The sequence below is a fragment of the Streptomyces sp. NBC_01275 genome, from assembly GCF_026340655.1.
Classification (GTDB): domain Bacteria; phylum Actinomycetota; class Actinomycetes; order Streptomycetales; family Streptomycetaceae; genus Streptomyces.
Genome location: NZ_JAPEOZ010000001.1, coordinates 8528146 through 8988288, shown reverse-complemented (window position 1 = coordinate 8988288; position 460143 = coordinate 8528146). Strand labels below are relative to the sequence as shown.

The window sequence follows — 460143 nt, the reverse complement described above, 5'->3', positions numbered from 1 at the left end:
GGCTGGCCTGACCACAGGCCCGACATCTTCCCGGCCGAGATCACCAAGCCGTGTTCGGCCAGGCTCCGCTGGAGCTCGGACGCCTTCCAGATCCCCTTGTTCGCGGCGGTCAGCCGCAGGTTCCACTTCATCCCATCAGTCCTCCCAGCCGCTTCGCGGCCCGCTGCTGCCCGGACACCCAGGCGTCCTCGACCCGGGTCTGCTGGACGTGGATGTACCGCATCGTCGTCGCGATCCACGAGTGACCGAGGACCTCTTGGATCCCGAGCAGATCAAGTCCTCCGAGGTAGAGCTCGGACGCGCAGAAGTGCCGCAGGACGTGCGGCGTGAGCGTGTCGGCCCAGGCAGGCAGATGGGCCTTCGCCGCGGCAGCCAGGCCGTTGCGCAAGGCGTCGTCGCCGACGCGGCGCGAGGTACCATCGGCGTCCTTACGCTCGGACGGGAACAGCGGGGCACCCGCTCGGGTGTGGTCGTCGTCGAACTGGCCCCAGACGTCCTCGATGAACCACCGCAGCGTGCGGTCGGCACCGTTGATCAGTGGCACCATCCGCTCACGCGGACCCGAGCCGCGGGCGCCCTTGCCGTGGCGCACGTGAAGCTTGCCGAAGCGGCCCAGATCCCACTTGATGTCAGCCAAGTCGAGCTTGCACGCCTCGGTCACCCTGAGTCCGACCTGCGCATCAATTTCGAAGCTGTGTAGTTCCGAGCGGTCGGGGCGAACTTGCGGCAGGTCGCCAGCTCACCGCCCCAGCCGGTGAACAACGTCTTGATCTCCGGCTCGGTCCCACGGATGGTCCCGTCCGCCAGCCCCGCCGAGGCCCGCGCGAGCACGAAGCCAGCGAGCACGTCGGTCTCGAACTGCTCCAGTTCCTCCGCCGAGACCGGACCCCGGAACTCGCGCAGGTCATGTACGGCTGCCAGCGCCAACCCGAGCCCCCTCACCTTCACCCCGATCACGGATCAATCGGACGAAGTGAGAACGCTTCAAGAATCCTGAAGTTACGTCACCAGCTTGAAGAGCATCCCAAGGAGGCAGAACACCCTGGCCACGGGGACAAGGACTCAGCGGGACTCAGGAGAACTCACGGGATATCGCACACCCGCCCGGCACGCTGCTTCTTGATCCGCCCCATCGTCGTCCTCCCGCGTCGGCGTCTCTCACCACAACGGCACGAGAGCCGGTGCGGGTACTCCGGCGTCCGGGGGGTCAGCGCGGCACCTTCGATCCGAATGCTACTGGCGGGTTTCCTGTCACCTGGATCGCCACTCGTCAACAGCACCCCACGGACCGGGCCGCCTCGTCATGCCCGGGCTCGGTGTTACGGATGCGTTCCGAACTCTTGACGACGGCCTTATGACTGCGTAGACATGACTCCGTAGACATGACAGCGCAGACATGACTGCGTAGCCAGTCACGGGCGGCTCTGACATCATCGGGCTCGCACATCCGGCCATCGGGAGACACCATGACGCGAGGGACAGCACGGAGCGGCAGCACCTCGGCTCCGCGCAGCGTGGACGTGGCCCGCCTGGCCGGGGTCTCCCAGAAGACGGTTTCAAGAGTCTTCAACGACGAGCAGTACGTCTCCGCCGAGGTCCGCCGACGCGTCCTCGAAGCCTCCGAAGAGCTCGGCTACCGGCGTAACAACGCCGCCCGGGCACTGGCCTCCGGTCGCACCCGCTCCATCGGCGTGGTGACACTGGGCACGGCCTTGTACGGCCCCACCTCCCTGCTCATGGGTGTCGAGCGGGTCGTCCGGGACACGGGCTACGCGCTGCGCGTGGTCAACACGATGGAAGGCGACCCGGCGGGCGTGGCCGGTGCCGTGGACTCGCTCCTCGATCAGGGCGTGGACGGCATCGTCATCTCCGAACCGATCGACGAGGACGGTATCGAAGGAGCCGACGGAGACACTTCCCTCCGCATCGACGTTCCGGTCCTCGTCCTCGGCGCGCCACCGCCTGTCTCCGCACCCATCGTGCTGACCGCCGGAGGCGGCGCCGACCTGATGGCCCACACCGCCACCGAGCACCTGCTGGACCTCGGCCATTCGACGGTCCACCACCTGGCCGGTCCACAGCGGTGGTACGCCGCCCGGGACCGCCTCGGGGGATGGCGGGCGACGCTGACCGCCCACGGCAGGGCCGTACCGCCGGCCGTCGAGGGCGACTGGTCAGCCGCGTCCGGATACCGAGCGGGACGCGAACTGGCCGAAGACAGTGACGTCACCGCGGTGTTCGCCGCCAACGACGACATGGCGATCGGCCTGATCCGCGCCCTGACCGAGGCCGGACGACGGGTGCCGGAGGACGTCAGCGTGGTCGGCTTCGACGACATTCCGGTCGCCGCCTATGTGAGTCCTCCCCTCACCACGGTGCGGCAGCCGTTCGACACCGTGGCGCAGGAGGGACTCAAGCGTCTGGTGCATGCCATCGAGAACCCGGGCGCAGATGCTTTACCGCCGAGCGACCCACCGGTCGACCTCGTCATCCGCGCCTCGACCGCGCCACCGCCGAGCCGGACGACCCCGGCTCATGGCCGGCGTACCGCCTCCCGTTCCCTCGGGGGCCCGGCCCGTCCGCCGCTCCCGAACGGAGGCCCGTCCTCCCCTCACTGAACAACACCCGTCAGCCCGGACAGCAAGACCTGAAGGCCGGCGCGTGACCCCAGGGACGAGCCACTTGTCCCGGTCACGTGCCGCCCCTCCGGGCACCCCTGCCATGCGATCGACGCAGGGCCGCCCCTGAGACCCAGCAGGCGCCGGAGTCACGTTTCCACACTGTCTCTGCCTCTGCTCCACCCCCTTCTTCCTCGGCCGCGACAGCCACCTCCGCACACGGAACGCTCGCCGGCCCGGGGCCATGAGGACACGCACCCGACCCGTCGGCGTTCGAGCCCCGGTCGATGCGTCCGCGCCTCTCCTCCACCACGCCTCCGCACGCCCTTGCAGGCGTGCCGTCATCTTCGCCACCGGCGGGAGTTCACCATGCTCAGAAACACGTCCACACCGATGTCCGGCCGCCCCTCCTCCCCCTCCCTCTCCTCGATGAGCCGTCGGCTGTTCCTCACCACGACGGGCGCCGTGTCGCTCGGCGTCACCCTCGCCGCGTGCGGCGGCAGCGACTCCGGCGGGTCGCCCGCATCCTCCAAGCAGGTCAGCCAGGCCGACATCGACAAGGCGATGAAGACGCCGACCGAGCTGACGTTCTGGACCTGGGTCCCGAACATCGACAAGGAGGTCGCGCTCTTCGAGGCGAAGTACCCGGCCGTCAAGGTCAAGGTCGTCAACGCTGGCCAGGGCACCCCCCAGTACACCAAGCTGCGCACGGCGTTGAAGGCCGGCAGCGGCGCCCCGGACATGGTGCAGATCGAGTACCAGGCCATCCCCACCTTCACGATCACCAACAGCCTGCTCGACCTGCGCCCTTACGGCGCCTCCGCGCTCAAGGACAAGTTCGTCGACTGGACGTGGCAACAGGTCGGCGGCAGCAACGGCGAGGTCTGGGCCATCCCCCAGGACACCGGACCGCTCGGCATGCTGTACCGCAAGGACATCTTCGACAAGCACGGCATCCAGGTCCCCACGACCTGGGACGAGTTCGCCGCCGCGGCCCGCAAGCTGCACAAGGCCGACCCCGACGTCTACCTGACCAACCTCGCGTCCAGCCAGGTCGCCGCCTGGCACGGCCTGCTGTGGCAGGCGGGCGCCAAGCCGTACGTGATGTCCGGCAAGAGCGACATCACCATCGGCGTCGACGACGCCGTCTCCAGGAAGCTCGGCGCGTACTGGGGCGGCCTGGCGCAGGAAGGGGTCGTCAGCACCGACCCGGACTTCACCGACGGCTGGTACGCCGGGTTCAACAAGGGCAAGTACGCCACCTGGATCACCGCGGCCTGGGGACCGGCCTTCCTCTCCGGCTCCGCCAAGGCCACCGCGGGCAAGTGGCGAGCCGCCCCCCTCCCGCAGTGGGACGCGTCGAAGCCGAGCTCGGGCAACTGGGGCGGCTCGACCACCGCCGTCATCCGCTCGACCAAGAACCCCATCGCGGCGGCGATGTTCGCGCAGTTCCTCAACAGCGACCCGGCCAGCGCGAAGATGTTCGCGACCGAGCAGTTCTTCTTCCCGGCGACCAAGGCCCTGCTCGCGGACGCCACGTTCACCGGGGACGCGCCCGCCTTCTACGGCGGCCAGAAGGTCAACCAGGTCTTCGCCGACATCAGCTCCACCGTCAACTCCTCTTTCCAGTGGCCCCCGTTCCTCGACCAGGCGGCGACCGACTGGACCGAGACCGTCGGCAAGTCCCTCGCCGACAAGACCGACACCGTCCGCGCGCTCGGCGCCTGGCAGTCGCGGCTCACCTCGTACGCCAAGAACCAGGGCTTCACCGTCAAGACGCCGTGACGGCCCGGGTCCCGTGCGGCGGCGCGGGACCCGCCCCCCACCCACCGGCACAGTCCCCTCTCAGAAAGGCCCGATGATGACTGCCACGACCGCGGCCTCCCCCAAAGGCAGGCGACGAGACGGGCCGACACGTCTCCGGCTCGGTGGCGCGCGTCGTCACCGGGCGGCAGGACCGCTGTTCGTCGCACCGTTCATGGTGCTGTTCCTTCTCCTCTTCCTCGCCCCGCTCGGCTACGCCGCCTACCTCAGCCTCTTCCAGGAACGCCTCATCGGCGGCACCGCGTTCGTCGGGCTCGACAACTACGCCCAGGCCCTCGGCGATCCGCAGTTCCTGCACGGCATCGGACGCGTCGCCCTGTTCTTCGTGATCCAGGTCCCCGTGATGCTGGTACTGGCCCTGGCGTTCGCACTCGCGCTCGACAGCGGCCTCCTGCGGCTCGCCCGGGTGATCCGGCTGGGCATCTTCGTCCCGTACGCCGTGCCCAGCGTGGTCGCCGCGCTCATGTGGGGCTACCTGTACGGCCCCGACTTCGGCCCGTTCGCCCAGCTCAGCAGGAAACTGGACCTACCGGTCCCCCACTTCCTCAGCGACGGCTGGATGCTCGGCAGCCTGGCGAACATCGTGACCTGGGAGTTCGTCGGCTACAACATGATCATCCTGTACGCCGCGCTGCGCACCATCCCCGAGGAGCTGTACGAGGCGGCCTCCATGGACGGGGCCGGCGCCTGGCGCGTCGCCTGGTCCATCAAGCTCCCCGCGCTCCGGCCGGCGCTGATGCTCACCCTGCTGTTCTCGGTGATCGGCAGCTTCCAGCTGTTCAACGAGCCGAAGCTGTTGATGAGCATCGCCCCGGACGTGATCAGCAGCTCCTACACCGCCAACCTCTACTCCTACACGCTCGCCTTCACCGGCCAGCAGCTCAACTACGCGGCCACGGTGTCCTTCCTCCTCGGCCTCGTCATCGTGTTCGTCTCCTATGCCGTCCTGCTCACCGCGAACCGCCGGAGGACACCGTGACGACCACGCTCCCGACAGCGAAGGCCGCCGTGACGGATCCGCCTCCCGCCACAGCGGCTCGGCGACGGTCCGCCGCCCACCGCCGCAGCACCCCGCTGACCATCGCCATGCTGGCCGTCCTGGCGTACTTCCTGCTGCCCCTGTTCTGGCTGCTGGTCGCCTCGACCAAGAGCACCCAGGACCTCTTCAACAGCTTCGGCCTGTGGTTCTCGCACGCCCCGCAGCTGCTGACGAACGTCAAGGAGACCTTCGCCCAGGACGACGGGGTCTTCGTGCACTGGCTGCTCAACACGGTCGTGTACGCCGGAGTCAGCGCGGTCGGTGCCGCTCTGCTCGCGGCCGCCGGCGGGTACGGCTTCGCGAAGTTCCGCTTCCGCGGCGACCGGTTCGGCTTCAACCTGGTGCTCGGCGCCGTCATGGTCCCGGCCACCGCCCTGGCGATCCCGACCTACCTGCTCTTCGCGAAGGCCGGCCTGGTCAACACCCCTTGGGCGGTCATCCTGCCCTCCCTCGTCAACCCCTTCGGCCTCTACCTCATGCGCGTCTACGCCGAGGACGCCGTCCCGGACAGCATTCTTGAGGCCGCCCGCATCGACGGGGCGGGCGAGGCCAGGATCTTCTTCCGGATCGTGCTGCGGCTGCTCGCGCCGGGCCTGGTGACGGTCCTGCTGTTCACCCTGGTGGCGACCTGGAACAACTACTTCCTGCCGCTGATCATGCTCAACGACCCCGATCTGTACCCCGTGACGGTCGGCCTCTCCTCCTGGGCCGCGCAGGCACAGAACGGCGGAGCCGGCGCCAGCAGCGACATGCTCGCGCTCGTCGTCACCGGCTCTCTTGTCTCGATCCTTCCCCTGGTCGTGGCCTTCCTCCTGCTGCAGCGCTACTGGCAGAGCGGCCTCGCCGCCGGCGGCGTCAAGCAGTAGGGCACGCAGCCCTCGTACCACTCCCTGTCTCTTCGGAGGTTCCCCTCATGGCGGCTCTGCCTGCCCGCGTCCTGTTCGGCGCCGCGTATTACCACGAGTACCAGCCTTACGAACGGCCTGACGAACGCCTCAAGACCGACCTCGACCTGATGGCCGACGCCCATGTCACGGTCATCCGGGTCGGCGAGTCGGTGTGGTCGACCTGGGAGCCGGAGAACGGGCGGTTCGACCTCGACTGGCTCCAGCCGGTGCTGGACGGCGCCCACGAGCGCGGCATCTCCGTCGTCCTCGGCACCCCGACCTATGCCGTCCCGCCGTGGCTGGCCCGCCAGTACCCGGAGATCACCGGCGAGCGGCGCACCGGTGAGCGCATCGGCTGGGGCGCCCGGCAGGAGGTCGACTTCACCCACCCCGCGTTCCGGTTCCACGCCGAGCGGGTCATCCGCAAGGTCGTCGCCCGGTACGCCGACCACCCGGCGGTCATCGGCTTCCAGGTCGACAACGAACCGGGCCTGGAGCTCTTCCACAACCACGGCGTCTTCCAGCGCTTCACCGACCACCTGCGCGCCAAGTACGGCGACGTCGAGACCCTCAACCGCGAATGGGGCCTGGTCTACTGGTCCCACCGCCTCTCCACCTGGGCCGACCTGTGGACTCCGGACGGCAACGCACAGCCGCAGTACGACGTCGCCTGGCGGGCGTTCCAGGCCGACCAGTGCACCGAGTTCATCGGCTGGCAGGCCGACATCGTCCGCGAGTACGCCCACCCCGAGCAGTTCGTCACCACCTGCATCTCCTACAAGCGGCCGGCGGTGGAGGACGACGAACTGACCGACCGGCTCGACATCGCCACGGGCAACGCGTACTACGGCATGCAGGACGATCTGCTGCTGCCCGACCCCACGCCCGACGACCACGAGCAGAAGTGGCAGACCACCGGCGTGTGGGCGCTGTACCAGACCGCCGACTGGATGTTCTCCTCCCGCCAGGAGCCGTTCCTCGTCACCGAGACCAACGCCGGCTCCATCGGCATGCCGTGGGACAACCGCCCCGCCTACGACGGACAGTGGCGCCAGGCCGCCTGGGCGCTCGTCGGCCGTGGGGCCCGCATGATCGAGTACTGGCACTGGCACACCCTGCACTTCGGTGCGGAGACCTACTGGGGCGGCATCCTGCCCCACACCGGACAGCCTGGTCGCACCTACGCCGAACTCGCCCGCTTGGGCGCGGAGTTCGAGGCCGCCGGCCCGCTGGTGGCCGGGCTCGAGCCGGACGCCGACATCACGATGGTCTACTCGACGCCGAGCAAGTGGCTCATGAAGAAGTACCCGCCGCTCTCGACCCCTGACGGCGAGCCCGACCCGGAGGCCTACCACCGCATCTTCGACCCCTTCTACCGTGGCGCGTTCGACGCCGGCCGCCAGGTCCGCATCGTCCACGCCCGCCAGCTGCACGACCCCCGCGGCGAACGGGAGGGCCTGACCCCGCAGGAGGCCGCCCGCCGTCACCCCGTCCTCGTCGTCCCGGGGCTGTACATCGCCGCCGACTCGACGCTCGACTGGTTCGCGGCCTACGCCGAGGCCGGCGGCCACCTGGTCCTCGGCCCGCGCACCGGCTACGCCGACCACGAGGCCCGCGCTCGCGCCGAGCGGGCCCCCGGGCGTCTCACCGAGGCCGCGGGCGTCAGCTACGACGAGTTCAGCAACCTCCTCCAGGACGTCCACCTCCGCGCCGCGCCCGACAGCCCGCTGACGCTTCCCGAGAACGCGACGGCGACCCAGTGGGCCGACGGCCTGACCGTCGACGACGCCGACGTGCTCGCCGCCTACGACCACCCCCACTTCGGCCGCTGGCCCGCCGTCACCACCCGCCGCCACGGTGCCGGCCGCGTCACCACCGTCGGCACCGTCCCGGGCCGCGGCCTCGCCCGGGCACTGGCCGCCTGGATGGCGCCGGCCTCCCGCAACGAGTGGCGGGACCTCCCGGAATCCGTCACCGCCACGACCGGCACGTCGCCCGACGGCCGCCGGGTCCACATCGTCCACAACTGGAGCTGGGAGCCGAAGAGCGTCCCCGCCCCGGTGGACCTCTCCGACGCCCTGGACAGCGCGTCCGTCCCCGCGGGCACGGCGCTGGACCTCGGCCGGTGGGACGTGCGCGTTCTCGTCGCCACCGACGCCGACAGCGCGCCGGCCCCCGAAGCAGCCGCCAACCGACCCTGATCCATCCCCTGAGGAGGGGCCATGCACAGAAGAAGGCTTGGACGAGCCCTCACCACCTTCGCGGCGACATCCGCGATCCTCGCGATACCCATGGTCAGTGCGCAGGCATACGACCCGACGGGCGGAACCCTCTACCAGCTCGGCGGCGAGCCGTGCCTGAAGGGGCGGGGCAACTGCGCGATCTACCCGAAGTCGGCGGAGCTGCCCAGCGGACGCCTGGTCGCGTCCTTCGAGAAGTCCACGGTCGTGACGGCGACCGGCAGCGCCGACAAGCAGACCCTCCCCGTCTACAAGAGCGACGACCACGGAACGACCTGGCAGTCCCTGTCGGAGGTCAAGGCTCCGGCGTATCTCTCCAGCGACCCCCAGTACGCGAAGTACACCAGCAACTGGACCAACCCCTACCTCTACGTCCTCCCGCAGGACGTCGGGAACCTGAAGCAGGGCACGCTGCTCCTCGCGAGCGTCGTGTCGGGCGACGACTACTACTACAAGGAGCACAAGGCGGCCGACCCGAACTGGACGCCGTCCAACGACGGCGACCGCAAGGACCTCGCGATCGCCCTGTACTCCAGCACCGACGACGGCGCGACCTGGAAGGTCGAGAACGTCGTCGCGACCGGCGGCTGGCAGGGCGGCAGCGCGGGCGCGGTCGGCCAGAACATCGCGGCCGCGAACACGAACCACCAGGTGGACCCCATCTGGGAGCCGTACCTGATGGTCTACAAGGGCAAGCTCGTCTGCTACTACTCCGACGAGAACGACTACACCGGCTTCAACGCGACCACCGGCGTCCCCACCCTGGACCCCGCCAACGACACCGCCACGGACTCGCAGGGCCAGATCCTCGCCCACAAGACCTGGGACGGCACCAGTGCCGCGTGGAGCGCCCCCGTCGTGGACGTCGCGGGACTGACCCAGACCATGGGCGGCGGCAAGACGGAGATCGGCGGCGGACGGCCGGGCATGGCGAACGTCGTCCGCACGACGGACGGCAAGTGGCTGCTGACCTTCGAGTACTGGGGCGGCGGAGCCAACACCCGATACGTGCTCGCCGACGACCCGCTGAAGTTCTACCTCGGCTCCGCCACGGGCACGGGCGTCACCTCACTGCCGCTCGACACCGGCTCCCACGCCCTCACCACGAACGGCAGCCCGGTCCTCATCAGGCTTCCCGGCGGGCGCCTGGTCTACAACGCGGCCGGCAGCGGCAACGTCTGGGTCAACGACAGCGGACGCAGCGACGGCACGTGGAAGGAGTACCAGACGACCTCGGCCGCCGGATACAGCCGCAACCTGCAGTACGTCGCGGCCACCGGCCGCATCTCGATCCTCAACAACCAGGGCACATCGACGCTCAAGTTCGCCGAGGTCGACCTCGGCCACACCGACGGCGCCTACTACCAGCTGGTCAACCGCAAGACCGACCAGGTGATCGGCACCGGGAACAAGACCAACGACGCCAACATCGGCAACGCGGACGTGCCCGACGTCCGGCTCGAGGCCCCCGGGTCGGCGGCGAACGCGGACACCCAGTACTGGCACGTGACGAGCGAGCCGAACGGCGGCGTGAGCCTGCTCAACAAGTCGGGCGGACGCGCGGCGGCGATCTGGACGGGCAACGCGACGGCCGGCCAGAAGATCGGCCAGTGGGTCGACAACAGCGCCACCGGCAGCTGGAACCTCGTCAAGACCAGCGACGGCTTCTACAAGCTCCAGTCCGTCAAGAACACCAGCCTGTACCTGACCGGCGCGACCGCCGGGGCACAGCTGACCCTGCAGACCGCGCTCACGGACGGCTCACAGGACTGGGAGCTCGTCCAGTAGGACCCCATCCGACCTAAGGGCCAGGGATCTGGGCCTGGGATCTGGGCCTGGTCTCCTTCGACCAGGCCCAGAAGAGCAGCGCGACCCTGCCACTCGTCAACCGAACAGCCGATACAACCGCATCCCCCATCTTGTATTCGTCATCTCGAATGCCAGGCCGATATCCCGGACATTGCCTCCGCGGTAGGCCGGCCTTGGGGGCCAACGAAACAGCCAGTATCGGTGAGAACGATCATGGTCGGTTAGCTCACCGGCTATCCAGCGGCTGCGGGCACGGTCACGCGGTCGCGTCCTGCTCGGCTTCGGCGAAGGCCCGGTACAGCGAGGCGACCGACGGCGTCTTGCCCGCGTTCCTGCCGGTCTTGATGGTGAGCTTGCCCGCGATCTCGGGTACGGAGACGCCCTTGTCCTTCAAGGCGAGGGCGAAGGTGAGCATGTCGTCGTCGATGACCTTGGGCCGTCCTCCGCGGTTGCCCTTCTTCGCGGCCGAGACCTGGCCCTCCAGGGTCTTCTCCCGGATGTAGTTGCGTTCGATCTGCCCGGCGACGGCGAGCACGGCGAAGAACATGGCGCCCATGCCGTTGGGGTCGTAGATGCCGGGCAGCAGGCCGGTGAGGAGTTCGAGCTGGATGTCGTCGGCCTGGAGCTCGGTGGACAGTGTCATGAGCTCGGCGGCGTTGCGGGCCAGGCGCTTGAGCTCGTGGACGGTGAAGATGACCGGGGTGTCCGGGGCAGCCTCCTTGAACTGGCGGGCCAGTTTGAGCGCGTCCTCCAGCTCGGGCCGCACCTTGATCCGGGTGCTGATCTGCTCCTGGAACACCTTGTGGCAGTCGGCCGCGTGGAGGGCTTCGAGCTGGCTCGCCAGCTCCTGGCGGGCCGTCGACGTCCTGGCGTACCCGATGCGGATCGGCTTGCTGCTGCGCTGGGCGGGCAGCGCGGCGGGGGCCGGTCCCTGTTGAACGGCGACCTGCGGAAACAGGGTCGCTCTGGTCGCTGTCGAGACTCGCAGAGATGGTCATTTATGCGAGCGGCACCTTGGAAGGCTTGGAGCCGTCCGGGACCCGGTTGACGATCGACTTCGCGTGGACCTCGTGGAAGGTAATGCCGAGGAACTCCGGGGTGTCGAAGGTCGGGGTACGCACTGTGCCGGGGGGCGAAGAGTGCGGCGGGCCCGGCGGCGTCGGTGAGGTTGTTCCAGCGCACGAAGTCTGCTCAGCGGGCTTGGGGTTCGGGTTCCGGGGCGAGAGGGCCGGGCTGGGGTGCACGGATGGCTGGCGCGGTTTCCGGGAGGCGGCGCAGGACGGGCAGGACGGCCAGGGCAGTGGCGGCGACCAGGGCGCCGGGGATCAGGGCCCAGCCGGTGGAGTCGACCAGGGCCTGGGAGGCGTAAGGGGTGAGTCCGCCGAAGAGGGCGGTAGCAGCGGTGGCGCCGAGCGCGAGGCCGCTGAGGCGCTGGGCGACGGGGAACTGTTCGGCGATCGCGGAGGCCGCGACCGCGCCGATGCCGCCTGCCACGCAGGCCAGGACGACCGCGCCGGTCAGTGCGGCGGCGAAGCTGCCCTGGGTCATCAGGCCGAACATGGCCGGCGGCAGGATCACCGCCAGGGCACCGAAGAGCGTGAGTGCGGGGCGGCGGCCGACCCGGTCGGACAGGGCGCCCGCGAACGGCGTGACGACGATGACGACGAGGGCCGCGATGGTCGACAGCCACAGGGCGTCGGACTCGCTGAAGCCGCTGACCGCGCCGAGGTAGGTGGGGACGTAGCTGATGCCGACGTAGTACGTCACCGAGCCGAGCGCCGAGATCGCGAACGTCCGGTAGAGCGCGGGGCGCTGGGTGCGCACCGTGGTCATCAGTGGGCCCGCGCCCTTGGTGTCGGGCGGGGGCTGCTGCTCGAAGGCGGGAGATTCACGCATGGTGGAGCGGGCGATCAGCACCGTGGTGGCGAGCAGCGTGCCGAACAGGAAGGGGATGCGCCACCCCCACGCGTCCAGGGTGGGACCGGGGACGAGGGTGACGGTGAGGGCAGCGACGCCGGCGGCGAGCAGCGCGCCGATCTCGCTGGCGGCGGAGGCCAGCGAGGCGACCAGGCCGCGCCGGTGGGGTGGGGCACCTTCGACCAGGTAGGCGGTGACGCCGGTGTATTCGCCGCCGACGGCGAAGCCCATGACGCAGCGCAGCAGCAACAGCAGCGCCCCGGCGGCGGAGCCGATCTGGTCGTGGGTCGGGAGCAGGGCGGTGGCCAGCATCGCGGCGGTCATGACTGCCATCGAGCCGAGCAGCACCTTGCGGCGCCCGAGCCGGTCCCCGATGTGGCCGAAGGCCATCGCGCCGAGCGGGCGCATCAGGTAGGCGACGGCGAAGACCGCCAGGGTGATCAGGAGCGAGGTGGAGCCGGTACCGAAGAACACCCGGGACAGCACGGTGGTCATGTACAGGTACAGCGTGAAGTCGTACCACTCCACGATGGTGGACAGGGCCGCCACCAGAATGGAGGACCGGGGCAGGACGGCTATCGCCTGAGCGGGCGGGGAGGGTGCGAGGGATTCCATGATGTGCCTTGCGGGAGGGCGGCAGCGCGGACCTGGACGGTTGCGCGGGAGGAGGAGGCGACTGTCTGCCTCACGGCGCCGGTACGGCGCCGATCTGCTGCATGAGGCCGAGGAGATCGGGCTGACCCCGCTCTTTGACGATGCGTCCATCGGCCAGGTAGTAGAAGTTCATGGCCTGGACCGCGATCTTTTTGCCGGTGGCAGGGATGCCGAAGAACTCGCCTTCGTGAGTGCCGCGCATGGTGAACCGTGCGGCCACCGTGCTGCCTTCGGCGATGCTCTCCTCCAGCGTCCACCGGACGTCGGGGAATGCGCTGCGCATCATCGCGATGATTTCCAGGTAGCCCTCAGGACCCCGCAGCGGTTCAGCGTGACTGGGTGCGTGGAACACCGCGTCGGGGTCGATGACCTCCCGGGCAAGGTCCTCGTCGGCTGTGTTGATGAACTCGACGAAGCGCTTCATCACTGATTCAACGGATTCCGGTGACATTTGCCTCTGGCTCTCTGTCTGCGTGGTGGTGTCCGAAGCGAACGGCAGGACCATGACGACTGTAACATCGAATCGATGTGAACCTCGTTTCGATGTGTCATCCTGGAGGAATGCTGGAACTCTCCATACTCGGCTTCCTGGCCGCAGGCCCCCTTCCCGGACACGAGCTGCGCCGCCGCATCACGCACCTCACCGGATACAGCCGACCGGTCAGCGACGGCACCCTCTACCCGGCGATCAACCGCCTGACCAAGGCCGGACTGATTCAGCGGCGACCCGCTCCTGAAGCAGGAGGCGGCCGGTATGTGCTGAACCTGACCGACACGGGCCGCGAGGACATGCTCCGGCGGCTGCGCGAGCCGGCCGAGCACGAACTCACCGACTTCCCCCGCTGGTTCACGATCCTGGCCTTCCTCTCCCTGCTCCCGGACGTGGCCGACCAGCACGCGGTGCTCAGGCGCCGGCTCGCCTTCCTGGAGGAATCGGCGAGCTTCTTCTACGACGGAGAGACGCCGCTGCGCGCCGATGAGGTCGCAGACCCCTACCGGCGCGGCATGCTGCTCACCGCCCGCGCCACCAGCCAGGCCGAACGAACCTGGATCCGCGAGTCCCTCGGCCAGGACACCCCCGAGCCCGGCCCCACGCGCGACCCACACGACTCCTCCCCGCTCGACGCATCGGCGAGCTGACAGACAACGAAAGGCGCCCCCATGCTTGCTTCCTGGTACGACGCACAAGGCCCGGCCACCGAGGTACTACAGGTCGGTGAACTGCCTGACCCCACCCCCGGCCCTGGCGAGGTCCGGGTCCGCGTCACCGTCTCGGGGGTGAACCCCGGCGACACCAAGAAGCGCACTGGCTGGACCGGCTCCGGCATGCCCTACCCGCGGGTGATCCCGCACAGCGACGCCGCCGGCGTGATCGACGCGGTCGGCGACGGAGTCGACGCGCGCCGCGGCGGGCAGCGCGTGTGGGTGTACGGCGCCTAGTCCTACCGGGCCTTCGGTACCGCCGCCCAGTACGCAGTCGTGCCCGCCGGCCTCACCGTCCCGCTGCCCGACCACCTCTCCGACGATCTCGGCGCGAGCCTGGGCATCCCCGGCATCACCGCGCACCGCAGCGTGTTCGCCGACGGCCCCGTCGATGGCAAGGTCGTCCTGGTCAACGGGGCCCTGGGCGGAGTCGGCTCGCTGGCAGCCCAGCTCGCCGCCTGGGGTGGGGCCACCGTCATCGGCACCGTCCGCCGCACAGCCGACCTGGACCGGGTCGATCCGGCGGTCATCTCCCACGCCGTCGCCCTCGACGCCGCCGACCCGGCCGCCGAGATCCTCGCCCACGCCCCCGCCGGCGTGGACCGGATCATCGAGGTGTCCCTGTCCGACAACGCCGACCTCGACAACGCCGTCGCCGCCAACGGCGCAGCCATCGCCGCCTACGCCACCCGCGCCGACCGCACCGAAATCCCCTTCTGGACCCTGCTGTTCAACAACGTCACCCTGCGCCTGATCGGCAGCGACGACTTCCCCGCCGACGCCAAACTCCAGGCCGCCCGTGATCTGACCTCCGCGGCCGCCGTCGGCGCGCTGACCTCCGAGATCGGCGACCGCTACCCGCTCGCCGACATCGCCAAGGCCCACGACCGCGTCGACGCCGGCGGCCGCGGCCGCGTTCTGATCGACATCCCCCGATAAGGCCCTGGAAAGCCGCCGTAGCAGCGGCCGCTGTCGTCTGTCGGCCCCTGAAGCGTCTCAGTCCTCCGCGCCGTCATCATCGTCATCGAGGTCGACCGTGTCCGGGTCACGCAGGGGCCGCAGCCCGTCGACCGGCTGGGAGGGGTTGAAGTTGTAGCGGCCGAGCACATTCAGATTCTTGTGCTTGAGCGGGGACAGCCGGGCCACATCCTCGTCCCGGATCTCGTGGCCCTCCGCGCGCAGCTGGGCGACAGCGGCGTCGATGTACCGGGTCGTCCAGAGGACTACCGCGTTCAGCACCAGGCCCAGCGAGCCGAGCTGGTCCTCCATCCCATCCCGGTACGCCTGGTGGATGGTGCCCTTCTTGCCGTGGCAGATGTCGCGGGCGAGCTTGTGGCGGGACTCCTGCACGGTCAGCTGCTTGTGCATCCGGCGCCGGTAGGTGTCGTCCATGGGGTCGACGACCGCCAGCAGGTGCAGGGTCTTGGCGATCCGCCCGTACTCGGCGAACGCGGCCCCCAGCGGGGTCGGATTGCCCTCGCGTCCGAACATCCGCAGCAAGTCGTACGCCCTGACCTGGTTGGTGACCAGGGAGCCGGCCACCCTGAGCATGTCCGGCCAATGCGTGATCACCTTCTTCACGTTCACCCTGTTCCGCGCGATCGACTCCAGCGGCCCGTACCCGCCCACCAGGTCGGCGCCGGGCATCTGGGCCTTCCAGAACCGCTGGTCCTCAAGGTCCTTGAAGCGCGGGGAGAAGCGGTAGCCGAGCATCTTGAAGATGCCGAACACCATGTCGGAGTAGGAGGCGTTGTCGGTGGCGACCATCTCCGGCTTCACCCCGCCGTCCAGGTTCAACAAAGCGTCCAGGATGAACAGCGAGTCGCGCGGAGTGCCGGGCACCACCATCTGCCCGATGCCGATGACCTGGTCATTGATCGCATTCAGCCACGTAATCCCCTTCTTCTTCGCGAAGTACTTGGGGCTCGGGGCCGTGCTGATACTGCGGACGGGGACGACGAAGCGCAGGCCGTCAACGGAGGCGAGCAGCCCCTGGCCCCAGAACTTCACGATCGGCACCTGCACCTGGGCCTCGATGAGGGCGGCGTTCGCCGCGGCGATGGTGTCGCTACGCAGGTAGTACTGGTCGACGTGGACCAGCCGGGAGCGGGTGAGCGCCTCGACGTTCGGGTTGATGACCGGGGTCATGCCGATGTTGCAGGCTTCGCTCACCAGCAGGGCGACGACCGAGGTGGTGAGGTCCTTCATGCGGGTCCTGCCATCGCCCAGGTGCACGAAGGCGTCCAGGAACCCGGTCCAGGAGTGCACCTCGAACAACAGGTCCGGCAGGTCGACCTTCGGAAGCATCTTCTCGACCCGCTTGCGCAGCCAGTCCAGCGACTTCGGCTCACTGAGCGCGTGGAGCTTCTCCACGTTCAGCTTCGCCCGGCCGTTCGACTGCACCTCGATGCTGATCTCCGCGTCGTCGCCGGCCTCCTGAAGCCGCTCGGCCATCTGCTTCCACGTCGCATCCAGCACCTCGACCAGCTCCGTCAGGTGCTGGACGCCGTCCTCGGTAAGACTCAGGCCCACCAGGACGTCCTCGCGCACCGCCTCCCAGCCCTTGCCCTGGAGCAGGCGGGCGCGCGGGTCGGACCAGCGGTGCGAGGGGGAGGCGAAGATGTCCCGGCGCTTCAGGGCGCGGAAGAGCTGTTCCAGCACGCACACCACGTACGCATCGCGGTCCACCGCTCCCTCCGGCAGGTCCGCGTTCGCGTACACCGCCTTGCGCCAGTGCGGCGGCACCAGCTTGTCGTCGATCTCCCGGGCAGCAGCGGCTTCTCGCTCACCTTCCGCCGCGACAGCGCCGGAAGGCGCTTCACCCCGGTGAGAATCCGCTTGCCGCGTCCAGCGCCTTCGACTCCCCCAGCAGGGACAGGAACGGCTTGACGGTGTTGTAGCGCAACACCAGCGCGCTACGCAGCGCGGTCTCCGCCGTGTTGTCGTCCTCCGGTACCAGGCTCACCACCACAGTCGCCGCACTCGACAGCTCCGCCCGGGGCGCCACTTCCTCCAACGCCCGCCACAGCGCCTGCACGTCCACGTCGCAGCCGGTCTCCTCGATGAGCTCCAGCTCCTCATGGAACACCTTCGCCGCCCTGGCCACCAGCCGCGAGGACTTCTCCAACTGCGGCAGCGTGGAGAGCCGCTGCTTGTCCGTTCACCGCTTCGCCGTGGAAATCAGCCGGGTGGCCATCAGGATCTCGAACAGGTCCAGCGCGTCGTCGATCGCCATCGCCTCCAGGTGACGCATCACCGCAGTGAGCATCGCCGTGCGCTTCGGCTCCGGGGTCCGCTCCAGCTTCGGCGCCTTGGTGCCCAGCCCGTACCGGGCCAATGCGGAAAGCCGGTTAGGCGGGATCTTGTCCAGCTTCACCCGCCCCAGATGGAAGGAGGCGATGTCCTCGACCCGCTGCAAAGCGCCCTTCATCGCGGTGCCCGTGGTCCGCGTCGGCGCCCGGCGAAGCCGCTCCAGTTCCGAATACCGCTTGCCCTCCGGCGTCTTCAGCGTGGCCACCAGGTCCCTGGGCAGTGCCGCGTCCGCCCGCCGGACCTCCTTGGCGACCGTGGCGTGCAGCCGTTCCTCCGCGATTCTGCGGACCTCGGCGACCTCCCGAGCCAGAACGCTCACCCCAGGCAGCAGCACCCGGTTGCGGCGCAGCCAGCCCACCGAATGATCGAACAGGGCTTTCGGCCCCTCGGCATGCGCCGTCCATGCCCGCCCGTGCAGGAACGATCGGAACTTCCGGCCCTGACCGTGGTCCTCGTACGGGTGGTAGCCGTACGCCTCACGTATCTCCCACGCGTGGTCGTACACCGTCTGACGGCGGTCCGTGTACCGCTTCACACACGACGCGTCCTCGATCCCCAACTGCTCGGCCAGGTGTTCCACCACCGGCCACGGCACATCCAGCGGGTCCTCGCCCAGGAACAGGCCCACATACCGAACCGTGCACATCTGGAGCGCGAACCCGACTTGGTGATGCTGCGTACGCCGCAGCGCGATCAGATCCCGGTCCACGTCATCCAGGAAGAAGAAGCGTTCCAGTTCGGGCTTCGTCGGCTCCTCGGCGAACTTCCCGTACGCCTCGGCCTGCTCGTCAGTCAAGAATTCCACCGGCATGCGGCGGACGTATCCACCCGGCCACGAGCGGCCGTGGATCTTTTCCCGAACGCCTGCACGAAGCTGTCGACATCGAGACGCTCGCTGACTTCGCCGCCATGACCGGCGTCGAACTCCTCACCATCGACGAGAACACCACCTCCGGGCAGTTCGCCAAGGAAATCCGCTGGAACGCCGCCAGCACCAGCCCGTCGGAAACCGAAGAGTCTCACTGCTGGGAAATACCTGACACGTCAGATACTGTTGCATCAGGCGAAAGGCCCGCGGAAGGCGGGTTCCACAACTGGGAGGCACAGCCCTCATGAAGCTCGTCCAAGTCTTCGATGCCTACTGCGGCTGGTCGTACGGTTTCGCGCCGACCCTGGACGAACTCCTCCGCCGTCACCCCGACCTGGGCGTGGAAGTGGTGTCCGGAGGTCTGTTCATCGGCCCGCGCCGGGTGCCGATCCAGGAGTTCGGCAACGTTCGGGCCGCCAACGCCAAGATCAGCGAACTGACCGGGGTCAGCTTCGGGTCCGGTTACGCGCGGCTGATCGCGGACGACTCCTTCGTGATGGACTCCGAGGCCGCCGCGCGGGGTGTGGCCGTGTTGCGGCAGGCCGCGCCCGACCGCATCGTGGAACTGGCCGCCGCGCTACAGCAGGCGTTCTACGTGGACGGCATGAGCCTGTCCGACCCGGCCACCTACCGTGCCGTCGCCGACACCGCCGGCCTGGACTCGGACGCCGTCGTCGGCGCGTTCACCGCGCCGGGTCCGGCCGCCGCCGCAAAGGTCGAGTTCACTCGGGCAGCAGGCCTGGGCGTGGACAGCTTCCCCGCCCTGCTCGCCGTCGAAGGCCACCGCACCACGCCCCTGGCCGTCGGCCATGCCACCGCCGACCAGATCGACCAGCGCCTGCACGCCCTCACGACCGCATCCTGATCACCTTCTCCGCGCCCCGACCCTGTTCCCCGCATCTCCTAAGGAACCACCATGAGCACCCTCGACTTCAAGGTCCTCGACCTGGACTTCCCCGTCGGCTCCAAGAACAAGACCGCCACCCTGATCACCGGCGAGGAGCAGGCGTTCCTGATCGACGCCGGGTTCACCCGTGCCGACGGGCACCGTCTGGTCGCCGAGATCCTCGACTCCGGCAAGACGCTGACCAAGGTCTTCATCAGCCACGCCGACCCCGACTTCTACTGGGGCGCCGAAGTGATCGCCGACGCCTTCCCCCAGGCCGAGATCGTCGCCACCCCGCTGGTCATCGAGCACATCGCAGCCGCGTACGAGGGGAAGCTCAAGGCCTGGGAGGCCGTCGGCGCCAACCGCCCCACCCGGCTGGTCGAACTGGCCGAACTGACTGGCGACGTCACCTTCGAGGGCCACGTGTTCCAGCTCAAGGGCGGCCACCCCGGTCTGCCCGACCGCCACTACCTGTGGCAGGCCGAGCACCGGGCGATCGTCGCCGGCGTCCTGCTGTTCCAGAACGAGCACGTCTGGGTCGCCGACACCGCCACCTCCGAGTCGCGCGCCGTATGGATCGAGCTGCTCGACGAGATGACGGCCCTGGACCCGGCCTTCGCCGTCCCCGGCCACCGCCTGCCCACGACCACCGTCGACGCGAGCCCGATCGCCTACACCCGCGACTACCTCACCGCGTTCGAGGTCGAAGCCGACAAGGCCGACAGCGGCGAGGCGCTGACCAAGGCACTGGTCGCCCTCTACCCGGACTCCGGGATGCTCATCGCGGCCCAGCTCGGCGCCAAGGTCGCCAAGGGCGAAATGACCTGGGGCTGATCACCCCTCCCACGGCCGGTGCCGGCGGTTTCCCCCGACTGCCCGGCACCGGCCGCCCATCGGCCCCGCCGCCGACCATGTCCTGACGCTCGCACCCGTTGTGAGAGCCACATGCCCACCACCGCCGCCGACGCCCGAGCCGCCCGTTCTGCACCGGTCGTCGCACGCCACTACCCGCTGCGCGAGTTCGCGCTGACGGCTGTGCTCCTCGGGCCGCGCAGCGGCGGCGCGACGAACCCGGCCCGCCCCTTCGGCCCCGCGCTCCTCTCCGGGGACCACAGCCACCTGGCCGTCCACCTGATCGCGCCTGTTCTCGGCAGCGTCCTCGGCGCGGGTATCCACAAGCCACTGAAAGGCCACCCCCATGCACGAGACGACCGACTTCCGCACATCCACCGCCCCCGCCGATGTGGTGCGACGCCAGTACCTCGCCTCCGCGGCCGGTGATCTCGAAGCTCTGAGGGCCACGCTGGCCGACGACGTGGAATGGACCGAGATGGCCGGCTTCCCGCTGGCCGGCACCTACCGCACCCCCGACGGCGTCACCGCCAACGTGATGGAACAACTGGGCAAGGCCTGGGACAACTGGACCGCCCACGACGACACCTACGTCGTCGACGGCGAGAACGTCGTGGTGCTGGCCCGCTACACCGCCACCAACAAGTCCACCGGCAAGAGCATCGACGTCCGCGTCGCCCACCACTTCGTCGTCCGCGGCGGCCGTATCGTCCGCTTCGAACAGTTCGTGGACACCGCCAAGGTCCGCGAAGCGATGTCGGCCTGACACACCAGCACCGCATGGCTGGGCCGCGGTATCGCACGTGACCTTGCCGCACGCGGCGACGCCGTGCTGCTCCACGGCCGCGGACTGCGCGCCTGCTGCAGGAGCAGACTCGCGATGATCATGGCGAGCATGGCCGCCCTTTCGGGGCGGTGCCCGGGTCGCCGCCGACCCGGGCACCCGGTCACGCCTCTACTCCATGAACTGGAATTTCCACGCCTGGCGTTGGTTGCTGACGTCGAGCGGCCTCAGGGCGATGCGGGGCGGGAAGATCCTCAGCAGGCCGAGGTCCAGGGCCAGCTCCTCGCCGTCGACGGGGCCTCCCGGGACGACGACGTGGAACGTGTGCGACTGCTCGCTCTGGTAGAGCGCCCACTCGCGCGACTCGGGGTATCCGACGACCGGCTTGTTCACCTCCGGGTCACCGTCGAAGGACAGGTACGTTTCGCTCCTGAGATTGCGGATCGTACAGTTGCCGTTGCTGAGTACCTCCAGCTGCCATTCCTGCTCGCCGGGGCTGCCGGTGGGCGGCAGCAGCACGACGGGGGTCTTGGGCTGGGACGACCCTCCCTCCATCGTGAGCAGTTGCTCGCCGGGACGGGCGATCATGTAGAGGCCGTTCGGTACAGGCGCCAAGGCCGACTCCACTTCTGACGTGCGGTGCCCGTACGGGGCGCCGCCGATCTTCAGGACCGACGAATCCCTTCCCCGCCGACGCGTTACGAGGGTCGGAAAAGCTCCGTGTCACCCTTCAGGAGTACAGCGGATTCACCCTGGCGTTCGATCACTCACCGCGGGTGTCCTCCGGCGCCTTCAGCGGCGCGCCCGGTGGCGCGTCGGATCGGCGCCCGCCAGCGCAGGTGGTCCCGCGCCCGCCAGCGCAGGTGGTCCCCTACGAACACGCCGTGCCAGCCGGCCTCCTCCGCCTCGGCGGCCAGACGTGCGACCGCCGCCGGGCCGGCGAGATCGTCGAAGATCGGCAGCCAGAGCGCCGACCGCAACCAGGTCATGGTCGGCCGCCTCCGGTGTGCTGGAGCAGAGCCGGGAGGAACACGTCCCACAGCGGCTTCGGCAGGTCGTGCCCGGCGCCTTCCAGGACGAGCAGCGTCGCGCCGGGAAGCGCGTCGCGCAGCGCTCGTCCGTGTGGGAGCGGGAGAACCGGGTCGTGGTCGCCGTGCACCACCAGGGTCGGCGCCTTGACGGAGGCGACATCGCGGGACGACCCGTCGAAGGTCATCGCGTAGTGGTTGACGAGGGTGGCCGCGATGTCGTGAGTGCGGGCCACGTCCCGCTCGACCAGCGCGCGCGTGGCGGTCTCGTCGAAGTAGGGCGAGCCGCCCGAGCACGCCTTCGCCGACGCGACGAGAAAGTCCACCACCGCGCCGGAATCGGCGGGGTCCGGGCGGGCGGGGATGCCGCTGGTGAGCTCGTCCGACGGCGGCGGGAGTCCGTCCTCGCCCGTGGAGGTGGAGACGAACGTCAGCGACTCCACCCGGTCGGGGTGGTCCACCCCGATGACGAGCCCGATTCCGCCGGACATGGACCGGCAGACGATGTGCGCGCGCTCGACGTGCAGCGCGTCCAGGATGCCGAGCGCGTCCCCGGCCAGGTCGGTGAACGTGTAGCCCGGCCGCCCTGGCGGGTAGCTGGTGGATCTGCCGGTGTCCCGGTTGTCGTAGCGGATCACGAACCGGTCGCCGCGCGCGATCTGTTCGCACAGCTCGGCTTCCCACCACAGCATCGAGGCGGTCGCACCGTCGATGAGCAGGATCGCCGGGTGCGCGGGGTTTCCGAAGGTCTCGAAGCACAGCTCGACATCGTTGATCTCGACGAGCTTCTCACCGTGCGAAAGGTGATCGGTCATGAACGCCACGCTAGACCCGGCTGTTCATCGCGAAAAGCGATAGTTTCCGATCAATTCAATCGTTATGGGCGATGTTATCGGCTACGGTGGGCTCATGTCCGACGTCGAACTGCGGCATCTCACCGCGATGGCCGCCGTGGCCGACGAGGGCTCGTTCGGGCGGGCGGCCGCGCGGCTCGGGTACACCCAGTCGACGGTGAGTCAGCAGATCGCGGCTTTGGAGAAAGCCGTCGGCGGTGCCGTGTTCGACCGGCCGGGCGGGCCGAAACCGGTGCGGATCACCCCGCTCGGCACGGTGGTGCTGGCACACGGACGCGATCTGCTGGCGAAGGCCCAGGCGATGGCGGCAGCCGTCGACCGGTTCAAGGCCGGCGACGGCCGGGTCGACATCGGCGCCTTCCAGAGCGTGTCCAACGTGATCCTGCCGCTGGTCGTACGCGGACTTCGGGACGAGCATCCCGGCTGCGACATCAGGCTGTTCGAGGAGGAGACCGACCAGCCACAAGTCCATGAGCTCGACCTGATGTTCTTCGACGGCCGCGTCGACGGCGACGTCGAACACCGCAAACTGCTCGACGATCCCTACCTGTTGGTGGCCCTCCGCGGCACCTTCCCCGACGGTCCGGTGCGCCCGGCCCGACTCGACGGCGCACCGATGGTGGCGCACCCGCCGATCTGCGACCAGGCCCGGCTGGAGCAGGCGCTCGCACGCCGCGGCGTTCGGCCGCACATCGTGTGCCGCACCGCGGGCAACGAAACGGTGCTGTCGATGGTGCGCGCCGGAATGGGTTCGGCGGTCCTGCCGCAACTCGCCGTCCACGGCGCCGACGTCGGCTCCGACGCGTCGCTGTGCGTCCACGAGCTCAAGCCAGGACTCCCGCCACGCGAGATCTTCCTGCTGTGGCAGGCACATCGCACTCACTCCCCGCTCGCGGCACGGGCGATCGAGATCGCCGTGGAAGTAGCGGGCGAGATCGCCCAGCGCACTTGACCCCTGTTGTGCAGGTGTGATGTGCGCAAGTCGTCGGCCGTCTCTCGTACCCGACCGGATCGGGCACAGGATGTCGGGTCCGGCAGGGTGGTTCCTTCCTAACGTGAGTGATCGAAAGGGAAGGAGGCCGGGGTGCTGGAGCGGCTGAACCAGGCCATGGAACACATCGAGTGCCACCTTGACCGGCGGATCGAGGGGGCCGACCTGGCGCGGATCGCGGTGACTTCGGAGTACCACTTCCGGCGGCTGTTCTCCGCGCTGGCGGGAATCCCGCTGTCGGAGTACATCCGGCGCAGGCGGCTCACGGTCGCCGGCGCCGAGGTGCTGGCCGGGGACCGGACGCTGTTGGAGATCGCGGTGCGGTACGGCTACACGTCGGGGGAGGCGTTCGCGCGTGCGTTCCGCGTCATGCACGGCGTCGGTCCCGGCGAGGCCAGGCGGTCCGGTGCGAGTCTGCAGTCCCAGCCACGGCTGTCCTTCCGCCTCACCGTCGAAGGGAGTAGCAGTATGCGATACCGGGTCGTGGAGAAGGACGAGTTCCGCGTGGTCGGCAGGAAGGCGCGTGTCCCCCTCGTGTACGAGGGGGTGAACCCTGCCATCGCCGAGTTCATCCGGGGCATCGGGCAGGAGACGCTGCAGCGCATGCAGAGTCTGTCCGATCAGGAGCCGCAGGGGATCGTAGGGGTGAGCGGGAACCTCGACCCGAGTCGGGCGGAGGGAACCGAACTCGACTACTACCACGGGGTGGTGACCCGAGCCGCCGTGCCCGAGGACATGGATGCGCTCACCGTGCAGGCCGGGACGTGGGCCGTCTTCGAGAGTTCCGGGCCGTTTCCGCAGGCGCTGCAGTACCTCTGGCGGGACGTGTTCACGCAGTGGTTCCCGTCCAATCCGTACCGGAGCCGGCCGGGACCCGAGATCCTGCGGACCCGGCTGTCGCAGGACGCCACGCAGGCGGATGCGGAGCTGTGGATCCCCGTGGAGCTGACTGCGGTCTGAACGACAGCGTGCGGCGGCTCAGGCCGCCGCACGCTGGAGACGTCGATCAAAGCCGTGCAACGATCTCGGGACGGCCCACGGACGCGGAACCGTTTCGCCGGGCGCCGTGTCCTCCTTCGCGGAAGGTGGTTCCACGCCGTGGAACCACCCGTGAAGGGGGATGGCCATGGGGCAGGTACGCGAGGGGGCACGGTTAGGCGCTTGGGCCGTCGGAGGGGTCATCGGCCTGGCGGTGTTGTACCTGATCGGGGTGTTCGCCTTCGGCGGCGCGGGGTGGATCACCGCCCCGTTCCGCGGTGAGGCGGACGAGCGCGAGAACACCGTCGGCTCGGGCGAGTTCCGGCAGACCACGTACGAGGAGTTCTTCGATCTGTGCGAGGCCGTGCAGAACGCCGAAGGGACGATCCAGGCGCTCCAGGAGGAGCGGAAGACCGCTTCGGAGACTCGCACGACGCAGATCGACCAGTCGATCACCGCGCTGAAGGCCAGCCGGATCGAGTCGGTCAACGACTACAACTCGAAGGCCGCCCAGGAGCACCGCGCGCCCTTCCGTGACAAGGATCTGCCGTACCGGCTGGATGTCACCGCCAAGCGCACGACGTGCGCCAACTGATCCCCGTCTCGTCCCGGGAAGAGGGCAGCACCGCATGAAGAAGTTCGCACGCATGGCCCTGGCCACCGTCGTCGCGCTCGTTGTGGGCCTTGCCCTGACGTCCTGCACCGGCGACTCCAGCCAGGACAAGGAGAACCAGCGCAAGCAGGACAACTACGACCACCTCGTGGCCCAGCAGCCGGCGGGCCGCATGGAGTACTCGCCGACCCGTGAAGCGATCAACCAGTGGATCAAGACCTGGGGGAAGCGGGGAAAACTCTCGTACGTCTACATCCAGAACGCCAAGGGCGAGTACGGGTACTTCATCATGAAGGGCCTGCCCGTGCCGCGCTGCAAGATGCTCACTCCGACGGAGAAGGTGGAGTCCTCCGACAGCGGCATCGCGGTCCTCGCGCAGCCCGGCATGGACGGCACGTACACGTCGGGTTCCACCTGCAACGCCTACTACGGTTTCGACGCCACGACGGGCGCGTACATGGAGTTCACGGTCGGCACGAACCAGTCGTTCTTCCTGTTCGACAAGCCCATGACGATGCCGGAGTACGCCAGCGCCAAGCAGTTGGGACCGACCTCGGTGAAGGACGTCGCGAAGCAGCCATGAACGGTCGAGGGCCGGTGGGAGGAGTCCGGCCCGTGCGGGGCGAGCCGGTGGCATCGGCCTTCAGCCGTGCCTTCAGCCTGAACTGCGTGCGGTACGGCCGAGCACGGCGCGGAATCGTTCCCGCCCCGCCTCGACGCTCGCCTCCCACAGCCCTGCGACATCGCCGGACACCGACAGGAGCTGAAGCCGCTCCTCCTGGGCACGGTAGGCGGCGCCTCCCAGGTTCTGGTCCAACATCCCCGTCGCGGTGAGCGCGGCATGACCGCAGGACACCGCGTCGTCCGCGATCCCGGAGCGGTTGGCCAGCAGGGCGTGCCGCAGGACGAGAGCGGCGAAGAAGGTGTACGTGCCGGCGATGTCGGAGATCCCCTCCTCGTTCGGCTGAAGCTCGGGGAACCGCTCCAGCGCGCGTACCCGGGCGGAGACGTCGGGCAGCGGGCGGTCGGCGTACCAGAGGCCTCGTACGGACTCCACGAAGAAGTCCAGGTCGGCTTCCCTGCCTGCTCCCCCGGCTTGCAACCCCACGAACAGCGGCGCCATGCGCTCGGCGCAGGCGGCTGCGTACAGCCGGACCGTCTCGCCGCCCTCCGCGCGCAACGTCTCCGCTACGGACTCCTCCACCAACGTCCGCACGGCCGTCCCTCCCTGTAGACCCCTCATGAGAACGACATCCTCGCAGGCCACGAGAGCCTCGAGTCGGCCGCCACCGAAGCCCCATGTACCGAGCCCTCATGTACCGAGTCGCCGTTGCCCCGTCGGCCTGGGGCGGGTCTGCGCACGTCAGCGGCCGCCCGGACGCCTCTCGACGAAGTGCGCCAGGTCTTCGGGGGCCGGCCGCAGGAGTCCGTCCCGGACCGCGAGGGCCGTGGCCTCCGCGCGGGACGAGGTGCCCGTCTTGCGGAGCATGTGCTCGACATGACTGTGCACCGTGCGCGGGGAGAGGAAGAGTCCTTGCGCGATGTCCTGGTTGGTGTGGCCCATGGCCGCCCGGGTGAGCACCTCCAGCTCGCGGGGGCTCAGTCCGTACGGGAGGTCGGTCGGCGTCTCGTGCACGAGCACCGCCTGCCGGATGGCGCCCGCGCCGCGGCCGTAGCGGTGGAGCACGATCCGGCGCCAGTCGCGGCCCACCGGCCACAGCAGGCGCAGCCGCTCGCCGTGTACGGCGTCGAAGGCCCTGAGCAGAGGGTGGAAGACGGCGTCGTCCAGCACGCGCGGCCTGGTGCGACCGGGCAGGTCGACGACGCCGCCGGGCGTGGCCAGCGCGGCCGCGGCCGTCTCGGACAGGTCGTGGAAGTCGTCGGTCGGGGCCGTGGGGTCGGCGAGCGCCGCCAGGGCGGGCATCACCGAGGCGAGCAGATGCTGCGCCTCGGTGCCGTAGGCGCCGGCCCGCTCCGTGGAGAGGTGGATCAGGCCGACGTAACGGCCGTGGTGCCGCAGCGCGCCGGTCATGCCGTCGCGGAAGCCGGCGGGGCGTACGCGTTCCGCATAGAACCTGCCGTCGCAGAAGCGCTCCTCGGCACTGCCGGAGACCGAGTCCTGGGAGATGGAGGGCGGCAGCGGCTGGGTGACGACCTTGCGGAACCACGGGGTGCCGACGAACTCCGCCGCCAGCGCCTCGGAGATCTTCGGCGCGTAGCCGATTCCGGCCACCTGGACGTGGGCCCCGGTGAGCGGGTCGAGCCCGACCATCGTCACGGCGTCCTGGGGCAACGCTCCCCCGAGGGTGTGGAGGGCCTCCGCACAGGCCGCGGCGGTGTCCCGTTGCCGGGTGAGCATGCCGATGCGGGTGGCGGCCGCGATCTGGTGGTGACTGAGCATGCGAGCCTCCGGTGGCCCGTGAACGCAGAATCGTTTGGACCCTAACGATAGGCGTCTCCGAGGGCTTGGACAAGCGGTTCACGGCGTCGTGACCGGATCGGTTCACGGGGCCTCCATCGCTGCTCCCCAGGCGGCGACGGGGACCGCCGTGGAACTCGGCCCGGTATCTCGCCGGGCAGCTCGGCCCGGTATCTCGCCGGGCAGCTCGGCTCGGTATCTCGCCGGGCAGCTCGGCTCGGTATCTCGCCGGGCAGCTCGGCTCGGTATTTCTACGGATGGCGGCGCACGTCCGCGGGGTCTTTGCTGTTCGCCACATCCCACCGGCGACGTCCGCCGAGGGTCCGTCGAGAGGTCCCCGCATGATCCAGCCACCGCACATCGGCCCCGCCTCCCGCAGACAGTTCCTGACCTGGTCCGGCGGCATGGCGGCGGCCGCCGCGCTGGCCGCCGCGGGCTGCTCCGGTCCGCAGGACGACGCCGCCGCCGGAAAGGCCGCCGCCGGTTCGCCGGCGGCGGCCGAGAGCCTGACCAGGATCGGCCTCGACTACCCCTTCACCCAGCTCCCGCTCTACACCACCCTCGTCAAGCTCTCCACGGCCGCCGCCAAGAAGCACGACGTCTCCCTGGTCACGACGAGCGACGTGGGCAGCGCCGACACGCAGATCACCAACCTGAACACCTGGGTCGCCCAGAAGATCCCGGCGATCGTGTCGTTTCCCATGGTCTTCGAGGCCACGGAGAAGATCGCCGAGGCGGCCCTCGACGCCGGGCTGATCTGGGTGACGTACGGCGGGTCGCTGGAGAACCAGAGCGCCGACATCCAGTTCAGCTTCCTGGAGGGCGGCAGGCTGCTCGGCGAGGCGGCCGCGCGATGGGCCGAGGAGGAACTGGGCGGGAAGGGCAAGATCGCCTTCCTGACCGACAGCACGATCCAGCTCGGCCGGGAGCGTACGAAAGGCATGATCGACGCCTTCACGAAGCTCGCGCCGGGCGTGGACGTGGTCGCCCAGGAGCAGGCGATCGACCCGGACACCGGCCTGTCGAAGTCGAACGCGATCCTGGCCAAGCACCCGGATCTGAACATCGTCCTCGGCATCACCGACGCCGCGGCCTACGGCGGCTACAAGGCGCTTCAGCAGGCGGGCCGGAAGAAGGGCGACGCCAAGACCTTCGTCGGCGGTCAGGACGGCTCGGCGCCCTCCCTGCTCGCGATCAGACAGGGCACCTTCTACCGGGCCTCGGCGGCACTCGCGCCCCAGGACATCGCCGCCGCGATCGTGGACGTACCGCTCGCGGTCGCCGCCGGGAAGGCGAAGCCGAGCGCGCAGGTGCCGGTCACGCTGGTCCGGCAGAGCGACGGCGCGAAGATCGACGCGCTGCTCGCCCAGAACGCGTAGGCGGGCGTCATGACGGCGACGAACCTGCGCATCCGCGGGCTCACCAAGTCCTTCGGCGGGGTGAAGGCCCTCGACGACGTGGACCTCACCGTGCCGGCCGGCCAGGTCCACGCCCTGCTGGGCCACAACGGCGCCGGCAAGTCCACCCTGATCAAGTGCCTCGGCGGCGCGTTCCCGCCCGACGCGGGGACGATCGAGGTGGACGGCGCCGAGTACACCCGCCTGAGCCCGCGACAGTCGATCGCGGCCGGAGTGGCGATCATCTTCCAGACCCTGAGCGTCGTCGGCTCCCTCACCGTCGCCGAGAACGTCTTCCTCGGCCAGGAGTGGACGCGTTACGGCACGGTCGACCGCCGCGCCCAGGAGACCCTCGCCGCCGGCCTGCTGGAACGGGTCGCCGCGAGCTGCTCGCCACGCGATCGCGTCGGTGAACTCCCCATGGGCCAAAGGCAGTTGGTGGAGATCGCGAAGGCGCTCAGCCGCAGCGCGTCGGTCCTCGTCCTGGACGAGCCGACCGCGGCGCTGTCCGACGCCGAGAGCCACGCCCTGGCGGAACGCGTCGAGGACCTGCGCGGCCAGGGCCTGGGCATCGTCTACGTCACGCATCTGCTGTCGGAGGTCGAGCGCCTCGCGGACGCGGTGACCGTACTGCGGGACGGGCGGGTCGACTACCACTCCACGGTGTCGGGGCACAGCCGCAGGCAGCTGGTCGACACCATCGTCGGCCAGGGACGCACGGCGGCCCCCGGGCCCGACCGCTCCGACCAGCCCGGCTCCGGTGGCCGGTCCGCGCGCCTGCTGGCCGTGGACGGGCTGACCGGGCCCGGGTTCGGCCCGGTCGGTTTCGAGGTGGCAGGCGGCGAGATCGTCGGGCTGTACGGGCTCATCGGATCGGGGCGTACACGGATCCTGGAGACGCTCTTCGGCCGACGCCGCAGGTCGGGCGGGACCGTGCACGTCGGCGAACGCCCGGTCGCTCCCCGGCGGCCCGCCGAGGCCCTGGCCGCCGGAATCTCCCTGGTGCCCGCGGACCGACGCGGTCAGGGCCTGTTCGGAGGGCTCACCGCGCAGGACAACGTGCTCCTGCCGGTCGTACGTCCGCTCGCTCGTGGCCCGCTGCGGTCGCTCCGGGCCGAGCGACGCGCCTTCGACGCGCTGGCGGCGGCCGTCCATCTGCGGCCCGCCCGGCCCGAACTGCCCGCCGCGGCCTTCTCCGGCGGCAACCAGCAGAAGCTCGTCCTCGGCCGCTGGATCAACGAGGCCCGCGACACCGACGTCCTGCTGCTCGACGAACCGACCCAGGGCGTCGACGTCGGGGCCCGGCAGGAGATCTACCAGGTGGTGGAAGGGCTCGCCGCCGAACGGCGCACAGCGGTGCTGTTCGCGTCCAGCGACCCCGAGGAGATCGTGGCGCTCGCCCACCGCTGTCTGATCGTCGCCCGTGGACGCGTCGTCGGTGAGCTGTCCGGCACGGAACTCACCGAAGAGGCCCTCCTGTCGGCCGTCCACGACACGGACGCCCCCGCCGGCACAGGCGCCGACACAGGCGCCGACACCGGCACCGGCACTCGAACAGGCGAGGGACCACGATGACCACCACCACAGCCGACCGGGCGAAACCGGTCAGCCCCCACGCACTGGCCGCCGGCGGTCTCACCGTCGTCCGGCGTCACCCGCTGACCGTCGTACTCGCCCTGATGGTGCTGGTCTTCCAACTGTCGACGGGCAGCTTCCTCGACACCGCCAATCTGCGCGGGATCGCCACCGACGCGGCGACCATCGCCATCGTCGCCGTCCCGCTGGCCCTGCTGGTCATCAGCGGCTACCTCGATCTGTCGGTCGGCTCGACGCTCGCCCTCGGCGGGCTGGTGGGCGGCTGGCTCGCGGGGCAGCACGGGCAGTCGCCCGTGGTGGCGGTCCTCGGCGCGCTCGCGGCCGGCGCGGCGGTCGGCGCGGTGAACGGCTTCCTGTGCTGCTACCTCGGCCTGTCGGCGTTCATCGTGACGCTGGGCATGCTGACCGCCGTGCGCGGCCTGGCCCAGCAGCTCTTTCCGCTGCCCCTCAGCGACTTCGGCACCGGGTTCGCCTGGCTGGGCGGGGCCCGGATCGCCGGGATCGCGGCCCCCGTCGTCATCGCCGCGCTCGTGCTCGTCGCGGGATCCCTGTTCCTGGCGCTCGCCCCGGCCGGGCGGCACGTGTTCGCCATCGGGGTCAATCGGGAGGCCGCCTACCTCTCCGGCATCAGCATCCGGCGTACGCCCTTCGCGCTGTTCGTGCTCACCGGTGCGGCGGCGGCGCTGGCCGGGGCCATCAGGGCGTCGGTGCTCGACAGCGCCGTGGCCGGGACCTCGGGCGCCGGGTTCGAACTGACCGTGCTGACCGCCGTGCTGCTCGGCGGAGTCGCCCTCAGCGGGGGCTCCGGCTCGGTCTTCGGCGTCCTGCTCGGCGTGTTGTTCCTGGGATGTCTGCAGAACGGTCTCACGCTGCTGAGCGTGCCGACGTTCTGGCAGCTGATGGCCCAGGGCGCGGCGCTGGTGGCGGGCGCGGCGCTCGCCCACTTCGGCCCGAGGACGATCCGCTGAACCCTGTTCCTCCCTTTCCTCCTTGTCCCACCCCGTTTCCCTCCCCATCAGGTCCCCATCAGGTCCCCACCAGGTCCCACCAGGTCCCACCAGGAAGGTTCTCCCGTGAGCCAGAGCACGCCCACCCTCGTCCTGACCGGCGGCCATGTCGTCACCGTCGACCCGGACTTCACCGTCGCCGAGGCCGTGGCCGTGCGCGGCGGGGAGATCATCGCGGTCGGCACGGACGCCGAGGTGCGGGCCCTGGCCGGCCCGTCGACCAGGATCGTCGAGCTGAACGGCCGGACCGTGCTCCCGGGGATCAACGACTCGCATCTGCACGGCGCCGCGTACGGGATGACCAGGCCGCCGTTCGCGATCGACGTCGGGCATCCGGCCGTCGGGTCCATCGCCGACATCGTCGGTGTCGTCGCCGCGGCGGTGCGGTCCGCCGCGCCCGGAGAGTGGATCATCGGCCTGGGCTGGGACCCGGGCTATCTGGCGGAGTGCCTGGCCGACGGGCGGCGCTTCCCGCACCGCCGCGATCTGGATCAGGCTGCGCCGCACCATCCGGTCTGCCTGACCGACTTCTCCTCGCACATGGTGTGGGCCAACAGCGCGGCCCTGCGCGCCTGCGGGATCGACGCGGCCACCGAACCGCCGCCGGGCGGTGTCGTCGACGCCGACGCCGACGGCGAACCCACCGGCATCCTCCGCGAGGCCGCCCAGCGTCTCGTCCAGGCCGCGCTCCCCTCCCCGACCGTCGCCCAGCGGCGCGAGGCGATCCGCGGGGTGGTCGCCGAACTCCACACGCGGGGCATCACCAGCTACACCGAGCCCGGCCTCGGGCCCGGCGGCGCCGGCACCCTCTTCGGCGGTCTGAGCACCGACAACTGGACCGCGTACGCCGAACTCGTCGCCGCCGGTGAACTCGACGCCCGGGTCAGCGTGCTGCTGCTGCCCGCGCCCATGGGCGGCTCGGCCGACGACGTGCGCAAGGGCCTGGCCGAGCTGGAGCGCCCCGCATCCGCGGACCCGCGTCTGCTGCGGGCCGTCGGCGTCAAGATCTTCGGCGACGGGGTGCCCCCGAACCGTACGGCCTGGATGAACGATCCCTACCCCGACGGCAGCCACGGCGCCCTGTGCGTGCACGGCGACACGCCCGCGCTCCAGGCGGACGAACTGCGCGAGATGATCCGCGTCGCGCACGAGGCCGGGTTCCAGCTCGGCGTCCACGTCACCGGCGACCGGGCCATCGAGACCGTGGTGGACGCCTTCGTCGCCGCGAACGAGGCGAGCCCACGTCCCGACGCCCGGCACTACGTCATCCACGGCGACTTCATCGGCGCCAGGAGCCTGGCCGCTCTCGCCGCGCACGGTTACGGCGTCAACATGAACCCGTCCATCAAGTGGACCGTCTCGGATCTGATGGACGAGGTGGTCGGGCCGCAGCGGTCGGCCTACCAGTGGCCCGTGCGGTCCGCGTTCGAGGCCGGTGTCACGGTGTGCTCGAGCTCGGACGCACCGATCACCGAGCCCGACTGGCGTCAGGGGGTGGCCGCGATGCTGCTCCGCGAGTCCAAGGCCAGCGGTCGGCAGAGCGGCGCGGACCAGTGCGTGGGTCTGGCGGAGGCGCTGCGGGCGTACACGGTCAACGCGGCGCGGCAGGACTTCGCGGAGGCGTGGAAGGGGTCGGTCGAGGTGGGGAAGGCCGCGGACCTGTGCGTACTGGACCGCGACCTGTTCGCCACGGACCCGCACGACATCACGAGCGTCGAGGTCGACCTGACCGTGTTCGACGGGCGGGTGGTGTTCGAGCGCGTGGCCGAGTCGGACGAGGCGGTCGCCGACGGGACCTGACAGGGAAGGCGGGTCTCCGTTGCAGAAGTCGGCGTGCGCGGCGGCCGCTCGCTCCGCCGAGGCCCTGGACGAGGTTGGTCTCCGCGTGAGCCGGACGAGGAAACCCCAGGCAGAAGGCCTGGGGTTTCCTCGGCTCGCAGGGGACGGCCTGTCGTGCGTGCACGGTGACGCCGGTCGGGTCAGCCGCCCATGAGGTCCCGTTCGATGGCGGCGAGCTCGTCCGCGCTGCCCTGGACCTTGGGACCGCTGAACCATGTGCGGGCCGACAGCCCCCACCAGGCGCCGGCGAATCCGAGGACGACCGCCACCGCGATCGGCGCGTAGTTGAAGGACTTCGCGGTGACCGGGCTGACCTGCGGGAGCATGAACAGGACGGTCACGAACAGCACCCACCCGACGGCGACGACGGCGATGGGCTTGCTCCACCGGCCCAGGTTCCACGGTCCGGCCACGAAGTCGTCGCCCTGACGCAGGCGCAGATAGATCGGGATGACGTACGCGATGAACAGGCCGATGACGGCGATGGAGGTGACGGCGGCGTACGCGGTGGGGTTGATCAGGTAGGGCAGGCCGAGGAGGAACGCGCCGCCGGAGGCGAGCCACACCGCGTTGGTCGGGGTACGGGTGTGGTCGCTGATCTTGTGCCAGATCTTGGAGCCGGGCAGGGCGCCGTCGCGCGAGAAGGCGTAGATCATGCGCGAGTTGGCGGTCACCGAGGACATGCCGCAGAAGAACTGGGCGCCGATGACGATGAGCAGGAGCAGCTTGCCGCCGGTCGCGCCGAGGGCGTCCAGGAAGATCTGCACGGGCGGCACCCCGGTGCTGCTGCCGAGCGCGCCGTCGTAGGACTGGATCGCGAAGGTGACGCCGATCAGCAGGACCCAGCCGGCGACCAGCGAGACCAGGATCGAGTTGACGATGCCGCGCGGGCCGGAGCGGGCGGCGTCGTGGGTCTCCTCCGTCATATGGGCGGAGGCGTCGAAGCCGGTCAGGGTGTACTGGGCGAGGAGGAGGCCCAGGAGGGAGACGTAGAGGCCCGAGCCCCAGCCGGTGTTGTTGACGAAATGGCCGAAGACGAAGCCCGCGGACTGGTGCTTGCCGGGGAAGACGATCAGGGCGAGGACGACCACCGCGACGCCGATGACCTGCCACCAGACGCTGATGTTGTTGAGCAGGGCGACGACCTTGACTCCGCGCACGTTCAGCAGGGCGTGGATCAGGAGGGTGACGCCGAACAGGAACACGGTGTGACCGGGTGTCGCGGCGAAGCCGAACTGGAGGTCCAGGAAGGCGTTGAGGAACTGGGCGAGGCCGAAGTCGATGCCCGCGGTGACGGCGACCTGGCCGAGGAAGTTGAACCAGCCGGTGAACCAGGCCCAGGCGGGGCCGTTGCTCTTGGCGAGCTTGGCCGCCCAGTAGTAGAGGCCGCCGGCGGTCGGATAGCTGGAGCAGACCTCCGCCATGCCGAGGCCCACGGTGAGGGTGAGCAGGCCGACGATCGGCCAGCCCCACACCATGACGGCGGGGCCGCCGGTGTTCATGCCGAACCCGTACAGGGTCATGCAGCCGGAGAGGATGCAGATGATCGTGAAGGAGACGGCGAAGTTGGAGAACGGCGACATGCTGCGCTCGAGCTCCTGTGCGTAGCCCAGCTCGTGGAGCCGGGCCTCGTCGTCGCTCACCGCGGTCGGTCCGGCGGCGGTCGGTCCGGCCTTCTCGACCTTTTCTGAAGCCATGGGGAACCCCTTTGACGGGCGTGCTGGATGGGGACGGGGGTGGGGGGTGGGGTACGGCTGCGGGTGGGTCGAGGGTTACTGGGAGGTCATGCCGCCGTCGACGGCGACGACGCTGCCGGTCATGAAGCTGGCCTCGTCGGAGGCGAGGAAGAGAGCCACGTTGGCGATCTCGCGTGGTTCGCCGGGCCGGCCGATCGGCTGGAAGGAGTCGATGGTGTCGTACACCTGCTCGAGGCCGCCGAGGAGTTCGGCGTGGGCGTGGTTGATGGGGGTGTCGACCCAGCCCGGGCAGATGACGTTGCAGCGGATGCCCTGCTTGGCGTAGTCGAGCGCGACGCCCTTGGTCAGCATCACGCTCGCGCCTTTGGACGCCGAGTAGACCGTGAGGAAGGGCTCGCTGACAAGCCCGTTCACGCTGGAGATGTTGACGATCGAGCCGCCGCCCTGGGCCAGCATGTGCGGGATCACCGCCCGGCAGCCGTACAGCTGGCCCTTGACGTTGACGTCCAGGGTCCGGTCGATGACGTCGTCGGGCACCTCGTGCAGCAGACCCGGCAGGTTGACTCCGGCGTTGTTGACGAGGACGTCGATGCGGCCCCAGCGCACCACGGCGGCCGCGACCATCCCGTCCACGGCCGCACTGGAGGAGACGTCGACCGCGTGGGCCTCGGCGACCCCGCCGGCCCCGGTGATCTCGGCCGTGGTGCGCGCGGCGGCATCGGCCGACAGGTCCGCGCACAGCACGCGTCCGCCCTCTTCGGCCAGCCGGTGGGCGATCGCCCGCCCGATGCCGGACCCGGCGCCGGTGACGATGCAGACCTTGCCGGCCACGCGGCCCGTGCTCGTGCCCGTGCTCGTGGGAGAGGTCATGGGGTCTCTTTCCGTGGCGCATGTTGGTCGATCCGCCAATCACGCACGTCCGTATATCCCGATGTACGCCCGGGGATGCCACAATGCTGCGGTGAGCCCTGCATCCTGTCATTGGACAATTGCCCAACGCTCCCCTCTCCACGCCGTGGGATCTTCCGAACGGGTCGGCGGTCCGGCGTGATCGACCTGGAGGGGAAGGTCGCGGTCGTGACCGGCGCCGCGAGCGGCATCGGGCGGGCGATCACCCGCGGCTTCGTGGCGGCCGGGGCACGGGTGGTCGCGGCGGACGTCGACGAGGCGGGGGCCGCCCGTACGGCCGAGCTGTGCACGGATCCCGGGGCCGTCGTGCCGCTGCGCGCGGACGTCTCCGACCCGGCCGACGTCGCCGCGGCGGTGGAGACGGCCGAGCGGAACTGGGGACGCCTCACCACCATGGTCAACAACGCGGCCGTCTCCATCCCCGGAAACGTCCTGGAGACCTCGGTCGAGGACTTCGACCGCATGCTGGCGGTCAACCTGCGCGGCGTCTTCCTCGGCTGCAAGTACGCCGTGCCCGCGCTGCTGCGGGCCGGCGGCGGCTCGATCATCAACATGGGCTCGGTCAACAGCCTGGTCGCCGAGCCCGTCCTGGCCGGCTACACCGCGAGCAAGGGGGGCGTCCTGATGCTCACCAAGGCCGTCGCCCGGGACTTCGCCACGATGGGCGTACGGTGCAACTGCGTCTGCCCCGGCTGGGTCGACACCCCTATCAACCTGGCGCACGCGGAGCGCATGGGCGGCATCGACGCCGTACGGGAGTCGCTGCCGGACTGGCAGCCGATCGGGCGGGAGGGCCGGCCCGACGAGATCGCCTCGGTCGCCCTGTTCCTGGCCTCCGACCTCTCCACCTTCATGACCGGGTCCGCCGTGGTCGCGGACGGCGGCATGACCGCGATCTGAAGCCTGTGCGAGGCCTTCCCGACACCGGATCCGACAGGAAGCCACCCATGAGCGGCACCCTCGACTCCCTGGTCACCGCCCTCGGCAGCGACGTCCTGCGGGCCGTGCTGCTCCCCGAACCGTCGCTCGCCGTCGGCGGCGTCCGCATCCACGAGCCCGGAGCCGCACAGGCCTCGGCACGCGGGGAGATCCTGCTGGCCGTCGGCGCGCACGAGACGGCGGCGGTCGCCGCACTGCTGCGCACGCTCCGCGGAACCTCCGCCGCACTGGCCGTCAAGTGCCGCGTCGAGGACGACACCGAGGTGCTCGGCGCCGCCGCCGAACACGGCTGCGCGGTGCTGGTCCTGGACGACGGGATCGACTGGCTCCAGGCCGCGGCCCTGATCCAGGGCACGATCGCCGAACACGCCGAACCCTCCGAGGCCGGGGAGGACCGGACCGGCGACCTCTTCGCGCTCGCGGACCTCGCGGCCACCGCCGTCGGCGGCCCGGTCACCGTCGAGGACCCGCGCGGCTGGCTCCTCGCCTACTCCAGCGACCAGCGGGGCGGTGACGCCGTACGGACCGAGACCCTCATGAACCGCCGTGCCCCTGCCGACTTCGGCCGGGCGCTCGCGGCCCGCGGCATCCCCCAGGAGGTCGCCCGCAGCGATACGCCCGTCCCCGTGCGGGGAGTCGGCGAGGGGGCCGCCGACCGGCTCGCGGTGGGACTGCGGGCCGGGAGCTTCGGGCTGGGCACGATGTGGGCCGTGGCCGACCGGCCCGACGCGCAGCAGACCGCCGCCTTCGCCCAGGTTGCGCAGCGCGTCGCCGTGCAGCTCATGCGCCGCCGTACCGAGGACTACCGCAGTCATCGCGTCGAGATGGAGCAGCTGGCCGTCCTGCTGCACGGCAGTCCCGCGGTGACCGGTTCCTCGGACGCGGTCGAACTGCCGCCCGGGGCCCACTGGGTCGCCTCGCTGGCCCTGGCCCCGCACGACCCGGCCGAACGCGCCGTCGCCCGCTCCCGCCTGGAACAGGCGCTGGCCCTGACCCAGCGGGGGCCTGAACTCACGGTCCACGCAGGCCAGTTGTCCAACCTCTGGTATCTCGTCCTCACGGTCGCCCGGCCCCGCGAGCCCTCCGCCGAACTGGTCCACTCATGGCTACGGGACCTGCTCGGCGGCATGGGACGCGACCGGGTGCCGGTGTACGCCGGCGTCGGCTCGGCCGCCGACGGCCAGGGCGACCTGCCGCGCTCCCGCAAGGAGGCCGAGCGCGCCCTGGCCGTCGCCCGCCTCGCCCCCGAACCCGGCGAGCCGCTCGCCTTCGACGACTGCTGGGCCCGCGCCGCCCTCATCCGCGTCCTGGAACCCGCGGTGGTCGCCGACCTGGAGAGCGTCACCCCGCTGCGACGCCTCCAGGAACAGGACACCGCCCACGGCACGGACTACGTCCCGACCCTGCACGCCTGGCTGAAGCACCAGGGCAACGTCCGCGCCGCCGCGGAGCAGCTGCACGTCCACACCAACACCCTCCGCTACCGCCTCACCAAGATCGAGGAGGCGGCCGGCATCGACCTCGCCGACGCGGACGTACGGCTCGTACTGGCCCTGCAGCTCAAGGCGCTCCGCGAATGAATGGGAAAGGGTCCCCTGGGTCACCGGTTCAGCCGGACCATGGAGCCCATGCCCGGCATCGAGGTCTCCTTCCTGTCCCGCGCGTCCGATGAACCGAGGCGCGGCGGCGCTCCGCAGCGACGGCTGCTGGCGTGCTCTCACCCGGAAGGCCGGTCGCAGGCGAGGTCCGTGGGCGGCAGATGGCCGGTGGCGAGGTAGGTGTTGACGGTGGTGTCGACGCATTCGCTGCCGAAGACGCCGTGCACGGCGTGCTGGTCCGCGCCGCGGAGGGTGACCAGACGGGACGAGGGCCACATGCGGCGCACTGTCCGCGCGCTCTCGTAGGTGGTGCGCGGGTCGCCGGTCGCGTTGACGAGCAGGGCCGGCTGGGCCTTCCCTTGATACGGCCGATACGGCCGATGCGGCCGATGCGGCCGATGCGGCCGATGCGGCCGATGCGGGCCAAAAATACTAGCCATGTAATCTATCGACCATGAGCAAGGGTTCCGAACGGGCGACGCCCGGTTTCCTGGTGTGGCGGCTGTCGACGAAGTGGCGCGTGGCGGTCGACCGGGCGGTGGCCCCCCTCGGGCTCACCCACGCGCAGTACTCGCTGGTGGCCTCGCTGTACGGCATGCAGCGCGACGGCGAGCGTCCCAGTCAGCGCCGCCTCGCCGACCACACCGGCCTCGAGCCGCTCTACGTCTCGAAGCTCGCGCGCGCCCTGGAGTCCGCCGGCCTGATCGAGCGCGCCCGGGACCCGCGCGACCCACGCGCCGTGCAGCTGGCGCTCACCGAGCGGGGCGAGGACGTCACCCGGCGGGCCGTCACGGTCGTCCAGGGGCTGCTGGAGCGCCTGCTGGAGCCCCTCGGCGGCCTGGACGGCCCACGGACCCGGACGTTCACCGCCGAACTGGCGGTCCTCCTCGACGTACCCCTCGACGTACCGCTCGACGTACCCCTCGAGGCGCCGCTCGCCGCCGACGAGTAGTGGAATATTCAACCAGCACGACTGGTTGTGACCGTCGAAGGAGGAGGTCACGAGTGGACACCACGAACGACACGAACAGCGAGAGCGGGTACTACGCCCACGGAAGCGCGGCCGAGCGCTGGGAGAGGGCGCAGCTGTTCTTCGACGCCAAGGACTACGCCGCCGCCGCGCGGGTCCTGGTCGGGCTGGTCGAAGAGGTGCCGGAGCAGACCGGACCGCGGCTGCTGCTGGCCCGCTCCTACTACCACTCGGCCCAACTCCACCGCGCCGAGACCGAGTTGCGCACGATCGTCGAGCGCGACCCGGTGGAGCACTACGCCCGGCTGATGCTGGGCCGCACCCTGGAACGGCAGGGCCGCCGCGAGGAGGCGGGACCGCATCTGCGGCTGGCCTCGGCACTGGCGGGGGACTTCCCGGAGGCCTGAGGCACAGCTCCGAGGCGGTACGACGCACCACGCACGACGAAGGGCCCGGCGGCGATCGTCACCGCCGGGCCCTTCGTCGTGCACGCAGACCGTCCGACCGTCTGACCATCGGACCGTCAGACGGACGCCTTGCGCCGGTGCGCGATCTCGCCCAGCACCACGTCCGCCACCAGGAACCCGGCGAGCGGGATGCCCAGGAGCGGAACGAAGTAGCCGAGGACGGCGATCGCGGCCATCAGCGGGACCAGGACGTACGGCGGGACCTGTGCCCAGGCGCCGCGCGGGATGGGGCGGCCGAAGGCGTTGCCGCGGCCGCGCTGCCACCACATGCGGTAGCCCCACACGATCAGCAGGATCAGGGCCAGCGCGAGCAGCATGAGCGCGAGCTGGTTGACCAGGCCGAACAGGACGCCGGTGTGCAGGTCGATGCCCCAGCGGGTCAGCTTGGCGAGCAGCGGGTAGTCGGCGAACCGCAGTACGTCGGTGACCTCGCCGGTGGTCGGGTCGACCGCGACCGCGTCCTGCTTCTCGGGCCAGCTGCGCTGCACCTGCTTGACGACGTAGGCGGAGGAGGCGTCCGCGGGCGGGACGATCTCGACCGGGTCGCCGAGGCCCTCGGCGCGCGCGGCGGCCAGGATCTTGTCGAGGCCGACGCCGTGTTCGGCGTCCCCTCCGGAGCCGGCGGCCGTGTCGTGTCCGGCGTGCTCGCCGCCGCTCGCCGCCGCCGAGACCGACGGGGTGGCCTGGCCGAGGGAGGTGCGCAGTTCGTCGATGTTGGCGCCCGCGTACGTCGACCAGGTCAGCCCGGTCGCGGACAGGAAGATGAAGCCGACGGCCGTCCACACCCCGACCGTGCCGTGCAGCCCGAGCGTGCGGCGCCGTCCGCTGGCGCCCCGCACCTTGCGCAGGGCGCGCCGGCGGGAGAACCACAGCACCAGACCGCCGCCCGCGATCACCCACAGCCAGCTCGCGGCGAACTCGCTGTAGAGGCGGCCGTTCTCGCCGAGGTGCAGGTCGCGGTGGAACTCGTCGATCCAGGTGCGCAGCCGCAGCGCCCCGGTCGAGCCGTACTGCTCCAGGGCGCCGCGCACCTCGCCGGTGTAGGGGTCGACGAACACGGCGAGGGTGTGGGCGGGGTCGACGCCCTCGACGCCGGACAGCATCACCCGGGTCGTGGCGTCGGCCTCCGGGGCGGGCCGTACGGCGGCGACCGTGCCCTCGGGGTGGGCCTTGCGGGCGGCGTCCACCTGCTCGGAGACGGGCAGCTTCGTGTCGCCCACCGGGACGGTCAGCTCATGGGAGTACACGAGCTTCTCGGCCTGGAACGCGCCGGCGTACAGGAACCCGGTGACGGCTGCGACCAGCAGGAACGGGGCGACGAGCAGACCGGCGTAGAAGTGCAGACGCAGAACCAGGGGGCGCAACGGGGCCCACGGGCCGGGGGACTTCGGCGCGGGGGCCGCTTGCGGGGCCTCGTCCGTGAGGGTCGGGGGAGCGGTGGACATCGGCGGGCTTCTCCGGGGTCAGGGGGACGCTTTTCAGCCGTGACGCTCCAGTAGTCGGGGCGGGACCCGGCCGAGTTCCCGCCACCTCAAGTGACCTGCATCACATGGGCCGCCATGGCATGCTGGCCCGATGGCATCTCCCAGTCCCCGCGCGCCCCTTGCCGAGCGCATCGAGGAACTCCTCGCCCCCGGCGGCCCGTTGCCCATCGTCGCGGCCGGCGACCCAGTCCTGCGCACCGGAACCGAGCGCTACGACGGACAGCTAGCCCCCGCTCTGCTGGCCCGCTTCGTCGAGGCCCTGCGCGTCACGATGCACGCGGCGCCGGGCGTCGGCCTCGCCGCACCGCAGGTCGGCGTGGAGCTGCGGATCGCAGTCATCGAGGACCCGGCGCCGGTGCCGGAGGAGGTGCGGCTGGCCCGCGGCCGGACGCCCCAGCCGTTCCGGGTCCTGGTCAACCCGTCGTACGAGCCGGTCGGCGAGGTGCGCGCCGCGTTCTTCGAGGGCTGTCTGAGCGTGCCCGGCTATCAGGCCGTGGTGTCCCGGCCCGCCGAGGTGCGGCTGACCGGCGAGGACGAGCACGGCCGGGCGCTGGACGAGGTGTTCGCCGGCTGGCCCGCGCGGATCGTCCAGCACGAGACGGACCACCTCGACGGCGCGCTCTACCTCGACCGGGCCGAGCTGCGCTCGCTCGCCGCCAACCAGGCCGTGCTGGAGCGCTGGGCGGCCCCGACGCCGGCGCGGGCCGCGCGGGAGCTGGGCTTCGAGCTGCCCGGCTGACCGCCCGGCTCCGCCGGCTCCCTCAGTTCCCTCGATTCCCCACTTCCCCCAGTTCGCCCACTTCCCCAGTTTCCCCGGTCCCCCGACTCCCCCGGTTTCGGCTGGTTTCGGCCGCTGATGCCAGATCACCCGAATGGGCCTATCGTGGCTGATGAGGGAGTTCGGGCCCCGTGTGTGCCGAAGCAGCGCCACAGCAGGCGCTCCTGATCCTGGTTCCTGATCCCCGTTCCTGATCCCCGTTCCTGATCCTGACCGTCCGGTCAGCCCTGCCGGCTTCGTCGGCCCCGTCGGCCCCTCCCCGTCCCTCCGCGCTTCCCGCAGGGAGCACAGGCCTCCGACCGGAAGGACCCATGGACATGACGCGCGATCAACACACGCCCGTATCGAACCAGCCCGAAGAGCTGTCGGCGCTGGCCGCCGAACAGCCGCTCTTCCGCCCCCCGTCGGAGGGCGTGCAGGGAACCGCCGCCCAACCGGGTTCGAGCGGTCTGGAACAGGTGGAGGGCTATCGACGCCCCGAGTACGACACGCTGCCGCCCGACCTGTGGACGGCGCCCACCGCCGCGCTGCGGGACATCGGCGAGGCGTCGTTCGGCCCGGCGCATCCGGTGGCCGAGACCGTTCACGGGCCGGACGACCGCGCCCAGATCATGGACACCTCGATCTACCCGTGGCGGGCGCACGCCTCGCTGCTGATCACCGCCGCGGACGGCTCCCGCTGGATCGGCACCGGCTGGTTCATCGGGCCGCACACGCTGGCGACGGCCGGACACGTCGTGCACATCAAGAACAGCGGTGTGCCCGGACAGGACGGCTGGGTCAAGAGCATCCAGGTCATGCCCGGCCGCAACGGCACGGCGCTGCCCTTCGGTTCCGTCACCAGCACCAACTTCCGCTCGGTACGCGGCTGGACCGACTCCGGCGACGAGAACTACGACTACGGCACCATCATCATCCCCACGGAACTGGGCTCCACCACCGGCTGGTTCGGGTTCGGTGCGTGGCCGGACGCGGACCTGCTCAAGTCGGTCGGCAACATCTCCGGATACCCGGGCGACAAGCCCCCGGGGACCCAGTGGTACGACGGCCGCTCCATCAGCTCGGTGAACCCGCTGAAGGTGTACTACGACATCGACACCGCGGGCGGCCAGAGCGGCAGCGCCGTGTACCGCATCGTCAACGGCGGCCGGTACGGCATCGCGGTCCACGCCTACGGCGGCGCGACCACCAACTCCGGGACCAGGATCACCGGCCCCGTCTACGACAACCTGCTGTCCTGGACCGCGTGAGGGCCGGTGCCCCACCCCGAGTCGACGCGGCTCGTCACCGGAGTCGTGCAGGACACGACCGGCGCTCCCGTCGCGGACGCCACCGTGTACCTCGCCGGCGGACCCGAGCCGTATCCCGACATCGCGGTGCTGTCCGCCGCCGACGGGAGTTTCGCGCTCTCCGTCCGCAGCGACGGCGTCTACCTCGTGCAGTGCAGGACGTCGGACGGCAGGTTCGCGGAGACGAGCGTCACCGCGCACGGCGCCGACCCGGCCCGTCTGCTGCTGCGCGTCCCCCGAGTGTGAAAGGCGTTCGCCATGCCCGTGAACGAACCGATCGATCTGGCAGAGCTCAGAGCGACTCTGGAACAGGCCGGCAACCCCTGGCGTTCGACCGGCAACGCCATGACGCGACTGACCGAGCAGGAGCGCGTCAACCGACTCGGCGTGCCGGTCGACGAGGCCGAGCACGCCGAGATCATGGCCTCTCGGGACCAGCACCTGATCGCCGCCCAGGAGGCCGCGGCGGCGACGGACCTGCCGTCGGCGTTCGACCTGCGCGACATCGGGGGCCTGGACTACACGACCCCCGTCAAGGACCAGAAGGACTGCGGGTCCTGTGTCGCGTTCGGCACGGTCGCGACGATGGAGCACGTGGCCCGCTACGTCGACCGTGCGCCCCACCTCCCGGCCGACTTCTCCGAGGCCCACGCGTTCTTCGGGTACGGCAGGGAGGCCGGAGCCACCTGCGACACCGGCTGGCTCCCGGAACCGCTGCTGGAGAAGGCCCGCGACTCGGGCATCGCCTTCGACGACTACTTCCCCTACACGCCGAGGAACCAGGACAGCGCCAAGCTCAACCCGGACTGGCCCAACCGCCGCGCCAACGTGGTGAACTGGACGAACGACACCAACGATCCCGCCGCCATCAAACGCGGCATCGCCGCCTACGGCTCGGCCGTCGCCTGCTTCTTCGTCTACCAGGACTTCTTCAGCTACGGGGGCGGCGTCTACCGGCCGCAGTCCGACCAGCTCGCCGGCGGTCACTGCGTCTGTCTGGTCGGCTACGACGACGCGCAGTCCTGCTGGATCGCCAAGAACAGCTGGGGCACCGACTGGGGCGAGCACGGCTTCTTCCGCATGGGCTACGGCGAGTGCGGCATCGAGAGCTGGCACACCTGCGGCGTCCAGGGCGTCAGCCTGCGCGCCTGGCTCGAGGACCAGCGCATCCTCGGGCTGTGGAGCAACGAGGCCGAGGCCAACGTATGGGCCTACGGGGAACTGCGCGGCTGGCTGAGCCTCGGCGGCGACGCGGCCGCGACCGACGCGACGATGCTCGCCGAACTCGCCGCGTCCAAGGCGGCCGGCGCCAAGGTGGGCCTGTTCGAGGACGCCGGCAGCGTCCGACAGATGTACGCCTGGTGAGACCCGACGTACGCCTGGTGAGACCCCGATGAGCGACGAGACGGCACCCGACGGCAGGAGTGATCCACGATGAGTCCGCAGCAGATGCGCACACGGGAGGCGCCCTCCGCGGGGGCGCGCACCGGATACGACACGACGGCCGCCCTGGACGGCGGTGCGGGCAGGCCGGTCATGCCGCCGCCGGGCGTGGAGGTGGGCATGTCGGCGATCCCGGTCACCGGGTTCGGCAGGCCGAGGACCGACGCCATGGCGGCCCGGTTCGAGGAGACGGTCGCCGGCGAGGCCCGGCCGCTGGTGCACCCCGACGCCCGGGCGACCGAGCAGGCCATGCGCACCGTCGAGGCCGGCGGATCCGCCACGGGCGTCTGGACCCAGAACGTCATGGTCGACGCCCTGTGGTGCATGGACCAGCCCCGCAACGCCCACCTGCACGTCAAGGGCGGCGCCTGGAAGAAGATCCACAACGGTTCCGACGCCGCCTTCACGGCGCTGGCCGCGCTGGCGTCCCAGGCCCGGCAGACGGGGCGGCCGATCACCTTCCGCGAGGAGGCGGACGGGATGGTGCACGAGATCTACCTGTGGTGACCCGGAGGCTGAGCCGGTCCCGCACCTCGTCCTCCCAGGGCCGTTTCAGGACGAGGTGCACCAGCCCTTCCCCCACCTCGGTGGGCCGCACGCGCACGACCCGTCTGCCGCCGGCCCCGGGCAGCGGCCGCCCGGGAGGCTCGTACGCGCTGCCGGTCACCTCGAGGCCGCCCTCGACGCGCCGGACCGACCACAGGTAGCCCGTGCCGGCGTTCTCCGGCAGGTCCACGACGACCTCGTCGCCGAGCGACACCTGGACCTCGGAGCCCCCGGGGGCTCCGAGGTCCCTCGGCGACACGCGCACCTCGCTCATCCCGGCACCTCTTCCCGTCGGCCGTGTCCGGCGCCGTCCGGCGCCGTCCCCCGCTATCCGCGGTACGCCTCCAGCAGCCGCAGCCACACCTCGCTGATCGTCGGGTACGACGGCACGGCGTGCCACAGCCTGCCGATCGGGACCTCGCCCGCGACGGCGACGGTCGCGGAGTGGATCAGTTCGCCGACGCCGGGTCCGACGAAGGTGACGCCGAGGAGGGTCTCGCGGTCCAGGTCGACGACCATGCGGGCGCGGCCGCGGTAGCCGTCGGCGTAGAGGCCGGCGCCGGCGACGGAGGACATGTCGACGTCGACGGCGCGGACGCGGCGGCGGGACTGCTGCGCCTCCGCCAGGGAGAGGCCGACCGCGGCCGCCTCGGGGTCGGTGAAGACGACCTGGGGGACGGCGTGGTGGTCGGCTGTGGCGGAGTACGCGCCCCAGGGGCCGGTGTCCGGGCCGTCGTCCGGGCTGGCGCCGCCCGCGGCCCGGGCGGCGATCGCGGCGCCGGCGATGCGGGCCTGGTACTTGCCCTGGTGGGTGAGGAGGGCGCGGTGGTTGGCGTCGCCGACCGCGTAGAGCCAGTCGTGGCCGGTGACGCGCAGGCTGTCGTCGACCGTCAGCCAGGAGCCGGGCTCCAGGCCGATCGTGTCGAGGCCGATGTCATCGGTGCGCGGGGCTCGTCCGGTGGCGAAGAGGATCTCGTCGGCCTCTATCCGCTCGCCTACGGCCGTGACCACGACGACCGTGCCGTTCTCGCGGGTCACCGACGCGACGGAGGCGCCGGTGCGGACGTCGGCCCCGGCCTCCGTGAGGGCTTCGGCGACCAGTTCGCCGGCGAAGGACTCCATGCGGGGCAGCAGGCCCTTGCCCCGCACGAGGAGGGTGACCTGTGCGCCGAGGGCCTGGTAGAGGGTGGCCATCTCGGCCGCGACGACTCCGCCGCCGACCACGACCAGCCGGCCGGGGACCTTCTGGGCGCTGGTGGCCTCGCGGCTGGTCCAGGGCCCGACGGCGGCGAGGCCCGGCAGGTCGGGCAGGACGGCGCGGGTGCCGGTGCAGACGGCGACGGCGTGCCGGGCGGTGAGGGTCTTGTCGCCCACGGTCACCGTGCGCGGGCCCGCCAGCCGGCCGTGGCCGCGGAAGAGGTCGGCGTCGATGGTCTCCAGCCACTGGGCCGCACCCTCGTCGTGCCAGTCGGAGGTGTAGTAGTTGCGGTGGGCGAAGACCGCGGCCGCGTCGAGGGGACCCTGGACCGCCTGGCTCAGGCCGGGCACGCGGCGGGCGTCGGCGCGGGCGATGACCGGGCGCAGCAGGGCCTTGCTGGGCATGCAGGCCCAGTAGGAGCACTCGCCGCCGACCAGTTCGCTCTCCACGACCGCGGTGGTGAGACCGGCCGCGCGGGTGCGGTCGGCGACGTTCTCCCCCACGGGTCCGGCCCCGAGCACCACCACGTCGTACTCAAGGTGTTCAAGGTTGTTCACTGGCGTCGATTCCGTTTCCGTCATGGGGTCAGTCTGGTGGGTGGTGTGCGGGGAGGCCACACGGGTAGGGGCGCGGAATACGTGTCCGGGCAGCCGTGTTGTGCCGGACGGTTTCACCCCCACACAGGGAAGAGGGATTCAGGTCATGAGCAGCACCGTGGAGCTCACCAAGGAGAACTTCGACCAGACGGTCACGGACAACGACTTCGTCCTGATCGACTTCTGGGCGTCCTGGTGCGGCCCGTGCCGTCAGTTCGCACCGGTCTACGACAAGGCCGCCGAGGCCAACCCGGACCTGGTGTTCGGCAAGGTGGACACCGAGGCGCAGCCGGAGCTGGCCGCGGCCTTCGGCATCCAGTCGATCCCGACGCTGATGATCGTCCGTGACCGGGTCGCCGTGTTCGCGCAGCCGGGCGCCCTGCCCGAGGCCGCCCTGACGGACGTCATCGAGCAGGCGCGCAAGCTGGACATGGACGAGGTCCGCAAGTCGGTCGAGGAGCAGCAGTCCCAGGCCGCCCAGGCCGAGTGATCCCGGCCTCCTAGAACGGGTACGACGCCACGTCGCCCCGTACCGTCGTCCAGCGCACGTCGGTGAAGGCCTCCAGGTTGGCCTCGCCGCCGAAGCGGGCGCCGGTGCCGGAGGCGGCGACGCCGCCGAAGGGGGCGACGGCCTCGTCGTTCACCGTCTGGTCGTTGATGTGCACGATGCCGGTGGGGATGCGTTCGGCGAGGTCCAGGCCGCGGGCGGGGTCGCGGGTGACGATGCCCAGGGAGAGGCCGTAGGTGCTGTGCGCGGCCAGGGCGGCCGCCTCGTCGACGGTGGTGAAGGACCGTACGGGGGCGACCGGGCCGAAGACCTCCTCGGCGTAGGCGGGGGTGGTGTCGTCGACGGCGGCGAGGACCGTCGGCCGGTAGAAGAGGTTCTCGTGGGTGCCGCCCGCGGCGAGTTTCGCGCCCGCGGCGGTGCTGGCCTCCACCAGGCCGTGCACCTTGGCGAGTTGGCCGCCGTCGATGAGCGGGCCGAGGTGGACCTGGGCGCGGTGCGGGTCGCCGACGGCCAGCGCGTCGGCCTTGGCGGCGAGGCGCTCGACGTACTCCTCGTAGAGCGAGGCGTGCACCAGGTGGCGGCCGGTGGTCATGCAGATCTGGCCCTGGTGGAAGAAGGAGCCCCAGGCGGCCGTGGAGATCACCGCGTCGAGGTCGGCGTCCTCCAGCACGATCAGGGCGGAGTTGCCGCCGAGTTCCAGATGGGCGCGCTTGAGGTGGCGTCCGGCGGCCTCGCCGACCGCGCGGCCCGCGGCGGTGGAGCCGGTGAAGGAGATCACCGGGATGCGCGGGTCGGCGACCAGGGCCGCGCCCGTCTCGGCGCCGCCCGGCAGCACCTGGAGCAGGCCCTCGGGGAGACCGGCCTCGGCGAAGACGGCGGCCAGGGCCAGTCCGCCGCACACGGCCGTGCGCGGGTCCGGCTTGAGGACGACCGCGTTGCCGAGGGCGAGGGCGGGCGCGACGGAGCGGATGGACAGGATCAGCGGGGCGTTGAACGGGGCGATCACGCCGACCACGCCGACGGGCACCCGCCTGGTGTAGGACAGGCGCGGTGCCTCGCTGGGCAGGACCTGGCCGGCCGGGCGGGAGGCGAGGGCGGCGGCCTCGTAGCACTCCTGGGCGGCGACGTGCAGTTCGAAGTCCGCCTTGCCGGGGATGGATCCGGACTCGCGGACGATCCACTCGCGCAGTTCGTCGGCGTGGGCGGAGAACAGGTCGCCGGCCCTGCGCAGCACTGCGGCGCGGACGAAGTGCGGGGCGCGGGCCCACTCGGTCTGCGCGGCGCGGGCGGCCTCGGCGGCCGGGGCGACGCCCTCGGGCCCGGCCAGGACGACGGTGCCCAGGGGGTCGCCGGTGGCCGGTTCGGTGACGGTGTACGGCGAGGTCCGGCCGTTCTGGACGTTCTGGGAGTTCTGCCAGGTCTGGGGGTCGAGCAGCGGCATGAAGGCTCTCCGATCGGTGACCCGCGGGACGTCCGCGACTCGGTTCGCGGCTCGGCTCACAGAGGGAGCGGAAGTCCCGTGTAGTTCGCCGCCAGTTCGGCGGCGGCGTGGCGGGATGCGGTGATCCGGCGCAGCCGGGCGAGCTGCATCCGATGGTCGAACGCATCCCCGTCTGGTTGAGCGTGCAACATCCTAGTCATGTCATAGGAGAATCGGGTCGCCTGCCACACGCGCTGAAGGGACAGTTCCGAGTACTGGTCCAGTATCCGGGCGGAACCGGTGGCGTGCAGTTCGGCGAAGCCGGCGGCGAGGATCCGGACGTCGGAGACGGCGAGGTTGAGTCCCTTCGCGCCGGTCGGCGGGACGATGTGGGCGGCGTCCCCGGCGAGCAGCAGCCGGCCGTGGCGCATCGGCTCGTGGACCTGACTGCGCATCGGGGTCACGGACTTGGCGGTGATCGGGCCGCGGCGCAGGGTCCAGTCGCCGTCGACGGCGAAGCGGGCGTCGAGCTCGTCCCAGACCCGGTCGTCCGGCCAGTCCTCCGCCTTCGTCCCGTTGGGGACCTGGAGGTAGAGCCGGGATACCTTCGGCGAGCGCATGCTGTGCAGGGCGAAGCCGCGTTCGTGCCGGGCATAGACCAACTCGTCGCAGGAGGGCGGCACATCGGCGAGCACGCCGAGCCAGGAGTACGGGTAGTCGTGCGTGTAGGTCCGCACGGCGGCGGCCGGGAAGGCGTCGCGGGCGATGCCGTGGGAGCCGTCGCAGCCGACCGCCCATTCGCACACGAGGGTCTCCTCGCGGCCCTCGCGCAGAAACCGCACGACCGGCGCCCCGCTGTCGGGCCGCTCGACCGCCAGCGCCCGCGCCTCGAACAACAGGCGTGGCCCGTGGGCTAGTTGGAGCGCGATCAGATCCTTCACGATCTCCGTCTGGGCGTAGACGGTGACGGTGCGGCCGCCGGTGAGGGCCGGGAAGTCGATGTGGTGGCGCGTGCGGTCGAAGCGCAGCTCGATGCCGTGGTGGACCAGGCCCTCGACGTCGAGCCGGTGGGCGGCGCCGGCCGCGCGCAGGGCCTCGACGGTGCCCTGTTCCAGCATCCCGGCCCGCTGCCGCCGCTCGACATGGGCGCGGGTCATGCTCTCCAGGACCACGCAGTCGACGCCGACGCGGTGCAGCAGCCGGGCCAGGAGCAGTCCGGCGGGGCCGCCGCCGACGATGCCGACCGTGGTGTGCATGGACACGCCTCCCCTGAGACCGCTCCCTCGAGACCGCTCCCCTGAGACCGTAGGTCAGCTGGAGTCGCGGTGCACCACCGTGGCTCCGAACAGCTCGTGCGACTCGGGTGCGCCGCCCGGGTTGCGCACCGCCCGGTCGACCAGCCCGGCGAGGTCGCGGCCGGAGGGCAGCGCTATGCGGACGGTGCTGAGCCGGGGCCGCAGCAGCCGGCCGAGCAGCAGGTCGTCGGCGCCGATCACGGCCACGTCCTCCGGGATCCGCACGCCCTCGTCCTGCAGGGCCCGCATCAGCAGCATGGCGTACTCGTCGTTGTAGGCGAAGACGGCGTCCAGGCCGAGGTCCGGCCAGCGGGCGGCGAGGGCGGCCGCGGACTCCTCGGTGTAGGCCAGGGGCAGCTCGGTGACGGCGGCGTCCGTGCCGTGCAGGGCCTCGCGGGCGCCGGCCAGCCGCGGCCCGGCGAACATCTCCATGCCGCGCTCCTCGGGGACGACGACGCCGATCCGGCGCCGGCCGCGGGCGTACAGATGCCCGGCGGCGCTCCTGCCGACGCCGGCGTGGTCCATGAGCAGCCCGTGGGCGCCCTCGACGCTCTCGGAGCTGAGGGTCACCACGGCCCGGGCGCCGGAGCGCTTGAGGACGGCGACGCCCTCCGGGCCGAGGCCGGGCCCGGGCACCAGGACGGCGACCGGCCTCAGCTCGGCCCAGGCGCGGGCCGCGTCGTCGCCGCGCAGCCCGCTGGCGCCGTACTGGACGACGATGTAGTCGAGACGGCTGAGCGCCCCCTGGAAGTCGTGCACGAACTGGCTGTAGAGCGGGCCCGCGGGCACGGGCGGGGCGGGCATCAGGACCATACGGCTGTGTCCGGCGCGCAGGCTGCGGGCGGCCGCGTGCGGCACGTACCCGAGTTCCTTGGCGGCCTCGTGGACGCGGCGGCGGGTGGGCTCGCTGATGCGTACGGCGCTGGTGTTGTTCAGGACGTAGGAGACGGTCGCGCGCGAGACGCCGGCCAGGCGGGCCACGTCGGCGCTCGTGGGCACGGGGCGCGGCGCCGGCGACTTCGTCGGCGCGGGCGGGTTCGGTATCTGCACCATGACGTGACGCATCTTGGCAGAACCTGTGAGCCGGGGTTCAGGCGGGGGACGGTATGACTTGATGAGCCGTCAACGAACATGTTCGTGACGTACTGGGCGTCGCCCTGTTCGCCGAGGACGCCCCACAGGCCGTGCTGGACCTGTTCACGACGCAACCCTGAGCACAGCCCTGAGCTCAGCCCTGAGTCGACGTCACCCGGTCGACCAGGTCGTTCCACCCGTTCTCCAGCCGCTCCAGCGGCATCCCGCACTGCCGGGTGAGGTGGTGGACGAGTACGGCGTTGAGGTACCCCATCAGCGTGTGCGCGAGCAGCTCGCAGTCCGCGCCGGGCAGCGCCAGCTGGAGCAGGAGCATGACGTGGCGGCGCTGGACATGGCCGGCCGGCACCCGGAAACGACGGTCGGCGGCGGGCTCGGCCGCCAGCTGCAGATCGAGTTCGTCGACCGTGCGGCGCAGGGAGGCGTGGCCGAAGGCGCGCAGCCGCTCTGCGGGCGGGGCTCCCGGCCCCAGCGGCGCGGGTCCGGCCAGGAAGGCGGCCTGGAACTTCTTCTCCGAGTGGTCCAGAAGCGCCGTGAGCAGCCCGGTGCGGTCGCCGAAGCGGCGGAACACCGTGCCCTTGCCCACGTTCGCCGCGGCCGCCACCGCCTCCATCGTCACCCCGGCCGCGCCGTGCTCGGCGATCAGCCGGGCGGCGGCGTCGAGCAGTCGGGCCCGGTTGCGGGCCGCGTCGGCCCGCAGACACGGCTCCGAGCCGGCCGACCCGAGCTGCAACAGCTCGGGCCCGTCGGCGCTCTCCTCGGGCTTCCGGAAGGGCGGCAGAACGGCGGACATGAACACAGCGTAAAGCACCCGGGATGAAACTGGACCGCGGTCCGGTTAGAGTGCTAGAACATTAAACGGACCTCGGTCCGGATATTACGGCAGTGTTTCCGCCCCCTGGGAGTACCCATGTCTGTTCGCATCCTCGCGCTCGTCGGCAGCCTTCGCGCCGGTTCGCACAACCGTCAGCTCGCCGAAGCGGCCGTCAAGCTCGCCCCCGAGGGCGCCGAGGTCGACGTCTTCGAGGGCCTGGCCGACATCCCGTTCTACAACGAGGACCTCGACGTCGAGGGCGCGGTCCCGGCCGCCGCCGCGAAGCTGCGCGAGGCCGCGCGGTCCGCCGACGCCTTCCTGCTCTTCTCGCCCGAGTACAACGGCACCATCTCGGGCGTCCTGAAGAACGCCATCGACTGGCTGTCCCGCCCCTACGGCGCCGGCGCCTTCGGCGGCAAGCCCGTCGCCGTGGTCGGCACCGCCTTCGGCCAGTTCGGCGGCGAGTGGGCGCAGGACGAGACCCGCAAGGCCGTGGGCATCGCGGGCGGCACGGTGATCGAGGACATCAAGCTGGCGATCCCCGGCTCGGTGCAGCGCTTCGCCGAGACCCACCCGGTGGACGACGCCGAGGTCGCCGCCCAGCTGACCGAGGTCGTGGCCCGTCTGCACGGCCACGCGGGCGAGCCCGTCGCCGCCTGACCCCGGCGCCGTACGACGTCCCGGAGGGGCCGCAGCCCGCGGACGGGCTGCGGCCCCTTCGGCGTGCCGCGGCTCAGTCCAGCTCGGCGAGCCGTACGACGGCGGGCGCGACGAAGCGCTCGATCCACCCGGCCGTCTCGCCGAGCCGGGGCGCGAGGATCACCGTGTCGATGCCGAGCTTCGTGTAGCCCGTGAGATCGCGCAGGAGCTCGTCGAGGTCGCCGCCGGTGGCCGCGTCGCCGGAGTAGGTGATCGTCTTCAGGACCGTGTCGTAGTCGCGTTCCTCGGTCTCGCAGTGCCCGCGCAGGACGTCGAGCTTGTGCCGGACCTCCTCGGGCGAGGAGGCGAACAGGTTGCAGGCGTCCGCGTACCGGGCGACCAGCCGCAGCGTCTTGCGCTCGCCCCCGCCGCCGATCAGGATCTCCGGGTGCGGGGCGCTCACCGGGGCCGGGACGCACAGGGTCTCGGCCAGCCGGTAGTGCCGGCCCTCGAAGGGGCCGTCGTGGTCCGGATCCCACATCTGCAGACAGATCCGCAGCGTCTCCTCCAGCCGCTCGAACCGCTCGGCCGTCGACGGGAACGCGACGCCCAGCCCCTCGTGCTCACGGTCGTACCAGGCCGCGCCGACGCCCAGCGAGGCCCGCCCGCCGGAGAGCACGTCGAGCGTGGTGGCGATCTTCGCGAGCAGCCCCGGATGCCGATAGGTCACGCCGGTCACCAGCGCGCCGAGCCGGACCGTGGAGGTGTGCGCGGCGAGGTACGCCAGAGTCGTGTAGGCCTCCAGCATGGGCGCCTCGGCCCCGCCGTTGAACTCCATCTGGAAGTAGTGGTCCATCACCGACAGCCGGCTCACCCCGGCCGCCTCCGCGGCGGCGCCGGCCGCGGCGAGCTCGGCCCCGAGCGCGGGCGCGCCCCCGGAGTTCCCGAACTGATTGATGTGCACGCCCACGCGCATGTCCGTCTCCGTCCGTCGAGTCCCCGGAACCTCGCCGGCACTCCTCGCCGGCACCGGTGACGCTAGGCGCTGGAGCGCTCTCGAAGTCAAGGGCGCACCGGTCGCGGCGCCTCTGTGTTTCCTGTGGGTAACCGAGGAGTCCAATGTGGTTCAACCCGCAGACCGCCGCCCACCCGGTCTGATAAGCCTTGAGAGATGCAGACCCTTTATCGACGACTGCTCGACCTCATGCCCCGCATCGGCGTCCAGGTGACCGACCTCGGCCCGGGATCGGCGGTGGTGTCCCGACGCGGCGGGCCGTACAAGGCGACCGGTGTGGACAAGGACACCTGGCTCCTGCGGCGGACGAGGAACGGGGCCCGGGCCGAGATCGCCAAGGGAAGCGTCGTACCGCTCGGCGACACCGGCGCCCGGCTCCTCCTGGAGGACCCGGCCGAGCAGGACGAGCGGAAGCTGCAGCTGGCGGCCGCCGAGTACCTGTGCGTCCAGCATGTGACCGCCATGCTGGAGCTGTACGGCGTGAACTGCGTCTTCGACGTGGGGGCCAACACCGGCCAGTACGCCAAGCGGCTGCGCCGGGCCGGATACACCGGCCGGATCGTCTCCTTCGAGCCCACCTCCGAGACGTTCGCCCGGCTGGAGAAGGCCGCCGCGAAGGACCCCGAGTGGCATGTCCACCAGTGCGGGCTGGGCCGCGAGGACACCACCGCCGAGATCCACACCGGCTGGAAGACGATGAACTCCCTGCTGTCGGCGAGCGACTACGGCAGGGACCGCTACAGCCGGTTCGCCAAGTCCGACACCGAGGAGATCCGCATCCGCCGCCTCGACGAGGCGATGGACGAGGCGCTCAAGGGCCTCGACGACCCGCGCCCCTACCTGAAGATGGACACCCAGGGCTACGACCTCGAGGTGTTCGCCGGGGCCGGGGAGCGGGTCGCGGAGTTCGTCGGGATGCAGTCCGAGGTCGCCGTGCTACGGCTGTACGAGGGCAGCCCGGGCATGGGCGAGGCCGTCGCCGCGTACGAGGCCGCCGGGTTCGGCATCACCGGGATGTACCCCGTGACGCGCGAGGCGACCACCGGGCGGGTCATCGAGTTCGACTGCGTGCTGATGCGCGCGGACGCCGCCCCTACGCCGTAGAACTCGGCCGGTACGCCGTAGCGCGCGGCCAGTACGCCGTAGCGTCTGGCCCGCACGCCGTAGCGTCCGGCCCCCGTACGCCCTGGCCCGCCGCCGCCCCTACACCGCGGAGCCGTCCCGCACGACCCTCTCCTGCTCCTCCTGGCGTTTCGCAGCGCGCAGGCTGGTGAGGGTCGTGATCGTCAGGACGAGCACGATGAAGCCCAGCGAGAAGGGGATGCTGATCTCCGGGACGTGCACCCCGGACTCGTGCAGCGCGTGCAGCAGCAGCTTGACGCCGATGAAGCCCAGGATGATCGACAGGCCGTAGCTGAGGTGGACCAGCTTCTTCAGCAGGCCGCCGATGAGGAAGTACAGCTGCCTGAGGCCCATCAGCGCGAAGGCGTTGGCGGTGAACACGATGTACGGGTCGTCGGTCAGCCCGTAGATGGCGGGGATGGAGTCGAGGGCGAACAGCACGTCGGTGGAGCCGATCGCCAGCATCACGACCAGCATCGGGGTCATGACCCGCTTGCCGTTCTGCTCGATCCACAGCTTCGTGCCGTGGTAGCGGTCGGCCACGCCGAAGCGGCGCTCGACCGACTTCAGCAGCTTGTTCTCCTCGTACTCCTCCTCGTGGCCGCCCTTGCGGGCGTCCTGGACCAGCTTCCACGCGGTCCAGATCAGGAACGCGCCGAAGAGGTAGAACACCCAGGAGAAGGTGGAGATGATCGCCGCGCCGGCGGCGATGAAGACCGCCCGCAGCACCAGGGCCATCAGGACGCCCACCATCAGCACCCGCTGCTGGTACTGCGAGGGCACCGCGAACTTGCCCATGATCAGCACGAAGACGAAGAGGTTGTCCACGCTCAGCGACTTCTCGGTGATGTACCCGGCGAAGAACTCGCCGGTCGGCTTCCCGCCGCCGTGGAAGTACAGGCCGACGCCGAACAGACAGGCCAGCAGGACCCAGACGATCGTCCAGGCGCCGGCCTCCCTGACCGAGACGTCATGGGGTTTGCGGCCGATGACGAAGTCGACGGCGACCAGCGCGCACAGGGCTGCCACGGTCAACAGCCAGACGGACAGGGAAACGTTCACGGGTGGTGCTCCTGGTGCCTGTGGTGCCCATGGGGGGAGCTAGACATCGTTGTCGACCGGCGGGAGACGTTCCACCCCTCATGGATGAACAAAAGGTCATGCACAGGCAAGGTGCGAGGCCGGGACGGGCGTCACCCGCCGAATGGCGGACAGGTTCCGCCGGACGGCGGCGCTCCCCAAGCCGCCGGATGCGCCGATCATGGCCGCACGAGCCGCTGCGCTGCCGCGTTTCCGCCGAGGAGAAGCCATGACGACCGTCCCGCCGCCCCCGCCCTTCGACCCCGAACTCGCCGCCGCCCTCGAACTGATCAAGGACATGATCAGCCCGGCCATGACCCCGGAGGACATCGAGACGGTCCGCCAGGGACCGGGCATCGCGATGTCGGCCGCCCAGGACATGACGCTGGACGGGGCCTTCGAGATCGAGGACCGGACGGTGCCGGGCCCCGAGGGCGCTCCCGACATCTCCCTGCTGATCTGCCGCCCCACCTCTCCGGCGCCGGCCCGTCCGCGCCCCGTCGTCTACCACGTGCACGGCGGCGGCATGGTCCTCGGCAACAACCGGGTCGGCACGATCGGGGCGCTGGCCTGGGCGAAGGAACTGGACCTGGTCGTGGTCTCCGTGGAGTACCGGCTGGCGCCCGAACACCCGTACCCGGCCCCGGTCGAGGACGTGTACGCCGGTCTGCTGTGGACGGCGGAGCACGCCGAGGAGCTGGGCGCGGACCCGGAGCGGATCGTGATCGCCGGGGCCAGTGCGGGCGGCGGACTCAGCGCCGCCCTCGCCCTGCTGCTGCGCGACCGCAAGGGCCCGCAGGCCCTCGGCCAGCTGCTGATGTGCCCGATGCTCGACGACCGCAACGACACCCCCTCCAGCCACCAGATGGCGGGCCTCGGCATCTGGGACCGCACGGCCAACGACACCGGGTGGGGCGCCCTGCTCGGCGCGGACCGCGGCGGCCCGGACGTCTCTCCCTACGCGGCGCCCGCCCGGGCGGAGGACCTGTCCGGGCTGCCGCCTGCCTTCCTGGACGTGGGCTCCGCGGAGACCTTCCGGGACGAGGTCGTCACCTACGCCTCCCGCATCTGGCAGGCGGGCGGAGTGGCCGAACTGCACGTCTGGCCCGGCGGCTTCCACGGCTTCGAGGGCTTCGCCCCGCAGGCCCGGATCTCCCGGTCGGCCGGCGCGGCCCAGCTGGACTGGCTGCGCAGGCTGCTCGCCGAGTAGGCCGCCTTCCCTCGCAGGGGGCTCCCTCGCCAGGGGGCTCCCTCGCCAGGGGCTCAGCGGCGTTTGAACTCCACCGGCCCCTTGTTCATCTCGATGGTCCCGTCCGCGTGCAGGACCGGCCGGCGCTCGGTCATCCGGGCGCTGTAGGCCTCGATGTGGTGGATCGCCGCTCCGTCGGCGGAGGTGAAGTCGACGAGCGCGATCGCCACCCAGTACCGGGTGCTCGTGTCGTCGTAGAGCGGGACGGTCACGGTGGAGCCGCGGCCGTCGTCCACGACCACCTTCGCGCCGAAGCTGTGGAAGGACCCGGCGCCGTTGCTGACCGCCGAGTAGGCGCACAGCAGGACGTAGCCCTGCTCGTCGGGGCGCGCGATCCGCACCACCTCGCGGCCGGGGACGCGGGAGTCGCCGTCGAGGCGGATGTGCGGGCGGTCCGTCAGGGAGCCGAGACGCTTGTAGTAGACGGCGTCCTGTCCGTTGTCCTTCCTCCGCTTCCTCTTCGCCTTCTCCGGGGCGTCGACGGCGGGCGGCTCCGCGCCGGGCCGCAGCGGTTCGCCTTGCGGGACGTGCCCCTTCCTGACGACGGTCCCGGGGACGTCCGGGCCGCGCAGCGCCTTGGCGGCGGGCACGAACAGGGCGTACAGGTCGAGGTCGGCGCCCGCCTTGCGGCGCCGGTCGCTGCCGCCGTCCCACTCCAGGGACACCGTGACCACCAGCGCGCGGTCGGCCTTGTCCAGGCTGAGGGAGACCTGGCTGCCCTTGTCGAGGCTGACCTTGCCGAGCGGCGGCTTGAGCAGACCGGGCGGGGTCGGGGGCGGGGGCGACACGGGAGGCCGGGGCGGCGCGGGAGACACGGGTGCCGGAGGTACGGGCGCGGCTCCCGGTACCGTCGGCGTCCGCTGCTCCGGCGTCTCGCCCGCCCCTGCTTCTCCTTCCGGTTCCGCTTCCGGTTCTGGTTCCGCTTCCGCGACATCGATGCCGAAGTCGGTGGCGAGGCCGGCCAGTCCGTCGGCGTAGCCCTGGCCGATGGCGCGCAGTTTCCAGGTCTCGCCCCGGCGGTACAGCTCGCTCAGCAGGACGGCGCGTTCGCCGTCGGTGAGGGGCGGCAGGCGGAAGACGACCGCCTCGGCGCCGGCCTGTACGGCTCGTACCTGGGCGTTCTTCACCTCGCGGAAGGTGCGCGCGGCGTCGTCGGGGTCGCAGCTGGCCACCAGCACCACCCGGTCCACGTCCGCGGACAGGGCGGCCGGGTCCACCTCGATGCGCTCGGGTCCCTCGGCGTCGGCGGGGCGGTGGCGTACGGCGTCGGACTCGGCGCCGGGCTGGTTGTAGAAGACCAGGTCGTCGTCGGATCCGACCCTGCCCTCGGCGGTGACGAGAAGGGCGCTGAGGTCGACCGCATCGCCTTCGGCGAACAGTTCCACGGTCACCGGCCCGGTCCCCAGCGCCGTGTTCCCGCCCTTGCCGAGCTCCGGCATGTCGCCCACCCCCGCGCGATCTCCCATCGGTTTCCCGCCACTGTGTCACACGGTGTGCGGATCCGACCGGGGATGCTCGGTCTTGAGCGAAGGTGACCGTAGGAGCTCTCCCGGTCGGGGGTCGCGTGGCGCATGATGGGCCGTATGAAAGAGCTGGCGGGGCGCCTGACCGCGCTGGACCCGGACGCCGGCGCCGCCGTCCAGGTCATCGCCTACTTCGACCGGCTGGCCGAGGCGCGCGCCGGGGTGGAGTCGCTGGTGCGCGGGGCCGCCGTGCTCGCCGGGGTGCCCGCGCGGCTCGTCGACGCCGAGCGGCGGGTACGGGTCCGGGTGGAGGCGGACGGCACACGCCGGGACACCGACCTGCCGCCGGACCCCGACTGGCCGTCCGCCGCGCTGGCCCCGGACGGCGTGCCCGCGCTGTGGCTGGAACGGGCCGGGGCGACGCCGAGCGTCGTCGACGCGGTGATCCTGGAGCGGGCCGCCGGCGCCGCACGGCTCGTCCTGGACCGTACGCGCGGCCGGGCCCCGCTGGAGGATCCCGCGCTGGTCGAGACGCTCCTCGACGCCACCGCGCCCGAACCGGCCCGGCTGCACGCGGCCCGCAAGCTCGGACTGGACCCGGCGGCCCCGGCCCGGGCCCTGGCCACACCCGGCGGACGCCCCCGGATCCTGCCCGCGTCCTCCGCGTCCCCCGCGTCCTCGGAGACCCAGGACGCCGTCGCGCCCCCGGGCCGGTACGGCGTCGGCCCCGCCGGGCCGGCCCGCGCCCCGGCCGCCGTCGTGCCGACCGGCCGCGTCGGCGTCGGCCCCGCCGTCCCCGTGCTGGACCTGCCCCGTTCGTGGAGCGCCGCCCGCACCGCGCTTCGGTTCACCGCCGACGGCACCGCGCAGGACCCCGGCCCGCGTGTCGTGCACGCCGATGAGCTCGGCGGCGTCGCGCTGCTGACCGACCTCGTCGTGCCGGGGGCCGAACCGCCGCCGGACGTCCACGCGGTGGAGGCGGCCGCCGCGGACGCGCCCTGGCTGCTGGCCACCCTGTACGCCGTCACGGCCACGGCGAGCCTGCGGGCGGCCGCCGCCGAGGTCAACGTGCACCACTCCACCCTCCAGGACCGGCTGGTCCACGCCGAGCATCTGCTGGGCTGGCCGCTGCGCACGCCCCAGGGCCGGCTGCGGCTGCAACTGGCCCTGACGATGCGGCGGTTGGCGCGGCCGTAGGGGAACGGCCGAAGAGCGGTTCAACCGATCGGTTGAACGGGGATTCCACCGTGCGCGGGGCTCTCGGTCCGGACGGGCGACGCGGGCGCCCGGGCCCGCGCGGCAGAATCGGGTTCGACCGTGGCGCCCGGTCCCCACCCCCCTCAGAGATCAGATCAGAGAGGTCTCCTCAGCATGCCCAGCTTCCCCAGCAGACGGCGTCTGCTCACCACCGGCGCCGGCGCCGCCCTCGGTCTCGGCGCCCTCGGCGTCACCGCGTCCCCCGCGTCGGCCTCGGCCTCGGCGTCCCCCCGGCAGGCCTCCCGCGCCGAGGAGACCAGGTCGCTCGACGAGCTGTACCGGGCGGCGCTCGCGGAAGGGGGCAAGCTCGTCATCTACGCCGGCGGGGACACCCCGACCCAGCAGGACGGCACCAAGGCCGCCTTCCGCGCCCGTTTCCCGGACATCGACCTGACCCTGATCGTCGACTACAGCAAGTACCACGACGTGCGCGTCGACAACCAGGCGGCGACCGGCACCCTCGTCCCCGACGTCGTCCAGCTGCAGACCCTCCAGGACTTCACCCGCTGGAAGGCCCAGGGCCGTCTGCTGTCGTACAAGCCGGCCGGGTTCTCGAAGGTCCACGACGGGTTCAAGGACCCGCAGGGCGCGTGGGTCGCGGTCGCGGCGATCGGCTTCAGTTTCATGTACGACACCGCCGCGGTCGGCTCGGACGCTCCGCGCACCCCGCTGGACCTGCTCGACCCGAAGTGGAAGGGGAAGATCGCGTCGTCGTATCCGCACGACGACGACGCCGTCCTCTACCTCTACTCGCTGTACGTCCAGCGGTACGGCTGGGACTGGGTGGCCCGACTGGCCGCGCAGGACGTGCGGTTCGCGCGCGGCAGCAACTCGCCCGGGGACGCCGTGCGCGCCGGGCAGTACCCGATCGGCGTCGGCGGCTCCGGCTCACCCGTGGCGACCGGCCCGGTGAAGTGGGTCGTATCGGACGACGCCCCGTTCATGGCGTGGGGGCAGCGCGCGGCGATCCTCAAGGCGGCCGCGAACACCACCGCCGCCAAGCTCTACCTCAACTGGCAGCTGTCCACGGCCACCCAGCAGAACTCCTTCAACGGCTGGTCGGTCCGCACCGACATCACTCCCCGGTCCGGTCTGAAGCCCATCTGGGAGTACCCGAACGCGAACATCGACGGGTTCCCCCGCTTCATGGCCGACCGGGCCGAGGTGGAGCGCCTGAAGCAGACCTTCGCCCTGTACTTCGGCGAGGTGAAGGGCGACCCGACGCCGGGTGTGCTCGGGCTGCACCCGGGGGCGTAGCGGGACTCGTCCCCCCGTTCTCACACAGCTCCTACAGCCGACGGATAGACTCGGCTCCCCTGTTCGAACGGATCATCGTCCAAGGGGATCTGCCGTGTCCGACCGCGCTCCCGTCCGTACCTCTGCGAGGACCGCCCACGGGAGCCGGTCGGCGTTGGCCCACGTCGCCCATCTGACGTTCTTCCTGGTCGTCGGCGCCGCTCTCGTGCGGCTCGTGCAGCTGCGGCTGGCGCTGTGCTGGGACATCGTGACGGTCAGCGGGCTGCTGGCGCTGGTGTACGCGGGCGGTCTCGCAGCCGGGGACCGGCTGGGGCGGATCGGCCGGCCCGTGTGGGTCGCGGCGCTGCTGGCCCTGTGGACCGTCCTCGTCGTCCTGGCGCCCGCGCCGCTCACCGCCGCCTATGTGTGGTGCGCGGTGCCGCTGGCCTGTGCGGCGCTACGGGCGCTGGGCCGACGGGCGGCCGGGGCGGCGGTGGCCGTGCTCACCATCGTGCTGGCCGGTCGACTCAGCCTCAGCGCCGGGCAGTTCGACCCGGAGATGGTGCTGATCCCGGTGGCGGCCGTGTGGGGCACCGTCGCCCTGTACCGCGCGCAGCAGCGCGACGCCGCCGAACGGCTGCGGCTCGTCGAGGAGCTGCGGGGCACCCGGGACGTCCTGGCCCGGCAGCAGCGGCAGGCCGGGGTGCTGGCCGAGCGGGCCCGGATCGCCCGGGACCTGCACGACACGCTGGCCCAGGAACTCGCGGGCGGCGTCATGCTGTTGCAGGCGGCCGAGCGCGACTGGGCCGCGCGTCCGGACGTGGCGCGTACCCGGGTGCGGGCCGTCGCCGACGGTCTGGACGCCAACCTCGCCGAGACCCGCCGGATCATCCGGGACCTGACGCCGGCCGCCGTGGACGAGGCCGGTCTGGAGGGCGCGCTGCGGCTGCTGTGCGCCCGCGCCGAGGCCGAGGGCTCGGCGGCCCGCGTGCGGTTCCGCTCGGCGGGCGTACGCCGCCTGGCCCCGGACGGACAGACGGCGGCGACCCTGTTCCGCGTCGCGCAGAGCACGCTGGCCAATGTGCGCGAACACGCCCGCGCGGTGAACGTCCTGGTCACACTGCACGGGCACGCCGACCGGGTGGAACTGGAAGTGCGCGACGACGGGGCGGGGTTCGAGCCCGACCGGGTCGGCGCCGCTCCCCGTGGGACCCGGGGGCTCGGCCTGCCCGCTGCCCGGGCGCGGTTGCGGGAGTGCGGGGGCGATCTCGCCGTCGGCAGCGCTCCGGGGCGCGGCACATGGGTGCGGGCGACGGTCCCCGCGCTGCCGGAGTCCCGCCCGGCTCAGGTGGCCGCCCGGTGACCGGCGTGCCGCTGCGGCTGCTGGTCGCCGACGACCACGCCGTCGTACGGGCCGGGTTGCGGGCGTTGTTGGAGGGCGAGCCCGATCTCGAGGTGGCCGCCGAGGCGGGGACCGGCGAGGAGGCCGTGCGGCTCGCGGCCGGGCTGACGCCGGACGTGGTGCTGATGGATCTGCGGTTCGCCGGGCCGGGCGCCGGCATCGACGGGATCGAGGCGGTGCGCCGGCTGGGCGTGGCGGCGCCGGGGGTGCCCGTGGTGATGCTGACGAGCTACTCGGGGCGGGCCGACGTGGTGCGCGCCCTGGAGGCGGGAGCCCGCGGGTACGTCCTGAAGGCGGGGCCGCCGCAGGAGCTCTTCCGGGCCGTGCGCGGCGCGGCCGCCGGGGCGCTGGGGCTCGCCCCCGAGGTGGTGGGCGAGCTGGTCGGCCAGGTGGTGGACCCCGGGCGGGAGTTGAGCGGGCGCGAGGTCGAGGTGGTGCGGCTGCTGGCCGAGGGGCTGAGCAACCGGGCCATCGCCGAGGCCCTGTTCCTGAGCGAGGCCACCGTCAAGACCCACCTGGTGCGCGTCTACCGCAAGCTCGGCGCGGACAACCGGGCGGCCGCGGTGTCGGAGGCGGTGCGCAGGGGGCTGCTGGACCTCGCGTGAGACGACGGTACGGGGCACCCCCGTGTGCGGGTGCCCCGTACCGTCTCGTACCGCCTGGTACCGCCTCGTACGGCGGATCGGACCTGGCCTGCTCGGTGAGACCTGGTCGTCAGACTGCTCAGTCAGACCTGACCGGTCAGACCTTGGCCTGCTCCGGCGCGACGGCCGGGTCGGTCGCGCCCGCGCCCGCCGCGGCGGCGCGGGCCGCGGGGATGACGGCGGCGATGGCCGCGGAGATCAGGGCGAGCGCGCCGCCGACGAGGAGCGCGGTGCGGAAGCCGTCCTCGGAGGCGAAGGTGTAGCCGCCCATGGTCGTGGTCATCTGGGAGAGGATCACGCCGATGACGGCGGCGCCGATCGAGGTGCCGAGCGAACGCATCAGGGTGTTGAAGGCGTTGGCGGCGGCCGTCTCCGTCAGCGGCACCGAGCTCATGATCAGGGCGGGCATGGCGCCGTAGGCGAGGCCCACGCCGCTGCTGGTGATGATCGTGACCAGCATGACGCCCCAGGCGGAGCCGATGAGGGCGAGCGAGGCGAAGTAGCCGGCGGCCAGCACCAGGGCGCCGCAGACCAGGGTGAACTTCGGGCCGCGGGCGTTGGTGAGCTTTCCGCCGAGCGGGGAGACCAGCATCATCATCAGACCGCCGGGCGCCATCCACAGACCGGCGGCGAGCATCGACTGGCCGAGGCCGTAGCCGGTGGCCTCCGGGAACTGCAGCAGCTGCGGCATCACCAGCATGCTGGCGTACATGCCGAAGCCGATGAAGACCGAGGCGAGGTTGGTGAAGAGCACCCGGGGGCGGGCCGTGGTGCGCAGGTCGATCAGCGGGTCGGTGGTGCGGGTCTCCCACACGCCCCACCCGACGAGCGCCACGACGGCGACGGCGAACAGGCCGAGGGTGGTGCCGCTCGCCCAGCCCCAGTCGGCGCCCTTGGAGACCGCGAGCAGCAGCGCGACCAGGCCGATGCCGAGGCCGATCGCGCCGGGCAGGTCGAAGCGCTGGCCCTTGGCGCCGGCGGGGACGTCCGGGACGAGCAGGAAGATCAGGACGGCGACGACGGCGGCCAGGGCGGCGGAGCCCCAGAACAGCGCGCGCCAGTTGGCGTACTGGGCGACCGCGGAGGCCAGCGGCAGGCCGATCGCGCCGCCGATGCCCATGGAGGCGCTGACCAGCGCGATGGAACCAGAGAGCTTCTCGGCCGGTACGACGTCCCGCAGCAGGGCGATGCCCAGCGGCACCATGCCCATGCCCATGCCCTGCAGTCCGCGCCCGACGATCATCGTCACGACGTCGGAGGCGAAGGCGCACACCACCGAGCCCACGACCAGCGGAACGGAGCAGGCGAGCAGCATCCGGCGCTTGCCCACCAGGTCGCCGAGGCGGCCGACGACGGGCACGCACACGGACGCCACCAGCAGGGTGACCGTGATCACCCAGGCCGCGTTCGAGGACGAGGTGTCCAGGATCTGCGGCAGCTCGGCGATGAGGGGCGTGACCAGCGTCTGCATGATCGCCGCCGTCGTGCCGGCGAAGGCCAGCGTGGCGATCACGGCACCCGAACGGGCCGTGGGCTGGGGGGCGTCCATGAGTGGACTCCTCGGTTGTCTCTGGGGATCAGCGATGAAGGATGTGCATCGTACATGCCGTATGTATCAAGCATGTGATGTGGGAGGTGCACAGGGGTGTGCCACGATGACCCCATGGAGACGCCGACGCACGAGGTCGAGTACGAGCAGATGCTGCTCAGCCGTCACACGTTCCTGAACCAGCGGGGCGGTCGGCGCAAGGACGGCGTGATGGAGCGCAGCGCCTACATCATGCTCAGCCGGATCCGGGTCCAGGGGCCGATGTCGATCGGGGAGCTGAGCGACGCCTTCGGCCTGGACGCCTCCACCCTCAACCGGCAGACCGCGGCGGCGGTGCGCGCCGGGCTGCTCGAACGCATCCCCGATCCGGAGGGCGGGATGGCCCGCAAGTTCCGCATCACGGACGAGGGCACGCTGCTGCTGGACGAGGAGCGGGCAGGCATCGTCACCGTGCTCGGCCAGGTGATGGACGACTGGTCGGACGACGACATCGCCGCCTTCGCCGCCTATCTCAAGCGTTTCAACAACGGCATCGAGCGGATCGGCGGCCGCCCGTGGCCGCGCCCGGTCGGCGCACCGCCCCGTCCGGCGGAGTGAGTCAGCCCGCCGCGCCGGGGACCGAGCGCGCGACGCGGAAGCCGACGTCGTCGACCCGGAACGTGGGATGGCTGCGCCGGCGTACGGAGGCGCGGCAGCTCCAGTGCTCGTCGAACCAGCCGCCGCCGCGCAGCACCCGGTAGGCGCCGTAGACCTCGGGGTCGTAGAGGTCCCAGCACCACTCCCACACGTTGCCCAGCATGTCGTGCAGGCCCCAGGAGTTGGGCCGCCGGCCGCCCACCTCCTGGATCCGCTCCCCCGAGTTGGCCCGGTACCAGGCGATGTCGTCGAGCGGCCCGTAGCGCGGTCCGTCGGTGCCGGCCCGGCAGGCGTGCTCCCACTCCGCCTCGGTGGGCAGCCGGTATCCGTCGGCGGAGGCGTCCCAGTCGATGCCCCCGACGCCGTCCCCGACGTCGGACACGACGCGGTACGCGGGCGTGAACCCCTCGCTCAGGGACAGCGCGTTGCAGAAGTGGACCGCGTCCTGCCAGGAGACGCTCTCGACGGGCAGCCGCGCTCCCCCGTCGGCGTCCGCCGGTCGACCGGTCAGGTCGGTCCGGCCGGTGACGCGCGCGTACAGCTCACGGGTGACCGGGTGGGCCGCGAGCCGGTAGCCCGCCAGCTCGACCGTCCAGGTGCGCAGGCTCCGCCGGTCCGACAGGGTGACCCGTCCCGCTGGAACGGCGATCATCTCGTGCTGCGGCCCCGTGTCGTCCATGGGCAGATGATCTCACCGCCGCCGCGCACGCGGCCGCGAAGGGGACGGGAAGGGGCGCGAAGGGGACGCGAAGGGGGCGCGAAGGGGACGGGACGGGGCCGGGACGGGTTCGGCAAAGCGCCGTTCACGGGCGGACGGCCCGGGGCATGCTCGCACCCGGGGGCGTCCGACGCCTGATGGCGCCGCGCCGCGTCCCGGAAGGTGTCGGAGCGAACTCTGGAACAGGGGGGAATCCGTGGGGTGGATGACCGAGCAGTTCGGGGAGTCCCACGAGGGCGTCGCGGGCGCGGTGCTCGCCGACGGCGGTGAGCCCAAGCCGGTGTACGTGGACTTCGGCAGCGGCGCCGGCAGCGGGCTGGAGACCAGCGAGTGGTGGGCCTACGACGGCCGGTCGAGCCGTCCGCTGGCGGCCGCCTACCGCGGTGCGTGCGCCTGCGGCTGGCGCGGCGAGGCCCACCCGATCGACTGGGAGGAGCTGGCGGACGAGCATCAGTACGACCTCGACACCGGCGCCGCCCACCGCGAGTGGAGCGAGCACATCCGCGCCGTGGAACGCCGGACCGTGCCGCTGCCGGACGAGCTCACCCACCTGATGGACCGGTTGGAGGACCAGCTGACCGCGCTGACCGAGCAGGCGCCGGTGGCCGCCCTCAAGGCCGCGACCACGCTGGAACGCCTCACCGCCGACATCGCCCAGGAGGCCGCCTACGCCATCCAGGAGGACGAGCTGTCGTGGGAGACGATCGGCACGGCGCTGGGCCTGAGCCCGGCCAAGGCCCGCTCCCTGCTCACCCACTATCTCCTGCGCCCGTAGCCGCCGAGCTCCGTAGGAGACCGTTCGATACCGTTCGGGCAGACACCGACTCGATCGACTCAGGAAGGACCGCCCGCGTGATCGTCCTCTTCGGCACCAAGGGTTACCTGTACCAGCTCGCGATACTGACGCTGGTGTGCGGCCAGTGCGGCAATCCGGCCGCGCACACGCTCAGAAAGCGCGTCACGAAGTTCACCCTGTTCTTCGTGCCGTTGTTCCCGATCTCCACGAAGTACGCCACGCAGTGCACCTTCTGCGGCGCGGAGCAGAAGGTGACCAAGGAGCAGGCGGAACAGCTCCAGCTCCAGGCGCAGGCACACGCCACGGGCGGCCAGGCGCACGGCCAGCCGCAGCATCAGCCGTACCAGCCCTGACCGATCGGATCGGGCCGTCCGGTTCGCCCGGACGGCGGGCCGCGATTACCTGAGGGGTAATCGACCGGCCCAGGGGAGGCCCGGCACAGTGATCTCGCGGCCGCACCGACAGCGCGGCTTCGACCCGGATCCTGAGGAGACCTCCCATGACGACGTACGCCACCGCCGCCGAGCGCTACTTCGCCGCCTGGAACGCCGACGGCCCCGAGGCGATCGCCAAGGCCGTGTCCGACGCCTTCGCCGAGGGCGCCACCTACACCGACCCGCTGGCCGACGTCGCCGGCCACGACGGCATCGCCGCCGCGATCGCCGGCGCCCACGCCCAGTTCCCGGGCTTCGAGTTCCGGCTGAAGGGCGCGGTGGACGGCAACCACCACATCGCCCGCTTCTCCTGGGACCTGGTGTCGACGGCCGACGGTTCGTCCCCGGCCGGCGGCTCGGACGTCGTCACCCTGGCCGAGGACGGACGGATCAGCTCCGTCAGCGGCTTCCTGGACCGGGTGCCGGGCGCCTGACCTCGGCCGGGAACGGCGCGTCCGGCCTCCTCCCCCAGTGGATCCGGATGCCCTCCGCAGTGGATCCTGAGGGCATCCGGCACGAGGAGATCGATGTCCCACGGTTCGAGGGAGCGCGCCCCACGACTGCGCCGTCTGCTGCCCGGGCTCTCGGCGCTGACCGGCTACCGCCGTGCGTGGCTGCACGGCGACCTGCTCGCCGGGGTGACGGTGGCCGCGTATCTCGTGCCGCAGGTCATGGCGTACGCGGGCGTGGCCGGGCTGCCGCCGGTGGCCGGGCTGTGGGCGATCCTGCCCGCGCTCGCCCTGTACGCCCTGTTCGGCTCCTCCCGACTGCTCTCGGTGGGCCCGGAGTCCACGACCGCGCTGATGACGGCCGTGGTGGTCGGCCCGCTCGCCGTCGGCGACCCCGGCCGCTACGCCACCCTGGCCGCCGCCCTGGCCGTCACGGTGGGCCTGCTGTGCCTGGTGGCGTGGGCGCTGCGGCTGGGCTTCGTCGCGGACCTGCTCTCCCGGCCCGTCCTCATCGGCTATCTGGCGGGCGTGGCGCTCATCATGATCGTGGACCAGCTGCCCAAGCTGACCGGCGTGCCGACGACCGGTGCGGAGTTCCTCCCCCAACTGTGGTCCTTCGTAGGGAACCTGTCCGACGCCCACCTCGCGACCGTGCTGTTCTCGGCGGTCACGCTCGCCGTCCTGTTCGCGGTGGCGCGGTGGTTCCCCGCGCTGCCCGGCCCGCTGCTGGCCGTGGTGCTCGCCACCGCGACCGTCGTCGTCCTCGACCTCGACGACCGCTACGGCCTGAAGGTGATCGGCGAGATCCCCTCGGGCCTGCCGCACCCGGCCGTACCGGACCTGACGGAGGTTCCGCAGCTGGTGCTGCCCGCGCTGGGCGTGCTGCTGGTCGGCTACACCGACTTCGTCCTGACCGCGCGGGCCTTCGCCGACCGTGACGACGAGGGTCCGGGGCTCGACGCCAACCAGGAGTTCCTGGCCCTGGGCGCGGCCAACCTCGGCGCGGGCACGCTGCACGGCTTCCCGGTCAGCAGCAGCGCCAGCCGCACCGCGCTGGCCTCCTCCGCCGGTGCCCGCAGTCAGGTGTACTCGCTGATCGCCGGCGTCGTCGTCCTCGCCGTGCTGCTCTTCCTCGGCCCGCTCCTGGCCCGCACCCCCTCGGCCGTGCTGGGCGCGCTCGTCTGCTACGCCGCCGTCCGCATGATCGACCTCGCGGGCTTCCGCCGCCTGGCCTCCTTCCGCCGTCGCGAACTGCTGCTCGCCCTCGGCTGCCTGGTCGGCGTGCTGGCCCTGGACATCCTCTACGGCGTGCTGGTCGCCGTGGGCCTGTCGGTGGCCGAACTGCTGAGCCGGGTGGCCCGGCCGCACGACGCGGTCGAGGGCCTGGTACCGGGCGTCGCCGGCATGCACGACGTGGACGACTATGCGCAGGCCCGCACGATCCCGGGCCTGCTGGTGTACCGCTACGACTCCCCGCTGTTCTTCGCCAACGCGGAGAACTTCCGCCGCCGGGCGCTGGCCGCCGTGGAGGAGCAGAAGGACCCGGTGCGGTGGTTCGTCCTCAACGCCGAGGCCAATGTGGAGGTCGACATCACCGCCCTCGACGCGGTCGACGAGCTGCGCCGTGAACTCGCCCACCGCGGCATCGTGTTCGCCCTGGCGCGGGTGAAGCAGGATCTGCGCGACGACCTGGACTCCTACGGCCTCACCGAGTCCGTCGGCCCTGACCTCGTCTTCCCCACGCTGCCGACCGCCGTGACCGCGTACCGGGAGTGGCTGCGGCGGCGGTGAACCGGCCGTCGGCGCCCAAGGTCGCCCGCCGCCGCCCGCCGCCACCCGCCGCCACCCACGGTCGCCCACCGGAAATTGGCGTCAGAACCGGGACGAAAGCCGGCACGCAAGGCTGGCGCGAAAGGCCTGGACCAGCGATCCTTTGCCGACGGAAGCTGTTGAAAGCCTGAGCACAGGCCACGGCTCGACTAGCCTCGATCTGCGATCGAGGGCGAACTGCCTCACCACCAGCATCACTTCAGGAGTTCCGTGTCTGACCAGCGGCCGCCAACACCGAGTTTCGCGGCGAAAGAGGCCGCCGCGCTCCGGCAGACCGGGGCCTCGCCCCTGCGGGTCGGCGACCCGGACCGGGTAGGGCCCTTCGTCCCGGTGGCGATCCTCGGCAGCGGCGGGATGGGGCGCGTCTACCTGGCCCGGTCCGTCGACGACGGTCCCGGGCTGTTCGCGGTGAAGGTGATCCGGCCGGAGTACGCCGAGGACGTCCGCTTCCAGCGCCGGTTCGCCCGCGAGGTGGAGGTGCACGCCCAGGTCGGCCCGCCGTACGCCCCGAGGTTACGCGGCAGCGGCTGGACCGACCATCTGCTGTGGATGGCGACCGAGTACGTGCCCGGACCCGATCTGGCGGCCGCCGTCCGGGACGGCGGCACCCTGGGTGCGGACACCGTCCGGCGGCTGGTGGCGGAACTGGGGCGGGCGCTCGCCGCCCTGGCCGCCGCGGGAGTCGTGCACCGGGATCTGAAGCCGTCCAACGTGCTGCTGTCGGTCGAGGGCGCGCATGTGATCGACTTCGGGATCTCCAAGGCCGCGGACGCCAGCGCGATCACCGGCACGGGCAACCGGGTCGGCACCCCGGCCTACATGTCGCCGGAGTATCTGCGCACGGGCCACTGCGACACCGCGTCCGACGTGTTCTCGCTGGCCTGCACCCTGCTGTACGCGGCCACCGGACGGGCCCCGTTCGGCGACGGCACGGGCGTCGACGTGATGCACCGGGTGGCGTTCGAGGAGCCGAATCCGGAGGTGACCGGCGCGCTCACGGCCGCCGACCCGGAGCTGGGCGCGCTGCTGACCGCCTGTCTGGCCAAGGAGCCCGAGCGCCGCCCCACCCCGCAGGAGCTGATCGACGCGGCCGGGACGCAGTCCGGGACGCCGGCATGGCCGGAACCGCTGCACGGCGAGGTGCTGGCCCGGCAACGGGCGTACGAGACCCTGCACCGCCTCCCCGTGGAACGGGCGGCCGCCCTGCGGCCCACGGACTACCGGGACAAGGCGGCGTCGGCGTCCCCGCCCGCGCAGCCCGGCCCGGCGCCCGCGCCGGAGCCGGAGCCGTCGTCTCCCGAGACGGCCTCGACGACGGCCCGCCCCTGGCGGCGCAGAAAGCAGGTCCTGGCCGCCGTCGCGGGCACCGCCCTGTGCGCGGTCGCCGCGAGCGCCTTCGCCCTGATGCGCGAGGGCGGCCCGGCGAGGGCCGTTGCGCCGGAGACCGTCGCAACGGCGGTGGGCGCCCCGCCCGGCGATCTGCCCCAAGGCCCGGCCTCGCCCAGCGCGACCGGCGTCCCGAGCGGGGCGTCCACGGGGGGCGCGTCCGGCAAGGGCTCCGAGATCGCCGTCGCCGAGGGCGCCCCGCAGCCCGCCGGGTCCGCGCCGCTCGGCGACGAGGACCCGCAGAGCACCCCTGGTTCCGCGAGCACCCCCGCCGGTGGCGCCGGCCCCTCCACCGCCGCGTCCCCGTCCCCCGACCCCACCCCGACCGTCGCCGCGACGCCGCCCTGGATCGCCGACTGCACCTACTACGCCGGCTACGCCCGCACCGTCCCGGGAGCCACCGGCAAACGGGTGCTCCAGGCCCAGTGCATGCTGACCAAGCGGGGGTACGACGTGGGCAGCGGCGGCGTGAACGGCGAGTTCGGCCCCGAGACGGAGACGGCGGTGCGCGCCTTCCAGAGCGCCAGGGGGCTGCGGGTCAACGGCATCGTGACCCGCGCCACCTGGATCGCCCTGCGCAGCGCCGTGTGACGGCGGCTCAGCGGTCCACCTCGGGGAGGTCGGCCAGGCCGGTCTCGCGCAGGATGCGGGCGACGGTCTCCTCGAGGCTGCTGTCGGCGCCGATGACGGTCTCGGCGCCGCCGGGCAGCAGATCGAGCTCCCGGTACCAGTCGCGCAGGTCCGTCTCGTCGACCTCGCTCGCGATCGGCTTGGTCGCGTGCCGGGCGACCGTCTCCCCGAACGGCACGTGCAGGTAGTAGCCGTGGGTCGCGCCGCGGTGCTCGGCCCGCAGCCGCGCGAGCATGTCGCCGTAGCGGTCGGCGTAGAGGATGCCTTCGAGTACGACGTGATAGCCGGCGCCCAGGGCGTAGCGGGCGACGGTGTCGATGAGGCCGATGTTGGCGGCGCCGGGCCGGTCGCGCTCGCGCAGCACGACCCGGCGGAGATTGTCCTGGGCCACCAGGGCCAGACCTCGGCCGAAGCGTTCGCGCAGAGCGGCCGCGACGGACGACTTGCCCGAGGCGCTGTTGCCGCGCAGGACGACCAGCCGGGTCTCTTGGCTCCCCACCATCACGCCGGCCAGGCTACCGGCGTGCGGGAGGCGTGCCGACCGGCACGGCCTCCCGCGGCGCGGGCGCGGCTCAGGCCCAGGCCGTCGCCGGCACGAAGGAGCTGTCCTGGCGGAACAGGTCCGTGCCGTCCGACCGTTCCAGGCGGAGTTGGTAGTTGTAGTGGCGCAGGTAGTAGCCGGGGTAGTTGTACGACTCGAAGCGCACCGCGCCGCTCGCCGTGCCCGTCCGGGCGACGAAGGTCGCGTCCTTGGCGAACGTCGACGTGCCGTCGTTCGCGTCGAAGCGGCCGCGGTAGTTGTAGTGGCGCAGGTAGTTGCCGGCCGCGTCGCGGAACGAGTAGCCGTTGGCGTCGGCGAGCCCGGCCACCACGGTGAAGGTGGCCGCCTGCTTGTCGGCGGTCGCGCTGGAGCTGGTCACCACGGGGAGGTTGAGCAGCGCGGACTGCTCCTCCCAGTAGCGGGTGGTGTAGTTGACGGAGCGCAGGGAGCGGGTGGCGTTCTTGGTGATGCTCACCCCGCCGGTCACCGTCTCCTTGACGACCGTGAAGTGGCGTGCGGTGCCCGAGATGCCGGGCAGGGCGGTGGGCGCGCTCCAGGTGGCGAAGGTGTCGTAGCTGTCGCTGTAGTAGTAGTTGCCGTCGCCGTAGCCGTCGAAGAAGATCCGCCAGCCGCCGTTGTCGAGCTGGACGAGGGCCGGGCCCTCGCGGTAGCTGCCCCAGCCCGCCCAGTCGCCGGTCCTGGTGATCGTGTAGGGGCCGGTGAGGCTGGACGCGGTGGCGTACTCGATGTACTTGGCGGTCTCGTTCTTCGTGAACGCGTGGTAGGTCGAGCCGATCCTCACGATGAACGTGTCGATGTGGTTGGCGCCGATGCCGGACAGGGCGACCGGTGAACTCCAGGCGGTGAGCGCGGAGTTGGCCGCCTTGAGGACATACGGCGTGAAGATCCACTCGTCGTTCGTCGTGGAGCAGGACACGATGACGTTGACGCTGCCGTCGCTGTCGACGAACCACTCCGGCGCCCAGGCCCGGGAGAGGTTGGCGATGGGGACGGTGTAGTCGTAGAGGAACGTCCAGCCGACCCGGTCGGAGCTGCGGGCGAAGCCGATGGTGGTGCTGACGTCCTGCCAGGTGTGGGTGGTGTAGGTCAGGTAGTAGTAGCCGTCGGTGTGTTTGAAGACGCTCGCGTCGCGGATGCGGTTGCTGGGCGGGGTGTAGGCCGAGGACTGCACCAGCCGGAAGTCGGTGGCGTCGTCGGACTGGTAGACGTTCACCGTGCCGTCGTCGCTGTTGAGGAACGGGACGATGGTGTACCGGGTGGCCGATCCGCTGGGCGGGGCGGCGGCGAGGGCCGTGCCGAGCAGGCCGGGCGCCTCGCCGAGCACGAGGGCGGCGACGGGCAGGGCGGCCATCGCGCGCAGCAGGGCCCGACGGGACGGGGTGCGGGACGGGGTGCGGGGACGTGTGGTCATGGTGCGGCTCTCCCTACGGCTCAGGGTTCGAAATTCCGAACAAAGTTCGGAAAGTCGATCAGAAAGTAGGGGTGAGGCAGGAACACGTCAATCCCTTGCGCAGGAACGGAAGATGCCTGTGTGACACCTGTGGCGGACAGTCAGCCGCCTTCTCCCCGCGCGCCGTTCCGTCGCGCCCCCGCCAGACGTTACCGTTCGGTAGTCGACGTCGTCGTCCCGGAGGTGCCCCGCATGATCCCCGACCGTGCCGCCGGCCTCACGGACACCGTCCGTGCCCTGTCCGAGGGCGAGGTGTCCTCCCGCACGCTCGTCGAGCAGACCCTCGCCCGGATCGAGGCCACCCAGGGCAGCCTCAACGCGTTTCGGATCGTGCGGGCCGAGGCCGCGCTCGCCGAGGCCGAGCGGGCCGACCGGGAGCTGGCCGCGGGGGTGCGCAGGCCGCTGCTCGGGGCGCCCGTCGCCGTCAAGGACGACATGGACGTGGCGGGCGAGCCCACCGCCTTCGGCTGCCCGGGCGCGTACCCGGCGGTCGCCGAGGACGGGGAGGCGGTGCGCCGACTGCGCGCCGCCGGGGCCGTGATCGTCGGCAAGACCAACACCTGCGAGCTCGGGCAGTGGCCGTTCACCGAGGGCCCGGCCTTCGGCGCGACCCGCAATCCCTGGAGCACCGAGCACACCCCGGGCGGCTCCTCCGGCGGCTCGGCGGCCGCGGTCGCGGCGGGCCTGGTGTCGGCCGCGCTCGGCTCGGACGGGGCCGGCTCGGTCCGCATCCCGGCCGCCTGGACCCATCTGATCGGCGTCAAGCCGCAGCGCGGCCGGGTCTCCACCTGGCCGCGCGGCGAGGCCTTCCACGGCATCACGGTCAACGGCACGCTGGCCCGCACGGTCGCCGACGCGGCCCTGCTCCTCGACGCGGCGAGCGGCAACCACGCGCACGACCCGCACCGGCCGCCCGCCGTCGACGCCTCGGCCGCGGTGGGCCGCGACCCCGGGCGGCTGCGCATCGCGCTCTCGCTGAAGCCGCCGTTCAGCGCCGCGCCCGCACGGCTGCTGCCGGAGGTGCGGGCCCGGGTGGTCGACCTCGCCGAACGGCTGGCCGCCCTCGGCCACACCGTCGAGGAGGCCGACCCGCCCTACGGGCAGATCGGGCTGACCTTCCTGCCCCGGGCCACCGCCGGCATCGCCCAGTACGTCGCCGAGGCCCCCTTCCCCCACCTCCTCGACCCGCGCACCCACGGCGCGGCCCGGCTGGGCCGGCTGCTCGGCGGGCCCCCGCTGCGGGCGGCCCGGCGCGCGGAGACGGTCCTGCACCGCCGTGTCGGCGGCTTCTTCACGACGTACGACGTCGTCCTCGCGCCGACCACGGCCGCGCCCCCGCCGCGCATCGGGGCCATGGCACGGCTGAGCGGCTTCGCCACCGACCGGGCGATGATCGCCGCCTGTCCCTACGCCTGGCCGTGGAACGTGCTGGGCTGGCCCGGCGTCAACGTCCCCGCGGGCTTCACCCCCGGCGGACTGCCGGTCGGGGCGCAGCTGCTGGGTCCGGCGCACAGCGAGCCGCTGCTGCTGTCGCTGGCCGCCCAGCTGGAGGCGGAGCTGCGCTGGCACGAGATCTGGCCGCCGAAGCCGGCCACCGCGGAAAGCCAGGCGGTGCAAGGGCGTTCCGCCCCTACTCTGTGACCATGGACGATACGTCGATGGTCGGGCTCATGGGGCGGGTCACCGGAACGGTCGGGCCCGGGCTCGTCGGCGAGGTGATCGTCCGGGTGCGGGGCGGGGCCGAGCACTTCCTGGCCTACGCCGCCTCCGGTAGTGAGCGCATCGAGAGGGGGACGATGGTCACGGTGGTGGAGTACCTTCCGCCGCGGACGGTCTACGTCTCGGCGATGTACGGCAGTTGAGGCGGCGCGTGCCCGTGGTGTGCCGTATGTACCAAGCGGGCAACAGCGGTTCGGCCGCGCCTGTACACCGCTCGTGCGCGGGCTCACACTCCCGGTACGTACGGTGCCCCGAGGGCACCCTGCATTGGGGGAGTGCATGCCCATGGAAGTCGGTTTCATCGTCGGGGCGGCAGTCGGCGCCGTCCTCGTCCTGATCGGTGCGTTCAAGTTGATGTGGCGTGTCGCGGAGCCCAACGAGGCGCTCATCATCTCCGGTTCGAAGCACAAGCTGGAAGGCCTCGAGGAGGGAATGGGATTCCGGATCGTCACCGGGCGGGGCACGCTCGTGACGCCCGGCATGCAGGCCGTGCGCAAGCTCTCGCTCGACCTGAACCAGACGGAGCTGCACGTGGACTGCGTGACCCACCAGGGCATTCCGCTGAAGGTGCGGGGCGTGGTCATCTTCAAGGTGGGCGACGACTTCGTGTCGATCGCCAATGCGGCCCGCCGCTTCCTCGACCAGCAGAAGCTCATGGCGGAGCGCGTGCACACCGTGTTCGCCGGTCATCTGCGGGCCATCGTGGGCGGGTTGACGGTCGAGGACATGATCCGCGACCGGGAGAAGCTGACCGGGCAGGCCCGGGCCGCGTGCGGCACGGAGATGGAGAAGCTGGGCCTGATCGTGGACTCCCTGCAGATCCACGAGATCGAGGACCCGACCGGATACATCAAGAACCTGTCCGCCCCGCACCTGGCGGCCGTGCGGCGGGACGCGCGCATCGCGCAGGCCGAGGCCGACCGGCTGGCCACCGAGGCCGAGCAGCTGGCGTTCGGACGGATGGCGGAGGCCACCCGGGACAGCGAGATCCTCAAGGCCGGATACCAGGCCGAACAGGACAAGGCCAACGCCAAGGCCCGGCAGGCCGGGCCGCTCGCCGACGCCGCGGCCCGTCAGGAGGTCGTGGTCCAGGAGACGCGGGTCGCCGAACTCGAGGCACAGCGGCGCGAGCAGCAGCTCCAGGCCGACGTCCGCAAGCCGGCCGACGCCAAGGCGTACGAGAAGCGGACGCTGGCCGAGGCCGAGCGCGACGCCCGGATCTCGGCGGCCGAGGCCAAGGCTACGGAGACCCGCTCCGCCGGTGAGGCGGAGGCCGCCGCCACGCAGGCGAAGGGTCTCGCAAAGGCCGAGGCGAACCGGGCCCAGGGGCTCGCCGAGGCCGACGCCATCAAGGCCCGCGCCGCCGCGCTCGCCGAGAACCAGGAGGCGGTCGTCGCGCAGCAGCTCGCGGAGAAGTGGCCGGAGATCGTCCAGGCGGGCGCGTCCGCGTTCGGCAACGTCGACAACATGGTGGTGCTCAACGGCGCCGACGGTGTGGCCGACATGTTGGCCAAGGCTCTCACCATGGGCGGCACGGGGCTGGGGCTGGCCCGGCAGCTGCTCGCCTCGATGAACCAGAACGGGCAGGGCGCGAACGGGACTTCGGCCCTCAACGGGGTGGCCGCCCCGCCGTCGCAGAAGGTCCCGGTCGAGGAGAAGTGACCCGCTGACGACGCGGTCACGGGGGCAGCCCTTAAGGTGCCCCCGTGACCGCGTTTACCGATGAAGACGTCCCGGGCCGCTCCGGCCCCTCCGCCACGACCGAGGCCGACGCCCGCGAGGTCGGCCCCGTGCGCACCGAGTACTCCCCCGCGCACGACGGCGACCCCGACCCCGGCGAGATCGTCTGGACCTGGGTGCCCTACGAGGAGAACGACGGCCGCGGCAAGGACCGCCCGGTGCTCGTCGTCGCCCGTGAGGCGGGCGGCACCTTCCTCGCCGTACAGCTCTCCAGCAAGCGCCATGACGGCGACCGGGAGTGGGTGGCGATCGGCAGCGGGCCCTGGGACCGGACCGGGCGCGACTCGTGGGTGGACGTCGACCGGGTGCTGCGGCTGCACGAGGACGGCATGCGCCGGGAGGCGTGCGCGCTGGACCGGATGCGGTTCAACCTGGTGCGACACCGGCTCCACGAGCGCTACGGCTGGACCTGAGACCCCGTCAGGGCTGCTCGCAGGGGTGCGGCCCGCGAGTTGAAGGGGTCGGACGCCGGGCCTAGGCTGGAAAAGGAGCAGGAAACCGCCCCCGTAGAGGGGCAGGCGCGCACCCGGGTCCGGCGCATCCCCCCACCACTCGTCTCTGGGAGTAGTCATGCGTACGCTCCGACGACCGTCCCGGCCTGCCGTCCGACGCCTCTGGATCACCGCGGTCACGGCCGCGGTCGCCGCGACGCTCGGCGCCGCGCCCCTCGCGACGGCCGCCCCCGCCGTACCGCTCGCACCGCAGGACACGACGGCCGCCGTCACGAGGGCTCCGCAGCCCTACCTCTTCAATTTCGAGTTCAACAAGCACCTCAGGATCGCCGGAGGCAACTTCACCCTCGGCGGCCGCGTCTATCTCGCGGTCAAGTTCAACACCGGCAGGATCGCCTTCGAGCGGACGGTGTTCGCCGAGAAACGCCTCTTCATTCCGGGCGGAGGCATCTCCGTGGAGACGACCATCGCCTCGCCCTGCGCACCGGGCAACAACGGCTACGCCCAGGCGTACGACTGGAGCACCCGGACCTGGTCGCCCAGACTGCCGGTGCCGATCTGCGTGCGGTTCGACTAGGACAGGCTCTGGAGCGGGGCGAACGCCTCCTCGAAGGCGCCCCGTACCGTGCTCCCCGGCGTCCGGTCCAGCACCCCGAACACCACGTGCTCGAAGGTCCGCCCGAACCGCCCGCCGGGGCCCAGCAGCGCCTTGAACGCTTCTGCCACCTGCGCGGGGTCGTTGCGGAACACCCCGCAGCCCCACGCGCCCAGCACCAGCCGCCGGTAGCCGTGCGCGGCGGCCGTCTCCAGGACCCGCTCGGCACGCACGGCCAGGGCGCGCGGCAGCTCGGCGGCGCGCTCCGGGGCCGTACGCAGCACCACGCCCGCGTTCGGCGCGGCGGCGGTCAGGAATCCGGCGGTGTACGGCTCGTCCAGCAGGCGGCCCCGGTCGTCGCGGAAGACGGGCACGGCCGGTGAGTGGATGACCCGGTCGGTGTAGAACGGGTCGCGGTGGGCGCGGTGGTGGTCGTAGAACTCGCGCGCCCCCAGCAGGCACGTGTACAGCGCGGAGGCCCGGCACAGGGCCTCCTCCTGCGCCTGCGCGCCGTTGAGGTAACCGCCTCCCGGATTGCGCGCGGAGGAGAAGTTCAGAACGGCCACCGGCACGTCCGCGAGCCTGCGGGCGGCCTCCAGACTGCTCTCCCCCGTGACCTCGACGAACGGGTCCACGGGCGGCGACCCGGGCGGCGACGTGGGCGGCGACGTGGGCGGGGTCTCCGGCGTCTGCACCGGCCCCGGTCCCAGCATCCGCGTCCCCGCCCGGGCGGCCTCGACCGCCGCGGCGAGGGACACCTCGCGCCCGTCGGACGCGCGGTAGCCGCCCGCCGCGACGATCTCCTCCGTCCCGCGCGCGATCCCGCGCAGCCGCGCGCTCATGGCGCCACCCCCGTGGACGCCATGGCCGCGCGGCGCGCGGCGCCGCACGCCCCGCCCGTCTCCCCCGTCTCCCCCGTCGTGCTCATGAACGCATCGTGAGCGATGCTGGACAGGCGGTGCAACAGAGTTTCCCGGGTCCCGAAAGACCGGTTTTGCACCCTTGTGCGATTCCATGCGAGCGTCTTGGGTGGGACGAGAGATGCCGGTCCGGCCGCACCGAGGCCGGACCAGTGGCATGGTGGAATCTCAGGAGGATCCCGACATGTCCGATTCGTCGAACACCTCGGTGGGCGACTGTACGGAGCCCCGTACAGCCCTCACCGAAGCCGAGGTGGAGGCCCTCGTCAGGGGCATCTGCTTCAAGACAGGCCCGCCCCGCACGGTCGGGGTGGAGCTCGAATGGCTCGTCCACGAGCTGCGCGGACCGCAGCTCACCGTGACACCGCAACGGCTCGCGGCGGCCTACGCCGCACTGGAGACCGTGCCCCTCGGGTCGGCGCTCACCGTCGAACCCGGCGGCCAGCTGGAGCTCAGCTCGCCGCCCGCCGCCTCCCTGATGGAGTGCATCGGCACCGTCTCCGCCGACCTGGACGCCGTCCGCACGGTCCTGCGGGACCTCGGCCTCGTCCTCACCGGCCTCGGCACGGACCCCTGGCACACCCCCCGCCGGTTCCTGCACGAGCCCCGCTACGACGCCATGGAGGCGTATCTCGACCGCACCGGCCCGGCCGGCCGGGCCATGATGTGCACCTCGGCCTCCGTGCAGGTCTGCCTGGACGCCGGCCACGAGGAGCCCGGCCCGCTGGGGCACGGGCGGCGCTGGTGGCTGGCGCACACCCTGGGCGCGGTCCTGGTGGCCGCGTTCGCCAACTCCCCCGTCCTGCAGAGCGCCCCCACCGGCTGGCTCTCCACCCGGCAGCTGCTGTGGACGGAGATCGGCGCCGACCGCGCGGGCGCGCCCGCACTGGACGCCGAGCCGCGCACGGCCTGGGCCCGGCACGTGCTGGACGCGCCGGTGATGTGCGTACGGCGCGACAACGGTCCGTGGGACGTGCCCGAGCGGCTGACGTTCCGGGAGTGGACCCGGACGGGAGAGCCGACCCGGGAGGACCTCGACTACCACATCAGCACGCTGTTCCCGCCGGTCAGACCGCGCGGCCACCTGGAGCTGCGCATGATCGACGCGCAGCCCGGCGAGGACGGCTGGATCGTGCCGCTGGCGGTGACGACGGCGCTGTTCGACGACCCGGAGGCCGCCGAGGCCGCCTACCGCGCCGTGAAGCCCCTGGCCGAGCGGGCTGTGCCGCTGCCCGCCCCGCACAATCCGCTGTGGACCGACGCGGCCCGATACGGGCTCGCCGACCCCGAGCTGTACGAGGTCGCCGTCGTCTGCTTCACGGCGGCCGTGGAGGCCCTGCCCCGCCTCGGCGCCACGGACGGGGTCGTGGACGCCGTCACGGCGTATCTGGAGCGCTATGTGCGCGCCGGACGCACCCCCGCCGACGACCAGCTCGACCGCCTGCGCGAGACGAACGCCCGCGCGTACGGGAAGGACCGCCGCCCATGACCGAGCCCGCCCTCGACTCCCTGGACTCTCCGGACGCCGAGACGCTCCGCTCCCGGGCGCTGACCACCCTGACGACCGCCCGTGAACGCACCACGCTCCTCACCACCTGCGTCGACGAGCCCGACCTCACCGCCCAGCACTCCCCGCTGATGTCGCCGCTGGTCTGGGACCTCGCGCACATCGGCAACCAGGAGGAGCTGTGGCTGCTGCGCGCGGTGGCCGGCCGCGACCCGATGCGCCCCGAGATCGACGGTCTGTACGACGCCTTCGAGCACCCGCGCGCCGAGCGGCCGAAACTGCCGCTGCTGCCGCCCGCCGAGGCCCGCACGTACGCGGCGGAGGTGCGCGGCCGGGTGACGGACGTGCTGGAGTCGGCCGACTTCCACGGCACTCGGCTGACGGAGGCCGCCTTCGCCTTCGGGATGATCGCCCAGCACGAACAGCAGCACGACGAGACGATGCTGATCACCCATCAGCTCCGCAAGGGGCCACCGGCCCTGACCGCCCCCGACCCGGAGCCGGCCCCGCTGTTCACCGGCCCGGCCGAAGTCCTGGTCCCCGGCGGCCCGTTCACCATGGGCGCCTCCGCCGAGCCCTGGGCGCTGGACAACGAACGCCCCGCGCACCGGCGCGAGGTGGAGCCGTTCTTCATCGACACGACCCCGGTGACCAACGGCGCCTACCAGGCGTTCATCGAGGACGGCGGCTACGAAGAGCAGCGCTGGTGGACGAGGGACGGCTGGGCCCACATCCGCCGCAACTCGATCCACGCGCCGCTGTTCTGGCGCCGCGACGCCGGCTCGTGGCTGCGCCGCCGCTTCGGCGTCACCGAGGTCGTGCCGCGCGACGAGCCGGTGCTGCACGTGTGCTGGTACGAGGCCGACGCCTACGCCCGCTGGGCCGGACGCCGGCTGCCCACCGAGACCGAGTGGGAGAAGGCGGCCCGCTTCGACCCGGCGACCGGCGGCTCGACCCGCTATCCGTGGGGCGACTCCGACCCCGCCCCCGAGCACGCCAACCTGGGCCAGCGCCATCTGCGCCCGGCCCCCGCGGGAAGCTACCCGTCCGGTGAATCCCCGCTAGGGGTACGGCAGTTGATCGGCGACGTCTGGGAGTGGACGGCGAGCGACTTCCTGCCCTACCCCGGGTTCCAGGCGTTCCCGTACAAGGAGTACTCGGAGGTGTTCTTCGGGCCCGAGTACAAGGTGCTGCGCGGCGGTTCGTTCGCGGTGGACCAGGTGGCCTGCCGGGGCACGTTCCGCAACTGGGACCATCCGATCCGGCGGCAGATCTTCTCCGGGTTCCGCACGGCCCGTTCGGGAGCCGCCTGATGTGCCGTCACCTCGCCTTCCTGGGGCCCGAGGAGCCGCTCGGGCGGCTTCTCGTGGAGCCCGAGCACAGCCTGTACCGCCAGTCGTGGGCGCCTCGGCGACAGCGGTACGGGACGGTCAACGCCGATGGTTTCGGCGTGGGTTGGTATGCCGAGGGCGACCCGGCGCCGGCCCGGTACCGGCGCGCCGGGCCCATCTGGGCGGACCTGTCCTTCGCCGATCTGGCGCGGGTCGTGCGCACGGGCGCGCTGCTGGCCGCCGTACGGGACGCGACGCTGGCCGGGGCCGACGGGGAGGCCGCGGCGGCGCCGTTCGCCGCGGGGACCTGGCTGTTCAGCCACAACGGCGCGGTCGCGGACTGGCCGCGCTCCCTGGAACCCCTCGCGCGGTCCCTGCCGGCCGCCGAGCTGCTGTCGATGGAGGCCCGCAACGACTCTGCGTTCGTGTGGGCGCTGGTCCTCGCCCGGCTGCGCGCCGGGGACACGCAGGGCCAGGCGCTGACCGACACGGTGCTGGAGGTCGCCGAGGCGGCCCCCGGCTCCCGCCTCAACCTGCTCCTCGCCGACGGCACGACGATCACCGCCACCGCCTGGGGCGACACCCTCTGGTACCTGACGGAGCCCGGCCGCCGCACGGTCGTGGCGTCCGAACCCTACGACGACGATCCGCGCTGGCGGGAAGTGCCCGACCGCACCCTGCTCACGGCGAGCCGCACCGACGTCCTGCTCACCCCGCTCAAGGACCCGAGCGCGGACGCGGCGCCCGTACCACCCAAGGAGACCGGCACGTGAGTCCGTTCCAGATCACCCGCACCCTCCCCGAGGACGCCACGGAGGCCGCCCTGCGCGCGGACGTCCTGCGGGGCCTGACCGCCACCCCGAAGACCCTCCCGCCGAAGTGGTTCTACGACGCGCACGGCAGCGAACTCTTCGAGCGGATCACCGAGTTGCCCGAGTACTACCCGACGCGCGCCGAGCGCGAGATCCTCGTGGACCGCGCCGGGGAGATCGCCGCCGCGGCCGGCGCCCGCACGCTCGTCGAGCTCGGCTCGGGCTCGTCGGAGAAGACCCGCATCCTGATCGACGCGCTCACCGACCTCGACACCTATGTGCCCGTCGACGTCAGCGAGAGCGCCCTGACCCAGGCCGGACAGGCTCTGATCGCCGAGCGGCCCGGACTGAACGTGCACGCCCTCATCGCCGACTTCACCGCACGGCTCGTGCTCCCCGACACCCCGGGGCCACGGCTGGTCGCCTTCCTCGGCGGCACCATCGGCAATCTGCTGCCCGCCGAGCGCGCGGTGTTCCTGGCCTCGGTGCGCGCGCTGCTCTCACCGGGCGACGCACTGCTGCTCGGCACCGACCTGGTCAAGGACGAGCAGGTGCTGGTACGGGCGTACGACGACGCGGCGGGCGTGACGGCCCAGTTCGACAAGAACGTGCTGGCCGTCGTCAACCGTGAGCTGGGCGCCGACTTCGACCCCGGCTCCTTCGACCACGTCGCCCTCTGGGACCCGGAGAACGAGTGGATCGAGATGCGGCTGCGCTCCCGTGTCGCCCAGACGGTGAAGGTGCCCGCACTGGACCTCGCCGTCGACTTCGCGGCGGGCGAGGAGCTGCGCACGGAGGTGTCGGCGAAGTTCCGCCAGGAGGGAGTACGCGCCGAACTCGCGGGCGCGGGGCTGGAGTCGACGCACTGGTGGACCGACCGCGCGGGCCGCTTCGCGCTGTCGCTGAGCGTGGCCCGCTGAGGCCGCACCGCGTCTGAGAGCGACCGCCGGGCCACTCCACCAGGCTCCACCGGGCCCGCCCGGCGGCCCGCTCGACGACACGGCCCGCGGGGTGCCGTACACGCCGTACACGCCGTCCTCGCCGTACAGCGCGGCCGGGGTCCGCCGCGGGCCGGCCTGTCACCTGCCGGCCGCCGACGCGGCGGTGGGCGGCGGGCTCGTGGCGGGCACGACCGGATCGGCGGGCGGCGGCGTCCGGTCGGGGTTCGGGTTCTCGGGCGCTGCCGGGCCGGTCGGCGCCGCCTCGGCGGCGGGCGGAGCGGGCGCCTCGGCGTCCGCGCCCGCTCCGCCCTTGCTCCCGTCCCCGTCCAGGCAGTCCACGAAGCTCACGAACTCGGGCCGGCCGCCGCTCTCGGCGACGGCGAACTCGTTCTCCGGGTGGCTGCGCAGCAGACACATGTCGTAGCGGGCGACGGTCGGAACGGCGGTCCGGAGATCGGCCGGCCGGTACTCGTGGCGGCCCACCAACTGACAGGAGTCGTACCGGATCAGCGGCCCCCGCGGACCCACCGTGTAGCGGTGCGCACGGACGTCGGTGGAGAAGTCCTTGAAGGCGAGCCCGGTGTCGTCGCAGTCGCTGAAGTGGACCGTGCCGCTCTTCCATGTGCAGTCGATGATCCTGGCGTCCGGGTTGCGCACCTCGAACCGGATGTCCTGGGCGTGGAACCGCTGTACCGAGTCATGGTGCTGGGAGACGGGGAAACGGAAGAACGTGCTGGTGGTGCCGTACTCCTCGGTGCTCTGCGGACGGGTGCCGGTGATGATGTACGAGCCGCCCCGGCAGGTGATCGACCCGCCGTAGGGGAACTCGAGGAAGTTGCCCCACTGGTACTCGACCTTCATGTCGGTGAACCAGTAGTTGAGGAACTGGTCCTGGTCGTTGGGCTCCCTCTGCTCGGACCGGGTGAGTCCGGAGTAGAGGAACGCCCTGCGGTAGCTGCCGCCGACCCGGCACGCCTCCCACCGCATCTCCGAGTTGGTGTCCGAGCCGGCCAGGGAGAGCCCGTACTCCCACTCCCCCATCCACTCGACTTCCGAGAACCGGTAGTCCTGGGCCTGCCCGGTGGAGTAGGAGCTGAAGAAGGACGCGCCCGGGGTCGCCGAGCGGAACTGCATCCGTTCGAAGGAGAGGTTGGACCAGATGTCCTCGTTGCGGCAGAGGTAGGAGCCCGGGCCGACGGGCGGACGGAAGACCAGGGTGGTCATGCGCTTGCCCGCACCCTGGAAGCGCAGTCCGTTGGCCGGCTGCATCGGAGCCACGCCGTTCAGCAGCGCGTGCGGGCGGGTGATGAGGTATTCGCCGGGCGGGATCTCGATCACCGTGCGCCCGACCCCGCCGGAGACCCGGGCGGCGGCGAGCGCGTAGGCGAACTCGAAGGCCGCGCTGTCGTCGGTCCGTCCGTCGCCCACCGCGCCGAGGTCGGCCACGTTGATCACCCGCGACAACAGGCGGTCGCCGACCCGGCCCCGCCCGGGACCGACGGGGCCGACGGGGCCGGCGAGCCCCCCGGGGCCGCGTCCCGGCCCCGCGGCGGCGGAAGCGCCGTGGGCCGTCAGCGCCGTCGCGGCCAGCACCGACACTCCGCCACGCAGAAGTTGCCGACGGCTGACACGAGACATCCGGCCTCCCTGTTCTGCCATAATTGCCTTCTTTCCAGCGATTTTTCCAAAAAAGGAGGAAAGTGACCGAGTTTGCCGAGGCGCTCAGGCATCTGTCGGCGGCCCAGAAGCCCGCGAAGGGGGCGTCGCTCTACACCCTGTTCGTCAACCGCCCGGCCGGCCGTGTCCTGGCCGCGCTGGCCTATCGGGTGGGGGCGACGCCGAATCAGCTGACCGTCCTCGGCGCCCTGTTCACCTTCCCGGCGCTGGCGGCCGTGGCCCTGCTGCCGCCCGGGCCGACGATGTCGGTCTGCATCGGCGCCGCCCTCACCATGGGGTTCGCCCTCGACGCGGCGGACGGTCAGCTGGCGCGGGGGCAGCGTTCGGGCAGCCCGTCAGGCGAGTGGCTCGACCATGTGCTGGACTGCGTCAAGATCGTCGCCCTCCACCTGGTGGTGCTGGTGTCGTTCTACCGTCACTTCTCCCTGCCCGGCCCGGCCTTCCTGCTGGTGCCGATGCTCTTCGAGCTGGTGGCCGTGGTGACCTTCTTCGCCGGGATCCTCACGGAGAAGCTCAGGTGGCGGACCGCCGCCGGGACTCCGGCCGGGTCGCCCCCGGCGCTGCGGTCCGTGCTGTTGCTGCCGGTCGACTACGGACTGACCTGCATCAGCTTCCTATTCCTGGGGAGCCAGGACGTGTTCCTCTCGGTCTACTGCGCGCTGCTGGCAGCCCATACGCTGTTCATGGCCGCCTTCCTGGTGAAGTGGTTCCGCGAGCTGAGCTGAGGGGAGCCCCGACGGCTCGTTCACGGAGAGCAGCTCCAGGGCGCCGCGCAGCAGCGTGCTGGAGGTGTGCATGGTGTACGGGAAGTAGACGACCTTGACGCCGACCTGGGCGAAGCGGCGTTCGAGCGTCTCCCACTTGGGCGTCCCGCGCCAGTCGTCGCCCTTGAAGACGACGTGGAAGCCGACCCGCTGCCAGGTCTTGAGCTTGTCGACCTCGGTCTCCACGACGGCCGCGTCGACGTAGCGCACGCTGCGGACGATGTCGAGGCGCTCGGCGAGCGGGACGACCGGCGACTTGCCCTTCAGCCGCTTGGCCAGGTCGTCGGCGGTCACTCCGGCGACGAGCTTGTCGCAGTGCCGGCGGGCCTCGCGCAGGATGTTGAGATGCCCGATGTGGAACAGGTCGTAGACCCCGGGTGCGAATCCGATGCGTGTCACTGCGGGTTACCCGCCTCTCCCTTGGTGACCTTCGGGCGTCCGGTCACGTCGTCGCCCGCTGCTCGCGCCGTGGCCTTCGGGGGCACGGTCACGGTGAGGGAGCGGGACTTGGGCGAGGTGTTCGTCCCGTCCGTCACCTCGATGCTGTAGGTGTGGCGCGTACCGGCGCCCACGGAGTCGGTGTAGGTCATGTCCGGCAGATCCCAGTAGGTGGATCGTTTCGTCTGCCGCGACACGACCTTCCCGTCCCGATAGACGCGGTACGTCAGTGCTGCGTCGTCCCGGTCCCAGGTGGCCCGCCAGCCGAGGGTGACCTTGCCGGGCTCGGTCGCGGACAGCTTGAGCGCGGGCACCTTCGGCGCCCCGGTGTCGACGCTGCCGAAACGGGTGATGCCCTGCTGCGGCCGCTCGTTGATCTCGGTGAACTCACCGCCCACCCACAGGATGTCCCGGGCCACCGCCAGGGCGCGGGGACCCACCTGCTCCCCCAGCCCGCCGTTGCTGTCGGGGAACCAGTGCAGGATGGTGCGGTCGTCGAGCGACTGGGCCAGCAGGTGCTGGCGGTCTCCCCGGTCGGGGAATCCGCCGGGCGTCTCGTTGCAGTCGTGTGCGTGCGAGGCGCTGTAGAGGACGCCCTTGTAGGGCACGACGGACTGGGTGGCGCCGCGGCAGGTGTCGTTCCACACCATGGTGCCGTTGGCGAGCAGGCCCGCGATGCGCCCGTCGTAGATGCCCGGACCGTGGCCCTCGGCGCCCACGTAGAAGCGGGACTTGTCGCGGGCGATCGTCTTGACCGACGACTGGGGCGGGAACCAGTCGGGGTAGGCGAGCACGGTGGCGCCGGTGGCGGGGTGCAGGGCGACGAGCGAACGGGCCGGCTGACCGTTGACGCTCTCGAAGTCGCCTCCGACGAAGATCCTGCCGCTCTGGGGCGCCGCCGACAGGGCGCGCACCGAGCGGTCGATCCGCGCGGTGAACGGCAGCAGGGCGCCGGTCGGGGCGACGGCGGCGACCCGTTGTCTGACCAGGCCGTTGACCCGGTCGAAGTCGCCTCCGAGGTACACCGCGTTGTCCGTGGTGTCGATGGCCCGGACGGTGGCGGACATGCCCGGCAGGAAGTTCTTGCGCACCGAGCAGTCGGCGGTGTTCAGGGCGAACACGCTGGACACGGTGGTGGATCCGACGTGGTTGAAGGAACCCCCGACGTACAGCACACGGCCGTCGGGCGAGGCTTTCATGGCCCGCACCGTGCGGCCGAAGCCGGTCACCGACGGGGCGCAGGGAAGCAGGTTGCCGGTCACGGCGTCGAACGCGGCGAGGTTGTGGCGCGCCACCTGCCGTTGGCCGGGCGCGGCGCCGGGCGGGCGGACCGAGTCGAAGGTGCCTCCGACGTAGACCACTCCGTTCGCCGAGGCCAGCGACCAGACGATGCCGTCCGTCTGCCAGGTGGCCAGCGGGTCGGCGCTGAGGGTCCCCGGTGTGCCGTCGGCGGCCGCGGCGAGGGAGGCGTCGAGAAGGGCGGTGGTGCTCACGAGGGCGATGACGGCAGCCCGTGTGAGCACCTTCTTACGGAGCTTTCTCAGGTGCAATGGAAACCCCGGGTAGCAGTGGTGTGAGTGGTACGCGGGGGGTGACGCCGACCGGGTCGGCGGTCCGGACGTATGACCGTGTCCGGGTTCATGCGGCGCGGCGGCGCAGCACTCCGACCAGCTCGTTCACTCCCAGCGACTTCCGATATCTCCACAAAGTAGTACCAAATACACACATTCCCAAAGCCATTCCCACGGCGAGTCCTGACGGAGTGTCACCTTCCAGTACGCGGGTGGCCGCCAGCACCACCGAGACGACCAGTCCGACGCCGAAGGCGTTCGTGTAGCCGTCGTCCACGGTCTTGAAGCCCAGGCGCAGCCGGATGAGCAGGGCCGCCGCGAGGTTCTCCACGACGATGGCCGCGCCCCAGGACACGGCGGCGCCGAACACGCCCCAGACCGGCACGGCGAGCACGCCGACGGTCAGCTGCACCGTGAACGCCACGGCGGTGACGGCCAGATGCCAGGAACTCTTGCCGGCCATCAGGAGCACGGTCTGGGCGTTGCCGACCGCCACGTTGACCATCGAGGCGGCGCACAGCACCACCAGGGCGGGCGCCCCGTGCACGAACTCCGGTCCGAAGACGGACAGCACGGTCCGCGGGAAGGCGGCGACGAGGGCGAACAGCGGCCAGGAGAAGAGCACGATCCAGCAGGTCGAAACGCGGTGCAGCTCATGCGCCTCGGGGACCTCGTCCAGGGCGAGCAGCCGGCTGATCTCCGGGGTGACGGCGAGCCGGACGGCGAGCTGGATGAGGGTGCCCGCGGTGACGACCCGGCCGATGGCGGTGTAGACGCCCGCCTCGTCGCCGGTGGCCAGCGCCGACAGCAGGATGACGCCGACCCAGACCGCGCTGATGTCGAAGACGGAGGAGATCGCGCGGGGTGCGGCGAAACCCCAGAACGTCCGCCAGGTCACGGACGCCTCGCCCGCGGGGCGCGCGGCGCGGTGATCCGCGCCGTGGCCCGCGCGGCACCGGCGCAGGGCGATCCAGGCGGCCGCGGGGCCGGCCAGCGCGGGCAGCAGCCAGGCGGAGGCCAGGCCGAGGAGCCCGGGGGCGTAGAAGACCACGGGGATCGCGATCAGCACGCGCAGCACCGGTTTGCCGATCTGCTCCACTCCGACGAACGGCACCACCGTGCCGTATCCCCGGGTGGCTCCGAGCAGGACCAGGCCCACGGTCGCGGCGGGCAGGAAGAGCCCGAAGAGCCGGATGAGGACGACGGCGTCCCCGGGCGGCAGATGGGGCAGGAGCGTGGTGGCCACCGTGGGGCACAGCAGCAGGGGCGCGGCGGCCGCGGTGCCGGCCACGGCCGCCGGCAGGACGGCCATGCGCAGCAGCGCGCCCACCGAGCGGCCGTCGTCCACGGCGAGGTCGCGCGGGACGAAGCGCAGCAGGCCGGTGTCCGCGCCGAGCTTGCAGGTGTTGCTGAGGATGGTGAACAGGGCGACGCCCGTGAAGATCGCTCCCGCCCCGCTCGCCCCGACGGCGCGGGTGACCAGGCCGACGAGGAGGAAGGCGAAGACCGCGTTGGCGGCGGAGCCCGCCATCCCCCACCACCCGCCCCGCGCGGCCGCGGCCACCCCGCGCGAGGCGGTGGCCGCGCCGCGGGGGCGAGCGGTCGTGTCGGGGGCGGTCATCGGCGCGAGGCCGTGAGCGCCCCGTCCTGGACGGGAAGCTCCATGGCCGACGTGTCGACGCGCGACGCGGGACCGTACTTCGGGCTGCGGCGCAGGACGCGCGGACGGCGACGGGGGCGCCCGGTGTCGAGCACGGCCCCGAGCAGACGGCCGCCGGAGCAGGCGATCAGCTCCTGGACCTCCCTGAGGTCGTCCCGCCGGGTGCTGTTGAGGCCGGCGACCACGACGATGCCGTCGACGCGCTGGGCGACCGCCAGGACGTCGGCGTGCGCGAGGAAGGGCCGGGTGACGACGACGGTGGAGGAGTCGGCGTCGAACAGCGCCCGGTCGACCTGCTCGGAGACGGCCGCTCCGCTGTGCGAGCCGAAGGCGCCGCTGGAGGAGAAGGCGAAGCGTCCGTTGACGTCGACGTCGACGAGGACGCTCCCGGCGGGCAGGAACGCCTCCTCCAGGGTGGGGGCCTCGTAGGGCATCAGCGGCAGCCGGGCGGCCAGGCCGGAGGTGTCGGGGGCGGCGTCCACCAGCAGGACGTCGCGTCCCCCCTCGGCCAGGGCGGCGGCCAGGTTGGCGGCGACCTCCTCGGCGGCGCCGGCGCGCCGGGGGGCCACCACGAGGACGCGTCCGGGGCCGGCGGCGCTGCCGACCTGGCGCAGCCGGAAGGCCAGCGCCCGGTAGGCCTCCGTGCGGGCGCCGTCGGTGCGGCCGACCTTCAGCAGACCGTCGCCCGAGCGGTCGTCGGGGGGCAGGACGCCGAGCACCGGGGCGTGCAGGGAGGCCTGCACCTCGCCGACCGAGCGGACCCTGTTGTCCAGGGCGGAGCGCACCCACGCCAGCACGAGGCCGAGGAGGAGCCCGCACAGCAGCCCGAGGACGAGCAGGGTCCGCAGGCCGGGTCCCACCGGAAGGGCGGGGGCCACGGACCGGCGCACGACGTCGCCGCCGTCGGTGTCCCGGGACTTGATGTCCAGGACGCGCTTCTGCAGGTTGTAGAGCTGGCTCTGCGACGCGGTCCGCGCGCCCGTGGAGTCCAGCTGGCCCCGGGCCAGGACCTGGTTGAGCACGGCGATCTGCTGGTCCAGCGCGCGGGTGGCGCGCTGCACCGTGGCGTCGTTGCGCATCTTGCGGTCGGCGAGATAGGCCTCGGCGAACGCGTTGGCGCCGCGGGCCGCCGCCTGGGGCTGACGGGCGCTGTACTCGAAGCGCAGGACCTGGGACTTCATCGGGTTGGTGACCCGCAGCCGGGCTCCGAGCGAACCGGCCTGGGTGTCGGGGCGGCCCAGGATGCGCGCCGCGCGCAGGGCGACGGCCGCGCTGGTGGCGATCTGCTGCTCCGTGGTCATGCTGACCTGGTTGTCGGCGGCGACGCCGACCGTGCCGAACGGGTCGGTGGTGGAGCGGACCAGGACCTCGCTGGTGGAGCTGTAGGTGTGGGCGCGCTGCGCGGACACGGCGAGCCCGCCGAGTGCTCCCAGGAGGATTCCCAGCGCGATCAGGACGCGGTGGCGCAGGATGCGCCGCAGTTGGTCGCGTAGTTGGTCCGGCTCGTCGTACCGGTCGTCGAATGGGATGGGGCCGGTCACGGGTGCCCTCCTGTTCCGGGGATCGATGCGTGACGGGTGGGTGCGGTCGGCATCGCCGTTGCGGGCATGCGGGATGCCCGGGCGGTGGGGGTGCTGATGAGCAGCGGGACGGTCACCAGGAGCGCGAGCGGGCCCACGATGCCGAGCAGGCTGCCGCGCAGGAAGACCATCTGGTAGAAGGCGAAGGCCGGGACCAGCAGCGCCGCGAGGGTGCCCGGCCGGCCGCGCAGCCGGTGGCGTACGTCGTCCACCCGCCGTCCGGCCGCGCCGAACAGACCGAACACGACGACCACGGCGAAGGGGCCGGCCCACAGGTAGCTCTCGATCCACAGGGGCGCCGAGAGGTTGTGGAACTCGTAACCCGCGTACCGGGCCAGAGTGATGCCGGTGTCCTCGGGCTTCTCCGGCCACATCGAGCGCGGGACCATGAACAGCGGGGGGCCGAGCACTCCCTCGGGGGAGAACCCGTTGTCCCGCGCGTAGTCGAGGCCGGTCTGCACCTGCTGGAAGGCGTCGTAGTCGCCGTTGGCGGTGAACTGCTCGGCGAGGGAGACGACGGCGACGCCTTCCCGGTCGCTGTAGCGGAAGTAGTCGCTGTAGGGGAAGACGAGCAGCAGCGTCGCAAGGACGCCGGCCGCGGCGAGGCGGAAGACGCGGGGCCGGCACAGCCGGTCCACGGTGAACAGCAGGGTCAGCAGGACCATGCCGGCCCAGAACCGCGGCTTGCTGATGGGGTTGTTGACGACCACGTTCAGGGCGATGAGCACCGGCAGCAGCAGCCAGCGCGCACCGCGCAGCCACCGGTCGCCGCCCGGCAGCCGCGGCACGCGCAGCAGGCCGAGCAGCGCCCAGAACGCGGGCACCGACAGCGACCAGCTGCGCAGGGACTGCACGAAGGCGTCCTGCCCCTGGTTCAGGGCGCCGGCCTCGCTGATGGCCTGACGGCTGGTGAAGTACGCGCCCAGGCGGCCGGGTTGGCCGGAGATGACCAGCACCGAGAGGCCGACGGAGAGCACGCAGAGCGCCAGCAGGCGCCAGGGCGCGATCCGGCGGGAGAGCAGTCGTTCCAGGAACCCGGGCGGGGCGAGGCCGACGCGGGCGGCGCGGGTCTGCTCCCGGCGGGCGGCGAAGGCCGTTCCGACGCTGTAGGCGAGCAGCCCGAGTTCGATGACGGCCACCGCTTCGAGAGCGGTCCCCTCTCCGGGCCGGTAGGGCCACGGGTAGGCGTCCGCGGCGAGCATGGCGACGGGCGCGAGCCCGAGCCAGATATAGGCGAAGACCCAGAAGCCGAGGGCGACGAAGCGCACCGTGGGCGCGGTGAGCACCCGGGCGAGCGCACCGCCCGTGTGCGCCACGACGACGGTCTGCAGAGCGAGTGCGGCCGACAGCTGCACGCCGTGCGACTGGAGGATCAGCCCCGGCAGCAGGACGGTCAGCACCACGGCCCAGACGAAGACCGCAGCCGCGCTGCGGACGCGAGCGTCCTGCATCCCGACCTCTCTGCCGAGCGAGTATTTAGGCTGAAACATCACTGAAAGATATATAGCGCTCATATCTCTCGAATCGTCCCAGGCGCGCACGAATCATCGGGTGACATGCAAGATCGGGGCGGCGTGCCATTTACCCCAAATCATGACAAATGTGTATTGCTTATGGGCATCGGTCGCACTGACCGCACATCAGATCTCCGGATTCCCAGAGGAGTTGCCATGAGCAAGCAGGTCGACGTCGTCGTCGCCGGAGGCGGGGGATTCATCGGTGGTCATCTCGTGGGCGACCTTCTGGCCCAGGGGCTGACCGTCCGCTCGATCGACGTCAAGCCCCGCCACGAGTGGTACCAGGTCCACCAGGACGCCGAGAACACCGTCGCCGACCTGTCGCTCCTGGAGCACGCCCGCGCCGGCGTCCAGGGCGCCCGGCAGGTGTACATGCTCGCCGCCGACATGGGGGGCATGGGCTTCATCGAGAACAACAAGGCCGCCTGCATGATGTCGGTGCTCACCAGCACCCACATGCTGCAGGCGGCGCACGAGGCCGGTGTGGAGCGCTACTTCTACTCCTCCTCCGCCTGCGTGTACGCCGCCGGCAAGCAGACCGACCCCGACCTCACCGCACTCAAGGAGGAGGACGCCTACCCGGCGCAGCCGGAGGACGGCTACGGCTGGGAGAAGCTCTTCTCCGAGCGCATGTGCCGCCACTACGCCGAGGACCACGGGTTCGTCACCCGCGTCGCCCGCTACCACAACGTGTACGGCCCGGACGGCACCTGGAACGGCGGCCGGGAGAAGGCGCCGGCGGCGGTCTGCCGCAAGGTCGCCCAGGCGGTCCTCTCCGGTGACCACCACATCGAGATCTGGGGCGACGGTCTGCAGAGCCGGTCCTTCATGTACATCGACGACTGTCTGCACGGCAGCCAGATGATCATGCGCGGGGACAGCGGCGTACCGGTCAACCTGGGCTCCTCGGAGCTGGTGACGATCAATCAGCTCGTCGACCTCGTCGAGGAGATCGCCGGCGTCCGCTGCGAGCGCAGACACCGCCTCGACGCCCCGCAGGGGGTGCGCGGCCGCAACTCCGACAACACGCTGATCCGCGAGATCCACGGCTGGGAGCCCTCGGTGACCCTCGCCGACGGTCTGGAGAAGACCTACGCCTGGGTGTACGACCAGGTCAAGCGCTCCCAGCAGTGACGTCCGAGCGAACAGGACAGGGAGAGCCGATGAGGATCCTGGTCCACGACTACAGCGGCCACCCGTTCCAGGCCCAGTTGAGCCGGGAACTGGCCCGCCGCGGTCACGATGTCGTCCACTCGACGTGCACGGCCTACGTCTCCGGCAAGGGCAACCTCGCCGGGGACGCCCCCGGCCTGCGGTTCGTCACCATCGGGGACGGCACGGCACTGAAGAAGGAGGCCTACTTCCACCGGCTTCGCCAGGAGACGCTGCTGGGCCTCGAACTGGCCCGGCAGGTACGGCGCGAGAAGCCCGACGTGGCGATGCTGTCCAACATGCCCATTCCCACCCTGGTCGTGGCGGCGGCCGCGCTGCGGCGGCTGCGCATCCCCTGGGTGCTGTGGCACCAGGACGTGACCGCCGTCGCGCTGAAGAGCTTCGCCGCCGCCGACGTCGCCAAGGCGATGGGCGTCGCCGCCAAGGTCTTCGGGGCGGGCGAGAAGTGGTCGGCGCGCCGGGCCTCGGCCATCGTGGTGATCGCCGAGTCCTTCGTGCGCATCCACCGGCAGTGGGGCACGGCAGGCAAGGTCACCGTCATCCCCAACTGGGCGCCGCTGGACGAGATCGTCCCGGTGGACCGGGCCAACGCCTGGTCGGCCGAGCAGGGCCTCGACGGCGTGCGCACGGTGCTGTACTCCGGCACGCTGGGCCTCAAGCATCACCCGGTGCTGCTGGTGCAGTTGGCGGAGCGACTGCGTGAGCGGGGCGCTCCGGTGCGGCTCGTCGTCGTCAACGACGGACCGGCCGTGCCCGTCCTGAGGGAGGCCGCGGCCGCCCGCGGCGTCGAGCTGACGCTGCTGCCCTTCCAGCCCTACGAGCGGCTGCCCGAGGTGCTGGGCGCGGGCGACCTCCTCGTCGTGCTGCTGGCCGCGGACGCGGGCGAGTTCTCGGTCCCGTCCAAGACGCTGTCGTATCTGTGCGCCGGGCGCCCCGTCCTCGGTCTGATGCCCGCCGACAACCTGGCCGCGCAGCTGCTGCGTCAGGCGGGGTCGGCGGTCTTCCCGCCGCAGGAGTCCTCGCTCGAGAAGGCCTCGGCCTGGGTCGAGGAGGTCCTGGCCGACCCGGCGCGCGCCGAGTCGCTGGGCAAGGAGAGCCGCGCCCTGGCCGAGCGGGAGTTCGCCCTGGAGGACTGCGCCTCCCGCTTCGAGGACATCCTCCGCTCGGTGAGCCGCTCCCCGGCCCACTGAACAGCGCTGCCGGTCGCCTCGGGCCCGCCGTCGAATGCGACGGCGGGCCCGAGGCGACCGGCAGCTGCCGTCTCGCCCGGGTCAGCCTTGTCCCGGGCGAACCCGGTAGACGTCGTCCTCCAGCTGGTCCACGACCGCCCGGATGGAGAAGACCTCGTCGATCGCACGGCGGCCGGCCTCGGCCAGACTGCGGCGCAGCGCCTCGTCGACGAGCAGTCGGCCCACCGCGTCCGCCAGCGCCTCCGGACTGCCGTCGGTGACCAACGCGGCCTGTCTGCGGGCCAGTTCCGCGGAGATGCCGCTGCTGTCCGTGCACACGACCGGCGTTCCCTCGGCCAGGGCCTCCAGGACCGTCATCGGGAACGGCTCGTGCACGCTCGGCAGCACGTACACGGCCGCCCTGCGGTAGGCCTCCAGCGCCGCCGAGTGCTCCAGCGCCCCGCCGTAGGAGACGACGTCGCTCAGCCCGCGGTCCGCGACGAGCCGGTGCACCTCCGACAGGGATCCCTCGTCCGCTCCGTAGAGCGTGAACCGCGCCTCGTCGCACTCCTTGTGCACCAGCGCGGCCATCTCGACGAACGCCTCGGGGCGCTTACGGGGGTGCAGCCGGGCCAGGAAGATCACCTCGTGCCCGCTGCGCGGCCGCGTCCCCGCGCCCTCCTCGGCGGTGCGCAGCCCGTTGGGCAGGGACACCAGCGGCGGCCCGTCCGGGCCCAGCACCTCGCCCAGCGCGCGCCGCTCCCGCTCGGTGAGCACCAGGCAGCGGCGCGCCCGGCGCAGCAACGGCACGAACAGCCGGTCGAAGGCGCGCGCGACGGCCCCGGTGCGGGGCTCGACCATGCCGTGCGTCTGGGTGACGAAGTCCACCCGCCGCAGCCGGGCCACGGCGAGCCCGGCAAGGGAGACGAGGTCGCGTCCCGCGTGCAGATGGACCACGTCGGCGCGCCCCATGGCCCGCCACAGGTCCCACAGCAGCAGGGGATGCATGAGTCCCAGACACCCCCGGCCCGGGACCAGCCGCCACGCCCGGCGGGAGACGAAGGGCACGGCGCCGATGCGTCGCGCCGCCCGTGCCCTGCCCCGCCACAGCGACACCAGCGTCACGTCGTGACCGCGTGCGGCGCACTCCTCGAGCTGGGCCAGAGCCACGCTCGTCGGCCCGCCGAAGGCCCCGTCGTCGCTGACCAGCGTGACCACATGGACGAGCCTCATGCCGTGGCTCCCTTCAAGGACGCGGAGGGTGCGAAGGACGCGGGTGGTGCGGCCGAGGCGCCGCCCGTCGTCAGGACCGAGCCCGGTGCGAGGTCCTGGTGGGCGACGGCGCCGGCGCCCACCACCGCGCCCCGGCCGACGGTGACGCCCCGCAGCACGGTCGCGCGGGCGGCGACCCAACTGCCCGGCGCCAGCCGGATGGGGCCGTTGTCGAACTCGAACGTGACGCTGCGGCGGCGATGGCTGCCGGTGCACAGCAGCGCGTTCTGGGAGACGCAGACGTCGTCGCCGACGGTGACCGGTTCGAGGTTGAGGATCCAGGCGTCCTCGCCGATCCAGACGTCGTCGCCGACGTCCAGCTTCCACGGCCAGTGGATCCGCACCCCGCGCCGGATCAGCACCCGCTGCCCGACGCGGGCGCCGAAGGCGCGCAACAGGGCCGGCCGCCAGCGGGCCGGGAACCACCACTTGACGAAGAGCAGATGGAGGGCGGCGAACCAGGCGGCCTGGACCCACACGGGCCGCCCCTTGTCGTATCCGGCGCCGGTGAAGCCGCGCAGCGACCGCTGTACGACTGCGGTCTGTGTCATGACGGTGTCCTTCCGGAAAGGATGGAGGATGCGGCCCCGGAGAGCGGGGCCGCACCCGTACTCAGTAGGCGCCGCGGCCGTCCAGCACCGCGCGGAGGGTGCGGGCCACGACGTTCATGTCCCCGGACAGCGACCAGTTGTCGACGTAGCGCAGGTCGAGCGCGACCGTCTCGCGCCAGGACAGGTCCGACCGTCCGCTCACCTGCCACAGCCCGGTCAGGCCCGGTTTGACGTGGAGCCGGCGCATCTCGACGTCGTTGTACTTGGCGACCTCCTCGGGCAGCGGGGGGCGCGGGCCGACCAAGGACATGTGGCCGAAGAGGATGTTGAACAACTGGGGCAGCTCGTCCAGCGAGTAGCGCCGCAGGAAGCGCCCCACGGGGGTGACCCGGGGGTCGCGGCGCATCTTGAACATGTGTCCGTCGTTCTCGTTCTCCGTCTCCAGCCTGCTCTTGAGCCGGTCCGCGTCGACCACCATCGTGCGGAACTTCCACATGGGGAACGGCTGCGCGTTCAGGCCGACCCGGGTCTGGCGGTAGAGGACCGGACCGGGCGAGCCGAGCCGGACGGCCAGCGCCGGCAGCAGCAACAACGGCGAGAGCGCGAGGATCAGCGCCAGGGCGCCCGTCCGGTCCACGACCGACTTCACCCGTGCGTGCCTGCCGCGGTGCATCGGAGGCGCGATGTCCAGCAGGGTGAGCCCGGCCGCCGAGGTCAGCCGCACCCGCCGTCGGGCGACGTCGGTGATGCCGGGCAGGACCATGAGCGAGCGGCCCCTGTCGTGCAGCGACCAGGACAGCCGACGCAGTCGCTCGCCGGACAGATGGCGGCCCGCCGCCACGAAGACGAGATCGGCGCCGAGTTCGTCGGCCGCCCGCAGGACGGCCGTGGCGTCCGCGTCGGGCGTCTCGGGCTCCTCGTAGGGCAGCCGCACGGACTCCGGCAGCCCGGAGCCCACCTCGCCCTCGCCCACCGGGCAGGATCCGACGATCACATACTCGTGGTCGGTGCGCTGGGCGAGCTGCGCGACCACGGCGTCGATCACCGGAGCCTCGCCGACGACCAGCACATGGCGCAGGGCGCGGGCGTCGCGGCGGGCGGCCAGGAGGTGACGGTGAATCACCTTCTGGCAGACGCCGGTGAGCACCAGCGCGGGGATCAGCGCCGTGAACGCCTCGGCGGGCACGCTGTTCAGCCCGCAGACCACACGGAGCGTCGCCAGGGCGCCGACCAGGACCAGCCAGTCCCGTATCACCGCCCTGAGACCGCCTCCGTCGCCCCAGGCCATCGGCGTGTACCGCCTGCTCACCACCCCGATCAGCGGCCACAGCAGGGCTGCGGTGGCCGCCAGACGCAGCGGGTGGGGCTCGTGGACCTCCACGATCGCCGCCGCGACCGGCAGGGCCGCGGCGAGGAGGTCCACACAGACCGAGAGGGGGCGATACCAGCGCGCCCCCTTGTCCTGACGGTGGATGGGGTGGCGCGCCATGGAAACAGGCGCCTGTCGGGACATCGCGATTCTGAACCGCCGCATGGTCTCCTTCAAACCCCCAATCGAGGATCACGGGCGCGGCTTCGAGACCACCGATGTGCACAGCCACGCCACTAACGTGATCCTTATATCATCGGACGGGTACAGAAATCGGACTTTTCGCCTCGCCCTGCGTGGCTGGCACACCTCGCGCTCCGGCCCGGCTTGGGGCACGGTGGAAGGACGCGTGCCACACGTGACGACGCCGTCACGGCCGAGAGGAGCACCCCGATGTCGAACCACACCTACCGGGTCACGGAGATCGTCGGCACCTCGCCGGACGGCGTCGACCAGGCCATCCGCAACGGCGTCAGCCGCGCCTCGCAGACCCTGCGCAACCTGGACTGGTTCGAGGTGACCCAGGTGCGGGGCCAGATCGAGAACGGCGACGTCGCGCACTGGCAGGTGGGCCTGAAGCTCGGCTTCCGTCTGGACGAGTCGAGCTGACGTCACCCCTTCGGACCCCCCCGAAGCCCTCCTACGTACGGCCCTCGCGCCCCTGCGCCTCCTTCAGCGCCTCCGAAGTCGCCGTCCAGCGCGCCCTGACGACGGAGAATCCCGCCCGTTCGGCGTCGTCGCACACCAGCGTGTCGTCGTCCACCAGCACCCGCACCTCCCGGTCCCGGGCGAGCCGGCGCAGGATCTCCAGCTTGGTGCGGCGGGCGGGCCTGCGGTCGTCGTTGCGCCGCATGTGCACCCTGCCGTCCGGCAGCCCCTGCGCGGCGAGCCAGGCCAGGGTGTCGCGCCGGCAGCGCTCGGGCCGGCCGGTGAGGTAGACGACGTCGCACTCCTCGGCGTGCTCCAGCGCCAGCGCAACGCCCTGCGGGATCGGCGGGTCGTGCGGCGCGGCGGCGAAGAACGCGTCCCAGTCGCGCGGCCGGCGCTCCAGGAAACGCTGGCGGTGGGCCGTGTCGGCGAGAGTGTTGTCCAGGTCGAACACGGCGATCGGCCGTCCGCTGCTGTCGGTCACGCCACCCACCCTAGCCACGCCCGGCCGGCGCCCGTCGCCACCAATTGCTAATGGGATCCATTTTCATATAGCGTCTCGGTGCCCACTCCCCAGCGCACCGAGGAGGATCCGCCATGGCCGTGCCCAAGCGGAAGACGTCCCGCAGCAACACCCGTCACCGCCGCGCCCAGTGGAAGGCCGCCGCCCCGCAGCTCGTACCGGTGACGGTCGACGGGGTCCGCCGCCTCGTGCCCCGGCACCTGGTCAGGGCGTACGAGCGCGGCCTGCTGCGCCCCGAGGACTGAGGACGACCGGGATGCCGTACGAACGACTGCCCGTCACCGTCCTGTCCGGGTTCCTCGGAGCCGGCAAGACCACGCTGCTCAACCATGTCCTGGCGGGCCGGGACGGTCTGCGGGTCGCGGTCATCGTCAACGACATGAGCGAGGTCAACATCGACGCGGCCCTGGTCCGCGACGGCGAGGCGGCGCTGTCGCGGACCGAGGAGCGGCTCGTCGAGATGACCAACGGGTGCATCTGCTGCACCCTGCGCGACGATCTGCTGGAAGAGGTCGAACAGCTGGCCCGCGAGGGCCGTTTCGACCATCTGCTCATCGAGTCGAGCGGAATCTCGGAGCCGCTGCCGGTGGCGGCCACCTTCGCCTTCGTCCGCGACGACGGGGCCGCCCTGGTGGACGTGGCCCGGCTGGACACCATGGTCACGGTCGTGGACGCGGCGAACTTCCTGCCGGAGCTGGACCGGGGCGACGAGCTCGCCGAACGCGGGCTCGCCCCGTTCGAGGACGACGAGCGGACCGTCAGCGATCTGCTCGTGGACCAGGTGGAGTTCGCGGACGTCATCGTCCTCAACAAGCTGGATCTGGTCGACGCGCAGGACGCGGACGCGCTGCGGGCGACGCTCGCCCGGCTCAACCCGCTCGCCCGGATCGTGCCGAGCGTGCACGGGAAGGTGGACCTCCGCGAGGTGCTGGGCACCGGACGGTTCGACCTGGAACGGGCCCAACAGGCCCCGGGCTGGGTGCGGGAGCTCAACGGCGACCACGTCCCGGAGACCGAGGAGTACGGCATCTCCTCGACGGTGTTCCGCTCCACGCGGCCCTTCCATCCCGGACGGCTGTGGGAGTTCGTCACCGAGCGGCTCGACAGCGGGGCGTACGGACGCGTCCTGCGCTCCAAGGGGTTCTTCACGCTCGCCACCCGCCCCGGGGTGACGGGACTGTGGTCGCAGGCCGGCTCCGTGGCCCGCTTCGAACCGTCCGCCGCCCGCGACGCCGACGCGCCCCACGCGCAGGAGCTGGTGTTCATCGGCACGGATCTGGACGCGGACGCCCTGTGCACCGCCCTCTACGGCTGTCTGTCCGCCGACGGCGAGGCCGCGCCGACGTACGACCCGTTCCCCGCCTGGGAGGCCCACGGCCTCGACGACGCCTGCGAGCTCGAGGGCGCGCACGCGCCGCGACCGTGACCGTGAGGAACGAGGGGTGAGGAATCCTGGGGGCCGTGCGGTGTTGAACCCTGTATGAGCTCCGTGATCGCCTCGGCCCGCTTCTCCGTCCTCGACCGGTCCCGCACCCGGGAGGGCCATACCGGCGCGGAGGCGCTGCGGGACACCGTGCGGCTGGCGCAGGAGGCGGAGCGGCTCGGCTTCCACCGGTTCTGGGTGTCCGAACACCACGGCGTGCCCGGGGTCGCCGGATCCGCGCCGACCGTGCTGGCCGCCGCCGTGGCCGGGGCGACGCACACGATCCGGGTCGGCACCGGCGGGGTGATGCTGCCCAACCACCGGTCCCTCGTCGTCGCCGAGCAGTTCGGGGTGCTGGAGTCCCTCTTCCCCGGCCGGATCGACATGGGGCTGGGCCGCTCGGTGGGGTTCACCGACGGGGTGCGCCGGGCGCTGGGCCGCGGCAAGGACGCCGCCGACGCGGACGACTTCGCGGGGCAGCTTCAGGAACTGCTGGGCTGGTTCCGGGGCGGGTCCCCGACAGGCGTGCGGGCGCGGCCCTCGGAGGGGCTCACCGTGCCGCCGTTCGTGCTGGCCATGGGCGAAGGCGCGGAGATCGCCGCCCGCGCGGGCCTGCCGATGGTCATCGGGGACCTGCGCGACCGCGAGAAGCTGCGGCGCGGCGTCGACCGCTACCGCGCCGCTTTCCGGCCCTCCCTCTGGGCGTCGGAGCCGTACGTCGTGATCTCGGGCACGGTCGCGGTGGCCGGCACTCCCGAGGCGGCGCGCCGGCTGCTGGTTCCCGAGGCCTGGTCGATGGCGTACGCGCGCACCCACGGCGTCTTCCCGCCGCTGCCGCCCGCCGACGAGGTCGAGGACCGTGCGATGACGGCGAAGGAGCGCGGCCTCTACGAGTCCGGTCTGACCGGCCAGCTCGCGGGCACCGAGGAACAGGTCGCCCACGAACTGGAGTCGGTGCTGAAGGAGACGGGGGCGCAGGAGGTCCTGGTCACCACCAGCACGTACGACCGTACGGCGCTGCTGGACTCCTACCGGCGGCTGGCCGGGATCGTGGCCGACTCCCGCCAGGAACGGTAGTGGTCCAGCAGGGTCTCCTCGATGGGGCGGTAGGCGAGGCCCAGTTCCTCGGTGCTGCGGCGGTTGTCCACGGGGAAGCGGATGCCCAGGTGGTTGCGGATGTAGTCCTGGGAGAGGCCGAAGGCGGGGCCCAGGATGCGAACCGGCCAGTGCGGCAGAGCCGTTCGGGGTAGGCGCAGGTTCTTCGGGTGGTGTTTGAGGAGGGCCTTCGCCATCTGGTGGAAGGAGGTCATCTCCCGCGCGGCGACGATGTAACGGCCGTGCGCCTCGGGGCGTTCCGCCGCCGCGATGTGGGCCGCCGCCACGTCCCGTACGTCGGCCGTGGTGAAGCTGAAGTCCGGGGCGCCGTAGAAGAAGTAGCCCTTGAACAGCTCGTCCAGGAGGAACAGGCTGCCGGAGTCCGAGGCCGGGGTGAGGGAAGGGCCCAGGATCAGGCCGGGGTTGACGCAGACCAGCCGCCAGCGAGTCTGGGCCGCCTCGGCCTCCCAGGCCGCCTTCTCCGCAACGGTCTTGGCGTAGTGGTACGGGTTGTTCTCCACCGTGCTCGTGGTGTTGAAGTACTTCTCCGACAGGGTCTGGTCGTCCATGTCCCGTACGTCGACGTAGTCGCCGAAGATCGCGCCCACGGTGGAGGTGAGGACGAGGCGCTCGACGGTCTCCGTGCGGTCGACGGCCGCGATGACGTTGAGCGTGCCCTTCAACGCCGGTTCCACGACGTCCCGGCGCCCGTCCTTGATCTTCTCCGGCATCAGGAACGGCGAGGCCACGTGGAAGACGACCGTGCAGCCCTTCGTCGCCTCGTCGAAGGAGCCGTCCGTGAGCAGGTCCGCCTCGAAGAGGTCGAGGCGGCCGGGGTGGGCGTGCTGCAGTGCGCGCAGGGGCTCTACCTTCGCCGCGTTCGCCGTGCTGCGCACGGTGGTGCGGACCTGGTAGCCGCGTTCCAGGAGCTGCCGTACCAGATGGGCGGCCACGAAGCCGCTGCCGCCCGTCACCAGGACCGTTCTTCCGGCCGGACTTCCGCTCACGCACGCTCTCCTCAGACGTCGGGTCGCGCCATGATCCCATCCCGACGGCCGTCCAACACCCCCTTCTTCAGCTGGAATCCGGGCGCCCGTAGACCGCCGGCGCCACCGCGCGGCGACCGCTGTCCGCGCGGGCCGAGACGGCGGCCGCGCGAGTCGGGGCGGTCGCCCGCCCGATCGGGCACGACGGCGTCCCGCGGGACGCCCGGGGCAGGGTCCCACCACCCGTGCGCCCCGCCCGACACCCGCTCCCCCGCAGCGGCCGCGAGCGCCCTGCGGTCGGCGTACGCGGATGGAGCGAGGGCGGGCAGTATCTCGACCTCCGCGACCAGGCCTCGCGCCGACGCCACCCGCCACAGCGAGGCGAGCAGGGAGTCGTCGCCGACGTAGGCGGGCGTGGTGCTGGGCGCTCCGCCGTCGGCCCGGTAGCGGATGCGTACGGGCTGGACGGGGACCTTCGCGTCCAGCGCGGCCTGGAACACCGCCCGCCGGAAGCGTCCCTGGGCGCGGCCGCACCAGGTGCTGCCCTCGGGGAACACCGCGACGGCCTGCCCGGTGCGCAGCGCCTCGGCGATCCGGGCGACCGTCCCGGGCAGGGCGCGCAGCCGGTCCCGGTCGATGAACAGGACGCCGCCCCGCGCGGCCAGCGCGCCCGCCACCGGCCACCCCCGGATCTCGGACTTGGCGAGCATCCGGGCCGGGCGGACGGCGGCGAGCAGCGGGATGTCCAGCCAGGAGATGTGGTTCGCCACCAGCAGCAGCCCGCCGGCGGCGGGGGCGGTCGCGCCGCTCACCCGGACCCGGACGCCGGCGGACTGGACGACCGCCCGGCTCCACCGTCGGGTCGCGGCGGCCGGGATCCGGCCGCCCCACGGCGCCAGCACCACCCCGACCAGGACCAGCGCGACGACCGCGACGATCCGCAGCACGGCCAGCGGTGCGGCCGTGGCGGTGCGCGTCGTCTCCACGCACGCCCGCGGGGTGCAGGGTGCGCCGGGCAGCCAGACGCTCATCAGGCGGTGGGGACGAGGGAGAGGAAGTGCCGCAGGTAGCGCGAGTTCACCCGGCGCATCGACAGCAGCACGTACAGGTCGGCGACCCCGAAGTCCGGGTCGTGCGCGGGCTCCCCGCAGACCCAGGCGCCGAGGCGGACGTAGCCGCGCAGCAGGGCGGGCAGTTCGGTGCGGTCGGCCGGGGCGGGCGTCTGCGGGATCCAGGGCAGCAGCGGGCGGACCCGGTACTCCTCGGGCGCCAGGTGCTTCTCGCGCACCCGGTCCCAGGCGCCGGCGGCGAGGACGCCTCCGTCGGCGAGCGGGATCGAGCAGCAGCCGGCCAGCCACTCGTGGCCGCGGTCCACCATGTAGCGGGCGATCCCGGCCCAGATGAGGCCGATGACGGCGCCGTCGCGGTGGTCGGGGTGCACGCAGGAGCGGCCGACCTCGACCATGCCGGGCCGGATGGCGTCGAGCGCGGTCAGGTCGAACTCGCCCTCCGAGTAGAGGCGTCCGGCGACCGCGGCGCGCTCCGGCGGCAGCAGCCGGTAGGTGCCCACGACCTGCCCGGTCTGCGTGTCGCGCACCAGCAGGTGGTCGCAGTACGCGTCGAAGGGGTCGACGTCGAGGCCGGGCCGGGGGGTGGCCAGCAGGGCGCCCATCTCCCCGGCGAACACGTCGTGCCGCAGCCGCTGCGCGGCCCGTACGTCGTCCTCGTCGCGGGCCAGGGTGACGGTGTAGCGGACGGGGGCCACGTTCTGCTGGGGACGGTCGAGGGTCGATACGCCACTCATGGCTTCTCCTGGTCACGGGCCGGGGGCGGCGAGCGGTGCCGCCGGGTCTGTTCTTCCGACGGCGGTTGGCGTGTACGTGACCTATGCCAGGAGAGGGGATGTGGGGTTGCTGAACGGCGAGAACCGGCGGACCGAAAAGCAGACGGGACCGGGGATGAGCACCACTCCCGGTCCCGCCCGTCCGCACTCTTCGGCGAACGTTCACTGAAGCGGCCTACCGCCGCTGAAGCGCCCTACCGCTTCGCCGCCCTGCGCGTGGCCCGCAGCCACTCCTTGTTCATGCCGGTGATGGAGACCAGCGGAATGCCCTTGGGGCAGGCGGTCGCGCACTCCCCGGCGAGGGTGCAGCCGCCGAAGCCCTCCGCGTCCATCTGCTCCACCATGTCCAGCACCCGCGTCTCCCGCTCGGGTGCGCCCTGCGGCAGCACGTTGAGGTGGTTGATCTTGGCGGAGGTGAACAGCATCGCCGCGCCGTTGGGGCAGGCGGCCACGCACGCTCCGCAGCCGATGCACTCGGCGTGCTCGAAGGCGAGGTCGGCGTCGGGTTTCGGCACGGGCGTGGCGTGGGCGTCGGGGGCCGCGCCGGTGGGGGCGGTGATGTAGCCGCCGGCCTGGATGATCCGGTCGAAGGCCCCGCGGTCGACCACCAGGTCCTTGACGACGGGGAAGGCGGCGGCCCGCCACGGCTCGACGTCGATGGTGTCGCCGTCCGCGAAGGACCGCATGTGCAGCTGGCAGGTGGTGGTGCGCTCCGGTCCGTGCGCGTCGCCGTTGATGACGAGGGAGCACGCGCCGCAGATGCCCTCGCGGCAGTCGTGGTCGAAGGCGACCGGGTCGTCGCCGCGCAGGATGAGTTCCTCGTTGAGGGTGTCGAGCATCTCCAGGAAGGACATGTCGGGCGAGATGCCGTCCACCTCGTACGTGGACATGGCGCCGTCGGCGTCGGCGTGGCGCTGCCGCCAGACGCGCAGGGTGAGCTTCATGCGTAGCTCCGCTGGGTGGGGTGGACGTACTCGAAGACCAGGTCTTCCTTGTGCAGGACGGGGGCCTCGCCGGTCCCGGTGAACTCCCAGGCGGCCGCGTACGCGAACTCCTCGTCCCGGCGGGCGGCTTCGCCGTCGGGCGTCTGGGACTCCTCGCGGAAGTGGCCGCCGCAGGACTCGGCGCGGTGCAGCGCGTCGAGGCACATCAGCTCGGCCAGTTCGAGGTAGTCGACGACGCGGTTGGCCTTCTCCAGCGACTGGTTGAACTCCTCGCCGGTACCGGGGACCTTGATGCGCCGCCAGAACTCCTCGCGGATCTGCGGGATGCGTTCGAGGGCCTTGCGCAGCCCGGCGTCGGTGCGGGCCATGCCGCAGAACTCCCACATCAGTTCGCCGAGTTCACGGTGGAAGGAGTCGGGGGTGCGGTCGCCGTCGACGGACAGGAGCAGGTTGAGCCGGTCCTGGGTCTCCGCCAACACCTCCTGCACGACGGGGTGTTCGTCGTTCACCGCGGCCTGGTGCGGGTGGCGGGCGAGGTAGTCGTTGATGGTCGCCGGGAGGACGAAGTAGCCGTCGGCGAGCCCTTGCATGAGGGCGGACGCGCCGAGCCGGTTCGCGCCGTGGTCGGAGAAGTTGGCCTCGCCGATCGCGAACAGGCCGGGGACGGTGGTCTGGAGGTCGTAGTCGACCCAGAGCCCGCCCATCGTGTAGTGCACGGCGGGGTAGATCCGCATGGGGACCGTGTACGGGTCCTCGGCGGTGATCCGGGCGTACATGTCGAAGAGGTTGCCGTACTTCTCCTCGACGGCCTTGCGGCCCATGCGGGCGACGGCGTCGGCGAAGTCCAGGTAGACGCCCTGTCCGCCGGGACCGACTCCCCGGCCCTCGTCGCAGACGTTCTTCGCGGCGCGGGAGGCGATGTCGCGCGGGACCAGGTTGCCGAAGGAGGGGTAGATGCGCTCCAGGTAGTAGTCGCGCTCGTCCTCGGGGATCCGGTTCGGCGGCCGGTCGTCGCCCTTGGCCTTCGGCACCCAGATCCGGCCGTCGTTGCGCAGCGACTCGCTCATCAGCGTCAGCTTGGACTGGTGGTCGCCGGTGCGCGGGATGCAGGTGGGGTGGATCTGGGTGAAGCAGGGGTTGGCGAAGTGGGCGCCGCGCCGGTGCGCCCGCCAGACGGCGGTGGCGTTGGAGTTCATGGCGTTGGTCGACAGGTAGAAGACGTTTCCGTAACCGCCGCTGGCGAGTACGACGGCGTCGGCGAAGTAGGTGTCGACGCGGCCGGTGATCAGGTCCCGGGCCACGATGCCCCGGGCCCGCCCGTCGACGACGACCAGGTCGAGCATCTCGGTGCGCGGGTGCATCTCCACGTTCCCGGCGGCGATCTGCCGGGACAGGGCCTGGTAGGCGCCGAGCAGCAGCTGCTGGCCCGTCTGGCCGCGGGCGTAGAAGGTGCGGGAGACCTGGACGCCGCCGAAGGAGCGGGTGTCGAGCAGACCGCCGTACTCGCGGGCGAAGGGCACGCCCTGGGCCACGCACTGGTCGATGATCTCGACGGAGATCTGCGCGAGGCGGTGGACGTTGGACTCGCGCGCCCGGAAGTCGCCGCCCTTGACGGTGTCGTAGAAGAGGCGGTGGACGGAGTCGCCGTCGTTGCGGTAGTTCTTCGCCGCGTTGATGCCGCCCTGCGCGGCGATGGAGTGGGCGCGGCGCGGGGAGTCCTGGTAGCAGAACTGGACGACGTGGTAGCCCTGTTCGGCGAGGGTGGCGCCGGCCGAGCCGCCGGCCAGTCCGGTGCCCACGACGATCACCGTGTGCTTGCGCCGGTTGGCGGGGTTGACCAGCCTGGCCTCGAAGCGGCGCTTGTCCCAGCGCTCGGCGATCGGTCCGGACGGGGCCTTGTCGTCGACGGCCGGCGTGCCGGTCCGGTAGTCCGCGTAGGTACTCATGTCAGCTCACCACTCCGGTCATGACGCCCACGGGTACGGCGATGAAGCCGGCCGTGAGCAGCAGCGCGAGGACGTTCGCGACGGTCTTCAGGGCGCGGTCGCGGGTGCGGCTGCCGACGCCGAGGGTCTGGGCGGCGCTCCAGAAGCCGTGCCGGACGTGCAGGCCGACGGCGAGCATCGCGACGATGTAGATGACGTTGCCGTACCAGGTGGAGAAGGTGTCCACGACGTTCTGGTACGGGTGGCCCTCCTGGAAGCCGCCCGGATGCACGGTGCCGGTCGTCAGGTCGAGGATGTGCCAGACGATGAACAGGGCGAGGACGATCCCGCCCCAGCGCATGGTGCGCGTGGCGTAGCTCGTCCGCGCCTTCCTGTGCACGTACCGGGTGGGCCGGGCCTTGAGGTCGCGGCGGCTGAGCTGGTAGGCGGACGTGGCGTGGGCGACCACGGCCGCCACCAGCACCACGCGGATCAGCCAGAGCGTCCACTCGTAGTGCATGAACGGTTCGCCGACGGTGCGCAGCCAGTGCGCGTAGTGGTTGAACTCCGCCGGGCCGAAGAAGATCTTGAGATTCCCGATGACGTGCGCGACCAGGTACAGCAGCATGATCACGCCGCTGACGGCCATCACCGTCTTCTTGCCGACGGAGGAGTCCCACACCGTGCGCGCCATCGACGGCCGTCGGTCCGTCCGCGTTGCCAGAGCCATGTCTCCAGACGCTAGGGCCGGGACACCTCATCGGTCCAAGACATGGTCCGCCTGGATTCCATAGGCGATGCCTATCGTCGACGTATGCTGACGGAATGCAGTTCCAGCAGCTCCAGTACTTCGTGGCGGTCGCCGAGACGCGGCACTTCACCCGGGCCGCCGAGCTCGTGCATGTGGCGCAGCCGTCGCTGTCGCAGCAGATCAGGGCGCTGGAGCGGGAGCTGGGGGCGGATCTGTTCCTGCGGGCGCGCGGCAACATCACGCTCACCGACGCGGGCGAGGCGCTGCTGCCGCTGGCCCGCCGGATCCTGGCGGACACCGAGACGGCACGGTACGAGGTGCAGGAGCTGGTGCAGCTGCGCAGCGGGCGGGTGCGGCTGGGGGCGACGCCGAGTCTGTGCACCGGTCTGCTGCCGGACGTGCTGCGCGCCTTCCACGACCGCTATCCGGGCATCCGGCTGCTGATCGAGGAGGGCGGCTCGCACGACCTCGTCCGGGGGCTGGCCCGCGGCGCGCTGGACCTCGCCCTGGTCGTGCTGCCGCTGCCCAGCCCGTCGCCCGCGCTGACCACGGTGGAGCTGCTGCGGGAGGACCTCGTCGTGGTGTCCTCCCCGGAGGCCTCCAGGCCGGGGCACGGGCGGCGCAGCGTCCATGTCGCCGACCTGGAGGGCGAACGCCTGGTGATGTTCCGACACGGCTACGACCTGCGGGAACTGACCGTGGCTGCTTGCCGGGCAGAGGGGTTCGAGCCGGACTTCGCGGTGGAGGGCGGGGAGATGGACGCGGTGCTGGGGTTCGTGCGGGCGGGGTTGGGCGTGGCGGTGGTGCCCCGGATGGTGGCGACCCGGTCGGGCCGCGGCCTTCGGGTCACCCCGCTCGCCCGGCCCGGCCTGCACCGCACCATCGCCCTCGCCCACCGCAGTGACGTGGCGCCGCCGCGGGCGGCGCGGGAGTTGCAGCGGATGTTGCTGGAGAGATGAACCCCGGCACGCCTCCCCCGCCGGCCGGGGTCGCCCTCAGCTCGTCGCGTCCGCCAGAACCAGCTCGTGCAACCGCTCCGGTGGGCCCGGGCGGGCGTAGTACCAGCCCTGGGCCGTGTCGCAGCCCAGTATGCGGAGTTGCTCGGCCTGGGCCCCGGTCTCCACGCCCTCGACCGTGACCGCGAGGTCCAGGCTGTGGGCGAGGGAGACGATCCCCTCGACGATCTTGAGGTCGACGGGGTCGGCCGGGAACTGCTGCATGCCCTGGGTGAAGGAGCGGTCCAGCTTCAGCACGCTCACCGGCAGCCGGCGCAGGTTGGCGAGGTTGGAGTAGCCGGTGCCGAAGTCGTCCAGGGCGATGTCGACGCCCATCTCGGCGAGCCTGCGCAGCGGTTTGAGCAGGTCGTCGTCGGCGCCGATCAACGCCGACTCGGTGACCTCCAGGCACAGCGCCTGCGGCTCGACGCCCGCGCGCTCCAGGATGTCGACGGTGTCCTGCACCAGCCCGGGGTGGGTGAGCTGGCACGGCGAGAGGTTGACGTTGATGCGCAGGGGATGTCCGTCGCCGCCCCGCTCCCGCCACTCCCCGGCCTGCCGGACGGACTCCTCCAGGACCCAGCGCCCCAGCGGCACGATCAGGCCGGTGTGCTCGGCGAGCGGGATGAACCGGTCGGGGCCGAGCACGCCGTGCTGCGGATGCAGCCAGCGCACCAGGGCCTCGGCCCCGCGCACCGTGCCGTCGCCGAGGTGCACCAGCGGCTGGTACTCGATGAAGAACTCGCCCCGCTCCAGAGCGGCCGGCAACGCCGTGGTCAGCCCGTGGCGGGTGATCGCGCGGGCGTCGGCCTCCGCGTCGGCGAGCTCGAAGCGGTTGCCGCCCGCCGACTTCGCCCGGTACATGGTGATGTCGGCGCTGCGCAGCACCTCCGCCGCGCTGCGCTCCCCCGTCGGCCCCTCGACGATGCCGATGCTGCCGCGCACGGTCAGCTCCCGCCCGTCGATGCGCACCGGCGCGACCAGCGCGTTCATGATGCGCGCGGCGAGCTCGTCGACCTCACGGCAGGTGTCGGGGCCGGTGGTCAGCGCCACGAACTCGTCGCCGCCCAGGCGCGCGACCATCTCGCCGGGCGCGGTCGCGCAGGACTGCAGCCGGTCGGCGACCTCGACGAGCAGCCGGTCGCCGGCCGCGTGTCCGAGGCTGTCGTTGATGGTCTTGAAGCCGTCCAGGTCGAGATAGCACAGGCCGAAGCGCTGTCCCGGTCCCGCGGCCAGCGCCTTCTCCAGCCGTTCGAAGAACAGGGTCCGGTTGGGCAGGCCGGTGAGCGCGTCGTGGGTGGCCTCGTAGCGCAGCCGCAGGTTGAGCAGCCGGCGCTCGGTGGTGTCCTCCATCAGCGCCAGCTGGTACTGCGGGGCGCCGTCGGCGTCGCGCAGCAGGGAGACCGTCAAGTTGGTCCACAGGACCGTTCCGTCGGGGCGGTAGAACGCCTTCTCCGTGTGGTAGTGCTCGCGTTCGCCGCTGACCAGCTCCTCGTAGAGCCGCCAGACCTGCGGCGGGTCCTCGGCGTGCGTCCACTCGCGGACGGTGCGGCCCCGCAGGATCTGCTCGCCGCCGCCGAACATCCGCAGCAACGCCCCGTTGACCTGAAGGATGTTGCCCTTGAGGTCGGCGATGCTGATTCCTATCGCGGCCCCCTCGAAGACCGCGCGGAAGCGGGCCTCGCTCGCGTGCAGCGCCTGCGCCACCACGCCCTGGGCCCGCAACGCGGCCTGGGCGATGGCCTCCTGCTCGGCGAGCGTGCGCTCGCGCAGCGCCTGCGCGTATCCGGCGGCCATGGCGTGCTGCAGCCGTGAGGCCCGGGTGCGCAGGTCCTCCTGCGGGCCGTCCTCGCCGCAGTAGAGCACCAGATAGGCGTCGACGCAGTCCAGGGCGCGGCTGAGCGCCTCGGGGTCGGTGCAGTGCGCCTCGACGAGGGCCGCGCCCACCGCCTTGCCCGCGTCGGCGTCGAAGGCCCGCTCCAGCAGCGCCTCGCGCAACCGCCGTGCCAGCGGCAGCAGTTGCTCCTCGAACTCGGGCCGGGTCAGCGACGTCGAGGTCACCGGGAACACGGCCCGGCTCCAGATCGTCGCGAACCGCCGCAGTCTGTCCTCCGGCCCGTCCGGCTCCGCGATCACGCCGTACGCCCCACGCCGGCGAACCCGGAGAAGGCGTACAGATCCTCGTCCTCCGCCGCCGACTCCGGCCGCCAGTGCGGCATCGGCACCAGTCCCGGTTCCACCATGTCGTACCCCTCGAAGAACCGCGCGATCTTGTCACGCGAGCGCATGATCAGCGGGTTGCGAATGTCCTTGTACACGTCCACCGCGCCCTCGGCCCGCTCCGGCGGCAGCGGGATTCCCTCGTACGAGGCATGGGTGAGGACGAGCAGACTGCCGGGCGCGAGCGCGTCCCTCAACTCGGCCACCGCCGCGTACGGTTCGTCCGCGTCCTCCACGAAGTGCAGGACGGCGACGAGCAGCAGCGCCACCGGCCGGTCCGGGTCGATGAGGTGCTGCACCTGCGGGCTGCTCAGGATCTCCCGCGGCTTGCGCAGATCGGCGGCCACGACGTCCACGGTGTCGTGGCCGGCCAGCACGGCCTGGCTGTGCGCGACGGCCACCGGGTCGTGGTCGACGTAGACCACGTGCGCGCCGGGGCTGGCCGCCTGGGCCACCTCGTGGACGTTGCCGAAGGTGGGGATGCCCGAGCCGATGTCGAGGAACTGGGTGATGCCCTCGCCGACCGCGTACCGCACCGCGCGGCGCATGAACGCCCGGTTCGCCTGGCTGATCTTGGGAAGTCCCGGCATGAACTCCATGGCCCTGCGCGCCGCTTCCCGGTCGACCTCGAAGTTGTGCGAACCGCCCAGGTAGTAGTCGTAGATCCGCGAGACACTGGGCACCGAGACGTCGATGCTCCGTGGGGCCCAGGCGGGACGCTCCATGTATCTCTCCAAGGCGTAGGCGATCCGGTGTTCGAGCTGAGGCTACTGATCGCCCGCCAAAGGGGCGAGTGGAAACGGAAATTGACCGTCCGTTCCCGGTCACTGCCTGCGGCACGTGCCGAATTGACTCCCCCGAAAGACCTGCGAAAAGCACCCTAAGCGTCCGGAGAGCTCCGAAGCGGCCTGAAGGGCGGCGAAAGTCTACGCATACGACGGAGGGCGCCACAGCACAGAGGTCCGCCCCCTCCGTGCGGCGCGGAGGGGGCGGACCGGGGGCCGAGCGCCTTCTGGGCAGCTGCGGGGATCAGCCCTGGGGAGGTGATCGCTACTGCTTGGGCGCGCCGACCGGCTTTCCGTCGGGGGCCACGGCGTACCAGGTGCCGCCGACGCCCTGACCGTTGATGTCCCCGGCCTTCTTGTCACCGGAGAAGGTGTAGATCGGCCAGCAGTTGACCGTCTGCTGCTTGACGCCGTCGGGCCGGGTGAAGCTCATCAGGCCCTTCTTCACGACGCCCTCGGTGTCGTTCGCCTCGACCGGGCCGACCGCCGGCCACTTCTCCAGGCAGGCGCCGGTGCAGGCGGACACGGGCTTCGGCCAGGCCTCGTCCTTGAGGAAGCGGTAGACCGTCATGCCGTTCTTGTCGACGACGATGTCACCGAGGTTGGGGTCCTTGCGGACGGACAGCCCGGGCAGGTCGCTGGCGCTCGTGGCCTTCTTGCCGTCGGGGGCCAGTGCGAACCAGGTGTTGCCCACGCCCTGGCCGGTGGTGTCACCGGGGTTGGCGTCCTTGGCGTAGTAGTAGGCGGGCCAGCCGGCGACGGTGAGCTGCTTGGTGCCGTCGGTGCGGGTGACCTCGCCGAGCAGCGACTTGTCGATGCCGTCGCTGGCGGAGACGTCGTCGGCGGACACCGGCGGCCAGGCGGTCGCGCAGTCGCCGTCGCAGTTCGACTTCGGCGGCTCGGCGGTGTCCTTGTCGAAGCGGTAGAGAGTCATGCCGTTGGAGTCGGTCAGGATCTTGCCGAGCTCCGCGTTCGCGGAGATGGCCAGCTCACCGGCGACCTTGGCGCCGGCGGCCGCGGCGGCCGAGGGAGAAGCACTCGTCCCGGCGCCCACCGCGCCGGCCACGGTGCCCACGCTTCCGGCCCCGGCCCCGGCCGCAGCCGTCGCGCCCACGTTCTGGCTGGACGCCGACGGGGCGCTTTCCTGACCGCACGCCGTCGTCAGCGCCAGAACGGCCACAGCACTCGCCACGAGTGAGGCGCTCCGCCAGGAGGTCTTCATCGTCAACAACTCCCCGATAGTTCTAAGGATGTTGCAGCGCCCTGCTGCGCCGCCGCACGGCACTGGGTACGCAGGACGAGGGTCGTTGTGTTCAAACGCGGCACAAAAATCTTTCTGCCGGCTGTGTCGGAGGCCGCTTCGGGCCGCCCGAAGCGGCCCGAAGCGGCCCGCGCGACGTCGTACACACGTCCCCGGAGCGCACGCGCACACTCCTGTCCGCCAAACCTCGAAGCGCGGACTTCCCCCGTTCGGGGCAATCCGTGCCCGGTGGGGGCGTACGCCGGGGCGGCAGACCGCATGATCTCGTCGTGCATGGACCCGAACCGATCCGATCCGCCCTTCTCACCCGGGCGTTGGCCCTGGTGACCGTGGCCTGGATCCTCGCGGCCGCTTCGGCCGGGGCGGCCGTGGCCGACGCGTGCGCTTACGCCTCGACGGGCCCGGACGGCACGGAGGCGGTGGCGGTCGCGGGGAGCCGTTCCTGGCCGACGCCCTCGAAGCCGCCCAAACCGCCGAAGCCTCCGGTGTGCCCGACGCCGACGCCCCCGCCGAAGCCCACGCCCGAACCGACGCCCACCCCCACCCCGACGCCGAGACCGACTCCTCCACCGACGCCCAAGCCCACGCCCACTCCGAAGCCGACGCCAAGGCCGACTCCGACGCCGGCGCCCGCACCGCCGCCGCCCGCGCCGGTGCTCCCCCGGCCGACCCCCACGCCCACGCCGACCCCCACCCCGACTCCCGCGCCCCGCCCCAGACCGACGCCCACGCCGACGCCGAGCCCCTCCGCGACGCCGGTGAGCTACCCGGCGTACCACGCCTCGCCGCCCCGGCAGCAGCCGCGCGGCGGTCAGTCGCCGGTCACCTATGTCCTGCTCATCACTGTGCCCGCGGTGATCGCCGTCGCCGCGCTGCGGCCGCGCTAGTGCCGATTCAGGAGGCCTCTCTTGCCGGAATGGCTTGTTCTCACTCTCGCGATGCTCGCCGCCTGCGCGGTGGTGGTCATCGTCACCCTCGTACGGCACCGCAGGGCGCCCGACGACGAGGACCCCTCCGAGACCCCGGACGTCATCGAGTACATGACGATGTGGATCGGCGTGGTGTACGCCATCGTGCTGGGCCTGGCCATCGCCGGCGTGTGGGAGGCGCGCAGTGTGGCGCAGGACCACGTCCAGGCGGAGGCGCAGGCGCTGCACGAGATCTCGGAGCGGGTGAGGGTGTACCCGGCCGACGTCCGTGACCGCATTCGGACGGATGTCAACGCCTATGTCGGACACGTCGTGAACACCGAGTGGAAGACGATGGCCGACGACGGCCGGGTGACCGAGCGGGGCGACCAGCTCCTGCACCGGGTCCGGGTGGACGTCACCGACTACGAGCCGACGTCCGACTTCCAGGCGCAGGCCTACCAGCCGCTCCTGGACCAGATGGCCGCCGCGGACCAGGCGCGCAACGCCCGCGCCGACTCGACCGGGGCGACCATGCCGGGGGTGGTGTGGTTCGGCCTCATCGCCGGAGCCGCCATCACCATCGGCATGGTGTTCGCGCTGCAGATCCGGCGCACGCCCAGGGAACTGGTCCTGGCCGGGCTGTTCTCCGCCCTGATCGCCTTCCTGCTCTTCCTCATCTGGGACTTCGACTCGCCCTACAGCCGGGGCATCACCGCGTCCGCCGAGCCCTTCCTGAACCTGTTCCCGGGCGTCAAGGGCTGACCCCGCGTCACGGGCCGCCACGCGGTCGCCGTCCCCCGGTCGCGGGAACGGCGTCCCCTGAGCGGCCCACACCCTTGCCCCATTCGCGCGACAGCGTTCGCGGGGGCGCACACATGTTCTTAGCGTTTCGGTCATCGAGGTGCATTTCTGGCGCGAGCGGAACAGGTCCGCAGCTGCTCCTCGGGGACCGGAGGATCCACCATGCGCGCGATACGCGTCGCTTCGGCCGCACTGCTCGGCGTCACCGCCCTGGCCTTCTCCGCACCGGCCGCCGTCGCGAGCGACGACGACGGCCACTACGTCATGTCCAACGGCTACACCGTGCTGCCCGCCACCATCGCGGCGGGCGGGCAGATCACCCTCCAGGTGGACCGCAGCGCCAGTGGCTGCCGCAGCTCCGTGCGGGTCACGTCGGGGGTGTTCGACACGGTCACCATCCCCGGCGGGTCGTCGTCGGCGGTGACCACGGTCGACTGGGACGCGAAGGTCTCCGCGGCGTACCGGGTGACGTTCAGCTGCGGCGGTCTCAGCGCGATCAAGGACCTGACCATCGCGAGCGGCCGCGGCGCCGGCCCGACCCCGGCCCCCTATCCGGTCCCCCGGGGCGTGCACGCGGGCGAGGGCGGCAGCAGCCTCGGCGGGTTCGACCTCAAGGAGATCGGGCTCGGCGCGGCGCTCATCGCGGCCTCGGTGGGGGCCGCGTACCACTTCTCGCGACGCCGCAGCGGCGAGGACGGCGCCTGACGGCGTCGGTGGGCGTCGGTGGGCGTCGGCCGACGCCTCTGCGACAAGGGCTTCGCCCCGGACCTCGAAGGTCCGGGGCGAAGCCCTTGTCCACATGCGGCGCCGCGAAGGGACGGTGCTCGGATGCCGCGATCGGATGCCGCGAGGGGACCGTGCTCAGATACGGCGTTCCGCGCGGCGGCGCATCCAGAACACGCCGCCGCCCACCAGGGCCGCGGTGACCAGCCCGCCGCCGATGGCCATGTCGGTCGGCGTGGCGCCCGTGGTGCTGCCGCCGCCGAGTCCGCCGCGGACGCCGCCGAGGACGGTGAAGGCGGCCGGCCGGGTCAGGGTCCGCCCGTTGCAGTTGACCGTGATGTCGTACGAGCCGGGGCGGGCGTTGTCGTCGATGGTCGCGGTGCCCTTCGAGGTCTGGTTGGCGCCGTTGATCGGCGTCAGCGTGGCCTGCCGGAAGGCGCTCGAGGTCATGGTGCCGCCGCCGGGGCAGCCGTCGACGGTGACCGTGATCTGGCCGCCGCGGGCGATGACGCTGGGCAGGACGACGATGTTGCTCGGGCTGACGCCCATGCCGTCCCGTGCCACGGCCGCGGGGGCGGCGAGCGAGAGGGCGGCGACCGCGGCGGCGGATGCCGCAGAGACCGCCAGGAAGCGAGTGGTGTGCATGTGATCCTCCGCGGAAGGCGCCCCGGGGCCCGTCCCCGGTCTGTCGGCGAGAGAACACCTCCCAAAAAGACCCTCAGATGCCGTGCACGCGCCCGCATTTCGGGAATGGTCCGTCCTGGTGAGCGGACACGCCGAGCTGAATGCGTACAAGGGGATATCGCCGCAGGTCACGGACCGTCAGAAAATTACTTTCCGTGTCGACTCGGATGGCGCACCGAAAGCCGACGAACGGCGACCGAACGGCGATCGAGTGGCGACCGATCGGTGGGTTTGCCACCCGTTCGCCGCTGCCCCGTCGCCGGTTTTCCGTGCGGGACTTAGCGTTCTCGTATGCGCGAAAGGACGCGGCGACGGCCGTGTCGAAAGGGGATGGCGAATGTCTGCGTACGAGCTGTCCGAGGTGGCGGATGAGGAGGAGCGGCAGAAGAAGCGCGCTCCTTGGGGCGTGATAGCGCTTGTTCTGCTGACCGGGCTCGCGCTCATCCGGAACGGCTCGGGGGAGTTCGACATCGGGCCGCCGCAGCCCGCGTCGGCGGCGGCCGCGGACAGCCGCACCGGTCAGGGCGTCTTCGGCCGGGCGCCGGATCCGCTGCCGTACTCGGTGGCGTCCCGGGTCCGGATTCCCGCCATCCGGGTCGACGCTCCGGTCATGCCGGTCGGACTGGACGCGGACGGCTGGGTGGGCGCGCCGCCGCCGGAGGACCCGAATCTGGCCGGCTGGTTCACGGGCGCGGTCTCGCCCGGGGAAAAGGGAACGGCGGTCGTCGTCGGCCATGTCGACAACAAACAGGGCCCCGCCGTGTTCTACGGACTCGGGGCCCTGAAAAAGGGAAACCGCGTCGACGTGGCGCGGCTGGACGGAAAGACGGCGGTCTTCGAGGTCTACGGAATCGAGGTCTTCGAGAAGAACAACTTCCCCGGCGACCGCGTCTACGCCTCCAAGGGCTCCCCGGAACTGCGGGTCATCACCTGCGGCGGCGGTTTCTCCAAGGGGAGCGGATACGACGGGAACGTGGTCGCCTTCGCCCGCCTGGTCGAGGTCCGCTGAGCGGTCACCGACCGGGCGGGCGGGGATGCGGGTCAGGTGTTCCGCCGCCGGGGGACGGTGATGTGGTAGCCGGAGTCGAGCAGTTGCGGCAGGTAGCGGCGCAGTGCGCGCACGCTCTGGGAGCGGTCGCCCCCGGCGTCGTGCGAGAGCACCACGACGCCGGGGGCGGCGCCGTTCTCGACCCGGTCGACGATGGCGCCGGCGCCGGGTGTGGTCCAGTCGAGGGTGTCGACCGTCCAGGCCAGCGGCTCCATGTCCATCTCCGCGCCGAGCTGGAAGGCGGCGCGGTTCCAGGCGCCGTAGGGGGCGCGGAACCAGCGGGGCCGTTCGCCGTACCCGTTCTCGATGACGTCGCTGGTGCGGGTCATCTGGGAGCGGATCTGACGGCGGGTGAGCGTCGTGAGCAGGGGGTGGGACCAGGTGTGGTTGCCGACGATGTGCCCCTCGTCGGCCATCCGGCCCAGCAGGTCCTGGTTGTCGACGGCCATCTCCCCGCACACGAAGAACATCGCGCTGACGTCGTACTCGGCGAGGGTGTCGAGGATGCCGGGGGTGTAGCGGGGGTCGGGGCCGTCGTCGAAGGTCAGCACCATGGTGCGGCCGCGGCCGGACATCTGCAGCAGCGGTTCGCGACGCACCGGGAGGCGGCCTGGCGCGGTGCGCGGGGGGCCGTAACCGGTCAGCGGCCGGAGGCGGTAGGCGGAGGGCTTCAGCGGGAGGCTGCGGGCCGGGGCGCCCGCGGCCGGGGCGGCGGCCCTGGCGGCCGGCTTCTCCGCCGCGTCCCACGCGAACAGCCCGGCCGTGCCGGCCGCCCCGACGGCGGCGGCGCCGGCGAGCAACGCGCGGCGCCGCGTGAACAACTGATCCTTCTTCATGAAGTATGAGTCGCCCGCCACGCCCTCGACGCACCCCAGCAACACCGCCCCGGCGGCACGATTCCACCCGCCCGGCCCAGTAACGCTCCGGCACCGGTGTGACGGGCGGGCGGCCCGGGGCCCGTCAGCGGTGGCGTACCAGGGGGAAGGGCAGGGTCTCGCGGATCGTCAGGCCGGTGAGGAACATGACCAGGCGGTCGACGCCGATGCCGAGCCCGCCGGTCGGGGGCATGGCGTACTCCAGGGCGTCGAGGAAGTCCTCGTCGAGCTCCATCGCCTCCGGATCTCCTCCGGCGGCCAGCAGGGACTGCTCGGTCAGTCGGCGGCGCTGCTCCACCGGGTCGTTCAACTCCGAGTAGGCCGTGCCGAGTTCGGTGCCGAAGGCGACGAGGTCCCAGCGTTCGGCGAGCCGCGGGTCGATGCGGTGCCGGCGGGTGAGCGGGGAGACGTCGGTGGGGAAGTCCTTGTAAAAGGTGGGGAGTTCGGTCTTCTCCTCGACGAGACGCTCGTACATCTCCAGGACGACGTCGCCGCGGCCGTCGTCGGCGGTGTAGGGGACGCCGGCGCGGTCGCAGTGCCGGTGCAGGACCGGCAGGCGGGTGTCGGCGTCGACCTCCTCGCCCAGCGCCTCGGAGAGCGCGCCGTAGACCGTCTTCACCGGCCAGCGCCCCGAGATGTCGTGCTCCAGGCCGTCCTTGCGGGCGACGGGCGAGCCGAAGGCGGCGGTGGCGGCGCCCTGGATCAGCTCGCGGGCCAGGTCGAGCATCACGTCGTAGTCGGCGTACGCCTGGTAGGCCTCCAGCATCGTGAACTCGGGGTTGTGCTTGTAGGAGACGCCCTCGTTGCGGAAGGTGCGGCCCATCTCGAAGACCTTCTCCAGGCCGCCCACGCACAGCCGCTTCAGATACAGCTCGGGGGCGATCCGCAGATAGAGGTCGAGGTCGTAGGCGTTGATGTGGGTGGTGAAGGGGCGGGCGTTGGCGCCGCCGTGGATCCGCTGGAGCATCGGGGTCTCGACCTCGAGGTAGCCGCGCGCCAACAGGCCCTGGCGCAGCGCCTGTACGGCGGTGGAGCGGGCGCGCACGACGTCCCGGGCGGCGGGGCTCGCGACGAGGTCGAGGTAGCGCATGCGGACCTTGGCCTCGGGGTCGGTCAGCCCCCGGCGCTTGTCGGGCAGCGGGCGCAGGCACTTGGCGGTGAGCTGCCAGGAGCCGACGAAGACGGTGGGCTCGCCCCGGTCGCTGGCGCCGGCCGTGCCGGTGGCGGTGAGGTGATCGCCGATGTCGGTGTCGGCACGGAAGCGGTCGAGGTTCGCCCGACCCAGGCCGGCTTCACGCCTCACGGCGGGCTCGGGGCCGACGCCACCGCCACCGCCACCGCCGCCGCCACCGCCACCGCCACCGCCACCGCCACCGCCACCGAGGGCGGGTTCGTCGCCGAAGCCGTCGCGGGTCAGGGCGAGTTGGTGGTCGCCGGACCAGTCGCGCAGGGTGACGAAGACGATGCCGCCGAAGTCGCGGACCCGCATGATGCGGCCGGCGACGGCGACCCTCTCGCCGGGGCGGATCTCGGCGAGGGCGTGGGTGCGGGCCGGGACGCCCACCGGGTAGGGGTCGGCGCCGTCGGCGCGCAGTCGGTCGAGCTTGCGGCGTCGGACGCGGACCTGTTCGGGCAGGCCCGCGTCCGGACCGGTGTCCCCGGCCTCGTCCCCTCCGTCGAGGCCGAGCGCCGTCAGGGACGGCAGGCCTTCGGTGGTGGCGGGCCGGGGCCCGCCCTTGGGCCGCCGCTTGCCCCAGAGCTTGCGCAGGGAGGGCACGGAGACGAGGCCCTCGGCGATGCCGGAGGCCAGTCCGACCCGGGCGAGGGATCCGGCGTCGCCGTAGCAGAGGAAGCGGGGGTACCACTCGGGGCGGTACTTGGCGTTGGAGCGGTACAGGGCCTCCAGCTGCCACCACTTGGAGAAGAACAGCAGCAGCCGACGCCACAGGCGCAGGACCGGTCCTGCGCCGATGCGGGCGCCCTCCTCGAAGGCGGAGCGGAAGACGGCGAAGTTCAGGGAGATCCGGTGCACGCCGAGCTTCGGGGCGGCGGCGCACAGGTCGGCGACCATGAACTCCACGACGCCGTTGGGGGCTTCGCGGTCCCGGCGCATCAGGTCCAGGGAGATGCCGTCGCCGCCCCAGGGGACGAAGGACAGCAGGGCGAGGAGCCGGCCGTCCTCGTCCAGGGCCTCGACGAGGAGGCAGTCGCCGTCGGAGGGGTCGCCGAGGCGGTCCAGGGCCATGGAGAAGCCGCGTTCGGTCTCGGTGTCGCGCCAGGCGTCGGCGCGGTCGACGACCTCCTCCATCTCCTGGTCGGCGAGGGTGGAGTGGCGGCGGATACGGCAGTTCGCGCCGGTGCGGCGGACGCGGTTGACGGCCTGCCGGGCGACGCGCATGTCGCGGCCGGCGAGGTCGAAGGAGGCGACGTGCAGGATCGCCTCGTCGCCGAGTTGCAGGGCGCCGAGTCCCGCGCGGGCGAAGGCCTTCGCCCCGTCCTCGGAGGCGCCCATCACGGCGGGCGCCCAGGCGTGGCGGCGGGCGGCGTCGAGCCAGGCGGCGATGGCGTGCGGCCAGGCCTCTCGGTCGCCCACGGGGTCGCCGCTGGCCAGACAGACGCCGGCCTCGACGCGGTAGGTGACGGCGGCCTTGCCGCTGGGCGAGAAGACGACGGCCTTGTCGCGCCGGGTGGCGAAGTAGCCGAGGGAGTCCTGGTCGCCGTAGGCCTTCAGCAGGGCGCGGATGCGGGGTTCCTCGTCGCCGTGCAGGGCCGCTTCCATGCGCTGGGAGCGGAAGAGGGCGGCGGCCGCGTTGAGGAGGGCGAGGGCGCCGAAGAGGCCGAGGAGGAAGAACAGGGCGCGCGGTGGACGGCCGTCGAAGGAGCGAGGGGAGACCAGACCGCCCAGGACCCGGTTGGCGGCCCAGCCCAGGCGCTGGCTCTCCGGCAGGGTGCCGGGGAACAGCTCGACCAGCCCCCAGCCGGCGAGGATCGCCACGCCGAGCCCGAGGAGCAGTACGACGAGGGCGCGCCGGGCCGCTCCGCGCCGGGAGGCGGCGTAGAACTCCCTGCGGGCGACGACCAGCAGGACCAGGGCGAGCGTGCACACCACCAGCGAGGGCAGCGACTGCGCGTAGAGGCCGAGGGCCACGCCGAGGACGTCGGTGAGGACGAGCAGGCCCAGGTAGACGACGACCAGCCACCAGGCGATCTTCTTGCGGGCGGCGGTGGCGGCGGCGAGGAGGAAGAGGAAGACGGCGTAGGCGAGGTTCGCGCTGACCGGGACGATGAGGAGGTCCAGGAAGCGCACGACCGGGCGCAGCACCCGGCGCAGGGGCGGGACCAGCGCCAGCAGGACGCAGAGCAGGCCGAGGGCGCCGAAGAAGGTCGCGAAGCCCTCGGGCACCCGGCTGAGGAAGCGGCCGCCGGGCGGCCGTGACGGGCCCGGGGTGTCCTTGGCCGGGGCGGCCTCCACGGTGGCGCTCATGGCTTCGACTGTAGGAACACCCGGGCCGCGCCGCCCGTCGAGCGCGCCCGCGCCACGGGCGGACCAGGGGCTTCCGATAGCCTCGGGCCGTGACGGAACAGCACGCGCAACAGCCCTCGCGGGAGCCCTCCCACCGCTTCGAGCGGGGCACGGACGGACCCAAGGTCATCCTGGTCGGCGTGGACGGCTCGGCGCCGTCGCTGCGGGCCGCTGCCTACGCCGGCGGGCTGGCCCGGCGCCAGCACGCGCTGCTCGCCGTGGTGTACGTGCAGCCGCCGCTGGCGGCGGGCGCGGCCCTCGGGGCGCCGGTCGCGGAGACGACCGACGCGATCGCCGAGGACCTCGTCGCGCAGATCCGGGCGGCCACCGAGCAGAACCGGGGGATATTCGACGTGCGCTGGGAGTTCCACACCTTCCGCGGCGACCCGTACGGCGGTCTGGCGAAGGCGGCCGACGAACTCAAGGCCGACGCGGTGGTGGTGGGCGCCTCCGAGCAGGCCGGGCACCGGATCGTCGGCTCGGTCGCGGTGCGGCTGGTGAAGGCGGGTCGGTGGCCGGTGACGGTGGTGCCGTAGGCCGGCAGAGGCCCCGTGGGCCGTCACCGGCCCCGCAGGCCGTCAGAGGCCGCGCAGGAAGTCGAGCAGCGCCGTGTTGAAGGCGTCGGGCCGTTCCAGGTTCGGGAAGTGCCCGACGTCCTCGATCGTCACGGAGCGGCCGTCGGGCACGGCCTGGGCGAACCGTTCGGCCATGGCGATGCCGTCGTCCGCGTCGAGCGCGCCGTGGACGGCGAGGACGGGCACGTCGATCTTCGGCACCCGGCTCCAGGGGTCGTCGAGCGGCACGTACCAGTTCGCCTCTCCGACGGTGTGCTTGGCGACGGTGTGCGCCGCCATCTCCCGCATCCGGCGCACGGCGTCCGGGTCGACCTGGGCGACGGAGCGGTGCGGTCCGGCCACGTTCTTGGCGAAGGTCTCGACCCAGCCGGCGACGTCGCCGGCGGCCAGCAGCCGGGCCGACTCCGCCGCGCGCTCCCGCGTCCACGGGTCGGTGTGCTCGAACGCGCTGGTGCCGCCCCCGGCGACGACCACGGCGCGGGCCAGCTCGGGGTGTTCGATGACGGTGTCGGTGACGACGGCCGCGCCCATGCACACCCCGACGAGGACGGCGGGTCCCGCGTCCAGGTGACGCAGCAGCGCGCCGAGGTCGTCGGCCCAGCGGAACGGCCCGCTCGCGTTGGCGGAGAAGCCGTGGCCGCGCACGTCGGGGGCGATCACCCGGTGTCCGGCGGAGACGAGGGCCGGTATCTGGTCGTCGAAGATCCGGTGGTCGACGTATCCGGGGTGTACGAGGACCACGAGGTCCCCGGCACCGGCCTCGCGGTAGGCGAGGTCGCCGTCGGCCGAGGTGAAGTACTTCAGTTCCGAAGCAGCAGTCATGACAACCAAGGTGTCATCTCGAGAGGAATTTGGCAACCAAGGTGTCATCATTCGGGGTGCCATGATGGCCCGGTGAACGACACCGACAGGCCCCTCCCTCCCGACGAACTCGGCCACCGTCTCACCGACGTCTTCGACCTGGTCGGCCCGCTCTACCGGCGCGCCCTGCGCAAGGTGGAGCAGGGGGAACCGGTCGAGGGAGCCTCCGTCGGCGTGCGTTCCGTGCTGGACCTGCTGCGCAAGCAGGGGGACATGACGGTTCCGCAGATGAGCCGCATCCAGGCCCTGAGCCGGCAGTTCGTGCAGCGCATGGTCAACGAGGCGGCGGCGCACGGGTGGGTGGAGATCGTCCCCAATCCCGCGCACCAGCGCTCGTCGCTGATCCGGATCACCGAGGAGGGCCGGAGCCTCATCGCCACCGTCCTGGGCCGCGAGCACACCCTGAACCGCCAGGTCGGCGGCGACCTCACCGACGCGGAGGTACGGGCGTGCGTGCGGGTGCTGACGGAGATGCTGAAGACGTTCGACCACGTCGACGTCGACTGACCCGCACCCCCGAGTCCCCGCATCCCTGAGTCCCGGGTCCGCTAGTCCCCCATCACCAGCCCCTCCTTCGCCGCGCCCCGGCTCAGGACGACGTCCCTGATCCGGTCGCGCACGCCCGCCACGCCGGCGCCCTGCGCGAGCGCCTTGCCGAGGTCGACCACCCGGCCGGCGTCGAGGTCGAACATCTGCGGCACGAACTCGGCCTTGCGCACCTCCCAGCGGCCGCCGGGCCGGGCGGGCGGGGCGAAGGTGAAGCGGGCGACGGTGGACTGACTGCCGCGCGGATCCCGCACGCCCTGCAGGTTGACCGTCTCGCCGGCGATCTGGTCGCCCAGGCCGTAGACGACCCAGACGCCGTTGACCTTCTCGTACGCCTGGGGGACGTGCGCACCGGCGCCGAGGACGAGGTCGACGTCGGGGCGGCCGTCCGTGCGGGAGGCGGTGAGGGTGCGGGCCAGGGCGAGCCGGCGCTCGTCCGGTGCGTCCTGCCACCCGGCGCCCCCGTGCACGGAGACGACGACCACGTCGGCGCCCGCCTTCCGGGCGGCCTTGGCGTCGGCGAGGATCCGGTTCTCGTCGACGAGGTTGACGGTCCAGGGCGCGCCCTGCGGCAGCAGATAGCCGTTGGTGTCGTAGGTGTAGGCGAGGTGGGCGACCTTCGCCGGGCCCGCGCGCAGCAGCGTGACCGAGTTGGCCTCGGCCTCGGTGCGGGCGGTCCCCGCGTGCCGTACGCCCGCGCCGTCGAGGACGTCGAGGGTGCGCTGCACTCCGGCGGCGCCGTCGTCGAGGCTGTGGGGGGAGGCCGTGGAGCAGCCGTCGTAGCCGGTGGCGGCGAGGGCCTCGGCGATCTCGGGCGGCGCCTTGATGACGGGGTAGCCGGTGTAGTCGCCGTTCGCGCCGTACACGGCCGCCAAGTGACACAGGGCCAGGTCCGCGCGGGAGACGAACGGCTTGACGCCCTCGAGCATGGGGCGGAAGTCGTAGCCGACGCCGCCCGCGTCGAAGCGCGCCCGGTCGACGACGGAGGTGTGCGGGAGGACGTCGCCGGAGGCCACGAGCGTGAAGCCGCGGGCTGCCGAGGGCGCCGGACGCCCGGGCTCGGTCCGCTGGTGGTCCTCGGCCTGGCAGGCGGCGGCCGCGGCGAGGAGCGCCGTCAGGGCCAGGGCCACCTGATGTCTGCGCGCGAGCACCGGATCACCCCACTTCACAGGGATTGTCGTATTTACTCACGCCCCACTCCTAACCCATGCGCCGGAGCGCACGCCCACGGCGCTCCCGTCGGGGCGTGCGATGCGCGCGATCGGCCTAGCCCAGGACCGTTCGTCGGACCGTTCGTCGACGCGATCGACCGTCCGCCGCAGACCCGTGTGCGCACCCTGTCCCGAACCGGCGCACTGCGGTGCCATACGCCCATGACCGCCGGAACCGCCCTTGCCGCCAGGACGACGACCGCCGAGCACGAGCTCGCCGCGCTGCAGCGCGAGCACGGGCGGCCGCTCTTCGCGCTGCTGCTGAGGCTGTGCGACGGCGACCGCCAGCGCGCCGAGGACCTCGTCCAGGAGACCCTGGTGCGCGCCTGGCAGCATCCCGAGGCGCTGCGCGCCGACGCCTTCGACTCCGTACGCCCCTGGCTGCTCACCGTCGGCAGGCGGCTCGCGATCGACGCGCGACGGGCCCGGCAGGCGCGTCCCGCGGAGGTCGGGGACGCGGTGCTGGAGAACGCGCCGGTCTGCGCGGACCACGCCGAACGGGCGGCCGCGACCCTCGATGTGCGCGAGGCTGTGAAGACGCTCACGCCGGAGCACCGTGAAGTCCTGGTGCTGGTGTATTTCCAGGGGGCGAGTGTGGCGGAGGCCGCGCAGGCCCTCGGAATCCCGCCCGGTACCGTGAAGTCCCGCGCGTACTACGCGCTGCGCGCCCTGCGCCGGGTGCTTCCCGGATACGCGGCCGACCTGGGCTGAAACACACAGTCGGGTCAAGCCTCCGTAAAGCGCCTTGCCGAGGACCCCCTTTGAGTAATCGGGTGTCCTTATCCGTGTTCCGCACAGGGGCCCGGCGACGGGTGATGCGCACGCACCGGAGGAAGGCAGGAAGGGATGCTGCACAGAGGTCACCAGAGCACGGACGGCACCGGCGGCGGTGAACTGACCGTCCCCATGGCCTGGTTGTACGCCGAGTACATCGCCGACGAACTGCTGCGGACCGGCGATCTGATGCCGCCGACGTCCTTCGAGTTCCGCGCCGGGCGCGATGCGCTGGCGCTGACCATCTTCCTGTCCGACACCGACGGGGAACTGCCCGGGATCCGGGTCGTCACTCAGCTGGAGACGTGGCTTTCGCTCACGGCGTACGACCAGCCGTGGCAGAACTGGGTCGGCGAACGTATGGATCAGTTGACGGCCGAGGCCGCCGAGTCGGAGGGGCCCGCACCCGATCTGGAGCTGGCCGCGGCGGCCTGGCGCTGGCTGGAGGAGACCGAGCTGCTCGCCCCCGATCTCAACGCGGTCCCGGGCGGCGCGCCGGTCGGCGAGGACGAGGGCCCGAAGGTCTGGACGCCCGCCTGGCAGCTGGGTCTGCCCCTCGGCCACCTGGCGATTCATCTTTTTTAGATTCGCACCAATCCGCGGGGCCGCCCGCTCCGAACATCTGGGTCACGATTCGGTACGTGACTTGAGTGATTCGGGTGCCTGGTCCGTACCGGTGGGAGCAAGGAGTAACCCCACTGGCACTCAACGGCACGAGGTTTCGGCATGAGGTCCCTGGAGAGGCATCGCGACGTCGGCGCGTACGCGCTGGGCGTGCTGGACGAGGCGGAGGCCTTCCGCTTCGAGGACCACCTCATGGAGTGTCCTCAATGCGCGGCGCAGGTCACCGAGTTCGGCCCCACCGCACGACAGATGATGCTCTATCGACGCGCCACCCCGCGCACCGTGCACCCCTTCGCGGGGCCGGGGCCCCGGCTGCTGGACCGGCTGCTCGGCGAGGTGGCCGCCCGGCACCGGGCCGCCCGCAGGCGCGTGATGTTCGCCCTGGCCGCCTCCGTGGTGGTCGCCGTGGCCGGTCCCGCGCTGATGATGATGGCGGGCGGCGGCGGCAGCGGTGACGAGGCCGCCGTACGGGTCACCGCGACCGACGAGAAGTCGGGCGTGTGGGCCCAGGTGACGACCGAGGACACGGCCTGGGGCAGCGACCTGGAGCTCAAGGTCAAGGACGGGGCGGGCCCCCGCTCCTGCCGCCTGGTCGTCGTCGGCCGCGACGGCACCGAGCAGACCGTCACCAGCTGGACCGTCCCCGAGCACGACGCCCGCCCCAACACGATGCACGGCGGCGCGGCCATGCACTCCGACGAGATCGCCCGCTACGAGGTGCGCACGGCGGACGGCGAGCACCTGGTGACGCTGCAGCCCAGCTGAGGCCGGCCCGAAGTGAGTTCAGGTCACTTCGACGTCGACGTACAGCGGGCAGTGGTCGGACGCCTTGGGCCGGTCCAGGCCGATCCCCGCATAGCGCTCGCCCTTGTAGCGCGTCGCCCGCAGGGGCGTGCCCTTGCGGAAGATCGCCGGCGGGTTCTGGATCCGAGCGGCGAGCGAGGTCGAGGGCAGCAGGTAGTCCAGCTGCTTGTACTCGTCCTCGCGGGCGAAGTAGTGCGTCCACTGCTCGTCCTCGGGCAGCCGCTCCACCACGTTCTCGACCTGGTCCCAGTGGACCAGGTCCTCGATCGAGGTGGCCTCGTCCAGGTAGTCGTTGAAGTCCCCGAGGACGACGAAGGGCTGGTCGGCGGGCCGGTCGCCGAAGCGCTCGGCGACGATCTCCATGACCCTGGCGGCCTGGCGCGCCCGCTTTCCGTGCGTCTGCTCGCGACCGCCCATCATGGACTTGAAGTGCTGCACGAAGAGCGTGATCGTCGTGGCGTCCGACACCCGCACGTCGACTTCCAGGCAGTCCCGGGAGAAGAGCTGCTTCGTCGGCTCCTCCGGATCCCTGAGGTGCTGGTACGAACGGATGTGCGTGATCGGCAGCTTGGAGAGCACGGCGACGTCGATGAGTCGCGGGTCGTTGCCGTCCACGCCGGCGACGTACGGGAACGTGCCGTTCCCGCCGAGGAACTGGGTGCGGAAGTGCTTGAGCGTGTCGACGTTCTCGACTTCCTGCAGCGCGACGATCTGTGCGTCGAGGTCGCGGACCGCCGCACCGGTGATGGCCTTGCTCTCGACGCCGAGTTCCTCGAACTTGGTCTGGTCGACGACCCACCCTCGGGTGTTGGCCTCGGTCGGGTCGACGTCGGCTCTGAAGCGCCAACGCGCGAAGAGGTTCTCACAGTTGAACGTGGCCAGGCGTACGGTACTGGACATGGCCCCTCCACCGGGGCGAGTGAATCGGTTTCCGATGAAATTCCCCGAGCGGTGATTCCAGCGTCTTTCCACCGCATCGAGTCCGCAAGTCGAAGAAGTTGAATCCGCAAGTCGAAGAAGTTGAACGCGCAATTCGATATCCCGATCGCGCGTGATTTGCGGCCGTGCGGCGAACGTCGGAAACTGGTAGGTGAAGACGTGGAGCCATCGACGGTCCGACTCTGCGCCGCCCCTGAGCGTACGACCGAAAAGGGGCTGACCCGGTGGAGAAGACCTTGCGAATCCTCCTGACCGAGGAGGGCGCGGACGCCGAGGACATCACGGAACTGGCCGGCTATCTGCGCGAGGAACTGCTGCAACTCGACGTGGACGACGTCACGTCCGTTCCGGGTGCGGCGCCCCCGCCCGGCGCCCGGGCCGTGGACGTCACCACCATCGGAGCCCTGCTGGTGAGCCTGGGCGGCTCCGCGACCGCGCTGAACCAGGTCCTGAACGCGATCCGGGACTGGCGCGACCGCTGCCGGGGTGCCCGCCCCTCGCCGCCCTCGCTGCGGCTGACGTTGGACGACGACGTGCTGGAGATATCCGAGGCGAGCACGCAGCAGGTGTCGGAGGCATTCGACCTGTTCGTCAGCCGCCATTCCACGGTCGGGACATGAGCCATGGACCAGACCCGGCACGCGCTGATCATCGCCAATGACCGCTATGACGACCAGGGCCTCAAACAACTGCGGGCGCCGGCCCAGGACGCGGTCTCCCTCGCGGAAGTCCTGGGAGATCCCGAGGTCGGCGATTTCGACGTGGAAGTGTTGAGAAACGAACCGGTCGACGCGATTCGGCGGGGCATCGAGCGTTTCTTCTCGGAGGGCCGGCGCGACGACACATTGATACTGCACTTCTCCTGCCACGGCCTGAAAAGCGAATCCGGATCCCTGTATTTCGCCGGCCGCGACACCGAGCCCCGGCTGCTGGAGGCTACGGCGGTCTCGGCCCAGTTCGTCCGCCACTGCATGTTCCGCACCCGGGCCCGGCGCGCCGTGCTGTTCCTCGACTGCTGCTACGGCGGGGCCTTCTCCCGGGGTTCGTCCTCGGTGCGCGCCACCGGGGACGTGCACGTCCTCGACTCGTTCACCGGGGCGAAGGCCGGCGGCGGCCGGGGGTGGGCCGTGATCACCGCCTCCAACTCCATGGAGTACGCCTTCGAGGGCGCCCAACTCGCCGAGGGGTCGGCGCCGCGGCCGTCGGTGTTCACCCACGCCGTCGTCGAGGGCCTGACCACCGGCGAGGCCGACCTCGACGCGGACGGCGAGGTCTCCCTGGACGAGCTGTACGAGTACGTCTTCGACCACGTACGGCAGGAGAACCCCAACCAGACCCCGGGCCGGACCGTCGACATGCAGGGCGACATGTATCTGGCGCACAGCCGCCGCCCGCGTGTGGTTGCCCGGCCGATCCCGCCGGCCCTGCGCCGGGCCCTGGAGGCGAGCAACTTCTACACCAGGCTGGGGGCCGTGGCGGAGCTGCGCGCCTGCCTGGAGAGCACGGACCTGCCCAAGGCCCTGGGAGCGCACAACGCCCTGAAGGACATCGTGCAGAACGACATCCGGGTGGTCGCCGACGAGGCCCAGCGGGCCCTGGCCGACGCGGGGTTCCGGCCCGACCCGGTCGGGCTGGACTTCGGGCGGGTGCCGCAGGACTCGGACGCGCCGCACCGGCCCGTCCATCTGCTCGGCCCGCCCCTGGCCCGCCGTTGCACCCCGCACCCCACTCCGCCGGCCGGCGACTGGCTGAGGACCGCGGAGTCCGAGGAGGGACTCGACGTCAGCATCGACACCTCCACGCCGGGGCGGCTGAGCGGCGAGATCCTGCTGAAGGGGCTCGTGGGGGAGGCGGTGCTGCGCGTCGACGCGGAGGTGGTGCCGACGCCCGTCCACGAGGCCCCGCCGTCGCCCGTCCACGAGGCCCCGCCGTCGGCCCCGCCGTCGCCCGTCCGCAAGGCCCCGCCGCCGCCCTCGCGGCCGACGCCCACACCCCCGTCCCAGTCCCCTTCCCCGTCCCAGTCCCCTTCCCCGTCCCAGTCCCCTTCCCCGTCCCCCTTGCCTCCGCCCTCGCCCTCGCCCTCGCCCTCGCCGTTGCCCCACACACCGCTGTCTCCTTCGCCCGCCCGCCCGCCCGCGCCCGCGCCCTCGCCTTCACCCGTCGCCTCGCCCCCGCCCCCGCCGCCCCGGCCGCGGCCCGCCGAGAAGCGGCCGGCCGCGCTGTCGTCCGACCCTCGGGGAGGCGGTGGCCGCGGGCAGGTCGTCGGACGTCGGCAGAGCGACGGCAGGGCCCAGGTCCGGACGCGGTTGCCCGCCCCGCCGGTCCGTCGGGCGTCACCGCCTCGGCCGGCGGCGCCGACCAGGCCCGCGCCCGCGTCGCTGCGGTCCTCCTCCCCCAGACCCTCCCCCGAGCCCTCGCACGGGCCTTCCGACGGCCCCCGGAGCCGTCCCCCGCCGCCGGGGTCGCGGCGTGCGCCGGTGCTCGCGGCGGCCGGGCTGGCGCTCGCCGTCACCTCGGTCGGCACCGTCGCCCGGGCCGCCTGGATGGCCAGGGAGGCCGCACAGCGGCTGCGCGACATGAAGGGCGACCTCGGGCAGCACGTCCGCGACACCGGCGCGCTCACCTCCCTCTCCATCGCCCTGATCACGGCGGCGGTGGCCCTTCTGCTGTGCACGCTCGCCCGGCACGACCTCCAGACGCGCCCCCGCCTCTACCCGGGGTCCACGGCGAGCAGCACGAGATCGCTCGTCTGGGCGGCGAGGCTCCTGGCGATTCCCGCACTGGTCCTGGGGGCGCTGATGGCCATCGCGTACCCCATCACCAACAGCATCTGGTGAGCCCCTCACTTCAGCAGGCGGGACATCCTGCGGTCCGCGAGCGGCTTGCCGCCCGTCTGGCAGGTGGGGCAGTACTGCAGCGAGGAGTCGCTGAAGGAGACCTCGCGGACGGTGTCGCCGCAGACCGGGCAGGGTTCGCCGGTGCGGCCGTGGACGCGCAGACCGCTCTTCTTCTCGGCCTTCAGTCGGCCGGCGGCCAGGCCGCGGGAGCGTTCCACCGCCTCGGTGAGCGTCGTGCGCAGGGCCGTGTAGAGGGTGTGGGTCTCGTCCGGGGTCAGGGTGGCGGCGAGTTTGAAGGGGGACATCCGGGCCGCGTGCAGGATCTCGTCGCTGTAGGCGTTGCCGACGCCGGCGAGGAGGCTCTGGTCGCGCAGGGCGCCCTTGAGCTGCCGCCGTTCGCCCGCGAGGAGTGCGGCGAGGCGGGGCTCGTCGAAGTCGGCGGCGAGCGGGTCGGGGCCGAGGCGGGCCACCCCGGGGACGTCGTGCGGGTCGCGGACCACGTACACCGCGAGGCGCTTCTGGGTGCCGGCCTCGGTGAGGTCGAAGCCCTCGCCCGTCTCCAGGGCGACCCGCAGGGCAAGGGGGCCCTTGCCGGGGCGGGGCGGGCCATCGGGGAGACGGTCCTTCCAGTGCAGCCAGCCCGCGCGGGCCAGGTGGGTGACGAGGTGGAGGCCGTCGCCGGTCTCCAGGTCGAGGAACTTGCCGTGCCGGTGCACCGCGCCGACCCGGTGGCCCTCGACCGCGGTGACGGGAGGGTCGTACGTCTTCAGGACGCTGATCGCGACCGGCAGGACGCGGACGATCTCGTGGCCGACGAGACGCTCGGTCAGGAAGTCCTTGAGCGCTTCGACCTCAGGAAGTTCCGGCATACGTCCAGGGTGCCATCCGGGGCGGACAGCGCCTCGCGGTGTCAGGCCTCCTCGGGGACCAGGAACTCGCACCACACGCACTTGCCGCCGCCCCGCGCCTCCACGCCCCACCCGTCCGCGAGCAGGTCGACCAGGAGCAGGCCCCGCCCGGACACGCCCGACTCCCCCGCCTCGCGGCGGCGCGGCAGGGCGCTGGAGGAGTCCTCGACCTCGACGCGCAGCCGGCGGTCGGTTCCGGTGAGGACCCGCAGGGTGACGATCGCGGCGCCCTCGGTGTGCATCAGGGCGTTGGTGATGAGTTCGTCGGCGACCAGCTCGATCTCGTCGGCCCGGTCGCTCGGGCCCCAGGCGCGGACGGCGGCGCCGGTCATGTGCCGGGCCTCGGCGAGGGCCTCCGGGTCACCCGGCGCTACATGCTGCTGGAGCCGGCCCCCGGCCTGCGCGGTGTCCGGGCCGCGCCGGCGCAGCAGCAGGAGCGCCACGTCGTCGTCCCCTCCGCGGTCCTCGGCGACGTCGATCAGCAGGTCGGCGAGTTCGCGGACGTCCTCGGGGCCCGAGGCGATCAGGGCGGTGAGGGCGTCGAGGCCGTCGTCGAGGTCGGCGCCGGGCTGTTCGACCAGGCCGTCGGTGCACAGCAGCAGGGTGTGGCCGGGGTCGAGCTCGATGGTGCCGACGGGGTAGTCGAGGCTGCCGAACTCGGCGGACAGGCCCAGCGGCAGTCCGCCCGGCACGGGGGCGCGCCGGCAGACGCCGTCGGGGGCGCGCAGCAGCGGGTCGATGTGCCCGGCGCGGACGGCCTGGACGACGCCGGTGGACAGGTCGGCCTCCGCGTACAGGCAGGTGGCGAAGCGGTCGGTGTCGAGCTCGTGCAGGAAGACGGAGGCCCGGGCCATCACCGTGGCCGGCGGGTGGCCCTCGGCCGCGTAGGCGCGCAGGACGATGCGGAGCTGGCCCATGACGGCGGCGGCGTGCGTGTCGTGGCCCTGGACGTCCCCGATGACGGCGCCGACACGGCCGCCGGGCAGCGGGATGAGGTCGTACCAGTCGCCGCCGATGTCCCGGCCGTGGGTGCCGCCGATGGTGGCGGCGCGGTAGCGGACGGCGACGTCGGCGCCGGGCACGCTGGGGATGGTGCGGGGCAGCATGGCCTGCTGGAGGCCCTCGGCGATGTCCTTCTCCTGCTCGTAGAACATGGCCCGCTGCAGGCTCTGCGCGATGCTGCTGCCGAGGGCGACGAGGATGTTGCGCTCCTCGGGGGTGAAGCCGCGCCGGTCGCTGTAGAGCAGGCCCATCGCGCCGATCGGACGGGCCTGCACGATCAGCGGCAGATAGGCCGCGGAGGTGATCTTCAGGTCGGTGATGTGCGGCCACAGCATGGGGTAGCCGCCGGCGAACTCCTCCGGCGACTCGATGAAGCGGGGGGTGAGGGTGCGCACGACCTCGCTCATCGGGTACGGCTCGTCGATCCCGGTGACCAGGGTGCCGGGCACGAAGCTGCCCTCGGGCCCCTCGGCGATCAGCCGGATGCGGCCGGCCTCGACCAGGCCCATGACGAGGCTGGTCGCGCCCAGATGGGTGAGGCCGTGGGTGTCCTTCAGGACGTCGATGACGTCCTGCACGGTACGGGCGTGCGCCAGGGCGGCCGTGGTGAGCTGCACGACGCTGGTCTGCTCGCGCCGGGCGTCGTCGAGGGCGGCCTCGGTGCGGCGGGCGGCGAGGTCGTCGAGCTCCTCGGTGGCGTCGCGGACGATGCCGATGATCCGGCGGGGGCGGCCGGTCGCGTCGCGCCGGATGTAGCCCTGGGTGTGGGTCCAGCGCAGGGTGCCCCCGCGCAGCCGCATGCGGAAGTAGGCGCCGTAGTTCTCGCTGCCGTCCTTGATGGCCTGCGCGACCAGGGCGTCCAGCCGGATGGCCTCGGCCTGCGGGACCCGCACGGAGAGGGTCCGGGGGTCGCCGTCGTACTCCTCGGGGCGCAGATCGAAGATCTCGTGCGCTCGGGCGTCCATGTGGAACAGCCCGGTGTCCAGGTCCCAGTCGAAGCCGCCCATGCGGTTGAGCACCAGGATCGGATCCGGGTGGGCGGGCCAGTCGTCCGGGAGGGACAGGGCGCTCGCTCCCCGTTCAGCCATGGGGCCACTTTGACAGCCTTTGTCCGATTCTTCGACCGGAGAAACCGTCGACCGGAGAAACCGGGCACGGAGCGTGACGGGAGTAAGAATAGGGAGAGTGGACTGGTTCACCGCGCCCGGGTACGGGCTGAGCCGGCTGGTCTTCCAGCGGGCGCTGGCCGGGGTGTACCTGGTCGCCTTCCTGACGGCCGCCCTGCAGTTCCGGGCGCTGCTCGGCGAGCGCGGGATGCTGCCGGTGCCGCGCTTCGTCGCACAGGCGCCGTTCCGGCGGGCCCCGAGCCTGTTCCAACTCCGCTACTCCGACCGTCTGTTCGCGCTCTGCGCATGGACGGGCTGCGCGGTGTCGGCGGCGCTGCTGGCGGGGCTGGACGGTCTGCTGCCGCTGGGGGCGGCCATGGCGGCGTGGCTGGCGCCGTGGGCGCTGTATCTGTCGATCGTCAACGTCGGTCAGACCTGGTACGCGTTCGGCTGGGAGTCCCTGCTGCTGGAGACCGGCTTCCTCGCGGTGTTCCTCGGCAACGACGAGGTGGCCCCGCCGGTCGTGGTGCTGTTCCTGGTGCGCTGGATCCTGTTCCGGGTGGAGTTCGGCGCGGGTCTGATCAAGATGCGGGGCGATCCCTGCTGGCGGAAGCTGACCTGTCTGGACCACCACCACGAGACGCAGCCGATGCCCGGCCCGCTGAGCTGGTTCTTCCACCGTCTGCCGAAGCCGCTGCACCGGGTGGAGGTCGCCGCCAACCACCTCACCCAACTCGTCGTGCCGTTCCTGCTGTTCACCCCGCAGCCGATCGCGACGGCGGCCGCCTCGCTGATGATCCTGACCCAGCTGTGGCTGGTGCTGTCGGGCAACTTCTCCTGGCTGAACTGGATCACCGTCGTGCTGGCCCTGTCCGCGCTCGACCTGCCCGCCCTCGGCCTGCCCGCCGGCCACCGGTCCGCCGCGGACGCCCCGCCGTGGTTCGAGGCGGTGGTCCTCGCCGCGGCCGCGCTCCTGCTCTTCCTCAGCCACCGCCCGGTGCGCAACATGCTCTCCCGCCGCCAGGTCATGAACCGCTCCTTCGACCCGCTCCATCTGGTCAACACCTACGGCGCGTTCGGCAGCGTGAGCCGGATCCGCTACGAGGTGGTGGTCGAGGGCACGCTCGACGACGTGCCGCGCGAGGAGTCCGACTGGCGGGAGTACGAGTTCCGGGGCAAGCCCGGCGATCCGCGGCGCTGGCCACGCCAGTTCGCCCCCTACCATCTGCGGCTGGACTGGATGATGTGGTTCGCGGCGCTCTCCCCCGCGTACGCCGAGCCGTGGTTCGGGGCCCTGGTGGAACGGCTGCTGGAGAACGACCGCGACACGCTGAGGCTGCTGCGCCGCTCTCCGTTCCCCGCCGACGCTCCGCCCCGCTACGTCCGCGCCCGTCTCTTCCGCTACCGGTTCACGACCTGGCGGGAGCTGCGGGAGACGGGCGCGTGCTGGGAGCGGACGTACGTGCGGGAGTATCTGCCGCCGACCCGGCTGGCGGGGGCGGCTCAGAGGCCGTAGGCGCCGAGGACGAAAACGGCTCAGAGGTCGTAGACGCGGACGGCGGTGGTCTCGAGGAGCTGGGCGTGGTCGTGCGGGTCGGTCAACCGGCGGGCGAGGTCGAGGACTTCGCCGTAGGACGCGGTCGGCGTGCACACCGGCCAGTCGGAGCCGAACATCAGCCGGGCCGGGCCGAAGGCCTCCAGCGCCGTGTCGACGTAGGGGCGCAGGTCGTCGACGGTCCAGGAGGCGGGGTCGGCCTCGGTGACCAGGCCGGAGAGCTTGGCGACGGTGTGGGGCAGGGCCGCGAGGGCCCGAAGGTCGGACGCCCAGGGCTCCAGCGCGCCGGAGGCGATGGGCGGCTTGCCCAAGTGATCGAGGACGAAGGTGAGTTGGGGCAGGGAGGAGGCCGCCTCGACGCAGGCAGGCAGCTGGTGGGGCTGCACGACCAGGTCGTAGACGAGCCCTGCGTCGGCGACGGCGGCGAGACCGCGCCGTACGTCGGCCCGCAGCAGCCATCGTGGGTCCGGCTCGCCCTGGACCTGGTGCCGGACGCCCTTGAGGTACCGGCCGCCGGGCAGCTCCCGCAGCCGGGCCAGTTCGTCGGCGACGTCCGGGCGGGTGAGGTCGGTCCAGCCGACGACGCCCGCGATCAGCTCGTGCCCGGCGGCCAGGGCGAGGAACTCGGGGGTCTCCTCGGGCACGGTGACCGTCTGGACGAGGACCGTGCGGTCGACTCCGGCGGCGCGGGCCTCGGGTGCGAGGTCCGCGACCGTGAAGTCGCGCCGCAGCGGGCTGCCTTCGTCGATCCAGTCCTGGTCCCGTACGGACAGGTCCCAGACGTGGTGGTGGGCGTCGACGGTCACGGCAGCTCCCAGACGACGGGCAGGCCGGCGTCGGCGCCTGCGCCCGAGTAGTCGTGCACGACGTCGAGGAGATCGGCCATCCGGGCCTGCCAGGCCACGTTGACCGGGAGTCGCTCCAACTCGGCGAGGAGACGGGCGTAGTCCTCGCACTCCAGGACGTGGAACAGGTCGGGGCCGCTGCGCCAGATCGTCCAGGAGGAGGCGCCGGCGGCGCGGATGGCGTCGGTGAGCTCCTGGGGTACCTCGCGGTGGGCGGCCTCGTAGGCGTCGATCCGGTCGGCGCGGACCCTGGTGTGCAGGGCGACTCTCATGACGGCTCTTCCCCGGGCAGAAGTCCGGCGTCCCTCAGCTCTTCCCAGAGCGCGGCGGGGACGGGGGCGGCGAACTGCTCGGCGCAGTCGACGACTTCCGCCGCCGAGCGGGCGCCGACCAGGACGCTCGCGACCGCCGGATGGGCGGCGCAGAAGGCCAGCGCGGCGGCGCGCAGGGTGACGCCGTGCCGGTCGGCGACCGCCTTCATGCGCAGGGCCGTCTCCAGCAGCTCGGGTGACGCCTGGGCGTAGTCGTACGTCGCTCCGGGCCTGGGGTCCGCCAGCAGACCCGAGTTGAAGGCGCCGCCGACGACCACCGAGACGCCCCGTTCGAGGGCCGCGGGCAGCAGCTCGGCGCGGGCGCGCTGGTCGAGCAGGGTGTAGCGGCCGGCGCAGAGCACCACGTCCACGTCGGTCTCGCGAACGAACCGGGTGAGCATCTCGGCCTGGTTCATGCCGGCGCCGATCGCGCCCACCACCCCCTCCGAGCGCAGCCGCTCCAGGGCGGGATAGCCCTCGCGGAAGGCCTGTTCGGCATGGTCGTCGGGGTCGTGGAGGTAGACGACGTCGACCCGGTCGAGGCCCAGGCGCTCCAGGCTCGCCTCCAGGGAGCGCCGTACGCCGTCGGCGCTGAAGTCCCACACCCGCCGGTGTGTGGCGGGCACCGCGAAGCCGTTGGCCAGGTCGTCGCCGGCCTGCGGGTCCACGGGTTCCAGAAGGCGGCCTGCCTTCGTGGACACCGTGTACTGCGCTCGCGGGTGTTCGCGCAGGGCCGCGCCGAGACGGCGTTCGGACAGCCCGAGGCCGTAGTGCGGGGCGGTGTCGAAGTAGCGCACGCCCGCTCGCCAGGCCGCGTCCACGGTGTCGTACGCCTGCTCGTCGGTGACCTCGGTGAACAGGTTGGCGAGGGGGGCCGCGCCGAGGCCGAGGCCGGTGACCTGGACGGCGCTGCGGCCGAGGGCGTTCACGATCCCGCCGGGCGCAGCCGCAGGCCCTGCATGCCGCCGTCGACGGCCAGGGAGGTGCCGGTGGTGGCCCCGGACAGGGGGCTCGCCAGGTAGGCGATGGCGCCCGCGACTTCGGCCGCGCTGACCAGTCGGCCGGTGGGCTGGCGGGCCTCCAGGGCGGCGCGTTCGGCGGCCGGGTCGGCGGCGGCGTCGAGCAGCCGGCCGACCCACGGGGTGTCCGCGGTGCCGGGGTTGACGCAGTTGACGCGGACGCCCTCGCGGAGGTGGTCGGCGGCCATGGCGAGGGTGAGGGAGTACACCGCGCCCTTGGTCGCGCTGTAGAGCGCGCGCTGCGGCAGGCCGGCGGTGGCCGCGATGGAGCAGGTGTTGACGATCGCCGCGTGGGAGGAGTTCCTGAGGTGCGGGAGGGCGGCGCGGGCCGTGCGGACCATGCCGACGACGTTGACGTCGAGGACCCGGTGCCATTCGGCGTCGTCGTTGTCCTCCACGGTGCCCTGGGCGCCGATGCCCGCGTTGTTGACCAGCACGTCCAGGCCGCCGAGGTCGGCTGCGGCGGCCGCGACCGCCGTCCGCACGGAGGCGTCGTCGCCGACGTCGGCGCGGTAGCCGAGGAGCGGCGTGTCCACGCCCGAGGGGTCCAGGTCCAGGACGGCGACCCGGGCGCCGCGCTCGGCCAGGAGCTGCGCCGTGGCCCGGCCGATGCCGGAGGCGCCGCCCGTCACCAGGGCCGTCAGCCCTTCGAAGTCGTTCACGCCGCCTTCTCCTTCCGGCCCGCGAGGTCGGCGGCCCAGAAGGCGCCGTCGGGGTAGGTGTAGCGCGCGATCGACTCGGGCCGCATGGCCGCCGAGAAGCCGGGCGCGGTGGGCGCCGTGTAGTGACCCTCGCGGATCACCACCGGGTCGAGGAAGTGGTCGTGCAGATGGTCGACGTACTCGATGACGCGGTCCTCGGTGGTGCCGGTGAGAGCGACGTAGTCGAACATCGACAGGTGCTGGACCAGTTCGCACAGGCCGACCCCGCCCGCGTGCGGGCAGACCGGGACGCCGAACTTGGCGGCGAGCAGCAGGATCGCGAGGTTCTCGTTGACGCCGCCGACCCGGGCCGCGTCCAGTTGGAGGACGTCGAGGGAGCCGGCCTGGAGGAGCTGCTTGAAGACGACCCGGTTCTGCACGTGCTCGCCGGTGGCCACCTTGACGGGGACGACGGCCCGGCGCACGGCCGCGTGGCCCAGGACGTCGTCGGGGCTGGTGGGCTCCTCGATCCAGTACGGGTCGAACTCGGCGAGGGCGCGGGTCCAGCGGATCGCCTCGTCGACGTCCCAGCGCTGGTTGGCGTCGACCGCGATCCGGATGTCGGGGCCGACCACGGCCCGGGCGACGCGGCAGCGCCGTACGTCGTCGGCGAGGTCCGCGCCGACCTTGAGCTTGATCTGCCGGAAGCCGTCGGCGACCGCCTCCACGGCGAGCCGGGTCAGCTTCTCGTCGTCGTAGCCGAGCCAGCCGGCGGACGTGGTGTAGGCGGGGTAGCCGCGCTCCAGCAGCCGGGCCGTGCGCTCCTGCGCGCCCTCCTTGCCGCGGCGCAGCAGGACGAGGGCCTCGTCGGGGGTGAGGGCGTCGGTGAGGTAGCGGAAGTCGATCTGGCGCACCAGCCACTCGGGGTCGGCGTCCGCGAGCAGCTGCCACAGCGGCTTCCCGGCGCGTTTGGCGGCGAGGTCCCAGGCGGCGTTGACGACCGCGCCGATCGCCATGTGCATCACGCCCTTCTCGGGGCCGAGCCAGCGCAGCTGGCTGTCGCCGATCAGGTCGCGGCTGAGCGTGCCCGGGTCCGCGCAGAGTTCCTCGACGGACCGGCCCACGACATGGCCGCGCAACGCCTCGATCGCGGCGACCTGCACCTCGTTGCCCCGGCCGATGGTGAAGGTGAACCCATGGCCCTCGAAGCCGTCGGCCGCGTCGGTGCGCAGCACGACATAGGCGGCCGAGTAGTCGGGGTCCGGGTTCATCGCGTCGGAGCCGTCCAGCTCGCGCGAGGTGGGGAAGCGGATGTCGTGGGTGTCGACCGCGGTGACGCGGGCGGGGGGCGGGGGCGCCATCGGCCGGCTCTCCTCATCTGGCGTGCTGCATCTGGCGTGCTGCTCGGCGGATCATCTGGACTTGCTACGGCTGCCTGCATATTTATCAGACCACTTCGCCCCCACAACAGCCCCCGGACCCGGATCAAGCCCATAATCGGCCCAAGTGGTCGGACCACCCGGGGTCGTCTCGGTGGCTAGACTGCGGCGCACCGGCGACAGGAGAGGGCCACGTGGAAGACACCCGGCGCAGCGGGACCGTCCCCAGGGGCACGCCCCCCAAGGGCGCGGTTCCCAAGGGCGCGGCCCCCAAGGGCACGGTGACGCAGCGCGCCATCGAGCGGATCAAGGCGATGATCGCCGAGGGGCTGCTGGAGCCGGGCCAGCGGCTGCCGACCGAGCGCGACCTCGCGGCGCAGATCGGCATCTCCCGCAGCTCGATGCGCGAGGCCATCCGCGCGCTCACGGTCCTCGGCGTGCTGGAGGCCCGGCACGGCTCGGGCATCTATGTGACCGCGCTGGAGGCGGGCGATCTGCTGGAGACGTTCGGCGTGGTGGCCGACCTCTCGCGCGGCCCGCGGCTGGTCGAGCTGCTCGAGGTGCGCCGGATCCTGGAGTCGACGGCGACGGCGCTGGCCGCCGCCCGCATCACCCCGGAACAACTGGCCGTAGTGGAGGGTCACCTGGCGGCGATGAACGCCACGGACGATCCGGAGGAGATCCTCGCCCACGACCTCGCCTTCCATCGCGCGATCGCGGCGGCGGCCGGCAACGACACGATGGCGGCGATCCTGGAGGGACTGTCCTCGCGCACCTTCCGCGCCCGCGTCTGGCGCGGCTACCGCGAGGAGGGCGCCTTCGCCCGCACCCGCCGCGAACACGCCGCGATCCACCGCGCCCTGGCCGCCCGCGACCCGGAGGCGGGACGGGCGGCGGCGGCCGCGCACGTGGGCGAGGTGGAGGAGTGGCTCCGGTCCCAGGTGAGCCCCTGAGCCGGCGTCCGTCGGCCGGACGGGGGCCCGGCTCTCGACGCGGGGTCCTCGGCGGGGCACAGTTCTCCCTATGTACTCGCCAGTAGCGCACGCACATCGAGGGAGCTGCCTGTGACCAGCTGGGTCGGCCGGACCGCCGTCGAGATCGCCGCCGCCGTGCGGGAGAAGCAGGTCACGCCGCGTGAGGTGGTGGCGGAGCATCTCGCGCGGATCGAGCGGCTGGACGGGCGGATCGGGGCGTTCCGCACGGTGCGGGCCGCGGCCGCGCTCGCCGAGGCGGACGAGGTGGCCGCCCGCGCGGATCTGGCCGAACTGCCGCTGGCCGGGGTGCCGGTGGCGGTCAAGGACAATCTGGCCGTGCGCGGCGAGTCCACCCGGGTCGGCTCGGCCGCGACCCCGGACACGCCCGCGGAGGCCGACCATGTGACGGTGGCCCGGCTGCGGGCGGCCGGTGCGGTGGTCGTGGGGCTGACGAACGTGCCGGAGCTGTGCGTGTTCGGCACCACCGAGGGCGTCCACGGCACCGCCCGCAATCCATGGGACACCTCGCGTACGGCGGGCGGCTCGTCCGGGGGCAGCGCGGCCGCGGTCGCCGCCGGGATGACGCCGATCGCGCTCGGCAACGACGGCATGGGCTCGCTGCGCATCCCGGCGGCCAACTGCGGCCTGGTCACCATCAAGCCGGGCCACGGGGTGGTGCCGGCCGGCATCGGGGACGGCGACTGGTTCGGGATGTCGGAGAACGGTCCGCTGGCGACGACGGTGGCGGACGCCCGGCTGATGCTGGCGGTCCTGGCGGACGCCGAGGCCCTGCCGGCCCTGGATCCCGGTGCGCTGAGGATCGCGGTGTCCCTGCGCAGCCCGCTGGCCGGCGTGACGGTCGCCAAGCCGTACGCGGGCGCGGCACAGGAGGCGGCCGGGGTGCTGATCCGGGCGGGCCATCAGGTACGGCGGGCCGAGCCGCCGTACCCGCTGTCGCTGGGGGTGACCTCGCTGACGCACTGGACGGCGGGCACGGCCGTGGACGCCGGGAGTCTGGATCCGCGGCTGCTGACCCGGCGCACCCGGGTGCACGCGGCGATCGGGCGGCGCTTCCTGAACAAGGTGCGCACCGGCTCGGCGCGGGAGGAGCTGCGACAGCGGCTGGAGCCGTTCTTCGCGGAGTACGACGTGCTGCTCACGCCGGCGCTGGCGCGGCGCTCGCCCGAGGCGGCGCCCTGGCACGAGCGGGGCTGGCTGCGCAACGTCCTGGCGAACACGAACTACTCGCCGCTGACCCCGCCGTGGAACCTCACCGGCTGGCCCGCGATGGCGGTCCCGTTCGGCACGCTGCCCTCGGGCGCCCCCACCTCCGTACAGCTGGTGGGGCGACCCGGCACGGAGGCCCAACTGCTGCGCCTGGCACAGCAGTTGGAGGAACTGCGCCCCTGGCGACGGACGGCGCCGCTCGACTGAGACACAGAGCGAGGGAGCCGGGGAGTCAGGGAGTCGGGAGGGGATCTGCATGGGCGTGGCGGGGGCACGCCCATGCGGTCGGGCGATCGCGAGCTGAAGGTCAGTCCACGCTGGGCAGGATGTGGGGCTCGGCGAGGTCGTCCTCATAGCCTGCCAGGCGGATCGGGGCGGACCGGGCCCACACGTCGAGGCTGCCGAGCTCGCCGGGCCTGCGGCCCGCACGCTCCGGGCGTTCCTTGGGGCGTTGCTCGCGATTCGTCTTCTCCGGTGTCACCGCGCACTCCTTATGTGTCGGGTCACCCTCGGGGCGTACCGGCCACTCTGCCGTACGGCACCTCGGCGCCCCCTCGGGTCTGGCTCAAGTCGGTCAGGACGCGGTGGCGCCGGCAACTCGGTGGAGAGCAGGCCGTTGTGAACCGGCTTGTCCCAGACGGACGGTGGGTGTGGGTGGCACTCCGTCGTGCTGTCCGTCGGCTACAGGGTAACCAAATGAGCAGGGGTCCGCTCGATAGGGCTGAAAATTTGGGGTAACCATGGCGCGTCACCCGCATGTCCCCGCAGGTGAATTGAACCCTTTTCCCCCCGAACGCACCTGTTGAGTTCACCCGTCCGGCCTACGCCGTCGGCCGCCGCCGACCCTCGTCGGGGGTCCGGCGCGCAGTTCAGGCGCTGTTCGTCCGGTCGCAAGGTGGCCATGCTCTGCTGGCGTTCCGCAACGGCTGTCTCGCGGGAGGACTGACGCATGGAGCTGCGCAGCGTCGAGGAGCTGATGGACCTGCTGCACGCCTGCCGGGGCGTGTGGGACGACCCGGGGCGCGCCGCGCCGGTGGTCGACCTGCACGACCATGCGCTGCAGACCGCCGCGCTGCTGCGCCGAAGTCGCCCCGCGGACAAGGAACTCCAGCTCACCGGGCTCGTCCATCCCATCGGACGCCTGCTGCGCCCCTCCGACCCCGCCGGACGGGCCGAGCGCGCCGCCGACGCCGTACGGCCGCTGCTCGGCGAGCGGGTCGCCGGGCTCGTCCGGCTGCACCCCTGGGAGGGCACGCCGTACGACGACGACCTGCTCCGCCTGCGCCAGGCCGACGAGGACGGCCGGGTCGCCGGGTGGGACGCGGGGGTGCTGGAGGACTGGCGGACGGTGCTGGAGCTGGTGGCGGCGCGGAACTCACGTCTCGGGGCTGTCGACTGACGCCCCGCCGTGAGACCGTACGCCGATGACGTCGTCGTACGGACTACGGGGCAGGGCCGTCGTCGTCACGGGGGCCACGCGGGGGATCGGGCTGGCGAGCGCGCGGGCGTTCGCGGAGGCCGGGGCGCTGGTGTGCGTGAGTGCGCGGGACGCCGACCAGGTACGGCGCGTCGCCGGTGAGCTGGGCGGGGTCGGGCTGGCCGGGAACGTGGGCGATCCCTCCCATGCGCGGGCGCTGACGGACCTGTGCCTGGAGACGTTCGGACGGCTGGACGTGCTGGTCAACAACGCGGCGACCAACCAGCCCTTCGGGCCGCTCATGGACGCCGACCCGGAGGTGTGGCGGGAGGCGTTCACGGTGAACGTCGAGGCGCCGCTGCGGCTGGTGCAGTACGCGTGGCGGGGGTGGATGCGCGAGCACGGCGGGGCCGTGGTCACCGTCTGCACGGAGGGGGCCGGTCATGTGGGCCCCGGAGTGGGGGCCTACGGCACCGGCAAGGCGGCCCTGCTGCACCTCACGCAGCAGCTCGCCGGCGAGCTGGGACCGGGCGTCCGGGTCAACTCCGTCTCCCCCGGCCTGGTACGGACCGAGATGGCACGGTTCGTCTGGGAACCGGGAGAGTCGGAGATCGCGGCAGGCCTGCCGCTGGGCCGGATCGGCGAGCCGCAGGACGTGGCGAGGGCGGTGCTGTGGCTGTGCTCCGACGAGGCGGAGTGGGTCACCGGAGCCGACCTCCTGGTGGACGGTGGTACCCGGGTGCGCGCGGCCCGCACCCGGGACGCCTACCACTTGCCCGGCGCGTAGTCCTTCAGGAAGACGCCGTACAGGTCCTCGCCCGCCTCGCCCCGCACCACCGGGTCGTAGACGCGGGCCGCCCCGTCGACCAGGTCGAGCGGCGCGTGGAAGCCCTCCTCGGCGAGGCGCAGCTTGTCGTGGTGCGGGCGCTCGTCGGTGATCCAGCCGGTGTCGACCGAGGTCATGAGGATGCCGTCGGTCTGGAACATCTCCTGGGCGCTGGTCCGCGTGACCATGTTCATCGCGGCCTTGGCGGCGTTGGTGTTCGGATGGCCCGCGCCCTTGTAGCCACGGCCGAAGACGCCCTCCATCGCCGAGACGTTCACGACGTACGCGCGCCCGCTCGCCGCCTGCCGGGCGGCGAGCGCCATGGCCGGGCGGAGCTTGCTGATCAGGATGAACGGCGCCGTGTAGTTGCACAGCTGGGTCTCGAGGAGCTCCACCGGGGAGATCTGCTCGATGGTCTGCACCCAGGTGTTGGTGTCGACGACGTCGGGGAGCAGACCGCCCGCGTCGATGGCGGTGCCGTCGAGATGCCGGGCGACGCTGGCGTTGCCCGCGACCAGGGCGAGGTCGGCGACCTGCTGCGCGTCCAGTGCGCTGGCGCCCAGGGGCAGCGCGGCGAGGCCGTCGACCGCCCCGGAGTTGAAGGCGCCGATGACGTGGTGGGCGGGCAGCTCGCCGGCGGGCAGCGGGGCGCTCTCGCCGGCGACCAGGGCTGCGTAGGCGGAGGGCAGCCGGCGTACGGTCTGCGTCGCGTTGTTGATCAGGATGTCGAGCGGGCCGGCTTCGGCGACCTGGTCGGCGAGGGCCACGACCTGCGCCGGGTCGCGCAGGTCGATGCCGACGACGTCCAGGCGGTGCATCCAGTCGGCGGAGTCGTCCATGGCCTTGAAACGGCGGATGGCGTCCTTGGGGAAGCGCGTGGTGATCGTGGTGTGCGCGCCGTCGCGCAGCAGCCGCAGGGCGATGTACATGCCGATCTTGGCGCGGCCGCCGGTGAGCAGGGCGCGCTTGCCGGCGAGGTCGGCGCGGGCGTCGCGGCGGGAGCGGTTCTCGGCGGCGCAGTCCTGGCAGAGCTGGTGGTAGAAGTAGTCGACCTCGGTGTAGCGCGCCTTGCAGGTGTAGCAGGAGCGGGGGCGCTGGAGTATCCCCGCGATCCGGCCCTCCTCCGTCACCGACGACGGCAGGATGCCCTCGGTCTCGTCGTCGATGCGCTGGGCGGAGCCGGTCGCGGTGGCCTCGGTGACCGCCTTGTCGTGGGCGGTCTTGGCGGCCCGGCGCTCCTGGCGGCGGCGCTGCTTCACGGTGCGGTAGACGCCGGCGGTGGCGCGGCGCACGGCGATCGCGTCCGGGTGGTCGACGTCGAGCTCGTCGAGTTCGGCGAGCACGGCGAGGCAGACGGCGAGCCGCTCCGGGTCGACGCCGGGTCCGTACACGACCTCGTCCACGGTCTCGTCCGTGATCGCCGAGCCGTCCTCTGTCACCGTCATCGCGCTGCCGCTTCCCTGATCACCCGTGCGGCGCTCCGACCGAGTCCGCCTTCGAACAGGGAATTTTACGGAGCGCCGGGCCCGTCCTCCAAACTCGTTCCCGTCAAGAGCCGCAGGCCGTGATGAGCGTCTCCACCTCGGCCGTCAGCGCTCGCGCGAAGCGGTCGAGATCGGGGACGGCCTCGGCGTCGGCGACGAGCCCGTAGTGGACGCGGCCCCGGTACGTCGAGATCGCGACCGCCAGGGAGTGGCCGCGGGCGAGCGGGGCATAGGGGAAGACCTCGGTCACCGGGTTGCCGCCGAGCTTCAGGCCGAAGCCGGGCAGGGGCACGCTGGTGACGAGGATGTCGAACCAGAGCCGGGCGGCCTGGCCGGCCAGCGGTCCGCCGAGGCGGTGGCCGAGGGCGGGGACATGGTCGGCGAGCAGGGCGACCGCGCCCGCGCCGCGGCCCGGTCCGGCGTCCTTGTTGCGGTCCATGGCGCTGCGCACGGACGCGAGGCGGCGCAGCGGGTCCGGGTCGTCCACCGGCAGCCGCATCAGGTATCCGGAGAGCCGGTTGCCCTGCGGGTGGGCGGCGCGCGGGCGGCGCTTGGAGACGGGGATGAGCGCGCGCGGCACGACGCCCTCGCTGCCGTCGCCGCGCTCGTCGAGCCAGCGGCGCAGCGCGCCGGCGACGACCGCGATCAGCACGTCGTTGACGGTGCCGCCGACGACCTTGCGGACGCGGTGCACGTCGTCGAGGTCGAGGACCACGCCGGCCGTGCGGCGGGTGCCGGTGGGGTCGGCGGTGAGCGCGGGGGTGGAGCGCATGCCCAGGGTGGACACGGCGACGGAGGCGCCGATGTCGAGGGCGCGGCCCAGGTCGGAGACGGCCCCGCGCAGCGCGTCGGGCAGCCTGCGGACGTCGGGGAGGAGACCGCGGGCCGGCTCGACGGGGCGGGGCCGGGGCGCGGGCAGGTCCAGGGGGTCGAGGACGGCCGCGGCCAGCGTCAGGGCGCGCAGGCCGTCGGCGAGGGCGTGGTGGAACTTGAAGAGCACGGCGAACGACACGCCGTCCTGACCGGGCAGGACATGGGCCTCCCAGGGCGGGCGGCCGCGCTCCAGCGGGCGCTCCATGAGCCGGCCGGCCTCGGCCTGGAAGTCGTCGGTCGGGGCGTGCAGCCGGACGTGGTGCAGCGGGTCGAACTCCGGGTCGGCCTCGCGCACCGCGCTGCCGAAGGAGAGGGGTCGCCACACGTCCCGGATCCGCATGCGCAGTCCGGGGACGGCGGCCGCCCGGGCGGCGAGCAGATCGGCCGCGTGGGCGGCCGCGGCGGGCGAGTGCGCCGAGAAGACCCCGAGCGCCGCGAGGTGCATCGGGTGCTCGGGGGACTCGATGTTCCAGAACGCAAGGTCGAGGGGTGCGAGCGGATCAGCAGACAAGGGCTTGCCTCGCGTCGACGACGGGTGAGGCCCCCAGTCAATCGCCCCCTGGCGATTACGGTCAAGTACGATCAAGCTACGCACAGTTAACTTCGGATTAAGTCCCCGGTTCGGCTCACCCTCCGTGGCCGGTCCAGGTCCGCCTGCGACCGACCGCCCTCAGGTGACCTGCTGACCCTTGCCCAGGGCGATCACGCCGCCCTTCGACACCGAGTACAGCTCCGCGTCCCGGTCCGGGTTCACGCCGATCGTGGCGCCCGGGGGCACCTCGACGTTCTTGTCCAGGACCGCGCCGCGCACGACCGCGCCGCGGCCTATGTGGACGTTGTCGTGCAGGATCGAGCCCTGCACCACCGCTCCCGGGTCGACCACCACCCCCGGCGACAGCACCGAGCGGGTCACCTGCCCGCGGATGAGACAGCCCGAGCTGATGATCGACTCGCTGGCCATGCCGCCGGCGTTGAAGCGGGCCGGGGAGAGCTGCTGGGAGTGGGTGTAGACCGGCCAGCTGCGGTTGTACAGGTTGAACGCGGGGCGCTCCGCGATGAGGTCCATGTGGGCGTCGTAGTACGCGTCGAGGCTGCCGACGTCCCGCCAGTAGCCCTGGTCGCGGGTGGTCTCGCCGGGGACGTGGTTGTCGCTGAAGTCGTACAGCTGGGCGTCGCCGCGCTGGGTGAGCTGAGGCAGGATCGAGCCGCCCATGTCATGGACGGAGGACTCGTCCTCGGCGTCCCGCTGGAGCGCCTCGATGAGGGCCTTGGTGGTGAAGATGTAGTTGCCCATCGAGGCGAACACGCGCTCCGGGTCGCCCGCGAGGCCCGGCGGGTCGGCGGGCTTCTCCAGGAAGCGCTCGACCGTCTGCCCGTCCGAGCCGGGGGTGATCACCCCGAAGGCGGAGGACTCCGCGCGCGGGACCCGGATGCCGGCCACCGTGACGCCCGCGCCGCTGTCGATGTGCTGGGCGAGCATCTGCCGCGGGTCCATGCGGTAGACGTGGTCGGCGCCGAACACGGCCACGTACTCGGGCCGCTCGTCGTAGACGAGGTTCAGCGACTGCAGGATGGCGTCGGCGCTGCCGAGGTACCAGCGCGGGCCGAGGCGCTGCTGGGCCGGGACCGGGGTGATGTAGTTGCCGAGCAGGCTGGACATCCGCCAGGTGGTGGTGATGTGCCGGTCCAGCGAGTGCGACTTGTACTGCGTCAGGACGCAGATGCGCAGGATGTCGGCGTTGACGAGGTTCGACAGCACGAAGTCGACCAGGCGGTACGTGCCGCCGAAGGTGACCGCTGGTTTCGCGCGGTCCGCGGTGAGCGGCATCAGGCGTTTGCCCTCTCCGCCCGCCAGCACGATTCCGAGCACCGAAGGCCCACCACGACGCATGGCCGCTCCCCTCACCCTGGTTGACCCATGCCTGCCCCTCACCGGGGATGTTAAGCCTGCTCCGGCCCGTCTATGCCTGTTTGAGGATCTCCTCGTACAGCCCGACCGTCCGCCGGGCGACCGCGTCCCAGCCGAACTCCCCCACCGCGCGCACCCGTCCGGCCTCCCCCATCCGGCGCGCCAGCTCCGGATCGCCGAGGACCGCGTCCAGCGCCCGCGCCAGGCTCGCCTCGAAGTCGTCGTCCACGGTGACGAGGCTGCCGGTCACGCCGTCCTCGACGACCTCCGGGATCCCGCCGACCCGGGAGGCCACGACGGGCGTGCCGCAGGCCATCGCCTCCAGGTTGACGATGCCGAGGGGTTCGTACACCGAGGGGCAGACGAACACCGCCGCGCGCGTGAGGAGCTGGATCACCTCGGGGCGGGGGAGCATCCGCGGGATCCAGTGCACCCCGTCGCGGGCGCGGCTCAGCTCGGCGAAGAGGTCGCGGAACTCCTGGTCGATCTCCGGGGTGTCGGGCGCGCCCGCGCACAGCACCACCTGCGCCGCCGGGTCGATGTCCCGTACGGCGCGCAGCAGATGCGGGACGCCCTTCTGACGTGTGATGCGGCCGACGAACAGCACGAACGGACGGTCGGGGTCCACGCCGATCCGGGCGAGGACGCCGGTGCCGTGGTCGGGCCGGTAGAGAGCGGTGTCGATGCCGTTGTGGACGACGTGGACCCGCTCCGGGGCCAGCGTCGGGTAGCAGTTCAGGATGTCCTCGCGCATCGCGCCGGAGACGGCGATCACCGCGTCGGCCGCCTCCACGGCGGTCCGCTCGGCCCAGCTGGACAGGGCGTATCCGCCGCCGAGCTGCTCGGCCTTCCAGGGGCGCAGCGGCTCCAGCGAGTGCGCGGTCATGACGTGCGGGACGCCGTACAGCTCCTTGGCGAGATGGCCGGCGAGGTTGGCGTACCAGGTGTGGGAGTGGACGAGTTCGCGGCCTTCGAGGGCGGCGGCCATCGCGAGGTCCACGGAGAAGGTGCGCAGCGCGTCGTTGGCGCCGTCGAGGGCCGACCAGGGGCGGTGGCGCAGGACGCCCTCCGCCCGCTCCCGCGAACTGATCTCCCCCCAGCAGTGCACGTCGAGGTCGACCAGCTCCCTCAGCTCCCGGGCCAGGAACTCGACATGGACGCCCGCTCCGCCGTACACATCCGGGGGATACTCCCGGGTCAGCAGTCCCACACGCACCCGGAACCCCCCATTCTCAGCGGCTTGTTCCTTCATGGTCACCCAGACGGGGCGCGCGGGGAAGAGCGCGGAGGTCGTGTGAAGCAACAGTCGCCGCAGACGCCTCCGCCGGGCGCCCGGTAGTACAGACAGCAGCTGCGGCGGCGGAACGCGGTCCCGGTGAGCGTGCCGGTGTCCGCGAGGAGGGGGTGGGCGAACAGCTCGGCGGTCAGGGCGCGGGTGCGGGCGGCGACCTCGGGGCGGGCGTGGGCGCGCGCCCACTGTTCCAGCTGGCGGGCGGCTCCGGCCAGCGCCGACGCGGCGTTGCCGCGCAGCAGGCCGGGGGCGACCGGGTGACGGGCGCGCAGGGCCGCGGAGAGGGGTTCCAGGTGGCCGTCCAGGACGGCGGCGGCCAGGGTCGCCGCGTCCCCGGGCCGGGCGCGGACCTCCGTCAGCCACAGGTCGTCGGGGGCGCCGCCGTCCGCGTCCCAGCGCAGGAGGCGTGGGTCGAGGTCGGGGATGCGGCCGTAGAGGACGGCGCAGCCCAGGGCCGCCGACCACAGGCGCGCCGCGAGCCCCTGCTGGGCGACGGAGGCCCCGATACGTTCCTCGGGGGCCCGCAGCGCCCGGACCACCTTGCGGACACGGAAAGTCAGCGAATCCCGGTAAACATCCGATGAAGCTGTTTCCGGGACTTTTGCATAGACCTGCGCGAGGGTCGGCAGGACCGGGGGCGGGTCTCCTGCCGTGCCTCGTAGCGTGCGCAGGACGAAGAAGCCGCCGAGCGGGCGGAGCGCGGCGAGATCGGGGTCGAGGTCCACGAAGTGCAGTAGTACCAAGGAGAGTCGGGGTCGGGGTCAGGGGGATCCCTGGTACGTCACCCACCTTGGGGAGGACGGTGGGCCCGTCGTACTCCATCGGCAGTAGGACTCATTGAGTGCTCAGGTACGACGACGGGAACAGATCCACAAGGCATCGTGTTGGTTATGAGAGCCGACCGTTCGCCGCGCCGGGCCCTGCGCCCCCGCCTCACGCAGAGGAGCAGCTGATGAGCGCCCTCGCGTTGTCCGTGGTCCTGTCGTTGATCTCCGCTGTCGCCTACGCGGGCGGGGCGATCGTGCAGGAGCGGGTGGCCGTGTCCTCCCCCGACGAGGAGTACGCGCCGCTGCGCCGGCCGAGCTGGTGGGCGGCGGTCGCGTTGAACGGCCTCGGCGGACTTCTTCACGTGGTGGCGCTTGCTTACGGTCCTCTCAGTCTGGTCCAGCCGCTGGGCGCGCTGACCATCGTGTTCGCGCTGCCGATGGCGGCGCTGTTCGTCGGCCGCAGGGCCGGGGCGACGGCCTGGCGGGGCGCGATCATGGCGACGGTGGGCCTGGCCGGTCTGCTGTCCCTGGTCGGCACGTCCGACGCGCAGTCGCTGAGCACCCCGCAGCGGATGGGCGCCGCCGTGGTCACGGCCGGCGCGGTGGTGGCCCTGATGGTCGCCGGACGGGCCGCGCACCGGCACCCGGCGGTGCGCAGCGTGCTGCTGGCGACCGCGTCCGGCATAGCCTTCGGCATGTCCTCGGTGTTCACCAAGACCGTCGCGGTCGACTGGACCGGCGGCGTCTCGGCGGCCGACGTGCCCTCCCTGGCCGTGATCGGCGTGCTGGCCACGGCCGGCATGCTGCTGTCGCAGGCCTCCTACCGAGGCGCGGGCCTGGCGGCGCCGCTGGCCACGCTGACGGTGGTCAACCCGGTCGTCGCGGCCGCGGTCGGCATCACGATGTTCGGCGAGACCTTCCGCTACGGCACCACGGGCACCGCGCTCGCCCTGAGCTGCGGTGTGGTGGCGGCGGGCGGCCTGATCCTGCTGACGACGGAGCGGCTTCAGAGCGCACCGGTGGAGCCCGGAAGGGCGGCGGCGCCGACAGAGGCTGCCCCGGCTCTGGCGAACAGTGCGGCATCGGCATCGGCATCGGCTACGGACGGGCAGAACGGTCGAGGCGGCCAGGACGGCCCGTTCGGTGAATCGCAGCGCGAGTTCGCGCTGGAGATCCCGCAGCAGCCGCTCACCTCACGGCTGGAGGGGGCGCTGCTGGAAGAGGTGCGGAAGGCGCAGACACGGAAGGCGGCGACACGGGAGGCGGAAGCGCGGGAGGACGTGCCCGTGGCGGCCGTGGCCGGCCGCGTGTCGGCTCCGGGCGGCGAGGCCCCTTACGAGGAGCCCTACGGGGAGGAGCCGTCCGACCCGGACGAGCACGAACCGCTGCCGTTCTTCCACCGTCCCGTCTACGGCGGCCCCTACGTCCCGATGCCGCTCGTCGACCGGCATCGGGTGCGAATCAAATCTTGACGCCCCCGGCCCGCAGATAGGCCAGCGGGTCCACGTCCGTTCCGAAGCCGGGTCCCGTCCGCACCTCGAAGTGCAGATGCGGGCCCGTGCTGTTTCCCGTGGAGCCGGAGCGGCCGATGCGCTGGCCGCCGCTCACCGACTGTCCGTCCCGTACGGAGATCGCCGACAGGTGCGCGTACTGCGTGTAGCGGCCGTCGGAGTGTCTGACGACCACCTGGTAGCCGAAGGAGCCGCCCCAGCCCGCGCTCACCACCTGGCCCGCTCCGACCGCCTTCACGGACGTTCCGGTGGGCACCGGGAAGTCGACGCCGGTGTGGTAGCCCTTCGACCAGGAGGAGCCCGTCGCGTGGTACGCGGTGCCGGTGGAGGCGTTGACGGGGGCGACCAGAGAATGGCCGGTCGTCGCCTTGTCGTCCTTCTTCTTGCTCTGCTCGGTGGTGCTGGGACTCTGCGGGGCGGTGGTCGTGCCGGACGCCCGGGCGCTCAGGCTCAGCCGCTGGCCCGGCAGGATCAGGTCGGGGTCGGCCCCGATGGCCTTGCGGTTCGCCGCGTACAGCCGCTGCCAGCCGCCCTTGACGTGCTGGTCGTCGGCGATCCCGGAGAGGGTGTCGCCGTGGACGACCGTGTACATCTCGGCGGTCCCCGCCCGCGACTGGGGCGTGCTCTGGGGCTGCACGTCCTGGAGGGACGTCTTGGCGGACTTCGTGGACGCGGTCGACTCGGCCGCCTTGGCGGACGGCGACGCCTGGGTGGAGGCGCCGCTCGGGTGGATGTCCGGGGCGTCGCCGCCCCGGGTGAGTCCGGCCCGCGCCGAGCACACCGGCCAGGCGCCGGGCCCCTGGCCCTCCAGCACCTTCTCCGCCACGGCGATCTGCTGGTCCTTGGTGGCCAGGTCGGCGCGCTGCGCGTACTGCTTGCCGCCGTAGGCCTCCCAGGTGGACTGGGTGAACTGCAGGCCGCCGTAGAAGCCGTTGCCGGTGTTGATGTGCCAGTTGTCGGTGGACTCGCACGCGGCGACCTTGTTCCAGGTGTCCACGTCGGCCGCGTGCGCGGTGCCGGTGCCCAGGAGCGGGATCGCCAGGCCGGCGCCGCCCGCCGTGACGGTGAGCGAGGCCCGGTTGATCCTGTTCGGCTGATACCGGCGGTGCCGACCGCGTACGGCCATGGAGATCCCCCTCGACATGCGTCAGGAGGGGCAAAAGTAAGGGCTGCTAACAGGCCATGACAAGACCGCAACCGGCCGCTTCCGCTCCAACACGACGCCGGGCAGCGCCGGTTGTTCCCCGGCGTCGGCCGGGACCTGCCCCGGTGGGCCTTCTCCTGCGCATCCGGCGCCTGGTGGTGGGCGGCACTCCGGCGGCGCCCACCGTTCTCCTCTCCTCGGGCCGCTGTGTCGCCGTCAGGTCAGAGGCGGGCCCGGCTCCGGGTTCGGTGAGGGGTCCGGGCCGGGTGGGATCGGGGACGGGGAGGGGTCCGGGACGGGGCGCGGTCCCGGGGGCGGCGATGGGGGTGGCGTCGGGGCAGGGGTCGGGGTGGGGGCAGGGGTCGGCTGCGGGCCGGGCAGCGGTGTGGGGGACGGCGCCGGGTTGGGGTACGGGTCCGTGGGCCCGGGGGCCGGGCCGGGCGTGGGTCCGGGCTGGACGGGGTCGGGGTGCGGGTTCGTCATCGTGTCCTCCGGCCGGTGGTGAAGCGTGGCTCTGGACTACTCCCCCGCGTACCCGACGCCGCCGCGGCCAGTCACCCGGGTGGACTCACCCGGCCCGTACGGCCCGGGCCCCCGCCGCCAGCCCCGGTCGGGGGCTGGACAGCACCGGCACGGTGGTCCGCACGAGCTGCTGGGCCGGGGTCATGGACGCCTGGGCGAGGACGATCGCGTCGGCGTCGGTCAGCGCGTCGGCCGCGGCGGCGACGAGACGGACGTACTCCTCGATGTCGCCCGCCTCGAAGCGGGCCCAGGCGCCGTCGACCAGCAGCGGGCGGACGGTGACGGGGCGGCCGGCGCGGCGCGCCTCGTCCCGCACCAGGTCGGCGGTCGGGCCGAGGGTGCTCTGCGAGGTGGCCAGGACGACGACCCGCGGGCCGGCCGCCACCGCGGCGGCGGCCATCGGACGGTCGACCCGCAGCACGGGGACGCCGGTCGCGGCGGCGGCCTCCTCGGCGACCGCGCCGATGGTCGAGCAGGTGCACAGCACGGCCCGCGCCCCGTGCGCGGCGGCGCGGGCGAGCGCGGCCCGTACGTCGTCCGCGACGGCGTCGGCGCCCAGCCGACGCGCCCGGGACAGCAGCCCTTCGTCGACGAAGTGCCGTAGTTCCAGGCCCGGGTGGGCCTCGTCGCGCAGGGCGTCGAAGACCGGGACGTGCAGGGGCGAGGTGTGCAGAAGAGCCAGCATCACCGGATCAGAAGCGTCCGGGGTGGGCGCGCAGCCAGTCCTTGGCGGCGCTCAGCAGCTCGGGGTCGGCCGCCGGCGCCTCCTCGGGGTGGCGTGCGGCCCACTTGACGACGTACGGGCAGAGGGGGGCGACGGGGATTCCCTCGCGGGCGGCGACGGCGTACAGCTCACGGGCGAGCGAGCCCGCGATGCCCTTCCCCTCGTGCGCCGGCTCGACGATCGTGTGCACCGGAACCAGGGCGGCGGCGGGCGACTCCAGGACGAAGTACTCGATGCGGCCCACGACTTCGCCGCCGTCGCCGAGGGCTTCGAGGCGGCCGGCCGGCCGGTCGTCGCGGATCTCGATGTCACTCATGGGCACTCTCCCGGTGCGATGACTGTGCAGGGCTGCACAGGACGGCGTATGACGGCGCATGGCTGTGCGGGATCGCGCCGGATGCGCGGGCGGCGCGGGTCAGGCGGTCACGGCCTGCGGGCTGCGCTCCTGGTCGGAACCCGGCGCCGGCTCCGAGGGGTCGGCTCCCAGAGCGACGATCCGGTTGTCGCCGTCCACGTGCACGACCCGCGGCCGCAACGCCCGCGCCTCTACGTCGGTGACCTGAGCGTAGCTGATGATGATCACCAGGTCTCCGGGGTGCACGAGATGGGCGGCGGCGCCGTTGATCCCGATCACCCCCGAGCCGCGCTCGCCCTCGATGACGTACGTCTCCAGCCGTGCCCCGTTGGCGATGTCGACGATGTGGACGAGTTCGCCGGGCAGCAGATCGGCCGCCTCCAGCAGGTCCGCGTCGATCGTCACCGATCCCACGTAGTGCAGGTCGGCCTGGGTGACGGTGGCACGGTGGATCTTGGACTTGAACAGAGTACGCAGCATTTGGGACTCCTGGAAGACGGCTCCCTGCCAGCTTTTTGCAGGTCAAGGGCGGTGTTCACCCTACAACTGGCACGCGCCCGACTCGAAGATTGTGAGGAACATCGCTTCGCTCTGAAGAGAAGGCTCCCTGCCTGTACTTCCGCGAGGACCAGGCCGTTGTGACGCCACCCACCAAGCCTCTGCAAGGGCAGCCACGTCCTCGGCCGAAATCCAGCGGTTCGCGGTAACCGGCCGCGGCGGCCGGGAACACCTCGGCGCCGATCACCGCCCCCGCCGGGGAGAGCACAGCAGCCACATGAGCGTCCCGGTGCGCGTCCACTCCCGCACCGGCACATCCCAGGATCCCCGACAGAGTCAAGCTCGGAGGGGCTCGGCTGATCCGTTCAGCTTGGCTCTCACTCGTTCCGCCTCGGGGTGTTCGAGTTGCTCGAACAGGGTTGCGGAGCGGCGCTAGGCGGTCCGGGCGGCGTCCAGGTCGCCGGCGGCGTTGTGCGTGTCGCCGAGGCGTTCCCAGGCACCGGCCTCGGTGAACCAGTCACCCTGCCGCGCCAGCATCTCGACGGCTCGTCGGAAGCAACTGATCGCCCGTTCGAACTCGCCCAGCTCATGGTGCGCGCTGGCCAGGGTGTCCCAGGCGAAGGCCTCGCTGTGGTGCTTGCCGACCGTGCGCAGCAGGTGGATCGCCTCCTCGGCCCGGACGATCGCCTTCTCGTGGTCGCCGAGCTGGAGGTGCGACCAGGCCATGTTGTTGACCTGGATACCCTCCGACGCCCGATGTCCGGCGTCCCGGAAGATACGTCTCGCCGCCTCGCTCTGGACCAGTGCCTCGCGATAGCTTCCCTGTTGCTGCAGGAGCCAGCTCGAGGCCGCATGGGTGTGGCCCCGTTCCATGGGATCGCCGAGCTCGTCGGCGGCCTCGAAGGCCAGATCCAGGTGTGCTCGGGATTCTTCGAACTGCTCCAGGTCGGCCAGCGCACGGGCGAGCTTGCGCAACGTGGTGATTCGCCCGGTCAGATTCCCTTCCCGCCGCGCCGCTTCCACACCGGTGCGGTGGGCGGCCGCACGGTCCTGCAGGCGTCCCTGCCCGATGCAGAAGGTGTCCATGTTACTGGGCAGTTGCCATCCGTGGGTGAGGAACCCCGTGTCCAGGGCCTGTGCGGCAACCGCCGTCAGCACAGTGCGCTCGGCGGTGAACCAGGCCAGGGCACGGTCGGGATCGGGGAAGGACTCGGGAAGGGCGTCTGGCTGAGCCGGGATCAGCACCAGGGCGTTCTTGTTCGAGCTCAGCAGCTGATCGGCGGCGTACGCGGTATGCAGGTAGTGGTCGAACATCCGGTGCTGCGCGGTGTGGCGTGTGGCCGGGGTGTCCTCGTCCTCGGTGAGCTCGGCGGCGAACACGCGCAGCAGGTCGTGCATGCCGTAGCGGCCCGATGCCGGTTCGGTGAGGAGGTGGGCGCCGGCGAGTTCGCCCAGGACGGCGCGGGTCCGGCGTACCGGGAGCGCGGTGAGCGCGGCGGCCGCGCGCGCTGTGATGTCGGGTCCCGGGTGCAGGGACAGGAGCCGGAACAGGCGGGCACTGTCGGGTTGCAGGAGCCGGTAGGAGCAGGTGAAGGCGGCGCGCGCGTCGGCGGTTCCACCGCCGGAGAAGGCGTCGAGGCTGCCGTGGGAGTCCCGCAGTTCGGCGGCGATGGCCGCCAGGGGGAAACCTCGGTGCGTCTGGGCGCGGGCGGCCACGATGGCCAGGGCCAGGGGCAGCCGGCCGCAGCGGGCGATGATCTCGTCGGCGGCCTCGGGCTCGGCCGCCAGGCGCTCGGCGCCGGTCCGCAGAGCCAGGGACGAGTGGGCGTCCGTGGGCGACGGCGGTTCCAGGCGCAGCGGGTGCGCGCCGGAGGCGATCAGGCCGGGCAGCGTGTTGCGACTGGTGACCAGGGTCAGGCAGCCGGGGGAGGAAGGCAGCAGAGGGAGTACCTGCTGGGGGTCGCAGGCGTTTTCCAGCAGGACGAGTACCCGTCGCCGTGTCAGCAGGCTGCGGTACAGCCCGGCGAGGGCGTCCATGCCGCTCGGAATGCGGCGCGGGGGCACCCCGAGCGCCTCCACCATCGCGCTGAGGGCCTCCTCGGGCTTCATCGCCGTACGGGAGGGATCGAAGCCGCGCAGGTCGACGTAGAACTGCCCGTCGGGGAATCGTTTCGCCGTCTCGTGGGCCCAGCGCACCGCCAGCGTGGTCTTGCCCACGCCCGCCATCCCGCTGATGAGGATCGCGGCGGGCGGTCCCTTCGGGGCGGTGACGGCGTGGGTGAGGTCCCGCAGGCGGGTGAGTTCGGTGCGTCGGCCGGCGAACACGGCCAGGTCGGCGGGCAGTTGGGCAGGCCGGGCAAGAGCCTTGAACGGTCCTGACCCGGCTTCCGGTTCCTTTGGGCCCTGCGGGAAATCGGCTGACCACAGCTCCTGACGGAGCACCCGGCCGTGGGCTTCGCGCAGCTCCGGCCCGGGAGAGACGCCCAACTCCTCGACCAGTCGGCGCCGGATGTCCTCGTACGCCGACAGCGCTTCGGCCTGGAGTCCGGCGGCCGCCGTCGTCATGACGAGCCGGGCGTGCAGCGGCTCGTTCAAGGGGTCGAGTACGACGGCCCGGCGCACCCACCGCAGGACGTCTTCCGCCCGGCCGCACAGCAGCGCGGCGTCGGCCGCCGACTGCGTCGCCTGCACGAGTTCGTGTCCGACGGCGGTGAACACGACGTGCGCCCGTACGGATTCGGGGATCCCCATGGCCACCGGCCCGCGCCACTGGCTCAGTGCGTCCGCGAACAGACCGACCGCCGCGTCGGGGCGACCGGCGCTCACGGCCCGCCGGGCGCGCCGGGTGAGGCCACGGAACCGCAGCAGGTCGACCTCTTCCTCCCGGACGTCCAGCAGGTAGCCGCCGGAGCGGCGGAGCAGCCGGCGTCCGGGCGCCCTGGGCGGCAGGTCCGGCTCCAGGAGTCGCCGCAGCGCGCCCACGTAACGGCGGACCACGTTCACGGCGCTGGCCGACGCCTCCTCGCCCCACAGTGTGTCGACGATCTCGCCCGTCCCCACCGGCCGGCCCGCCTGGACCAGCAACAGGCCCAGCAGCGCACGCTGCTGAGGAAACCCCAGATCGAGTTCCCTCTCTCCACGCGACACCCGCAAGGGACCCAGTACCTCGAACCGCATCACAACATCCACTACGCACAGGGCCACCGTCACTACTCAGCCAACGGTACTGCCCACCACGTCGAAGACCGACACCCCCTCGGGGGCCGAAGCCGTCGTCAAGGCGGAGGCGAGACGGAAGCCGGGAGTGTGGCGCAACCCCAGCTGCTGACGGCCGCTCACTCCCTCGCCAGCAGCTGGGCAGGCGCGATACGGGACATGGCCCGGATCGGGAAGGAGAGCACACCGCAGACCAGGACGACCCCGGCCAGGGCCGCCAGGAGCGCGGCCCCCGTCATCGTCCACAGCCGTCCTTCCCACAGTCCCTGACCGATCATCAGAACCGTGGCCAGTCCCGCGACAGCTCCGGTGAGGCCGCCCAGCAGGGCGAGGCCGGCGCCCTCGTACAGGGCGAGCCGGCCGAGTTCGCGCCTCGACCAGCCGGTGGCGCCGAGCACGGCGAGGTCGGCGGCCCGCTCCCGCTGGGAGAGGACCAGGACGTCCACGGCGCCGGCCGCGCCGAGCAGCAGCGACAGGGCGACGCTGAGGTAGTCGGCAGTGCGGGCCTGGGCGACGACGGCGTTGCCGAGGAGCGAGCCGGCCACTTGGCCGCGGAAGGCGAGGGTGAGGGAGAGCAGCACGGTGAACGCGGCCACGCCGAGGGCCAGACCGGCCGCTCCCAGCACAGTCCGGCCGGGGGCACGCAGCAGGTTGCGCAGCGCGAGGCCGATCACCGAGCGGACGGCGACCGCCCGGCGGGTGCCGGTGACCGGGGGTGTGACCGCGTCCAGCGGCTGCACCCGGGTCGCCCGCCAGGCGGGCAGCACGCCCGCGGTCAGCGCGAGCAACAGGGCGACGGGCAGCACGAGGGCCGCCTTCGTCGCGGAGGTGGGCAGGCCGAGCAGGGCGCCCAGGCCGTAGGCGAGGAGGGCGCCGAGGGCGCCCGCGGCGAGCCCGATCACCGCGAGTTCGCCGAGGATGAGGCGGAGAATCTCCGGCGCGCTCCAGCCGACGCAGCGCAGAGTGCCGATCTCGGTCCGGCGTGAACGTACGGAGGCCAGGGCGGCCTGCGCGAGGAAAAGCCCGCAGACCACCAGGACCAGGCCGAACAGCACCGCGCTCTTGGTGTCCACGGCCCGCAGGATCCGCAGGGCGACGCCCTTGGCGACCCAGTACTCGGTGACCCTGACGTCCCTCGGCAGCGCGACGGTCTGCGGGGCGGGCGAGCTGCCGACGGTGACGTCCACCTGGAGCTTGGGGTAGGCGGTGCGGATCTGTCCGGCGACGGCGTTGACGCGGGCGCGGGAGGCGGGGTCGACGCCGGTCACTCCGGCCACCCGGATGCGGATGGCGCTGACGGGCGCCTTCTCCTGTGCGGTGGGCTTTCTGCGGCTGTGGGTGATGACGGAGAGCGAGTCGAGGGTGGTGAGCAGGGTGGGCGGCGGGCTGAGGTAGCCGCCGAGGTTGCGGTCGGGGCGCAGCGGCTGGTCGCCGAGGGCGGCCCGGGAGGCCGCGTCGGCGCCGGTGACCTGGGGGGACCGGTAGGTCTCCAGGGGGACCTGGGAGAGGGTGGAGAAGCCGCGCAGCTTGTCGGTGTCGTAGCGGCCGACGATGTTCAGGATCGGCGTGGCGCCGCGGCCGGCGTCCTTGTAGTCGCAGTTCTGCGTGTTCATGCAGGTCGTGGAGGCGTGGGCGGTGACCTCGCGGAACTGGGTGCCCAGGTTCTCCTCCGGGACGTAGCCCACCAGGCCCAACGTGTCGTCCTCCCAGTTGGTCTTCCACAGCCCGGGCGGCTGGGCGGGCCGGGTGCGTGCGGTGAGACCGTCCTTCGTGACGCGGTAGTCGACGGGGCCGACGGTCCAGTACACCGGCGCCTCGAAGTCGTCGGCACTCGCGATGGAGCGGAAGCCCGTGCCGAGGTCGGCGCTCGCCGTGCCCAGGTCCGTGCCCTTCAGGCCGTTGACGTAGTCGTGCGCCCGCGGGCTGCTCAGCTTGGCGGCGAGGCCGGTGGGATCATCGACGTCGAGCTGCTTCACGGTGGCCTTCAGGGCGCCGGCGGTGAGGGCGCGGCTGCTGAGCATGACCGGGACCTGCCAGTCGTGCTGACGTCGGGATTCCACCGGGTCGAGGTCGAAGGAGTCGGGCCCCCAGAAGGGCCGGTCCTTCTCGGTGAGCATCCGGCCCGAGGTGACCGTGGAGCCCAGGCCCACCAACTCGTCCTCCGCGACCGGGTCGATCGCCGACAGCAGCACCGGGAAGGCGACCGGCACCTGGGCCGTGGCCCTGCCGTCGCCCGGTACGCACGTCATCTGCGAGCGGGCGTCGGGGGTGAACGCCGTCTTTGGAGTGCGGTTCCACTGGAAGAGGGGCTGAGGCAGCCGCTCACCCAGGTTGTCGAATGTGTCCCCCCTCTTGTCCTCGTTGTAGAACCAGCACACCGCGTACTTCTTGTCGCCGTCGATCTCGTGCTGGAGGTCGGGCCAGGTGTTGTCGGCCTCGTTCCACTTCTTGTACGTGACGATCGGGTTGCGGGTGAGGTAGACGTACTGGTCGGCCATCGGGTAGCTGCCCAGCCCGGCCTTCAACGTCGGAGTGAGGCGCAGGAGTTGGGCGGGCGCGTCGCTGTCGCGGAAGGCGGAGACGTCGACCGGGACCGTGCTCTGCACCATGAGGTAGCCGATGTTGGCGACCGGTGCGGCGGTCTCGACACCGGCGAAGGACTTGATGCGTTCGTACTGGCCGAGGGTGATGCCGCCGAAGACGCCGGACAGGAAATTGGCCTCGACCAGGCCCCGTTCCTTCTCGACGTCGGCACCGGTGCCCGGCGGGCGGACCAGGATGTCGTAGGCGGAGCGGGAGCTGTCCTCGACGAGGCCGGTGGTGCGGGCCTGGCTGGTGGTGACCGTCGAGGTGAGCAGGGTGAAACTGGTGGCGGCGACCAGGATGCCCGAGGCGAGCGCGAGGGCGCGGGAGCGGCGGCGCCACAGCTGAGACAGGATCATGGCGATCACGGGCGCAGACCTCCGAGCCGGTCGAACACGTCGTCGTCGGGGGCGAGTCGCTCGTCGGCGACGATCCGGCCGTCGTGCAGCCGGACGATCCGGTCGCAGCTCACGGCGACCTCGGGGTCGTGGGTGGTGAGCAGCAGGGTCATGCCGTAGCGCTCGCGCAGGGAGAGCAGCAGGTCGATGATCTCCCGGCCGGTCGCACTGTCGAGGTTGCCGGTCGGCTCGTCCGCGAGCAGCAGGCCCGGGCGGTTGATCAACGCCCGGGCTGTCGCGACCCGTTGCTGCTGGCCGCCGGAGAGTTCGGACGGCAGCGCGTCGGCGCGGGCGGCGAGGCCCACCGCCTCCAGGAGTTCCATGGCACGTGCACGTCGGTCGAAGTCCACCCGGCGGGGCAGCACCGGCGCGAGCACGTTGTCCAGCACGGTGAGCGCGGGCAGCAGATGGAAGCGCTGGAAGACGAACCCGATCCTGCGCCGGTGCGCGTCCAGTCGACGTGCCGTCAGCTCTTCGCCGTCGACCTCGATCGAGCCCTCGTCGGGCCGGTCCATGCCGCCGACCAGGTGCAGCACGGTGGACTTCCCGGACCCCGACGGGCCGGTGACCGCGACCGCCTCGCCGTCGCCGATCTCCAGATCGACGGCGTCCAGGGCGACCAGCCCCGGATACCTGCGGGTCACGCCCCTCAACCTCACACTCACTGCCGCTCCTCCTGCATTGTGACAATGCAGCGGTACATTGTCACAATCCAGGAGGTGTGTACATTGCCGCTGCACCACGCCGTGCTCGCCCTGCTGACCGAGGGGGAGAGCCACGGTTACGAACTCAAGGGGCGCTTCGAGGAGGCCATCGGCCCGCAATGGGGCGGCCTCAACATCGGCCACCTCTACCAGATCCTCGACCGGCTGGTCCGCGACGGATTCGTCACCCGGTCCCAGGTGGCCCAGCCGGACCGTCCCGACAAGACCCTCTACCGGCTCACCCCGGCCGGGCAGGAGGAGGTACGGGACTGGGCCACCAGTGCGTGGGTGCGTACGGGCGGGTTCCGCGACGAGCTGTTCCTCAAGCTGTTCGGCGCCTCCGCGCTCGGCGCCGAGGCGCTGGACGCGTTCGTCGCGGCCCAGCGCCGGACCTACCTCTCCGAACTCGCCGGGCTGACCCGGCTGCGCCGCACCCACACCGGCGACCCGCTGGTGTCTCTCCTCCTGGACGCGGCCATCGGCCACACCAAGGCCGACCTGGAGCTGGTGGAGGGCGCGACCGAACGGCTCACGCCGACGGCCGCCCGGGGTGCGGCCGCAGCCGACGGCGACTCCAAGGAAGTCAGCCGTCGCCCTGCTTGAGCGGGCTCACCTGCGGGACCGACGCCTTGCCCGTGTTGGAGACCTTGCCGCCGCTCCAGGCCACCTTGATCGACGCGGTTTCATCGGGCGGGGTGACGAGGACGGCCGCCGGCGTCACGGTGGTCACGCCGGTGGCCGCCGGATTGGTGAACGTCAGCGCCGACCACGCACTGGCGCCGGGCTTCAGCGTCACCGTCGGCTCCTCCTGTCCGGTGGCCCGCTCGGCATCCGGCGTGACCGCCTCGCCGGCGCCGTCGACGAAGGCGATGCCAGGAAAGCCGTAGACCGTGCAGGTGCGGCCGGAGTCGTTGGTCAGGACGACGGCGAAGTTCTCCTGACCGGCTCCGGGGTCGTTCGGGCCGATGGAGGCACGCAGGTCCGCAGTGCGGCAGCGGGCGGACGGCGCGGTCGTCGTGGGGGACGCGGAGGGCCGGGCCGGGGCCGCGGACGTCGCCGACGCACTCGCCTTCGGGGTGGTACCGGCGACCGGGCCGCTGGCGGTGGCACCGCCGCCCGTGTCGGAGCTCGTGCATGCGGTCAGTACGACGGCCAGGGCCCCGGCCGCCGCCAAGGCCAGGGGGACTCGACGGCGTCCGGGGTGTCTCGGTTGGCTGGGCATGCTGCTCCTGACTGGGTTCCGCGCGGCGGTCCGGATCATGAGACCGCCGCGGTCAGGCTAAGGAGGAGCCCGGGAGAAGGATTGACCGTCAGCGCACGGTCCGGGGCCTGGCAGCGCACGGTCCGAAGCACGGCCATAAGGACGGCGCCGTCCTCACCTGGTTCGATGAGAACGGCGCCGAAGCCGGGGGTGCGGGACATCGCGTCGAAGCCGATCCCGCCGGTCCACGATGCCTGCGCCGAGTCCGGTCATGCAGGTCTGCCGCTGGGCGAACACCATGTCGTCTCGACCGGGCGCCCGCAGCTGATATCAGGCAGATTCCCGTCGCATAAATAGGTCCGACAGCCTCTGAGTGGAACAACCGATACTCGAACCGAGGGATCAGCGGTGGGTCAGGACCGCAACGTCCGAGCCGAAACCGACCACCAGCCGCCCGTCCGGCGCTACCGCCAGTCGCCTGATACCGGCAGGAAAGGCGTACGCGCCAATCTGCTGCCCTGTGGTCGCATCCCATACCCGCACGTTTCCGTCGCCGCCTCCGGCGGCGACGACGACGCGGCCGTCCAGCATCCCCGCCGCCCCTGCTTTTGCTTGGCTGGTGTGTCCTGTCATGGGCGGCCCTATCGGTTCACCTGTGGCCATGTCCCACAGGCGGACCGTTTCTGTCCTGCAGCCGGCGAGGATGACATTGCGGCCTTCGAGCGCTTCCAGGGCTAGGGCCCGGGCGCCGTCTTGCTGCGGCTGCACTCCGATCCATTCGCTCGCGGTCAGGTCCCACACACGTCCTTCCCAGGTCACGGCAACGAAGCGGCCCTCCAGCGCCGCGAAGAACCCGATGGACGGACTGGTGTACTCCGTCGTCGACCGTCCGTGCAGCTGTTCCCGGGTGGTCAGGTCCCAGATCAGCACCGCCTCGTTCCGGTCGCGCGCGATGAGAGTGGGTCGTCCCTCCACCAGACCCACCGTCAACAGGTCCACGGCGCCGGTGTGGCCTGTCAGGGGCTCACCGAGTTGTCCCCCACCGTCGAGGTCCCAGATCCGCACCTTTCTGTCCGAGCCGCCGGTGACGATGACGGAACGGCCGTCCACGACGGCCGTGGTGAGCTGCTGCACGGGCCCTGCATGACCAGTCGGCCGGCTGCCCGTCTCCCTCTCACCGTCGAGGTCCCAGATCCGAACCGATCTGTCGTCGCCACCGGTGACGGCGAGGTGACGCTCCTTCACCACCGCCGTCGCCACTCCTCGCACGGTCCCTTCGTGGCCGATCAGCGGCAGGTACAGATGTCTGAGGGTGGACAGATCCCACACCTCGACCGGTCCATGGCCCCCTCCGTATCCGACGAGGGCGGCGGGGCGGCCGTGGAGCACCCTGATGGCCGCCGCCTCCACGAACCCGGCCGGCACGGGCTCACCGACCTGCTCGCCCGTGGCCAGGTTCCAGATGCGCACCTCGTAGGCGTCGGCGCTCAAGGCCGTCGGGCACTCGGACGTCGGGTCCGTTGCCAGGACATGCGTCATGGCGTTGACCTCCAGGGTGACGCAGACGCGTACCTCCCCGTCACCGTCGCTGCCGGCGGCCGTCGGGCGGTCGGAGGCCGGGTCGGTGACCATGCCGGGCTCCTCGCCGTGGTCGCTCCGGGCGCCGTACTCCTGTCCCGTGTTCAGGTCCCACACCCGGACGGTTCCGTGGGAATGGCCGGTGACGGCGACGGGGCGGCCGTCCAGCACCGCCGTCGCCAGAGCACTCACGGTGCCGGTGTGAATGGACAAGAGCTCACCGCGCCGGGGGAGGGCGGCAAGGTCCCACACCCGCACCACGCCGTCGGCGCCGCCGCCGACCACGACCGGCCGGCCCTCGACCAGTCCGGTGGCGAGCGAGTGGACCCAGGAGTCGTCGTTCGGGCCGAACGCACCGACCAGTTCTCCCTCCGCGAGGTCCCACACCCGGACCGTCCCGTCGGAGCCACCGGTCACGGCAACGGGACGGCCGTCCAGCACCGCCGTCGTCAGAGCACGCACCGCGCCGGTGTGCCCGGTCACGGCCTTGCCGAGCTTCCTGCCCGTTGCCAGATCCCACCAGTGCAGCGTGCCGTCCGCGCAACCGGCGACAGCGAGTCCACGCCCCTCCACGACCACGGTCGCCACCACACGCACCTCGGCCGGCGCAGGCAACGCATACCGCAACCGGGAGTCCAGGCCGGTACCGGTCGCCCACTGCACGACCCAGGGGCTGTCGGTTTCCTGCCGGGCTGCCACCCTGGCGAGGTCTCTCGCCAGCTCCCGGTCTCCATACCGGGCAGCGTCCAGCGCCAGTACCTGCCGCCGCACGCCCGCACCGGCGTCACGGTGTACATGCCCTGACGCCCGGTACACGGCAGCCGCCGATAGCTCCTCCCGCCCGGCAGCGCCGTCCAACGCCGCCAGGACCTGCTCCGGGTCGCCGTTCACCAGCCACCCCGGATCGGTCAACCGCCCGCCCACCGCAGCAACCTCACGGGCCGGACCATCGCTTTGGAGATCACCAGACATGATCGGCACCGTAACCGCCCCACCCGCCTCGCCGCACACACCACAGCAAACTCCAGTAGCGGCAAGACCTGACCGATCCTTGCGCCCCACGCCTCCGCGCGGGCTCTGAGTTCACGTGCGTTGCCGGGGCCGCCGTTTCTCCGCGTGATCCTGCGGAGCCGGTGGCCGGGACAGTCGCGCAGGGTGTGCACACCGACTCCGGAGCGCGGCTCTGCACATTTCAGCCGACGACGGCGACGACGCCAACACCGTCGGTACAACCGACGATCAGGCTCGACCCGACACCGGCCAGGGCCGTGATCGGTCGCTCCACAAGACGGGAGCCCACCCATCGGCAGGTCAGGGGATCCCATAGCTCGATCGCGCCCCGCCTGGCGACGGCCAGCAGGGGGTGCCCGCCGGACGGGGCGATCGCGGCCATCGGCCCGCCGGTGAGTTCGCCCACGAGTTGACGGCTGTCGGTGTCCCAGACGCGGATCGAGCCGTCGAAGTCCCGAACTGCCAGGAGCGTCCGGCGCTCTGCCAAGGGCAGCGCCGCGAGGTGCTCCACGTGCCGGTGGTTCTCGAAGGGGGCGCCGACCGGTAGACCCGTGGCCGGGTCCCACAGCCGGACCGCCCTCGTGCCGCCCCGGGCGGGGGTGGCTTCGCTGCTTGCCAGGAGAGTGCGTCCGTCCGGCATCGGAACGCAGGCCAGTGTCAGCGGCGGTCGGTCGGGCCGGTTGAAAACATCACTCGCGGTCTCGCAGGTCTCGGGGTCGCGAAGAAGGATGATGCCCGACTGACTACCGGTGGCCATGAGGATGCGTCCGTCGGGCGACGCGATCGGCACCATGGTGCGGATCGCGCTGGTGCGGCCGGGCGGCAGCGAACCGACCAGCCCGCCCGTCGCCAGATCCCATGACTGGAGGGCGCCGCTCCTGTGGCCGGTGACGAGAACGGTGCGCCCGTCCGGCAGAGGCGCGGCCGCCATCGCCGTGAGGACATCCGTATCACCGGTGTGAAGCCGCCCGGCGGCTTCGCCGGTGCGCAGGTCCCACAGCCAGACAGCGGTGTCGCTGCGGGTGGCGAGCAGCGTTCGCCCGTCGGGGACCGTCACAGGTGCCACAAGGCCGTCCCAGCCGACTTCCCCCGGCTCGGTCGGCGGCTCCACTGCGGTGGGATCCCACAACCAGACCGCACCACTGGGCACTTCTCCCGCGAGCAGTGTGGGGCCGCCCGGCAACGGAACCGCTGCCACTGCGGCGGGGACACGGTTCGTCCCCAGGTCACCGATTCGCCGCCCGGATGCCGGGTCCCACAGTCCCGACCCGATCGACAGCAGTGTCGTCCCGTCGGCCATGGGGACGGGACGCAGCCCGGAACCGGTGATGGGCCCGCCGACCGGAGCACCGGTTGCCACATCCCACAGTCGCACCGTCTCGTGATCGTCGTCATTGAAGGACAAGGCCAGCAGTCGGCCTCCGTCGGGCAGCGGCACCGCCGCCAGTCCGCTCGGCCAGCCCTCGTCCTCGTGCGGGCACAGCAGTGTCTGAACCAGCTCGCCCGTCACCGGGTCCCACAGGCACACCACGGCGCCCTCCCCGTGCCCGTGGGCGGTGGCCAGCAGCGTGCGGCCGTCGGCGAGCGTCACCGCCGTCATCGCGCTCGGGCCGTCCACATCGGCCGGGGCGCTCAGCGGACCGACGGCCCGCTCGGCTGTGGCCGCGTCCCACAGCCACACCCCTTCCTCGTCGTGGGGGGTGATGGCCAGCAGGTTCCGCCCGTCCGGCGTGGGTACGGCGACCAGATTCGACGCGAGTTCCGGGCCCGGCAGCGGCCCACCTACCTGCTCGCCGGTGACCGTGTCCCACAGGTACACCACATGCCCGTCGTCGTCCTCGTCGTAGTGCGCCGTGGCAAGCCGGGTGTGTCCGTCGGCGAACGGCAGGGCCGCCATCGCCACGACAAGCCCACCGTGTTTCGAGTTCTCCCGCAGGGGGCCGCCCACCTGCTCGCCGGTCACCGGGTCCCACAGCCGCACCACGTCGTCTTCTTCGTCATCGCCTGACACGGCCAGCAGGACGCGGTCGTCCCCGACGGGCACGACGACCGCCACGCCCAAACCGCCCCTGAATCCACGCAACGTCGCCGAAGGCCGCACCCGGCCCGCCGGTCTCTCCCATACCGGGGTCAGTTCTCGTGTGCCGTAATCCCGATGAGCATCAGACATGACCGGTACGGTAACCGGCCCCACCGACACCGACCCGGCGGGCCGGCAACCGGCGCGCGGAGGATACGTAACCGACTTACGTAGATCCACGGTTGTCACGTATGGACGCGGCTCGGAGGCTCGTCCTCATGACTCCACCCATCCCCGCGTCGCCCGAGGTCGCCGACCTGGCCGCCCGCCATCGGCTGGGGGCGCTCCAGGGCGTGTTCGCACCGAAGCGCCTCCGTCGGGCGGCGTACGCCGCCCACGTGCTTTCTCTCGGGGTCCCCGGGTGGCGCCAGAGGTTCTAGCAGGTCGGCAGGCTGTTGCTGTCCGCGACATCTGTCGCGGACAGCAACAGCAGCGGCGCTTGACCGGGAAATGCCGCACAGGGATGGGTGGCCCCAGTGATGAGCTGCATACGGCGAATACGTGCTCCCCGCGAGTCCGGCAGCCCCGGATGCGAGCTCCTCGGTACAGGCCAGCCGTGAGAACTCGTCGATCGCTGAGTGCATGAAGGGGTGGCGCAAGTAGGGGTGCCGGTAAGAACGCTGTCACCAGCCGCAAACGGCGGTGGTCAGTCCTCTGACCTGGAGGGCCGGGGCAGTTCCGCCGTGTTGGTCGCCGCAGCGAGCGCGAGGCGACCACCCTTCAGTTCGGGCACGTAGTTGTAGATGGTGTTGCGGGAGACGCCGAGGAGCTTCGCGATCGAGGTGACGGTGTTCTCCGGGCGGGCGAGTAGGTCGCGGGCGTGACGTACCTGCTCCTCGGTCATCGCCGGCGGGCGGCCGAGCCGGGCGCCGCGGGCGCGGGCGGCGTCCAGGCCCTCGTTGGTGCCCTGCACGATGAGTTCGCGGATGAACTCCGCCAGGGCCGCGAACACGTGGAAGACCAGGCGCCCGCCGGGCGTGGTCGTGTCGAGCGCCTCGTGCAGCGAGGTGAACCCGATGCCGCGCTTGCTCAGGCCGGACACGATCGCGATGAGATCCTGGATGGAGCGGCCGAGCCGGTCCAGCGACGGGACGACGAGGGTGTCGCCCTCGCGCAGGAAGTCGAGGGCCTTCCACAGCTCCTCGCGTTCGGCGTTCTTGCCGGACTTCTTGTCGGCGAAGATCCGGATGCATCCCGCTTCGGTGAGTGCGTGGATCTGCCGGTCGAGCAACTGCCCCTTGGTGGACACGCGTGCGTATCCCACGAGGCCGCCGGTCCGTACGGCCGGAACGGGGGCGAGGAGATCGGCGGCGTCGTCATCCTGGGGTGGCTGCACCTGTCAGATCGTACAGAAAAGGATGCTCCTCAAGTTCTTGAGCACATCGACTTTTTGACACCGTTTTATGGGCATCATCCGGCGTCGATCCGGTCGCGCGCCTGTCGGCTTTCGGAGTCGGCCGCGCTGATGTCCGAAGTCACCTGCGTGAGACCGTGCGTTGATTGAACAGTCATTTCGGCATGGCGTCGTTGTCGTCACGCGTGCGGGGCGTCCGACAGGTCCCGTTCGCTGCGTTGGATGGTGACGGCGATCGCGGCGCGTACATCCGTCAGCGGCAGTCCAGCCTGCCGGGGGAACGATCGGCACCATCGTGATCGAGGACACCTACTGGCGCGCCAGCCCGTGGCGGTCGGCCCAGTCGTGGATCGCCGCGGCCAGCTCCTCGGGGCGGTCCTCCGGGGAGTGGTGGCTGGCGAGGCCGTGGCGGGAGACCTCCAGGCCCGCGATGTTCTCCTCGCACCAGGCCACGGCCCCTTGGTCGGTCATCGCGCCCGGGCCCGGCTCGAACGCGGCGAGCAGCTTGGGGACTTCGGGGCTGGCGGCCAGCCAGGCGTCGTAGTGCTCGACGCGGGCCACGATGTCGGCGGGCTCGGCGTCAGCGGCATCATGCGCGTCCACGCCAGTACCGGACGGCGGCTGTGCGGGCTCGGGAAGGGGCGGCGGTAAACGTCCAGGTCGGCAGGATCGAGCGGGGTGGCGAGCGTGTCCGGGAGCCCTTCGATGAACATGGACTTCTCCAGGATCATCTCCTCGCCCACCCCGGGTGTGCGCAGGAGGGTGAACAACTCCCGCCCGGCCGCCGGGAATTCGTTACCGACCAGCGGCTTGACGATTGTCTCGGTGAAGGCGAGGCCGCGGACACGGCCCGGGAGGCGGGCGGCGCGGTCGAAGGCGAGCGCGCCGCCCCAGTCGTGGCCGACGAGGACGGCCTCGGCAAGGCCGAGGGCGTCGAACCAGGCGTCGAGGTAGCGGGCGTGGTCGTCGAAGGAGTAGGCGAGGTCGGGCTTGCCGGAGTCGCCCATGCCGATGAGATCGGGGGCCAGAAGGCGGCGGCCGGGCGCGGCCACACCCGGCAGGACGTTCCGCCACAGGTGGGAGGAGGTGGGGTTGCCGTGAAGGAAGACGAACGGCAGCCCGTCGGGGTCGCCGGACTCGCGGTAGTGGAGGGTGGAGTCGAGGACGGGGAGGTTGGGCACGGCGGTGTCACTTCGCTTTCAGGACGGGGATTCAGAGGTTGAGGCTCAGGACCCGGTCGACGGTGATTTCGACGACGACCAGGTCCAGCGGGGCGGGCGGGGCCGCGCGGTAGCGGATGGTGTAGCGGCGGACCGCCTCGGCCAGGCGCGCGGGGTCGTCGGTGACGGCGGCACGGCCTTCGAGGGTGACCCAGCGGAAGCCGTCCGCCTGGCAGAGCGCGACACGGGCCGTCGGGCCGCCCGCCACCACGTTCCGGGCCTTGCGCGCTCCCGCCCGGGTGGTCACCCGGACCAGGCCGGTGGCCGCGTCGAAGGTGAAGCGGACAGGGGTTACGTGCGGGGTACCGTCGGGGCGGAGGGTGGTGAGGGTGGCCGTGTGGGGGCGAGCGAGGAACGCCCGTGTGGCGGCCGGGAGTTCGACGGTCGCCCGGCTCACTTCTTCTTCACGCCCTCGTTCCAGATCAGCTTGGCGATGTTCGGCTTCACAGCCGTGGTGATGACGCCCATGGCCGTACGGACGTACCGCCGCTCCTCCAGTTCGCGCAGCATGCTCGCGGCGAGGTCGGCACGGGCGGTGAAGACGCCGTCGGCGCTGGTCTCGGCGGTGTGGTAGTCCGTGACGACGGGGTGCCCGAAGAGGCCCGAGGGCCGGACGAGGGTCCAGTCGAGGTCCGTCTGACGGATCACGGCCTCCATGCGGCGCATGTCCTCGTGGAGGGTGCGGCCGAGGCGTCGGTTCACCAGCGGGTCGAGCACGTGGTTGAAGAAGTGCGCGCCGGTGGGACGCCAGTTCGGGTCGGCGATGCTGGAGCTGACGGCGAGCAGGCGCTTGATGCCGTGGCGGGGCATGGCCCCGGTGATGGCCGTGGCGCTCGCCGAGTACGTGGTGATGGTCTCCTTGCTGAAGCGCGCGCCCAATGCGGAGAGGACGGCGTCCGTCCCGCCGATCGCGGCGTCGACAGCCGCCGGGTCGGTGGCGTCGGCGACGGCCACAGCGAGGCCGGGCCGCGTGGGGAGGGAGCCGGGGCGGCGGGTCACGGCGACGACCTCGTGGCCGGCGGCAAGGGCCTGGTCGGTGAGGTGGCGGCCGGTCGGTCCATTGGCGCCGAAGACTGCGATACGCATGGCGTCGGGTCATCCCTTCATGTGGTTACCGGAACGCCCTTGACTGTGCCGATCACGAAAAGCAGGCTCAACGCTGATGAATAACGCCGCCCCTGCCCCCGCCCGCACCCGAGGCCGCCCCCGCGGCAACCCGCCGACCCGCGAGTCGATCGTCTCGGAGGCCCGAGCGCTGTTCCTGGAGCGCGGCTACCGGGGCACCACTCTGCGCGCGGTGGCCGGGGCCGCCGGGGTCGACCCGGCGCTGATCGCGTACCACTTCGGCTCGAAGAAAAGCCTGTTCGCGGATGTGATGCAGTTCCAGTGCGCCAATGCGCTGGCGGTGGACGACGTCCTCGGCGGCGACCCGGCCACCCTCCCCGATCGCCTGATCGACGCGGTGACGGACCTGTGGGAGGACGCCGACTTCGTACAGCTCACCACCCAGGGCGAGGAGGCCGCCGAGGTGATCCGCGAATACCTGGAACGCGAGCTGCTGGCCCGGCTTGTTGAATTTCTCGGCGGCCGGGACGCAACCGCCCGCGCCACGGCCGTGGTGACGATCCTCGGCGGCCTCATCTACACCCGCTACCTCAACCCCCTCCCCACTCCCGCCGCCCTCACCCCGTCCGAGACCCGGCACATCCTCACCCCGGCGCTGCGCGCGGCACTGACCCCGAGGCCGCGCACCGTGGCAACCACCAGAGCGGGCCGTCGGGGCTCGCCGACCTCCGGTGAAGGCGCCGTCCGGCCTTGACCATCTCGGCCCATCCGGTGCGGCTACCCCTGTAGGTAGCGGTGCAGGGAGGTTTTCGGGATGCCGGTCTTGGTGCTGATCTCCCCGTAGCTGCTGCCCTGGGCCTTGAGCAGGCGCGCGTACTCGATCTTGTCGGTGGGGTGGGCGACGGGGCGGCCGACGCGGCGGCCGGCTGCTTCTGCGACGGCGCGGGCGTGGGCAGCGCGTTCGGCGGTGAAGGTGCGCTCCATCTCGGGGTGCCGGTAAGAACGCTGTCACCAGCCGCAAACGGCGGTGGTCAGTCCTCTGACCTGGAGGGCCGGGGCAGTTCCGCCGTGTTGGTCGCCGCAGCGAGCGCGGAGTACGGGCCACGATCGCCGATCGTCCCCGCAGAGCCTCACTGACCGCAGCCGTACGGCCCCGGACTCACCCACACGGGTGACACTCTCGGAAGATCACCGCCGTTTGCGGCTGGTGACACGGTTCTTACCGGCACCCCAAGTAGCCAGTGAGGTCTGGGTGGAGTCGCGGCGGGGTGTGTTTTCATCGGTCCCGCGGTTGGTCAGCGCGGTCCTCGGATGCTGTCGATGATGCGGGTCCAGTTGTCGCTGCCGTGTCCGTTCTCGATTGCGCGCCGGTAGTGGGCCTGCACGGCCAGGGGGAGCGCGAGGTCGAGGCCGAGTGACGTGCTGGTCTCGACGATGTGGTCGGACGTCGCGCCCATCATGGTGACCGTGCTGAGGTCGCCGGGATGCTCTCCGGCGTCCAGCGCGGCGCCTGGGGTCTCTTCGCCGGCCCTCAGGATGGCGCCGATCGAGTCGGCGGAGGAGAGCAACTCCGGCAGTGTTTCCTTGGCCTGCATTCCTGCGGTGCCCAGCATCGCGGTGGCGTGCATCAGCGCGGACAGGGTGGTGAGGAACACCGCGAGCTGGGCTTGATACATCATCTGGGCGAGGCCCGGATCCGCGCCCAGATACTTTGGTGTGCCGAGTGGTGCCAACGCCGCCCGGTGGTTCTCCATCACTTCGTCGGGGCCGCTGTAGTAGACATGGGCCGCCTCCGTGCCGACCATCGGCGCCGGGACCATGACACCACCGGTGAGGAAGGCGGCGTCGTGGCCCGCCGCCCAGGATGCTGCCTTGCGTGTGCGGTCGGGCGTGTCCGAGCTCAGGTTGACCAGCGTTCGGCCGGCGAGTGATGCGGTGGCGCTGTCGAGGATGTCGTACATCGCCTGGTAGTCGGTGAGGCTGAGGAGCACGAGGTCACTCGCTTCGACCGCCTCGCCAGGTGTTGCCGCCAGCGTTGCTCCGTCGGCGACGACGCCGTCGGCCCGGCCGGCGGTGCGGTTCCAGACGGTGACCGGGTGGCCGGCGGTGAGGAGGGTACGGGTCATCGCCTGGCCCATCGGGCCAAGCCCGATCACGGTGACAGCGCTGTCTTGCCTGGTGGTGTGGTTCTGTTGTTCGTTCACCCCTCCATGCTCGGAGAGTGCCACTACTCTCGGAAGTACCCACTATTTTCTGCGGTACTTACCTTTTCGTAAGGGGATCAGTGATGGCCAAGGCGCCGAGATGCGGGCCTTACATCTGCGGCATCGACGCTGCGCTCGACGTGGTGAGCGGCAAGTGGAAGGGACTGATCCTCTGGGAACTTGACGCCCATCGTGTGCGCCGCTTCGCCGAGCTCCGTCGCGGTCTGCCGGGAGTGAGCGAGAAGATGCTGACCCAGCACCTGCGTGAGATGGAGGAAGACGGACTCGTGCACCGGGAGGTCTATGCCCAGGTGCCGCCACGGGTGGAGTACTCCCTGACCGAGCACGGACGCACGCTCAATCAAGCGCTCGGGCCGCTCGGCGCCTGGGGAGGTGAACGGATGCGTCGCCAAGGCTTCGAAGTGGTCGACGTAGCCGAGACCTCGCACGGCTAAGTGGTCGGCTCCGGAAGTCCTTCGAGGGTTGACGGGAGCCAGATTGTGTGTGGGTTCTCGCGATGGCGAGGCAGCGGCCGATCGGGCAGTCCAAGGCATCCTTGGGGGATCAAGGAAGTCGTCGGTGGGCAGGAAGCTGTCTTCGTACTTGTCGGATCTGGTCAGACAGGGAGCGGGGAGTGTCAGGTGATGGCCGAGTCGCCATAATCGATGGGGTCGCTCAACAGCTCGCTCGCTGCCTTGTGGACCTTCGCCAGGGCGTTCAGGAGGGCTTCGCGTTCGGTCTCGGTGAGATCTGCGGTGACCTTCTCCTCGATCAACCGCCGTTCGGCCTCGACCGGTTTCTGCAGGGCACGCCCCGGGTCGGTGAGCCAGAGCCGGACGAGGCGGTTGTCCCGGTCGTCACGGCGACGGGTTAGCAGCCCGGCCGTAGTCATCCGGTCAGCCATCTTGACGACGGTGGGTGTCGTGACGTTCAGCGCGGCGGCGACCTCGCCGGGCGTGCTGCCGTCCCGCTCCCACAGCACCGCGAGCAGGTAGTTCTGTCCGACGTGCAGCCCATGGCGTCGCATGGCCGCGTCGGCCAGGGCCCGGAGCACCTTCGACGTTCTGCCGTGCAGGTCCAGGAACTCTGACATCGAGGGCTGAATGCTGCGAGGCGCCGCGCTGCATATAGGCGTCAACAGCGCCCCACGCCGCCACACCTAGCCTTTCGTGATGCCGGATTTTCTGGTCGAGCGACTGTTGATCTGGGCCATGAGTTCCCGGTTCGCGGCGCGGGCGGCTTCGAGGTCCTCGCCCCGTTCGACGAGTTCAGCGCGGAGGTCGAGGATCTGCTGTTCGAGCTCGGTGTTGCGGCGTGTGAGCGTCTCGACGTCAGCCGGGGCGCCGAGGCCGGAGGCTTCCCAGACAGACTGTCCCAGCGCCTCGGAGAGCCGCCGTTCAAGCCGGGTGATGTGCGCGGACAGACGACCGTTGCGGGCCGTCAGATTTGCGACGTCGGCCAGCAGCGACTGGCGGCTGACCTGCGTCCCGGTCGCCGTGCCGGGCGTCGGCTCGGAAGCGCGGGCGAGGACGGCCGCGTGCAGGTCACCATGCCGGTGGATCAGGCTGCGGTGGACGCCGGCGGCGCGGGCAACGGAGGAGACGGTGATCTCCTCGCCGTCCGCGGCCAGCTTGTCGAGGACCTTGAGGACACGGGTCCGCCGCCGGTCGGAGTCCGCTGCCCGTGCTCGGGCCAGGTGGTCCGGTGATGAGCTCACGCGTCACGCTCCAGCCGCAGGCCCGGCTCCGGCGGGTGGATGGCGGGCACGCCCAGGGAGACAGCGCGGGTCTTGCGCAGCGTCCGCGTGGCCTCCGTGATCTGCTCGCGTTCGTCGTCCGTGAGCCCGTCCAGGTCGGTCTCGACGCGGCGGATCAGTGTGCGGATGCGCTTGATTTCCTCCTCTGAGGGAGTCGCCTCGGTGCGGGCCCAGCGTCCAAGTCGGTTGCTGCGGCCAGGCGTTCGCGATCCCGGAGCAGAGTGTCGAGGTAGGTCCGCAGCTCCGGCAAGTACGACGGGTCGGTGCGGAAATGGTCGCAGCCGACGCAGCGGAACCGGAACGGGCAACCGTGGCCGCCGGCCTTGACGTTGCTCGGCTCGACGCAGATCCCGTAGGGGACGGACACTTGGCCGATCCGCAGGCGGGCGTGCTCGTGCTCCAGGAGCCGGCGGGCCTGGGTCCAGATCCGGTTGCCGTGCCGGTCGAATTGGTGCGAGACGAGTTTGTCGACCGCGGACCGGGTCCGCTTCTCGGTCACCCGATAGTAGGTTTGTGTAGTTTGCAACGATCTGTGGCCCATGAGCTCACGGAGCACATCGGGGAGGGTTCCGGCGTCGGCGTGTCGTTGGGCGTAGGAGTGCCGGTAGGAGTAGGGCACGACTTCCAGCTTGGGGAACTCGGTGCCGTCAGCCAGCAGCAATGGGGGCATGGCGTTGACCCAGCGGCGGTGGACGTTGCCGATGTGCTGCATCCGGAACGGCTGGGTGCCCTCGGAGTTCTGTCGGGGCCGGGGGAAGAGGACCAGCTTGGAAAGCTCGGTGTCTGGGAAGCGTGCGCGGATGGTCTTCTTCTGCCGGACGATGATTTCTGCGGTGGAGTCCGGGATCGGCAGGCGGCAGCCGATGCGGTTGTTCTTGAAGTCGGTGTAGACGAGCACGGATTTGCCGTGTTCGTCGGTCTCCAGGCAGTCCCAGGGCAGGCACCCGATCTCGTCGGGGCGCCGACCGGTGTCGACGAGGACCTCGATGGCGGCGCGAGCGTCGTCGCTGCCGTCGCGGATCTGGTCGAGGGTGGGCAGTCGCTCGCAGAGCTGGCTGAGGATCTCCTTCGGCAGGGCCCTGCCCGGTCCTTCCTCGGTGATGACCGGGGGCATGTCATGTCTTCTCAGCGCGAAGTCGTCGGGCAGCTCAGCGAGGATCTCGCCGGGCCGGGTCAGACCCAGGTCGCGGATCTCACGCAGGAACCGGCCGGTGAAACGGCAGATCGTCGTGCGGCGGAAGGCGCTGATCTCGCCGGTGTGCGCCAGATGAGTCACGTACTGCGCGAACGCCTCGATGTCGCTTCGGCCGAGCGCGGCCATGTCCGCTCCGCCGTCCTGCCGGGACCGGACCAGACTCTGCGAGAGGTAACGAACGCAGAGGATCATGTCGGAGAGGCTGTTGGGGATGTTCTTGCCGTAACGGCGGGGGATCTCGTCCAGCACCCACGTCTTGCAGGCCCGGCGCATCCACTCCTGGCGCAACGGTGTGAAGTCCATCTTGCGCCACTGGCCCAGTCCGAAGGCGCCCATGTTCCAGACGTCCTTGATCTGTTCCAGCTCCGGCGTGGAGACGGCGGCCGCGAGTGTGCGGCGCATGCGGTTGGCCATGCCGGCGAGATGGGTGTTGCGGGGCACCTGGACGTCGTCGAACTGCTCGACGCGTTGCTCGCGGAGGTGCCGGACGACGCCTCGCAGCAGGACGGGCGGGGTCTTGACCTCGGCGTCCGTGCGGGCCTGGAGGACATAGAGGATCTCGGCGGTCACCAGGACCGGCAGACCGCGCAGGCTCAGCGCGGTGGACTCCGCCGTGCCGGGCTCGGTGCGGCACCACGTCTCGAAATCAGCGTCGGGGACCTGTGCCTCCTGCCACCTCACCCAGTGGGGAGGGCAGAACGCGTTGGAGCTGTTCGCCTGGTGCCGGTGGCAGGCGTCCACCGAGCACAGGCCGAAGCCCGGCAGCGGGCGAACGCGCGGGTCGGCGAAGAACTCTTCCAGCGGCGGACGCCCCAGCCTCGTGAACAACTCGCGGTGCCGCATGCACATCTGCGTGCGGGACGACGTCCAGGGGCGCCGGCACTTCGCGACCGCGCACCCGCCCGAGATGTTGCTGATCTGTTTTGGCTCGGTCGCCAGGAAGTCCTCCGGCGTTTTGCCGCTCCGCTTCCAGCTGCCGCGGCAGGCCGAGCACAACCCCAGGTCCGTCTTCCGGGCTGCTGCCCAGCAGCCGGAACGGGCGCAGACATTCATGTCGAGGAAAGGGTGGTCCGGTGAGGGCCGAAGGATCCGGGACTTCTCGTCCCAGTTCAGAACGTCCAGCGTCTCCGGCCGGATCAGAGCGCGCAGCCGTTTCGCGCGGGCAGGCAGCAGATCCGATGCGGGAGCGGGCACCAGTTGCAGGGCCGTGGTCATCCGTTCCTCCCGGGAGCGAGAGCGCCGACCCGCTCGACGGCGGACCGCAGGCGTTGCGGGTCAGGGTGCAGGTAGACCTCGGAGCTGGAGGCGTTCGCGTGGCCGAGCAGATCGGCGATCTCGTCCAGGACGGCGCCGGCGTCGGCGGCGTTGCTGGCAAATCCGTGCCGCAGGGCGTGGGGATGAACGCCGTCGGCCAGTCCGGCCCTGCGCGAGAGCCGGCTGAACAGGTCGTTCAGGGCGCCGGGCGGCATGGGTGCCCCCAGCGGCGCTCGGAACAGGTTCACCAGCACGAAGTCGCTGTTGCGGGCCTCGCGGCAGGCGTCCCGTTCGACGACGTACTGGTCGTAAGCCTGGACCAGCAGGAAGTCGACCGGGACGGCGCGCGAACGCTTCGACTTCGCCCAGGCGCCGTTGTCGTTGTCCCGGCGCACCACGTGCAGGTGAGAGCCGGGAATCCGACAGCCCAGCACGCTGGCGTCCAGGACGAAGTGGATGTCTTCGCGCCGAAGGCCCACGGCCTCGCTGCGACGCAGTCCCGCCCTGGCCAGCAACAGGACGATGAACCGGTCCCGGGCCGAGCGGCAGGCCCGCAGCAGAGCGAGGACGTCCTCGTCGCTGGCGCGGCCGACCGGCCCAACCGGCTCGGCGGCCCGGTGCCGGGCCTTGGCGTAGTAGCGCAGCCCGCTGCCCTCGCCGCGGGCCTGCACCGGCAGGTCACGGTCGTCGGCGACCTCGTAGAGCTGGGACAGCACGAACGTGGGCACCGTTCCCAGCGTCGTGGCGTGCGCGAGGAACTCACGGACGCCGGCCAGCACGGTATTGATCCGGCGCGGCCCGCGGACCGGTTCGCTCCCGGGCCCGGCCACCACCGGAGTGCCGTCGCCGGGCGAGTGCCGCAGCCAGAACATGAAGGCGCCCAGGCGACCCGCGGCCGTCGTCCAGTCCCGGCCGGTGCACCCGCACCACGTCAGGTAGAGCGCGACCGCCCCGGCGTATGTACGCGTCGTCGACTCGGCCTGATCACGACCGAAGCGCATGCCGCAAAAACTCGTCCGCCGCCGGTACGGGTGCCAGCCGGTCCTCATCCAGCACGGTCCAGTACCGCTGACCCGACGGCATGCGTACAGCGAAGGGACGGAGCCTTCCGGAGATCACCTGATGAGCCACGGACCTTCAACGACAACCCCGACGTGCACGACACGGCGACGCGAACCGTCGTACACAGCAGCCCTCTTGTGGGTGACGCGACAGTGCACGACGCACCTACAAACCAGAGAGAATGTCTTCAACTGCCTCATGCTCATGCCGTTGTTCCTGGTCCCCGGGCTGCTGTACTACTGGTTCGCCATGCGCCGCTTCCCCGACTTCAGCCGGAAGCGGGCCGCCCAGCGGCTGCACCTGTTCGAGGAGGGGCTGGTCGTGCACCCGCCGTCCGGCGGCGATCCGGTCGCCCTGCGCTGGGACTCCCTGCGCCTCCAGCAGGAAATCACCCAGCTGGTCATCAATGGCGTCCCCGCGCCGACCAAGTACGTCTACTCGGCAGGCGCCCCCGGCCATGGATCGGTGCGGATCACGGAGTTCTACGAGGATCCCGACATCTGGGGTCCCCGGATGCAGGACGCGGTGGTGCGCGCACAGGGACCGGCCGTGCTGGAGACGCTTCGCGAGGGCGGCACGGTCCCGTTCGGAGCGCTCTCGCTCTCCCGCACGGCCGTAAGCGCCCCCGGGAAGGGGAGCCTGCCCTGGCCGAAGGTCAGGGAGGTCCGTGCCGCGGGCGGCCTGGTCCGCATCATGACCACCGACTCCTCGGGCGACCCCGTCCGCTGGTCCCACAACCACGCCAAGGACATCACGAACCTGCACCTGTTCCTGGCGGTCGCCCACAGCCTGCACAAGCAGTCCGCCGCCTGACGCTCGGCCGAACTTCTGCATTGTGCGTCGGCCGTCCCGCGAAAGTGCGCCTCGCAACTCGGGCGATACGTGCGGGACTGCGCCTAGCTCTGGTGGTGACGCCGTTGGTCTGCCGCACCCGGGCGCGCGGGCACATCGTGGAAACCCGTACACGGCTGCAGAACGAGACCGCGGGGCCGCCGACGACGAGGTGGGACCGGAGCGACCGGTCAGACGGCCGGCCGGTGGACCACTTGGCCGAGTGCGCGCGGCAGTGCCGCCCGGGAGGGGATGTCGAGCTTGCGGTAGATGCGGCCGAGGTGGGTTTCGACCGTCCTGGTGCTGACGAACAGCTCCTCTGCGATCTCCTTGGTGCGTTTGCCCTCTGCCGCCAGTTCCGCGATCTGCCGCTCTCGCTCGGTGAGAAGGGCCGCCGTCGCCCGGGCGCTCGCGTCCTGCGCCGTTGCGCTCGCCGCACCGGTTGCGGCGCAGGACGCCGGCAGCAGGGTCCTGACCCTTGCCGCCTCCTCACGGATTCGCTGTGCGTCACAGGCCCGGGCGGCCTTCCCCGCCGTATCGAGCCATTCCAGCGCCTGCCGGGTGCCATGGGCCGCGTGGACCGAAGGCGCCCCGGTCACCAAGGTCCAGGCGTGTTCCACCGGCAGGCCCGCACGGCGGAACGACTCCGCGGCCTCGTGAAACAGCCCGGCCGCCAGGCGGTGCTCTCCCTCTGCGGCGTGGAGCGCGGCCCGGGCTCTGCGCACATACTGCTGTTGCAGCGGCAGCCCCAACTGGTCGGCCACGGCCTCCCCCGTCCTGGCCCAGTCGCGTGCGGCGGCGATGTCACCGCAACGCAGAGCCGCGACGGAGGCGAGGGCCAGAAGCGAGGGCTGCCAGGCCCGCAGCAGCCGCTGCAGCTGCGGGCCGCCCTCCTCGACGAGGGTGCGCAGACAGCCTGCCGGGTCCCCGCCGAGGAACTGGGCGTGGGCGCGCAGGCCGACCGCGACGGCTGCCCGCCAGCCCCGCTTGCGCAAGGCGAGGGACAGTCCTTCCCCGGCGAGTTCGAGCAGTCTGTCGGTGTCCCGCCGTGGACGTGTCCACAGCAGCCCCGTCGCCCGCAGGATCATGGCGATCCCGGCGGCTTCGTCGGCCCCGCTCATCCGGGCGAGCAGCTCGGCCTCCCCGGCACGGCGACAGAGCGACTCCAGACGCCCCGTCAGCTGGTCGAGATGGCACAGGGCCACCAGTTGGTTGATCCGGATGAACCTCCGGGTGGCGCCCGTGGTTGCCTGCAGTCCTCGTTCCAGATGCCGGTAGGCGTCATGGAACCGCTCCTGGAACAACTCCGCGCAGCCGAGCATGGCCAGGACGTCGGGCATGGTGACGGCAGCGGCGTCCGGCAGGGCGTCCACGATCCGCGCACACTCGGTGACCTCGGCGACGGCCTCGGGCAGCAGCCCGAGCTGGGTATCGCCGAGGGCGCCCAGGGCCCGCAGGTAGGGCACCGCCGGGCCGACGGCTCCGGCCGCCTCCGCCGCCTCGCGGACCACGTCACGTGCCTCGCCGTAGGCGCCCCGGAACAACTGCACTCGCCCGTATGCGGTGATCAGTTCGACCACCGGCGCCGACAGCGGAACCGGCAGTGGGCGGGGTACGAGGTCGAGTGCCGTCCGGACCACTGCTTCGGCCTCCTGGTGGCGGCCCAGCAGCCGCTCCAGCTCTCCGCAGACGGCGTAGGCACTCAGCCGCAGGTCCTCGGAGAGATCCGACTGATGCCGGAGCACATCGTGCACCAGGGAACGGGCTTCCTGCAGGCGGCCCACGGCGCTGAGGGCCCGGCAACAGTCCAGCACCAGAACGACCCGGGGGGCGCTGATCACGTCCCCGGCGGGCAGGTGGTCCAGCGCCAGGCGCAGCCAGCGGGCAGCGACGGCCGGGGACTTGGCCATCGCCTCCGCCGCGCCCTCGACCAGAACCTGCCGGGCCTGCGCACTGCCCGCGCCCACCAGGTGCTCGGCCTGCCGGGCACGTCGGAGCGCCGACGCTCCTCGCGTGGTGAGCAGATCCAGGGCCCGCCTGTGGGCGTTGACGCGCCGGGACGGCGAAGCGTGTTCCAGGGCGACGTGACCGAGCACCGGGTGCCGGAAGACGTAGCCGCCGCCCCAGGGCAGCGGCCGTATCAAGTCCGCTTCGACGAGTTCGGTGAACGCTGCGAGGGTCCGTTCCAGGCCGAGATCGGAGACCGCAGCGACGTCGTCCGGCAGGAAAGGATCACCGAGAACGGCGGCGACCTGGATCGAGAGCGCGGCGTCAGCGGTAACGGAGTCCAGCTCGGCGACGACGGAGACAGCCTCCCGGAGCATGCCGTCCCGGTCCGGACCGGGACTCAGCGGCCACTCGTCCGGGTCCCACCGTGCCGCGACCAGGATCCGCAGCATCCGCGGGTTGCCGCAGGAGGCGGCGTGCAACTGCTCGGCGTAAGTGCCGTCGACCACGGGTGCCGGGGAGGCGCGCCACTCGGTGTACGCATGGTCACGCGCCGAGTGGGAGAAGGCGTGCGGGGAGGTGGTGTCGGTGTGAGACCCCCCATGGCCGAGCAAGGCGGATATCGCCGGGAGGTCCAAGGAGGACGGGGCCAGGCGGATGACCGAGCCGGTCTCGACTCCGTGTTCGAGCGCTTCTCTCAGTACCGGGCTAGACTGCCGCGGGCGGTGCGCCAGCGCCAGGACGAACGGGCCGGGCGGGGGTGTCCGCACGAGCTGCGCGATCAGTCTCGCGGACTGCTCGTCGCACAGATGCACGTTGTCGAGGACCAGCACGCCGCCGCGCCGCGCCGCCCAGCGCCCCAGTACGCTGCGCACCTCGGCATCCGCCCCGGCGCCGAGCTCCCGGGCGATCGGGGAATCCCGCGCCTCCAGGGCATCCAGCACCTCTGTGATGACCTGGCCGGGTTGTGTCGTACCGCGCGCGGCGTGGACGCGCGCCACCAGTGCCCCTGCCCCGGCTGCCCGCTCGGCGAGCAGGCCGAGCAGTGTGGTCTTGCCGATCCCCGGCTCACCGGTGACTTCCAGGAACGCTCCCCGGCCGTCGGTCAGATCCTGTACGACCGCGGAAAGACACTCGATCTGCGTGTGCCTGCCGACGAGAACGGCGCCGTTCGCACGGTCCGGGTCCTTGGGGGGCAAGTGATCCTCTCCCTCCCATGGATGTGCACACGAGCCAGGACGCCCTCTGTTGTCGATTCGGATATTAGGCCATCACGTTGGCCGGTTTGTGTCCTGAACGGTGACCTGCGGGAGGGCCGGAGCCGGCAACTGCCGCAGCTCGGCAGTGTTTTCGTGGGCGCCGGACAAGGCATTGCGACTGCGGGGCACATGGCGCCACGGCCGCTCCTCCGGCGGTACACCACTTGGGCGTGGGCGGACTGGAGCGCACCGCCGGATCTGCCGACCGGAGGACAGGACCGCTGACGGATCAAGCCTTCCGAGCGGGGCGCCGGACGGCGCAGAGACCCTTGCCACGGGTGGAGGTCGGCAAGCCGGGACACCGTCCGGCCTCATGCTGACCATCTGCTGACCCCGGCACGGCACTCACGGCTCTGACCTGCAGAAACGCTGTCAGGGCTCACACTGACCCGTTGCCGACCCGACTGACGGACCATCAGCCCTGTGGGCCATGAACCGCCGACGGGTCGGTGGCTCATGGCCCACGGCGAGCACGCCGGCGCCGACTGTGGCGCGGTAGCCCTCGACGACTGTGACGACGATGCATTCCAGCGCCTGGCGGTGAGCACGCCACCGCGCACGGCTCGGCGATCGAAAAGACGTCGCTGGTCCGCTGTCAGCCGTTGGAGAAGCGGCCCGCCTGGGCGAGGATCTGCTCCGGGTCGTCAGTCGGCGGGTAGATCCAGATCGCGTTGATGTTCCGCTTGAGGGTCTTGGCCTCCTGCCCGGTCAGCGCGATCTTGCGGTCCCACCCTTCGGTGAAGACGGCACCGGCGAGGCCGAGGTCGAGGCAGGTGACGTAGGGGTCGGGGGTGAAGGGCAGCAGGGTGTTGCCCAGGAGGTCGGCCGCCACGTTGTGTCCGGCGAACTTGCCCATGGGCAGGGCGTGCTGGCAGGACTGCACCGTGGAGTAGCCGTCTTCCGCGGGGGCAAGCGCGGTGTCGCCCGCCGCGTAGACGTCGGGAACTCCGATGACCCTGAGGTGCGCGTCCACTCCGAGTCGTCCCAGCCGGTCGCGTTCGCCGGGGATCTGGGCCGTGAGCGGGCTCGCGGCCATACCGGCCGTCCACACGACGGTCGCCGCGGAGATCACTTCGCCGTCCGAGAGGGTGACGTCCCGGCGGGTCGCCGATGCCACAGTGCGTCCCAGGCGTCGTTCGATCTTCAGTTCGTCGATCGCGTCGTCGATGTTCGGGCGGGGGCCGGGGCCGAGCTCCGGGCCCACGACGCCGGCGCGGTCGACCAGGACGACCCGGACGTCTTCCGCCGCGCTGTCGCGGTCGGCGATCGCGCGGAGCCGTTCGCCCAGTGCGGTGGCGATCTCCAGACCGGTGAAACCGGCGCCGACCACGACGGCGGTGTAGCGGCCCGGAGAGGATGCCTGTTCGGGCAGCCTCCGCAGGTGGTTGTCGAGGGCGGCCGCCGCGGGAAGGGTGTCGACGTCGAAGACTTCTTGCGAGCCCGGGAAGTCGGGCTGTACGAGCTGGCTACCCGTGGCCAGCACCAGCTTGTCGTAGGCCATGTCCAGTTCCTCGCCGGCACGTCCGACGGCACGTACGGTGTGCGCCTCGGTGTCGATCCCTGTGACGGTCGCCGTGACGCGGCGTACGCCGATCGGTCCGAGGATGCGGTCGAGGGCGACCCGCATACCTTCGGGGGCGTCCTCGTAGAGGCGGGGGCGGATGACCAGATCATCGCCGCCGCTGACCAGCGTCACCCGTATTTCGTCGCCGGGGCCGCCCGCCTCACGGGCGGCGCGTACGGCTCCTGCCGCGCTCCACACGCCGGCGAAGCCTCCGCCGATGACCAGGACATCCTTCATGAACTTCCCCATTTTCGAAGTCGAAGCGAGAAGCCGGTGCTCCGTGAGCAGGGCTGTCTACTGCGGGGGCCTCCCGAGGGCCCGCACCGCACATCCTGGACACTAACTATCCTGGATATTAAATGTCAAGATCTATTAGCGAGGCCACCGCCCCTGCCGAACGGAATCCGCAGGTCAGCAGCGAGCGCCGAGCTTCGATCCTGGACATGTAATGTCCGTATTATGCGAATGGCTAAAGGTGTCGAGTGGGCTCTGCACACACTGCTGAACCTGGACATGATCGGAGGCGGGCCGGTGGGCAGCGGCCAGCTCGCCGAGGCCCACGGCCTCTCCTCCTCCTACCTCAACAAACAGCTGCAGCAGTTGGCCCGTGCCGGGCTCGTGGTCTCCGTGCCCGGGCCGCGCGGAGGGTTCCGTCTGGCCAGACCCCTTGAGAACATCACCCTCCTGGATGTGGTGGAGGCCATCGAGGGAGACACCGAGGTCTTTCGCTGCACCGAGATCCGCTGCTCCGGCAAGATCGGCGAGCTGTCACCGCCGCCGACGGGCGCATGCGCCGTCAACGCGGCCATGCGCCGGGCGGAACAGGCATGGCACCAGGCACTGGCCGCTCAGTGTCTTGCCGATATCAGAGCGGAGCTGGACCGCTCCCCGATGGTCCGGCAAGTAGTGCGCTCCGCACTGAACTGAGCACGCGAAACGACGTGGCAGCCGCTGCGGCGCGCCCCGCGGCAGCCCTCGCCCGCGCCGCGGGGACCCAGCCTGGCGGAAGGCGGCTGCTGCACGCATTGTGCGACCTCCGTCGAGGCACACACTGAAACATACCGTGTGAGATAACACCTTGTCACACCCTTGACGCCTGACCACGATTTCCGGGGTGGGCCCCCGGGCCCGGCAATGGTCAGGGCCGCGCGCAGGGAGCACGCGATGGGACGGGCGGATGTCCACAGGTACGGATTCTGCCTGCTTCTTCGTCCTCATCCCTACAGGTTTCGCCTCCACCGAGGCCATCGGAAACGCGGCACATGAGATGCACGCCACACCCGACTTCCTGTCACACATCGCCATGGCGCCTCGGTCAATAGTGTGCATCCGCCAGGCGGCAAGGAGATCACTGTGGAATCGCGCCTCAACTACTTCGGCCACTCCCTCGCGGGAAAGGCGTTGAAGCACATCAACTCAGCCAACAAGGTTGCTTCGGACTCGACACTGCCGGCCGCGACCCAGGAACTGGTGAAGATCCGCGTCAGTCAGATCAACGGCTGCGCTTTCTGCACCGACATGCACACCAAGGACGCCATCGCGGCGGGAGAGGCCATGCAACGCCTCCACCTGGTCGCGGCCTGGCGCGAGGCCAAGGTGTACACCGACGCCGAGCGCGCCGCGTTGGAACTGGCTGAACAGGGCACCCGCATCGCCGACGCGGCCGGCGGTGTCACCGATGAGGCCTGGACGAACGCGGCGAAGCACTTCGACGAGGACCAACTCGTCGCCCTGATCTCCCTCATCGCCGTCATCAACGCCTACAACCGCGTCAACGTCGTCACCCAGCAGCCCGCCGGCGACTACCAGCCTGGCCAGTTCGGCTGACCGGCAGTCTCCGCGCCGAAGGGTTGCACAGCTGCACCCGTACGGGCCGGGCACCGTTCGACGAGACGGTCACGTTCGTCGACGGTCACCGACACCGCCTCCCCACGAAAGGCGGCCGTTGAAGTTCACGGTCGTTGTCGGTACCAGTTCGATCTGAGCCGTGCGCAGCTCATGTCCCGCCGTGCTGATCCCGGTCGTCCGGTCCCAGCGCCGGGGCGTTGAGGGCTCCGAGCATGCGACGGAGGTGAGCGCGTACCTGTTCCCGCTCCCGGGGCAGGAACGGTTGCAGGGTCTCCTGCTCGCACGGTTCGAGCGCGGTCTCGCCCCGCAGTGCCAGTGCCTCGCCCGCAGGTGTGACGCACATTTCGATGATCTTCCCGTGAGTGGGGTGGGGACGCCGCTCGACGAGTCCACGCTCGACCAGACTCCGCAGTCCCGCGCCCATGGACTGGGCGGTGACGCCACAGCGGCGGGCGAGTTCGGCACTGGACATCGCCCCGTCCCGGCTCAATCGGACGAGCGCACTGAACTGCGCCTGGGTCAGTCCGAGCGGGCGCAACACCCGTTCGAGGCGCTGCGCGTACGCCTGTGAGAGCTGCCAGATCAGGTAGCCGATGCGCTCACTGGGATCCTTCACCGCCATCAACGCCTCCACATGTAAGGTGACTTATAAGCCAACTTACACGATGAAGGTCGAGGAGCCATGCCCAGCACTGACACCACAGGTCAAAGTCATCTCCCCGACCCCGACCCTGGACCAGAGCGACACCGCCACCATCAAGGAGCGCAGACCGACGCCCCACCCGAACGGCCGGGGCTGACCGGTCCGCAGGCGGTGCTCAAGCCCGTGATCACGGTGCTGACGATTGGTCTGGTCTTCGTCAGCGTTTTCCTCGCCGCCTTCCATACGCCTCAGGCGCACCGACTGCCGGTCGCCGTCGCCGCATCCGACAGGACCGCGGCGCTTTTCGACGTCCGGCTGCAGCGTGTCTCGCCAGACGGCTTCCAGGTCGACCGGTACCCGGACAACGCCTCGGCCCGTCTGGCGGTTGAGCACCGCCAGGCCTATGCCGCGCTGTTGGCCGACGACGGCGATCCCAGGATCGTGTATGCGGGCGCCAACGGCCCCGCGGTGTCCGCGCTGGTGACTCCGCTCGCCAGTCCGTGCGCCCCGGGCTGTCAGCCGACAGACGAGAAATGGCCCGTGGTCGACATCCTTCCGCTCTCGAGCGGGGACAGCCGGGGCCTGTCGGTGTTCTATGCCTCATTCGGGCTGGTGCTCGCAGGGTTCCTCTTCGGCCAGGTGACCTACCAAGTGGCACCGCGCCTCTCTTTCGGGCAGCGCGTGAGCAGTCTGGCGCTGTTCGCGGCCGTCGGCGGGCTGGCGACCGCCCTCATCGCGAGTACGGCCTTCGGAGCCATACCCGGTCCCTTTCTGGGCATCGCGGGCCTTGTGGCGCTGATGGCGGGGGCTGTGGCGGCAGCCACCATCCTCTTGATCCGGATCTTCGGCCCGATCGGGGTTCTGCTTGCGTCGATTTTCATGCTGGTGATGGGAAACGCCAGCAGCGGTGGCGTACTGCCGCCCGAATTTCTGCCTGGTTGGCTGAAGCCCCTCGCCTCGGTCATGCCTCCGGGCGTCGGCGTCCGCGCCCTGGACGGGCTTGCCTACTTCCACCACGACGGGCTGGTCAACGGTGTCGTGGTGCTGTCGGTCTGGATCGCTCTGTGCGTCGCGGCGCTGTTCCTGCTCGACCGGATCGCCGCGTCTGCCACGTCTGCCACGTCTGCCGCGATCCTGCACGGCGCGAGGCCGTGAGGGCGTGAGGCCGTGAGGCCGTGAGGCCGTGAGGCCGTGAGGCCGTGAGGCCGTGAGGCCGTGAGGCCGTGAGGCCGTGAGGCCGTGAGGCCGTGAGGCCGTGAGGCCGTGAGGCCGTGAGGCCGTGAGGCCGTGAGGCCGTGAGGCCGTGAGGCCGTGAGGCCGTGAGGCCGTGAGGCCGTGAGGCCGTGAGGCCGTGAGGCCGTGAGGCCGTGAGGCCGTGAGGCCGTGAGGCCGTGAGGCCGTGAGGCCGTGAGGCCGTGAGGCCGTGAGGCCGTGAGGCCGTGAGGCCGTGAGGCCGTGAGGCCGTGAGGCCGTGAGGCCGTGAGGCCGTGAGGCCGTGAGGCCGTGAGGCCGTGAGGCCGTGAGGCCGTGAGGCCGTGAGGCCGTGAGGCCGTGAGGCCGTGAGGCCGTGAGGCCGTGAGGCCGTGAGGCCGTGAGGCCGTGAGGCCGTGAGGCCGTGAGGCCGTGAGGCCGTGAGGCCGTGAGGCCGTGAGGCCGTGAGGCCGTGAGGCCGTGAGGCCGTGAGGCCGTGAGGCCGTGAGGCCGTGAGGCCGTGAGGCCGTGAGGCCGTGAGGCCGTGAGGCCGTGAGGCCGTGAGGCCGTGAGGCCGTGAGGCCGTGAGGCCGTGAGGCCGTGAGGCCGTGAGGCCGTGAGGCCGTGAGGCCGTGAGGCCGTGAGGCCGTGAGGCCGTGAGGCCGTGAGGCCGTGAGGCCGTGAGGCCGTGAGGCCGTGAGGCCGTGAGGCCGTGAGGCCGTGAGGGCGTGAGGCCGTGAGGCCGTGAGGGCGAACATGGATGAGTCCGTCAGAACTGCTGAGCATTCCGCCTGTCTCGATCACACCATGTTTTCGCAAACTCACACTGTTTTCCCGCATGCCCTCAATGACAGCTTCGCCTGCGCCTGAGCCGACGGTGTCACACATCGTATGGCTGCCCGGTCTAGTGGGGAGACCCATCCGATTCGGTGCAGTGGTGAGAAAGGTGGATCATGAGGGTTTCTCGTCGCCGAAGACCAGCCTCGTCGGCGCACTTCGGCCTCAGCGAGGCGGCGACGAGCAGGCCGCCCGTGGACCCGACGTCGGCCGGATTGAGCGCCCTTCCCCGGCCCGTGGCCGTGGTGGTGGGCGCCGGTGGCGTGCTCGGGGCGGCGCATGTCGGTGTCGGATACGCGCTGGAGCAGCGCGGATTCGTCCCGGACCTGATCATCGGAACCTCGGTGGGCGCCCTCAACGGGGCCATCGCGGCCGCCCACCCCGACAGGGCCGCGCCGTGGCTGGACCACGTGTGGACCCAGTTGCGTCGCCGTGAGGTGTATCCGCTCGGCTACCTGTCCTCACGGGCCGGCATCTTCACCGATCGCGGCCTGCGTCGGCTGATCGCACGGGCTGGGCTGCCGTCGCGGATCGAGCAGTTGGCGGTCCCGTTCACCGCGGTGGCCATGGACCTGGCCACCGGGGCTCCGGTGCTGCTCGACCACGGAGACCTCGAGTCCGCGCTGCTGGCCAGCGCGGCCATTCCCGGGATGCTGCCCCCCGTGGATCGTGAGGGCCGGACGCTCGTCGACGGCGGGGTGATCGCCTACGTCCCGGTACTGGCCGCCCAGCAGGCCGGGGCGGCCAGCGTGGTGGTGGTCGCGGCCGGGCCGGAGAGCTCACCGTTGCGCCCCGCCAATCCGCGCCGACGGGCCGGTGCGGTCGCCGCCCGGGCCGGGCTACTGCTGTTGCACCACCAGATCGAGCGTGATCTGCACGAGGTGTCCCGGCGCATCCCGACCGTCGTGCTGCCGACCGGCATCGAGACGTGGCCCGCCCCGTGGGACTTCGGCCATTCCCAGCGGCTGATCAGCACCGCCTGCCGCGCGGCGGGGCGCTTTCTGGACGGGCTGAGCATCAACGGGCCGGGGCTGTACCGGGTCGACGATTCTTCGGCGGCATCCGCCGGCCCGGGCGAGGCGTCAACTTGTTCCACAGTGGGAGTCGACCTGTGAGTACCATCGCGTTCCTCAACATCGGCATGCACGGGCACGTCAACCCGACGCTGCCGGTCGTGGCCGAGCTCGTTCGACGCGGCCATGCCGTCAGCTACCACACCTCGCCCGCGTTCCGTGGGGAGATCGAGGCCACCGGCGCGACCGTGCACCTCTACCCCGGGGGCGATCAGCCGCTCCCCGATCCGCCGACGCCGGTCACGTGGATGGAGGCGCTCGCGAGCACCGCCGTGCGCTTGCTGCCCACCGTGCTCACCGACCTGCGCCGCGACCGACCCGACCTGATCGTCCACGACAGTGCCTGTCTGTGGGGCGCGGTCGCCGCCCGCGAGCTCGGGGTGCCGGCAGCCTCGTCGTTCACCACGTTCGCCCTCAACCGGCATGTTCCCAGCCCCACCCGTGGCTCCTGGGACCTGCTGACCGCAGCGATGGCTCAGCCCCGCAGCGTCCAGGGCTACCTGCGGTCCCGCTGGGCGCTGCACCGTCGCTTCGACGCACGGGGGTTGCCTTTGCTCGACGTGGCGAACATCCGCCGACCGCTCAACCTGGTCTACACCTCACGGGCGTTCCAGCCTGCCGTCGAGGACTTCGACGAGTCGTATCGGTTCGTCGGCCCAAGCATCGGCGCCCGACCGCTCGACCCGTCGTTCCCGGCCGATCGGCTGCAGGACCCGGTCCTGTACGCCTCGCTGGGCACGGTGTTCAACGCCGACCCACAGCTGCTGCGCAGCTTTGCCACCGCGCTCGCCCCGCTGGGCGGCACCGTGGTCGTCGCCACCGGGCAGACCGATCCCGACGCGCTCGGGCCACTGCCCTCCAACGTGCTCGCCCGCCGCTTCGTGCCGCAGCCGGAGGTGCTGGCCCGCGCGGCGCTGTTCGTCACCCACGGCGGGATGAACAGTGTCAACGAGGCCATGTACGCCGGGGTTCCGCTGCTGGTGGTCCCGCAGGGCGCCGACCAGCCGATGGTGGCCCGGCGCGTCGTCGAGCTGGGCGCCGGCCTGTCGATGCGTACCCAGGACGTCGCAAGGGGCTCGATGCGTGTCCTCGCCCGGCGCCTCCTTCACGAGCCCCGGTTCCGGGCAGCCGCGAGCGCCCTGCGGACCGCCCAGCGCGAGGCGGGTGGACATGGGCGCGCCGCCGACGAACTCGAGCGGTACCTGCAGACGGCCGGCCCGGTCGGTCCGTCGGCTCCGCCGCTCCCTCACAGCGAGGCCGAGTGATGTCGCCCGCCGTCGTTGTCCTGCTGCTGTTCGCCGGGGTGTCGGAGACCGCCGGGCGCATCCTGCCTCTGGTAGCGCGCAGGCCTGGCATGTCGCGAACTTTCGTGGCGGGGTTGCTGCTGCCTGCCGGCGTCGTCGAGGGTGTCGTGTTCGCTCTGTGGCCGCTGACCGCGTGGACGCTGGCCGAGCTGGTGCTGTCCTCACCGCCACCGGGCACCGGCTTGGTGTGGACACCGAGCCTGGTCGCCCCGCTGGTGCTCGCCGCCGTCCTGGCGTTCCCGTTGCTCGGGCCCTTGCTCCACTTCTTGCTCTTTGTGGGGGTCGGGGCCGGTCTGGTCGGCCCGCTCGCCGCGGCGAGCGGGCTGGGCTGGTGGAGTGCCGCTGGTTGCTGCGCCGTCGCTGGGACCGGGCTCGGTCTCGCCGTGGAGGCCGTTCGGCGTCTTGTCGTCAGGATCAGCGCGACCGCAGCGCCGGAGTCGATCGCATGAACGACTTCTTGCTCTGGGGCGGCGTGATCGGGCCTGCTCTGCTGGCTGAAGCTCTACTGGCCCGCTACGAGGTTCTTGCCTACGGCGCCGGCTGGCGGGCCCCTGTCACCGAACTCCCGGAGGGCGTTCCCTACGCCCGGGGTGCGGACCCTGACAGTCCCCCCGATGCCTACCTGGTCTACCTCGACGGCATCGGCAAACGCCGCGTCCGGGACAGCCGCGACGGGGGCCAACTGGTCAAGGCCCTGATCGCCGGAGCGCCGGAGCTACGGGTGCTGGGACAAGTGCAGCCCTACTCACCACTGGCCGACCCACTCGCCGACCGGCCGGTGTGGGCGTGGCTGCGCCGCCGCATCGGGCTGCTGCTCTTCCTGCACAACGTCGTGCAGACCTTCGTCGCCGCCGACCACCGCTACCGCCCCCTGTACAACCGGGCCGTCGGCTCCCAGATCGCCACTCAGCTCCGGCTCGCCGGCTACCGGCCCGACAGCGGTACACCCGTGGTGCTGCTCAGCTACAGCGGCGGCGCCCAGGTCGCCACCGGTGCGGTCGACGAGCTGCACACCCAGCTACGCTGCCCACTCCTGCTGATCACGCTCGGTGGCTTCCACAACGGCGCCAACGATCTCACCCATGCCGAGCACCTGCATCGGCTCACCAGCGCGAGCGACCGGATCGAGCGGGTCGGCACCTGGATCTTCCCGCAGCGCTGGCGACTGTTCCGTAGTAGTGGATGGAACCGGGCCGACCGCGCCGGGAAGATCACCGTGCATCGGCTCGACCCGGCCACGCACGTCGGGCCGCGCAGCTACATCAGCCCGACGGCTCAGCTGCCCGACGGCCGCAGCCACCTTGACCGCACCGCCGACACTGTGATCGCGGCCATCCGCGCCTATCTCGGCGCGACCGCCGCGCCAGGCGACCCGTTGCCATGAGGGGCCCGGCCACGGTGCGCAGCGTAGGGCCCTCCACGCTCGGCGACGGAGCCGGGGACCCCTGCCCGAACGGCAACACCGCCCGCCCCGTTGCCGCATCCCCCGGGAGGCGGCTCTCAGGGGGCGGCGGCCGACGTCCGGGAAAGAGCAGTACCAGGGCTGAGATCCTCGCGGCCGCACTCGAACTCTTCGCCGCCAAGGGCTATTCGGGCACGACGATGCGCGCAATCGCTCGGCAGGCGCAGGTGGACCCGGCACTGGTCCACCACTTCTTCAACAGTAAGGACGGCCTCTTCCAGGAAGCCGTTTCCTCCCGGATCGACATGTCCCTCCGCTTCGACTCCCGTACGGACGAGAAGCCGGAGGCCGGGCTGAGGGATCGCGGGGCGCGGATCGCCCGGACCTTCCTCTCCTTCTGCGAGGACGAGTCGACCCGCCCCGCGCTGATCGCCGTCTTCCGGGCCGGCCTGTCTCAGGAGGAGGCTGCCAAGGCGTTCCCCGACCGGCTGCCCCGCGTTCAGCACGGGGGTGCCGTTGCCGTACGGGCCGTACTGGTCCAGGTACGTGATGTGGCCCTGCCGGGCCAGCGGCAGCAGCCGGGAGCCCAGCCCGGCGGCGGGAATCACGGCTCTGCGGATCATCGGCGTCATCACGTCTCTTTCTCCGGTCGGCATGGCACTGTCATTGACGGATGAGGAGCATCACGACCGTTCCCAGGTGCATTGCGCCCTGCCAGAAGTGGCCGTAGAGCTTCTTGGTGGAAGAACTCGTCGCGGCGCCCGTACTCCGTCGCAGCCCCGGCATGTCGCACATGAGCGACCTCAGGGCGCACACCAGGAGATGCGGGCACCGGTACCCCGGTGCCCGCATCGTTGGGTGGCCGGCTCCCCCGTGGAGTGAACGGCGTGGGTGGCGGCCACGGTGCCGCAGCTCGTGAACAGCTGCGGCCGCGAACAGCACGGTCGGCATGGAGCACACGACGTCAGTGGCGATCATGCTCGTCGTGCTCTCCCACGGAGCTTGACACTGTGTTGCACCTCCGTGGTCGTCTCTCGAAGTGAAGACCACGTAAGCCATGCTCGTGTGACAGATGTCGTCACTCCTGTGACGCTCCCCCGCTCGGTGTCACAACCTTGGTGTGAGCCCTGTCGTATGTAGTGCACGTACACGGGGTCGGGGTCGCTGACCCCTCGACGGGAGGAACCGGGATGAGAGTCGTTGTCGCAGGGGCCACGGGGCTGATCGGCTCCAGGACGGTTGCCAGACTCCGTGACCATGGTGTGGAAGTCGTGCCCGTCTCACGCCGCCATGGTGTCGACGTGATCACGGGGAGCGGTCTCGGCGAGGCCTTGCGCGGTGCCGAGGTGGTGGTGGACGTCACCGACGCGCCCACCCGCACCGAGGAAGCCGGTCTGCGGTTCTTCCGCATCGCGACGGCCAACCTCCTGGCCGCGGCGGCCTCGGCCGGCGTCGAGCATCACGTGGTCCTGTCGGTGGCGGGAGCCGGGCGGCTGCGGTCGGGTTACTTCCTTGCGAAAGAGTTGCAGGAGTACCAGGCAGGGCGGTCTTCGATCCCTCATTCGATCGTGCGTGCCGCGCTCTCCTTCGAGTCCCTCGAGGCCATGGCTCTGGCGGACACACGCCCGGACGGGGTCCACGTCGCGCCTGCGCTGATCCGTCCCGTGGCAACGGACGACGTCGCCGCCGCCGTCGCGCATGTCGCTGTGGGACTGCCTCTGTTGGGCACGCTCGAGGTGGCCGGCCCCGAGGAGTACCGCCTCGACGACCTCACGGCGAAGCTCCTAGCCGCAAAGGGCGACGCCAGAAGTGTCGTCACCGATGCGCGCGCCAGGCTCCTCGCCGCCGAAGTGGGGAAGCGCGCGCTTCTGCCCGGACCGGGCACCCACATCGGTCACACGACCTTCAGCGCATGGCTCGCGCAGCGCTGACGCGCGGACACGGCGCTGCCTCCCGCGCACATCTCGTCCGGACGGCCGCCGGCCAGCTGCCCGGCCCCGACGCCGAGGGAACGAGGCAATGGCATGCATCACACGACGCCGTCATCAGGCATGCCGGGCCAGACCGCGCCGTGTACCTGCTGCGGAGCGTGCACGCGTACGCGGCCATGTCCGGAGCGGGCCTGCCCGGGCTTGTGTCCTCGGACTGCATCAGCACGATCCCGGCGCCGTCCCGGCCCCCTATCCGGGTCGTCTCGCCATGGAAACCGGCATCACCGCGCGTTCCTGGAGGGCGCGTGTACCCGTTCCGGTAGGCAGCACCCCATGGCGCCGGACCGCAGATACAGCTGCTGGACTCCGGCACGGCCATCCACTGGCCGCTGAGGGCCCAGGAGCTTCTGCTGTCCCCGTGGGGAGTCCACGCCGACGTCTGGTCGGTGACGTCCTGGACGGAGCTGCGCCGCGACGCCTTGAGCTCTGACCGGGCGCGGCCGCGGGGTGAGGAGCGCCTCCCCTAGGTGAAGGCGGCGCTGTCGGGGGCGACCCGCCGTCCGACCCTCCGTCCGACCCTCCGTCCGAGCCGCCGTCCGAGCCGTCGTCCGACCCGAAGCAGTGATCTGCCTGCCTTCGCGCTGAGTGAGCATCCGGGCAAAGGAGCGGATGCGCCCGACGAGGGCTTCCGGAGCGAGGCTCCCTGGGCATGGAAGGGGGCCCGGTCACGGCAGACCACCTTGATCTGCGGGTGCTGGGCGAGCCGGGTGGCGAGTCTCTCCGGCTCCCGGTCGGGCAGCGGCTCCAACCGGCCGCCGTGCCTTCGAAATCCGGATCAGGCGGCCATCACGGGGAGTAGCACGCGCCACACTGGTTGTGCCGGAACTCATCTTGCTCACACAACCACCGCAGGCGCAGCGATCGTGAAACGTACTACCATACCGGCCGGAGTGCGTTGATATGGGAGCTGCCATGGCGAGGAGTGCTTCAAGAGCCGGACTCCTCGGCAGGCATAACGAATGCCGGGCTCTCGATGACCTCTTGGCAGGTGTCAGGGCTGGGCGTAGTGGGGTCCTGGTTCTGCGCGGTGAGGCAGGGGTCGGGAAGACCGCGCTGTTGAGATACCTCCTCGATCGTGCTGGATGCCGCACGGTCAGGGTTGCCGGCGTCCAGTCCGAGATGGAGCTCTCCTACGCCGGCCTGCACCAGCTCTGCGCTCCTCTGCTGGTCGGCCTTGACCATTTGCCCGAGCCTCAACGCGACGCACTCGGCACAGCGTTCGGGCTGCGCGCCGGCCATGCGCCCGACCGGTTCCTCGTGGGCCTGGCCACTCTGAGCCTCCTGGCGGACGCCGGAGGGAACGAGCCGCTGGTCTGCCTCATCGACGACGCCCAGTGGCTCGATCGCGCATCGGCGCTGACCTTGGAGTTCGTCGCCCGCCGACTGCTGGCGGAATCGGTCGTGCTCGTCTTCGCCCTCCGCGAGCCCAGCGCCGGCCAGGCCCTTGGCAGCCTCCCCGAGCTGTCCGTCACGGGGCTGACCGAGAGCGACTCCCGAACACTCCTCGACTCGGTCGTCACCGGGCCGCTCGACCAGCGGGTGCGCGACCGCATCGTCGCCGAGTCACGCGGCAACCCGCTGGCCCTGCTCGAGCTGCCTCGCGGGTTGACCGCAGCGGAGCTGGCCGGCGGCTTCGGGCGTCCGGACGCGTCACCGTTGTCGAGCCAGATCGAGCAGGGATTCCTCCGCCGCGTTCAGTCGCTTCCGGCCGAGACACAACGTCTGCTGTGCACCGCGGCCGCCGAGCCGGTCGGCGACGTGACGTTGTTGCGGCGTGCGGCCGAACGGCTGGGTATCGACGCCGACGCAGCTGCGTCGCACGCCGACGCAGCGGAGCTGATCACACTCGGCACCCGGGTACGGTTCCGGCACCCGCTGGTGCGCTCGGCGGCCTATCGCGCGGCGGGCCCGAGCGACCGTCGAGCGGTGCACAAGGCACTGGCCGACGCTACCGACGCTCAGCTCGATCCCGATCGTCGGGCCTGGCATCTGGCCGGCGCGGCCTCGGGACCCGACGAGACGGTGGCTGCCGAGTTGGAGCGCTCCGCGGGCCGGGCTCAGGCGCGCGGCGGCATCGCGGCGGCGGCCGCGTTCCTCCAGCGCGCGGCCACGCTGACGCAAGATCCTGCCCGACGTGCGCATCGCGCCGTGGGTGCTGCACAGGCCAAGCTCCACGCCGGGGCGTTCGAGCCGGCGGCTGCTCTCCTTGCCACAGCGGAGGCCGGACCCCTCGATGAGCTCGGGCGCGCGCGGATCGATGTGCTGCATGCCCAGATCGCGTTCGCCCAGAACCGCGGCAGTGAGGCTTCTGCGCTGCTGCTCGCCGCCGCTCGCCGGTTCGGCCGCCTCGACGTCGCACTCGCCCGTGAGACCTACTTGGACGCCATCGCGGCGGCGATATTCTCCGGCCGCCTGGCGCGGGGCCCAGGCCTGCGGGAGGTGGGCAAGGCTGCCCGCGGCGCGCCGCCGCCGCAGCTGCCGCGGATGCCCGACATGCTGCTGGATGCCCTTGCCGTGCGTCTCACCGACGGATACTCGGCTGCCGCGCCGATGATGGAGCAAGTCCTCGAAGCGTTCTGCGACGAGGAGATACCCGTTCAGGAGGCGCTGCGCTGGCTCTGGCTCGCATCGGTTCTTGCTTCGGATCTGTGGGACGACGAGCGGTGGCACGTGGTCGCGACCCGTCACGTGACGATCACCCGCGAGGCCGGCGCGCTCAGCACCCTCCCCGATGTGCTCGAATCCCGCGCACACATGCACCTCCTCGCCGGGGAGCTCACGGCGGCCGCGTCGCTGATCGAGGAGGTGGGAACGGTGTGTGCGGCGACTGGGAGTACCCCGGCGCGGGTCATGCCGCTCGGCCTGGCTGCCTGGCGTGGTCGCGAACACGAGGCCCGCACGCTGATCGACTCGATCATGACCGAGGCCGTGCCGCGCGGCCAGGGGGCCGCCGTCACCGTCACGCACCTGTACCACGCGGTGCTCTGCAACGGCCTCGGCCAATACACGGAAGCACTGGCTGCGGCCCAACAGGCAGCCGCCCATCAGTGGGAGTTCGCCTCGCCGCAATGGGGCTTGGCCGAGCTGGTCGAGGCGGCCGCACGGAGCGGTTCCCCCGAGCTGGCAGCCGACGCGCTCGAGCAGCTCTCGGAGACGACACAAGCCAGTGGCACAGACTGGGCACTGGGCGTGGAAGCGCGCTCGCGGGCGCTCCTGAGCGAGGGCGACGCCGCGGAGCATCTCTACCGCGAGGCGATCGAGCGGCTCGGCCGCACCCGCATCCGCGTGGAACTCGCCCGCGCACACCTCTCGTACGGCGAATGGCTGCGCCGCGAGACCCGCCGAGTCGACGCCCGTGCCCAGCTGGGCCTCGCACACGAGATGTTCAGCCAGATGGGGGCCGAGGCGTTCGCCGAACGCGCGCGAAGCGAGCTGCAGGCCACGGGAGCGAAGGTCCGCAGACATACCGTCGCGACGCCCACGGCCCTCACACAACAGGAAGCGCAGATCGCTCGTCTCGCCGCCGAAGGGCTCACGAACCCCGAGATCGGCGCCCAGTTGTTCCTCAGCCCCCACACCGTCGAATGGCACCTTCGCAAGGTGTTCTCGAAGCTCGGCATCTCCTCCCGCAAGGAGATCCACACCACGCAGCTCGAAGGCGAGGCGACGTCGGCCTAGTCCGCGGCCGGGGAAGTCCGTGCATCCGTCAGGCAGCACTGCGGCGTTCAGGCACCGATGGCCTTGCGGGAGCCGTACTTCGAGGCTGACGCGCCGTGCCACGTACGCAGGGAGTACGGCTCGGGCCTGCGGCCCCCGGGCAGTCGCCCACGGCGAAGATCCGCTCGTCGGTGACGCTGCGCAGCAACTCGTCCACGAAGACACGACCCTCCGCATGGGCATCAAGGCTTCCTTCGGCAAGACCCTCACGAGCTTCGAAGCCACACCTGTTGTTAGGTAGACCGGACCGGGGCCGAGGATGTGACACCCGCAAGTCATCACGACGGTCACGGCGGTAAAGGTGTGCCTGCCTGGGCCCCGCTGTCACAGATGAGTCGCATGGCCTGTCTTGCTGTATATGCACCCTTCCCTATCAGATGTGTCCGTTGACCCCATCGGCCGGGGGCAGCAGGACGCCTACGCGATCAGTGCCGAGTTCTACGACGTCCTGCAGGCCGAGCAGGACGGGGCGCGCGTACGCCGGCTGTACCGGGGCGATGTCAGGAAAGCCCGTGTCGGCGTACTGGATGTGGGCGCCGGAACGGGACGTGCCACGCTGATGAGCCTCATGGAGTCGCAGGTCTCCGTGCACGCCGTCGAGCCCACGCGTTCCATGCGTTCCCCTCTGATGACGCGTCTCGCATCCCTGCCCGCCGACCTGAGAATGCGGGTCACGGTCTACCCCCACACGCTCGGCGAGGCCGGCCTGCACGAGGTGGCCGATGTAGCGATATGCCATAACACGATCGCCTGTCTTCACCCGGCTTCGCGGCAGGCCCTGTGGCCGGCCGTCGCCGAGGCGCTCGTGCCGGGAGGCGTGCTGCTCATCCAGCTGCCGCCTGCCCGCCTCCCGCATCACGAGACCACACATGTCCTCCCGACCCAGAGGGTCGGCCGGCACGAGTACGGGGGACGCATGGTGGCGTCGGCCGACGTGAACCGGATTCGGACACGCTTCGACTACTGGGTACGGGGTGAGGGCGTGGTGCTGCGAGAGCACAACGAAACGTTCTGGATGTGGCCGGCTTCCCGTACGAAGGTGATCGGGGAGCTGGAGAAGTGTGGGTTTGCCCCGCTGCCCGAGCGGGCCGATGCCTCCGTGCTGGCGGTGCGGCTCAGGCGGCGATGACGGGCGCCCGGGAGACAGTCGCGACTGGGCGATCAGCTCACGACGTTCCGGCCCAGATGGAAAACGGCTACGCCGGGACTCCCGAGCTCTTGCGGTGTCACATCGGGAGTGACTTGCCGGTCAACTGGCTGTACCGGAACCCGGGGCGTCGCCGACGACATGAAGGTGGACAAGACATGGCATGTGACCTAGTTGGTTCGATGGGTTCTGCCCATGGCTGGGCGTCTCGCGTGGCGTGTCGGTGTGACATGCCGACGCCGGCAGACAGCGGACTTCCCGCATCGATGCCGGCTTCGCGCCCGACCGTGTACGGCGGCGCTGAGGGAGCCATGCGGTGACCGAGCAGATCCGGCTGCCCAACCTGTCCACCGACAAGGACTTCGACGGGGAGTTCTTCGCCCCCCTCTACACCACGACGGTGACCGTGAGCGGTGGGACAGCGAGTCACGGGCGAGCCTCGGGAAGAGCACGCTCGGCCGACGGAGTCCTGGATCTCGACCTGCGCATGCCCGCCGAACTGGGGGGAGACGGCCAGGGGACGAATCCCGAGCAGCTGTTCGCCGCCGGCTTTGCCGCCTGCTTCCACGGGGCGCTGAGCCTGGTGGCACGACAGGCCGCGCTCGACGCCGCCGCGATCTTTGTGGAGGCAACCGTGGCCTTCGGGCGCGACCCGGGAGACGGCGGCTACTTGTTGCGCGTCGACCTGGTGGTCAAGTGGCCCGGCATCGATCCTGAGATCGCCGCCCCGCTCCTGAGCAAGGCCGATTCGCTGTGCCCTTACGCGAGGATGGCCTGGCAGGGAACGCCGACAACCATCACGCTGGCTTCCTGACCTCCGGCCCGGCTGCCTGCTCAGCCGTGTGCCGTTCCAGCCTGTTTCAGTAGCCTTCGTGTGCCGCATGCCGGCACACGACGACTCCTGTCGTGGAAAACGTGTCACACGAGCGTGAGCCTTCCTGTCCTAGCAGTGAAGGGACGAGCCACAGCGTCCCGACGCAACTCCGCCCCGCTGGGTGATCACCAGCCGCACGGCGGTCCGCCTCGCCCGAGAGGAAGACTGATGAACGCACGCATCGTGTCCGTAGGTGAAGGCCCGCGCCTCGCCCGTTCCCTTGCGGTCGGCCCTCATACGCTGACCGCGGACGAACCCCAGCCCATCGGCACCGATACGGGGCCGACCCCCGGAGAACTGCTTCTGGCCGCGCTCGGGGCGTGTACCTCCATGACCGTCCGGGCGTTCGCGGACAGGCACGGTTGGCAGCTCGACCAAGTCGACGTGGCGGTGCGGTTCGATCCACAAGGACAGATCGTCAAGAACATCCGGTTGACCGGCGATCTGGAACCTGCCCACATCAGGCAACTGCTGGCAGTTGCCGGGCGCTGTCCTGTGCACCGTCTCCTGACCAACGAGGCCACGGTCGTCACCGTGCCCACTGTGGCGGCGAGGCCCCGCGCGTCCCACAGCCGGGCTGTGCCGGAATGACCCGGCCCGGCACAGTCCCCCGCCGCCCCCGCGCAGGGGCGTCACGTCCTCCTCGTAGAAGATGGCCTCGACCGGGCAGACCGGCTCGCAGGCACGGCAGTCCACGCACTCGGAGGGGTTGATGTAGAGCGTCCTGTTGCCGGCCCGATCCGGTCCCTCCCTCATCACCTCCGGGGCGGACATCGACGACGTGCTCCTCGGCCGACCCGGACATCCCCCTGGACCGCATCCTGCCGTGACGCCGGTCAGTGAGCGGCGTCTTCGGACGAGTTCACGACGGCGCCAGCGAAAAGGTGTCACAGATCCGGGGAGGGCCTGGTCGTAGTGAGTGACACCCCAGGCAATCGGAGCAGAGCGTGGCTATCACCGAACAACGTCTTTCCACAATCGAACTGACTGAAGCCGGGATCGACGTCCTCACGGTCGGCAAGGAGAGCTGCCTGTCGGCGCATCAGCCGCCGGGCTCCCCCTGCGTCGCATGCTCCAGCAGTTCTCATCACCGGACGCACCTGGGATTCCCCCGCAGAAGGACACACGATGACCCAAGCCACTGAGAACCGCGTCGACATAGCGGCCACAGTCATGTCGCTGGCCGCTGAAGCCGGCGAGCTGCAGACCCGTGTCAACGAGCTTCGCCAGGAACTCGTGAACGTCGACGAGCGGATAAGCGCCATCTCCGCCGCCCTGGGCCGGTGTCCCGACGTTTGAGCGACCGCACTCGGCGCAGCCGATCACGGTGACGGATTCCGGTCACCGGTCGCTGAGTGGGCGCGGCGCCGGCTGCACTCGGCCCATCACGAGCCGGGCATCGAAGTCGATGCCCGGCTCGAGTCGGTGCACCGCCGGCGGATGTCGACCGGCGGGCCGCTGTCAAAGGCGCCTTTGCACGCCCAGTAAAGCCCGGTAAAAAGACTCAAAAAGGTGTAGAAGGGTGGTTTCCGATGTCACAAAGCAGCGTTCCATCCAGTCAAGTATGTGGTAGGGCAAATCGCCTCACCCCTTGCCCATCTGGACGGTACGCCGCTCTTCCGACGTGATCGCCCGAGTCGGAACGGAGATGAGAACAGCATGTTGCTCCAGACGGACAGGTACCTCGCACAGGGCGCATCCACGGTCGGCACACCCACTGCCCAGACGGTTCCGGGGCCCGGCGCCTCCGATTGCAGCCGGCGTGACCCTGCAGGCGGTGAGCGGGTCCCCGCTGGCTCCCGCCTCGTGAATCAGGGCAAGTGGCTGGTCGGTCTGCAGTTCCACACCGCCAACTCCCAGCGCCTGTGGCTGTACTACGTTGTGGATGGGGCGTTCGACACGATCCACGCGGTGCGCATGGCCGTCCAGCGGGCCGGCAACGACCCGGATGGGGTGGCCCGGGGCGGGGGCCGGGCCGAGGCCGATCAGGTCGAGGTCCAGCGGATCCTTCGGGATCCCCTCGGCCACTACCGTCTGAGCCGGTGTCTCTGAATCCGTTCCGGCGAAGGCCCTCCCCATGACCGCCGCCGTCGGTCGCCGTGCAGGGCGGTGCTCAGGGAGTGGATGGCCTGCTGCACCGCGGCCGTTGCGGCCTGCGTGCTCCGGAGCGGGTTGAGCATCGGCGACTGGTGCACGAAGGTCACGTCACCGCGCTGCTTGGCCATGAGAGTCGGCGGCGCGGCCGTGGTGGTGCCGACGGAGTCGCCGGCCACGGCCAGGCGGGACACGTCCAAGCCCTACCACGAAAGGCGCCGAGGAGCTTCTGCGACCCGTGTGCAGGGGTGTCAGTGTCGGTGTTCGCTGGTGATCTCCTTGTACTCCTGCGCGGTCGGCTTGGTTATCTGCGCGCCTTCGCCGTAGAGGCTCCGGCTGAGCCTGGCACGCAGGAGCTGCGCAAGGCGGGATCCCGTATCCGGGCCTCCTCCGTCACCCGCAGGGCCGGGACCGATCGGCTTGTATTGCTCGTGTTGTGTGAGAACGTGCAGTTGTTCTTGGCTGAGCGGCTCGTGCACCTCGACGAACTCGCCGTGCGGCAAACGCTTGATGATGCCGGTCTCGCGGCCGTGCAGCACTTTGTCGCGGTCTTGGCGCTGGAGGCCGAGTGCGCACCGCTTCGTTACGGCATAAGCGGTGACGGGCACGGCGAAGAGGCCGACGCGAACCGCCCACGTCACTGATTCGACCGAGACGTGGAAGCGGATGGCGATGATGTCGTTCGCGGCGCCGATCAGGGCCACCAGATAGAAACTGATCCATGCGACACCAAATGCCGTTCGCACCGGTTGGTTGCGCGGTCGGTCGAGGAGGTGCTGCTCGCGGTCGTCATCGGTCACCCAGGACTCGATGAACGGGTACGCGCCCATGGCAAGGAAGAGACCGACGCCGGCCGCGAGCGGGATCAGGTTGTCCAGAGCCAGGGTGTGGCCCCAGAAGTCGATCTCCCAGCCGGGCATGACCCGCAGCAGCCCGTCGGCTATGCCCATGTACCAGTCGGGCTGCGAGCCGGCGGAAACCTGGTCGGCACGGTAGGGGCCGTACACCCAAACAGGGTTGATCTGTGCGACCGAAGCGATGACGAAGATGACACCGGCGACAAAGAAGAAGAACCCTGCGGACTTTACGGCGCGTACCTTGGGCGGCAGACCCACAACATTCTTGTTGCTCCGCCCCGGACCTGGATATTGCGTGTGTTTGTGACGAAGAACCAGGAGGAGATGGACGACAAGCAGTCCTACCACCAGGGCGGGGATGAGCAGAACGTGGATGGTATTGAAGCGTGCCACTAGATCATTTCCAGGGAACTCACCTCCGAAGAGGAACATGGAGAGGTAGGTTCCGACGATCGGGACGGAGAGGATCGTTCCGTTCACGACCGCGAGTCCGGTTCCGGACAGGAGGTCGTCCGGAAGATCGTATCCCGTCAGCCCTCCGAACATTCCGAGGACCAGCAGCAGGAAACCGAACACCCAGTTGAGCTCGCGCGGCTTACGGAAGGCGCCTGTGAAAAACACGCGCATCATGTGGACGAGCATGGCGGCGACAAAGACCAGCGCTGCCCAGTGGTGGGCCTGCCGGATCAACAGGCCGCCACGGACATCGAAGGATATGTGCATGGTCGAATTGAACGCCTCCGACACCAGCTGCCCCTGCAGCGGCGCGTAGCTGCCCTGATACTCCACTTCCTTCATGGACGGGTGGAAGTAGAACGTCAGATACACACCCGTAACGACGATGATGATGAAGCTGTAGAGGCAGATCTCTCCCAGCATGAACGACCAATGGTCCGGAAAGGCTCTTCGCGATTTCGCCCTGAGCGGATTGTTCACGCCCAGGCGTCCACCGGCCCATTCGGCAACCCTTTCACCCTTGGTCACTCGCCGCACTTCGTTTCCCTGGCTCCCGTCGCCCATCCCCTACCACCATTCATGAATCGTTCACGGGGCCCGTCCCGGACGGCCCCGCCCGCGCCGTTCACAGCACGTCCTGGGCGATGTGCGCCACATCCGGACCGAGCGGCGCGGGAACGGCAGGTCGACCGTCGCCGCCGCAGGCTCATGGACCGCTTCCACCCATATGACCGTGCACGACGCTCGGTTGTGACACCTCTCGCCGGGAGAAGGCATCAGCGTGACGCGCATCCTCGTCACACTGTTTCAGTAGCGTTCGGTGGTGGAACGCATCGTGTCAGTGTGTCGTGCAGGTGTAGCCTCTCTCGGGCCGGATGTTGTGAACCAGCCGTTGCTGAAGCACCGGTCCGCGGCACGGCCCGCGCCGCGTTCTCTCTCCGCCGCACCGCAGGAACCTGCCCCCATGAGTCAGTCACCGTACGTCGGAGTTGCCTGGTTCCGGCCGATGCTCGCTCGTCTTTCCGACGAGGAGCACCGAACCGCCACCGCACTGGAGCTGTTCTTCGATCTCTGCTTCGTCACGGCCGTCGCCCAGCTCGCCTCCGCATTCGAACACGAGCTCTCCGCGGGCAGGACAGGCCACGGCGTCCTCGGCTATGCGCTCGTGTTCTTCGCGATCTGGTGGGCCTGGATGAACTTCACATGGTTCGCCTCGGCCTATGACACCGACGATGTCCCGTACCGGTTTCTCACGCTCGTTCAGATCGCGGGCGCCCTCGTCATGGCAGGCGGCGTCGCGCAGGCACTCGAGCATGACGACTTCACCGTGATCACCTGGGGCTATGTCGTCATGCGGCTGGCCATGGCAAGTCAATGGCTGCGCGCGGCGCATTCGGATCCCGAGCGCCGGCGCTGCTGCCTGCGTTACGCCTTCGGCATTCTCGTTGTCGAGATCGGCTGGGTGGCCCGTTTCGCCCTGCAGGGCGACGGTGGCGTCGGCTCGTTCGTGGTTCTCGCCGCGGCTGAACTCGCCATCCCTGTCTGGGCCGAGCACACGGCCAACACCACATGGCATCCCCATCACATTGCCGAACGCTATGGTCTGTTCACGCTCATCGTGCTCGGTGAGTCCGTCACCGCTGCCTCCGGTGCCGTGCGAACCGCATGGCACGCCGACGTCAACGCCGGCGCGGTCGTCCTCCTCTCGATGGGCGGCCTGCTCACGGTCTTCTCGTTGTGGTGGCTGTACTTCAATCAGAACGCGCCACGCCGACTCGCCGCCTTCACCACCGCGATGCTGTGGGGCTACGGCCACTACGCCCTGTTCGCCTCCGCCGCCGCCACCGGCGCCGGTCTCGCCGTCAACGTCGGTCGTGCCGCCGGTCACGGAGCCCTCACCGACCAGCAGGCCGCAGCCACGTACACGGTCCCCGTGGCCGTCTTCATCGCGCTGGTCCGGCTCCTGCACCGGCACCCCTCGCGGACATCCGCCCCGACCGACATCGTCCACCTGGCCGCGGTCGTCGCCGTCCTGGCCGCCACCTACACGGCCGTGCCCGTGCTCTGCACTGGAATCATCGCAACGCTCCTGACTGCCGCGATCCTCGTCGTGGCGGGGCGTGACGCTGCCCGGCAGCCCTGACACGGGGCGGTCTCAGGATCCCCGTGCAAGGCCCGGGAGGGGACGGCATCGGTCCCATGAGGGCTACGACTGCGGCCCGGCCGGTTCGGAGAGCCGACTGTGAAGCTGTTCCGTCGCGGGCCACGGGTCAGCCGCGGTGCCGGAACCGTCACGCCACCGTGCTGACCCTGGTCCTGGCCGCCCGTCGGGCCTCGAGTCGCCTTATCGCACGACGTTCGCTCTCCGTCGTGCCGCCCCAGATGCCCTCCACCTGCTCCACCCACACGGCCCAGTTGAGGCACTGCTCCATGACGGGGCAACGGCCGCAGATCGCCTTGGCTTCCTCGATCTGTTCAAGCGTCGGCCCGCTGTGTCCTATCGGGAAGAACAGATCGGGATCTTCTACGTACAGACAAGCTGCCCGTTCGCGCCAGTGCATGACATGGTCTCCTCGCTCAGCAGCCATGGGAGAACCTCCAGAGGTTCGTCATTCGGCATGGAGGCCCCGGAATTCGATCATGGTCCTTCTCGTCCCGGCGAAGGGGCGTCGGGGGCTGTCAGATGAGACCGGGCAACCGGCCCGTGTGTGACATACAGCCGCGTTCCGCACAGCACGGCAGCGCCCTCGTCCTCGTGATCACTGGGGCTCATGTCACAGGATCCGCGTGGACACGGTCTAACGGATTGAGCCGAGAAATACGTGAGGTGTTGTGCGCGAGAGCTTAGTCGTCGACTATTCACGCCCCCATGCGAGAGCAGAGGCATGGAAGGTGGCACCCCGCCGGGGCAGAGGGAGGATGCCGTATGGATCACGGTGACGCGGTGCCGGTCGCCGAGTTGTTCGAGGAGCGTCGGTATCTGCTGGATGTCGCCTACTGGATGCTGGGCACTCCCGGTGAGGCGGAAGGTGTTGTCGATGAGGCCTACCGTCGGTGGTACGGGCAGTCAGAGGCGGCACGCCAGCGGATCACAGCGCCGCGGGCGTGGCTCGCGAAGACCGCAGGCGGGATCTGTCTGGGCCGACTCGCCCTCCCCGACCGGGGTTCGGCCGCCCAGGGGAAGGGCTACCTCATGGAGGCGGGCGACGCCGAGGAAGCGCAGGCATCGCTGGCGGAGGCGGTGAGCCGGGTTCTGCTGGATGCACTGGACTCCCTGTCGCCGGCCGAGCGGGCGGCGTTCGTGCTCAATGACGTCTTCGGGATGAGCACCGACACGGTCGCCGACATCGTGGGACGCACCGAGCCGGAGTGCGCCGAACTCGCCGACCGGGCCCGCCACTGCCTCCGGCTGCAGCGCTCACACCCCACGACACCGCAAGAACACGACGCGCTCGCCCGCACCGTCCGCCATGCCTGCCTTACCCAGGACGCCTGCCTCCTGGCCTCGGCTCTGTGCCCCGACGCCACCGCGTTCTTCGACGGCGGCGGCAAAGTCAGGGCACTGACCAGGCCCGTCCACGGCAGCCGGCCCGTCGCCCACAGCCTGCTGACACTCCTGGCCGGCCGCCCCCGCACCACCCTGACCACCCACTCCGTCAACGGCCGCACCGGCCTCGTCGCCCGCTACGACCGCCAGGTCGCCGCCGTCATCAGCCTCGACATCGCCGACCACCGCATCACACAGGTCTGGGTCACCCTCAACCCCGACAAACTGCGCCCCTGGAACCAGCCCCCCACCTCCGGCGGCAAAGATCCCACCGGAGCCCGTCACAGCGGGACGACGGCCGGTCCTGATCACTTGTGAGAGCCTGTGGGCGTGAGGCGCTTACTCACCGCACGGGCCCTCACACCGTCGCCGTCACACACCAGCCGATGCAGGGACAAAAGCCGCGGAGAAGCGGGAACGTGAAGCAGTGAATGCGGCGATCTTGCTCGGGTTGAACACCCACATCACCTGGTGAATGCCCTCCTTGGAGGCGGCGATGTGCAGCAACGCGATGGGCTCGCCGCCTCGGTGGATCATCGCACCCGTACGGCCGTTGGCGTCGACCAACCCGACGTCCACGTCCGGCCACAATCGTCGATAGACCGCCAGTTTGGCCACGCGGGCACGGCCCAGCACCGGTATGCGAGCGCAAGCCCGCATACCGTTGCCGTCGGACAGACTGACGACATCGGGGGCGAGAAGGGCCTCCAGCGAAGCCACATTCCCCGTTCGAGCCGCTGAGACGAAGGCGCTCAGAAGGCGTCTGTGCTCCGCGGTGTCCACGCTCTCGCGCTGCTCGTCCGACAGGTGCTTGCGGGCACGGCTTACGATCTTCCGCACATTGACGAGGCTGAGCCGGAGGATCTCAGCGATCTCGGGATAGGTGTAGTCGAAAGCCTCGCGCAGTACGTATGCGGCCCGCTCTGTGGGGCTCAGCTTCTCCAACACCAGCAGCAGAGCCATTTCCAAGGCTTCTGCGCGCTGCGCGCCCACCTCCGGGTCCGAACTCGTGTCGACGGGCTCGGGCAGCCATGGCCCGATGTAGGTCTCCCGGCGCACGCGCGCCGATTGTGCGACGTTGATGGCCAAGCGAGTCGTCGCACTCGACAGGAAGGCCACCGGGCTGGCCACTGCGGAGCGGTCGGTCTTCTGCCAGCGCAACCACACTTCCTGGACCACGTCCTCCGCCTCGACCGCACTGCCGAGCACGCGGTAGGCGATTCCGAAGAGACGTCTCCGGTGCTGCACGAAGACAGAAACAGCCTCATCAAGGTCACTTGTCATAGAGGACGGTTCGAGGTGCATGATCTTGGGGTATCCGTTTCTCCGGTCGCGGCTGCCCAGGGGCGCAACCACGCAGTTTCAGCGTGGTAGCGGACGCTCCGACCAGCGGTCCCAGGACCATCCCTTGAAAGCCGTGGTGCTGCCGGACACAAGGCGCTGCACGGCTCGTTCGGGTACTGCAGCAACTCTGGTCACTGAAAGTCACGTCCGACCCCATCGCATCTGCTTCATAGACCGGGCTCGGCCCGCTCCTGTGACAGAACTGGAGCAGAGACGTGTCGTGGGCCACCGTCGGAGAAGTCGACCTCGGAAGACACACTGTTCTCGTGGGCGCACCGCCCGATCTTGACCAAATCACCTACAGACAATTAGGCCATACGGGTAGCAAATAGGGCGCGTGTGCAAGGCGGTGGAGCCGTTCCCCTGCAATGACACTAAGCATTGGCCCGTTGTGAACAGTGGGGATCACCAACGCAGGAGCCGGTCAACACGGCAGCTGACCTCGCCGCGGAAGCTTCAAGTGGTGATTGACACCGTCGACTCCCGCATCAAGGCAGCCTCCGGCACCACGGAGACCTGCCCTGTTGGTCGTCTGATGCATCCACATGCAGAACGGGTCACTGCATATGATGTCAAGGGGAACCCGTTCCCGCGTTCAGACCGAGCGTCACCGCACGTGAGCCGGGGCGCGGCACGAGGGTTGAGGATGAGAGGAACACATGGTCTCTGTAGCCCGCACAGCGCACAACATCGAGATCACCGCTGAGAGCCTTCAGGAGGACCTGGCCCGCCTGCAGGTCCAGAAGCAGGCGCTGGAAAGGGAACTGGCCGCGGTCGTGGCGCATCTCGGCTCGGTGCAGCGGGCCCTCAGCGCTCTCGAAGTCCTGATGCTCAACCCAGCCGCTGCGTCGGCCGAACCACAGACGGACAGTGCCTCCGCCGAGCCTACGGACACCACGGCGAAGGCGGCTGCACGGCGGCGGAAACCGCAGGGGGGCAAGGGCGCGGCACGTCCTGTCGCCGCCGGCTCCGACACACACGGGCAGAAGGCATACGGCCAGCTCACCGAGCAGATCATGGCGTACTTCGCCGAAGTCGGCGACGTCGACGTGCGGGCCCGTGATGTCGCCGCGGCTCTCGGCCGTGACACCGACAGCGGAAGCATCAACGGCATCCGCAGCACCCTCGACCGCATGGTCGGCGCCTCCCGTGTCCAGCGGACCGGCCGGGGCCTCTACCGCGCCAAGCGTCAGGGTGGCGCAGTCGGTGCGCCGACGCTGTGAGGACGGTGGCTCCCTCGCACTGACGGTGCTCCGGTCGATCCCGCCGTCCAGTCGGGAATCTGAGGTGGGGCACGACGAGATCCCGGACTCCCCGGCGCATCACACCAGCGACGACGACTCGCTCGCCGCGCGCGACATCGGCCCGCAGGTCGATCGGTGGTCGGCGTCTGCGGAGAGGACCCGTTCCAGCTGCGCAAGGTCACCGGACTGTGCTGCTACCAAGAACGCCTGGACAAGCCGCCGATGCGCGACCGAATCCACAGGCTGCCCGCGTCGGTTCTGAGCGAGACGCTCGTGGGCACGTGTAACCTGCTGCCGCGTATTGGCGGCGCTGAGGCACAGGATCTCGGAAATCCGGCTGTGCGGGTAGCCGAAGCCCTCCCGTAGGACATACGCGGCACGTTGCCTCGGCGTCAGTGCTTCCATCAGCAGGAGAACCGCTCGCTCGACGGCGTCCTGCCGCTCGGCCGCTGCCTCTGGGGTCGTACGGGTGTCCAGCAGTTCCGGAAGCCAGGGACTGGCGCAGGATTCTCGACGTCTCCAGGCGGACTGGACGACGTTGATCGCCAGCCGGACAGTCGTCGTCCTGAGCAGCGCCGGCGGGTTCGAGACGACCGTACGATCTGTGCCCTGCCACCGAAGCCATGCCTCCTGGATGACGTCTTCGGCCTCGCTCGCGTTCCCGACGATCCGATTGGCGATCTTGAGCAGTCCAGGCCTGGCGCGGACGAACACCGCCGTCGCGTCGTCCAGGTCACCGATCGTCGGGGTGGCCGTCGTACCCGCCGTCTCCCGACCTTGCCTTGCTTCGACGAGGTGTGCGTCCACGATCGGCTCCTGTGCTCCGTGGGTCAGCGGCTCGCTGGCTGCTGACAACGAACGTCGCACCCGGGGGCAGCCGATCGCACCCTGGAAACCCGTGGGCGGCTTCGTGGTCGTGCCGTGGTCGGTCCGTGGCCCAAGCTTCGAGAGCCGCCCTGACCAGCAGCGATACGGGGCAGGGCGAGACCGGTGCGTAGTTCGGGCAGGGCGCTGTCCCACGGTCGTCGCGCTTGAATTCGGGCATTCGCCGGTGCCGGCCCGGCGGCAGCGTTCCCGGTCGTCCGTGTATGAGGTGGGCAGGCAGAGCCACCGGTCGATCAGCGTGCGTCCGCGGCCGGCGGCGTAGGCGAGGAAGACACCGATGTGGGAGTTCTCCGTGCGGCCCGCGGTGCCGGAATACTGCCGCTGCACCCCTGCCGAGGGGCTGAAGCCGGGCACGCGCCGTCAGCCGGTGTCGGCGCCTGGCGAGTCGGCCGTCGGGTGTCCGTCGTGGAGTGCGGAGAGCGCGGCGGCGAGCTTGCCGCGGCTGGTGATGCCCAGGCGGGGATAGATGCGGTACAGATGGGCTCCGACAGTGCGGTGCGAGATGAACAGGCGTTGACCGATCTCCCGGTTGCTCAGCCCCTGTGACGCCAGCACCGCGATCTGCATCTCCTGGGCCGACAGCCGGTCGCTGGTGTTCGCATGCCGTCGGCCGCTCGACTCGCCGGCGGCGCGGAGTTGCTCGCGAGCCATCTCGGCCCAGGGCCGCGCGCCGATCCGGTCGAACTCGTCGCGGGCGCTGCGCAGCGGGTTCCGGGCGTCGACGTTGCGCCGTCGCCTGCGCAGCCGGCGGCCGTGGTGCAGGTGCATCCGGGCCCGCGCAAGGGCCCAGCCGGCGGGCAACGCCGCCAGCGCCGCGGTGTAGCGCTCCTCCGCCGTGTCATCCGGCGCCAGCACCGCCTCGGTGTAGGCCTGGGCGACCATCATCATTTCCGAGGGCAGACGGACAGCCAACTCGGGGAGTCCGTCCAGGAGTTCCCGGGCCTGCCGCACGGTTCCCGCGGCCACCGCGGCGTCCGCCAGGTCCGGTGCGAGCAGCCAGCGGCTGACCGAGTGGTAGTGCGGGTCGGCCGGATCGAACGCGCGCGCGAGAACCTCGTATGCCTCGGTCGCGCGGCCGTCGAAGAGCGCGAGCAGGCCCTCGACCTGCTGCGCCATCACGGCGGCGAACGGCATGCCGGGGAACAGCCGGTGGGCGCGCAGCTCGCCGAGCATCCGCGCCGCGGCCTCGGTCTCCCCGCGCAGTGCCGCCACCAGGCTCCCCGTTGCCTTCACCCCCAGCCAGACGATCCATTCCCCGGTCTCCTCGGCCAGGGCGAGTCCTTCGCCGGACTCCTCGCGGGCCCGATCGAGCTGACCGAGGTACACCCGCGGCCAACTGCCGGCCAGTGACCGGGCGAGCAGCCCGAGCCTGCCCTGCGACCGCCACACCGCGGCTGCCAGCGACAGGTACCGGGCGGCGCGGGTGACGTCGCCCAGGACCATCGCGCCGCTGCCGAGAAAATGCATGATCCGGCCGTCCTGGTGGTCCGGCCGGAGGGCGTCGAGCCGTGCGATCACCTCGGCGCCGTGCCGGTACGGTTCGGTGTACGCCCGTACCGTCAGGACGACGGGGGCGTCCGGATCGGGGTTCCAGCGGTCCAGTTCGGCCGCGGCCAGCGTGCGCACCCGTACATCGCCGTCCTGGAAGAAGCACCGGGCGGCGGCTCGCCACAGCAGGTTCTCGGCGACCCGCACGTTTCCTGTGTCGAACGCGCCGGCCGCCGTGGTCACCATGTCCTCGATCCGGCGGTGCGGATCGTCGGGTTCGAACGCCGCCTTGTCGGACACGACCATGAGGCGGGCCCGCTCCAGTGGACCGAGTTCGCTCATGTCGGCCCGGCCCAGCAGCAACTGGGTGTGGACCCGGTCGTTGATCTCGCTGGCCGACTCGACTGCCCGGACCAGGATTTCGGTCCTGCGGCGCGTGTTCTGGACCAGTTCGGCCGCCTGGCGAAGGGCCGGGACGGCCGAGGCGAGCTTGCCCCGGGCCAGCGCCGTTTCGGCGAAACGTTCCAGCTGGGCGGCGAGCTCCTCGTTCGGGCCCAGCGTCGCGGCGGCCAGGTGGAGGAGTTGGTGCTCGGGGGCATCGGCCATGGCCGCGGCGATGGCGCGGTGGGTGGCCAGCCGATCGGGAACCGTGGCGCGGGTGTAGATCGCCGAACGCATCAGCGGATGCCGGAACCGGAGGGTACGGCCGACCATGCCGACCAGTCCGGCCCCGACCGCCTCCTGCACCGCGTCCACGGAAACCGCCGTGTCCCTCAGCCGGCTCGCCACGTCCAGCAGCCGATTCAGTGGTGCGTTGGGCTCCGCGGCCAGAGCCAGCAGGAGGGTGCGGCACCCCGGGCTCACCGAGTCCGTACGCGCGGCGAAAGCGTCCTCCAGCCGCTGGGTCAGTGGCAGATCGTCCAGTTGCGTGGCCATGTCCTGCACCGTCTTGGGCAGTTCGACCAGGGCCAGCGGGTTGCCCTCCGCGCGCTCCAGGATGAGGGCCCGTATCGGCGCCGAGAGGTCTGGTGCGCCCGCATCGAGCAGTTCGGCGGCGGCCGACAGGGCGAGCGGTTGCAGAGGGAGATCCGGCTGCGCGCTCGGGTCGTAGGAGTCGGGGGCGTGGAGCCGAGAGGCGGTGATGATCAGTACGGGGAGGTCGCGGGTGCGCCGGGCCACGAACCTGAGGACGTCCCGGCTCGACGCGTCGATCCACTGCAGATCGTCGACGAGCAAGAGGAGTGGCTGCCGGTCGGCCTCGTCGGCGAGCAGTTCGAGTACGGCGAGCGCGACACGGAAGATGTGGGGTTCGGTCTGGGTGGCGCTGAACGCGTCGACCAGCGCCGTCCGGTGCGGGGACGGCAGCTTCCCGATGCCGTCGGCGGCCGGTTGCAGCAGCAGTTGCAGAGCCGCGAACGGCATCCACAGCTCGGTCTCCACACCGGCCGCGCTCAGCACCTTGAAACCGGCCTCGGTGCCCTCGGCGCCGACAGTGCCCAGCAGAGCCGACTTGCCGACGCCGGCGGTGCCGTGGATCAACAGCGCACCGCCGCGTCCGTCCGCCGCGTCCGCCAGCAGCCTGCGCAGGATGCGCAGCTCCTCGTCCCGGCCGATCATCGCGCGAGTACTGGGTTCGGCCTCGGGAGGGCCCCGGCTGCTGGGCTGAGCATGTGCGGCTTCCTCCGTGCAGAGGGTCACGTCGCACGACATCCTAGCCTCGGCCCATTACACCCTCGTCGCCCGTGCACCATCGGTGAAACGACTTAAATCGCGTCGGTTCGCAGGGGCTGATCACGTCCTCGGTTCAACAACGAGTTCGGTGGGTTCGTGCGACCGGGGGTGCGCAGCCGGCGGCGGCCCCATGCGGAGGAGCGTCTCGCGTGTCTCCTCGGTCAGACCGCCCCAGATCCCGTGCCGTTCCCGGTGGTCGAGCGCGTACCGGCGACACGGAATCCGCACCGGGCACTGATCGCACGTCATCAGCGCCCGTTGGACGGCCGCGAGGTCGCCCGGAGGCGGGAAGAAGGTCTCGATGTCGGCGCCTCGGCAGGACGCGGCCGGCCACCAGCCAGCCGCCGAACGGACGGGCAGGGCACGGTTGTTCAGCCGAGGGGTGCGCGGCGCTGTCATCCCATCTCCTCCAGCTTCCTGCCGTTGGTCTCGCGCACCCGGACGGCGACGAAGACGAAGGAGAGCACGGCGAAGCCCGCGTAGACGGCGTAGGTGGACGACAGGTTCCAGTCCGACATGCGGGGGAAGCTCTCGGTGACGGCCCAGTTGGCGATCCAGTTGGCGGCGGTCGCCACCGACATCGCGGCGGCGCGGATCCGCAGCGGGAACATCTCGCCGACCATCACCCAGAGCACCACACCCCAGGAGACCGCGAAGAAGAAGACGAAGGCGTGGGCGGCGACCAGCGCCACGGTGCCCTGCGTGTCCGGAATGGACAGACCGCTGCCACTGCCCGTCTTGTACGAGAACGCCCAGGCGGCGACGGCCAACGACACGGCCATGCCGGCCGAGCCGGTCAGCGCGAGCGGTTTGCGGCCGACCCGGTCGATCAGAAGCATCGCCACGACGGTTCCGACGATGTTGACGATCGACGTGGACAGGCTGATCAGCAGGGAGCTGGCCTGGTCGATGCCCACCGACTGCCACAGCAGCGACGAGTAGTAGAAGATGACGTTGATGCCGACGAGTTGCTGGAAGACGGCCAGCCCGATGCCGACCCACATGATCGGCAGCAGCCCGAAGCGGCCGTCGAGCAGATCGCGTGCCCGCGGCTTGTGGTCGGTCTTCAGCGCGTGCTGGATCTCGGCGATCCGGTCCTCGGCGCCGGCGTACGTGCCCTGCAGGTCGCGCAGCACGGCGAGCGCCTGGACCTCGCGGCCCGTGGCGACGAGGAAGTGCGGCGACTCCGGGATGCGCAGGGTGAGGAACAGATAGGCGAGCGCCGGTATGACTGCGGCCATGAGCATCCACTGCCAGGCGTGCAGAGCACCCAGCGCGTTTTCGCTCTTGCCGCCGGCCCCTTGAGCGATGCCCCAGTTGACGAGCTGGGAGGCGGTGATGCCGAGCACGATGGCCGCCTGTTGGAACGAGGCCAGCCGACCGCGGTGGTCGGGCGGCGCGACCTCGGCGATGTAGGTGGGCCCGATCAGCGAGGCGAGTCCGATCGCCATACCGCCGACGACGCGCCAGGCTCCCAGGTCCCAGGCGGAGAAGGGCATGGACGACCCGAGCGCGCTGATCGCGAAGAGGGCGGCGGCGAGGTGCATCACGCGCGGACGGCCGAGGCGGTCGGCGAGACGCCCGGCGACGGCCGCTCCGAAAGCGGAACCGAGCAGGGCGGAGGCGACGATCGTGCCCGTCTCGCTGGAGGTGACATCGAATCGGTGCTGGATTCCGGTTACGGCACCGTTGATGACGGCGCTGTCGTAACCGAACAGGAAGCCGCCGATCGACGCGGCCGCCGAGATGGAGGTGATGCGCCGGAGGCCGGTCGGGCGGAACGCGGCCCGTGAGTGGGCCGGCCCCCTGGAGGAGGCGTTCGTGGTCATGGACAAGGACTCCTTCACAGGACCGGGTGCGCGGACGTGGGGGCGGGGGCTCCCGGCCAGGCGGGCGCACCGGTCGTAGAGGACGTGGAAGGGGATGACGACTGCACTGGCGCCCCGGCACCGCTCTTCGTGCCTGTCGGCGAGCGCGCCGACGGTCAGGGACTGACCGCGGGGGATGAGAGCAGTTCGTGAAGGCGGGCGAGGTTGGCCGCGCCGACGAGGCCGGCGTCCGATCCGACCGTGGCGGTGCGGACCTCGGCGTAGACCCGGTGCTCGCCGCCGCCGAGGGCCCGACGGTAGGACATCTCGGCCGGACGCCTGATCAGCTCGCCGGTGTCGCCGAGGCCGCCGCCGATGACGAGGACGGACGGGTCGAGGATGGACGCGAGGTCGGCGAGGACCTGGCCCAGCCAGCGGCCCGACCGCGCGAACACCTCGAGGGAGAAGGGATCGCCGCTGAGGGCGGCCTTGGTGACATGGTGCCCCTCGATGCCGGAGGGGGTGCCGTCACCCAGTGCGAGCACCACTTCGGCCCGTGCCGGATCGGCGGCCGCCATCTCGCGGGCGCGGCGCGTGTGGGCCGCTCCGCTGGCGTACTGCTCCATGCAGCCGTGCTGGCCGCAGGGGCACGGCAGCCCGTCGGGGACCGCCCGGTAGTGGCCGATCTCGCCGGCCATGCCGAAGCGGCCTCGGAAGAGCCGGCCTCGGCTGATGACGCCTCCGCCCAGGCCGGTGCCCGCCATGACCATCAGCATGTCGTCGTGCCCGGCACCGGCTCCGTGGATGAACTCGCCCCATGCGGCGGCGTTCGCGTCGTTCTCGACGACGACCGGAAGTCCGGTGGCCTCCTGGACGATGTCCCGGATCGCCTTGTCGTGCCAGCCCAGGTTGGGCGCGAAGCGCACCGTCGAGCGATCCGCGTCCACGTACCCGGCGGCTCCGACGCCGACCGCCCGGACGCCGTCCCGGCCCCTGCGGACCCGCTGGACCGCCTCGGCGACCGCCTCGGCGATCCGGTCCGGGTCGTGCGGGGTGGGGATGCGCACACGGGAGACGACCTCTCCGGCGGGGTCGACCGTCCCTGCGGCGATCTTCGTGCCGCCGAGATCGACGCCGACGGTCAGACCGCCGTTCTGTTCGTTCACGCGGCACCGCTCACGCCGTCGAACCAGCGGGGCGCGCGCCGACGCGTGTGTCCGCCTGATCGCTGCAGGCCGACGAGAGGAAGAGACATGGTGTGATTCCTAACGTTGTGATGCGGTGTGAAAGCGGGGAAGTGCCGGCTCATCACCAGTCCGGAACACCGGGCATGGCGGCTTCGGCACCCGAAGGCGACGATTCGCCGTCCGTCCGGGACAGCTTCAGCTTCGGTGATCCGGCGGCGAGTTGCTTGAGTCATTCGACTGCGTCCTGAATGTCCTCCGCCCGCCGTGTCACACATGCGGACCGTGCCCGGTCTTTCTCCCGTGAAGCACGTCGGATCGACGGAGGTGTCACACGATGTCGGAGATGGAATCAATGGGCGGGCACGGCGAGCACGGGGACCAGGAAGGGACCGGCCCCAGGATGCTCGCGGACGTCAGGCCGCCCTTCGTGCCGGAGGGCTCGTCGGCGATGACCGTGCTGGTCGACGAGAAGGAGCTGGAGGAGCGGGCCCACCTGCGCGCCCCTCGGCCTTCCGCCGACTGAACCACGGCCCGGAGACGGAATCCGTCACATCAGTTCTCGAAGGGGGCCACTGTGGCCGGTGATGGGTCCGTGCCGCTCAGCACGGCCGAGGGGCTGGTAGGACGCGACCGGGAGCTGGAGCTGCTCCGGTCGTACGTCGACCAGGTGCTCGGCGGCGGTGGGGTGCTGCTGCTGTCCGGGGAGCCGGGCGTCGGCAAGTCCGTTCTCCTGGATGCCGCGGCGAAGGCGGCGACGGCGGCCGGTGCGCTTGTGCTGCGCTCCGCCGGGGTCGAGTTCCTCGGGGATCTGGGCTTCTCCGGACTGAACCACGTACTCGAACCGTTGCTGCACGAGTGCGACGGGCTCGACCCGGCGCACCGCGAGGCCCTGACCGTCGCGCTTGGCGCGGGTGACGGCGCCCCAGTGGATCGGCTGGTCGTCTACGGGGCCGTACTGGCGCTGCTCCGGCGGGCCGCGAGCACCCGTCCGGTTCTGCTCGTCGTCGACGACCTGCAATGGGTCGATCGGGCCAGCGCCGCGGCGCTCGCGTTCGTCGCCCGGCGGCTGACCGGGAGCCGTGTAGGCCTCCTCGCCGCCTCACGGCCGGGGTTCGAGAGCTTCTTCGAACGCGCGGGGCTTCCCGAGCTCACCGTGTCTGCGCTGGACGACAGAGCCGCGGCCGGTCTGGTCGGCACCCGGTTCCCGCTGCTCGCCGGACGGGAGCTGCGGCGTGTCCTCGCGCAGGCCCAGGGCAATCCGCTGGCCCTGCTGGAACTGCCGGCCGCACTCGACGACTCGCGAGGCAGCGCGGGCGTGGTGCTGTCCGAGGTGCTCCCGCTCAGCCGTCGGCTGCAGGACCTGTATGCCTCCCGGGTCGCGGAGATGCCGGCGCCCACCCGTCGGCTGCTGCTTCTGGCCGCGCTGGAGGACAGCGGCGACCTGCCGGTCCTGCGGGCCGCCGCCCCCGGCGAGGACGTGCCGTCCCTTCTCGCCCCCGCGGAGCGGGCACAGCTGCTGCGGGTCGAGCACCGAGGACTGGGGCGGCTGTCCTTCCGCCATCCGCTGATCCGCGCGACGATCGTGTCGGGCTCGACCAGCGGTCAGCGCCTGGACGCCCACCACGCGCTGGCGGAGGCGCTGGCCGATCAGCCCGATCGCCGGGCGTGGCACCTGGCCGAGGCCACACCCGATCCGGACGAGCGGGTCGCGGCACTCCTGGAGCACACCGCCCACCGGGTCCGCCGACGCGGCGACGCCGTCGGCGCCTTCAACGCGCTGGTACGGGCCGCCGACCTCACTCCCGGCCCCGCGGAACGCGGCAGACGGCTGGCCGAAGCCGCCTTCGTGGGCGCGGACGTCGCCGGAGAGCTGCGCACGGCGGCGGAACTGCTCGTGGAGGCCCGGCGCGCCGACCCCGGCCTCAGGGGATCCCTGCGGGCGGCGGCCGCGGCCTCCCAGGTGCTGCTCAACCGCGACGGTGACGTCAACACCGCGCATCGGCTGCTCGTCGGTGCGATCACGACCCGCGACGGCAGGTCCGACGGCGACGACGAGGCGCTCTTCGAGGCGCTGTGCACCCTGCGCAGGGTGTGTCTGTGCGCGGGCAGAGCCGAGCTCTGGGGCGCGTATCACGCAGCCATGTCCCAGCTGACCGTGCCGATGCCTCCCCTCCAGGAACTGCTCGGCGAGGTCTACGCCGACCCGGCACGCTCCTCCGCGACATCCCTCGGCCTGCTCGATGCGGTGATCCACGACCTGCACCGGGAAACAGACCCGAGCCGGATCGAACGGATCGCGATGGCGGCGCTCTTCGTGGACCGGGCGACAGGGTGTCGTGCGGCTCTCTGGCCCGTCGTCGACGACGGGCGCGAAGGCGGCGCGGTCACCTCGGCTCTCATCGCGCTGGTGGTGCTGTGCCTGGACGACTTCATGACAGGTCGGTGGGACGAGTGCGGCCGTCTCGCCGCGGAGGGGCTGGCGCTCTGCGAAGCGCACGGTTATCAGCTGCTGGCCCAGCAGTTCCACCGGGCCCAGGGTCTGCTCGCCGCGGCTCGGGGCGACGACGGCACGGTGCGGCGACTGGCGCAGGGGGTCACGCAGTGGGCGGTACCCCGCGGCGCCCGGACCATCGAGCACTTCGCGCGGCACATGACGGCACTGGCCGCTCTGGGACGCGGTGACCACGAGGAGGCCTACCTCGACGCATCGGCGATCAGTCCTTCAGGAGTGCTGGCCCCCCATGCCCCGCTGGCTCTGTGGGTTCCCATGGACCTCGTGGAAGCCGCCGTCCGCAGCGGACGGCGAGCCGAGGCACTCGCCCATGTCGCCGCGATGCGGCAGACGGGCCTGCCCGGCATCTCCGGCCGCCTGGCACTGGTCACCGCCGGTTCGGCCGCGATCGCCGCCCCCGAGGACCGGGCCGCGGGCTTCTTCGAGGAAGCGCTCGCCGTTCCCGGTGCCGAGCGCTGGCCCTTCGACCTCGCCCGGGTCCGGCTGGCCTACGGGCAGCACCTGCGCCGCGCACGCGCCGTCAAGGACGCCCGGGTGCACCTCGCCGCCGCTCTCAAGACCTTCCGCTGTCTCGGGGCCGCCCCCTGGGCCGCCCGGGCGGCCGAGGAGCTGCGGGCCACCGGCCGTACCGCCTCCTGGGCGCACCAGGACGTGGGGACCATGCCGCTCACGGAGCAGGAACTCCGGATCGCCACACTCGCCGCCTCCGGAATGACCAACAAGCAGATCGGCGAACGTCTGTTTCTCTCCCACCGAACCGTGGCGGCCCACCTGCACCGGATCTTCCCGAAGCTCGGCATCACCTCCCGTGTCACCCTCGGCGAGGCCCTCACCGCACTGCCGCTGCAGCAACCCCGGGCAGAACGGTCCTTCACCTCGTCGTAGCCCTGGAACCTAGAACGCCGCACTCGGGGGAAGAGACGCGAGCGCGTCCCTGATTGCCGCGCGTGAGGCGATTCCGAGTTTCGGGAACAGCTGGTAGAGGTGCGAACCCACGGTTCGGGGCGAAAGGTGGAGACGTTCGCCGATCTGCTTGTTGGTCATTCCGGAAGCCGCGAGTGTGGCGATCTCCTGTTCCTGTGCGGTCAGCGTCGCGGAGCCGTGCTTCGCTGCGGTCCGGGACCGACGGGTGGCGCGGAGTTCACCCGCGGCCCGGTCGGCCCACGGCTGGGCGCCCAGGCGCTCGAACACCTGGTTCGCCGCGTCCAGTTGGGCTCGGGCCTCCGAGACGAAGCGCATGCGCCGCAGACGCTCCCCGTAAGCCAGCCGTATCCGAGCCAGATCGAAGGGCCAGTGCTGCGCTCCCGGGACGGACAAGGCCTGTTCGAAACGTCCGACCGCGCCGTCATCGGGTGCGACGAGCGCGGCCGAGCCCGCCACCAGCAGCGCCAGCCGAGGGGAGAGCGCCGCGACACCGGCCTCCCGCATCGCCTGCACGTGCGCCTCCGCCTCAGCGGCGCGCCGGGTGTGCACTGCCGCCTCCACGAGGTCCATGCAGACCGACAGGGCCTGCGGAGCGTGGGACGCCAGTCGGCCGGCGGGACTGATCGCCACGGCGTGGCGGTACGCACATTCGTAGTCGCCCGCACCGAGTTCGGCGAGGACGCGGGCGTGGTCGGCGAAGGCCACCGCCCCCAGGACCCCGCGAGGCACGGCCCACTGCGTGATCCGGTCGGACAGGCTCCGGCTCTCTTCGAAGTGCCCGTGGACGGCGGCGAGCAGGGCCTGGTGGTACTCGAAATACCAGGAGAAGAACGGGTATTGGCGTTCCTCGCAGACCCTCAGCCCCTCGTCGGCCAGCGTTTCGGCCTCGTCCCACCGGCCGGTCGGGAAGTCCTGCAGGCACAGGTGCATGAGCGCGTCGATGTGCCGGCGGACATGGCCGCCCCGGCGTCCCCGCCTGACCACACGCCAGGAGACGTCCCGTAGCTCTGCGGGCCGGTCGGAGTGGACGGCGGCCGCACCGACGCGGACGATCTGCCCCGGGTCCCCCTCGTTGCGGATGCCGGCGAGGATCGAGTCGAGTTCCTGGCGGCCGGCCAAGCCGGTGCGGGCCGGGTCCGCCAGTGTCTTGCCGCAGGCGGAGAGCAGGGGCGGAGCAGCCGGCTTCAGACGGTCGAGGGCGGCGTGGAAGGGTTCCCACAGGGCATCGCGACCACCGGACCAGCACACCAGCTGCAGGATGTGCAGTGCCTCGATGAGGGCGTCGTCCTCTGCGTCGTCCTCTGCGTCGTGTCCGTGGATGCCGGTCCCGACGGCCTCCACCAGGAGGCGGTGAGCCATGTCGACGTCGCCGTCACCGCCGTTGAGCAGGAGGAGCGACGCCGTGGCGGCGGTGAGCGGAGACCCGGTGCGATCCGGGTCCGCGCGCCGGGCGCGGTCGAGGAGCTCCGACGCCGCGCGCAGCTCGCCGGTCGCCTCGGCAGCGAGGTAGGCGGCCCAGGTCAGCCTGCGTCCTCGGTCCACGGGACGGGGGCTCAGCTCGGCGGCCCTGGTGAAGGTGGCGACCGCTGCCGTGGCGTCACCTCGTCGGGCGGCGCGATGCCCGGCCTCCTCCAGCAGGGCGGCAATACGCTCGTCGGGAACGAGAGTTGCCCGGCCCAGGTGCCAGGCCCGCCGCTCGGGTGACTCCGCGCGGATCTCGGCGAGCGCGCGATGAGCCTGGCAGCGCTCGGTCAGGGTGCTGGTCTCGACAACCGCGGCCCTCATCAGCGGATGCCGGAAGGCGACCCGGCGGTTCGTGCCGTCGACGGTGATCAGGCGGTCCGATTCCGCCGCCAGCGCCGTAAGAACCTTCAGCTCCTCCGATCCGGCCCGCAGGACACCGGAATCCCCGGTGTCGTCGAGGGCGAGGAGCAGCAGGATCCGGCGCGATTCGGCCGGAAGGCCGGCCACGCGCGGAACGTGGAGGCGCCGAACACGTGGGGAGAGGGGCAGTACGTCAGGCAGATCGGCCAACGCGCCGCGCTGCGGGTCGCTCAGCGCGGCGGGCAGCTCCACGAGCGCCAGCGGATTGCCCTGCGCCTGCGCCAGGACGCGGTCCCGTACAGGTGCGGCCAGCTCCGGAAAGCGGGCTCTGAGCAGTTCCGTGGCCGCGTCGTGACTCAGCGGCGGCAGCTCGTACTCGGCGAGCCCGGCCCGATCGAAAGGGGTCTCGGCTCCCGATCTGGAGGCGGCGAGAAATCCTATACGGCTTCCCGACAGCCGACGGGCGACGAAGCCCAGCACCGCCGAACTGGCCCGGTCGAGCCAGGCGAGGTCGTCCACGACGATGAACACGGTGCGTTCGGTTGCCGCTCGGCGCAGCAGGAAGAGCACCGCGTCGCAGACATGAAGCCCGTCGGGCACCGGATCGCCGCCGTAACCCAGCGCACCGAGCAGAGCCTTCCGATGTGTGTCTCCCAGGTGCTCGAACCGGTCGTTCAGCGGCAACAGCAACTGGTGAAGACCGGCGTAGGCGAGTTCGGCCTCGAACCGGACGCCGACGGCCGACAGAATTTGGGCGCCCACGCCGGACATCGCCCTGGCGACCTCACCGAGCAGCACGCTCTTGCCCACACCCGGCTCCCCGGAGAGCAGCAGGGCACGGCCCGCGGCCGTTCCCGGCCCGAGCAGCGCCTTGATCTCCTGGAGCTGCCGCGCACGGCCCACCACCTCCGGGGGACTCCCATCCGCCTCCAACCGCACCCTGTCACTCGACGGTTCGGGCACGGCCCTGCGTGGTGCCGGTGTGGGACGGTGCTGCGGCCATCGTGAGGGCAGGCGTCCCGCAGGGGTTCGGGGCAGCCGTTCGACGCGCGAGCCGAGTGACATGGGTACTCCGTACGTTGTGCCGTCCTTCCCGCTGCACGGCGGGAAAGCTGGGGCTCACCGTGCACCCGGCCCGCGAGGACGAACATCAGTAACGTGACTGCGGCGGCGACTCGCGGGTCATTTGACTGATGGTGCGAACCCACGGGGGCCTCGCAGAATCGTGATGTCCCTGAATCACACTGGCGGGCGCACGACGCAACACACCGTGTGCCCTCCGAGCCCCCTTGATCCCACCGGTTTGCCGAGCGGTGATGTGATGAGAGAACCCGACAGTTTCACTCTGGTGGTGTGCCGGATGCTTGTCCGCCTGGTCGTCCCCGAAGGAGTGGACCGGCCCGTGATGCTTGATCTGTCCTACGGCAGAGCCGATCCCTACGCGGTGTCCCTGACGTTCCACATGTGCACTGACGCCACCGTGCGCTGGGTGGTCGGCCGCGATCTCCTCCTGGACGGTCTGGAGAAGCTCGTCGGCGTCGGCGACATCCAGGTCTGGCCTTCCGTGCGCCCGTGGACGGGCAGGGTGCACATCGCGCTGTGCCCGTGTCCGAAGCAGGGGGCGGTCGTCGTGACCGCCTCGGCGCGAGCCCTGGAGGCCTTCCTGCGGAGAACCCTGGCGATGGTGCCCGCCGGTACCGAGGGACGCCACCTGGACATGGACGCAGCCGTCCGACACATCCTGAGGAACCCCGGTGAGTCGCGTCGATAGAGGTCTTCCGAGCCGGACGCACCGGCGCCGGACGAGGTCGCAGACCCCGTCCCCGGCGCGCAAGCACCCTGCCTACCTCGCGGTGCAGAAGGAGCGTGCCGAGGACGTTCAGTTGCGGATCGCCGACTGGATCACCCGGTTCGCCGGATCGATGTGGTTCGTCTACATCCACATGGTCCTGTTCGCAGCATGGATGGTCGGGGTGGAGAAGAGCCCGTGGCAGACGCTCACGCTGATCGTCTCGCTCGAGGCCATCTTCCTGTCCACGTTCGTGATGATCGGCCAGAACCGACAGGCCGAGTTCACCCGCAAGAAGGCCGACCACGACTACGAGGCACAGGAACTCGAACTGCGTCACAACACGGAACTGACGGAACTCGTGCACACGCTCACCATCGAGATCCACAAGGCGGTGAACGCCGTGGCCGTGGGCGAAACGGCGACAGGCGACAACGCGAAGCAGGCATCCGAATTCACTGCCTGAGTCGCCTTGCGTGTCACATCCGCGCGGCCTGCGCGGTCTATCTGGTGACGGACAACAAAGCAGAGGGAATCATGCGAGAGATTCTGATCGTCGGCGGCGGCTACGCGGGCTTCTACACCGCATGGGGCCTGCAGAAGAAGCTGCGTCCGGGCGAGGCGCGGGTCACGGTCGTCGACCCGCGCCCGTACATGACTTATCAGCCCTTCCTGCCGGAGGTGGCGGCCGGTTCGGTGGAGGCGCGTCACGCGGTCGTCTCACTGCGGCGGCATCTGAGTCGTACCCGGCTGATCGCGGGGACCGTGACCGAGATCCGTGACGCGGACCGTACAGTGACCGTCCGCCCGGTGCGCGGAGACGCCTACGAGCTGCGCTACGACATCCTCGTGGTCACCGCGGGCGCCGTGACCCGCACCTTCCCCATCCCCGGACTGGCGCAGCGGGCCATCGGCCTCAAGCACGTGGAGGAGGCCGTGGCGATCCGTGACCGGCTGATGACCGCGTTCGACCAGGCCGCGTCGCTGCCGCCCGGCCCCGAGCGGCGAAAGCTGCTCACCGTCACGTTCGTGGGAGGCGGGTTCTCCGGCGTCGAGGGCTTCGGCGAGCTGCTGTCGCTGGCGACCGCCATGCTCAGGTCGTATCCGGAGCTGAGCATGGACGAATTGTCCTTCCATCTGGTCGAGGCCCGGGGCCGCATCCTGCCCGAGGTGAGCGACAAACCGGGTGCCTGGGTGGTGCGTCACCTGGAACGTCGCGGCGCACATGTCCACCTGAACACGCAACTGCTGTCCGCCGAGGACGGCCACGTACTCCTCTCCGACGGAGAGGAGTACGACTCCACGCTGATCGTCTGGGCCGCCGGCAACGCCTCGAACCCGGTCGTGCACAACCACACGGACCTGCCGGTCGACGAGCGCGGCCTGCTCCTGGTCCGCCCCGATCTGCGCGTGGGCACGGACAGCGAGCCGGTGTCGAACGTGTGGGCGGCCGGGGACGACGCGTCCATTCCCGACCTGGCCTCGCCGGTGCCGGGCGCACGCACGGTACCGAACGCCCAGCACGCCGTACGGCAGGGTCGGCGCCTCGCCAAGAACCTCGTGGCCGACCTGCGCGGGAAGCGGGTCCGGAACTACCGCCACAGCAGCCTGGGCGTGGTGGCGACGCTGGGCCTTGGGCGGGGCGTCTTCCAGTACAAGGGCATCGTCATCAAGGGATTCCCGGCATGGCTGATGCACCGGGGCTATCACGTGCTGGCGGTGCCCAGCTGGGAGCGCAAGATCCGCGTTCTGGCGGTCTGGCTCACGGCGGCTCTCACAGGCCGGGATCTCGTGTCTCTCGCCTCCGTGCAGCGCCCGCGGGACGCCTTCGTCACGAGTGGGCGGACGCAGGACCCGGGTGCCGGCCGTACGAAGGAAGGCAGCACGGCATGACCATGTGGAGTTCTCGTTTCCATCGGGGGTACGCCATGGCCGCACGTGAGGAGGCCGCCCGCGGCCTGACCGACATCGAGGGCTTCCTGTATCAGGAGGCTCATATGGGAGCGACGCGCCGCCGCGTGGCGGACCTCACCGCGCGCGTGGAGGGGCTCACCCCCGAGCAGAAGCGGGACATCGGGCAGTGGTACGTCGACGAGCAGAAACACGTCGCCCACATGGTGACCGACCACATCGCCGAGCGCGTCGAGGCGATGGAAGCGCAACACCACGTTCGGATCCGGCAATGGCTGCGGGGAACACTTGTCGCGATGGCGCTGATCACTCTGGCGATGATCGCGTGCGTCGTGGTGATCCTGGGCTCGTTGCGTTGACCGGCGTGCGCCGCCGGACAGGTCCTGAGAACGCCATGTGCGATGCAGGCCCCTGCCGGCGCGCTGGATGCGGGAGCAGGCGACGAGGCGATCGGGTGTGCTGCGGACCGCGTTGACGCTTCCGCTGTCGGCGTCACGGTCGAGCGCCGCCGCGACATCACGGGCGCGTACGTCGACGTCAGCGACCTTGGAGAAGTGCGCCATGATCGGCTCGGCGGCGAAGGCACGCCCGACCGACCCGAGATGAGCCACGCCCGCGGCCAACTCCCTTTCCAGCGCCCGCTTCTGGATCTGTAGCCGGGCAGGTTCCTCCTGAAGCCCCTCGGCGGTGGCCTCGATGCTGTGTGTCGGCGCGCAGCACGCGGAGGCAGTGGAGTCGGCGCTGCTGCCGGTGCTGGAGAGACTGACTCCCGTCGAGCGCGCCGCCTATGTGCTGCGCGAGGCGTTCGACTGCGCCTACGCCTAGATCGCCGACATGCTCCAGCTCAGCCTCGTCAATGTGCGGAAGATCGTCAGCCCGTGCTCGTCGTCGCCTGCTGGGCCGCCATCCAGTGACGCCAGGTCTCCCGTCCGGGCCGCTGAGACGAACTTATCGGCAGTTCCGGCGGGAGGCGGTGCCCGAACTGGTCGATGCCGACGGCTCTACGGGCGTAGTGGTCCACCGGGACGGCCGAACCCTCGCTTTCATGGCCGCGACCGTCTCGGAGTAAGGCGTTCACCAGGTGCTCTGGCTCTTCGCTCCGAGCAGGATCGCCGCCTTTCTCGATGCGCGTTCCCATGTGACGACGTCGCCCGGCGCCGTGCCGGACGGTGTGTGAACGGCGGCGGCGTGACGTCCCCTTCACTGTCCCGGGCTCTCGTCCGAGTCGGCGCCGCCGTCGGCACGGGACTGGTTCCAGGACCGCAGTTTGTCGGGGTTGAGCATGACCCAGACCTGGGCGACGCGGTCGTTCGCGACGTCGAGGCTGATGACGGCGGCGACCTGGCGGCCGTAGCGGGCGACGAGGCCGGTCCGGCCGTTGACGGAATGGGTGGCCAGGGTGGTACGCGGACGGCGGGCCAGGAGCGTCAGCACACTGTCGGCGACCGGTCGGCTGCCGTGGACCGGTCCGGTCAGAGCCCGTACCTTGCCGCCACCGTCGAAGAACGCCGTGACGTCCGAGCACAGCAACGACGTGAGCAGCTCGCCGTCCTCGGTGACGCACGCCCGGCGCACGGCGCGCGCGACGGCGTCATGCTGCTGCGGTGTCGTGGAGCGGGTCCGCTGCAGCCGCAGCCACTTCCTGGCCCGGTCGGCGAGCTCGGCGAGCTCGGGCTCCGAGCGGCCCACGATGTCGGCGACCGTGCCGGGGGCCATCCCGAAAGCGCGGAACACGAACGCCGCGCGCTCGGCCGTCGACAGCGACTCCAGCGCGTTCAGCACGACCCGGCCGGCCTCCACCTCCGACGGCCGTGCCCCGTGCCCTTCTCCGTGGCCGACCGCGCCCCAGCCGGGCAGTGCGAGCCGGCCCAGGCAGATCCCGCCCACGGTCTTCGCCAGCCAGGACCGGGGAACGGTGACCTGTCGGCGCGCCGCATCGGACAGCCCGTACCACCGGTGATACGCCTCGTCGACGACGCTTTCCGCCGCACCCGGGTCGCCCAGCATCCAGCGGGCGACGTCGAGCAGGAACCGACGTTCCTCCCACAACTCGGCGATCGGCACCGCATCGCCCTGGTCCATACGACATCCTCCCTCTCACTCGCACGGCCCCGCACACGGCAGGGGCGTCGGCTTACCCCTCAAGACCGGGAACTCCCGGATCTTGTGACACAGGCTCGCTGCAGCCTCGTGTCCCCCATACCGCGGCTGCCCGGTCCGTCCACGACCGGCTCCTCTGCTCCGTAGGTCAGTCGCTTGAAAGGCGGCAGGTCGGGGCCGTTTCGCTGACGTCGAAGGGTGCCGTTATGCGTCTATATCGCCACCAAGGGTGACCAATGCCCAAGGATGCGGTATCTGCAACCAGCCCCTATGCTTCACTCTGCCGCTGGTCAAGCAGGCCATGGCCATTCGGGTGCCGACGGCGACAGCGACGCCGAACGCAGCCGGCCACCGACCGCACCCACCGACGCACCCGCCACCGGGGCACTGACCGCCCACGAATCCGGCCGCAGCGATCCGGAGACGTACGTACGAACGCCGGTCCATCCTGACCACGGAGGCTGCCATGACGAGCCGCGGTCCACTCGCCGGACTCCTCGGGCGGCGAAACGAGTGCCGGGTCCTGGACGGCCTCTTGGCAGACGCCAGGTCGGGGCGAAGTGGGGTCCTGGTCCTGCGCGGTGAGGCGGGCATCGGGAAGACCGAGCTGTTGAACTACGTCTTCGAGCACGCCGCCGGATGTCGCATCGTCAGGGCTGCAGGCGTCCAGTCCGAGATGGAGCTCTCCTATGCCGGCCTGCATCAGCTCTGCACCCCCCTGCTGGGCGGCATCAACAGTCTTCCCGAGCCTCAACGCGACGCACTCTGCACGGCGTTCGGGCTGCGTGGTGGTGATGCACCAGACCGGTTCCTCGTGGGCCTGGCCACGCTGAGCCTCCTCGCGGCTGCCGGCGGTGACCAACCGCTGGTCTGCCTCGTCGACGACGCGCAGTGGCTGGATCGCGTGTCGGCGCAGACTTTGGAGTTCGTTGCCCGTCGGCTGCTCGCGGAGTCGGTCGTGCTCGTCTTCGCCGTCCGCGAGCCGACCGCCGGCGAGCCAGTTGCCGGCCCGCCCGATCTACCCGATCTACCCGATCTGCCCGTGACGGGCCTGACCGAGAGCGACTCCCGAACACTCCTCGACTCGGTCGTCACCGGGCCCCTCGACCAGCGGGTGCGCGACCGCATCGTCGCCGAGACGCGCGGCAACCCGCTGGCCCTGCTCGAGCTGCCTCGCGGGTTGGCCCCGATGGACCTGACCGACGGCTTCGTGCGTCCCGACGCGCGGCCGTTGTCGAGCCAGATCGAGCAGGGCTTCCTCCGCCGCGTCCGGTCCCTCCCGGCCGAGACGCAACGCCTGCTGTTCACCGCCGCCGCCGAGCCGTCGGCGACGTGACGCTGTTGAGGCGTGCGGCCGAGCGGCTCGGGATCGTCGTGGACGCCGCCGTGGAGCACGCCGAGGCATCGGGGTTGATCACTTTCGGCACTTGGGTGCGCTTCCGGCACCCGCTGGTGCGCTCGGCGGCGTATCGCGCGGCGGGCCTGGACGGCCGTCGCGAGGTGCACAGAGCGTTGGCAGACGCGACCGATGCCCGGCTCGATCCTGATCGTCGGGCGTGGCATCTGGCGCGTGCGACGGCCGGGCCTGACGAGACGGTTGCCGCCGAGCTGGAGCGCTCGGCGGACCGGGCGCAGGCGCGTGGCGGAATCGCCGCGGCGGCGACCTTCCTCGATCGGGCTGCCGAGCTGACCCCGGACCCCGCACGCCGCGGAGCCAGGGCGTTGGCGGCGGCGCAGGCCAAGTATCAGGCCGGCGCGTTCGACGCGGCGCGGGCGCTGGCGGACGCGGCGGAGCTGGGTCCCCTCGACGAGCTCGGAGCTGCACAGTCGAAACTGCTGCGCGGTCAGATCATGTCTGCGTCGAAGAGCGCCAGCGCAGGTCTGCCGCTGCTGCTCGAGGCGGCCAAGCGACTCGAACCGCTTGACGCACGGCGCGCCCGCGAAACCTACCGCGACGCGATCTACGCGGCTCTCACCGCCGGCCGGCTCCCGAAGGGCGGCGTCCTCGCAGTGGCGAAGGCCGTACTGAGGGCACCGAGGCCCGCTGAGCCGACACGCGACGATCTGCTTCTGGCGGGCCTTGCACGGGTGGTCACGGAGGGCTACGCCGCAGGCACGCCGATGCTGCTCGAGGCGCTGGCCGCATTCCGCACCGACGAGGTCTCGAGGGAAGAGGGTCTCGGCTGGCTCCCGCTCGCATGCCGCTTGGCTCACAGCACGTGGGACTTCGAGAGCTGGTCCGTGCTCTCGGCGGGGTTGGTCGACCTGGCACGCGAGACGGGAACTCTGTCCGTGCTGCCGTCGGCTCTCCTGCTGCGCCTGTCGAATCGGGTCTTCGCAGGCAACCTCGCCGGCGCCGACTCCCTTGTCGTGGAGGCGACCGCAATCGGCGAGGCGACCGGCAGCAGATTCTTCGCGCACTACGGGGCGCTGGTCGTCGAGCCGTGGAAGGGCCGAGAGTCGGAGACCCAGCAGGCGATCGAGGCAATCACCCAAGACCTCCTCCTGCGAGGGGAGGGCAAGGTGGTGACCGCGACGCAGTGGGCGGCGGCGGTGCTCTACAACGGCCTCGGCCGATACGAGGAGGCCTATGCGGCCGCCAAGCGCGGTTGTGAGAACCCACAGGAACTCGGCCTGTACCTCCAGTCGATGGTTGAGCTCATCGAGGCATCAGCACGACTCGGAAGACCGGAAGACACAACCGAGACGGTCCAGACAATCCATGACATGGCGCAGGCCAGCGGCACCGACTGGGCTCTTGGCACCTCGGCCAGGGTCCGTGCGCTGGTGAGCGAGGGGCAGGCCGCCGACGCTCTGTACCGGGAGGCGATCGAGCGGCTCGGCAACACCGAGGTCCGGACGGAGCTCGCACGCGTCCAGCTTCTCTACGGCGAGTGGCTTCGCCGCGAGAACCGCCGCGCAGACGCCCGTGCTCACCTGGCCGCCGCCCACGAGATGCTCAGCCAGATCGGGGCCGAGGCATTCGCGGAGCGTGCGCGACGCGAGCTGCAGGCCACGGGAGCGAAGGTTCGTAAACGCACCGCCGCGACGCATGAAGCCCTCACTCCGCAGGAGGCGCAGATCGCTCGTCTCGCCGGCGACGGGCTCACGAACCCCGAGATCGGCGCCCAGTTGTTCATCAGCCCCCACACGGTCGAATGGCACCTCCGCAAGGTGTTCTCGAAGCTCGGCATCTCCTCCCGCAAGGAAATCCGCACCATGCAGCTCGAAGGCGAGGCGACGTCGGCCTAAATGCTCACCGACTCGCGGTCCCCCGAGGACGCGCCGGTGCCCGGTCTGCAGTTCTGCCGCTTCTGCGGACAGCGCCACGATCGCGCACATGTCGATGGGCTTGCGGCGGAATCCGGTGAGCCGTTCGTTGAAAGGCTCGGGTGGCCCGTCCGGGAGGAATGGGCCACCCGAAACAATGCCTACTTCTGCTGTGCGAGCCAGTCGGCGAACCTCGTGCCGGCGATGTGTGCGTCGGCGCCCGGCAGAAGCGTGTTCTCCTGCAGCTCGGCGCCCCAGTACGTCGCCTGCGGGTCCGTGACGATCTTGCGGGGGTCGTTCTGGGCGGTGAGTCCCATGCGGATGAACTCCTCGAGCTGGAACGCTTCGGGACCGGCGACCTCGACCACGCCACCCACCGGGTCCCCGACCGCGGTGCGGCCGACGGCCGCGGCCACGTCGTCGGAGACGATGGGCTGGATCTTGGCGTCGGGCAGATGCACGGTGTCACCCTCGGTGACCCCGTCGGCGAGTCCCTTCGCGAACTCGAAGAACTGGGTGGCGTGCACGATGGAGTAGGGGTTGCCGGACGCCCTGATCAGGTCTTCCTGGGCCTGCTTGGCGCGGAAGTACCCGCTCCCCTGGAGGCGCTCGGTGCCGACCACGGACAGTGCCACGTGATGCGCCACGCCCGCCTCGGTCTCCGCCTTCAGCAGATTGGTCGTCGATGTGCGGAAGAAGTCCATGACGGCCTCGTCCTCGAACGAGGGCGAGTTCGACACGTCGACCACCACCGACGCGCCCTGCAGGACTTCGGCCAGCCCCTCGCCCGTCAACGTGTTGACGCCGGTGTTGGGCGCCGCCGCGACCGCCTCGTGCCCGTGCTCGCCGAGCCTGGCGACCACCTTCGAGCCGATGAGCCCGGTTCCACCGATCACTACGACCTTCATGACGGAATTCCTTTCGGGTTTCCCTGATGCCTGTACCAGTAGAGACCGGGCACGGGCTCTTTTTGTGACAACCCCTATTCGACGAGTTTGCCCGCGGTCGAGACTTCCTCCATCAGCGAGGAAATCTCGTCGGAAACGGCCGGAATGCTCTCGCGGGTGACGCCCGTCGTCGGGGACCACACGAGATTCACCTGCAGAGCGGAATCCAGGCCGGGGTAGTCGCTGCGGTTGTGGCAGCCGCGCGTCTCGCGACGCTCGAGGGCCGATTCGAGGGTGGCCCGGGCCGCGAGCGCGGCCGACTTGAGATCGAAGGCGTGTGCGAGGTCCTGATAGCCCGCGATGTCCGGGTGGATGCCGACGGCCTCCATGCGCTTCTCGATCACCGCGAGTTCCGCCAGTCCGGCGCGCAGGCCGTCCTCGTCGCGTACGACGCCCGCGTGCTCGGTCATGGTGTCGCGGATGGCGCGTTGCAGGGCACGGACGTTCTCGGCCCCGTCGGCGGCGAGGAGTTCGTCGATCTCCGCGCGGGCCTCCGCGATGGCCGACGCCGACCGCGGCTGCGCCTTGAGGGACTGCGCATACGCGGCGGCCGCCTGACCGGTGAGGCGGCCGAACACCAACAGCTCGATGAGGCTGTTGCCGCCGAGGCGGTTGGCGCCGTGCAGCCCGCTCGACGCCTCGCCGATGGCGTACAGGCCACGGACGTCGGTGCTGTGGTCCTCCGGGCGCACCCACACACCGCCCATCGAGTAGTGCGCGGTGGGCGCGATCTCGATCGGATCGCGGGTGATGTCCAGCATCTGCAGGTCCAGCAGGGTCTGGTAGACGCGGGGCAGGCGCGTCATGATCGTCTGCCGGGGCAGGTGGGAGACGTCGAGCCACACGCCGCCCTTGGGCGTGCCGCGCCCTTCCCTGATCTCCGTGTACGCGGCCAGGGCCACGCGGTCACGGGTGGACAGCTCCATGCGCTCGGGGTCGTAGCGGGCCATGAAGCGTTCCCCGAGCGCGTTGCGCAGGATGCCGCCCTCGCCGCGGGCGGCCTCGCTGACCAGGGTGCCGGCGGCGTTCTCCGGTTCGATGATGCCGGACGGGTGGAACTGCACCAGCTCGGCGTCGCGCAGTCTGGCCCCGGCCTCCACGGCCAGGCGGAAGGAGTCCCCTGTGTTCTCGTCGCGCCGCGAGGAGGTACGCCGCCAGATGCGCGTGTGGCCCCCGGCGGCCAGGACGACCGCGTCGGCGTGGATCAGGTAGCGCCGTCCGCTCGTGAGGTCGAAGCCGTACGCGCCGAACACGGTGCCCTCGTGCACCAGCAGCCGGGTGATGTACACGCCTTCCAGGACAGGGATGTCCAGTTGCTCCGCGCGCCGGATGAGGGTGCGCTGGATCTCCAAACCGGTGTAGTCGCCGGCGAAGGCGGTCCTGCGGAACTTGTGCGCGCCGAAGAAGCGCTGGGAGATCCGGCCGTCCTCCTCCCTGGCGAAGGCCATGCCGTAGCGCTCCAGATCGTCGATGCCCCGGGCGGCGCCCTGGGCGACGATCTCCACGGTGCGGGGATCGGCGAGGAGGTAGCTCTCCTTGAGGGTGTCGGCGGCGTGCTGCTGCCAGCTGTCCTCGGGGTCCATGGTGGCCAGTGCCGCGTTGATGCCGCCGGCCGCCAGTGCCGTATGGGCGTCCTCCTTGGGGCGTTTGCCGACGGCGAGGACGTCGATGCCGGCCTCGGCCAGTTCGATCGCCGCTCGCAGGCCGGCGCCTCCGGTGCCGATCACCAGCACCATGGTGGCAAGACGTTGTTCGGTGACAGCCACGGTCCACTCCGATCGCTGGGGTCGTCACCCAGTAGGACCGGACAGTCCCGCGATCTGTGACGCCTCGGGGCCGTCTTGGCCCCGGAAGGCCGGCGTGACGGTGGTCGGCGTGCCGCGCCAGGCCGTCCTCGCGTACGGGCACAACGCGTCGGCCCGGTGCGGGAGTGAGGCAGCGACGTCCGGGGGCGACGCCCGGCCGGCCGACGACGAGGTCGATGCGCAGGACGTAGCCGCCGTTCTGCGGATTGCGGCCGAACGCCACGGCCGCCACGACGGATATCGCGGTGGGATCGAGCGCGGCCTGTCGCGCGATAAGGCTCAGCGCCCGGTCGAGGTTCCGTCGTCCGAGCGTGCCCTCCCCGAGGCCCGCCCGTGGGTCGCCGTCCTGCCGGTCACGGTCACGGTCACCGTCGCTCTTGTGACGCGCACGGCGGCGTTCAGGAGGAGAACGTGGCGCCACCGTCCAGGGACGCCACGTAGGGTGCCAGTTTTTCCGGATTCATGACCCACATGGCCCGCTCGATGCCGCGTTCCGAGATGTCGAGGGTCAGCAGAACCACGGCCGTCCCGCCGGCCGAGACGAGGGCGGCCGGCCCGCCGTTGGCCTCGACCCAGTGGATCTCCTTCTGCGGCCAGAAGCGCGGGGCGAAGGCGGCAAGGTACCTGGAGACGTGCACCAGACCGACGACCGGAATCCTGGATGCCCCACGCAGCCCGTTCCCGTCGGTGTAGCTGACCACGTCGTCGGCGAGGATGCCTTCGAGCACGGCCAGATCGCCGGTCTGTGCCGCGGTGAGGAACACCTCCATCAGCCGTCGGTGCTCGGTGGCCTCGACGGGCTTGCGGCGCTCCGACGAGATGTGCTTGCGCGCGCGGCTGACCAGCTGGCGCGTATTGGTCTCGCTGGTCTCCAGCATGTCCGCGATCTGCTGGTAGGGGTAGTCGAAGGCCTCCCGCAGAACGTAAGCGGCCCTTTCCACGGGGTTGAGCCGCTCCAGCAGGAAGAGCACCGCCGTGTCGAGCGCCTCGGCCCGCTCGGCGCCCAACTGCGGATCCGCGCGCGTGTCGACCGGCTCCGGCAGCCAGGGCCCGATGTACGACTCGCGCCGCACCCTGGCGGACTGGGCCACGTTGAGCGCCAGACGGGCGGTGACGGTGGCGAGGAACGCCTTCGGCTCGCGGACGACGTCACGGTCGGTGCCCTGCCACCGCAGCCACGCCTCCTGGAGCACGTCCTCGGCCTCCGTGGTGCTGCCGAGGACTCGGTAGGCGATGCCGAAGAGATGGGGACGCGCGGTCATGAACACGTTCGTCGCCTCGTCGAGGGAGCCCGTGTCGTCCCCGCTACCCATGCGTGCCGCCTTCAGTTCCGACCCCGTTCTCGCAAGCGCTTGCCCATGGTACGGCGGGCGGGGCGCCACCTGGCAGAACATGTCATGGCCGTACGAGGCGCACAGCCAGGACGGAAGGATCCGGCCGTTCGGGCAGCGCGATGAAACCGTTCTTCTCCAGTTCCGCAATCATCATCGCACGGGAGGCCGACCACAATCCGGGAGAATCGACCGACGGCGAGGTCACGACGTTCGCTCGCGCCGGCCGTACCGGTCGCGCGCCCGCACGACCGTCTCCGTACCGATCGCGCCGGCACGTGCCAGACTGTCCAGGGCCGCGACGACGATCGACTCGGCGTCCACCCGGAAGTAGCGCCGTACGGCGTCCCTGGTGTCCGACAGCCCGAAGCCGTCCGTGCCCAGCGACGAGTAGTCGTGGCCGACCCACTGGCTGATCTGGTCGGGCACCTGCCGCATCCAGTCGCTGACCGCCAGGACCGGCCCGGGCGCGTCCGCCAGCGCCGCCGTCACATAGGGGACGCGCTCCTCGCCCCGCAGCCGCGCCCGGTCGGCGTCCAGCGCGTCGCGGCGCAGCTCCGTCCAGGACGTCACCGACCAGACGTCGGCATGGACGCCCCACTGGGACAGCAGCGACTCCTGGGCGTTCAGCGCCCAGTGGATGGCCGTACCGGAGGCCAGCAGCTGGATCCGTGGTGCTGTTCCGGCGGGCTCGGCCTGCCGGAACAGGTAGAAGCCCCGCACGATGCCTTCCTCGACCCCGGGCCCGGCGGGCATCGCCGGCTGCTCCTTGGGTTCGTTGTAGACCGTGAGGTAGTAGAAGACGTCCTCGGGCCGGTCGCCGTACATACGGCGCAGCCCCTCCCGCACGATCACCGCGATCTCGTACGCGAAGGCCGGGTCGTAGGACACGGCGGCCGGATTCGTGGACGCCAGCAGATGGGAATGCCCGTCGGCGTGCTGAAGCCCCTCGCCCGTCATCGTGGTACGGCCCGCCGTCGCCCCGATGACGAACCCGCGCCCCATCTGGTCGGCGAGCGCCCAGAACTGGTCGCCGGTGCGCTGGAAACCGAACATGGCGTAGAAGATGTAGAACGGGATCATGGGTTCACCGTGGGTGGCGTACGAGGTCGCCGCGGCGGTGAACTCGGCCATGGAACCGGCTTCGGTGATGCCTTCGTCGATCAACTGGCCGTTCTTTGCTTCCCTGTAGTACAGCAGCTGCTCAGCGTCGACCGGTTCGTAGGTCTGGCCGTCCGGCGAATAGATCCCGGCCGTCGGGAACAGGGACTCCATGCCGAACGTGCGGGCCTCGTCCGGGATGATCGGCACCCAGCGCCGTCCCGTCTCCTCATCCCGCATCAGGTCCTTGACCAGGCGGACCAGGGCCATGGTGGTGGCCACCTCCTGATGGCCGAAGCCCCTCTCCAGGGCTTCGAACGGGCGGGCCGGCGGCTGCCTCAGCGGTTTCGCGACCACCCTGCGCACCGGGACGGGGCCGCCCAGCGCCGCCCGCCGCTCGCGCAGGTACCGCACCTCCTCCGAGTTCTCGCCCGGGTGCCGGTACGGCACCAGGTCGCCGCTCAACGCGCTGTCGGGGATGGGGAGTTCGAGCAGATCACGCATCTCGCGGAACTGCTTCATGGTCAGCTTCTTCATCTGGTGGTTGGCGTTGCGCGACGCGAAGGCCGAGCCGAGCGTGTGCCCCTTCACCGTCTGGGCGAGGACGACCGTCGGCGCGCCCCGGTGCTCGACGGCCGCCCGGTAGGCGGCGTAGACCTTGAGCGGTTCGTGCCCGCCCCGGGAACTGCCGAACAGTTCGGTCAGCCGGCTGTCGCTCAGCCCGGCGGCGAGACCGGAGAGCGCGTCGCCCGTGAAGAAGTGTTCGCGGATGTACGTGGCGTCCCGGGCAGCGTACGTCTGCAGCTGGGCGTCGGGCACCTCACCGAGGCGGTGGACCAGGGCGCCGGTGGTGTCCTGCCCCAGGACGGGGTCCCAGGCCTCGCCCCAGAGGGACTTGACCACGTTCCAGCCCGCTCCGCGGAACCTGGCCTCCAGTTCCTGCACGATCTTGGAGTTCGGTCGCACGGGCCCGTCCAGGCGCTGGAGGTTGCAGTTGACGACGAAGGTGAGGTTGTCGAGCTGTTCCCGGGCGGCGAGCGCCAGCGCGGCCGTCGATTCCGGCTCGTCCGTCTCGCCGTCCCCGAGGAAGGCCCACACGCGCGATGCGGAGGTGTCCTTGATGCCACGGGCGTGCAGATACCGGTTGAACCGGGCCTGGTGGATGGCGGCGAGCGGGCCGAGCCCCATGGACACGGTCGGGAACTCCCACAACCACGGCAGCCGTCGGGGGTGCGGGTAGGACGGCAGTCCATGACCGTCGGCCTCCCGCCGGAAACCGTCCAACTGCGCCTCGCTCAGGCGCCCTTCGAGGAACACACGGGCGTAGATGCCCGGCGAGGCATGCCCCTGGAAGTACAGCTGGTCGCCCGAGCCTCCCCCGCCGTCCTTGCCCTGGAAGAAGTGGTGGAACCCGATCTCGTACAGCCAGGCCGCCGAGGCATAGGTGGATATGTGGCCGCCGAGCCCGAACCGGGCGCCGCGGGTCACCATCGCCGCCGCGTTCCACCGGTTCAGGGCGGTGATCCTGGACTCCATGGCGAGGTCACCGGGATAGGCCGGCTGGGCCGACGCGGGGACGGTGTTGATGTAGTCGGAGGACAGGAGCCCGGGCAGGGACACGCCGGACCGGGCCGCGAACTCGTGCACCCGCCGCAGCAGGTACACGGCTCGATCCGGCCCCGCGTTCCGCACGACGGCGTCGAGTGACGCCTGCCATTCGGCGGTCTCCTCGGTGTCCTGGTCGGGTAGTTGGTCGAGCTCACTCATGGCCGTTTCCTGTCAGGGCGTCGGGCGGCGGGCGGCGGGCGTAAGTCGTGGGGCGTGGGGCGTGGGGCGGAGGAGACGTCTGGGGGCCGCCGACGTCATCGCCGCGCGAGCCACTCGGAGAAGGTTTCGTGCCCCAGGTGGGCGTCAGCCCCGGGCTGCAGCGCCCGCTGCCCGAGCATCGCGCCGAAGAAGGGGGTGTGGGCGTCGGAGACCACGTCCCACAGGTAGCCGCGCGCGGCCAGCAGCTTCGCGGTGAGGTCGTCGAGGCGGTGCTCCTCCGGACCGGCGACCTCCAGAACACCGAACAGCGGTACTCCCACGGCGACATGGGCGATCTCGGCGGCGACGTCGTCGGCCGACACGGGGCGGATCAGTACGGGCGCGACATGGACGGCGTCTCCGTACGTCGCCGCGCGCGCCATGTACTCCACCGACTCGAAAACCGGCGTCGTACGCACGATGGAGTAGGGCATGGGCGAGCGCCGCACCTGTTCCTCCTGCAGTGCCTTCGCACGGAAGTAACCCGCCTGCAGACGTTCGGCCCCCACGATGGACAGGACCACGTGATGTTCTGCGCCCGCCTCCGCCGCTGTCTCCAACAGGTTGCGGGTCGCCGTGCCGAAGAACTCCAGGCTCTCCAGCTCCCCGCGGGAGGGCGCGTCGGTGACGTCCACCACCACGTCGGTGCCGCGTATGGCCTCGGTGAGGCCCTTTCCGGTCGTGACGTCGACGCCGTCGTGGCGCGATAGGCGCACGACCTCCACACCGTGGTCCCGGAGCCTGGCGACCGTCCTGGAACCGATCAGACCGGTGGCTCCTGCTACAACGACTCGCATTTCGGGCCCCTTCCTGTCGAGGGGTCGACGATCCCTCGGATGGCTTCGTGAGGCCGCGGCGACGTAAGTCCCTCACACCATCTAGGACAGGACCCACCCCAATGTTGTGACACTGATGTGGCCGCGGATGTCACAGATCCGTGCGGAGCCCGGTCATCACCATGACGGCCATGGCGGCCATGGCCGGGTGAATCCAAGGGAGGCCGACCCATGTCGGACACGGACGCGACGCAGGGGACCGGACCGCAGACCCACTCGGAGGGATGGAAAACGGCAGCGAAGATGCTGCAGGACACCGCACCGCTCACCGTCCCCGAGGGCGCGTCGGCGATGACCATTTTCGTCGAGTGGGAGCCCGGAGACCCGGGAAGCCCGCCCCACCGCCACTCGGGGCCGGCGTTCGGTTACGTCGTCGAGGGAGCCGTCCGTTTCGAGCTCGAGGGCGAGCCCGAGCGCGTGATCGAGACGGGCGGGACGTTCTGGGAGCCCGGCGGCGACGCGATCCACTACCAGGACGGCAACGCGCTGCCCGACGCGCGCACCCGGTTCGTCGTGACGATGCTGTGCGCGCCGGGCAAGCCCATGCTCGAACTGGTCGCGGAGGAGGAACTGGCCCAGCGGGCCCATCTCCGCGCCCCGCGCCCCACCGACTGACTGTCCACTGCCGGCCCCGTACAAGGCGGTTGCGAACGAGGACTGTCCGCTCCGTGGGAGAACTCGGTGAGGCATGAGCGCCACTGATGTCGTGTACGGCATGCTGACAGCGCTGTTCGCGGCCTCGGCCGTCTACGCGCTGCGGCAGGTCGTGCTGCCACGAGGCTTCGGGCGGCGCGAACGAGGCGACCAGCTCCTGCACACCGTCATGGCGTCGGTCATGGCGGTGATGCCGTGGCACCGGGTCAGCGAAGTGCCGCCGCCGGGGCAGACGGTCTTCTTCGCCACCGTGGCACTGTGGTTCCCGTTGACCTCGGTCCTGAGCCGCCGTGGCCCCAGACTGGTCGGCCTCGTGCGGAGGTCGCCCTACGCGGTCGGCATGGTCGCCATGGCGTGGATGCCGGTGAGGCATGGCGGCGTCACGGACGCGCGGACCGGCGACGCGATCACCGGCGTGCTGACGCTCTGTCTTCTGACCTACGCTCTCCGGTCGCTGACCCGGGACATGCCCAGACTGCGCGGAGCCTCGGGCGACGTGGGCGTCTCCATCGGCATCGGCGGCCCTTGCGACCGCTTCTGGCACGGGTCGACGGCCATGGGCACGGCCATCATGCTGCTCATGCACCACTGACACCGGACGGCACCGGACGGCACCGGACGGCACCGGCAAATCGCTGCGTCTGTTACAGCCCGGTCGCCACCTGCTGAGCCTTCCGAACGGCGGGCGCCGGTCCGGCACCAAGGGCGTTGTTGGCGTCCGATGACGGCTTCGTCAGACACGCCATACCAACGGTGTCACACATTGTGTGGCAGCCCGGTCCTGGTTGGGAAACCAATCCGATTCGGTGCCGCTACATCAGCCCAGCGCAGCGCAGTACTTCGACGCCGCCGCCTACCACAAGGGCCTCTACCAGCAGTTCAAGCTGACCGCTGAGGCCGTGGTCCCCGCCGACCGCGACCGTCGACGCAGCCCGGCCGACCCCCGATTCCGCATCCCGGACGACAACCCAACGCCAAGGAATCGCGACATGAATCTCTGTCTCATCGGCGGAGCACACGGGCGGTGTCCGCGGTGGAGCCTTGCCATCCCGCAGAGAACCCTTCGCCCCAAGGGGGCCGCGCTCGTGAACGCCGGTGCGGCCGGCCCGAGGGCGACCGGATACAGTGCGCGAGACGGCAGCCTGGTCAGGGAGGGGAAGCGTGACCGACACCAGCGACACCCGACCCGTCGACGGCGAAGCGCGAGCGACGCAGCAGAGCCGACTGAACCGCCTGATGCGCTACATCCCCCTGATCGCCCCCGTCCTGCTGTGGGCCGTGCCCTGCTGGGTGCTCCTGTACACCGGCCAGCACTGGCCGCTGCCCGTCACGCTCGCCGGCGCCGCCCTGTTCGCCCTCGGCCTCATCGGTATGCCGCTGGCGATGGTGCGCGGCCACGGCCGGCGCCACCAGGACCGGGCTGCGATCTTCGGTGACACCCTGCTGGGCGCCAGCTGGGTCCTGTTCACCTGGTCCGTTCTGCTCGGCGTCCTGTTGCGGCTCGCCCTGACCGTGGCCGGCGTCGAGGACGGTCAGGGCCGGGCCCGGATCGTCACGTGGGCCGTCCTCGGCGTGACCGCCGTACTGCTCGCCTGGGGGTCCGCCGAGGCCCGCCGTGTGCCACGCGTGCGCCGACTCGACGTGCAACTCCCGCGCCTGGGCGCCGGGTTGGACGGCATCCGCGTCGTTCTCATCACCGACACCCACTACGGTCCGCTGGATCGCGCCCGCTGGTCGGCACGGGTGTGCGAGACGGTGAACACCCTGGAAGCCGACCTGGTCTGCCACACCGGCGACATCGCGGACGGCACGGCCGAACGCCGCCGCGCCCAGGCCGCCCCACTCGGTACCGTGCAGGCGACTCGGGCCCGTGTCTACGTCACGGGCAACCACGAGTACTACAGCGAGGCCCAGGGCTGGGTCGACCTGATGGACGAGCTGGGCTGGAAGCCGCTGCGCAACCGCCATCTGCTGCTCGAACGCGGTGGCGACACCCTCGTGGTCGCCGGCGTGGACGACGTCACCGCCGAGTCCTCCGGCCTGGCCGGCCACCGCGCCCACCTCGCCGGAGCCTTGAACGGCGCCGACCCCGACCTACCCGTCCTGCTCCTGGCACACCAGCCCAAGTTCATCGACCGGGCAGCAGCAGCCGGCATCGATCTCCAGCTCTCCGGCCACACCCACGGCGGCCAGATCTGGCCCTTCCACCACCTCGTCCGCATCGACCAGCCCGCCCTCGCCGGCCTCAGCCACCACGGCCCCCGCACCCTCCTCTACACCAGCCGCGGCACCGGCTTCTGGGGCCCGCCGTTCCGCGTCTTCGCCCCCAGCGAGATCACCCTGCTCGTACTCCGCTCCCCGCACCCGCCCACCTCGCCGTAGCAGTGCACGGGCCGGCACATCCGCTGGGAGCTGCAAGGCGCCAGGAGTCGGTGCCGGTCCCGATGATGTCGCCGCCGAAGGTGAGCCGGTCCACGACGGCCGCGCAGATCCGTGGGCCAGTGAAGTCTTCGTCCAGCGTGACCTTGAGCTGATGACCGACCGCCCGGAGCGCCGACCGGTCGCGCGTCAGTCGGGGCCGCTCCAATCGAAGGGGAAGTACTTGCTGGACTTGCCGCTGCGGCTCCAGCTGAAGCCGAAGGCGTCGGCCTGATCGGTGGTGGACCGGCCCCAGGTGGCAATCTGTCCCGGGCCGACCTCGGCACCGGGGGCGTTGTGGACCTGGACCCGTGCCCCCTCGGCTGTGGTGGGACCGGTGAGGGCCTCGGCCCGGGCGGTCACCCGGCCGGGAATCTCAGCGCGCCACGCCCCCAGGTCCTCGTCGACCTCGACGGTGATCGGAGCGACGTCCATGCCGCGCATCTCGGGTCCGAAGACCTCGACGAACTGCTGTGGCCAGCCACCGGCCTCCCCGCCGAAGATCGCGCCGAGTGCGGCGCGCTGCTGGTCGTCGGCGCGCTCGTCGACGAAGACGGCGGCATACGGGTCCGTGTGCTCGCCGGTCCACACGTTGCCGGTGAAGGACGCGAGCATCAGGACATTCAGATCGTCGAGCCGGACATCCCCGAACTGTCCCTCGCGTATGTGCCAGGCAAGCACGCCCTCGCAATCGCCCTCGGACGGGGGCTGGGCGAATGTGCACGGGCAGGGTATGGCGCACTTGCAGGTGTCGAACCAGTCGCCGACCACGCGCCAGGGCGGGCTGCTGGTGGTCTGCTCAGCCATCTCGCTCCTCCTCTCCGGTACGGAGCGGTGTCACTTCCAGGGTGCTCCTCGCCGACGCGAAAGCGAAGCGGCCTTCGGAGGCGAGGGGAACCGGGAGGGACTGATGGGGACGCCGGCACGCATACGTCGCCCTGGGGCGACCTCCGTCGCGGTCGTCGACGCACCGGGTGGGCCCGGTCACTGTCATGAGGGCTGCCGCCCGGGTCCCGGTCCTCCGCTTTTGAGGCCGGCGGTTCTGTGATCTGCTGGAGATGTCTTCGGAGTGCTCATCGCGGCCCCCGAAGCGGCGGGCGTCCTTGGGAGGCATGCCGTGCCGCATCTCCGGCTCGCCCCGCCGGAGCCCACCCGGCCTGGGGTCCTGCTGCCGAGGCGTGATCTGGCCCTCGGCTGGCTTCTTCTGACCCTGATCGCCGCTCTGGCGTGGGTGCTCACGGCCGCGCAGTCCCGCGACATGGGGATGGAGCCGGGCACCATGGGTCTGGCGCTCCCGCTCTTCCTGCTCCTGTGGGTGGTCATGATGGCGGCGATGATGCTGCCGTCGCTGGCGCCCGTGGCTCTCACCTGGGTACAGGCGATCAACCGCAGCACCGCGGGCCGTGTCCGTGCGCTGCGCCTCACCGAATTCGTCGGCGGCTATCTGCTGGCCTGGGCCGGGTTCGGACTGCTGGTGTACGGGGCCCTGGCGGCGACGGGGCACCTGGTCGACACCCACCCCGAGTCGGGGCGCTGGATCGGCGCGGGCGCGTTCCTGCTGGCGGGAGTCCAGCAGTTCGGGCCGCTGAAGCGGGTCTGTCTGCGGCACTGCCGCAGCCCGATGTTCCAGCTGTTGCGGTACGCGCGGTTCCGGCCGTGGGCGAAGGATCTGCGGGTGGGCGCGCACCACGGGCTCTACTGCGTCGGCTGCTGCTGGGGGCTGATGATCGTCCTGATCCCGCTCGGGGTCATGAACGTGGCGGCGATGGCGGGGCTGGCGGCGGTGATCTTCCTGGAGAAGCTGTGGCGGGGCGGCCCCTGGCTCAGCTGGGCGGTGGGCGTCGCCCTCCTCGTGCTGGCCGTGCTCGCCCCGTTCCAGGACTGGCTGCTGCCGGGTCTGCAGATGTCGGGTCCGTCGATGGACCAGATGCTGGCTGCGGCGCTCTGACTGGCTGTCGATCATCGCGCCAGGGCCCTCCGGCGGCTGAAGCATCCGCCGGCACCGGCACGGGAGGAGACGTTCCCGGCCTGCACCCATGACCGACTCACTCGGCAGGCCGGCACTTCAGTCCCTGTGAGTGCCTTCCCCCTCAAGCGCAGGCACGCCGAGGACCCACAAGATATACCCCCTAGGGGTAGGGTCTCAGCCGACACCAGAAACACCTCGGGAAGGGGTGGGTCCATGGAGGCGATCGGGCACGCGTTGTCCATTGCCGGGTCGATGACCTGGGAGGTCACCTGGGCGCTGATCCTCGGCTTCACGCTCTCCGCCGTCGTGCAGGCAGTGGTGCGCCGCTCCACGGTCGTACGGCTGCTCGGCGACGACCGGCCACGTACCCTCGCCGTGTCCGCCGGGCTCGGCGCGGCCTCGTCCTCCTGCTCCTACGCGGCCGTGGCCCTCGCGCGCTCCCTCTTCCGCAAGGGCGCGGACTTCACGGCGGCGATGGCCTTCGAGATCGCCTCCACCAACCTGGTGATCGAACTCGGCGTGATCCTGGCCCTGTTGATGGGCTGGCAGTTCACGGCCGCGGAGTTCGTCGGCGGCCCGATCATGATCGTCGTACTCGCCGCGCTGTTCCGGATCCTCCTGCGCGAGCGGCTCCTGCGCCGGGCCCGGGACCAGGCCGAACGCGGCGTGGCCGGATCGATGGAGGGCCATGCGGCGATGGACATGTCCTTGCGGGGCGAGGGCGGCTTCGCGCACAGGCTGTTCTCGCGGGACGGCTTCACGTCCGTATCGCACATCTTCGTCATGGAGTGGGCGGCGATCCTGCGTGACCTGGTGGCCGGGCTCCTGATCGCGGGGGCGATCGCCGCCTGGGTGCCGGACGAGTTCTGGCAGACGTTCTTCCTGGCGGACGATCCGCTCGCCGCCAAGCTGATCGGGCCGCTCGTCGGACCGCTGGTGGCGATCGCGACGTTCGTCTGCTCCATCGGCAACGTGCCACTGGCCGTAGTGCTGTGGAAGGGCGGGATCAGCTTCGGCGGCGTGATCGCCTTCATCTACGCCGACCTGCTGATCCTCCCGATCCTCAACATCTACCGGAAGTACTACGGCACCCGGATGGCCGTGTTCCTCCTGGTCACCTTCTTCACGGCGATGGCGGTCGCCGGGTATGTCGTCGAGTTCGTCTTCGGAGGACTGGGTCTGGTCCCCGACCAGGCGGACGCGAAGATCCCCGAGGAAGGGATCACCTGGAACTACACCACCTGGCTCAACATCGCCTTCATGCTGCTGGCCGCGGCCCTGCTCGTTCGGTTCTGGCGCACCGGCGGCCCGGCCATGCTGCGGATGATGGGCGAGGCGCCCGACGGCGCCGAGAACGAGCACGACCACGCCCGTGGACAGAACGGACATCACCACTGAAACGTCGTCCAGAACGCTTCGTTCACTGTCACACGGTCGCTCGGGGCGCCGGCTCGTGGCCCGTCGGCTTCCAGGGCGTGGACCGGAAATGGATCAAGTCCCAGTCGTGAGTTCGAAAAGGACCGTCCCAGCCCGCGGAGACCGGAATCGCAGCTCATAGCAGGACAGCCGCTGGGTGGGCTGCTCCTCGATGTGGGGTTCTCGCGGGCGAAGGGCCACGACCCTGATTCGCGCCGAGTTCCCGTGGCGGCGCGTTGGAGGCGAGCGGTGCCGGAAGCCGTACATCCCCATCCCGTCCACTACCAGCAGCTCATCGCAGAGTGCGCGGACGCGCCGGCGTTCCACCGGCTCCGTGTAGCACCCGCTCGGCCCCCGCAGCAGATACCCTCCTTCGTCGTGCCGTGCTTCTCCTCGTAGCGTTCGATCCCCTCCCGTTCCGAGCGGGGCAGCGGCGCCTCCCGGAACTCCCCCACCCTGCGATGCTTCAGCTTCGCTGGCCGGTGCGTGTTGGAGTGAATCGCCTACGTCCACATGCGCGAGACCGGGGAACGCGACCTCACCCTCACGATGCGCGCCGCCTGGCCGGGCACGTTCGTCCTCAACCCCCTCTACGACGAGCACGCGCCGCCCACGGCGGTGGCCGAGGCACTGGAGGGGGGCATCGCCGACGCGGTAGCCCTGGGCCGCCCCTACCTGGCCAACCCGGACCTCATCACCCGCCTCAGGACCGAGGGCCCGTACAACACGTCCGACCCGAAGAGCTACTACGGCGGCGACACGACCGGATACACCGACCACCCGACCGTCACGCCCGCCTGACGGGCTTCGTCCGGCCAAGCCGCGGTCCGCCCGCCGCGCCCCCTGGAACGGGAGGCCGACCGCGCCGTTCGCGTCGGACGTACGGCGCACCGACCGGCAGGGCAGGGCAGCAGAGTGACCCGGATCATGGGCATGAGGGAGCATGGATGCCGTGCGCCGTTCGCTGTTCTCTTGAAGGCATGAACGCACATCGTGAGGTTCCTTTTCCCGCTCCGTCCCACTGGATCGACGGCCGCCCGGTCGAGGGTTCCGGACCGCTGTTCGACGTCGTGAACCCGGCCGACGAGTCCGTGATCGCCTCCGTGCACGAGGGCACGGCCGAGGACGTGGACAAGGCGGTGGACACAGCGCTCGCCGCCTTCCCCGGATGATCGTCGACGTCGCCGGCCGACCGCATCGCCGTCATACGGCGCCTGGCCGAGGGGATGCAGAAGCACTCCGAGGAGCTCGCGGCCACCATCACGCTGGAGATGGGCGCCCCGATTATCCGGCGAGGGCGAGGTTGTGCAGGCGGGCGATGCCGCTCATGGCGTGGTGCACGCCGTCGCCTCTGAGGCGGCAGTCGCGCGGGATCTTCCAGGACTTCATGCGGGCGAAGACATGCTCGACGCGGGCACGGACCCGTTTGTGCAACTTGTTGTGTTCCTGCTTCCAGCTGGGGAGTTCTTCGCCTTTGCGGCGCCGGTGGGGCATCACCAGGCCGGTGCCCGGGTAGCCGCCGTCGGCGATCGTCGTGGTGTTGCCGATGGCGGCCTTGGCCCCGGATTCCTCCCACGCCTTGCAGTCGTTGCGGTTGCCGGGAAGCGGCCTGCCAACCACAACGATCAGGCGGCTGGCGGCATCGATGACGACCTGGCGGTTCGTGGAGTAGCGGTAATTCTTGGACTGCTCAGCCACCGAGTGGTCGCGGGTGGGAACCAAAGGTGCCGTCCACAATGAGCACAGTGTCCCTACGGAACCCTGCGGGGCCGGAGCGCGAGAAGAGGGCCGATGTGGCCGATGACGCGGTCGGCTGCAGACTTCGAGACGCCGAACAGCGGGGCAAGCTGGCGCAGCATCAAGTTCGTGCGCCAGTACGCCGTGACCAGCAGCACCCGGTCTTTCAGTGACAGGCTCCACGACCGGCCCCGGCGGACCGCGTCCGCTCCGTCGCGCCGCAGCGTGGTCACCAACTTGCCGAAACAGCGCGGACTCAGCCCGGCGAACGGGCTGTCCAGGACGGCTCCGATGCCGTGATCACACCCACCACGCCGGGATCATCACATCAAACCAGCCCGACGCCGAGACAATCGCTGCAGCTACGCTTCCACGGCGCAGCCGATATTGAGCAGGACCGGGGGAGATCGTGAACCGACCACTGCTGTTTCTCGACGTCGACGGGCCACTCAACCCCTATGCGGCCAAGCCGGAGAAGCGCCCCGACGGCTACACCACACTCAGAGTGCCCCAGGACAGCGGAACTCCAGACGAACACCGCCGACTCTCGGCCCGGCGGCGGCCCCTGCGGGTCTGGCTCAACCCAGAGCACGGGCGACACCTGCTCCAGCTCGGCTACGAGCTGTGCTGGGCCACCACGTGGATGGACGAAGCCAACCGGTGGATCGCCCCGGTGCTCGGCCTTCCCGAACTCCCCTTCGTCGACTTCGGCGACGCCTTGTTTCAAGAACGCCCCGACGGGATCCACTGGAAGACCGGCCCCCTGGTGGACTACGCCAACGGCCGTCCCTTCGCCTGGGTGGACGACGAACAGAGCGATCTGGACCAGGCATACGTGACCGCCCACCACCGCGGCCCTGGGCTTCTGCACCACGTCAACCCGCGAATCGGACTGCGCGAGAACGACTTCCACGCGCTCGCCGACTTCGCCCGATCCATGGACACTCCGCGAGCCATGGGTTGAGCACGTCGCCGGCCCGTCAGGCAGCTCTCTCGAAGGAGATGCATCCCGGCATTTCTCTCACATCGCGTCGTCCCCCGGGTGCCCAGGGCGGTTGGGCCGTCTGCGAACCGGAGGCAGTTGTGACTCTGAGTCTGAACGAACTGCGCAGCGCAGGTAACCCCCAGCCCTCTCTGCCTTGGCAGCGATCCGTCGACGCCGCGTCACCGGCTCGCCCTGTCCACTGCACTCGCTGCTCGGCAAACCGCATTGGGCATCAGCGAAAGCCGCCAGGCTTCACCGAGACGCAAGAACTGAGGCTATACCACCTTAATTCGCCCCCTCTACTGGACCTGGAGTGATTACGGCGTAATCACTCCCTGGTGGCTGGGGCGTATCTGGTGCATGGGGACGGGGGAGTGGGATCGCGACGGCGACGAGCTGTTGCCATGCCTCGGGGGGCTGGGTGCACAGCGGTTGGCAGATGAATCGGTCATCCTGGTACTGCTCTAGTTGTACTGCCCAGCCAGGTTGTTCGAGGTTGTGCGACGAGACACGGTCTGAATCCGTGAGATGGCGAAGGCCTCCGGTTGCTGCCGATGCCTGGGCAGCAGACGGAGTTGAGCAGCTCGGTGAAGGCGAACCCGACGACGGAAGCGCCGTGGGTGTCGACGTGGTTCGACTCGTTCTCGGCGTCCGTGTCGCTGCCCACCTGCGTCCAACACGCCACCACATCCTCCGGGGACCAGTCCCGACGCACGTTCGCCCACCCCTCTGTCGACCACCCGTTCGGGCTATCGAGGCGTCAGGCGCGAGGAACCAGGGCCGGCAGGCCCTGCGGCTACTTTGCACCGTGGGTCACGGACAGGACTCCGGGGCCAGGATCCCCGTGGGTTCAGGGAAACCGAAGGCCCTTCAGTGCGAACCCACGGGCCTGCCGGTGTGCGTCAGGTCCATGCGTCCGTGGGTTCGGGTGGAACACAAGGATGCTGAGCGATCCGAAGGGCCTCGGCGGTGACGTCGGCCTGGATGTCCTCGGTCATCACGACCGCCCGCCGAACTGCCAGTTGTGCACCTCGATGTCGGCGTACCGGTCCGGGGTCAGGATGGTGCGTGCCGTTTCCGGGTCCGGTGCCCGGACCAACGCAGCCGTGCCCAGCCAGGTGGCGCCGTTGTCGGACAGCAGCGGCCCGTAGGCGATCAGCTCGTCCCGGTCGGACGGCACCGCGAGGTCGGCGGCCTGCCCCGTGCCGAGGCCGAGCACCAGGTACCGGTTGCCGCCGGTCCGACCGCCGGGGAAGTCCCACATGGTGCGCCCAAGCGTGTTGCGCCACCGTCGCAGCAGCACGTCCCGGTAGACGCCGGCCTGGTAGTTCGGCTCGTCGAAGGCAAACGCGCGGGCGGCGGCGGGATCGGGCAGGTCGAGGATGTGCACGCTGCCGGTGGGTGTGTCGCCGTGGTCGGCGAGGGTCGGGCCCCGGGCGATCATCTCCTTCGCGTACCGGTCCATGTAGGACCAATGCTTTTCCAGCAGCTCGTCGCGCAGCGCTACGGAGCCGGGCCGGTCGCGGTGGTAGCAGAGAAACTCCATACCCAAAGGATCTCTTCAAGGAGGTAACCAGGTCGAGCGGGTTTCGCCGCGATGGCTGCTCGGCAGCCTCATCCAGAAGCACGCGTGTCGACTCCGCTTAGCGGATGGCCGTCTTCTCGTCGATGCCGAAGACGAGGGCGAGGTGGAGCGGGTCGGCGCCGTGGGTGAGGGCCTCTTCGAGCTGGCGGTCGGCGCGGAGCCGTTCGAGGGTGGCGGTGAGGTTGCGGTGGCCCGGGTGGTCCAGAGCTTGCCGGCCGGGCCGAGCTCGACGGCGGTCTTCTGAGTGATCAGCAGGTGCGGGTTGGCCGTGTTCGGCGTTCGGCCGGCGGCTGCGACGGTAGGCGAGCCAGTCCAGGACAGCATGGCGGGTGAAGTCGTCGAGCGGGCGGACGTGGCCGCCGACGGTGATGCGCCGGTTGCCGAGGTCCAGGAAGGGCCAGACGCCGTACTGCGGCTGCCGGGAGTTCGCTCCTGGCAGCCGCCTGCGTCACTGTCGAAGGACCTTAACTTCGGGCGTCGGTGGAGGTCGTCGTGTTCGCACCCGCCGGATCAAGCACGGCGTAGTCCATCGAAGAAAGGATGGCTGTCGTCGGCTTGTTCTGACGTCCTCCGCCCGGGCGGGACGCCGGGGCCTTGGTCCGCCAGCCGTGGTGGGCGTCGAGAAGATCCGCGCGCTGCTCTGGTTCCGTGTCGCGGAGCACCATGCGCAAGGTGATCAGGTCCCGCAGAGCGCAGGCAATCTCGGACACCCACGGGTTGGGGCGGCGCATCAGCCGGACCAGCAACGCGAGCGCCGGGATGAGAGTGATGAGCCAGCCAAGGTGCTGGGGCATGAGGGGTACTCCCGATGCTGCCGTCCGGTCGCACGGCGGCGGGCGGCAGATGCCCGGCGCTGGCCGTCGTACAGGTGCCCGCATCCGGATCCATGACCGCGAGAAGACAGGTGGCGAGGCGGTCAAGGCCGAGGTGTGCGACCTGGCGGTCGAACTCGCCGAGGATCTTGTCGACGCCCGCGCCGGAAGAGGCGATGGTGCGCAGCAGAGAGCGGTACTGGCTCATGGCGACAGCGGCCTGGAAGCCGTGGCCCATCACATCGCCCATGACCAGCAAGGTGCGGGAGTCCGGCAGGGGGATCGAGTCGTACCAGTCCCCACCGACGAGGACGCTGTGGCCGGAGGGGAGGTAGCGGGCGGCCACTGCCACAGCGGGGTGGGGGGTGCGGGGTTCGGACAGCAGGGCCCGCTGGAGTTCCAGCGCCATGGTGTGTTCGTAGCTGTAGCGGCGCGCGCTGTCGATGGAGACGGCGGCCCGGCCGGCCAGCGCCTGGAGCGTCACGAGGTCGTTGTCGTCAAATGGCTGCGATGCGTCGGCCCGGCCCAGAAGGACGACGCCGACCGGGCGACCTGCCGTGATCAGCGGGGTGATGAGGAGCGAGTGGATGCCGGCCGCGCGGAAGATCTTGGTCCGTTCGGGGTCCACGGTCACCTTCTGGAACAGCTCGTCCGAGGCCAGGTTGCCCAGCCATGGCCGCCCGCTGTCCAGGCAATGCCTTGTTGCGACGCCACGGGGAACGTCGACGTACGGTCCTGGTCCGCCCAGCTGGTGCAGCACCCATTCCATCCCAGGAGGCGCTGAGCCCCTCACCTTGCGCAGTCGCAGGAAGCCGGGAGGAGGCGGGGGAGCATCGGTGAACTCCTCTTCGATGATTCCCACCGCGGCCATGTCGGCGAGCGAGGGCGCCAGGAAGTCGACCAGCTCCTGGCACGTGGTTCCAATGTCGAGCGTCGTGCCTACGCGCGCGGCCGCGGCATCCAGCAGGGCAAGCCGCTGATGCGCGGTCTCCAGATCGTCCAGATAGCGGCGCAGACTGCTGATCTCCACGCCGATCCCGCACAGACGCGCGTCGCGTCCCGGCAGATCCACCCGGTGATAGACCGCTCGCCAGAGCCTCTGCCCCAGCGGCGAGGAGACTCCTGTCGTTCCTGCGATGGTCGCCTCCCGAGGTTGCCCGTCTGCGAGTACCTCGAACAGGACGTCGTCTGGGCTCTGGAGGTCCGGCAGCACTTCCCCGAGCGTTCGTCCCAGGAACGCAGTGGCGGGCAAGCCGCTGACCCGGGCCCATGCCGGGTTGACGTACAGATGGCGCAGCTGCGCGTCGAGAACGACGATGGGGGCCAAGGTCCCCTCTACAAGCTGACGAACCGGAAGGCCATCACCCTCCGGAAGGGGCCACTGCGGCATGAAGCCCTCACCGTTCACAGGTTCCCTCTCGCTGTCTTCACTGGAGCCAATGCCTACCCCGTCGATGAAGTGACCTCTCACGGTGAGATCGAGCGCATGAACGTCGAACGCGGGGCGTGCCGTAGACCAGAGGCATGCAGAGCCCCTGCGGCATCAGTGGCACAGTCGCATGTGCTGGAGCCGCAGCAGCTGCCTCTGTCCGGCCTTCGACGCACCCCTGACCTGTGTACTTAACCATCGGTGAGAAGAACCATCAGTCCCCAGTCTTCGCTGAGAACTGCTCAACCTTCGCTGCGAGTGGTCACCTGCGAGCGGCGTGCACACCTTCCGCACGTATTTCCCATCGACGTCGCGCACTTGGACCGCAGGCTGCGCGTCCTGTCGGTACGCACGATGCCTTTGGGCCGTCCGAGCCTCACGCGCCCCCGCCCCGGCACATCCCGGGGCGGGGGCCGGGGCGACGGCGGACTGAGGGATGCGGCCGGGAGCGCAGGTCGCGGTCGACGAGGTTACGAACCCTCCGTGAACGCGGTGGCGTGGTCGGCGGCCCACTGGCGAAACGTTCGCGGCGACGTCCCGAGGATGTCGGCCACCGCAGTGGTGAGGTAAGCGGGCTGTCCGACCGCCGCGCTCCACGCGGCGAGCAGCATGTCGACGACCGAGCTGGGCGCCATACCCTCCGACTGGCTTCGGAACTCGTCCGGCGTCATCTCCTCGAATGCGATCCGGCGCCCCAGGGCGTCACCGATGACGTCCACCTGCGCGGCTTGGGTCAGCGATTCGGGGCCCGTGAGGACGTAGTCGCCTCCGACGTATCCGTCCTGATAGAGCGTCCGCGCCGCGACGGCTGCGACGTCGCAGTCGTCGACCGGCGCCGACTCGGCAGCGCCGTAAGGCCACCGGACGACCTCGCCGGCCCGGATCGTGGGCGCCCACCAGGCCAGCGAGTTCGACGCGAACATCCCCGGCCGGATGATCGTCGACTCGAGTCCGGTGGCCGCGATGAGCCGCTCGATGTCGGCGTGCAGCACCGCCATGGGATTGGGCTGCTGGAAGAAGGGGTGCTGCGTCTGGTGCGGGGAGGAGAGGAAGACGACCCGCCGCACGTGGGCTGCCAGCCGCTCGACGACTGCCGCGGCGGTCTGAGGCGGGGCGGTCCAGACGAGGAAGACCGCACCGGCGCCATTCAATGCCGGGTCGAGCGACTCGGGCACGGTGAGGTCGCCGGTGAAGACCTCGACCTTCGCCGGCAGCGTCGCCGCCGCCTCGGAGCGATGGGTGAGGGCGCGGACCGGCACGCCCGCGTCGAGGAGTCGGTCGATGACGACGCGGCCGACCCGGCCCGTCGCCCCGGTTACGAGCACGGGAGGAATGTCTATCTGATTCACGCCACCCATGAAAACGTTACTTGGTTAAAAATGCAACCTGGTCACGAATGTTACGGTGGTCAGGTGAGCGAGTCGACGGGACTGCGGGCCCGCAAGAAGGAGCGGACGCGCGACGCCATCGGCCACGCGGCCGTCTCCCTGTTCATGGAGCGCGGCTTCGACCGCGTCTCGGTCAACGACGTCGCCACGGCGGCCGAGATCTCCAAGCCGACCCTCTTCCGGTACTTCCCCACCAAGGAAGACCTGGTGCTGCACAGGTTTGCGGACCACCAGGGCGAGGCGGCACGCGTCGTACGTGACCGTAGGTCAGGCATCAAGCGGGTGACGGCGCTGCACCGACACTTCCGGGCCGGCCTCGATCGGTACGACCCCGTCACCGGCCTCAACGATCATCCCGAGGTGGTGGCGTTCCATCGGCTGGTGTTCACCACACCGAGCCTGGCGGGACGGCTCGCGCGGTACCAGCTCGAGGATGAGGAGGCACTGGCGGACGCCCTCGGCGAAGGCATCCAGGCACGCCTGCGAGCCGCCCAGGCACTCGCGGTCCAACGGGTGCTCGCCCGGACCAACTGGCAGAAGATCGCCGACGGTCGAACCGCGAACGACGTCCACCTCGAGGCCGTAGCCGATGCCGACCAGGCATTCAACCAACTGCAGTGGCAGGCGACGCTCCCGGTCGAAGAGGGGGCGCGGTCAGATAGCTCTCTGTCAGGCGGCCGCCGGCGGGGAATCTGAACTGGCCACTGACATCAAGATCCCTCCGACGGATCAGCGTCGTCGTCCGTGCAGGCAGCGAGGTAGTCCGCCCAGCTGTCCTGAGCGAACCGAGCCCACCTGTGGGCGCTGGTAGCACTGACGCCGAAGAGGTCACTGATCACGATGGGAGGGAGGTCGGCGCCCTCGCTGGTCTCGATCTACAGGGCCATGGTCACGCCGATACCTCCCGGGCGATAGCGGCCGCCAAGAGCACGGCGGCGTCTCTCTCGTACGGGTCGTCGTAGCTCTCGTGGTCGCTGACGTCGAAGGGCGCGCCCTTCGCGACGACGGTGAACCCGGGAATGGCGGTGGCCGCCCTGCCCGCCAGCTCGCTGTTGAGGCGGTCGGCGTCACGGGAGGCGAGCCAGGTCTGGTTGTAGGGCCCGATGCGGAGCAGGGTGTGTCCGGTGTTGTCCGGCCGCCGGGCTTCGACGTGCACGCCGTAGTGCGCGGCCGGCATGCCGATGTCGGCGGGCAGATCAAGGCCCGCCGCGGCGTGGGTGAGCGGGACGAGGGACGGGTTCCGGACTCCGAGGATCTTGTCCGTCTCGCAGCGCAGCCGGCCCAGTTTCCGGTAGCGCTCGCCATAGGGCGTGTACGAGCCGCCGGGGTGTTGCAGGGCAACGGCCTCGATCCACGGGCCGATCCGGATGGCGATGTCAATGGCCGGGGGTCCAGGGCTCCATGTCGCGCAGTGCGGCGAGCATCGCACTGAACTGGTCGACGGCGGTCTGGTCCTCGGGGGAGAGGGCGCCGGGCGCGTGGCCGCAGCGGCGGAAGAGACGCTTCATCGGGTGGGCTCCTGCTCGGGGTTGGCGTGGGCGGGGTGGGCGGTGGGCTGCTTCAGCACGCGCGGCAGGTGGACGTGAAGGTGCTCGACTTCGACTTGGCGGCCTCGGTGGCGGAGTGCCCCGGCAAGGAGTTCGGTGAGGCCGCTTGCACTCTTCCGGACTAAGAGGTCGCGCAGATAGGCGGTCGACAGACGGGGACAGACACGGTTCCGTGATCATGGAGTTGCGACGACCTGTGACCACCGGAGATCAGGTGCCTGCGCTGCCATCATGGCTGACCGAACCGCTGGGGGAACGGCTGTGGTGTTGGCGGCATCCCGGCGGTGGCTGCGGGCGTCGACGCGTCGTAGCCGGGAGCGGCTGCTCGAAGGGCGACGGTCAGGTAGCGGTGAACGATGTCCAGTTCGCCCGGGGTGAAGTCCTCGGTCGCCTCGACCAGGTTGGCGATGAGCGGGCCGAAGAAGGACCGACCCAGCTCCACGGCTTTCTGCTCCACCGTCAGTACGACGCGCCGTCGGTCGTTTTCATCGCGCCTGCGGCGGACGAGCCCCAGGCGCTCCAGCCGGTCCAGCAGGGCCGTGGTGCCGGCCGAGTTGAGCCGCAGCGCCGCACCGAGTCGTCCCGGGGTCACATCGGTGCCCGCCCGGTCAGCGTCAAGCAGGTGGATGAGGGCCCGCAGATCGGTCGGGTGCAGGCCGTTTTTCGCGGCGAACTCGGCGCCGCGCAGATCGAGTTCCACGGTCACTGCGCGCAGTAGATGGACCAGCCGCATCGCGGGGTTGATGTCATCACTCACCGGGCTAGTATCTCGCCAAGCGAGATACTTGGTCAACGAGACGATTCTCCGGGGGTTCACCGTGTCCTCATCCCAAGAGTTCTTCGCCGCTTACGACGCACTGCTCGCCCGCTGGCCCACCGGTACCGCCGAGATCGACGTTCCCACCCCGTATGGGACCACCCGTGTCCACGCCTACGGCCCCGCTGACGCCACTCCAGTCCTCCTTCTACACGGCGGCGGTTCCACCGGCGCGGTCTGGTTCGCCAATGCCCCAGCTCTTGGCACGCACCACCGGGTGCTGGCCGTCGACATCCTGGGCGATGCCGGACACAGCATCCCCGGTGGACGCCCGCTGCGCACCACCACCGACCTGATGGCCTGGTTGGACGCGCTGCTCGACGGCCTCACCGTGTCCCGCACGCACCTGCTGGGCCACTCCTACGGCGGTTGGATCGCCCTGACCTATGCCCTGCACGCCGCGCGGCGGGTCGATCGGCTGGTACTGCTCGACCCGACCCAGTGCTTCGCCAACTTCCGCCCGGGTTTCCTGCTGCGCTCGCTGCCGATACTGCTCCGCCCGACGCAAGCCCGCGCACGCGCCTACCTGGACCGCGAGACCGCAGGGACCGACACCGACCCGGGCTGGAAGCAGCTCTATGCCTTGGCGGTCTCGGGCTTCGCGAACCGGAAACTGGTCGTCGGCCGCCGCCCGGACCCCACGGCACTGAGCGTTCCGCTGCTGGTCCTACTCGCCGGCCGCAGCGACGCCCACGACGCCGCGAAAGTCGCAGCCTGCGCCCGCAAAGCCGTACCGGACGCCCGGATCGAGATCCTCGCCGAACTCACCCACTTCGCCATGCCCACCGCCATGCCCACCCAGACGAACCACCGGATCACCGACTTCCTTGCAGACAACCAGGAGAAGCAAGCCGCCCCGGGCGCGGTTTGAAGGAGATCAAGCGGAGCGGACTGCGCTGAGGCCATCCAGCAGCTCGATCCACACCTCGGGGGAAGGTACGTGGTCGTTCACGGTCGGCGCCGGGGGCGTCCCTCCCAGCGGTGGGTGGTCCAGGCTCGGCGGATGAGGCTACGCACGGTGATGACGGTGTCCGCGAAGTCGAAGAAGGCGTTGACGACCTCGATCCGGCGTTCGTAGCAGCGTGCAAGCCGGCAGAAGGCGTTCTGCCAGCCAGTTCGTGATCTGGTAGGCGGCGAGCGGGTAGAGCGCGCAGGCGCGGGCGATCTCGATCACGGGGTGGCTCCATTCCGGTTCGCCGGAGCCGGGGAGGCCTGGCTCGGTGCGGGCAAACCGAGGCACTGTGCGAGCACGTGGCGGGCAGCCAGGTCGTAGGCCTCGTCATGGATGAACTCGGCGACCGTACGGATGCGGCCGCGGAGGCGAGCGAGTTCGGTCTCAGCGCTGCGCAGGGCCCCGGCCAGCGGTAACGGAGCTGAGCTCGCGGCGTCGGCGGTTTGGCTGGTCATCGTTTTCCTGTGTCTGGTCGGCTCGCGGCGCCTGGGTTGCCGAAGGGCTGGCAGACGGCATGGCGGGTGGGCTCGCGGACGGGTGGTGGAGGGGAGTTGTGTGGCCGGGCCGGAGTCAGGCGGCCTGGCCCCAGAGGGCGGTGCCCGGGCGGCCGAGTCGGCGTCCGTTGACGGACGGCACGGTGGCGTGCTGGGAGTCCGCGAGGACGGCTCGGCCGGAGTGTTTGCCGTCGTAGAGGGCGGCACGCTGCAGCAGAGGCAGCTGGTGGATGCCGAGGGTGCGGGGATCGGCTGCCCCGACCGAGGCGGCCACGTTGACGGCTTGGCCGTCGTCGAGGGTGACGGGTATGTGCAGCATCCGCACGAGCTGCTCCTGCCGGGCGCGCCGGTCAGCGGCTTCGACGGGCAGCACGATCGCGAATTCATCGCCCCCGAGTCGGCCGACGGCAGCGCGGGACCCTGCCCACGCCCTGAGGCGTGAGGCGGTGGCCTGCAGGCCGGCGTCACCAGCCGGGTGCCCGAGCATGTCGTTGATGTCCTTGAAGTGGTTTTCCTGGACTAAGGGTTGTCCCGCAACTGATTTTGGCCTGAAGGCGGTTGGTCGGGACTGGATCCTGGGGACCACTTGGGCGCTCCGCCGCCACGGTCGCGTCGTTCTCGCGGACTGTCCGGTTTGATCACTTGGTGTCCAAGGCGGCCCAGGATGCGACGGGTGACGGGCGGATCCGCCTGGGGAAATGAGCGGCAGGGTCCCCCTGGTACGCGGTACGGTGCGCCGATGTCGGCGATCAAGAAGTTCCAAGTCACCTTTGACTGCGCAGAACCTGAGCGCCTTGCTCGCTTCTGGTGTGAAGTGTTGGGGTACGTCATACCGCCGCCACCGGAGGGGTTCACCACCTGGGAGGATTTCAACCGCACCCTGCCTCCTGAGAAGCAGGGATCATGGTTCGCCTGCAGTGATCCCTCAGGCGTGGGTCCGCGCCTGTACTTCCAGCGCGTCCCCGAGGGCAAGAGCGTTAAGAATCGGGTGCATCTCGACGTCCGGGCCGGCACCGGGCTCGCGGGGGACGAGCGCCTCGCCACGCTCGAAGCCGAGTGCGCACGACTGGTCGCGCTCGGTGCGACCCACGTGCAAACGCTGTACGCCGATGAGGAGAACGAGTCGTGCATCCCGATGCTGGACATCGAGGGCAACGAGTTCTGTATCGACTGAACCTTCTCCGAGCCGAATAGGTGGGGGACTCCAGCCGTAGATCGTGATCTTCATGCTTGAGCGGCTTGTCGCCGGTAGTGGCTGGTCTGGGATCGATCCTGGTGGCGGCGTCGCCAGACGGACCAGCGAAGCCGGTGGACAGGGTCAAAGGCGCGTTGGATGACAAGCGTGATGAACAGTCGTTGGATCTCGTTGCAGGTGAGCGGTATCAGCTCGTCGGGTGAGGGATGACGGTCGTGTTCGTTCGCGCGGACGACTGCGAGGAAGGCGTGCGCCAGCATGGCCAGGGTGACCCAGCGGGACCAAGACGGGTAGCGGCGGACCTGGTGCTCGTCCAAGGCCGCCAAGCCTTTGCCGGACTGGAAAAACTCCTCGACCCGCCACCTTGATCCAGCGACGCGCACCAGGGTGGTCAGCGGCACTGCGGCCGACGAGTAGCAGCGGTAACATGCGAGTTCGCCGCTGCTGCGGTTGCGGCGGATTAAAAACTGCCGGCTCCCGGGCTGGGGGCGGTGAGGTCGATGACGGCCCAGTCGTAGAAGCGGTGGCCCTTGGCTCCGGCCCCTGCGGACAGCTTCTGCCAGGCTCTCTTGGGCACCTTCCTGGCCAGCATGTCGGCGCGGAACTTCCCGGCGCCTGTGGTGACTTCGTGCGAGCAGGCCACCGCGAGGACGTAGCCGGTGCCACGTTCCTCCAGCGCGGCGCGCAGCCTCGGGTTGCCGCCGTAGACCTCGTCTCCCGGACCCAGGCGGCCCGGTGGCCGGCGTCGAGGAATCGGGTGACCATGCGAGCGGCCAGCTCCGGCTTGGTCGCGAACTCCGTCTTGTCGCCAAGGCCGGCTGCCCGGCAGCGGTCGGGGTCGGAGGTCCAGGAACGCGGAACGTACAGTTCCCGGTCCGCCGCGGCGTGCCCGCGGCGGCCGGCGTAGACCAGATAGACGGCGACCTGGGCGTTCTCGATCCTGCCCGCGGTGCCGGTGTACTGCCGATGAGCACCGACAGTGTCGGTGCCCCTCTTCACGTCGCCGGTCTCGTCGACAACCAGGACTGCCTCGTCGTCGTGCAAATGCTCGACCACGTAGGCGCGCACGTCGTCGCGGACCTGGTCGGCGTCCCACTTGGCCCGCCCGAGCAGGTGCTGCATGCCGTCCGGGGTTTCGTCCCCGGCCCACTCGGCGATGGTCCAGCAGTTCTCGCGCGGCAGGTCGGACAGCAGGCCGAGTACCAACTTCCGGGCCCGGCACCGGGATTCCACCCGCGTGAACCGTCCCGCTATCCGGCTCATCAGGCCCTCGAACGCTTCCTGCCAGCGGGCAGGGTCTACGCTGTGACCTGCGGCCACCGCATGATCGTTTGTCTTCGCACACCGATGATCAACGGTGGCCGCGCCCGTCTCCACAGCGCGTCAGGGTCGCGCAGCGTCTGCCTGCCGTCCTGTATTTGGAGGACTTGTGCAGCGTGGCGAAGTCTGGTGGGTTCAGTTCGACGAGCGGAGGTTGGTCGTACTGCTGTCGGGAGAGGACACGTCCGGGATCCGGGTGATGCAGGTCGTTGCTCCGGCGGGCGTCGACATCAGCGGTCTGGGCATCGAAGTGACGGTGGGCGCCGGTGAAGGACTGCCGTTCGAAGGCGTGCTGCGGCTCGCGTTCCCGCGTCCAGGCTTCACCCCGTGCACGTGGCTGACCACTGTGTCCCGGGACGACCTGATAGAGCGGGAGGCCGTCCTGTCCTCCCTGAAGCTCAGCGAGATCGACGACGCCCTCCGTCTCGGTGAACTCGGGTAGACGAAGAAGGAGCCGACGCCCGTGACGGCGTGGGCGATCTCGGGCGAGATGATCCACGCTGGCCTCGGCGCCCCTCACCATCGAGATCACGATCTATGGCTGGAGTACTAGCCGCGTTCACGGGTGCGGAATGAGCAGGCCGGTGCCCCGATAGCCGCCGTCTGCGATGACCGTGGCCCGGCCGACGGCGGCCTTCGCACCGGAAAGGCGAGGGCGAGGACAGCCTGTAGCCCGCGAGCAGAGCCAGGGCGAACAACACGTCGTGCCGACGCCCTCCTTGACCTGGTAGCCGGCGAGCCGGCATCCACGCCGATCACCCGGGGCGCAAAGCCGTTTCCTCAGCCCGCGCACCGACCACCCCCACTCAAGCACTCGGACGTACGCCGCTACTGGAAGCGAACGGGGGCCGGCCGCGGGAGGCCACCGCGAAGGGCCGGCGGTTGGGATGATCCCGCTGTGGCCGGTGTGAGCACAGCGTCTGCATCCTTCCTGAATACGTACGTTCGCTCACCGGGCTGAGCCGGCGTCAGTTCGGCAAGCGGATCAACGCACTGCGGCGCGAGGCCACGGACCCGGTGCGCGAGGACCGGCCGTGGAGTCTGCCGTTGGAGGACCGGGAGGCTCTCCGAGCTGTCGACGAGTAACACCTCGCCGGGTATTGCTCCTCTGGAACGCTGGGCGACCGGCTGCGGCCCCGGAGCCGCCGACAAGCCCCCGCGCGGGCAGGCGGCAAGCGGCACGGGGACACCGACCACTCCTCTGTAACGCCATCCAGTGACTTGAGCGGAAAGCCCGTCGAGGAAATCATTCGTAAGGCGTCCGCTCCCACTCAAGGACTGACGCGACGCGGCACGTTCACGGTATTTCGCGGTGTCCCGACCGCCGTAGCTCCGACCGAGGTGGAGTCATGTCTGCTGCCCAGCACACTTCGCTGCCGTTGACGGCAGCCCAGAGCGGGGTCTGGTTCGCGCACCAGCTGAATCGGAATTCTCCCGTCTACAACGTCGGCGAATTCGTGGAAATCCACGGGCCGGTCGACGGGAACCTGTTCGAGACCGCCCTGGAGCAAGTGGTCCGCGAGGCCGGGGCGTTGCACATCCGGCCGACCGAGGAGAGCGACGGCCCGCGCCAGGTGCTCGGCGATCCGCCCGGACCCCGGCTGACCCGGCTCGACCTGTCCGGCGAGGCCGACCCGGAGGCCGCGGCGCGCGCGTACATCGCCGCGGACCTGGCCCGACGCGTCGACCTGGGCGACGGGGAGCTGTACGCGTACGCCCTGATCAAGGTGGCCGACGACCGCTACTTCTGGCACCAGCGCTACCACCACGTCGTCGTGGACGCGTTCGGGGCGGCGGCCGTCACCGCCCGCGTGGCCCGCGTCTACACCGCCCTGGCCGCCGGTGAGCCGGCCGACGAGGGCGCCTTCGCGCCGTACACCGCGCTGCTGGACGGTGAGACCTCCTACCGCCACTCCGAGCAGTACGGCAAGGACCGGGCGTACTGGACCGAGCGGTTCGCCGACCGTCCCGACGAGATCGCCACATTCGCCGGCTCCGGACGCGCCGCCCCGCCCTCGGACGCCTTCCTGCGCCGCATCACGCGCCTCTCCCCCGATGTCCTGGACAGCCTCCGGGCCACCGCCCGTGCCTCCCGCACGACCTGGTCGGCCGTCGTCGTCGCGGCCGTGGCCGCACACCTGCATCGTGTCACCGGAATACGTGACATCACCGTCGGAATTCCCGTCTCCGCCCGCCACGGAGCGGAGGCTCGGAACACTCCTGGAATGGTCTCCAACGAACTCCCGCTGCGCATCAGCCTTTCCCCGGAGATGACGGTCGGGGACGTGTTGCGCAATGTCGCCGGGGAACTCAGGAATCTGCTGCGCCACCAGCGCTATCCATACGGGGATCTGCGTCGTGATCTACGTCTGCTCGACGAGGGACGGCATCTCTTCGGCCCGATGGTCAACATCATGCCCTTCGATTTCGACGTCACGTTCGCCGGGAATCCCATCACCGTTCACAACATGTCCAACGGGCCGGTCGGCGATCTCTCGATCGCCGTCTACGAACGCTCCGACGGCAACGGGCTCCAGTTCTCGTTCGACGCCAACCCCGCGCTCTACGAGGCGGATGAACTGGCCCGGATCCAGGAGCGCTTCCTCGCCTTCCTCACCGCCATGGCCACCGCGGACCCCGGTCTCCCCCTCGGCCGTCTGGACACTCTGACCGGCCCGGAGATCGAGGCGGCCCGGTCCGGCGCCGGCGAGCCGCCCCGCCCGATCGCCCCCGCCACCGTCACCGATTTGTTCGCCTCCCAGGCACGGCGTACCCCCGACGCCCGTGCCCTGGTCTCCCCCGGCCGCACGCTCACCTTCCGCGAGCTCGACGCGTCCGCCAACCAGCTGGCCCACCTCCTGGCCGGCCTCGGCGTCGGACCCGAGCAGTGCGTTGCCCTGGCCCTCCCGCGCAGCGCCGACACGGTCGTCGCCATGCTCGGTGTCCTCAAGGCCGGTGCCGCCTACGTCCCGCTGGACCCGGAGCACCCGGCCGAGCGGACCCGGCAGATCCTCGCCGAGACCGACCCGGCGCTGATCCTGACGACCGCCGCACTGGCCGACGCGCTGCCCAGGGACGACGGCGCCCGAGTGCTGCTCCTCGAGGACGTCGGGCTCGGCCTGCCCGGACTGCCCGAAACCGGCCTCACGGACGGCGACCGCACCGGGCGTCTGCTGCCCCGGCACCTCGCCTACGTCATCCACACCTCCGGATCCACCGGCCGGCCCAAGGGGGTCGCCGTCGAGCACCGCAGCCTGAGCAACCTCTACGAGCACCACCGGCGCGTCTTCATCGAGCCCACCGTGGCGGAGGCCGGCGTCGCGCGCTTCCGGGTGGCCCTGACCAACGCGTTCGTGTTCGACGCCTCCTGGACGGCGCTGCTGTGGCTCGTCGCCGGGCACGAACTGCACATCGTCGACGACGCCGTCCGCCGGGACGCCGGTGCGCTCGCCAGGTACGCCGACCAGCACGCCGTCGACCTGCTGGACACCACTCCCACCCATGCGCGCCAGCTCCTGACCGCCGGGCTGCTGGAGGGCGGGAACCGCCCCCACGTGCTCGTGCTCGGCGGAGAGGCCGTCCCGGACGACCTCTGGGCCCAGCTGCGCGCCACCCCGGGCCTGACGGCCCGCAACGTCTACGGACCGACGGAGTGCACGGTCGACTCGATGTACTGCGACCTGCGCGCAGCGGCCGCCCCCGCCATCGGACGCCCCGTCGACAACCTGGGCGCCCGCGTCCTGGACAGTGCCCTGCGCCCCGTGGCGGACGGGGCGGTAGGAGAACTCTTCCTGTCCGGCGCCGGACTGGCCCGCGGCTATCTGAGCCGGGGAGCGCTCACCGCGGAACGGTTCGTCGCCGATCCGTTCGGCGCTCCCGGCGAGCGTATGTACCGCACGGGCGACCTCGTCCGCCGCGCCCCGGACGGCCTCCTGGTCTACGTGGGCCGGGCCGACACCCAGGTGAAGCTGCGCGGCTTCCGCATCGAGCCCGGGGAGATCGAGTCCGTCCTGGCCACCCATCCGTCCGTCGCCCAGTGCGGTGTCGTGGTGCGCGAGGACCGGTCGGGGGTACGCAGACTCGTCGCCTACGTCGTGCCTGCCCCCGGCGTCGGCCTGCCGGACTCCGGGGCGCTCCGCGAGCACCTCGCCGCGTCACTGCCGGAGTACATGGTCCCGGCCGGCTTCGTCGCCCTGGACGCCCTGCCCCTGACCCACAACGGAAAACTCGACCGAGACGCCCTGCCCGCCCCGGAGATCACCGGCACCGCCGACAGTCGCGCGCCCCGCACCCCCGTCGAGAAGACGCTGTGCGCCCTGTTCGCCGAACTCCTCGACGTGCGCCGGGTCGGCATCGACGACAGTTTCTTCGCCCTCGGCGGCGACTCCCCGCTGGCTGTGCGGCTGACCGCGCGTGCCCGTGAAGCCTCGGTCGTCATCGACCCCCGGGACGTGTTCCGGCACAAGACCGTCGCCGCGCTCGCCGAGGTGGCGCGCGGCCCTGAGCCGGGCGAGGAGCGGCCCGTCCGCTCCCGCCGCCCGCTGGTCGGCCTGGACGACGGCGAGCGCGCCGCCCTCGCCGCCTCCCATCCCGGACACACCGCCGTCCTGCCGCTCACCCCGCTCCAGGAAGGCATGCTCTTCCACGCCCAGTACGAGGGTGCGGGCGGCGAAGCGGCCGGCATCGACCCCTACGTCACGCAGACCGCGTACGAACTGTCCGGACCGCTGCGCCGGGACCGGCTGCGGACCGCCTGCGACGCACTCCTGGCCCGGCACGAAACGCTGCGCGCGGCCTTCACCCACTCCGTGTCCGGCCGGGCCGTCCAGGTGATCACCGGGGCGCACAGCGTGCCGTGGACCGAACTGGACCTGACGGGGCTGTCGCCAAACGCCCAGCGGGAGCGGATCGGCCGCGAGCTGACCGCCGACCGCGCGCGCCCGTTCGACATGGCCTCCGCGCCCCTCGTCCGGTTCCTGCTGGTCCGTCTGGACGCCGACCGGCACGTCCTCGTCCTCACCGGCCACCACATCGTCCTCGACGGCGCCTCGCTCGGCCTGGTCCTGGACGACCTCCTCGACGCGTACGGGGGCGGTCACGCGCGCACACCGGCCGCACTCGCCCTGCGCGACTACGCCGAGTGGCTCGCCGCGCAGGACGGGCACACGGCGGAGAAGGCGTGGGCTTCGGCACTGGACGGCGTCGAGGAGCCGACGCTCGCGGTGCCCGACGCGGACCAGAGCCGGGCACCTGTCCTCGCCGAACACGTCCGGGTGACCCTCGACCCCGCACGCACCACCGCGCTGACCGCCACGGCGCGCGCCCGCTCCCTCACGCCCAACACCGTCGTGCAGGCCGCGTGGGCGGTCACTCTCGCGCAGCTGACCGGCCGCGACGACGTCGTCTTCGGCACCACCGTCTCCCTGCGCCCGGCCGAGCTGCCCGGCGTCGACCGGCTGGCCGGTCTGCTGATCAACACCGTGCCGGTACGGGTACGGCTCGACGCGGCCGAACCGCTGGAGCGGCTGCTCGCCCGTATCCAGGACGAGCAGTCCGCCCTCTCTGCGCACCACCACCTGGGCCTCGCCGACGTGCGCCGGCACACCGGGCTGGACCGGCTCTTCGACACGTCCACGGTCTTCGAGAACCACTCGGGTGGCACCGAGGCCGTCCGGGAGTCGGCCGGGCTGACCGTGCGCACCGCCGACAGCTACGGCGCCACGCACTACCCCCTCACGCTCATCGCCGAACCGGGCGAGCAGCTGTCCCTCCGGCTCGCGTACCGCCCCGACCTGGTCGACCGCGCCACCGCGCAGGCCGTCGTCGCGCGCACGGCCCGCTTCCTGGAGGCGTTCACCGACGCGCCGCACGCCCCGCTCGCCGTCGTGGACCTGCTCTCGCCCGCGGAGCGCTCCAAGGTGCTGGGCGAATGGAACGCAGCCGTCGCACCCCTGTCGGACACCGCGATCCACCGGCGGTTCGCCGAGCAGGCGGCGCGCACGCCCGACACCGTCGCGGTCACCGGTGCCGCCGGCACCCTCAGCTATGCCGAACTCGACTCCCGGGCCGACGCGTTGGCCCATCGGCTGCTCGCCCTCGGCCTGCGGCCCGAGGAGCGCGTGGCCGTCCTCCAGGAGCGCTCGCCGGAGCTGATCGTCTCGCTGCTGGCCGTCCTCAAGGCGGGCGGCGCCTACCTGCCGCTCGACGCCCGCTCCCCCGCCGACCGGCTGCGCACGATGACCAGCCGCACCGGGGTCCGCATCCTGCTGACCGACCTCGCCTCACGGAAGACGGCGCGGGACCTCGACGCCGGGCGACTCCTCGTCGTGGACGAGCCGGCCCCGGCAGCACCCGGCACCGTCGGCCCGCTCCCCGAGGTCCGCGCGGACCGGCTCGCCTACGTGCTGTTCACCTCGGGTTCGACCGGTGAGCCCAAGGGCGTCGGCGTGACCCACCGGGCCGTACTGGACCTGGCCGGGGACAGCGCGTTCGGCGCCGAGGCCCACCGGTCGGTGCTCCAGCACTCCACCCAGGCCTTCGACGCGGCGACGTACGAGATGTGGGTGCCCCTGCTCGGCGGCGGACGGATCGTCCTCGCACCGCCCGGCCAGATGGACGGGCCGGTCCTGGAGCGGCTCGTCGCCGAGCACGGCGTCACCGCACTGTGGTTGACGGCCGGGCTGTTCCGGCTGCTGGCCGAGGAGTCGCCGGGCAGCTTCGCCGGGCTGCGGGAGGTGTGGGCGGGTGGTGACGTCGTCCCCGGCCAGGCCGTCCGCGGGGTCATGGCCGCCAACCCGGCACTGGTCGTCGTCGACGGCTACGGCCCCACGGAGACCACCGTGTTCGCCGCGCGCCACCGCATCCGCCCCGGGGACGAGGTGCCGGCCACGGTGCCCATCGGGCGGCCGCTGGACGGCATGCGCGCCTACGTCCTCGACAGCGCGCTGCGGCCCGTACCGCCCGGCGTGGCCGGTGAACTGCACCTGGCCGGCGCCGGACTGGCCCGCGGCTATCTGGACCGCCCCGAGGCGACCGCCGAGCGCTTCGTCGCCGACCCGTTCGGGGCGCCGGGCGGGCGCATGTACCGCACCGGCGACCTGGTTCGCTGGAACGACCAGGGTGAACTGGTCTTCCTCGGCCGCGCGGACCACCAGATCAAGATCCGCGGATTCCGTGTGGAGCCGGGTGAGATCGAGGCCGCCCTGGCCCGGCATCCCGCGGTGACCCAGTGCTGTGTGGTGGCGCGCGAGGACAGTCCCGGCGTCAAGCGGCTGACCGCCTATGTGGTGCCGCCGCCCGGTGGAGACGCACCGACCGCAGCCGAACTGCGCGCCCATCTGGCCCCGTTGCTGGCCGACTACCAGGTGCCGGCCGCGTTCGTGACGCTGCCCGGCCTGCCGCTGACCCGCAACGGCAAGATCGACCGACGTGCCCTCCCCGCCCCCGCCGTCACGGCCGACACGGCCGGACGCGCCCCGGCCACGCCCCGTGAGGAACTTCTCTGCGCCCTCTTCGGCGAGGTCCTCGAGCTCGACGGAGTCGGTCCCGACGACGGCTTCTTCACCCTCGGTGGCGACTCCATCCTCTCGGTCCGACTGGTCGCGCGGGCCCGGCGGGCGGGCCTGGTCCTCACCGCCCGGGACGTCTTCACGCACCGGACGCCCGCCGCCCTCGCCGGGGTCGCCCAGGAACCCCGACCGGAGCCCCCCGCCTGGGCCGGGGAAGCGGACCTGCCCCCGATCGCCCTGCCCGACGACGAACTGGCCGAACTGGTGGCCGAATGGGAGTCCGCCCAGTGAACGCCACGCCGAACAGCGAGCCCCGGTCCACGACCGGCAACCGCCCCGACCTCGACATCCTGCCGCTGACGCCCCTCCAGGAAGGCATGCTCTTCCACGCCCTGTACGACGACGAGGGCAACGACGTGTACACCGTCCAGACCTCGCTGGAGCTGACCGGCCCGCTCGACCGGGCTGCCCTGCGGACGGCCTGCGAGACCGTACTGACGCGGCACCCCGCCCTGCGAGCCGGATTCCTCCAGCGCGGTTCGGGACGGGCCGTCCAGATCGTGCCGCGCACCGTCGAGGCGCCCTGGGCGGAGGACGACCTGAGCCCGCTGCCCGAGGCGGAGCGGTCCGACGCGCTCGACCGGATCACCGCCGAGGACCGGGAGCGCCGCTTCACCCTCTCCGTCCCTCCGCTCGTACGGTTCCGGCTGCTGCGCATGGACACCGACCGGCACGTCCTGCTCCTGACCAACCACCACATCCTGCTCGACGGCTGGTCGCTCCCGCTGGTGCTGCGCGATCTGTTCGAGCTCTACGACCGTGGCGGGAGCGCCGACGGGATGCCGCCGGCGCCCTCCTTCCGCCGGCATCTCGCCTGGCTGGCCGGACAGGACCGGGAGGAGGCCGAGGAGGCGTGGCGCGCGGCCCTCCGCGACCTGGACGAGCCCACTCTCCTGGCGCCCGCCGCGGCGGGCGGCGGACCGTCCGGGTTCCCGCGGCGCGTGGCCACCCATCTCTCGGAGCCGCTGACCGCGGACCTGACCCGGTTCGCCCGTTCCCGCGGTCTCACGGTCAACACCCTGGTGCAGGCCGCCTGGGCGCTGTCACTGGCCCGGATGACCGGCCGCCAGGACGTGGTCTTCGGAGCGACCGTCTCGGGCCGGCCGGCGGAACTGCCGGACGTGGAGGAGACGGTGGGCCTGTTCATCAACACCGTGCCGGTCAGGGTGCGCCTGAACCCCGCCGAACCGTTCAGCGCCCTGCTGGAGCGCATCCAGCAGGAACAGGCCGCGCTGCTCCCGCACCACCACCTCGGTCTCGCCGACATCCAGCGGCTGGCCGGTCTCGGTGACCTGTTCGACACCGCGGTCGTCTTCGAGAACGCCCCCTTCGACCAGGAGTCGCTGGACCGGACGTTCGGCGGAGTGCGCGTCGCCCTCCTGGAGGACACGGCCACCACGGGCACGATGCACTACCCCCTCAGTCTGGTGGCCGTACCCGGACGGCGGCTGCGGCTCGACCTCAGTCATCAGCCGGACGTCGTGGACGCGGCGGTCGCGCGGCGGCTGGCCCGCGGACTGGTACGGATCCTGGGCGCCCTGGCCGCCACCCCCGAGCTGCCCTGCGGCAGCGTCGGCGCGCTGGACGCGGAGGACCGGGCGGCACTGCTGGCCGCCGGAACCGGACCGGCCGTCTCGCACCCGGCCACCACTCTGCCCGGGCTGTTCGCCGCGCAGGTCGCGCGCACGCCCTCCGCACCGGCCGTCGTCTTCGAGGGCACAACCCTGACGTACGCCGAACTCCACGACCGCGCCACCCGGTTGGCGCACGCCCTGCTGGCCCGGGGAGCCGGGCCGGGCCGGATCGTCGCCGTCGCCCTGCCCCGCTCCCTGGACCTGCTGGTGACGCTCTACGCCGTACACCAGGCGGGGGCCGCGTATCTGCCGGTGGACCCGGGCTATCCGCAGGACCGGGTGCGGTACATGCTCGACGACGCGGCCCCCGCCCTCGTGGTGACTCCTGAGGTCTACGGACGTCTGGCCGAGGAGACGGTGGCCGGCGACGGGGAGCTGCCGCGCGTCGACCCGCGCGCGCCCGCCTACATGATCTACACGTCCGGCTCGACCGGCCGCCCCAAGGGAGTGCTCGTCCCCCACCAGGGCATCGTCAACCGGCTGCTGTGGATGCAGTCCGCCTACGAACTGTCCGCCGCCGACCGGGTGTTGCAGAAGACCCCGTCCAGCTTCGACGTGTCGGTGTGGGAGTTCTTCTGGCCGCTGATCACCGGGGCCACGCTGGTCGTGGCCCGGCCCGAGGGGCACAAGGACCCCGAGTACCTGGCGGAGCTGATCCGGCGCGAGGGCGTGACGACGCTGCACTTCGTGCCGTCCATGCTGGAGTCCTTCCTGCGAAGTCCGGCAGCCGCCCGGTGCACGGGCCTGCGCCGGGTCATCTGCAGCGGCGAGGCGCTCCCCACCTCGCTCGCCGACCGCTTCCACGACCTCTTCGACGCCTCCGGCACGGAACTCCACAACCTGTACGGCCCCACCGAGGCCTCCGTCGACGTCACCCACCGGCGCAGCGAGCGCGGCGCGGCCACCGCCTCGGTGCCCATCGGCCGCCCGGTCGACAACACCGGCGTCCACGTCCTCGACGCCGGTCTGCAACCCGCCCACCCGGGAGCCCCCGGCGAGCTGTACCTGTCGGGTGTCCAGCTGGCCCACGGGTACCACGGGCGGCAGGCGCTGACCGCCGAGCGGTTCGTCGCCGACCCGTTCGGCCCGCCGGGCTCACGGATGTACCGCACCGGCGACATCGTGCGCTGGACCGAGGACGGCGAACTCCTCTACCTGGGGCGGGCGGACGACCAGGTCAAGATCCGCGGATTCCGCGTCGAACTCGGCGAGATCGAGTCCGTCCTGGCCGTTCACCCGTCCGTGGGCACCCCGGCGGTCGTCGTCCGCGAGGACCAGCCCGGTGTCAAGCGTCTGGTCGCGTACGTCGTCCCGGCGAACCCGGCATGTGCGGGGGAGTTCGACGCCGAGGAACTGCGCGCCCACTGCGCCGACAGCCTGCCGGAGCACATGATCCCGCAGGCGTTCGTCCCGCTGACGGACCTCCCCCTGTCGCTCAGCGGGAAACTCGACCGCAAGGCGCTGCCCGCTCCCGCGTTCACCGCCGTCGGCGGACGGGCCGCGGAGGGCCAGGTGGAGGAGACCCTGTGCGCGCTCTTCGCCGAGGTGCTCGCTGTGCCGGGGGTCGGGCCGGACGACGGCTTCTTCGAACTCGGCGGCGACTCCATCCTGTCCATCCAGCTCGTCGCCGGGGCCCGCCGCGCCGGACTGGCGCTGACCCCGCGAGACGTGTTCCAGCACCGCACGGTGGCCGCGCTCGCCACGGTGGCCGCCCCGGTGGGCGCCGCACCCGCCGCGGAGCCCGAGGACGCCGGCACGGGGCCCGTGCCACTCACGCCCATCACCCACTGGCTGCGTCAACAGGGCGGGCCGGTGACCGGGTTCCACCAGTCCATGCTGGTGCGCGTACCGGCCGGGCTGCGCGAGAAGGATCTGATCACGGCTCTCCAGGCGGTTCTCGACCGGCATGACGCGCTGCGTCTGCGGCTCGGCGACGGCAGTGCCGCAGACGGTGACGGCGGCACCGCGGATGGTGCCGGCAGTGCCGCAGACGGTGACGGCCGGTGGACGCTGGAGGTCGCCGCACGGGGCAGCGTGCGCGCCGCCGACTGCCTCACCCGGCACCGCGACCCCGGCGAGACCGTCGCGGAACTGGCCGTGGCGGCCCAGCGGGACCTCGACCCCCGGCACGGCCGCCTCCTGCGGGCCGTATGGCTCGACCGCGGCGAGACGGAGCCGGGCCGCCTGTTACTGATGGTGCATCACCTCGCGGTGGACGGCGTGTCCTGGCGGATCCTCCTGCCCGACCTCGCGGCGGCCTGGCGGGCGACGGTGGCCGGAAAGGACGCGTACGCCGCGCTGGACCCGGTGCCGACCTCCCTGCGCACCTGGTCGCGCCGGCTCACCGAGGCCGCCCACTCCCCGGCGCGCACTGCGGAACTGCCCCTGTGGCAGGCGATGTCGGCCGCCGAGGACCCCTTGCTGACCGCCCGGCCGCTCGACCCGGCCCGCGACCTCTACACCACCCGCCAGGACGTCACCCTGACCCTGCCCGCCGCGGAGACGGCCGCGCTGCTGACGACCGTGCCCGAGGCGTTCCGCGCCGGCATCGACGACATCCTCCTGACGGCCCTCGCCCTGTCCGTCGCCCACTGGCGCGGACCGCAGCGGCCGGGTGGCGTCCTCGTCGACCTGGAGGGCCACGGTCGGCAGGAGGAGATCGCCCCCGGGCTCGATCTCTCCCGCACGGTGGGATGGTTCACCGCCCTGTACCCCGTGCGTCTCGACGCACGGGTCACCGACTGGGACGACGTGTGGTCCGGCGGGGCAGCGCTCGGTCGTGCCGTGAAGACCGTCAAGGAGCAGCTGCGCGCCGTACCGGACCGGGGCATCGGCTACGGGCTGCTGCGTCACCTCAACCGCGAAACCGGTCCGCTGCTCGCCTCCGGCCGGACCCCGCAGATCGGCTTCAACTACCTGGGCCGCTTCGCCGCGGGCCGCACCGCCGACTGGGAGGCCGCCGACGAGACCGACGCCGTCATCTCCCCGGCCGACGCCGGGATGCCGCTGCCGCACGCGGTGGACCTGAACGCCGTCACCGAGGAACACCCCGACGGGCCTCGTCTGGTCGCCAACTGGTCCTGGCCCGGCGAACTGCTCGACGAGGCCCGCGTGCGCGAACTCGCCGACACCTGGTTCCGGGCGCTGCGCGCACTCGTCGCACACACCGCCGGTCCCGGCGGGGGCGGTCTGACCCCTTCCGACCTCGGTGTCGTGACCGTCACCGACGAGCGGATCGACCAGGCCGAGCTCGAGGCGCTCGAAGCGCGCTGGGCACGGCACACGCTGACCGATGTGCTGCCCCTCTCCCCCTTGCAGGAAGGGCTGTTGTTCCACGCCCTGTACGACGAGGAGACGGCGGACGTCTACAACGTGCAGCTGGCTCTCGCACTGGACGGCCCGCTCGACCGTGACGCCCTGCGCGCCGCCTGCCGCGACCTCGTCCGCCGGCACGCACCGCTGCGCACCGCATTCGACACCCTCGCCTCGGGCACACCGGTCCAACTGGTCCTGCGCGACGTGGAACCGCCCTGGGCGGAGCACGACCTCCCCCCGCTCGCAAGGCAGGCCGAGAGCGCGGAGATCCTGGCCGCGGACCGAAGCACCCGCTTCCCCCTCACCGAGCCGTCACTGGCCCGCTTCAGCCTGGTACGGGAGACGGAGGAACACCACACGCTGATCCTGACGGTCCATCATCTCCTGCTCGACGGCTGGTCCCTGCCGGTGCTGCTGCGCGACCTGTTCGCCCTGTACGAGGCCCGGGAGAACGGCGCCGGGCACCTGCCCGGGCCGCTGCCCGCGGCCACCGTGCGCGACCACCTGGCCTGGCAGGCCGGGCAGGACCGGGACGCCGCGGAGAAGGCCTGGCGGGACGCGCTCGACGGCCTCGAGGGGCCGACCCTCCTGGCACCGCACGCCGCACGCGGGGGCACGCCGTTGCTGCCCGAGCGGGTCGTGACGGAGCTGACCGAGGCGGAGACCGCCGCGCTGACCGAGCTGGCCCGGACCCACCGGCTCACCCTCAACACCCTGGTGCAGACGGCCTGGGCGCTCGTCCTGGCCGAGGCGACCGGGCGGCGCGACGTGGTCTTCGGCGCCACCGTGTCCCTGCGTCCCGCGGAACTCGCCGGAGTCGAGAACGGGGTCGGGCTGTTCATCAACACCGTGCCGGTGCGGGTGCGCCTGGCGGACGGCGAACCGCTGGAAAGTCTGCTCGCCCGCGTCCAGGACGAGCAGTCCGCCCTGACGCCGCACCATCACCTCGGTCTGCCCCGTATCCACGCGCTGGCCGGCGGCACCCCGCTCTTCGACACCTCGACCGTCTTCGAGAACTACCCCGCCGACACGGCCGAGGTGCGCCTCGGACGCGTACGGCTGTCCGGTCTCGACGGCCGGGACGCCTACCACTACCCGATGACCCTGATGGGCGTGCCCGGCGACCGGCTCCACCTGCAACTCCGCTACCGGCCCGACCTCTTCGACCGGGACACCGCCGAGCGCACCGCTGCCAGGCTCCGCCGGGTGCTCACCGGTCTCCCCGGCCGGACGTCTCCCGCGGAGGGCCCCGTGGACGCCGTACGCGCGCTGTTCGCGGAGGTCCTGGGGCTCGAACACGTCGGCCCCGACGACGACTTCTTCGCCCTGGGCGGCGACTCGCCGCGCGCGCTGCGGCTCGTGGGCCGTGTCCGCTCCCTCGGCCTCGACCCGCGGCTCCCGGTGCGCGTGGTCTTCGACCGGCCCACGCCCCGGGCGCTCGCCGGGCGCCTCGGCTGACCCATCGGTCACCCGGCATCGGTACGGCGCCCGCCCTCCCCGCACCACCCAGATCGCACCACCCGCCTCACGACACCCACGTCTCGACACACATGTCTCGACACACATGTCTCGTCTCGACACGCACGTCTCGACACCCCAGGAGGAACCCCATCATGAGCAGCCCCTTCGACAACCCGGACGGCACGTTCCTCGTCCTCGTCAACGACGAGAACCAGCACTCCCTGTGGCCCTCGTTCGCCGCGGTGCCCGCGGGCTGGACGGTGGCCCGGCCGGAGGGCTCGCGCCAGGACTGCCTGGACTACATCGGCGAGCACTGGACGGACATCCGTCCCGCGAGCCTGGTCCGGGCGATGGCAGCCGACGCCGCGCCGGCGCGGTGAGCGCGCCCCTTCCGGTCACGGCCGTCGCCTTCCTCGCCCGGGCGAGCCAGCTCGGTCTGTTCTCGGCGGAGACGCTCATACTTCTCGACCGGGGAGTCGCCAAGGGCACGATCGGGCTGGTGATGGCCGCGGCCGCGGCCGGCGGGGCGCTGGCCCAACTCGCCGCGGGCCGCTGGGGGCACCGCTGCCGCACCACCCGGATGACCCTGCTGGGCACGGGGGTGCAGAGCGTCGGCTGTCTGGCGTTCGCCACGCTCACCCCGTGGTGGAGCCTGGCCGCCGCCGACTTCCTGCTGATGGCGGGGGCGGCGCTGACCGCGACGGGGCTGCGCGCCACGCTGGCCGCGCACGCTCCCGGCGGTCGGGAGCCGGGTCCGGACCAGCTGGAGCGCGCCTACGGCCGGCTGACGGCCGCGCAGATGCTGGGCGCCCTGGTGGGCCCGCTCGGCGCGGGAGCCGTGCTCCTGCGCGGCGGCGCCACGTGGGCGGCGTGGGCGGCCACCGCCGTCGCCCTCACCGCGGCCGCGGTGGCGGGTACGGCGGCCCGGCGCGAGCGCGCGGCGAGCCACACCGGGGCCGGGCGGTCAGCGATGGAGAAGCTTCCGGCGCCGGCGCTGCCCGAGCCGGCGGCCGGCCCCCGGCCCCCGCTGCTGGGCACGCTGTGGCCGCCCCTGGTGCTGCTGTTCGGCATCACCGCGCTCTACGGCGGCTACTCCGTGGTCTGGGCCGTGTACCTCCGTGACCTGGGCGCCCAGAACGCGCTCATCGCCTGGTCCGCGGCCTGCCTGGCGCTGCCCGCGCTCGTCCTCTCCCCCCGGGCCGGTGCCGTCCTGCCCCGGCTGTCCCGCCGCGTCCTCATCCGCTGCGCGGCACTGGCCCTCGGCTGCTGCGCCTGTCTGTACCCACTGGTCGGCTCGGTGGCCGCGGCGGTCGCCCTGTCGCTCGCCGAGGGCGTCCTCCTGGCCGTCGCCCTGCCGCTCGTCTCCGCGCAGGTGGCGCGCGACGCCGGCCCCGGCCGCACGGCGAGGGCCTTCGGCTTCCTCGGCACCGCCGACGCCCTCGGCAGTGGCCTGGGCACGGCGCTGGGCGGCGCGCTGCTCGCCCAGGACGGTGCGGCCGAGGCCTTTCGGTTCAGCGGCGTCCTGTGCCTGCTCTGCGCCGCCGCCTCCCTGATCCCCGTCCCCACACGCCCACCCGTCTCGGCCTCCTCACCCCGTTCATCCTCCTCACCCTCGTCACCCCCGTCAGCCCCGTCAGCCCCGTCAGCCCCGTCAGCCCCGTCAGCCCCGTCGTGCTTCTCCTCATCAGAAACCGGCAGGTCCCCGCATGTATCACGGCCTTCCCCTCGAATACGTCCTGTCCGCCGCTGAGACGGAACAGGTCCAGGAGGCACTCGCCCGCCTCCGTGACTCCTCCCCGACCCCCGCACAGCCCGCCTTCTACGACCGTCACTGGGACGCGGCGTCGCACCTCCCGCCCGGACTGCGCACCTTCCTGGAGCACTTCCGCCGCACCGAACCCGCCGCGGCGCTGGTGATCCACGGTTTCCCGGTCGACGACAGGGCCGTCGGCCCCACCCCGGCCCACTGGGCGGACGTGCCGGCCGACGGCCCGCCACTCGACCAGGAGCTGTTCCTGGCCATGGTGGGCACGGCCCTCGGCGACCCCTACACCTTCTCCACCCTCCAGTTGGGCCGGGTCGTACAGAACCTGCTGCCCATCCGCGGCGACGAGCTGCGGCAGAGCGGCCACGGCAGCGAGTGCCTGCTGGAGTTCCACACCGAGGACGGCTTCCACCCGGGCCGCTGCGACTACCTGCTCCTCTTCGGGATGCGCAACCACGAGCGGGTGCCGACCATCGTGGCGTCCGTTCGCGACGTCAAGATCAGTGACGAGACCGCGGACCTGCTCCGCACGCCGAGCTTCCTCATCCGCCCCGACGACGAGCACGTACGCCAGCTCCAGGAGCGCCACCCCGGCCACCCGGCCCTGGCCGGCATGCTGCGGATGCAGTCCGACCCCGAGCCCGTGCCGGTCCTGTCGGGTGACCGGGAGCGCCCGTACCTGCGGATCGACTACCCGTTCATGACGTGCGCCGGCCAGGACGAGGCCGCCCAGCAGGCCCTGGACGAGCTGATGGAGGAGCTGGAGCGGGTCCAGCTCGACGTGGTCGTGGAGCAGGGCAGCCTGGCGGTGGTGGACAACTACGTCGCCGTGCACGGCCGCAGGCCCTTCCGGGCGGCGCACGACGGGACGGACCGCTGGCTCAAGCGCATGATCGTCAGCCGTGACCTGCGCAAGACGACCCCGCACGCCTCGCCCGGCGACCCGCGGGTCCTCTTCTGACCGAGCCCGACGCTCGATCCCCTCACCAGTCCACTGCCCTCACCACTCCTCTCACCACTCCTCTCACCACCTCCCCTCGTTCCCCTCACCGAAAGGACGGCAGGACATGCGCACCATCGTCGTGTCCGGTGGCTCCAGCGGCATCGGCCGGGCCACCGTCGAACGCTTCGCGCGAGCGGGTGACCGTGTGGTCAGTCTGGACATCGCCGCACCGCAGGACGAGCCCGGCGGCCTCGTCTCGTGGATCCGCTGCGACGTCGCGGACTGGCAGGCTGTCGACGACGCCCTGGCCCGGGTGCACCGGGACCACTCCCTGGACGTCGTCATCGCCAACGCCGGCATCAGTGTCCGCCACGGCGTCCTCGACATCACCGAGCAGGCCGCACGCCGGGTGGTCGACGTCAACCTCCTCGGCACACTGGGTCTGTGGCGGAGCGCTGCCCGCCTCATGGCCGACGGCGACGGCGGGGTCCTGCTGGCCACGGCGTCCGTCAACGGCCGCCGCGGCTACCCGCATTACGCCGACTACAACGCCACCAAGGCGGGCATCATCGCCCTCACGCAGACCTTCGCCCTGGAACTCAGCCCCCGCGTCCGGGTGGCCTGCGTGAGTCCCGGAGCGGTCCTGACGCCCATGCAGCTCGCCGAGTACACCGACGACATGCTGGCCGAGGTCAACGCCCGGATCCCAGCCGGCCGGCATGCCTCCCCCGAGGAGATCGCGGCGGCCTTCCACTATCTGGCCTCGCCCGAGGCCGCCTTCCTGACCGGCCAGGAGCTGGTCGTCGACGGCGGTGAGACGGCGGGCGCAACCACCGCCGAGTTCGGCACGGCGTTACGCGCCTCCGTGCCGGCCTGATCCACAGGACACCCCGCCGCCCTTCACGGCCGCCGTCCCGCCCGGCCTCGGCCCCCCGGCCGGGCGGGACGGCGGTGCGCGCCGGGAGCCGAACAGACCCACGCCCAGAAAGGCAGAACCTCACACATGACAGCGACCATCCAGGAGGCCGCCACTCCCGCGGGCGGCCCCGACACGGTCCCGCCGGAGACGTTCCGCGCTGTGATGACCCGCTTCGCCCGCAGTGTCACCGTGGTGTCCGCCTACGACGGCACGCACCCGGTCGGCTGCACCGCCACCGCGGTCCTCTCCCTGACCGACCGGCCGCCCACCCTCCTCGTCTCGCTCGCCTCGGGCAGCGGAACGCTCCGGCACATCCTGACCACGGGCCGCTTCGGGGTGAGCGTGCTGCCCTACGGGCTCCGCTCGCTGGCCGCCCGTTTCGCGGAGCCGCCGGCTGCCCGGCGCTTCGACGGAGTCGACCACACCTCCTCGTACGGCGTTCCCCTCCTCGGCGGAGCGGTGGCCGGTGCGGTGTGCCGCGTCACCCGGTGCGTGCCCGTGGCGGACCACACCCTGCTCATCGGCCACGTGGTTCACGCGGAGGCCGACGAGGGCGCGGAGCCGTTGATCCACTTCGCCCGTCGGCAGACCCGGCCGGAGGTGTGACATGGACGTCCCCACCGCCCCGCCGCAGCGCCCGGGCGCCTGGTTGCGCCGCTACGGTGCCGAGCCGGCCGAGGCCGAGGCCACCCTGGTCTGTCTGCCGCACGCGGGCGGCGCGCCGACGTTCTTCCGCGACTGGCCCGAGCTGATGTCCCCCGAGGTGGACGTACTCGCGGTGTGCTATCCGGGGCGCCAGGACCGCTTCCACGAGCTCCCGGTCACCGGCATGGCGGAGATGGCCGCAGCGGTCGCCACCGCCCTCGTCCCGCTCGCGGACCGGCCGCTGGCCCTGTTCGGGCACAGCATGGGCGCGGCAGTCGGGTACGAGGCGGCGCGACTGCTGCGGGCGCGTCACGGGATCGCGCTGTCGCACCTCTTCGTCTCCGCGATGGTGCCGCCGCACCGGCTCCGCAGGCGCTCGCGGCACCTGCTGTCGGACGCCGAGCTGGCGGCCGAACTCCTCGCCCAGGGCGGCACCGACACCGAGGTCCTGGCCGACGACGAACTGCGCGCCATGGTCATGCCCGCCGTCCGGGCGGACTACCGGCTGATCGAGACCTACCGGCACGATGCCGGGGCCGAGCCGCTGGACACTCCGGTCGTCGCGTATCACGGGCGCCAGGACCCGGCCGTCACCGAGGCGGCCGTACAGGAGTGGCGCCGCTACACCCGGGGGACTGCCGAGGCGAGGTCCTTCCCGGGCGGGCACTTCTATCTGCGCGAGGCCCGGCGGACGTTGACCACCGACCTGCGCGAGCGGCTCCTGGCGTCGGTGCGCCCGCTCACCAGGCCGACGGGTGCAGCGCGAGGACGAGCAGCGTGCACGGCGAATGCGCCCCGTTGAGCGCGTAGCCGAAACCGCTCGGCACGTAGAGCGCTTCACCCACCCTCAGCCGCAGTTCCAGGGCTCGGTCCAGTACGGCGCGGGCCTGTCCGGGCGGCGAGGGTTCCACCCGGCCGCCGCAGCTTCCGCGCACGGGCAGGAGCACGAGGTCGGTCGCCGCGGTGTTGCCGGTGCTCTGCGCGCCGGTGGGCAGGCTGAGATACGAGCTCCCGACCTGGCAGCCCAGCAGCTCACCGAGCCCGGAGGTCAGCTCCGCCGTCCCGGCGACCACGCCGTCCGGCTCCGGTCCCGGGTCCGCGCGCCCGCGCCGTATGCCGCCGTCCCCCGACAGCACGGCGTCGACGCCGTCCGGCCACACCAGGGCCGGCCCCCTGTCCCGGTGGACCGACAGGCACAGGGCCAGATCCCTGACGAAGAGCTCCAGGCCGGATGCGCCCTTCCCCCAGTCTCCTTCGTAATCCACGTCCCGCTCCGCTCCGCATCGCACCTGCAACGTCCCGGTGCCGTGGTGCACGCACGGACGGCCCGTCCGTGGTGCACGGGACATCCCGGGAAGGGCAGGTCTCCTGTTCTTCCGCCACATGACCGCAGGGACGAGCGGCGCCCGAAGCGTCGACCCGTGCCCGCGGTTTGCAGGAACTCTGCTGCACACGGCGGGGGTTGCGGCAGTCCCGGGATCACGGTACCGAACAGGTCGTGGCCCGTCGCCACTGCGTTGCCCCTGGGCGGACCGAAGCGTGCCCTCGGGTCAGTCGCCGGGTTCGGCCTCCGGGGCTTCGTCGAGGAGTCCTTGCTGCGCCGCGAGGACCCCGGCCTGGAAGCGGCTCTCGGCTCCGAGCGTCTCCATGATGTCGGCGACGTGTTTCCTGGCGGTGCGCAGGGACATGCCGATCCGGCGCGCGATGCTCTCGTCCTTCAGGCCGGCCGCAAGCAGCCGCACTATCGTCCGGTGGATGTCCTTGGCGACCAGTTCCAGGCCGTCGGCGGCGGCGTCGGAGAACGGCGCGGCCTGCGTCCACGCCTGCTCGAACACCTCGCACAGGTAGTGGACGACCGAGGGCTCCCGGATCACCACCGCACCCCAGGTGCCGCCGCGTTCGGGGACGAAGGCCACCTTGCGGTCGAAGACGATCAGTCGGCCGAACAGCTCGTGCGCGGTGCGGTACTCGGCGCCGAGGGCGGACACGGTGGCGACATAGGACTGGCTGGGCCCGTTGAAGCGTGCCGTGTGGTGGTAGAGCGTGCGCATCCGCACCCCGCGCGACAGCATCGCGGTGTCGCGGGCCAGGGCCTCCTGGAGGACTTCCGGCACGCGGTTCCCGCCTGGCTGGCTGGTGAGCATCTCCTCGGTGCACTCCTCGGCGGCCCGGTTGAGGGCGGCCCGCACCTCCTCCACTCCGGGGATCACCTCGAGGTCGACGGACTCCCGGCTGAGGCTGTCCCGGTAGTGGCCGCGCAGATCGGCGAACTGGTCGCGGATGCGGTGCAGTTCGGCCTGCTGACTGCGGATCGCCGCCTCCAAGGAGATGGTCACCACGGCGGCCACGAGGTCCGGGTCGACCGGGCGCAGCCGCGCCGGGTCGTCTAAGTCGGGTTTGAGGAGGCCCAGTTCGGTCAGCGAGACGACGGCGGCTTCCACCTCCTCCCGTGTGAGGCCCAGTTCCCGGGCCGCGCGATCCGGGTCCATTCGTTCGTAGGCCGCCACCCATCGGTACAGGGCGACTTCGCGGTCACTGGGTCTCGCGGGCGGATCGATTGCCTGATTCTGATCGGATATAACCATTACGTCCCCTGGTTGTTTTGCTGCGGGGCAGCTTGGTGAGCACCCTGGTCGCTGGCCATGACCGCCGTCGGCACGGAAGTCTTGAGGCACCGGAGATCGAATACACGGAACTATCAGTTCCGCTCGATAGTCAGAACCAGGAGCGCCCCACATGAAATTCTTCCGTGCCGCCGCCGCAGCCTCCGCCGTCGCGTGCATCGCATTCGGCGCGTTTATGGGAGCGACCCACATCGTCTCGGCGCCCGCGCCCGGAACGGCCGCGCATTCCGTGCTCGCCGACGGCAGCGGGACGGACGGGGACAGCGGGTGGGGTGGTCGCGTCATCAACGACGTGGTGACCGAGCCCGCCGGCACCATCGTCTCGGACGACAGCGGCTGGGGCAGCTCGGGCAGCTGAACCGGTCCGCACGCGGCCCGACGAGCCCGGGGAACGGCGTGACGGCTGAAGCCATGACGGGAACGGCGTTTCCGGAACCGAACATGGCCCCAGGTCAGAACGCCGCCCCCGGATCGGGCAGACGGTCACCACTCGGCTTGCACACCCCCACTGTGTCGTCCCCCGGCCACGGGCGCACCTTAACCCGCGTCACCGGCGATCGGCTCGGCGGCTCGCGAGGTGCGCCCGGAAGTCCTGTCCGTCGGCCCGGCGAAGGCCGGCCGCGAGGCCCTCGCGTTCACCAAGAAAGGCACACCTGTGAGTCCGTTCACCGGCGAAATACTGAATCAACTCAGCGACCGTGAGCTCGAAGTGCTCGGCTATCTCGCCGAGGGCCACACCTATTCCTCCATCGCGCGCAGAATGAATCTCAGTCCGCATACCGTGGACACCTACCTGCGCAGAATCCGGGGAAAGGCGGGAGTCAGCAACCGAGCGCATCTCATGGTGCTGGCACTTCAGGTCTCCCGGCGCCACGACCTCGGCCTCGGCCTGGCACAGGCGTGAGTTCCTCCCCTCGACGGCGGAGGGCGCCGGTGGGTGATACCCACCAGCGCCCTCCGCCGTCGTAGTGTGCGCGACCCGGCGCGGCACGCCCCGTCGCCGTCGCCGTGTGCACGACCCGGCGCGGCACGCCCTCAGCCGGCAGCCACCGTCGCCCGCTCGCGCCGCTCCGCCTCCTGGCGCACCAGCGGCAGCAGCGTCCGGCCGAACTCCTCGGCGTCGCGCAGTGGTTCGTACCCGCGCAGCAGGAAGGTCGTCACGCCGATGTCCATGTAGTCCAGCAGGGCCTGTGCCACCGTCTCGGCAGTCCCCACCAGCGCCGTGGAGTTGCCCGCCGCCCCGGTGGCCGCCGCGGGCGCGGTCCACAGGGCCCGGTCGTGCCGCTCGCCCTTCGCCGCGGCGGCCAGCAGCCGCTGGGAGCCGACGTTCTCGGGACGCGCCGACGGCCCGAGCGGCAGCGGCGGCCGACTGCGGTCGAAGAAGGAACCCGCCGTGCCGCGCCGGCGGATCGCGTCGAGGACGCCGTGCGCCCGCTCCCACGCCTCCTCCTCGGTACGGCCCAGCACCGGCCGGAACGACACGCTGATCCTGGGCGGCACCGTGCGTCCGGCCGTACGCGCCGCGGCCCGCACGGCCGCGATCTGCTCGGCGGTCTCGGCCAGGGGCTCGCCCCACAGCGCGAACACGTCCGCGTGCTTGCCGCCCACCCGGTGGGCGGCGGGCGAGGACCCTCCGAAGTACACGGGGACTGCCGGGTGTTGCAGCGGCCGCACCTCGGAGCGGAAGTCCTCGAACCGGTAGAAGCGGCCCTCGTGGTCGAAGCCCTCAGGTTCGGTCCACGCCCGTCTCACCACCTCCAGGAACTCGTCGGTGCGCGCGTAGCGGTCGTCCTTCTCCAGGTAGTCGCCGTCGCGACGCTGCTCGGCGTCGTTCCCGCCGGATATGACGTGGACCGCGAGTCGCCCGCCGCTGAAGTGGTCGAGGGTGGCGAAGGACCGCGCGGCCACGGTGGGGGCGAGGACGCCCGGCCGGTGGGCCAGCAGCAGCCCGAGGCGCTCGGTGTGCGCGGCCACGTACGCGGCGACCTGGGCGCCGTCGGGCGAGCTGGAGCTGTGGCCGATCAGGACGCGGTCGAACCCGGCCTCCTCGTGCACGCGCGCGAAGCGCCGCGTGAACTCGGGGTCGACGGCCGGCCCGTGGGGGCCGCCCTCGGAGTCCTTGGTCCCGATCATCCCGATGAATTCAACCGGCACGGTGGTCACCGCCTCGTGCAGCAGGGTCAAGGGCGTCTCCCCCACGCGGACCGGCGCCGGACGCGGCCACCAGGGCCGTCCGGTCCAACTTGCCGTGCGGGGTGAGCGGCAGCCGGTCGAGATACCGCAGCCGCTGCGGCAGCATGTGCGCGGGCAGTCGCTCGGCCAGGTGCTCACGCACCCGGTCCGGGGGCAGCACCTCACGGTCGGCGACCAGACAGGCGCCGAGCACCGGCGTACGGCCACTGTCGTCGACCAGGCAGGCGGCGCCGTCGACGCCGGGGAGCGCGCGTAACTCGGCCTCGATCTCGCCGAGTTCGATGCGGAAGCCGCGCAGTTTGACCTGGCCGTCCATCCGGCCCGCGTAGTACAGCCGACCGTCGGCGTCGGCGACTGCCCAGTCACCGCTACGGTAGCGACGGCCCGTTCCGTCCGGTGCTGCGGGGAAGCGCTCGGCGGTGAGTCCGGGGCGGCCGAGGTAGCCGTGGCTCACGCCCGCCCCGCCCACCCACAGCTCACCGGGCTGCCCCGGCGCCACCAACTCACCCTGCTCGTCGCGCAGCTCGACGGTCAGGTGGCCCAACGGCCGCCCGATCGGGGTGCGTCCGGGACCGGCCTCGCACAGGACCTCGGGCGTGACCGCGCAGTGGGTGACATGCACGGTGGTCTCCGTGATGCCGTACATGTTGGTGACGGCCGCGGCAGGAGCTGTGCCCGCGTCCCACCAGCGGCGTATGTCGTCGGGCACGAGTGCCTCGCCGCCGAGGACGACATGGCGCAGCGCCGGCAGCCGCACCCCGTCGGCCGCCGCCTCGGTGACGAGGTTGCCGAAGGCCGAGGGCACCTGGTTGAGCACGGTGACCCGCTCGGCCGCCAGCAGCGCGGCGAAGGCCTCGGGGTCGGCGGCGGTCTCCCGGTCGACGATCACCGCCCGGCCGCCGTACAGCAGGGCGCCCCAGATCTCCCAGACACTGAAGTCGAAGCTCCAGGAATGGAACAGGGTCCACACGTCCTCGGCTTTGACGTCGAACCGCGGCACGGCGGCGTCCAGCAGGGCAAGCACCTGCGCGTGCCCGACGACGCAGCCCTTGGGCGCGCCGGTGGAGCCGGAGGTGTAGATGGTGTACGCGGTGTCCGCCGGGAGCACGGGGGCGCCGACGGCGTCGGAGGCCGGCGGACGGGAGACCAGGACGAGCGGTCCCGGCTCGGCGAGCAACGTCTCCCCCGGCGCCGGCGGCCCTTCGGTGAGGACCAGCCGGGCACCCGAGTCGTCGAGCAGATGGCGCTGCCGCTCCTGCGGATACCCGGGGTCGACCGGCAGGTAGGAGGCTCCGGCGCCCAGGATGCCCAGGAGTCCGGCCAGCGCGTGCCGGGACCGCCCGGCGCGCAGCGCGACGGGCTGACCGGGAGCGACCCGGCCGAGCAGGGCACGGGTGACGGCGTCGGCTTGCTGGGCGAGCCGACCGTAGGTGACCGAACCCTGGGCGTCGGTGACGGCCGTACGGTCGGGCTCGCGGGCGGCCACCGAGCGGAACCGGGCGTCGAGCCGGTCCCCGGCGACTGTTGCGCAGACCGACCGCGGGTGCGGGTGCGGGTGCGGCTGTGGCTGTGGCTGTGGCTGTGGCGACCTCATACGGCGCTCCTGTCGTCCATCGCGGCGGCCCGCTCGCGGGTCAGGGCGTGGGCGAGGTAGCTGGCGACGTCGTCGGGGGTGGTGCCCCGTCCGAAGACCCGGTCGGCGCCCAGTTCGGCGGCCATGGCCGGGTCGAAACGCGGTCCGCCCACCACGAGCAGGGGCCGGCGGCGCCCGGCGTACGCCGCGTCCAGTTCGGCGCTGAGTTCGCGCACGTTGGCCAGGTGCGCGTCGCGCTGGGTGACGGCCTGGGAGACCAGGACGGCGTCGGCGCGCTCACTCACCGCCCGGTGCACCAGGTCGGCCACCGCGACCTGGGCGCCGAGATTGACCACGCGCATCGAGTGGTAGTACTCGAGGCCCTTCTGCCCGGCGAAGCCCTTGATGTTGAGAATGGCGTCGATGCCGACGGTGTGGGCGTCCGTTCCGATGCACGCCCCGACCACGACCAGCTCCCGGCCCAGGCCCTGGTGGACGGTCTCGTCGACCTCCTGGGCCGACAGCAGCGGGTACTCCCGTTCCACGACGTCGACCGTGTCCAGTTCCACCCGGTGCACGACCGCGCCGTAGACGACGAAGAAGCTGAACTCGGTGCCCACCGGCCGGGCATGGACCAGCAGGGGGCGATCGATGCCCATGGTGCGCGCCAGTTGGAGGGCCGCGGCCTCGGCGAGGGGAGCGTGCGGCAGGGGGAGGGTGAACGACAGCTGCACCATGCCGTCGTCGGTGGTGTCCCCGTAGGGGCGGACCGCGGGCGGCGGCCCTGCGGGGGTGTTCATCGCTGGTCCTCTCCGTCTGGGTCGGGGTCCGGGGACCCGTCCAGCATTTCGATGGCGGGATTGCGGTAGCCGGGGGCGCGTTCGGCCACCCCGTCCCGGCCCCGGCCGCCGGCGACGGGACGGCGCATGCCGCCGAAGGTGCCCGCGGCGATGGCGTCCAGCAGGCCGCGGTCGCAGAGCCGCTCCAGCAGGTCGACGGCCTCTCGCAGCACCGCGTCCGCGCGCTGGGCGATGACACCGCCGGGGGCGGGCCGGAAGTCCTCCTCCAGGGCGCCGGCGGCGTCCATCACGTACCGGACGTTCTGCAGCGCCAGGTCGCGGTCGGAGAGGAAGGGGGTGACGACGGCCTCGGTCATCATGCCGACGAGCAGGATGTTCTGCCTGGTCAGCGCCCCGGCCAGGTTGAAGAACCCGTTGAGCAGATAGCCGCGGAAGACGTCGCCGGTCATATGGCGGGTCGGCGGCATCCACTTGAGAGGGGCGTCGGGAAACAGTTCGCGGGCGAGCAGGGCGTGGGCGAGCTCCATGCGGAACGAGTCGGGCAGGTCCGGGTCGATCTCGAAGGCATGCCCCAGGCCGAGTTGGGCGTCGGTGAGTCCGGCCTCCTTGCCGAAGTACTCGTTCAGGAGCTGGCTGGCGGTCACCGTGTGGGCCGCCTGCAGCGCGTCGGCGGTGGTGAGGTAGTTGTCCTCGCCCGTGTTGATCACGATGCCGGCGCGGGCGTGCAGCTGCCGGGAGAACCGCTGGTCGACGAAGGTGCGGACCGGGTTGATGTCGCGGAAGAGGATGCCGTACATCGAGTCGTTGAGCATCATGTCGAGCCGTTCCAGGCCCGCCAGTACGGCGATCTCCGGCATGCACAGTCCCGACGCGTAGTTGGTCAGGCGTACGTAGCGGCCGAGCTGGGCCGACACCTCGTCGAGGGCGGCGCGCATCAGGCGGAAGTTCTCCTGGGTGGCGTAGGTGCCGGCATAGCCCTCGCGGGTCGCGCCGTGGGGCACGTAGTCGAGCAGCGACTGGCCGGTGGAGCGGATGACCGCGATGACGTCGGCACCGCCGCGGGCCGCCGCCACGGCCTGGCGGACGTCCTCGTGGATGTCGCCGGTGGCCACGATCAGGTAGACGAGCGGTCCACCGGGCTCGCCCCACCGACGGATCAGGCGCTCGCGTTCCCGGCGGCGGCCGTCGATGACCGCGAGCCCTCCGGCCATGGCCCGGCGGGCGTCGCGTACGGCGTGCTCGGCGGCGGCGCCCTCGGGCAGCCGGAAGGACACGTCCCGGGCGGTGGCGCGGGCGGCGAGTTCGGTGAGGTCGCGGCTCGTGCCGGTGCGCAGCGCGTGCCAGACCGGCAGGGCGACCCCGTGCTCCAGACCGACCTGGTCACGCACCGCGTCCACCAGCCGGTTGACCCAGGGAATGCCCTCGGCGTCGGCACCGGACAGCCCGGCCAGCCGCAGCGCGGCCCGCTCGACGGCCACAGTGGTGTGGGACCGGGCCATGTCCACCACCGGGCGCCCGGCCCGCACGGCCAACTCCCGTGCTCGGCGCACCAGGTGGGGGTCGAGGCCGAGCTTTCCGGCCACTGTGGCCGGAGGCCGGGAGACGGCGGTGTCGGAGCATCGCGGGGCCAGTCTGCGGGCGAACAGGTCCCGTACTCCCGGCTCGGTGCGCACCAGATCCAGTGCCTGCTCGGCGTGGCCGGGCTGATAGCCGTTGCCGATCAGCATCGTGACGTCGGCGCGCAGCCCTTCGGCGCCGAGCGCGGCCGCGGGAAACGAGGTGGCCATCGAGAAGAAGACGACGGTGCCGCCGTCGCGCGTCGCCAGCACCGCCGCGTGCTCGCAACCGGGTACGTCGGTGCAGACCACGGTGATGTCGACGGGACCGCCGGACTCGGCGAGCCGGTCGCTCAGCGCGACCGCGTCGCGGGCGTCGGCCCGCAGGACCGTGCCGGCCAGGCCGGACGCGGTGAGCGCGGCTGCCTCGACACCGTCGGGCACGACGCCCACCAGCCGTCCGGCACCCGCGCGGCGGGCGGCCGCCAGTGCCAGGCTGCCCGACTTGCCGGCCGCGCCCAGGACGGCCACCGAGGGCGCGGCGCCGGACCGGGCGGCGTACTCGGCGACGGTACGGGCCGTCAGCGAGGGCGCGCCGCACACGTCCAGGACCGCGAGGGCCAGCTCGTCGGGCAGGTCGGCGGGCAGGGCCGCGGCGACCGACCGACCGAAGAGGACGGCGTGCCCGCGGGCCGGCACCCGCTCCCCCAGCCCGTCCCAGCCGCGCAGCCCGTCGGTCAGTGTCAGCGGGGTCAGGGTGAGGGAGACCAGGCTGGCCACCCGGTCGCCGGGCTTGAGGCCGAGCGGCGTGCGTGGCCCGGCCTCCGCCACGGTGCCGATCAGCATGCCGCCGGAGCCGGTGACCGGGTTGTGCATCTTGCCGCGCTCGCGCACGATCCGGCACACCGCTTCCCGTATCGCGTCCCCGTCCCCGCCGTGCTCCTCGTGGAGCTGCCGGTAGGACGCCGCGTCGAGGTTGAGGTACTCCACGTCGATGCGCAGTTCGTCCTCGCGGAGCGGGGAGTCGGGGTCGAGCCGGTCGGCGGCCTGCGGCAGCACCCCCGCCGGGGCGAGCACCCGATGCAGTCCGAGCGGTGAACCCTGCGCCTGCGTACCGCCGTTCACCGGGCCCCCTCCGGCTGCCACCGCGCCCAGTGCGCCTGCCCGGCGTCGGGCAGGGTGTGCAGCGGGTCGTAGTAGTGGTGGGTGCGGCGCAGCGCCTCGGGCTGGTCCTGCTCGACGGAGGTCAGGTAGTTCTTGGACCAGTCGGAGATGCCCAGTTCGCGGTCGTAGGCGTCGGCCTGGTGCACCCAGCGCTTGCCGACATAGGGCACGTCGCACACAAGGCGGGGGGTGGCGAAGCCGGGGAGGTATCCCATGATGGCGTGCTGGAGGCGCTGGGCCTCGGACAGCGGCAGCCGCCAGTGCTCGGCGCCGGGCACGATGTCGCAGAGGTAGAAGTAGTACGGCATGATCTGCGCGCTGTCGAGAAGGGCGAAGCACAGGTCGAGCAGGGCCTCGGGAGTGTGGTTGACGCCGTTCAGGAGCACGCCTTGGTTGCGTACGTCGCGCAGACCCGCGGCCAGCAGCGCGCGGGAGGCCTCGGCGACCAGCGGGGTGATCTGCTGGACGTTGTTGGCGTGGGTGTGCATCGCCAGGCCGACGCCGCGCGCGGTCGCCTTGGCGGCGAGCGCGGCCATGCCGTCGAGCACGTCGGGGGCGAGCCAGTGCTGGGGCAGTCCGACCAGCCCCTTGCTGGCGAGCCGGATGTCCCGGATGTTGTCCAGGTCGAGGAGCCGGTCCACGAACGAACGCAGCCGCGGCCAGGGCACGTTGGCGACGTCGCCCCCGGAGACCACGACGTCGCGCACGCTGGGAGTGGCGCGCAGATAGGCGATCATCCGGTCGAGACGGTCCACCGGGCGCAGCACGAACCGGTACTTGTCGACCTGCGGGGTGGAGGTGCCCACCAGGTCCATCCGGGTGCAGTGACCGCAGTACTGCGGGCAGGTGGTGACGAGTTCGGCCAGCACCTTGGTCGGATAGCGGTGGGTGAGCCCCTCGACCACCCACATCTCGGCCTCGTGCAGGGAGTCGCGGGAGGCGAGCGGGTGACTGGGCCACCTGGGGTGGCGGTCGCTGGCGACGGGCAGCATGTAGCGGCGGACGGGGTCGGCGTACCAGGCGGCGGTGTCGGGGGCTGACATGGGGGCGATGGTGTTGAGGACCTGCGGGGTGAGCAGGATCGGCATGGTCGCGAACTGCCGCTGGTCGGCCTCGAGGTCGTCGTAGAACGCGTCGTCGAGCCCGGCTCCGGCCACCTCGCGCAGCTGCCGGACTCCCTTGACGCAGTGGGCACGCTGCCACTGCGGGTCGCGCCACTCGGCGGCGGTGACGTGCCGCCAGGCCGGGAAGCGCCGCCAGTCGGGCTCGACGGCCTCGTGACGTCGGTAGCCGTACGGCTGGGCGGGCGCGTCGGCCGCCTCCCGGGTGGGGGGCGCGGCCGGCAGGGGTGCGGTTCTCACGGGGTGCCTCGGTTTCTCCCGGCCGTTGGCGGCGGGTGGTGTCTCGGAGCGGAGCGGAGCGCGGTCACGGCCGCGCACCGCCGCTGGAGCGGGTGCGGGCCGGCGCTGCATCGGGTGCGGCCGACGCCGGATCAGGTACGGGCCCCCGCGCTGCATCGCGCGCGGCCGACGCCCGACCGGGTGCGGGCCGGCGCTGGAGCGGGTGCGGCCGACGCTGCATCGAGTGCGGGCCCGCGCCCGGTCAGTCGGTGAGGGCGTAGACGAACTGCCCGTCGTGGTCGGGGCGGCGGGCGAAGCCGACGCGCTCCATGACGCGTTGGGAGGAGGTGTTGGCGTGCGTGGTCGTGGCGATGACCGTGTCGACGCCCGTGTCGTGCAGCGCCCAGTGGGCGAGCGCGGCCAGGGCCTCGGTCGCGTAACCGCGGCCGCGGGCGTCCGGGTGCAGGTCGAAGCCGATCTCGACGGATCCGCCCTCCGGCGGGCCGTGGAATCCCATGCCGCCGACGACGAGGCCGTCCTCGGCGCGGACGAGCACGTACATGCCCCAGCCGGGCCGGTGCAGTCCGGCCGAGTGGGCCCCGGTGAGCATCCTCGCCGCCTCCCGCGAGCCCTCCCCGGGGGTTCCGCCCAGCCACTCCAGTCCGCCGGGCCGGCCCTCTCGAAGTTCCAGGGCCTCGGCCGCCAGCACCTCCCGCAGCCGGAGGCGGTCGGTGTCGAGGGCCATGGGTCGGGTCACGGCTGCTGCTCCTGTGCGGTGGTGCGGAATGAGGGCGTCCGGTCGAGCTCGGGGTCGCTGACGGGGGCGACGACGTCGAGGGCGTCGAGGAGGCGTTCGAGGTCCGCGGCCTCTCCGACGGAGATGCGCAGGTGCCCGTCGAGTCCGAAGCGGCCCGCGTCGCGGACGAGGATGCCGTGGTCGCGTTCCAGCAGCCGTTCGGCCCGTGCGGAGTCGGGCACCGGTACGGCGAGGAAGTTGGTCACCGACGGGAGCGCCAGCCGCCCCCGGGCGGACAGATCGGCGCGGAACCGCTCGCGGGCCACGGCGTTGCCCCGCTGTACCCGCTCCAGGTGGTCGCGGTCGGCGAGCGCGGCCACGGCGGCGGCCTGTGCTGCTCGGTTGACACTGAACGGCATGCTGCCCTGCACCTCGCGCAGCCGGCCTACGAGGTCGGCGCTGCCCACGGCGTAGCCGATGCGCAGCCCGGCCAGCCCGTGCGCCTTGGACAAGGTGCGCAGGGCCAGCACGGGGGCGCCGGTGCCGAGGTGGTCGAGGACCTGGGGAGTGCCCGGCGGGGCGAAGTCCAGGTAGGCCTCGTCCACCACCAGGGGGGTGCCGGTGGCGGTCGCCCGCTCGACGAGGAGGTCGAACGCGGCCCGGTCCAGGGTGCCCCCGGTCGGGTTGTGCGGGTTGCACACGTACACCACGCCCGCGCCGTCGAAGGCGTCGGCCAGGGCGGCGATGTCGTCCACGGGAACCTCGCGGCAGCCGCGCCGGACGTTCTCCAGGCAGATCCGGTAGCCGGGGAAGGTGCCCGCGGTGGTGACCCCGGGGCGGTGCCGGTCGCCCAGGCACAGCGCGGTGAGCAGGACCAGTTCGTCGCTGCCGTTGGCGACGGCGACCTGGTCCGGCCGGACGCCCAGCAGCTCGGCGACGGCCTGGGCGGGCGCGGTGCGGGCGTGGTCGGGATAGGTCCCGGTGTCGTCGACGGCCTCGTGGGCGGCGCGCAGGGCGTGCGGGCTGGGCCCGTACGGGCTCTCGCTGAGGTGCAGGCGCACGGGCGCTCCGGTCGGGGTGCGCGGGACGGCGGGGGCGGTCACCGCTCACCGCCCATCAGGAGACCGAAGCAGTAACTGCCGGGCTCGGCCTCCAGGGTGAGGAAGCGGTGCTCGGCCCCGGCGGGAACGCGCAGCAGGGCGGGGGAGGTCAGCTCGTGCCGGTCGCCGTCGACGAGGACCTCGATGCGCGCGCCGCCGGGGTGGGGCGAGACCAGGAAGTAGATCTCGTCGACCTCGTGCCGGTGCGGATCGGCGACCGGCCTGCCGACCAGGTGGTCGATGGGGCCGCCGGCCAGCTCGACGGGGACGCCGCCGAACATGTCGGCCGTCAGGTAGAAGGGCGCCGGTGTGTGGTGCCCGGCCACCGGCAGGAACTGGGGGATGTCGGTGCGGATCTCGGCGCCTGCCGCACGCGGAGCCGGGGCCGGGGTGGACGTCGGCGTCTCGGTGGTCATCTGGGGGCCTTTCATCGGTCGAGGGCTCGGTCGAGGGCTCGGTCGGGAGCTCGGTCGAGGGCGGTGAGCGGGCCGTGGGCGGCCAGGTCGCGGGCGCGCACGGTGCGTGTGTCCAGTGCGCCGGGTGCGTCGGCGAAGGTGTAGGTGAGGGCGTCGAGGGCCCGGTCCAGGGTGGCGAGCATGGCGGTGTGGTCGTCGGCGGTGCCCCACAGCACGGCCAGCTCCGCGGTGCCGACGCCGGGTGGGAGCCGGGTGCCGGGCGCCACTCGGGTCTCGTAGGCGTCGAGGCCGGGCAGGGCGAGCGCATCCGCGACGCCGTGCACGCCGGTCAGCAAGCCGCCCTCGGAGGGGGTCGGCACCGCGCGGGCGTACACCACCCGCTCCTGCGGCGCCCAGGCCTCGGGGGCGGGGCCGCCCAGCGCCAGTCGCCCCGCCAGGGCCACCGGGTCCAGTGCGCCCGCCAGTCGGCCCAGTCCGCTCTGGAAGCCGCCCAGTCTGCCGTTGACCTCGATCAGCCGGGGGCCCTGAGCGGTCAGCTTGACCTCGGTGTGGGTGATGCCGGTGCGCAGGCCGAGAGCCTCGACCGCGCGGCCGGCCAGATCGAGCACCGTCGCCCGTTCGGCAGCGGCGAGCGGCGCCGGCCAGTAGTGGCCGACCTCGCGGAACGGCGGGGCCAGCGGAAACTTGCCGGTCACCGCCCAGTGCGTGACCCGGCCGTCCACCACCGCGCTCTCCACCGAGACGTGGTCGCCGAACGGGGCGCGGTCGACGCCCGCCAGATACTCCTCCAGCACGAGGGCCGTCTCCCCGTCCGGGCCGGCCAGCAGCCCCGCGGCGAGCGCGGCGCCGGTGTCCGCGTCCCGCACCAGGTGGGTGCTGCGGCTGCCCTCGCCGCGCGCCGGCTTGAGGACCGCGGGCAGCCCCACCGCGGCGAGAGCGGGCGCCCAGTCGCGCGGGGCGCGCAGCAGCCATGTCCGCACCGGGTCCACGCCCCGCTCCCGGAGCCTGCGCCGCTGCTCGTACTTGTCCGTCAGCAGCCGCACGGTGGCGTTGTCGTGGTACGGCAGCCCGAGCCGCGCGGCGAGTTCCGCCGTCGTCCCGAGCCGGCGCTCGCTGAAGGTGAGCACGGCGTCGGGGCGGTGTGCCGCGAGCCGCGCGGCGGCTTCGTCGAGGGCGTGTGCGCTGTCACCGTTCACGGCTACGACCTGAGCCAAGTCGGCCAGCAGCGGCGAGAGTTGCTCGGTGTGGGCCGAGCGGCACACGGCGAGGACTACGTCACCGAGCGGTTCGAGACGGCCCACGATGTCCGCGGGGGCGACGGAGCCGAAGTCGTAGACGACGGCGATCACGGGGCGAGTCATGGCCGGCCGTCCTCAGGCGTCGACGTGGTCGGGATCGGGTGCGTAGCGCACACCGGAGAGGGCGGCGGACAGCGCGGTGGCCGCGGGTGCTTGGGCCGGCGCGATCGCCCCGGGTGCGCCCGTCGTGGCCTCGGCTCCGAACATGTCGAGCGCCGGCTCCAGGCCACCGATCTCCGCTGGGACGACGCGTGACGCCTCCCAGTCCGCGCGGCGCAGCCGGTAGCGGTCGCTGACGGCGCGCAGTCCGCGTACGGCGTTGACCTGCGTGCCGTCGTGGGAGAAGCCGAACTTGCGGCACACGGCCTGTGAGGCGGTGTTCTCCCGCCGGACCACGGAGAACGCGTCCTGTGCGCCGAGGCCGGCGAAGGCGAGTTCGAGGACGGCGGAGCGGGCGTGGCCGCCCAGGCCCAGGCCCTGGTGGCGCAGGCCGAGCCAGGACGTCAGGAGCACCTCACGGGTCACCGCGAAGTCGCGTGCGCCCAGCGACTGGGAGCCCACCACCTCGCCGTCGTGCACCACCACCAGGTACAGCGTCCAGTCCTCGGGACTCCAGTGGGCCATGGCGTTCCAGTGGCGCTGGAGGACCCGGCGGGCGACGGTGGCCGGATCGCCGTCCGTCCACTGCGAGAAGAAGGGCATGAAGCCGGGTGCGTGCACGCCCTCGGCGCCCAGTGCGGCGAGGGCGTCGAGGTCCTGCGGGGTCGGCCAGCGCAGTTCGACGAGCGGGGTGCGCACGGTGAGTCCGCTCAGTGGCCAGTGCTGCATGACGGTTTCCTCCTAGGAGCCGCTGGCGGCGGTGACGGGGGCGGCGGTCGCGGGCTCGTCGGCCTGGGCTTCCGGTGCCGGGTCGGGCAGGTCGGCGCCGGCGGGAAGGGTGCGGCGCAGTGCCGGTCCCACGAAGGCGACGGCGGCGCAGACGGCGATCAGGGCGACGCCCAGCGGCAGACCGTCGGCGAGCGGGAGCGTGGCCCCGGCGAGGAGGGGACCGGCCACCGAGCCGGTGGAGACGGCCACCGACAGCATGGCGTTGACCCGGCCCCGGGCGCGTTCCCCGGCGAGGTCGTTGAGCAGGCCGGTGGCCACGGGGAACACCAGGGCCTCCCCCACCGACAGCAGCAGCACCCCGGCCATGGCCGTGACGGTCGCGGCGGTGCCGTGCTGGCGGCCCGCGACCAGGACGAGGGCCCAGGCCGCCGCCCACAGGAGGCCGGTGAGGGACAGCACGGTGCTGCGCCGCACGCGCTGGACGCGCTCGCCGAGGACCACCTGGGTGAGCACGGCGACGACGATGTTCACGGCGAAGGTGCCGGACAGTCCCTCCGGGCCCAGCGCGCCGCCGGCCGTGAGATAGCCGGGCAGCCCGGATCTGAGCTGCCCGTACGACACCAGCGAACAAAGCGTCACCGTGGCCAGCAGCACCGCGAGAGCCCGTTGTCCCAGCACCTCGCGGTAACCGACCGGTCCCGTCGGCGCCGTCTTCGCGCCGCCGCGCTCGATGCGCGGCAGCAGCAGGAGGAAGGCCGCGCCGGCGGCCAGGAAGGTGGCGCCGTCGGCGACGTAGAGCGCCGTGAAGCGGGCCGCGCGGGACCCCGGACCCGAGGCGGCGACCAACCCGCCCACGAGGACACCGAGCCCGGTCATCGCGTTGAACACGGCGTAGTCGGCCGAGAAGGAGAGCCCGCGCTCCCGGGCCGTGGCGGCACCGGCGTACAGATAGCGCAGGACCGTGCCCACCCCGCTGATGCCGAGCCCGTACACGACGGCGGCGGTGAGCGCGGCCGGCGCCGAGGTGACGAAGGCGTACAGGCCGGTACCCAGGCCGGCGACGCACATCACCAGCGTGACGACGGTGCGCGGCGCGAGACGGTCCAGGACGGCGCCCCAGGCGAGGCCGCCGACGACGGCGGTCGCGGCCTGGACGGCGAGGGTGGCGGCCGGGATCCAGGACGCCAGGCCGCGGACCTGGTCCAGGTAGATCCAGAGGAACGGCAGGACCAGGCCGCCGCCGAAGGAGTTGACCGCGTTGACGGCCAGCACGGCCCGGGTACGCGGGGAGAACTCCCGCAGGACCGCGCGGGGGTTGACGCTCACCGCGCCTCCAGGACGTACAGCCACGAGTGCGGGGTGCCGAAGGGGACCGTGCGGACCGGGTGGAGGCCGGCGGCCGCGAACAGCTCCTCGTACGTCTCCTTGGTGTGCAGCGGTACGCCCATGAGCGCGTGGGCGAGTTCGTAGCCGAGGGAGAACACCGGCAGGGTGGCGGAGCCCTCGGCCTCGGGGCGGAGCATGGTGTCGGCGAGGACGAAGGTCCGGGCGGCCGGGAACGCCTCGCGCAGCCGGGTGAACAGGTGGGGGCGCGTGTCGGGGTCGGCGAGCAGGTCGTGCAGCAGGAAGAAGCTCATCACGGTGTCCACCTCGGCGATGGCGTCGCGGTGGGCCTCGCGGTGACACACGTCGAGCACGTCGGCGCGGATCGCCCGGACCCGGTCCTCCAGGCCTGCCTCGGCGATGGTGCGGTGGCCCAGTTCGGTGGCGGGGCCGCTGATGTCCAGGCCGAGGCCGCGGGTGCCGGGCCGGTCGCCGACGACCCGGCTGACCCGGGCGGAGATGCCGCTGCCGAGGTCGGCGAGGGTGTGGAAGTCGATGTCGCCGAGGACCTCGTCGAGGGTGGTGGACATGAAGGGGCGGTCGTTCTGGCCGGAGCCGAGGGCGACCATCGCCTCGTCGCGCAGCAGGTTGTCGCCGAACGTGGCCTCGCCGGTGGCCAGTCGGGCGGCGCCGGAGAAAACGTCGCTGTAGCCGCCGACCGCCCAGGTGAAGTAGCCGCGCATACGGATCGTCTCGCGTCCGGCGTCGGTGAGGACGGCCGTGTCGCCGCCGTCCTCCAGCCGCAGCCAGCCGCAGACGGCCGCGGCGCGCAGGACCTCGCGGACGACGCGTTCGCGGACGGCGGGCCCGGCGGAACGCACGAAGCCGGGGATGTCCAGGCGGGGTTCGGCGGTCAGGCGGTCCCAGACGCCCAGCCGGTCCAGAGTGTGCACGACGGTTGCGGCGACATAGCCGTTGAAGGCCTGGTCGACACCGATCGGGGCGGGCGCGGCGCCGTACCAGTCGGCGGGCAGCGCGTGGGGCGGGGTGTGCAGCAGTGTCATGGTGATTCCGTTCCGTGTCAGGCGAGTTGGGGTTGCGGCGGCGGGGCGTCGGCGCCCACGAGGCCGACGAGCTCGTCGAGCAGGCGCCGGGGGTCGAGCGTGGCGGTGAGCGGTTCGTAGACGGCCAGGGCCAGTGCCCAGTGGGCGGGTCCACCGCGGAAGCAGCAGCGCACCAACGGCGTGTCGCGCAGCCGGAGCGGCTGTCGTGCCGCGTCCAGCACCGCCTCCCGCAGGTGTTCCGCCCCGCCGTCGGGGTCGGGGGCGAGGTGGGCCGGCCGGGCGTCCGGGGTGGGCAGGGTGCGGGCCTGCCAGCGCCCGCCCGGCTCGCTGAAGACGGTGCGCAGGGCCGGGTGCCTGCGCTGGAGTTCGGCGAAGGCGGCGCTCAGGGCGCCGGGCGCGGGGTGCGGTCCCGGTACGACGGTCGCGACGGCCGCGTTGTGGTCCCCGGAGGAGCCGTGCCGGACCAGGTCGTAGAACAGCCAGCGCTGTTCGTACGGCGTGAGGGGGCGCGTGGCGGCCGCTTCGGCCGTCGCGGGGCCGCCCGGTTCGCGGCGCCGGAACGGGTGGCCGGGCAGCCGGACCCGGCGGCCGGGGCGGCCGAGCGAGGTGTCGACGTCGTAGCCCTGCCGCCACAGTTCGGCGAGCAGCCGCGCGTGCGAGGAGCCGTCGGCCGGGTCCAGGGCGAGCGCGTCGACCGTGTCTGTCCGGGGTGCGCCGATCACCACGACAGGTGTTCCGGCGTGGTCCTCGGGGAGCTCCTCGTCGGCGACCGAGGCGCCCGCGGCGGCGGCCAGCAGCGCGTCGGCCAGGGCGAGGTCACCGCGTGCCGCCGCGGCGGCGAGAGCGCCATGTCCCGTGCCGCGCACGGCGCACGGGGTCACGCGGTGGGCGCGCAGCCAGGCCACCAGGCCGTAGAGGACGGCCACGGTACGGCCTGCCGCGCAGTCGGCGTGCTCCTGGGCGACCCGCAGGGCGTCGGCCACCTCGGGGAGGTCCACGGGCGCCGTGGTGATCGGCGCGCCGGCGAGCAGCAGGACGGGCCCGTCGGCCGGTGCCCGCACGGGCGAGGGGCCCGCGGTGGTGTCGGCGTCCGCGAGCAGAGCGGCGCCCTCGGCGACGGAGCCGACGGTGACGGCGTACCGGCAGGGGAAGCGTTCACGACCGGTCTGGAGGGTCAGGGCCACGTCGTCGAGGTCGGCGTCCGGCGTGTTCTCCAGCCATGCGGCCAGTCGGCGGCAGGTGTCGGCCAGGGACTCGGGGTCCCGGGCCGACACGGCCAGTACGCGCGGAATGTCCGTCGAGGTCATGGGTGGGGTCGGGGGTCGGGTCATGGGTCGGGTCGTGGGTCGAGTCACCGCGGGTCACACCCTTTCCGGCTGCGGGAGGAGGGCTGCCGACGCGGCCCGGTGCTGCTGCACCACCACGTGGGCGTTGGTGCCGCCCACGCCGAAGGAACTGACACCGGCCGTGCGCGGCCGGTCCGTCCGCTCGGCCCAGGCACGGCCCTCGCTCAGGAGGGACAGCCGGCGGCCCGCGGCGAGTTCGTCGATGGGCTCGGCGGTGTTGGGCGTGGCGGGCAGGTGCCCGTGGTGGACGGCGAGCACGGCCTTGATGAGTCCGGCGATGCCGGCGGCGGTGTTGCAGTGCCCGATCGAGGCCTTGACCGATCCGACGGCGACCGGCGGGCCCGTCCGCCCGAGCGCCTCGGCCAGGGCCGTGATCTCGATGGCGTCGCCGAGCCGGGTCCCGGTGCCGTGGGCCTCGACGAAGCCGATGTCGGCCCCACTGACACCGGCGGCGGCCAGGGCGTCGCGGATCACCCGCGACTGGCCTTCGACTCCGGGCGCGGAGTAACCGATGCGCGCCTTGCCGTCGTTGTTGACCGCGCTCCCCCGGATCACCGCGTACACCGGGTCACCGTCGCGTTCGGCGTCGGCGAGGCGCCGAAGCAGCACCGCTCCGGCGCCGAAACCGCCCACGGTTCCGGAGGCGCGCCGGTCGAAGGGCCGGCACATGCCGTCGTCGGCGTAGAGGAGACCCGGACGGTGGCGGTAACTGCCGTCGGAGGCCGGGTCGAGGGAGACCGCCCCGGCGAGGGCGTAGTCGCTGCTGCCGGTGAGCAGGCTGCGGCAGGCGAGGTGGACCGCGTACAGGCCCGTGGAGCAGGCGGTGTCGAGCAGCAGGGCCTCACCCCACAGGTCGTGCAGGTAGGCGAAGCGCGAGGCGACGAAGGTGGGGTCGGCGTTGACGACGTCGTCCACCCGGGCCTCGGGGTCGGTGTCGAGGACCTTGGCGCAGCCCGCGTAGAGACTGGTGCGGGAGGCGATGTCGGACAGCCGCAGGGAGGCGTCTTCCACGGCCGACCACAGCACCTCGTGCAGCACTCCCTGCTGGGGGTCGCCGTGGCGCAGGTCGTCCTCGCTGAAGCCCAGGAAGTCGGCGTCGTAGCGTGCGCCCTCGGCGGCCATGCCCCAACGCGCCACCCGCCGCTGGCCGCCGGGCAGTTCGGTGATCAGCGGGCCGGGCCCCTCGGAGAAGCAGTCCCGTCCGGTGCGCAGGTTGTCCCAGAAGGCGGCCAGGTCGGCGGCGCCGGCGAACCGCGCCCCCATGCCTACGACGGCGATGGCGTCGTCGTCGGGCCCGAACGTGGGCCGTGCCGTGAAGCGCGCGGCGGCCGTACGCGGGGTGTCGCTCTCGTCGCCGCCGAGCAGCCGGGTCTGCGACCGGACGGTGGTGTGGCGCAGCAGGTCGGCGATGGAGGGCTTGGCCCCGGTGGCACGGCGCAGTGCCGCCTGGAGCCGGACCAGGAGGAGCGAGTGCCCGCCCACGTCGAAGAAGTTGTCGTCGGGGCCGAAGGCACGCTCGCCCAGCACCTCCCGCCATGCGCCGTCGACCGCCTGCTGGAGGCCCGGTGCGGGGGCGGCGGACTCGCGGTTCGCGGGCCGAGCCGGCGCGGGCACCGGGGTGTCCTCGGGCCGGGGCAGGCGCCGCCGGTCGATCTTGCCGTTGGGGGTGAGCGGGAGTTCGTCGAGGACGAGCAGGTGGGAGGGGACGGCGAACGTCGGCAGGCAGGCCCGCAGGTGCCGCATGACCTCCGGCTGGGCGCCGGGCCGGGCGAGCACCGCGTAGCCGACGATCTCCTTCTCGTCCCGGTCGTTGCGGCGGCTGGTGACGAAGGCCGCGGTGACGTCCGGGTGGGCGCGCAGGGCGGACTCGACCTCACCGAGTTCGACTCGCTGACTCCTGATCTTGATCTGGTTGTCGGCCCGCCCGATGAACTCCAGACGGCCGTCGGCGGTCCACCGCACCCGGTCGCCGGTGCGGTAGAGCCTGCCGCCCGGCTCGATGCCGAACGGGTCGGCCCAGAACCGCTCGGCGGTGCGGGTGGGGTCGCCGAGGTAGCCGAGGGCCACGCCGTCGCCGCCGAGGACGAGTTCCCCGGGCATGTACGGCGGCGCGGGGACGAGCGTGTCCTCGAAGACGACGTGGGCGCGGGTGCCGGGGACCGGGGCGCCGATGGACAGGGTGCGGGCCGCCTCGGGTACCTCCTCGACGGGGCACCAGGTGGACGTGAAGGAGTTCTCCGTGGGGCCGTAGCTGTGCAGCAGGGTCCCGGGGCGGGCCCAGCGCAGTGCCTTGCGCAGGTGCGGGACGGAGACCAGCTCGCCGCCGAAGTACACCCGCCGCAGCGTCTGGAGGAGGTCGGGCGCGTCCTCGATGACGCGGTTGAGCAGCGGGGTGGTCACCAGCAGGGTGGTCACTCCCAGGTCGCGGACAGCCGTGCGCAGGGCGGGTGGGTCGAGGACGAGTTCCTTGTCGAGGACGGCCAGCCGGGCGCCGTGCGTGAGGGCGCCCCAGATCTCGTAGGTCGCGCCGTCGAAGTTGAGCGGGGAGAGGTGCGAGACGGTGTCGTCGGGTCCGAGGGGCAGGAAGTCCGGCCGGTGCATCAGGCGCACCACACCGCCGTGGTGCAGCAGAACGCCCTTGGGGCGACCGGTGGAGCCGGAGGTGTAGAGGACGTTGAACACGCTCTCCGGGCCGATGTCGACGACGGGCGGCGTACCGGGCAGGGCGGCGGCCGCGCGGGCGATGTCCCGCGTGGTGTGGACGGGCAGGCCGTCCGGCACCCCTCCGGTGTCGGCCGACTCGGCGATGAGCAGCCGGGGACGGGCGTCGTCCAGGACCAGCCGCAGCCGGGCGTCGGGGTGGTCGGGGTCGAGCGGCAGATAGGCGGCCCCGGCCATGGCTACTGCCAGCATCGCGGTGATCGTGTGCGCACCGGGCCGCAGCGACAGCGCGACCAGGTCACCGTCGCGGACGCCGGCTTCGGACCGGAGCCAGTGCGCGGCGCGCGCCGCCGCCTCGGTCAGGGCGCGGTAGGTGAGGGTGTGCTCGCCGTGCACGACGGCGACGGCGTCGGGGGCGCGGCGGGCCTCCCGCAGGACCAGCTCGGGCACGCTCGGCCGAGCGGCGCCGTCCTCGGTCTTTTCAGCCGGACCGTCGCCCGGGAGTACTTCGGCCAGAGCGGCGAGCAGTTCACCGCAGCGGGCGCCCGGGCGTCCTGCGGCCGAGAGCAGCGCGTCGAGCTGGCGGGCCATCAACGCGGCGGAGGCCCCGGTGTACAGGCTGGTGTCGTAGTCGATCCGCAGCACCAGCCGGTCGGTGTGCTCCAGGGCGGCCAGGGCGAGGTCGTACTTCGCCGAGGCGGTGTCCAGGTGCACCACGCGCACGACGGCCCCGGGCACCTCCTCGGCGCCGCCGGTGCGGGGCTGGTGCAGGAACACGGCCCGGTAGGCGGGTGCGGTCGCCGGGGGCGGCGGTCCACCGTCGGCGAGCGCCTCCATGGAGTCCAGCACCTGTTCGCCCAGGCGCTGGGCGTGTTCGCCGAACCCCTCGTCGGCAGCCATGCGGCTGCGGACCGGCAGCACTCGGGTGAACAGGCCCACCGCGTCCTCGGTGCCCGGCGCGTCACGGCCGGCGAACGGCATGCCCAAAACGCCGTCCTGCTCGCCGGACCAGGCGTGCAGCAGCAGGCTCCACGCGGCCAGCAGCACCACGGCGGGCGACACGGAGTGCCCGACGGCGAGGTCTCGTACGGCGGCGAGGCGCTCCGGGGCCAGGGTGCGCTCGACCCAACCGGCCGTACCCCGCAGCTGCTGCTCGCCGCGGACCAGATCGGGCAGCGGGCCGAGGGTGACGGGGTCGTCGGCGAGCAGGTCGCGCCAGTACGGGGCCGGTGCCCGCTCGGCGCCTCCGGCCTCCGCGGCTCCTTCGGTGTCATGGGCGGTGGACCGCGACGGCTGGACGAAGGCGTCGGCGGTGGCGGCCTCGGACGCGGAGGCACGACCGCGGTAGGCGGCGAGTACGTCGGCCGCGATGACGTCCAAGGTGCGCCCGTCGGCGACGATGTGGTGCGTCGTCAGGACGACCAGTGCCCCGTCGTCGTGGTGCAGCACCTCGGCGCGCAGCAGGGGCGCGCCGCTCGGATCCAGGGGACGCTGCGCCGCCCGAACCGCCTCCTCCCGCGCGGCCTCGGAGCGGCACGAGCCGGACCGCCGTACGACGCCCAGTGGAAGCGGCGCCCTCGGCTCCGGGTGGAACCGGAGGTCGCCGTCCTCGGTGTCGAAGCGACCGGCCAGCGCGGGCCGACGGGCCAGCAGGTCGGACAGGGCCAGCCGCAGGGCCCGTACGTCGAGGTCGCCGAGGAATTCCAGGGCCACCGGCACGTTGTAGCGGCCCGACTCCGGCTCGCAGCGGTCAGCGAGCCAGATCTCCGTCTGGGCGGCCGAGACCGGCAGCCCCGCCACGTGGCCGCTCACGAGCGCTCCTGCGGCGCGTCGGCCGTGAGCGCCTGCGCCAGACCGCGCACCGTGGGGTTGCGGAAGAGGACCCGCACCGGGATCTTCCGGCCCAGCTCCGCGCCAAGGTCCCTGACCACGTGAAGGGCGCCCAGGGAGTGGCCGCCGACCCGGAAGAAGTGGTCCTCGTCGGTGAATTCGTCGTGTCCGAGTGCGTCGGCCCAGGCCGTGCGCACCAGTGCGGTGAGCTCACCGGTGCCGCGTGTCTCGGATTCGGTCGCCGTCACGGCAGTCGTGTCCTTCCGTTCTTCGTCTCGGCTGTTCTTCGTCCCGGCCGCGTCGGGCGAGGGATCGGCGCTCGGCGCCCGGCGCTCAGGCGGGTGTCTGCTCGTCGGGCACGAACGCCCGGTAGGTGTCGTCCACGGAGTCCCACAGCCGCGGGAAGAGGCTTCGCTCGGCCATGGCGCGGACGCCCGCCGTGGACTGGCCGCGCAGGCTCTTGGGCAGGTCGTCGCGGGTGTCCGGACCGGCGGACGGAGCGGTCTCGGGGTGACCGCCGAGCTGGGACCACACCAGCCGCAGGTGATGGTGCTTCCAGGCGGCGACCGCCCCGTCGAGCCGGAGCAGCGCCTGCCGTACGAGGGCGAGGTCGGGGGCCCGGTCCTCGCGGGCCGGCGATGCGCCGCGACCCTGCGCCGTGATGAGCTCCCGCACGCCGATCCCCTCGCGGGCGATGGCGGCCTCCGTCTCCTGCCAGAGCGCGGTGGCCGCGCGGCGCAGGTTGCGGGCGCCGGGCGAGTCGAGACCCGTGGTGTTCTCCGGGAAGGTCTCACGCATCAGCAGCAGGCTCTCCTGCGGAAGAAAGTCCAGCAGCACCTGCAGCGCCCGGACCGCGACGCCGCCCGTCGCGGCGGCGCGTTCCAGCAGTTGGGCGGCCAGAAGGTAGTCGCGCTCACGCAGGCTCTCGGCCGCACGACGCATCTCGTAGTGCATCTCGCACCACGCGTACTCGGTGATCAGGTGCACGGTCTGGAACAGCCGCTGGTCCGGATGGACCAGCCCGTCCTCCGGCAGCAGCGCCGACAGGGCGGCGGTGAGCCGGGTGTCCTCTTCGTAGTTGCTGCCCCGGTCGTACTCGTACACGAAGAGGCGGTTGCTCTCTGCGGGGTTCATGGTCCGGCGGGCCGTTCCGGGCCTGCCGGGCTGCGCTTGCTTGCTCATCGTGGTGGACGCCTCCGGGCGGGGGTCGTGGACGTGGGGAGCCGGCTCAGCCGACGAGGGCGCTGTGCCGGTCCGGGGCCGGGAACAGCCGGTTGTCGAGGACCGCCGCGAGGTAGGGCACGCCCTGCGTGTATCCGGTGCCGGAGCGTTCGCCGATCATCCGTACGGCCAGGCGGTAGTGGGTCTGCTTCCACCGCTGGTGCACCGATTCCAGGCGGTCGGCCGCCGCCCTGAGCGCCGCGTCGTCCGCCGGCTTCAGCCGGTGTGCGGCGATCAGGCCGTGCCAGGTGTCCTGGACGGTGGCCCGCCCGTTCGTCACGCACGCGTGCACCTGGGGCACGGAGGTGTAGGCGAAGGAGGCGAGCCGTGCGCGGCTGGGTGTGGAGCACAGCGACTCGAAGGTCTTGTAGCCGGCGGACTGGATGGCGCTCGCGCCCTCGGTGAACTCCCGGAAGGTCTGGAAGGCTTCGGCCCTCATGGTCGCCAGCAGCGAGAACAGGGGCAGGGATTCCTTGAGGATGTCGGCCACGGCGCCGACGAGGTCTGCGGCCTCCCGCGGCCGGTCGCCGTCGAGCCGCCGTACAGCCGTGGCCAGGGCGGACGACATGAAGGTGAACGTCGTCTCGAAGGACTGAAGGGTGCGCAGGAACAGGTACTCGTCGTGGAGGACGTACACCGGCTGCACGCTGGCCGACAGCACCAGGGCCTGGTGCGGGCCGGCGGTGCGCAGGATCTCCGCCGCCAGCGGGCCGCCGGGGGTGCGGCCCGGGACCACGGCGACGGCCGCGGCGTCCACGACTCCCGGCGGCAGCGCGCGCAGGGCGGCGGGCTCCATCACCCGTACGGCCAACCGGGCGCGCTTGGCGACCAGTTCCGGCGAGGGGGGCATGTACAGCGGAGCGTCCGGGGTGTCCGTGGCCGACAGCCCCTCGAACCGTATGAGATCGGCAAGCAGGAGCAGCACCGCCTCGTCGCGTGCCCGGAGCGCCTCGCGCCAGTCGGCCGCGGCGGGTCGACTCAGCAGGGACAGTGCGGTGTAACTGGGGTAGTCGTAGCGGTCGTCGTACTTGTCGAGGACGACGTCGAGGAACCTGTGCAGGAAGGACGGTCCGTCCGGCTTTTCGGCCTCGGACAGTCGACCACGTATCTCGTCCAACAGGCGGAGGAGTCCGGCGTCCAGGAAGTGCTTGCCGACCGACCGCAGATGCCCGAGAACCAGGGCGTAGGGGAACTCCGCGGGCCTGTCGGACCCCACCCAGGCGCGCAGTTCCTCTACGACGTCGGCGGCGGGAGTCGCGGCCGACGGGATTGTCGTCCCGGCGGATTCAGCGGAGGTCATGCGCTTTCCCGGAACGTTGACGTGCCGGAGCCCCCGAATTCGTTCCTCACTGGGGGCCGGGAATTTCGAGCGACCATGGAATGGTGTCCTTTACTCGGGACGAGTGCGACCGCGAGACCCCGAGGTTCTCAACCCATCGAATTCGGCGCCGGACGCGATCACTTTCTGGACCCGATCCTCCGCCTCCGGCTCCGGACTCCCAAGTCACCAATATCCGGTCACGCGCGAGCGGTCCCGGGGTCACGTGAATTCCCGTGCACTGCTCAAGGGTGCGTTGTCGCAGGCAGTGGCACCGGATGCGGCGGCTGCGGCTGCGACTGGCGCCACTTGACCGGGGCGAGGGCTGCCAGGTCCGTTCGGAGTGCGGGGCCGTCTGGACGGCCGGGGGGAATCACCGCGGCAACGCGGTGTACTGCTCGCCGCGTTTCCGGAAGAAGGCCCGGAGCCGTCGCAGGGCCGCGTTCACCGAAGCGTCCGGCTGATGTCTGGAAGAACGGTTCACGACCCGAGGCGACGGCCGGAGGATTCAAAGCCTCCTGTTTCCACCCCTGGTTGGCGAACAACCTGCCGCTTGGTGGAATCCGGCGGGAGGACCGGCGCTTTTCTCCGGCGGGCCCCGAGATCGACGACCGCGTTACGAAATGCCGTGGGCGGACATCGCGTCCACCCGGACGGATGCCTGTCCCGAGGACGAGGCGTCGGAGGAGCCCAGCGAATGGCGGACTGGCGAACCGACGCGTCGGCGCCCACGGGCCGGGCAGGCACAACACACTGCCGCGTGTCACGGACGGGGAGTTCGAACCACTGTCTTCGGCCATGGCCGAAGTGCCACTGCCGCGGACTGCCGACGGCCAGCTGGTCCTGGCCGTCGATGTCACCTGCTGACTGCGGCCCGACGCCCACACCTCACCACAGCGGATCCTGTGCCACACCTACGGCCGAGGCAAGGACCAGCACATCCCGGTCCCCGGCTGGCCCTACTCGATCATCTGCGCACTGGAGCCACGCCGCAGCTCATGGACCGCACCCCTGGACGCGCTTCGTCCGGCGCCCGGGGACGACACCGCCACCGTCACCGCCCGGCAGCTGCGCGAGCTGCTTCAGCGACTGATCGCAGCGGGGCAGTGGCAGACGGGCGACCCGGACATCCTCATCGTCGCGGACGCCGGATACGACGCACCGCGCCACCTCCTCCTCGTAGGCCCAACCGGGTTCGGTGAAACGGGCGATGAGACCGTCGGCGGGCAGGACGACGTCCCAGCGCTCCCGTACGACCTCCACGACCGTCAGACCGAGTTCGGCCATGTCCCCCACGAGTCTCCCCCTCGTCCACCCGGTCGGCGGCGCTGTTCAGTCGACGATGATGCCGGGATAGCAATGATCATGATTCCAGTCGGGCTGAATGGCGTACCCGCAATGGCAGAGTGCCGGTCGGGCCGGCTCACCCTCCGAGCGGCGGCGCAGGGCGACGGCGAGCGGTTGCCGGGCGAGCCAGGTCCCGGCAGTCTCACCGGCCCGTCGGCCGAGCGACTCGGGGGAGGCGCCGAGCCCGTCCAACAGCCCCTCGAAGAGGACATCGGCCTGCCGGAGCAGGAACCGCAGCACGGTGCCGCTGTAGCGGGGGTCCATGTCGTCCAGGCGATGGCGGCGGTCCCGGGCGTCCTGCCAGACCTCGTCCTGGTTGAGGAGCGCCACATAGTGCTCCTCCAGCGTCCAGGTCCTGTCGGTTTCGGGGGCAGTTCCGCTCAGCCGCTCGCGGAGGGACTCGTGTGCCTCGTACGCCTTGCGCAGCTGCTCTCCGAACGCCCCGGAGTTCTGCGACGCGAGGCGCTGGTGGATCTCCACGCTCTGCGCGGTCACGGCCAGCGCCTCCTCGACACGGCCACTGCGCGCGAGGTAGGCGCCGAGGAAGGAGAGGTCATGGGCCAGAGCGGGTTCATGGGCGGTGGGGTTGGCCGTCGCCAGCCGGCGTCTGATGTCCACCGCCTCCTGCAGGGCGGCCAGGGATTCGTCGCGACGGCGTGCGCCCCACAGCAGCAGCCCAAGAGTGGCCAGGGCCGCCGCCAGGTCGGACTCGTCGACCGCGACGGACCGGTTGAGCTCCGACGTGGAGACCGCGGGTCCGGCGGCCACCAGGCGCCGGATGAGCGCGACCGCCCGTTCGGCGGCCGTCCGGGCGTCCGACCAGCGACGCTGCTGCCGGCACAGCACGGCCTCGTTGACCAGGGTCACGGCCAGACCCGGCCCGTAGCTCTCGGGGTCGGTGGCCGCCAGCCGCTGGAAGATTCCCATGGCCCGCTGGGTCACGGCGAGGGCCGCTTCGGGGTCCCGGGCCTCGGACAGGCCCACGCCGAGGTGGGAAAGCGACAGGGCGAGGCCGGGTTCGTGCGCTGTGGGGTCCGTGGCCGCCAGTCTTCGGAAGAGACCGACGGCCTCTTCGGCAGCGCGGCGGCTCGCCTCCGTGCGGTCCGCCGAATGAGCACGCTCGCTCAGCTGGGCCAGGGCCATGGCGAGCGCCGGCTCATGCGTGGCGGCGTCGACGGCGACGAGCTTGCGCAAGAGAGCGACCGCCTTCTCCGCCGCGGCCACGGCGTCCTCCCGACGGCCCGCACGCACCAGCCGGAACCCGAGGTTCTGGTACAGCCGGGCGTGCGCGGAGGAGTCCTGGGTGGTGGAGAGGTGGCGTTCGGCGAGGCGCTGGGTGACGGCGGCGATACCGGCATCGAGATCTGCCTGTCCGCGGTGGGGGAAGTGCGCGTCGACCGCCTCCAGGACCTCGGTGGCGAGGTCGACCGCGGCCAGCGCGGTCAGGGCGGCGCCGCCGGCGGCGACGGCCAGGGCCGGGTCCGTGCGCAGCAGGGTCTCCAGGTACCGGGCGGCGTGCGGCCAGCGGTGCGGCGCCGCCGTGGAGGCCAGGAAGGTCAGGGCACGGGCCAGATGGGCAGACGGCGAGCCGTCCGGGTCGCGGGCGACGAGCGTGCCGATGAGATCCGGCGCCCAGGGAGCCGTGGGGTAGCCGGTCGTGTCGTGGCCGGGGAGGGCCAGGGCGAGGAAGTCCTCGGCGAGCCGGTCGGGGTAGAGGGGTTCGAGGACCGCGCCGGTCTCCTCGGGCGGATAACAAGTGGCGTGATCGGCCAGGAGCCGCGCGGGGCGCTCCATGCCGAGGCCGCCGAGCAGGGCCGTGCCGTCGTGGTGCGTGGTCGCGCCGGTGAGCGCGGCGGTGAAGACCACCTGGCTCATGACGCCGGGCGGGGTCTCGTACTCCAGGCCCTCCAGCCGGAGTTCGTGGAGCCGGGTCCAATGCCTGCGTTCGCGGTCGAGCAGATAGGCGGACAGGCCCGCCATGTCCTTGGGCGGGCTGCCGCCGCGGACGTGGGCGTCGACGGCCACCAGCGCGGCCATGTGCAGCGCCAGCACCAGGCCGAAGTCCGACCGGTCCAGACAGCCGGGTGCGGCGATGGCGTCCGGGTCGGCGAGACCGTAGTGGGCGGCGAAGCAGTTGCGGGCGACGGTGAACATGGCTCGGCGGGCGTCGAGTCCACCGCGGCGCTCGTCGAGCGGTCGCAGTGCGAGGTCGCCCGCCTGTGTCCCGGCGTCCTCCAGCGCGGAGCGCACGGCGGGCCAGGGGGCGATGGACCGGGCCAGCAACAGCAGTCGGGTCGGCAGGCGCCCGTCCAGCAGCTTGTTGCTGAACAGCCACGTCAGATGGGAGAGGGGCCAGCGGTCGGCGTAGTCGACGACCAGGAGGAGCCCCGCAGCGCCGTCGAGCCGCAGGTCCTGGCTTCCCGGGTGCGGGTGGATCGTGCCGGCGCCGTGGGCGGCCGAGACGACCTTCCAGCCCTTTGACGCGCTGTCGGCCGCGAACTGGGCCGCCAACCGTGTCTTGCCCTGGCCGCCGGCTCCGTGCAGCCAGAGGGCGGCGCGTGGACCCTCACCGTCCCGCCATGCGGCCAGCTCCGCCCGTTCCTCGGCCCGACCGGTGAAATCCACGACCTGGAAGCGGGCGTTGAGGAGCCGACTGGGCTGGGAGGCGGGTCCGGCCGTGTCCCTCTCCCTGAGTGAGGGGGCGGGGGCCGGGACCGGAGCAGGTCGATACCGGGAGAGCAGGTAGACCGGGCCCCGGTCGGGGAAGACGTGCAGGTCGGCGCCGATGACGCCGTAGCCGAACCCGCCGTCGACGCGGACCGTCTGCCGTGGCCCGGCTCCGGGCCGACTCACCGGGCGGCTCCGGCGCCTCCCGCCTGTCCGGGAGGCGCCTGGTGCACGATGACATTGCCGCCCAGAGCCGCGAAAACCTGTCCGTTGTCCTTGGCCACGTTGTTCTGCACCTGGGGCTGCCGCGCCTCGGGCAACCGCTTCTTGATCTCCTCGGTCAGCTCACGCAGTTCGTCCGCGGCGTCCGGGTACTCGTCCAGAAGCGATTCCAGCTCCAGCATCCACACGGGGAGCAGGCTCTGACGTACCCGCTCGGCGTCCTCGGCCCTCGCGACGAGGGCCTCGTTGTTGTCGAGCTGGGCCTCGACGGCGGCCTGTCGGTCCTCTCCGCGGCGGCGGAACAGCCGTGCGACTCCGCCGCGCGCGACGGTCCACGAGTCGGTGGCCATGGCCGCGACGACCGTGGTTCCCCCGACCAGAACGAGTTCTTCCAGCATCCTGTCCCTCTCCCCGTGACCCAACGACGTTGCCCTGCACGGATATTGTCCCCCCCTTATGATCCAATTCCGCACCGGGCAGCCGTGTTTCCTCTCCGCCACCACAGGTCGAGCCTGTTTCCTTGCCTTGCGACGAGTCGTCCGCGGGCAGCCTGCCCACTGCCCTGCGGCCGCCGGGAGGTCGGTGCTCAACGCCGGGGGTCGGGATGTGCGCCGGGTGCGGACGCCCCGAGGGTCAGGGCCAGTTCGCGTCGGGTGGTGATGCCGAGTTTGGCGTAGGCGCGGTGGAGGTGGTTGTCGACGGTGCGCACGGACAGCGTCAGGGCTCGGGCGATGTCCTTGCTGGCGTTGCCGACGGCGGCGAGCAGGGCGATCTCGCGTTCGCGGGCCGTGAGCGCGGCGGTGGCCTGGGCGGAGGTCAGCAGCGGGGTGCGGGCTCCTTCGCAGCGGGCCAGGGCCACGGCGGCCCGGTGGGCGGCCGCCGAGGCGCGGCGGGGACGGTGGGTTCGGCGCCAGGCGGCCGCGGCGGCGGTGGCCGCCTCCGCGGTGAGCACGTCCGCTCCGACGGCCTGGCAGCCGTCGGCGGCCTCGAGGAGCTGGTCGGGGTCGTCGGCGGCCAGCGCCGCCGCCAGCCGGGCCCGGGCCGGGGCGAGCGCTCCGTCGCATCGCCGCGCGAGCTCGGCCAGCCGGCCGCTGACCTCCTGCGCTCCGCCGAGGCGGGCGACGTCGGTGAGCAGCAGCGCCTCGCCGGTGACGTGCCCGGTCCGGCGGGCGGCGGCCGCGGCGGCGGTGAGCACGGACCGGGCCTGGCCCAGACGTCCGCGGGCGGCCAGCAGCCATGCCTCGCCCAGGCGTTCCTCCCCGGCGGACAGCAGGCCGGGCGCCAGCGGCGGAAGGGTGCGGTGCTCGGCGAGCGTCGTCTCGGCCGCCGCCAGGTCTCCGAGGACGGCCGCGCAGGCGGCGAGGCCGCCGAGGACCAGGCGCAGGGCCTTGGCGTGGTCGATGGTGCGGGCCAGGGCGGCGGCCTCGGCCCACCAGCGGCGGGCGGTGGCGGGGTGGCCGGCCAGCCACTCCACGCGGCCGAGGAGGACCGCCAGCCAGACCCGCACCACGGAGTCGGCGGCGACCAGTTCGGCGTAGGAGCGCCGGCCCTCCCGGCGGGCCTCGGCCGGGCGGCCGGCCTCGTCGAGCGCGAGGACGAGCGGCATGCGCTGGACGGCGGGATGGGAGACCAGGGCGTGTTCGTCGACGCGCCGGTGGGCGGTGTGGGCGCGCTCGGCCCAGGCCGCGGCCTCGCCGGTTCGGCCCACCAGTGCCAGCCCGAAGGGCTTCATCCAGGCGCCTCGTAGCCAGACGTTGACGTCGGGGGCGTCGCCGACCTCGGTCTCCAGGTCCGCCAGCAGGGCCAGCCCCTGGGCCGGCAGGCCGGCGGCGATCCGCAGGAACCCTTCGTTGATCCTGAGCTTGCGGCGGTCGGCCGGTCTGGTGACGCGCTCCAGCACGGCGTCGTTGACCGCGAGCGCCTCGGTGAAGGGGACGTTGCTCCACAGCAGACTCGCCGTGCGGAGCAGGGCGACCGCCAGTTCGTCCTGCTCGCCGACGGCCTGGGCCTGGGTGTGCGCGAGGACCGCCTCGGCCTGGTCCCAGCGGCCTCGTTCGAAGAAGGCGCTGCCGAGCATCAACCCGGTGGCGGTGGTGTGGCGCTTTTCGGGCAGGGCCTGCAGAAGGGCGATGGTCTGGGGGTAGTCGTGGGCGTAGCGGGCCAGCACGGCGGCCTGGGTGAGGAGGGCGGGGTCGGCGGTGCCGGTGGCGGCCAGCCGCCAGGTGGCGATGCGCAACAGGTCGCCGCGGCGCCGGGCCCCGCGGGCCTCGACGCGTGCCGCCTGGTCCAGCAGCAGGGCTCGGCGGCGCAGGACGGGCAGACCGGCCCGCAGCACCTCGCCGTACAGGGGGTGGGTCAGGGAGACGGTGGTGCGCCGCCGGTCCTGGGCGACGCGGATCAGTCCCGCCTGTTCCAGGGCTGCCGTCACCCGGGGCGGGGCGAGGGCTTCGGCGTCGGCCAGGGGCAGCGGCTCGCACAGCGCCAGCAGTTCCAGGACGGGGCGTCCGGCCGAGGCTGCGGTGGCCAGCCGGGCGCCGATCACCTCGGTGAGCCGGGCGGTGCCCGGCAGCCGGCCCTCGCGCAAGTGCCAGATCTCCCCGTCCTCGGTGAGATCCCCTGCGGTCAGGGCGCCGAGAACCAGTTCGCGCAGGTACAGCACGTTGCCGCCGCTGGCCGCGGTCAGCTCGTGCAGGGTGCGCCGGGCGACCGGGCCGCCGAGCGCGGCCTGCAGCAGCGCCTCGATCCGCTCCGGGCCCAGTACGGCCAGGCCGACCCGGTACACCGGGTCCCCGCTCTGCAGCGCCGCGACGGCCTTCCCGTACGGCTCGCCGGTGCGGACGGTGCCGATCAGCAGGATGACGCCGGTGTCCATCAGCTGGCGCAGCAGCATCGCCGAGGCCGAGTCCAGGAGATGCACGTCGTCGACGAGCAGCGCCCACCGCCGTCCGCCCGGCCCGGCGGCCAGTCTCTCGGCGACCGCGGCGAACCCGGCCACCGGGTCGGACAGGTCCACCCCCGCGGGCAGCAGATGCGCGATCGCCCCCAGCGGCACCGCCCCCGCAGCGGCGCTCGCCGTGGCCCGCCCCACCCGGAAACCCGCGGCCGCGGCTCGGCCCAGGCACTCCTCGGCCAGCCGGGACTTGCCCACCCCGGCCGTACCGCTGACCAGGAACCCCCGGCAGTCCCGGTCCGCCAGCGCCGCGGCGAAGGCGTCCAGTTCCGGCCCGCGTCCCACCAACGGCCAACGCCCCAGCCAACCCCGCATCCCGGCTCCCCCCGTCAGGACAAGACACGCGGGCGCCCCGACGGACGCCCCGGGCGGCACTCCGCCCCCTCAGCACGATGCGCGAGGGTCCCTGCCTGATACAGCGGGCAGGCCCCGGCCGCGCAAGACGGCTTCCGGGGCGCGATGCGGATCGTCGACTCCCTGCGGCTGGAGGAGGATCCGGACGGCGGAGCCCACGTCGTCGACGGCGACACGTTCCCGGCGGCCCACGTCAACAAGGCCGCCCGCATCATCCTGGAAGCCCTGCGCCGGCCGCGCACGGAGCAGGAACTGGCGGCGATCCTCGCGGAGGCGGCCCACTGCGAGGTCGCGGAGGCGGCCGCTCCGGTCGCCGCGCTGTCGGACGATCTCAGAGGATATGGCTGGATCACTTCGTGAAGGGGAGCCACGGCGGCTCGGGGCCGGCCGACGGGGGTGGCAACCGATCCCGGCCGCCGTGGCTCGTCATGGGGGGGGCCAAGCGGCTAGCCGCGGCTCTTGGCGCGGTACAGGTACATGGTCAGCGGAGCGAAGATCGCGGTGATGACTCCGCAGGCCAGCAGGACCCAGCCGATGTCGGCGCCGCTCGCGTTGCCGTGGACCAGTCCACGTACGGCGGTGGCGGCGTCACTGACCGGGTTGACGTCGACGAGCGCTTCCATCCAGCCGGGCATCGTGTCGGGCTCCACGAAGATGTTGCTGGTGAAGACCAGCGGGAACATGACCAGCATGCTGGTGCCGGACACCGTCTCGGGCGCCTTGGCCACCACGCCGAGGGCGGCGAAGATCCAGCTGACGCTCACCGCGAAGACCAGCAGCAGGAGCATCGCGGCCAGCACCCCGCCCACTCCGCCGTCGGGGCGGAAGCCCAGCGCGAGGCCGACGCTCATCGTGGTGACGAGGGCCAGCACATAGCGGACGACGTCGCCGAGGAGGTTGCCCACGATGGTGGCGGGCTGCCAGAAGGGAAGGGTGCGGAAGCGGTCGTAGATGCCTCGGGTGATGTCCATGTTGAGCGAGGTGCCGGTGTAGACGGTCGGCATGACGACGGTCTGGACGAGGACGCCGGGGAGGAAGTACTGGAGGTACTCCTTCGTCGATCCGGCGAACGCGCCGCCGAACAGATAGGTGAAGGTCAGCAGGAAGATGATCGGCATCAGCGTGACGTCGAAGACCACGGCCACGCCGTAGTGCTTCATCTTCCGCATCGTCCGCCAGGCCGAGACCCGTACGGCGGTCAGCGGGTTGGGGCGGGAGGGGCGGATCTGGCTGGTGAGGGCCTTGCGTAGGGCGTCGTCGGGCACGCCCGGGGCGGCGGCCGTCTCGGATGTGAGCGTCATGCCGCGTCCTCCTGGGTGTCGGCGCCGTCTTCCGCGGGGTGCCCGGTCAGGGCGAGGAAGACCTCGTCGAGGCTGGGCCGGCCGTACGTGAAGTCGGCGACGGCGATCTCCGAGCGGGAGAGTTCGGTCAGGGCGCGGGCGACCCGCTCGGTGTCGTCGGTCCGTACGGAGAGCGCGAACGGATCGGACTCCTGGAAGACCGGCGACGCGAGGGTCCGGGTCAGCACCTGGGAGGCCTCGGGGCGGCTCTCGGCCTTCACCAGCCGTACGTGCAGGGCTCCCGTGCCGACCGACGACTTCAGCTCGCCCGTGGTGCCCTCGGCGATGACCCGGCCGTGGTCGATGACGGCGATCCGGTCGGCCAACTGGTCGGCCTCGTCCAGATACTGGGTGGTGAGCAGGATCGTGGTGCCCAGGGCCACCATGGCCCGCACGCTGTCCCACACCTGGCCGCGGCTGCGCGGGTCGAGTCCGGTGGTCGGCTCGTCCAGGAAGAGCAGGTCCGGGGTGATGACGAGGCTGGCGGCGATGTCGAGCCGGCGGCGCATGCCCCCGGAGAAGGTCTTGGCCTGCCGGCCGGCCGCCTTGGTCAGGTCGAAGGCCGCCAGCAGCTCCTCGGAGCGCTCCGCGGCCTGCGCCCGGGAGAAGCCCAGCAGCCGGGCGAGCAGGGTCAGGTTCTCGGTGGCGGTGAGGTCCTCGTCGATGGAGGCGAACTGGCCGGTGAGACTGACCCGGCTGCGGACCGCCGCGGCCTCCTTGACCACGTCGTGGCCGAGCACCCTGGCGGTGCCGGCGTCAGGGGTCAGCAGGGTGGCCAGCATCCGGATCGTCGTCGTCTTGCCTGCGCCGTTGGGTCCCAGCACGCCGTAGACGACGCCCTGCGGGATGGCCAGGTCCACGCCGTCGACGGCGCGGGTCTCTCCGAAGGTCTTCACGAGGCCCGACGCCTCGATGGCAAGGGTTGATTGCGAACTCAATCTGTGACTCCTCGGCCCTGATTCGCTCAGTAATCAAATTTGACCACTGCATCCAAGCTAGAGCACGAGCAGTCAGCTATGCAAGTTTGATTAGTGGGGGCCGTTCCAGTGAGAGCTCAGCGGGAGCCGCGCGGGAGGTCAGCGGGAGAAGAGTGGGAGCTCAGCGGGGCATGCCGACCGCGCGTCCGCGTTCGCCCGCCATCTCGTACTCCCCGGAACTCACCCGTTCCAGCAGGTCACCGGCCCACTCGACGTTGAGGTCGGCGTACCGCCTGCGCATCGTCCACAGTTCGGCCAGATGCGGCGGCAGCCCTCCGGACCGGGCCGCCTCGGCCTCCTTGCGCACCACGGCGCGCTGTGTCTCCAGGACGCTCAGCCGCGTCGAGAGCGCGCGGACGGCTCGGTCGCGGGTGAGCGCGGGCATCAGCGCGAGGCCGGCGCTGAGCATGTCGGCGCGGTGCTCGGGCCGCTCCAGGGCGTCGACGAGCAGCCGGAAGAACTCCTTCTCCCCGGCCGGGGTCACGCGGTAGTCCACCCGCCCGGGCCAGTCAGCGATCTCGCTGGCCGCCAGCAGGCCGTCCTTCGCCATCTGCCGCAGGGCGTGATAGATCGAGCCGGGCTTGACGTTGGCCCAGTCGTCGATCCCCCAGGACAGCAGCTCGGCGCGCACCCGGTAGCCGTGCGTGCTGCCGAATCCGCGCACCACCCCGAGGACCAGCAACCGCGTCGCCGACATCGTCACCCCGTTCCGTCCGGTTCCGTCCGGGTGCGGCCTTCCGTCCGCCTGCCGCCTGCCCGTCGCCCGTCCGGACGTCAGCATAGTGAGCCGCGCGGGACGCGGCGGGGAGCGCCCGAACGCGGGGCGAGCGGCCCGGGGGCGCGGTGCGCGGCAGCCGCACCCCCGGGGTCGCGCCGACCGACCGGCGGGCGGGCCGAGTGCCCTGACGGGCAGTCAGGCGCTCGCCTCCTGCTCGACCTTCGGGATGTCGGGCAGCTTGCCGAGCCGGACCAGGAGGGGGCGCATGTTGATGACGTCCCAGTGCTCGACCACCTTGCCGTCCGCGAAGCGCAGTTCCTCCACCAGGTGCCAGCTGACGCGCTGTCCGGTGGGGGCCACGCCCATGAACTCGCCCTGGTGGGTGGCGGTCACGGTGATCCTGAGGGTGACCAGGTCCTCCTCGGCCATGATGCTCTTCACCTCGAGCTGGAGATCCGGGAACGCCTTCAGCCCGCCCTCCATGAGCTTGACCATGTCGGCGGAACTCACCTCGTTGTCCTCGGAGTAGTGCACGATGTCCGGCGACCAGTGCTTGATGATCCCGCTGAGGTCCCAACGGTTCCAGGCGGCGACCATCTCCAGACACAGCGCCTTGCGCTCGGCCATTGACACGGCGACTCCTCGCAGTCGTACGGACGATGTCACGCCAGCCTGCCCTCGCGTCGCACGGGACGGCTCCAGGATCGGTCCATTCCGTCTGGAGCGGCGCGCGGGCCGGGATCCCTGGGCCCGGATCCAGTGGCGCTCACGGGTTCCTCTAGCCCGGCGCGGCACCCTGGGCCCGAACTCACCTGCCGAGGAGGGGCCTTGAACATCCTGCTGACCGGCGCCACGGGCCAAGTCGGCCGCCATGTGACCCGGAGCCTGGCGGCTTCGGGGCATCGCGTGCGGGCGCTCACCCGCTCCCCCGGGGCCGCGACGACGCCGGCCGGCGTCGAGGTCGTCCAGGGCGACCTGGAGCGACCCGACACGCTGTCCGCCGCGCTGGAGGACATCGAGCGGATGTACCTCTTCCCGGTCCCCGAGACCGCTCACGAGGTCGCCGCGCTGGCCCGGAAGGCAGGGGTGCGGCACATCGTCGTCCTGTCGTCGAGCTCGGTGCTCGGCGAGGACGAGAACAACCACAGCGCCCGGCACCACCGCGCGGTCGAACGGGCCGTCGAGGACAGCGGGGTGGAGTGGACCTTCGTGCGCCCCGACGAGTTCGCCGGCAACGTGCTGTGGAAGTGGGGGCCCTCCATCCGTGCGGAGAACGTGGTGCGCGCGCCGTACGGCCGCGCCGCCCGCGCGCTCGTCCACGAGGCCGACGTCGCCGCGGTGGCGGCGGCCGCGCTGCTGGGGGACGGCCATGCGGGCGCGCGGTACGAGGTGACCGGGCCCGAGGCCCTCACCCAGATCGAGCAGGTCCGCGTGCTGGCGGAGGCGACGGGCCGGGAGATCCGCTTCGAGGAGCTGAGCCGCGAGGAAGGGCGCGCGGCGCTGAGCGGCGCGATGCCGCCCCCGGTCGTCGAGATGGTGCTCGACTACCTCGCGGAGTCGGCCGTCGTCCCCGGCCCGGTGACCACCGTGGTGCGGGACGTCACCGGCCGCGAGCCGCGCACCTTCGCCCAGTGGGCCGCCGACCACGTCGACGGTTTCAGCACTCCCAGCTGAAGGAGGGGACCCGCATGTACGGACCCGGGATGGCCGAGCTCTACGACCTGCTGCACGAGGCGCGCGGAAAGGACTACCGGGCGGAGGCGGCCACGGTCGCCGGGCTCGTCCGGGCCCGCAGTCCGCGGGCGGCCACGCTGTTGGACGTCGCGTGCGGCACCGGCGCGCATCTGCGGCACTTCGCCGAACTCTTCGACAAGGTCGAGGGGCTGGAGCTGTCCGAGGCCATGATGGCGCGGGCCCGCGCCGCGGCGCCCGGCGCGGTCCTGCACGGCGGCGACATGCGCGACCTCGCGCTCGGCCGCTCCTACGACGCGATCACCTGCATGTTCGGTTCGATCGCCTATCTCGAGGACACCGCTGAACTGGCGTCCACGCTGCGGTCGTTCGCGGAGCATCTCGCGCCGGGCGGGGTCGTGGCGGTCGATCCCTGGTGGTTCCTGGAGACGTCCCTGGAGCATCACGTGTCCGGGGACACGGTCACCGTGGGCAGGAGGACGATGACCCGCGTCTCGTACTCGGAGCGCGAGGGGCGCACCTCGCACATGGTCGTGCACTACGTGGTCGCCGAACCCGGAAGCGGCGTGCAGCACTTCGCGGAACGGCACACGCTCACCCTCTTCACCCGGGCCGAGTACGAGGAGGCTTTCACGCGGGCGGGACTGGACGTCGTCTACGTCGGCGGGATCCAGTCGGGCCGGGGGCTGTTCCTCGCGGACCGGGGCGGGCGGGCCGCACGGGGCTGAGTCTCCGCTATCGGTCTTCGTTCTCGGTCTTCGTTCTCGGTCTCCGCTCTCGGTCTTCGTTCCGAATGTTCGTTCTGACTCTCCGTTCCGAACTTCCTTACGGCGAAGGGGCGGTGGGCGCTGGATGCGGCCACCGCCCCTTCCGCGGTCGTCCTCGGTCCGCGTCAGTCGGGCAGCCGCACGGACAGGGCGTGCCGGAAGACGTTCCCGGGGTCCCAGCGGACCTTGACCCTCTGCAGGCGCGGGTAGTTGCCCTTGTAGTAGAGGGTGTGCCAGGGGACTCCGGAGGTGTTCCACTCCGGGTCGGCCAGGTCGATGTCGGGGTAGTTGATGAACGTGCCCTCGGTGCGGTCGCCGGGGACCGGAACGCCGCCGGTCGCGGCGAAGACCTCGCGGTAGATCCCCCGGATCCACGCAAGGTTGGCGTCGTCCTGGGCGGGGTCCATCCAGGTCGCGGACATCCACACCTTGATGATGGAGTCGCGCTGGGCGGTGGCGGTGGCCGTCTCCGGGACGGAGTTGACCTTGGCGCCGTAGGAGTAGAGCGAGACCTCTCCCCAGACCCCGGCGTCGGCGCTGAGCCGGCGGTAGAGGACGGCGGCCTGGGCGTCGGTCCACGGCTTGCGCAGATACGCGCCCTTCGACTTGGTCCGGTCGAAGCCGCCGGTGTCGAACTTGTTGGCCAGGGTGGCGCGCAGCCAGGGTTCCGCGCTCCGCTGGACGCCCGGCTCGACGCCGACGCCCTCGTTGATCGCGGCCACGAAGTCGGTCAACAGCCCCTCGGCGCCGGGCAGTCCGCCGTCGATCTGGACGTCCAGCAGGATCTGTCCGGCGGCCCGGCTGTTGAGGTAGAAGACGCTGTGCAGGCTGGCGTACGGGGTGTCGGCGACGCTGTTGCGCTGGTGCCAGGCGCCGTGGTTGGCAAGGATGCGGGTGAACGCCTGCTCCGTGAGGGCGGTCCAGTCCCAGGTCACGAGGTGTCTGAGGGTGGACTCGGGGGCCTTGGGCAGCAGTGCGGAGGGGTCGTTGCCGACCGCCCCGGGCGTGCGGAACCAGTACCGGGTGACGATCCCGAAGTTGCCGCCGCCGCCCCCGGTGTGGGCCCACCACAGCTCACGGTGGGGGTCGGAGGCGGCACTGGTGGCGACGACCTTGCGGGCCCGGCCGGAGGCGTCCACGACGACGACCTCCACGGCGTACAGATGATCGGCCACCACGCCGTCGCGGCGGGACAGCGGGCCGTAGCCGCCGCCCAGGACATGGCCGCCGACGCCCACCTGGGGGCAGACGCCGGCCGGGATGGTCACGCCCCAGTCGAGATACAGGGTGCGGTAGGTCTCGCCGAGGGTCGCGCCGGGTTCCACGGCGAACGCCCGTCGCTTGGCGTCGTAGCCGACGTGTCTCATCTCGGACATGTCGATGACGGCCCGGACGGCGGGGTCGTCCACGAAGCCCTCGAAGCAGTGGCCGCCGCTGCGCACGGCGATCCGCTGCCCCGCGGCCAGGGCCCGGTTCACCGCGTCGACGACCTGGTCCGCGGTGTGGACGACGTACACCGCGTCGGGCCGGCCGCGGAACCGGCCGTTGAAGCCCCTGCTGACCAGGTCCTGGTAGCGCCGGTCCGCCCGGTCGACCTGGACCAGCCCGGTGCTCGGGCCGCACGCGCCGCCTTCCGCCGCCTCCGCCGCTTGCGGCACGGCCGCCGTGGTCACCACGGCGGCCCCGCCGACCGCCGCCGCGCTGCCGAGGAATCCGCGGCGCGTGAACTCGTTCAACACAAACACCTTCCCTTACGTGTGCTGCGTGCCATGAAAGGTCCCCGGAAATTCGACCGGTGACGTCACTTCTCAACGGGCTCCAGAATCACCACGGGAATTTCCCGGGTGGTTTTCTTCTGATAGGTCTTGTACTGGGGGAAGAGGCCCGTCATCAGCTTCCAGAGTTCCGGCTTCTCCTCGGCGGTCGCCGTGCGGGCCAGTACGTCCAGATGTTCCTCGCCGATCTGGACGTGGGCCTCGGGCGAGGCGACCAGATTGAGATACCAGAGCGGATGCTCGGGCTTTCCGCCGTTCGAGCCGACCACGATGACGTGGTCGCCGTCCCGGCCGTAGATCACCGCCGTGCGGCGGAGCACGCCCGACTTCCGGCCGCGGGTGGTCAGGAGCAGGGTGTCGAGCCCGTACCACTTCTGCCCCTCCTTGCCGCCGCTGCGGTCGTAGCGGCGGATGTGGGCCGCGACCCAGCCCGTCGGGTTGTCGACCGGCGTCTCGTCCTCCATGACCCCTCCAAGCTAATCAAATTTGGCTAGTCGTCACCCTAGCCACGCGGGACCGAGCGACGCAATCAAGTTTGACTACTGGCGTGTCAGTACGAGCGCCCGCCGCCGAAGACGGTGGCCGGCGCGGCGGCCGGGGGCCGGTTCAGGGCGAAGCGGAGGTCGAAGTCGGTGTCCGCGTTCAGCACCGCCCGGTGCAGCCGCTGCACCTGCGCTCCCGGCTCCAGGCCGAGGCCCGCGACCAGCGCGCCCCGCAGCCGGTGGAAGACCTGAAGGGCCTGGGCCCGGCGTCCGCTGAGGTGCAGGGCCCACATGTACTGGCCGTGCAGCCCCTCGTGCAGCGGGTTCTCCACCGTGAGGGCCGCCAGTTCGGCCAGCACCTCGCGATACATGCCCAGCCGAAGTTCCACGTCGACCAGGTGCTCGAAGGCGGCGAGCCGGGACTCCTCCAGCTGCCGGCGCCTGCTCTCCAGCACCCGCCCGGCCGGCACGTCCACCAGTGCGGGGCCGCGCCACAGCAGCAGCGCCTCGTTGAGGTCCCGCACTCCGGCCGCGTCGTCGCCGCGCGCCAGGGCCTCGCGGCCGGAGGCGACCAGCCGCTGGTAGCGGTGGACGTCGAGCACTCCCGCCTCCGCGGTCAGCAGATAGCCGCCCGACCTGGTGACCAGGATGTCGCGGGCCACCTCGACGGCGGTCAGTCCGGTGACCGCGGAGAACATCTTGCGCAGGTTCAGAATGTAGGTCTGAAGCGTGGTCAGGCCGCTGACCGGCGGATCGTCGTCCCACAGATCCCGCACCAGCGACGGCACGGGCACCACCTGCCCCGCGTGGACCAGCAGCATCGCCAGCACGTTGCGCAGTTTCGGAGCGCTCGGGGCGGTCGTCTCCCCGTTCACTCGCACATGCAGCGGTCCCAGAACACCGAACTCCATCGTTCCCCCTCGTCTGCCACCGGCTGTCTCCCACCGTCACGGACGGCGGTGCTCCGCTTCCGGCCACGGCTCGCCGAGCTGCCGGTAGGTGCCCTGGTAGTCGGGCCAGTCGCGGTGGTGGTGGATCTTTCCGTCGACGAAGTGGAGCAGGTGGATCTGCTCGCCGGAGAACAGTCGCCCGGTGGGCGCCATGCCGACCAGCTCGCCGACGTGGCGGCCGTAGAGCACCAGCCGGGCCCGCACCCAGTCGCCCCGCTCCTCGATGCCCACCTCCTCCAGCCGTGCGTCCTGCGAGAACGTCCTCTTGACCCACGCGACATTGATCGCGAAGAGTTCGGGTCCCCGCAGCGAGGTGAATTCCAACGTCCCCGGATTCATGTATTCCGGATGTATGTAGTCGGCCACGTCGTCTGTTTTCCCGGTGTTGTACGCCTCCACGAGGCGCCGCACGCTCGCAATCTGCTCGCTCACATTTTCTCCGTCCAAGAGATCCGGTACACAGGTCCGGTTCATAGATCCGATTCATAGGTCCGGTTCAGAGATCCGGTACGTGCAGAAATCAATTCTTAGGAGACGACACCGTCTCGGACAAGGGCTGACAGCGCCCGCGCGGATTTCTTTGCGTTTTATCCAGTCGCGGTCCAGCGGCGCTCCAAGACCCCTCCATCCGGGCCCGAGACGGGGCGGGAAAAGTGGGGAGTCCACCGAGAGAGCGGGAGAGTCAGTGGACACGTCCACCTACAAATCCGAAGTGGCGGCCGCCTTCAACAGCGCCGCGGCGTCCTACGACCGGCTCGGCGTGGAATTCTTCACCCCCATGGGCCGGCGCCTGGTGGAACGCGCGGCGCCCGCCGAAGGCGCGCGGGTCCTCGACGTGGGCTGCGGCCGGGGCGCCTGTGTCTTCCCGGCGGCCGAGCGCGTCGGGCCGGACGGCCGGGTCGTGGGCATCGACGTGGCTCCGGCGATGATCGAGGAGGCCGCGAAGGAGGCGGCGCTGCGCGACGCCGGCAATGTCGAGCTGCGGGTGATGGACGGGGAGCACCCCGACTTCCCGCCGCGCTCCTTCGACGTGGTCGTCGGCAGCTACAGCGTCATCTTCCTGCCCGACGCCCCGGCGGCGCTGGCCCGTTACGCGCCGCTGCTCTCCCCCGGCGGCAGACTCGCCTTCACCAGCCCGGTGTTCAGCGACGACACGTTCCCGTTCCTGCCCCCGGTGTTCACCGAGCTCATCCCGCGTGAGCTGCTGCTCGATCTGCCGCCGCAGTGGCAGCCCGAGCGGCTCCAGCAGCGGTTCAACAGCTGGCTCGCGGACCCGGACGACCTCGCCCGCGCACTGGAGGGGGCCGGCTTCCAGAAGGTGACGGTCGTCGACGAACCCGTCCGCCTGGTGGCCGAGTCGGGGCTTGCGTGGGTGGACTGGTCCCACACCCAGGGGATGCGTCTGCTCTGGAACCACCTGTCGGCCGACAAGCGGCTCGAGCTGCGGGAGCGGCTGATCACCTCGCTCGACGCGATGCGGGACGGGGACGGCCCGCTCACCATCGACACCCCCGTGCGCTACGTCACCGCGACCGTGGGCGACTGACGGCGACCGAAGACGCCCCGCCCCTGCGCCGGATCGGACAGGGGCGGGGCGTCTCTTTCCGTACGGTCAACCGGTCCGATTCCGTACGGTCAGCCGGTCCGAGCCCGATGTCCGGCTTCGGCGATCCCTGCCGCCGCGGCGGCCACCGCGGCCCGGTCCGCCTCCGCGGAACCCGGCCGGGCCGGGAGCAGCGACACCACCGCGCTGCTGCCCCGGCGCACAGCCGGATGGCGGCGGGCCAGCTGGGACAGCCCCTGTCCCGGCCCGACCTCGACCAGCAGATGGTCGCCGGTCGCCAGCAGCCCTTCCAGCGCGGGCCAGAACAGCACCGGCGCCACCGGCTGCCGCGCCCAGAAGGCCGGGTCGTCGATGTCGGCCCGGGTCAACGGGGCGGCGGTGTAAGCGGAGTGGACCGGCACGGTCGGCGGACGCTTCTCCACGGCGGCGAAGAGCTCGGCCGCGCCCCGGCAGGCGGGTTCGAGCACCGGGCTGTGGAAGGCGCTCAGGGACGGCACCCGGCGGCAGACGAACCCGGCCTCGCGCAGGGTGCGGTCGATCTTCTCCAGCGGTCCGTCGGGTCCGGCCAGCACGGTCTGACGTGGGGCGTTGACCGCGCCCACCACGACGTCTCCGCTCAGATACGGCGTCACCTCGGCCGTGGACGCGGCCACCGCGAGCATGCCGCCCGGCGGAGCCGCCGCGAGCCGCCGTACCCGGTCGAGCACCAGGCCGGTGACGTCGCGCGGGCGGAACACCCCGGCCAGTGCCGCCGAGGCCAGCTCGCCGATGCTGTGGCCCAGGAGGGCCGCCGGGCGCACGCCCCAGCTCAGCACCAGCCGTCCCAGGGCGTGGTCCACCGCGAAGAGCAGCGGCTGCGAGCGGGTGACGTGGTCGATGTCGGTGACGGGCCGTTCGGCCAGCCAGTCCTCGCGCAGCGGGCCGCCCTCGGGACCGGCCGCGTCGAAGAACTCGTCCATCGCCGCGGTGAACACCGGCTCGTGCCCGTAGAGGCCCGCGGCCATCCGCCGGTGCTGGGAGCCCTGGCCGGGCAGCAACAGGGCGACCGGCAGGGCCTGTTCGGCGGTCATGCGCGTTCTCCCAAGCTTGCGGGCTCTCCCGTGCGTGCGGGCTCTCCCGTACGCGCGCTGTCCCCCGTACGCGCGCTGTCCCCCGTACGCATCGTCGCCGCCCAGTGGGGCCGTTCCAGTATTTCGACGACCGCGCAGGAGTAGGTGAATCCGGCGCCCACGCTCATCCACAGAACCATGTCCCCCGCGCCGAGGCTCCCGGACGTGACCAGGTGGTCGAATCCGGCGATCTGGTCGCCGGCGCCGAGGTGGCCGATGCCGCGGCTCCACTCCCAGGTGGTGCGGTCCTCCGGGATCCCGAAGCGGGTGAGGTGCCCCGCCCGCAACCGCTTGCGGCCCAGGTGGGGCAGGACGAAGCGGTCGATGTCGGCGAGCTGGACGCCGGCCTCGGCGAGGGCCCGCTCGACCGCGGCGTCCTGCGCCGCCGCGCTCGCGGCGATCACCCGGGTCACCCGGTGGGCGGCCAGGAAGTCCTTCTTGCAGGCCTCCAGGTCGACCACCGGGCGGTGGCTGAACGGGGCGCTCCCGAAGGGGTCGTCACCGCGGTGCATCCCCTCCAGCTCCGGGGCGGAGACGGTGGCGAGGCCACGGATCCGGGCGAAGCCCTCGTGCGAGGAGAGCACCAGGGCGGTGCCGCCGTCCCCGTAGAAGGTGCCCGGATCGCTGCGCCAGCGGTCGAACCCGGGCGGGCGGAAGGCGTCGCCGGTCGTCACCAGGACCCGTCGGCCCGCGTCGGCGGACCGCGCTCCCGCGCGCAGGTGGTCGGCGGCGAGTTCGAGCGCGGCCATGCCGCCGTTGGAGACCTGGCCGACCTCGATCGCGGGGCACTGGTTGCCGACCGCGGTGCGCTGGACGTAGGAGGCGGGGGCCCACAGGTCGTGTCCCTGGTAGAAGAAGCTGGCGTGCAGGATCAGCGACACGTCGTCGCGGCCGGAGCGCGCGAGGGCGGTCCGGGCGGCGCGGGCCGCCATCTCGGGGGCCGGCTCGTCCTGCGCCACGGCCACCGACAGCATGCCGGTGGTCGCGGCCAGGGCCTCGTCGCACCGTCCGCTCGCGACGGCGTCCGCGACCGGTGTGGAGGGCGGCAGCCAGACGCCGCACCCCTCGATGAGGAGGTCCGCCTCGGTCATCCGGCGGCCTCCACCGTGGGCGTGTGCCGGGCGAGTTCGACGTTGACGGCGTCGACGAACGCGGCGGGCGTCTGCGCCTCCCCGAGCGCGCCCTCGGGGAACTCGACGCCGAAGTGGCGCTCCACCCGGCTGATCGCCTCCATCAGCGCCAGCGAGTCGTAGCCGAGCGTGGCGAACTCCGACTCCGCGGCGGCGTCGGACAGTTCGACGCTCTCCTCCTCGCCCGCGCACTCGCGCAGGAGCTGGAGCAGGTCTTCTACGGTGAAAGCGGACATGACGTCTCCAAGGGACAGCCGGGTGGATGAGTGACGGTGGTGACGGACTCAGGCCGCCGACGGACCGCGTACGACCATGGCGCTGTTGAATCCGCCGCGGCCGCGCGCCAGGACCAGCGCGGCGCCCGCCTCGACGGGCCGCGGGGAGCCGGTCACGAGGTCGAGGTCGCAGTCCGGCCCCGGTCCCTCGACATGGACCGTCGGCGGGACGACTCCGTCGCGCAGGGCGAACAGGGCCGTGACGAGGTCGAGCGGTCCGGCGCCCGCGTAGAGGCGGCCGGTCATCGTCTTGGGGACCGTGACCGGCACGCCCCGGGGGCCGAAGACCGCGGTCAGCGCCTGTGCTTCGGCGCGGTCGAGTTCCGGTTCGCCGGCGCCGTCGGCGAGGACGAAGGCGATGTCCCGCGGGCCCAGTCCGGCGTCGGCGAGCGCGCCGCGGATCGCCCGGTCCAGGTTGGCGGGGCGGCCCGAGCCGGGGCGGGGGTCGAAGGTGGCGGCGTACCCGCTGATCTCCCCGTGGCTGCGCGCCCCGCGCGCCCGGGCCCGGTCCGCGTCCTCGAGGGTGAGGATCGCCCCGCCCTCGCCCGGCACATGGCCGTCGGCGGCCGGGTCGAAGGGCAGATAGGCGCGGGCGGGGTCCTCGCTCTCGCTGAGGATTCCGGCGGAGATCTGCGCCGCGAGCCCGTACGGACACAGCGAGGCGTCCATGCCGCCGGTGAGCATGACCGGGGTGCCCTGGCGGATCCGGCGTCTGGCCTGGGCGACCGCGTCGAGACCGCCCGCCTGGTCGGTGACGAGGACTCCGGTGGGTCCGCGCAGGTCGTGCCGGATGGAGATCTGGCCGGAGTTGACGGCGTAGAACCAGGCGAAGGACATGTACGCGCTGACGTGCCGGCGGCCCTTGCCCCAGAGCTGGCCCAGTTCGCGCTGGCCGAACTCGAAGCCGCCGGAGGCGCTGGCGGTGACCACCCCGCGCTCGTCGGCGGGCAGGCTGCTCGCGGACAGGCCGGCGTCCGCGAGCGCCCAGTCGGAGCCCGCCAGGGCGAACTGGGTGGTGCGGTCGGTCTGCGGGACGAGCCGGCTGGGGATGTGGTCGGGCACCGAGAATCCGGTGACCTCGCCGGCCAGCCGGGAGGGGTAGGAGGTGGGATCGAAGCGGGTGAGCGGGCCGATGCCGGACTCGCCGCGCAGGGTCGCCGCCCAGAACTCCCGCGCCCCGATCCCGTTGGGCGCGAGCACGCCGACTCCGGTGACCACGGCCGTGGCGGTCATCCGCGCCTCCCCGCACCGGTGGCCTCGGCGGCGGTGAGCACCATCGCGCTCTGGAAGCCGCCGAAGCCGCTGCCCACCGTCAGCACCGTGTCGACGCGTTGGTCGCGCGCGGTCAACGGCACGTAGTCGAGGTCGAGTTCGGGGTCGGGTTCGTACAGTCCCGCCGTGGGGGGCACCACGCCGTGCCGGATCACCAGGGCGGACGCGGCGGCCTCGATGGAGCCGACGGCGCCCAGCGAGTGGCCGATGACCGCCTTGATGGAGCTGACCGGGACCCGGTGGGCGTGCTCGCCCAGGCTGTGTTTGAGGGCGGCCGTCTCGTGGATGTCGTTCTGCCGGGTGGCCGTGCCGTGGGCGTTGACGTAGCCGACGGCGTCGCGCTCGATGCGGGCGTCGTCGAGCGCGCCGGTGATGGCGGCGGACATCTCCAGGCCGTCGGGGCGCAGTCCGGTCATGTGGTGGGCGTTGGCGCGGGCGGCGAAGCCCGCGATCTCGGCGTAGATCTGCGCCCCGCGCCGCAGGGCGGACTCCCGCTCCTCCAGGACGAGTACGGCCGCGCCCTCGCCGAGCACGAAGCCGCTGCGGGTCCGGTCGAAGGGACGGGAGGCGTGGTCCGGGGTGTCGTTGCGCGGCGAGGTCGCCTTGATGGCGTCGAAGCAGGCCACGGTGATGGGCGCGATGGGGGCGTCGCTGCCCCCGGCGATCATGATGTCGGCGCTGCCTTCGCGGATGAGCTCGACGGCGTGGCCCAGGGAGTCGAGGCCGGAGGTGCAGCCCGCCGAGACGAGCGCGCAGGGGCCTTCGGCGCCGGCTTCCCAGGCCACCTCCGCGGCCATCGAGCTGGGCACGAAGTAGTCGTAGAGGTACGGGGTGCCCGCGGCGTGGTCGACCAGCCACCGCTGACCGCCGTCGCTGCGGGCGACGTACTCCTCCTCCAGCTTCTGGGTGCAGCCCACCGCGGAGCCGAGGCTGACGCCCGTGCGGTGCGCGTTGCCCTCGTCGATCTCGATCCCGCTGTCGGCCAGCGCCTCGCGCGCGGCGACCAGGGCGAACTGGGCGGCCCGGTCCAGCCGTACGGTGTCGCGGGCGGACAGGCCCGCGCGGGCGCCGTCGAAGTCGCACTCGGCGGCCATCCGGGAGCGGAACGGCGTGGGGTCGAAGGCGGTGATGGTCCTGGTCGCCGAGACGCCGGAGACGATGCGCTCCCAGAACGCCTTGGCGCCGATGCCGCCCGGGGCGATCACGCCGAGTCCGGTGATCACCACCCGACGGGCCGTCCGAGGAGCCGTCCTACCGGCGGTCGCGCCGTCCGTCCGACGGGCCGTCATGTCGCGTCCCGTCGCGGGGCCGCAGCGGCCGCGCGGTGCAGCCGGGCCGCATACAGTTCGGGCCGGCTCTCGGCGAGGGCGCGCAGGGCGCCGGCGTGCGGCGCGAAGTCGGTGTGCGAGACGGCGGCGCGGAACGCGGCGAGATCCCGCCACTCGGCGACGTTGACGTACTCGCCGGGGCGTTCCGCGTGCTGGGAGAGGGTGTGCCGGACGAAGCCGGGCTGGCGCGCCATGAACTCCGACGTCCGCGCGAACTCCTTCTCGAACACCTCGGGTTCGGCGTGCACGGTGAAGGTGTTCACGAAGGTGACGGTGCCGGCCCCCTCGGCGTCTGGCTCGTGATCCGTCATCTATGGCCTCCTCGTCGGCCGGTCCGTCATGACCCGGCGGTCGCTTGACACCGTGCGTTCGTTCGTGTCGTACCAAGCTGCGTGACGGGTCTCGCAGGCGGGTGGAAGTCCGCTGGAGCCCGGGCCGGGCCGGGGATCGAGCACATTTCGAGCGGCCGCTGACACCCTCGCAGTCGTCCGACAGCCACCGCAGGGACCGCTGAGGAGCCGTCATGCCGACAGCAGCACAACCCGTCGCCCTCGTCACCGGCGCCACCAGCGGGATCGGTCTCGCCGTGGCCCGCAGCCTGGCCGAGGGCGGTGCACGGGTCTTCCTGTGCGCCCGTGACGGCGACCAGGTCGCCCTCACCGTGAAGGCGTTGCGCGAGGCCAGCCTCGACGTCGACGGCGCCGTGTGCGACGTACGCGACACCGGGCAGGTGGGCGCGTTCGTCCGGGCGGCCGTCGAGCGGTTCGGGCCGGTCGGCGCGCTGGTGAACAACGCCGGCCGCAGCGGCGGCGGGCACACCGCGCAGATCGCCGACGAGCTGTGGCTCGACGTGATGGAGACCAACCTCAACAGCGTCTTCCGGATGACCCGCGAGGTGCTGACGACCGGAGGAATGCTGGAGCGGGGCGCCGGGCGGATCGTGAACATCGCCTCGACGGGCGGCAAGCAGGGCGTGGCCCTGGGGGCGCCCTACTCGGCGTCGAAGCACGGCGTGGTCGGCTTCACCAAGGCCCTGGGCCTGGAGCTGGCGAAGACCGGCATCACCGTCAACGCCGTCTGCCCCGGCTATGTCGAGACGCCGATGGCCGAGCGGGTGCGCCAGGGGTACGCCGGCGCCTGGGACATCACCGAGGACGAGGTGCTCCAGCGGTTCGAGGCGAAGATCCCCCTCGGCCGCTACTCCACGCCCGAGGAGGTCGCCGGGCTCGTCGGCTATCTGCTCTCCCCGACGGCCGCGTCGATCACCGCGCAGGCGATGAACGTCTGCGGCGGGCTCGGCAACTACTGACAGCGGGGCCCGGCCGTGCGCGGCCGTGGGCAGACAGAAGGGATCAGCATGGCGCACGAGGTGCACACGACCGAGCACACGATCACGGTGGCCGCCGCCCCGCAGACCGTCTTCGGCCTGGTGGAGCGGGCTCAGGACTGGCCCCACGTCTTTCCGCCGAGCCTGCACGTGGAGTATCTGGAGCGCTCCGGCGACGAGGAGCGGCTGCGCATCTGGGCGACCGCCAACGGCGAGGTCAAGTCCTGGACCTCGCGGCGCGTCCTGGACCGCGCGGGGCTGCGGATCCGGTTCCGCCAGGAGGTCTCGCAGGACCCGGTCGCCGCGATGGGCGGGGAGTGGATCGTCGAGGGGCTGCCGGACGGCGGCAGCCGGGTGCGTCTGCTGCACGACTTCCGCGCCGTGGGCGACCTCGAGGAGAACGTCGCCTGGATCCTGGAGGCGATCGAGCGCAACAGCGGGGCCGAGCTGGCCGCGCTGGAGACGGCCGCGGTGCGCGCCGGGAGCGACGAGGGGCCGTACGCCTTCGAGGACTCGGTGCGGATCGACGCCCCGGCCCAGGAGGTGCGGGACTTCCTGCACGACGCGGGGCGCTGGCACGAGCGGCTGCCGCACGTCGCCCGGGTGCTGCTGAAGGAGGACACGCCCGACGTACAGCACCTGGAGATGGACACCCGCGCGCCCGACGGTTCGACGCACACCACGGCCTCGGTGCGGATCTGCCTGCCCGACGGGCGGATCGCGTACAAACAGTCGCAGACCCCGGCCCTGATGTCCGTGCACACCGGGGAGTGGACGGTGCGGGAGACCCCGTCCGGCTGTGTGGCCGTCTCCCGGCACACCGTCGTCGTCAACGCCTCGGCCGTCGCCAAGGTCCTCGGCGCCTCCGCGACCACGGCCGACGCCCGCGCCTTCATCCGGGACGCGCTGGGCGGCAACAGCACGATCACCATGCGGCACGCCAAGGCGTACGCGGAGCAGCGGGCCCGGACCGAGCCGGTGGCGCCGGCCGCGTACGCCTCGCTCCAGCAGTTCTACGCCCGGCAGATGCGGCTCCTCGACGAGGGCGAGGGGCAGGCCTGGGCGGACACCTTCACCGAGGACGGGGTCTTCGACCAGAGCACGTTCACCGAGCCGGTGCGCGGCCGGGCGGCGATCGCGGCGGCGGTCCGCGACCGGCCCGGGCCGCCGCCCGGCACGGTCCGCCGGCACTGGCTGGGGCTGCCGGCCGCCTGGCGGTTCCCGGACGGTTCGGTGCGCAGCGGCTACGACGCCCTGGTCGTCACGACCGCCGCGGGCGGCGCGCCCGGGATCCGGCTGAGCACGTCGTGCCAGGACGTCCTCGTCGCCGACGGGGACGGCTGGCTGGTGCGCCACCGGTACGTCGGCCACGACGGGCAGTGAGCCCCGTCGGCCCCGCCGAATGACACGCACTCGCGAAAAGGGAGATCGATGAAGGTCCTGTTCACCACGTTCGCCGCGAAGTCCCATATGCATGCCCAGGTCCCGCTGGCCTGGGCGCTCCAGACCGCCGGCCACGAGGTCCGGATCGCCAGCCAGCCGGACCTGGCGGAGGACATCACCCGTACCGGACTGACCGCCGTCTGCGTCGGCGAGCCGCTGGAGCTCGAGGCGCAGATGCAGCGGGTCAACGAGGGCCTGGGCGACGACGCCGAGATCATGGAGAGCCAGGCGGAAGCCGGGATGGACATGACGGAGACCCGTCCCGAGATGCTGACCTGGGACCATGTCCTGGGCGTGTTCACCTCGATGACCGCGATGGCCTTCCAGAACTCCTGCCCGGAACGCATGATCGACGACCTGGTCGCGTTCAGCCGTGAGTGGCAGCCCGACCTGGTCGTCTGGGACACGCTGTCCTTCGCGGGACCGGTGGCCGCGAAGGTCACCGGCGCCGCCCACGCCCGGCTGCTGTTCGGGCTCGACCTGCTGGGGCGGATGCGCGAGACCTTCCTCGACCTCCAGTCCGAGCGGCTGCCGGAGCTGCGCGACGATCCGCTGCGCGAGTGGCTGACCTGGACGCTCGGCCGCTACGGCGCGGAGTTCGACGAGGAGGTCGCGGTCGGCCAGTGGACGATCGACCCGGTGCCGCCGTCGATGCGGTTCCCGGTGAAGCAGCCGTTCGTCCCGCTGCGGTACATCCCCTACAACGGGCAGGCCGTCGTCCCGGACTGGCTGCACGAGCCGCCCAAGAGGCCCCGGGTCTGTCTGACGCTGGGGGTGGCGCACCGGGAGGTGCTGGACGGCGACCGCGCCTCGATCGGCGAACTCGTCGAGGCGCTGGCCGAGTTGGACGTCGAGGTGGTCGCGACGCTCAACGCCAAGCAGCTGTCGGGGCTTTCCCGGCTGCCGGACAATGTGCGGGCCGTCGACTTCGTCCCGCTCAACGCGCTGCTGCCGACCTGCTCGGCGGTCATCCACCACGGCGGCTCCGGCACCTTCCAGACCGCGCTGGCCCACGGCGTCCCCCAGCTGATCGTGCCCGACATGGTCTGGGACACCATCCACAAGGCGAAGCAGCTGGAGCGGTTCGGGGCGGGGCTGTATCTGCACGACGTCGACCACTACACCGCACAGGACCTGCGCGAGCACCTGCTGCGGCTGCTTCGGGAGCCGTCGTTCGCCGAGAACTGCGCGCGCATCCGGCGGGAGATGGTGGGCACGCCCAGCCCCAACGACATCGTCCCGCTGCTGGAGAAGCTCACCGCGGAACACCGCGAACGCGCGGACCGCGGCGCCAAGGACGCAGGAGGCGCCCCGGGCGCCGGCCGAGGGGAGCAGTAGATGGACACCGACGTGCAGTTCCGCGAACTCGCCGTCTCCGGCGCGTTCGTCTTCACCCCGCCCGTCTTCGAGGACGACCGCGGCCTGTTCACCTCGCCGTTCCAGGAGCCGGCGTTCGTGGCGGCCCTGGGCCGTCCGCTGTTCCCCGTCGCGCAGTCCAACCACAGCAGGTCGCGGCGCGGCACCGTGCGGGGCGTCCACTACACGCTCACCCCGCCGGGCGTGGCCAAGTACGTGTACTGCGCCCGGGGCAGCGCCATCGACATCGTGGTGGACATCCGCGTCGGCTCGCCCACCTTCGGCCGCTGGGACTCCTCCGTGCTCGACCCGGGGACCTTCCGCTCCATGTACTTCCCGGTCGGCGTGGGGCACGCCTTCGTCGCGCTGGAGGACGACACGGTGATGTCGTACATGCTCTCCGGCAGCTACGAGGCGCAGCACGAGCTGGCCCTCTCCGCCCTCGACCCCGCGCTCGCGCTGCCGATCCCCGAGGATCTGCAGCCCCTGCTGTCCGCACGGGATCTGGCGGCGCCCCGGCTGGCCCAGGTGCAGGCGGAGGGCGGGCTGCCGGAGTACGACAAGTGCCGCCGGATCGAGGCCGCACTGTGGCGGCCCTGAGCGGGGACGGCGGGGGGCCGCGGGGCTCGGGGACCCGGACCTCGCAGACCCCGACCTCGCAGACCCGGGCCGCGGGAGCCCGGACCTCGGCAGCGCTGCCCTCGGGGACCCCGGTCGCGGTGCTCGGGGCGAGCGGCTGTGTCGGCCGCTGTGTGTGCGACGCGCTCCTGCGCGAGGGACACCAGGTCGTCGCGGTCGCCCGGCGCGGCGGTCCGGCGACGCAGGACCGTGCCGCCACGCCCGGCGCGCCCGCCACGCCTGTCACGCCCGCCACGCCTGTCACCGCTTTCGCGGCTCTGGACGTGGCGGCGGTCCCGCCCGCCGAGCTCGCCCGGCTGTTCACCCGGCACGGGGTGCGCGCGGTGGTCAACGCGACGGGCGGCTGGGGCACGACCGAGGAGGAGATGCGGTACTCCCACATCACCCTGGTCGACCGGCTGCTGCACGCCCTCACGCTGATGGACGACCCGGCGCGCCTGGTCCACCTGGGCTCCATCCACGAGTACGGGCCGGTGCCCGAGCCCCTGTCCATCGGCGAGGACCGCGTGCCCCGGCCGACCACGATGTACGCCAGGACCAAGCTGGCCGGCTCCCAGCTGGTGCTCGACGGCGCCCGCTCCGGCCGGGTGAACGGGCTGGTGCTGCGCCCGGTGAACGTGTGCGGGCCCCGCACCACCCGGGCCAGCTTCCTCGGCGCGGTCGTCGACCGGCTGCGCCGCGCCGACCCCACGGAGCCGGTGACGCTGCGCGTCGCGGACGCGCGCCGGGACTTCGTCGACGTCCGCGATCTGGCCGAGGCCGTGGTGCTCGCCGTGGCCTCGTCCGTCACCGGACAGGTCGTCAACATCGGCCGCGGGGAGGCCACCGCCATGCGGGAGCTGGTGGAGCTGCTGGCCGCCGCCGCGCAGCGGCCGCCCGGGACGCTGCGGATCGAGGACGGGCCGGTCGACAGCAAGGGCGGCGGCTGGACCCAGGCCGACATCAGGCGGGCCGGCGAACTGCTCGGCTGGAAGCCGCGGATCCCGCTGGCCGAGGCGATGCGGGCGACCTGGGCGGCGCCCGCCGACTGAGTCCCGTCCACCCGGCCGCGTACACCCCATCCATGACGAGGAGTTCCGATGGCCGATCTCGATCCCGACCTCGACATCACGGCCCGTCTCGCCAGGTCCGCCGCGGCCGTGGAGAGTCCGCTGACCGATCTCGCCGGATTCGACGACTGGTTCGCCGAGTACGGGCAGCAGGTCTACACGACCGCGGAACGGGTGCCGCTGGCAGCCCTCCACCAGTGGTACGAGACACCGGTGACCGGTGATCTGCGGCACCGCAGCGGCAAGTTCTTCACGGTCCACGGTCTGCGCGTGCACGATCCCGGCAACGCGGTGCCCTGGTGGGACCAGCCCATCATCGACCAGCCCGAGGTCGGCATCCTGGGCATCCTGGTGAAGGAGTTCGACGGGGTGCCGCACTGCCTGATGCAGGCCAAGGCGGAGCCGGGCAACCCCGGCGGGCTCCAGCTCTCCCCCACCGTGCAGGCGACGCGCAGCAACTACACCGGCGTGCACAAGGGCAAGCCCGTGCCGTATCTGGACTACTTCCGGGACACCTCCAGGCACCGGGTGATAGCCGACGTACGCCAGTCGGAGCAGGGCGCCTGGTTCCATCGCAAGCGCAACCGCAACATCGCCGTGGAGACGACCGAGGAGGTGGAGGTCCTCGAGGGCTTCCGCTGGTTCACCCTCGGGCAGCTGTATCTGCTGCTGGCCCGCGACGACATCGTCAACATGGACGCCAGGACCGTGCTGGCGTGTCTGCCGCACGCTTCCCGGGCGGAGGGCGCGCTCCACCGGACGACGGACGTGCTGAGCTGGCTGACCGGCGCCCGTTCGCTGGCGACCGTCTCCGTCGAGCGGATCGCCCTCAAGGCGCTGGACGAGTGGCGGCACACCGAGATGGGCTACTCGCACGAGAGCGGCGGCTTCTTCGACGTCATCGGGGTCTCCGTCACGGCCGCCGGGCGTGAGGTCGGCCGCTGGTGCCAGCCGATGATCGAGCCGCACGGCACGGGGGTCATCGCCTTTCTGACCCGGGAGATCGGCGGGGCGCCGCATGTGCTGATGCACGCCCGCACCGAGCCGGGCTACGCGGACGTCGTGGAACTGGCGCCGACCGTGCAGTGCGTGCCGGCGAGCTACGCCTGGCTGCCGCCCGCCGCGCGGCCGCGCCATCTCGACGAGGTGCTGGCCGCCGGGCCCGACCGGATCCGTTTCGAGGCGCTGCTCTCCGAGGAGGGGGGCCGCTTCTTCCACGCCCGCAACCGCTATCTGATCGTGGACAGCGACGTTCCCGAGGACCCCGGCCACCCCGACTACCGCTGGCTCTCCCTGGACCAGCTGACGCGGCTGCTGAGCCACAGTCACTACCTCAACGTGCAGGCCCGCAGCCTGGTGGCGTGTCTGCGCGGCCTGGAGGCGACGCGGTCCGTGCGCTGACCGGGACAAGGGGTGCGAGTACGGCGTCGTAGCGGACGCCTGAACGTGAGAAGCCCGGCGGGATCCCTCCGCCGGGCTTCTCCCGTGTGCCGGGGCTCAGAGGCCGTCCAGCACGTCGCGCACCGCGCCGATCACCTTGTCCTGGGTGTCCGGCGACAGCGCCGGATACATCGGCAGCGAGAAGATCTGGCCGGCCAGCTCCTCGGTGACGGGCAGCGAGCCCGGGCGCCAGCCGAGGTGGGCGAACCCGGACATGGTGTGCACCGGCCAGGGATAGCTGATGTTGAGCTCGATGTCGTACGTCTTGAGGGCCTTGATGATGTCGTCGCGCCTTGGGTGGCGCACCGTGTAGACGTAGTACACGTGCTCGTTGCCGGGCACGGTGTGCGGCAGTACCAGGTCGGTGTCGCCGAGCCCTTCCTCGTAGCGCCGGGCGACGGCCTGGCGGCCCGCCACATAGGCGTCGAGCCGGCGCAGCTTGCGCCGCAGGATCTCGGCCTGCACCTCGTCGAGCCGGGAGTTGTGGCCCGGGGTGCCGACGACGTAGTAGCGCTCTTCCATGCCGTAGTAGCGCAGTCGGCGCAGCGCGCGGTGGGCGTCGTCCCGGGAGGTCAGCACCGCGCCTCCGTCGCCGTACGCGCCGAGCACCTTCGTGGGGTAGAAGGAGAAGGCGGCGGCGTCGCCGGTGGTGCCGGCGAGCCGGCCGTCGCGGCGGGCGCCGTGGGCCTGGGCGCAGTCCTCGAGGAGGTACAGGCCGTGTTCGGCGGCGAGCCGCTGCAGCGGTGCCAGGTCGACGCACTGCCCGTAGAGGTGGACGGGGAGCAGACACCGGGTCCGGGGGGTGAGCGCGGAGGCCACCTGGCCGGTGTCCATGAGGTAGCTGTCGGGGTCGACGTCGACGAACACCGGAGTGGCGCCCACGGAGTCGATGGCGACCACGGTGGGGGCCGCGGTGTTGGACACGGTGACGACCTCGTCCCCGGGGCCCACGCCGAGCGCCTGGAGCGCCAGCTTGATCGCGTTGGTGCCGTTGTCGACGCCGACGCAGTGCTCCACACCGTGGTGGGCGGCGAACTCCCGCTCGAACCCGCGCACACTCTCGCCGAGGACGAGCTGACCCGAACGGAAGACCGTCTCCACGGCGTCCAGAATATCGTCGCGTTCGTTCTCGTATTCTTGCCGATAGTCCCATACGAGAGTCGTCATTAATTCGCTTCCCTCCCATTGCCGGTGCGATTGCCGATACCAGTGCCGGCGCCCTGCCGCAGGGTGTCACCATCCCCCCGCAGCACATCACATCATCAAGACGGTCCACAACCCCTGAATTTCCTCTATTCCCGCTCGAATTTCCCTGGACCAGGGTTTTTCCTGCTTGCTGCCGAGCGAATCGGGTCGTTAGCATGAGCAGAAATCGAGGACAGGGGCATACCCATGAAGGGAATTATTCTCGCCGGCGGTTCGGGAACAAGGCTCCATCCGATAACCGTCTCCGTATCGAAACAGCTCCTTCCGGTCGGCGACAAACCGATGATCTACTATCCGCTGTCGGTGCTGATGCTCGCGGACATCAGGGAGATCCTGCTCATCTGCACCGAACGCGATCTGGAACAGTTCCGCAGGCTTCTGGGCGACGGCTCCCAGCTCGGCGTCCGGATCGACTACGCGGTGCAGAACCGGCCGGCCGGCCTGGCCGAGGCCTTCGTCATCGGCTCCGACCATGTGGGCGACGACGACGTGGCCCTGGTCCTGGGGGACAACATCTTCCACGGCCACCACTTCTACGACCTGCTCCAGAGCAGTGTCCGGGACGTGCGGGGCTGTGTGCTCTTCGGCTACCCCGTGGAGGACCCCGAGCGCTACGGGGTCGGCGAGACCGACGCGTCGGGACGCCTGGTCTCCCTGGAGGAGAAACCGCTGCGACCCCGCTCCGACCTCGCCATCACCGGGCTCTATCTCTACGACAACGAAGTGGTCGACATCGCCAAGAACCTGCGTCCCTCGGCACGCGGAGAACTGGAGATCACCGATGTCAACCGGAACTACCTGGCCCGCGGCCGAGCCCGGCTGGTCGATCTCGGCCGCGGTTTCGCCTGGCTCGACGCCGGAACCCCGGAATCCCTGCTCCAGGCCGCCCAGTATGTGCGCACCCTCGAAGAGCGGCAGGGCGTGCGCATCGCCTGCGTCGAGGAGGTCGCGCTGCGCATGGGATTCATCGACGCGGACAGCTGCTATCGACTCGGCGAGAAGATGTCCCAGTCGGGATACGGCCGGTACGTGATGTCGGTGGCCCGGGAGATGTCACCCTGACGTTCCTTCTCCCCGGGCGCACACCACCTCAGCCCATATCACCCTCAGCCCACTCCAAACTCAGCCCGCTTCACGGAGACCGACGAAAAGACCCCGACCGGTGGGACCGTCCTCCAGGAATTCCACGGAACAGCCCGCGTCGTGGAAGGCGGAGACGTATTCGTCCTTGGTGAAGAGGGTCAGGACGTCGATCTCCGTGAACTGCTGGATGCCGGCGGCGTCGCCGACGGTGAAGCGGACCTCCATGCGGGTGGCCCGGCCCTTGCGGGTGGTGTGCGAGATCCGGGCGATGGTGCGGTGCTCCTCACGGGCCAGATCGCCCGCGACATAGCCCTCGATGAAGTTCTCGGGGAACCACCAGGGTTCGACGACCAGGACCCCGCCCGGCTCCAGATGGTCGGCCATCGCCTGCACGGCGGCCCGCATGTCGGCCACCGTCTCCAGATAGCCGATGGCGCAGAACATGCAGCTCACCGCCGTATAGCGGCGGCCGAGCCGGAAGTCGCGCATGTCTCCGGCGTGCACGGTGACGCCGGGCAGCCGCTGCTCGGCGAGCCGCCGCATCGGCTCCGCGATCTCCAGGCCCTCGGCCACGTCGAACAGCGTGCTGAACACGCTGAGATGGGCGCCCGTGCCGCAGGCGACGTCGAGCAGCGAGTCGGCTCCCGGACGGCGCTGCGCGATGAGCCGGGAGACGTCCGCCGCCTCCTCCCCCCAGTCCTTGCCCCGGCTCCGGTAGATGGCCTCGTACACCTCTGCGAGTTCCCGGCCGTACATGTCCGTCCCCTCCCGCTGTCGCCCACTGTCACCCTGCGATGCCTGTCCCGCGCTCGGCCGCCGCGCGCCGCTCACTCGTCGACCAGCGCCACCGCCCTCGTCCAGCCGGCGCCCGCGCCGGCGATCCGCACCGGGAAGCACGCCACCCGGAAACCGTGCGAGGCGGGCAGCCGGTCGAGGCCGGCGAGCCGCTCGACCTGGCAGTACTCCCGGTCCCGCCCGGCGAAGTGGGCGGGCCACAGGACCGAGCGGTCGCCGGTCGCCCGGTAGCGGGCGATGATGTCGCCGAACGGCGCGTCCAGGCTGAACGCGTCGGTGCCGATCACCCGCACCCCCAGGTCCAGCAGCAGATGTACGGCGGAGCCGTCGAGCCCGGTGAAGTCGGTGAAGTACTTCTGGGTCCCCGCCCATGCGTCGGCGCCCGTCCTGAGCAGGACGATGTCCATGGGCGCGGGCGTGTACCCGATCCGGTCCAGCTCCCGCCGCAGTACGTCGGCGCCGACCGCGCCCGTGCCCTGGTCGCTCAGGTCGAGCACGACCGCGGGCCGCAGGAACCAGTCGAGCGGCATCTCGTCGATGTGCCGCGGCGGACCGTCCCGGTAGGAGGCACGGGTGCCGTAGTGCGACGGCGCGTCGACGTGCGTGCCGGTGTGGGTCGTCAGCTGGAGCCGGTCGAGCGAGAGGAACTCGCCCTCCGGCAGCTCCGCCGGGTCGAAGTCGATCCCGAAGTGCTCACGCATCTCCTCGCTCATATGCGCGGCGGCCTCCTTCGGGCCGAGGACGTCGTGCACCACGGGATCGGGTTCAAAACCCGCCGCGTCCACGGGCGAGGACAGGTCGATGATGCGCACACGCGCCTCCCGGCGATGGGTTCCTGCGGGCCAGCCCATGCTCACCAGCCCGGCTAGAGAAGCGTTGGAGCCTGACTGAACGCCCGCCGGAGCCCGCCCTCGGCCGTCCCTCGGCGTCTTCGCCCGCCCCGGCGCTCGACCGATCCTGGACGGCCCTCTGCCACCGTCGTGCCACCTCACGCACGGAAACGACGGAAGGGATACGGCATGACAGCACAGGCAGTGACAGCGCCGTCGGCACCGCCGGCGCCGACGGTCCCGGCGGACGTCTACGCCGAGGTGCAGCACTTCTACGCACGGCAGATGCGGCACCTGGACGCGGGCGAGGCGGAGATCTGGGCCGGCACGTTCACCGAGGACGGCTCCTTCAAGCCGCCCTCGCTCCCGGAGCCGGTGCGCGGCCGCCCGGCGCTCGCCGAGGGCGCCCGCCAGGCCGCCGCGCACCTCGCCGCCGCCGGGGAGACCCACCGCCACTGGGTGGGCATGCTCACCGTCACCCCCGCGGACGACGGCTCGCTGATCGCCGAGAGCCAGGTCACGATCATCGCCGTCGCGCAGGGCGGCCCCGCCCGGCTGCACCTGGTGTGCGCCTGCCGGGACGTCCTGGTGGCCGAGGACGGTGAACTCCTGGTCCGGGAGCGGGTGGTGACCCGTGACGACCGGCCGTAGCGGGAGTCGACCGCGACTCGAGCGGCGCGTCCTACGGTCGCCGGCATGAGCGCGACACAGGATTCGCCCACGCCACGGGACTCGACCGCGATGCCGGACTCGACCGCGACGCCGGACTCGACCGCGACGCGGGACTCGATCACGCCCCGGGGCGTGATCGTCACCGGCGGCGGGACCGGGATCGGGCGGGCCACGGCCCGTGCCTTCGCCGAGCGCGGCGACCGGGTACTCGTCGTGGGCCGTACGGCCGCGACCCTGACCCAGACAGCCGAGGGCCACCCCGGCATCGGCGTCCTCACCGCCGACCTCACCGATCCGGACGCCCCGCGCGCCGTCACGGACGCGGCGCTGGACGCCTTCGGCCGGATCGACGTCCTGGTGAACAACGCGGCCAGCGGCGGCTTCGCCTCCCTCGCGGAGACGAAACGGGAGGCCGCCCGCGAGCAGCTCGACGCCAACCTGCTGGCCCCGCTGCTGCTCACCCGGCAGACCCTGGACGCCCTCGCGGCCGACGGCGGGGGAACCGTGCTGAACATCGGCTCGGCGGGGGCCCTGGGCCGCCGGGCCTGGCCGGAGAACGGCGTCTACGGCGCCGCCAAGGCGGGGCTCGACTTCCTCACCCGGACCTGGGCCGTCGAACTGGCGCCCCGCGGCATCCGCGTCCTCGGCCTGGCGCCGGGCGTGATCGACACCGGGATCGGTGAACGGTCCGGCATGTCTCGGGAGGCCTATGCCGGATTCCTCGAGCAGATCGCCGCCCGCGTCCCGGCCGGCCGGGTCGGCCTGCCCTCGGACATCGCCTGGTGGGCCGTACAGCTCACCGACCCGCGCGCCGCCTACGCGACCGGAGCGGTGCTCGCGGTCGACGGCGGTCTGTCCCTCACCTGAACCACGCCCGAAGGAGACTGCCGTGCAGACGCACGCTCACAACGACGAGACGACGGCCGCCCAGACGCCCGAGGAGACGCCCGAGGCGACCGAGGCGGGTCGGCAGACCGACAGCGAGCTGGGCCGTCATCTGCTGACCGCCCGCGGCTTCCACTGGATCTACGGCACCAGCGGCGACCCCTACGCCCTGACCTTGCGCGCGGAGAGCGACGACCCCGCGCTGCTGACCCGCCGGATACGGGACGAGGCGGGGCCGCTGTGGCAGAGCGCCGCCGGAGCCTGGGTCACCGGCCGGCACGCGGTGGCCGCCCAGGCCCTGGCCGACCCCCGGCTGAGCCTGCGGCACGCCGATCTGCCGGGCCCGCAGCGGCACGTCTTCTCGGACGCCTGGAGCAATCCGCAGCTGTGCCACATCGTCCCGCTGGACCGGGCCTTCCTGCACGCGTCGGGCGCCGACCACGCGCGCTGGGAGCGGTCGGCGGCGCCGGTGCTGGGCGCGGCGGCGGCCGAGGGCCACCGCAAGAGCGCCGAGCTGGTGCACCAGGAGACCGCCGACGGGCTCGGCGAGAGCTTCGACCTCATGGCGGACTACTCCCGCCCCACGGCCGTCGCGGCGGCCGCGGCGCTGCTCGGCGTCCCGGCCGCGCAGCGCGACCGGTTCGCCGAGGCGTGCCTCGCGCTCGGGGTCGCGCTCGACGCCGCGCTCTGCCCGCAGCCGCTCGCCGTGACCCGTCGGCTCGAGGAGGCCGTGGAGGACGTACGCGCACTCGTCGGCGATCTCGTCGCGGCGCGGCGCGGTGAGCCGGGCGACGATCTGCTCAGCGTCGTGCTGCGTGCCGAGGACTCCGCCGTCTTCGCGCAGGACGCCCTGGCGGTCGGGGTGTTGACGGCCGTGGTGGGCGTCGAGTTCGCCGCGGGGCTCGTCAACAACACCCTGGAGGCGCTGCTCGCCCATCCCCTGCAGTGGGCGATGCTCGGCGAGAGCCCGGACCTCGCGGCCGGGGCGGTGGAAGAGGCGCTGCGGTACGCGCCGCCGGTACGGCTGGAGAGCCGGATCGCGGCCGAGGAGCTCGAGCTCGGCGGGCAGGTCGTCCCCGCCGGTGCGCAGGTCGTGGTCCACGTCGGCGCGGCGAACCGGGACCCGGAGGCGTTTCTCGCCCCGGACCACTACGACCTCACCCGGCCCGCCGGACAGGGGCGGTTGTCGCTCGCCGGCCCGCACACCGGGCTCTTCGGGGCGTTCGCCCGGCTCCAGGCGGAGACCGCCGTACGCACCCTGCGCGAGCGCCACCCCGAGCTGACGCCGGCCGGCGGAGTGCTGCGGCGGATGCGCTCCCCCGTGCTGGGCGGAGTGCTGCGCTTCCCCCTGGCCACCTCCGCGACCACCTTCGTGACCGTCTCCGCGACCACCTCCGTGTGACGGCCGGGCTGCCATGGAGCCGCACAGAAAGGACCGACCATGAAGGTTCTGCTGACGTCCTTCGCGATGGACGCGCACTTCAACGGGTCCGTGCCGCTGGCCTGGGCGCTGCGGGCCGCCGGGCACGAGGTACGGGTGGCCGGCCAGCCCGCGCTGACCGGGAGCGTCACGGCGGCCGGGCTGACCGCCGTCCCGGTGGGCGCGGATCCCAAGCTCGACGAGATGATCAAAGGTGTGGGCGGGCCCGTGCTGGCCCACCAGGCCGACCGGTCGCTGGACGTCGACGCGCCCGGTCAGGCCGACCCCGCCTTCCTCAAGGGCTGGGACACGATGATGACCGCCACCTTCTTCGCCCTGATCAACGACGATCCGATGGTCGACGACCTCGTCGCGTTCGCCCGCTCCTGGCAGCCGGACCTGATCCTGTGGGAGCCCTTCACCTTCGCGGGCGCGGTGGCCGCGAAGGCGACCGGGGCGGCCCATGCGCGGCTGCTGTCCTTCCCCGACCTCTTCACGTCCATGCGACAGGCGTTCCTCGCCCAGCTCGACGCGGACCCCACGGGCCGGGGCGGGGAGAGCGGGCGGGGCGGGGAGAGCGGCCGGGCGCATCCGGAGGACTCCCTCGGCCAGTGGCTCCAGTGGACGCTCGGCCGCCACGGCGTGCCCTTCGACGAGGAGGCGGTGACCGGACAGTGGTCGGTGGACCAGGTGCCCCGCAGCTTCCGCCCGCCGGCCGCCGGCCCGGTCGTGGGCATGCGCTACGTCCCCTACAACGGGCCGGTGCCCGCCGTCGTGCCCGACTGGCTGCGCGTACCGCCGAAACGGCCGCGTGTCTGCGTCACCCTGGGGCTGACGGCCCGGACCTCGGAGTTCCCCAACGCGGTCCCGGTCGATCTCGTGCTCAAGGCCATCGAGGGGCTCGACATCGAGGTGGTCGCCACCCTCGACGCCGAGGAGCGGGCGCTGCTCACCCATGTCCCGGACAACGTGCGCCTGGTGGACCATGTGCCGCTGCACGCGCTGCTGCCGACCTGCGCGGCCATCGTGCACCACGGCGGCGCCGGGACCTGGTCGACAGCGCTGGTCGAGGGGGTTCCGCAGATCGCCATGGGCTGGATCTGGGACGCGATCGACCGCGCGCAGCGCCAGCAGGCGCTCGGCGCCGGTCTCCATCTCCCCTCCCACGAGGTGACGGTGGAGGGGCTGCGCAGTCGGCTCGTGCGGATCCTCGACGAGGCCTCGTTCGCCTCGGCGGCCGCCCGGCTGCGGGCCGAGGCCGCGTCCGAGCCTACTCCGGCGCAGGTCGTCCCCGTACTGGAGCGGCTGACCGCCCAGCATCACGCCCGCGGTCCCCGACGCCCCGGAGGTGCGTCACCATGCGCGTCCTGATCACCGGCGGCGCCGGTTTCATCGGATCCCACTACGTCCGCTCGCTGCTGGCCGGGACCCTGCCGGGGCCGACGCCCAGCCGGGTGACCGTCGTCGACCTGCTCACCTACGCGGGCAGCACCGACCGTCTGCCGTTGGGCGACCCGCGGCTGGACTTCCACCGGACCGACATCCGTGACCTCGACGCGCTGCTGAGGGTGCTCCCCGGCCACGACGCGGTCGTGCACTTCGCGGCCGAGACCCATGTCGACCGTTCCCTGACCGGCGCCGCGGAGTTCGTGCGCACCAATGTGCTGGGCACCCAGTCGCTGCTGGAGGCGAGTCTGCGCTGCGGCGTCGGCACCTTCGTGCACGTCTCGACGGACGAGGTCTACGGGTCGATCGCCGAGGGCACCTGGACGGAGGACGAGCCGCTGCGCCCCAACTCGCCCTACGCCGCGACGAAGGCGGGCAGCGACCTCCTCGCCCGCTCCTACTGGCGCACCCACGGCCTCGATGTGCGCACCACGCGCTGCGCCAACAACTACGGCCCCCGCCAGCACCCGGAGAAGCTCATCCCGCTGTTCGTCACGGAACTGCTGGCCGGCCGGTCGGTGCCGCTGTACGGCGACGGCGGCAACGTCCGGGAGTGGCTGCACGTCGACGACCACTGCCGTGCCGTGCACGCCGTGCTGACCGGCGGCCGGGCCGGCGAGATCTACAACATCGGCGGCGGCACCCACCTGACCAACCGCCAGATGACGGCGAAACTCCTGGAGTTGTGCGGAGCGGACTGGTCCCGGGTCCGTCAGGCGCCCGACCGCAAGGGCCATGACCTGCGGTACGCGGTGGACGACACGAAGATCCGCACGGAGCTCGGCTACCGGCCGCTGCGGTCGCTGGACGAGGGGCTGCGCGAGGTCGTCGACTGGTACCGCGAGCAGTCGGCCGAACGGGTCTGAGACGAGGAGGGGAGCCCGCCCTCCGGGGTCGGCTCCCCTCCTCGTTCCTCGGTACCGGAGATTCAGCTCCCTCGGTACCGGATTCGGCTCCCTCGGTACCGGAGACTCAGCCGCTGACGACCCGGGCCGCCTTGCGGACCTGTTCGACCAGGAGCGCCTGGCGCAGCAGCGCCTCCCCCAGCGAGGCCCGTGCGGTGCGCGAGCGCGCCGCCGCGGCGAACTCGTCCAGGGCGTTGCCCACTTGGTGATCGGCGGGCAGCGTGATCTCGGTGAGCCGGTCCTGCTGTTCGAGGCGGACCAGCGGCCGGTGCTCGCGGGGCGGGGTGAAGGCCCGCGGCACGCTGATCCGGCCCCGGCTGCCCCAGAGCGCGTAGACGGACCGGTAGGAGTGCTGGAAGCCGAAGTCGAGCTGCGCGGTCACGCCCGTCGCCGTGGAGAGCAGCGCGCTGCCCGCGACGTCGACGCCGGTGGCCTCGTCGACGCGCAGACAGGCGCCGAGCACGTCCAGCTCGCCGGGGAGATGGAGCTGGGCCGCGCGCAGCGGGTAGACGCCCACGTCGAGCAGTGCTCCGCCGCCGAGGCGCGCGTTGTGCCGGAAGGACGACGGATCGGGCGGCGGTACGCCGAAGGAGCTGGAGAAGACGCGCAGTTCGCCGATCTCGCCGGCCATGGCCCGTACCGCCGTGTGCTGCGAGTGGTGCAGGAACATGAAGTTCTCGGTGAGCGCCAGATCGAGCCGGGCGGCCATCGCCACCAGCTCCGCGCTCTGTGCGTACGTCGTGCTCAGCGGCTTCTCCACCAGGACGTGCTTGCCCGCGGTGAGCGCCTCGGCGACCCATTCGTGGTGCATGCCGGGCGGCAGCGGGACATAGACGGCGTCGATGTCGTCGCGGTCCAGCAGCGCCTGGTACCCGGTCACCGCCGCGCATCCGAACCGGGCCGCGAGCTGTTCGGCGCGCGCCCCGTCCCGGCTCGCCAGGGCCACCAGGCGCACCGACGGATGCTCCACGAGCGCGGGCAGGATCCGGCGTACCGCGATATCGGCACAGCCCAGAACCCCCATGCGGAGTACGGGTCGTGGAGTGTCCTCGGGCATCTGCCACCTCACCTGTCGGATACGTCGCCGCACACGTTAGCCAGGCCAGGTCGAAGGCTCCTGGAAACCGGCTGGAGCAGGTCCTTTCCGCGGGGACTCCACGGCTCCTCGACCGAGCGGCCCCAGCATGGTCCGGAGGCAATCCTTATCGGAGGGACGGCTATGACGTCGGACACCAAGGCTCTGGTCCTGGAGCAGGTTCGCGAGTACCACCGGCAGCAGCAGCCGGGGAACTTCCAGCCCGGAGTGACGCCGATCCTCTCCTCGGGGGCGGTCCTGGACGAGGAGGACCGGGTCGCTCTGGTGGAGGCGGCCCTGGATCTGCGGATCGCGGCGGGGGACCGCTCCCGGCGCTTCGAGAGCAGGTTCGCCCGCCATATCGGCGTACGCAAGGCGCATCTGGTGAACTCGGGGTCCTCGGCGAATCTGCTCGCGCTGTCGGCGCTGACCTCCCCGCGCCTCGGCGAGCAGCGGCTGCGCCCGGGCGACGAGGTGATCACGGTGGCCGGCGGTTTCCCCACCACGGTGAACCCGATCTTCCAGAACGGTCTCACGCCGGTGTTCGTGGACCTCGAACTCGGCACCTACAACACGACGGCGGAGCGCGTCCGGGCGGCGATCTCGGACCGGACCCGGGCCATCATGATCGCGCACACCCTCGGCAACCCCTACGAGGTGGCGGAGATCCAGCAACTGGCCACCGAGCACGAGCTGTTCCTGATCGAGGACAACTGCGACGCCGTGGGCTCGACCTACCAGGGGCGGATGACGGGCACCTTCGGGGATCTGGCCACCGTCAGCTTCTACCCCGCCCACCACATCACGACGGGCGAGGGCGGCTGCGTACTGACCCGGAATCTCGAACTGGCCCGGATCGTCGAGTCGTTCCGGGACTGGGGGCGGGACTGCTGGTGCGAGCCCGGCGAGGACAACACCTGCCTCAAGCGGTTCGAGTACCAGCTGGGCGATCTGCCCAAGGGGTACGACCACAAGTACATCTTCTCGCACATCGGATACAACCTGAAGGCCACCGACCTCCAAGGAGCCCTGGCGCTCAGCCAGTTGAAGAAGCTGCCGGAGTTCGGCGCGGCGCGGCGGCGCAACTGGCAACGGCTGCGGGACGGGCTCGCGGACGTTCCCGGTCTGCTGCTGCCCACCGCGACGCCGGGCAGCGACCCGAGCTGGTTCGGGTTCGTCGTCACGGTGCTGCCCGAGGCCACCTACACCCGCCGCGACCTGGTCGCCTTCCTGGAGGATCGGCGTATCGGCACCCGGCGGCTGTTCGGCGGCAACCTCACCCGGCATCCGGCGTATCTCGGCACACGGCACCGGGTGTCGGGGGATCTGCGCAACTGCGACGTCATCACCGAGCAGAGCTTCTGGATCGGGGTGTATCCCGGTATCACCGAGGAGATGACCGACTACATGCGGGAGTCCATCGTCGAGTTCGTCGCCAAGAACGGCTGAGCCGCCCGGGGGCGGTCAGCTGATCATCCGGTCGAGCAGCGCTTCCTCCCCGTACCCCGGCGCGTCCAGCCACGGCTCCGCCGTGAGCACCGCCTGCTGCAGTCGCTGCAGGCGCGGCGACGGCGAGAGCCCCAGCTCGTCCGCCAGCCGGCGGCGCAGGCTCTGGTAGACGTCCAGCGCCTGCCAGGAGCGGCCCGCCCGGTACAGCGCCGTCATGCACTGGGCGTGCAGGCCCTCGTGCAGCGGATGGCGTCCGGTGAGCTCGATCAGTTCGGACAGCAGCTCCGCGTGGCGGCCCAGCCTCAGGTCCGCCTCGAGACACCGCTCCAGCACGCCCAGCCGGCTCTCCTCCAGGCGCGCCACCTCGATGCTGAGCACCGGCCCGATGCGGACGTCGACCAGGGCGGACCCGCGCCACAGCGCGAGCGCCTCACGGAAGTGGGCCGAGGCCCGCTCGTGCCGGTCCTCGGCGGAGGCGATCCGTCCCGCGGCGACCAGCCGTTCGTAGCGCGGCACGTCGACGGAGTCGGAGGGCACGTGCCAGCAGTAGCCGCCGTACTGGGTGACGAGGACGTCCTTGGCGGACACGCCGGCGTCGGCGCCGTAGGCCGCGGTGAGCTGACGGCGCAGTTGAAGGATGTACGTGTGCAGGGTCGCCAGCGCGCTCTGCGGCGGCTCGGCGCCCCAGATCTCCTCCATCAGGGTCCCGACGGGCAGGACGCGATTGGCATGGATGGCGAGCAGGGCGAGGATCTGCCGGGGTTTCGCGGCGGTCGGCACGATCGACCGGCCCCGCACCTCGGCGGTCAGCGGTCCCAGCAACCAGATGTCCATGTCTGTCTCCCCCATGTGGTCGACGGAGCACCGCGAAGAGCTCCCTGCCCAGGAAGTCTTGCTGGCTGATTCGGCTCACAACCAGTGCCGTGGACCCGGACGGGCATGTGCGGAACCTATGCACCGCATGTGCACATCTCATGGGTCGACTGTGCAAGACGCACTGGTGTCCACCGGGCGGGGCCGTAAGGATGGCCGCAGCGCACCGGCCCCGACCAGGGGTGCGACCGCGTCGGCCGACAGGCGTTCGACAGTGATTTCGCCAGCGGCTTCCACGGCGGTCTCCACGGCGGTTTCGACAGCAGTTTCCACAGCGGTTTCGACAGCGATGAGGAGCACACATGTCACGGGTCACGCCCCTCCCGGAAAGCGACGCGGCGACGTCGCGGGCCGCCGACGATCTCGTGATCACGGAGTTCGGCCACGAGACCGGAGAGTTCCCCGACGGCCGCATCTGTATCTGCTGGGCCTCGCCCGGCTCCCCGTCCGCCACGATCGGCGGCCGTCCGTCCCGATGAGCCGTACGGCCCCGGGAAACGGGCTCCCCCTGCTGGGGTTCGCACCGCACCTGCGGGTCGAATCCACGCCGGGCGAGCCCGTCTTCCTGATGACGGAGGACCGGGTGACCACGCTCGGCGGGGAGCAGATCGCCCTGCTGGCCCCGCTGCTCGACGGCAGCCGTGATCTGCCCGGCATCGTCGCCGACGCGGCGCCCCGGCTGTCGGCCGAACGCACCGAGCGGCTGGTGACCCGGCTGCTGGACGCCGGCCTGCTGTGCGCCTATCCGCCGGACGGCGGCGACGGCCCCGAGCGCGCCTACTGGGCCCTCACCGGCCTGGCGGTACGGCCCGGTCACGGCCGGGACGCGGCCCTGGCCCCGGTCGATCTCACCGCGGACCCGGGAACCCCGCTGGCTCAGGCCGTGTCCGCGGCGGGGCTGCGCACCGCGGTCGAGGGCGAGGCGGCCGATCTGACGCTGGCGCTGTGCCACGACTATCTCGACCCGCGGCTGGGCGACCTGGACGCGAAGCACCGCGCGGCGGGACGCAGTTGGCTGCCCGTCCGCGCCAACGGCACCCACCTGTGGATCGGCCCCTTCTTCTCCCCCGGCGACGGCCCCTGCTGGAACTGTCTCGCGGACCGACTCCGGCTGCGCCGGCGCGGCGAGGCGTATGTCCAGCACCGGCTCGGGCGCGGCGGGCCCGCCGCGCATCGGCGGTCGTATCTGCCCGCGGGGCGGGCGGCGGCACTGCACCTGGCCCTGCTCGAAGCCGGAAAGTGGCTCGCCGGACACCGCGACCCCGCGCAGAACAGCCTGTGGCGGCTGGACACCCGCACACTGGAGAGCAGCCGCCATCCGGTGCGGCGGCGGCCGCAGTGCTCCCGCTGCGGCGATCCGCTGCTGGTGCACGCCCGCGTCTCGGCCCCGGTGACGCTCTCCCCCCGGCCGGTGCGGGACACCGGCGGCGGCCAGCGGACGTTCGGTCCGGACCGGCTGCTGGAGCGGTACGGCCATCTCGTGGACCCCGTCACCGGGCTGGTCGGCGAGATCCGCCGGGATCCACGGGGACCGGAGTTCCTCAACTGCTTCCACGCCGGCGCGCAGCCGCCCTGGGACCCCGCGCTGCCGCCGCCTCCGCTCCACACCCCGCTGCGCAGCCCCGGCTCCGGCAAGGGCGTCACCGAACTCCACGCCAGGGCCAGCGCGTTGGCCGAGGCGTTGGAGCGCTACAGCGGCTACTTCCAGGGCGACGAGCCCCGTCGGCGGGGCAGCTACCGCGCGTTCGGGCCCCTCGCCGTCCACCCGGACGCCGTCCAGCTCTTCGACCGGCGGCAGTTCGACGACCGGGAGACGTGGAACCGCGCGCACGGTCCCTTCCACCAGGTGCCCGAGCCCTTCGACGAGGACGCCCCGCTCGACTGGACCCCCGTGTGGTCGCTGACCGAGCGGCGGCAGCGGCTGGCGCCCACGAGTCTGCTCTACTTCAACGCCCCGGACGCGGACACGGGTTTCTGCCGGGCCACGTCCAACGGAGCGGCCGCCGGCACCAGCCTGGAGGACGCCGTCGTCCACGGCTGCCTGGAACTGGTGGAGCGGGACGCGATCGCCCTGTGGTGGTACAACCGCACCCGACAGCCCGGCCTTCCGCTGGATCCGCAGGATCCATGGATTGTTCAACTCCTGGCCGTTCTTCGGGACATGGGAAGAACGGTGTGGGCTCTGGATCTCACCTCCGATCTCGGAATTCCCGTGGTCGCCGCCGTGTCGGCACGCGGGAACACGAACAGATCCGCCACGAACAGATCCGCTGCGGACGGATCTACCGGGGACGGATCTGCCAGGGACGGATCTACCGGGGACGCCGACGGATTCGCCGAGGACATCGTGTTGGGCTTCGGCGCGCATTTCGATCCCCGAATCGCCCTGCGCCGGGCGCTCACCGAACTCAACCAGATGCTGCCGCCGTTGGCAGAAGCACCGATCGGCAAAGCCTCCGCGTACACCGGCGCGGATCCCGAAGCCCGCCACTGGTTCCGGCACGCCACCCTGGCCGACCAGCCCTATCTGCTGCCCGCCGCACGCCGCCCCGCCCCGCCGCCCGCGTCCCTGCGGCCGCCCGCCGACGCCTCGGCGCAGGTCGAGGCCCTGGTGGCCCTGTTGCGCCCGCGCGGCCTCGACGTGCTCGTCCTCGATCAGACCCGCCCCGATGTGGAACTGCCCGTCGCCAAGGTGCTGATCCCCGGCCTGCGACCGCACTGGGCCGGATTCGGCCCCGGCCGGCTGTTCGACGTACCCGTCGCGCTCGGCCGGCTCCCTCGGCCGACGAAGTACGCGGATCTCAATCCGCTGCCGCTCCCTCTCTGACGGACTACGCCGGAATGAAGAGCTCCCCTTTTTCCCGTGCAACGCGGTAAACCTCTGCGCGAAAGGAACGGTCTTCAACTGTGCGGGGATTGACAACGGTCTGCCACACCCCGAAGCACCGATGTCGAACACCCCGATCGATAGAAATCGATTGCCCGTTCGTGTTCTCTCCGTATGTCGTGAGAGGGTGGGGGCGGCACGACCTGACTCACTATTTCGTTCGGTTCGTCCCGGGGGGAGATAGATGCAAGGTTCTGCCCTGCACCAGGATGCGCGCGTCGAGCGGGAGGACGCGAGGAGGAGCCATCTCGCCCTCGGCACCTCCACCGCCATCACCCTCGCCGTGTTCGTGGCCTTCTTCGGGGTCGCCGTGGGATATCTGCTGGACGAGCGGCTCTCACCCGCCAGATTCACGGCGGGCGTGGTGACCCTTGTCGTCATCAGCTGCCTACAACTGGCGCATTCCTTCCCGCATCTGTCGCCCTGGCTGGCCGACCGGCGGTACTGGACCCTCGGATGCCAGGTCGTTCTCACCTATCTGCCGTTCCTCACCTTCGCCGAGGCCTGGCTGGCCACACCGGGCTTCCTCGCCGGTTCCGCCCTGCTCGTGCTGCCGCCGCGCTGGGCGTGGCCCACGTTCGCGGCAGCCGTGGCGTCGGCCGGCCTGCTGGTGCTGGAGACCGGGCTGGGCCGCGGTTCGCTGTGGTACGGGACCGTCGCCACGGCGCTGACCGGCCTGGTGGTGTTCGGGCTCTCGGAGCTGACCCGCCTCGTCCAGGAGGCCCACCGCACACGCGCCGAGCTCACCCGGATGGTCCTGGAGGCCGAACGGCTGCGCTTCTCCCGCGATCTCCACGATCTCCTGGGCATGAGCCTGACCACCATCGCGTTCAAGTGCGAACTGGCGCGGCGGCTGCCGCCGTCCAAACACGCCCGGCTGCACCAGGAACTGACCGAGATCCTCGACACCACCCAGCGGGCGTTCGCCGACGTCCGGGCCGTCTCCCAGACCTACCGCGCCATGTCGCTGGCCACGGAGATCGACACCGTCCTCTCCACGCTCAAGGCCATGGGCATCCATGCCGTGATCCGGGGCGACGTCGGGCCGCTGCCGCCCGAGATCGAGACGACCCTGGCGACGGTGCTGCGCGAGGGCGCCACCAACATGCTGCGGCACAGCAGGGCCGGCGCCTGCGTCGTGCAGCTCGGCCTCGAACAGGGCGCCGTCAGAATGGCGGTGACCAACGACGGGCTCGTCGACCGCCCGGCCACCCCGTTCGGCGGCGGCCGCACGGGAAGCGGCCTCACCAACCTCCGCGAACGTCTGGACGCGGTGGAGGGCCGGCTCAGCACGGAGATCACGGACGAGGGGTGGTTCTCCCTGACGGCCGTCGTCCCGCTGCCCTCGCAGACCCAGGCGTCCCGCAACCGGCTCCTGCGGTCCCTCGCACAGTCCTTGCAGCCCTCCGACAGCGGGATGCACGACTCGGCGACAGTGGCCTGACCACCGGCCGTCGCCCCCGGTCCCCCAGTCCCCCGTCCCTCGTCCCCCTCAGACTCCCAGTCCCCCCGTCCCCCGTCCCCTCAGTCGCCCCGGTCACCCCTCAGATCCAGCCTCCCTCGCGCGCGATCCGTACCGCGTCCATCCGGTTGCGGGCGCCGAGCTTGACCACGGCGCTGCCGAGGTAGTTCCGCACGGTTCCCGGGGAGAGGAACAGCCGGCGGGCGATGGCCGCGGTGCTCTCGCCCGCGGCGGCGAGCCGCAGGACCTCCAGTTCCCGCGGGGCCAGCGGCTGCGACGCGTCGTCGAGTGCCGCGACCGCCAGTTGGGGGTCGACGACCCGCTGCCCCGCGGCCACGGCCCTGATGGCCTCCACGAGTTGGGCGGGATCGGCGTCCTTGCGCAGGAAGCCCGTGGCACGGATGGCCAGCGCCCGGCGCAGGGTGCTGGGGTTGCCCAGCCCCGTGAGCATGAGGATCCGGCAGTCGGGCACGGCGTCACGCAGCGCCGCGGCCGCGGTGATGCCGTCCATGCCCGGCAGGCCGATGTCGAGCACCGCCACATCCGGTTTCAGTGCGCGTGCCCTCGGAACGATCTCGTCACCGCGGTCGACTTCTGCCACCACGTCGAAATCCGCTTCCAGCGCCAGGAGTTCGGCCAGTGCCCTGCGCAGCATCGCCATGTCCTCGGCGATGAGAATCTTTATCATGCACCCCTCACATCGGCCGCCGCCAAGACGCCCGCGTTCCATACTCCCATCCAGAGCCCCAGATCACGGCTTCGAACCGCCCAAAGTCCCCACTCTTCAACGGAGTTCGCCCGAAGTCCGTACACGGGAACGGGTCAGGCGTTCACCGTCCTGCGCGTCTCGTCCTGCCCGCGCCGCCCGCGCTCTGCCAGCCGGACCGCGCCCGGCACGGCGAGCCCGGTCAGGGCGAACAGGGCTCCCACGACGTACCAGCCGGGACGGCCCCAGCCGATGCACAGCGCGATGAGCAGCCCTGGTCCGAGGGCCTCGGCCAGACCCGCGCCGAGGCCGAAGACGCCGAGGTACTGACCGGTGGCGTGCTCGGGGGCGAGTGCGAAGGACACCTCGAAGCCGCCCGCGGAGTGCCAGAGTTCGCCGACGGTGTGGACCACCACGGCGACCAGGAGCAGCGCCACGGCGGCCCGGGCAGGCACCCCCGCCGACAGGGAGACCAGCACGCAGGCGAGCAGGAAGGCCACGCCGGCCCGGCGGTAGGCGCGCCCTCCGGCCGCCGGGGAGTCGACGCTGCGGCTGGCCCGTACCTGGAAGGCGACGACGATGAGGGTGCCGGTGAGCATCGTGCCCGAGACTAGCCAGTCGGGGGCGCTGGTGAACCCGACCAGCCAGAGCGGGACGGCGACGGTGAGCACCTTGAACTGGACGGCCATGACGCCGTCGAGGACGGTGAGCAGGAGGTAGGGGCGGTCCCGCAGGGCGACCCACCGCGGCCCCGCGGCGGCCGGGGCGGGCGCGAGCGGCGGCAGCGGAAGCAGGATCACGGCGGAGGCGGCGAGGGCCACCGCGTTGCCGATGACGAGGAGCTGGTACGCGGCGTGGGAGCCGACCTGGACGGCCCAGCCCGCGAACAGGGCGCCCAGGGAGATGCCGACGTTGGACACCGCGCGGAGACGGGCGCGGAACTCCTGCGGGCGGTCGCCCCCGTGGCGTCGGACGAGCGGGCTGCGGGCGGCGAGGCCGGCCGCCTTCGCCCCGGTGGCCGCGCTCACGGCGAGGACGAACGGCCAGAATCCGTCGGCGAGCAGGAAGGCCGCCGTGGCCAGGGCCTGGACCACCAGGGTGGCCAGATAGACGCCCCGGGCCCCGAGCCGGTCCGCGAGGTGGCCGACCGCGATGCCCAGGGCGAGGGAGACGCACCCGGCGATGCCGAGCCCGACGCCCACCTGGCCGGCCGGAAGACGGACGGCCTGCGTGAAGTACAGGACCCCGGCGGTGAGATAGAGGCCGCTGCCGACGGTGTAGACGAAGTTCGAGACCACGAGCACGCGTTGGGGACCGCGAGCCGGCAACAGTCGGGTGGAGAGAGGGACTCGGGCGGAGCGATCGGAGTGATGCGACACGTCCAGCAGACTCCGGTAAGGACCTTGTGCACCACAACCCTTACAGCGCGCTCCCTCCACCGACACCCCTTGCAGCCGGCCCCCTCAGAACACCGCCGTCTCCGCCTCCGCCCCCGCCCGCTCGAACTGCGTCCGGTACAGCTGCGCGTACCGTCCGCCCGTCGCCAACAGCTCCTCGTGGCTGCCGCGTTCCACCACGCGGCCGGACTCGACGACGAGGATCAGGTCGGCGGTGCGCACGGTGGACAGGCGGTGGGCGATGACGATGGCGGTGCGGCCCGCGAGGGCCTCGGCGAGGGCCTCCTGGACTGCCCGCTCGGAGGTGTTGTCGAGGTGGGCGGTGGCCTCGTCGAGGATGACGACGCGCTGGCGGGCCAGCAGCAGCCGGGCGATGGTCATGCGCTGGCGTTCGCCGCCGGAGAGCCGGTAGCCGCGCTCGCCGACGACGGTGTCGAGGCCGTCGGGCAGGGAGCGGACCAGGTCGTCGAGGCGGGAGCGGCGCAGCGCGTCCCACAGGTCCTCCTCGGCGGCGGCCGGGCGGGCGAGCAGCAGGTTGGCGCGGACGGTGTCGTGGAAGAGGTGGCCGTCCTGGGTGACCATGCCGAGCGTGGCCCGCAGGGAGCCGGCGCTCAGGTCGCGGACGTCGACCCCGCCGATGCGGACGGCGCCGGCGTCGACGTCGTACAGGCGCGGCAGGAGTTGGGCGATGGTGGACTTGCCGGCGCCGGAGGAGCCGACGAGGGCTATGGTCTGGCCGGGTTCGGCGCGGAAGGCCACGCCGTGCAGGACCTCGGCGCCGCCGCGGGTGTCGAGGGCGGCGACCTCCTCCAGGGAGGCGAGGGAGACCTTGTCGGCGGACGGGTAGCCGAAGCGGACGTCGTCGAACTCGACGGAGACGGGTCCTTCGGGGACCTCTCGGGCGTCGGGCTTGTCCTCGATGAGCGGCTTCAGGTCGAGGATCTCGAAGACGCGTTCGAAGCTGACCAGTGCGCTCATCACCTCGACGCGGGCCCCGGCGAGGGAGGTGAGCGGGGCGTAGAGGCGGGTCAGGAGCAGGGCGAGGGCCACGACGGCGCCCGGTTCGAGGGCGCCCTGGAGGGCGAGGCGGCCGCCGAGGCCGTAGACGAGGGCGAGGGCCAGGGCGGAGACGAGGGTCAGGGCGGTGATGAACACGGACTGGGCGGTCGCGGTGCGGACGCCGATGTCGCGGACCCGGGCCGCGCGGGCGGCGAACTCGGCCGACTCCTCCTCGGGGCGGCCGAAGAGCTTGACGAGGGTGGCGCCGGGCGCGGAGAAGCGTTCGGTCATCCGGGTGCCCATGGCCGCGTTGAGCTCGGCCGCCTCCCGCTGCATGCCGGCCATCCGGCGGCCCATGCGCCGGGCCGGGATCACGAACACCGGCAGCAGGGCGAGCGCGAGCAGGGTGACCTGCCAGGACAGGGTGAGCATGACGGCGAGGGTGAACACCAGGGTGACCAGGTTGGAGACGACTCCGGAGAGCGTGTTGCTGAACGCGCGCTGGGCTCCGATCACGTCGTTGTTGAGTCGGGAGACGAGCGCTCCCGTACGAGTACGTGTGAAGAACGCGACCGGCATCCGCTGCACATGATCGAACACGGCTGTGCGCAGATCGAGGATGAGCCCCTCCCCGAGCGTCGCCGAGAGCCTCCTGCCCAGGATGCCCAGCGCCGCCTCCAGTACCGCGATGAGCGCGATGAGCAGGGCCAGCCGGACGACCGTGCCCGGATCGCCGTGCGACACGATCGCGTCGACGACCCGTCCCGCGAGGACGGGCGAGGCGACGGCGAGCAGGGCGGTCACCACCCCCAGCAGGACGAACCGGGCGATCCGGCGGCGGTGCGGGCGGGCGAACGCGCCGATGCGGCGCAGGGTCGCACGGTCGAGGGGCCGGCGTTCCTGCCGGGCGGTCATGACGCTCTGCAGCTGCGTCCAGGCGGTGGTCTCCATACTCATGACAGGCACCGTAGGACCTCAAGCGTTGTTGAGGTCAAGGAGCATCCGAGGGACCCGATGACCGTACGTAACGTTCCGTCTCCGCTTCCGCAACCCGCAGTTGGCGCCGGGCGGAGAACCTCTTCCGATGTGACAGCAGTTCCTCTCCCCGGTGTCCCCCGGCGCGTGCCCGTCCGCCGGATCCTCTGTCTGCTTCCGCTCCTGCTCGTCACCGTGGTCGCGGTGCGGCACCGCTCCGTGCTCGCGGAGGGCTTCGGCCAGCTGCGCACCGCCGAGTGGCCGTGGCTGCTGGCCGCGGCCGGGGCGACCTGTCTGACCTGGGTCGCGGCGGCCGTCACCCGGCAGGGCGCGGTCGTGCAGCGGCTGCCCCGACGGCGGCTGCTGGCCGCGCAGTTCGCGGCGGGCGCGGCCAACCACCTGCTGCCGACGGGCCTCGGCGCGAGCGCGGTCAACCTGCGGTTCATGACGGTGTGCGGGGTGCCGCTGGCCCGCTCCTCGGCGGCCCTCGCGCTGTATCTGCTGGCGGAGGGCGTGGCCCGGGTGGGGCTGCTGGCCGTACTCCTGCTGGCGTTCCCCGACGCGCTGCGGCTCGGCGCCCTCCTCCCCGACGGGGTGCTCGGTCCCCTGCTGGCCGCCGTCGCCGTGGCCCTGCTCGTGGTGGCGGGCGCGCTCGCTCTCGTACGACGGCTGCGGTCGGCGGTGTGCTCGTTCGTGCGCACCGCGTGCGGCGAGGCGCGCTCGGTGCACACCCGTCCGTCCCGGGCGCTGGCCCTGTGGGGCGGTTCTCTGGCGTTCCCGGTGCTGCAGGCGGCCGGGCTGGCGGCGGTGGGGCGGGCGCTGGGGCTGCCGGTGCCGGTGGGGCACATCGCGGTCGCCTATCTGGCGGCGACGGTCGCGGTCGCGCTGGTGCCGACGCCGGGCGGGATCGGCTCGGTGGAGGCGGCGCTGGTGGTGGCGCTCGTCGCGGCGGGCGGCCCGGTCGCGCTCGCCACGGCCGTCGTCCTCGCCTACCGGATCATCACCGTCTGGCTGCCGCTGGTCCCGGGCGCGTTGACCCTGGGCGCACTGGTCCGCCTGAAGGTCATCTGAACGTCGTCCGAAGGCGACCGTCACCCGAAGGCGTCGACCGTCACCCGAGGGCGACCGTCACCCGGACCGGCCCGTCCTTCGGATCGACCCGCCGCGTCCAGTCGGCCGCCAGCCGCAGACTTCTGTGCGGTACGGCCCTCCGCAGCCGTTGCGTGTGCAGCGGGCGGCCGTTCTGGGTGACGTGCAGCACCGGGCGGGTGAGCTCGGTCGTGGGGCGCAGGAGGTGGTACGGGAGGCGGTCGGCCGGGGTGACGCGGTTCGGGGCGATCCAGCGCAGGGGCGGGTCCACCAGGAGCGGGACGCCGTCCGGACGGTCCTCGCCTTCGAGGAGGTCCAGCACGGCGCCGGCCGCGCGGGCGCCCTCGCGGACGGCGGTCGCCGCGCTCTCCACCGCATGCAGCACGCTGCCGACGGCGAGGACGCCGGGGCGTGAGGTGTGCAGCGCACCGTCGACGGCCGGCCCGCGGGTGCCGGGGTCCAGGGCGAGTCCGCCGCGCCGGGCCAGCTCCTGCTCGGGGACGAAGTCACCGGTGAACACGACGGTGTCGCACGGCAGGACGGCCGTGCGACCGTCCCGGTGCCGCACGCGCACGCCCGACAGCCGTCCCCGGCCGAGGAGTTCGGTCACGGTGGCGCCCGTCAGCACCGGGACGCCCTGCCGCAGACGGGAGTCGGCGGCCCGTACCCGGGCGGTCGAAGGGCGCGGCAGATCGCTCACCAGCGCGACGACCGCGGCCCCGGCGGTCCGTACGGTGGCGGCGGCCGCGTAGGACACGTCCTCGGCCCCGACCACGACCGCGCGCGTGCCGATGCGCTGCCCGTGGAGGTGTACGGCCTGCCGGAGTTCGCCGCCGGTGTACACGCCGGCCGGACGGGTGCCCGGGACCAGCCGGGCGGCGCGGGGGCGTTCACGGGCGCCGGTGGCGAGGAGCACCGCCCGCGCGGTGAGCGTCTCGGGCCCGGCGTGGCCGACGGTGTGCAGGGCCAGCGGCCCCGCCCAGTCCAGGGCCGTCACCCCGGTCCGCACGACCGCCCCGGCCCGCTGCGCGCCGGCGACCAGGAGCCGGGCGTACGCCGGGCCGGTCAGCGGGTGCAGCAGCGTGCCGTAGCCGCCGTGAACGCAGTACCGCGGCGTCCCCCCGGCCTGCCGTTCCCGCTCCAGCACCTCGACGCGGCCGACGCCGGCGACGGCGAGGCGGGCGGCGGCCGCGAGGCCCGCGGGGCCCGCACCGACGACCAGGACGTCCACCCGGCGCTGCGCCGTCATGTCCGGACCTCCTCGAACTCCGTCATGCCCGGGCCTCCTCGAACAGGGCCCGTACGGCCGCCCCGCAGTAGTGGCCCTGGCAGCGGCCGGCACGGGCGCGGGTGCGGCGGCGCAGCCCTTCGAGGCTGCGGGGCGGGATCGGGCCGGCGAGGGCGTCGCGGAGGTCTCCGCGGGAGACGCGCTCGCAGTGACAGACGAGGGCGCCGTACTGCGGGTCGGTGCCGCGGCGGGGGGCGCGCATGCGGACCGGTTCCAGCGGGCGGGCCGGTCCGAGGTCGAGGCCGGTCTCCGCGAGGAGGGCGGTGACGTGGGCCGCGATGGCCAGGGAGGCGGTCAGGCCGGTGGAGCGGATGCCGCCGACCGTGACGGAGCCCTGGCCGGGGTGGGCGGTGATGCGGTAGTCGTCGTGCTCGGTGGCGGCGCGCAGGCCCGCGTAGACGGCGGTGACCTCCTCGTCGAGCAGCTCGGGCAGGATGCGGGCGCCCTGGGCGCGCAGCGCCGCGAGGCCGTCGGCGGTGGAGTGGGTGGCCCGCTTGTCGTCCAGGTCCTCGGCGGTGGGGCCGAGCAGGACGTTGCCGTACACCGTGGGGGCGACCAGGACGCCCTTGCCGAGGGCCGTGGGGACGGGCAGCAGGATGTGGCGGACGAGGGCGCGGGCGAACGTGTCGTAGACGATGAGCTGGCCGCGGCGCGGGGTGACGGTGAAGTCGTCGTGGCCGAGCAGCCGGTCGAGGGCGTCGGCGTGCAGTCCGGCCGCGTTGACCAGGCGGCGGGCGCGCAGGACGCCCCGGCCGGTGCCGAGCACATGGCTGCCTTCGTCCCGACTCACCTGCTCCACACGGGAGTTGAGATGCAGGTGCACTCCGTGGCGGACGGCCTGGGTGGCGTACGCGAGGGGGGTGGTCCAGGGGCAGATGACGCTCTCCCCGGGCACGTGCAGCGCGCCGAGGGCGCCGGGACCCAGGTGCGGTTCGCGGTCGTACAGTTCGGCGGGGCCGAGCAGCCGGGCCTCGCGGTAGTCGTTGCGCTCGGCCTTCTCCGACAGGCGGGGCAACGCGGCCAGTTGCTCCTCGTCCCAGGCGACGAGCAGCGCGCCGACCGGTTCGAGGGGGATGCCGGACTCGGCGGCGTACGCGGCGAGCAGCCGGGCGCCCTCGCGGACCAGCCGTGCCTCCAGGGTGCCGGGGACGGCGTCGAAACCGGTGTGCAGGATCGCGGTGTTGGCCTTCGAGGTGCCCTGGCCGACGTCGTCCTCAGCCTCGACGAGGGCGACCTTGAGCCGGGGGTGGCGGGCCAGTTCGCGGGCGACGGCGCAGCCGACGACTCCGGCGCCGACGACCGCCACGTCGTACGGGGTGTCGTCCGGGAGCGGGGGCAGCGGGCCTTCGGCGGTCACCGTCGGGGCGGTCGGGGCCGCCGGGGTGCTGGTCGGTCCTGCCGACGCCTCGGTCATGCCGGGCTCCCCGCCGCCAGCGCGGCCACCGCCGCCCGGAACCGGTCCAGACGGCGGGCCGCCTCCCCGGCCGGGATGCCGGGCTCGTACACGGTCGCGGCGCCGCCCTGGGGCAGCGCGTCGGCGACCTTCAGGCCGGGCTCGGCGCCGAGGCGGGCCAGCGCGCCCGCGCCCAGGGCGGTCGCGTCCGGCAGCGGGGACACCTCGACGGGGCGTTGCAGCAGGTCGGCCTGGGTCTGCATGAGCAGGGCCGAGCGGGTGAGGCCGCCGTCGACGCGCAGCACGTCCAGCGGCTCGCCGAGGTCGGCGGCCACGGCCCGGGACAGTTCCACGACCTGCGCGGCCAGGCCCTCGCACAGAGCGCGCACCAGGTGCCCGGGGGCGGTGTCCAGGCCGAGGCCGGTGAGGGAGCCGCGCAGGTCGCCGCGCCACCAGGGGGCGGCGAGACCGGCGAGGGCCGGGACGAAGACGACTCCGCCGGAGTCGGGCACGGTCGCGCCGACGGGGTCGAGGTCGGCGGCGCCCCGGATGACGCCGAGGCCGGCGAGCCAGCGGACGGCGGAGGCGGCGGTGTACACCTGCCCGTCGAGGCAGTAGGCGGTCCGGCCGGCGAGCCGCCAGGCCACGCAGCCGACCAGTCCGGCGGTGCTGCGGCGGGCCGCGCCGCCGGTGGGGGCGAGCAGGAACGCGCCGGTGCCGTAGGTGCACTTGGCGCTGCCGGGTGCGGTGACCCGGTGGGCGAGGAGGGCGGCCTGCTGGTCGACGATCAGCCCGGTGAGCGGGATCTCCGGTCCGAACTCCCTGGTCGTGCCGACCGGTTGGGCGTTGTCGACGATCTCCGGGAGGCGTTCGCCGGAGAGGCCGTACAGGTCGAGGGCGCGCGGGGACCAGGTCGCGCTGTCGAGGTCGAGGAGGTGAGTGCGACCCGCGGTGGCGGCGTCCGTGACGTAGGCGCCGGTGAGGCGGTGGACGAGCCAGGAGTCGCTGGTGGTGACGACGCCCTCGGCGGTGGCGTGCCGGCGGATCCAGGCCATCTTGGGCGCGGCGAAGTACGGGTCGAGGGGCAGCCCGGTGAGGCGGTGTAACTCGTCTGCGTGCGGGGCGAGTTCGGCGCAGACGGTGGCGGCGCGGCGGTCCTGCCAGACGAGGGCGTCGGTGAGCGGGCGGCCGGTGGCCGGGTCCCAGGCGAGGACGGTCTCGCCCTGGTTGGCCAGCCCCAGGGCCGTCACGGGTTCGCCCGCCTCGGTCAGCGCGCGGCGGCCGGCGTGGAGCACCGAGTCGTACAGCGCGGCGGGGTCGACCTCGACCAGTCCGCCGGGGAGGTGGCGGGGGCGTACGGCGGCGAAGCCGGCGCCGATGACGCCTCGCTCGGGGCAGATCACCAGGGCCTTGGTACCGGACGTGCCCTGGTCGACGGCGAGCACCGGACCCGTCATCGCGCCCCTTCCCGGCCAACTGGCTCCCGGTGATCGGGCGATCACCGGGAGCCAGCCTGCCGCCGTGCGCCGATCCCGTCAAGCGTCCCCCGACCAGCACAGAACGGCCCCCGCACGCGGCCTCCCACTCCGTCTCGGACTGGGTCTTCACTGGCTGATGGCCAATCAATTTCGGTATGGAAACGTCAAGTTGGATCGATCAGGAAACGTGGTGTGATGCGCTGTCAGCGCACCTATAGTGACCGCCGACCACCGCGATCTCCTCAACTGCCTGCCCGAGGAGGGCTGTTGTTACTCCACCCTGCCGTCCCGCCCGTTCCTCCCCCGCCGGCGGACGGCTGATGGCCAGAGACGGAGCCCGACCCGCGTACGACCCCGCAGGACACGACGGCGAACTGCGCGCCGCGCTGCAGGAGTTGCGCACCGGGCGCTGGCTGTCGATGCGCACCCTGCTGGAGCGCACCACGCCGTGGTGGCAGTGGACGCAGCGCACCCAGGTGCTGGCCGCGGCGGCGGCCGGCACGGACGTGGTGCGGGCGTGGCTCGCGGAGGACCCGTACAGCGTCCCGGCGACCGTGATGCGGGCCCGGGTCGCGGTGGAGCGGGCGCTGCGGGCGCACCGCGAGCGTCACCGTCGTACGCATGAACTGTGGATCGAGGCCTGGGATCTGAGCCAGTCCGCCGCCCGGATCGCGCCGCGGGACCCGGTGCCCTGGGTGTGTCTGCTGGCGCTGGCGCAGCTGGACCACAAGCAGCTGTGGGACGAGCACCGGGCGCCGCCGCCCGAGCCGACGCTGCCGCCGGGCCCCTGGGGGCTGCTGGCCGAGGCGGGCCGGCGCGACCCGTACAACCGCGAGGCCCACCACCGCATGCTGCAGTTCCTGTACGCGCATGCGAGTTCCGGGCGGCTGGCGGAGGCGGCGGGCTTCGCGCACCTGGTCGCGGACCGCGCCCCGGCGGGCTCCGCGCTGCATGTGCTGCCGTTGTACGTCCGGGTGGAGCGCTACCGGCGCGGCGGCGGGCACGGAGCCGCGCTGGATCTGCACTGGGTCGCCGAGGAGGCCACCCGTGAGGCGCTGTCGGCCCGCACCTCCTGGTTCGAGCGCACCGACCCCGCCGAGCGCTCCCCGCTCGACCTCAACCATCTGGCCCACGCCCTGTGGGGAGCCCTCCGGTTCGCCGACGCGGCCGTGGTGTTCGACGCGATCGGCCCGTACTGCACGCCGCTTCCCTGGGCGTACCGCACCGCCGACCCGGGCGACCGGGCCCGGGCGGTGCAGCTGTTCCTCCAGGCCCGTACGCGCAGCCGGTCGGCGCCGCGCGAGCCCGGCTCCTGACCCCCGGCCCCCCATTTTTTCTTCTTCGGAGGTTTGTCATGTCCCGCACCCCCGAACCACCCGTTCTGCCCGCCGTCCCGCATCCCGACGAGGAGCAGCGGCTGCGCGAACTCGGCTACCGGCCGGTGCTGGCCCGCCGGATGGGCGGCTTCGGCAACTTCGCGATCAGCTTCTCGGTGATCTCGATCCTGTCCGGCTGTATGACCCTGTACGGCTTCGGCATGGGCGCGGGCGGCCCCGCCGTGATGCTGTGGGGCTGGGCCGGGGTCGGTCTGTTCGTGCTGTGCGTGGGGCTCGCGCTGGCCGAGGTGACCAGCGCGTATCCGACCTCCGGCGCCCTGTACTACATGGCCGACCGGCTCGGCGGCCGGCGCTGGGGCTGGTACACGGGCTGGCTGAACCTGCTCGGGCTGCTGGGCGCGATCGCCGGCATCGACTACGGCGCCGCCCTGTTCGCGGGCGCGTTCGCCAACCTCCGGTGGGGCTTCGAGCCGACGCCCGAGAAGACGATGCTGGTCTTCCTGGCCATCCTGCTGCTGCACGCCGTGCTGAACCTGTTCGGCGTCCGGCTGGTCAGCGTCCTGAACTCGGTCAGCGTGTGGTGGCACCTGGCCGGGGTGGCGGTCATCGTCGGCGCGCTGTGGATCGTCCCCGACCATCACCAGACGCCGTCCTTCGTGTTCACCGAGTTCGTCGACGACACCGGCTGGCACAACCCGGTGTACGTGGCCGCCATCGGTCTTCTGCTCGCCCAGTACACGTTCTCCGGCTACGACGCCTCGGCCCATCTGTCGGAGGAGACCTCCAACGCCTCGGTGGCCGCGGCGCAGGGCATCGTGCGCTCCATCTGGGTGTCGTGGATCGCCGGTTTCGTCCTGCTGGCGGGCCTGACCTTCGCCATCCAGGACTACGACGCGACCCGTGCCAGCGAGACCGGGGTGCCGCCCGCTCAGATCCTGCTCGACGCACTGGGCACGGACGGCGCGAGCGCGCTGCTGGTCGTGGTGATCGTCGCCCAGCTGTTCTGCGGGAACGCCGAGGTCGCCGCCGCCAGCCGGATGGTGTTCGCGTTCAGCCGGGACCGGGCCCTGCCGGGCTCGCACCTGTGGCGCAAGGTCAGCGGCCGCACCCAGACCCCGGTCGCCGCGGTGTGGCTGTCGGTCGTGGTCGCCGCCGTCCTGGCCGTGCCGTCGCTGTACTCCCCGACCGCGTACGGCGCGGTCACCGCCATCAACGTCATCGGCATCACGCCCGCGTACGCCATCCCGATCCTGCTGCGGCTGCGCGCGGGAGACCGTTTCCAGCCGGGTCCCTGGCAGCTGGGCCGGTGGAGCAGGCCGGTCGGCTGGATCGCGGTGGTGTGGGTGGCGTGTGTGACGGTGCTGTTCTGTCTGCCGCAGTCCTCGCCGGTGACGGTGGACACGATGAACTACGCGTCCGTAGCGCTGGCCGTCGTACTGGTCCTCGCCACGGTGTGGTGGTTCGTGGCCCGCCGTTCGTACGGGACGCCCACGGCGGCCGCGTACGGCTCGGACCGGGACCAGGCCGAACTGGCCGAGGGCATCGTCTGAGCTGCGCCCGAGCCGGTCCGGCGGGTGGCCGGTCCCGTACGAACTCCCGTGCGGCATACGGCAGGATGGACGGTCGTGCCGCAGTCTCCTTCACGAGGCCCGGCGCGACCGCACATCCCGGAAACGAACAGGTGGCAACGTGACGAGACTTCACATCCGGCCGTCGGCGGGCGTCTTCGCCCTCGCCGCGGAGCGACGTCCCGGAGGTGACCGGTGAACCGCGCGCTGACCCTGCACGACCTCGTCATCGCCGGGATCGCCCTCGCCAGCGGACTGCTCACGGCCTTTCTCTCGCGCACCCTGCTGCGCTGGCTGGCCAAACACGCCAAGCGCACCCGGTGGAGCGGCGACGACGTCGTCGTGGACGCGCTGCGCACGGTGGTGCCGTGGGCCGCGATCGCCGGCGGCGCGGCGGCCGCGGGCGCGGTGCTGCCGCTGACGAAGACCGTCCAGCACACCGTCAACCAGTGCCTGACAGTCCTGCTGATCTTCGTGGTGACGGTGTCGGCGGCCCGGGTGATCGCCGGGCTGGTGCAGTCGGTGACCTCCTCCCGCTCCGGGGTCGCCGGGTCCGCCACGATCTTCGTGAACATCACCCGGGTCCTGGTCCTGGCGATCGGGTTCCTGGTGGCGCTCCAGAGCCTGGGCATCTCGATAGCCCCGATGCTCACCGCCCTGGGCGTCGGCGGTCTGGCGGTCGCGCTCGCCCTGCAGGACACCCTCGCCAACCTCTTCGCGGGCATCCACATCCTCGCCTCCAAGACCGTCCAGCCCGGCGACTACATCAAGCTGAGCAGCGGCGAGGAGGGCTACGTCGAGGACATCAACTGGCGTCAGACGACCGTGCGCGCGCTCTCCAACAACCTCGTCGTCATCCCCAACGGGCAGCTCGCCAAGACCAACATGACCAACTTCATGCGTCCCGAGCAGCAGTTGACGATCCTGGTGCAGGCCGGGGTCGCCTACGACAGCGACCTGGAGCACGTGGAGCGGGTGACCCTGGAGGTCGTCGCCGAGGTCATGACCGGCGTCGACGGCGCCCTCCCCGACCATGAGCCCGCCGTCCGCTTCCACACCTTCGGCGACTCGCGGATCGGCTTCACGGTGATCCTGGGCGTCGGCGAGTTCAGCGACCAGTACCGCGTCAAGCACGAGTTCGTGAAGCGCCTGCACCGCCGCTACCGCGAGGAGGGCATCCGCATCCCGGCGCCGACGCGGACCGTGGCGTTGCAGCAGGGAGCGGTGGTCATCCCGCAGCAGCGCACGGCCGACGACGCCGTGCAGGACGGACAGCGGACCGCCCTGCACGACTGACGCCTCAGGGGCCCGGCCGGTGGCCGACCCGCCTCAGAGAGTGGCGGAGTTCTCGTGCCAGCGGCCGCCCGTACGGTTGTGCGGGGCGGCGAGGGACGGCGTCACCGGGGTGACCGTCCAGTCCGGATGGCCGGGCATCCTCGGCGTCGACGTGCCGTACAGCCAGTCGCGCAGGAAGCCGGACAGGTCCTGGCCGCTCTCCTGCGAGGCGACGGCGATGTAGTCCTCGGTCGACGCCGAGGAGTCGCGGTGGCGGGCCAGGAAGGTCCGCTCGACGGCGTGGAAGGCGTCCTCGCCGATCAGTTGGCGCAGCGCGTACAGGACGAGGACGCCGCCCAGGTAGCGCTGGCTGTCGAAGAGGTTGGCCGCGTTCGGCGCGGCGACGGGCCCGGAGGTCTTCCGCCACTGGTCGCCGCGCGCGTACGTGTCCTTCATCCGGGCCTCGAAGGTGGTCAGGCCCAGGGAGTCCGCCCAGCCGCGCTCGTAGCGGTACAGCAGCCCGTAGAAGTCGGCGTGGCCCTCGTTGATCCACAGGTCGGCCCAGGTGGCCGGGCTGACGCTGTTGCCGAAGTAGGAGTGGACCAGCTCGTGCATCATGTGCGAGCCGATCTTCGGCTCCGCCTGGAGCAGGTAGTTCGGCTTGTAGAGCGTGAGGGTCTGCGTCTCCAGGCCCGTGAAGTCGAAGGCCTTGGGGTCGTCGGAGTTGCAGGGCAGCAGCCCGTACGTCTCGAAGGGGAATGCGCCGAGCCGTGCCTCGATCCACTCCACCAGGCCCGGGGTGAGGGCGAGCGCGGGCTCCAGGGCCTCGGCGCGGGCGGTGGGGACGACGTCGCGCAGGGGCAGTCCGTGCGGGCCCTGCCGCTGCTTTCGACGTAGTCGCCGACGGTGATCTGCACCAGTTCGGTGGCGATCGGCGAGCGGGAGCGGTAGGTGTACGCGGTCCGGTCGCCGGCCAGGTCCTCGGTGCACACCAGCGAGCCGCTCGCCACCGCGCGCAGGGCGGCGGGGACGGTGATGCGGAAGGTGAAGTGCGCCTTGTCCGACGGGTGGTCGTTGCAGGGGAAGACGGTGTGCGCCGAGTCCGGCTGGGGACAGACGGCGAACCCGTCGGGGGTGGGCACCCAGGCGGTGTGCGCCAGGACACGGCGCGGATCCGCCGTGTACGTCACGCAGACGGTCGCCCGGGACCGGGCGCCCAGGGGGCGGGCGGGCGTGATCCGCAGCTTCTCGTCCACCTGCTCGAAGGCGGCCGTACGGCCGTCCACGCGCACCGTGCCTATGTCCAGGCCGAGGGCGTCCAGGGAGAGGCGGGTGAGGTGCCGGTCGGTGCGGATCTCCAGGGTCGCCGTGGCCTCGACGAGGGTCGTCGTGGCGTCGTAGGAGAGGTCGAGGTGATAGGCGGAGACCCGGTAGCCGTCGTTGCCGAGGGCCGGGAAGACGGGGTCGCCGAGGGTCTCGGGGCCCGGATCGTCCTCGGCGCCGGTGGCATACGCGGTGTTTCCCCCGAGGGTGAGTGCTGCGGCGGTGCCGATCAGGGCAGCCGCGGGGCCCGTCACTCTGGTGCGATTTCTCATGGTCCGCTTTCGCTGAAGCGGCCGGATGGTCGGTCCGGCCCGGTGGACGAGGTGATGGATCTACCTTCTTGACCACCGGAACGCTCCATTCGGTTGCCCCGAACGGCGCCCTTTCCCGCGAAGGTGCGAGCGAACCTCCCGCGAACCTCCCGCGGACCCCTGTCGAGCCCGCCCCGATCACGAGATATCTTGATGTCGAGCAATGTTGCAGACGTGGAGCGGAGCACCCGGTGACTGACTCGACCATCATCTATACGCACACTGACGAGGCCCCGGCCCTGGCGACGTATTCCTTCCTGCCGGTGGTCAAGGCGTACGCCGCGCAGGCCGGGGTCGCCGTGGAGACCCGGGACATCTCGCTGGCCGGGCGCATCATCGCCGTGTTCCCGGAGTACCTGACCGAGGACCAGCGCATCCCGGACGCGCTGACCGAGCTCGGCGAGCTGGCCAAGACGCCCGAGGCCAACATCATCAAGCTGCCGAACATCTCGGCGTCGATCCCGCAGCTCAAGGCCGCGGTCGCCGAGCTGCAGGCGCAGGGCTACGCGCTGCCGGCCTACCCCGACGACCCCAAGACCGACGAGGAGCGGGACGTCCAGGCCCGCTACGACAAGGTCAAGGGCTCCGCCGTGAACCCGGTCCTGCGCGAGGGCAACTCCGACCGCCGCGCCCCCGCCTCGGTCAAGAACTACGCCAAGACCCACCCGCACCGCATGGGCGCCTGGTCGTCGGAGTCCAAGACCAACGTGGCGACGATGGGCGAGAACGACTTCCGCTCCACCGAGAAGTCCGCGGTGATCTCCGAGGCCGGCTCCCTGAAGATCGAGCTGGTCGCCGAGGACGGCACGACCACCGTGCTGCGCGAGTCCGTACCCGTCCTCAAGGACGAGGTCGTCGACGCCTCCGTGCTGCACGTCGCCGAGCTGCGCGAGTTCCTCACCGCGCAGATCGCCCGCGCCAAGGCCGAGGACGTGCTGTTCTCGGTGCACCTGAAGGCCACCATGATGAAGGTCTCCGACCCGATCATCTTCGGTCACGTGGTGCGCGCGTTCTTCCCGAAGACCTTCGAGCAGTACGGCGCGACGCTGGCCGCGGCCGGCCTCTCCCCCAACGACGGTCTCGGCGGCATCCTCAAGGGCCTCGAGGCGCTGCCCGAGGGCGACGCGATCAAGGCGTCCTTCGACGCGGAGATCGCCGAGGGCCCGGCTCTGGCGATGGTCGACTCCGACAAGGGCATCACCAACCTGCACGTGCCGTCCGACGTCATCGTCGACGCCTCGATGCCGGCCATGATCCGCACCTCCGGCCACATGTGGGGCCCCGACGGCCAGGAGGCCGACACCCTCGCGGTCCTGCCGGACTCCTCCTACTCCGGCGTCTACCAGGCCGTCGTCGACGACTGCCGCGCCCACGGCGCCTACGACCCGTCGACCATGGGCTCGGTCCCCAACGTCGGTCTGATGGCGCAGAAGGCCGAGGAGTACGGCTCCCACGACAAGACCTTCGAGATCAAGACCGCCGGCACGGTCCGGCTGGTCGACCAGGCCGGCAACGTCGTCATCGAGCAGCCGGTCGCCGTCGGCGACATCTTCCGCGCCTGCCAGACCAAGGACGCGCCGATCAAGGACTGGGTGAAGCTGGCCGTCGGCCGCGCCCGCGCCACCGGCAACCCGGCCGTGTTCTGGCTGGACGAGACCCGCGCGCACGACGCCAACCTGATCGCCAAGGTCAACGCGTACCTGCCGGAGCACGACACCGAGGGTCTGGACATCCGCATCCTCGCCCCGGTCGAGGCGACCAAGCTGTCGGTGGAGCGCATCCGCCGCGGCGAGGACACCATCTCCGTCACCGGCAACGTGCTGCGCGACTACCTGACCGACCTCTTCCCGATCCTGGAGCTGGGCACCAGCGCCAAGATGCTGTCGGTCGTCCCGCTGATGGCGGGCGGCGGCCTGTTCGAGACGGGCGCCGGCGGCTCCGCGCCGAAGCACGTCCAGCAGCTGGTCAAGGAGAACTACCTGCGCTGGGACTCCCTGGGCGAGTTCTTCGCCCTGGTGCCGTCCTTCGAGCAGCTGGCCGAGGCCACGGGCAACGCCCGCGCCAAGGTCCTGGCCGACACCCTCGACCGCGCCACGGCGACCTTCCTCAACGAGGACAAGTCCCCGGCCCGTCGCGTCGGCGGCATCGACAACCGCGGCAGCCACTTCTTCCTCTCCCTGTACTGGGCGCAGGAGCTGGCGGCGCAGACCGACGACGCGGACCTGGCCAAGGCCTTCGCGGCGCTCGCCGAGACGCTCGCCGCGAACGAGCAGACCATCATCGACGAGCTGCAGGCCGTCCAGGGCAAGCCGGCCGACATCGGCGGCTACTACCAGCCCGACCCGGCCAAGGCGGCGGCGGTCATGCGCCCGTCGACCACCTGGAACGAGACGCTGGCCTCCCTGAGCTGACGCACCGCACCACCCGTCTCCGCCCCGACCGGCACATCGCCCGGCCGGGGCGGAGCTGTTTTCCCAGCGCCTTCGCGGACCGCCAACCCCCTTTCGTGAACGTTGCATTGCGCCCGGCGTCGAGCGCTGGCCCGCCCCATCCCCGTGTGCTTACCTCGACCCATGACCGTGCTCGTGACCCGCCCCCACGTCGACCACGTGCGCGTCACCACCACGGGTTGTCGCGCCGCGAGCTGACCCTCCCTCCGGCCGTCCACCCCCTTCCGCCGCGTCCGCGCACGCGCGCTTCGTCACGCCCTTCCGCACGAGGAGCACCGCACCATGAGCCAGCCCATCGACTCCGTCACCGCCGGTCACACCCCCGAGGAGTCGTCCGCCGCGCCCGACACCTCGGCCTGGTCCTTCGAGACCAAGCAGATCCACGCCGGAGCCGCACCCGACCCGACGACCGGCGCCCGCGCCACGCCCATCTACCAGACGTCGTCGTTCGTCTTCCGGGACACCCAGCACGCCGCCGACCTGTTCTCGCTCGCCGAGCCCGGCAACATCTACACCCGCATCCACAACCCCACCCAGGACGTCTTCGAGCAGCGGATCGCCGCGTTGGAGGGCGGGGTCGCGGCCGTGGCGCTGTCCTCGGGCCAGGCCGCCGAGACCCTCGCCATCCTGACGCTGGCCGGCGCGGGCGACCACCTCGTGTCGAGCACGTCCCTGTACGGCGGCACCTACAACCTGCTGCGGCACACGCTCCCGAAGTTCGGCATCGAGGTGTCGTTCGTCGACGACCCGGACGACGCCGAGGCCTGGCGGGCCGCGATCCGGCCGAACACCAAGGCGCTGTTCGCGGAGACGCTGGGCAACCCGCGCGGCAACGTGCTCGACGTGCGCGCGGTCGCGGACGTGGCGCACGCGGCGGGCGTGCCGCTGATCGTGGACAACACGGTCCCGACCCCCTATCTCCTGCGGCCCCTCGAGCACGGCGCCGACATCGTCGTGCACTCGGCGACCAAGTTCCTCGGCGGACACGGCACGACCATCGCAGGCGTGGTCGTGGACGGCGGGACCTTCGACTTCGGCGCGCACGCCGACCGCTTCCCGGACTTCTCCGAGCCCGACCCGAGCTACCACGGGCTGCGGTACTGGCCGGCGCTCGGCCCCGGCGCCTTCGCGATCAAGCTGCGGGTGCAGCTGCTGCGGGACCTCGGCCCGGCGCTCTCCCCGCACTCCGCGTTCCTGCTGCTGCAGGGCGTGGAGACGCTGAGCCTGCGCATCGAGCGGCACACCGCGAACGCGCAGGCGCTGGCGGAGTGGCTGGAGCAGCGGGACGAGGTCGACGCCGTCCACTATGCGGGCCTGCCGTCCAGCAAGTGGTACGAGGCGGGGCAGAAGTACCTGCCGCGCGGTGCGGGCGCGATCGTCTCCTTCGAGCTGCGGGACGGCGTCGAGGCGGGCAAGCGGTTCGTGGACGCGGTCGAGCTGTTCAGTCACCTGGCCAACATCGGCGATGTGCGCAGCCTGATCATCCATCCCGCCTCTACGACCCACAGCCAGCTGGACGAGGAGCAGTTGGCGGCGACGGGCACCTCGCCGGGGCTGGTGCGGCTTTCGGTCGGCATCGAGAACCTCGCCGACCTCAAGGCCGACCTGGAGGCAGGTTTCCGCGCGGCCAAGGGCGCGTCGTCCTGAACGCCGTGTCTGCCGCCTCTCTTTCGGGGGTCTCCCTCCCGCCGGCCACCGGGGCCTGGCGGGAGGGGGACCCGCCCGGCCGCCGTCAGTGGCACGCGGCGCGGCAGCCGTTGCCGTTGGAGGCGGGCGGCGAACTGCCGGGCGCGCGGCTGGCGTTCGAGACCTGGGGACGGCTCGCGTCGGACGGCTCCAACGCGGTGCTCGTGCTGCACGCGCTCACCGGGGACAGTCACGTCGTGGGACCGGCGGGCCCCGGCCATCCGACGCCCGGCTGGTGGGACGGGCTGGTCGGGCCGGGGCGGCCGCTCGACACCGACCGCTGGTTCGTCGTGGCGCCGAACGTGCTGGGCGGCTGCCAGGGCAGTACCGGGCCCGCCTCGGCGCGTCCGGACGGGCGGCGCAGCTGGGGAGACGCCTTCCCGTTCCTGACGCAGCGCGACCAGGTCGCGGCCGAGGCGGGGCTCGCGGACGCGCTCGGCGTCGAACGGTGGGCGCTCGTCGTGGGCGGGTCGATGGGCGGGATGCGGGCCGTGGAGTGGGCGGCGTCGTACCCCGAGCGGGTCGGGGCGCTGCTGTTGCTCGCCACGACGGCGGCGGCGAGCGCGGAGCAGATCGCCTGGGCCGACGTGCAGCTGCACGCCGTCCGCAGCGACCCGCACTGGCAGGGCGGCGACTACCACGACACCGGCCGCGGCCCCCATGCCGGGCTCGGCCTGGCCCGGCGGCTCGCCCACGTCACGTACCGCAGCGAGCCGGAGCTGGCGGTCCGTTTCGGCCGTACGCCCCAGGGCGGCGAGGATCCGTTCGACGGCGGCCGGTACCAGGTCCAGTCGTATCTCGAACATCACGCGGCCAAGCTGGTGCGGCGGTTCGACGCGGGCAGCTATGTGGTGCTGTCCGAGGCGATGAACGCCCATGACGTCGGCCGAGGCCGGGGCGGCGTACGGGCCGCGCTGGGACGCGTGACGGCGCGGACGCTGGTGGCGGGCGTGGACTCCGACCGGCTCTACCCGCTCGCCCAGCAGGCGGAACTGGCGGCGCTGATCCCGTCCGCGGACCGGCTGCGGGTGGTGGAGTCGCCGTACGGGCACGACGGGTTCCTCATCGAGACGGAGCAGGTGGCCGCGCTGGTGCGGGAGCTGCTCGGCGAGCGCGCCTAGCCCCCGGTCCCACCGGCCCCGCTCACCAGTCCCGCGTGGCGATCAGCTCCTCCACGTCCGCGTCCGGGAAGCCGTAGGCCTGGGCGACGAACCAGAAGTCCTCGGCTATCTCCTCCCGGGCCACCGTCTCGATGTCGCTGCCGGCCTCCTCGAAGGCGTCCTGCAGGTCGTTGAACTCCTCGGTGGCGGCCCGGGTCAGGACGTACAGCGCGTCGAGGTCGGCGGGGCGCTCGGTCTCGACGCGTTCGCACAGGCGCAGCAGGACGTCCCTGCCCCGGTCCACCACGGCGTCGGGGTAGTAGTCGTCCCGGTACAGCGCCTTCAGGAACGCGCGCCCTGCCACCTGCTCGTTCGTCACGGCCATGCCGCTTCCCCCGCCCTTTTCCGTCATGTGGTGAGTCATGTGGTGAGTCGTGTTGTGATGGCACCTCCGATCATGCACCACGCCACTGACAACGCCCCGGGAGCCGCCCCATGACCCCAGCCGCACCGCCCTTCGCGTTCCTGGCCGGCGCCGAGGACTCGCCGGTGATCCTCCATGTGCCGCACTCGGCGCGGGAGATGCCGGCCGGGGTGCGGAAGGGCATCGTGCTGGACGACACGGCGCTGGAGCGGGAGCTGGACCACCTCACCGACGCGCACACCGCGCGGCTCGCGGCGCGGGCGGCGGAGCTGGCCGGTGTGACGCCCTGGCGGTTCGTCAACGGGCTGTCGCGGCTGGTCGTCGATCCGGAGCGGTTCCCGGACGAGCGGGAGGAGATGCGGGCCGTCGGGATGGGGGCCGTGTACACGCGGACCACGCACCGGGAGGCGCTGCGACCCGCGGACGTCGATCCCGAGCCGCTGGTCGAACGGTACTTCCGGCCGTACGCGCGGGCCATGAGCGACGCCGTGGGCGAGCGGCTGGCGGCCGTCGGGCGGGCCGTCGTCATCGACGTGCACTCCTATCCGACCGAGCGGCTGCCCTACGAGCTGCACGGCGAGGGACCGCGGCCGCCGGTCTGCCTGGGCACCGACGCCTTCCACACCCCGCCGCAGCTGCTCGCCGCCGCGCGCGGGGCGTTCGCCGGCATCGGGGAGACGGGACTCGACAGCCCGTTCGCCGGGGCGTACGTACCGCTGGAGTACTACGGGTCGGATCCGCGGGTGTCCGCGCTGATGGTGGAGATCCGCCGGGACACGTACATGACCGAGCCGGGCGGCCCCGCCGGACCGGGTCTGGACGACCTCGCCGCCGCACTCGCGACCCTGGTCGACGCGGTACCCAGGTGAGCCGAGCCCTCCTCGCCCGCGTCCACGACGAGCCCCGCCGACCTCCGGCTGGAGCACCTCCGCGCGACAGGCGGGCGTGGGGCGGTGAGGGTGGAGGGCATGACCGAGGAGATCACCACGCTGACCGGCGAGGCCCCGCCGCCGGTACGGGACTGGCCCGCGCTCGACCTGGACGGGACGGAGTTCGATCCGGTCCTGGCCGGGCTGATGCGGGAGGGCCCGCTGACCCGGATCCGGCTGCCGCACGGCGAGGGGTGGGCCTGGCTCGCCACCCGCTACGACGACGTGCGCACGGTCACCAACGACCCGCGGTTCGGCCGCGCCGAGGTGACTCAGCGTCAGGTGACGCGTATGGCACCGCACTTCAAGCCCCGGCCGGGCTCGCTGGCGTGGGCCGACCAGCCCGAGCACAACCGGCTGCGCAAGCCGGTCGCGGGCGCGTTCACGGTGGCCGCGATGAAGCGGCTGCGACCGCGGGCGCAGGAGATCCTGGACGAGCTGGTGGACGGCGTGGTGCGGAACGGGCCGCCGGCGGATCTCGTCGAGCGGGTCCTTGAGCCCTTCCCCCTCGCCGTCGTCAGCGAGGTGATGGGGGTGCCGGACGCGGACCGCGACCGGGTGCACTCCTGGACCCGGCAGATCATCTCCACCTCCGGCGGCGCCGAGGCCGCCGAGACCGCCAAGCAGGGCCTGTACGGCTGGATCGCCCAGGCCGTCCGCGACCGGGCCGACAGCGCCGGCGAGGACGTGTACTCCCTGCTGGGCGCGGCCGTGGCCCGGGGCGAGATCGGCGAGGAGGAGGCGGTGGGCCTCGCCGGTCCGCTGCAGATCGGCGGCGAGGCCGTCACCCACAACTGCGGGCAGATGCTGTTCCTGCTGCTCAGCCGCCCCGAGCTGTTGGCGCGCACGAGAACGCGGCCTCAGGAGCGCGGGGTGCTGCTCGACGAGCTGCTGCGCTTCATTCCGCACCGCAGCAGTGTCGGTCTGGCCCGGATCGCCCTGGAGGACGTCGACCTGGGCGGCCGGCGGATCGCCGCGGGCGAGCCCGTGTACGTCTCCTACCTGGCCGCCAACCGGGACCCGGACGCCTTTCCCGACCCGGACGACATCGTCCCCGACCGCGATCCCAACCCCCACCTCGCGTTCGGCAACGGTCCGCACCACTGCACGGGGGCCGTGCTCGCCCGGCTGCAGACCGAGCTGCTGGTGGACACGCTGCTGGACCGGCTGCCGGGGCTGCGGCTCGCGGTCCCCGCCGACCAGGTCGTCTGGCGGAAGAAGACCATGATCCGGGGGCCGCGGACGCTGCCCGTCACCTGGTAGGCGTACGCCTGGCGGGTGTCAGGCCCGCAGCCACTCCGTGACCACCACGTCCCCGCCGGTGCGCAGTCGCAGCGCGAAGGGGCCGGCGGGCGGTGCGTCACAGGCGAAGCGGCCCATGTCGTCGGCGGTGAGCGCGGCGCCCGCGCGCGGGCCGTGCAGAATCTCGATCGAGGCGGACTGCGGCGGCAGCAGCTGACCCATCAGCCCCTGCGCGCTCACCTCGATGTCGACGGTCAGTCCGCCGGTGTCGAAGGTGAGCATCCGCGGCGGGTCCTCCGCTCCCCGCACCGGGATCGCATCGAGCAGCGAGTCGAACGTCAGCTCGGCGATCCGTGCGTCCAGGTCGTGTAACGCGTAGGCCTCGACGGCGATCTGGCGCAGCTCTGCGGGGACCGGGTCCAGGATGGCGGCGGCCAGGCGCAGCTCCTCCTCGAGCCGGCCGTGGTCGAACTCCACGCCGTCGAAGGCGCCTTCGTCGGACGCGCCGTCGCCGCCCATGCCGTCACTCGTGCTGTTCGCGTCGTTCATGTCGTTCATGTCGTTCACAGAGCTCCCCGTGCGTCGAGTCGGGCGCGCAGTCGGCGCAGACAGCGCTGGCGCATCGGTCCGATGCTGCCGACGGCGATGCCCAGGGCGGCCGACACCTCCAGGTAGCTGGGCGGCGGCGAGGCGATCAGCACCCGCAGCAGCTGCCGGCAGCGCTCGCCGAGCGCCTCGAACTCCTGCCACAGGAAGCGGACGCGCTCGCTCTGCGCGGCCGCCTCCTCCGAGTCCAGCACCGACTGCTCCGGCGTACGGTCCTCGCTGGCGCGGTCGAGCAGTTGGGCGTCGTCCGTCGGCATCAGCCGCCTGGAGCTCTTGAGCACCTTCAGGCACTCGTTGCGCGCGGTGCTCGCGAGCCACGAGCCCGCCTTCTCCGGCTCCCGGATCCGGCCGAGGTGCTGGGCGAAGCGGAACCACGCGGTCTGGTACACCTCGTGCCCGTCGGCGTCGGAGAGCCGGTGGGCGCGCACGACGGACCACACCAGCGGGCTCAGCCCTTCCACCAGCGCCTTCCAGGCCGCCGTGTCACCGTCGACGGCGGACTGGACGAGCGCGCCGACATCACTACGGTCCACGGCTCCACCCCTCGTGTACGGCCTGTCATCGTACGCCGTGACGGGGGTCGGGTCGGACCTCATGGCGCCCTCATGCCGGGCCGACCGGGACGGGGCGCCAGGTGGACGGGCGCAGCGCCGGGACGTGCGCCCCGCGCACCTCGGCGAACTCTGCGTTGGCAGCGAGCAGTTGACGGGCGGCGGCACGGGGATCGGTCTCCTTGTGCGCGGTCATGTGGGCGGCGACGAGGCCGGCCACGACGGGGGTGGCGAAGGACGTTCCGCTCCAGGACGCGAGGCCCTCGAACATCACCTGGTCCGGCTTGCCGGAGGTGGCCTGCCGTGCCTCGCTGAGCAGGCCGGTGTGACGCGGCGAGCAGCAGGTGCAGGCGTAGGTGAAGCCGTAGCGGCAGGCGTCGTAGGTGGAGTGCTGGTAGACGTACGGGACGGGTGTGCCGAAGCCGGTGAGGGCGCTGGTGAGGCGCTCGCCGGGGGCGTAGACCCGCACCCAGGGGCCGTGGTTGCTGAAGCAGGCGCCGAACTCGCCGTCGCCGCGCAGCGCGCCGACCGACAGGACCGCGTCGGCGTAGTCGGGCAGGGAGGCGTAGGCGGCGGGCCAGAAGGGGGTGGCGCTGGCGTTGTTGCCGGCGGCGGCGACCAACAGGGTGTGCCGGCCGCGGAGTTCCTCCATGAAGGCGGCCACCCCGAGCAGGCCGTCGACGCGGCCGTTGGAGGTGCCGGCGGAGAGGCTGAGGATGTCGGGCCAGCCGCCCTGGTCGACGGCGTCGAAGAGCTTCTCTCCGAAGTCGGACTCCAGGATCGCGCCGGCGTCGTTGAGGGTGCCGCGCACGGTGACGTCGGTGTTGGGCGCGACGGCCGCGACGAGCCCGGCGATGAACGTGCCGTGTCCGACGTACTGCTGGAGGATGCCCTCGCCGTCGGTCTCCCTGACCTGTGCGTCGCCGTCGGTGTGGGACAGCAGCGGGTAGGAGCGGTAGTCGTGCATCAGGCCGGTGTCGACGACCAGGACGCCGACGGCGTCGACCGCGTCGTAGGCCCCCTCGGCCCGGGACGGGTTGGGCGGCTCGGTGGCGGGGGCGGGCACGGGCTCGTCGCCGGGGCAGGCGTTGACCGCGATGGACACCACGTGGTTGCGGCTGACCAGTCGCCGTCCCACGCGCCCCTCGGCCGGGCGCAGGGCGCGCAGGGCCCCCGCGACGGCGAGGTCGGCGCCGCGCTCGCCGCGGCCGGGGTCGCCGACGTGGATGCGGGTGATGCCCGAGCGGTTGGTCTGCGGGCCCGAGCGGCGTACGTCGTCCGGGAGGAGGCCGTCGGTCGCGGTGAAGTGCGCGCGCACCGCGTCCTCGACGACCTGGGCCTCCTCGCCGTCGCGCGCGAGGACCACGCCCTTCTCGTAGATGAACTCGGCGGAGTCGTCCGGCCCCATCGCCAACGGGACGTCGGGCAGCGAGCTCTGGATCTGGTCGAACTGCTCGTGGAATCGCTGTGGTGCCATGGCGTGTCCTCCCCTACAGCCGGTGGTCGACAGTCAGACCCGCGAGACTGTCGTCTGATACAGGTAGTGCGACAGCAGGTGCGGGTGGTGCGATTGCTTCCGCGCGCCCCCTGTGGCCGCTCGGCGGACCGGTCCCGGCCGGGCCGACCCGGTGGACGCGATGGTGTACCCGATGTTGACGCGACGTCCAATTGTTACTGGTGGATACGGCTCCAAACCGGTGTGGCATACGGACCGGAGCACTACCATCCGTGGAGTGACAGCGGGAAACGACTCGGTTCTCGAACTGCTGCCCATGGTGTTCGCCGCCCCCAACGACGCGTTGTCGCGGGCGGAAGGAGTGCTCGACACCGATCCGACGCCGTTGCACGCCTCGGTCGCCCATCAGGTGATCGGCATCTGGCAGCGGGACTGGGGCGACATGCGGATCGCCCTCGACCATCTGCGGCGCGCCCGCGAACTGGCCGCGCGCGCGGACTCCGCGGAGCGCGAGGCGGACGTGCTGGCCACGCTGGGGGTGGCGCTGGTGCACGCGGGCCGCACCCGGCAGGGCCTGGCGGCGTTCGAGCGGGGTGTGGAGCGCGGGACGGGGCACACCCGCGCGCGCGTGCTGTACCGGCGGGCCTACTCCTGGTGGGTCCTCGGGCATCACCGCGAGGCCCTGGAGGACGTACGCAGGGCGATCCCGGTGCTGCGGCAGGCGGACGACGTCATCTGGACGGCGCGCGCCCTCACCCTGCGCGCCACCGTGCATCTGGCGCTCGGGACGGTGGACCGCGCGGAGGCCGACTTCACGGCGGCCGAGGCGCTGTGGGACACCACCGGCCAGGAGCACGACAAGGCCGACGCCGTGGAGAGCCGGGGCCTGGCCGCGTTCCGCTCCGGGGACGTGCCGGCGGCGCTGCGGCTGCTGGACGAGGCCGCGGAGCGGTACGCCAAGCTGGGCACGCCGATGTTCATGCTCAACATCCGGCGCTGCGAGGTGCTGATGGCGGCCGGTCTCGCGCCCGAGGCGCTGGCCGAGGCGGACGCGGCGATCGGGGTGCTGGACGGGATCGGCGGGCAGTCCACCCGCAAGGCGGAGCTGCTGCTGACGGCCGCCAGGGCGGCGCGGCTGGCGGGCGATCCGGGGACGGCGATCGCCCGGGCCGCGGTGGCCGAGCGGCTCTTCGCGGGGCAGCGGCGCACCTGGTGGGAGACGCACGCCCGGCTGGTGCTGATCGAGGCGCGGGTCGCCACCGGGCGCGGCTCGGGCCGGCTCGTCGCGGACGCCGCCAGGCTCGCCGAGCGGCTGGCCGCCTTCGGGGCGCCGGCCGCGCCGGAGGCCTGGCTGCTGGCGGGGCGGATCGCGCTGGACCTGGACTGGCGGGCGGACGCCGAACGCCATCTGGAGATCGCCGCGCGCAGCCGGCGCAGCGGCCCGCCGCTGGCCCGGATGACCGGCTGGGCGGCGCAGGCGCTGTGGGCGCGGGCCACCGGATCCGAACGCGGCGTCCTGGAGGCCTGCCGCCGCGGCCTCGACGTCCTGGACGACCACCGTACGACCCTGGGGGCCTCGGAGTTGCGGGCGCGGGCCACCGCACAGGGCGCGGAGCTGGCGGCGCTGGCCCAGCAGGTCAGCCTGGAGCGGGGCGGGCCACGGCAGTTGCTGGTGTGGAGCGAGCGCTGGCGGGCCACGGTGCTGTCGACGCCGCCCACCCGGCCGCCGGCCGATCCGGCGCTGCTGAGCGGACTGACGGCGTTCCGGGAGATCGCCGCCCGCGCGGAGAGCGCCCGGATGGACGGCCGCCCGGTGCCGACTTTGGAGCGCGAACAGCGCCGCCTGGAACGGGAGATCCGCTCCCGGACCCTGCACATCCGCGGGGACGCGCCCGGCGACGGCCGCCGCTTCGACGCCGGCCGGCTGCTCGAACGGCTCGGCGACGGGCGGCTGATCGAACTCGCCGTGCTGGACGGGCGCGTTCAGGTGCTGCTGTGCGGCGGCGGGCGGGTGCGGCGGTTCGCGGGCGGGCTGCTGGCCGAGGCGGAGCGGGAGGCCGAGCACGTACAGGCCGGGCTGCGCCGGCTCGCCCATCCCCGGGCCGAGGGGCGACTGCCGGTGGTGGAGGCGGCGGGGCGGCGGCTGGAGGAGCTGCTGCTGGGCGAGGCGGCGGGGCAGCTGGGGTCGGGGCCGGTCGTGGTGGTCCCGCCCGCGCGGCTGCACCGGGTGCCGTGGGCGCTGCTGCCGTCGCTGCGGGAGCGGGTGGTGAGCGTGTCGCCGTCGGCGAGCAGCTGGCTGCGCGCCCGGGAGACCGAGCCGCCGCCGGGCGGCCGGCATGTCCTGGTGCGCGGTCCCGGCCTTGCGACCGGCGGGGCGGAGGTGCCGGAGGTGGCCGGGCGGTACGGCAGGCCCACGGTGCTGGAACAGGCCGACGCCCGGGTGCCGCGGGTCCTGGCGGAACTCGACGGGGCGGCGCTGGCGCACATCGCCGCGCACGGCGCGTTCCGGGCCGACAGCCCGATGTTCTCCTCGCTGCGCATGGCCGACGGTCCGCTGATCGTCCACGACTTCGAACGGCTCGCCCGCAGCCCCTACCGGATCATCCTCTCCAGCTGCGACACCGCCCGCCTCGCCACCGTCGGCGCCGACGAACTCCTGGGCCTGGTCACAGCGTTGCTGCCGCTGGGCACCGCGGGGGTGGTGGCGAGCAGCGCGCCCGTCAACGACGAGGCGGTGGTCCCGCTGATGCTGGCCCTGCACAAGGGGCTCAGCGGGGGCCTGTCGCTGGCGGAGGCGCTGCGCGACGCGCGGGCGGCCCTGCCTGGTGACGCGGTGCATCAGGCGACCGGGTGGGCGTTCACCGCGTTCGGAGCCGCCTGAAAGCTCAACGCCCCCTGTTCTCATGCCGGTTGCGCGTCCGGGAGTTCCACCAGCCAGGGGAGGGAGCCGCGGTCGCCGGCGCCGAGGCGGGCGTAGGCGCTGTAGAGGTGGTTGCCGACGGTGCGTACGGACAGGGTGAGACGTTCGGCGATCTGCCGGTTGCTCAGGCCGGCCGCCGCGAGGGTGACGATCTGCCGCTGGCGTGCGGTGAGTTCCCCCAGCACCAGACCGGACAGGGCCGGGGTGCGTGCGCCCTGGCAGCGGCGGGCGAGGGCGACGGCCCGGGTCCGGGCGGTGCGGGCGGCGCTCGCGTCCCGGTGTGCCCGTACGGCTTGAGCGTGGGCCTCCGCGGCGAACAGGAGGAAGCCGCGCTCCTGAAGCTCTTCGGCGACCCGGTCCAGAGCCGGGCCGTCGGCACGGGCGAGGGCGCGTGCATGGCGGGCGAACACCCCGTCGGGCGGCAGCAGCCGGACGGCACGCTCGGGAGCGCCCAGGCGTACGGCGTCGTAGGCCTCGTCCGCACGAAGGGGCTCGGGGGACGCCGGGCGGGCGGTGTCCGACTCGCCCGACTCGGCCTGGGCCAGGGCGAGTTCACGGCGACAGGCGGAGTCGTCCGGGGTGTTCGCCAGGCCCTCCCGCGCCCAGGCGGCCGCCTCGCGCAGTTCTCCCCGCAGCCGTGAGAACCGCGCGCGGACGGCCGCGTAGCCGGGCGGGACGGGTGCGCCCTCCGCGACCAGCCACTCCCCCACGGGGGTCTGCGCGGTGCGGACGTCGGCGGCCTCGATGCGCCGGGCCAGGGCGGCCGACTCCGCGTCCAGGGCGGCCGTCAGCGAGCCGCGGCCGCCGGTCAGCCGACGTGCGCGCAGACGGCCGGCGGACGCGCGCAGGACCGGGCCGTGAAGGGGGTGGGCCAGGCGGACGGCCGTAGCGCCGCCGCCCTCGCCGTCATCGTCGTCATCCTCGACGGCGATGAGGCCGTCCGTCTCCAGGCGTTCGAGGATGCGCAGGTCCAGGGTGTCCGTGGGCAGCGGCAGGGGTTCGGCGAAGGCGAGGCGGTCGAGGGTCTCGCGTTCGTCGGGGCAGGTGCGGGCGAGGACGGGGGCGGAGCGTTCGCGGAGGGTGGGGGTGACGGGGACCCGGCCGCGCCACGCCCACTCGCCCGCGTCCGGCGAGTTCGGCGGAAGAGCGGTCTGTCCGGCCGGGGGCTGGGCGAGGGTGAGCAGCCCCTGCTCGCGCACCGCCTCCAGCAGGTCCCGCAGGAGGCGCAGATCGCCCCGGCACAGACGGTGCATTCGGTTGACGGTGAGCGGCTCCAGGGGGCCGCCGGCGCCGGCGGTGAGCAGCTGGGCGGTGTCCTCGCGGGGCAGGGGCCCCAGGGCGAGGCGGGGCAGCAGCTCGCCGGTCCACAGCCGGGTGACCGCGCCCGGTGCCGGAACGCCGTCCGTCACCAGGACCAGCAGCCGGGTGCGGCCCTGGACGGCGAGGTGGTGCAGCAGGGCGGCGGAGGCGTCGTCCAGCAGATGCGCGTCGTCGACCAGCAGCATCCGCACGCCGGAGAGGAGTTGGACGGCGCGGTGCAGGGTGACGCCCTCGGGCAGGAGGTGGGCGAACGCGGCGAAGGCGGTGCCCCGGGTCTCGGGGGTGCCGGCCACGCGGGCGCAGTCGGCGTCGCGGACCGCTTCGGCGGCCAGGCGGGTGCGGCCGCAGCCGGGCGGCCCGGTGATCACGATGCCGGGGCGGGCCGCCGCGAGGCAGCGGCGGACGAGTTCGCGCTCCTCCTCCCGTCCGGTGAACGGCCAGGGCAGCCGAAGGGTCTTGGGATGCGGTTCGAACGTCGTCACCTCATCTGGAGTCGGCATACTCAGGCCTGATACAGGGCGACTTGAGTAGCCCCCGACTCAGGCGCCGGGCGCGGCGGCGGGGCAACCTGGGCCGCATGACCGCCCGTTACTGCTCGCTCGCGCAGCAGTCGGCCCCCGCGTTCGCTCCGGGGCTGGCCGCCGAGCGGCTGGGCGCGCTCATGAGCGGGCGGCGGATGTGGGTCAACGGCACGGTCCTGCACTACTACTTCTTCGACGGCGAGGACGACGGATCGGTCATCCCGGTGCCGGGCTCCGGGGGGACCCGGCGGGTGTCGTGGGTCGGCGGCCAGGAGCAGCGGGACGTGGTGCGCGCCTGTTTCCGCGAGTGGCGGGACCTGGGCATCGGGGTGTCCTTCGCGGAGGTCCCCGACCGTTCGGAGGCCGAGCTGCGGATCGGTTTCCAGCAGGGGGACGGGTCCTGGTCGGCGGTGGGCCGGGACGCGCTGCCGGCCGGTCTCAACGAGCGCACCATGAACTTCGGCTGGGATCTGACCGCGCCCGGGGAGCGCGCGACCGCCCTGCACGAGATCGGGCACGCGCTCGGCATGCAGCACGAGCACCAGAGCCCGTTCGCCGGCATCCACTGGGACGACGAGGCCGTGTACGCGGACCTGGCGGGCCCGCCCAACTTCTGGAGCCGGGACCGCACGTTCTTCAACATCCTGCGCAAGCTGGACCCGGCCGAGGTCAACGGGTCGGTGTGGGATCCGCAGTCCGTCATGGAGTACCCGTTGTCGGCGGGGCTGGTCCTGGAGCCGGAGCAGTTCCGCGGGGGTGTGCATCCGCCCGGCGCGCTGTCGGCGCTGGACAAGGAGTTCGCGCTCGGCTGGTATCCGCCGCTGGACGTCTCGCTGGCGCCCCCGCTGGCGCCGTTCCGGTCGGCGCCGCTGTCGCTGGGCCCTGGCGAGCAGGCCGACTTCGTCGTCGAGCCGCGGGAGACCCGCGCGTACACGTTCGGCGTCTTCGGGGAGAGCGACTCGGTCGTCGTGGTCTTCGAGGAGCGCGACGGCGAGCCCCGCTACCTGTCCGGCCGGGACGACGGCGGCACCCCGCACAACGCCACGATCAGGGCCCGGCTCGTCAAGGGCCGCCGCTACTTCGTCCGGGTCCGCCTGTACTCCGGCTGGGGTTCGGGCGAGACCGCGGTCATGTGCTGGTGATCCGGCGCTCGACCGCGTACCGACCACTGTCCGGCGCCGGGGGAAAGGCCGGGCGGGCGTCACCTCGGGGGAGGGAGACGTCCGCCCGGCCGCACCGTTCGCAGCGGACTCGGGGCGGAGCGGACCGGCGCGAACTGCGTGTTTCGATCACGCGAACAGCCGCGCCCGCGCCGCGACAGGAGGGTCCGGGCGGTCGGTGGGGACCCCGGAGCATCAGCTCGACCGGAAGGAGTGACCCCGGCGGCGCCACTCCTCGGCGAGCAGTTCGTACGATCTGACGCGGTCGGTGTGGCCGTGGGTGATCGTGGTGATGAGCAACTCGTCGGCGCCCGTGGCCTCCTGGAGCTGTTCCAGCCGGTCGGCGACCGTGGCCGGGGAGCCGACGAACTGGGTGTCGAGGCGGTCCTGGACCAGGTCCCGGTCCTCGTCGCTCCAGGCGTGGGCGCGGGCCTCCTCGGGGGTCGGGAACGGGATGGCGCCCTCGGCGGTGCGGATGCTGCGCACCCACAGGCCGTAGCCGGTGGCGAGTTCACGGGCGTGGGCGTCGTCCTCGGCGACGACGACGTCCGCGGAGACGCTGACGTAGGGCGCGTCGAGGGATGCGGAGGGCTTGAAGTGCGCCCGGTAGGCGTCCACCGCCTCCAGGACCGTGGCGGGGCTGACGTGGTAGTTGGCGGCGAAGCGCAGGCCCCGCGCGCCCGCGACCTCGGCGCTCTGGCCGCCGCTGCTGCCCAGGATCCACAGCTCGACCGCCGCGCCCTCGCCCGGTACGACGTGCGCCTCGACGCCGTCCGCGGAACGGTAGGCGCCGGCCAGCAGGGCGAGGAGGTCGTCGATCTGCTCGGCGTAGTCCTGGGACGCGGCGCCGGGGAGGAGCAGCAGTGTGCGCTGCAGGGCGACGCGGGGTGAGCCGAGGAGGCCCGCGAAGGAGAAGCGGGGCGGGATGAGCAGACCGTTCGGGGCGCGGCCGTCGACGACCGGGGTGGCCCCGGGCGCCGTCGCCTTCCCGGCCGGCGGGCCGCCGCCGGAGCGGCCGAGGCCCAGGTCGAATCGGCCGGGGTGCAGGGCGTCGAGCAGGCCGAACTCCTCGACCGTGGACAGCGCGGTGCGGTGGCCGAGCTGTACGGCTCCGGAGCCGAGCCGGATGGTGGAGGTGGCGGCGGCCGTCAGCGCGAGGACGACCGCGGGGGACGTACCGGCCACGCCCGGGTTGAGGTGGTGCTCTGCGAACCAGTGGCGGGCGTAGCCCAGGCGCTCGGCCTGCCGGGCGAGGTCGATGGAGTTGCGCAGGGCGTCCGCGGCCGTCGAGCCCGAGGAGATCGGGACCAGGTCGAGGACGCCGAGGGGGATGTCAGGCATGGGACGGCTCCTCGGCGGTGGATGTCGTCGGCAGCACCGGGCCCCAGGCGAACGGCGGGTCCGGTATCTCCTTACGCAGCACCGGCGCCACCTCCGACTGGAACAGCTCCAGCGATTCGCGGTGCCGGCTGTCGGTGAGGCCGCCCGCGTCGGCGTGCAGATGCAGAACGGTGTGGCCGAACTGCTCGTGGTAGCGGTGCACCTTCTCGATGACCTGCTGCGGGCTGCCGATCAGGGCGGAGCTGCGGTCGACGAAGTCCTCGACGGTCTCGAAGACCAGCGGTAGGCCGAACTGCTTCTGGAAGGCGAGGGTGCTGTCGAAGATCGGCCGGTAGGTCTCGACGGCCTCCTGCGAGGTGCGGGCCACATACAGCCCGGCCGAGCCGGCGCCGACCGCGAGGGCGGCCGGGTCGTGGCCGTAGTGCTCCCAGCGCTCCCGGTAGTAGCGGATCAGCTCGGCGTACGGCTCGATGGGGTGGGTGACGTTCGCCGAGAACAGCGGGTCGCCGTAGCGGGCGGCGAGGTCGACGGACTCCTTGCTGGTGGCGCTGCCGTGCCAGACCCGGATCGGCTGCTGGTAGGGCCTGGGCCAGACCTCCGCGTCGGTGAGCTCCGGGCGGAAGCGGGTGGCGGCGGTGACCTTGTCGTTGCGCCAGATCCGTCGGAACACCTCGTAGCTCTCGGCGTTGCGCTCCCACTGGTCCTCGGGGGTGACGTGGAACAGCTCGCGCTGGGCGGCGCCGTTGCCCTTGCCGATGATCAGGTCGAGGCGTCCGCCGGAGAGGTGGTCGAGGGTGGCGTAGTCCTCGTAGGCGCGGACGGGGTCGAGCAGGCTGAGGGTGGTGACGGCGGTGAACAGCCGGATCCGCCGGGTGAGGGCGGCGATGTGGCTGAGGACGACGGTCGGCGAGGAGGAGATGAACGGGCGCTCGTGCCGCTCCCCCACGCCGAAGCCGTCGAAGCCGAGCTCCTCGGCGAGCAGGGCGTTGTCGAGCACTTCCCGGAACCGGTCCTGGGTGGACTTCTGGATCCCGGTGACCGGGTCCGGGCGGTGCACGATCAGCGTGATGGCGAGGAACTTCACGACGCGGCCCGCTCGACGGCTCCCGGTTCGTCCGGGTGCGCCAGGCCGAGGTGGTCGCGCAGGGTGGCGCCCTCGTACTCGGTGCGGTAGACGCCCTGTTCCTGGAGCAGGGGGACGACCTTGTCGGCGAACTCGTCGAGGCCGCCGGGGGTGATGTGCGGGGCGAGGATGAAGCCGTCGCCGGCGTCGGCCTGGACGTACTCGTTGATGGTCGTCGCTATGGTCTGCGCGGAGCCGACGAAGTTCTGCCGGCTGCCGTTCTCGATGACCAGGTCGCGGATGGACCAGTTGTTGGCCTCGGCGAGCTCCCGCCATTCGCGGGCGGTGGCCAGCGGGTCGCGGTACATGCGCACCTGGGCCCGGCCGCGGGAGATGTGCTCCTCGCTGACGAGCGGGTCGACGTCGGGCAGCGGGCCTTCGGGGTCGTACGAGGACAGGTCCCGGTTCCAGACGAACTCCAGGTGCTTGAGCGCGGTGGCGCCGCTGACCTGCTGGCGGCGGACCTCCTTGGCGGCCTCCTCGGCCTCGGCGTCGGTGTCGCCCAGGACGAAGGTCGCGGCGGGCAGGATCAGCAGCTGGTCGGAGCGGCGGCCGTACTTGGCGAGGCGGGACTTGACGTCGGTGTAGAACGCCTGGCCCTCCTTGAGGGTGGCGTACCGGCTGAAGATGGCGTCGGCGGAGGAGGCGGCGAACTCTCGGCCCTCGTCGGAGTCGCCGGCCTGGAAGATCACCGGGCGGCCCTGCGGGCTGCGCGGGACGTTGAACCGGCCGTGGATGTCGAACTGCCTGCCCTCGTGGACGAAGGCGCCGGCCTTGGCGTCGCGCAGGAAGACGCCGGCGGTCTGGTCGGCGAGGATCTCGTCGCCCTGCCAGGAGTCGAAGAGTTCGTGGGTGGCGGCGAGGAACTCCTTGGCGCGGGAGTAGCGCTCGTCCTGCGGGAGGAAGCCGCCGCGGCGGAAGTTCTCCCCGGTGAAGGCGTCCCAGGAGGTGACGACGTTCCACGCGGAGCGGCCGTCGGAGAGGTGGTCGAGGCTGGCGAACTGGCGGGCCACCTCGTAGGGCTCGTTGAAGGTGGAGTTGATGGTGCCGGTCAGGCCGAGGTGTTCGGTGACGGCGGCGAGCGCGGCCAGGATGGTGAAGGTGTCGGGGCGGCCGACGACGTCCAGGTCGTAGATCTTGCCGCCCTGTTCGCGGAGCCTGAGTCCCTCGGCGAGGAAGAGGAAGTCGAACTTGGCGCGTTCGGCGGTCTTCGCGAAGTGGACGAAGGAGTCGAACTCGATGTGGCTGCCGGCCTGGGGGTCGCTCCACACGGTGGTGTTGTTGACGCCGGGGAAGTGGGCGGCCAGGTGGATCTGCTTCAGGGGCTTGCTCATGGATCGTCTCTCCGTCCGGCTCAGGCTGCGGCGTAGCGGTTGGCGGGGCGGGTCAGACCGAGCAGTCCGCGCAGGGTGTCGGCCTCGTAGGCGCGCCGGAAGGCGTCGCGGCGCTGGAGCTCGGGGACGAGCCCCTGGGTGATCGCGGGCAGGTCGTGGCCCACGACGGCCGGGCGCAGCCGGAAGCCGGTCAGCCCTGCGGACTGCAACTCCTGGAGCAGGTCGGCGAGTTGGGCGGGGCTGCCGGCGAAGATCCGGGCGTCGCTGGTGTACTCCTCGCCGGCGAGGGCGTCCAGGCGGTCGCGGCGGGCGGCGGCCTCGGCGGGGTCGTCGTCGAGGAGGACGACCAGATCGCCGAAGACGTGCAGCGGCTCGGCGGAGCGGCCGGCCGTCTCCTGTTCGGCGCGGATCTCGGCGACGATCGCGCGGGCGTGATCGGCGTCGTGCGGGGTGACGTAGCCGACGTCGGCGGCGCGGGCCACCAGGCGGTAGGGCACCGTGTCATGGGCGAGGGCCGTGACCAGGGGCTGGCCCTGCGGCGGGCGCGGGGTGATGGAGGGGCCCTTGACGCTGAAGTGGCGGCCCTCGAAGTCGATGTAGTGCAGCTTGTCGCGGTCGACGAAGCGGCCGGTGGCCGCGTCGCGGATCTCGGCGTCGTCCTCCCAGCTGTCCCAGAGGCGGCGCACGACCTCCACGTAGTCGGCGGCCTCGTCGAACAGGTCGCTCACCAGGTCCCGGGTGGCCGGGGCGTCGTAGGCCTCGATGCGGGGGATCGTGCGGCGGCCGAAGTGGGCGGCGTCGGCGGGGCGGGCGGAGACCTGGACGCGCAGGCCCGCGCGGCCCTTGCTGACGTAGTCCAGGGTGGCGATCGCCTTGGAGAGGTGGAAGGGCTCCGTGTGGGTGACGATCGCGGTCGGCACCACGCCTATGTGCCGGGTGAGCGGGGCGACGCGGGAGGCGATGAGCACGGCGTCGAGCCGGCCGCGGACCTGGTCGGTGCGGTCGTCCGGGTCCAGGAAGTGCGCGGACTGCGGGCCCAGGCCGTCCTCGATGGTGACGAAGTCGAGCAGGCCGCGCTCGGCCTCGGCGACCAGGTCGGCCCAGTACCCGGCGGTGAACAGCGCGCGGGGGCGGGCGACCGGTTCGCGCCAGGAGGCGGGATGCCAGCCGGTGCCGTCGAGGGCGACGGCGAGATGGAGAGGGGGAACAGGGCTTGAGGACACGAGGGTGCCTTCCTGGAGGTCCGTACGAGGGCGCACGCCACCCACGGCGGGGTGGGTGCGGCAGTGAGGAACGTCAGGAGCAACAGAGCGCGGCGGCCACGCGCTGGAGGTCTATGTGGGCCCGGGAGTGGAGGTGCACGGCGTGGAACATGTGCGTCATGTCCGGCACCTCCCCCTTCCGGGCGCGCTGCGGCGCCTCACCCGTCTCGTCAACGCTCACAACGCCCCGGTCTCCTGGGATGTTCCCGGCGTGCGCACCGAGACGATGGTCGAGCGGCGGCGGAGCGTGAAGCCGAGGGACTGGTAGAGGCCGATCGCCGGGGTGTTGTCGGCGGCGGCGTGCAGGAACGGGGTGTCGCCGCGCTCGCGGATGCCGTGGCCGACCGCGCGGATCAGCCGGGTGGCCAGGCCCTCGCCCCGGTGTTCCGGGTCGGTGCAGACGGCGCTGATCTCGGTCCAGCCGTGGAGCCGGAGCCGTTCGCCGGCCAGGGCGATCAACCGGCCCCGGTGGCGGATGCCGAGGTAGGCGCCGAGGGCGACGGTCCGCCGGAGGAAGGGGCCGGGGCGGGTGCGGGCGACGAGGTCGAGGATCTCCGGCACGTCGTCCGCGCCGAGGCGGACGGCCTCGGGGGCGGGTTCGGTGCGGAACTCCTCGGCGGCGACGAGTTGGACGCCCTCTCCCCCGCCGGTGACCTCCCAGCCCTCGGGAACCCGGTCGACGGGCTTGATGCGTACGGTGGTTCCGGGGCCGACGAGGGTGTGCAGGTCGGCCCACGCGGCCGGGTCCCGGGGGTCGGCGAGGGCGGCGAAGGCGTAGACGTCGGCCGGGTAGCGGGCGGCGAGCCCGACGCGTTCGGCCAGGTGGGCGTGCGGGCCGGCGAGGGCGGCCCAGACGGCGTTGTCGAGGGGGTGCGGGTGGGCGTCGGTGCGGGCTCCGCCTCCGCGGAGGTCGGTCTGGAGAGTCACGGAGGCGGAGCCCCTTCCTGATGCTTCTCTGGCGCTTTCTTCTCTGGCGCTTTCTTCTCTGGCGGCCTAACTCAACCTGCATGATTCACCAGTACGGAGACGGTGAGTCAGGAGTTGTCCAGCGGCAGTCCGGGCGGGTTGACCTCGGACTTGGCGACGGCCTCGTTGGAGAGGTTGTAGGCGGCCAGCCACTTGGCGTACTGCCCGTTCTCGATCAGGTAGTTGATGGCGGCGGCGAGCGGCTTGGCGAGGCCGCTGTCCTTCTTGGCGGTGGCCGCGATCAGGCCCTGGAGCGTCTCTCCGGCGCCGGAGAACGTGCCCGCGTTGCGGGTGGCGTTGGCGGTGCCCGCGTCCTGGGAGACGTTGTAGGCGATGCCGGGGTTGGGGCCGAAGTAGGCGTCGATCTTGCCGCTGTTCAGCGCCAGGTAGAGGCCGTTGCGGTCCGGGTAGTACTTGATCGTGAGCTTCTTGCCCTCGGCCTCGAGCTTCTTCTTCCACTCCAGGAGGATCTTCTCCTGGTTGGTGCCGGCGCCCACGGAGACGGTCAGGCCGGCGAGGTTCTCGTACTTGCCTTCGAAGTTCCACTTGCTGGACTTCTTGACCTCCCAGCCGAGGTTGTCCTGCCGGTAGGAGGCGAACTCGTACTTCTTCTTGCGCTCCTCGGTGTCGGTGACGTTCGAGAAGGCCACGTCGACCTTGCCGCTGTCGATGCCGACGAAGAGGTTCTCCCAGGTGAAGTTCTTCGTCTCGGGCTTCAGGCCGAGGACCGCGGCCACCAGCCGGCCGAGGTCGGGCTCGGCGCCGGTGAGGGTCTTCTGGTCGTCGCCGACGTAGGCCAGCGGGGCGAAGCCGGAGGGCAGCGCGCCGATGCCGATGGTCAGCTTGCCGCTCTTCTTGACGGCGTCGGGCAGCTCGGCGCTGATGGACTTGACCTCGGAGACCTTCAGCGTGGTCTCCTTGGCGGCGCCGTTGGACACTCTGCCGATCGTCACGCCGCCGGAGGCCGCGCTGTCGGTCGTGGTGGCGGCGTCGCTGTCACCACCGCAGGCGGCGAGCCCGGTGGCCAGGGTGGCGACGGCGGTCGCCGCGGTGATGCCGCGTATCAGGCTGCGTCGGGTGAAGTGGGTAGGCATGGCCGTCCTTTGTGCTGATGAGAGAGGTGGTGGTGAGGGTGAGGCGGGGGGAGGTCGTGGGGGGAAGTCGTGGGGTGGGCAGGGTGTCCCGGCGGGATCAGAGCACCTTGCTGAGGAAGTCCCGCGTCCGCTCGTGGCGGGGCTTGTCGAGGACCTCGCCGGGCGGGCCCTGTTCGACGATCTTCCCGCCGTCGATGAAGACGACCCGGTCGGCGACCTCGCGGGCGAAGCCGACCTCGTGGGTGACGATGACGAGGGTGACGCCGCTGGTCGCCAGGTCCTTGATGACGGAGAGGACTTCGCCGACGAGTTCCGGGTCGAGGGCGGAGGTGGGCTCGTCGAAGAGGATGACGCCGGGGCGCAGGGCGAGGGCGCGGGCGATGGCGACGCGCTGCTGCTGGCCGCCGGACAGCTGGCGCGGGTAGGCGTCGGCCTTGTCGGCCAGTCCCACCCGGCCGAGGAGTTCACGGGCGAGTTCCCGGGCCGCGGGCCTGCCGAGCTTCCCGGTGGCCACCGGGGCGGCGGCGACGTTGTCGAGCACCGTGAGGTGCGGGAAGAGGTTGAAGTTCTGGAAGACGAAGCCGATGCGGCTGCGCTGGGCGAGGATGGCCCGTTCGCTCAGCTCGCGCAGCCGGTCGCCGTGCCGGCGGACGCCGATCGGCTCGCCGTTGATGCTGACGTAGCCGATCTCGGGCTTCTCCAGGTGGTTGATGACCCGCAGGAGCGTGGACTTGCCGGAGCCGGACGGGCCGAGGATGACGGTGACCTCGCCGGGCCGCACGGTCAGGCTCACGCCGTCCAGGACCCGGTGGGCGCCGTACCACTTGTGCACGTCGTGCGCCTCGACGGCGGCGGGCACGATCCCGGCGGTCGCATCCGTCGCATCCGTCGCATCCGTCGCATCGGTCACGGCGGTCGCGGCGGTCGCATCGGTCTGTGCGGTCTTGAGGGTCTCGGTGCTCATACGGCGGCCTCCCGGCGGATGCGGGCCCGCAGGTCGGTGAGAGCGGTCCGCAGTTTCTGCAACGGCGTCGGCGGCAGGCTGCGGGTGGCGCCCCGGGCGTAGTACCGCTCGACGTAGAACTGGACGACGGAGACGAGGCTGGTCAGGATCAGGTACCAGACGGTGACGACGAGCAGCAGCGGCACGATGTCGCCGGGGTAGGTGGAGCCCATGGTCTGCGCGGTGCCGAACAGGTCGAGCAGGGAGACGTAGAAGACCAGTGAGGTGGACTTGATCAGGCCGATCAGCTGATTGACGTAGTTCGGGGTGATCGACCGCAGGGCCTGGGGGAAGACGATCCGCCAGAACTGGTAGCCCTTGGGCAGGCCGAGCGCGGCGGCCGCCTCGTGCTGGCCCTGGTCGACGGAGAGGATGCCGCCGCGGACCACCTCGGCGGCGTAGGCCGCCTCGTTGAGGCTGAGGCCGACGACGGCGATCACCATGTCGGTGGCGAGCCGGGACTCGTCGAACCGGAAGAAGGCCGGGCCGAAGGGGACGCCCACGCTCAACGTCTGGTACAGGGCGCTGAAGTTGTAGAGGAACAGCAGGACGACGATCAGCGGGATGGAGCGCAGCGCCCACACGTAGGTCCAGCTGACCGCGCGCAGCACCGGGCTCTTCGAGAGCCGGGCCAGCGCGAGGAGGATGCCGCCGAGGAGGCCCAACACCGCGCTGTAGGCGGCGACTTCGAGGGTGATCAGCAGTCCGTCGAGGATGACGGGCCGCAGGAACCAGTAGCCGAAGCGGTCCCACTGGTAGAAGGGGTTGGAGACCAGGCCGTGCGCGAACTGGGCGACCAGGACCAGCGCGACGGCGGTGGCGATCCAGCGGCCCGGCCTGCGCAGCGGCTGAACGCGCTGCGCGGTGAGCTTTTCTGACGGTACGTCGGCTGTGACCTGTGGATCGGCGGCGAGGGTCACGGCGCCTGGGGGTTCACTCATGAGGGGCTCCGGCGGGAGTCGGGTACCCCGGGGCACGGCGCCGTGGGCTGCCGTGGCACGTCGGCAGGGCGGTGGGGACCGCTCGGCGACGGGGACACGGGCACGGCGCACGGATGCGTACGGAGAACCGGGGTGGGGCGGACGACGGCACACCGCTCGGGCGGTGCGGGTCAGGAACGCGGCGGTGCGGGGCGAAGGCGGGAGAGGTTCAGCCCCGACAGCGGGCACGGCCCGGTGCGGTACACAGTGCGCTGTTCACGCGGAGGAGATCGACGGCGCGGTCGACGACGAGCGGGTCGCGGTGCGGGCGTACGCAGCCACGGGAGCGGCGGGGGGCCGTCCTGGGAGCTGCGTACATGTCCGTCACCGTCACTGTCGGGGCCCCTGAGGGGCGTTCGCGCTTAGGGGCTCATCAACGCAGTCGAACCGTGCGAATGTCAATGCCGGTCCAGTGGGTGGACGGGTTCAGGGCCGGTTCAGGGCCGGTTGACCTGCGGTCCAATGCTGTTGCCGTCGGCCGCGTGGGCAGCCCAGTCCAGGATCTGGACAGCGGCTCCGGCGGCCTCCAGGCCCTGACAGCGGGCGTCGTGATGGCGGGCGACGGCCTCGAGGTCGAGGTGGGCGCCGAAGGCGGGACGGGCGGCCAGCCGGCGGGCGTAGGCCCACAGGGCGGGGTGGTCGGCGATGCGGTGCACGGCGTCCGCGTCCAGGTGGTTGCGGTGCACGGTGTCGAGCCGGACCAGTGTGACCCACAACTCCACGTCCGCCGCCGTGATCTGATCGCTGATCAGATACGGCTGGACGCCCAGGCCTTGTTCCAGCACGCCGAGGGTGGCGAGCAGGGTCTCGAGGGCCGCGGCGCGCTCCGCCTCCTCGGCGCCGGCCGTTCCGGCGCGCTGTGCGGCCTCCTCGATGCCTTGGGCGCACATCCGCTCGACGGCCTCGATCTCCGACTCCCTGCCGCACGGGTACAGCGCGGGCCTGCCGCCGCCGAATCTCCGGGCGAGGTCGCGGGCGATGTCGGGGCCGTGGGTGCTGACGATGCGCCCCGACCAGTCGTCGCTGAGCACCGGTGCGAGGGCCGGGCCGGTGTAGCGGTGGGCGCTGGCGTCGTAGAGCGAGCGCAGCGCCGAGTGGCCGCCGTCGGGACAGTCGGGGACGGCGGGCAGGAAGGTGACCGGACAGGCCCGCTCCAGACCGAGCAGACTGTGGGTGACGGCGATGCGCAGGCTGTCGGGGTCGGCGGACGACAGATGCAGGCGGTAGCGGCGCGGGACGGCGTAGTGGCCGCTGCGCGCGTCGCGGCCGATCCGGCCCCGGAAGGCCGGGGCGGGGCGGGCGGACGGGTGGGCGGCCAGTGGTGTGACGGACATGACTCTCCCCGGGGGCGGGCGCGCTGCGGACGGGCGCGCGGGCGGATGCGACGTCGAGAAGGGAGGCGGCCTTCGTCCGTGCGCGCCGTGCGGTGGCGCCCGTGGGGCACCGCCGGTGCGGCTCGGCGCGGGGACGGGCCCGGCTCAGCCCTGGGGGTCGATCGCGCTGCAGACGCGCTGCAGGTCGATGTGACGGCGGGAGGTGAGAAGGGGCGACGACCATGCCGCACGGCTCGCTCGGCTGACGACCGGCTCAAGGCGCCCCATTGTTTCCCTACCTGTTCACTAGGATTCCCCGACCGAGTGTCGATCCGCCCCCGGCCGCCGTCAAGAGGGCGTCCACCAGTTGAGTCGCCGAGCCCGGCAGATGAGACGAGCAGATGAGACGAAGGGACCCCGGGCTCAAGCGCCCGGGGTCCCTTCGGGATCGGCTCGGTCCGAGGCCGGTTCAGTCCGACGCCGGCAGCGCCTTGGGCGCCTTGACGGTCAACGGCTGTCCGCCGTAGGTGAGTCGGCCCGCTCCGGAGGCCGTGCAGAGGAGCTCCAGGGTGTCGTCGGCGTCGACGTACCGCTTGCCGACGAGGGTGGCGGGGGTCTCTGCCGCGGAGGACGCGGAGGGCGGTGCGGCGGGAGGTACGGCGGGGGCCTGCCGGGCGGGGACCATGGGGGCGCCGCCGCATTCGATGGGTGCGGCCGCGCCCTCCGGGGCCCGGATGACGATCACGCGGGTGCCGCCGCCGACGGCGGCGAGCTGGTCACCGGGGCGCGGGGTCGGAGCGGGGGACGCCATGGTGCGGTTCTCCTTCTGCGAGGGGTGCGGGCGGGGCGGTGAGCCGCTCCCCCAGCCGGTCCAGGTCGTAGGACTGGCGGGCGAGCCAGAAGCGCAGGAAGCCGGTGAGGGAGTAACGCAGGAACAGCGCGCCGCCCACCACGGCGGCGGCGACCCCGCCGAGCCCGAGGGCGAGCGCGTCGCCCTGGCCGAGGCTGGAGTCGGTGGCGTGGGCGAGGGGGAAGGCGAGGCCGCCCAGGACCAGGCCGACGAGCATCAGCAGTCCGCCCAGGCGCAGCCAGAGCGCGGCGCGGGCGGCGGCCGGGTCGGGGATCTTCAGTGCGGCCAGTTCGCGGACGAAGCGTTCCGCGCGGGGCGACGGCACGGGGGTCGTGGTCATATGGCGCTCCTCGGCAGGGTCATGGGGCGCTCCCCAGGTAGTAGGAGGAGAGTTCGGCGTGCAGGGAGCTGTCCGGGTGCCCCTGCCACTGGATCCGGCCGCGCACGAGCACGGCGGCGTGGTCGGCGATCTTCAGTACGGCGGCGGCGAACTGCTCGACGACGAGGACGGCGACGCCGTGGCGGGCGATCTCGGCGACCAGTTCGTACAGTTCGGCGACGACCAGCGGGGCGAGTCCCATGGAGAGTTCGTCGAGGAGCAGGACGGCGGGGTCGGTGGCCAGGCCGCGGGCGAGGGCGAGCATCTGCTGCTCGCCGCCGGAGAGCGTGCCGGCGTACTGGGTGCGGCGGGCGCCGAGGACGGGGAAGCGGGCGTAGGCGGTCTCCTCTGTCTCCTCCCGGGTGCGGCCGGTGAAGGTCATCATCAGGAGGTTGTCGCGGACCGTGAGGTTGGGGAAGACGCCACGGCCCTCGGGGATGAGACAGACCCCGGCGCGGGCGAGGTCGCCCGGGCGGATGCCGGTGACGTCGCGGCCACCGAGCAGCAGCCGGCCGCCGCTGGGCGGGTGGACTCCGGAGGCGACCTTGAGGACGGTGGTCTTGCCGGCGCCGTTGGGGCCGAGGAGGGCGACCACCTGTCCTGCGGCGACCGCGAGGTCCACACCGTGCAGCACGGTGATGCCGGCGTGGGCGGCGCGGACGCCGGCGAGCTCCAGCAGCGGCCCGTCGGGGGGCGGCGGCGGGGCGGCGGGCGTACGGGCGGGCTCCGCGGCGGGGCCGGTCGTGGTCATGTCTCCCCCAGATAGGCCGCCAGCACCGTCTGGTCGCGCCGGATGCGTTCCGGTGGGCCGCTGGCGACGACGACGCCGAGGTCGAGGACGTGGACGTCGTCGCAGACGGTCATCACCAGGCTCATGTCGTGCTCGACGAGGAGGACGGCGACGCCGTCGGCGGCGAGGGCGCGCAGCAGGGCGGCGAACCGTTCGGTCTCCTCGGCGTCCTGGCCCGCGGCGGGCTCGTCGAGGAGGAGGACGCGCGGCTCGAGGACGAGGGCGCGGCCGACCTCGACCAGCCGGGCGATGCCGGTGGGCAGGGCGTCGGCGGGGTCGTCGGCGAGGGCGGTGAGGCCGAGCCGGTCGAGGACCGCGTCGGCCGTGCGGGCGGCGTGCCGGCGCTCGGGGCCGAGTTCGGCGGCGACCAGGAGGTTGTCACGGACGGAGAGCCGGCCGAAGAGCTCCAGGTGCTGGAAGGTGCGGGACATGCCGCGTCGGGCGCGCCGGGCGGGGCCCTCGCGGGTGATGTCGCGGCCGTCGAGGCGGACCCGGCCGCTGCGGGGGCGGCGCAGGCCCGAGAGCACGTCGAACAGGGTGCTCTTGCCGGCCCCGTTGGGTCCGATGAGACCGGTGACCCGGCCGGCCTCGGCGGCCAGCGAGACCGTGTCGAGGGCCCGGCGGCCGCCGAAGGAGACGGTCACCTCCTCAGCCTGTAGCAGTGGCACGGCTCAACGCCTCCCCGTCCTCGGGCCGCCAGGGGCGGCGCACTCCCCACCACTCCAACTCCAGGTCGGCGGGCTGCTTTTGACGTGCGGCGGCATGGATCCGCAGAGCCAGGGCCGCCACCAGGGCGACGGCGAAGAGCAGCCACCCGTCGGCCGCCCCGAGCGCGGCGAGCAGCCAGCACCCGGCCAGGACCGCGCCCGACGCCCCCAGCAGCAGGGGGTCCCGGCCGAGCGGGGCCCATTCGCGGCGGAACTGGGAGACGATCCCGCTCGGGCTGTGCGCCAGGCCCATGCCGGCGAGGGCGATGAGCAGGGCGGACAGATCCTGGGCCCAGACGCCCAGTTCGCCCAGCAGATGGGTCGGCACGACGAACGCGACGCCGGCGAACAGCCCCGCCCCGACCGAGCCGAGTCCGGCGATGACCGCGATCAGGAAGATCGGCAGTCCGGCGACCAGGTTGAACTGCTCGGCGGTGACGGTCTGCAGCTGCATGCCGTACAGAGCGCCGCCCAGGCCCGCGATGCCCGCCGACAGCGCGAAGACGGCGACCTTCGCGCCGAGGAGCCGTCCGCCGAGGGTGGCGTAGGCGGCCTCGCTGTCGCGCAGGGCGATCAGCCGGCGGCCGAACCGGCCCCGGCGCAGCGCGGCCACGCCGAGCGAGGCGAGGGCGAGGCAGACGGCGGCCAGGACGAGCAGCTGGGCCGGGGTCGTCAGACGCAGTCCGAACAGGTCGGGGCCGGTGACCGACACCGATCCCTGGTCGAACAGGGCGACGCGCACGCCGAGGACGTCGAAGGCGGGCAGGGTGAAGATCCACCGGTCGAGGACGACGGCGAAGGCGGCGGTGCCCAGGGCGAGATAGATCCCGGACAGCCGCAGGGCAGGGAGTGCGATCAGCGCGCCGACGGCCGCCGCGACCAGCACGGCCGCCGGCAGCGCCCACAGCTCGCCGTGCGCCCCCAGATGCCCCCAGGCCACCGCGCCGATCCCGGCGATGGACAGCTGGCAGAGGGAGACCTGCCCGGCGTACCCGGCGAGCGGGACGTACGACAGGGCGACGACGCCGAGCGCGAAGATCGCGCCGTAGGAGACGACCGTGTCCTCGGACAAGACGGTGACCAGGACCAGGGCGAGGACGAGGATGCCCCCGGCCAGGAGCAGGGCTCCGCCGCGGCCGGGGCGGGGGACGGGGATCAGGCGGCGGTCGCGGCCGCGCAGCCGGCGGTGCGGGAAGGCGAGCAGGGCGAGCAGCAGGAGCAGGGCGGGGGCGGCCAGGCGCAGGCCGGGCAGATAGTCGTTCTGCGGCAGATAGCCGGCGAGGTAGGCCTCCATCAGACCTACGACGATCGCGCCGAGGAAGGTCAGCGGCAGACTGCGCAGCCGGCCGAAGACGGCGGCGGTGTAGGCGCTGACGATGAGCAGGGAGAGCTGCTGGGCGTCGAGGGCGACGGTGGGCGCGATGAGGATGCCGCCGACGGCGGCGAGCTGGATGCCCAGCACCCAGGCCAGCCGGCCGGCCCGCAGCGGGTCGGCGCCGGTGAGTCCGGCGAGGGCGCGGTCGTCTACCGAGGCGCGCATCTCGGTGCCGGCGCGGGTGCGGTGGAGCAGGAACCACAGGCCGGCGGCGACGGCGAGGGCGACCGCCATGGTGACGGCCTGGTGCCAGGTCACGGTGGCCGGGCCGAGACGCAGGGCGGGGTGGCCGGCGAAGAACGGGGTGAGGGGGCGGGGGGTGTTGGGGTCCCAGACCCAGCGGGCGAGCGCGATGCACCCGGTGAGCAGGGCGACTGTCATGACCAGGCGTTCCGCCTCGCCGAGCGCCTGCACCGGGCGCATCAGCACCCGTTCGACGAGGAGGCCGAAGGCGGGTGCGAGAACGAGGAGGACGGCGGCGAGGGCGAGCGGCACCGGCAGGCCCCAGCCGACGCCCAACTGCCAGTAGGCGAAGGCGGCGAGCATCCCGGCGGCGCCGTGGGCGAAGTTGAAGACGCCGGCCGTGGTGTGGGTGAGCACGAGACCGCTGCCGATCACGGCGTAGATCGCGGCGGTGCTCAGGCCGACCACCGTGAAGGCCAGGAACTGATCCATGGTCTGGAAACTAGCTTCTCCTTATTGGAGAATCAACCATTCGGACACAGGGAGGTTCCATGGCCGGGAATCAGCACGAACGACAGGACGAACGACAGGACGGGCGACAGGACGAACGAAAGGACGGGCGACAGGACGGGCGACAGAAGCGCGGCGGCAAGATCGCGATGAGCGCCGCCGAGATCGAGGAGTTCCTGCGCGCGCAGCCGGTCTGCCGGGTCGCCGTCACGGCGTCCGACGGCCATCCGCACATCAGCCCGCTGTGGTTCGTCTGGGACGGGGCCGCTCTGTGGCTCAACTCGCTGGTGCGCAGCAGGCGCTGGTCGGACGCGGTCCGACAGGGGCGGGTCGCGGTGGTCGTGGACGAGGGCGGATCCGACTTCCTGGCGCTGCGCGGGGTGGAGCTGCGCGGGCCGGCGGAGGTGGTCGGGGAGGTGCCGCGTGCGGGCGAGCCGCGCGACGAACTCCTCGAGCCCGAGCGGCTGTTCGGGGAGAAGTACGCGGGCGGGCGGTTCCGGTACGACAGGCGGCACGGCTGGCTGCGGGTGGTTCCGCAGGAGGTGGTCAGCTGGGACTTCGGGAAGCTGCGCCGTTGACGGGCTGGGCACGAGATGGAAGCGTGATACTCACTTTCGAGAATTATATTCTCACGTCCTGGGCGCCTTGCCCAAGCCCCAAGCCCCTTGCCCCTTGCCCCTTGCCTCATGCCTCATGCCTCATGTCTCTTGGGAGAGAACCTTGAGCGACACCGACGACCTGGTGGAGATCGAGCAGCTCCTCGCCCGCTACGCGGTCTCCATGACCCGTGGCGATCTGGACCGGGTGCTCGCCGTCTTCACCCCGGACGGCAACTACAGCGCGTTCGGCGACACCTATCCGCTCGACGAGTTCCCGGCGCTGATCGCCGCCGCGCCCAAGGGCCTGTTCCTCGTCGGCACGCCCGCGATCGAGCTGGCGGGCGACACGGCCACCGGCACCCAGCCGCTGTGCTTCGTCGAGCACGCGCAGCACGAGATGCGCATCGGCTACTACAACGACACCTACGCCCGGACGGCGGACGGCTGGCGGCTGCGCACCCGCGCGATGACCTTCATCCGGCGCAGCGGCGACCACGACTCGGGGCGGCCGCACGCCTTCACCCGTTCATGAGGCTGTCCCCGTTCACCGGGCCCGACGTGTTCCGCGCCGAGCTGCGGGCCTGGCTGGACGACCACGACCTGACCCCGCCGACCGGCCACGACCCCGGCGACCCCGGCGACAGCGACAGGACCGACAGCACCCACGACCTCGACGCCCAGGTCGCCCAACTGGGCCGGGTGCGGCAGGCGTTGTGGCAGGCGGGCTGGATGCGGTACGGCTGGCCGCGCGAGGTCGGCGGGCTGGGCGGCAGCGGGGTGCTGCGTGCGGTGCTGGGCGAGGAGATCGCCTCCCGCGATCTGGCGGAGCCCGGGATCTGGTCGATGGTCGAGGTGCTGGTCCCGACGCTGCTCGACTACGCGCCGCCCGCCCTGGCCGCCGAGATGGCGCCGAGGCTGCTGGGCGGCGAGGAGCAGTGGTGCCAGGGCTTCTCCGAGCCGGGCTCGGGCAGCGATCTGGCGTCCCTGTCGACCCGGGCGGTCCTCGGCGAGGACGGCGGCGAGTGGCTGGTGACCGGGCAGAAGGTGTGGACGAGCCTCGCCCAGTACGCGGCCCGCTGCGTCCTGCTGGCCCGCACCGGCGGCCCCGGACACGCCGGCATCAGCGCGTTCTTCGTCGACATGGACTCCCCCGGCATCACGGTCCGCCCGCTGCGCACGATGCACGGCGTCGACGAGTTCGCCGAGGTCTTCTTCGACGACGTACGGGTCCCGGCGTCCCGTCTGCTCGGCGCGCCGGGCGACGGCTGGCGCCTGGCCATGGACCTGCTGCCGCACGAGCGCTCCACCTGCTTCTGGCACCGGATCGCCCATCTCTACAGCCGCCTCGACCGTCTCCTCGCCGAAGGCTGCGAGAGCGACCCGGACGCGCTGGGCGCGGCCTGGCTCGGTCTGCACACCGTGCGCTGCCGTTCCGCCGCCGCCCAGTCCCGCCTCGCCGCGGGCGGCCGGCTCGGCCCGGAGACCTCCGTGGACAAGATCCTGCTGGCCGGCGCCGAGCAGCGGCTGTTCGACACGGCCCGCGACCTGCTGCCGGGCACGGTCGAGCTGGCCGAGGGGCCCTGGCGCACGGAGTACCTCTACTCGCGGGCCGCGACCATCTACGGCGGCACCGCCGAGATCCAGCGCAACATCGTCGCCCGCCGTCTGCTGGACCTCGGAAAGGAGTGACCGCCCGTGGACGCGGCCGAACACGATCTGCTCGAAGAGACCCTGCGCAAGACGATGACCGGCGCCTGCGGCCCGGCCCTCGACTCGGCGCTGGCCGACCTGGGCTGGGCGCAGATGCTCGCCGAGGAGCCTGCCGCCGTCCCGCTGGTCTTCCGGCTGCTCGGCGAGAGCGGCACGCACGCCTCCGTCCTCAACGACGTCCTGCTGCACGCCGCCGACCGCCCCCTCGGCGGCACGCTCCCGCTGCCGTACGCGGGCGGGCAGTGGGTGGAGTGGGGCCGCGGGACGGTGGTGTACGGCGGTGGGCTGGACGCCGGGCTGCCGCTGCGGCGGGTGTCCGCCGGCGCGGCGGTGGCGGCGCCCGCCGGTCGCCTCGCCGTGGGCTGGTGGCTGCTGGGCACGGGCCGCGCGATGCTCGGCCTGGCCCGTCGGCACGTCCTGGACCGGGAGCAGTTCGGGCGTCCGCTGGCGTCCTTCCAGGCGTTGCGGCACCGGCTCGCCGAGACGTACGTGGCCCTGGAGGGGGCCGAGGCGGCCCTCGGCGCGGCCCGGGACGACACCGGGGCGCTGCTGGCGAAGGCCGCTGCGGGGCAGGCCGCCCTCACCGCCGCCCGGCACTGCCAACAGGCCCTGGGCGGCCTCGGATTCACCGCGGAGCACGCACTGCACCGGCATGTCCGCCGGGCCCTGGTCCTGGACGGACTGCTCGGCTCGGCCCGCGAACTGACCCGCGAGGCGGGGGCGTTGCTGCTGCACCAGGGGCGGGCGCCGCGTCTCGTCGACCTGTGAGGAGTCCGCCGTGACCACCGAGACCACCGACCTCTGGCCCGACCTGCTCGGCTGCCTCGACCTCGCCCCGCTGGGCCTGGGCGCCTACGAGGGCCGCTCCCAACAGCTCGACCACCGCCGTCTGTTCGGCGGCCAGCTGCTCGCCCAGTCCGCCCGCGCCGCCCAGCTCGCGGTGCCCGGCAAGGACCTCAAGTCGCTGCACACGCAGTTCCTGAGGGAGGGCCGCACCGAGGAGCCGGTGCGCTACGAGACCGAAGTCCTCCAGCAGGGGCGTACGTTCGCCGCCGTACGGCTCACCGCCCGGCAGGGGCACGGGATCGTCGCCGTCGCGCAGGCGAGTCTGCACGGGTGGGAGGAGGGGCCGGACCGGCAGACCGTCGACCCCGTGCCCGCTCTTCCCGGCCCGGAGCGCGTCGTCGAACTCCCGCTCCTGCCCTGGGAGTCACGGGCCGCGACCGATCTGGACACCGAGAAGGCCGAGCCGCCGGTCTTCGCCCTGTGGACGCGGCTGCCCGAGGTCCACCGGTCGCTGGCGCCGGCGCTGCTCGCGTACGCCAGCGACCTCACGCCGATCGGCACCGCGCTGCGGCCGGTGGAGGGCGTCGTACAGACCGACTCGGGACGGGCCTTCGCCTCGGCCGTGACCTCGCACACGGTGTGGTTCCACCGACCGCCGGGAGAAGGGCGGTCGGGCGGGGGGCGCTGGCTGGTGCTGCGCCAGCACAGCCCCGTCGCCGCGCACGGACGGTGCTTCGGGCGCGGCGACGTGCTGACCGAGAACGGCGACCTGGTCGCCTCCTATGCGCAGGAGGCGTTGCTGCGCTTCACCTGAGCCTGACGTCGACGCCTGGGCCTGGGCCTGGGCCTGGGCGTCGACGCCTGGGCCCGAGTGTCGGCGCTCAGGGTGCGGGCACCTCCAGCACCACCGCCGAGCCCATCCCGCCGCCCGCGCACATCGACGCCACGCCGATCCCCCCGCCCCTGCGGCGCAGTTCGTGGATCAGGGTGACGAGCATGCGGGCTCCGGTGGCGGCGACGGGATGGCCGAGGGAGCAGCCGCTGCCGTTGACGTTCACCGTGTCGGCGTCGAGGCCGAGACGGTGGACGGCGGCGATGGGGACCACGGCGAACGCCTCGTTGATCTCGAAGAGGTCCACGTCGGAGACCGTCATCCCGGCCCGCGCCAGCGCCTTGGGGATGGCCTGGACGGGGGTCAGCCCGGTCTCCGCCGGGTCGGCGGCGACCGAGGCCCAGGCGCGGACGGTCGCCAGGACGGGCAGGCCGAGCCGCTCGCGCGCGAGGCCGGCGTCGGCGACGGCCAGGGCGGCCGCCGCGTCGTTGGCCCCGCTCGCGTTGCCCGCCGTGATGGAGAAGCCCTCGATCTCCGGGTGCAGCGGCTTGAGGGCGGCGAGCCGGGCGGCGCTGGTGTCGCGGCGCGGGTGCTCGTCGGCCTCGAAGGGGCCGTGCGGGGTGTCGAGCGGCACGGTCTCGTCCTTGAAGCGGCCCTCGTCGAGGGCGCGGACGGCGTTGCGGTGGGAGCGCAGCGCCCAGTCGTCCATCTCGTCGCGGCCGATGCCGGCCCGCACGGCCGTGTTCCAGCCGACGGTGATCGACATGTCGAGGTTGGGGGCGTCCGGGCGGTCGGGGTGCGTGGGCGGCACCCAGCGGCCGGCCTCCCCCTCTCCGCCCGGGCCCCCTTCTCCCGAGCCTTCTCCTCCCGGCTCCCGGTAGGTCGACGTGGGTGCGGTGGAAAGAGAGTTGACGCCTCCGGCGAGGATCAGCCGGTCCATGCCGGCCCGGATCGAGGCGGCGGCGGTCTGCACGGCCGCGAGGCTCGCCGCGCAGTGCCGGTTCATCGCCAGACCCGGCACGTGCAGCAGACCGGCGGTGAGCGCCGCGTGGCGGGCCACGACTCCGCCGCCGTGGTGCGACTCGGCGAGGACGACGTCGTCGACGAGCGTCGGATCCAGGCCCTCCCCCACCGCTCCGACGATGCGGTCGGCGAGGTCGTAGACGCTGGTGTCGCGCAGGGTTCCCTTGAACGCGGTGCCGATCGGGGTGCGCAGGGCGGCGACGATCACGGCTTCAGGCATCGGCGGCCTCTTCCAGTTCGGCGACGAGGGTCCGGCGCAGCAGCTTGCCGGTGGCGGTGCGGGGCAGTTCGGTGCGGAAGACGACGGTGTCCGGGGTCTTGGACGAGCGCAGGCGCCGCCGGGCGAAGGACCGTATCTCCTCCGGATCGCCCGCCCCCACCAGCACGGCGACCAGCCGCTGCCCCCACTCCGGGTCGGGCACTCCGAGGACGGCGGCCTCCCGCACTCCGGGGTGTTCGAGGAGTACGTCCTCGATCTCGGCCGGGGCGATGTTCTCGCCGCCCCGGATGATGGTGTCGTCGGCGCGGCCCTCGACGAACAGATAGCCGTCGGCGTCCAGGCGCCCGCGGTCCCGGGTGGCGAACCAGCCGCCCCCGGTCCCGGCGTCGCTCGCGCCCGCGTACTCGCCGGAGATCTGCTCGCCCCGTACGAAGACGAGGCCGGTCTCGCCCGCGTCCAGCACCCGGCCGTCCTCGCCCCGGATCTCGATCGTGATCCCGGGCAGGGGCCGGCCGACCGAGCCGAGCCGCTCCCGTACGGCCGGGTCGTCGGAGGCCACCGCCCGCCAGTGGTCGTCGGGGCCGAGCACACAGATGGAGGACGCGGTCTCGGTGAGGCCGTAGGCGTTGACGAAACCGGTGTCCGGGAACTGGCGCAGGGCCCGCTCCACCACCGGGCGGGGGGCGCGGGCGCCGCCGTAGGCGAGGGTGCGCAGGCTCGGCGTGTCGGCCGTGCCGTCGCCGAGCTCGGCGGTGACGCGGGCGAGCATGGTCGGCACGAGCATGGCGTGCGTGACGCCCTCCCGGCGGACGGTCCGCAGCCAGTCCGCCGGTTCGAAGGCCGACTGGTAGACGATGCGGCGGCCCGCGTAGAGGTTCGTGAGCAGGTTCATCAGCCCGGCGACGTGGTACGGCGGGAGGGCGACGAGGGTCGCGTCCGCGGGGTCGGCGGAGCCGAAGTCCTGGGTGTTGAAGACGTAGGCGAGCAGATGACGGTGGCGCAGCAGGGCCGCCTTGGGGGCGGCGGTGGTGCCGCTGGTGTAGAGGGTGACGGCGGTGGCGTCCCGGTCGTCGGGGGCGGACCGCCGGTCGGGCTCGCCGGGCGGGTCGAGGAGGGCGTCGAGGTCGTCGGGGCGCAGTATCTGGGCGTCCGGATGCCGCGCGATCTGCTCCTCCGCCCGGGCGGGGGCCAGGCGGTAGTTGAGGGGGACGAAGGGCACGCCGGCCAGGGCCGCGCCGAACAGGGCGACGGGGTAGGCGAGGTGGTTCGTCCCCAGGTACAGGACCGCCGAGCGGTCACGGAAGCGGTCGGCCGCGTGGTGCGCGAGGCGCTGGATTCCGGCGGCGGAGAGCGACCGGCGGCCCTCGGTGACGGCCGGCCGGTCTCCGGCGGAGGCGGCCATTTCCAGGATCACGGCTATGTTCATGAGAACGTCATTCTCATACACTCAGAGACTGACTCGCAAGAGAGGGGAATCACCTTGCTCATCACAGGTTCCACGGCCCTGGTGGTCGGCGGCGCGGGCGGGCTCGGCGAGGCGACGGTACGGCGGCTGCACGCGGCGGGGGCCCGGGTCGTGGTGGCCGACCTGGCCGACGAGAAGGGCAAGGCGCTGGAGGCGGAGCTCGGCGTGCGCTATGTGCGCACCGACGCCACGGACGAGGACTCGGTCACGGCCGCGGTCCAGGAGGCCGAGGGATCGGGCGAGTTCCGGATCGCGGTGGACTGTCACGGAGGCCCGGCGAGCGGCGGCCGGCTCGTCGGCAAGGACGGCTCGGCCATGGCCCTCGACGGCTTCCGCACCACGATCGACGTGTATCTCACCGGTGTGTTCAACGTGCTGCGGCTGGCCGCCGCCGCCCTCGCCCGCACCACGCCCCAGGGCCCGGACGGCGGGCGCGGTGTGGTCGTCACCACGTCGTCCATCGCCGGGTACGAGGGGCAGATCGGCCAGCTGCCGTACGCGGCGGCCAAGGGCGGGGTGACGGCGATGACGCTGGTCGCCGCCCGCGATCTGTCCCCGCTCGGCATCCGGGTCGTCTCCGTGGCCCCCGGCACGATCCTCACCCCCGCGTACGGGAAGGCCGGCGACCAGCTGGAGGCGTACTGGGGGCCGCAGGTGCCCCACCCACGGAGGATGGGACGCCCGCAGGAGTACGCGGCCCTGGTCCAGCATCTGTGCGAGAACGACTACCTCAACGGTGAAGTGATCCGGCTGGACGGCGCGTTGAGGTTCCCGCCCAAGTAGCACCGCTCCCGGTCACGGGGCGGTCAGTCTCGGTCCATCTCCTGCCGCGCCTTGGCCCACAGCCAGCCCGCGTAGGCGTGCAGCCCCTCGCCGAGCCTGCGGTTCATCTTCCCGGCGAGGGCGCGGGCGTAGCTGCCCTCCAGGAGTGCGGCGAGGCGGAAGCAGGCCAGGACCTGGTACCAGCGGAAGCCCGAGACGTCCCGGCCGGTCGACTCGCCGTAGTACGCGACGAGTTCGGCCCGGCCGGGCACGCCGTCCCAGGGCTGGAACTGGGGGTCGCTGCCGGGCGGGTCGCCCTTCTCGCGCCAGGCGGTGAGGATCCACGCCAGGTCCAGGAGGGGGTCGCCGAGGGAGGCCATCTCCCAGTCGACGATCGCGGCGAGGCGCGGGGCGTCGTGGGCGAACATGACGTTGGCGAACTGCAGGTCGCCGTGGACGATCCCGGTCGCGCCGGTCTTCGGGGTGTGCGCGGCGAGCCAGTCGGCGACCCGGTCCACCTCCGGTGACTCGCCCTCCCGGTAGGCGGGGTCTTCGCGGTAACCGTGCAGCAGCTTCAGGTACTTGGGCGTCTGACGCTCCAGCCAGCCCTCCGGCCGGCCCAGGTCGGCCAGGCCGTGCCGGGACGGGTCCACGGCGGCGAGCTTCGCGGCGCCGTCGACGAGGGCGAAGGAGACCGTGCGCCGCCAGGCCGCGTCCTCGGCGTACGCGCCGGGGAGCCGCCCGCGCGGGGTGAAGCCCTCGATCTTCTCCAGCACCGAGAAGGGAGCGCCGAGCACGTCCTCGTCGAGCACGCTCGCCCGCAGCCGGGGGTGCGGTACGTCGGTGTCGGCGAGGGCGGCGAGCACCCGGCTCTCCCGGCGGAAGGCGTCCGAGGCGCCGGAGCGCAGATGGCGGCCGGGGCGGCGCAGGACGAGGTCGGCGCCCTCGGCGCGGCGGAGGGTGAACAGGAGGTTCTGGGCGCCGCCGGTGAGCGGCTCCAGGGCGGTGACGGGACCGTCGCCGGGCAGGTCGGCGAGGCCGGGCCAGGCGTTGAGGCGGGCGAGGTCGGCCGCCGTGTCGAGCTCGGGCGCGGTCACCAGGTCACCGCCGTCTGCGTGAGGCGGTCCGCGTACTGGGCGCGGGCCGCGGCCAGCCGGGTGGGCAGGTGCGTGGAGCCGAAGAACGTGTCCTCGGCAGGTTCGGCGTCCTTGAGCAGCAGCCGGGCCACGACGTCCTGGTGGGCCTCGGTGGGGCCGTCGGCGACGCCGAGGGTGGGGCCGGAGTTCCACATCTTGGCCAGCGGCAGCTCGTTGGAGACGCCCAGCGCGCCGTGCAGGTGCAGGGCGCGGTAGGCGACGTCGACCAGCACCTTGGGGGTGGCGACCTTCACGCCGGAGACGTGCAGCCGGGCGCGACGGGCGTCGGCGCGGTCGCCGGTGCGGTTGGCCCTGTCCATGTGCCAGGCGGCGTGCAGGACCTGGAGCCGGAACTGCTCGATCTGGACCCAGGTGTCGGCGAGTTGGTGGCGGACCGCCTGCTGGTCGGCGAGTGCGCCGCCGCGGGTGCGGCGGGAGGCGATGCGCTCGGTCATCATCTCCAGCGCGCGCCGGCACTGGCCGACGGAGCGCATCGCGTGGTGCAGCCGGCCGCCGCCGAGGCGGGTCTGGGCGATGAGGAAGCCGGAGCCGGGCTCGCCGAGGAGGTTCTCGGCGGGGACGCGGCAGCCGGTGAAGCGGAGGTAGGCGTGCACGCCCTCGCCGAGCGGCTCGCCGGCCATGCCCGTGCCGCGCACCATCTCCATGCCGGGGGTCCCGGCGGGGATAAGGATCATCGAGGCGCCCTGATGGACGGGCACGTCCGGGTCGGTGACCACCATCGCGATGACGAAGGCGGCCAGCGGGTAGTTGGAGGCGAACCACTTCTCGCCGTCGATCACCCACTCCTCGCCGTCGCGCACGGCGCGGCAGGTGAAGCCTCCGGGGTCCGCGCCGCCGGTCGGCTCGGTCATCGCGAACGTGGACACGATCCGCCCGTCGAGCAGCGGTTCGAGGTACTCCTTGCGCTGTTCCCCGGTGGCGTAGTGGGCGAGGATCTCCGCGTTGCCGGAGTCCGGGGCCTGGGTGCCGAACACCATCGGCGCCCAACTCGACCTGCCCAGAATCTCGTTGAGCAGACCGAGACCGACCTGTCCCATGCCCATGCCGCCGAGCGACGGCGGCAGATGGGCGGCCCACAGCCCCTGCTCACGCACCCGCCGCTGGAGCGGCCGGACGACCTCGCGGAAGACCTCGCTCTGCCGGTCGTAGGGATCGGCGTTGCCCGGAAACAGCACGTCCAGCGGTTCTATCTCCTCGCGGACGAGCTTCGCGGCCCAGTCGAGCTTCTCCTGGAACGCGTCGTCGGTACTGAAATCCCACATGACGCACCCTTCATCAGAATCGCGTTCTGAAATTAACAGAATGACATTCTCGCGTCTAGCGCCGGGGATCGGGCGCCCGCACCCCGGCGAGCAGGAAGCCCACCAGGTGCTCGACCTCTGCCGCCCCCGGCACCTCCTCGGTGAACAGCCAGTACTGCAACGCGGCGACGACCGCGCCGGCGGCGGTCCGGGCCGCCCGCAGCGGGTCGCCGGCCCCCAACTCGGCGGCGGGCTGGGCGAACAGGGCGGCCAGCGCGTCGACGAGGGCGACGTTGACGTGCCCGGCGTGCGGCGCCGCGCCGGTCGCGTTGGCGAGGACGGCCCGGGTCTGCAGGGCCAGTTCGGCGTCCGACGCCTGCCGGACGACGGCCGCGAGACCGGCCCTGAGCTGCGCCTCCGGGCCCTCGCCCGCGGCCCGTGCGATGCGGTGACGGACGTAGCCGACGACCGCCCGGGCGCCGCGCGCGACGATGGCCTCGACCAGGGCGTCCTTGCCGCCGAAGCAGCGGTAGAACGCGTCGTTGGACAGCCCCGCGGCGGCGACGATGTCGGCCACCCGGGGCCGGCGTCCGCCGCCCTCGGCCATCAGCGCGAGCCCTGCGTCCATGAGGGCCTCGGTCTCGACCCCCTCCCGACCGCCCCCGGGACCGCCCTCTCCGCCGCCCTCTCGGCCGGCACCCTTCAGAATGCTATTCTGCACAACCGAGAACCTTACTCTCATTCGAGAGAACGCTCCAGGAGGCGTCGATGGGTTACGCGGACGAGCTGTTCGACCTCACGGGCCGGGTCGTGGTGATCACCGGCGGGAGCCGGGGGCTGGGGCGGGCGACGGCGTTCGGCGCCGCCCGCTGCGGGGCGGACGTGGTGGTGGCCAGCCGGCGGTACGACGCCTGTGCGGACGTATGCCGGGAGATCGAGAAGGAGACCGGCCGCACCGCCCTCCCGCACGCCGTCCACGTGGGCCGCTGGGACGAGCTGCCCGGCCTGGTGGACGCCGTGTACGAGCGCTTCGGACGGCTGGACGCGCTCGTCAACAACGCGGGGATGTCGCCGGTCTACGACGATCTGACGACGGTGACGGAGAAGATGTTCGACGCGGTGGTGGGCCTCAACCTCAAGGGGCCGTTCCGGCTGTCGGTCCTCGCGGGCGCCCGGATGGCGGCGGCCGGCGGCGGCACGATCGTCAACGTCAGCTCGACCGGCTCGATCCGGCCCCGCCCGGCGATCGTGCCGTACGCGGCGGCGAAGGCCGGGCTCAACGCGGTGACGGTCGGGCTGGCCAAGGCGCTCGGCCCGACGGTGCGCGTGAACACGCTGATGTGCGGACCGTTCGCCACCTGGGCGACCCAGGGCTGGCAGGACGCCCCGGAGCAGCTCGCCGAGGGCGTCCGCCCGCACGCCCTGGAGCGCATCGGCGACCCGGAGGAGATCGTGGGCGCGGCGCTGTATCTGCTCTCGGACGCCTCGTCGTACACCAGCGGGGCCACGCTGCGGGTGGACGGCGGCATGCCTTAGTCCCCGGAATGCCGTGAGCCCCGGAATGCCGTAGACCCCGGAATGCCGAAGACCCCGGAACGCCGAAGACCCCGGAACGCCGAAGACCGCGGAATGCCGAAGACCGCGGAATGCCGTGGACCCCGGCCCGGTCAGAACCAGGGGAGGGTCAGACGAAGTCGCCGTGCTCGCCCAGGTCCGGCGGCGGGCCGAACGACGGTGCGAAGCCCGGGACGCGGAAGGGGCCGGCGACCAGGCGGCGGCCGCCCGCCTCGACCACCGCGTCCGGGGCGGCCGCGAGGGCTTCGGGGAGGGTGCGCACGGCGGCCGCCGGGACCCTCAGGGATCGTAGACGGGTCTCCCAGCCGGTCGCCGTGTCCGCGGCCAGCGCCTTCGTCACCGCCGCGACGACCTCCTCGCGGCGGGCCGCGCGCTCGGCCATCGTCGGATAGCCCTCGATGCCCGCCTCGGCGGCGAACGCGCGCCAGAACGTGTCGTGGGTGATGAAGAGCGCCAGGTGACCCTCGGCCGTGGGGAAGAGCTGGGCGGGCACGTAGTGGGCGTGGGCGCCGCCGAGGCGGCGGGGGGCCGTGCCGTCGTTCAGCCAGGCGGCGGCGTGGTAGTTGAGCTGGGAGAGCATGACGTCCCGCAGGGACACCTCGAGCTGGCCGCCCCGGCCGGAGACCACCTGGGCGAGCAGGCCGAGGGCGGCGGCGAGACCGGCCGAGTTGTCGGCGGAGGAGTAGCCGGGCAGCAGGGGCGGGCCGTCCGGGTCGCCGGTCAGGGCGGCGATGCCGGTGGCCGCCTGGACCACGTAGTCGAAGGCGGGGGCGTCGCCCTCGGCCATGCCCCAGCCCGTCAGGACCACGCAGACGAGCCGTTCGTTCCAGGGGCGCAGGGCCTCGTAGGTGAGGCCGAGGCGGTGGACGGCGGAGGGCTTGAGGTTGACCAGGAGGGCGTCCGCCTCCCCGACCAGGGTGTGCAGCCGGTCCTGCCCCGCCGGTGTCGCGAGGTCGACGCGGACCGAGCGCTTGCCGCGGTTGAGGCTGGCGAAGTACGCGTCGGAGACCTGCCGGGAGAGGTCGCCGCCGGGCGGCTCGACCTTGGTGACCTGCGCGCCCAGGTCGGCCAGGAGCATGGTGGCGTAGGGCCCGGCGAGGATGTGGCCGACCTCCAGGATCCGCAGTCCGGCCAGCGGGCCTGCCAGCGGGCCTGCCAGCGGGCCGCTCACCGGAGCTCCGCCGCGAGCGCGGCCACCGCGTCGCGGGTGCGGAGTTTGGAGGCGACCAGTTCCTCCCGTCCGCTGCCGAGGGGCAGCAGGCGTACCGACAGGTCGGTCACCCCCGCGTCCGCGAACCGCCGGAAGCGGGCCGCGATGGCCGCCTCGTCGCCGGCCGCGCACAGGTCGCCGACGTCGCGGGCGTCGCCGCGGTCCAGCAGTCGCTGGTAGTTGGGGGAGATCTCGGCCTCGCCGAGGATCCGGTTGGCGCGTTCGCGGGCGGCGTCGACCTCGTGCGGGGAGCACAGGCACACCGGGATGCCCGCGACGACGCGCGGGGCGGGCCGGCCGGCCGACTCGGCGGCCTTGGTGATGGCCGGGACGACGTGGTCGGCGACCGTCCGCTCGTCCGCCATCCACAGGATCGTGCCGTCGGTCCGCTCCCCCGCGATCCGCAGCATCACCGGGCCCAGGGCCGCGATCAGCACGGGCAGCGGGGCGACGGGCGCGAGCGTCAGCGGGTTGTGCACCTGGAAGACCTCGTTCTCGACGTCCACCGAACTCGCCCCGCTCACCGCCTCGTCGAGCACGTCCAGATAGGCGCGGGTGTAGGCGGCCGGCTTCTCGTACGGGATGCCGAGCATGTCGCGCACGATCCAGTGGTGGGAGGCGCCGACGCCGAGCGCGAGCCGTCCGCCCGCCGCCGCGTGGGCGGACAGGGCCTGGCGGGCCAGCGCGACGGGGTGCTGGGCGTGCACGGGGACGACCGCCGTGCCCAGCTCGATGCGTGAGGTGGCCTGTCCCATCAGCGATACGGCGGTCAGGGCGTCGAAGTCGGTGGGCACCTGCGGCACCCACACCGTGTCGAAGCCCGCCTCCTCGGCCCAGCGGGCGTCGTCGACCATGCGCGCCGCCTTGTGCGCGGCGTCGCCCCGCTCGGGGCCGCTCATCACTCCGACTCGCATGTCAGTCCTCCGGGTTGGGGGCGGTCAGGGCGCGGATGCCCGCGACGATGGCGTCCAGCGAGGTGCCCGTGGGGTAGACGGCCGTGGCCCCGGCCTCGCGCAGCTTCGCCACGTCTCCCGCCGGGATCGTGCCGCCGACGACGACGGGGATGTCGTCTCCGCCGGCCGCCCGCAGGGCCTCCACCGTCCGCCGGGTCAGGGCCAGATGCGCGCCGGACAGGATCGACAGCCCGACCAGGGCCACGTCCTCCTGCACGGCGGTGGCGGCGATGTCGTCGACGCGGCGCCGGATGCCGGTGAAGACGACCTCGAACCCGGCGTCGCGCAGCCCGCGCGCGACCAGCTTGGCGCCGCGGTCGTGGCCGTCGAGGCCGGGCTTGGCGACGAGGACCCGGACCGGCGCCGTCGACGCGTCGGCGTTGAGTCCACGCTTGCGTTGACGGTCCATCAGAACACCACCGGCTGCCGGAACTCGCCCCACACCTCGCGCAGCGCGCCGGCCGTCTCCCCCACCGTGCAGTAGGCGTTGGCGCAGGCGATCAGCGGGTCCATCAGGTTGACGTCTCCTTCTGCGGCCCGCTTCAGCTCCGCCAGCCGGGCGCGCACGTCGGCCGCGCCGCGTTCCGCCTTCACCCGCGCCAGGCGTTTGAGCTGGCGTTCGCGGCCCTCGGCGTCCAGTTCGTAGGTGGCCAGGTCGGGCGGGGGCTCCTCGGCGGTGAAGCGGTTGACGCCGACGACCGGGCGCCGGCCGGAGTCGACCTCCTGGTGCAGCCGCCACGCCTCGTCCGCGATCAGGCCCTGCAGATACCCGTCCTCGATGCAGCGGACCATGCCGCCGCGCGCCTCCAGGTCGGCCATGATCCGCTCGATGCGCTCCTCGGTGGCGTCCGTGAGGGCCTCCACGAAGTACGAGCCGCCGAGCGGGTCGGCGACCTTCGCCACGCCCGTCTCGTGGGCGAGGATCTGCTGGGTGCGCAGGGCGAGGGTGGTGGACTCCTCGCTGGGCAGCGCGAACGGCTCGTCCCAGGCGGCGGTGAACATCGACTGCACCCCGCCGAGGACGGAGGCGAGCGCCTCGTAGGCGACGCGGACGGTGTTGTTGCGGGCCTGGGGCGCGTACAGCGAGGCGCCGCCGGCCACGCACCCGAAGCGGAACATGGACGCCTTCTCGGTCCGCGCCCCGAACCGCTCGCGCACGATCGTCGCCCAACGCCTGCGCCCCGCACGGTACTTGGCGATCTCCTCGAAGAAGTCGCCGTGGGTGTAGAAGAAGAAGGAGATCTGCGGGGCGAACTCGTCGATCGTCATCCGGCCGCGCTCGAGGACGGTCTCGCAGTACGTCACCCCGTCGGCGAGCGTGAACGCCATCTCCTGGACGGCGTTGGCGCCCGCGTCGCGGAAGTGGGCGCCGGCGACGGAGATCGCGTTGAAGCGGGGGGCCTGGGCGGCGCAGAACTCGATGGTGTCCGCGATGAGCCGCAGTGACGGCTCGGGCGGCCAGATCCAGGTGCCGCGGGAGGCGTACTCCTTGAGGATGTCGTTCTGGATGGTGCCGGTGAGCCGGGCGCGCGGGATGCCGCGCTTCTCGGCGGCGGCGACGTACAGGGCGAGCAGGATGGCCGCGGTGCCGTTGACGGTGAAGCTGGTGCTGATGCGGTCCAGGGGGATCGTGTCGAAGAGGATCTCGGCGTCGGCGAGGGTGTCGATCGCGACGCCGACCCGGCCGACCTCGTCGCCGTACTCGGGGTCGTCGGAGTCGTAGCCGCACTGGGTGGGCAGGTCGAGGGCGACCGACAGTCCCGTGCCGCCTTGTTCGAGGAGGTAGCGGTAGCGGCGGTTGGACTCCTCCGGGGTGCCGAAGCCGGAGTACTGGCGCAGGGTCCAGGTCCGGCCCCGGTAGCCGGTGGGGTAGTTGCCGCGGGTGAAGGGGAAGTCGCCCGGGGCGGGCGGGGCGGCGGGGAGGTCGGCGGGGCCGTAGACCGGCTTGAGGGGGATGCCGGACGGGGTGCGGGGGTCGTCGCTCATGACAACTGGTCCTTCATCACCTTGCCGGTGGCGGTCAGGGGCAGTTCCGTGCGGAACTCGATCTGCCGGGGCACCTTGAACCCGGCCATGCGCTCGCGCGCCCACGCGATCAGCTCCGCCTCGGTGACCTCGCCGCGCGGCACCACGAACGCCTTGCCGACCTGGCCCATCCGGGCGTCGGGCACGCCGACGACCGCGACCTGCGCGACCGCCGGATGCCTCAGCAGGAAACCCTCGATCTCGGCCGGGTAGGCGTTGAAGCCGCCGACGATGAACATGTCCTTCTTGCGGCCGACGATCCGCAGCCGCCCCGCGTCGTCCAGTTCCCCGAGGTCGCCGGTGTGCAGCCAGCCGTCGGCGTCCACCGCCTCGGCGGTGGCCTCGGGGTCGTCGAGGTAGCCGCGCATCACGCCGTACCCGCGGACGAGGACCTCCTGGTCGCCCGCGATGCGCAGCTCGAAGCCCTCGCAGGGTCTGCCGACCGTCGTGGCCACGGCCTCGTAGGGGTCGCCGGGGCGGGAGGCGGTGACGGTGCCGGCCTCGGTGAGGCCGTAGCCCGTCATCAGGTGCCGGAAGGGCAGTTCGGTGGTGATACGGCGGACGAGCTCGACGGGGATGTCGGCGGAGCCGGTGACCGCGACCCGCAGCGAGGACAGATCGCGCCCGCCGCCCGCCTCCAGCAGCGAGTGGTACAGGGTCGGCGGTCCGGGCAGGACGGTCACCCGCTCCTTCTCCACCAGCTCGAGCACCCGCTCGACGTCGAACACGGCCATCGGCAGAACGGTCGCGCCCCGGATCACCGAGGCGACGAGGCCCGCCTTGTAGCCGAAGATGTGGAAGTAGGGGTTGACCGTCAAGTAGCGGTCGCCGGTGCGGAGTTGGGCGAGTTCGCACCACTCCGCGTACAGGCGCAGCGTCTGGCCGTGGGTGGTCATCACGCCCTTGGGGCGGCCCGTCGTGCCGGAGGTGAAGATGATGTCGGCCAGGTCGTCCTCGCCGACTTCCACCTCCAGCGGTTCGCCCGAGCCGAGGAACCCGTCGGTCTTGAGGTCGATCACGGGCACCCCGGGCGGACCGGTGAACTCCCTTCCCAGGAAGCCGTTCTGCACGAGCAGGGCCTTCGCCTTGCCGCGTACGACGATGTCGTGCGCCTCCTCGTCCCGGAACCGCGTGTTCACCGGGACGAGCACTCCGCCGGCCGTGAGCAGGCCGAAGGCGGCGACGATCCACTCGGCCGAGTTGGGCGCCCACAGCGCGACGCGGTCGCCGGGGCCGACGCCCGCGGAGGCGAACGCCCCTGCGGTGCGCCGGACCTGCTCGGCGAGCTGGGAGAAGGTGAGGCGGGTGTCGCCGTCGACGACGGCCTCGGCGTCGCCGAAGCGGGTCGCCGCGCTGCGCACCAGTTCCGGGATGCTGTGCCACGGCACGGTCGTGGTCATCCGTCGATCAGCCGGGCCAGGTTGCCGCCCATGACCTTCGCCTTGTCCTCCTCGGTCAGCTTGACCAGGTGGTCGACGTAGGTGAGCGGGTCGGCGAGGCCCTCGGGGTGGGGGTAGTCGGAGCCGAACAGGACCCGCTCGATGCCGATGAGGTCGCCCAGCCGGGCCATGTCCTCCTCCCAGAAGGGGCTGATGTGGATGTTCCGCCTGAAGACCTGGACCGGGTCCTCGCGGAACTCGTGCGGCATCTTCTTGTGGACGTCGGCCAGCCGGCTGAGCACCGGCTCCACCCAGGAGGCGCCGTTCTCGATGACGGCGACCTTCAGCTCGGGGAAGCGGGAGAGCGCGCCGTGGCAGATCAGCGAGGTCACCGCGTCCTCGATCGGCCGCCACTCGTTGACCTGCCGGAACGCGTTGGGCTTGAAGGGCAGGAACTCGCGCTTGTTGCCCTCCCAGTCGTTGGCGTAGTTCGCGTAACCGGAGTCGGAGGAGTGGAAGGCGACCAGGACGCCGGTCTCCACCACCCGCTTCCAGAACGGGTCGAACTCCGGGAGGGCGAAGGAGCGGGCGCCGCCGAAGCCGGGGACGGGGGCGGGGCGGATCAGGATCGCCCGCGCCCCGCGATCCACCACCCAGTTCAGCTCCTCGATCGCCTTCTCGACGATGGGGAGCGTGATGACGGGGACCGTGAAGATGCGGTCTTTGTAGGTGAAGCCCCAGGTCTCGTCGAGCCACCGGTTGAGGGCGTGGATGACCGCGTGGATCAGCTCCGGGTCGTCCTTCATCCGCTCCTCGATGAGGCTGGCGAGGGTGGGGAACATCAGGCTGCGCTGGATGCCGAGTTCGTCCATCAGCTCCAGTCGGGGGGCGGGTTCGCGGAAGGCGGGGACCGAGCGCATCGGCTCCCCGAAGATCTCCCGGCGGGTCTTGCCGGTCGGGTTGCCGACCTTGAAGTACTCCTCCATGGCGCCCGGGCGGGCTACCACGTCGAAGGTGGGGTTCGGGATGTACTCGCTGATCTGTCCGCGGATCGCGATCTTCGTGCGGCCGCGGACGGTCACGTACTCGATGGCCCCGTCGTACTCCTTGGGGAGGTGTCTGGTGAGCGCTTCCTGGGTCTCGTAGAGGTGGTTGTCCGCGTCGAAGAGCGGATACGCGACGTCGCGAGAGGGCATGAGAGATCCTCCTTCACTGATCGCGAGAATCGTATTCTCACTTGAGGGGAGTGGCAATGTCCTCGCCGAGCTTCTGCCGGAGCACGAACTTCTTGACCTTCCCGCTCGGGGTGCGCGGGAAGTCGTCGACCCGGTGGACCCGCTCGGGCCACTTCTGCCGGGCCAGCCCCGCCCGTTCGAAGTGCAGCCGCAGCTCGGACAGGACCGGCGCCGACCAGCCCGGCAGCATCCGCAGCACGGCCACGGCCCGCTCCCCCAGCCGGGGATCGGGTACGGCGACGACGGCGGCCTCCGCCACCCCGGCCAGGCCCAGCAGGATCTCCTCGACCTCCAGGGCGCTGATGTTCTCCCCGCCCCGGATGATGACGTCGGACTTGCGGTCGGTGATCGACAGCCACCCTGCGGGGTCCAGGACGCCGATGTCTCCGGTGCGGTACCAGCCGTCCTCGTCGAACGCGGCCGCGGTGAGCGCGGGGTCGGTGTAGCCGAGGCAGAGGTCGGGGCCGCGGGTGAGGATCTCGCCGTCCTTCGCGAGCCTCAACTCCACGCCGGGCAGCGGGACTCCGTCGGTGTGCAGCCGCTTCGCCGCCGTTCCGTCGTACGGGGTGCAGGTCACCGAGGGGTGCTCGGTGGAGCCGTACGCCCTGAACACCCTGATCCCCAGGCCCTCCAGCCGGGTGGTCACGGCGGAGGCGACGGACGCGCCGCCGAGGCCGGCGTAGCGCAGCCGGGCGAGGTGCTCGAGCGTGCAGTCGGGGTGGTCCAGCAGGCTCGTCATGTAGTACGTCGCCCCGCCTCCGACGGTCAGCCCCTCGTCCTTCATCAGCGCGAGGGCCTGCGCGGGGTTCCAGGTGTCGCCGAGGTTGACCGGGGCGCCGTCGAGCACGGGGATCAGGAAGGCGTTGACCATGCCGATGAAGTGGCCGACCGGGGCGACCGTGAACTGCCTGCCCCGGTCGGGCGGGTAGCTCGCGGCCAGTTGGCGGGTCTCGAAGCCGAGGGTGCGATGACTGTGGATCACGCCCTTGGGGTCGCGGGTGGTGCCGGAGGTGAAGGCGATCAGGGCGGGCGCGTCCGGGTCGACGGGAAGAACGCCGGCCAGCGGCTCGTCGGCGAGCAGGTCGTCGAAGTCCCGGCCGACGACGCCCACGACCGGCACGGACGCGCACAGTTCGGGGCTGAAGGCCAGGCGCCCGAAGCGCTCGGCCGCGAAGAAGGCCTTGGGGCGGACGGCCTCGACGATGTAGCCGACCTCCTTCGGGCCGTAGAAGTGCACGACCGGGACGACCACCGCGCCGAGGAAGGCCGAGGCCCAGAAGACGGCCGCCGCCTCCATCCAGTTGGGCAGCTGCATCACCACCGCGTCGCCGGGCCCCACGCCGCGCGCCCGCAGTCCGCCGGCCAGCCGCCGGGCCACCCGCTCGACCTGCGCGAACGTGCCCGTCCAGGGCCGCACCTCGGAGTGCACACGGAACTCGGTCCCGCCCGCCGCGGCGAGCCCCTTCGCCAGCAGGTCGCCCAGGGCCTCACCGGTCCACCACCCCTCGGACTCGTAGCGCTCGACCAGTTCGGGCGGCACCGACCGCAGTGCGCCGGAAGGGAACGTCGGCATGACAGGGATCGCCTCCTCGCTGCATGAGGGCGCTGTATGAGAGCGCCGCATGAGAGCACTGCATGAGAGCACTGCACGAGAATTGCACTCTCGCACAGCGAGAAGGTAAGTTCCATACATGGCACGTGACCACGGCTTCCATCCGGTGCGGATCACCCGGATCGTCGACGAGACGCCGGATGTGCGCACCTTCGCCCTCGACGCCGGCTTTCCCTACCGGGCCGGGCAGTTCCTGACGTTCAAGGCGTGCGGAACCCTGCGCAGTTACTCGATGTCGAGCTCGCCCGACACGGACGGGGAGCTGTGCGTGACCGTCAAGCGGGTGCCGGGCGGGCTGGTCTCCGGCTGGATGCACGACGAGCTGCGGCCGGGGGACGTGCTGGAGGCCAGCGGGCCGAGCGGATCCTTCTGCCTGCGCGGCGACGGCGGCGACAGCGACGCAGACGTCCGGCCGCTCGTCGCCTTCGCCGGGGGCAGTGGGATCACGCCCGTGTTCTCCCTGGTCAAGAGCGCGCTGGCGACGACCGGCCGACCGGTGCGGCTGCTGGCCGCCCACCGCAGCGCACCGGACGCGATCTTCCGCGCTGAGCTGGACGCGCTCGCCGGCCGCCGTCCCGGACGGCTCACCCTGCGCCACCACCTCGACGACCGGGACGGTCTGGTCACCCGGGAGGAGATCCTCGAACTGGCCGACGGCCCGGCGGACTTCTACCTCTGCGGGCCGGAGCCCTTCATGGCGCTGGTCGAGGACACCCTGTCCGCGCACGGGGTGGCCGGGGCGCGCGTCTTCGTCGAGCGGTTCGCTCCGGTGAGCGACACACCCGTACCCGAGGACGCTCCCGCACCCGAGGACTCTCGGGTACCAGAAGACTCTCGCGTACCCGAGGACGCTCCCGTACCCGAGGACGCTCCCGTCGCGGGCTCGGTCACCGTCGTTCTGCGCGGTCAGCGGCGTTCCGTGCCCCTGCGGCCCGGCGAGTCCCTGCTGCAGAGCGCCCGCCGGGCCGGCTTCACCCCGCCCTTCTCCTGCGAGTCCGGGGACTGCGCCACCTGCATGGCACGGCTCACCGCGGGGGAAGCAAAGATGCGGGTGAACAACGCCCTCGACGCCGACGAGGTCGCCGAGGGGTATGTGCTCACCTGCCAGGCCGAGCCGACCGCACCGGACGTGACCGTGGAGTACGAGGACTGACATGGTGGAACTGGAGCTGGAGGACGGTCTCGCCGTCGTCACGATCGACCGGCCGCACGCCCGCAACGCCATCGACCTGGCCACCATGGCCGAGTTGGAGAAGGCCCTGGACGCGGCCGAGGGCGCGCTCGCGCTGGCGGTCACCGGGGCGGGCGACAGGGCGTTCGTGTCCGGCGGCGACCTGAAGGAGCTGGCGCGGCTGCGCACCGAGCCGGAAGCGGCCGCGATGGCGCTGCGGATGCGGGCCGTGTGCGACCGGATCGCCGCGTTCCCGGGGCCGGTCGTGGCCGCGCTCAACGGGCACGCGCTGGGCGGGGGCGCGGAGGTGGCGGTCGCCGCCGACGTCCGCGTCGCCGCCGAGGACGTCCGCATCGGCTTCACCCAGTCCCGGCTGGCGATCGTGCCGGCCTGGGGCGGAGCCGAGCGGCTGGCCCGACTGGTGGGTCCGGGGCGGGCGCTGCTGCTGGCCGGCTCCGGCCGGGTGCTGGACGCGGCCGAGGCCGAGCGGGCGGGCCTGGTCGACGTGGTCCTGCCGCGCGCCGGATTCCCGGCCGCCTGGCGGGAGTTGGCGCGGGGACTGGCCACCGAGCAGGCCCGCGAGATCAAGAGACTGGTCACCCTCGCGCGCGCTCCGGAGGAGGCCGCCGCGGCCTTCGCCCGGCTGTGGGTTGCCGACGAACACTGGGAAGCGGCCGAGAGGGTGATGTCCCGTGGCAAGTGAAGTCCGCGTCGAGGAAGGTCCGTTCGGGCCGGAGGTGCGACCCGGCCAGGGCGCCGTGGAGCAGACGGTGCTGTTTCTGCACGGGGACCCGCGGCTCGCGGGCACCCCGCAGGACGCGTTGCCCACCGCGCGCGAGCTGGCCCGCTCCACCGGGTACGCGGTGGTCTGCGCCCGCTACCGGCCCCGGTTCCCGCAGGCGCTCGACGACGTGTACGCGGCCTGGGAGCACTGCCGGGCCCAGGGCGGCGCGGTGGCGGTGGCCGGCAAGCGGCTGGGCGCGGCGCTCGCCGCCGGACTGCTGCTGCGGCTGCGCGACGAGGGCGCCGCGCCGCCCTCCTGCGCGGTGCTCGCCTCCCCGCTCCTCGACTTCACTCTGGACGCGCCGAGTCTGCTGCTCAACGCGGCCGCCGACCGCACGGTGGACGCCGAGTCGCTGCCGGTGCGGGCGGCCGCGTACGCGGGAGCCGCGTCCCGCAGCAACCCGCTGCTCAGCCCGCTGCACGGCAATCTGCACGGGCTGCCGCCGATCCAGCTGCACGCGGCGGGCACGGAGGTCCTGCTGGACGACGCCCTGTCGTTCGCCACCCGCGCGGCGCATTCGGGGGTGGCCGTGGACCTGCGGGTCTACGAGGACGCTTCGGCGCAGGGGATGCGGCAGGTGGAGGCGATGGCGGAGTTCCTGCGGGTGCGGCGTCCGAGCGGCAGCCCGCAGCGCGGGCCGGCGTTCAGCCCGTCCCGCGTCTGAACTGCCCGAGGAACCTGCCGAGGAGGCCGTCCAGGCCGCCGGGGGGTCCGGGGCGCCCCGGCCCCCCCGACTCGCGTCCCGTCCCGGCCCGGCCCGACTCGCGTCTCAGCTCTCGTCGAGGATGAACCCCGCCGCCCGCCAGGCCATCGCCATCACGGGCCCGTTGAGGTTCCCGGCGACCATCACGGGCAGTACGGAGGCGTCGACGACCCGGAGACCGTCGACCCCGCGGACCCGCAGCCGGGCGTCGGTCACGTCGTCCGGCGCGGCGCCCATCCCGCAGGTGCCGATCGCGTGGAAGCCGCAGTAGCCGCCGTCGAGAGAGGAGCCGATGATCTCCTCGTCGCTCTCCACGCCCGGCCCGGGAAACGTCTCCCGTCTGATCCGGGAGGCGATCGGCTCGGCCGCGAAGAACTCCCGCAGCCGCCGGAAGAGATCGACGCCGACCTGGCGGTCGTGGGCCGTGCGCCAGTACCCGGGGTCGATGTCCAGGCCGCCGTCCGGGTCGGCCGAGGTGATCGCCAGGGACCCCTCCGAGGTGGGCCGCAGCACCATCGCGCAGGCGGACACCCCGGGCTCCCGTTCCACGGCCGCCGGCTTGCCCGGTGCGAGCGCGCCGAGGGACCAGGGGGCGAGCAGGACCTCGGCGTCGGGGCGGTCGAGCTCCGGCCGGGTCTTGAGGAAGCCGATCACGTCGTAGGCGGGCCGGGCCAGCGGGCCCTTGCGGGTGAGGAGATAGCCGGCCCCGGTACGGGCCCGGGCGGCCGGGGTGGCGAGGCGGCGGTTGACGCCGAGCGGGGCGTTGAGGCGGAACCGCAGGGCCAGGCACCGGTGTTCGCGCAGGCGCGCGCCGACCTGCGGCCGGTCCAGGCGGACGTCGACGCCGGCGGACCGCAGGACGTCGGCGGGGCCGACGCCGGAGACCTGGAGCAGCTTGGGCGTGCCGAGGCTGCCGAGGCTGAGGACGACCTCACGGGCGGCCCGTACGTCCTCCTCGGCGCCCCCCGCGGTGCGCACCCGGACGCCGACGGCCTTGTCGCCGTCGAACAGGACGCGCAGCGCGGTGGCGCCGACGGCGACGGCGAGGTTGGGGCGGGAGCGGGCCGGGCGGAGGAAGGCGCGGGCGGCGCTGAAGCGTTGGCCGGCCTTGACGGTGGCCATGGCGTAGCCGATGCGCTCGCCGTCGTCCTCGTTCACGTCGGTGACGGTCCGCAGGCCCAACGCCCCGCCGGTGGCGACGAGTTCGTCGCAGAGCGGGTCGGGGTCGCGGACACCGGACACATGCAGGGGGCCGCCCGTGCCCCGGGTGTCCGTGGCGCCCAGCGCGTTGTCCTCCATCGCGCGGAAGGCGGGCAGGATCGCGTCCCAGCCCCAGCCGGGGTTGCCGAGCCGCTCCAGGGCGTCCCAGTCGGCCCGGCTCCCCCGGTTGTAGACCATGCCGTTGACGGAGCTGGAGCCGCCCAGCACCTTGCCGCGCACCCACACCTCCGGGTTGCCGCCCTCGCGCAGCGGGCGGGTGCGGTAGTGCCAGGAGAAGGCGGGGTCGCCGAACAGCTTCCCGACCCCCTTGGGGATTCTCAGATAGGGGTGCCGGTCGGCGCCGCCCGCCTCGACGAGCAGCACCCGCACCCCGGGGTCGCGCGAGAGCCGGTCGGCCAGCACGCACCCCGCCGATCCGGCGCCGACGACGACGTAGTCGTACATCGCAGCCTCCTCACTCTCACTGCACTCTCACTGCACTCACTCGGCTCTCACCGGTCAGGCGCCGCGCCGGTCGTCCCGGTAGACCTGTCCGCCCTTCATCACGAAGGACACCTGTTCCGTGACGGAGAGGTCGGCGAGCGGGTCGCCCGGCACGGCGACGACGTCCGCGAGCAGGCCCTCCCTCAGCCGGCCCCGGTCGTCGGCGTCGATCAGGTCGGCGGCGACGACGGTGGCGGCGCGCAGCGCGTCCAGCGGGCGCATGCCCCTCTCGGCCAGGGCGAGCAGCTCCTTGGCGCCCCGGCCGTGCGGGATCGCGGGCGCGTCGGTGCCGAGCGCGATCCTGACGCCGCGCCGGATCGCCCGGGCGGTGGACTCCCGGGCGCGCGGGAAGACCTCGGCGGCCTTCGCCTGGAGGGCCGGGTCGGCGTGCTCGGTGTTCATGCCCTCGGTCAGATAGGTGGTGGCCACCAGGAAGGTGCCGCGTTCCACCATCAGGTCGAGGGTGGCGTCGCTCGCGAGGAAGCCGTGCTCGATGCAGTCGACGCCGGCCTCGACGGCGGACCGGATCGCCGAGTCGCCCATGCAGTGCGCGGCGACCTTCACGCCCGCCCGGTGCGCCTCGTCGACGGCGGCGCGCAGCTCCTCGTCCGAGTACTGCTGGGCGCCCGCGGGCCCGGTGTGCGACATGACCCCGTTGGACGCGCACACCTTGATGACCCGGGCCCCGTACTTGAGCTGGTAACGGACCGCCCTGCGCACCTGGGACACCCCGTCGGCGATGCCCTCCTCCACGGTGAGGGGCAGCACGCCGGGGGCGAAGGCCTGGAACATGGTCGGGTCGAGATGCCCGCCGGTCGGGGCGATCGCATGCCCCGCGGGCACGATCCGCGGCCCCTCCACCCACCCCAGGTCGATCGCCTTCTTCAGCGCGACGTCCAGGAGCACGCCGCCGGTCTGCACGAACAGACCGAGGTTGCGTACGGTCGTGTAGCCGCGGTGGAGCGTACGGCGGGCGTTGGCGACCGCGCGCAGGGTCCGTACGGCGGGGTCCTCCTGGACCGGGATGAGCGGACTGCGGTGGTCGGGGCCGCCGAGGAAGAGGTTGACCTCCATGTCCATCAGGCCCGGCAGCAGGGTGACGTCCCCGAGGTCGTGCACCACCGTGTCCTCGGGCAGCCGGGCCGGCCGCCCCACCTCGGCGATGCGCTCGCCCACCACCAACAGCTCGCCGGGCTCGACGAGTTCGCCCTTGTCGACGTCGAGCAGCCGGGCCGCGCGCAGCAGCACCGGCGGCCGCTCCTCACGTCCGGCCATCACACGACCGGCTCGACGACGGCGTCGATGCTGGAGGGTCCGCTGTCCGGGACGCGCGGCTGTCCCCACGCCTCCACCGGGAAGGCGACGGTCACCAGGGAGCAGAACGCCCACAGCAGGTGCTTGTCCTCGTCGCCGATGCCGTCGAGCGTCACCTTCTCCAGATACTCCGTCCCCTTGTCCAGGAGCGGGAACGCCACGTCGTAGAAGGCCTGGAGCTCCTCCATGGAGCTGGCGACCCGCTTGGCGTAGCGGGCGCGCTCGCCCTGGAGCGCCCAGTCCGCGTACGGTTCGAGCGCGGCGAAGTCGGCGGGAAAGACGTTGGCCATGTCGGGGATCTCCCTGTCTGCTCGCTGGACGTCAGGACGCGGTGGACGGCTGCTTGGCGTAGGAATCCACGAACTTCCGCGCGGTGGTGTGCAGATGGCGCAGCAGCACTTCCTGGTCGCAGAGCGGGAACTCGTCCAGCGTGCGCGACTCCAGCATGGTCTGGGTGGCCTCCAGGGTGTTGCCGTCCTGCAGTCCGTACTCCTTGAACGACACCACCGCCAGCTCCTGCTGGAGCCGTTGGAAGGCGTTCTGCGGCGGCACGAAGTAGGCGGTGCCCTCGAAGATGTGGGTGTGGTGCGAGGTGGGCCAGTAGTGGTAGGTCAGCACCCAGTTGGGCCGCCACACCAGCAGCATGAAGTTGGGGAAGAACACGAAGGAGTCCATGCCCCAGACCTTGCTGCGGGTCGGGTTGATCGCGGGCGGCAGCTGCTCGGTGGTGAGCCCGATGTCGGGCTCCTCCCAGGGGCCGAACAGGCCGCTGCGCAGGGCCCGTTCGATCGGCTTGACCATCGCCCGGGCCTTCGGCGGGGCGATGCCGCCCCAGGAGGAGACCATGCTGTGCGGGCCGTCGATGTCGTACGACAGCGCCTCGTAGCCGTACTTCTTGATCTTGGCGGCCTCGTCGGCCACGTACTGGCCGGAGTGCAGGATCGGCGCGTGGTAGAACTCGGCGAACGCGTCGATGAACAGCTTCCAGTTGCTGCCGATCTCGGCGCGGTACTTGTGCACCTGGGTGAGCTTGTGGAACGGGTAGCCCTCGATGCCCTGGCCGAACCGGCCGAGGTAGTCCTTCAGTGACGTGGTGTTGTCGGGGTCGAGGTTGACGAAGATGAAGCCCTCCCACACCTCGGCGTGCACCGGCAGCAGCCCGTAGCGCGACTTGTCGAGGTCGAAGAACTCCGATTCCTGCTGGACGAAGGTGAGCTTGCCCTCGAGGTCGTAGCGCCAGGCGTGGTACTTGCAGGTGAAGGCGCGGCAGTTGCCCTTGGTCTCCTCGCGGGGGAAGTCGTCCCACACGAGCTTGTTGCCGCGGTGCCGGCAGACGTTGTGGAAGGCGCGCACCTCCCCGTCCGTGCCGCGCACCACGATGACGGATGCACGGGCGGCGTCCAGCTCCTTGGTGAAGTAGCTCCCCTTGCGCGGGAGTTGCTCCACGCGCCCGACGTTCAGCCAGGTCCGGCGGAAGATGGCGTCGCGTTCGAGCTCGTAGTGCTCCGGTGAGATCGAGTCCGCGTACGAGACCGGCTCGGTGTCGATCTTGAAGTGCTCGGTCCAGCTGCCCTCGGAGGGCTTCGGGAAGTGCGCCATGGAACGGAACCTCCGGTCGGTTGACCCCGCCAAGATAACAGTGATCTCTCTTGAGGAGAATACCGTTTCCGCTTATCGTCAGTACAGCTCTCACCGCAGGCCGAGGGAGGACCCACGTGACCGCCACCGCCCGCCACCAGCACTGGATCGACGGCGAGGACGCCGAGCCGGCCGACCGGGCCTGGCTGCCCACGCTCGACCCGGCCACCCGCGAGCGCGGCGACGAGATCGCCGCGGGCGGCCCGGCCGACGTGGACCGGGCCGTGGCGGCCGCCGAGCGGGCCCGGCGCGAGTGGGCCGACCTCTCCCCCGCCGCGCGCGGGGCCGTACTGCACCGAATCGCCGACCTGATCGCCGAGGACGCCGAGACGCTGATGCGGCTGGAGCGGGCGTGCACGGGCAAGGTCACGGCCCAACTCCGCCTGGAGATCGACCTGTCGGCGCAGTACTTCCGCTACTACGCGGGCGTCGTACGGGCCGCCGGACAGGGCGGAGTCATCGAGCAGGGCGCGGGCGTCCACACGTACACGCGCTACGAGCCGTACGGCGTCGTCGGGGTCGTCACCCCGTGGAACCTGCCCCTGAACCAGGCGTGCCGGGCCCTCGCCCCCGCGCTGGCGATGGGGAACGCGGTGGTGGCCAAGCCCTCGGAGTTCACCTCCGTCTCGACCCTGCGCCTGGCGCGGCTCGCCTCCCGGGCGGGGCTGCCGGACGGGATCCTGAACGTGGTCACCGGCACCGGGCCCGAGGCGGGCGCCGCGCTCGCCGCGCATCCCGGGGTACGGCGGCTCGCCTTCACCGGATCGGTGGCCACCGGACGGCTGCTGGCCGGCGTCGCGGCGGCCCGGCTCGTCCCGCTCACCCTCGAACTGGGCTGCAAGTCACCGCTGTTGGTGTTCGCCGACGCGGATCTGGACCGTGCGGTCGACGCGGTCGTGACGGCGCTCGCGGCCAACTCCGGGCAGGTGTGCTCGGCCGCCACCCGGCTGCTGGTGGAGGAGAGCGTCCACGACGAGGTGGTGGACCGGGTCGTCGCCGCCGTCGAGAAGCTCCGGCCCGGCGTGGACTTCGGCCCGCTGATCACCGAGGCGCAGTACCGGAAGGTCCTCGGCTTCCTCACGGACGCCGACTCGCCCGTCCCGGTGACCGGCGGCGGCCCGTACACCGACGGCCCGGCGGCCCGTGGACTGTACGTACGGCCCACCGTGTACGCCCGCGTCGACCCGGGCGCGCGCCTGGCCCGCGAGGAGGTCTTCGGGCCGGTGCTGGTCACGCTGCCCTTCCGCGACGAGGCCGACGCGCTCGCCCTCGCCAATGACACCGACTACGGGCTCGTCGCCGCGGTGTGGAGCGGCGACCTGGCCCGCGGGCTGCGCCTGGCCGAGCGCATCGACGCCGGTCAAGTCGCTGTCAACGGAGGCCCGTTGACCGTGGAGACCCCGTTCGGCGGCTACAAGCAGAGCGGCTACGGACGCGAGAAGGGCCTGGCCGCCCTGCACGAGTACGCCCAGCTCAAGACCGTCAGCGCACGCCTGTACTGAACGTTTTACGGAGAGTAGGGAGACGGCTGATGTACGACGGCGACTGGCAGCGGGCCGCGCGGGCGGTGCGGGCCGAGATCATCGGCGACGACGGGAGCCGGGCGGCTCCACCCGGGGATCCGGTGCCGCCCGAGTACCAGGACTACCTGACCGCCATAGCCTGGGGCGTCTGGGCGCGCGGCGGCCCGCTCGCCCCCCGCGACCGCAGCCTGCTGGTGCTGGCGATGACGGCCGCGACCGGCCGGATGGACGAGTTCCGCATCCATCTGCGCGCCAGCCCGAACGCGGGCGTGAGCGACGACGAGGTGAACGAGCTGCTGTTCCAGATCACCGCGTACTGCGGCGCCCCCGCCGGCAACGCGGCCCGCTCGGTCATCCGCGAGGTGCGCACCGCGCGGGAGACCCGGTGAAGCGGCCCGTGGTCGGCTTCGTGGGCCTGGGCAACATGGGCGGCGCGCTGGCCGCGAACCTCGTCCGGGCGGGCTTCGAGGTGGTGGCCCACGACGCCGCGGGCCCGGCCCGCACCCCGCTGGGGGCCCGCTGGGCGCCGAGCCCGGCCGACCTCGCCCGGGACACCGACGTCGTCGTGCTCAGCCTGCCCGACGGACCGGTCTGCGAGACGGTCGTAGGCGATCTCGTCGCCGTCCGCGACCGACGGCTGACGCATGTCGTGGACACCTCCACGGTCGGCGTGTCGGCGGCCCGCCGCCTGGCCGCGACGGGCCTGGCGTACGTGGACGCACCGGTGTCGGGCGGGGTGGCGGGAGCCCGCAGACGCACCCTGATGGTCATGTACGCGGGCACGGACGACGACTGCGCGCACGTCGAGCCGGTGCTGGCGGGGCTCAGCGACCGCCGCCGACGGGTCGGGAGCCGGCCCGGACAGGCGCAGGCGCTGAAGCTCGCCAACAACTTCCTGGCCGCCACCGCGCTCGCCGCGACCAGCGAGGCCGTCGCCTTCGGCGCCTCCGCCGGGCTGGACCCGGCGCTGATGCTGGAGGTCCTCAACGCCTCCAGCGGGCGCAGCGGGGCCACCGCCGACAAGTTCCCCGACGAGGTGCTGACCGGCCGCTACGCCTCCGGCTTCAGCAACACGCTGATGGCGAAGGACGTACGGCTGTATCTGCGCGAGGTGGCCGAGCAGGGCGGGGCGGCGGCGGTGGCCGCGGTGACGGACGCGGTGTGGGAGGCGTTCTCGGCGCAACGGCCTGGCGCGGACTTCACCCGCATCTACCCGTTCACGACCGGGAGTTGAGGTCGAGGTCGGCGCTCAGATCGAGGTCGGCCCTCAGATCGGGGGCGGCGCTCAGATCGGGGCCGGATTCGAGATCGGGGTCGGCTCCGAGGAGGACCGACAGCGTCTCGCGCACGACCTCCGGGTAGCGGTCGGCGTCCTGGTCGACCAGCCACAGCTGGTGGACGCCCTCGATGAGGGCGAGGACGGCGGCCGCGCCGGTACGGGCGTCCAGGCCGCTCGGCAGCCGCTCCCCGTACCGCTCGAGAAGGTGCTCGGTGAGGTGGTCCTGGAGGGAGCGACAGCGGTCGCGGACGTATGCGCGGGCGGGTTCCTGGCCGGTGACCGCCTCGGCGAGCACCACGCTGTGCACCTGGGCGAGGGAGGGGTGGCCCTGTTCGAAGGCGACGGCCGCGGCGAAGTCGCCGGCCCAGTCCTCGCCCACCCTGCCCACGTTGCGGTCGGCCAGATGCTCCCGGTTGAGCTGCTCGCGGAAGTTCAGCAGCTCCAGGAGCAGCCGCTTCTTGCTGGGGAAGTAGTGCAGGACGCCCTGCCGGGTGAGCCCGGCCCGTTCGGCGACCGCGTCGATCGAGGCGCCCTTGAACCCGCGCGTGGCGAACACCTCAAGCGCCGCCTCAAGGATCTCCTCACGCCGAGCCGACACCACGGAGCGCCCCTTTCCGTCGTTGGACGGGTGCCCGCTCACAGTACGTACGGCCGCCCCGGCAGGGCGAGGGGTAGGGACCGGCGGATTCCGGGGCGTTCGTCGCCCACCGGGCCACCACACCGTCTCCACCCCACCGTCTCCACCGGGCCGCGGGTCACCGGAGCGCGGGTCACCGTCCCATCGCGGTCAAGGCGGCGCGGGCGGCCGCCTCGACCGATCCCGGCCCGACCGCTCCCGGCCCCGCCGCTCCCTGCTCGCCCGCTGCCGCCTCGGCGGCTTCCGCGACCTCCGCGAACAGCCGTACGTCCTTGGCGAGCAGGCCGCCCGCGTGGGCGCCGATGCGGTCGAGGGAGCCGCCCGCGTCGGCGAGCCGCTCCAGGGCGAAGCTGGCGGCGCTGCCGCGGGGCAGGATCCGGCCGAGGCCCGCCGGGTCCAGGCCGAGCCGGTCGCCCAGCGCGAAGGCGTCCGCGGCGAGCCCCAACTGGGCGGTGAAAAGCAGGTTGTTGAGCAGCTTGGCGATCTGGCCGGAGCCCACGGGGCCGAGATGGACGACCGGATCGCCGTAGGCGGAGAACACCGGACGGCAGGCGTCGAGCACCTCCGCGTCGCCGCCCGCCATGACCACCAGGGAACCCTGTTCGGCCGCCCGGCCGCCGCCGCTGACGGGGGCGTCGAGCACCGCCACGCCCTGGGCCGCCGCGCGGCGGGCGAGGCGACGGCAGGTGTCGGGGTGGACGGTGGAGTGCACGGCGACGATCCCGCCCGGCCGCAGTCCCGTGAGCACCGCCTCGCCGACCTGCTCCACGTCGGCGTCGGCGACCACGCACAGGCACACCAGGTCGCTGGCGGCGGCGAGTTCGGCCGGTGAGCCGGCGGTCTTGGCGGCGGTGTCGGCGAACGGGGCGAGGGCGGCGGGCCGTCGGGCCCACAGGGTGGTCTGGTGGCCCGCCTCGACGATCCTGCGGGCCATGGGCGCACCTTGGCTGCCCAGGCCGATGAAGCCGACGCGCATGGGTTTCTCCACTGTCCTCAACTCTCTTTCGCGGCGCTCTCTTTCGCGGCGCTCGCTTTCACAGGGCTCTTCGCGGGGCGCCAGAACACGGCCAGGAGTCCGGCCGTCGCGACGGTACCCAGTCCGAGCACCACGCCCGCGCCCGCCCATCCGGTCACCGGGATGTCCGCGGCCTCGTCGAGCGCGTACGCCCCCGGCCCCCATGCCCCCAGCGCCAGGGCGAGGACGCCCAGGACGAGGACGTACTCGTACCCCTCCTTGAAGACGAAGAAGCCGTTGCGGCGGTGGGCGAGCAGTCCTGCCACCAGCATCACCGACAGCACGGCCGCGCAGGCCAGGGAGGTGAGGAGTCCGGCCGACAGCAGGACGCCCGCGCCGAGTTCGGTGAGGACGCTCAGCCAGGCCTGGAGCCGGGGACGGGTCAGGCCGAGGCCGCCGAACCAGCCCGCGGTGCCCGTGATGCCGCCTCCCCCGCGCCAGTGGTTCCAGCCGTGCGCGACCATCACCGCGCCCAGCACCAGCCGGACGAGGAGCAGCGCCGTGTCCGAGGCCTCACCCATGGCTGCCGTCCTGCGAGGGCAGCGCCCGCACGCCGAGCGCGCACTCCTCGACGAAGGCGAGAACGTGCAGATGGTAGGCGAGGGCGGTGCGGCCGACGCTGGTGTTGTGTCCGGCGCCCGCCTGCTCGTGCCGGACGAGCCGGGACGAGCCGGTGAACAGGGAGGCGAGGTCGGCCAGGCCCTCGGGGCCGTTCGTCCACACCTGCTCGTACTCGGCGAGGGTGAGGTGCACCGGCGCCGGGACTAGCGCCGCGAGCCGCGCGAACTCCTCCTGCCAGCCCTCCCGATGACCCTCGTAGGCGGGCGAGGCCGAGCCGATGGTCCGGCCGCCGTGGACGTCGGCCGGATAGGCGTGCGGCGGATGCCACAGGGCCCGGCGGAGGTTGGGGCGGGTGCGGGTCGGATCGCGCCGCCACTCCTCCATCGCCCGTACGGCGTTGGGGTGGTGGATGCGGCCCATGCCGGCCAGCTCCACGCCCAGCAGGTCCGCTCCGCGCGGGTCGCTTGCCATGCGGACGGTGAGTTCGCAGCCGGCCGAGTGCGCCCACAGGAACACGCCGAGCCCCCGCTCGCGTCCTGTCAGGAAGGCGTCCACGGCCGTGAACGCGAAGTCCGTGCGCTGCTCGGGCGTCCGCATCCGCTCCTCGTGCCCGGCCGAACTTCCGTAGCCCGGGCGGTCCAGGGCGATCACGGTGAACCCGGCCGCGACGGCGGTGCGCAGGAGGGAGAGCCGTGGGTGGCCGGGGTGGTCGAAGTAGGCGGAGGTGGTGGCGCCGCCGTGCAGGGCCACGATCACCGCCTGCGGGCGGGGGGCCTCGGCGACCAGCGCGGAGGCGGGGACGCCGTGCACGTCGACGATCCGTCGGTGCACGGCGCCGGCGAGTTCGGGTTCGGTCGAGGTCATCCGTCCGTCCTGAGCAGGAGTACGCCGCCGGGGGTGAGCCCGCCGCTGGAGACCACGGCGGTGCGCGCCCCCGGCACCTGTCGCGCGCCGGCGTCGCCGCGCAGCTGGAGCACCGCCTCGTGCAGCAGGCCCATGCCGTGGGTGCGGCCGTGGGAGAGCTGTCCGCCGTGCGGGTTGAGCGGGATCACCCCGTCGCGGGCGATGTTCTTGCCGCCGTCCAGGAAGTCGCGGGCCTCGCCGATGCCGCAGAAGCCGAGCGCCTCCAGCCAGGACAGGCAGTTGAAGGTGAAGCCGTCGTACAGCAGCGCCACGTCGACGTCGGCGGGGCGCAGTTCGGTCCGGGTCCACAAGTGGGCTGCCTGGCCGAGTACTTGGGGTTCGTGGGTGAGGGACGCCTGGTCCCACTCGGGGCGCTCGACGATCTGGGTGCCGACGGCCTCCACCCTGACGGCGGGCTTCGGCAGGTCCGGCGCGGTCTCCACGGCGGAGACGATCACGGCCGTCGCCGCGTCGCAGGGGACGTCGCAGTCGTAGAGGCCGAAGGGGGTGGTGATGGTGCGGGCGGACAGGTAGTCGTCCATGGTGAGCGGGTCGCGGTAGATCGCGTCGGGGTGGAGGGCGGCGCCCGCGCGCTGGTTGAGGGCGATCCAGCCGAGGGTCTCCCGGGTGGAGCCGTAGCGGTGCATATGGCGCTGGGCGTTCATCGCCAGCATGATCGCGGGCGAGACGGCCCCGAAGGGCTTGAACCAGCCGTCGGGGCCCACCCCTTCGGGCAGCGCGATCCTCCCCTGCCGGATCAGTTCGGCGTACGTCGCCTCCCACACCGTGCGGAAGCACAGCACATGGCGGGCGAGGCCGGCGGCGACGGCGAGCATCGCGGAGATCACCGAGCCGCCGGGGCCGAAGGTCTCCCCGGCGCCGTTGTGCCAGACCGGGCGGATGCCGAGGGCCGACTCCAGGGCGGTGACGCCGCCTTCGGCGAAGCCGCCGAGGTTTCCGCCGCCGGGGTAGGTGGAGAGGCCGTCGATGTCGTCGAAGGCGAGTCCGGCGTCGGCGACGGCCTTCTCGCAGGCCTCCACGGTCAGTTCGAGGGGCGGGACCATCAGACGGCGGCCGAGGCGGGAGGCGCCCGCGCCGCTGATCACCGCCCGCTCCTCGAACCTGGGCCCCTTCAGGGGCTTGCGGAGGCGGTCGCCGATCCGCTCGGGCGGCGGGTCGTCGGCCGGGAGCGGAGCCGGGGGCGGTTGGTCGGCCGTGGGGCGGAACAGGGGCAGCCAGGCCTCGCCCGCCTGCTCGAAGACCACCTCCATGCGCATCCCGAGGCGCAGGTCCTGCGGTGCGCAGTCGACGACGTCGGTGGTCAGCCGGACCCGGGGGTCCTCCTCGATCGCCACCTGGGCGACGACGAAGGGGGTGGGCAGGCCGGGGAAGGGGAAGCGGTGGTTGACCGAGAAGCCGATGAGGGTCGCCCGGCCGGAGACCTCGCGGACCTCGGTGGCGTGCGACCGGCAGTGGCGGCAGACCGGCTGCGGCGGATGGATCAGCGCCGCGCAGGCCGTGCAGGACTGGAAACGGAGCCGCCCGTCGCGGCCGGAGGTCCAGAAGAACTCGGTCTCCTGGCTCGTCTGCGGCTGCGGACGGGCGTTCTCCTCGGGGGCGGTGCTCAACGGATCTTCGCCTCCGCCTTGCGCACCGTGATCGGCTCCGCCAACCCCTGTTCGTCGCAGGCCCGTTGGAGGGTGACGAGGGTCTCCTCCAGGCTGGGGCCGCTGCGTCGGCCGGGGGTGAAGGCAGCCGGGAGGCGGCGCATGCCCTGGATGACGCCGATGGTCTCGTAGTGGACGGCGCCCTCGGGGTCGCAGACGAAGTCGGGGATGCGGTCGAGGACTTGGAGGAGCATCCGCTTGAAGACCGTACGGGCCACGTTGGAGCCGATGCAGCGGTGGATGCCGAGGCCGAAGGCGGTGTGCCGGTTGCCGCTGCGGGCCAGGTCGATGCGGTCGGGGTCGGTGAAGACGGCCGGGTCGCGGTTGGCCATCGCCCAGGACAGCCAGAGCCGGTCGCCCTCCTTCAGTTCGGCGCCCGCGATCTCGCAGTCCTGCGCGACCGTCCGTCCGTCGCCGGGCGCCGGGGTGAAGTAGCGCAGGAACTCCTCGGTCGCGGAGTCGAGCAGGGCGTCCCGGTCACGGTTCAACCGGGCTCGCTCGTCGGGGTGTTGGGAGAGCCACTCCAGGGCGTGCGCGGTGAGCGCGGTGGTGGTGTCGAAGCCGCCGCCGATGAGCAGGGCGAGCGCGCCGACGAGGTCCGCGTCGGAGGGGGCCTCCCCGTCGAACTCCATCCGGGCGAGGGCGTCGGCCAGGCCGGGACGCGGGCGGGCGCGGACCTCCTGGAGGGTGACCCCGATGTCCTTGATCATGGCCATGTGGGCCTCGATCACGCGCGCCATCTCCGGGGAGTCAGGCGGGGTGTAGACGCCGGCGTGCGCGGGTTCGTTGTACAGCTCCCACTTCTTCAGCGGGATGCCCATCATGGCGAGGGTGAAGACGGCCGGGACGATGTTGGCGAGGTCGTCGACGAAGTCGATCCGGCCGCTCTCGATCCGCTCGTCGATGCAGGCGCGGGCCACCTCGTCGATGAAGGGGATCCAGCGGGCGACGGCCGCCGGGGACAGGTAGGGGTCGAGGGCGGTGCGGTAGGCGCGCTGCTCGGGCGGGTCCATCTCCAGGAAACCGCCGCGAAAGCCCCGGCCGCGGGGCGACGGCGGGATGTTGATGCCCCGGTAGCCGCGCCGCTCGCCGTGCACGTCGTGGTCGTTGGAGAGCGTCTGCCCGGCGCGGGCGAGGGCGAGCAGCTCGCGGTTGCCCGCGGCCACCCAGTGCCCGCCGTAGGTGTCGGACCAGGCGAACGGGCAGCCCTCGTGGAAGGCGCGGGTCTGCTCCTCGAACTCGTCGCGGTACTCGGGCGCGTGCCGGTCGAAGTGGACGCGCGGCTGCTTGCGGGCCTCGTCGGCGTCGTCCGTGACGTCGGTCATGGTGTGCCTCCTCTCGATGGACCGTCGGCCGTTCAGAAGACGCTGATCGCCCGCTCGGGGCAGGACCGGACCGCCTCGACGACCTGGTCCTCCTGCCCCTCGGAGACCTCCTCGACGGCCGGCGAGGAGTGCCCGTCGATCTCGCTCAGCTCGAAGACCTCCGGCGCCCGCATGAAACACAGGGTGTGGCCCTGGCAGCGCTCGGAGTCGACGCGTACCTTCACGTCACTCAACTCCCCTTCGGATTCAGGTGAGGCGGATTCAGGTGAGGCGGATTCAGGTGAGGTCGGACAGGGACTTGCCGACGGAGGCCAGGGTGGCGGGCTCGCCGTAGCTCCCCTTGTACTGGTAGACGGGCGCGTCGCAGCGGTAGGCGCCCTGGTCGGGCTTGAAGTCGGCGGGCTGCCAGCCCTTGGTCGTGGCCTCGACGACGGAGTAGCACTTGGGCGGCTGCTTCGAGGACAGGTCGAAGGGCGCCTGGAGGCCGCCGGCGGTCCAGTCGGTCTGCTTGAGCGCGTTGTCGTACACGCACTTGCGCGTCAGCTCGGTGCAGTCGCGGGCCGAGGTGGCGAACAGCAGCCAGGCGGAGAAGGCACGCAGGACGGGGTAGGTGACCTGTTTGCCGGGCGCGTACTTCTTGAACAGGTCGAGGACCTGCTGGGTGGCCGGGTTGTCCGCGGCGCTCTCCAGCGGGGCGGTGGCGAAGAGTTCGGCGTAGTTGTGCTGCTGGGCCAGGGCAGCACCGGCGAGCTGCTGGAAGGCGGGGCCGTAGGCGTTGCTGTTGGCGTCGATCCAGTCGGGCGTGTAGCCGATGTCGGTGAGGGCCTGCTCCAGCTTGGCGAGGCTCGCGAAGTCCCCCAGGAAGACGAGGCCCTTGACGCCCTTGTTCTTGAGGGTCTGGGCGTAGGGGGTCCAGTCGGAGACGCCGGCCGCCGGGTAGAGGTCGTTGTAGGCGACCTTGCCGCCGAGGCCCGCGACGGCCTCCTTGAACTGGGCGGACATCACCTTGGTGACGGGGGAGTCGCCGGAGATGATGCCGACCTTCTGCGCGGAGTCGGGGTACTTCTCCTTCAGCAGCCAGGAGTAGTAACCGGCGTACGAGAAGTATCCGGCCACCGGCTGGGAGGCCATCACCTGGAGGTCGGAGCCGATGGCGCCGATCTGGCTGGACTGGGCGGGGAAGGTGGGCAGCAGGCACTTGAGGCGGTCCTGCACGCCCAGGCTGTCCAGGGCGGCGCCGCCGCCGACGAGGGCGAAGTCCGCCTTGCAGGCCTCCAGGACCCGCTGGCGGACCTCCATGAGCCTGGTGTCGCGGGTGACGGGCTTGATCGTGCGCCCGTTGACGCCGCCCGCGTCGTTGCACCAGTCGGTGAACACCTTGGCGGCGTCGGCGAACTCGGACTTCTTGGTGAAGCCGACGTCGGACATGACGCCGACCTGGATGGACCGGTCGGTGACGCCCTGGACGGTCGAGGCCTTGGCGGCGCCGGGGCCGCAGACGTCCTTGAGGGCCCCGAAGTCCGCCGAGGCGGTGGACGCTCCGGCCGCGGGGGTCGCGTTCTGCGCGGCGTCGGTGTTCTTGTCGTCGTCGGATCTGGTGGAACAGCCGGCCAACAGCACCGCGACCACGGTGACCGAGCCGATCAGCAGCCTGCGCAAGGTGCCTCCTCGGGGAGCTCGGACGCCGTCGTCCGAGGGAGGTGACGAAAGGTGCGGGAATGAGCCCACGGGGGGGCTCAGGTGACCGCGCCGCCCGTTTTCAGGGCGAGGATGCGGTCCCAGTCGTAGCCGAGCTCGGCGAGGATCTCCTCCGTCTGCGCGGCGAACTCCGGTGCGGGGCCGAGGCGCGTGTCCTCGACGTCGAACTGGACGGGGCTGGCGACGAGTTCGAGCTCGCCTGCCTGTCCGATGTAGCCGTTGGCGCGTACCTGTGCGTCGGCGGCGGCCTGGAGGGTGTCCTGGACGGGGGCCCAGGGGCCGTCGAGGGCGGCGAGGTCCTCGGACCACTCGGCGAGGGTGCGGGCGGCGATCACCTCGCGCAGGATCTTCACCGCGTCGTCGGTGTGCCGGGCGATGGACTCGGGGGTGGCGAAGCGGGGGTCGTCGGCGAGGTCGGGCCGGCCCAGGCACTGGCAGACGTTCGCCCAGAACCTGGCCGGCTGGAGCATGACGAAGGAGAGGTAGCGGTCGTCGGCGGTGCGGTAGAGCCCGGAGAGCGGGTTGGTGGGCGAGCCGTGGGCGGTGGGCGTGACGCCCTCCCAGGCGCGGTCCAGGTGCAGGGACAGGCCGATGGAGTGACCGAGGGCCCACAGGCCGCTGCCGAGCAGGGAGACGTCCACCACCGAGGTCTCGCCGGTGCGTTCGCGGCGCAGCAGGGCGGCCGCGATGCCGCCGGCCAGGTTGGTGCCGGAGACGGTGTCGCCGTAGGCCGGTCCGGGAGGGCTGATCACGCCTTCGGTGGCGGGCGGGGTGATGCTGGCCGCGGTGCCCGCGCGGGACCAGAAGGCGGTCATGTCGTAGCCGCCCTTGTCGGACTCGGGGCCGCGCGGGCCGAGGGCGCTGCCCCGGGCGTAGACGATCCGCGGGTTCACGGCACGGATGTCGTCGACGTCGATGCCGAGGCGGGCGCGGGAGGCGGGCAGGAAGCTGGTGAGGAACACGTCCGCGCCCTTGACCAGCTCGTACAGCACCTCGCGGCCCTCGGGCACGGCCATGTCGAGACCGAGGGAGCGTTTGCCGCGGTTGGCGTGGGCGACGTTGGGGTTGGGGTCGCCGACCACCTCGAAGGTCCCGGTGCGGCGCAGTCCGCGCTGCGGGTCGCCGGTGACGGCGTGCTCGACCTTGACGACGTCCGCCCCCCAGTCGGCGAGCACGGCGCCCGCCGACGGCACGAAGCCGTACATGGCGACCTCCAGGACCCGGATGCCCTCCAGCGGCCTCACGACGGCTCCTCGGGCGGTACGACGATCCGGGCGAAGGACTTCTCCTCCAGGAACTCCTCGAAGCCCGCCCGTCCGCTCTCCCGGCCGAGGCCGGACTGCTTGTAGCCGCCGAAGGGCACGTCGGGGGCGAAGTAGTTGCCGCCGTTGACGGAGAAGGTGCCGGTGCGGATCCGGCGGGCGACGCGGAGCGCGCGCTCCTCGTCGGCGCTGTGCACGGCGCCGGACAGCCCGTACCTCGAGTGGTTGGCGATGCGGATCGCGTCCTCCTCGTCGTCGAAGGGGATCACCGCGAGGACCGGTCCGAAGACCTCCTCCTGGGCGATCTCGCTGTCGGGGTCGACGCCGGCCAGGAGGGTGGGCTCGTAGAACCAGCCGGGGTCGATGCGACGGCCGCCCCGCACGAGCGTGGCGCCGTCCTGGACCGCCCGCTGGACCATGCCGTCGACCTTGTCGCGCTGCTGCTCGCTGATGAGCGGGCCCATGGTGGTCCTGGCGTCGGTGGGGTCGCCGACCTTGACGCGGTCGAGGCCGGCGGCGACGAGCCGCACGATCTCGTCGTGGTGGGCGCGCGGGACGAGCAGCCGGGAGGTGAGCGCGCAGCCCTGGCCGGAGTGGGAGCAGATGGTGAAGGCGGCGAACATGGCCGCCTTCGGGAAGTCGGCGTCCTCGAAGACGATCATCGCGGACTTGCCGCCGAGTTCGAGGAAGACCCGCTTCACCGTGTCCGCGGCGGCGGCCATGATGCGGCGGCCGACGGGGGTGGAACCGGTGAAGGTCACCGTGTCGACGTCCGGGTGGGTGGTGAGCAGTTCGCCGACCTCGGCGCGCGAGGAGCTGAGGACGTTGACCACCCCCGGCGGGATGTCCGTGTGCCGCGCGACGAGTTCGCCCAGCGCCAGGGTGATGAGCGGGTTCTGCGGGGCGCCCTTGAGCACGACGGTGCAGCCGGCGGCGAGCGCGGGGGCGAGCTTGGCCAGGGCGAGCTGGTTGGGGTAGTTGTACGGCAGGATCGCGGCGACGACGCCGGCGGCCTCCTTCTCCACCCAGCGGTGGTGGCGCTGGCCGCGCGAGTCGACCTCGCCGAGGTCCTCGGTGAACTCGTACTTCTCCAGCAGGTCGGCGTAGAACCGGACGATGCCGATCGGTTCGTCGAGCTGGGGGCCGTGGGTGAGCTGGCGGGGCGCGCCGACCTCGGCGATGGTCAACTCGCGCAGTTCCTCGCGGTGTTCGTCGAGGGCCTGGTGCAACTGGCGCAGACAGCACAGGCGCAGCTCCCGGTCGGTGGCCCAGTCGCCGGCGTCGAAGGCGCGGCGGGCGGCGGCGATCGCCGTCTCGGCGTCGGCCTTCGTGGCGTCGGGGGCGTGGCCGATCAGCTCGCCGGTGGCGGGGTTGTGGGAGGCGAAGGCCGTCTCGGCGCCCACGAGTTCGCCGTCTATGAGCTGGGACCTGTCCACGGTCGCGCTCACAGCCGCACCACCTGTCCGCCGTCCACGGCCACGATCTGGCCGGTGAGCCAGCTCGCGTCGTCGGAGAGGAGGAAGAGCAGGGCGCCCGCCTGGTCGGCGGGGGTTCCCAGGCGTTTGAGGGCGAGTTGCCGGACCATGACGGCGCGGTACTCCTCGGGAACGACGTTGCGGGTCGCCTCGGTGTCCGTCGGACCGGGCGCGATGGCGTTGACCCGGATGCCGCGCCCGCCCAGTTCGGCGGCGAGGGAGACGGTGAGGTGGTTGATCCCGGCCTTGGCGAGCCCGTAGAAGCCGGTGGGCTGGTAGGCGGCGGTGGAGGACTGGTTGACGATGGCCGCGCCCTCGCCCAGGTGCGGCAGCACGGCGCGGGTCACATGGAGCGCGCCCAGCAGGTTCACCTTCAGGAACCGGTCGAGGTAGTCGTAGTCGACGGTGAGGATGCCCTCGCGGCGCATGTCGTGGTAGATCGCCGCGTTGTTCACCAGGTGGTCGATACGGCCGAGTTCGGCGACCACCGTGTCGGCGAGCCCCTGCGCGGAGGCCGGGTCCGCGACGTCGACCCGCACGAAGAGGGCGTCGCCGATCTCCTTGGCGACCCGCTGCCCCTGCTCCTCGTTCAGGTCGGCGACCACGACCTTCGCCCCCTCGGCGGCCAGCGCCTTGGCGTATCCCTCGCCAATGCCCTGGCCGGCCCCGGTGACGATGGCCACCCTGTCCTTGAACCGCATCCCAGCCTCCTTGCTCGGTCGACCCCGGATGCCCCGGAAACTACATTCTCCATTTGCGCGAATCAAGGATTCGGACAAGAGAACCTGATGCTCTCCACTTCCGCGCCCCGCCATGATGAGAATATGGTTCTCAAGTATGGAAGGGGAGTTTCCATGATCGAATCGAAGGCCTTGAGCCCGTCGCTCGGGGTGGAGTTCACCGGTGTGACCGACCCCCTCGACGACGCCTTCGTGCAGCGGTGCGTCGAGGCCCTCAAGTGGCGGGGAGTGCTCCTCGTGCGCGGGCTGCACCTCGACGACGACCAGCAGCTGGCGTTCAGCCGCAGGATCGGCGAGGTGGTCTCGCTGCGCGGCCAGGAGATCTTCCCGATCTCCCTCGACCCGGCCAAGAGCAGAAGCGCCAAGTACCTCAAGGGGGCCTTCTTCTGGCACCTCGACGGCACCAGCGACGACGTGCCGATCAGGGCGACCACGCTCACCGCCCGGCATGTGGCCACCGTCGGCGGCGGCACCGAGTTCGCCAGCACCTACGCCGCCTACGAGAACCTGCCGGAGAAGGAGCGCGAGCGCTACGAGAACCTGCGCGTGGTGCACAGATTCGAGGCCTCGCAACGCCTGGTGACGCCCCATCCGACCGAGGAGGACCTCGCCGCCTGGCGCACCCAGCCCAGCCATGAGATGGCCCTCGTCTGGCGCCGCCGCGACGGCCGCCGCTCCCTGGTCACCGGCACCACCGCCGACCACGTCGTCGGCATGGACCCCCAGGAGAGCCGCGCCCTCCTGGACGACCTGCTCGACTGGACCACCCACGAACGGTTCCGCTACGCCCACGACTGGGCCGTCGGCGACCTGGTCGTCTGGGACAACACCGGGATCCTGCACCGGGCGCTGCCCTACGACGAGAACTCCGAACGACTGCTGCACCGCACGACCGTCGTCGGCGACGAGGCCTTCGCATGAGCCCGGCCACCGAAGCCACAGCCGCAGCCGGGGCGACGACGGCCAGGACCGCGGTGGTCACCGGCGGCGCCTCCGGCATCGGCCGGGCCATCGCCCGACGGCTCGCCGCGGACGGCCTGAAGGTCGCCGTCCTCGACATCGCGCCCACCGAGGAGGGCTACGGCCTCACCGTCGACGTCACCGACCGGGCGCAGGTCGACAAGGCGATGGACGCGGTGCGCGAGCGCCTCGGACCGGTGTCGGTACTGGTCAACGCGGCGGGCAAGGACGGCTTCACGCGCTTCGGCGCGCTGTCCTTCGCGGAGTGGCAGCGGGTCGTCGACATCAACCTCAACGGCGTCTTCCACTGCGTGCAGTCCGCCCTGCCGGACATGTGGGAGGCCCACTGGGGCCGGATCGTCAACATCTCCTCCTCCAGCACGCACTCCGGCCAGCCGTTCATGGCCCACTACGTCGCCGCCAAGTCCGCGGTGAACGGGCTCACCAAGTCCCTCGCGCTGGAGCTGGGCCCGCGCGGCATCACGGTCAACGCGATCCCGCCGGGCTTCGTCGACACCCCGATGCTGCGCACCGCCGAACAGGAGCAGCGGCTCGGCGGCTCCATCGAGGACCACATCGCCCGCACTCCGGTACGCCGGGTCGGGCTGCCCGAGGACATCGCGGCCGCCTGCGCCTTCCTCGCGTCGGAGGAGGCCGGCTACATCACCGGCCAGATCCTGGGCGTGAACGGGGGCCGCAACACATGACCAGGCTGCCGCCCGTTCCGTACGAGGAGTGGGACGCCGAGGCGCTGAAGCCGCTCACGGGCGGACGCCGGGTGCCCCCGTCCAACGCCCTCGGGCTGCTGGTGCGCCACCCGAGGCTCGCGAAGGCGTTCCTCACCTTCAACACCCACCTGCTGATGCGTAGTTCGCTGCCGCCGAAGACGCGAGAGCTGGTCGTCCTGCGGGTCGCCTGGCGGCGGCGGTGCGGCTACGAGTGGGCGCAGCATGTGCTGATGGGACGTCAGGCAGGAGTGACCGAAGAGGAGTTGGCGGAAGTCCGGGCCGGCGTGGGCACCCTGCTGAACCGTGCCGTCGACGAACTGGACGCCGCCTCCACGCTCTCGGACACGACGTACGAGGAACTGGCGAAGGAGCTGGACGAGCACCAGCTGATGGACCTCGTCTTCACGGTCGGGGCCTACGGACTGCTGGCGATGGCATTCAACACCTTCGAACTGGAGCTGGACGAGGGTCTCGACGACGGTCTGGACGAGGGGGGGTTCGCTTAGGCTGCTGCCGTTGGTCAACTCGTCGGTTGACCAGTAGAACGGGGGAAGCAGACCGATGACCGAGGTGACTGAGGCGTTCCAGCCACTCCAGGCGGACGATCCGCCTCTGGTGGCCGGTTACCGTCTGGCGGCCCGGCTGGGCGCGGGGGGCATGGGCCGGGTCTATCTGTCGCACACCCAGGGCGGGCGGCCGGTGGCGATCAAGGTGGTGCGGCCGGAACTGGCCGACGACCCGGACTTCGTGCGGCGGTTCCGCCGGGAGGTGGAGGCGGCCCGGCGGGTCCGGGGCGCGTACACCGCCGAGCTGATCGACGCCGACGCGGCCGGCGTACCGCCCTGGCTGGCCACGCTGTACGTGCCCGGGCCCTCCCTGGCGGAGGCCGTCCACCGGCGCGGCCCGCTGCCGACGCCGGCGGTGCTGTGGCTGATGGCGGGGGTGGCCGAGGCGCTCCAGGCCATCCACGGTGCCGGGATCGTGCACCGGGACCTGAAGCCGTCGAACGTGCTGCTGGCCGCCGACGGCCCGCGGGTGATCGACTTCGGCATCTCGCTGGCCTCCGACGTCACCTCGCACACCGCCACGGGGGCCGCCGTCGGCACGCCCCAGTACATGGCGCCCGAGCAGGCGACCGCCGGTGAGGTCACGGCGGCGACCGACGTCTTCGCGCTGGGCCAGACGGCGGCGTTCGCGGCGCTGGGCAAGCCGCTGTACGGGGAGGGCTCCGCGGTCAGCGTGCTGTACCGGATCGTGCACGACGCACCCGACCTGTCCGCGCTGCCCGCGCAGCTGCGGCCGCTGATCGCCCGGTGCCTGGCCGCCGATCCCCAGGACCGGGCCACCCCGGCGGAGGTCGTCGAGTGGTGCCGGCAGCGGCTGGGCCGGGACGCCGACGCGGGGGCGGGACCGGCCGTCTGGCGGGAGGTCATGGGGCCGCAGGTCATGGTGCCCTCTCCGGTCCCCGACCCCACTCCGGTGCACACGCTGCCGGTGGTCACGCGACCGCATCCGGCGGCGCCGGAGCAGCGGCGCTCGCGCCGAAGACGTGCCGCGCTGATCACGGCGGCCGCGACCGCGCTCGCTCTGCTGCTGGCCGGGTTGACGTGGATGGTCATGGACGCGGCGGACGGGTCGGGCGACCGGGACGCGGCCGGGTCGTCGGCGTCGTCATCGTCGTCCGCGTCGGGGTCCGGGTCCACAGCGACGCCGGGGGCCGGGACGGAGGCGGGGGCCGAGACGGACGTGGGGGCGGACAGCCGGACGTCGACGTCGGCTCAGCCGTCCTCGACCGCGCCGGGGACGTCGCAACCCGAGGCGTACCCCCAGACGTGGCTGGACGAGAAGAACTCGGTGGACATCGACGATCCGGACGAGCGCAAGGACCGAAAGGGGGACCTCCGCTTCGTCTGCAAGACGGCCGGCTGCACGCTGGAGAGCGACACCAGCGTGATCGGCATGGTGTACAGCGACAGGCCGGGAGCCACCCTCGACACCTGCCGTGTCGTCCTCACCGGCTCCAAGGAACACAGCCTCCCCCTGGCCGCGGCGGCGGCCGGCAGCGAGATCTGCGTCAAGGACCCCGCCGGAGACATCGCGCTGCTCGTGGTCCAGGTGAAGTCGACCGCCCTGTGGGACACCCCCGGAATCAGCTTCCTGTCCGCGGACATGACGCTCTGGCGGGCGTCCTAGGAGGGCGGCGTGCCAGGACGGCGACATCCGGGGACGGCGAGTCCGGCTGCCCTTCTCAGGCCTGCTCGACGTGCTTCTTCATCTCGTCCAGCTGGGTCAGGATCGGGTAGCCGGACACGCTGAGCGCGTTGCCGTGGCCGGTCTGGTGGACGTCGAAGACGGCCTGGAGGGCGGCGTAGAAGCCCTGGACGTCGAGGGTCTGGTTGACGGCCCGCTTGGCCTGGCGCAGTCCGAAGGGCGGCATCCGGGCGATGCGCTCGGCCAACTCGCGTACGGCGGTGTCGAGTTCGTCGAGCGGGACGACCCGGTTGACCATGCCGACGTGTTCGGCCTCGCGGGCGGTGAGCGCCCGGCCGGTGAAAAGGATCTCCTTGGCCTTGCGGGGGCCCAACTCCCAGGTGTGGCCGTGGTACTCGACGCCTCCGATGCCCATGTGGACCACCGGGTCGGAGAACTCCGCGTTCTCGGCGGCGACGATCAGGTCGCAGGGCCAGCACAGCATGAGTCCGGCGGCGATGCACTTGCCCTGGACGGCGGCGACGGTGGGCTTGGGGAGGTTGCGCCACTTCAGCGCGTACTCCAGATAGCGGCGCGTCTCGGCGTCGTAGATCCACTCCAGGGTGATCTCGGCGGGGCCGGGCCAGCGGTCCTTGAGGTCGTGGCCGGCGGAGAAGTGGCGGCCGTTGGCCCGTAGGACGACCACCCGCACCTCCTCGTCGCGGGCGGCGCGGGTGAAGGCCGCGTCGAGGTCGTCGAGGAGGGCCATGGTCTGGGCGTTGGCGGCCTCGGGCCGGTTGAGGGTGACGGTCGCGATGCCGTCCTCGGCTGTGTACAGGATCTGGTCCATGCGGCTCCTCACGGGTGGTCAGCGCGGCAGGCCGAGGAGGCGTTCGGCGATGATGTTGCGCTGGATCTCGCTGGTGCCGCCGGCGATGGTGCCGGCGAAACTGCGCGCGTACCGCTCGAACCAGCTGGAGACGAACGCCTCGTTGTTCATGTGGTGGTACGGCCCGGTCGGCGCCGGATGCGGCAGGGCGTCGGCGCCCCGGGCCTCCAGGGCGTGCAGGGCGGCGGACTGGACGGCCTCGGAGCCCAGCAGCTTCAGCACGGAGATCTCGGCGGGGTCCCGGTCCGGGCCCAGCTGGCGGTACCCGAGCAGGCGCAGCGCCTGGAGGTCCATCCGCAGCGTGGCGTACCACTCCTGGTCGCCGCCCGCGTCGGCCGCGTCGCGCACCAGGTCCTCCAGCCGTTCGGCGTACGACAGCCAGAGCAGCGTGCGTTCATGGCCGAGGGAGCCGTGGGCCACCCGCCAGCCCTCGTGCAGGGGGCCGACGAGGTTCTCGCGCGGCACGCGGACGTCGGTGAAGAACACCTCGTTGAAGTCGAGGTCGTCCTCGGCGGCGATCGAGCCGAAGGGACGGCGGACCACGCCCTCGGCGTCCGTGGGGATCAACAGGGCGCTGATCCCGCGGTGCCTGGGGGCGTCCGGGTCGGTGCGCACGAAGGCGAGCAGGACGTCGGCGTCATGGGCGCCGGAGGTCCAGATCTTCTGGCCGTCGACGAGGAAGAAGTCGCCCGCGGGGTCCTCCTTCAGTACGGCGCGGGTGCGCAGGGAGGCGAGGTCGGAGCCCGCCTCCGGCTCGCTCATGCCGAGCGCGGCGGTGAGCTCGGCGCGCAGGATCGGCACGGCCCAGCGGGACTTCTGCTCCTGGCTGCCGAAGGTGAGGAGGGAGGCGGCGATGATGCCCAGGCCCTGCGGGTTGAAGCTGTGGTAGATCCGGCGGTGGGCCAACTCCTCGAGATGGGCGAGCTGTTGGGGCAGGCTCGCGTCGCGGCCGCCGTACTCGGGCGGCTGTCCGGGCAGCAGCCAGCCGTGCTCGAAGAGGGTGCGCTGCCAGCGGCGGGCCCAGTCCGGGACGTCGGCGCTGGAGCGGGAGCGCACGCGGGCCTCGGCCTCGGCGGGCAGCCGGGCGTCGAGGAACGCGGCGAACTCGGCGCGAAAGGCGATGACCTGGGGGTCGTCGGCGAGCTTCATCATGCGAGCAACGCCTTCCGGTGGACGGGCGCTGCGCCGAGCAGCAGATCGCAGGCCTGGGCGCGCTTGAGGTGGAACTGCAGCTCGTTCTCCCAGGTGAAGCCCATCGCGCCGAAGAGCTGCAGACCGTGCCGGAAGACCAGGCGCTGGCACTCCCCCGCGGCGGCCTTGGCCATGTGCGCGGCGTCCGCGCGGCGCGAGTCGTCCTCGGCGATCGTCAGCGCCGCGAAGTGGGTGAGCACCCGGGCCCGTTCGATGGCCACCTGCATGTCGGCGGCCTTGTGCTTGACGGCCTGGAAGGAGCCCAGCGGCTTGCCGAACTGCACCCGCTGCCTCACATGCGCGAGCACGAGGTCGAGGATCCGGCGACAGGCGCCCACGGCGGTGGCGGCGAGTCCGACGAGCGCCAGGTCGGGCACGCCCGCGACGAGTTCGCCGGGGGCGTCGACGTGGGCCACGTGCAGCTGGGGGTCGAGGACGGGGACCCGCTCGGCGGCCAGGTCGGCGCCGCGTACGACGGCGACCCCGCCGGGGGTGAGCAGGGCGACCTCGTCGGCGCGGTCGGCGTCGAGGACGTAGCGGCCTGCGCCGTCGAAGACCGCGGTGCCGCTGCCGCCGGGCAGGCGGCCGGCCAGCGGGGCGAACCAGGTGGCGGTCGCCAGGAACGGGGTCGGGTCGGCCGCGTATCCCAACTCCTCGAGGATGAGGGCGAGTTCGAGCGGGGGCGCCTCCAGCCAGCCGAGCTTCAGATAGGTGTCCCACTGCTGCCGCTCGGGCCGGCCGCGCACCTTGGCGACCGTCTCGCGCACCGTGCGCCGCAGCAGCCGCTGCTCCTCGTCGAGTTCGAACTCCACGTCCGGCCTCCGCCCTCTCGCGATAGCCGGGCGAGAATAACATTCTCGCCAGTCGGAAGTAAGAGTCTTGTTTCTGAGGGAGGGGGATTCGGTAGGGGGAGTGCCCTCTCTTTTCACATGCGTGGAGTACCGTTCTGCTCATGAGTGCCGTCCCCGTAGAACCGGTCGAGACACCCGAGCCCGCCTGGCGGCAGCGCGCCGTCGAGCGATCCACCCGCGCCGCGAAGCTCCGCGCCGAGCAACGCGTGCAGCGATTCCTGGACGCGGCCCAGGAGCTGATCGCCGACAAGGGCACCACCGACTTCACCGTGCAGGAGGTCGTGGAGCGCTCCCGCCAGTCGCTGCGCAGCTTCTACCAGCACTTCGACGGCAAGCACGAGCTGCTGCTCGCCCTGTTCGAGGACGCGCTGTCCCGGTCGGCCGTCGACATCCGCGCGGCCGCCGCGGGCGGCCGCGACCCGCTGGAGCAGCTGAAGATCGCGGTCGAACTGCTCTACCACTCCTCCGAGCCCAAGTCGGGCGCGCAGTCCCCGCTGTTCACCGACTTCGCCATCCAGCTGCTCGTCAGCCACCCCGACCAGGTGGCCAGCGCGCATCTGCCGCTGCTCGGCTTCTTCACCGAGCTGGTGGAGGCGGCCGTGGCGGCGGGCCAGGCCGTCTCGCCCAAGCCGCGCCGCACCGCCTCCCTGATCATGCAGACGGCGATGTTCACCGCACGGGCTCCCTCGGCGCCGGTCGGCGCGCATCCCTCGCCGATCTCGGCGGAGGAGGTGTGGGCGTTCTGCCTCGGCGGCATCGGCGGCGGACTGCCCCGGGACACGGCCGGGAGCACGGCCGAGGAGACCCCCGAGGCGGAGCCCTCGGCCGCCTCCGCGAAGCGGACTCCCGCCCGGACGCCCGCCAAGCCGCCGGCCAAGAAGGCGGCCACCGCGCGCAGGACGACGTCGTCGAGGAGCAGCGCGGCCAAGTCGGCGTCGGCCGGCGCACCGCACGCCAAGGGCTGACCGTGCAGATCTGACACAGGCCAGTCCCGGCCGCGCGGCCCGACCGCCGACCCACGACCCACGACCCACGACCCACGACCCACGACGACATCATCAGGGCTCCCGTAGGCATCCCCTACGGGAGCCTTTGTCGTGCCCGTGGACACGCCGACGCCTCGGACACCGCCCCGGCCCGGCCCCGGTCCAGGCCCCGGCCCCGGTCCCGGTGACGGTCCCGACCCCGCCCCCGAACGACCCCTTACGCCGACCCCGACCGCCGTGCCCGTCCCGCGGGGCCCCGGTCCCGCGGGAGCCGTGGGGCCGGGCCGGGTCGGTGAGGGGGCGCTCGCCTCAGGCGGCCGGGACGTCGGGCGGCGGAGCTTTGGAGGGCGAGATTCCGAGACGACCCTCCGAGGCTCCACATGATGTCCAGGCACCACCCCACCCTCTCCCTCGACCGCGCGGTCGTGGCCGGCGGCATCCGCCGTCCCGTGCTCATCCGCGGCGGCCACGACGGCTGGCGCACCCTGACGCCGGCCGCGGCGGAGCTGGCCCCGGACGCCTTCCTGCTCGTCACCCCGACGGGACTGCCGGAGGCCCACACCGCCCGACTGACAGCCCTGCTGACCACCCTCGCCCCTGTCCGCCGGCTCACCCTGACATCCGGCGCGCCCGACCCCGAGGCCGACCGGCCCCTCGTACCCGGCACCGTGGTCGTCGCGCTCGGCGGCACCCGGGTCATCCAGCACGCGGCCGGCCTCGCCGCCCGCGGCCGGCGCGCCGGGCACGGCACCCGCCTGATCGTCGCGCCCAGTACGCCGAGCGCGATGACCGACACCGCGCTGAGCGCCGCGCACCCGTCCGCGCCGGGCTTCGTGCCCGCGCTGGTCTGGACGCACCTGGACCTGCTGCGCACCCTGCCGCCGGACGAGCTGCGCCCGGGACTCGCGGCGCTGGTGCGCAACGTGCTGGCCGTCAGCCCCGCCTTCCGCACCTCGGTCGGCGACCTGCTCCGGCCCGACCGGACGGGGTACGACCCCCGGCTGATGGCCCGCGCCATCGCCCTCAGCGCCGACATCCGGGCCACCCTCACGGCGTACGACCCGGACGAGCGCGGACCGGCCCAGGCCCTGCACTACGGCCGTACGGTCGCCACGGCGCTGCTCGCCCTGACCGGGCCCCGCCCCACGACGGACAGGCCCCTGCCCATCGCCCGGCGACTGCCGGGCGCGGGCGCCCCGACCGCCCGCCGCCGGGCCCTCGCGCACCGCGCCACGGCCCCCGGCCCCGCTCCCGCCCCCCGACTGCACCCCGGCGACGCCCTCGCTCTCGGGCTGCTCGTCGCCGCTCGGGTCGCCGTGCTGCTCGGTGTGCTCACGCCGGGCGCGGAACGCGCCCATCACGAGCTGCTGGAGCGCTGGGGAGCCCCGCGTGAGCTGCCCGCGCCGCTGACCGCCGCCGACGTCGCCGCCGTGCTGCGGCGCGGCGGCGCGAGCCAGGGCGCGGTGCCCGCCCCGCACTCCGGACCGGCCCGCATGGTGCTGCTCGGCGACCTCGGACGCCCCCATGTCGTCCGCGGCCGGCTCCTCACCGAGGTCGACCACGACGTCCTGACGGCCGCGCTCGAAGCCATCGAGCCCACGACCACCACCGCCCAGTCCGCCCAGTCCGCCCAGTCCGCCCCCCAAGCGTCGGTCGCCTGACCGAACCCGCACCACGCACAACACACCACGCACAACACACCACGCACAACACACAACGCATCGCGCATCACTCACCAGACAGAAGGAACCCGTCATGCCCTTCCCGCCCCCCACCGTGCACGGCCTCACCACCACCGAAGGCCCCGGTCCCGCGCGCAGCTGGACCGTGTCCACGGCCAAGCCCGTCCGCTACCGGGTCCGCTTCGCCCCCGGCGTGCTGGACCCGCGCACCCGGGCCCTCGCCCGGGCCGGGGCCCCGGCGGACGGCCCCGCCCCGGCCCGTCGGCTGCTCGTCGTCGAGGAGCGGGTCGACCTGCTCTACGGCGACGCGATCCGCGCCTCCTGCGAGGCCGGCGGCCACGGCGAGTACGCCATCCACGTGCTGCCCGCCCACGAGCGGCTGAAGACGATGGAGTCGGTGTACTCCGTGGTCGGCGCCATGGACCGGTTCGGTCTGGACCGGCGTCGTGAGCCGGTGGTCGCCGTCGGCGGCGGGGTGCTGCTCGACGTGGTCGGGCTGGCCTGCAGCCTGTACCGCCGCAGCACTCCGTACGTCCGCGTGCCGACCACGCTGATCGGTCTGGTCGACGCAGGCGTCGGCGCCAAGACCGGCGTCAACTTCGGCGCCGGCAAGAACCGGCTCGGCACCTACCACCCGGCCGTCGAGACCCTCCTCGACCCCGGTTTCCTCGCCACCCTCGACCGCCGGCACATCGGCAACGGACTCGCCGAGATCCTCAAGATCGCCCTGATCAAGGACCGCGACCTGTTCGACCTGCTGGCCGGCAGCGGACGGCGGCTGCTCGACGCCCGCTTCCAGGCCGACGAGCCGCTGCGCACCACCGCGCACCACGTCCTGGCCCGCGCGGTCCACGGCATGCTCGAGGAGCTCCACGACAATCTGTGGGAGCACCGCCTGGAGCGCGTCGTCGACTACGGCCACTCCTTCAGCCCCACGCTGGAGATGCGCGCCCTGCCCGCCCTGCTGCACGGCGAGGCGGTGAATCTGGACATGGCGCTGACCACCGTCATCGCCCGCAACCGCGCCCTGATGACGGACCGTCAGAGCGAGCGCGTGCTCGCCGCCATGCGCGCCCTGCGACTGCCGGTCCACCACCCCCTGATGGAGCCGGAGTTGCTGCGCGACGCGCTCGCCGACACCGTGCGCCACCGCGACGGCATGCAGCGCCTGCCCCTGCCCGTGGGCATCGGCGACGCGGTGTTCGTCAACGACCTGACCGACCGTGAGATCGCCCTGGCCGCGGAGGAGCTGGCCCGGGCCGAGGAGGTGCGAAGCGATGCGTGACGCACTCGTCGTCGCCGATGTGCACGACCCCGCCGACGTGCACGGCGTACACGATTCCGACGGGCTCTCCCGCTGGGCGTGCCTGTCCCGCCGCACCGGCCTGTACGGCGGCTGGGAGGCCGTCGAGTGGGCCTGGCTGCCCGCCGGCGGGGTCAGCGGGGAGCATCTGCACTCCCGCACCGAGGAGGTGTACTTCCTGCTCCACGGGCGCGGCGAGATCCATCTGGACGGGCGGCCGCACGCCGTCCGCGCGGGCGACGCCGTGCTGACCGGCCTGGGCGCCAGGCACGCGCTGCACAACACCGGCCGACGGCCCCTGTCCTGGCTCGTCGTCGAGCTGCCGGCGCCCACGCGCGTAGGGGCCGGCCCCTACGCCGTGCCCCACCAGTCGCCACGATCCCAAGGAGAGAGTCCCGTGACCACCACCCCCCGCAGCGCCGTCGTCCGTGATCTGCGCGGCCACGGCCCGCTGGACGCCGCGGAGGTCCTCACCGGCCCGCTGCGCACGGTCGGCGTCCGCGATCTGCCGCCGCACGCCGGCGTCGAACTGGCCGCCCGCGGCACCGAGCACACCGTGTTCGTGCTGAGCGGCACCGGCACCGCTCGATCGGCCGACCGCGAGGTCCCGCTGGCCTCGGGCACGGCCCTGACCCTGCCGCTCGGCGGCGCCGTACGGCTGTGGGCCGGGGACGGCGGGATGGAGTACTTCCACGCCGTCCTCGACGTGCCGCTCCCGGAGGAGGGCTGGTCGTGATCGTCCACTCCGGCTCGGTCTCGTCCGTGCTGTTCGGCTCCGACGGGGACCAGGCCACGGTCCGCTGTCTGGCCCGGCGCGGGATGCTGCACAGCGAGTGCGAGGCCTTCGACGAGGTGCGCCTGGCCCCCGGCACCCGCTGGGCGCTCACCGGCCGGGACGGCGCCGAGGCCGCCTGGTACGTGCTGCGGGGGACGGTCCGCACCGACGGCCGCCCGGTCCCCCTCACCGCGGGCGCCCTCGTTCTGGCGCCGCAGGCCGGCCGTACCCACCTCACCGCCGGCCGCGGCGGCGCCCGCCTGCTGTGTCTGACGCTCGGCCCGGCGGCCGTCACCCGCGCCCTGCCCCCGCGCACCCCCAGCACCGCGACCCCTGACCGCCCCCGCCACCCTCACAACTCCCTTAAGGAGTACAGGACATGACCAGCCCCACCCCTTCCACCGCCCCCACCCTGCGCGTCCCCGGCGCCACCGCCGTGCACCACATCGCCTACACCGTGCCCGACCTGGACCAGGCCGTGAACTTCTTCACGGACGTCCTCGGCGCCGAACTCGCCTACCGCACCGGCCCGGTGGCCGACCCCGGCGGGCTGTGGATGTCCCGCCAGCTGGGCGTCCACCCCGACGCCGTCGCGCGCATCGCCATGCTGCGGCTCGGCCCGGTCACCAACGTCGAGCTGTTCGAGTACGCCGCTCCGGGCCAGCGCCGCGTCTACCCGCGCAACAGCGACTGGGGCGGTCACCATCTGGCCCTCGGCACCACCGACCTGGACGCCTCGCTGCGCCATCTCACCTCCTACGAGGGCGTGGTGGCGCTCGGCGAGCCGCAGAAGGTGGACGACGGCCCCATCGCGGGCACCCGCTTCGTCTACGTCCGCACCCCGTTCGGCCTGCACCTGGAGCTCGCCGAGGTACCCGACCACCTGCCCTTCCACTACGAGACGCCGGTCCGTCTCTACACGCCCGTGGCAGGCCCGTCGTGAACGCCGGCGTCTGGGGCCCCGGCTCGCCGCCCGTCGTCGAGCAGGACCTCGACGTGTACGACGCCGACGTCCTCGTCCTCGGCTCGGGGGCCGGGGGCGCGACCACCGCCTGGGCGCTGGCCTCCACCGGGGCCCGGGTGCTGGTCGTGGAGCGGGGCGGGTTCCTCCCCCGCGAGCAGGACAACTGGTCGCCGCAGGCGGTGTTCGGCGAGGGCCGGTACCACAACGCGGGCCCCTGGCGCACCGCCGAGGGCCGCCCCTTCACCCCCTCCGCCCACTACTACGTGGGCGGCACCACGAAGGTCTTCGGCGCCGCCCTGCCCCGGCTGCGCAGCGGCGACTTCGACGCGGTCGAGCATCTGGAGGGCACCTCGCCCGCCTGGCCGTTCGGGTACGCCGACCTGGAGCCGTACTACGCGGAGGCCGAACGGCTCTACCGGGTGCACGGCGCGGCCGGCGCCGATCCGACCGGGCCGCCGCGCAGCGGGCCCTACCCGTGGCCGCCGGTCGCGCACGAGCCGGTGATCGGCGAACTCGCCGAGCGGCTCAGGGCGCAGGGTCTGCACCCCTACCCCGTCGAGCTGGGCGTCGACCTGGCCGAGGGCGGCGCGTGTCTGCGGTGCGGGACCTGCGACGCGTTCCCCTGCCGGGTGGGCGCGAAGAGCGACGCCGAGACCCGTGCCCTGCGGCCCGCCCTGCGCACCCCGAACGTCCGGCTGCTCACCCACACCCGGGCGGTGCGGCTGCGCACGGACGCCTCCGGGCGGCGGGTGACCTCGGTCGACGCGGAGCGCGGCGGGCGCACGGTGCGGCTGCGGGCCGGCACGGTCGTGCTGTCCTGCGGGGCCGTCAACTCGGCCGTCCTGCTGCTGCGTTCGGGCGGCGCCGCGCATCCGGGCGGGCTGGCCAACGGCAGCGGACAGGTCGGCCGGAACCTGATGATGCACAACAACAGCGTCCTGATGGCCGTGGATCCGCGCCGCCGCAACCCGGTGACGTTCCAGAAGACGCTCGCCGTCAACGACTTCTATCTGCCCGGCCCGCACACCGAACACCCGCTGGGAAACCTCCAGTTGATGGGCAAGGTGTACGAGGCGACGCTCGCCGCCGCCCGGCCGCGGCTGCCCCGGCGGCTGCTGGGCGCCCTCGCCGCGCGCAGCGTGGACTGGTGGGTGATGTCGGAGGACCTGCCCGACCCGGACAACCGCGTCCTGCCCGGCAGCGGAGGCGACGACGTCACCGTGCGCTGGCGGCCCACCAACACCCGGGCCCATCGACGGCTCGTGCGGGCCGCGTCCCGCATGATGCGCCGGGCCGGGCATCCGCTCGTCCTCACCCAGCGGCTCGGCGTCGAGGCGACCGGGCACCAGTGCGGGACCACCGTCGCCGGCGCCGACCCCGCGCGCTCGGTGCTCGACCCGTACTGCCGCAGCCACGAGGTGCGCAACCTGTACGTCGTCGACGGCGGCTTCTTTCCGTCGTCGGCCGCCGTCAACCCGACGCTGACCATCGCCGCCCAGGCCCTGCGCACCGTGCGCGAGGGCGACCTCCTGCCCTGAACACTCGCTGAAGCCAAAGGAGTTCCGTCATGCCCCGCGCCACCGCCGCCGTGGTCCGCGCCCGCGGCCACGACTTCGGCCTCGAGGAGATCGACGTCGACGAGCCCCGTGCGCACGAGGTCCTCGTCCGCGTCCGCGCGGCCGGGATCTGCCACACCGACCTCTCCGTCCGCGCCGGACACACCCCCTTCCCCGTCCCCGCCGTCCTGGGGCACGAGGGAACGGGGACCGTCGAGGCGGTGGGCGGGGCGGTGACCTCCGTCGCGCCCGGCGACACGGTCGTGCTGAGCTTCGCCTCCTGCGGCGACTGCCCGGCCTGTCTGACCGGCCGCCCGGTCCGCTGCGCGCACTGGCCCGCGCTCAACCTGTTCGGCGGCAGCCGGCTCGACGGCAGCCCGACGGTGCGCGGCGCCGGACGGCATGCGCGGGCCGCGCTGCACGGGCACTTCTTCGGACAGTCCTCGTTCGCGACGCTCGCGCTCACCGCGGAGCGCGATGTCGTCCCCGTGCCCGCCGGTCTGCCGCCGCAGGTCCTCGCACCGCTCGGCTGCGGGGTGCAGACCGGCGTGGGCGCGGTGCTGAACGTGCTGCGCCCCGAGGCGGGCCACACCCTCGCCGTGTACGGCACCGGCTCGGTGGGTCTGGCCGCCGTGATGGCCGCCCGGCTGACCCCCGCGACCCGGGTGATCGCCGTGGACCCCGATCCGAAGCGGCTCGCCCTGGCCCGCCGGCTCGGCGCGACCGACGCCGTGAACCCTCGGGAGGACGACGCGCTGGACGCCGTACGCGAACTGACCGGTGGGCGCGGGGCCGAGCGGGCGCTGGAGACCAGCGGGGCGCCGCGGGTGCTGCGGCAGGCGGTGGACGGGCTGGCCGTGAGCGGGGTGTGCGGGGTGGTCGGGGCGCCGCCCGCCGGGACGGAGGCGGCCTTCGACGTGCCGTCGATGCTGGACCGGGGACCGCGCGTGGTCGGGGTCAACCAGGGCGAGGCGGTGCCGCGCGTCTTCGTGCCGGCCCTGGTCGAGCTGTACCGGGCGGGCCGCCTCCCGTTCGACGAGATCGTCTCCGTGTTCCCGTTCGCGCGGATCGAGGAGGCCGCGGGGGCGGCGGCGCGGGGCGACGTGGTCAAGCCGGTGCTGATGCTGGCGTAGCCGACAGGGAGACGTCGTCCCGGCAAACCGGTCGGACGGTCCCGGAGCCGCGCCGTGCGCGCCCCGGGCCGTCGCCCGCATGCCCGGAAAATATGCCGATGTCACGGGGGCGGCTTACCGTTTCGACTCGTGAGCGAGCTTGGTGAGGCCCTGGTCCGCGGCGAGCGGACCGTGCTGCGCGCCCTGGTCGTCGAGGACCATCCGCTGTTCCGCAGCGGGTTGAAGTCCGCGCTGGAGAGTCTCGGCGAGGTCGTCGTCGTGGCGGAGGCGGAGACGGTCGCGGAGGTGCCGGACGCGGTGTCCGCGCATCTCCCCGACGTGATCATCATGGATCTGGGTCTGCCCGACGGCTCCGGCGTCCAGGCCATCCGCAGCCTCGCCGAGCTGCATCCCGGGCTGCCCGTGCTCACCCTCACCATGTCCGACGACGAGGGCGACCTGCTGGCCGCCCTCCAGGCGGGGGCCCGCGGCTACATCGTCAAGGGCGCGGCGGCGGAGGAGGTGCTGCACGCCGTACGGACGGTCGTGGCGGGCGGCGCGGTCTTCGGCGCGGGGGTGGCGGCGCGCCTCACCGACCTGGTCACCGGAGGCCGCAGACGCGACGCCGAACAGCTGTTCCCGGCGCTGACCACCCGCGAGGTCGAGGTGCTGGCGCTGATCGCGCGCGGCCTGGACAACCGTCGTATCGCCCGTGAGCTGGTGCTGTCGGAGAAGACGGTCCGCAACCACGTCACGCACATCTTCGAGAAGCTGCACGTCGCCACCCGCGCCGAGGCCGTGGCCCGGGCCCGGGACGCGGGGCTGGGCGAGGACGACTGACGGCAGCGTGCGACGGACGACGGACGACGGGTCGGGGCCGGGTCGGGACCGACGCCTCATGCGGTCGGGACCGCGGGCGGCAGAAGCTGGTCAACCCACTCGGCGACGGGGAGGTACGGGCGATGACCGGACTGGTGAACGGCACGAAGCCCGGCGCGCGCCCACTGCGCCCGACCGCGGGATCCGGGCGCGACCTGCTCCCCGCGTACACGGTGTGCGCGCTCACCGCGCTGTCGATGGTGGTGTGGGTGGTGCTCACGTTCGCCCACATGGCCGAGGCCGCCACCGTGTACGACGAGTTCGACTACGCGGTGCAGAACCTGCTGCTGGGCCTGGGCTTCGCGCTGTCCGGCATGTCGTTCCTCGCCCGCCGCGAGGCCGGGGTCCTCGTCTTCGGATGGTTCCTGCTGGTCACGGGGGCGCTGTCCGCGCTGGGCAACACCCTGGTCTTCACGGTCGCGCTGGCGGTGGCCCCCAGCGCTCTCAGTCTCGCCGCGTTCACCGTCTACGCGGTCTTCTACGCGCTGTTCGCGCTGCTGCTCTACACACTCCCGCTGTGGCTCCCCGACGGCCGCCTCGGCAGCCGGTGGACCCGCGCCTACGCCCTCGTCCTGTTGCCGTTGAGCCTGGCCCAGCAGCTCTACCACTGGAGCCGGATCGACACCTGGATGGGTGTGCCCAACCCGATGGGCCACGGCGACTGGGCGGCGTTCTGGCGGCGCACCGAGCCCGTCATGTCCTGGGTCGACGACATCGGGGCGCAGAGCGTGCTGGTCGTGGCCCTCGTGATCCTGGTCGTCCGGATGGTCCGCTCCCCGGACTACCGGCACGGCACCTACTGGGTCACCGTGCCCTACGCCTGGTGGAGCGTCACGATCCTGCTGCTGGGGCAGGGGCTCCTGCCTCCCTTCCTCGAACGTCCCCTGCAGTTCGCGGCGGCGGTGATGTGGCCGCTGCTGCTGGGCTATCTGCACGTCCGCTCACGGACCTGGTACCTGGACCGGGCCGCCCGCCGGCTCCTGGTCGCCCTGCTGCTGGCGTTCCTGACGGTCTCCGTGTCCACCGTGGCCGCCTGGCTGCTGCTGAGCCTCACCTCGGACCGGCCCGACACGACCGCCCTGCTCCCCGCCTGCGCCGTGGGACTGGTCGTCGGAGCCCTGCTGCGCCCCCTGTCCCGCTGGGCCTCACGCCTCGTGGAGCACTACTTCTACGGCGACCGGGCCCACCCCTACCAGGTGGTGCGCAACCTGGCCAAGCGGCTCAGCGACGCCCCCGACCCCAGTGACGCGCCGCAGCTGCTGGGCGACACGGTCGTGCGCACGCTCGGTCTGCCCGCGGCCTCGGTCACCGTCTCCACCCATCACGGTCCGCGCGAGCTGGTCAGGATCGAGGATCCGGGGCCCGGCGCGGAGCACTTCCCGATCGTGTACCGGGGCGAGGAGATCGGCCGTCTGGAGGTCTCGCCGCGCCCCGGCGAGCTGGCGCTCGACCCGCAGGACCGGGAGGCCGTGCAGGTGCTCGCGGCGCAGGCCGCCCCGGCGCTGGCCTCGCTGCGGCTGTACCAGGACCTGCAGAGCAGCCGCGAGCAGCTCATCCACACCCGCGAGGAGGAACGGCGCCGGCTGCGGCACGAGCTGCACGACGGGCTCGGGCCCGCGCTGTCGGGCCTGCGCCTCCAGGTCGACGCGGTCCGGCGCAGCGCGCAGCCGGCGGTGACGCGTCCGCTGACCGGGGTCTCCGACGGCATCGGGGACGCGATCCGGGAGCTGCGCCGCATCACCGACGGGCTGGCGCCGGCCGCGCTGGACGGCGCCGACCTGGCGCGGGCGCTGCGCCAGCTCGCCGAGCACCTCAGCAGCCGCAGCCTCACGATCTCGGTGGCGGTCGACCCCGATCCGCTGCCCGCGCTGCCGGCCGCGCTCCAGGTCGCCATGTACCGCATCACCGCCGAGGCCCTCAACAACGTCGTACGGCACTCGCACGCCGACCGGGCCCGGGCCGTGGTCAGCGCGGCCGACGGCCGGGTGAGTCTGCGGATCGCGGACAACGGCGACGGTTTCGCCGCGCACCAGGACGGCGCGGGCGTGGGCCTGCGCTCGATGGCGGAGCGCTCCGAGGAGCTCGGCGGCGCGTTCACGCTGACCAGCAGTGCGACGGGGACGGTCGTGGACGCGGCGTTCCCCGCCGGGCCCGGGACCATGTTGGGACATCGGACTCATGTGCCCGGGCGGGCGGGCGTCACAGACTCGTGAGCGATGGATCAACCCCGCGCAAGCGGAGTCGAAGGGAGCAGTACATGAAGCGCGAGCGGTCTTCGGGCCCGGCGAGCAAGAGGTCTTCGGGCCCGGCGAGGAAGAGGGTGGTGTACGCCCTCACGCGGCTCGCCGCCGCCCTGCACATCCCGGGGGCCAAGGCCCGGCTTGAAGCCCTCAGCTGTGTCCCGAACTGCACCTAGCACCAGGGACCGCACTGCCGCAGGCCGCCTCGCGGACATCCGCGAGGCGGCCTCTCACGTGCGCGCCCTGTGGCTCGCGGCGAACGCGTCGGCGGCCGTGAGGTCGAAGTCGCCGTGGTCGCTGCCGAGGCCCTGGGCGACGAGCGCGGCGGCGGCGCTGCCGAGGACGGCGGCGTCGCCCGGCGTGCGGCCCAGGCTCACGCCCCGCAGGTAGCCCGCCGAGAACGCGTCGCCGCACCCGGTGGTGTCGACGACGTCGATCACGAACGCGGGAACCGGTTCCGCGCCGTCCGCGGTCACCACGAGCGCGCCGTCCCCGCCGCGGGTGACCGCGACGACGCCCGCGCCGGCGGCGAGGAGCTTGCGTGCGCCGGTCAGCAGGTCGTCCTCGCCGGTGAAGCCGAGGACCTGGTCCTCGTTGGGCAGCAGATGGTCGACGTAGGGCAGCGCGGCCTCGAGCTGTTCGAAGCTGCCGAGGACGCCGGGGGCGAGCAGGTCCACGGAGGTGACGACGTCGTGCTCCTTGGCGTACGCCAGGATGCGCGCGGC

At 71.9% G+C, this 460143-nt stretch carries 396 protein-coding genes and 21 pseudogenes (2 of these 417 cut by a window edge); 193 read left to right on the top strand and 224 right to left on the bottom strand.

What is annotated here, in order from left to right:
- The 3 genes and pseudogenes from OG562_RS39525 to OG562_RS39515 form a co-directional block, all read right to left on the bottom strand.
- A pseudogene (locus OG562_RS39525) lies at positions 1-131 on the bottom strand (helix-turn-helix domain-containing protein) (it extends 199 nt beyond the left edge of the window).
- On the bottom strand, positions 128-637 hold the full coding sequence (locus OG562_RS39520) for a site-specific integrase (RefSeq protein ID WP_266406658.1): 510 nt from the start codon (positions 635-637) through the stop codon (positions 128-130). Before OG562_RS39520 ends, OG562_RS39525 begins: the two are co-directional and overlap by 4 nt.
- 20 nt (positions 638-657) lie before the next feature.
- A complete protein-coding gene (locus OG562_RS39515; RefSeq protein ID WP_266406656.1) occupies positions 658-957 on the bottom strand; it encodes a hypothetical protein in 300 nt (99 codons plus the stop codon).
- A 509-nt stretch (positions 958-1466) separates the two neighbouring features.
- Between OG562_RS39515 and OG562_RS39510 the strand changes: the two genes are divergently transcribed.
- From OG562_RS39510 to OG562_RS39485, 6 genes are all read left to right on the top strand, one after another.
- A complete protein-coding gene (locus tag OG562_RS39510) occupies positions 1467-2618 on the top strand; it encodes a LacI family DNA-binding transcriptional regulator (RefSeq protein WP_266406654.1) in 1152 nt (383 codons plus the stop codon).
- A gap of 393 nt (positions 2619-3011) precedes the next feature.
- Complete coding sequence (locus OG562_RS39505) at positions 3012-4403, top strand: ABC transporter substrate-binding protein (protein WP_266409776.1); 1392 nt, start codon at positions 3012-3014, stop codon at positions 4401-4403.
- Positions 4404-4596: 193 nt separating this feature from the next.
- Positions 4597-5421 carry a carbohydrate ABC transporter permease gene (locus tag OG562_RS39500; RefSeq protein WP_266406652.1) on the top strand — a complete coding sequence of 275 codons (825 nt, stop codon included), beginning with the start codon at positions 4597-4599 and terminating at the stop codon, positions 5419-5421.
- A 29-nt stretch (positions 5422-5450) separates the two neighbouring features.
- Complete coding sequence (locus tag OG562_RS39495; protein ID WP_266409774.1) at positions 5451-6347, top strand: carbohydrate ABC transporter permease; 897 nt, start codon at positions 5451-5453, stop codon at positions 6345-6347.
- A 47-nt stretch (positions 6348-6394) separates the two neighbouring features.
- Positions 6395-8569, top strand: a complete 2175-nt coding sequence (locus OG562_RS39490; protein WP_266406650.1) for a beta-galactosidase — start codon at positions 6395-6397, stop codon at positions 8567-8569.
- Between the two features lie 21 nt (positions 8570-8590).
- A complete protein-coding gene (locus OG562_RS39485; RefSeq protein ID WP_266406648.1) occupies positions 8591-10396 on the top strand; it encodes an RICIN domain-containing protein in 1806 nt (601 codons plus the stop codon).
- A gap of 277 nt (positions 10397-10673) precedes the next feature.
- On the opposite strand, the gene OG562_RS39480 is transcribed toward OG562_RS39485, so the two are convergent.
- The 4 genes and pseudogenes from OG562_RS39480 to OG562_RS39465 form a co-directional block, all read right to left on the bottom strand.
- Positions 10674-11297 carry a recombinase family protein gene (locus OG562_RS39480; protein WP_266409772.1) on the bottom strand — a complete coding sequence of 208 codons (624 nt, stop codon included), beginning with the start codon at positions 11295-11297 and terminating at the stop codon, positions 10674-10676.
- Positions 11298-11451: 154 nt separating this feature from the next.
- A pseudogene (locus tag OG562_RS39475) lies at positions 11452-11599 on the bottom strand (radical SAM protein); the annotation flags it as partial.
- A gap of 9 nt (positions 11600-11608) precedes the next feature.
- Complete coding sequence (locus OG562_RS39470) at positions 11609-12949, bottom strand: MFS transporter (protein ID WP_266406646.1); 1341 nt, start codon at positions 12947-12949, stop codon at positions 11609-11611.
- A gap of 70 nt (positions 12950-13019) precedes the next feature.
- Positions 13020-13493 carry an ester cyclase gene (locus tag OG562_RS39465; RefSeq protein WP_266406644.1) on the bottom strand — a complete coding sequence of 158 codons (474 nt, stop codon included), beginning with the start codon at positions 13491-13493 and terminating at the stop codon, positions 13020-13022.
- A 56-nt stretch (positions 13494-13549) separates the two neighbouring features.
- Between OG562_RS39465 and OG562_RS39460 the strand changes: the two genes are divergently transcribed.
- Together OG562_RS39460 and OG562_RS39455 are read left to right on the top strand one after the other, a co-directional pair.
- The gene (locus OG562_RS39460) at positions 13550-14128 is read left to right on the top strand and encodes a PadR family transcriptional regulator (RefSeq protein ID WP_266406642.1); all 579 of its coding nucleotides are present in this window, start codon (positions 13550-13552) and stop codon (positions 14126-14128) included.
- A gap of 21 nt (positions 14129-14149) precedes the next feature.
- Positions 14150-15130, top strand: a pseudogene (locus OG562_RS39455) (NADPH:quinone reductase).
- 57 nt (positions 15131-15187) lie between these two features.
- Here the strand turns inward: OG562_RS39455 and OG562_RS39450 are convergent.
- Positions 15188-18314 (bottom strand): annotated as a pseudogene (locus tag OG562_RS39450) (Tn3 family transposase).
- A 98-nt stretch (positions 18315-18412) separates the two neighbouring features.
- Here OG562_RS39450 and OG562_RS39445 point away from each other — a divergent pair.
- The 5 genes from OG562_RS39445 to OG562_RS39425 all read left to right on the top strand — a co-directional run bounded on the left by OG562_RS39445 (position 18413) and on the right by OG562_RS39425 (position 20878).
- Positions 18413-18619 (top strand): hypothetical protein, encoded by a 207-nt coding sequence (locus OG562_RS39445; protein ID WP_266406640.1) that lies wholly within the window; start codon positions 18413-18415, stop codon positions 18617-18619.
- The gene (locus OG562_RS39440; protein WP_266406638.1) at positions 18616-19236 is read left to right on the top strand and encodes a DsbA family protein; all 621 of its coding nucleotides are present in this window, start codon (positions 18616-18618) and stop codon (positions 19234-19236) included. Before OG562_RS39445 ends, OG562_RS39440 begins: the two co-directional genes overlap by 4 nt.
- Positions 19237-19287: 51 nt before the next feature.
- Positions 19288-20094, top strand: coding sequence for an MBL fold metallo-hydrolase (locus OG562_RS39435; RefSeq protein ID WP_266406636.1), 807 nt, complete (start codon positions 19288-19290; stop codon positions 20092-20094).
- A gap of 111 nt (positions 20095-20205) precedes the next feature.
- A complete protein-coding gene (locus OG562_RS39430) occupies positions 20206-20541 on the top strand; it encodes an aquaporin (protein WP_266406635.1) in 336 nt (111 codons plus the stop codon).
- Positions 20459-20878, top strand: coding sequence for a nuclear transport factor 2 family protein (locus OG562_RS39425; RefSeq protein WP_266406632.1), 420 nt, complete (start codon positions 20459-20461; stop codon positions 20876-20878). The genes OG562_RS39430 and OG562_RS39425 overlap by 83 nt, the downstream gene beginning before the upstream one ends.
- 189 nt (positions 20879-21067) lie before the next feature.
- Here OG562_RS39425 and OG562_RS39420 read toward each other — a convergent pair whose 3' ends face one another.
- The 3 genes from OG562_RS39420 to OG562_RS39410 form a co-directional block, all read right to left on the bottom strand.
- Positions 21068-21511 carry an RICIN domain-containing protein gene (locus OG562_RS39420; RefSeq protein WP_266406630.1) on the bottom strand — a complete coding sequence of 148 codons (444 nt, stop codon included), beginning with the start codon at positions 21509-21511 and terminating at the stop codon, positions 21068-21070.
- 152 nt (positions 21512-21663) lie between these two features.
- The gene (locus OG562_RS39415; protein ID WP_266406628.1) at positions 21664-21885 is read right to left on the bottom strand and encodes a hypothetical protein; all 222 of its coding nucleotides are present in this window, start codon (positions 21883-21885) and stop codon (positions 21664-21666) included.
- Complete coding sequence (locus tag OG562_RS39410; RefSeq protein WP_266406625.1) at positions 21882-22739, bottom strand: alpha/beta fold hydrolase; 858 nt, start codon at positions 22737-22739, stop codon at positions 21882-21884. The genes OG562_RS39415 and OG562_RS39410 overlap by 4 nt, the downstream gene beginning before the upstream one ends.
- A gap of 94 nt (positions 22740-22833) precedes the next feature.
- On the opposite strand from OG562_RS39410, the gene OG562_RS39405 reads away from it, so the two are divergent.
- The 4 genes from OG562_RS39405 (at position 22834) to OG562_RS39390 (ending at position 25943) form a co-directional block, all read left to right on the top strand.
- Positions 22834-23730 carry a LysR family transcriptional regulator gene (locus tag OG562_RS39405; protein WP_266406622.1) on the top strand — a complete coding sequence of 299 codons (897 nt, stop codon included), beginning with the start codon at positions 22834-22836 and terminating at the stop codon, positions 23728-23730.
- Positions 23731-23862: 132 nt separating this feature from the next.
- The gene (locus OG562_RS39400; protein WP_266406619.1) at positions 23863-24729 is read left to right on the top strand and encodes an AraC family transcriptional regulator; all 867 of its coding nucleotides are present in this window, start codon (positions 23863-23865) and stop codon (positions 24727-24729) included.
- A gap of 160 nt (positions 24730-24889) precedes the next feature.
- Positions 24890-25342 (top strand): hypothetical protein, encoded by a 453-nt coding sequence (locus tag OG562_RS39395; RefSeq protein WP_266406617.1) that lies wholly within the window; start codon positions 24890-24892, stop codon positions 25340-25342.
- 34 nt (positions 25343-25376) lie between these two features.
- A complete protein-coding gene (locus OG562_RS39390; protein WP_266406615.1) occupies positions 25377-25943 on the top strand; it encodes a hypothetical protein in 567 nt (188 codons plus the stop codon).
- A 72-nt stretch (positions 25944-26015) separates the two neighbouring features.
- Here OG562_RS39390 and OG562_RS39385 read toward each other — a convergent pair whose 3' ends face one another.
- A complete protein-coding gene (locus tag OG562_RS39385) occupies positions 26016-26576 on the bottom strand; it encodes a hypothetical protein (protein ID WP_266406613.1) in 561 nt (186 codons plus the stop codon).
- Between the two features lie 147 nt (positions 26577-26723).
- The gene (locus tag OG562_RS39380) at positions 26724-27761 is read right to left on the bottom strand and encodes a LuxR C-terminal-related transcriptional regulator (protein WP_266406611.1); all 1038 of its coding nucleotides are present in this window, start codon (positions 27759-27761) and stop codon (positions 26724-26726) included.
- A 359-nt stretch (positions 27762-28120) separates the two neighbouring features.
- On the opposite strand from OG562_RS39380, the gene OG562_RS39375 reads away from it, so the two are divergent.
- The 4 genes from OG562_RS39375 to OG562_RS39360 all read left to right on the top strand — a co-directional run bounded on the left by OG562_RS39375 (position 28121) and on the right by OG562_RS39360 (position 33579).
- On the top strand, positions 28121-29158 hold the full coding sequence (locus tag OG562_RS39375; protein ID WP_266406608.1) for a sugar ABC transporter substrate-binding protein: 1038 nt from the start codon (positions 28121-28123) through the stop codon (positions 29156-29158).
- A 9-nt stretch (positions 29159-29167) separates the two neighbouring features.
- Positions 29168-30751 carry a sugar ABC transporter ATP-binding protein gene (locus OG562_RS39370; RefSeq protein ID WP_266406605.1) on the top strand — a complete coding sequence of 528 codons (1584 nt, stop codon included), beginning with the start codon at positions 29168-29170 and terminating at the stop codon, positions 30749-30751.
- Entirely contained in the window at positions 30748-31740 is a 993-nt protein-coding gene (locus tag OG562_RS39365; protein ID WP_266406602.1) for an ABC transporter permease, read from the top strand. Before OG562_RS39370 ends, OG562_RS39365 begins: the two co-directional genes overlap by 4 nt.
- A 105-nt stretch (positions 31741-31845) precedes the next feature.
- Positions 31846-33579 (top strand): amidohydrolase, encoded by a 1734-nt coding sequence (locus tag OG562_RS39360; protein ID WP_266406600.1) that lies wholly within the window; start codon positions 31846-31848, stop codon positions 33577-33579.
- 179 nt (positions 33580-33758) lie between these two features.
- Here OG562_RS39360 and OG562_RS39355 read toward each other — a convergent pair whose 3' ends face one another.
- Both OG562_RS39355 and OG562_RS39350 read right to left on the bottom strand, forming a co-directional pair.
- Positions 33759-35315, bottom strand: coding sequence for an amino acid permease (locus OG562_RS39355; RefSeq protein WP_266406598.1), 1557 nt, complete (start codon positions 35313-35315; stop codon positions 33759-33761).
- A gap of 75 nt (positions 35316-35390) precedes the next feature.
- On the bottom strand, positions 35391-36185 hold the full coding sequence (locus tag OG562_RS39350; protein ID WP_266406596.1) for an SDR family NAD(P)-dependent oxidoreductase: 795 nt from the start codon (positions 36183-36185) through the stop codon (positions 35391-35393).
- Between the two features lie 177 nt (positions 36186-36362).
- Here OG562_RS39350 and OG562_RS39345 point away from each other — a divergent pair, with 177 nt between their 5' ends.
- Positions 36363-37124: an SDR family NAD(P)-dependent oxidoreductase gene (locus OG562_RS39345; protein ID WP_266406594.1), complete on the top strand. Its 762-nt coding sequence runs from the start codon at positions 36363-36365 to the stop codon at positions 37122-37124.
- Positions 37125-37171: 47 nt separating this feature from the next.
- On the top strand, positions 37172-38743 hold the full coding sequence (locus tag OG562_RS39340) for a CdaR family transcriptional regulator (protein ID WP_266406593.1): 1572 nt from the start codon (positions 37172-37174) through the stop codon (positions 38741-38743).
- Between the two features lie 137 nt (positions 38744-38880).
- On the opposite strand, the gene OG562_RS39335 is transcribed toward OG562_RS39340, so the two are convergent.
- Positions 38881-39201 (bottom strand): alpha/beta hydrolase, encoded by a 321-nt coding sequence (locus tag OG562_RS39335; protein ID WP_266406591.1) that lies wholly within the window; start codon positions 39199-39201, stop codon positions 38881-38883.
- A gap of 14 nt (positions 39202-39215) precedes the next feature.
- Here OG562_RS39335 and OG562_RS39330 point away from each other — a divergent pair, with 14 nt between their 5' ends.
- Both OG562_RS39330 and OG562_RS39325 read left to right on the top strand, forming a co-directional pair.
- A complete protein-coding gene (locus tag OG562_RS39330) occupies positions 39216-39713 on the top strand; it encodes a MarR family winged helix-turn-helix transcriptional regulator (protein ID WP_266406590.1) in 498 nt (165 codons plus the stop codon).
- A 53-nt stretch (positions 39714-39766) separates the two neighbouring features.
- Positions 39767-40138, top strand: coding sequence for a tetratricopeptide repeat protein (locus tag OG562_RS39325; RefSeq protein WP_266406589.1), 372 nt, complete (start codon positions 39767-39769; stop codon positions 40136-40138).
- Positions 40139-40254: 116 nt separating this feature from the next.
- On the opposite strand, the gene OG562_RS39320 is transcribed toward OG562_RS39325, so the two are convergent.
- A complete protein-coding gene (locus OG562_RS39320; RefSeq protein ID WP_266406586.1) occupies positions 40255-41643 on the bottom strand; it encodes a PepSY domain-containing protein in 1389 nt (462 codons plus the stop codon).
- A gap of 130 nt (positions 41644-41773) precedes the next feature.
- Between OG562_RS39320 and OG562_RS39315 the strand changes: the two genes are divergently transcribed.
- The 5 genes from OG562_RS39315 (at position 41774) to OG562_RS39295 (ending at position 45699) form a co-directional block, all read left to right on the top strand.
- Entirely contained in the window at positions 41774-42421 is a 648-nt protein-coding gene (locus OG562_RS39315) for a peptide deformylase (RefSeq protein WP_266406583.1), read from the top strand.
- Between the two features lie 356 nt (positions 42422-42777).
- Entirely contained in the window at positions 42778-43710 is a 933-nt protein-coding gene (locus tag OG562_RS39310) for a serine protease (RefSeq protein WP_266406581.1), read from the top strand.
- A gap of 6 nt (positions 43711-43716) precedes the next feature.
- The gene (locus OG562_RS39305) at positions 43717-43995 is read left to right on the top strand and encodes a carboxypeptidase regulatory-like domain-containing protein (RefSeq protein ID WP_266406579.1); all 279 of its coding nucleotides are present in this window, start codon (positions 43717-43719) and stop codon (positions 43993-43995) included.
- A 12-nt stretch (positions 43996-44007) separates the two neighbouring features.
- Entirely contained in the window at positions 44008-45114 is a 1107-nt protein-coding gene (locus OG562_RS39300) for a C1 family peptidase (RefSeq protein ID WP_266406578.1), read from the top strand.
- Positions 45115-45183: 69 nt separating this feature from the next.
- On the top strand, positions 45184-45699 hold the full coding sequence (locus OG562_RS39295; protein WP_266406577.1) for a hypothetical protein: 516 nt from the start codon (positions 45184-45186) through the stop codon (positions 45697-45699).
- On the opposite strand, the gene OG562_RS39290 is transcribed toward OG562_RS39295, so the two are convergent.
- Both OG562_RS39290 and OG562_RS39285 read right to left on the bottom strand, forming a co-directional pair.
- Positions 45647-46012: a protease inhibitor I42 family protein gene (locus OG562_RS39290; protein WP_266406575.1), complete on the bottom strand. Its 366-nt coding sequence runs from the start codon at positions 46010-46012 to the stop codon at positions 45647-45649. The genes OG562_RS39295 and OG562_RS39290 overlap by 53 nt on opposite strands.
- Before the next feature lie 53 nt (positions 46013-46065).
- Positions 46066-47517 carry an NAD(P)/FAD-dependent oxidoreductase gene (locus OG562_RS39285; RefSeq protein WP_266406573.1) on the bottom strand — a complete coding sequence of 484 codons (1452 nt, stop codon included), beginning with the start codon at positions 47515-47517 and terminating at the stop codon, positions 46066-46068.
- A gap of 121 nt (positions 47518-47638) precedes the next feature.
- Here OG562_RS39285 and trxA point away from each other — a divergent pair, with 121 nt between their 5' ends.
- A complete protein-coding gene (gene trxA, locus OG562_RS39280) occupies positions 47639-48022 on the top strand; it encodes a thioredoxin (protein ID WP_266406572.1) in 384 nt (127 codons plus the stop codon).
- A gap of 10 nt (positions 48023-48032) precedes the next feature.
- Here trxA and OG562_RS39275 read toward each other — a convergent pair whose 3' ends face one another.
- The 4 genes from OG562_RS39275 to OG562_RS39260 form a co-directional block, all read right to left on the bottom strand.
- Positions 48033-49481 carry an aldehyde dehydrogenase family protein gene (locus OG562_RS39275; RefSeq protein WP_266406571.1) on the bottom strand — a complete coding sequence of 483 codons (1449 nt, stop codon included), beginning with the start codon at positions 49479-49481 and terminating at the stop codon, positions 48033-48035.
- A 56-nt stretch (positions 49482-49537) separates the two neighbouring features.
- The gene (locus tag OG562_RS39270) at positions 49538-50716 is read right to left on the bottom strand and encodes a 4-hydroxybenzoate 3-monooxygenase (RefSeq protein WP_266406570.1); all 1179 of its coding nucleotides are present in this window, start codon (positions 50714-50716) and stop codon (positions 49538-49540) included.
- Positions 50717-50770: 54 nt separating this feature from the next.
- Positions 50771-51820, bottom strand: a complete 1050-nt coding sequence (locus OG562_RS39265) for a LacI family DNA-binding transcriptional regulator (RefSeq protein ID WP_266406567.1) — start codon at positions 51818-51820, stop codon at positions 50771-50773.
- Positions 51821-51983: 163 nt separating this feature from the next.
- The gene (locus tag OG562_RS39260; protein WP_266406564.1) at positions 51984-52640 is read right to left on the bottom strand and encodes a TetR/AcrR family transcriptional regulator; all 657 of its coding nucleotides are present in this window, start codon (positions 52638-52640) and stop codon (positions 51984-51986) included.
- A gap of 117 nt (positions 52641-52757) precedes the next feature.
- Between OG562_RS39260 and OG562_RS39255 the strand changes: the two genes are divergently transcribed.
- Positions 52758-53321 carry an NAD(P)H-dependent oxidoreductase gene (locus tag OG562_RS39255; protein ID WP_266406562.1) on the top strand — a complete coding sequence of 188 codons (564 nt, stop codon included), beginning with the start codon at positions 52758-52760 and terminating at the stop codon, positions 53319-53321.
- 73 nt (positions 53322-53394) lie between these two features.
- Here OG562_RS39255 and OG562_RS39250 read toward each other — a convergent pair whose 3' ends face one another.
- Positions 53395-54276: an LLM class F420-dependent oxidoreductase gene (locus tag OG562_RS39250; RefSeq protein ID WP_266406560.1), complete on the bottom strand. Its 882-nt coding sequence runs from the start codon at positions 54274-54276 to the stop codon at positions 53395-53397.
- A gap of 195 nt (positions 54277-54471) precedes the next feature.
- Here OG562_RS39250 and OG562_RS39245 point away from each other — a divergent pair, with 195 nt between their 5' ends.
- On the top strand, positions 54472-55419 hold the full coding sequence (locus OG562_RS39245) for an FkbM family methyltransferase (RefSeq protein ID WP_266406558.1): 948 nt from the start codon (positions 54472-54474) through the stop codon (positions 55417-55419).
- 99 nt (positions 55420-55518) lie between these two features.
- On the opposite strand, the gene OG562_RS39240 is transcribed toward OG562_RS39245, so the two are convergent.
- Positions 55519-56499 carry a TerC family protein gene (locus OG562_RS39240; protein WP_266406553.1) on the bottom strand — a complete coding sequence of 327 codons (981 nt, stop codon included), beginning with the start codon at positions 56497-56499 and terminating at the stop codon, positions 55519-55521.
- Positions 56500-56746: 247 nt separating this feature from the next.
- On the opposite strand from OG562_RS39240, the gene OG562_RS39235 reads away from it, so the two are divergent.
- Positions 56747-57727 (top strand): alpha/beta hydrolase, encoded by a 981-nt coding sequence (locus OG562_RS39235; protein WP_266406550.1) that lies wholly within the window; start codon positions 56747-56749, stop codon positions 57725-57727.
- 53 nt (positions 57728-57780) lie between these two features.
- Here OG562_RS39235 and OG562_RS39230 read toward each other — a convergent pair whose 3' ends face one another.
- Entirely contained in the window at positions 57781-59232 is a 1452-nt protein-coding gene (locus OG562_RS39230; RefSeq protein WP_266406546.1) for a TerD family protein, read from the bottom strand.
- A gap of 117 nt (positions 59233-59349) precedes the next feature.
- Between OG562_RS39230 and OG562_RS39225 the strand changes: the two genes are divergently transcribed.
- The 4 genes from OG562_RS39225 to OG562_RS39210 all read left to right on the top strand — a co-directional run bounded on the left by OG562_RS39225 (position 59350) and on the right by OG562_RS39210 (position 63729).
- Complete coding sequence (locus OG562_RS39225; protein ID WP_266406540.1) at positions 59350-60426, top strand: helix-turn-helix domain-containing protein; 1077 nt, start codon at positions 59350-59352, stop codon at positions 60424-60426.
- A 174-nt stretch (positions 60427-60600) separates the two neighbouring features.
- Complete coding sequence (locus OG562_RS39220) at positions 60601-61743, top strand: ABC transporter substrate-binding protein (RefSeq protein WP_266406534.1); 1143 nt, start codon at positions 60601-60603, stop codon at positions 61741-61743.
- 94 nt (positions 61744-61837) lie between these two features.
- Entirely contained in the window at positions 61838-63085 is a 1248-nt protein-coding gene (locus OG562_RS39215; RefSeq protein ID WP_266406529.1) for a sensor histidine kinase, read from the top strand.
- Complete coding sequence (locus OG562_RS39210; RefSeq protein WP_266406525.1) at positions 63082-63729, top strand: response regulator transcription factor; 648 nt, start codon at positions 63082-63084, stop codon at positions 63727-63729. Before OG562_RS39215 ends, OG562_RS39210 begins: the two co-directional genes overlap by 4 nt.
- A gap of 136 nt (positions 63730-63865) precedes the next feature.
- On the opposite strand, the gene OG562_RS39205 is transcribed toward OG562_RS39210, so the two are convergent.
- Positions 63866-65317, bottom strand: a complete 1452-nt coding sequence (locus tag OG562_RS39205) for an MFS transporter (RefSeq protein ID WP_266406521.1) — start codon at positions 65315-65317, stop codon at positions 63866-63868.
- Between the two features lie 114 nt (positions 65318-65431).
- Here OG562_RS39205 and OG562_RS39200 point away from each other — a divergent pair, with 114 nt between their 5' ends.
- The gene (locus OG562_RS39200) at positions 65432-65914 is read left to right on the top strand and encodes a MarR family winged helix-turn-helix transcriptional regulator (RefSeq protein ID WP_266406515.1); all 483 of its coding nucleotides are present in this window, start codon (positions 65432-65434) and stop codon (positions 65912-65914) included.
- Between the two features lies 1 nt (position 65915).
- Here the strand turns inward: OG562_RS39200 and OG562_RS39195 are convergent, their stop codons facing one another.
- The gene (locus OG562_RS39195; protein WP_266406511.1) at positions 65916-66632 is read right to left on the bottom strand and encodes an SUMF1/EgtB/PvdO family nonheme iron enzyme; all 717 of its coding nucleotides are present in this window, start codon (positions 66630-66632) and stop codon (positions 65916-65918) included.
- Between the two features lie 244 nt (positions 66633-66876).
- On the opposite strand from OG562_RS39195, the gene OG562_RS39190 reads away from it, so the two are divergent.
- The 5 genes from OG562_RS39190 (at position 66877) to OG562_RS39170 (ending at position 72157) form a co-directional block, all read left to right on the top strand.
- Positions 66877-67446 (top strand): hypothetical protein, encoded by a 570-nt coding sequence (locus tag OG562_RS39190; RefSeq protein ID WP_323187608.1) that lies wholly within the window; start codon positions 66877-66879, stop codon positions 67444-67446.
- An 80-nt stretch (positions 67447-67526) separates the two neighbouring features.
- A complete protein-coding gene (locus OG562_RS39185) occupies positions 67527-67820 on the top strand; it encodes a zinc-ribbon domain-containing protein (protein ID WP_266409770.1) in 294 nt (97 codons plus the stop codon).
- A 146-nt stretch (positions 67821-67966) separates the two neighbouring features.
- Positions 67967-68335, top strand: coding sequence for a nuclear transport factor 2 family protein (locus tag OG562_RS39180; protein WP_266406504.1), 369 nt, complete (start codon positions 67967-67969; stop codon positions 68333-68335).
- A 93-nt stretch (positions 68336-68428) separates the two neighbouring features.
- Positions 68429-70141, top strand: a complete 1713-nt coding sequence (locus tag OG562_RS39175) for a SulP family inorganic anion transporter (protein WP_266406500.1) — start codon at positions 68429-68431, stop codon at positions 70139-70141.
- A 249-nt stretch (positions 70142-70390) separates the two neighbouring features.
- Positions 70391-72157 (top strand): protein kinase, encoded by a 1767-nt coding sequence (locus tag OG562_RS39170; RefSeq protein WP_266406497.1) that lies wholly within the window; start codon positions 70391-70393, stop codon positions 72155-72157.
- A 7-nt stretch (positions 72158-72164) separates the two neighbouring features.
- Here OG562_RS39170 and OG562_RS39165 read toward each other — a convergent pair whose 3' ends face one another.
- Together OG562_RS39165 and OG562_RS39160 are read right to left on the bottom strand one after the other, a co-directional pair.
- Complete coding sequence (locus OG562_RS39165) at positions 72165-72698, bottom strand: AAA family ATPase (protein ID WP_266406494.1); 534 nt, start codon at positions 72696-72698, stop codon at positions 72165-72167.
- Between the two features lie 70 nt (positions 72699-72768).
- On the bottom strand, positions 72769-74169 hold the full coding sequence (locus tag OG562_RS39160; protein WP_266406491.1) for a glycoside hydrolase family 43 protein: 1401 nt from the start codon (positions 74167-74169) through the stop codon (positions 72769-72771).
- 231 nt (positions 74170-74400) lie between these two features.
- On the opposite strand from OG562_RS39160, the gene OG562_RS39155 reads away from it, so the two are divergent.
- The 5 genes from OG562_RS39155 to OG562_RS39135 all read left to right on the top strand — a co-directional run bounded on the left by OG562_RS39155 (position 74401) and on the right by OG562_RS39135 (position 78696).
- On the top strand, positions 74401-75849 hold the full coding sequence (locus tag OG562_RS39155) for an amidase (protein WP_266406489.1): 1449 nt from the start codon (positions 74401-74403) through the stop codon (positions 75847-75849).
- Between the two features lie 2 nt (positions 75850-75851).
- Positions 75852-76070, top strand: coding sequence for a hypothetical protein (locus OG562_RS39150; protein ID WP_266406486.1), 219 nt, complete (start codon positions 75852-75854; stop codon positions 76068-76070).
- A 136-nt stretch (positions 76071-76206) separates the two neighbouring features.
- The gene (locus OG562_RS39145) at positions 76207-77589 is read left to right on the top strand and encodes a flotillin family protein (RefSeq protein ID WP_266406482.1); all 1383 of its coding nucleotides are present in this window, start codon (positions 76207-76209) and stop codon (positions 77587-77589) included.
- 44 nt (positions 77590-77633) lie between these two features.
- Positions 77634-78080 carry a type II toxin-antitoxin system PemK/MazF family toxin gene (locus tag OG562_RS39140; protein WP_266406479.1) on the top strand — a complete coding sequence of 149 codons (447 nt, stop codon included), beginning with the start codon at positions 77634-77636 and terminating at the stop codon, positions 78078-78080.
- Between the two features lie 157 nt (positions 78081-78237).
- A complete protein-coding gene (locus tag OG562_RS39135; protein WP_266406475.1) occupies positions 78238-78696 on the top strand; it encodes a hypothetical protein in 459 nt (152 codons plus the stop codon).
- Here OG562_RS39135 and OG562_RS39130 read toward each other — a convergent pair.
- Complete coding sequence (locus OG562_RS39130; RefSeq protein WP_266406473.1) at positions 78693-79556, bottom strand: TIGR02452 family protein; 864 nt, start codon at positions 79554-79556, stop codon at positions 78693-78695. The genes OG562_RS39135 and OG562_RS39130 overlap by 4 nt on opposite strands.
- A 262-nt stretch (positions 79557-79818) precedes the next feature.
- Here OG562_RS39130 and egtA point away from each other — a divergent pair, with 262 nt between their 5' ends.
- The 4 genes from egtA to egtD are packed head-to-tail and all read left to right on the top strand — an operon-like array spanning position 79819 to position 84204.
- The gene (gene egtA / locus OG562_RS39125; RefSeq protein ID WP_266406469.1) at positions 79819-81123 is read left to right on the top strand and encodes an ergothioneine biosynthesis glutamate--cysteine ligase EgtA; all 1305 of its coding nucleotides are present in this window, start codon (positions 79819-79821) and stop codon (positions 81121-81123) included.
- A complete protein-coding gene (gene egtB, locus OG562_RS39120; RefSeq protein ID WP_266406467.1) occupies positions 81120-82454 on the top strand; it encodes an ergothioneine biosynthesis protein EgtB in 1335 nt (444 codons plus the stop codon). Before egtA ends, egtB begins: the two co-directional genes overlap by 4 nt.
- A complete protein-coding gene (gene egtC, locus OG562_RS39115; protein WP_266406464.1) occupies positions 82454-83245 on the top strand; it encodes an ergothioneine biosynthesis protein EgtC in 792 nt (263 codons plus the stop codon). The genes egtB and egtC overlap by 1 nt, the downstream gene beginning before the upstream one ends.
- Positions 83242-84204, top strand: a complete 963-nt coding sequence (egtD, locus tag OG562_RS39110) for an L-histidine N(alpha)-methyltransferase (RefSeq protein WP_266406460.1) — start codon at positions 83242-83244, stop codon at positions 84202-84204. The genes egtC and egtD overlap by 4 nt, the downstream gene beginning before the upstream one ends.
- Positions 84205-84363: 159 nt before the next feature.
- Here egtD and OG562_RS39105 read toward each other — a convergent pair whose 3' ends face one another.
- Entirely contained in the window at positions 84364-85863 is a 1500-nt protein-coding gene (locus OG562_RS39105; protein WP_266406457.1) for a glycosyl hydrolase family 28-related protein, read from the bottom strand.
- A gap of 62 nt (positions 85864-85925) precedes the next feature.
- Here OG562_RS39105 and OG562_RS39100 point away from each other — a divergent pair, with 62 nt between their 5' ends.
- On the top strand, positions 85926-86627 hold the full coding sequence (locus OG562_RS39100; RefSeq protein WP_266406455.1) for a CDP-alcohol phosphatidyltransferase family protein: 702 nt from the start codon (positions 85926-85928) through the stop codon (positions 86625-86627).
- 12 nt (positions 86628-86639) lie between these two features.
- Here the strand turns inward: OG562_RS39100 and OG562_RS39095 are convergent.
- The 5 genes and pseudogenes from OG562_RS39095 to OG562_RS39075 all read right to left on the bottom strand — a co-directional run.
- Positions 86640-87065, bottom strand: a pseudogene (locus OG562_RS39095) (adenylyltransferase/cytidyltransferase family protein); the annotation flags it as partial.
- Positions 87062-88597, bottom strand: coding sequence for a fibronectin type III domain-containing protein (locus OG562_RS39090; protein WP_266406452.1), 1536 nt, complete (start codon positions 88595-88597; stop codon positions 87062-87064). The pseudogene OG562_RS39095 and the gene OG562_RS39090, both read right to left, overlap by 4 nt.
- A gap of 145 nt (positions 88598-88742) precedes the next feature.
- Positions 88743-90296, bottom strand: a complete 1554-nt coding sequence (locus tag OG562_RS39085; RefSeq protein ID WP_266406448.1) for a lipopolysaccharide biosynthesis protein — start codon at positions 90294-90296, stop codon at positions 88743-88745.
- The gene (locus OG562_RS39080) at positions 90293-91876 is read right to left on the bottom strand and encodes a hypothetical protein (RefSeq protein ID WP_266406444.1); all 1584 of its coding nucleotides are present in this window, start codon (positions 91874-91876) and stop codon (positions 90293-90295) included. The genes OG562_RS39085 and OG562_RS39080 overlap by 4 nt, the downstream gene beginning before the upstream one ends.
- Entirely contained in the window at positions 91873-93366 is a 1494-nt protein-coding gene (locus OG562_RS39075) for a hypothetical protein (RefSeq protein WP_266406441.1), read from the bottom strand. Before OG562_RS39075 ends, OG562_RS39080 begins: the two co-directional genes overlap by 4 nt.
- 219 nt (positions 93367-93585) lie before the next feature.
- Between OG562_RS39075 and OG562_RS39070 the strand changes: the two genes are divergently transcribed.
- Positions 93586-94566, top strand: coding sequence for an NAD-dependent epimerase/dehydratase family protein (locus OG562_RS39070; protein WP_266406437.1), 981 nt, complete (start codon positions 93586-93588; stop codon positions 94564-94566).
- A gap of 29 nt (positions 94567-94595) precedes the next feature.
- Positions 94596-95795, top strand: a complete 1200-nt coding sequence (locus OG562_RS39065; RefSeq protein ID WP_266406435.1) for a glycosyltransferase family 4 protein — start codon at positions 94596-94598, stop codon at positions 95793-95795.
- Positions 95796-95876: 81 nt separating this feature from the next.
- Here OG562_RS39065 and OG562_RS39060 read toward each other — a convergent pair whose 3' ends face one another.
- The 3 genes from OG562_RS39060 to OG562_RS39050 form a co-directional block, all read right to left on the bottom strand.
- Positions 95877-97007: a glycosyltransferase gene (locus OG562_RS39060; protein WP_266406433.1), complete on the bottom strand. Its 1131-nt coding sequence runs from the start codon at positions 97005-97007 to the stop codon at positions 95877-95879.
- Positions 97004-97597 (bottom strand): DapH/DapD/GlmU-related protein, encoded by a 594-nt coding sequence (locus OG562_RS39055; RefSeq protein WP_266406430.1) that lies wholly within the window; start codon positions 97595-97597, stop codon positions 97004-97006. The genes OG562_RS39060 and OG562_RS39055 overlap by 4 nt, the downstream gene beginning before the upstream one ends.
- 61 nt (positions 97598-97658) lie before the next feature.
- Entirely contained in the window at positions 97659-99131 is a 1473-nt protein-coding gene (locus tag OG562_RS39050; RefSeq protein ID WP_323187607.1) for a sugar transferase, read from the bottom strand.
- 228 nt (positions 99132-99359) lie between these two features.
- Here OG562_RS39050 and OG562_RS39045 point away from each other — a divergent pair, with 228 nt between their 5' ends.
- Positions 99360-99575, top strand: coding sequence for a dodecin (locus OG562_RS39045; RefSeq protein ID WP_266406428.1), 216 nt, complete (start codon positions 99360-99362; stop codon positions 99573-99575).
- 31 nt (positions 99576-99606) lie between these two features.
- Here the strand turns inward: OG562_RS39045 and OG562_RS39040 are convergent, their stop codons facing one another.
- The gene (locus tag OG562_RS39040) at positions 99607-100098 is read right to left on the bottom strand and encodes a hypothetical protein (protein WP_266406427.1); all 492 of its coding nucleotides are present in this window, start codon (positions 100096-100098) and stop codon (positions 99607-99609) included.
- A 113-nt stretch (positions 100099-100211) separates the two neighbouring features.
- On the opposite strand from OG562_RS39040, the gene rpmF reads away from it, so the two are divergent.
- Genes rpmF through OG562_RS39025 form a run of 3 tightly spaced genes read left to right on the top strand, consistent with a single transcriptional unit; the run spans position 100212 to position 102637 of the window.
- Complete coding sequence (gene rpmF / locus OG562_RS39035) at positions 100212-100382, top strand: 50S ribosomal protein L32 (RefSeq protein WP_266406425.1); 171 nt, start codon at positions 100212-100214, stop codon at positions 100380-100382.
- A gap of 11 nt (positions 100383-100393) precedes the next feature.
- A complete protein-coding gene (locus OG562_RS39030; protein ID WP_266406423.1) occupies positions 100394-101563 on the top strand; it encodes a GTP-binding protein in 1170 nt (389 codons plus the stop codon).
- A gap of 54 nt (positions 101564-101617) precedes the next feature.
- Positions 101618-102637 (top strand): LLM class flavin-dependent oxidoreductase, encoded by a 1020-nt coding sequence (locus OG562_RS39025; protein WP_266406422.1) that lies wholly within the window; start codon positions 101618-101620, stop codon positions 102635-102637.
- Here the strand turns inward: OG562_RS39025 and OG562_RS39020 are convergent.
- From OG562_RS39020 to OG562_RS38995, 6 genes are all read right to left on the bottom strand, one after another.
- Positions 102589-103662 (bottom strand): NAD-dependent epimerase/dehydratase family protein, encoded by a 1074-nt coding sequence (locus OG562_RS39020; RefSeq protein WP_266406421.1) that lies wholly within the window; start codon positions 103660-103662, stop codon positions 102589-102591. The genes OG562_RS39025 and OG562_RS39020 overlap by 49 nt on opposite strands.
- Positions 103663-103673: 11 nt before the next feature.
- Positions 103674-104672: a 1-acyl-sn-glycerol-3-phosphate acyltransferase gene (locus OG562_RS39015; RefSeq protein WP_266406420.1), complete on the bottom strand. Its 999-nt coding sequence runs from the start codon at positions 104670-104672 to the stop codon at positions 103674-103676.
- Entirely contained in the window at positions 104672-105445 is a 774-nt protein-coding gene (locus tag OG562_RS39010) for a GNAT family N-acetyltransferase (protein WP_266406419.1), read from the bottom strand. The genes OG562_RS39015 and OG562_RS39010 overlap by 1 nt, the downstream gene beginning before the upstream one ends.
- A 233-nt stretch (positions 105446-105678) precedes the next feature.
- Positions 105679-106428, bottom strand: coding sequence for a succinate dehydrogenase/fumarate reductase iron-sulfur subunit (locus tag OG562_RS39005; protein WP_266406418.1), 750 nt, complete (start codon positions 106426-106428; stop codon positions 105679-105681).
- Positions 106425-108374 carry a fumarate reductase/succinate dehydrogenase flavoprotein subunit gene (locus tag OG562_RS39000; RefSeq protein WP_266406417.1) on the bottom strand — a complete coding sequence of 650 codons (1950 nt, stop codon included), beginning with the start codon at positions 108372-108374 and terminating at the stop codon, positions 106425-106427. The genes OG562_RS39005 and OG562_RS39000 overlap by 4 nt, the downstream gene beginning before the upstream one ends.
- A 1-nt stretch (position 108375) precedes the next feature.
- On the bottom strand, positions 108376-109047 hold the full coding sequence (locus OG562_RS38995; RefSeq protein WP_266409766.1) for a succinate dehydrogenase: 672 nt from the start codon (positions 109045-109047) through the stop codon (positions 108376-108378).
- 131 nt (positions 109048-109178) lie between these two features.
- Between OG562_RS38995 and OG562_RS38990 the strand changes: the two genes are divergently transcribed.
- Positions 109179-110063 carry a LysR family transcriptional regulator gene (locus OG562_RS38990; RefSeq protein ID WP_266406416.1) on the top strand — a complete coding sequence of 295 codons (885 nt, stop codon included), beginning with the start codon at positions 109179-109181 and terminating at the stop codon, positions 110061-110063.
- A 36-nt stretch (positions 110064-110099) separates the two neighbouring features.
- Here OG562_RS38990 and OG562_RS38985 read toward each other — a convergent pair whose 3' ends face one another.
- The 4 genes from OG562_RS38985 to OG562_RS38970 form a co-directional block, all read right to left on the bottom strand.
- Positions 110100-112235, bottom strand: coding sequence for a bifunctional diguanylate cyclase/phosphodiesterase (locus tag OG562_RS38985; RefSeq protein ID WP_266406414.1), 2136 nt, complete (start codon positions 112233-112235; stop codon positions 110100-110102).
- On the bottom strand, positions 112232-113044 hold the full coding sequence (locus OG562_RS38980) for an SAM-dependent methyltransferase (RefSeq protein WP_266406412.1): 813 nt from the start codon (positions 113042-113044) through the stop codon (positions 112232-112234). Before OG562_RS38980 ends, OG562_RS38985 begins: the two co-directional genes overlap by 4 nt.
- Positions 113045-113369: 325 nt before the next feature.
- The gene (locus OG562_RS38975; protein WP_266406411.1) at positions 113370-114326 is read right to left on the bottom strand and encodes an SCO0930 family lipoprotein; all 957 of its coding nucleotides are present in this window, start codon (positions 114324-114326) and stop codon (positions 113370-113372) included.
- Positions 114327-114750: 424 nt separating this feature from the next.
- Positions 114751-115095 (bottom strand): hypothetical protein, encoded by a 345-nt coding sequence (locus tag OG562_RS38970; RefSeq protein WP_266406409.1) that lies wholly within the window; start codon positions 115093-115095, stop codon positions 114751-114753.
- 28 nt (positions 115096-115123) lie between these two features.
- Between OG562_RS38970 and OG562_RS38965 the strand changes: the two genes are divergently transcribed.
- The 3 genes from OG562_RS38965 (at position 115124) to OG562_RS38955 (ending at position 116782) form a co-directional block, all read left to right on the top strand.
- Positions 115124-115252: a hypothetical protein gene (locus OG562_RS38965; RefSeq protein WP_266406408.1), complete on the top strand. Its 129-nt coding sequence runs from the start codon at positions 115124-115126 to the stop codon at positions 115250-115252.
- 21 nt (positions 115253-115273) lie between these two features.
- Entirely contained in the window at positions 115274-116038 is a 765-nt protein-coding gene (locus OG562_RS38960; protein ID WP_266406406.1) for a DUF4239 domain-containing protein, read from the top strand.
- A 201-nt stretch (positions 116039-116239) separates the two neighbouring features.
- The gene (locus OG562_RS38955; RefSeq protein WP_266406404.1) at positions 116240-116782 is read left to right on the top strand and encodes a hypothetical protein; all 543 of its coding nucleotides are present in this window, start codon (positions 116240-116242) and stop codon (positions 116780-116782) included.
- Positions 116783-116938: 156 nt separating this feature from the next.
- On the opposite strand, the gene OG562_RS38950 is transcribed toward OG562_RS38955, so the two are convergent.
- Positions 116939-117445 carry a hypothetical protein gene (locus tag OG562_RS38950; RefSeq protein WP_266406402.1) on the bottom strand — a complete coding sequence of 169 codons (507 nt, stop codon included), beginning with the start codon at positions 117443-117445 and terminating at the stop codon, positions 116939-116941.
- Positions 117446-117821: 376 nt separating this feature from the next.
- On the opposite strand from OG562_RS38950, the gene OG562_RS38945 reads away from it, so the two are divergent.
- Positions 117822-118493, top strand: a complete 672-nt coding sequence (locus OG562_RS38945; RefSeq protein WP_266406399.1) for a class F sortase — start codon at positions 117822-117824, stop codon at positions 118491-118493.
- A 32-nt stretch (positions 118494-118525) separates the two neighbouring features.
- Here the strand turns inward: OG562_RS38945 and OG562_RS38940 are convergent, their stop codons facing one another.
- Both OG562_RS38940 and lysX read right to left on the bottom strand, forming a co-directional pair.
- A complete protein-coding gene (locus tag OG562_RS38940; protein ID WP_266406396.1) occupies positions 118526-119368 on the bottom strand; it encodes a polysaccharide deacetylase family protein in 843 nt (280 codons plus the stop codon).
- A gap of 124 nt (positions 119369-119492) precedes the next feature.
- Positions 119493-122891 carry a bifunctional lysylphosphatidylglycerol synthetase/lysine--tRNA ligase LysX gene (gene lysX / locus OG562_RS38935; RefSeq protein WP_266406394.1) on the bottom strand — a complete coding sequence of 1133 codons (3399 nt, stop codon included), beginning with the start codon at positions 122889-122891 and terminating at the stop codon, positions 119493-119495.
- Between the two features lie 89 nt (positions 122892-122980).
- On the opposite strand from lysX, the gene OG562_RS38930 reads away from it, so the two are divergent.
- Positions 122981-123466: a universal stress protein gene (locus OG562_RS38930; RefSeq protein WP_266406393.1), complete on the top strand. Its 486-nt coding sequence runs from the start codon at positions 122981-122983 to the stop codon at positions 123464-123466.
- A gap of 42 nt (positions 123467-123508) precedes the next feature.
- On the opposite strand, the gene OG562_RS38925 is transcribed toward OG562_RS38930, so the two are convergent.
- Positions 123509-124327, bottom strand: coding sequence for an alpha/beta fold hydrolase (locus tag OG562_RS38925; protein WP_266406392.1), 819 nt, complete (start codon positions 124325-124327; stop codon positions 123509-123511).
- Positions 124328-124399: 72 nt separating this feature from the next.
- On the opposite strand from OG562_RS38925, the gene OG562_RS38920 reads away from it, so the two are divergent.
- Positions 124400-124873 carry a MarR family winged helix-turn-helix transcriptional regulator gene (locus OG562_RS38920; protein ID WP_266406391.1) on the top strand — a complete coding sequence of 158 codons (474 nt, stop codon included), beginning with the start codon at positions 124400-124402 and terminating at the stop codon, positions 124871-124873.
- 41 nt (positions 124874-124914) lie between these two features.
- Here the strand turns inward: OG562_RS38920 and OG562_RS38915 are convergent, their stop codons facing one another.
- Positions 124915-126063: a CapA family protein gene (locus OG562_RS38915; RefSeq protein ID WP_266409765.1), complete on the bottom strand. Its 1149-nt coding sequence runs from the start codon at positions 126061-126063 to the stop codon at positions 124915-124917.
- 222 nt (positions 126064-126285) lie between these two features.
- Between OG562_RS38915 and OG562_RS38910 the strand changes: the two genes are divergently transcribed.
- The 3 genes from OG562_RS38910 (at position 126286) to OG562_RS38900 (ending at position 128286) form a co-directional block, all read left to right on the top strand.
- A complete protein-coding gene (locus OG562_RS38910) occupies positions 126286-126834 on the top strand; it encodes a sigma-70 family RNA polymerase sigma factor (protein WP_266406390.1) in 549 nt (182 codons plus the stop codon).
- A gap of 135 nt (positions 126835-126969) precedes the next feature.
- Positions 126970-127482: a hypothetical protein gene (locus OG562_RS38905; protein ID WP_266406388.1), complete on the top strand. Its 513-nt coding sequence runs from the start codon at positions 126970-126972 to the stop codon at positions 127480-127482.
- A 141-nt stretch (positions 127483-127623) separates the two neighbouring features.
- Positions 127624-128286, top strand: coding sequence for a zf-HC2 domain-containing protein (locus tag OG562_RS38900; protein ID WP_266406386.1), 663 nt, complete (start codon positions 127624-127626; stop codon positions 128284-128286).
- An 18-nt stretch (positions 128287-128304) separates the two neighbouring features.
- Here OG562_RS38900 and OG562_RS38895 read toward each other — a convergent pair whose 3' ends face one another.
- Positions 128305-129225: an endonuclease/exonuclease/phosphatase family protein gene (locus tag OG562_RS38895; protein WP_266406385.1), complete on the bottom strand. Its 921-nt coding sequence runs from the start codon at positions 129223-129225 to the stop codon at positions 128305-128307.
- Positions 129226-129488: 263 nt separating this feature from the next.
- Here OG562_RS38895 and OG562_RS38890 point away from each other — a divergent pair, with 263 nt between their 5' ends.
- Positions 129489-129884, top strand: a complete 396-nt coding sequence (locus tag OG562_RS38890) for a hypothetical protein (protein ID WP_266406383.1) — start codon at positions 129489-129491, stop codon at positions 129882-129884.
- 3 nt (positions 129885-129887) lie between these two features.
- Entirely contained in the window at positions 129888-132101 is a 2214-nt protein-coding gene (locus OG562_RS38885; RefSeq protein WP_266406382.1) for a caspase family protein, read from the top strand.
- Positions 132102-132106: 5 nt separating this feature from the next.
- Here OG562_RS38885 and OG562_RS38880 read toward each other — a convergent pair whose 3' ends face one another.
- Both OG562_RS38880 and OG562_RS38875 read right to left on the bottom strand, forming a co-directional pair.
- Positions 132107-132970 (bottom strand): Fpg/Nei family DNA glycosylase, encoded by an 864-nt coding sequence (locus OG562_RS38880; protein ID WP_266406381.1) that lies wholly within the window; start codon positions 132968-132970, stop codon positions 132107-132109.
- 41 nt (positions 132971-133011) lie between these two features.
- Positions 133012-135099 (bottom strand): SpoIIE family protein phosphatase, encoded by a 2088-nt coding sequence (locus OG562_RS38875; protein WP_266406380.1) that lies wholly within the window; start codon positions 135097-135099, stop codon positions 133012-133014.
- Positions 135100-135196: 97 nt separating this feature from the next.
- Here OG562_RS38875 and OG562_RS38870 point away from each other — a divergent pair, with 97 nt between their 5' ends.
- Positions 135197-136633, top strand: a complete 1437-nt coding sequence (locus tag OG562_RS38870; RefSeq protein WP_266406379.1) for a lipase maturation factor family protein — start codon at positions 135197-135199, stop codon at positions 136631-136633.
- A 20-nt stretch (positions 136634-136653) separates the two neighbouring features.
- On the opposite strand, the gene OG562_RS38865 is transcribed toward OG562_RS38870, so the two are convergent.
- The 5 genes from OG562_RS38865 to OG562_RS38845 are packed head-to-tail and all read right to left on the bottom strand — an operon-like array spanning position 136654 to position 140849.
- Positions 136654-137478 carry an amidohydrolase gene (locus tag OG562_RS38865; RefSeq protein ID WP_266406378.1) on the bottom strand — a complete coding sequence of 275 codons (825 nt, stop codon included), beginning with the start codon at positions 137476-137478 and terminating at the stop codon, positions 136654-136656.
- Entirely contained in the window at positions 137475-137789 is a 315-nt protein-coding gene (locus tag OG562_RS38860; protein WP_266406376.1) for an L-rhamnose mutarotase, read from the bottom strand. Before OG562_RS38860 ends, OG562_RS38865 begins: the two co-directional genes overlap by 4 nt.
- Complete coding sequence (locus tag OG562_RS38855) at positions 137786-138757, bottom strand: aldo/keto reductase (protein ID WP_266406374.1); 972 nt, start codon at positions 138755-138757, stop codon at positions 137786-137788. Before OG562_RS38855 ends, OG562_RS38860 begins: the two co-directional genes overlap by 4 nt.
- The gene (locus tag OG562_RS38850) at positions 138754-139509 is read right to left on the bottom strand and encodes an SDR family NAD(P)-dependent oxidoreductase (protein ID WP_266406372.1); all 756 of its coding nucleotides are present in this window, start codon (positions 139507-139509) and stop codon (positions 138754-138756) included. Before OG562_RS38850 ends, OG562_RS38855 begins: the two co-directional genes overlap by 4 nt.
- A complete protein-coding gene (locus OG562_RS38845) occupies positions 139506-140849 on the bottom strand; it encodes an L-fuconate dehydratase (RefSeq protein WP_266406371.1) in 1344 nt (447 codons plus the stop codon). The genes OG562_RS38850 and OG562_RS38845 overlap by 4 nt, the downstream gene beginning before the upstream one ends.
- Before the next feature lie 299 nt (positions 140850-141148).
- Between OG562_RS38845 and OG562_RS38840 the strand changes: the two genes are divergently transcribed.
- Together OG562_RS38840 and OG562_RS38835 are read left to right on the top strand one after the other, a co-directional pair.
- Entirely contained in the window at positions 141149-141820 is a 672-nt protein-coding gene (locus tag OG562_RS38840; RefSeq protein ID WP_266409763.1) for a FadR/GntR family transcriptional regulator, read from the top strand.
- 111 nt (positions 141821-141931) lie between these two features.
- The gene (locus OG562_RS38835; RefSeq protein WP_266406369.1) at positions 141932-143275 is read left to right on the top strand and encodes an amidase; all 1344 of its coding nucleotides are present in this window, start codon (positions 141932-141934) and stop codon (positions 143273-143275) included.
- A 100-nt stretch (positions 143276-143375) separates the two neighbouring features.
- Here the strand turns inward: OG562_RS38835 and OG562_RS38830 are convergent, their stop codons facing one another.
- On the bottom strand, positions 143376-143549 hold the full coding sequence (locus OG562_RS38830; RefSeq protein WP_184826938.1) for a hypothetical protein: 174 nt from the start codon (positions 143547-143549) through the stop codon (positions 143376-143378).
- Positions 143550-144017: 468 nt separating this feature from the next.
- On the opposite strand from OG562_RS38830, the gene OG562_RS38825 reads away from it, so the two are divergent.
- Positions 144018-144467: an inositol oxygenase family protein gene (locus OG562_RS38825; RefSeq protein ID WP_266406366.1), complete on the top strand. Its 450-nt coding sequence runs from the start codon at positions 144018-144020 to the stop codon at positions 144465-144467.
- Positions 144468-144492: 25 nt separating this feature from the next.
- Complete coding sequence (locus OG562_RS38820; protein ID WP_266406365.1) at positions 144493-145272, top strand: SDR family oxidoreductase; 780 nt, start codon at positions 144493-144495, stop codon at positions 145270-145272.
- Here OG562_RS38820 and OG562_RS38815 read toward each other — a convergent pair.
- The 5 genes from OG562_RS38815 to OG562_RS38795 form a co-directional block, all read right to left on the bottom strand.
- Entirely contained in the window at positions 145251-146756 is a 1506-nt protein-coding gene (locus OG562_RS38815) for an SDR family NAD(P)-dependent oxidoreductase (RefSeq protein WP_266406364.1), read from the bottom strand. The two genes, OG562_RS38820 and OG562_RS38815, sit on opposite strands and share 22 nt — an antisense overlap.
- Positions 146757-146859: 103 nt before the next feature.
- Positions 146860-148179 (bottom strand): wax ester/triacylglycerol synthase family O-acyltransferase, encoded by a 1320-nt coding sequence (locus tag OG562_RS38810; protein ID WP_266406362.1) that lies wholly within the window; start codon positions 148177-148179, stop codon positions 146860-146862.
- A gap of 159 nt (positions 148180-148338) precedes the next feature.
- Complete coding sequence (gene glgC, locus OG562_RS38805) at positions 148339-149559, bottom strand: glucose-1-phosphate adenylyltransferase (RefSeq protein WP_266406360.1); 1221 nt, start codon at positions 149557-149559, stop codon at positions 148339-148341.
- Between the two features lie 70 nt (positions 149560-149629).
- Positions 149630-150793: a glycogen synthase gene (gene glgA / locus OG562_RS38800; protein WP_266406358.1), complete on the bottom strand. Its 1164-nt coding sequence runs from the start codon at positions 150791-150793 to the stop codon at positions 149630-149632.
- A 38-nt stretch (positions 150794-150831) separates the two neighbouring features.
- Complete coding sequence (locus OG562_RS38795; RefSeq protein WP_266406356.1) at positions 150832-151593, bottom strand: (2Fe-2S)-binding protein; 762 nt, start codon at positions 151591-151593, stop codon at positions 150832-150834.
- Between the two features lie 227 nt (positions 151594-151820).
- Here OG562_RS38795 and OG562_RS38790 point away from each other — a divergent pair, with 227 nt between their 5' ends.
- Positions 151821-153107, top strand: coding sequence for a DMT family transporter (locus OG562_RS38790; protein WP_266406354.1), 1287 nt, complete (start codon positions 151821-151823; stop codon positions 153105-153107).
- Here OG562_RS38790 and OG562_RS38785 read toward each other — a convergent pair.
- From OG562_RS38785 to OG562_RS38755, 7 genes are all read right to left on the bottom strand, one after another.
- Positions 153097-154272, bottom strand: coding sequence for a transglycosylase family protein (locus OG562_RS38785; protein WP_266406352.1), 1176 nt, complete (start codon positions 154270-154272; stop codon positions 153097-153099). The two genes, OG562_RS38790 and OG562_RS38785, sit on opposite strands and share 11 nt — an antisense overlap.
- A gap of 586 nt (positions 154273-154858) precedes the next feature.
- The gene (locus OG562_RS38780; RefSeq protein ID WP_266406351.1) at positions 154859-155497 is read right to left on the bottom strand and encodes an aspartate/glutamate racemase family protein; all 639 of its coding nucleotides are present in this window, start codon (positions 155495-155497) and stop codon (positions 154859-154861) included.
- A 7-nt stretch (positions 155498-155504) separates the two neighbouring features.
- Positions 155505-155852, bottom strand: a complete 348-nt coding sequence (locus OG562_RS38775; RefSeq protein ID WP_266406349.1) for a GNAT family N-acetyltransferase — start codon at positions 155850-155852, stop codon at positions 155505-155507.
- Between the two features lie 99 nt (positions 155853-155951).
- The gene (gene panD / locus OG562_RS38770; protein WP_266406347.1) at positions 155952-156371 is read right to left on the bottom strand and encodes an aspartate 1-decarboxylase; all 420 of its coding nucleotides are present in this window, start codon (positions 156369-156371) and stop codon (positions 155952-155954) included.
- A 450-nt stretch (positions 156372-156821) separates the two neighbouring features.
- Positions 156822-159566 (bottom strand): BTAD domain-containing putative transcriptional regulator, encoded by a 2745-nt coding sequence (locus OG562_RS38765; protein ID WP_266406345.1) that lies wholly within the window; start codon positions 159564-159566, stop codon positions 156822-156824.
- A gap of 158 nt (positions 159567-159724) precedes the next feature.
- Positions 159725-162547 carry an FtsX-like permease family protein gene (locus tag OG562_RS38760; RefSeq protein ID WP_266406343.1) on the bottom strand — a complete coding sequence of 941 codons (2823 nt, stop codon included), beginning with the start codon at positions 162545-162547 and terminating at the stop codon, positions 159725-159727.
- A 5-nt stretch (positions 162548-162552) separates the two neighbouring features.
- The gene (locus tag OG562_RS38755) at positions 162553-163230 is read right to left on the bottom strand and encodes an ABC transporter ATP-binding protein (protein ID WP_266406341.1); all 678 of its coding nucleotides are present in this window, start codon (positions 163228-163230) and stop codon (positions 162553-162555) included.
- 75 nt (positions 163231-163305) lie between these two features.
- On the opposite strand from OG562_RS38755, the gene OG562_RS38750 reads away from it, so the two are divergent.
- Complete coding sequence (locus OG562_RS38750) at positions 163306-163893, top strand: PadR family transcriptional regulator (protein ID WP_266406339.1); 588 nt, start codon at positions 163306-163308, stop codon at positions 163891-163893.
- Here OG562_RS38750 and OG562_RS38745 read toward each other — a convergent pair.
- From OG562_RS38745 to OG562_RS38735, 3 genes are all read right to left on the bottom strand, one after another.
- Positions 163874-164512, bottom strand: a complete 639-nt coding sequence (locus tag OG562_RS38745; RefSeq protein WP_266406337.1) for a DUF4232 domain-containing protein — start codon at positions 164510-164512, stop codon at positions 163874-163876. The two genes, OG562_RS38750 and OG562_RS38745, sit on opposite strands and share 20 nt — an antisense overlap.
- 381 nt (positions 164513-164893) lie before the next feature.
- A complete protein-coding gene (locus tag OG562_RS38740) occupies positions 164894-167131 on the bottom strand; it encodes a WD40 repeat domain-containing protein (protein ID WP_266406335.1) in 2238 nt (745 codons plus the stop codon).
- A 130-nt stretch (positions 167132-167261) separates the two neighbouring features.
- On the bottom strand, positions 167262-169136 hold the full coding sequence (locus OG562_RS38735) for a WD40 repeat domain-containing protein (RefSeq protein WP_266406333.1): 1875 nt from the start codon (positions 169134-169136) through the stop codon (positions 167262-167264).
- 242 nt (positions 169137-169378) lie between these two features.
- Between OG562_RS38735 and OG562_RS38730 the strand changes: the two genes are divergently transcribed.
- Entirely contained in the window at positions 169379-169540 is a 162-nt protein-coding gene (locus OG562_RS38730; protein WP_266406331.1) for a hypothetical protein, read from the top strand.
- 266 nt (positions 169541-169806) lie between these two features.
- Here OG562_RS38730 and OG562_RS38725 read toward each other — a convergent pair whose 3' ends face one another.
- The 4 genes and pseudogenes from OG562_RS38725 to OG562_RS38710 all read right to left on the bottom strand — a co-directional run bounded on the left by OG562_RS38725 (position 169807) and on the right by OG562_RS38710 (position 172820).
- Entirely contained in the window at positions 169807-170496 is a 690-nt protein-coding gene (locus OG562_RS38725) for a recombinase family protein (protein ID WP_353962841.1), read from the bottom strand.
- 327 nt (positions 170497-170823) lie between these two features.
- Positions 170824-171695, bottom strand: a pseudogene (locus OG562_RS38720) (haloalkane dehalogenase).
- A gap of 31 nt (positions 171696-171726) precedes the next feature.
- Positions 171727-172131, bottom strand: a complete 405-nt coding sequence (locus OG562_RS38715) for a pyridoxamine 5'-phosphate oxidase family protein (protein WP_266406329.1) — start codon at positions 172129-172131, stop codon at positions 171727-171729.
- The gene (locus OG562_RS38710) at positions 172128-172820 is read right to left on the bottom strand and encodes an NAD(P)-dependent oxidoreductase (RefSeq protein WP_266406327.1); all 693 of its coding nucleotides are present in this window, start codon (positions 172818-172820) and stop codon (positions 172128-172130) included. Before OG562_RS38710 ends, OG562_RS38715 begins: the two co-directional genes overlap by 4 nt.
- 76 nt (positions 172821-172896) lie before the next feature.
- Between OG562_RS38710 and OG562_RS38705 the strand changes: the two genes are divergently transcribed.
- The gene (locus OG562_RS38705; RefSeq protein ID WP_266406325.1) at positions 172897-173553 is read left to right on the top strand and encodes a TetR/AcrR family transcriptional regulator; all 657 of its coding nucleotides are present in this window, start codon (positions 172897-172899) and stop codon (positions 173551-173553) included.
- Between the two features lie 23 nt (positions 173554-173576).
- On the opposite strand, the gene OG562_RS38700 is transcribed toward OG562_RS38705, so the two are convergent.
- Entirely contained in the window at positions 173577-173783 is a 207-nt protein-coding gene (locus OG562_RS38700; RefSeq protein ID WP_266406324.1) for a hypothetical protein, read from the bottom strand.
- A gap of 311 nt (positions 173784-174094) precedes the next feature.
- On the bottom strand, positions 174095-175003 hold the full coding sequence (locus tag OG562_RS38695; RefSeq protein WP_266406323.1) for an NAD(P)-dependent oxidoreductase: 909 nt from the start codon (positions 175001-175003) through the stop codon (positions 174095-174097).
- 83 nt (positions 175004-175086) lie between these two features.
- Here OG562_RS38695 and OG562_RS38690 point away from each other — a divergent pair, with 83 nt between their 5' ends.
- Positions 175087-175458, top strand: a complete 372-nt coding sequence (locus OG562_RS38690) for a helix-turn-helix domain-containing protein (RefSeq protein WP_266406321.1) — start codon at positions 175087-175089, stop codon at positions 175456-175458.
- Positions 175459-175640: 182 nt separating this feature from the next.
- Here OG562_RS38690 and OG562_RS38685 read toward each other — a convergent pair whose 3' ends face one another.
- The 4 genes from OG562_RS38685 to OG562_RS38670 form a co-directional block, all read right to left on the bottom strand.
- A complete protein-coding gene (locus OG562_RS38685) occupies positions 175641-176096 on the bottom strand; it encodes a MarR family winged helix-turn-helix transcriptional regulator (protein ID WP_266406320.1) in 456 nt (151 codons plus the stop codon).
- 66 nt (positions 176097-176162) lie between these two features.
- Positions 176163-176720 carry a helix-turn-helix domain-containing protein gene (locus OG562_RS38680; RefSeq protein ID WP_266406318.1) on the bottom strand — a complete coding sequence of 186 codons (558 nt, stop codon included), beginning with the start codon at positions 176718-176720 and terminating at the stop codon, positions 176163-176165.
- 154 nt (positions 176721-176874) lie between these two features.
- Positions 176875-179169, bottom strand: a complete 2295-nt coding sequence (locus OG562_RS38675; protein WP_266406317.1) for a site-specific integrase — start codon at positions 179167-179169, stop codon at positions 176875-176877.
- Positions 179166-180209 (bottom strand): tyrosine-type recombinase/integrase, encoded by a 1044-nt coding sequence (locus OG562_RS38670; RefSeq protein ID WP_266406316.1) that lies wholly within the window; start codon positions 180207-180209, stop codon positions 179166-179168. The genes OG562_RS38675 and OG562_RS38670 overlap by 4 nt, the downstream gene beginning before the upstream one ends.
- On the opposite strand from OG562_RS38670, the gene OG562_RS38665 reads away from it, so the two are divergent.
- Complete coding sequence (locus tag OG562_RS38665; protein ID WP_323187604.1) at positions 180208-181083, top strand: DUF6585 family protein; 876 nt, start codon at positions 180208-180210, stop codon at positions 181081-181083. The two genes, OG562_RS38670 and OG562_RS38665, sit on opposite strands and share 2 nt — an antisense overlap.
- A 209-nt stretch (positions 181084-181292) precedes the next feature.
- On the opposite strand, the gene OG562_RS38660 is transcribed toward OG562_RS38665, so the two are convergent.
- On the bottom strand, positions 181293-184247 hold the full coding sequence (locus OG562_RS38660; protein ID WP_266406312.1) for a LuxR family transcriptional regulator: 2955 nt from the start codon (positions 184245-184247) through the stop codon (positions 181293-181295).
- A gap of 655 nt (positions 184248-184902) precedes the next feature.
- Positions 184903-186108, bottom strand: coding sequence for an NAD(P)/FAD-dependent oxidoreductase (locus OG562_RS38655; protein WP_266406311.1), 1206 nt, complete (start codon positions 186106-186108; stop codon positions 184903-184905).
- Between the two features lie 228 nt (positions 186109-186336).
- On the opposite strand from OG562_RS38655, the gene OG562_RS38650 reads away from it, so the two are divergent.
- Entirely contained in the window at positions 186337-186798 is a 462-nt protein-coding gene (locus OG562_RS38650) for an Rrf2 family transcriptional regulator (RefSeq protein WP_266406309.1), read from the top strand.
- Positions 186799-187224: 426 nt separating this feature from the next.
- On the top strand, positions 187225-187698 hold the full coding sequence (locus tag OG562_RS38645) for a carboxymuconolactone decarboxylase family protein (RefSeq protein WP_266406307.1): 474 nt from the start codon (positions 187225-187227) through the stop codon (positions 187696-187698).
- Positions 187699-187867: 169 nt separating this feature from the next.
- Here OG562_RS38645 and OG562_RS38640 read toward each other — a convergent pair whose 3' ends face one another.
- Positions 187868-188341, bottom strand: coding sequence for a MarR family winged helix-turn-helix transcriptional regulator (locus OG562_RS38640; protein ID WP_266406305.1), 474 nt, complete (start codon positions 188339-188341; stop codon positions 187868-187870).
- A 60-nt stretch (positions 188342-188401) separates the two neighbouring features.
- On the opposite strand from OG562_RS38640, the gene OG562_RS38635 reads away from it, so the two are divergent.
- The 12 genes and pseudogenes from OG562_RS38635 to OG562_RS38580 all read left to right on the top strand — a co-directional run bounded on the left by OG562_RS38635 (position 188402) and on the right by OG562_RS38580 (position 202489).
- Positions 188402-189517, top strand: coding sequence for an ABC transporter permease (locus OG562_RS38635; RefSeq protein WP_266406303.1), 1116 nt, complete (start codon positions 188402-188404; stop codon positions 189515-189517).
- Positions 189518-190506: 989 nt separating this feature from the next.
- Complete coding sequence (locus tag OG562_RS38630) at positions 190507-191505, top strand: patatin-like phospholipase family protein (protein ID WP_266406302.1); 999 nt, start codon at positions 190507-190509, stop codon at positions 191503-191505.
- Positions 191502-192728: a macrolide family glycosyltransferase gene (locus tag OG562_RS38625; protein WP_266406299.1), complete on the top strand. Its 1227-nt coding sequence runs from the start codon at positions 191502-191504 to the stop codon at positions 192726-192728. The genes OG562_RS38630 and OG562_RS38625 overlap by 4 nt, the downstream gene beginning before the upstream one ends.
- Positions 192728-193216, top strand: a complete 489-nt coding sequence (locus OG562_RS38620; protein ID WP_266406297.1) for a hypothetical protein — start codon at positions 192728-192730, stop codon at positions 193214-193216. Before OG562_RS38625 ends, OG562_RS38620 begins: the two co-directional genes overlap by 1 nt.
- Positions 193213-194151: a hypothetical protein gene (locus tag OG562_RS38615; RefSeq protein WP_266406295.1), complete on the top strand. Its 939-nt coding sequence runs from the start codon at positions 193213-193215 to the stop codon at positions 194149-194151. The genes OG562_RS38620 and OG562_RS38615 overlap by 4 nt, the downstream gene beginning before the upstream one ends.
- Positions 194148-194396 (top strand): annotated as a pseudogene (locus OG562_RS46280) (TetR family transcriptional regulator); the annotation flags it as partial. The gene OG562_RS38615 and the pseudogene OG562_RS46280, both read left to right, overlap by 4 nt.
- Positions 194397-195359: 963 nt before the next feature.
- Positions 195360-196100, top strand: coding sequence for an SDR family oxidoreductase (locus OG562_RS38605; protein ID WP_266406292.1), 741 nt, complete (start codon positions 195360-195362; stop codon positions 196098-196100).
- 344 nt (positions 196101-196444) lie between these two features.
- A pseudogene (locus OG562_RS38600) lies at positions 196445-196624 on the top strand (hypothetical protein); the annotation flags it as partial.
- 436 nt (positions 196625-197060) lie between these two features.
- Positions 197061-199838 carry an AAA family ATPase gene (locus OG562_RS38595; protein ID WP_323187603.1) on the top strand — a complete coding sequence of 926 codons (2778 nt, stop codon included), beginning with the start codon at positions 197061-197063 and terminating at the stop codon, positions 199836-199838.
- A 418-nt stretch (positions 199839-200256) separates the two neighbouring features.
- Positions 200257-201006 carry a bifunctional 2-polyprenyl-6-hydroxyphenol methylase/3-demethylubiquinol 3-O-methyltransferase UbiG gene (locus tag OG562_RS38590; protein ID WP_266406286.1) on the top strand — a complete coding sequence of 250 codons (750 nt, stop codon included), beginning with the start codon at positions 200257-200259 and terminating at the stop codon, positions 201004-201006.
- Between the two features lie 418 nt (positions 201007-201424).
- Positions 201425-201838, top strand: a complete 414-nt coding sequence (locus tag OG562_RS38585) for an Ohr family peroxiredoxin (protein WP_266409759.1) — start codon at positions 201425-201427, stop codon at positions 201836-201838.
- A gap of 228 nt (positions 201839-202066) precedes the next feature.
- The gene (locus OG562_RS38580; RefSeq protein ID WP_266406283.1) at positions 202067-202489 is read left to right on the top strand and encodes an OsmC family protein; all 423 of its coding nucleotides are present in this window, start codon (positions 202067-202069) and stop codon (positions 202487-202489) included.
- Positions 202490-202525: 36 nt separating this feature from the next.
- Here OG562_RS38580 and OG562_RS38575 read toward each other — a convergent pair.
- Positions 202526-202672, bottom strand: a pseudogene (locus tag OG562_RS38575) (ferredoxin family protein); the annotation flags it as partial.
- A gap of 354 nt (positions 202673-203026) precedes the next feature.
- Here OG562_RS38575 and OG562_RS38570 point away from each other — a divergent pair.
- Entirely contained in the window at positions 203027-203197 is a 171-nt protein-coding gene (locus OG562_RS38570; RefSeq protein WP_266406281.1) for a hypothetical protein, read from the top strand.
- 507 nt (positions 203198-203704) lie between these two features.
- Positions 203705-203950, top strand: coding sequence for a hypothetical protein (locus OG562_RS38565; RefSeq protein ID WP_266406280.1), 246 nt, complete (start codon positions 203705-203707; stop codon positions 203948-203950).
- 131 nt (positions 203951-204081) lie between these two features.
- Here OG562_RS38565 and OG562_RS38560 read toward each other — a convergent pair.
- Together OG562_RS38560 and OG562_RS38555 are read right to left on the bottom strand one after the other, a co-directional pair.
- Positions 204082-204195, bottom strand: a pseudogene (locus OG562_RS38560) (esterase); the annotation flags it as partial.
- 48 nt (positions 204196-204243) lie between these two features.
- Positions 204244-205869: a cytochrome bc complex cytochrome b subunit gene (locus tag OG562_RS38555; RefSeq protein ID WP_266406279.1), complete on the bottom strand. Its 1626-nt coding sequence runs from the start codon at positions 205867-205869 to the stop codon at positions 204244-204246.
- 442 nt (positions 205870-206311) lie between these two features.
- Between OG562_RS38555 and OG562_RS38550 the strand changes: the two genes are divergently transcribed.
- Entirely contained in the window at positions 206312-207448 is a 1137-nt protein-coding gene (locus OG562_RS38550; RefSeq protein ID WP_266409757.1) for a low temperature requirement protein A, read from the top strand.
- A gap of 148 nt (positions 207449-207596) precedes the next feature.
- Here OG562_RS38550 and OG562_RS38545 read toward each other — a convergent pair whose 3' ends face one another.
- A complete protein-coding gene (locus OG562_RS38545; RefSeq protein WP_266406278.1) occupies positions 207597-207866 on the bottom strand; it encodes a WhiB family transcriptional regulator in 270 nt (89 codons plus the stop codon).
- Between the two features lie 365 nt (positions 207867-208231).
- On the opposite strand from OG562_RS38545, the gene OG562_RS38540 reads away from it, so the two are divergent.
- A complete protein-coding gene (locus tag OG562_RS38540) occupies positions 208232-209170 on the top strand; it encodes a sigma factor-like helix-turn-helix DNA-binding protein (protein WP_266406276.1) in 939 nt (312 codons plus the stop codon).
- Between the two features lie 54 nt (positions 209171-209224).
- Here the strand turns inward: OG562_RS38540 and OG562_RS38535 are convergent, their stop codons facing one another.
- On the bottom strand, positions 209225-210157 hold the full coding sequence (locus tag OG562_RS38535; RefSeq protein WP_266406274.1) for an RNA polymerase sigma-70 factor: 933 nt from the start codon (positions 210155-210157) through the stop codon (positions 209225-209227).
- Positions 210158-210855: 698 nt separating this feature from the next.
- Between OG562_RS38535 and OG562_RS38530 the strand changes: the two genes are divergently transcribed.
- Entirely contained in the window at positions 210856-211419 is a 564-nt protein-coding gene (locus OG562_RS38530) for a hypothetical protein (RefSeq protein WP_266406273.1), read from the top strand.
- Positions 211420-211518: 99 nt separating this feature from the next.
- Here the strand turns inward: OG562_RS38530 and OG562_RS38525 are convergent, their stop codons facing one another.
- The 6 genes and pseudogenes from OG562_RS38525 to OG562_RS38500 all read right to left on the bottom strand — a co-directional run bounded on the left by OG562_RS38525 (position 211519) and on the right by OG562_RS38500 (position 218518).
- Positions 211519-212247: a sigma-70 family RNA polymerase sigma factor gene (locus OG562_RS38525; protein ID WP_266409755.1), complete on the bottom strand. Its 729-nt coding sequence runs from the start codon at positions 212245-212247 to the stop codon at positions 211519-211521.
- A 246-nt stretch (positions 212248-212493) separates the two neighbouring features.
- Positions 212494-212667, bottom strand: a pseudogene (locus tag OG562_RS38520) (transposase); the annotation flags it as partial.
- A gap of 18 nt (positions 212668-212685) precedes the next feature.
- Complete coding sequence (locus OG562_RS38515) at positions 212686-215511, bottom strand: AAA family ATPase (protein WP_266406271.1); 2826 nt, start codon at positions 215509-215511, stop codon at positions 212686-212688.
- Between the two features lie 93 nt (positions 215512-215604).
- Positions 215605-215943, bottom strand: coding sequence for a WhiB family transcriptional regulator (locus OG562_RS38510; RefSeq protein WP_266406269.1), 339 nt, complete (start codon positions 215941-215943; stop codon positions 215605-215607).
- Positions 215940-217373 carry a sugar porter family MFS transporter gene (locus OG562_RS38505; RefSeq protein ID WP_266406267.1) on the bottom strand — a complete coding sequence of 478 codons (1434 nt, stop codon included), beginning with the start codon at positions 217371-217373 and terminating at the stop codon, positions 215940-215942. Before OG562_RS38505 ends, OG562_RS38510 begins: the two co-directional genes overlap by 4 nt.
- A 155-nt stretch (positions 217374-217528) precedes the next feature.
- Positions 217529-218518, bottom strand: coding sequence for an ROK family glucokinase (locus OG562_RS38500; protein WP_266406265.1), 990 nt, complete (start codon positions 218516-218518; stop codon positions 217529-217531).
- A gap of 364 nt (positions 218519-218882) precedes the next feature.
- Here OG562_RS38500 and OG562_RS38495 point away from each other — a divergent pair, with 364 nt between their 5' ends.
- Positions 218883-219062: a hypothetical protein gene (locus tag OG562_RS38495; protein ID WP_266406263.1), complete on the top strand. Its 180-nt coding sequence runs from the start codon at positions 218883-218885 to the stop codon at positions 219060-219062.
- 69 nt (positions 219063-219131) lie between these two features.
- Positions 219132-221936 (top strand): LuxR family transcriptional regulator, encoded by a 2805-nt coding sequence (locus tag OG562_RS38490; protein WP_266406262.1) that lies wholly within the window; start codon positions 219132-219134, stop codon positions 221934-221936.
- A 9-nt stretch (positions 221937-221945) separates the two neighbouring features.
- Here OG562_RS38490 and OG562_RS38485 read toward each other — a convergent pair whose 3' ends face one another.
- On the bottom strand, positions 221946-224705 hold the full coding sequence (locus tag OG562_RS38485; RefSeq protein WP_266406260.1) for a LuxR family transcriptional regulator: 2760 nt from the start codon (positions 224703-224705) through the stop codon (positions 221946-221948).
- Between the two features lie 415 nt (positions 224706-225120).
- On the opposite strand from OG562_RS38485, the gene OG562_RS38480 reads away from it, so the two are divergent.
- The 4 genes from OG562_RS38480 (at position 225121) to OG562_RS38465 (ending at position 227858) form a co-directional block, all read left to right on the top strand.
- Entirely contained in the window at positions 225121-225570 is a 450-nt protein-coding gene (locus OG562_RS38480) for an SsgA family sporulation/cell division regulator (protein WP_266406258.1), read from the top strand.
- 82 nt (positions 225571-225652) lie between these two features.
- Positions 225653-226054, top strand: coding sequence for a DUF1003 domain-containing protein (locus OG562_RS38475; protein WP_266406257.1), 402 nt, complete (start codon positions 225653-225655; stop codon positions 226052-226054).
- A gap of 71 nt (positions 226055-226125) precedes the next feature.
- Positions 226126-227481 carry an NAD(P)/FAD-dependent oxidoreductase gene (locus OG562_RS38470; protein WP_266406255.1) on the top strand — a complete coding sequence of 452 codons (1356 nt, stop codon included), beginning with the start codon at positions 226126-226128 and terminating at the stop codon, positions 227479-227481.
- A gap of 35 nt (positions 227482-227516) precedes the next feature.
- Complete coding sequence (locus tag OG562_RS38465) at positions 227517-227858, top strand: hypothetical protein (protein ID WP_266406254.1); 342 nt, start codon at positions 227517-227519, stop codon at positions 227856-227858.
- Positions 227859-227897: 39 nt separating this feature from the next.
- Here OG562_RS38465 and OG562_RS38460 read toward each other — a convergent pair.
- A pseudogene (locus tag OG562_RS38460) lies at positions 227898-228197 on the bottom strand (hypothetical protein); the annotation flags it as partial.
- Between OG562_RS38460 and OG562_RS46085 the strand changes: the two are divergent.
- Positions 228196-228324, top strand: coding sequence for a hypothetical protein (locus OG562_RS46085; RefSeq protein ID WP_323187602.1), 129 nt, complete (start codon positions 228196-228198; stop codon positions 228322-228324). The pseudogene OG562_RS38460 and the gene OG562_RS46085 sit on opposite strands and share 2 nt — an antisense overlap.
- Before the next feature lie 375 nt (positions 228325-228699).
- Here OG562_RS46085 and OG562_RS38450 read toward each other — a convergent pair whose 3' ends face one another.
- On the bottom strand, positions 228700-229581 hold the full coding sequence (locus OG562_RS38450) for an RNA polymerase subunit sigma (RefSeq protein WP_266406252.1): 882 nt from the start codon (positions 229579-229581) through the stop codon (positions 228700-228702).
- 484 nt (positions 229582-230065) lie between these two features.
- Between OG562_RS38450 and OG562_RS38445 the strand changes: the two are divergent.
- Positions 230066-232851, top strand: a pseudogene (locus OG562_RS38445) (AAA family ATPase).
- Between the two features lie 179 nt (positions 232852-233030).
- On the opposite strand, the gene OG562_RS38440 reads toward OG562_RS38445, so the two are convergent.
- The 5 genes from OG562_RS38440 to OG562_RS38420 form a co-directional block, all read right to left on the bottom strand.
- Positions 233031-233777 (bottom strand): SDR family oxidoreductase, encoded by a 747-nt coding sequence (locus OG562_RS38440; RefSeq protein WP_266406251.1) that lies wholly within the window; start codon positions 233775-233777, stop codon positions 233031-233033.
- A 74-nt stretch (positions 233778-233851) separates the two neighbouring features.
- Positions 233852-235552 (bottom strand): L-aspartate oxidase, encoded by a 1701-nt coding sequence (locus OG562_RS38435; RefSeq protein WP_266409753.1) that lies wholly within the window; start codon positions 235550-235552, stop codon positions 233852-233854.
- Between the two features lie 467 nt (positions 235553-236019).
- A complete protein-coding gene (locus OG562_RS38430; RefSeq protein ID WP_266406249.1) occupies positions 236020-236934 on the bottom strand; it encodes an RNA polymerase sigma-70 factor in 915 nt (304 codons plus the stop codon).
- Between the two features lie 222 nt (positions 236935-237156).
- Positions 237157-239820 carry a pyruvate dehydrogenase (acetyl-transferring), homodimeric type gene (gene aceE / locus OG562_RS38425; RefSeq protein ID WP_266406247.1) on the bottom strand — a complete coding sequence of 888 codons (2664 nt, stop codon included), beginning with the start codon at positions 239818-239820 and terminating at the stop codon, positions 237157-237159.
- Between the two features lie 95 nt (positions 239821-239915).
- The gene (locus tag OG562_RS38420) at positions 239916-240656 is read right to left on the bottom strand and encodes an SDR family oxidoreductase (RefSeq protein WP_266406245.1); all 741 of its coding nucleotides are present in this window, start codon (positions 240654-240656) and stop codon (positions 239916-239918) included.
- A 282-nt stretch (positions 240657-240938) separates the two neighbouring features.
- Here OG562_RS38420 and OG562_RS38415 point away from each other — a divergent pair, with 282 nt between their 5' ends.
- From OG562_RS38415 to OG562_RS38405, 3 genes are all read left to right on the top strand, one after another.
- On the top strand, positions 240939-241310 hold the full coding sequence (locus OG562_RS38415) for a cupin domain-containing protein (RefSeq protein WP_266409751.1): 372 nt from the start codon (positions 240939-240941) through the stop codon (positions 241308-241310).
- A gap of 73 nt (positions 241311-241383) precedes the next feature.
- Positions 241384-241941, top strand: coding sequence for a DUF5134 domain-containing protein (locus OG562_RS38410; RefSeq protein ID WP_266406243.1), 558 nt, complete (start codon positions 241384-241386; stop codon positions 241939-241941).
- A 569-nt stretch (positions 241942-242510) separates the two neighbouring features.
- Complete coding sequence (locus OG562_RS38405; RefSeq protein WP_266406242.1) at positions 242511-243731, top strand: metallophosphoesterase; 1221 nt, start codon at positions 242511-242513, stop codon at positions 243729-243731.
- A gap of 186 nt (positions 243732-243917) precedes the next feature.
- On the opposite strand, the gene OG562_RS38400 is transcribed toward OG562_RS38405, so the two are convergent.
- Entirely contained in the window at positions 243918-244574 is a 657-nt protein-coding gene (locus OG562_RS38400; RefSeq protein ID WP_266406240.1) for a DUF1326 domain-containing protein, read from the bottom strand.
- A gap of 310 nt (positions 244575-244884) precedes the next feature.
- Between OG562_RS38400 and OG562_RS38395 the strand changes: the two genes are divergently transcribed.
- From OG562_RS38395 to OG562_RS38375, 4 genes are all read left to right on the top strand, one after another.
- Positions 244885-245715 carry a DUF2182 domain-containing protein gene (locus tag OG562_RS38395; protein WP_266406238.1) on the top strand — a complete coding sequence of 277 codons (831 nt, stop codon included), beginning with the start codon at positions 244885-244887 and terminating at the stop codon, positions 245713-245715.
- A 234-nt stretch (positions 245716-245949) separates the two neighbouring features.
- Positions 245950-247134 (top strand): permease, encoded by a 1185-nt coding sequence (locus tag OG562_RS38390; protein WP_266406236.1) that lies wholly within the window; start codon positions 245950-245952, stop codon positions 247132-247134.
- 531 nt (positions 247135-247665) lie between these two features.
- Positions 247666-247953, top strand: a complete 288-nt coding sequence (locus tag OG562_RS38380) for a hypothetical protein (protein ID WP_266406234.1) — start codon at positions 247666-247668, stop codon at positions 247951-247953.
- A 179-nt stretch (positions 247954-248132) separates the two neighbouring features.
- Entirely contained in the window at positions 248133-248324 is a 192-nt protein-coding gene (locus OG562_RS38375; protein WP_266406232.1) for an aldehyde dehydrogenase family protein, read from the top strand.
- 112 nt (positions 248325-248436) lie between these two features.
- Here the strand turns inward: OG562_RS38375 and OG562_RS38370 are convergent.
- Positions 248437-249202 (bottom strand): annotated as a pseudogene (locus tag OG562_RS38370) (transposase).
- A 96-nt stretch (positions 249203-249298) separates the two neighbouring features.
- Between OG562_RS38370 and OG562_RS38365 the strand changes: the two are divergent.
- On the top strand, positions 249299-249853 hold the full coding sequence (locus OG562_RS38365) for a hypothetical protein (RefSeq protein ID WP_266406230.1): 555 nt from the start codon (positions 249299-249301) through the stop codon (positions 249851-249853).
- Between the two features lie 1018 nt (positions 249854-250871).
- Here OG562_RS38365 and OG562_RS38360 read toward each other — a convergent pair.
- Together OG562_RS38360 and OG562_RS38355 are read right to left on the bottom strand one after the other, a co-directional pair.
- On the bottom strand, positions 250872-251420 hold the full coding sequence (locus OG562_RS38360; protein WP_266406228.1) for a YciI family protein: 549 nt from the start codon (positions 251418-251420) through the stop codon (positions 250872-250874).
- Positions 251421-251969: 549 nt separating this feature from the next.
- Positions 251970-253661 carry a SpoIIE family protein phosphatase gene (locus OG562_RS38355; protein WP_266409750.1) on the bottom strand — a complete coding sequence of 564 codons (1692 nt, stop codon included), beginning with the start codon at positions 253659-253661 and terminating at the stop codon, positions 251970-251972.
- Between the two features lie 301 nt (positions 253662-253962).
- Between OG562_RS38355 and OG562_RS38350 the strand changes: the two are divergent.
- A pseudogene (locus OG562_RS38350) lies at positions 253963-254133 on the top strand (DUF192 domain-containing protein); the annotation flags it as partial.
- Between the two features lie 37 nt (positions 254134-254170).
- Here OG562_RS38350 and OG562_RS38345 read toward each other — a convergent pair.
- Positions 254171-255025, bottom strand: coding sequence for an NAD(P)H-binding protein (locus OG562_RS38345; RefSeq protein ID WP_266406226.1), 855 nt, complete (start codon positions 255023-255025; stop codon positions 254171-254173).
- A gap of 87 nt (positions 255026-255112) precedes the next feature.
- On the opposite strand from OG562_RS38345, the gene OG562_RS38340 reads away from it, so the two are divergent.
- A complete protein-coding gene (locus OG562_RS38340; protein WP_266406224.1) occupies positions 255113-255784 on the top strand; it encodes a TetR family transcriptional regulator in 672 nt (223 codons plus the stop codon).
- A gap of 193 nt (positions 255785-255977) precedes the next feature.
- Here the strand turns inward: OG562_RS38340 and OG562_RS38335 are convergent, their stop codons facing one another.
- The 3 genes from OG562_RS38335 to OG562_RS38325 form a co-directional block, all read right to left on the bottom strand.
- Positions 255978-256517 (bottom strand): hypothetical protein, encoded by a 540-nt coding sequence (locus tag OG562_RS38335; protein ID WP_266406222.1) that lies wholly within the window; start codon positions 256515-256517, stop codon positions 255978-255980.
- The gene (locus OG562_RS38330; protein ID WP_266406220.1) at positions 256465-256596 is read right to left on the bottom strand and encodes a hypothetical protein; all 132 of its coding nucleotides are present in this window, start codon (positions 256594-256596) and stop codon (positions 256465-256467) included. Before OG562_RS38330 ends, OG562_RS38335 begins: the two co-directional genes overlap by 53 nt.
- Positions 256597-256864: 268 nt before the next feature.
- Positions 256865-257368: a MarR family winged helix-turn-helix transcriptional regulator gene (locus tag OG562_RS38325; protein WP_266409749.1), complete on the bottom strand. Its 504-nt coding sequence runs from the start codon at positions 257366-257368 to the stop codon at positions 256865-256867.
- A gap of 85 nt (positions 257369-257453) precedes the next feature.
- Here OG562_RS38325 and OG562_RS38320 point away from each other — a divergent pair, with 85 nt between their 5' ends.
- Positions 257454-258323: an alpha/beta fold hydrolase gene (locus tag OG562_RS38320; protein ID WP_266406218.1), complete on the top strand. Its 870-nt coding sequence runs from the start codon at positions 257454-257456 to the stop codon at positions 258321-258323.
- A gap of 77 nt (positions 258324-258400) precedes the next feature.
- Here OG562_RS38320 and OG562_RS38315 read toward each other — a convergent pair.
- A pseudogene (locus OG562_RS38315) lies at positions 258401-258562 on the bottom strand (IS5/IS1182 family transposase); the annotation flags it as partial.
- 412 nt (positions 258563-258974) lie between these two features.
- Positions 258975-259484 (bottom strand): GGDEF domain-containing protein, encoded by a 510-nt coding sequence (locus OG562_RS38310; protein WP_266406216.1) that lies wholly within the window; start codon positions 259482-259484, stop codon positions 258975-258977.
- 153 nt (positions 259485-259637) lie between these two features.
- Here OG562_RS38310 and OG562_RS38305 point away from each other — a divergent pair, with 153 nt between their 5' ends.
- Entirely contained in the window at positions 259638-260072 is a 435-nt protein-coding gene (locus OG562_RS38305; protein ID WP_266406214.1) for a VOC family protein, read from the top strand.
- Between the two features lie 50 nt (positions 260073-260122).
- On the opposite strand, the pseudogene OG562_RS38300 reads toward OG562_RS38305, so the two are convergent.
- A pseudogene (locus tag OG562_RS38300) lies at positions 260123-261356 on the bottom strand (IS701 family transposase).
- Positions 261357-261522: 166 nt separating this feature from the next.
- On the opposite strand from OG562_RS38300, the gene OG562_RS38295 reads away from it, so the two are divergent.
- On the top strand, positions 261523-261855 hold the full coding sequence (locus OG562_RS38295) for a type II toxin-antitoxin system PemK/MazF family toxin (protein WP_266406213.1): 333 nt from the start codon (positions 261523-261525) through the stop codon (positions 261853-261855).
- Between the two features lie 123 nt (positions 261856-261978).
- Here the strand turns inward: OG562_RS38295 and OG562_RS38290 are convergent.
- Positions 261979-262059: pseudogene (locus OG562_RS38290) on the bottom strand (IS5/IS1182 family transposase); the annotation flags it as partial.
- 252 nt (positions 262060-262311) lie between these two features.
- Here OG562_RS38290 and OG562_RS38285 point away from each other — a divergent pair.
- The 9 genes and pseudogenes from OG562_RS38285 to OG562_RS38245 form a co-directional block, all read left to right on the top strand.
- Positions 262312-262472, top strand: a pseudogene (locus OG562_RS38285) (IS5/IS1182 family transposase); the annotation flags it as partial.
- Positions 262473-262762: 290 nt separating this feature from the next.
- On the top strand, positions 262763-269212 hold the full coding sequence (locus tag OG562_RS38280; protein ID WP_266406212.1) for a non-ribosomal peptide synthetase: 6450 nt from the start codon (positions 262763-262765) through the stop codon (positions 269210-269212).
- Positions 269209-275388, top strand: a complete 6180-nt coding sequence (locus tag OG562_RS38275) for a non-ribosomal peptide synthetase (protein ID WP_266406211.1) — start codon at positions 269209-269211, stop codon at positions 275386-275388. Before OG562_RS38280 ends, OG562_RS38275 begins: the two co-directional genes overlap by 4 nt.
- Before the next feature lie 155 nt (positions 275389-275543).
- On the top strand, positions 275544-275771 hold the full coding sequence (locus tag OG562_RS38270) for an MbtH family protein (protein ID WP_323187601.1): 228 nt from the start codon (positions 275544-275546) through the stop codon (positions 275769-275771).
- The gene (locus tag OG562_RS38265; protein WP_266406209.1) at positions 275768-277141 is read left to right on the top strand and encodes an MFS transporter; all 1374 of its coding nucleotides are present in this window, start codon (positions 275768-275770) and stop codon (positions 277139-277141) included. The genes OG562_RS38270 and OG562_RS38265 overlap by 4 nt, the downstream gene beginning before the upstream one ends.
- Positions 277098-278117 (top strand): guanitoxin biosynthesis L-enduracididine beta-hydroxylase GntD, encoded by a 1020-nt coding sequence (gene gntD, locus OG562_RS38260; RefSeq protein WP_266406208.1) that lies wholly within the window; start codon positions 277098-277100, stop codon positions 278115-278117. The genes OG562_RS38265 and gntD overlap by 44 nt, the downstream gene beginning before the upstream one ends.
- 106 nt (positions 278118-278223) lie before the next feature.
- Entirely contained in the window at positions 278224-278976 is a 753-nt protein-coding gene (locus OG562_RS38255) for an SDR family NAD(P)-dependent oxidoreductase (RefSeq protein ID WP_266406207.1), read from the top strand.
- A 126-nt stretch (positions 278977-279102) separates the two neighbouring features.
- On the top strand, positions 279103-279624 hold the full coding sequence (locus OG562_RS38250; RefSeq protein WP_266406206.1) for a flavin reductase family protein: 522 nt from the start codon (positions 279103-279105) through the stop codon (positions 279622-279624).
- A gap of 1 nt (position 279625) precedes the next feature.
- Positions 279626-280465, top strand: a complete 840-nt coding sequence (locus OG562_RS38245; protein ID WP_266406204.1) for a thioesterase II family protein — start codon at positions 279626-279628, stop codon at positions 280463-280465.
- Here OG562_RS38245 and OG562_RS38240 read toward each other — a convergent pair.
- Both OG562_RS38240 and OG562_RS38235 read right to left on the bottom strand, forming a co-directional pair.
- On the bottom strand, positions 280404-280928 hold the full coding sequence (locus tag OG562_RS38240) for a hypothetical protein (protein ID WP_266406202.1): 525 nt from the start codon (positions 280926-280928) through the stop codon (positions 280404-280406). The two genes, OG562_RS38245 and OG562_RS38240, sit on opposite strands and share 62 nt — an antisense overlap.
- A gap of 285 nt (positions 280929-281213) precedes the next feature.
- Complete coding sequence (locus OG562_RS38235; RefSeq protein ID WP_266406200.1) at positions 281214-282152, bottom strand: helix-turn-helix transcriptional regulator; 939 nt, start codon at positions 282150-282152, stop codon at positions 281214-281216.
- A 247-nt stretch (positions 282153-282399) separates the two neighbouring features.
- Between OG562_RS38235 and OG562_RS38230 the strand changes: the two genes are divergently transcribed.
- The gene (locus OG562_RS38230; protein ID WP_266406198.1) at positions 282400-282645 is read left to right on the top strand and encodes a hypothetical protein; all 246 of its coding nucleotides are present in this window, start codon (positions 282400-282402) and stop codon (positions 282643-282645) included.
- 219 nt (positions 282646-282864) lie between these two features.
- Positions 282865-283191: a response regulator transcription factor gene (locus OG562_RS38225; RefSeq protein WP_266406196.1), complete on the top strand. Its 327-nt coding sequence runs from the start codon at positions 282865-282867 to the stop codon at positions 283189-283191.
- A 131-nt stretch (positions 283192-283322) separates the two neighbouring features.
- Here OG562_RS38225 and OG562_RS38220 read toward each other — a convergent pair whose 3' ends face one another.
- From OG562_RS38220 to OG562_RS38140, 17 genes are all read right to left on the bottom strand, one after another.
- Positions 283323-284441, bottom strand: coding sequence for an LLM class flavin-dependent oxidoreductase (locus OG562_RS38220; protein ID WP_266409745.1), 1119 nt, complete (start codon positions 284439-284441; stop codon positions 283323-283325).
- A complete protein-coding gene (locus OG562_RS38215) occupies positions 284431-286074 on the bottom strand; it encodes an amino acid adenylation domain-containing protein (protein WP_266406194.1) in 1644 nt (547 codons plus the stop codon). The genes OG562_RS38220 and OG562_RS38215 overlap by 11 nt, the downstream gene beginning before the upstream one ends.
- Positions 286071-286853: an OAM dimerization domain-containing protein gene (locus tag OG562_RS38210; RefSeq protein ID WP_266406192.1), complete on the bottom strand. Its 783-nt coding sequence runs from the start codon at positions 286851-286853 to the stop codon at positions 286071-286073. The genes OG562_RS38215 and OG562_RS38210 overlap by 4 nt, the downstream gene beginning before the upstream one ends.
- A complete protein-coding gene (locus tag OG562_RS38205; protein ID WP_266406190.1) occupies positions 286850-289534 on the bottom strand; it encodes a lysine 5,6-aminomutase subunit alpha in 2685 nt (894 codons plus the stop codon). The genes OG562_RS38210 and OG562_RS38205 overlap by 4 nt, the downstream gene beginning before the upstream one ends.
- Positions 289531-290934: a KamA family radical SAM protein gene (locus OG562_RS38200; protein ID WP_266406188.1), complete on the bottom strand. Its 1404-nt coding sequence runs from the start codon at positions 290932-290934 to the stop codon at positions 289531-289533. Before OG562_RS38200 ends, OG562_RS38205 begins: the two co-directional genes overlap by 4 nt.
- 241 nt (positions 290935-291175) lie before the next feature.
- Entirely contained in the window at positions 291176-291670 is a 495-nt protein-coding gene (locus OG562_RS38195; RefSeq protein ID WP_266406186.1) for a GNAT family N-acetyltransferase, read from the bottom strand.
- Positions 291667-292752 carry a histidinol-phosphate transaminase gene (locus OG562_RS38190; protein WP_266406185.1) on the bottom strand — a complete coding sequence of 362 codons (1086 nt, stop codon included), beginning with the start codon at positions 292750-292752 and terminating at the stop codon, positions 291667-291669. Before OG562_RS38190 ends, OG562_RS38195 begins: the two co-directional genes overlap by 4 nt.
- Positions 292749-293165, bottom strand: coding sequence for a cupin domain-containing protein (locus OG562_RS38185; RefSeq protein ID WP_266406184.1), 417 nt, complete (start codon positions 293163-293165; stop codon positions 292749-292751). Before OG562_RS38185 ends, OG562_RS38190 begins: the two co-directional genes overlap by 4 nt.
- Before the next feature lie 11 nt (positions 293166-293176).
- Positions 293177-294526: an ATP-grasp domain-containing protein gene (locus OG562_RS38180; protein WP_266406183.1), complete on the bottom strand. Its 1350-nt coding sequence runs from the start codon at positions 294524-294526 to the stop codon at positions 293177-293179.
- A 12-nt stretch (positions 294527-294538) separates the two neighbouring features.
- A complete protein-coding gene (locus OG562_RS38175; RefSeq protein WP_266406182.1) occupies positions 294539-295291 on the bottom strand; it encodes a GNAT family N-acetyltransferase in 753 nt (250 codons plus the stop codon).
- Positions 295292-295303: 12 nt separating this feature from the next.
- Positions 295304-296617, bottom strand: a complete 1314-nt coding sequence (locus tag OG562_RS38170) for an MFS transporter (RefSeq protein WP_266406181.1) — start codon at positions 296615-296617, stop codon at positions 295304-295306.
- Complete coding sequence (locus OG562_RS38165; protein WP_266406180.1) at positions 296614-297678, bottom strand: SAM-dependent methyltransferase; 1065 nt, start codon at positions 297676-297678, stop codon at positions 296614-296616. The genes OG562_RS38170 and OG562_RS38165 overlap by 4 nt, the downstream gene beginning before the upstream one ends.
- Before the next feature lie 17 nt (positions 297679-297695).
- The gene (locus OG562_RS38160; RefSeq protein ID WP_266406178.1) at positions 297696-299009 is read right to left on the bottom strand and encodes a hypothetical protein; all 1314 of its coding nucleotides are present in this window, start codon (positions 299007-299009) and stop codon (positions 297696-297698) included.
- A 30-nt stretch (positions 299010-299039) separates the two neighbouring features.
- Complete coding sequence (locus OG562_RS38155; protein ID WP_266406177.1) at positions 299040-303497, bottom strand: amino acid adenylation domain-containing protein; 4458 nt, start codon at positions 303495-303497, stop codon at positions 299040-299042.
- Positions 303494-303763: a phosphopantetheine-binding protein gene (locus OG562_RS38150; RefSeq protein ID WP_266406176.1), complete on the bottom strand. Its 270-nt coding sequence runs from the start codon at positions 303761-303763 to the stop codon at positions 303494-303496. The genes OG562_RS38155 and OG562_RS38150 overlap by 4 nt, the downstream gene beginning before the upstream one ends.
- Before the next feature lie 85 nt (positions 303764-303848).
- Entirely contained in the window at positions 303849-304697 is an 849-nt protein-coding gene (locus tag OG562_RS38145; protein WP_266406174.1) for a hypothetical protein, read from the bottom strand.
- A gap of 46 nt (positions 304698-304743) precedes the next feature.
- On the bottom strand, positions 304744-306036 hold the full coding sequence (locus OG562_RS38140; RefSeq protein WP_266406173.1) for a tryptophan 2,3-dioxygenase: 1293 nt from the start codon (positions 306034-306036) through the stop codon (positions 304744-304746).
- 813 nt (positions 306037-306849) lie between these two features.
- Between OG562_RS38140 and OG562_RS38135 the strand changes: the two are divergent.
- Positions 306850-307221 (top strand): annotated as a pseudogene (locus tag OG562_RS38135) (transposase); the annotation flags it as partial.
- Between the two features lie 165 nt (positions 307222-307386).
- On the opposite strand, the gene OG562_RS38130 reads toward OG562_RS38135, so the two are convergent.
- From OG562_RS38130 to OG562_RS38120, 3 genes are all read right to left on the bottom strand, one after another.
- Positions 307387-310254 carry a tetratricopeptide repeat protein gene (locus tag OG562_RS38130; RefSeq protein WP_266406172.1) on the bottom strand — a complete coding sequence of 956 codons (2868 nt, stop codon included), beginning with the start codon at positions 310252-310254 and terminating at the stop codon, positions 307387-307389.
- Positions 310251-310688 carry a hypothetical protein gene (locus tag OG562_RS38125; RefSeq protein WP_266406171.1) on the bottom strand — a complete coding sequence of 146 codons (438 nt, stop codon included), beginning with the start codon at positions 310686-310688 and terminating at the stop codon, positions 310251-310253. Before OG562_RS38125 ends, OG562_RS38130 begins: the two co-directional genes overlap by 4 nt.
- A 188-nt stretch (positions 310689-310876) precedes the next feature.
- The gene (locus OG562_RS38120) at positions 310877-313555 is read right to left on the bottom strand and encodes a LuxR C-terminal-related transcriptional regulator (protein ID WP_266406170.1); all 2679 of its coding nucleotides are present in this window, start codon (positions 313553-313555) and stop codon (positions 310877-310879) included.
- 144 nt (positions 313556-313699) lie between these two features.
- Here OG562_RS38120 and OG562_RS38115 point away from each other — a divergent pair, with 144 nt between their 5' ends.
- A complete protein-coding gene (locus OG562_RS38115; RefSeq protein WP_266406169.1) occupies positions 313700-313954 on the top strand; it encodes a PqqD family peptide modification chaperone in 255 nt (84 codons plus the stop codon).
- Positions 313955-314040: 86 nt separating this feature from the next.
- On the opposite strand, the gene OG562_RS38110 is transcribed toward OG562_RS38115, so the two are convergent.
- The 4 genes from OG562_RS38110 to OG562_RS38095 form a co-directional block, all read right to left on the bottom strand.
- Positions 314041-314895: an ABC transporter permease gene (locus OG562_RS38110; protein ID WP_266406168.1), complete on the bottom strand. Its 855-nt coding sequence runs from the start codon at positions 314893-314895 to the stop codon at positions 314041-314043.
- Complete coding sequence (locus OG562_RS38105; RefSeq protein ID WP_266406167.1) at positions 314892-315872, bottom strand: ATP-binding cassette domain-containing protein; 981 nt, start codon at positions 315870-315872, stop codon at positions 314892-314894. Before OG562_RS38105 ends, OG562_RS38110 begins: the two co-directional genes overlap by 4 nt.
- A gap of 160 nt (positions 315873-316032) precedes the next feature.
- A complete protein-coding gene (locus OG562_RS38100; RefSeq protein WP_266406166.1) occupies positions 316033-316608 on the bottom strand; it encodes a PadR family transcriptional regulator in 576 nt (191 codons plus the stop codon).
- A gap of 216 nt (positions 316609-316824) precedes the next feature.
- Positions 316825-317256 carry an ester cyclase gene (locus OG562_RS38095; protein WP_266406165.1) on the bottom strand — a complete coding sequence of 144 codons (432 nt, stop codon included), beginning with the start codon at positions 317254-317256 and terminating at the stop codon, positions 316825-316827.
- Positions 317257-317457: 201 nt separating this feature from the next.
- Between OG562_RS38095 and OG562_RS38090 the strand changes: the two genes are divergently transcribed.
- Positions 317458-318303: an NAD(P)H-binding protein gene (locus OG562_RS38090; protein ID WP_266406164.1), complete on the top strand. Its 846-nt coding sequence runs from the start codon at positions 317458-317460 to the stop codon at positions 318301-318303.
- Positions 318304-318317: 14 nt separating this feature from the next.
- A complete protein-coding gene (locus tag OG562_RS38085) occupies positions 318318-319049 on the top strand; it encodes a class I SAM-dependent methyltransferase (protein WP_266406163.1) in 732 nt (243 codons plus the stop codon).
- A 164-nt stretch (positions 319050-319213) separates the two neighbouring features.
- Here the strand turns inward: OG562_RS38085 and OG562_RS38080 are convergent, their stop codons facing one another.
- From OG562_RS38080 to OG562_RS38065, 4 genes are all read right to left on the bottom strand, one after another.
- Entirely contained in the window at positions 319214-320824 is a 1611-nt protein-coding gene (locus OG562_RS38080; protein WP_266406162.1) for an FAD-binding oxidoreductase, read from the bottom strand.
- A 65-nt stretch (positions 320825-320889) separates the two neighbouring features.
- Positions 320890-321327, bottom strand: a complete 438-nt coding sequence (locus tag OG562_RS38075) for a nitroreductase family deazaflavin-dependent oxidoreductase (protein WP_266406161.1) — start codon at positions 321325-321327, stop codon at positions 320890-320892.
- Positions 321328-321413: 86 nt separating this feature from the next.
- Positions 321414-322256: an AfsR/SARP family transcriptional regulator gene (locus tag OG562_RS38070; protein ID WP_266406160.1), complete on the bottom strand. Its 843-nt coding sequence runs from the start codon at positions 322254-322256 to the stop codon at positions 321414-321416.
- Positions 322257-322292: 36 nt separating this feature from the next.
- Complete coding sequence (locus tag OG562_RS38065; RefSeq protein WP_266406159.1) at positions 322293-322727, bottom strand: ester cyclase; 435 nt, start codon at positions 322725-322727, stop codon at positions 322293-322295.
- Positions 322728-322980: 253 nt separating this feature from the next.
- On the opposite strand from OG562_RS38065, the gene OG562_RS38060 reads away from it, so the two are divergent.
- Positions 322981-323841 carry a class I SAM-dependent methyltransferase gene (locus OG562_RS38060; RefSeq protein WP_266406158.1) on the top strand — a complete coding sequence of 287 codons (861 nt, stop codon included), beginning with the start codon at positions 322981-322983 and terminating at the stop codon, positions 323839-323841.
- A gap of 89 nt (positions 323842-323930) precedes the next feature.
- On the opposite strand, the gene OG562_RS38055 is transcribed toward OG562_RS38060, so the two are convergent.
- Genes OG562_RS38055 through OG562_RS38030 form a run of 6 tightly spaced genes read right to left on the bottom strand, consistent with a single transcriptional unit; the run spans position 323931 to position 329284 of the window.
- Complete coding sequence (locus OG562_RS38055; RefSeq protein WP_266406157.1) at positions 323931-324929, bottom strand: acyltransferase domain-containing protein; 999 nt, start codon at positions 324927-324929, stop codon at positions 323931-323933.
- Entirely contained in the window at positions 324926-326059 is a 1134-nt protein-coding gene (locus OG562_RS38050) for a ketoacyl-ACP synthase III family protein (RefSeq protein WP_266406156.1), read from the bottom strand. Before OG562_RS38050 ends, OG562_RS38055 begins: the two co-directional genes overlap by 4 nt.
- Positions 326056-326334 (bottom strand): acyl carrier protein, encoded by a 279-nt coding sequence (locus OG562_RS38045; RefSeq protein WP_266406155.1) that lies wholly within the window; start codon positions 326332-326334, stop codon positions 326056-326058. The genes OG562_RS38050 and OG562_RS38045 overlap by 4 nt, the downstream gene beginning before the upstream one ends.
- A gap of 48 nt (positions 326335-326382) precedes the next feature.
- On the bottom strand, positions 326383-327606 hold the full coding sequence (locus tag OG562_RS38040) for a ketosynthase chain-length factor (protein WP_266406154.1): 1224 nt from the start codon (positions 327604-327606) through the stop codon (positions 326383-326385).
- The gene (locus tag OG562_RS38035) at positions 327603-328934 is read right to left on the bottom strand and encodes a beta-ketoacyl synthase (protein WP_266406153.1); all 1332 of its coding nucleotides are present in this window, start codon (positions 328932-328934) and stop codon (positions 327603-327605) included. The genes OG562_RS38040 and OG562_RS38035 overlap by 4 nt, the downstream gene beginning before the upstream one ends.
- On the bottom strand, positions 328931-329284 hold the full coding sequence (locus tag OG562_RS38030; protein ID WP_266406152.1) for an antibiotic biosynthesis monooxygenase: 354 nt from the start codon (positions 329282-329284) through the stop codon (positions 328931-328933). Before OG562_RS38030 ends, OG562_RS38035 begins: the two co-directional genes overlap by 4 nt.
- Positions 329285-329496: 212 nt before the next feature.
- Here OG562_RS38030 and OG562_RS38025 point away from each other — a divergent pair, with 212 nt between their 5' ends.
- From OG562_RS38025 to OG562_RS37995, 6 genes are read left to right on the top strand one after another with little or no spacing between them, the layout of a single operon-like run.
- A complete protein-coding gene (locus OG562_RS38025) occupies positions 329497-330282 on the top strand; it encodes an SDR family NAD(P)-dependent oxidoreductase (RefSeq protein ID WP_266406151.1) in 786 nt (261 codons plus the stop codon).
- Between the two features lie 48 nt (positions 330283-330330).
- Positions 330331-331683 carry an SRPBCC family protein gene (locus OG562_RS38020; protein WP_323187599.1) on the top strand — a complete coding sequence of 451 codons (1353 nt, stop codon included), beginning with the start codon at positions 330331-330333 and terminating at the stop codon, positions 331681-331683.
- Positions 331684-331731: 48 nt separating this feature from the next.
- Complete coding sequence (locus OG562_RS38010; RefSeq protein ID WP_266406150.1) at positions 331732-333081, top strand: activator-dependent family glycosyltransferase; 1350 nt, start codon at positions 331732-331734, stop codon at positions 333079-333081.
- Entirely contained in the window at positions 333082-333699 is a 618-nt protein-coding gene (locus tag OG562_RS38005) for a dTDP-4-dehydrorhamnose 3,5-epimerase family protein (protein WP_323187598.1), read from the top strand.
- A complete protein-coding gene (locus OG562_RS38000) occupies positions 333687-334769 on the top strand; it encodes an NAD(P)-dependent oxidoreductase (protein WP_266406149.1) in 1083 nt (360 codons plus the stop codon). Before OG562_RS38005 ends, OG562_RS38000 begins: the two co-directional genes overlap by 13 nt.
- A gap of 48 nt (positions 334770-334817) precedes the next feature.
- Positions 334818-336188 (top strand): NDP-hexose 2,3-dehydratase family protein, encoded by a 1371-nt coding sequence (locus tag OG562_RS37995; RefSeq protein ID WP_266406148.1) that lies wholly within the window; start codon positions 334818-334820, stop codon positions 336186-336188.
- Between the two features lie 96 nt (positions 336189-336284).
- Here OG562_RS37995 and OG562_RS37990 read toward each other — a convergent pair whose 3' ends face one another.
- Positions 336285-337394, bottom strand: a complete 1110-nt coding sequence (locus OG562_RS37990) for a DegT/DnrJ/EryC1/StrS aminotransferase family protein (RefSeq protein WP_266406147.1) — start codon at positions 337392-337394, stop codon at positions 336285-336287.
- A gap of 225 nt (positions 337395-337619) precedes the next feature.
- On the opposite strand from OG562_RS37990, the gene rfbA reads away from it, so the two are divergent.
- Positions 337620-338495 carry a glucose-1-phosphate thymidylyltransferase RfbA gene (rfbA, locus tag OG562_RS37985; protein WP_266406146.1) on the top strand — a complete coding sequence of 292 codons (876 nt, stop codon included), beginning with the start codon at positions 337620-337622 and terminating at the stop codon, positions 338493-338495.
- A 60-nt stretch (positions 338496-338555) separates the two neighbouring features.
- Here rfbA and OG562_RS37980 read toward each other — a convergent pair whose 3' ends face one another.
- Together OG562_RS37980 and OG562_RS37975 are read right to left on the bottom strand one after the other, a co-directional pair.
- Positions 338556-339272 carry a trans-aconitate 2-methyltransferase gene (locus tag OG562_RS37980; protein ID WP_266406145.1) on the bottom strand — a complete coding sequence of 239 codons (717 nt, stop codon included), beginning with the start codon at positions 339270-339272 and terminating at the stop codon, positions 338556-338558.
- A gap of 71 nt (positions 339273-339343) precedes the next feature.
- Positions 339344-340123: a cyclase family protein gene (locus OG562_RS37975; protein ID WP_266406144.1), complete on the bottom strand. Its 780-nt coding sequence runs from the start codon at positions 340121-340123 to the stop codon at positions 339344-339346.
- A 207-nt stretch (positions 340124-340330) separates the two neighbouring features.
- Here OG562_RS37975 and OG562_RS37970 point away from each other — a divergent pair, with 207 nt between their 5' ends.
- Genes OG562_RS37970 through rfbB form a run of 5 tightly spaced genes read left to right on the top strand, consistent with a single transcriptional unit; the run spans position 340331 to position 345430 of the window.
- Positions 340331-340792, top strand: a complete 462-nt coding sequence (locus OG562_RS37970; RefSeq protein WP_266406143.1) for a nuclear transport factor 2 family protein — start codon at positions 340331-340333, stop codon at positions 340790-340792.
- 45 nt (positions 340793-340837) lie between these two features.
- Positions 340838-341680: an SDR family oxidoreductase gene (locus OG562_RS37965; protein WP_323187597.1), complete on the top strand. Its 843-nt coding sequence runs from the start codon at positions 340838-340840 to the stop codon at positions 341678-341680.
- Between the two features lie 22 nt (positions 341681-341702).
- Positions 341703-343100 (top strand): P450-derived glycosyltransferase activator, encoded by a 1398-nt coding sequence (locus OG562_RS37960; RefSeq protein WP_266406142.1) that lies wholly within the window; start codon positions 341703-341705, stop codon positions 343098-343100.
- Positions 343101-343139: 39 nt separating this feature from the next.
- Positions 343140-344489 carry an activator-dependent family glycosyltransferase gene (locus OG562_RS37955; protein ID WP_266406141.1) on the top strand — a complete coding sequence of 450 codons (1350 nt, stop codon included), beginning with the start codon at positions 343140-343142 and terminating at the stop codon, positions 344487-344489.
- Positions 344477-345430, top strand: coding sequence for a dTDP-glucose 4,6-dehydratase (rfbB, locus tag OG562_RS37950; protein WP_266406140.1), 954 nt, complete (start codon positions 344477-344479; stop codon positions 345428-345430). Before OG562_RS37955 ends, rfbB begins: the two co-directional genes overlap by 13 nt.
- Positions 345431-345536: 106 nt before the next feature.
- Here the strand turns inward: rfbB and OG562_RS37945 are convergent, their stop codons facing one another.
- The gene (locus tag OG562_RS37945; RefSeq protein WP_266406139.1) at positions 345537-346526 is read right to left on the bottom strand and encodes a Gfo/Idh/MocA family protein; all 990 of its coding nucleotides are present in this window, start codon (positions 346524-346526) and stop codon (positions 345537-345539) included.
- Positions 346527-346688: 162 nt separating this feature from the next.
- Here OG562_RS37945 and rfbH point away from each other — a divergent pair, with 162 nt between their 5' ends.
- Positions 346689-347993 (top strand): lipopolysaccharide biosynthesis protein RfbH, encoded by a 1305-nt coding sequence (gene rfbH / locus OG562_RS37940; protein ID WP_266406138.1) that lies wholly within the window; start codon positions 346689-346691, stop codon positions 347991-347993.
- Positions 347994-348008: 15 nt separating this feature from the next.
- On the opposite strand, the gene OG562_RS37935 is transcribed toward rfbH, so the two are convergent.
- A complete protein-coding gene (locus OG562_RS37935; RefSeq protein ID WP_266406137.1) occupies positions 348009-348827 on the bottom strand; it encodes an AfsR/SARP family transcriptional regulator in 819 nt (272 codons plus the stop codon).
- 341 nt (positions 348828-349168) lie between these two features.
- Between OG562_RS37935 and OG562_RS37930 the strand changes: the two genes are divergently transcribed.
- From OG562_RS37930 to OG562_RS37920, 3 genes are all read left to right on the top strand, one after another.
- A complete protein-coding gene (locus OG562_RS37930) occupies positions 349169-349345 on the top strand; it encodes a hypothetical protein (protein ID WP_266406136.1) in 177 nt (58 codons plus the stop codon).
- Positions 349342-351693, top strand: coding sequence for a TOMM precursor leader peptide-binding protein (locus tag OG562_RS37925; RefSeq protein WP_266406135.1), 2352 nt, complete (start codon positions 349342-349344; stop codon positions 351691-351693). Before OG562_RS37930 ends, OG562_RS37925 begins: the two co-directional genes overlap by 4 nt.
- 244 nt (positions 351694-351937) lie before the next feature.
- Entirely contained in the window at positions 351938-353197 is a 1260-nt protein-coding gene (locus tag OG562_RS37920; protein WP_266406134.1) for a sensor histidine kinase, read from the top strand.
- A 100-nt stretch (positions 353198-353297) separates the two neighbouring features.
- Here OG562_RS37920 and OG562_RS37915 read toward each other — a convergent pair whose 3' ends face one another.
- The 3 genes from OG562_RS37915 to OG562_RS37905 form a co-directional block, all read right to left on the bottom strand.
- Positions 353298-353903 (bottom strand): response regulator transcription factor, encoded by a 606-nt coding sequence (locus tag OG562_RS37915; RefSeq protein ID WP_266406133.1) that lies wholly within the window; start codon positions 353901-353903, stop codon positions 353298-353300.
- 134 nt (positions 353904-354037) lie between these two features.
- Positions 354038-355219, bottom strand: coding sequence for an MFS transporter (locus OG562_RS37910; RefSeq protein ID WP_266406132.1), 1182 nt, complete (start codon positions 355217-355219; stop codon positions 354038-354040).
- A 165-nt stretch (positions 355220-355384) separates the two neighbouring features.
- Complete coding sequence (locus OG562_RS37905) at positions 355385-357268, bottom strand: ABC transporter ATP-binding protein (protein ID WP_266409737.1); 1884 nt, start codon at positions 357266-357268, stop codon at positions 355385-355387.
- A 135-nt stretch (positions 357269-357403) separates the two neighbouring features.
- Between OG562_RS37905 and OG562_RS37900 the strand changes: the two genes are divergently transcribed.
- Positions 357404-358363: a lysylphosphatidylglycerol synthase transmembrane domain-containing protein gene (locus OG562_RS37900; RefSeq protein WP_266406131.1), complete on the top strand. Its 960-nt coding sequence runs from the start codon at positions 357404-357406 to the stop codon at positions 358361-358363.
- Between the two features lie 40 nt (positions 358364-358403).
- Here OG562_RS37900 and OG562_RS37895 read toward each other — a convergent pair whose 3' ends face one another.
- Genes OG562_RS37895 through OG562_RS37885 form a run of 3 tightly spaced genes read right to left on the bottom strand, consistent with a single transcriptional unit; the run spans position 358404 to position 362519 of the window.
- Positions 358404-359630 (bottom strand): NAD(P)/FAD-dependent oxidoreductase, encoded by a 1227-nt coding sequence (locus OG562_RS37895; RefSeq protein WP_266406130.1) that lies wholly within the window; start codon positions 359628-359630, stop codon positions 358404-358406.
- 22 nt (positions 359631-359652) lie between these two features.
- A complete protein-coding gene (locus OG562_RS37890) occupies positions 359653-361083 on the bottom strand; it encodes an FAD-dependent oxidoreductase (protein ID WP_266406129.1) in 1431 nt (476 codons plus the stop codon).
- On the bottom strand, positions 361080-362519 hold the full coding sequence (locus OG562_RS37885; RefSeq protein ID WP_266406128.1) for an FGGY family carbohydrate kinase: 1440 nt from the start codon (positions 362517-362519) through the stop codon (positions 361080-361082). The genes OG562_RS37890 and OG562_RS37885 overlap by 4 nt, the downstream gene beginning before the upstream one ends.
- A 341-nt stretch (positions 362520-362860) precedes the next feature.
- Between OG562_RS37885 and OG562_RS37880 the strand changes: the two genes are divergently transcribed.
- The 3 genes from OG562_RS37880 to OG562_RS37870 all read left to right on the top strand — a co-directional run bounded on the left by OG562_RS37880 (position 362861) and on the right by OG562_RS37870 (position 366741).
- Positions 362861-363856 carry a hypothetical protein gene (locus OG562_RS37880; RefSeq protein ID WP_266406127.1) on the top strand — a complete coding sequence of 332 codons (996 nt, stop codon included), beginning with the start codon at positions 362861-362863 and terminating at the stop codon, positions 363854-363856.
- Between the two features lie 38 nt (positions 363857-363894).
- Complete coding sequence (locus OG562_RS37875; protein ID WP_266406126.1) at positions 363895-365427, top strand: amino acid permease; 1533 nt, start codon at positions 363895-363897, stop codon at positions 365425-365427.
- Between the two features lie 213 nt (positions 365428-365640).
- On the top strand, positions 365641-366741 hold the full coding sequence (locus tag OG562_RS37870; protein WP_266406125.1) for a mechanosensitive ion channel family protein: 1101 nt from the start codon (positions 365641-365643) through the stop codon (positions 366739-366741).
- Positions 366742-366774: 33 nt separating this feature from the next.
- Here OG562_RS37870 and OG562_RS37865 read toward each other — a convergent pair.
- Positions 366775-368315: pseudogene (locus tag OG562_RS37865) on the bottom strand (M1 family metallopeptidase).
- Positions 368316-368545: 230 nt separating this feature from the next.
- On the opposite strand from OG562_RS37865, the gene OG562_RS37860 reads away from it, so the two are divergent.
- The 3 genes from OG562_RS37860 to OG562_RS37850 all read left to right on the top strand — a co-directional run bounded on the left by OG562_RS37860 (position 368546) and on the right by OG562_RS37850 (position 373611).
- On the top strand, positions 368546-370765 hold the full coding sequence (locus tag OG562_RS37860; RefSeq protein WP_266406124.1) for an NADP-dependent isocitrate dehydrogenase: 2220 nt from the start codon (positions 368546-368548) through the stop codon (positions 370763-370765).
- A gap of 321 nt (positions 370766-371086) precedes the next feature.
- Entirely contained in the window at positions 371087-372451 is a 1365-nt protein-coding gene (locus tag OG562_RS37855; protein WP_266406123.1) for a bifunctional o-acetylhomoserine/o-acetylserine sulfhydrylase, read from the top strand.
- 5 nt (positions 372452-372456) lie between these two features.
- The gene (locus OG562_RS37850; protein ID WP_266406122.1) at positions 372457-373611 is read left to right on the top strand and encodes a homoserine O-acetyltransferase; all 1155 of its coding nucleotides are present in this window, start codon (positions 372457-372459) and stop codon (positions 373609-373611) included.
- Between the two features lie 22 nt (positions 373612-373633).
- Here OG562_RS37850 and OG562_RS37845 read toward each other — a convergent pair whose 3' ends face one another.
- A complete protein-coding gene (locus tag OG562_RS37845; RefSeq protein WP_266406121.1) occupies positions 373634-373975 on the bottom strand; it encodes a DUF5713 family protein in 342 nt (113 codons plus the stop codon).
- Between the two features lie 110 nt (positions 373976-374085).
- Here OG562_RS37845 and OG562_RS37840 point away from each other — a divergent pair, with 110 nt between their 5' ends.
- Together OG562_RS37840 and OG562_RS37835 are read left to right on the top strand one after the other, a co-directional pair.
- On the top strand, positions 374086-374883 hold the full coding sequence (locus tag OG562_RS37840) for an N-formylglutamate amidohydrolase (RefSeq protein ID WP_266406120.1): 798 nt from the start codon (positions 374086-374088) through the stop codon (positions 374881-374883).
- Between the two features lie 99 nt (positions 374884-374982).
- A complete protein-coding gene (locus OG562_RS37835; RefSeq protein ID WP_266406119.1) occupies positions 374983-376206 on the top strand; it encodes a cytochrome P450 in 1224 nt (407 codons plus the stop codon).
- An 18-nt stretch (positions 376207-376224) separates the two neighbouring features.
- Here OG562_RS37835 and OG562_RS37830 read toward each other — a convergent pair whose 3' ends face one another.
- The 3 genes from OG562_RS37830 to OG562_RS37820 all read right to left on the bottom strand — a co-directional run bounded on the left by OG562_RS37830 (position 376225) and on the right by OG562_RS37820 (position 378819).
- Positions 376225-376734 (bottom strand): hypothetical protein, encoded by a 510-nt coding sequence (locus OG562_RS37830; RefSeq protein ID WP_266409736.1) that lies wholly within the window; start codon positions 376732-376734, stop codon positions 376225-376227.
- Between the two features lie 14 nt (positions 376735-376748).
- Complete coding sequence (locus tag OG562_RS37825; RefSeq protein WP_266406117.1) at positions 376749-377324, bottom strand: RNA polymerase sigma factor; 576 nt, start codon at positions 377322-377324, stop codon at positions 376749-376751.
- A gap of 70 nt (positions 377325-377394) precedes the next feature.
- The gene (locus OG562_RS37820; RefSeq protein WP_266406115.1) at positions 377395-378819 is read right to left on the bottom strand and encodes a S8/S53 family peptidase; all 1425 of its coding nucleotides are present in this window, start codon (positions 378817-378819) and stop codon (positions 377395-377397) included.
- A gap of 295 nt (positions 378820-379114) precedes the next feature.
- Here OG562_RS37820 and OG562_RS37815 point away from each other — a divergent pair, with 295 nt between their 5' ends.
- Positions 379115-381679, top strand: coding sequence for a CHAT domain-containing tetratricopeptide repeat protein (locus tag OG562_RS37815; RefSeq protein WP_266409734.1), 2565 nt, complete (start codon positions 379115-379117; stop codon positions 381677-381679).
- A 20-nt stretch (positions 381680-381699) separates the two neighbouring features.
- On the opposite strand, the gene OG562_RS37810 is transcribed toward OG562_RS37815, so the two are convergent.
- Positions 381700-383538: a LuxR C-terminal-related transcriptional regulator gene (locus OG562_RS37810; RefSeq protein ID WP_266406113.1), complete on the bottom strand. Its 1839-nt coding sequence runs from the start codon at positions 383536-383538 to the stop codon at positions 381700-381702.
- 77 nt (positions 383539-383615) lie between these two features.
- Here OG562_RS37810 and OG562_RS37805 point away from each other — a divergent pair, with 77 nt between their 5' ends.
- Positions 383616-384701, top strand: coding sequence for a M12 family metallopeptidase (locus OG562_RS37805; protein WP_266406112.1), 1086 nt, complete (start codon positions 383616-383618; stop codon positions 384699-384701).
- A 213-nt stretch (positions 384702-384914) separates the two neighbouring features.
- Here OG562_RS37805 and OG562_RS37800 read toward each other — a convergent pair whose 3' ends face one another.
- The 16 genes from OG562_RS37800 to OG562_RS37730 all read right to left on the bottom strand — a co-directional run bounded on the left by OG562_RS37800 (position 384915) and on the right by OG562_RS37730 (position 399911).
- On the bottom strand, positions 384915-386060 hold the full coding sequence (locus OG562_RS37800) for an MsnO8 family LLM class oxidoreductase (protein WP_266406110.1): 1146 nt from the start codon (positions 386058-386060) through the stop codon (positions 384915-384917).
- A complete protein-coding gene (locus OG562_RS37795) occupies positions 386053-387144 on the bottom strand; it encodes an LLM class flavin-dependent oxidoreductase (RefSeq protein ID WP_266406108.1) in 1092 nt (363 codons plus the stop codon). The genes OG562_RS37800 and OG562_RS37795 overlap by 8 nt, the downstream gene beginning before the upstream one ends.
- A complete protein-coding gene (locus tag OG562_RS37790; RefSeq protein WP_266406106.1) occupies positions 387141-388517 on the bottom strand; it encodes an NtaA/DmoA family FMN-dependent monooxygenase in 1377 nt (458 codons plus the stop codon). The genes OG562_RS37795 and OG562_RS37790 overlap by 4 nt, the downstream gene beginning before the upstream one ends.
- 20 nt (positions 388518-388537) lie before the next feature.
- The gene (locus OG562_RS37785; protein WP_266406104.1) at positions 388538-389740 is read right to left on the bottom strand and encodes an LLM class flavin-dependent oxidoreductase; all 1203 of its coding nucleotides are present in this window, start codon (positions 389738-389740) and stop codon (positions 388538-388540) included.
- Positions 389741-389813: 73 nt separating this feature from the next.
- On the bottom strand, positions 389814-389960 hold the full coding sequence (locus tag OG562_RS37780; protein ID WP_266406102.1) for a putative leader peptide: 147 nt from the start codon (positions 389958-389960) through the stop codon (positions 389814-389816).
- Positions 389957-390706, bottom strand: a complete 750-nt coding sequence (locus OG562_RS37775; RefSeq protein ID WP_266406100.1) for a GNAT family N-acetyltransferase — start codon at positions 390704-390706, stop codon at positions 389957-389959. Before OG562_RS37775 ends, OG562_RS37780 begins: the two co-directional genes overlap by 4 nt.
- Before the next feature lie 107 nt (positions 390707-390813).
- Positions 390814-391839 (bottom strand): ABC transporter substrate-binding protein, encoded by a 1026-nt coding sequence (locus OG562_RS37770; protein WP_266406099.1) that lies wholly within the window; start codon positions 391837-391839, stop codon positions 390814-390816.
- Positions 391840-391936: 97 nt separating this feature from the next.
- Complete coding sequence (locus OG562_RS37765) at positions 391937-392701, bottom strand: amino acid ABC transporter ATP-binding protein (protein ID WP_266409732.1); 765 nt, start codon at positions 392699-392701, stop codon at positions 391937-391939.
- A gap of 98 nt (positions 392702-392799) precedes the next feature.
- On the bottom strand, positions 392800-393783 hold the full coding sequence (locus tag OG562_RS37760; protein WP_266406097.1) for an amino acid ABC transporter permease: 984 nt from the start codon (positions 393781-393783) through the stop codon (positions 392800-392802).
- 476 nt (positions 393784-394259) lie between these two features.
- Positions 394260-395156, bottom strand: coding sequence for a glutathione S-transferase C-terminal domain-containing protein (locus tag OG562_RS37755; RefSeq protein WP_266406096.1), 897 nt, complete (start codon positions 395154-395156; stop codon positions 394260-394262).
- Between the two features lie 144 nt (positions 395157-395300).
- Positions 395301-395423 carry a putative leader peptide gene (locus tag OG562_RS46080; protein ID WP_323187596.1) on the bottom strand — a complete coding sequence of 41 codons (123 nt, stop codon included), beginning with the start codon at positions 395421-395423 and terminating at the stop codon, positions 395301-395303.
- A 181-nt stretch (positions 395424-395604) separates the two neighbouring features.
- On the bottom strand, positions 395605-395946 hold the full coding sequence (locus OG562_RS37750) for a hypothetical protein (protein ID WP_266406094.1): 342 nt from the start codon (positions 395944-395946) through the stop codon (positions 395605-395607).
- Positions 395912-396325, bottom strand: coding sequence for a hypothetical protein (locus tag OG562_RS37745; RefSeq protein ID WP_266406092.1), 414 nt, complete (start codon positions 396323-396325; stop codon positions 395912-395914). Before OG562_RS37745 ends, OG562_RS37750 begins: the two co-directional genes overlap by 35 nt.
- 19 nt (positions 396326-396344) lie before the next feature.
- On the bottom strand, positions 396345-397115 hold the full coding sequence (locus OG562_RS37740; RefSeq protein WP_266406090.1) for an ABC transporter ATP-binding protein: 771 nt from the start codon (positions 397113-397115) through the stop codon (positions 396345-396347).
- Positions 397112-397798 (bottom strand): ABC transporter ATP-binding protein, encoded by a 687-nt coding sequence (locus OG562_RS37735; protein WP_266406088.1) that lies wholly within the window; start codon positions 397796-397798, stop codon positions 397112-397114. Before OG562_RS37735 ends, OG562_RS37740 begins: the two co-directional genes overlap by 4 nt.
- Positions 397799-397802: 4 nt before the next feature.
- Positions 397803-399911 carry an ABC transporter permease gene (locus OG562_RS37730; protein WP_266406087.1) on the bottom strand — a complete coding sequence of 703 codons (2109 nt, stop codon included), beginning with the start codon at positions 399909-399911 and terminating at the stop codon, positions 397803-397805.
- A gap of 167 nt (positions 399912-400078) precedes the next feature.
- On the opposite strand from OG562_RS37730, the gene OG562_RS37725 reads away from it, so the two are divergent.
- From OG562_RS37725 to OG562_RS37705, 5 genes are all read left to right on the top strand, one after another.
- The gene (locus tag OG562_RS37725; RefSeq protein WP_266409730.1) at positions 400079-400507 is read left to right on the top strand and encodes a pyridoxamine 5'-phosphate oxidase family protein; all 429 of its coding nucleotides are present in this window, start codon (positions 400079-400081) and stop codon (positions 400505-400507) included.
- A 142-nt stretch (positions 400508-400649) separates the two neighbouring features.
- On the top strand, positions 400650-401060 hold the full coding sequence (locus tag OG562_RS37720; RefSeq protein WP_266406086.1) for a nuclear transport factor 2 family protein: 411 nt from the start codon (positions 400650-400652) through the stop codon (positions 401058-401060).
- Positions 401057-402217: an acyl-CoA dehydrogenase family protein gene (locus tag OG562_RS37715; protein ID WP_266406085.1), complete on the top strand. Its 1161-nt coding sequence runs from the start codon at positions 401057-401059 to the stop codon at positions 402215-402217. Before OG562_RS37720 ends, OG562_RS37715 begins: the two co-directional genes overlap by 4 nt.
- Positions 402218-402223: 6 nt before the next feature.
- Positions 402224-403006: an acyl-CoA dehydrogenase family protein gene (locus OG562_RS37710; protein ID WP_266406084.1), complete on the top strand. Its 783-nt coding sequence runs from the start codon at positions 402224-402226 to the stop codon at positions 403004-403006.
- A 10-nt stretch (positions 403007-403016) separates the two neighbouring features.
- Positions 403017-403838 carry an acyl-CoA thioesterase II gene (locus OG562_RS37705; RefSeq protein ID WP_266406083.1) on the top strand — a complete coding sequence of 274 codons (822 nt, stop codon included), beginning with the start codon at positions 403017-403019 and terminating at the stop codon, positions 403836-403838.
- A 67-nt stretch (positions 403839-403905) separates the two neighbouring features.
- Here OG562_RS37705 and OG562_RS37700 read toward each other — a convergent pair whose 3' ends face one another.
- Together OG562_RS37700 and OG562_RS37695 are read right to left on the bottom strand one after the other, a co-directional pair.
- Entirely contained in the window at positions 403906-405099 is a 1194-nt protein-coding gene (locus OG562_RS37700; RefSeq protein WP_266406081.1) for a thiolase family protein, read from the bottom strand.
- On the bottom strand, positions 405092-406525 hold the full coding sequence (locus OG562_RS37695) for a class I adenylate-forming enzyme family protein (protein ID WP_266406079.1): 1434 nt from the start codon (positions 406523-406525) through the stop codon (positions 405092-405094). Before OG562_RS37695 ends, OG562_RS37700 begins: the two co-directional genes overlap by 8 nt.
- Positions 406526-406579: 54 nt before the next feature.
- Here OG562_RS37695 and OG562_RS37690 point away from each other — a divergent pair, with 54 nt between their 5' ends.
- On the top strand, positions 406580-407347 hold the full coding sequence (locus tag OG562_RS37690) for an SDR family oxidoreductase (RefSeq protein ID WP_266406078.1): 768 nt from the start codon (positions 406580-406582) through the stop codon (positions 407345-407347).
- A 23-nt stretch (positions 407348-407370) separates the two neighbouring features.
- Here OG562_RS37690 and OG562_RS37685 read toward each other — a convergent pair whose 3' ends face one another.
- The 3 genes from OG562_RS37685 to OG562_RS37675 are packed head-to-tail and all read right to left on the bottom strand — an operon-like array spanning position 407371 to position 410352.
- Complete coding sequence (locus OG562_RS37685; protein WP_266406076.1) at positions 407371-408423, bottom strand: phosphotransferase family protein; 1053 nt, start codon at positions 408421-408423, stop codon at positions 407371-407373.
- The gene (locus OG562_RS37680) at positions 408420-409745 is read right to left on the bottom strand and encodes an acyl-CoA dehydrogenase family protein (protein ID WP_266406074.1); all 1326 of its coding nucleotides are present in this window, start codon (positions 409743-409745) and stop codon (positions 408420-408422) included. The genes OG562_RS37685 and OG562_RS37680 overlap by 4 nt, the downstream gene beginning before the upstream one ends.
- Positions 409746-409800: 55 nt before the next feature.
- Positions 409801-410352: a TetR/AcrR family transcriptional regulator gene (locus OG562_RS37675; protein WP_266406071.1), complete on the bottom strand. Its 552-nt coding sequence runs from the start codon at positions 410350-410352 to the stop codon at positions 409801-409803.
- 140 nt (positions 410353-410492) lie between these two features.
- Between OG562_RS37675 and OG562_RS37670 the strand changes: the two genes are divergently transcribed.
- Positions 410493-411260: an SDR family NAD(P)-dependent oxidoreductase gene (locus OG562_RS37670; RefSeq protein ID WP_266406069.1), complete on the top strand. Its 768-nt coding sequence runs from the start codon at positions 410493-410495 to the stop codon at positions 411258-411260.
- A gap of 148 nt (positions 411261-411408) precedes the next feature.
- Here OG562_RS37670 and OG562_RS37665 read toward each other — a convergent pair whose 3' ends face one another.
- From OG562_RS37665 to OG562_RS37635, 7 genes are read right to left on the bottom strand one after another with little or no spacing between them, the layout of a single operon-like run.
- Entirely contained in the window at positions 411409-412470 is a 1062-nt protein-coding gene (locus tag OG562_RS37665; RefSeq protein ID WP_266406067.1) for a CaiB/BaiF CoA-transferase family protein, read from the bottom strand.
- Complete coding sequence (locus OG562_RS37660) at positions 412467-413423, bottom strand: TIGR03564 family F420-dependent LLM class oxidoreductase (protein WP_266406066.1); 957 nt, start codon at positions 413421-413423, stop codon at positions 412467-412469. Before OG562_RS37660 ends, OG562_RS37665 begins: the two co-directional genes overlap by 4 nt.
- Position 413424: 1 nt before the next feature.
- Positions 413425-413871: a cobalamin B12-binding domain-containing protein gene (locus OG562_RS37655; protein ID WP_266406064.1), complete on the bottom strand. Its 447-nt coding sequence runs from the start codon at positions 413869-413871 to the stop codon at positions 413425-413427.
- On the bottom strand, positions 413871-415448 hold the full coding sequence (locus OG562_RS37650; RefSeq protein WP_266406062.1) for a methylmalonyl-CoA mutase family protein: 1578 nt from the start codon (positions 415446-415448) through the stop codon (positions 413871-413873). The genes OG562_RS37655 and OG562_RS37650 overlap by 1 nt, the downstream gene beginning before the upstream one ends.
- Positions 415445-416887, bottom strand: coding sequence for a FadD3 family acyl-CoA ligase (locus tag OG562_RS37645; protein WP_266406060.1), 1443 nt, complete (start codon positions 416885-416887; stop codon positions 415445-415447). The genes OG562_RS37650 and OG562_RS37645 overlap by 4 nt, the downstream gene beginning before the upstream one ends.
- Positions 416884-418062: an amidohydrolase family protein gene (locus tag OG562_RS37640; protein WP_266406059.1), complete on the bottom strand. Its 1179-nt coding sequence runs from the start codon at positions 418060-418062 to the stop codon at positions 416884-416886. The genes OG562_RS37645 and OG562_RS37640 overlap by 4 nt, the downstream gene beginning before the upstream one ends.
- A gap of 37 nt (positions 418063-418099) precedes the next feature.
- Positions 418100-419674, bottom strand: coding sequence for an AMP-binding protein (locus tag OG562_RS37635; RefSeq protein ID WP_266406058.1), 1575 nt, complete (start codon positions 419672-419674; stop codon positions 418100-418102).
- A 118-nt stretch (positions 419675-419792) separates the two neighbouring features.
- On the opposite strand from OG562_RS37635, the gene OG562_RS37630 reads away from it, so the two are divergent.
- From OG562_RS37630 to OG562_RS37620, 3 genes are read left to right on the top strand one after another with little or no spacing between them, the layout of a single operon-like run.
- On the top strand, positions 419793-420866 hold the full coding sequence (locus tag OG562_RS37630; RefSeq protein ID WP_266406057.1) for a ferredoxin--NADP reductase: 1074 nt from the start codon (positions 419793-419795) through the stop codon (positions 420864-420866).
- A gap of 1 nt (position 420867) precedes the next feature.
- Positions 420868-421587 carry an enoyl-CoA hydratase/isomerase family protein gene (locus tag OG562_RS37625; RefSeq protein ID WP_266406056.1) on the top strand — a complete coding sequence of 240 codons (720 nt, stop codon included), beginning with the start codon at positions 420868-420870 and terminating at the stop codon, positions 421585-421587.
- The gene (locus OG562_RS37620; RefSeq protein ID WP_266406054.1) at positions 421577-422332 is read left to right on the top strand and encodes an alpha/beta hydrolase fold domain-containing protein; all 756 of its coding nucleotides are present in this window, start codon (positions 421577-421579) and stop codon (positions 422330-422332) included. The genes OG562_RS37625 and OG562_RS37620 overlap by 11 nt, the downstream gene beginning before the upstream one ends.
- A 105-nt stretch (positions 422333-422437) precedes the next feature.
- Here the strand turns inward: OG562_RS37620 and OG562_RS37615 are convergent, their stop codons facing one another.
- Genes OG562_RS37615 through OG562_RS37600 form a run of 4 tightly spaced genes read right to left on the bottom strand, consistent with a single transcriptional unit; the run spans position 422438 to position 426988 of the window.
- Positions 422438-424036, bottom strand: coding sequence for a GMC family oxidoreductase (locus OG562_RS37615; protein ID WP_266406052.1), 1599 nt, complete (start codon positions 424034-424036; stop codon positions 422438-422440).
- 54 nt (positions 424037-424090) lie between these two features.
- A complete protein-coding gene (locus OG562_RS37610) occupies positions 424091-425350 on the bottom strand; it encodes an amidohydrolase family protein (RefSeq protein ID WP_266406051.1) in 1260 nt (419 codons plus the stop codon).
- The gene (locus OG562_RS37605; protein WP_266406049.1) at positions 425350-425679 is read right to left on the bottom strand and encodes a hypothetical protein; all 330 of its coding nucleotides are present in this window, start codon (positions 425677-425679) and stop codon (positions 425350-425352) included. Before OG562_RS37605 ends, OG562_RS37610 begins: the two co-directional genes overlap by 1 nt.
- 31 nt (positions 425680-425710) lie before the next feature.
- A complete protein-coding gene (locus OG562_RS37600) occupies positions 425711-426988 on the bottom strand; it encodes an aromatic ring-hydroxylating dioxygenase subunit alpha (RefSeq protein ID WP_266406047.1) in 1278 nt (425 codons plus the stop codon).
- Between the two features lie 116 nt (positions 426989-427104).
- Here OG562_RS37600 and OG562_RS37595 point away from each other — a divergent pair, with 116 nt between their 5' ends.
- From OG562_RS37595 to OG562_RS37585, 3 genes are read left to right on the top strand one after another with little or no spacing between them, the layout of a single operon-like run.
- A complete protein-coding gene (locus OG562_RS37595) occupies positions 427105-428529 on the top strand; it encodes an aldehyde dehydrogenase (protein WP_266406045.1) in 1425 nt (474 codons plus the stop codon).
- Positions 428530-428558: 29 nt separating this feature from the next.
- The gene (locus OG562_RS37590) at positions 428559-428939 is read left to right on the top strand and encodes a carboxymuconolactone decarboxylase family protein (RefSeq protein WP_266406043.1); all 381 of its coding nucleotides are present in this window, start codon (positions 428559-428561) and stop codon (positions 428937-428939) included.
- On the top strand, positions 428936-429784 hold the full coding sequence (locus OG562_RS37585) for an NAD(P)-dependent oxidoreductase (RefSeq protein ID WP_266406042.1): 849 nt from the start codon (positions 428936-428938) through the stop codon (positions 429782-429784). The genes OG562_RS37590 and OG562_RS37585 overlap by 4 nt, the downstream gene beginning before the upstream one ends.
- Here OG562_RS37585 and OG562_RS37580 read toward each other — a convergent pair.
- From OG562_RS37580 to OG562_RS37530, 11 genes are all read right to left on the bottom strand, one after another.
- A complete protein-coding gene (locus OG562_RS37580; RefSeq protein WP_266406041.1) occupies positions 429768-430430 on the bottom strand; it encodes a TetR/AcrR family transcriptional regulator in 663 nt (220 codons plus the stop codon). The two genes, OG562_RS37585 and OG562_RS37580, sit on opposite strands and share 17 nt — an antisense overlap.
- 169 nt (positions 430431-430599) lie before the next feature.
- Positions 430600-431442 carry an NAD(P)-dependent oxidoreductase gene (locus tag OG562_RS37575; RefSeq protein WP_266406040.1) on the bottom strand — a complete coding sequence of 281 codons (843 nt, stop codon included), beginning with the start codon at positions 431440-431442 and terminating at the stop codon, positions 430600-430602.
- 17 nt (positions 431443-431459) lie between these two features.
- On the bottom strand, positions 431460-432002 hold the full coding sequence (locus OG562_RS37570) for a DoxX family protein (protein ID WP_266406038.1): 543 nt from the start codon (positions 432000-432002) through the stop codon (positions 431460-431462).
- Positions 431995-432906 carry an alpha/beta fold hydrolase gene (locus OG562_RS37565; protein ID WP_266406037.1) on the bottom strand — a complete coding sequence of 304 codons (912 nt, stop codon included), beginning with the start codon at positions 432904-432906 and terminating at the stop codon, positions 431995-431997. Before OG562_RS37565 ends, OG562_RS37570 begins: the two co-directional genes overlap by 8 nt.
- A complete protein-coding gene (locus OG562_RS37560) occupies positions 432903-434573 on the bottom strand; it encodes an OB-fold domain-containing protein (RefSeq protein WP_266406036.1) in 1671 nt (556 codons plus the stop codon). The genes OG562_RS37565 and OG562_RS37560 overlap by 4 nt, the downstream gene beginning before the upstream one ends.
- Entirely contained in the window at positions 434570-435937 is a 1368-nt protein-coding gene (locus tag OG562_RS37555) for a cytochrome P450 (RefSeq protein WP_266406034.1), read from the bottom strand. Before OG562_RS37555 ends, OG562_RS37560 begins: the two co-directional genes overlap by 4 nt.
- A 32-nt stretch (positions 435938-435969) precedes the next feature.
- The gene (locus OG562_RS37550; protein WP_266409728.1) at positions 435970-436161 is read right to left on the bottom strand and encodes a ferredoxin; all 192 of its coding nucleotides are present in this window, start codon (positions 436159-436161) and stop codon (positions 435970-435972) included.
- Between the two features lie 52 nt (positions 436162-436213).
- Positions 436214-437596, bottom strand: a complete 1383-nt coding sequence (locus tag OG562_RS37545; protein ID WP_266406032.1) for an ABC transporter substrate-binding protein — start codon at positions 437594-437596, stop codon at positions 436214-436216.
- Between the two features lie 77 nt (positions 437597-437673).
- Positions 437674-438879, bottom strand: a complete 1206-nt coding sequence (locus OG562_RS37540; RefSeq protein ID WP_266406030.1) for a CaiB/BaiF CoA-transferase family protein — start codon at positions 438877-438879, stop codon at positions 437674-437676.
- Positions 438876-440345, bottom strand: coding sequence for an aldehyde dehydrogenase family protein (locus OG562_RS37535; protein ID WP_266406028.1), 1470 nt, complete (start codon positions 440343-440345; stop codon positions 438876-438878). Before OG562_RS37535 ends, OG562_RS37540 begins: the two co-directional genes overlap by 4 nt.
- Complete coding sequence (locus OG562_RS37530; RefSeq protein ID WP_266406027.1) at positions 440342-441073, bottom strand: SDR family oxidoreductase; 732 nt, start codon at positions 441071-441073, stop codon at positions 440342-440344. The genes OG562_RS37535 and OG562_RS37530 overlap by 4 nt, the downstream gene beginning before the upstream one ends.
- A 153-nt stretch (positions 441074-441226) precedes the next feature.
- Between OG562_RS37530 and OG562_RS37525 the strand changes: the two genes are divergently transcribed.
- Genes OG562_RS37525 through OG562_RS37510 form a run of 4 tightly spaced genes read left to right on the top strand, consistent with a single transcriptional unit; the run spans position 441227 to position 444993 of the window.
- Positions 441227-442033, top strand: a complete 807-nt coding sequence (locus OG562_RS37525; RefSeq protein ID WP_266406026.1) for a TauD/TfdA family dioxygenase — start codon at positions 441227-441229, stop codon at positions 442031-442033.
- The gene (locus OG562_RS37520) at positions 442030-442779 is read left to right on the top strand and encodes an SDR family NAD(P)-dependent oxidoreductase (RefSeq protein WP_266406025.1); all 750 of its coding nucleotides are present in this window, start codon (positions 442030-442032) and stop codon (positions 442777-442779) included. Before OG562_RS37525 ends, OG562_RS37520 begins: the two co-directional genes overlap by 4 nt.
- A complete protein-coding gene (locus OG562_RS37515; protein WP_266406024.1) occupies positions 442776-443306 on the top strand; it encodes a carboxymuconolactone decarboxylase family protein in 531 nt (176 codons plus the stop codon). Before OG562_RS37520 ends, OG562_RS37515 begins: the two co-directional genes overlap by 4 nt.
- Before the next feature lie 55 nt (positions 443307-443361).
- Complete coding sequence (locus OG562_RS37510) at positions 443362-444993, top strand: serine/threonine-protein kinase (RefSeq protein WP_266406022.1); 1632 nt, start codon at positions 443362-443364, stop codon at positions 444991-444993.
- Between the two features lie 55 nt (positions 444994-445048).
- Here the strand turns inward: OG562_RS37510 and OG562_RS37505 are convergent, their stop codons facing one another.
- Genes OG562_RS37505 through OG562_RS37495 form a run of 3 tightly spaced genes read right to left on the bottom strand, consistent with a single transcriptional unit; the run spans position 445049 to position 447882 of the window.
- Positions 445049-445840: an enoyl-CoA hydratase gene (locus tag OG562_RS37505; RefSeq protein WP_266406020.1), complete on the bottom strand. Its 792-nt coding sequence runs from the start codon at positions 445838-445840 to the stop codon at positions 445049-445051.
- An 18-nt stretch (positions 445841-445858) separates the two neighbouring features.
- On the bottom strand, positions 445859-447031 hold the full coding sequence (locus tag OG562_RS37500; RefSeq protein ID WP_266406018.1) for an acyl-CoA dehydrogenase family protein: 1173 nt from the start codon (positions 447029-447031) through the stop codon (positions 445859-445861).
- Positions 447028-447882 (bottom strand): acyl-CoA dehydrogenase family protein, encoded by an 855-nt coding sequence (locus OG562_RS37495; protein ID WP_266406016.1) that lies wholly within the window; start codon positions 447880-447882, stop codon positions 447028-447030. Before OG562_RS37495 ends, OG562_RS37500 begins: the two co-directional genes overlap by 4 nt.
- A 140-nt stretch (positions 447883-448022) precedes the next feature.
- Here OG562_RS37495 and OG562_RS37490 point away from each other — a divergent pair, with 140 nt between their 5' ends.
- The 10 genes from OG562_RS37490 to OG562_RS37445 all read left to right on the top strand — a co-directional run bounded on the left by OG562_RS37490 (position 448023) and on the right by OG562_RS37445 (position 459391).
- Positions 448023-448886: a TetR/AcrR family transcriptional regulator gene (locus OG562_RS37490; protein WP_266406014.1), complete on the top strand. Its 864-nt coding sequence runs from the start codon at positions 448023-448025 to the stop codon at positions 448884-448886.
- A 404-nt stretch (positions 448887-449290) separates the two neighbouring features.
- Complete coding sequence (locus OG562_RS37485; RefSeq protein ID WP_266406013.1) at positions 449291-450568, top strand: hypothetical protein; 1278 nt, start codon at positions 449291-449293, stop codon at positions 450566-450568.
- Between the two features lie 94 nt (positions 450569-450662).
- Positions 450663-451874 (top strand): sedoheptulose 7-phosphate cyclase, encoded by a 1212-nt coding sequence (locus OG562_RS37480; RefSeq protein ID WP_266406011.1) that lies wholly within the window; start codon positions 450663-450665, stop codon positions 451872-451874.
- On the top strand, positions 451867-452628 hold the full coding sequence (locus OG562_RS37475; protein WP_266406010.1) for a cupin domain-containing protein: 762 nt from the start codon (positions 451867-451869) through the stop codon (positions 452626-452628). The genes OG562_RS37480 and OG562_RS37475 overlap by 8 nt, the downstream gene beginning before the upstream one ends.
- Positions 452625-453050: a hypothetical protein gene (locus OG562_RS37470; protein ID WP_266406008.1), complete on the top strand. Its 426-nt coding sequence runs from the start codon at positions 452625-452627 to the stop codon at positions 453048-453050. The genes OG562_RS37475 and OG562_RS37470 overlap by 4 nt, the downstream gene beginning before the upstream one ends.
- Positions 453047-453610, top strand: a complete 564-nt coding sequence (locus tag OG562_RS37465) for a VOC family protein (RefSeq protein ID WP_266406006.1) — start codon at positions 453047-453049, stop codon at positions 453608-453610. Before OG562_RS37470 ends, OG562_RS37465 begins: the two co-directional genes overlap by 4 nt.
- Positions 453607-455169, top strand: coding sequence for a GMC oxidoreductase (locus OG562_RS37460; RefSeq protein ID WP_266406005.1), 1563 nt, complete (start codon positions 453607-453609; stop codon positions 455167-455169). The genes OG562_RS37465 and OG562_RS37460 overlap by 4 nt, the downstream gene beginning before the upstream one ends.
- Positions 455170-455198: 29 nt before the next feature.
- Complete coding sequence (locus tag OG562_RS37455; RefSeq protein ID WP_266406003.1) at positions 455199-456320, top strand: NAD(P)-dependent alcohol dehydrogenase; 1122 nt, start codon at positions 455199-455201, stop codon at positions 456318-456320.
- A 129-nt stretch (positions 456321-456449) separates the two neighbouring features.
- Positions 456450-457139, top strand: coding sequence for a response regulator transcription factor (locus OG562_RS37450; protein WP_266406001.1), 690 nt, complete (start codon positions 456450-456452; stop codon positions 457137-457139).
- Positions 457140-457261: 122 nt separating this feature from the next.
- Positions 457262-459391 (top strand): sensor histidine kinase, encoded by a 2130-nt coding sequence (locus tag OG562_RS37445; RefSeq protein ID WP_266406000.1) that lies wholly within the window; start codon positions 457262-457264, stop codon positions 459389-459391.
- A 257-nt stretch (positions 459392-459648) separates the two neighbouring features.
- Here OG562_RS37445 and OG562_RS37440 read toward each other — a convergent pair whose 3' ends face one another.
- On the bottom strand, positions 459649-460143 hold the 3' portion of the coding sequence (locus tag OG562_RS37440) for a carbohydrate kinase family protein (protein WP_266405998.1). Its footprint extends 435 nt past the window's final position; the window shows 495 of its 930 coding nt (coding positions 436-930); its start codon lies beyond the right edge, outside the window; the stop codon is at positions 459649-459651.

Coding starts and splice junctions, on each gene's coding strand:
- OG562_RS39510 (WP_266406654.1), top strand. CDS start 1,467: ATGACGCGAGGGACAGCACGGAGCGGCAGCACCTCGGCTCCGCGCAGC.
- OG562_RS39505 (WP_266409776.1), top strand. CDS start 3,012: ATGTCCGGCCGCCCCTCCTCCCCCTCCCTCTCCTCGATGAGCCGTCGG.
- OG562_RS39500 (WP_266406652.1), top strand. CDS start 4,597: ATGGTGCTGTTCCTTCTCCTCTTCCTCGCCCCGCTCGGCTACGCCGCC.
- OG562_RS39490 (WP_266406650.1), top strand. CDS start 6,395: ATGGCGGCTCTGCCTGCCCGCGTCCTGTTCGGCGCCGCGTATTACCAC.
- OG562_RS39485 (WP_266406648.1), top strand. CDS start 8,591: ATGCACAGAAGAAGGCTTGGACGAGCCCTCACCACCTTCGCGGCGACA.
- OG562_RS39470 (WP_266406646.1), bottom strand. CDS start 12,949: ATGGAATCCCTCGCACCCTCCCCGCCCGCTCAGGCGATAGCCGTCCTG.
- OG562_RS39465 (WP_266406644.1), bottom strand. CDS start 13,493: ATGGTCCTGCCGTTCGCTTCGGACACCACCACGCAGACAGAGAGCCAG.
- OG562_RS39460 (WP_266406642.1), top strand. CDS start 13,550: ATGCTGGAACTCTCCATACTCGGCTTCCTGGCCGCAGGCCCCCTTCCC.
- OG562_RS39445 (WP_266406640.1), top strand. CDS start 18,413: ATGACCGGCGTCGAACTCCTCACCATCGACGAGAACACCACCTCCGGG.
- OG562_RS39440 (WP_266406638.1), top strand. CDS start 18,616: ATGAAGCTCGTCCAAGTCTTCGATGCCTACTGCGGCTGGTCGTACGGT.
- OG562_RS39435 (WP_266406636.1), top strand. CDS start 19,288: ATGAGCACCCTCGACTTCAAGGTCCTCGACCTGGACTTCCCCGTCGGC.
- OG562_RS39430 (WP_266406635.1), top strand. CDS start 20,206: ATGCCCACCACCGCCGCCGACGCCCGAGCCGCCCGTTCTGCACCGGTC.
- OG562_RS39425 (WP_266406632.1), top strand. CDS start 20,459: ATGCACGAGACGACCGACTTCCGCACATCCACCGCCCCCGCCGATGTG.
- OG562_RS39415 (WP_266406628.1), bottom strand. CDS start 21,885: ATGACCTGGTTGCGGTCGGCGCTCTGGCTGCCGATCTTCGACGATCTC.
- OG562_RS39410 (WP_266406625.1), bottom strand. CDS start 22,739: ATGACCGATCACCTTTCGCACGGTGAGAAGCTCGTCGAGATCAACGAT.
- OG562_RS39405 (WP_266406622.1), top strand. CDS start 22,834: ATGTCCGACGTCGAACTGCGGCATCTCACCGCGATGGCCGCCGTGGCC.
- OG562_RS39395 (WP_266406617.1), top strand. CDS start 24,890: ATGGCCATGGGGCAGGTACGCGAGGGGGCACGGTTAGGCGCTTGGGCC.
- OG562_RS39390 (WP_266406615.1), top strand. CDS start 25,377: ATGAAGAAGTTCGCACGCATGGCCCTGGCCACCGTCGTCGCGCTCGTT.
- OG562_RS39380 (WP_266406611.1), bottom strand. CDS start 27,761: ATGCTCAGTCACCACCAGATCGCGGCCGCCACCCGCATCGGCATGCTC.
- OG562_RS39375 (WP_266406608.1), top strand. CDS start 28,121: ATGATCCAGCCACCGCACATCGGCCCCGCCTCCCGCAGACAGTTCCTG.
- OG562_RS39370 (WP_266406605.1), top strand. CDS start 29,168: ATGACGGCGACGAACCTGCGCATCCGCGGGCTCACCAAGTCCTTCGGC.
- OG562_RS39365 (WP_266406602.1), top strand. CDS start 30,748: ATGACCACCACCACAGCCGACCGGGCGAAACCGGTCAGCCCCCACGCA.
- OG562_RS39355 (WP_266406598.1), bottom strand. CDS start 35,315: ATGGCTTCAGAAAAGGTCGAGAAGGCCGGACCGACCGCCGCCGGACCG.
- OG562_RS39350 (WP_266406596.1), bottom strand. CDS start 36,185: ATGACCTCTCCCACGAGCACGGGCACGAGCACGGGCCGCGTGGCCGGC.
- OG562_RS39340 (WP_266406593.1), top strand. CDS start 37,172: ATGAGCGGCACCCTCGACTCCCTGGTCACCGCCCTCGGCAGCGACGTC.
- OG562_RS39335 (WP_266406591.1), bottom strand. CDS start 39,201: ATGGCTAGTATTTTTGGCCCGCATCGGCCGCATCGGCCGCATCGGCCG.
- OG562_RS39330 (WP_266406590.1), top strand. CDS start 39,216: ATGAGCAAGGGTTCCGAACGGGCGACGCCCGGTTTCCTGGTGTGGCGG.
- OG562_RS39320 (WP_266406586.1), bottom strand. CDS start 41,643: ATGTCCACCGCTCCCCCGACCCTCACGGACGAGGCCCCGCAAGCGGCC.
- OG562_RS39315 (WP_266406583.1), top strand. CDS start 41,774: ATGGCATCTCCCAGTCCCCGCGCGCCCCTTGCCGAGCGCATCGAGGAA.
- OG562_RS39310 (WP_266406581.1), top strand. CDS start 42,778: ATGACGCGCGATCAACACACGCCCGTATCGAACCAGCCCGAAGAGCTG.
- OG562_RS39300 (WP_266406578.1), top strand. CDS start 44,008: ATGCCCGTGAACGAACCGATCGATCTGGCAGAGCTCAGAGCGACTCTG.
- OG562_RS39295 (WP_266406577.1), top strand. CDS start 45,184: ATGAGTCCGCAGCAGATGCGCACACGGGAGGCGCCCTCCGCGGGGGCG.
- OG562_RS39290 (WP_266406575.1), bottom strand. CDS start 46,012: ATGAGCGAGGTGCGCGTGTCGCCGAGGGACCTCGGAGCCCCCGGGGGC.
- OG562_RS39285 (WP_266406573.1), bottom strand. CDS start 47,517: ATGACGGAAACGGAATCGACGCCAGTGAACAACCTTGAACACCTTGAG.
- trxA (WP_266406572.1), top strand. CDS start 47,639: ATGAGCAGCACCGTGGAGCTCACCAAGGAGAACTTCGACCAGACGGTC.
- OG562_RS39275 (WP_266406571.1), bottom strand. CDS start 49,481: ATGCCGCTGCTCGACCCCCAGACCTGGCAGAACTCCCAGAACGTCCAG.
- OG562_RS39270 (WP_266406570.1), bottom strand. CDS start 50,716: ATGCACACCACGGTCGGCATCGTCGGCGGCGGCCCCGCCGGACTGCTC.
- OG562_RS39265 (WP_266406567.1), bottom strand. CDS start 51,820: ATGCGTCACGTCATGGTGCAGATACCGAACCCGCCCGCGCCGACGAAG.
- OG562_RS39260 (WP_266406564.1), bottom strand. CDS start 52,640: ATGTCCGCCGTTCTGCCGCCCTTCCGGAAGCCCGAGGAGAGCGCCGAC.
- OG562_RS39255 (WP_266406562.1), top strand. CDS start 52,758: ATGTCTGTTCGCATCCTCGCGCTCGTCGGCAGCCTTCGCGCCGGTTCG.
- OG562_RS39250 (WP_266406560.1), bottom strand. CDS start 54,276: ATGCGCGTGGGCGTGCACATCAATCAGTTCGGGAACTCCGGGGGCGCG.
- OG562_RS39245 (WP_266406558.1), top strand. CDS start 54,472: ATGCAGACCCTTTATCGACGACTGCTCGACCTCATGCCCCGCATCGGC.
- OG562_RS39235 (WP_266406550.1), top strand. CDS start 56,747: ATGACGACCGTCCCGCCGCCCCCGCCCTTCGACCCCGAACTCGCCGCC.
- OG562_RS39230 (WP_266406546.1), bottom strand. CDS start 59,232: ATGGGAGATCGCGCGGGGGTGGGCGACATGCCGGAGCTCGGCAAGGGC.
- OG562_RS39225 (WP_266406540.1), top strand. CDS start 59,350: ATGAAAGAGCTGGCGGGGCGCCTGACCGCGCTGGACCCGGACGCCGGC.
- OG562_RS39220 (WP_266406534.1), top strand. CDS start 60,601: ATGCCCAGCTTCCCCAGCAGACGGCGTCTGCTCACCACCGGCGCCGGC.
- OG562_RS39205 (WP_266406521.1), bottom strand. CDS start 65,317: ATGGACGCCCCCCAGCCCACGGCCCGTTCGGGTGCCGTGATCGCCACG.
- OG562_RS39200 (WP_266406515.1), top strand. CDS start 65,432: ATGGAGACGCCGACGCACGAGGTCGAGTACGAGCAGATGCTGCTCAGC.
- OG562_RS39195 (WP_266406511.1), bottom strand. CDS start 66,632: ATGGACGACACGGGGCCGCAGCACGAGATGATCGCCGTTCCAGCGGGA.
- OG562_RS39190 (WP_323187608.1), top strand. CDS start 66,877: ATGACCGAGCAGTTCGGGGAGTCCCACGAGGGCGTCGCGGGCGCGGTG.
- OG562_RS39180 (WP_266406504.1), top strand. CDS start 67,967: ATGACGACGTACGCCACCGCCGCCGAGCGCTACTTCGCCGCCTGGAAC.
- OG562_RS39175 (WP_266406500.1), top strand. CDS start 68,429: ATGTCCCACGGTTCGAGGGAGCGCGCCCCACGACTGCGCCGTCTGCTG.
- OG562_RS39165 (WP_266406494.1), bottom strand. CDS start 72,698: ATGGTGGGGAGCCAAGAGACCCGGCTGGTCGTCCTGCGCGGCAACAGC.
- OG562_RS39160 (WP_266406491.1), bottom strand. CDS start 74,169: ATGACCACACGTCCCCGCACCCCGTCCCGCACCCCGTCCCGTCGGGCC.
- OG562_RS39155 (WP_266406489.1), top strand. CDS start 74,401: ATGATCCCCGACCGTGCCGCCGGCCTCACGGACACCGTCCGTGCCCTG.
- OG562_RS39150 (WP_266406486.1), top strand. CDS start 75,852: ATGGACGATACGTCGATGGTCGGGCTCATGGGGCGGGTCACCGGAACG.
- OG562_RS39145 (WP_266406482.1), top strand. CDS start 76,207: ATGCCCATGGAAGTCGGTTTCATCGTCGGGGCGGCAGTCGGCGCCGTC.
- OG562_RS39135 (WP_266406475.1), top strand. CDS start 78,238: ATGCGTACGCTCCGACGACCGTCCCGGCCTGCCGTCCGACGCCTCTGG.
- OG562_RS39130 (WP_266406473.1), bottom strand. CDS start 79,556: ATGAGCGCGCGGCTGCGCGGGATCGCGCGCGGGACGGAGGAGATCGTC.
- egtA (WP_266406469.1), top strand. CDS start 79,819: ATGTCCGATTCGTCGAACACCTCGGTGGGCGACTGTACGGAGCCCCGT.
- egtB (WP_266406467.1), top strand. CDS start 81,120: ATGACCGAGCCCGCCCTCGACTCCCTGGACTCTCCGGACGCCGAGACG.
- egtC (WP_266406464.1), top strand. CDS start 82,454: ATGTGCCGTCACCTCGCCTTCCTGGGGCCCGAGGAGCCGCTCGGGCGG.
- OG562_RS39105 (WP_266406457.1), bottom strand. CDS start 85,863: ATGTCTCGTGTCAGCCGTCGGCAACTTCTGCGTGGCGGAGTGTCGGTG.
- OG562_RS39085 (WP_266406448.1), bottom strand. CDS start 90,296: ATGACCGCCCCCGACACGACCGCTCGCCCCCGCGGCGCGGCCACCGCC.
- OG562_RS39075 (WP_266406441.1), bottom strand. CDS start 93,366: ATGCAGGACGCTCGCGTCCGCAGCGCGGCTGCGGTCTTCGTCTGGGCC.
- OG562_RS39070 (WP_266406437.1), top strand. CDS start 93,586: ATGAGCAAGCAGGTCGACGTCGTCGTCGCCGGAGGCGGGGGATTCATC.
- OG562_RS39065 (WP_266406435.1), top strand. CDS start 94,596: ATGAGGATCCTGGTCCACGACTACAGCGGCCACCCGTTCCAGGCCCAG.
- OG562_RS39060 (WP_266406433.1), bottom strand. CDS start 97,007: ATGAGGCTCGTCCATGTGGTCACGCTGGTCAGCGACGACGGGGCCTTC.
- OG562_RS39055 (WP_266406430.1), bottom strand. CDS start 97,597: ATGACACAGACCGCAGTCGTACAGCGGTCGCTGCGCGGCTTCACCGGC.
- OG562_RS39050 (WP_323187607.1), bottom strand. CDS start 99,131: ATGCGGCGGTTCAGAATCGCGATGTCCCGACAGGCGCCTGTTTCCATG.
- OG562_RS39045 (WP_266406428.1), top strand. CDS start 99,360: ATGTCGAACCACACCTACCGGGTCACGGAGATCGTCGGCACCTCGCCG.
- rpmF (WP_266406425.1), top strand. CDS start 100,212: ATGGCCGTGCCCAAGCGGAAGACGTCCCGCAGCAACACCCGTCACCGC.
- OG562_RS39030 (WP_266406423.1), top strand. CDS start 100,394: ATGCCGTACGAACGACTGCCCGTCACCGTCCTGTCCGGGTTCCTCGGA.
- OG562_RS39025 (WP_266406422.1), top strand. CDS start 101,618: ATGAGCTCCGTGATCGCCTCGGCCCGCTTCTCCGTCCTCGACCGGTCC.
- OG562_RS39015 (WP_266406420.1), bottom strand. CDS start 104,672: ATGAGCGTCTGGCTGCCCGGCGCACCCTGCACCCCGCGGGCGTGCGTG.
- OG562_RS39010 (WP_266406419.1), bottom strand. CDS start 105,445: ATGAGTGGCGTATCGACCCTCGACCGTCCCCAGCAGAACGTGGCCCCC.
- OG562_RS39005 (WP_266406418.1), bottom strand. CDS start 106,428: ATGAAGCTCACCCTGCGCGTCTGGCGGCAGCGCCACGCCGACGCCGAC.
- OG562_RS39000 (WP_266406417.1), bottom strand. CDS start 108,374: ATGAGTACCTACGCGGACTACCGGACCGGCACGCCGGCCGTCGACGAC.
- OG562_RS38995 (WP_266409766.1), bottom strand. CDS start 109,047: ATGGCGCGCACGGTGTGGGACTCCTCCGTCGGCAAGAAGACGGTGATG.
- OG562_RS38990 (WP_266406416.1), top strand. CDS start 109,179: ATGCAGTTCCAGCAGCTCCAGTACTTCGTGGCGGTCGCCGAGACGCGG.
- OG562_RS38980 (WP_266406412.1), bottom strand. CDS start 113,044: ATGGAGCGTCCCGCCTGGGCCCCACGGAGCATCGACGTCTCGGTGCCC.
- OG562_RS38975 (WP_266406411.1), bottom strand. CDS start 114,326: ATGAAGACCTCCTGGCGGAGCGCCTCACTCGTGGCGAGTGCTGTGGCC.
- OG562_RS38955 (WP_266406404.1), top strand. CDS start 116,240: ATGCGCGCGATACGCGTCGCTTCGGCCGCACTGCTCGGCGTCACCGCC.
- OG562_RS38950 (WP_266406402.1), bottom strand. CDS start 117,445: ATGCACACCACTCGCTTCCTGGCGGTCTCTGCGGCATCCGCCGCCGCG.
- OG562_RS38945 (WP_266406399.1), top strand. CDS start 117,822: ATGTCTGCGTACGAGCTGTCCGAGGTGGCGGATGAGGAGGAGCGGCAG.
- OG562_RS38940 (WP_266406396.1), bottom strand. CDS start 119,368: ATGAAGAAGGATCAGTTGTTCACGCGGCGCCGCGCGTTGCTCGCCGGC.
- lysX (WP_266406394.1), bottom strand. CDS start 122,891: ATGAGCGCCACCGTGGAGGCCGCCCCGGCCAAGGACACCCCGGGCCCG.
- OG562_RS38925 (WP_266406392.1), bottom strand. CDS start 124,327: ATGACTGCTGCTTCGGAACTGAAGTACTTCACCTCGGCCGACGGCGAC.
- OG562_RS38910 (WP_266406390.1), top strand. CDS start 126,286: ATGACCGCCGGAACCGCCCTTGCCGCCAGGACGACGACCGCCGAGCAC.
- OG562_RS38905 (WP_266406388.1), top strand. CDS start 126,970: ATGCTGCACAGAGGTCACCAGAGCACGGACGGCACCGGCGGCGGTGAA.
- OG562_RS38900 (WP_266406386.1), top strand. CDS start 127,624: ATGAGGTCCCTGGAGAGGCATCGCGACGTCGGCGCGTACGCGCTGGGC.
- OG562_RS38895 (WP_266406385.1), bottom strand. CDS start 129,225: ATGTCCAGTACCGTACGCCTGGCCACGTTCAACTGTGAGAACCTCTTC.
- OG562_RS38885 (WP_266406382.1), top strand. CDS start 129,888: ATGGACCAGACCCGGCACGCGCTGATCATCGCCAATGACCGCTATGAC.
- OG562_RS38880 (WP_266406381.1), bottom strand. CDS start 132,970: ATGCCGGAACTTCCTGAGGTCGAAGCGCTCAAGGACTTCCTGACCGAG.
- OG562_RS38875 (WP_266406380.1), bottom strand. CDS start 135,099: ATGGCTGAACGGGGAGCGAGCGCCCTGTCCCTCCCGGACGACTGGCCC.
- OG562_RS38860 (WP_266406376.1), bottom strand. CDS start 137,789: ATGAGAGTCGCCCTGCACACCAGGGTCCGCGCCGACCGGATCGACGCC.
- OG562_RS38845 (WP_266406371.1), bottom strand. CDS start 140,849: ATGGCGCCCCCGCCCCCCGCCCGCGTCACCGCGGTCGACACCCACGAC.
- OG562_RS38825 (WP_266406366.1), top strand. CDS start 144,018: ATGGAGCTGCGCAGCGTCGAGGAGCTGATGGACCTGCTGCACGCCTGC.
- OG562_RS38820 (WP_266406365.1), top strand. CDS start 144,493: ATGACGTCGTCGTACGGACTACGGGGCAGGGCCGTCGTCGTCACGGGG.
- OG562_RS38815 (WP_266406364.1), bottom strand. CDS start 146,756: ATGACGGTGACAGAGGACGGCTCGGCGATCACGGACGAGACCGTGGAC.
- glgC (WP_266406360.1), bottom strand. CDS start 149,559: ATGCGTCGTGGTGGGCCTTCGGTGCTCGGAATCGTGCTGGCGGGCGGA.
- OG562_RS38790 (WP_266406354.1), top strand. CDS start 151,821: ATGAGCGCCCTCGCGTTGTCCGTGGTCCTGTCGTTGATCTCCGCTGTC.
- OG562_RS38785 (WP_266406352.1), bottom strand. CDS start 154,272: ATGGCCGTACGCGGTCGGCACCGCCGGTATCAGCCGAACAGGATCAAC.
- OG562_RS38780 (WP_266406351.1), bottom strand. CDS start 155,497: ATGCTGGCTCTTCTGCACACCTCGCCCCTGCACGTCCCGGTCTTCGAC.
- OG562_RS38775 (WP_266406349.1), bottom strand. CDS start 155,852: ATGAGTGACATCGAGATCCGCGACGACCGGCCGGCCGGCCGCCTCGAA.
- panD (WP_266406347.1), bottom strand. CDS start 156,371: ATGCTGCGTACTCTGTTCAAGTCCAAGATCCACCGTGCCACCGTCACC.
- OG562_RS38765 (WP_266406345.1), bottom strand. CDS start 159,566: ATGCGGTTCGAGGTACTGGGTCCCTTGCGGGTGTCGCGTGGAGAGAGG.
- OG562_RS38760 (WP_266406343.1), bottom strand. CDS start 162,547: ATGATCCTGTCTCAGCTGTGGCGCCGCCGCTCCCGCGCCCTCGCGCTC.
- OG562_RS38745 (WP_266406337.1), bottom strand. CDS start 164,512: ATGCCCAGCCAACCGAGACACCCCGGACGCCGTCGAGTCCCCCTGGCC.
- OG562_RS38730 (WP_266406331.1), top strand. CDS start 169,379: ATGACTCCACCCATCCCCGCGTCGCCCGAGGTCGCCGACCTGGCCGCC.
- OG562_RS38710 (WP_266406327.1), bottom strand. CDS start 172,820: ATGCGTATCGCAGTCTTCGGCGCCAATGGACCGACCGGCCGCCACCTC.
- OG562_RS38705 (WP_266406325.1), top strand. CDS start 172,897: ATGAATAACGCCGCCCCTGCCCCCGCCCGCACCCGAGGCCGCCCCCGC.
- OG562_RS38700 (WP_266406324.1), bottom strand. CDS start 173,783: ATGGAGCGCACCTTCACCGCCGAACGCGCTGCCCACGCCCGCGCCGTC.
- OG562_RS38690 (WP_266406321.1), top strand. CDS start 175,087: ATGGCCAAGGCGCCGAGATGCGGGCCTTACATCTGCGGCATCGACGCT.
- OG562_RS38685 (WP_266406320.1), bottom strand. CDS start 176,096: ATGTCAGAGTTCCTGGACCTGCACGGCAGAACGTCGAAGGTGCTCCGG.
- OG562_RS38675 (WP_266406317.1), bottom strand. CDS start 179,169: ATGACCACGGCCCTGCAACTGGTGCCCGCTCCCGCATCGGATCTGCTG.
- OG562_RS38665 (WP_323187604.1), top strand. CDS start 180,208: ATGCCGCAAAAACTCGTCCGCCGCCGGTACGGGTGCCAGCCGGTCCTC.
- OG562_RS38670 (WP_266406316.1), bottom strand. CDS start 180,209: ATGCGCTTCGGTCGTGATCAGGCCGAGTCGACGACGCGTACATACGCC.
- OG562_RS38655 (WP_266406311.1), bottom strand. CDS start 186,108: ATGAAGGATGTCCTGGTCATCGGCGGAGGCTTCGCCGGCGTGTGGAGC.
- OG562_RS38650 (WP_266406309.1), top strand. CDS start 186,337: ATGGCTAAAGGTGTCGAGTGGGCTCTGCACACACTGCTGAACCTGGAC.
- OG562_RS38640 (WP_266406305.1), bottom strand. CDS start 188,341: ATGGCGGTGAAGGATCCCAGTGAGCGCATCGGCTACCTGATCTGGCAG.
- OG562_RS38635 (WP_266406303.1), top strand. CDS start 188,402: ATGCCCAGCACTGACACCACAGGTCAAAGTCATCTCCCCGACCCCGAC.
- OG562_RS38630 (WP_266406302.1), top strand. CDS start 190,507: ATGAGGGTTTCTCGTCGCCGAAGACCAGCCTCGTCGGCGCACTTCGGC.
- OG562_RS38620 (WP_266406297.1), top strand. CDS start 192,728: ATGTCGCCCGCCGTCGTTGTCCTGCTGCTGTTCGCCGGGGTGTCGGAG.
- OG562_RS38615 (WP_266406295.1), top strand. CDS start 193,213: ATGAACGACTTCTTGCTCTGGGGCGGCGTGATCGGGCCTGCTCTGCTG.
- OG562_RS38605 (WP_266406292.1), top strand. CDS start 195,360: ATGAGAGTCGTTGTCGCAGGGGCCACGGGGCTGATCGGCTCCAGGACG.
- OG562_RS38595 (WP_323187603.1), top strand. CDS start 197,061: ATGGGAGCTGCCATGGCGAGGAGTGCTTCAAGAGCCGGACTCCTCGGC.
- OG562_RS38580 (WP_266406283.1), top strand. CDS start 202,067: ATGAACGCACGCATCGTGTCCGTAGGTGAAGGCCCGCGCCTCGCCCGT.
- OG562_RS38570 (WP_266406281.1), top strand. CDS start 203,027: ATGACCCAAGCCACTGAGAACCGCGTCGACATAGCGGCCACAGTCATG.
- OG562_RS38555 (WP_266406279.1), bottom strand. CDS start 205,869: ATGGGCGACGGGAGCCAGGGAAACGAAGTGCGGCGAGTGACCAAGGGT.
- OG562_RS38550 (WP_266409757.1), top strand. CDS start 206,312: ATGCTCGCTCGTCTTTCCGACGAGGAGCACCGAACCGCCACCGCACTG.
- OG562_RS38545 (WP_266406278.1), bottom strand. CDS start 207,866: ATGCACTGGCGCGAACGGGCAGCTTGTCTGTACGTAGAAGATCCCGAT.
- OG562_RS38540 (WP_266406276.1), top strand. CDS start 208,232: ATGGATCACGGTGACGCGGTGCCGGTCGCCGAGTTGTTCGAGGAGCGT.
- OG562_RS38535 (WP_266406274.1), bottom strand. CDS start 210,157: ATGCACCTCGAACCGTCCTCTATGACAAGTGACCTTGATGAGGCTGTT.
- OG562_RS38530 (WP_266406273.1), top strand. CDS start 210,856: ATGGTCTCTGTAGCCCGCACAGCGCACAACATCGAGATCACCGCTGAG.
- OG562_RS38510 (WP_266406269.1), bottom strand. CDS start 215,943: ATGACAGCGCCGCGCACCCCTCGGCTGAACAACCGTGCCCTGCCCGTC.
- OG562_RS38505 (WP_266406267.1), bottom strand. CDS start 217,373: ATGACCACGAACGCCTCCTCCAGGGGGCCGGCCCACTCACGGGCCGCG.
- OG562_RS38495 (WP_266406263.1), top strand. CDS start 218,883: ATGGAATCAATGGGCGGGCACGGCGAGCACGGGGACCAGGAAGGGACC.
- OG562_RS38480 (WP_266406258.1), top strand. CDS start 225,121: ATGAGAGAACCCGACAGTTTCACTCTGGTGGTGTGCCGGATGCTTGTC.
- OG562_RS38470 (WP_266406255.1), top strand. CDS start 226,126: ATGCGAGAGATTCTGATCGTCGGCGGCGGCTACGCGGGCTTCTACACC.
- OG562_RS38465 (WP_266406254.1), top strand. CDS start 227,517: ATGGCCGCACGTGAGGAGGCCGCCCGCGGCCTGACCGACATCGAGGGC.
- OG562_RS46085 (WP_323187602.1), top strand. CDS start 228,196: ATGCTGTGTGTCGGCGCGCAGCACGCGGAGGCAGTGGAGTCGGCGCTG.
- OG562_RS38450 (WP_266406252.1), bottom strand. CDS start 229,581: ATGGACCAGGGCGATGCGGTGCCGATCGCCGAGTTGTGGGAGGAACGT.
- OG562_RS38440 (WP_266406251.1), bottom strand. CDS start 233,777: ATGAAGGTCGTAGTGATCGGTGGAACCGGGCTCATCGGCTCGAAGGTG.
- OG562_RS38435 (WP_266409753.1), bottom strand. CDS start 235,552: ATGGTGCTGGTGATCGGCACCGGAGGCGCCGGCCTGCGAGCGGCGATC.
- OG562_RS38430 (WP_266406249.1), bottom strand. CDS start 236,934: ATGGGTAGCGGGGACGACACGGGCTCCCTCGACGAGGCGACGAACGTG.
- aceE (WP_266406247.1), bottom strand. CDS start 239,820: ATGAGTGAGCTCGACCAACTACCCGACCAGGACACCGAGGAGACCGCC.
- OG562_RS38420 (WP_266406245.1), bottom strand. CDS start 240,656: ATGCGAGTCGTTGTAGCAGGAGCCACCGGTCTGATCGGTTCCAGGACG.
- OG562_RS38415 (WP_266409751.1), top strand. CDS start 240,939: ATGCTGCAGGACACCGCACCGCTCACCGTCCCCGAGGGCGCGTCGGCG.
- OG562_RS38410 (WP_266406243.1), top strand. CDS start 241,384: ATGAGCGCCACTGATGTCGTGTACGGCATGCTGACAGCGCTGTTCGCG.
- OG562_RS38400 (WP_266406240.1), bottom strand. CDS start 244,574: ATGGCTGAGCAGACCACCAGCAGCCCGCCCTGGCGCGTGGTCGGCGAC.
- OG562_RS38390 (WP_266406236.1), top strand. CDS start 245,950: ATGGAGGCGATCGGGCACGCGTTGTCCATTGCCGGGTCGATGACCTGG.
- OG562_RS38380 (WP_266406234.1), top strand. CDS start 247,666: ATGCGCGAGACCGGGGAACGCGACCTCACCCTCACGATGCGCGCCGCC.
- OG562_RS38375 (WP_266406232.1), top strand. CDS start 248,133: ATGAACGCACATCGTGAGGTTCCTTTTCCCGCTCCGTCCCACTGGATC.
- OG562_RS38360 (WP_266406228.1), bottom strand. CDS start 251,420: ATGGAGTTTCTCTGCTACCACCGCGACCGGCCCGGCTCCGTAGCGCTG.
- OG562_RS38355 (WP_266409750.1), bottom strand. CDS start 253,661: ATGCCGCAGTGGCCCCTTCCGGAGGGTGATGGCCTTCCGGTTCGTCAG.
- OG562_RS38330 (WP_266406220.1), bottom strand. CDS start 256,596: ATGAAGCGTCTCTTCCGCCGCTGCGGCCACGCGCCCGGCGCCCTCTCC.
- OG562_RS38325 (WP_266409749.1), bottom strand. CDS start 257,368: ATGCGGCTGGTCCATCTACTGCGCGCAGTGACCGTGGAACTCGATCTG.
- OG562_RS38305 (WP_266406214.1), top strand. CDS start 259,638: ATGTCGGCGATCAAGAAGTTCCAAGTCACCTTTGACTGCGCAGAACCT.
- OG562_RS38280 (WP_266406212.1), top strand. CDS start 262,763: ATGTCTGCTGCCCAGCACACTTCGCTGCCGTTGACGGCAGCCCAGAGC.
- OG562_RS38270 (WP_323187601.1), top strand. CDS start 275,544: ATGAGCAGCCCCTTCGACAACCCGGACGGCACGTTCCTCGTCCTCGTC.
- gntD (WP_266406208.1), top strand. CDS start 277,098: ATGTATCACGGCCTTCCCCTCGAATACGTCCTGTCCGCCGCTGAGACG.
- OG562_RS38255 (WP_266406207.1), top strand. CDS start 278,224: ATGCGCACCATCGTCGTGTCCGGTGGCTCCAGCGGCATCGGCCGGGCC.
- OG562_RS38250 (WP_266406206.1), top strand. CDS start 279,103: ATGACAGCGACCATCCAGGAGGCCGCCACTCCCGCGGGCGGCCCCGAC.
- OG562_RS38245 (WP_266406204.1), top strand. CDS start 279,626: ATGGACGTCCCCACCGCCCCGCCGCAGCGCCCGGGCGCCTGGTTGCGC.
- OG562_RS38235 (WP_266406200.1), bottom strand. CDS start 282,152: ATGGACCCGGATCGCGCGGCCCGGGAACTGGGCCTCACACGGGAGGAG.
- OG562_RS38230 (WP_266406198.1), top strand. CDS start 282,400: ATGAAATTCTTCCGTGCCGCCGCCGCAGCCTCCGCCGTCGCGTGCATC.
- OG562_RS38215 (WP_266406194.1), bottom strand. CDS start 286,074: ATGAGGTCGCCACAGCCACAGCCACAGCCACAGCCGCACCCGCACCCG.
- OG562_RS38210 (WP_266406192.1), bottom strand. CDS start 286,853: ATGAACACCCCCGCAGGGCCGCCGCCCGCGGTCCGCCCCTACGGGGAC.
- OG562_RS38185 (WP_266406184.1), bottom strand. CDS start 293,165: ATGACCACCGAGACGCCGACGTCCACCCCGGCCCCGGCTCCGCGTGCG.
- OG562_RS38180 (WP_266406183.1), bottom strand. CDS start 294,526: ATGACTCGCCCCGTGATCGCCGTCGTCTACGACTTCGGCTCCGTCGCC.
- OG562_RS38175 (WP_266406182.1), bottom strand. CDS start 295,291: ATGCAGCACTGGCCACTGAGCGGACTCACCGTGCGCACCCCGCTCGTC.
- OG562_RS38165 (WP_266406180.1), bottom strand. CDS start 297,678: ATGACACTGCTGCACACCCCGCCCCACGCGCTGCCCGCCGACTGGTAC.
- OG562_RS38160 (WP_266406178.1), bottom strand. CDS start 299,009: ATGACCCGACCCCCGACCCCACCCATGACCTCGACGGACATTCCGCGC.
- OG562_RS38145 (WP_266406174.1), bottom strand. CDS start 304,697: ATGAGCAAGCAAGCGCAGCCCGGCAGGCCCGGAACGGCCCGCCGGACC.
- OG562_RS38140 (WP_266406173.1), bottom strand. CDS start 306,036: ATGACCTCCGCTGAATCCGCCGGGACGACAATCCCGTCGGCCGCGACT.
- OG562_RS38125 (WP_266406171.1), bottom strand. CDS start 310,688: ATGCTGGAAGAACTCGTTCTGGTCGGGGGAACCACGGTCGTCGCGGCC.
- OG562_RS38120 (WP_266406170.1), bottom strand. CDS start 313,555: ATGCGGGGTTGGCTGGGGCGTTGGCCGTTGGTGGGACGCGGGCCGGAA.
- OG562_RS38115 (WP_266406169.1), top strand. CDS start 313,700: ATGCGGATCGTCGACTCCCTGCGGCTGGAGGAGGATCCGGACGGCGGA.
- OG562_RS38110 (WP_266406168.1), bottom strand. CDS start 314,895: ATGACGCTCACATCCGAGACGGCCGCCGCCCCGGGCGTGCCCGACGAC.
- OG562_RS38100 (WP_266406166.1), bottom strand. CDS start 316,608: ATGTCGGCGACGCGGTTGCTGGTCCTCGGGGTGGTGCGCGGATTCGGC.
- OG562_RS38095 (WP_266406165.1), bottom strand. CDS start 317,256: ATGGCCGAGCGCAAGGCGCTGTGTCTGGAGATGGTCGCCGCCTGGAAC.
- OG562_RS38085 (WP_266406163.1), top strand. CDS start 318,318: ATGTACGGACCCGGGATGGCCGAGCTCTACGACCTGCTGCACGAGGCG.
- OG562_RS38075 (WP_266406161.1), bottom strand. CDS start 321,327: ATGGAGGACGAGACGCCGGTCGACAACCCGACGGGCTGGGTCGCGGCC.
- OG562_RS38070 (WP_266406160.1), bottom strand. CDS start 322,256: ATGGAGTTCGGTGTTCTGGGACCGCTGCATGTGCGAGTGAACGGGGAG.
- OG562_RS38055 (WP_266406157.1), bottom strand. CDS start 324,929: ATGACCGCCGAACAGGCCCTGCCGGTCGCCCTGTTGCTGCCCGGCCAG.
- OG562_RS38050 (WP_266406156.1), bottom strand. CDS start 326,059: ATGACCGAGGCGGACCTCCTCATCGAGGGGTGCGGCGTCTGGCTGCCG.
- OG562_RS38045 (WP_266406155.1), bottom strand. CDS start 326,334: ATGTCCGCTTTCACCGTAGAAGACCTGCTCCAGCTCCTGCGCGAGTGC.
- OG562_RS38040 (WP_266406154.1), bottom strand. CDS start 327,606: ATGACCGCCACGGCCGTGGTCACCGGAGTCGGCGTGCTCGCGCCCAAC.
- OG562_RS38035 (WP_266406153.1), bottom strand. CDS start 328,934: ATGACGGCCCGTCGGACGGACGGCGCGACCGCCGGTAGGACGGCTCCT.
- OG562_RS38030 (WP_266406152.1), bottom strand. CDS start 329,284: ATGACGGATCACGAGCCAGACGCCGAGGGGGCCGGCACCGTCACCTTC.
- OG562_RS38025 (WP_266406151.1), top strand. CDS start 329,497: ATGCCGACAGCAGCACAACCCGTCGCCCTCGTCACCGGCGCCACCAGC.
- OG562_RS38020 (WP_323187599.1), top strand. CDS start 330,331: ATGGCGCACGAGGTGCACACGACCGAGCACACGATCACGGTGGCCGCC.
- OG562_RS38010 (WP_266406150.1), top strand. CDS start 331,732: ATGAAGGTCCTGTTCACCACGTTCGCCGCGAAGTCCCATATGCATGCC.
- OG562_RS38005 (WP_323187598.1), top strand. CDS start 333,082: ATGGACACCGACGTGCAGTTCCGCGAACTCGCCGTCTCCGGCGCGTTC.
- OG562_RS37995 (WP_266406148.1), top strand. CDS start 334,818: ATGGCCGATCTCGATCCCGACCTCGACATCACGGCCCGTCTCGCCAGG.
- OG562_RS37990 (WP_266406147.1), bottom strand. CDS start 337,394: ATGACGACTCTCGTATGGGACTATCGGCAAGAATACGAGAACGAACGC.
- rfbA (WP_266406146.1), top strand. CDS start 337,620: ATGAAGGGAATTATTCTCGCCGGCGGTTCGGGAACAAGGCTCCATCCG.
- OG562_RS37980 (WP_266406145.1), bottom strand. CDS start 339,272: ATGTACGGCCGGGAACTCGCAGAGGTGTACGAGGCCATCTACCGGAGC.
- OG562_RS37970 (WP_266406143.1), top strand. CDS start 340,331: ATGACAGCACAGGCAGTGACAGCGCCGTCGGCACCGCCGGCGCCGACG.
- OG562_RS37965 (WP_323187597.1), top strand. CDS start 340,838: ATGAGCGCGACACAGGATTCGCCCACGCCACGGGACTCGACCGCGATG.
- OG562_RS37955 (WP_266406141.1), top strand. CDS start 343,140: ATGAAGGTTCTGCTGACGTCCTTCGCGATGGACGCGCACTTCAACGGG.
- rfbB (WP_266406140.1), top strand. CDS start 344,477: ATGCGCGTCCTGATCACCGGCGGCGCCGGTTTCATCGGATCCCACTAC.
- OG562_RS37945 (WP_266406139.1), bottom strand. CDS start 346,526: ATGCCCGAGGACACTCCACGACCCGTACTCCGCATGGGGGTTCTGGGC.
- rfbH (WP_266406138.1), top strand. CDS start 346,689: ATGACGTCGGACACCAAGGCTCTGGTCCTGGAGCAGGTTCGCGAGTAC.
- OG562_RS37935 (WP_266406137.1), bottom strand. CDS start 348,827: ATGGACATCTGGTTGCTGGGACCGCTGACCGCCGAGGTGCGGGGCCGG.
- OG562_RS37930 (WP_266406136.1), top strand. CDS start 349,169: ATGTCACGGGTCACGCCCCTCCCGGAAAGCGACGCGGCGACGTCGCGG.
- OG562_RS37925 (WP_266406135.1), top strand. CDS start 349,342: ATGAGCCGTACGGCCCCGGGAAACGGGCTCCCCCTGCTGGGGTTCGCA.
- OG562_RS37920 (WP_266406134.1), top strand. CDS start 351,938: ATGCAAGGTTCTGCCCTGCACCAGGATGCGCGCGTCGAGCGGGAGGAC.
- OG562_RS37915 (WP_266406133.1), bottom strand. CDS start 353,903: ATGATAAAGATTCTCATCGCCGAGGACATGGCGATGCTGCGCAGGGCA.
- OG562_RS37905 (WP_266409737.1), bottom strand. CDS start 357,268: ATGGAGACCACCGCCTGGACGCAGCTGCAGAGCGTCATGACCGCCCGG.
- OG562_RS37895 (WP_266406130.1), bottom strand. CDS start 359,630: ATGACGGCGCAGCGCCGGGTGGACGTCCTGGTCGTCGGTGCGGGCCCC.
- OG562_RS37890 (WP_266406129.1), bottom strand. CDS start 361,083: ATGACCGAGGCGTCGGCAGGACCGACCAGCACCCCGGCGGCCCCGACC.
- OG562_RS37885 (WP_266406128.1), bottom strand. CDS start 362,519: ATGACGGGTCCGGTGCTCGCCGTCGACCAGGGCACGTCCGGTACCAAG.
- OG562_RS37880 (WP_266406127.1), top strand. CDS start 362,861: ATGGCCAGAGACGGAGCCCGACCCGCGTACGACCCCGCAGGACACGAC.
- OG562_RS37875 (WP_266406126.1), top strand. CDS start 363,895: ATGTCCCGCACCCCCGAACCACCCGTTCTGCCCGCCGTCCCGCATCCC.
- OG562_RS37855 (WP_266406123.1), top strand. CDS start 371,087: ATGAGCCAGCCCATCGACTCCGTCACCGCCGGTCACACCCCCGAGGAG.
- OG562_RS37845 (WP_266406121.1), bottom strand. CDS start 373,975: ATGGCCGTGACGAACGAGCAGGTGGCAGGGCGCGCGTTCCTGAAGGCG.
- OG562_RS37840 (WP_266406120.1), top strand. CDS start 374,086: ATGACCCCAGCCGCACCGCCCTTCGCGTTCCTGGCCGGCGCCGAGGAC.
- OG562_RS37835 (WP_266406119.1), top strand. CDS start 374,983: ATGACCGAGGAGATCACCACGCTGACCGGCGAGGCCCCGCCGCCGGTA.
- OG562_RS37830 (WP_266409736.1), bottom strand. CDS start 376,734: ATGAACGACGCGAACAGCACGAGTGACGGCATGGGCGGCGACGGCGCG.
- OG562_RS37820 (WP_266406115.1), bottom strand. CDS start 378,819: ATGGCACCACAGCGATTCCACGAGCAGTTCGACCAGATCCAGAGCTCG.
- OG562_RS37815 (WP_266409734.1), top strand. CDS start 379,115: ATGGTGTTCGCCGCCCCCAACGACGCGTTGTCGCGGGCGGAAGGAGTG.
- OG562_RS37810 (WP_266406113.1), bottom strand. CDS start 383,538: ATGCCGACTCCAGATGAGGTGACGACGTTCGAACCGCATCCCAAGACC.
- OG562_RS37805 (WP_266406112.1), top strand. CDS start 383,616: ATGACCGCCCGTTACTGCTCGCTCGCGCAGCAGTCGGCCCCCGCGTTC.
- OG562_RS37800 (WP_266406110.1), bottom strand. CDS start 386,060: ATGCCTGACATCCCCCTCGGCGTCCTCGACCTGGTCCCGATCTCCTCG.
- OG562_RS37790 (WP_266406106.1), bottom strand. CDS start 388,517: ATGAGCAAGCCCCTGAAGCAGATCCACCTGGCCGCCCACTTCCCCGGC.
- OG562_RS37770 (WP_266406099.1), bottom strand. CDS start 391,839: ATGCCTACCCACTTCACCCGACGCAGCCTGATACGCGGCATCACCGCG.
- OG562_RS37760 (WP_266406097.1), bottom strand. CDS start 393,783: ATGAGTGAACCCCCAGGCGCCGTGACCCTCGCCGCCGATCCACAGGTC.
- OG562_RS37755 (WP_266406096.1), bottom strand. CDS start 395,156: ATGTCCGTCACACCACTGGCCGCCCACCCGTCCGCCCGCCCCGCCCCG.
- OG562_RS46080 (WP_323187596.1), bottom strand. CDS start 395,423: ATGGGGCGCCTTGAGCCGGTCGTCAGCCGAGCGAGCCGTGCGGCATGG.
- OG562_RS37750 (WP_266406094.1), bottom strand. CDS start 395,946: ATGGCGTCCCCCGCTCCGACCCCGCGCCCCGGTGACCAGCTCGCCGCC.
- OG562_RS37745 (WP_266406092.1), bottom strand. CDS start 396,325: ATGACCACGACCCCCGTGCCGTCGCCCCGCGCGGAACGCTTCGTCCGC.
- OG562_RS37740 (WP_266406090.1), bottom strand. CDS start 397,115: ATGACCACGACCGGCCCCGCCGCGGAGCCCGCCCGTACGCCCGCCGCC.
- OG562_RS37730 (WP_266406087.1), bottom strand. CDS start 399,911: ATGGATCAGTTCCTGGCCTTCACGGTGGTCGGCCTGAGCACCGCCGCG.
- OG562_RS37725 (WP_266409730.1), top strand. CDS start 400,079: ATGAGCGCCGCCGAGATCGAGGAGTTCCTGCGCGCGCAGCCGGTCTGC.
- OG562_RS37715 (WP_266406085.1), top strand. CDS start 401,057: ATGAGGCTGTCCCCGTTCACCGGGCCCGACGTGTTCCGCGCCGAGCTG.
- OG562_RS37700 (WP_266406081.1), bottom strand. CDS start 405,099: ATGCCTGAAGCCGTGATCGTCGCCGCCCTGCGCACCCCGATCGGCACC.
- OG562_RS37695 (WP_266406079.1), bottom strand. CDS start 406,525: ATGAACATAGCCGTGATCCTGGAAATGGCCGCCTCCGCCGGAGACCGG.
- OG562_RS37680 (WP_266406074.1), bottom strand. CDS start 409,745: ATGTGGGATTTCAGTACCGACGACGCGTTCCAGGAGAAGCTCGACTGG.
- OG562_RS37675 (WP_266406071.1), bottom strand. CDS start 410,352: ATGGACGCAGGGCTCGCGCTGATGGCCGAGGGCGGCGGACGCCGGCCC.
- OG562_RS37670 (WP_266406069.1), top strand. CDS start 410,493: ATGGGTTACGCGGACGAGCTGTTCGACCTCACGGGCCGGGTCGTGGTG.
- OG562_RS37660 (WP_266406066.1), bottom strand. CDS start 413,423: ATGCGAGTCGGAGTGATGAGCGGCCCCGAGCGGGGCGACGCCGCGCAC.
- OG562_RS37655 (WP_266406064.1), bottom strand. CDS start 413,871: ATGGACCGTCAACGCAAGCGTGGACTCAACGCCGACGCGTCGACGGCG.
- OG562_RS37650 (WP_266406062.1), bottom strand. CDS start 415,448: ATGAGCGACGACCCCCGCACCCCGTCCGGCATCCCCCTCAAGCCGGTC.
- OG562_RS37645 (WP_266406060.1), bottom strand. CDS start 416,887: ATGACCACGACCGTGCCGTGGCACAGCATCCCGGAACTGGTGCGCAGC.
- OG562_RS37640 (WP_266406059.1), bottom strand. CDS start 418,062: ATGCCCTCTCGCGACGTCGCGTATCCGCTCTTCGACGCGGACAACCAC.
- OG562_RS37635 (WP_266406058.1), bottom strand. CDS start 419,674: ATGCCGACGTTCCCTTCCGGCGCACTGCGGTCGGTGCCGCCCGAACTG.
- OG562_RS37630 (WP_266406057.1), top strand. CDS start 419,793: ATGGCACGTGACCACGGCTTCCATCCGGTGCGGATCACCCGGATCGTC.
- OG562_RS37625 (WP_266406056.1), top strand. CDS start 420,868: ATGGTGGAACTGGAGCTGGAGGACGGTCTCGCCGTCGTCACGATCGAC.
- OG562_RS37615 (WP_266406052.1), bottom strand. CDS start 424,036: ATGTACGACTACGTCGTCGTCGGCGCCGGATCGGCGGGGTGCGTGCTG.
- OG562_RS37610 (WP_266406051.1), bottom strand. CDS start 425,350: ATGGCCGGACGTGAGGAGCGGCCGCCGGTGCTGCTGCGCGCGGCCCGG.
- OG562_RS37605 (WP_266406049.1), bottom strand. CDS start 425,679: ATGGCCAACGTCTTTCCCGCCGACTTCGCCGCGCTCGAACCGTACGCG.
- OG562_RS37600 (WP_266406047.1), bottom strand. CDS start 426,988: ATGGCGCACTTCCCGAAGCCCTCCGAGGGCAGCTGGACCGAGCACTTC.
- OG562_RS37590 (WP_266406043.1), top strand. CDS start 428,559: ATGTACGACGGCGACTGGCAGCGGGCCGCGCGGGCGGTGCGGGCCGAG.
- OG562_RS37575 (WP_266406040.1), bottom strand. CDS start 431,442: ATGCGCGTCGGCTTCATCGGCCTGGGCAGCCAAGGTGCGCCCATGGCC.
- OG562_RS37570 (WP_266406038.1), bottom strand. CDS start 432,002: ATGGGTGAGGCCTCGGACACGGCGCTGCTCCTCGTCCGGCTGGTGCTG.
- OG562_RS37565 (WP_266406037.1), bottom strand. CDS start 432,906: ATGACCTCGACCGAACCCGAACTCGCCGGCGCCGTGCACCGACGGATC.
- OG562_RS37555 (WP_266406034.1), bottom strand. CDS start 435,937: ATGACCGACGTCACGGACGACGCCGACGAGGCCCGCAAGCAGCCGCGC.
- OG562_RS37530 (WP_266406027.1), bottom strand. CDS start 441,073: ATGCGGTTCAAGGACAGGGTGGCCATCGTCACCGGGGCCGGCCAGGGC.
- OG562_RS37525 (WP_266406026.1), top strand. CDS start 441,227: ATGATCGAATCGAAGGCCTTGAGCCCGTCGCTCGGGGTGGAGTTCACC.
- OG562_RS37520 (WP_266406025.1), top strand. CDS start 442,030: ATGAGCCCGGCCACCGAAGCCACAGCCGCAGCCGGGGCGACGACGGCC.
- OG562_RS37515 (WP_266406024.1), top strand. CDS start 442,776: ATGACCAGGCTGCCGCCCGTTCCGTACGAGGAGTGGGACGCCGAGGCG.
- OG562_RS37510 (WP_266406022.1), top strand. CDS start 443,362: ATGACCGAGGTGACTGAGGCGTTCCAGCCACTCCAGGCGGACGATCCG.
- OG562_RS37505 (WP_266406020.1), bottom strand. CDS start 445,840: ATGGACCAGATCCTGTACACAGCCGAGGACGGCATCGCGACCGTCACC.
- OG562_RS37500 (WP_266406018.1), bottom strand. CDS start 447,031: ATGATGAAGCTCGCCGACGACCCCCAGGTCATCGCCTTTCGCGCCGAG.
- OG562_RS37490 (WP_266406014.1), top strand. CDS start 448,023: ATGAGTGCCGTCCCCGTAGAACCGGTCGAGACACCCGAGCCCGCCTGG.
- OG562_RS37485 (WP_266406013.1), top strand. CDS start 449,291: ATGTCCAGGCACCACCCCACCCTCTCCCTCGACCGCGCGGTCGTGGCC.
- OG562_RS37480 (WP_266406011.1), top strand. CDS start 450,663: ATGCCCTTCCCGCCCCCCACCGTGCACGGCCTCACCACCACCGAAGGC.
- OG562_RS37475 (WP_266406010.1), top strand. CDS start 451,867: ATGCGTGACGCACTCGTCGTCGCCGATGTGCACGACCCCGCCGACGTG.
- OG562_RS37465 (WP_266406006.1), top strand. CDS start 453,047: ATGACCAGCCCCACCCCTTCCACCGCCCCCACCCTGCGCGTCCCCGGC.
- OG562_RS37455 (WP_266406003.1), top strand. CDS start 455,199: ATGCCCCGCGCCACCGCCGCCGTGGTCCGCGCCCGCGGCCACGACTTC.
- OG562_RS37445 (WP_266406000.1), top strand. CDS start 457,262: ATGACCGGACTGGTGAACGGCACGAAGCCCGGCGCGCGCCCACTGCGC.